Source organism: Janibacter sp. HTCC2649 (assembly GCF_000152705.1).
Taxonomy (GTDB): Bacteria; Actinomycetota; Actinomycetes; order Actinomycetales; family Dermatophilaceae; genus Knoellia.
Map to the genome: position 1 here is coordinate 3,441,046 of NZ_CH672413.1, position 456,381 is coordinate 3,897,426.

General features: G+C 68.6%; 422 protein-coding genes, 3 tRNA genes, 1 pseudogene and 1 riboswitch (1 of these 427 only partly in view). Of the genes and pseudogenes, 231 read left to right on the forward strand and 195 right to left on the reverse strand.

The features are described 5' to 3' along the window. From JNB_RS21595 to JNB_RS16520, 4 genes and pseudogenes are all read right to left on the reverse strand, one after another. On the reverse strand, nucleotides 1-262 hold a 262-nt coding region (locus tag JNB_RS21595; RefSeq protein WP_237700681.1), incomplete at its 3' end, for a transposase. A gap of 3 nt (nucleotides 263-265) precedes the next feature. Further along, nucleotides 266-625 (reverse strand): annotated as a pseudogene (locus JNB_RS22320) (transposase family protein); the annotation flags it as partial. A 145-nt stretch (nucleotides 626-770) separates the two neighbouring features. Further along, a complete protein-coding gene (locus JNB_RS16515) occupies nucleotides 771-1,097 on the reverse strand; it encodes an FmdB family zinc ribbon protein (protein WP_009777658.1) in 327 nt (108 codons plus the stop codon). A 285-nt stretch (nucleotides 1,098-1,382) separates the two neighbouring features. Continuing rightward, nucleotides 1,383-2,984 (reverse strand): potassium/proton antiporter, encoded by a 1,602-nt coding sequence (locus tag JNB_RS16520; protein ID WP_009777659.1) that lies wholly within the window; start codon nucleotides 2,982-2,984, stop codon nucleotides 1,383-1,385. A gap of 47 nt (nucleotides 2,985-3,031) precedes the next feature. Here JNB_RS16520 and JNB_RS16525 point away from each other — a divergent pair, with 47 nt between their 5' ends. After that, nucleotides 3,032-5,701, forward strand: a complete 2,670-nt coding sequence (locus JNB_RS16525) for a penicillin acylase family protein (protein ID WP_148232481.1) — start codon at nucleotides 3,032-3,034, stop codon at nucleotides 5,699-5,701. 4 nt (nucleotides 5,702-5,705) lie between these two features. Here the strand turns inward: JNB_RS16525 and JNB_RS16530 are convergent, their stop codons facing one another. Beyond that, a complete protein-coding gene (locus tag JNB_RS16530) occupies nucleotides 5,706-6,275 on the reverse strand; it encodes a 5-formyltetrahydrofolate cyclo-ligase (protein WP_009777661.1) in 570 nt (189 codons plus the stop codon). A 113-nt stretch (nucleotides 6,276-6,388) separates the two neighbouring features. Between JNB_RS16530 and JNB_RS16535 the strand changes: the two genes are divergently transcribed. The 6 genes from JNB_RS16535 to JNB_RS16560 all read left to right on the forward strand — a co-directional run bounded on the left by JNB_RS16535 (nucleotide 6,389) and on the right by JNB_RS16560 (nucleotide 11,721). Continuing rightward, nucleotides 6,389-7,774, forward strand: a complete 1,386-nt coding sequence (locus JNB_RS16535; protein ID WP_040883929.1) for a UTP--glucose-1-phosphate uridylyltransferase — start codon at nucleotides 6,389-6,391, stop codon at nucleotides 7,772-7,774. Continuing rightward, nucleotides 7,771-8,976: a gephyrin-like molybdotransferase Glp gene (gene glp / locus JNB_RS16540; RefSeq protein WP_009777663.1), complete on the forward strand. Its 1,206-nt coding sequence runs from the start codon at nucleotides 7,771-7,773 to the stop codon at nucleotides 8,974-8,976. Before JNB_RS16535 ends, glp begins: the two co-directional genes overlap by 4 nt. 168 nt (nucleotides 8,977-9,144) lie before the next feature. Next, entirely contained in the window at nucleotides 9,145-9,573 is a 429-nt protein-coding gene (gene moaC / locus JNB_RS16545) for a cyclic pyranopterin monophosphate synthase MoaC (RefSeq protein WP_148232656.1), read from the forward strand. Further along, the gene (locus JNB_RS16550; protein WP_009777665.1) at nucleotides 9,570-10,064 is read left to right on the forward strand and encodes a molybdenum cofactor biosynthesis protein B; all 495 of its coding nucleotides are present in this window, start codon (nucleotides 9,570-9,572) and stop codon (nucleotides 10,062-10,064) included. The genes moaC and JNB_RS16550 overlap by 4 nt, the downstream gene beginning before the upstream one ends. After that, complete coding sequence (locus JNB_RS16555; protein WP_009777666.1) at nucleotides 10,064-10,729, forward strand: GNAT family N-acetyltransferase; 666 nt, start codon at nucleotides 10,064-10,066, stop codon at nucleotides 10,727-10,729. The genes JNB_RS16550 and JNB_RS16555 overlap by 1 nt, the downstream gene beginning before the upstream one ends. A gap of 26 nt (nucleotides 10,730-10,755) precedes the next feature. Next, nucleotides 10,756-11,721: a hypothetical protein gene (locus JNB_RS16560; protein ID WP_040883931.1), complete on the forward strand. Its 966-nt coding sequence runs from the start codon at nucleotides 10,756-10,758 to the stop codon at nucleotides 11,719-11,721. A 66-nt stretch (nucleotides 11,722-11,787) separates the two neighbouring features. Here JNB_RS16560 and JNB_RS16565 read toward each other — a convergent pair whose 3' ends face one another. Further along, nucleotides 11,788-13,014 (reverse strand): AI-2E family transporter, encoded by a 1,227-nt coding sequence (locus tag JNB_RS16565; RefSeq protein WP_237700682.1) that lies wholly within the window; start codon nucleotides 13,012-13,014, stop codon nucleotides 11,788-11,790. 73 nt (nucleotides 13,015-13,087) lie between these two features. On the opposite strand from JNB_RS16565, the gene JNB_RS16570 reads away from it, so the two are divergent. Both JNB_RS16570 and JNB_RS16575 read left to right on the forward strand, forming a co-directional pair. Continuing rightward, nucleotides 13,088-13,163: transfer RNA gene (locus JNB_RS16570), tRNA-Ala, on the forward strand. Nucleotides 13,164-13,300: 137 nt separating this feature from the next. Next, the gene (locus JNB_RS16575; RefSeq protein ID WP_009777669.1) at nucleotides 13,301-14,071 is read left to right on the forward strand and encodes an SDR family NAD(P)-dependent oxidoreductase; all 771 of its coding nucleotides are present in this window, start codon (nucleotides 13,301-13,303) and stop codon (nucleotides 14,069-14,071) included. A 92-nt stretch (nucleotides 14,072-14,163) separates the two neighbouring features. On the opposite strand, the gene JNB_RS16580 is transcribed toward JNB_RS16575, so the two are convergent. Further along, nucleotides 14,164-14,955: a uracil-DNA glycosylase family protein gene (locus JNB_RS16580; protein ID WP_040885113.1), complete on the reverse strand. Its 792-nt coding sequence runs from the start codon at nucleotides 14,953-14,955 to the stop codon at nucleotides 14,164-14,166. A 97-nt stretch (nucleotides 14,956-15,052) separates the two neighbouring features. Here JNB_RS16580 and JNB_RS16585 point away from each other — a divergent pair, with 97 nt between their 5' ends. After that, on the forward strand, nucleotides 15,053-16,075 hold the full coding sequence (locus JNB_RS16585; protein WP_009777671.1) for a YihY/virulence factor BrkB family protein: 1,023 nt from the start codon (nucleotides 15,053-15,055) through the stop codon (nucleotides 16,073-16,075). A gap of 11 nt (nucleotides 16,076-16,086) precedes the next feature. On the opposite strand, the gene JNB_RS16590 is transcribed toward JNB_RS16585, so the two are convergent. Then, the gene (locus tag JNB_RS16590) at nucleotides 16,087-19,698 is read right to left on the reverse strand and encodes a bifunctional RecB family nuclease/DEAD/DEAH box helicase (RefSeq protein WP_009777672.1); all 3,612 of its coding nucleotides are present in this window, start codon (nucleotides 19,696-19,698) and stop codon (nucleotides 16,087-16,089) included. A 99-nt stretch (nucleotides 19,699-19,797) separates the two neighbouring features. Between JNB_RS16590 and JNB_RS16595 the strand changes: the two genes are divergently transcribed. After that, nucleotides 19,798-20,343, forward strand: a complete 546-nt coding sequence (locus tag JNB_RS16595; RefSeq protein ID WP_009777673.1) for a GNAT family N-acetyltransferase — start codon at nucleotides 19,798-19,800, stop codon at nucleotides 20,341-20,343. 6 nt (nucleotides 20,344-20,349) lie between these two features. On the opposite strand, the gene JNB_RS16600 is transcribed toward JNB_RS16595, so the two are convergent. Then, nucleotides 20,350-21,903 (reverse strand): dolichyl-phosphate-mannose--protein mannosyltransferase, encoded by a 1,554-nt coding sequence (locus tag JNB_RS16600; RefSeq protein ID WP_009777674.1) that lies wholly within the window; start codon nucleotides 21,901-21,903, stop codon nucleotides 20,350-20,352. Between the two features lie 51 nt (nucleotides 21,904-21,954). On the opposite strand from JNB_RS16600, the gene rsmI reads away from it, so the two are divergent. Further along, nucleotides 21,955-22,803: a 16S rRNA (cytidine(1402)-2'-O)-methyltransferase gene (gene rsmI, locus JNB_RS16605; protein ID WP_009777675.1), complete on the forward strand. Its 849-nt coding sequence runs from the start codon at nucleotides 21,955-21,957 to the stop codon at nucleotides 22,801-22,803. Nucleotides 22,804-22,879: 76 nt separating this feature from the next. Here the strand turns inward: rsmI and JNB_RS16610 are convergent, their stop codons facing one another. Continuing rightward, nucleotides 22,880-23,218, reverse strand: a complete 339-nt coding sequence (locus tag JNB_RS16610) for a TraR/DksA C4-type zinc finger protein (protein ID WP_009777676.1) — start codon at nucleotides 23,216-23,218, stop codon at nucleotides 22,880-22,882. A 246-nt stretch (nucleotides 23,219-23,464) separates the two neighbouring features. Here JNB_RS16610 and JNB_RS22030 point away from each other — a divergent pair, with 246 nt between their 5' ends. From JNB_RS22030 to JNB_RS20665, 8 genes are all read left to right on the forward strand, one after another. Continuing rightward, the gene (locus JNB_RS22030) at nucleotides 23,465-23,929 is read left to right on the forward strand and encodes an IS110 family transposase (protein WP_237700683.1); all 465 of its coding nucleotides are present in this window, start codon (nucleotides 23,465-23,467) and stop codon (nucleotides 23,927-23,929) included. A 195-nt stretch (nucleotides 23,930-24,124) separates the two neighbouring features. Further along, nucleotides 24,125-24,670 carry an IS110 family transposase gene (locus JNB_RS22190; RefSeq protein WP_009777678.1) on the forward strand — a complete coding sequence of 182 codons (546 nt, stop codon included), beginning with the start codon at nucleotides 24,125-24,127 and terminating at the stop codon, nucleotides 24,668-24,670. A gap of 78 nt (nucleotides 24,671-24,748) precedes the next feature. Next, on the forward strand, nucleotides 24,749-25,615 hold the full coding sequence (locus JNB_RS16620) for an aldo/keto reductase (RefSeq protein WP_009777679.1): 867 nt from the start codon (nucleotides 24,749-24,751) through the stop codon (nucleotides 25,613-25,615). A 113-nt stretch (nucleotides 25,616-25,728) separates the two neighbouring features. Beyond that, entirely contained in the window at nucleotides 25,729-26,436 is a 708-nt protein-coding gene (locus JNB_RS16625) for a succinate dehydrogenase cytochrome b subunit (protein WP_009777680.1), read from the forward strand. A 14-nt stretch (nucleotides 26,437-26,450) separates the two neighbouring features. Next, nucleotides 26,451-28,478 carry a fumarate reductase/succinate dehydrogenase flavoprotein subunit gene (locus JNB_RS16630; RefSeq protein ID WP_040885117.1) on the forward strand — a complete coding sequence of 676 codons (2,028 nt, stop codon included), beginning with the start codon at nucleotides 26,451-26,453 and terminating at the stop codon, nucleotides 28,476-28,478. Beyond that, nucleotides 28,478-29,221 (forward strand): succinate dehydrogenase/fumarate reductase iron-sulfur subunit, encoded by a 744-nt coding sequence (locus tag JNB_RS16635; protein WP_009777682.1) that lies wholly within the window; start codon nucleotides 28,478-28,480, stop codon nucleotides 29,219-29,221. Before JNB_RS16630 ends, JNB_RS16635 begins: the two co-directional genes overlap by 1 nt. A gap of 148 nt (nucleotides 29,222-29,369) precedes the next feature. Beyond that, complete coding sequence (locus tag JNB_RS16640) at nucleotides 29,370-30,053, forward strand: hypothetical protein (protein WP_148232483.1); 684 nt, start codon at nucleotides 29,370-29,372, stop codon at nucleotides 30,051-30,053. A 27-nt stretch (nucleotides 30,054-30,080) separates the two neighbouring features. Beyond that, nucleotides 30,081-30,329: a hypothetical protein gene (locus JNB_RS20665; protein ID WP_009777684.1), complete on the forward strand. Its 249-nt coding sequence runs from the start codon at nucleotides 30,081-30,083 to the stop codon at nucleotides 30,327-30,329. 64 nt (nucleotides 30,330-30,393) lie between these two features. Here the strand turns inward: JNB_RS20665 and JNB_RS16645 are convergent, their stop codons facing one another. After that, nucleotides 30,394-31,137: a CPBP family intramembrane glutamic endopeptidase gene (locus JNB_RS16645; RefSeq protein WP_009777685.1), complete on the reverse strand. Its 744-nt coding sequence runs from the start codon at nucleotides 31,135-31,137 to the stop codon at nucleotides 30,394-30,396. A gap of 41 nt (nucleotides 31,138-31,178) precedes the next feature. Continuing rightward, nucleotides 31,179-31,367, reverse strand: coding sequence for a hypothetical protein (locus JNB_RS16650; RefSeq protein ID WP_009777686.1), 189 nt, complete (start codon nucleotides 31,365-31,367; stop codon nucleotides 31,179-31,181). A gap of 58 nt (nucleotides 31,368-31,425) precedes the next feature. On the opposite strand from JNB_RS16650, the gene JNB_RS20670 reads away from it, so the two are divergent. After that, nucleotides 31,426-32,085, forward strand: a complete 660-nt coding sequence (locus JNB_RS20670) for a TetR/AcrR family transcriptional regulator (protein WP_009777687.1) — start codon at nucleotides 31,426-31,428, stop codon at nucleotides 32,083-32,085. A gap of 34 nt (nucleotides 32,086-32,119) precedes the next feature. On the opposite strand, the gene JNB_RS16660 is transcribed toward JNB_RS20670, so the two are convergent. Together JNB_RS16660 and JNB_RS16665 are read right to left on the reverse strand one after the other, a co-directional pair. Then, nucleotides 32,120-32,737, reverse strand: coding sequence for a DUF4126 domain-containing protein (locus JNB_RS16660; RefSeq protein WP_009777688.1), 618 nt, complete (start codon nucleotides 32,735-32,737; stop codon nucleotides 32,120-32,122). A gap of 152 nt (nucleotides 32,738-32,889) precedes the next feature. Continuing rightward, the gene (locus JNB_RS16665) at nucleotides 32,890-34,059 is read right to left on the reverse strand and encodes an RtcB family protein (RefSeq protein ID WP_009777689.1); all 1,170 of its coding nucleotides are present in this window, start codon (nucleotides 34,057-34,059) and stop codon (nucleotides 32,890-32,892) included. Nucleotides 34,060-34,184: 125 nt separating this feature from the next. Here JNB_RS16665 and JNB_RS16670 point away from each other — a divergent pair, with 125 nt between their 5' ends. The 5 genes from JNB_RS16670 to rsmA all read left to right on the forward strand — a co-directional run bounded on the left by JNB_RS16670 (nucleotide 34,185) and on the right by rsmA (nucleotide 40,107). Next, the gene (locus tag JNB_RS16670; protein ID WP_009777690.1) at nucleotides 34,185-34,994 is read left to right on the forward strand and encodes a siderophore-interacting protein; all 810 of its coding nucleotides are present in this window, start codon (nucleotides 34,185-34,187) and stop codon (nucleotides 34,992-34,994) included. A 46-nt stretch (nucleotides 34,995-35,040) separates the two neighbouring features. Then, complete coding sequence (gene metG, locus JNB_RS16675; protein ID WP_009777691.1) at nucleotides 35,041-36,846, forward strand: methionine--tRNA ligase; 1,806 nt, start codon at nucleotides 35,041-35,043, stop codon at nucleotides 36,844-36,846. Between the two features lie 18 nt (nucleotides 36,847-36,864). Further along, on the forward strand, nucleotides 36,865-37,704 hold the full coding sequence (locus JNB_RS16680; RefSeq protein WP_009777692.1) for a TatD family hydrolase: 840 nt from the start codon (nucleotides 36,865-36,867) through the stop codon (nucleotides 37,702-37,704). A 267-nt stretch (nucleotides 37,705-37,971) separates the two neighbouring features. Beyond that, the gene (locus tag JNB_RS22045; RefSeq protein WP_040885121.1) at nucleotides 37,972-39,123 is read left to right on the forward strand and encodes a resuscitation-promoting factor; all 1,152 of its coding nucleotides are present in this window, start codon (nucleotides 37,972-37,974) and stop codon (nucleotides 39,121-39,123) included. A 96-nt stretch (nucleotides 39,124-39,219) separates the two neighbouring features. Further along, nucleotides 39,220-40,107 (forward strand): 16S rRNA (adenine(1518)-N(6)/adenine(1519)-N(6))-dimethyltransferase RsmA, encoded by an 888-nt coding sequence (rsmA, locus tag JNB_RS16690; RefSeq protein ID WP_009777694.1) that lies wholly within the window; start codon nucleotides 39,220-39,222, stop codon nucleotides 40,105-40,107. Here rsmA and JNB_RS16695 read toward each other — a convergent pair. Further along, nucleotides 40,084-41,091, reverse strand: coding sequence for an NAD-dependent epimerase/dehydratase family protein (locus tag JNB_RS16695; protein ID WP_009777695.1), 1,008 nt, complete (start codon nucleotides 41,089-41,091; stop codon nucleotides 40,084-40,086). The two genes, rsmA and JNB_RS16695, sit on opposite strands and share 24 nt — an antisense overlap. A 96-nt stretch (nucleotides 41,092-41,187) precedes the next feature. Here JNB_RS16695 and JNB_RS16700 point away from each other — a divergent pair, with 96 nt between their 5' ends. The 3 genes from JNB_RS16700 (at nucleotide 41,188) to JNB_RS16710 (ending at nucleotide 45,169) form a co-directional block, all read left to right on the forward strand. Next, a complete protein-coding gene (locus JNB_RS16700; protein WP_009777696.1) occupies nucleotides 41,188-42,126 on the forward strand; it encodes a 4-(cytidine 5'-diphospho)-2-C-methyl-D-erythritol kinase in 939 nt (312 codons plus the stop codon). Continuing rightward, on the forward strand, nucleotides 42,126-43,967 hold the full coding sequence (locus JNB_RS16705; RefSeq protein WP_009777697.1) for an ABC-F family ATP-binding cassette domain-containing protein: 1,842 nt from the start codon (nucleotides 42,126-42,128) through the stop codon (nucleotides 43,965-43,967). Before JNB_RS16700 ends, JNB_RS16705 begins: the two co-directional genes overlap by 1 nt. Before the next feature lie 110 nt (nucleotides 43,968-44,077). After that, entirely contained in the window at nucleotides 44,078-45,169 is a 1,092-nt protein-coding gene (locus tag JNB_RS16710) for a family 20 glycosylhydrolase (protein ID WP_083784516.1), read from the forward strand. A 34-nt stretch (nucleotides 45,170-45,203) separates the two neighbouring features. On the opposite strand, the gene JNB_RS16715 is transcribed toward JNB_RS16710, so the two are convergent. Further along, nucleotides 45,204-45,698: a MarR family winged helix-turn-helix transcriptional regulator gene (locus JNB_RS16715; protein ID WP_009777699.1), complete on the reverse strand. Its 495-nt coding sequence runs from the start codon at nucleotides 45,696-45,698 to the stop codon at nucleotides 45,204-45,206. 109 nt (nucleotides 45,699-45,807) lie between these two features. On the opposite strand from JNB_RS16715, the gene JNB_RS16720 reads away from it, so the two are divergent. Together JNB_RS16720 and JNB_RS16725 are read left to right on the forward strand one after the other, a co-directional pair. Next, nucleotides 45,808-46,623 carry a methyltransferase domain-containing protein gene (locus JNB_RS16720; RefSeq protein ID WP_009777700.1) on the forward strand — a complete coding sequence of 272 codons (816 nt, stop codon included), beginning with the start codon at nucleotides 45,808-45,810 and terminating at the stop codon, nucleotides 46,621-46,623. Next, the gene (locus JNB_RS16725) at nucleotides 46,623-47,009 is read left to right on the forward strand and encodes a glyoxalase (RefSeq protein ID WP_009777701.1); all 387 of its coding nucleotides are present in this window, start codon (nucleotides 46,623-46,625) and stop codon (nucleotides 47,007-47,009) included. Before JNB_RS16720 ends, JNB_RS16725 begins: the two co-directional genes overlap by 1 nt. Before the next feature lie 80 nt (nucleotides 47,010-47,089). Here JNB_RS16725 and JNB_RS16730 read toward each other — a convergent pair whose 3' ends face one another. Next, nucleotides 47,090-47,686 carry a TetR/AcrR family transcriptional regulator gene (locus JNB_RS16730; protein ID WP_009777702.1) on the reverse strand — a complete coding sequence of 199 codons (597 nt, stop codon included), beginning with the start codon at nucleotides 47,684-47,686 and terminating at the stop codon, nucleotides 47,090-47,092. A gap of 162 nt (nucleotides 47,687-47,848) precedes the next feature. Between JNB_RS16730 and JNB_RS16735 the strand changes: the two genes are divergently transcribed. After that, nucleotides 47,849-47,927, forward strand: a tRNA-Gln gene (locus JNB_RS16735). A gap of 116 nt (nucleotides 47,928-48,043) precedes the next feature. On the opposite strand, the gene JNB_RS16740 is transcribed toward JNB_RS16735, so the two are convergent. Both JNB_RS16740 and JNB_RS16745 read right to left on the reverse strand, forming a co-directional pair. After that, complete coding sequence (locus JNB_RS16740; RefSeq protein ID WP_148232485.1) at nucleotides 48,044-48,442, reverse strand: hypothetical protein; 399 nt, start codon at nucleotides 48,440-48,442, stop codon at nucleotides 48,044-48,046. 148 nt (nucleotides 48,443-48,590) lie between these two features. Then, nucleotides 48,591-49,469, reverse strand: a complete 879-nt coding sequence (locus JNB_RS16745) for a LysR family transcriptional regulator (RefSeq protein ID WP_009777704.1) — start codon at nucleotides 49,467-49,469, stop codon at nucleotides 48,591-48,593. A gap of 82 nt (nucleotides 49,470-49,551) precedes the next feature. On the opposite strand from JNB_RS16745, the gene JNB_RS16750 reads away from it, so the two are divergent. Continuing rightward, a complete protein-coding gene (locus tag JNB_RS16750) occupies nucleotides 49,552-50,784 on the forward strand; it encodes an MFS transporter (protein WP_009777705.1) in 1,233 nt (410 codons plus the stop codon). A 15-nt stretch (nucleotides 50,785-50,799) separates the two neighbouring features. Here the strand turns inward: JNB_RS16750 and JNB_RS16755 are convergent, their stop codons facing one another. Next, complete coding sequence (locus JNB_RS16755; RefSeq protein WP_009777706.1) at nucleotides 50,800-51,315, reverse strand: dihydrofolate reductase family protein; 516 nt, start codon at nucleotides 51,313-51,315, stop codon at nucleotides 50,800-50,802. A gap of 147 nt (nucleotides 51,316-51,462) precedes the next feature. On the opposite strand from JNB_RS16755, the gene glmU reads away from it, so the two are divergent. Together glmU and JNB_RS16765 are read left to right on the forward strand one after the other, a co-directional pair. Beyond that, nucleotides 51,463-52,953 carry a bifunctional UDP-N-acetylglucosamine diphosphorylase/glucosamine-1-phosphate N-acetyltransferase GlmU gene (gene glmU, locus JNB_RS16760; protein WP_009777707.1) on the forward strand — a complete coding sequence of 497 codons (1,491 nt, stop codon included), beginning with the start codon at nucleotides 51,463-51,465 and terminating at the stop codon, nucleotides 52,951-52,953. A 2-nt stretch (nucleotides 52,954-52,955) separates the two neighbouring features. Continuing rightward, complete coding sequence (locus tag JNB_RS16765) at nucleotides 52,956-53,957, forward strand: ribose-phosphate diphosphokinase (protein WP_009777708.1); 1,002 nt, start codon at nucleotides 52,956-52,958, stop codon at nucleotides 53,955-53,957. Between the two features lie 72 nt (nucleotides 53,958-54,029). On the opposite strand, the gene JNB_RS16770 is transcribed toward JNB_RS16765, so the two are convergent. Then, on the reverse strand, nucleotides 54,030-54,578 hold the full coding sequence (locus JNB_RS16770) for a CGNR zinc finger domain-containing protein (protein ID WP_009777709.1): 549 nt from the start codon (nucleotides 54,576-54,578) through the stop codon (nucleotides 54,030-54,032). Nucleotides 54,579-54,660: 82 nt separating this feature from the next. Here JNB_RS16770 and JNB_RS16775 point away from each other — a divergent pair, with 82 nt between their 5' ends. The 13 genes from JNB_RS16775 (at nucleotide 54,661) to JNB_RS16835 (ending at nucleotide 68,551) form a co-directional block, all read left to right on the forward strand. Next, complete coding sequence (locus JNB_RS16775) at nucleotides 54,661-55,674, forward strand: DMT family transporter (protein ID WP_202795236.1); 1,014 nt, start codon at nucleotides 54,661-54,663, stop codon at nucleotides 55,672-55,674. Nucleotides 55,675-55,914: 240 nt separating this feature from the next. Continuing rightward, nucleotides 55,915-56,601, forward strand: coding sequence for a 50S ribosomal protein L25/general stress protein Ctc (locus tag JNB_RS16780; RefSeq protein WP_009777711.1), 687 nt, complete (start codon nucleotides 55,915-55,917; stop codon nucleotides 56,599-56,601). A gap of 129 nt (nucleotides 56,602-56,730) precedes the next feature. Then, nucleotides 56,731-57,321 (forward strand): aminoacyl-tRNA hydrolase, encoded by a 591-nt coding sequence (gene pth, locus JNB_RS16785; RefSeq protein WP_009777712.1) that lies wholly within the window; start codon nucleotides 56,731-56,733, stop codon nucleotides 57,319-57,321. A 30-nt stretch (nucleotides 57,322-57,351) separates the two neighbouring features. Then, nucleotides 57,352-60,966 (forward strand): transcription-repair coupling factor, encoded by a 3,615-nt coding sequence (gene mfd / locus JNB_RS16790; protein ID WP_009777713.1) that lies wholly within the window; start codon nucleotides 57,352-57,354, stop codon nucleotides 60,964-60,966. Between the two features lie 14 nt (nucleotides 60,967-60,980). After that, on the forward strand, nucleotides 60,981-61,487 hold the full coding sequence (locus JNB_RS16795; protein WP_009777714.1) for a hypothetical protein: 507 nt from the start codon (nucleotides 60,981-60,983) through the stop codon (nucleotides 61,485-61,487). Nucleotides 61,488-61,491: 4 nt separating this feature from the next. Continuing rightward, entirely contained in the window at nucleotides 61,492-62,238 is a 747-nt protein-coding gene (locus tag JNB_RS16800; protein ID WP_009777715.1) for a MazG nucleotide pyrophosphohydrolase domain-containing protein, read from the forward strand. Nucleotides 62,239-62,470: 232 nt separating this feature from the next. After that, nucleotides 62,471-62,836 carry a hypothetical protein gene (locus JNB_RS16805; protein ID WP_009777716.1) on the forward strand — a complete coding sequence of 122 codons (366 nt, stop codon included), beginning with the start codon at nucleotides 62,471-62,473 and terminating at the stop codon, nucleotides 62,834-62,836. Nucleotides 62,837-62,903: 67 nt separating this feature from the next. Beyond that, on the forward strand, nucleotides 62,904-64,049 hold the full coding sequence (locus JNB_RS16810; RefSeq protein ID WP_009777717.1) for a carbohydrate kinase: 1,146 nt from the start codon (nucleotides 62,904-62,906) through the stop codon (nucleotides 64,047-64,049). Beyond that, a complete protein-coding gene (locus JNB_RS16815) occupies nucleotides 64,046-64,999 on the forward strand; it encodes a pseudouridine-5'-phosphate glycosidase (protein WP_009777718.1) in 954 nt (317 codons plus the stop codon). Before JNB_RS16810 ends, JNB_RS16815 begins: the two co-directional genes overlap by 4 nt. A 232-nt stretch (nucleotides 65,000-65,231) precedes the next feature. Then, nucleotides 65,232-66,530 carry a phosphopyruvate hydratase gene (gene eno / locus JNB_RS16820; protein ID WP_009777720.1) on the forward strand — a complete coding sequence of 433 codons (1,299 nt, stop codon included), beginning with the start codon at nucleotides 65,232-65,234 and terminating at the stop codon, nucleotides 66,528-66,530. A 10-nt stretch (nucleotides 66,531-66,540) separates the two neighbouring features. Further along, nucleotides 66,541-67,080, forward strand: coding sequence for a septum formation initiator family protein (locus JNB_RS16825; RefSeq protein WP_009777721.1), 540 nt, complete (start codon nucleotides 66,541-66,543; stop codon nucleotides 67,078-67,080). Next, a complete protein-coding gene (locus JNB_RS16830) occupies nucleotides 67,077-67,604 on the forward strand; it encodes a DUF501 domain-containing protein (protein ID WP_009777722.1) in 528 nt (175 codons plus the stop codon). The genes JNB_RS16825 and JNB_RS16830 overlap by 4 nt, the downstream gene beginning before the upstream one ends. Continuing rightward, nucleotides 67,601-68,551, forward strand: coding sequence for an exopolyphosphatase (locus tag JNB_RS16835; RefSeq protein WP_009777723.1), 951 nt, complete (start codon nucleotides 67,601-67,603; stop codon nucleotides 68,549-68,551). The genes JNB_RS16830 and JNB_RS16835 overlap by 4 nt, the downstream gene beginning before the upstream one ends. On the opposite strand, the gene JNB_RS16840 is transcribed toward JNB_RS16835, so the two are convergent. Further along, entirely contained in the window at nucleotides 68,535-69,254 is a 720-nt protein-coding gene (locus JNB_RS16840) for a TetR/AcrR family transcriptional regulator (RefSeq protein ID WP_009777724.1), read from the reverse strand. The genes JNB_RS16835 and JNB_RS16840 overlap by 17 nt on opposite strands. A gap of 200 nt (nucleotides 69,255-69,454) precedes the next feature. On the opposite strand from JNB_RS16840, the gene JNB_RS16845 reads away from it, so the two are divergent. The 3 genes from JNB_RS16845 to JNB_RS16855 all read left to right on the forward strand — a co-directional run bounded on the left by JNB_RS16845 (nucleotide 69,455) and on the right by JNB_RS16855 (nucleotide 71,021). Next, nucleotides 69,455-69,787, forward strand: coding sequence for a PadR family transcriptional regulator (locus JNB_RS16845; RefSeq protein WP_009777725.1), 333 nt, complete (start codon nucleotides 69,455-69,457; stop codon nucleotides 69,785-69,787). Next, nucleotides 69,784-70,857, forward strand: coding sequence for a hypothetical protein (locus tag JNB_RS16850; RefSeq protein WP_009777726.1), 1,074 nt, complete (start codon nucleotides 69,784-69,786; stop codon nucleotides 70,855-70,857). Before JNB_RS16845 ends, JNB_RS16850 begins: the two co-directional genes overlap by 4 nt. A gap of 86 nt (nucleotides 70,858-70,943) precedes the next feature. Further along, nucleotides 70,944-71,021, forward strand: a tRNA-Leu gene (locus JNB_RS16855). Nucleotides 71,022-71,025: 4 nt separating this feature from the next. On the opposite strand, the gene JNB_RS16860 is transcribed toward JNB_RS16855, so the two are convergent. After that, complete coding sequence (locus JNB_RS16860) at nucleotides 71,026-71,592, reverse strand: VanZ family protein (RefSeq protein ID WP_009777727.1); 567 nt, start codon at nucleotides 71,590-71,592, stop codon at nucleotides 71,026-71,028. Between the two features lie 183 nt (nucleotides 71,593-71,775). Between JNB_RS16860 and JNB_RS16865 the strand changes: the two genes are divergently transcribed. Continuing rightward, entirely contained in the window at nucleotides 71,776-72,633 is an 858-nt protein-coding gene (locus JNB_RS16865) for a Bax inhibitor-1/YccA family protein (protein ID WP_009777728.1), read from the forward strand. Nucleotides 72,634-72,635: 2 nt separating this feature from the next. Then, complete coding sequence (locus JNB_RS16870; protein ID WP_009777729.1) at nucleotides 72,636-72,905, forward strand: hypothetical protein; 270 nt, start codon at nucleotides 72,636-72,638, stop codon at nucleotides 72,903-72,905. On the opposite strand, the gene JNB_RS16875 is transcribed toward JNB_RS16870, so the two are convergent. Next, the gene (locus tag JNB_RS16875; protein WP_009777730.1) at nucleotides 72,846-73,940 is read right to left on the reverse strand and encodes an SGNH/GDSL hydrolase family protein; all 1,095 of its coding nucleotides are present in this window, start codon (nucleotides 73,938-73,940) and stop codon (nucleotides 72,846-72,848) included. The two genes, JNB_RS16870 and JNB_RS16875, sit on opposite strands and share 60 nt — an antisense overlap. A gap of 127 nt (nucleotides 73,941-74,067) precedes the next feature. Here JNB_RS16875 and JNB_RS16880 point away from each other — a divergent pair, with 127 nt between their 5' ends. From JNB_RS16880 to JNB_RS16900, 5 genes are all read left to right on the forward strand, one after another. Continuing rightward, nucleotides 74,068-75,444, forward strand: a complete 1,377-nt coding sequence (locus JNB_RS16880; RefSeq protein ID WP_009777731.1) for a cystathionine beta-synthase — start codon at nucleotides 74,068-74,070, stop codon at nucleotides 75,442-75,444. Nucleotides 75,445-75,761: 317 nt separating this feature from the next. Next, nucleotides 75,762-77,189: a fatty acid desaturase gene (locus JNB_RS22245; protein ID WP_009777732.1), complete on the forward strand. Its 1,428-nt coding sequence runs from the start codon at nucleotides 75,762-75,764 to the stop codon at nucleotides 77,187-77,189. Next, on the forward strand, nucleotides 77,189-77,797 hold the full coding sequence (locus tag JNB_RS16890) for a TetR family transcriptional regulator (RefSeq protein ID WP_040883937.1): 609 nt from the start codon (nucleotides 77,189-77,191) through the stop codon (nucleotides 77,795-77,797). Before JNB_RS22245 ends, JNB_RS16890 begins: the two co-directional genes overlap by 1 nt. 142 nt (nucleotides 77,798-77,939) lie before the next feature. Beyond that, a complete protein-coding gene (locus JNB_RS16895) occupies nucleotides 77,940-79,973 on the forward strand; it encodes an NADPH-dependent 2,4-dienoyl-CoA reductase (RefSeq protein ID WP_009777734.1) in 2,034 nt (677 codons plus the stop codon). A 156-nt stretch (nucleotides 79,974-80,129) separates the two neighbouring features. Next, complete coding sequence (locus JNB_RS16900; RefSeq protein ID WP_009777735.1) at nucleotides 80,130-80,411, forward strand: hypothetical protein; 282 nt, start codon at nucleotides 80,130-80,132, stop codon at nucleotides 80,409-80,411. Between the two features lie 97 nt (nucleotides 80,412-80,508). Here JNB_RS16900 and JNB_RS16905 read toward each other — a convergent pair whose 3' ends face one another. From JNB_RS16905 to msrA, 3 genes are all read right to left on the reverse strand, one after another. After that, nucleotides 80,509-81,081: a GNAT family N-acetyltransferase gene (locus tag JNB_RS16905; RefSeq protein ID WP_009777736.1), complete on the reverse strand. Its 573-nt coding sequence runs from the start codon at nucleotides 81,079-81,081 to the stop codon at nucleotides 80,509-80,511. Nucleotides 81,082-81,157: 76 nt separating this feature from the next. After that, nucleotides 81,158-81,688 (reverse strand): hypothetical protein, encoded by a 531-nt coding sequence (locus JNB_RS16910; protein WP_148232487.1) that lies wholly within the window; start codon nucleotides 81,686-81,688, stop codon nucleotides 81,158-81,160. A 167-nt stretch (nucleotides 81,689-81,855) separates the two neighbouring features. Beyond that, entirely contained in the window at nucleotides 81,856-82,548 is a 693-nt protein-coding gene (gene msrA / locus JNB_RS16915) for a peptide-methionine (S)-S-oxide reductase MsrA (RefSeq protein WP_009777738.1), read from the reverse strand. Nucleotides 82,549-82,666: 118 nt separating this feature from the next. On the opposite strand from msrA, the gene JNB_RS16920 reads away from it, so the two are divergent. Together JNB_RS16920 and JNB_RS16925 are read left to right on the forward strand one after the other, a co-directional pair. Further along, complete coding sequence (locus tag JNB_RS16920; protein WP_009777739.1) at nucleotides 82,667-83,185, forward strand: RNA polymerase sigma factor; 519 nt, start codon at nucleotides 82,667-82,669, stop codon at nucleotides 83,183-83,185. After that, entirely contained in the window at nucleotides 83,182-84,660 is a 1,479-nt protein-coding gene (locus JNB_RS16925; protein WP_009777740.1) for a hypothetical protein, read from the forward strand. The genes JNB_RS16920 and JNB_RS16925 overlap by 4 nt, the downstream gene beginning before the upstream one ends. Nucleotides 84,661-84,667: 7 nt before the next feature. On the opposite strand, the gene JNB_RS16930 is transcribed toward JNB_RS16925, so the two are convergent. Then, on the reverse strand, nucleotides 84,668-85,393 hold the full coding sequence (locus tag JNB_RS16930) for a class I SAM-dependent methyltransferase (protein ID WP_040883941.1): 726 nt from the start codon (nucleotides 85,391-85,393) through the stop codon (nucleotides 84,668-84,670). Nucleotides 85,394-85,481: 88 nt separating this feature from the next. On the opposite strand from JNB_RS16930, the gene JNB_RS16935 reads away from it, so the two are divergent. Genes JNB_RS16935 through JNB_RS16945 form a run of 3 tightly spaced genes read left to right on the forward strand, consistent with a single transcriptional unit; the run spans nucleotide 85,482 to nucleotide 89,027 of the window. Then, nucleotides 85,482-86,477: a GNAT family N-acetyltransferase gene (locus JNB_RS16935; RefSeq protein WP_009777743.1), complete on the forward strand. Its 996-nt coding sequence runs from the start codon at nucleotides 85,482-85,484 to the stop codon at nucleotides 86,475-86,477. Between the two features lie 33 nt (nucleotides 86,478-86,510). Then, entirely contained in the window at nucleotides 86,511-87,698 is a 1,188-nt protein-coding gene (locus tag JNB_RS16940) for a cystathionine gamma-synthase (protein ID WP_009777744.1), read from the forward strand. A 3-nt stretch (nucleotides 87,699-87,701) separates the two neighbouring features. Further along, entirely contained in the window at nucleotides 87,702-89,027 is a 1,326-nt protein-coding gene (locus JNB_RS16945) for a glutamate mutase L (RefSeq protein WP_009777745.1), read from the forward strand. Between the two features lie 43 nt (nucleotides 89,028-89,070). Here JNB_RS16945 and JNB_RS22055 read toward each other — a convergent pair whose 3' ends face one another. Together JNB_RS22055 and JNB_RS22060 are read right to left on the reverse strand one after the other, a co-directional pair. After that, the gene (locus JNB_RS22055) at nucleotides 89,071-89,814 is read right to left on the reverse strand and encodes a transposase (RefSeq protein ID WP_237700685.1); all 744 of its coding nucleotides are present in this window, start codon (nucleotides 89,812-89,814) and stop codon (nucleotides 89,071-89,073) included. A gap of 86 nt (nucleotides 89,815-89,900) precedes the next feature. Next, a complete protein-coding gene (locus JNB_RS22060) occupies nucleotides 89,901-90,464 on the reverse strand; it encodes an IS110 family transposase (RefSeq protein WP_237700686.1) in 564 nt (187 codons plus the stop codon). A 258-nt stretch (nucleotides 90,465-90,722) separates the two neighbouring features. Here JNB_RS22060 and JNB_RS16955 point away from each other — a divergent pair, with 258 nt between their 5' ends. The 4 genes from JNB_RS16955 to ilvA all read left to right on the forward strand — a co-directional run bounded on the left by JNB_RS16955 (nucleotide 90,723) and on the right by ilvA (nucleotide 94,310). Next, nucleotides 90,723-91,151, forward strand: coding sequence for a VOC family protein (locus JNB_RS16955; RefSeq protein ID WP_009777748.1), 429 nt, complete (start codon nucleotides 90,723-90,725; stop codon nucleotides 91,149-91,151). Next, a complete protein-coding gene (locus JNB_RS16960; protein WP_009777749.1) occupies nucleotides 91,151-92,119 on the forward strand; it encodes an ATP-binding cassette domain-containing protein in 969 nt (322 codons plus the stop codon). The genes JNB_RS16955 and JNB_RS16960 overlap by 1 nt, the downstream gene beginning before the upstream one ends. Next, nucleotides 92,116-92,964 carry an ABC transporter permease gene (locus JNB_RS16965; protein ID WP_009777750.1) on the forward strand — a complete coding sequence of 283 codons (849 nt, stop codon included), beginning with the start codon at nucleotides 92,116-92,118 and terminating at the stop codon, nucleotides 92,962-92,964. The genes JNB_RS16960 and JNB_RS16965 overlap by 4 nt, the downstream gene beginning before the upstream one ends. A 92-nt stretch (nucleotides 92,965-93,056) precedes the next feature. Continuing rightward, nucleotides 93,057-94,310, forward strand: a complete 1,254-nt coding sequence (gene ilvA / locus JNB_RS16970; protein WP_009777751.1) for a threonine ammonia-lyase — start codon at nucleotides 93,057-93,059, stop codon at nucleotides 94,308-94,310. Between the two features lie 114 nt (nucleotides 94,311-94,424). Here ilvA and greA read toward each other — a convergent pair whose 3' ends face one another. Together greA and JNB_RS16980 are read right to left on the reverse strand one after the other, a co-directional pair. After that, entirely contained in the window at nucleotides 94,425-94,913 is a 489-nt protein-coding gene (gene greA, locus JNB_RS16975; RefSeq protein WP_009777752.1) for a transcription elongation factor GreA, read from the reverse strand. Nucleotides 94,914-95,116: 203 nt separating this feature from the next. Then, a complete protein-coding gene (locus JNB_RS16980; protein ID WP_040883946.1) occupies nucleotides 95,117-95,479 on the reverse strand; it encodes a DUF4307 domain-containing protein in 363 nt (120 codons plus the stop codon). A gap of 100 nt (nucleotides 95,480-95,579) precedes the next feature. Between JNB_RS16980 and mca the strand changes: the two genes are divergently transcribed. Then, complete coding sequence (mca, locus tag JNB_RS16985) at nucleotides 95,580-96,521, forward strand: mycothiol conjugate amidase Mca (RefSeq protein WP_009777754.1); 942 nt, start codon at nucleotides 95,580-95,582, stop codon at nucleotides 96,519-96,521. A 230-nt stretch (nucleotides 96,522-96,751) separates the two neighbouring features. Here mca and JNB_RS16990 read toward each other — a convergent pair whose 3' ends face one another. Further along, a complete protein-coding gene (locus JNB_RS16990) occupies nucleotides 96,752-97,450 on the reverse strand; it encodes a hemolysin III family protein (protein WP_009777756.1) in 699 nt (232 codons plus the stop codon). Nucleotides 97,451-97,539: 89 nt separating this feature from the next. Between JNB_RS16990 and JNB_RS16995 the strand changes: the two genes are divergently transcribed. The 4 genes from JNB_RS16995 (at nucleotide 97,540) to JNB_RS20675 (ending at nucleotide 102,216) form a co-directional block, all read left to right on the forward strand. After that, entirely contained in the window at nucleotides 97,540-98,301 is a 762-nt protein-coding gene (locus JNB_RS16995) for an isoprenyl transferase (RefSeq protein WP_040885135.1), read from the forward strand. Between the two features lie 361 nt (nucleotides 98,302-98,662). Further along, on the forward strand, nucleotides 98,663-99,955 hold the full coding sequence (locus tag JNB_RS17000) for a PhoH family protein (protein ID WP_009777758.1): 1,293 nt from the start codon (nucleotides 98,663-98,665) through the stop codon (nucleotides 99,953-99,955). Between the two features lie 253 nt (nucleotides 99,956-100,208). After that, a complete protein-coding gene (locus JNB_RS17005; protein ID WP_040883948.1) occupies nucleotides 100,209-100,964 on the forward strand; it encodes a hypothetical protein in 756 nt (251 codons plus the stop codon). Nucleotides 100,965-101,052: 88 nt separating this feature from the next. Continuing rightward, entirely contained in the window at nucleotides 101,053-102,216 is a 1,164-nt protein-coding gene (locus JNB_RS20675; RefSeq protein WP_009777760.1) for an acyltransferase, read from the forward strand. Here the strand turns inward: JNB_RS20675 and JNB_RS17015 are convergent. Then, nucleotides 102,173-102,865 (reverse strand): hypothetical protein, encoded by a 693-nt coding sequence (locus JNB_RS17015; RefSeq protein ID WP_009777761.1) that lies wholly within the window; start codon nucleotides 102,863-102,865, stop codon nucleotides 102,173-102,175. The genes JNB_RS20675 and JNB_RS17015 overlap by 44 nt on opposite strands. Before the next feature lie 126 nt (nucleotides 102,866-102,991). Next, nucleotides 102,992-104,002, reverse strand: coding sequence for a type I pantothenate kinase (coaA, locus tag JNB_RS17020; RefSeq protein ID WP_083784519.1), 1,011 nt, complete (start codon nucleotides 104,000-104,002; stop codon nucleotides 102,992-102,994). A 97-nt stretch (nucleotides 104,003-104,099) separates the two neighbouring features. Here coaA and glmS point away from each other — a divergent pair, with 97 nt between their 5' ends. The 9 genes from glmS to tsaD are packed head-to-tail and all read left to right on the forward strand — an operon-like array spanning nucleotide 104,100 to nucleotide 112,882. Further along, nucleotides 104,100-105,959: a glutamine--fructose-6-phosphate transaminase (isomerizing) gene (gene glmS / locus JNB_RS17025; RefSeq protein ID WP_009777763.1), complete on the forward strand. Its 1,860-nt coding sequence runs from the start codon at nucleotides 104,100-104,102 to the stop codon at nucleotides 105,957-105,959. A 1-nt stretch (nucleotide 105,960) separates the two neighbouring features. Next, complete coding sequence (locus JNB_RS17030) at nucleotides 105,961-106,311, forward strand: holo-ACP synthase (RefSeq protein ID WP_009777764.1); 351 nt, start codon at nucleotides 105,961-105,963, stop codon at nucleotides 106,309-106,311. A gap of 26 nt (nucleotides 106,312-106,337) precedes the next feature. Beyond that, complete coding sequence (locus tag JNB_RS17035; RefSeq protein ID WP_009777765.1) at nucleotides 106,338-107,828, forward strand: bifunctional ADP-dependent NAD(P)H-hydrate dehydratase/NAD(P)H-hydrate epimerase; 1,491 nt, start codon at nucleotides 106,338-106,340, stop codon at nucleotides 107,826-107,828. A 46-nt stretch (nucleotides 107,829-107,874) separates the two neighbouring features. Continuing rightward, nucleotides 107,875-109,050, forward strand: a complete 1,176-nt coding sequence (gene alr / locus JNB_RS17040) for an alanine racemase (RefSeq protein ID WP_009777766.1) — start codon at nucleotides 107,875-107,877, stop codon at nucleotides 109,048-109,050. Continuing rightward, nucleotides 109,050-110,255 (forward strand): alpha/beta fold hydrolase, encoded by a 1,206-nt coding sequence (locus tag JNB_RS17045; protein WP_009777767.1) that lies wholly within the window; start codon nucleotides 109,050-109,052, stop codon nucleotides 110,253-110,255. Before alr ends, JNB_RS17045 begins: the two co-directional genes overlap by 1 nt. Continuing rightward, the gene (gene tsaE, locus JNB_RS17050; protein WP_009777768.1) at nucleotides 110,252-110,707 is read left to right on the forward strand and encodes a tRNA (adenosine(37)-N6)-threonylcarbamoyltransferase complex ATPase subunit type 1 TsaE; all 456 of its coding nucleotides are present in this window, start codon (nucleotides 110,252-110,254) and stop codon (nucleotides 110,705-110,707) included. The genes JNB_RS17045 and tsaE overlap by 4 nt, the downstream gene beginning before the upstream one ends. Continuing rightward, nucleotides 110,701-111,363 (forward strand): tRNA (adenosine(37)-N6)-threonylcarbamoyltransferase complex dimerization subunit type 1 TsaB, encoded by a 663-nt coding sequence (tsaB, locus tag JNB_RS17055; RefSeq protein WP_009777769.1) that lies wholly within the window; start codon nucleotides 110,701-110,703, stop codon nucleotides 111,361-111,363. The genes tsaE and tsaB overlap by 7 nt, the downstream gene beginning before the upstream one ends. Beyond that, nucleotides 111,360-111,839, forward strand: a complete 480-nt coding sequence (gene rimI, locus JNB_RS17060) for a ribosomal protein S18-alanine N-acetyltransferase (protein WP_009777770.1) — start codon at nucleotides 111,360-111,362, stop codon at nucleotides 111,837-111,839. Before tsaB ends, rimI begins: the two co-directional genes overlap by 4 nt. After that, nucleotides 111,836-112,882, forward strand: a complete 1,047-nt coding sequence (tsaD, locus tag JNB_RS17065; RefSeq protein ID WP_009777771.1) for a tRNA (adenosine(37)-N6)-threonylcarbamoyltransferase complex transferase subunit TsaD — start codon at nucleotides 111,836-111,838, stop codon at nucleotides 112,880-112,882. The genes rimI and tsaD overlap by 4 nt, the downstream gene beginning before the upstream one ends. A 15-nt stretch (nucleotides 112,883-112,897) precedes the next feature. On the opposite strand, the gene JNB_RS17070 is transcribed toward tsaD, so the two are convergent. Next, on the reverse strand, nucleotides 112,898-114,196 hold the full coding sequence (locus JNB_RS17070; protein ID WP_040883950.1) for a glycoside hydrolase family 3 N-terminal domain-containing protein: 1,299 nt from the start codon (nucleotides 114,194-114,196) through the stop codon (nucleotides 112,898-112,900). 38 nt (nucleotides 114,197-114,234) lie between these two features. On the opposite strand from JNB_RS17070, the gene JNB_RS17075 reads away from it, so the two are divergent. Together JNB_RS17075 and JNB_RS17080 are read left to right on the forward strand one after the other, a co-directional pair. Continuing rightward, nucleotides 114,235-115,209, forward strand: a complete 975-nt coding sequence (locus tag JNB_RS17075; protein WP_040883951.1) for a nucleoside hydrolase — start codon at nucleotides 114,235-114,237, stop codon at nucleotides 115,207-115,209. After that, nucleotides 115,209-116,039 carry a PfkB family carbohydrate kinase gene (locus JNB_RS17080; RefSeq protein WP_009777775.1) on the forward strand — a complete coding sequence of 277 codons (831 nt, stop codon included), beginning with the start codon at nucleotides 115,209-115,211 and terminating at the stop codon, nucleotides 116,037-116,039. Before JNB_RS17075 ends, JNB_RS17080 begins: the two co-directional genes overlap by 1 nt. A 63-nt stretch (nucleotides 116,040-116,102) precedes the next feature. Here the strand turns inward: JNB_RS17080 and JNB_RS17085 are convergent, their stop codons facing one another. From JNB_RS17085 to JNB_RS17100, 3 genes are all read right to left on the reverse strand, one after another. Further along, nucleotides 116,103-117,341, reverse strand: coding sequence for a class I SAM-dependent methyltransferase (locus tag JNB_RS17085; protein ID WP_009777776.1), 1,239 nt, complete (start codon nucleotides 117,339-117,341; stop codon nucleotides 116,103-116,105). An 85-nt stretch (nucleotides 117,342-117,426) separates the two neighbouring features. Beyond that, on the reverse strand, nucleotides 117,427-119,532 hold the full coding sequence (locus tag JNB_RS20685; RefSeq protein ID WP_009777777.1) for a SpoIID/LytB domain-containing protein: 2,106 nt from the start codon (nucleotides 119,530-119,532) through the stop codon (nucleotides 117,427-117,429). Nucleotides 119,533-119,603: 71 nt separating this feature from the next. Beyond that, nucleotides 119,604-120,437 (reverse strand): GNAT family N-acetyltransferase, encoded by an 834-nt coding sequence (locus JNB_RS17100; RefSeq protein ID WP_040885142.1) that lies wholly within the window; start codon nucleotides 120,435-120,437, stop codon nucleotides 119,604-119,606. Nucleotides 120,438-120,701: 264 nt separating this feature from the next. Between JNB_RS17100 and groES the strand changes: the two genes are divergently transcribed. Both groES and groL read left to right on the forward strand, forming a co-directional pair. Further along, nucleotides 120,702-120,995 carry a co-chaperone GroES gene (groES, locus tag JNB_RS17105; protein WP_009777779.1) on the forward strand — a complete coding sequence of 98 codons (294 nt, stop codon included), beginning with the start codon at nucleotides 120,702-120,704 and terminating at the stop codon, nucleotides 120,993-120,995. Nucleotides 120,996-121,160: 165 nt separating this feature from the next. Beyond that, the gene (groL, locus tag JNB_RS17110; RefSeq protein ID WP_009777780.1) at nucleotides 121,161-122,786 is read left to right on the forward strand and encodes a chaperonin GroEL; all 1,626 of its coding nucleotides are present in this window, start codon (nucleotides 121,161-121,163) and stop codon (nucleotides 122,784-122,786) included. A 125-nt stretch (nucleotides 122,787-122,911) separates the two neighbouring features. Here the strand turns inward: groL and JNB_RS17115 are convergent, their stop codons facing one another. Beyond that, entirely contained in the window at nucleotides 122,912-123,790 is an 879-nt protein-coding gene (locus JNB_RS17115) for a hypothetical protein (protein ID WP_009777781.1), read from the reverse strand. Nucleotides 123,791-123,951: 161 nt separating this feature from the next. On the opposite strand from JNB_RS17115, the gene JNB_RS17120 reads away from it, so the two are divergent. After that, a complete protein-coding gene (locus JNB_RS17120; RefSeq protein ID WP_009777782.1) occupies nucleotides 123,952-124,608 on the forward strand; it encodes a response regulator transcription factor in 657 nt (218 codons plus the stop codon). A gap of 132 nt (nucleotides 124,609-124,740) precedes the next feature. Here the strand turns inward: JNB_RS17120 and JNB_RS17125 are convergent, their stop codons facing one another. Continuing rightward, a complete protein-coding gene (locus JNB_RS17125) occupies nucleotides 124,741-129,819 on the reverse strand; it encodes a GH92 family glycosyl hydrolase (RefSeq protein ID WP_009777783.1) in 5,079 nt (1,692 codons plus the stop codon). 247 nt (nucleotides 129,820-130,066) lie between these two features. On the opposite strand from JNB_RS17125, the gene JNB_RS17130 reads away from it, so the two are divergent. Together JNB_RS17130 and JNB_RS17135 are read left to right on the forward strand one after the other, a co-directional pair. Next, nucleotides 130,067-131,071 carry a LacI family DNA-binding transcriptional regulator gene (locus JNB_RS17130; protein ID WP_009777784.1) on the forward strand — a complete coding sequence of 335 codons (1,005 nt, stop codon included), beginning with the start codon at nucleotides 130,067-130,069 and terminating at the stop codon, nucleotides 131,069-131,071. After that, entirely contained in the window at nucleotides 131,068-132,108 is a 1,041-nt protein-coding gene (locus tag JNB_RS17135) for a class I mannose-6-phosphate isomerase (RefSeq protein WP_009777785.1), read from the forward strand. The genes JNB_RS17130 and JNB_RS17135 overlap by 4 nt, the downstream gene beginning before the upstream one ends. 77 nt (nucleotides 132,109-132,185) lie before the next feature. Here the strand turns inward: JNB_RS17135 and JNB_RS17140 are convergent, their stop codons facing one another. Further along, nucleotides 132,186-132,407, reverse strand: a complete 222-nt coding sequence (locus tag JNB_RS17140; protein ID WP_009777786.1) for an RNA-binding S4 domain-containing protein — start codon at nucleotides 132,405-132,407, stop codon at nucleotides 132,186-132,188. Nucleotides 132,408-132,451: 44 nt separating this feature from the next. Here JNB_RS17140 and JNB_RS17145 point away from each other — a divergent pair, with 44 nt between their 5' ends. Then, a complete protein-coding gene (locus JNB_RS17145) occupies nucleotides 132,452-133,141 on the forward strand; it encodes an aspartate/glutamate racemase family protein (protein ID WP_009777787.1) in 690 nt (229 codons plus the stop codon). Between the two features lie 153 nt (nucleotides 133,142-133,294). Here JNB_RS17145 and JNB_RS17150 read toward each other — a convergent pair whose 3' ends face one another. After that, complete coding sequence (locus tag JNB_RS17150; RefSeq protein ID WP_009777788.1) at nucleotides 133,295-133,582, reverse strand: WhiB family transcriptional regulator; 288 nt, start codon at nucleotides 133,580-133,582, stop codon at nucleotides 133,295-133,297. A gap of 260 nt (nucleotides 133,583-133,842) precedes the next feature. Between JNB_RS17150 and guaB the strand changes: the two genes are divergently transcribed. Beyond that, complete coding sequence (guaB, locus tag JNB_RS17155) at nucleotides 133,843-135,462, forward strand: IMP dehydrogenase (protein WP_009777789.1); 1,620 nt, start codon at nucleotides 133,843-133,845, stop codon at nucleotides 135,460-135,462. Here the strand turns inward: guaB and JNB_RS17160 are convergent, their stop codons facing one another. The 4 genes from JNB_RS17160 to JNB_RS17175 form a co-directional block, all read right to left on the reverse strand. Continuing rightward, nucleotides 135,463-135,861 (reverse strand): type II toxin-antitoxin system VapC family toxin, encoded by a 399-nt coding sequence (locus tag JNB_RS17160; protein ID WP_009777790.1) that lies wholly within the window; start codon nucleotides 135,859-135,861, stop codon nucleotides 135,463-135,465. It lies immediately after the preceding gene. Further along, complete coding sequence (locus JNB_RS17165) at nucleotides 135,858-136,121, reverse strand: type II toxin-antitoxin system VapB family antitoxin (protein ID WP_009777791.1); 264 nt, start codon at nucleotides 136,119-136,121, stop codon at nucleotides 135,858-135,860. Before JNB_RS17165 ends, JNB_RS17160 begins: the two co-directional genes overlap by 4 nt. A 22-nt stretch (nucleotides 136,122-136,143) precedes the next feature. Further along, complete coding sequence (locus JNB_RS17170) at nucleotides 136,144-137,196, reverse strand: P1 family peptidase (RefSeq protein WP_009777792.1); 1,053 nt, start codon at nucleotides 137,194-137,196, stop codon at nucleotides 136,144-136,146. 68 nt (nucleotides 137,197-137,264) lie between these two features. Further along, nucleotides 137,265-138,896: a DHA2 family efflux MFS transporter permease subunit gene (locus JNB_RS17175; RefSeq protein ID WP_009777793.1), complete on the reverse strand. Its 1,632-nt coding sequence runs from the start codon at nucleotides 138,894-138,896 to the stop codon at nucleotides 137,265-137,267. Between the two features lie 139 nt (nucleotides 138,897-139,035). On the opposite strand from JNB_RS17175, the gene JNB_RS17180 reads away from it, so the two are divergent. The 3 genes from JNB_RS17180 to JNB_RS17190 all read left to right on the forward strand — a co-directional run bounded on the left by JNB_RS17180 (nucleotide 139,036) and on the right by JNB_RS17190 (nucleotide 143,588). After that, nucleotides 139,036-140,157, forward strand: a complete 1,122-nt coding sequence (locus JNB_RS17180; protein ID WP_009777794.1) for a GuaB3 family IMP dehydrogenase-related protein — start codon at nucleotides 139,036-139,038, stop codon at nucleotides 140,155-140,157. 69 nt (nucleotides 140,158-140,226) lie between these two features. Further along, nucleotides 140,227-141,816, forward strand: coding sequence for a succinic semialdehyde dehydrogenase (locus JNB_RS17185; RefSeq protein ID WP_009777795.1), 1,590 nt, complete (start codon nucleotides 140,227-140,229; stop codon nucleotides 141,814-141,816). Then, nucleotides 141,813-143,588, forward strand: coding sequence for a GMC oxidoreductase (locus JNB_RS17190; protein WP_009777796.1), 1,776 nt, complete (start codon nucleotides 141,813-141,815; stop codon nucleotides 143,586-143,588). The genes JNB_RS17185 and JNB_RS17190 overlap by 4 nt, the downstream gene beginning before the upstream one ends. Before the next feature lie 3 nt (nucleotides 143,589-143,591). Here the strand turns inward: JNB_RS17190 and JNB_RS17195 are convergent, their stop codons facing one another. Both JNB_RS17195 and JNB_RS17200 read right to left on the reverse strand, forming a co-directional pair. Beyond that, nucleotides 143,592-145,385, reverse strand: coding sequence for an ABC transporter ATP-binding protein (locus JNB_RS17195; protein ID WP_009777797.1), 1,794 nt, complete (start codon nucleotides 145,383-145,385; stop codon nucleotides 143,592-143,594). 3 nt (nucleotides 145,386-145,388) lie between these two features. After that, a complete protein-coding gene (locus JNB_RS17200; RefSeq protein ID WP_009777798.1) occupies nucleotides 145,389-147,122 on the reverse strand; it encodes an ABC transporter ATP-binding protein in 1,734 nt (577 codons plus the stop codon). A gap of 76 nt (nucleotides 147,123-147,198) precedes the next feature. Between JNB_RS17200 and JNB_RS17205 the strand changes: the two genes are divergently transcribed. The 5 genes from JNB_RS17205 (at nucleotide 147,199) to JNB_RS17225 (ending at nucleotide 153,268) form a co-directional block, all read left to right on the forward strand. Then, on the forward strand, nucleotides 147,199-148,008 hold the full coding sequence (locus tag JNB_RS17205; RefSeq protein ID WP_009777799.1) for an SURF1 family protein: 810 nt from the start codon (nucleotides 147,199-147,201) through the stop codon (nucleotides 148,006-148,008). Further along, nucleotides 147,989-148,333 (forward strand): DUF3817 domain-containing protein, encoded by a 345-nt coding sequence (locus tag JNB_RS17210; protein ID WP_009777800.1) that lies wholly within the window; start codon nucleotides 147,989-147,991, stop codon nucleotides 148,331-148,333. Before JNB_RS17205 ends, JNB_RS17210 begins: the two co-directional genes overlap by 20 nt. Before the next feature lie 117 nt (nucleotides 148,334-148,450). Beyond that, a complete protein-coding gene (locus JNB_RS17215) occupies nucleotides 148,451-149,095 on the forward strand; it encodes a snapalysin family zinc-dependent metalloprotease (RefSeq protein WP_009777801.1) in 645 nt (214 codons plus the stop codon). 68 nt (nucleotides 149,096-149,163) lie between these two features. Further along, nucleotides 149,164-150,753, forward strand: a complete 1,590-nt coding sequence (guaA, locus tag JNB_RS17220) for a glutamine-hydrolyzing GMP synthase (RefSeq protein ID WP_009777802.1) — start codon at nucleotides 149,164-149,166, stop codon at nucleotides 150,751-150,753. A 64-nt stretch (nucleotides 150,754-150,817) separates the two neighbouring features. Continuing rightward, complete coding sequence (locus JNB_RS17225; RefSeq protein WP_009777803.1) at nucleotides 150,818-153,268, forward strand: asparagine synthetase B; 2,451 nt, start codon at nucleotides 150,818-150,820, stop codon at nucleotides 153,266-153,268. Here the strand turns inward: JNB_RS17225 and JNB_RS17230 are convergent. Continuing rightward, nucleotides 153,265-154,329: a lysylphosphatidylglycerol synthase transmembrane domain-containing protein gene (locus tag JNB_RS17230; RefSeq protein ID WP_009777804.1), complete on the reverse strand. Its 1,065-nt coding sequence runs from the start codon at nucleotides 154,327-154,329 to the stop codon at nucleotides 153,265-153,267. The genes JNB_RS17225 and JNB_RS17230 overlap by 4 nt on opposite strands. Next, nucleotides 154,326-155,198, reverse strand: a complete 873-nt coding sequence (locus JNB_RS17235) for a PIG-L deacetylase family protein (protein ID WP_009777805.1) — start codon at nucleotides 155,196-155,198, stop codon at nucleotides 154,326-154,328. Before JNB_RS17235 ends, JNB_RS17230 begins: the two co-directional genes overlap by 4 nt. 8 nt (nucleotides 155,199-155,206) lie before the next feature. Between JNB_RS17235 and JNB_RS17240 the strand changes: the two genes are divergently transcribed. Together JNB_RS17240 and JNB_RS17245 are read left to right on the forward strand one after the other, a co-directional pair. Further along, a complete protein-coding gene (locus JNB_RS17240; RefSeq protein ID WP_009777806.1) occupies nucleotides 155,207-156,367 on the forward strand; it encodes a glycosyltransferase family 4 protein in 1,161 nt (386 codons plus the stop codon). Continuing rightward, nucleotides 156,364-157,044 carry an NUDIX hydrolase gene (locus JNB_RS17245; protein ID WP_009777807.1) on the forward strand — a complete coding sequence of 227 codons (681 nt, stop codon included), beginning with the start codon at nucleotides 156,364-156,366 and terminating at the stop codon, nucleotides 157,042-157,044. Before JNB_RS17240 ends, JNB_RS17245 begins: the two co-directional genes overlap by 4 nt. A gap of 7 nt (nucleotides 157,045-157,051) precedes the next feature. On the opposite strand, the gene JNB_RS17250 is transcribed toward JNB_RS17245, so the two are convergent. Both JNB_RS17250 and JNB_RS17255 read right to left on the reverse strand, forming a co-directional pair. Further along, nucleotides 157,052-157,510 carry a hypothetical protein gene (locus tag JNB_RS17250; protein WP_009777808.1) on the reverse strand — a complete coding sequence of 153 codons (459 nt, stop codon included), beginning with the start codon at nucleotides 157,508-157,510 and terminating at the stop codon, nucleotides 157,052-157,054. A gap of 3 nt (nucleotides 157,511-157,513) precedes the next feature. Further along, on the reverse strand, nucleotides 157,514-158,941 hold the full coding sequence (locus tag JNB_RS17255; RefSeq protein WP_009777809.1) for a PspC domain-containing protein: 1,428 nt from the start codon (nucleotides 158,939-158,941) through the stop codon (nucleotides 157,514-157,516). Nucleotides 158,942-159,067: 126 nt separating this feature from the next. On the opposite strand from JNB_RS17255, the gene JNB_RS17260 reads away from it, so the two are divergent. The 3 genes from JNB_RS17260 to JNB_RS17270 are packed head-to-tail and all read left to right on the forward strand — an operon-like array spanning nucleotide 159,068 to nucleotide 161,393. Beyond that, on the forward strand, nucleotides 159,068-160,321 hold the full coding sequence (locus tag JNB_RS17260) for an ATP-binding protein (protein WP_158306150.1): 1,254 nt from the start codon (nucleotides 159,068-159,070) through the stop codon (nucleotides 160,319-160,321). Next, nucleotides 160,318-161,034, forward strand: coding sequence for a response regulator transcription factor (locus JNB_RS17265; RefSeq protein WP_009777811.1), 717 nt, complete (start codon nucleotides 160,318-160,320; stop codon nucleotides 161,032-161,034). Before JNB_RS17260 ends, JNB_RS17265 begins: the two co-directional genes overlap by 4 nt. A 5-nt stretch (nucleotides 161,035-161,039) precedes the next feature. Continuing rightward, nucleotides 161,040-161,393, forward strand: coding sequence for a hypothetical protein (locus tag JNB_RS17270; protein WP_009777812.1), 354 nt, complete (start codon nucleotides 161,040-161,042; stop codon nucleotides 161,391-161,393). A gap of 6 nt (nucleotides 161,394-161,399) precedes the next feature. Here JNB_RS17270 and JNB_RS17275 read toward each other — a convergent pair whose 3' ends face one another. From JNB_RS17275 to JNB_RS17310, 8 genes are read right to left on the reverse strand one after another with little or no spacing between them, the layout of a single operon-like run. Then, nucleotides 161,400-162,401 (reverse strand): quinone oxidoreductase, encoded by a 1,002-nt coding sequence (locus JNB_RS17275; protein ID WP_009777813.1) that lies wholly within the window; start codon nucleotides 162,399-162,401, stop codon nucleotides 161,400-161,402. A 22-nt stretch (nucleotides 162,402-162,423) separates the two neighbouring features. Continuing rightward, entirely contained in the window at nucleotides 162,424-163,488 is a 1,065-nt protein-coding gene (locus tag JNB_RS17280) for a sulfate/molybdate ABC transporter ATP-binding protein (protein WP_009777814.1), read from the reverse strand. After that, nucleotides 163,485-164,279: an ABC transporter permease gene (locus JNB_RS17285; RefSeq protein ID WP_009777815.1), complete on the reverse strand. Its 795-nt coding sequence runs from the start codon at nucleotides 164,277-164,279 to the stop codon at nucleotides 163,485-163,487. Before JNB_RS17285 ends, JNB_RS17280 begins: the two co-directional genes overlap by 4 nt. Then, nucleotides 164,276-165,097 carry a molybdate ABC transporter substrate-binding protein gene (modA, locus tag JNB_RS17290; RefSeq protein WP_009777816.1) on the reverse strand — a complete coding sequence of 274 codons (822 nt, stop codon included), beginning with the start codon at nucleotides 165,095-165,097 and terminating at the stop codon, nucleotides 164,276-164,278. Before modA ends, JNB_RS17285 begins: the two co-directional genes overlap by 4 nt. Then, a complete protein-coding gene (locus JNB_RS17295) occupies nucleotides 165,094-165,486 on the reverse strand; it encodes a molybdopterin-binding protein (RefSeq protein WP_009777817.1) in 393 nt (130 codons plus the stop codon). Before JNB_RS17295 ends, modA begins: the two co-directional genes overlap by 4 nt. 54 nt (nucleotides 165,487-165,540) lie before the next feature. Next, nucleotides 165,541-166,416, reverse strand: coding sequence for a uracil-DNA glycosylase (locus tag JNB_RS17300; protein ID WP_009777818.1), 876 nt, complete (start codon nucleotides 166,414-166,416; stop codon nucleotides 165,541-165,543). Further along, entirely contained in the window at nucleotides 166,413-167,408 is a 996-nt protein-coding gene (ligD, locus tag JNB_RS17305; protein ID WP_009777819.1) for a non-homologous end-joining DNA ligase, read from the reverse strand. The genes JNB_RS17300 and ligD overlap by 4 nt, the downstream gene beginning before the upstream one ends. Nucleotides 167,409-167,468: 60 nt before the next feature. After that, the gene (locus JNB_RS17310) at nucleotides 167,469-169,166 is read right to left on the reverse strand and encodes an HNH endonuclease signature motif containing protein (RefSeq protein ID WP_009777820.1); all 1,698 of its coding nucleotides are present in this window, start codon (nucleotides 169,164-169,166) and stop codon (nucleotides 167,469-167,471) included. A 199-nt stretch (nucleotides 169,167-169,365) separates the two neighbouring features. Between JNB_RS17310 and JNB_RS17315 the strand changes: the two genes are divergently transcribed. From JNB_RS17315 to pcrA, 6 genes are all read left to right on the forward strand, one after another. Continuing rightward, nucleotides 169,366-169,710, forward strand: a complete 345-nt coding sequence (locus tag JNB_RS17315) for a PadR family transcriptional regulator (RefSeq protein WP_009777821.1) — start codon at nucleotides 169,366-169,368, stop codon at nucleotides 169,708-169,710. A gap of 2 nt (nucleotides 169,711-169,712) precedes the next feature. Next, nucleotides 169,713-170,378, forward strand: coding sequence for a hypothetical protein (locus tag JNB_RS17320; protein WP_009777822.1), 666 nt, complete (start codon nucleotides 169,713-169,715; stop codon nucleotides 170,376-170,378). Between the two features lie 103 nt (nucleotides 170,379-170,481). Next, on the forward strand, nucleotides 170,482-170,871 hold the full coding sequence (locus JNB_RS17325) for a hypothetical protein (RefSeq protein WP_009777824.1): 390 nt from the start codon (nucleotides 170,482-170,484) through the stop codon (nucleotides 170,869-170,871). A 127-nt stretch (nucleotides 170,872-170,998) separates the two neighbouring features. Next, nucleotides 170,999-172,576 (forward strand): ABC-F family ATP-binding cassette domain-containing protein, encoded by a 1,578-nt coding sequence (locus tag JNB_RS17330; protein ID WP_009777825.1) that lies wholly within the window; start codon nucleotides 170,999-171,001, stop codon nucleotides 172,574-172,576. Nucleotides 172,577-172,599: 23 nt separating this feature from the next. After that, a complete protein-coding gene (locus JNB_RS17335; RefSeq protein WP_158306151.1) occupies nucleotides 172,600-172,935 on the forward strand; it encodes a LysM domain-containing protein in 336 nt (111 codons plus the stop codon). 51 nt (nucleotides 172,936-172,986) lie between these two features. Beyond that, nucleotides 172,987-175,494 (forward strand): DNA helicase PcrA, encoded by a 2,508-nt coding sequence (gene pcrA / locus JNB_RS17340; protein ID WP_040885153.1) that lies wholly within the window; start codon nucleotides 172,987-172,989, stop codon nucleotides 175,492-175,494. Between the two features lie 105 nt (nucleotides 175,495-175,599). Here the strand turns inward: pcrA and JNB_RS17345 are convergent, their stop codons facing one another. Both JNB_RS17345 and JNB_RS17350 read right to left on the reverse strand, forming a co-directional pair. Continuing rightward, on the reverse strand, nucleotides 175,600-176,298 hold the full coding sequence (locus JNB_RS17345) for a M23 family metallopeptidase (RefSeq protein WP_009777828.1): 699 nt from the start codon (nucleotides 176,296-176,298) through the stop codon (nucleotides 175,600-175,602). 264 nt (nucleotides 176,299-176,562) lie between these two features. Next, nucleotides 176,563-177,516 carry a triacylglycerol lipase gene (locus JNB_RS17350; RefSeq protein ID WP_009777829.1) on the reverse strand — a complete coding sequence of 318 codons (954 nt, stop codon included), beginning with the start codon at nucleotides 177,514-177,516 and terminating at the stop codon, nucleotides 176,563-176,565. Nucleotides 177,517-177,750: 234 nt separating this feature from the next. Between JNB_RS17350 and sucC the strand changes: the two genes are divergently transcribed. Both sucC and sucD read left to right on the forward strand, forming a co-directional pair. Continuing rightward, nucleotides 177,751-178,929 carry an ADP-forming succinate--CoA ligase subunit beta gene (sucC, locus tag JNB_RS17355; RefSeq protein WP_009777830.1) on the forward strand — a complete coding sequence of 393 codons (1,179 nt, stop codon included), beginning with the start codon at nucleotides 177,751-177,753 and terminating at the stop codon, nucleotides 178,927-178,929. Between the two features lie 22 nt (nucleotides 178,930-178,951). Then, nucleotides 178,952-179,833, forward strand: coding sequence for a succinate--CoA ligase subunit alpha (gene sucD / locus JNB_RS17360; protein ID WP_009777831.1), 882 nt, complete (start codon nucleotides 178,952-178,954; stop codon nucleotides 179,831-179,833). A gap of 87 nt (nucleotides 179,834-179,920) precedes the next feature. On the opposite strand, the gene JNB_RS17365 is transcribed toward sucD, so the two are convergent. Both JNB_RS17365 and JNB_RS17370 read right to left on the reverse strand, forming a co-directional pair. Further along, the gene (locus JNB_RS17365) at nucleotides 179,921-180,700 is read right to left on the reverse strand and encodes a hypothetical protein (RefSeq protein WP_009777832.1); all 780 of its coding nucleotides are present in this window, start codon (nucleotides 180,698-180,700) and stop codon (nucleotides 179,921-179,923) included. Continuing rightward, nucleotides 180,693-181,241, reverse strand: coding sequence for an RNA polymerase sigma factor (locus JNB_RS17370; RefSeq protein WP_148232494.1), 549 nt, complete (start codon nucleotides 181,239-181,241; stop codon nucleotides 180,693-180,695). Before JNB_RS17370 ends, JNB_RS17365 begins: the two co-directional genes overlap by 8 nt. A 152-nt stretch (nucleotides 181,242-181,393) precedes the next feature. Between JNB_RS17370 and JNB_RS17375 the strand changes: the two genes are divergently transcribed. The 3 genes from JNB_RS17375 (at nucleotide 181,394) to purN (ending at nucleotide 185,814) form a co-directional block, all read left to right on the forward strand. Beyond that, entirely contained in the window at nucleotides 181,394-182,638 is a 1,245-nt protein-coding gene (locus JNB_RS17375; protein WP_009777834.1) for a DUF6350 family protein, read from the forward strand. A gap of 179 nt (nucleotides 182,639-182,817) precedes the next feature. Then, the gene (locus tag JNB_RS17380) at nucleotides 182,818-185,181 is read left to right on the forward strand and encodes a beta-N-acetylglucosaminidase domain-containing protein (RefSeq protein WP_202795238.1); all 2,364 of its coding nucleotides are present in this window, start codon (nucleotides 182,818-182,820) and stop codon (nucleotides 185,179-185,181) included. A 33-nt stretch (nucleotides 185,182-185,214) separates the two neighbouring features. Further along, a complete protein-coding gene (gene purN, locus JNB_RS17385) occupies nucleotides 185,215-185,814 on the forward strand; it encodes a phosphoribosylglycinamide formyltransferase (RefSeq protein ID WP_009777836.1) in 600 nt (199 codons plus the stop codon). A gap of 11 nt (nucleotides 185,815-185,825) precedes the next feature. Here purN and JNB_RS17390 read toward each other — a convergent pair whose 3' ends face one another. Together JNB_RS17390 and JNB_RS17395 are read right to left on the reverse strand one after the other, a co-directional pair. Further along, nucleotides 185,826-186,653 (reverse strand): DeoR/GlpR family DNA-binding transcription regulator, encoded by an 828-nt coding sequence (locus JNB_RS17390; RefSeq protein WP_009777837.1) that lies wholly within the window; start codon nucleotides 186,651-186,653, stop codon nucleotides 185,826-185,828. A gap of 2 nt (nucleotides 186,654-186,655) precedes the next feature. Then, nucleotides 186,656-188,644 carry a beta-galactosidase gene (locus JNB_RS17395; RefSeq protein ID WP_009777838.1) on the reverse strand — a complete coding sequence of 663 codons (1,989 nt, stop codon included), beginning with the start codon at nucleotides 188,642-188,644 and terminating at the stop codon, nucleotides 186,656-186,658. Between the two features lie 268 nt (nucleotides 188,645-188,912). On the opposite strand from JNB_RS17395, the gene JNB_RS17400 reads away from it, so the two are divergent. From JNB_RS17400 to JNB_RS17425, 6 genes are all read left to right on the forward strand, one after another. After that, on the forward strand, nucleotides 188,913-190,265 hold the full coding sequence (locus JNB_RS17400) for an ABC transporter substrate-binding protein (RefSeq protein ID WP_040883957.1): 1,353 nt from the start codon (nucleotides 188,913-188,915) through the stop codon (nucleotides 190,263-190,265). A 23-nt stretch (nucleotides 190,266-190,288) separates the two neighbouring features. After that, entirely contained in the window at nucleotides 190,289-191,200 is a 912-nt protein-coding gene (locus JNB_RS17405; RefSeq protein WP_009777840.1) for a carbohydrate ABC transporter permease, read from the forward strand. Continuing rightward, nucleotides 191,197-192,132 carry a carbohydrate ABC transporter permease gene (locus JNB_RS17410; RefSeq protein ID WP_009777841.1) on the forward strand — a complete coding sequence of 312 codons (936 nt, stop codon included), beginning with the start codon at nucleotides 191,197-191,199 and terminating at the stop codon, nucleotides 192,130-192,132. Before JNB_RS17405 ends, JNB_RS17410 begins: the two co-directional genes overlap by 4 nt. Further along, nucleotides 192,129-194,297, forward strand: coding sequence for an alpha-galactosidase (locus tag JNB_RS17415; RefSeq protein ID WP_009777842.1), 2,169 nt, complete (start codon nucleotides 192,129-192,131; stop codon nucleotides 194,295-194,297). Before JNB_RS17410 ends, JNB_RS17415 begins: the two co-directional genes overlap by 4 nt. Before the next feature lie 59 nt (nucleotides 194,298-194,356). Further along, nucleotides 194,357-194,435, forward strand: a riboswitch (ZMP/ZTP riboswitch). 55 nt (nucleotides 194,436-194,490) lie between these two features. Further along, on the forward strand, nucleotides 194,491-196,128 hold the full coding sequence (gene purH, locus JNB_RS17420; protein WP_009777843.1) for a bifunctional phosphoribosylaminoimidazolecarboxamide formyltransferase/IMP cyclohydrolase: 1,638 nt from the start codon (nucleotides 194,491-194,493) through the stop codon (nucleotides 196,126-196,128). A gap of 83 nt (nucleotides 196,129-196,211) precedes the next feature. Next, the gene (locus tag JNB_RS17425) at nucleotides 196,212-196,403 is read left to right on the forward strand and encodes a hypothetical protein (protein ID WP_009777844.1); all 192 of its coding nucleotides are present in this window, start codon (nucleotides 196,212-196,214) and stop codon (nucleotides 196,401-196,403) included. A gap of 107 nt (nucleotides 196,404-196,510) precedes the next feature. Here the strand turns inward: JNB_RS17425 and JNB_RS17430 are convergent, their stop codons facing one another. The 20 genes from JNB_RS17430 to JNB_RS17525 all read right to left on the reverse strand — a co-directional run bounded on the left by JNB_RS17430 (nucleotide 196,511) and on the right by JNB_RS17525 (nucleotide 217,495). Continuing rightward, entirely contained in the window at nucleotides 196,511-197,656 is a 1,146-nt protein-coding gene (locus JNB_RS17430) for a ring-opening amidohydrolase (RefSeq protein ID WP_009777845.1), read from the reverse strand. 29 nt (nucleotides 197,657-197,685) lie between these two features. Further along, nucleotides 197,686-198,708, reverse strand: coding sequence for a carbamate kinase (locus tag JNB_RS17435; protein WP_237700690.1), 1,023 nt, complete (start codon nucleotides 198,706-198,708; stop codon nucleotides 197,686-197,688). 48 nt (nucleotides 198,709-198,756) lie between these two features. After that, nucleotides 198,757-200,250, reverse strand: coding sequence for a carboxyl transferase domain-containing protein (locus tag JNB_RS17440; RefSeq protein ID WP_009777847.1), 1,494 nt, complete (start codon nucleotides 200,248-200,250; stop codon nucleotides 198,757-198,759). Next, complete coding sequence (locus JNB_RS17445; RefSeq protein ID WP_009777848.1) at nucleotides 200,247-201,422, reverse strand: CaiB/BaiF CoA-transferase family protein; 1,176 nt, start codon at nucleotides 201,420-201,422, stop codon at nucleotides 200,247-200,249. The genes JNB_RS17440 and JNB_RS17445 overlap by 4 nt, the downstream gene beginning before the upstream one ends. A 111-nt stretch (nucleotides 201,423-201,533) precedes the next feature. Then, nucleotides 201,534-202,166, reverse strand: coding sequence for a hypothetical protein (locus JNB_RS17450; protein WP_009777849.1), 633 nt, complete (start codon nucleotides 202,164-202,166; stop codon nucleotides 201,534-201,536). Continuing rightward, nucleotides 202,163-202,507 carry a PadR family transcriptional regulator gene (locus JNB_RS17455; protein WP_009777850.1) on the reverse strand — a complete coding sequence of 115 codons (345 nt, stop codon included), beginning with the start codon at nucleotides 202,505-202,507 and terminating at the stop codon, nucleotides 202,163-202,165. The genes JNB_RS17450 and JNB_RS17455 overlap by 4 nt, the downstream gene beginning before the upstream one ends. Nucleotides 202,508-202,535: 28 nt before the next feature. Next, the gene (locus tag JNB_RS17460) at nucleotides 202,536-203,033 is read right to left on the reverse strand and encodes a hypothetical protein (RefSeq protein ID WP_009777851.1); all 498 of its coding nucleotides are present in this window, start codon (nucleotides 203,031-203,033) and stop codon (nucleotides 202,536-202,538) included. Between the two features lie 2 nt (nucleotides 203,034-203,035). Further along, entirely contained in the window at nucleotides 203,036-203,512 is a 477-nt protein-coding gene (locus JNB_RS17465; protein ID WP_009777852.1) for a nucleoside deaminase, read from the reverse strand. A gap of 15 nt (nucleotides 203,513-203,527) precedes the next feature. After that, entirely contained in the window at nucleotides 203,528-204,361 is an 834-nt protein-coding gene (locus JNB_RS17470) for an NmrA/HSCARG family protein (protein ID WP_009777853.1), read from the reverse strand. A gap of 15 nt (nucleotides 204,362-204,376) precedes the next feature. After that, nucleotides 204,377-206,347 carry a hydantoinase B/oxoprolinase family protein gene (locus JNB_RS17475; RefSeq protein ID WP_202795239.1) on the reverse strand — a complete coding sequence of 657 codons (1,971 nt, stop codon included), beginning with the start codon at nucleotides 206,345-206,347 and terminating at the stop codon, nucleotides 204,377-204,379. Further along, the gene (locus JNB_RS17480) at nucleotides 206,344-208,449 is read right to left on the reverse strand and encodes a hydantoinase/oxoprolinase family protein (RefSeq protein WP_009777855.1); all 2,106 of its coding nucleotides are present in this window, start codon (nucleotides 208,447-208,449) and stop codon (nucleotides 206,344-206,346) included. The genes JNB_RS17475 and JNB_RS17480 overlap by 4 nt, the downstream gene beginning before the upstream one ends. A 104-nt stretch (nucleotides 208,450-208,553) precedes the next feature. Further along, nucleotides 208,554-208,940: a type II toxin-antitoxin system VapC family toxin gene (locus JNB_RS17485; RefSeq protein ID WP_009777856.1), complete on the reverse strand. Its 387-nt coding sequence runs from the start codon at nucleotides 208,938-208,940 to the stop codon at nucleotides 208,554-208,556. Continuing rightward, nucleotides 208,937-209,185: a type II toxin-antitoxin system Phd/YefM family antitoxin gene (locus JNB_RS17490; protein WP_009777857.1), complete on the reverse strand. Its 249-nt coding sequence runs from the start codon at nucleotides 209,183-209,185 to the stop codon at nucleotides 208,937-208,939. Before JNB_RS17490 ends, JNB_RS17485 begins: the two co-directional genes overlap by 4 nt. Nucleotides 209,186-209,308: 123 nt before the next feature. Next, on the reverse strand, nucleotides 209,309-210,241 hold the full coding sequence (locus tag JNB_RS17495) for a carbon-nitrogen hydrolase family protein (RefSeq protein ID WP_009777858.1): 933 nt from the start codon (nucleotides 210,239-210,241) through the stop codon (nucleotides 209,309-209,311). Then, nucleotides 210,241-210,876: a carbon monoxide dehydrogenase subunit G gene (locus JNB_RS17500; protein WP_009777859.1), complete on the reverse strand. Its 636-nt coding sequence runs from the start codon at nucleotides 210,874-210,876 to the stop codon at nucleotides 210,241-210,243. Before JNB_RS17500 ends, JNB_RS17495 begins: the two co-directional genes overlap by 1 nt. Beyond that, on the reverse strand, nucleotides 210,873-213,290 hold the full coding sequence (cutA, locus tag JNB_RS17505; RefSeq protein WP_009777860.1) for an aerobic carbon-monoxide dehydrogenase large subunit: 2,418 nt from the start codon (nucleotides 213,288-213,290) through the stop codon (nucleotides 210,873-210,875). The genes JNB_RS17500 and cutA overlap by 4 nt, the downstream gene beginning before the upstream one ends. Next, nucleotides 213,287-213,820 carry a (2Fe-2S)-binding protein gene (locus JNB_RS17510; protein ID WP_009777861.1) on the reverse strand — a complete coding sequence of 178 codons (534 nt, stop codon included), beginning with the start codon at nucleotides 213,818-213,820 and terminating at the stop codon, nucleotides 213,287-213,289. The genes cutA and JNB_RS17510 overlap by 4 nt, the downstream gene beginning before the upstream one ends. Further along, nucleotides 213,817-214,689: a xanthine dehydrogenase family protein subunit M gene (locus JNB_RS17515; protein ID WP_009777862.1), complete on the reverse strand. Its 873-nt coding sequence runs from the start codon at nucleotides 214,687-214,689 to the stop codon at nucleotides 213,817-213,819. The genes JNB_RS17510 and JNB_RS17515 overlap by 4 nt, the downstream gene beginning before the upstream one ends. A gap of 17 nt (nucleotides 214,690-214,706) precedes the next feature. Then, entirely contained in the window at nucleotides 214,707-216,173 is a 1,467-nt protein-coding gene (locus JNB_RS17520) for a uracil-xanthine permease family protein (RefSeq protein WP_009777863.1), read from the reverse strand. A 161-nt stretch (nucleotides 216,174-216,334) separates the two neighbouring features. Beyond that, entirely contained in the window at nucleotides 216,335-217,495 is a 1,161-nt protein-coding gene (locus JNB_RS17525) for an ROK family protein (RefSeq protein ID WP_009777864.1), read from the reverse strand. 115 nt (nucleotides 217,496-217,610) lie between these two features. Between JNB_RS17525 and JNB_RS17530 the strand changes: the two genes are divergently transcribed. After that, entirely contained in the window at nucleotides 217,611-218,903 is a 1,293-nt protein-coding gene (locus JNB_RS17530) for a DUF1479 domain-containing protein (RefSeq protein ID WP_009777865.1), read from the forward strand. 118 nt (nucleotides 218,904-219,021) lie between these two features. Then, entirely contained in the window at nucleotides 219,022-219,477 is a 456-nt protein-coding gene (locus JNB_RS17535) for an SRPBCC family protein (RefSeq protein ID WP_009777866.1), read from the forward strand. 56 nt (nucleotides 219,478-219,533) lie between these two features. On the opposite strand, the gene JNB_RS17540 is transcribed toward JNB_RS17535, so the two are convergent. Then, nucleotides 219,534-220,838 (reverse strand): CdaR family transcriptional regulator, encoded by a 1,305-nt coding sequence (locus tag JNB_RS17540; RefSeq protein WP_237700691.1) that lies wholly within the window; start codon nucleotides 220,836-220,838, stop codon nucleotides 219,534-219,536. A gap of 78 nt (nucleotides 220,839-220,916) precedes the next feature. Here JNB_RS17540 and JNB_RS17545 point away from each other — a divergent pair, with 78 nt between their 5' ends. From JNB_RS17545 to JNB_RS17565, 5 genes are all read left to right on the forward strand, one after another. Continuing rightward, entirely contained in the window at nucleotides 220,917-221,624 is a 708-nt protein-coding gene (locus JNB_RS17545) for a DUF2877 domain-containing protein (protein ID WP_148232495.1), read from the forward strand. Continuing rightward, nucleotides 221,621-223,105: a hypothetical protein gene (locus tag JNB_RS22065; protein WP_009777869.1), complete on the forward strand. Its 1,485-nt coding sequence runs from the start codon at nucleotides 221,621-221,623 to the stop codon at nucleotides 223,103-223,105. The genes JNB_RS17545 and JNB_RS22065 overlap by 4 nt, the downstream gene beginning before the upstream one ends. Then, nucleotides 223,102-224,526: a DUF1116 domain-containing protein gene (locus tag JNB_RS22070; RefSeq protein ID WP_009777870.1), complete on the forward strand. Its 1,425-nt coding sequence runs from the start codon at nucleotides 223,102-223,104 to the stop codon at nucleotides 224,524-224,526. The genes JNB_RS22065 and JNB_RS22070 overlap by 4 nt, the downstream gene beginning before the upstream one ends. 124 nt (nucleotides 224,527-224,650) lie before the next feature. Further along, nucleotides 224,651-225,544, forward strand: coding sequence for a bifunctional methylenetetrahydrofolate dehydrogenase/methenyltetrahydrofolate cyclohydrolase (locus JNB_RS17560; protein ID WP_009777871.1), 894 nt, complete (start codon nucleotides 224,651-224,653; stop codon nucleotides 225,542-225,544). Then, nucleotides 225,544-226,671: a calcium:proton antiporter gene (locus JNB_RS17565; RefSeq protein WP_009777872.1), complete on the forward strand. Its 1,128-nt coding sequence runs from the start codon at nucleotides 225,544-225,546 to the stop codon at nucleotides 226,669-226,671. The genes JNB_RS17560 and JNB_RS17565 overlap by 1 nt, the downstream gene beginning before the upstream one ends. A 217-nt stretch (nucleotides 226,672-226,888) precedes the next feature. Here JNB_RS17565 and JNB_RS17570 read toward each other — a convergent pair whose 3' ends face one another. The 6 genes from JNB_RS17570 to JNB_RS17595 form a co-directional block, all read right to left on the reverse strand. After that, entirely contained in the window at nucleotides 226,889-227,935 is a 1,047-nt protein-coding gene (locus tag JNB_RS17570; RefSeq protein ID WP_009777873.1) for a glutathione synthetase, read from the reverse strand. Next, a complete protein-coding gene (locus JNB_RS17575; protein WP_009777874.1) occupies nucleotides 227,932-229,101 on the reverse strand; it encodes a flavohemoglobin expression-modulating QEGLA motif protein in 1,170 nt (389 codons plus the stop codon). Before JNB_RS17575 ends, JNB_RS17570 begins: the two co-directional genes overlap by 4 nt. Beyond that, on the reverse strand, nucleotides 229,098-229,904 hold the full coding sequence (locus JNB_RS17580; protein ID WP_009777875.1) for an N-formylglutamate amidohydrolase: 807 nt from the start codon (nucleotides 229,902-229,904) through the stop codon (nucleotides 229,098-229,100). Before JNB_RS17580 ends, JNB_RS17575 begins: the two co-directional genes overlap by 4 nt. A 44-nt stretch (nucleotides 229,905-229,948) precedes the next feature. Further along, on the reverse strand, nucleotides 229,949-230,449 hold the full coding sequence (locus JNB_RS17585) for a DUF421 domain-containing protein (RefSeq protein WP_009777876.1): 501 nt from the start codon (nucleotides 230,447-230,449) through the stop codon (nucleotides 229,949-229,951). Continuing rightward, nucleotides 230,434-230,955, reverse strand: a complete 522-nt coding sequence (locus tag JNB_RS17590; RefSeq protein WP_148232497.1) for a hypothetical protein — start codon at nucleotides 230,953-230,955, stop codon at nucleotides 230,434-230,436. The genes JNB_RS17585 and JNB_RS17590 overlap by 16 nt, the downstream gene beginning before the upstream one ends. 148 nt (nucleotides 230,956-231,103) lie before the next feature. Further along, a complete protein-coding gene (locus tag JNB_RS17595; RefSeq protein WP_009777878.1) occupies nucleotides 231,104-232,105 on the reverse strand; it encodes a malate dehydrogenase in 1,002 nt (333 codons plus the stop codon). 95 nt (nucleotides 232,106-232,200) lie between these two features. On the opposite strand from JNB_RS17595, the gene galE reads away from it, so the two are divergent. Continuing rightward, nucleotides 232,201-233,214 (forward strand): UDP-glucose 4-epimerase GalE, encoded by a 1,014-nt coding sequence (galE, locus tag JNB_RS17600; RefSeq protein ID WP_009777879.1) that lies wholly within the window; start codon nucleotides 232,201-232,203, stop codon nucleotides 233,212-233,214. Then, on the forward strand, nucleotides 233,211-233,663 hold the full coding sequence (locus tag JNB_RS17605) for a GNAT family N-acetyltransferase (RefSeq protein WP_009777880.1): 453 nt from the start codon (nucleotides 233,211-233,213) through the stop codon (nucleotides 233,661-233,663). Before galE ends, JNB_RS17605 begins: the two co-directional genes overlap by 4 nt. 26 nt (nucleotides 233,664-233,689) lie before the next feature. Here JNB_RS17605 and JNB_RS17610 read toward each other — a convergent pair whose 3' ends face one another. From JNB_RS17610 to aqpZ, 3 genes are all read right to left on the reverse strand, one after another. Continuing rightward, entirely contained in the window at nucleotides 233,690-234,100 is a 411-nt protein-coding gene (locus tag JNB_RS17610) for a nitroreductase family deazaflavin-dependent oxidoreductase (RefSeq protein WP_009777881.1), read from the reverse strand. Between the two features lie 100 nt (nucleotides 234,101-234,200). Further along, nucleotides 234,201-236,411, reverse strand: coding sequence for an NADP-dependent isocitrate dehydrogenase (locus JNB_RS17615; protein WP_009777882.1), 2,211 nt, complete (start codon nucleotides 236,409-236,411; stop codon nucleotides 234,201-234,203). A gap of 56 nt (nucleotides 236,412-236,467) precedes the next feature. Continuing rightward, nucleotides 236,468-237,301, reverse strand: a complete 834-nt coding sequence (aqpZ, locus tag JNB_RS17620) for an aquaporin Z (RefSeq protein WP_009777883.1) — start codon at nucleotides 237,299-237,301, stop codon at nucleotides 236,468-236,470. 61 nt (nucleotides 237,302-237,362) lie between these two features. Here aqpZ and JNB_RS17625 point away from each other — a divergent pair, with 61 nt between their 5' ends. Then, entirely contained in the window at nucleotides 237,363-238,529 is a 1,167-nt protein-coding gene (locus JNB_RS17625) for a nucleotide sugar dehydrogenase (RefSeq protein WP_009777884.1), read from the forward strand. Nucleotides 238,530-238,605: 76 nt separating this feature from the next. Here the strand turns inward: JNB_RS17625 and JNB_RS21395 are convergent, their stop codons facing one another. From JNB_RS21395 to JNB_RS17685, 13 genes are all read right to left on the reverse strand, one after another. Next, entirely contained in the window at nucleotides 238,606-239,397 is a 792-nt protein-coding gene (locus JNB_RS21395; protein ID WP_148232498.1) for a glycosyltransferase, read from the reverse strand. Nucleotides 239,398-239,645: 248 nt separating this feature from the next. Then, nucleotides 239,646-240,848: an O-antigen ligase gene (locus JNB_RS17630; protein WP_158306152.1), complete on the reverse strand. Its 1,203-nt coding sequence runs from the start codon at nucleotides 240,846-240,848 to the stop codon at nucleotides 239,646-239,648. 131 nt (nucleotides 240,849-240,979) lie between these two features. Further along, complete coding sequence (locus tag JNB_RS17635; protein WP_040883961.1) at nucleotides 240,980-241,933, reverse strand: lipopolysaccharide biosynthesis protein; 954 nt, start codon at nucleotides 241,931-241,933, stop codon at nucleotides 240,980-240,982. Nucleotides 241,934-242,490: 557 nt separating this feature from the next. Continuing rightward, nucleotides 242,491-243,222: a glycosyltransferase gene (locus JNB_RS21605; RefSeq protein WP_009777885.1), complete on the reverse strand. Its 732-nt coding sequence runs from the start codon at nucleotides 243,220-243,222 to the stop codon at nucleotides 242,491-242,493. Between the two features lie 398 nt (nucleotides 243,223-243,620). Further along, nucleotides 243,621-244,184 (reverse strand): CatB-related O-acetyltransferase, encoded by a 564-nt coding sequence (locus JNB_RS22250; RefSeq protein ID WP_148232499.1) that lies wholly within the window; start codon nucleotides 244,182-244,184, stop codon nucleotides 243,621-243,623. Further along, nucleotides 244,181-245,314, reverse strand: coding sequence for a non-hydrolyzing UDP-N-acetylglucosamine 2-epimerase (wecB, locus tag JNB_RS17650; RefSeq protein ID WP_009777887.1), 1,134 nt, complete (start codon nucleotides 245,312-245,314; stop codon nucleotides 244,181-244,183). Before wecB (JNB_RS17650) ends, JNB_RS22250 begins: the two co-directional genes overlap by 4 nt. After that, a complete protein-coding gene (locus tag JNB_RS17655; RefSeq protein ID WP_009777888.1) occupies nucleotides 245,311-246,417 on the reverse strand; it encodes an NAD-dependent epimerase/dehydratase family protein in 1,107 nt (368 codons plus the stop codon). Before JNB_RS17655 ends, wecB (JNB_RS17650) begins: the two co-directional genes overlap by 4 nt. Beyond that, on the reverse strand, nucleotides 246,414-247,442 hold the full coding sequence (locus tag JNB_RS17660) for a polysaccharide biosynthesis protein (RefSeq protein ID WP_009777889.1): 1,029 nt from the start codon (nucleotides 247,440-247,442) through the stop codon (nucleotides 246,414-246,416). Before JNB_RS17660 ends, JNB_RS17655 begins: the two co-directional genes overlap by 4 nt. Then, on the reverse strand, nucleotides 247,439-248,662 hold the full coding sequence (locus JNB_RS21050) for a glycosyltransferase family 4 protein (RefSeq protein ID WP_083784524.1): 1,224 nt from the start codon (nucleotides 248,660-248,662) through the stop codon (nucleotides 247,439-247,441). Before JNB_RS21050 ends, JNB_RS17660 begins: the two co-directional genes overlap by 4 nt. Continuing rightward, entirely contained in the window at nucleotides 248,659-249,297 is a 639-nt protein-coding gene (locus JNB_RS17670; protein WP_009777891.1) for an acetyltransferase, read from the reverse strand. The genes JNB_RS21050 and JNB_RS17670 overlap by 4 nt, the downstream gene beginning before the upstream one ends. After that, the gene (locus JNB_RS17675) at nucleotides 249,297-249,902 is read right to left on the reverse strand and encodes a sugar transferase (RefSeq protein ID WP_009777892.1); all 606 of its coding nucleotides are present in this window, start codon (nucleotides 249,900-249,902) and stop codon (nucleotides 249,297-249,299) included. The genes JNB_RS17670 and JNB_RS17675 overlap by 1 nt, the downstream gene beginning before the upstream one ends. After that, nucleotides 249,899-251,041, reverse strand: coding sequence for an aminotransferase class I/II-fold pyridoxal phosphate-dependent enzyme (locus JNB_RS17680; protein ID WP_009777893.1), 1,143 nt, complete (start codon nucleotides 251,039-251,041; stop codon nucleotides 249,899-249,901). Before JNB_RS17680 ends, JNB_RS17675 begins: the two co-directional genes overlap by 4 nt. After that, nucleotides 251,038-252,849, reverse strand: a complete 1,812-nt coding sequence (locus JNB_RS17685) for a nucleoside-diphosphate sugar epimerase/dehydratase (protein WP_009777894.1) — start codon at nucleotides 252,847-252,849, stop codon at nucleotides 251,038-251,040. Before JNB_RS17685 ends, JNB_RS17680 begins: the two co-directional genes overlap by 4 nt. A 165-nt stretch (nucleotides 252,850-253,014) precedes the next feature. Here JNB_RS17685 and JNB_RS17690 point away from each other — a divergent pair, with 165 nt between their 5' ends. Continuing rightward, nucleotides 253,015-254,454, forward strand: coding sequence for a polysaccharide biosynthesis tyrosine autokinase (locus JNB_RS17690; protein WP_009777895.1), 1,440 nt, complete (start codon nucleotides 253,015-253,017; stop codon nucleotides 254,452-254,454). Between the two features lie 71 nt (nucleotides 254,455-254,525). Here the strand turns inward: JNB_RS17690 and JNB_RS17695 are convergent, their stop codons facing one another. Beyond that, a complete protein-coding gene (locus tag JNB_RS17695; RefSeq protein WP_009777896.1) occupies nucleotides 254,526-255,110 on the reverse strand; it encodes a low molecular weight phosphatase family protein in 585 nt (194 codons plus the stop codon). A gap of 175 nt (nucleotides 255,111-255,285) precedes the next feature. Here JNB_RS17695 and JNB_RS21055 point away from each other — a divergent pair, with 175 nt between their 5' ends. Further along, the gene (locus JNB_RS21055; RefSeq protein WP_148232501.1) at nucleotides 255,286-255,969 is read left to right on the forward strand and encodes an acetyltransferase; all 684 of its coding nucleotides are present in this window, start codon (nucleotides 255,286-255,288) and stop codon (nucleotides 255,967-255,969) included. 20 nt (nucleotides 255,970-255,989) lie between these two features. Beyond that, entirely contained in the window at nucleotides 255,990-256,799 is an 810-nt protein-coding gene (locus tag JNB_RS17700; RefSeq protein WP_009777898.1) for an exodeoxyribonuclease III, read from the forward strand. A 2-nt stretch (nucleotides 256,800-256,801) separates the two neighbouring features. On the opposite strand, the gene galK is transcribed toward JNB_RS17700, so the two are convergent. Further along, nucleotides 256,802-257,956, reverse strand: a complete 1,155-nt coding sequence (gene galK, locus JNB_RS17705; RefSeq protein ID WP_009777899.1) for a galactokinase — start codon at nucleotides 257,954-257,956, stop codon at nucleotides 256,802-256,804. 31 nt (nucleotides 257,957-257,987) lie between these two features. Here galK and trpS point away from each other — a divergent pair, with 31 nt between their 5' ends. From trpS to JNB_RS17720, 3 genes are read left to right on the forward strand one after another with little or no spacing between them, the layout of a single operon-like run. Next, complete coding sequence (gene trpS, locus JNB_RS17710; RefSeq protein ID WP_009777900.1) at nucleotides 257,988-259,019, forward strand: tryptophan--tRNA ligase; 1,032 nt, start codon at nucleotides 257,988-257,990, stop codon at nucleotides 259,017-259,019. Between the two features lie 10 nt (nucleotides 259,020-259,029). Continuing rightward, nucleotides 259,030-259,542 carry a 2'-5' RNA ligase family protein gene (locus JNB_RS17715; RefSeq protein WP_009777901.1) on the forward strand — a complete coding sequence of 171 codons (513 nt, stop codon included), beginning with the start codon at nucleotides 259,030-259,032 and terminating at the stop codon, nucleotides 259,540-259,542. A gap of 2 nt (nucleotides 259,543-259,544) precedes the next feature. Further along, nucleotides 259,545-260,657 (forward strand): YihY/virulence factor BrkB family protein, encoded by a 1,113-nt coding sequence (locus JNB_RS17720; protein WP_009777902.1) that lies wholly within the window; start codon nucleotides 259,545-259,547, stop codon nucleotides 260,655-260,657. 12 nt (nucleotides 260,658-260,669) lie between these two features. Here JNB_RS17720 and JNB_RS17725 read toward each other — a convergent pair whose 3' ends face one another. The 3 genes from JNB_RS17725 to manA form a co-directional block, all read right to left on the reverse strand. Beyond that, complete coding sequence (locus JNB_RS17725) at nucleotides 260,670-261,920, reverse strand: D-alanyl-D-alanine carboxypeptidase family protein (RefSeq protein ID WP_009777903.1); 1,251 nt, start codon at nucleotides 261,918-261,920, stop codon at nucleotides 260,670-260,672. A 68-nt stretch (nucleotides 261,921-261,988) separates the two neighbouring features. Further along, nucleotides 261,989-263,155: a glycosyltransferase family 1 protein gene (locus JNB_RS17730; RefSeq protein ID WP_040883962.1), complete on the reverse strand. Its 1,167-nt coding sequence runs from the start codon at nucleotides 263,153-263,155 to the stop codon at nucleotides 261,989-261,991. A gap of 84 nt (nucleotides 263,156-263,239) precedes the next feature. Next, on the reverse strand, nucleotides 263,240-264,424 hold the full coding sequence (gene manA / locus JNB_RS17735; RefSeq protein ID WP_009777905.1) for a mannose-6-phosphate isomerase, class I: 1,185 nt from the start codon (nucleotides 264,422-264,424) through the stop codon (nucleotides 263,240-263,242). Between the two features lie 39 nt (nucleotides 264,425-264,463). Between manA and JNB_RS17740 the strand changes: the two genes are divergently transcribed. Continuing rightward, nucleotides 264,464-265,543 carry a mannose-1-phosphate guanylyltransferase gene (locus JNB_RS17740; RefSeq protein WP_009777906.1) on the forward strand — a complete coding sequence of 360 codons (1,080 nt, stop codon included), beginning with the start codon at nucleotides 264,464-264,466 and terminating at the stop codon, nucleotides 265,541-265,543. Between the two features lie 12 nt (nucleotides 265,544-265,555). Here JNB_RS17740 and JNB_RS17745 read toward each other — a convergent pair whose 3' ends face one another. Further along, the gene (locus JNB_RS17745) at nucleotides 265,556-267,148 is read right to left on the reverse strand and encodes an ABC transporter permease (protein ID WP_009777907.1); all 1,593 of its coding nucleotides are present in this window, start codon (nucleotides 267,146-267,148) and stop codon (nucleotides 265,556-265,558) included. After that, nucleotides 267,145-268,071 carry an ABC transporter ATP-binding protein gene (locus JNB_RS17750; RefSeq protein WP_009777908.1) on the reverse strand — a complete coding sequence of 309 codons (927 nt, stop codon included), beginning with the start codon at nucleotides 268,069-268,071 and terminating at the stop codon, nucleotides 267,145-267,147. The genes JNB_RS17745 and JNB_RS17750 overlap by 4 nt, the downstream gene beginning before the upstream one ends. A gap of 41 nt (nucleotides 268,072-268,112) precedes the next feature. Between JNB_RS17750 and JNB_RS17755 the strand changes: the two genes are divergently transcribed. From JNB_RS17755 to JNB_RS17775, 5 genes are all read left to right on the forward strand, one after another. Then, nucleotides 268,113-268,670, forward strand: coding sequence for a GbsR/MarR family transcriptional regulator (locus JNB_RS17755; protein WP_009777909.1), 558 nt, complete (start codon nucleotides 268,113-268,115; stop codon nucleotides 268,668-268,670). A gap of 108 nt (nucleotides 268,671-268,778) precedes the next feature. Further along, a complete protein-coding gene (locus JNB_RS17760; protein WP_009777910.1) occupies nucleotides 268,779-269,981 on the forward strand; it encodes an amidohydrolase in 1,203 nt (400 codons plus the stop codon). After that, nucleotides 269,974-270,372 carry a cytidine deaminase gene (locus JNB_RS17765; protein ID WP_009777911.1) on the forward strand — a complete coding sequence of 133 codons (399 nt, stop codon included), beginning with the start codon at nucleotides 269,974-269,976 and terminating at the stop codon, nucleotides 270,370-270,372. Before JNB_RS17760 ends, JNB_RS17765 begins: the two co-directional genes overlap by 8 nt. A gap of 40 nt (nucleotides 270,373-270,412) precedes the next feature. Then, nucleotides 270,413-271,702, forward strand: coding sequence for a thymidine phosphorylase (locus JNB_RS17770; protein ID WP_009777912.1), 1,290 nt, complete (start codon nucleotides 270,413-270,415; stop codon nucleotides 271,700-271,702). After that, nucleotides 271,702-272,790 (forward strand): adenosine deaminase, encoded by a 1,089-nt coding sequence (locus tag JNB_RS17775; RefSeq protein WP_009777913.1) that lies wholly within the window; start codon nucleotides 271,702-271,704, stop codon nucleotides 272,788-272,790. Before JNB_RS17770 ends, JNB_RS17775 begins: the two co-directional genes overlap by 1 nt. 519 nt (nucleotides 272,791-273,309) lie before the next feature. Here JNB_RS17775 and JNB_RS17780 read toward each other — a convergent pair. Beyond that, nucleotides 273,310-274,305 (reverse strand): stage II sporulation protein M, encoded by a 996-nt coding sequence (locus JNB_RS17780; RefSeq protein WP_009777915.1) that lies wholly within the window; start codon nucleotides 274,303-274,305, stop codon nucleotides 273,310-273,312. A 43-nt stretch (nucleotides 274,306-274,348) separates the two neighbouring features. On the opposite strand from JNB_RS17780, the gene JNB_RS17785 reads away from it, so the two are divergent. Next, nucleotides 274,349-275,170: an RDD family protein gene (locus JNB_RS17785; protein WP_009777916.1), complete on the forward strand. Its 822-nt coding sequence runs from the start codon at nucleotides 274,349-274,351 to the stop codon at nucleotides 275,168-275,170. A gap of 4 nt (nucleotides 275,171-275,174) precedes the next feature. On the opposite strand, the gene JNB_RS17790 is transcribed toward JNB_RS17785, so the two are convergent. The 5 genes from JNB_RS17790 to JNB_RS17810 are packed head-to-tail and all read right to left on the reverse strand — an operon-like array spanning nucleotide 275,175 to nucleotide 280,467. Beyond that, nucleotides 275,175-276,467, reverse strand: coding sequence for a DUF58 domain-containing protein (locus JNB_RS17790; RefSeq protein ID WP_009777917.1), 1,293 nt, complete (start codon nucleotides 276,465-276,467; stop codon nucleotides 275,175-275,177). A 16-nt stretch (nucleotides 276,468-276,483) separates the two neighbouring features. Beyond that, nucleotides 276,484-277,509, reverse strand: coding sequence for a MoxR family ATPase (locus JNB_RS17795; protein ID WP_009777918.1), 1,026 nt, complete (start codon nucleotides 277,507-277,509; stop codon nucleotides 276,484-276,486). Next, nucleotides 277,506-278,699: a DUF4350 domain-containing protein gene (locus tag JNB_RS17800; RefSeq protein WP_009777919.1), complete on the reverse strand. Its 1,194-nt coding sequence runs from the start codon at nucleotides 278,697-278,699 to the stop codon at nucleotides 277,506-277,508. The genes JNB_RS17795 and JNB_RS17800 overlap by 4 nt, the downstream gene beginning before the upstream one ends. Then, the gene (locus tag JNB_RS17805; protein WP_009777920.1) at nucleotides 278,696-279,346 is read right to left on the reverse strand and encodes a DUF4129 domain-containing protein; all 651 of its coding nucleotides are present in this window, start codon (nucleotides 279,344-279,346) and stop codon (nucleotides 278,696-278,698) included. The genes JNB_RS17800 and JNB_RS17805 overlap by 4 nt, the downstream gene beginning before the upstream one ends. Then, the gene (locus JNB_RS17810; protein WP_148232502.1) at nucleotides 279,325-280,467 is read right to left on the reverse strand and encodes a glycerophosphoryl diester phosphodiesterase membrane domain-containing protein; all 1,143 of its coding nucleotides are present in this window, start codon (nucleotides 280,465-280,467) and stop codon (nucleotides 279,325-279,327) included. The genes JNB_RS17805 and JNB_RS17810 overlap by 22 nt, the downstream gene beginning before the upstream one ends. A 68-nt stretch (nucleotides 280,468-280,535) precedes the next feature. Here JNB_RS17810 and JNB_RS17815 point away from each other — a divergent pair, with 68 nt between their 5' ends. After that, the gene (locus tag JNB_RS17815) at nucleotides 280,536-280,910 is read left to right on the forward strand and encodes a DivIVA domain-containing protein (RefSeq protein WP_009777922.1); all 375 of its coding nucleotides are present in this window, start codon (nucleotides 280,536-280,538) and stop codon (nucleotides 280,908-280,910) included. Between the two features lie 13 nt (nucleotides 280,911-280,923). On the opposite strand, the gene JNB_RS17820 is transcribed toward JNB_RS17815, so the two are convergent. The 5 genes from JNB_RS17820 to JNB_RS17840 all read right to left on the reverse strand — a co-directional run bounded on the left by JNB_RS17820 (nucleotide 280,924) and on the right by JNB_RS17840 (nucleotide 286,541). After that, on the reverse strand, nucleotides 280,924-281,541 hold the full coding sequence (locus JNB_RS17820) for a uridine kinase (RefSeq protein WP_009777923.1): 618 nt from the start codon (nucleotides 281,539-281,541) through the stop codon (nucleotides 280,924-280,926). Continuing rightward, nucleotides 281,538-282,443: an aldehyde dehydrogenase family protein gene (locus tag JNB_RS17825; RefSeq protein WP_009777924.1), complete on the reverse strand. Its 906-nt coding sequence runs from the start codon at nucleotides 282,441-282,443 to the stop codon at nucleotides 281,538-281,540. The genes JNB_RS17820 and JNB_RS17825 overlap by 4 nt, the downstream gene beginning before the upstream one ends. Further along, nucleotides 282,440-283,888: an aldehyde dehydrogenase family protein gene (locus tag JNB_RS17830; protein WP_009777925.1), complete on the reverse strand. Its 1,449-nt coding sequence runs from the start codon at nucleotides 283,886-283,888 to the stop codon at nucleotides 282,440-282,442. Before JNB_RS17830 ends, JNB_RS17825 begins: the two co-directional genes overlap by 4 nt. Nucleotides 283,889-283,905: 17 nt before the next feature. Beyond that, the gene (gene deoC, locus JNB_RS17835; protein WP_009777926.1) at nucleotides 283,906-284,913 is read right to left on the reverse strand and encodes a deoxyribose-phosphate aldolase; all 1,008 of its coding nucleotides are present in this window, start codon (nucleotides 284,911-284,913) and stop codon (nucleotides 283,906-283,908) included. A 230-nt stretch (nucleotides 284,914-285,143) separates the two neighbouring features. Next, the gene (locus tag JNB_RS17840; protein WP_009777927.1) at nucleotides 285,144-286,541 is read right to left on the reverse strand and encodes a DUF222 domain-containing protein; all 1,398 of its coding nucleotides are present in this window, start codon (nucleotides 286,539-286,541) and stop codon (nucleotides 285,144-285,146) included. A 253-nt stretch (nucleotides 286,542-286,794) separates the two neighbouring features. On the opposite strand from JNB_RS17840, the gene JNB_RS17845 reads away from it, so the two are divergent. Continuing rightward, nucleotides 286,795-287,358 carry a GNAT family N-acetyltransferase gene (locus tag JNB_RS17845; RefSeq protein WP_009777928.1) on the forward strand — a complete coding sequence of 188 codons (564 nt, stop codon included), beginning with the start codon at nucleotides 286,795-286,797 and terminating at the stop codon, nucleotides 287,356-287,358. Nucleotides 287,359-287,390: 32 nt separating this feature from the next. Here JNB_RS17845 and JNB_RS17850 read toward each other — a convergent pair whose 3' ends face one another. The 8 genes from JNB_RS17850 to JNB_RS17885 all read right to left on the reverse strand — a co-directional run bounded on the left by JNB_RS17850 (nucleotide 287,391) and on the right by JNB_RS17885 (nucleotide 294,658). Next, entirely contained in the window at nucleotides 287,391-287,879 is a 489-nt protein-coding gene (locus JNB_RS17850) for a DUF1992 domain-containing protein (protein ID WP_009777929.1), read from the reverse strand. A gap of 28 nt (nucleotides 287,880-287,907) precedes the next feature. Beyond that, nucleotides 287,908-288,102, reverse strand: a complete 195-nt coding sequence (locus JNB_RS17855; protein ID WP_009777930.1) for a hypothetical protein — start codon at nucleotides 288,100-288,102, stop codon at nucleotides 287,908-287,910. 111 nt (nucleotides 288,103-288,213) lie between these two features. Then, entirely contained in the window at nucleotides 288,214-289,866 is a 1,653-nt protein-coding gene (locus tag JNB_RS17860; RefSeq protein WP_009777931.1) for a phospho-sugar mutase, read from the reverse strand. Nucleotides 289,867-289,872: 6 nt separating this feature from the next. Then, nucleotides 289,873-290,721, reverse strand: coding sequence for a purine-nucleoside phosphorylase (locus tag JNB_RS17865; RefSeq protein WP_009777932.1), 849 nt, complete (start codon nucleotides 290,719-290,721; stop codon nucleotides 289,873-289,875). A gap of 29 nt (nucleotides 290,722-290,750) precedes the next feature. Further along, entirely contained in the window at nucleotides 290,751-291,815 is a 1,065-nt protein-coding gene (locus JNB_RS17870; protein ID WP_009777933.1) for an ABC transporter ATP-binding protein, read from the reverse strand. Further along, nucleotides 291,812-292,627, reverse strand: coding sequence for an ABC transporter permease (locus tag JNB_RS17875; protein WP_009777934.1), 816 nt, complete (start codon nucleotides 292,625-292,627; stop codon nucleotides 291,812-291,814). Before JNB_RS17875 ends, JNB_RS17870 begins: the two co-directional genes overlap by 4 nt. Then, entirely contained in the window at nucleotides 292,624-293,517 is an 894-nt protein-coding gene (locus JNB_RS17880) for an ABC transporter permease subunit (RefSeq protein WP_202795241.1), read from the reverse strand. Before JNB_RS17880 ends, JNB_RS17875 begins: the two co-directional genes overlap by 4 nt. A 4-nt stretch (nucleotides 293,518-293,521) precedes the next feature. After that, on the reverse strand, nucleotides 293,522-294,658 hold the full coding sequence (locus tag JNB_RS17885; protein ID WP_009777936.1) for an ABC transporter substrate-binding protein: 1,137 nt from the start codon (nucleotides 294,656-294,658) through the stop codon (nucleotides 293,522-293,524). A 189-nt stretch (nucleotides 294,659-294,847) separates the two neighbouring features. Between JNB_RS17885 and JNB_RS17890 the strand changes: the two genes are divergently transcribed. Together JNB_RS17890 and JNB_RS20690 are read left to right on the forward strand one after the other, a co-directional pair. Continuing rightward, nucleotides 294,848-296,257 (forward strand): NAD(P)H-quinone dehydrogenase, encoded by a 1,410-nt coding sequence (locus JNB_RS17890; protein WP_237700692.1) that lies wholly within the window; start codon nucleotides 294,848-294,850, stop codon nucleotides 296,255-296,257. 104 nt (nucleotides 296,258-296,361) lie between these two features. Beyond that, nucleotides 296,362-297,081 (forward strand): antitoxin, encoded by a 720-nt coding sequence (locus JNB_RS20690; RefSeq protein WP_009777938.1) that lies wholly within the window; start codon nucleotides 296,362-296,364, stop codon nucleotides 297,079-297,081. An 85-nt stretch (nucleotides 297,082-297,166) separates the two neighbouring features. On the opposite strand, the gene JNB_RS17900 is transcribed toward JNB_RS20690, so the two are convergent. The 5 genes from JNB_RS17900 to JNB_RS17915 all read right to left on the reverse strand — a co-directional run bounded on the left by JNB_RS17900 (nucleotide 297,167) and on the right by JNB_RS17915 (nucleotide 300,852). Then, the gene (locus JNB_RS17900; protein WP_009777939.1) at nucleotides 297,167-297,859 is read right to left on the reverse strand and encodes a peptidylprolyl isomerase; all 693 of its coding nucleotides are present in this window, start codon (nucleotides 297,857-297,859) and stop codon (nucleotides 297,167-297,169) included. Nucleotides 297,860-297,937: 78 nt separating this feature from the next. Next, nucleotides 297,938-299,710 (reverse strand): biotin carboxylase N-terminal domain-containing protein, encoded by a 1,773-nt coding sequence (locus JNB_RS17905; RefSeq protein WP_009777940.1) that lies wholly within the window; start codon nucleotides 299,708-299,710, stop codon nucleotides 297,938-297,940. 70 nt (nucleotides 299,711-299,780) lie between these two features. Continuing rightward, the gene (locus tag JNB_RS21060; RefSeq protein WP_040885180.1) at nucleotides 299,781-300,116 is read right to left on the reverse strand and encodes a suppressor of fused domain protein; all 336 of its coding nucleotides are present in this window, start codon (nucleotides 300,114-300,116) and stop codon (nucleotides 299,781-299,783) included. Continuing rightward, nucleotides 300,113-300,301 carry a hypothetical protein gene (locus tag JNB_RS22080; RefSeq protein WP_009774330.1) on the reverse strand — a complete coding sequence of 63 codons (189 nt, stop codon included), beginning with the start codon at nucleotides 300,299-300,301 and terminating at the stop codon, nucleotides 300,113-300,115. Before JNB_RS22080 ends, JNB_RS21060 begins: the two co-directional genes overlap by 4 nt. A gap of 50 nt (nucleotides 300,302-300,351) precedes the next feature. Beyond that, nucleotides 300,352-300,852 (reverse strand): MarR family winged helix-turn-helix transcriptional regulator, encoded by a 501-nt coding sequence (locus JNB_RS17915; RefSeq protein ID WP_009777942.1) that lies wholly within the window; start codon nucleotides 300,850-300,852, stop codon nucleotides 300,352-300,354. Nucleotides 300,853-300,892: 40 nt separating this feature from the next. Here JNB_RS17915 and JNB_RS17920 point away from each other — a divergent pair, with 40 nt between their 5' ends. Both JNB_RS17920 and JNB_RS17925 read left to right on the forward strand, forming a co-directional pair. Next, nucleotides 300,893-301,849 carry a DMT family transporter gene (locus JNB_RS17920; protein WP_237700693.1) on the forward strand — a complete coding sequence of 319 codons (957 nt, stop codon included), beginning with the start codon at nucleotides 300,893-300,895 and terminating at the stop codon, nucleotides 301,847-301,849. Next, the gene (locus JNB_RS17925; protein WP_009777944.1) at nucleotides 301,825-302,661 is read left to right on the forward strand and encodes an aldo/keto reductase; all 837 of its coding nucleotides are present in this window, start codon (nucleotides 301,825-301,827) and stop codon (nucleotides 302,659-302,661) included. Before JNB_RS17920 ends, JNB_RS17925 begins: the two co-directional genes overlap by 25 nt. Nucleotides 302,662-302,862: 201 nt before the next feature. Here JNB_RS17925 and JNB_RS17930 read toward each other — a convergent pair whose 3' ends face one another. Genes JNB_RS17930 through JNB_RS20700 form a run of 4 tightly spaced genes read right to left on the reverse strand, consistent with a single transcriptional unit; the run spans nucleotide 302,863 to nucleotide 309,173 of the window. After that, nucleotides 302,863-304,323 (reverse strand): VWA domain-containing protein, encoded by a 1,461-nt coding sequence (locus tag JNB_RS17930; RefSeq protein ID WP_009777945.1) that lies wholly within the window; start codon nucleotides 304,321-304,323, stop codon nucleotides 302,863-302,865. Between the two features lie 13 nt (nucleotides 304,324-304,336). Next, on the reverse strand, nucleotides 304,337-305,221 hold the full coding sequence (locus JNB_RS17935; protein ID WP_009777946.1) for a MoxR family ATPase: 885 nt from the start codon (nucleotides 305,219-305,221) through the stop codon (nucleotides 304,337-304,339). A gap of 29 nt (nucleotides 305,222-305,250) precedes the next feature. Next, complete coding sequence (locus tag JNB_RS17940) at nucleotides 305,251-307,206, reverse strand: VWA domain-containing protein (RefSeq protein ID WP_009777947.1); 1,956 nt, start codon at nucleotides 307,204-307,206, stop codon at nucleotides 305,251-305,253. Then, nucleotides 307,203-309,173, reverse strand: coding sequence for a VWA domain-containing protein (locus JNB_RS20700; RefSeq protein WP_009777948.1), 1,971 nt, complete (start codon nucleotides 309,171-309,173; stop codon nucleotides 307,203-307,205). Before JNB_RS20700 ends, JNB_RS17940 begins: the two co-directional genes overlap by 4 nt. Before the next feature lie 113 nt (nucleotides 309,174-309,286). Here JNB_RS20700 and JNB_RS17950 point away from each other — a divergent pair, with 113 nt between their 5' ends. Both JNB_RS17950 and JNB_RS17955 read left to right on the forward strand, forming a co-directional pair. Next, entirely contained in the window at nucleotides 309,287-310,219 is a 933-nt protein-coding gene (locus tag JNB_RS17950; protein WP_040883965.1) for a PfkB family carbohydrate kinase, read from the forward strand. Between the two features lie 252 nt (nucleotides 310,220-310,471). Beyond that, complete coding sequence (locus tag JNB_RS17955) at nucleotides 310,472-312,391, forward strand: hypothetical protein (RefSeq protein WP_009777950.1); 1,920 nt, start codon at nucleotides 310,472-310,474, stop codon at nucleotides 312,389-312,391. Nucleotides 312,392-312,492: 101 nt separating this feature from the next. Here the strand turns inward: JNB_RS17955 and JNB_RS17960 are convergent, their stop codons facing one another. Next, complete coding sequence (locus JNB_RS17960; RefSeq protein ID WP_148232503.1) at nucleotides 312,493-312,672, reverse strand: hypothetical protein; 180 nt, start codon at nucleotides 312,670-312,672, stop codon at nucleotides 312,493-312,495. Between the two features lie 57 nt (nucleotides 312,673-312,729). Between JNB_RS17960 and JNB_RS22085 the strand changes: the two genes are divergently transcribed. Together JNB_RS22085 and JNB_RS20710 are read left to right on the forward strand one after the other, a co-directional pair. Next, on the forward strand, nucleotides 312,730-313,182 hold the full coding sequence (locus tag JNB_RS22085) for a helix-turn-helix domain-containing protein (RefSeq protein WP_009777952.1): 453 nt from the start codon (nucleotides 312,730-312,732) through the stop codon (nucleotides 313,180-313,182). Further along, nucleotides 313,175-314,527: a protein kinase gene (locus tag JNB_RS20710; protein WP_009777953.1), complete on the forward strand. Its 1,353-nt coding sequence runs from the start codon at nucleotides 313,175-313,177 to the stop codon at nucleotides 314,525-314,527. The genes JNB_RS22085 and JNB_RS20710 overlap by 8 nt, the downstream gene beginning before the upstream one ends. On the opposite strand, the gene JNB_RS17975 is transcribed toward JNB_RS20710, so the two are convergent. Further along, entirely contained in the window at nucleotides 314,500-316,479 is a 1,980-nt protein-coding gene (locus tag JNB_RS17975; protein WP_009777954.1) for a VWA domain-containing protein, read from the reverse strand. The two genes, JNB_RS20710 and JNB_RS17975, sit on opposite strands and share 28 nt — an antisense overlap. A 107-nt stretch (nucleotides 316,480-316,586) precedes the next feature. Next, a complete protein-coding gene (locus JNB_RS17980; protein WP_009777955.1) occupies nucleotides 316,587-316,985 on the reverse strand; it encodes a MerR family DNA-binding transcriptional regulator in 399 nt (132 codons plus the stop codon). A 63-nt stretch (nucleotides 316,986-317,048) separates the two neighbouring features. Between JNB_RS17980 and JNB_RS17985 the strand changes: the two genes are divergently transcribed. Together JNB_RS17985 and JNB_RS17990 are read left to right on the forward strand one after the other, a co-directional pair. Continuing rightward, the gene (locus JNB_RS17985) at nucleotides 317,049-318,236 is read left to right on the forward strand and encodes an acyl-CoA dehydrogenase family protein (protein WP_009777956.1); all 1,188 of its coding nucleotides are present in this window, start codon (nucleotides 317,049-317,051) and stop codon (nucleotides 318,234-318,236) included. Nucleotides 318,237-318,249: 13 nt separating this feature from the next. Then, nucleotides 318,250-319,812 (forward strand): acyl-CoA carboxylase subunit beta, encoded by a 1,563-nt coding sequence (locus JNB_RS17990; RefSeq protein WP_009777957.1) that lies wholly within the window; start codon nucleotides 318,250-318,252, stop codon nucleotides 319,810-319,812. Nucleotides 319,813-319,815: 3 nt separating this feature from the next. Here JNB_RS17990 and JNB_RS17995 read toward each other — a convergent pair whose 3' ends face one another. The 5 genes from JNB_RS17995 to JNB_RS18015 all read right to left on the reverse strand — a co-directional run bounded on the left by JNB_RS17995 (nucleotide 319,816) and on the right by JNB_RS18015 (nucleotide 323,819). Continuing rightward, nucleotides 319,816-320,133, reverse strand: a complete 318-nt coding sequence (locus JNB_RS17995) for a transcriptional regulator (protein ID WP_009777958.1) — start codon at nucleotides 320,131-320,133, stop codon at nucleotides 319,816-319,818. Then, a complete protein-coding gene (locus tag JNB_RS18000) occupies nucleotides 320,130-320,606 on the reverse strand; it encodes a hypothetical protein (RefSeq protein WP_009777959.1) in 477 nt (158 codons plus the stop codon). The genes JNB_RS17995 and JNB_RS18000 overlap by 4 nt, the downstream gene beginning before the upstream one ends. 55 nt (nucleotides 320,607-320,661) lie before the next feature. Continuing rightward, a complete protein-coding gene (locus JNB_RS18005) occupies nucleotides 320,662-321,345 on the reverse strand; it encodes a nucleoside triphosphate pyrophosphatase (RefSeq protein WP_237700694.1) in 684 nt (227 codons plus the stop codon). Nucleotides 321,346-321,590: 245 nt separating this feature from the next. Continuing rightward, entirely contained in the window at nucleotides 321,591-321,875 is a 285-nt protein-coding gene (locus JNB_RS22255) for a hypothetical protein (RefSeq protein ID WP_009777961.1), read from the reverse strand. 42 nt (nucleotides 321,876-321,917) lie between these two features. After that, nucleotides 321,918-323,819 carry a Na+/H+ antiporter gene (locus JNB_RS18015; protein ID WP_040883967.1) on the reverse strand — a complete coding sequence of 634 codons (1,902 nt, stop codon included), beginning with the start codon at nucleotides 323,817-323,819 and terminating at the stop codon, nucleotides 321,918-321,920. 140 nt (nucleotides 323,820-323,959) lie between these two features. On the opposite strand from JNB_RS18015, the gene JNB_RS18020 reads away from it, so the two are divergent. Next, nucleotides 323,960-325,237, forward strand: a complete 1,278-nt coding sequence (locus JNB_RS18020) for a lipase family protein (protein ID WP_009777963.1) — start codon at nucleotides 323,960-323,962, stop codon at nucleotides 325,235-325,237. A 128-nt stretch (nucleotides 325,238-325,365) separates the two neighbouring features. Here the strand turns inward: JNB_RS18020 and JNB_RS18025 are convergent, their stop codons facing one another. The 5 genes from JNB_RS18025 to JNB_RS18045 all read right to left on the reverse strand — a co-directional run bounded on the left by JNB_RS18025 (nucleotide 325,366) and on the right by JNB_RS18045 (nucleotide 330,883). Next, a complete protein-coding gene (locus JNB_RS18025) occupies nucleotides 325,366-327,072 on the reverse strand; it encodes a DUF885 domain-containing protein (protein ID WP_009777964.1) in 1,707 nt (568 codons plus the stop codon). 153 nt (nucleotides 327,073-327,225) lie between these two features. After that, complete coding sequence (locus JNB_RS18030) at nucleotides 327,226-327,906, reverse strand: MOSC domain-containing protein (RefSeq protein WP_148232504.1); 681 nt, start codon at nucleotides 327,904-327,906, stop codon at nucleotides 327,226-327,228. Between the two features lie 18 nt (nucleotides 327,907-327,924). Further along, nucleotides 327,925-328,746, reverse strand: coding sequence for a hypothetical protein (locus JNB_RS18035; RefSeq protein WP_237700695.1), 822 nt, complete (start codon nucleotides 328,744-328,746; stop codon nucleotides 327,925-327,927). 266 nt (nucleotides 328,747-329,012) lie between these two features. Then, complete coding sequence (locus tag JNB_RS18040; RefSeq protein ID WP_009777967.1) at nucleotides 329,013-329,243, reverse strand: acyl-CoA carboxylase epsilon subunit; 231 nt, start codon at nucleotides 329,241-329,243, stop codon at nucleotides 329,013-329,015. Beyond that, nucleotides 329,243-330,883, reverse strand: a complete 1,641-nt coding sequence (locus JNB_RS18045; RefSeq protein WP_009777968.1) for an acyl-CoA carboxylase subunit beta — start codon at nucleotides 330,881-330,883, stop codon at nucleotides 329,243-329,245. Before JNB_RS18045 ends, JNB_RS18040 begins: the two co-directional genes overlap by 1 nt. A gap of 24 nt (nucleotides 330,884-330,907) precedes the next feature. Here JNB_RS18045 and JNB_RS18050 point away from each other — a divergent pair, with 24 nt between their 5' ends. From JNB_RS18050 to JNB_RS18065, 4 genes are read left to right on the forward strand one after another with little or no spacing between them, the layout of a single operon-like run. Further along, nucleotides 330,908-331,669, forward strand: a complete 762-nt coding sequence (locus tag JNB_RS18050; RefSeq protein WP_237700696.1) for a biotin--[acetyl-CoA-carboxylase] ligase — start codon at nucleotides 330,908-330,910, stop codon at nucleotides 331,667-331,669. Nucleotides 331,670-331,682: 13 nt separating this feature from the next. Further along, a complete protein-coding gene (locus JNB_RS18055) occupies nucleotides 331,683-332,741 on the forward strand; it encodes an adenylate/guanylate cyclase domain-containing protein (RefSeq protein WP_237700697.1) in 1,059 nt (352 codons plus the stop codon). Between the two features lie 28 nt (nucleotides 332,742-332,769). After that, nucleotides 332,770-333,447, forward strand: coding sequence for a response regulator transcription factor (locus JNB_RS18060; RefSeq protein ID WP_009777971.1), 678 nt, complete (start codon nucleotides 332,770-332,772; stop codon nucleotides 333,445-333,447). A 6-nt stretch (nucleotides 333,448-333,453) separates the two neighbouring features. Then, a complete protein-coding gene (locus JNB_RS18065) occupies nucleotides 333,454-334,473 on the forward strand; it encodes a sensor histidine kinase KdpD (protein ID WP_009777972.1) in 1,020 nt (339 codons plus the stop codon). A gap of 55 nt (nucleotides 334,474-334,528) precedes the next feature. Here the strand turns inward: JNB_RS18065 and JNB_RS18070 are convergent, their stop codons facing one another. Then, entirely contained in the window at nucleotides 334,529-335,128 is a 600-nt protein-coding gene (locus JNB_RS18070; RefSeq protein WP_237700699.1) for a GtrA family protein, read from the reverse strand. Between the two features lie 22 nt (nucleotides 335,129-335,150). On the opposite strand from JNB_RS18070, the gene JNB_RS18075 reads away from it, so the two are divergent. Together JNB_RS18075 and purE are read left to right on the forward strand one after the other, a co-directional pair. Beyond that, nucleotides 335,151-336,323 carry a 5-(carboxyamino)imidazole ribonucleotide synthase gene (locus tag JNB_RS18075; RefSeq protein WP_040883968.1) on the forward strand — a complete coding sequence of 391 codons (1,173 nt, stop codon included), beginning with the start codon at nucleotides 335,151-335,153 and terminating at the stop codon, nucleotides 336,321-336,323. A gap of 5 nt (nucleotides 336,324-336,328) precedes the next feature. Beyond that, entirely contained in the window at nucleotides 336,329-336,853 is a 525-nt protein-coding gene (purE, locus tag JNB_RS18080; protein ID WP_040885201.1) for a 5-(carboxyamino)imidazole ribonucleotide mutase, read from the forward strand. Between the two features lie 30 nt (nucleotides 336,854-336,883). On the opposite strand, the gene JNB_RS18085 is transcribed toward purE, so the two are convergent. Next, nucleotides 336,884-337,402, reverse strand: a complete 519-nt coding sequence (locus JNB_RS18085) for a CoA-binding protein (protein ID WP_009777976.1) — start codon at nucleotides 337,400-337,402, stop codon at nucleotides 336,884-336,886. Here JNB_RS18085 and JNB_RS18090 point away from each other — a divergent pair. The 4 genes from JNB_RS18090 (at nucleotide 337,401) to JNB_RS20715 (ending at nucleotide 343,690) form a co-directional block, all read left to right on the forward strand. Beyond that, on the forward strand, nucleotides 337,401-338,417 hold the full coding sequence (locus JNB_RS18090) for an LLM class F420-dependent oxidoreductase (protein WP_040883969.1): 1,017 nt from the start codon (nucleotides 337,401-337,403) through the stop codon (nucleotides 338,415-338,417). The two genes, JNB_RS18085 and JNB_RS18090, sit on opposite strands and share 2 nt — an antisense overlap. A gap of 73 nt (nucleotides 338,418-338,490) precedes the next feature. Continuing rightward, entirely contained in the window at nucleotides 338,491-340,611 is a 2,121-nt protein-coding gene (locus JNB_RS18095; RefSeq protein ID WP_040883970.1) for an acyltransferase family protein, read from the forward strand. A 49-nt stretch (nucleotides 340,612-340,660) separates the two neighbouring features. After that, nucleotides 340,661-341,839, forward strand: a complete 1,179-nt coding sequence (locus JNB_RS18100) for an acyl-CoA dehydrogenase family protein (protein ID WP_009777979.1) — start codon at nucleotides 340,661-340,663, stop codon at nucleotides 341,837-341,839. 63 nt (nucleotides 341,840-341,902) lie between these two features. Then, nucleotides 341,903-343,690, forward strand: a complete 1,788-nt coding sequence (locus tag JNB_RS20715) for a glycosyltransferase (RefSeq protein ID WP_009777980.1) — start codon at nucleotides 341,903-341,905, stop codon at nucleotides 343,688-343,690. A gap of 61 nt (nucleotides 343,691-343,751) precedes the next feature. On the opposite strand, the gene JNB_RS18110 is transcribed toward JNB_RS20715, so the two are convergent. Beyond that, complete coding sequence (locus JNB_RS18110; RefSeq protein ID WP_009777981.1) at nucleotides 343,752-344,759, reverse strand: LCP family protein; 1,008 nt, start codon at nucleotides 344,757-344,759, stop codon at nucleotides 343,752-343,754. Between the two features lie 413 nt (nucleotides 344,760-345,172). On the opposite strand from JNB_RS18110, the gene JNB_RS18115 reads away from it, so the two are divergent. The 5 genes from JNB_RS18115 (at nucleotide 345,173) to JNB_RS18135 (ending at nucleotide 350,253) form a co-directional block, all read left to right on the forward strand. Next, nucleotides 345,173-346,192, forward strand: a complete 1,020-nt coding sequence (locus JNB_RS18115; protein WP_148232507.1) for a glycosyltransferase family 2 protein — start codon at nucleotides 345,173-345,175, stop codon at nucleotides 346,190-346,192. Continuing rightward, on the forward strand, nucleotides 346,189-347,379 hold the full coding sequence (locus JNB_RS18120) for a glycosyltransferase (RefSeq protein ID WP_009777983.1): 1,191 nt from the start codon (nucleotides 346,189-346,191) through the stop codon (nucleotides 347,377-347,379). Before JNB_RS18115 ends, JNB_RS18120 begins: the two co-directional genes overlap by 4 nt. 70 nt (nucleotides 347,380-347,449) lie before the next feature. Next, the gene (locus tag JNB_RS18125; protein WP_148232508.1) at nucleotides 347,450-348,340 is read left to right on the forward strand and encodes an ABC transporter permease; all 891 of its coding nucleotides are present in this window, start codon (nucleotides 347,450-347,452) and stop codon (nucleotides 348,338-348,340) included. Then, nucleotides 348,318-349,145: an ABC transporter ATP-binding protein gene (locus JNB_RS18130; protein ID WP_202795242.1), complete on the forward strand. Its 828-nt coding sequence runs from the start codon at nucleotides 348,318-348,320 to the stop codon at nucleotides 349,143-349,145. The genes JNB_RS18125 and JNB_RS18130 overlap by 23 nt, the downstream gene beginning before the upstream one ends. Before the next feature lie 4 nt (nucleotides 349,146-349,149). Beyond that, nucleotides 349,150-350,253, forward strand: a complete 1,104-nt coding sequence (locus tag JNB_RS18135) for a glycosyltransferase (RefSeq protein WP_009777986.1) — start codon at nucleotides 349,150-349,152, stop codon at nucleotides 350,251-350,253. Here the strand turns inward: JNB_RS18135 and JNB_RS18140 are convergent. Both JNB_RS18140 and JNB_RS18145 read right to left on the reverse strand, forming a co-directional pair. Further along, nucleotides 350,246-350,971 carry a hypothetical protein gene (locus JNB_RS18140; protein ID WP_009777987.1) on the reverse strand — a complete coding sequence of 242 codons (726 nt, stop codon included), beginning with the start codon at nucleotides 350,969-350,971 and terminating at the stop codon, nucleotides 350,246-350,248. The genes JNB_RS18135 and JNB_RS18140 overlap by 8 nt on opposite strands. After that, nucleotides 350,968-352,323, reverse strand: coding sequence for a glycosyltransferase (locus JNB_RS18145; RefSeq protein ID WP_009777988.1), 1,356 nt, complete (start codon nucleotides 352,321-352,323; stop codon nucleotides 350,968-350,970). The genes JNB_RS18140 and JNB_RS18145 overlap by 4 nt, the downstream gene beginning before the upstream one ends. Nucleotides 352,324-352,395: 72 nt before the next feature. On the opposite strand from JNB_RS18145, the gene JNB_RS18150 reads away from it, so the two are divergent. From JNB_RS18150 to JNB_RS18165, 4 genes are read left to right on the forward strand one after another with little or no spacing between them, the layout of a single operon-like run. Then, a complete protein-coding gene (locus JNB_RS18150) occupies nucleotides 352,396-353,526 on the forward strand; it encodes a glycosyltransferase family 1 protein (RefSeq protein WP_009777989.1) in 1,131 nt (376 codons plus the stop codon). 35 nt (nucleotides 353,527-353,561) lie between these two features. After that, complete coding sequence (locus JNB_RS18155) at nucleotides 353,562-354,161, forward strand: acyltransferase (RefSeq protein WP_009777990.1); 600 nt, start codon at nucleotides 353,562-353,564, stop codon at nucleotides 354,159-354,161. Beyond that, nucleotides 354,158-355,255: a DegT/DnrJ/EryC1/StrS aminotransferase family protein gene (locus JNB_RS18160; RefSeq protein WP_009777991.1), complete on the forward strand. Its 1,098-nt coding sequence runs from the start codon at nucleotides 354,158-354,160 to the stop codon at nucleotides 355,253-355,255. The genes JNB_RS18155 and JNB_RS18160 overlap by 4 nt, the downstream gene beginning before the upstream one ends. Continuing rightward, nucleotides 355,255-356,241 (forward strand): Gfo/Idh/MocA family protein, encoded by a 987-nt coding sequence (locus JNB_RS18165; RefSeq protein WP_009777992.1) that lies wholly within the window; start codon nucleotides 355,255-355,257, stop codon nucleotides 356,239-356,241. The genes JNB_RS18160 and JNB_RS18165 overlap by 1 nt, the downstream gene beginning before the upstream one ends. A 93-nt stretch (nucleotides 356,242-356,334) precedes the next feature. Here JNB_RS18165 and wecB (JNB_RS18170) read toward each other — a convergent pair whose 3' ends face one another. Continuing rightward, complete coding sequence (gene wecB, locus JNB_RS18170) at nucleotides 356,335-357,405, reverse strand: non-hydrolyzing UDP-N-acetylglucosamine 2-epimerase (RefSeq protein WP_009777993.1); 1,071 nt, start codon at nucleotides 357,403-357,405, stop codon at nucleotides 356,335-356,337. Between the two features lie 62 nt (nucleotides 357,406-357,467). On the opposite strand from wecB (JNB_RS18170), the gene JNB_RS18175 reads away from it, so the two are divergent. The 6 genes from JNB_RS18175 to JNB_RS18200 all read left to right on the forward strand — a co-directional run bounded on the left by JNB_RS18175 (nucleotide 357,468) and on the right by JNB_RS18200 (nucleotide 365,558). Then, a complete protein-coding gene (locus JNB_RS18175) occupies nucleotides 357,468-358,181 on the forward strand; it encodes a bifunctional 2-polyprenyl-6-hydroxyphenol methylase/3-demethylubiquinol 3-O-methyltransferase UbiG (protein ID WP_148232509.1) in 714 nt (237 codons plus the stop codon). Then, nucleotides 358,181-358,942, forward strand: coding sequence for a hypothetical protein (locus JNB_RS18180; protein ID WP_009777995.1), 762 nt, complete (start codon nucleotides 358,181-358,183; stop codon nucleotides 358,940-358,942). Before JNB_RS18175 ends, JNB_RS18180 begins: the two co-directional genes overlap by 1 nt. A gap of 182 nt (nucleotides 358,943-359,124) precedes the next feature. Next, the gene (locus JNB_RS18185) at nucleotides 359,125-360,594 is read left to right on the forward strand and encodes an FG-GAP-like repeat-containing protein (RefSeq protein WP_148232510.1); all 1,470 of its coding nucleotides are present in this window, start codon (nucleotides 359,125-359,127) and stop codon (nucleotides 360,592-360,594) included. A gap of 14 nt (nucleotides 360,595-360,608) precedes the next feature. Further along, the gene (locus JNB_RS18190) at nucleotides 360,609-361,565 is read left to right on the forward strand and encodes a hypothetical protein (RefSeq protein WP_148232511.1); all 957 of its coding nucleotides are present in this window, start codon (nucleotides 360,609-360,611) and stop codon (nucleotides 361,563-361,565) included. Nucleotides 361,566-361,653: 88 nt separating this feature from the next. After that, nucleotides 361,654-362,964: a nucleotide sugar dehydrogenase gene (locus JNB_RS18195; protein ID WP_009777998.1), complete on the forward strand. Its 1,311-nt coding sequence runs from the start codon at nucleotides 361,654-361,656 to the stop codon at nucleotides 362,962-362,964. Nucleotides 362,965-362,990: 26 nt separating this feature from the next. Next, on the forward strand, nucleotides 362,991-365,558 hold the full coding sequence (locus JNB_RS18200) for a glycosyltransferase (protein WP_148232512.1): 2,568 nt from the start codon (nucleotides 362,991-362,993) through the stop codon (nucleotides 365,556-365,558). A 25-nt stretch (nucleotides 365,559-365,583) separates the two neighbouring features. On the opposite strand, the gene JNB_RS18205 is transcribed toward JNB_RS18200, so the two are convergent. Beyond that, nucleotides 365,584-367,044: a VCBS repeat-containing protein gene (locus JNB_RS18205; RefSeq protein WP_009778000.1), complete on the reverse strand. Its 1,461-nt coding sequence runs from the start codon at nucleotides 367,042-367,044 to the stop codon at nucleotides 365,584-365,586. Nucleotides 367,045-367,215: 171 nt separating this feature from the next. Between JNB_RS18205 and JNB_RS20720 the strand changes: the two genes are divergently transcribed. Further along, entirely contained in the window at nucleotides 367,216-369,198 is a 1,983-nt protein-coding gene (locus JNB_RS20720; protein WP_009778001.1) for an FG-GAP-like repeat-containing protein, read from the forward strand. Nucleotides 369,199-369,227: 29 nt separating this feature from the next. On the opposite strand, the gene JNB_RS18215 is transcribed toward JNB_RS20720, so the two are convergent. Together JNB_RS18215 and JNB_RS18220 are read right to left on the reverse strand one after the other, a co-directional pair. Beyond that, nucleotides 369,228-369,866, reverse strand: coding sequence for a 3-oxoacid CoA-transferase subunit B (locus JNB_RS18215; RefSeq protein ID WP_009778002.1), 639 nt, complete (start codon nucleotides 369,864-369,866; stop codon nucleotides 369,228-369,230). 2 nt (nucleotides 369,867-369,868) lie between these two features. Next, entirely contained in the window at nucleotides 369,869-370,648 is a 780-nt protein-coding gene (locus tag JNB_RS18220; RefSeq protein ID WP_009778003.1) for a CoA transferase subunit A, read from the reverse strand. A gap of 297 nt (nucleotides 370,649-370,945) precedes the next feature. On the opposite strand from JNB_RS18220, the gene JNB_RS18225 reads away from it, so the two are divergent. Beyond that, nucleotides 370,946-372,781, forward strand: coding sequence for a peptidoglycan-binding protein (locus tag JNB_RS18225; protein ID WP_009778004.1), 1,836 nt, complete (start codon nucleotides 370,946-370,948; stop codon nucleotides 372,779-372,781). A gap of 12 nt (nucleotides 372,782-372,793) precedes the next feature. Here the strand turns inward: JNB_RS18225 and JNB_RS18230 are convergent, their stop codons facing one another. Beyond that, nucleotides 372,794-373,510, reverse strand: a complete 717-nt coding sequence (locus tag JNB_RS18230; RefSeq protein WP_009778005.1) for a TIGR03089 family protein — start codon at nucleotides 373,508-373,510, stop codon at nucleotides 372,794-372,796. A 111-nt stretch (nucleotides 373,511-373,621) separates the two neighbouring features. Between JNB_RS18230 and JNB_RS18235 the strand changes: the two genes are divergently transcribed. Together JNB_RS18235 and JNB_RS18240 are read left to right on the forward strand one after the other, a co-directional pair. Continuing rightward, complete coding sequence (locus tag JNB_RS18235; RefSeq protein ID WP_040883971.1) at nucleotides 373,622-374,599, forward strand: pirin family protein; 978 nt, start codon at nucleotides 373,622-373,624, stop codon at nucleotides 374,597-374,599. A gap of 66 nt (nucleotides 374,600-374,665) precedes the next feature. Then, nucleotides 374,666-376,759: a hypothetical protein gene (locus JNB_RS18240; protein ID WP_009778007.1), complete on the forward strand. Its 2,094-nt coding sequence runs from the start codon at nucleotides 374,666-374,668 to the stop codon at nucleotides 376,757-376,759. 40 nt (nucleotides 376,760-376,799) lie between these two features. Here JNB_RS18240 and JNB_RS18245 read toward each other — a convergent pair whose 3' ends face one another. Further along, nucleotides 376,800-377,588, reverse strand: a complete 789-nt coding sequence (locus tag JNB_RS18245; protein WP_009778008.1) for an inositol monophosphatase — start codon at nucleotides 377,586-377,588, stop codon at nucleotides 376,800-376,802. Nucleotides 377,589-377,660: 72 nt separating this feature from the next. Beyond that, nucleotides 377,661-379,313 (reverse strand): long-chain fatty acid--CoA ligase, encoded by a 1,653-nt coding sequence (locus tag JNB_RS18250; RefSeq protein ID WP_040883972.1) that lies wholly within the window; start codon nucleotides 379,311-379,313, stop codon nucleotides 377,661-377,663. 134 nt (nucleotides 379,314-379,447) lie between these two features. On the opposite strand from JNB_RS18250, the gene JNB_RS20725 reads away from it, so the two are divergent. Continuing rightward, a complete protein-coding gene (locus JNB_RS20725; protein ID WP_009778010.1) occupies nucleotides 379,448-380,053 on the forward strand; it encodes a suppressor of fused domain protein in 606 nt (201 codons plus the stop codon). Nucleotides 380,054-380,066: 13 nt separating this feature from the next. On the opposite strand, the gene JNB_RS18260 is transcribed toward JNB_RS20725, so the two are convergent. The 3 genes from JNB_RS18260 to JNB_RS18270 are packed head-to-tail and all read right to left on the reverse strand — an operon-like array spanning nucleotide 380,067 to nucleotide 382,484. Then, nucleotides 380,067-380,864, reverse strand: a complete 798-nt coding sequence (locus JNB_RS18260) for an alpha/beta fold hydrolase (RefSeq protein ID WP_202795243.1) — start codon at nucleotides 380,862-380,864, stop codon at nucleotides 380,067-380,069. Further along, the gene (locus JNB_RS18265) at nucleotides 380,827-382,008 is read right to left on the reverse strand and encodes a succinylglutamate desuccinylase/aspartoacylase family protein (protein WP_009778012.1); all 1,182 of its coding nucleotides are present in this window, start codon (nucleotides 382,006-382,008) and stop codon (nucleotides 380,827-380,829) included. Before JNB_RS18265 ends, JNB_RS18260 begins: the two co-directional genes overlap by 38 nt. Beyond that, complete coding sequence (locus JNB_RS18270; protein WP_256364581.1) at nucleotides 382,008-382,484, reverse strand: ATP-dependent zinc protease; 477 nt, start codon at nucleotides 382,482-382,484, stop codon at nucleotides 382,008-382,010. The genes JNB_RS18265 and JNB_RS18270 overlap by 1 nt, the downstream gene beginning before the upstream one ends. 25 nt (nucleotides 382,485-382,509) lie before the next feature. On the opposite strand from JNB_RS18270, the gene JNB_RS18275 reads away from it, so the two are divergent. From JNB_RS18275 to JNB_RS18310, 8 genes are all read left to right on the forward strand, one after another. After that, nucleotides 382,510-383,700 (forward strand): RimK family alpha-L-glutamate ligase, encoded by a 1,191-nt coding sequence (locus JNB_RS18275; RefSeq protein WP_009778014.1) that lies wholly within the window; start codon nucleotides 382,510-382,512, stop codon nucleotides 383,698-383,700. Between the two features lie 141 nt (nucleotides 383,701-383,841). Beyond that, nucleotides 383,842-384,477, forward strand: a complete 636-nt coding sequence (locus JNB_RS18280) for a trimeric intracellular cation channel family protein (RefSeq protein WP_009778016.1) — start codon at nucleotides 383,842-383,844, stop codon at nucleotides 384,475-384,477. A gap of 19 nt (nucleotides 384,478-384,496) precedes the next feature. Next, nucleotides 384,497-385,690 carry an MFS transporter gene (locus tag JNB_RS18285; protein WP_009778017.1) on the forward strand — a complete coding sequence of 398 codons (1,194 nt, stop codon included), beginning with the start codon at nucleotides 384,497-384,499 and terminating at the stop codon, nucleotides 385,688-385,690. A gap of 11 nt (nucleotides 385,691-385,701) precedes the next feature. Then, nucleotides 385,702-386,826 carry a glycosyltransferase family 2 protein gene (locus JNB_RS18290; protein ID WP_009778018.1) on the forward strand — a complete coding sequence of 375 codons (1,125 nt, stop codon included), beginning with the start codon at nucleotides 385,702-385,704 and terminating at the stop codon, nucleotides 386,824-386,826. Beyond that, a complete protein-coding gene (locus JNB_RS18295; protein ID WP_009778019.1) occupies nucleotides 386,819-388,750 on the forward strand; it encodes a glycosyltransferase family 4 protein in 1,932 nt (643 codons plus the stop codon). Before JNB_RS18290 ends, JNB_RS18295 begins: the two co-directional genes overlap by 8 nt. A 21-nt stretch (nucleotides 388,751-388,771) precedes the next feature. Further along, nucleotides 388,772-389,704, forward strand: coding sequence for a lysylphosphatidylglycerol synthase domain-containing protein (locus JNB_RS18300; RefSeq protein ID WP_009778020.1), 933 nt, complete (start codon nucleotides 388,772-388,774; stop codon nucleotides 389,702-389,704). Continuing rightward, entirely contained in the window at nucleotides 389,701-390,525 is an 825-nt protein-coding gene (locus JNB_RS18305) for a class I SAM-dependent methyltransferase (protein ID WP_009778021.1), read from the forward strand. The genes JNB_RS18300 and JNB_RS18305 overlap by 4 nt, the downstream gene beginning before the upstream one ends. Beyond that, entirely contained in the window at nucleotides 390,522-391,451 is a 930-nt protein-coding gene (locus tag JNB_RS18310; protein ID WP_009778022.1) for a DNA-3-methyladenine glycosylase, read from the forward strand. The genes JNB_RS18305 and JNB_RS18310 overlap by 4 nt, the downstream gene beginning before the upstream one ends. Nucleotides 391,452-391,524: 73 nt before the next feature. On the opposite strand, the gene JNB_RS18315 is transcribed toward JNB_RS18310, so the two are convergent. From JNB_RS18315 to cofD, 6 genes are all read right to left on the reverse strand, one after another. Further along, the gene (locus JNB_RS18315; protein WP_085942696.1) at nucleotides 391,525-392,700 is read right to left on the reverse strand and encodes an IS30 family transposase; all 1,176 of its coding nucleotides are present in this window, start codon (nucleotides 392,698-392,700) and stop codon (nucleotides 391,525-391,527) included. A gap of 371 nt (nucleotides 392,701-393,071) precedes the next feature. Beyond that, complete coding sequence (locus JNB_RS18320; protein WP_009778023.1) at nucleotides 393,072-394,673, reverse strand: von Willebrand factor type A domain-containing protein; 1,602 nt, start codon at nucleotides 394,671-394,673, stop codon at nucleotides 393,072-393,074. A gap of 79 nt (nucleotides 394,674-394,752) precedes the next feature. Beyond that, on the reverse strand, nucleotides 394,753-395,385 hold the full coding sequence (locus JNB_RS21610; protein WP_009778024.1) for a hypothetical protein: 633 nt from the start codon (nucleotides 395,383-395,385) through the stop codon (nucleotides 394,753-394,755). Nucleotides 395,386-395,460: 75 nt separating this feature from the next. Then, on the reverse strand, nucleotides 395,461-396,717 hold the full coding sequence (locus JNB_RS18330) for an ISL3 family transposase (RefSeq protein ID WP_040884752.1): 1,257 nt from the start codon (nucleotides 396,715-396,717) through the stop codon (nucleotides 395,461-395,463). A 150-nt stretch (nucleotides 396,718-396,867) separates the two neighbouring features. Further along, a complete protein-coding gene (locus JNB_RS18335) occupies nucleotides 396,868-397,941 on the reverse strand; it encodes a coenzyme F420-0:L-glutamate ligase (protein ID WP_009778025.1) in 1,074 nt (357 codons plus the stop codon). A gap of 12 nt (nucleotides 397,942-397,953) precedes the next feature. Then, nucleotides 397,954-398,922, reverse strand: a complete 969-nt coding sequence (gene cofD, locus JNB_RS18340; protein WP_009778026.1) for a 2-phospho-L-lactate transferase — start codon at nucleotides 398,920-398,922, stop codon at nucleotides 397,954-397,956. 200 nt (nucleotides 398,923-399,122) lie between these two features. Between cofD and JNB_RS18345 the strand changes: the two genes are divergently transcribed. From JNB_RS18345 to JNB_RS18355, 3 genes are read left to right on the forward strand one after another with little or no spacing between them, the layout of a single operon-like run. Then, nucleotides 399,123-399,386 carry a WhiB family transcriptional regulator gene (locus JNB_RS18345; RefSeq protein ID WP_040883973.1) on the forward strand — a complete coding sequence of 88 codons (264 nt, stop codon included), beginning with the start codon at nucleotides 399,123-399,125 and terminating at the stop codon, nucleotides 399,384-399,386. Nucleotides 399,387-399,426: 40 nt separating this feature from the next. Further along, on the forward strand, nucleotides 399,427-402,477 hold the full coding sequence (locus JNB_RS18350) for a glycosyltransferase (RefSeq protein WP_158306153.1): 3,051 nt from the start codon (nucleotides 399,427-399,429) through the stop codon (nucleotides 402,475-402,477). Beyond that, nucleotides 402,474-403,937 (forward strand): DUF5719 family protein, encoded by a 1,464-nt coding sequence (locus tag JNB_RS18355; RefSeq protein WP_009778029.1) that lies wholly within the window; start codon nucleotides 402,474-402,476, stop codon nucleotides 403,935-403,937. The genes JNB_RS18350 and JNB_RS18355 overlap by 4 nt, the downstream gene beginning before the upstream one ends. A gap of 4 nt (nucleotides 403,938-403,941) precedes the next feature. Here JNB_RS18355 and JNB_RS18360 read toward each other — a convergent pair whose 3' ends face one another. Continuing rightward, nucleotides 403,942-404,367 (reverse strand): metallopeptidase family protein, encoded by a 426-nt coding sequence (locus JNB_RS18360; RefSeq protein WP_083784529.1) that lies wholly within the window; start codon nucleotides 404,365-404,367, stop codon nucleotides 403,942-403,944. A gap of 59 nt (nucleotides 404,368-404,426) precedes the next feature. Between JNB_RS18360 and JNB_RS18365 the strand changes: the two genes are divergently transcribed. Further along, entirely contained in the window at nucleotides 404,427-404,804 is a 378-nt protein-coding gene (locus JNB_RS18365) for a DUF3499 domain-containing protein (RefSeq protein ID WP_040883974.1), read from the forward strand. A gap of 95 nt (nucleotides 404,805-404,899) precedes the next feature. Here the strand turns inward: JNB_RS18365 and JNB_RS18370 are convergent, their stop codons facing one another. After that, nucleotides 404,900-407,278 carry an excinuclease ABC subunit UvrA gene (locus JNB_RS18370; protein WP_009778032.1) on the reverse strand — a complete coding sequence of 793 codons (2,379 nt, stop codon included), beginning with the start codon at nucleotides 407,276-407,278 and terminating at the stop codon, nucleotides 404,900-404,902. Nucleotides 407,279-407,312: 34 nt separating this feature from the next. Between JNB_RS18370 and JNB_RS18375 the strand changes: the two genes are divergently transcribed. Genes JNB_RS18375 through JNB_RS18385 form a run of 3 tightly spaced genes read left to right on the forward strand, consistent with a single transcriptional unit; the run spans nucleotide 407,313 to nucleotide 410,159 of the window. Then, nucleotides 407,313-408,758 (forward strand): phosphomannomutase/phosphoglucomutase, encoded by a 1,446-nt coding sequence (locus JNB_RS18375; protein ID WP_009778033.1) that lies wholly within the window; start codon nucleotides 407,313-407,315, stop codon nucleotides 408,756-408,758. Between the two features lies 1 nt (nucleotide 408,759). After that, complete coding sequence (locus tag JNB_RS18380; protein WP_009778034.1) at nucleotides 408,760-408,945, forward strand: Trm112 family protein; 186 nt, start codon at nucleotides 408,760-408,762, stop codon at nucleotides 408,943-408,945. Nucleotides 408,946-408,971: 26 nt separating this feature from the next. Further along, on the forward strand, nucleotides 408,972-410,159 hold the full coding sequence (locus tag JNB_RS18385; protein ID WP_009778035.1) for an SIS domain-containing protein: 1,188 nt from the start codon (nucleotides 408,972-408,974) through the stop codon (nucleotides 410,157-410,159). Between the two features lie 7 nt (nucleotides 410,160-410,166). Here JNB_RS18385 and JNB_RS18390 read toward each other — a convergent pair whose 3' ends face one another. The 3 genes from JNB_RS18390 to JNB_RS18400 all read right to left on the reverse strand — a co-directional run bounded on the left by JNB_RS18390 (nucleotide 410,167) and on the right by JNB_RS18400 (nucleotide 412,081). Further along, nucleotides 410,167-410,727 (reverse strand): YbaK/EbsC family protein, encoded by a 561-nt coding sequence (locus tag JNB_RS18390; protein ID WP_009778036.1) that lies wholly within the window; start codon nucleotides 410,725-410,727, stop codon nucleotides 410,167-410,169. A gap of 6 nt (nucleotides 410,728-410,733) precedes the next feature. Continuing rightward, the gene (locus JNB_RS18395) at nucleotides 410,734-411,726 is read right to left on the reverse strand and encodes a DUF808 domain-containing protein (RefSeq protein ID WP_009778037.1); all 993 of its coding nucleotides are present in this window, start codon (nucleotides 411,724-411,726) and stop codon (nucleotides 410,734-410,736) included. Nucleotides 411,727-411,811: 85 nt separating this feature from the next. Beyond that, nucleotides 411,812-412,081, reverse strand: a complete 270-nt coding sequence (locus tag JNB_RS18400; protein WP_040883976.1) for a hypothetical protein — start codon at nucleotides 412,079-412,081, stop codon at nucleotides 411,812-411,814. Between the two features lie 176 nt (nucleotides 412,082-412,257). Here JNB_RS18400 and ahcY point away from each other — a divergent pair, with 176 nt between their 5' ends. Beyond that, nucleotides 412,258-413,694, forward strand: coding sequence for an adenosylhomocysteinase (gene ahcY / locus JNB_RS18405; protein WP_009778040.1), 1,437 nt, complete (start codon nucleotides 412,258-412,260; stop codon nucleotides 413,692-413,694). Nucleotides 413,695-413,789: 95 nt separating this feature from the next. Here ahcY and JNB_RS18410 read toward each other — a convergent pair whose 3' ends face one another. Further along, nucleotides 413,790-414,812 carry a DUF6081 family protein gene (locus JNB_RS18410; RefSeq protein WP_009778041.1) on the reverse strand — a complete coding sequence of 341 codons (1,023 nt, stop codon included), beginning with the start codon at nucleotides 414,810-414,812 and terminating at the stop codon, nucleotides 413,790-413,792. Between the two features lie 340 nt (nucleotides 414,813-415,152). Between JNB_RS18410 and JNB_RS18415 the strand changes: the two genes are divergently transcribed. Together JNB_RS18415 and JNB_RS18420 are read left to right on the forward strand one after the other, a co-directional pair. Continuing rightward, on the forward strand, nucleotides 415,153-415,485 hold the full coding sequence (locus JNB_RS18415) for a DUF1294 domain-containing protein (RefSeq protein ID WP_009778042.1): 333 nt from the start codon (nucleotides 415,153-415,155) through the stop codon (nucleotides 415,483-415,485). Nucleotides 415,486-415,602: 117 nt separating this feature from the next. Continuing rightward, nucleotides 415,603-415,848, forward strand: a complete 246-nt coding sequence (locus JNB_RS18420; RefSeq protein ID WP_009778043.1) for a hypothetical protein — start codon at nucleotides 415,603-415,605, stop codon at nucleotides 415,846-415,848. Nucleotides 415,849-416,076: 228 nt separating this feature from the next. Here JNB_RS18420 and JNB_RS18425 read toward each other — a convergent pair whose 3' ends face one another. The 3 genes from JNB_RS18425 to JNB_RS20730 all read right to left on the reverse strand — a co-directional run bounded on the left by JNB_RS18425 (nucleotide 416,077) and on the right by JNB_RS20730 (nucleotide 420,497). Next, nucleotides 416,077-418,287, reverse strand: coding sequence for a spermidine synthase (locus JNB_RS18425; protein WP_148232514.1), 2,211 nt, complete (start codon nucleotides 418,285-418,287; stop codon nucleotides 416,077-416,079). 120 nt (nucleotides 418,288-418,407) lie between these two features. Further along, on the reverse strand, nucleotides 418,408-419,877 hold the full coding sequence (locus tag JNB_RS18430; protein ID WP_009778045.1) for a hypothetical protein: 1,470 nt from the start codon (nucleotides 419,875-419,877) through the stop codon (nucleotides 418,408-418,410). Further along, nucleotides 419,874-420,497, reverse strand: a complete 624-nt coding sequence (locus tag JNB_RS20730; protein WP_009778046.1) for an isoprenylcysteine carboxylmethyltransferase family protein — start codon at nucleotides 420,495-420,497, stop codon at nucleotides 419,874-419,876. Before JNB_RS20730 ends, JNB_RS18430 begins: the two co-directional genes overlap by 4 nt. A 377-nt stretch (nucleotides 420,498-420,874) precedes the next feature. Between JNB_RS20730 and JNB_RS21070 the strand changes: the two genes are divergently transcribed. The 10 genes from JNB_RS21070 to JNB_RS18480 all read left to right on the forward strand — a co-directional run bounded on the left by JNB_RS21070 (nucleotide 420,875) and on the right by JNB_RS18480 (nucleotide 430,390). Continuing rightward, nucleotides 420,875-421,039 (forward strand): Flp family type IVb pilin, encoded by a 165-nt coding sequence (locus JNB_RS21070; protein WP_009778047.1) that lies wholly within the window; start codon nucleotides 420,875-420,877, stop codon nucleotides 421,037-421,039. Between the two features lie 38 nt (nucleotides 421,040-421,077). Beyond that, complete coding sequence (locus JNB_RS18440; protein WP_009778048.1) at nucleotides 421,078-421,248, forward strand: Flp family type IVb pilin; 171 nt, start codon at nucleotides 421,078-421,080, stop codon at nucleotides 421,246-421,248. 112 nt (nucleotides 421,249-421,360) lie between these two features. Beyond that, nucleotides 421,361-421,780 carry a TadE/TadG family type IV pilus assembly protein gene (locus JNB_RS20735; RefSeq protein WP_158306155.1) on the forward strand — a complete coding sequence of 140 codons (420 nt, stop codon included), beginning with the start codon at nucleotides 421,361-421,363 and terminating at the stop codon, nucleotides 421,778-421,780. Further along, nucleotides 421,777-423,024, forward strand: coding sequence for a pilus assembly protein TadG-related protein (locus JNB_RS18450; RefSeq protein WP_009778050.1), 1,248 nt, complete (start codon nucleotides 421,777-421,779; stop codon nucleotides 423,022-423,024). The genes JNB_RS20735 and JNB_RS18450 overlap by 4 nt, the downstream gene beginning before the upstream one ends. Nucleotides 423,025-423,060: 36 nt before the next feature. Beyond that, complete coding sequence (locus tag JNB_RS18455) at nucleotides 423,061-423,888, forward strand: RcpC/CpaB family pilus assembly protein (protein ID WP_040883977.1); 828 nt, start codon at nucleotides 423,061-423,063, stop codon at nucleotides 423,886-423,888. Next, nucleotides 423,885-425,051, forward strand: a complete 1,167-nt coding sequence (locus tag JNB_RS18460) for an AAA family ATPase (protein WP_009778052.1) — start codon at nucleotides 423,885-423,887, stop codon at nucleotides 425,049-425,051. The genes JNB_RS18455 and JNB_RS18460 overlap by 4 nt, the downstream gene beginning before the upstream one ends. Continuing rightward, nucleotides 425,048-426,412: a CpaF family protein gene (locus tag JNB_RS18465; protein WP_009778053.1), complete on the forward strand. Its 1,365-nt coding sequence runs from the start codon at nucleotides 425,048-425,050 to the stop codon at nucleotides 426,410-426,412. The genes JNB_RS18460 and JNB_RS18465 overlap by 4 nt, the downstream gene beginning before the upstream one ends. Further along, on the forward strand, nucleotides 426,409-428,373 hold the full coding sequence (locus JNB_RS18470) for a type II secretion system F family protein (protein ID WP_009778054.1): 1,965 nt from the start codon (nucleotides 426,409-426,411) through the stop codon (nucleotides 428,371-428,373). The genes JNB_RS18465 and JNB_RS18470 overlap by 4 nt, the downstream gene beginning before the upstream one ends. Before the next feature lie 3 nt (nucleotides 428,374-428,376). Then, a complete protein-coding gene (locus JNB_RS18475; protein ID WP_009778055.1) occupies nucleotides 428,377-429,282 on the forward strand; it encodes a type II secretion system F family protein in 906 nt (301 codons plus the stop codon). 7 nt (nucleotides 429,283-429,289) lie between these two features. Further along, on the forward strand, nucleotides 429,290-430,390 hold the full coding sequence (locus JNB_RS18480; protein ID WP_040883978.1) for an acyltransferase: 1,101 nt from the start codon (nucleotides 429,290-429,292) through the stop codon (nucleotides 430,388-430,390). 81 nt (nucleotides 430,391-430,471) lie between these two features. On the opposite strand, the gene JNB_RS18485 is transcribed toward JNB_RS18480, so the two are convergent. Further along, nucleotides 430,472-432,325, reverse strand: coding sequence for a glycoside hydrolase family 3 protein (locus tag JNB_RS18485; RefSeq protein WP_009778057.1), 1,854 nt, complete (start codon nucleotides 432,323-432,325; stop codon nucleotides 430,472-430,474). A 140-nt stretch (nucleotides 432,326-432,465) separates the two neighbouring features. Here JNB_RS18485 and JNB_RS18490 point away from each other — a divergent pair, with 140 nt between their 5' ends. Together JNB_RS18490 and JNB_RS18495 are read left to right on the forward strand one after the other, a co-directional pair. Beyond that, nucleotides 432,466-433,173 (forward strand): spermidine synthase, encoded by a 708-nt coding sequence (locus JNB_RS18490; RefSeq protein ID WP_009778058.1) that lies wholly within the window; start codon nucleotides 432,466-432,468, stop codon nucleotides 433,171-433,173. Nucleotides 433,174-433,522: 349 nt separating this feature from the next. Beyond that, the gene (locus JNB_RS18495; RefSeq protein ID WP_009778059.1) at nucleotides 433,523-434,014 is read left to right on the forward strand and encodes a type VI secretion system tube protein Hcp; all 492 of its coding nucleotides are present in this window, start codon (nucleotides 433,523-433,525) and stop codon (nucleotides 434,012-434,014) included. A gap of 32 nt (nucleotides 434,015-434,046) precedes the next feature. Here JNB_RS18495 and JNB_RS18500 read toward each other — a convergent pair whose 3' ends face one another. Both JNB_RS18500 and JNB_RS18505 read right to left on the reverse strand, forming a co-directional pair. Then, a complete protein-coding gene (locus tag JNB_RS18500) occupies nucleotides 434,047-434,448 on the reverse strand; it encodes a Rid family detoxifying hydrolase (RefSeq protein ID WP_009778060.1) in 402 nt (133 codons plus the stop codon). Nucleotides 434,449-434,599: 151 nt separating this feature from the next. Continuing rightward, nucleotides 434,600-435,526 (reverse strand): hypothetical protein, encoded by a 927-nt coding sequence (locus JNB_RS18505; protein ID WP_009778061.1) that lies wholly within the window; start codon nucleotides 435,524-435,526, stop codon nucleotides 434,600-434,602. Between the two features lie 249 nt (nucleotides 435,527-435,775). Between JNB_RS18505 and mtrA the strand changes: the two genes are divergently transcribed. From mtrA to JNB_RS18545, 8 genes are all read left to right on the forward strand, one after another. Then, nucleotides 435,776-436,453 (forward strand): MtrAB system response regulator MtrA, encoded by a 678-nt coding sequence (gene mtrA, locus JNB_RS18510; protein ID WP_040883979.1) that lies wholly within the window; start codon nucleotides 435,776-435,778, stop codon nucleotides 436,451-436,453. A gap of 107 nt (nucleotides 436,454-436,560) precedes the next feature. After that, a complete protein-coding gene (gene mtrB / locus JNB_RS18515; protein ID WP_009778063.1) occupies nucleotides 436,561-438,150 on the forward strand; it encodes an MtrAB system histidine kinase MtrB in 1,590 nt (529 codons plus the stop codon). Continuing rightward, nucleotides 438,147-439,955, forward strand: coding sequence for a GerMN domain-containing protein (locus tag JNB_RS18520; RefSeq protein ID WP_009778064.1), 1,809 nt, complete (start codon nucleotides 438,147-438,149; stop codon nucleotides 439,953-439,955). The genes mtrB and JNB_RS18520 overlap by 4 nt, the downstream gene beginning before the upstream one ends. A gap of 91 nt (nucleotides 439,956-440,046) precedes the next feature. Then, nucleotides 440,047-440,766: a ComF family protein gene (locus JNB_RS21075; RefSeq protein WP_040883980.1), complete on the forward strand. Its 720-nt coding sequence runs from the start codon at nucleotides 440,047-440,049 to the stop codon at nucleotides 440,764-440,766. 136 nt (nucleotides 440,767-440,902) lie between these two features. After that, complete coding sequence (hpf, locus tag JNB_RS18530) at nucleotides 440,903-441,601, forward strand: ribosome hibernation-promoting factor, HPF/YfiA family (protein ID WP_009778066.1); 699 nt, start codon at nucleotides 440,903-440,905, stop codon at nucleotides 441,599-441,601. A gap of 100 nt (nucleotides 441,602-441,701) precedes the next feature. Beyond that, a complete protein-coding gene (locus JNB_RS18535; RefSeq protein ID WP_050766649.1) occupies nucleotides 441,702-442,406 on the forward strand; it encodes a response regulator transcription factor in 705 nt (234 codons plus the stop codon). Nucleotides 442,407-442,461: 55 nt separating this feature from the next. Further along, nucleotides 442,462-443,652 carry a winged helix-turn-helix domain-containing protein gene (locus JNB_RS18540; RefSeq protein WP_083784605.1) on the forward strand — a complete coding sequence of 397 codons (1,191 nt, stop codon included), beginning with the start codon at nucleotides 442,462-442,464 and terminating at the stop codon, nucleotides 443,650-443,652. Then, the gene (locus JNB_RS18545) at nucleotides 443,649-444,656 is read left to right on the forward strand and encodes a P1 family peptidase (protein ID WP_083784533.1); all 1,008 of its coding nucleotides are present in this window, start codon (nucleotides 443,649-443,651) and stop codon (nucleotides 444,654-444,656) included. The genes JNB_RS18540 and JNB_RS18545 overlap by 4 nt, the downstream gene beginning before the upstream one ends. A 168-nt stretch (nucleotides 444,657-444,824) precedes the next feature. On the opposite strand, the gene JNB_RS18550 is transcribed toward JNB_RS18545, so the two are convergent. Beyond that, nucleotides 444,825-445,943: a GNAT family N-acetyltransferase gene (locus JNB_RS18550; RefSeq protein ID WP_009778070.1), complete on the reverse strand. Its 1,119-nt coding sequence runs from the start codon at nucleotides 445,941-445,943 to the stop codon at nucleotides 444,825-444,827. Between the two features lie 181 nt (nucleotides 445,944-446,124). On the opposite strand from JNB_RS18550, the gene secA reads away from it, so the two are divergent. Continuing rightward, entirely contained in the window at nucleotides 446,125-449,004 is a 2,880-nt protein-coding gene (secA, locus tag JNB_RS18555; RefSeq protein WP_009778071.1) for a preprotein translocase subunit SecA, read from the forward strand. A gap of 29 nt (nucleotides 449,005-449,033) precedes the next feature. Here the strand turns inward: secA and JNB_RS18560 are convergent, their stop codons facing one another. Continuing rightward, a complete protein-coding gene (locus JNB_RS18560; protein ID WP_009778072.1) occupies nucleotides 449,034-449,579 on the reverse strand; it encodes an Rv3235 family protein in 546 nt (181 codons plus the stop codon). Further along, entirely contained in the window at nucleotides 449,576-450,460 is an 885-nt protein-coding gene (locus JNB_RS21770) for a LysM peptidoglycan-binding domain-containing protein (RefSeq protein ID WP_148232515.1), read from the reverse strand. Before JNB_RS21770 ends, JNB_RS18560 begins: the two co-directional genes overlap by 4 nt. A 73-nt stretch (nucleotides 450,461-450,533) precedes the next feature. On the opposite strand from JNB_RS21770, the gene JNB_RS18570 reads away from it, so the two are divergent. After that, entirely contained in the window at nucleotides 450,534-451,076 is a 543-nt protein-coding gene (locus JNB_RS18570; protein WP_009778074.1) for a hypothetical protein, read from the forward strand. Between the two features lie 30 nt (nucleotides 451,077-451,106). Here the strand turns inward: JNB_RS18570 and JNB_RS18575 are convergent, their stop codons facing one another. Continuing rightward, on the reverse strand, nucleotides 451,107-451,319 hold the full coding sequence (locus JNB_RS18575; protein WP_009778075.1) for a helix-turn-helix domain-containing protein: 213 nt from the start codon (nucleotides 451,317-451,319) through the stop codon (nucleotides 451,107-451,109). Nucleotides 451,320-451,541: 222 nt separating this feature from the next. Between JNB_RS18575 and JNB_RS18580 the strand changes: the two genes are divergently transcribed. The 5 genes from JNB_RS18580 to pruA form a co-directional block, all read left to right on the forward strand. Continuing rightward, complete coding sequence (locus JNB_RS18580) at nucleotides 451,542-452,219, forward strand: hypothetical protein (RefSeq protein WP_009778076.1); 678 nt, start codon at nucleotides 451,542-451,544, stop codon at nucleotides 452,217-452,219. After that, nucleotides 452,216-453,712 (forward strand): hypothetical protein, encoded by a 1,497-nt coding sequence (locus JNB_RS18585; protein WP_009778077.1) that lies wholly within the window; start codon nucleotides 452,216-452,218, stop codon nucleotides 453,710-453,712. Before JNB_RS18580 ends, JNB_RS18585 begins: the two co-directional genes overlap by 4 nt. Nucleotides 453,713-453,755: 43 nt before the next feature. Continuing rightward, nucleotides 453,756-455,186 (forward strand): wax ester/triacylglycerol synthase family O-acyltransferase, encoded by a 1,431-nt coding sequence (locus JNB_RS18590; RefSeq protein WP_040885237.1) that lies wholly within the window; start codon nucleotides 453,756-453,758, stop codon nucleotides 455,184-455,186. Nucleotides 455,187-455,197: 11 nt separating this feature from the next. Then, nucleotides 455,198-455,614, forward strand: a complete 417-nt coding sequence (locus JNB_RS18595) for a hypothetical protein (protein ID WP_009778079.1) — start codon at nucleotides 455,198-455,200, stop codon at nucleotides 455,612-455,614. 163 nt (nucleotides 455,615-455,777) lie between these two features. Beyond that, nucleotides 455,778-456,381 carry the start of an L-glutamate gamma-semialdehyde dehydrogenase gene (gene pruA / locus JNB_RS18600; protein ID WP_009778080.1) on the forward strand. The gene runs 1,028 nt beyond the window's last position, so the window shows 604 of its 1,632 coding nt (coding positions 1-604); its start codon is at nucleotides 455,778-455,780; its stop codon lies off the right edge, out of view.

Sequence of the window (456,381 nt, forward strand, 5' to 3'; positions counted from 1 at the left end):
GCGTGCGCTCAGGGCCCAAAGCAACGAAGAACTGGTTCACGGTCTCCTTCCGGGCCCGCGATCCCACCCACACCAATCGACCGGTGTCGTGGTCGACGACAACCACCAGGTAGCGGCGACCACGCCGGTAGGCCACCTCGTCAATCCCGATCCGGCGCAATCCATCCAAGCCATCGCTGCCGCTGGCCGCGCGGCGATCGGCGAGCACCCGCGTCACGATCGAACCGATGGTGCGCCACGCACATCGCAGGAGCGTGGTCACCGCCGTGATCGACATCTGCGTGGCGGCCCAGGCCGCCATGTCTTCGAACGCCGTGGTGTGCCTGGCCCCGTGCCGAGCCCACGGCACCCACGCGACCACGACCCCATGCTCACGGCAGCTCACCCGAGGGATCCGTGCGTGGACAAACACGCGTCGACGATCCCAATCCAAGCCACGCCATCGCCGTTGCCGACCACGGTCATAGCGCGGACACCGCCGCCGGCAATGTGGACACCGCTGCCGCGACCCGAACCTCGTGCGTGCCCGAACGAGCACAACGCCCTCGACCAATTCGGCCCCATCGACGACCACCTCGGAGGGGGCGAACCCGCACACCTGACCGATTACCCTCGTACTGAGCACGCTGCCGCGATCCCTTCATTCTCGTTCCTAGACAGTCGAGAACTTAGGCCGCAGCAGCGTGCTCACTCACGTTTACGACCCACACCAACAGCAGGAGAGCCCCTATTGGGTGGGTTTGGGACGAGGCGCGCGGGTCGGGTTCGAGTCAGGCCGACTTGGCGGACGAGCCTGAGGTCGTCGACGAGCTGCTGCTGGTCGAGGAGCTCTTGGACGAGTCGCTCGAGCTGGAGCCGCTCGAGCTGCCCGAGTCGGACGAGCTGCTGCTCGAGGCCGCCGGGGTGCTGCTGCTCGCGGCTGCGCGCGAGTCGGTGCGATAGAAACCGCCGCCCTTGAAGACGACTCCGACGGAGTTGAAGACCTTGCGGAGGGACCCGTCGCACTCGGGGCAGATCGAGAGCGAGTCCTCGCTGAACGACTGCACGACCTCGAAACGGTGGTCGCATTCGCGACACGCGTAGGCGTACGTGGGCACGGGTTTCCTCCTGGGCACTGCGGGATGAGCGCTTCCAAGGATACGGAACGCCAAGGGATGCTCAGGTATGCCGCCCACGCACCGAGCCATCCGGCATACCGGATCGTCGTTCTTGGGTCTGCGGCTCACCAGCATGCGCGACGTATTTTCTGCGCGCCTGGCGCCCGCCGCGCAGATCCTGACCCGCCGCGCCCCCATGGGAGTGCGGCGGGCCACGTTGTGCGCCTCTCGCGCCAGCCGCGCAGAAGATAGAGCGCGCAGACGCAAGGGAGAATCGGGACCGGCTCAGGTGGTGGGAGGCGGTCCGGAGGGTGACCAGCCGGCGAGGCGACCGCCGCGACTGACGGCATACAGGCGCTTCTCGACCTGGGCGCGCACGGCAGCAGGCGTGACGACGAGCAGCTGGTCCCCGCGGCGCAACGGGGTCGTCTCCTTGGGGACGAACGAGACGCCGTCGCGCACGATGAGCGCCACGTTGACGCCCGTGGGGAGCCTCAGCTCATAGACCTGGACGCCCGAGAGGCGCGACGTCGGGCCGACGGATACCTCGATGAGGTGGGCGCCGATGTCGTCGAAGGCCGTCGTCTCGAGCGTGAGGTCGACAGAGTGGTGGGAGTTGTCGAGCCCCAGTCGGTGCGCGACCCACGGCAGCGTCGGCGCCTGGACGAGCGTGAAGATGATGACGAGGACGAAGACGAGGTTGAAGATGCCCTCGGTGCCCTCGGTGCCGACGGTCAGCGGCACTGTCGCCAGGACGACGGGCACCGCACCGCGCAGTCCCGCCCACGACAGGAACGCCTGGGCGCGCCACCCCATCCTGAAGGGCGCGGTCGCGACGATCACCGACAACGGTCGCGCCACGAGGAGGAGGACGAGGCCGAGCACGAGGGCCGGGATCAGTTGCGACGGGAAGCCGGCCGGGTCGGCGAGCAACCCGAGCAGGACGAAGAGGCCGATTTGCGCGAGCCAACCGAGCGCCGTCGAGAACCCGAGGACGGACGCCCGGTGGGGGAGGCCCATGTTGCCGAGCACGAGGGACGCGAGGTAGCAGGCGATGAACCCGGACGCGTGGACGACATCGGCGGCGGCGTAGGCGAGCACCGAGATGGTGACGACCCCGATGGCGAACAGGGCTGAGGAGCCGCCGGCCACGCGCGCCATGAGTCGCCCCCCGAGCCACCCGACGGCCAGTCCGATGGCCGAACCGATGACGAGTTCGGAGACGACGGTGAGGACGATGTGCCCCACCGACAGCCTCCCAGAACTCGCAGTCTGCAGGGCAAAGGCGGTCACGAGGATGACCACGGGGGCGTCATTGAACCCCGACTCGGCCTCGAGCATGCCGCTGATCCGGCGCGGCAACGGGACCCTGCGGAGGACGGCGAAGACGGCGGCGGCGTCGGTCGAGGCGAGGATCGCGCCGATGAGCAGGGCGATATTCCATGTCATGTCGAGGACGAAGTGGGCGGCCACGGCAACGACCGCGATCGACACGACGACGCCCACGGTCGCGAGGGCTGCGGCCGGGGCGAGCGACCCCTTGATCGAGTCCCACTTCGTCGTGACACCACCCTCGGTGAGGATGAGGACGAGGGCGGCGTAGCCGAGAACCTGCGTGAGCTCCTCGTCGGAGAAGTCGATCCCGAAGCCTCGGTTGCCGAGCGCGAGACCGATGCCGAGGTAGATGAGCAGCGACGGCAGCCCCGAACGGGTCGAGAGCCGCACCGCCGCGATGGCGGTGATGAGGACCGCCGTGCCGATGAGCAGCGCCACCGACAAGGCGTGCAGGTCGCCGGACTCGGCAGCGGCCAAAGTCTGCGTGACCGAGTCGACGACTGTGCCGGGGGCACCACTGAGAGCGCGCGGCATACCCAGGGTGTCGATCACGGCCCGTCCTCGCTCGTCGTCTCGCCTGACTGTCCTAGTCTCGCAGGGTGACTTCCCACCGTGTTGCCCGACGGGTGGCCTACGCCGTCATCGGCGTCCTTGCCGTGACAGCCCTCGTCCTCTCGATCGTCGGCGTCTCCCTCGTCCGACGGTCCTTCCCGCAGACCGAGGGCGAGATCACCATCGCCGGTCTGAGCGGCAAGGTGGACGTCCTGCGCGACGAGCACGGTGTGCCCCAGATCTACGGCGACAGCCTCACCGACATCGCCAAGGCGCAGGGCTTCGTCCACGCCCAGGACCGCTTCTTCGAGATGGACCTGCGCCGGCACGTGACGTCCGGCCGCCTCTCCGAGCTCGTGGGCGACGCCGGGATCGAGACCGACAAGGTCATCCGCACCATGGGCTGGCGGCGCATCGCCGAGGCCGAGCTGCCGACGCTGGAGCCGTCGACGCGGACCTACCTCCAGGCCTACGCGGACGGGGTCAACGCCTACCTGCGCGGACGCTCGCCGTCGCAGGCGTCACTCGAGTACGTCGTCCTCGGCACGAGCGTCAAGGACTACCGCATCGAGGACTGGACACCGGCCGACTCGATCGCGTGGCTCAAGGCGATGGCGTGGGACCTGCGCGGCGACTACTCCGACGAGCTCGCCCGCGCCCGCCTCTCGACGCGCATCTCCCCGGCGCAGATCGCCGAACTCTACCCGCCCTACGACCTCGCGAAGCAGCCGATCCTTTCGCCGGAGGACTGGCGTCCCTCGGCCGGGCAGCCGCAGCAGTCCTCCGCCGTCCCGTCCGCGCTGAGCGCGAGCGCACCCGCGTCTTCGCTCGTGGCCAAGGACGGTGCCGCGGGCACCGTCACCAGCCCTTCGGCGCAGCGGGCGTATGCCGCGGTCGGACGCGCGCTCGACTCCGTGCCTGCCCTTCTGGGTCGCGGTGACGGCATCGGCTCCAACTCCTGGGTCGTGGGGCCAGGCAAGTCCGCGACGGGAAAGCCGCTGCTGGCCAACGATCCGCACCTCAGCCCCGGTCAGCCCGGGATCTGGTACCAGGTCGGACTGCACTGCCGCTCGACCTCGACGCAGTGTCCGCTCGACGTCTCCGGCTTCTCGTTCTCCGGGGTGCCCGGCGTGGTGATCGGCCACAACAACAGGATCTCGTGGGGCTTCACCAACCTCGGGCCGGATGTCAGCGACTTCTACCTCGAGAAGCTCGACGGCGATCGCGCGTTGCGCGGTGACGCCTGGGAGCTGCTCACCACGCGGCGCGAGGTCATCAAGGTCGCGGGGGCGGCCGACGAGACGATCACGGTGAGGTCGACCCGCCACGGACCGCTCATGTCGGACGTCATCGACAACGTCGACGATGCCGGCGAGCGCTCGCCTGTGCCGCCGTCCCAGGGTCCGGCGACTCCCGGCCAGGACTATGCCGTGTCGATGGCCTGGACCGGCCTGCGCCCGAGCAAGACGGCCGATGCGATCTTCGCGATCAACGTGGCCCAGAACTTCGGCGAGTTCCGCGAGGCGGCCAAGTCGTTCGCGGTCCCGGCCCAGAACCTCGTCTATGCCGACATCGACGGCCACATCGGCTACCAGGCTCCGGGCCAGATACCGGTGCGGGTCTCGGCCTTCCCCGGGTCACCTCCCGGCTACTGGCCCGCCCCGGGCTGGGACGAGTCCTTTGACTGGCAGGGCGACGTGCCGTTCGAGTCGATGCCGACCTCCCTCGACCCGGTCGAGGGGTTCATCGTCGCGGCGAACCAGGCCGTCACGGCGAGCACCACCCCGTTCCTCACGACCCAGTGGGACTACGGCTACCGCGCCCAACGCATCCGCGACCTCATCGGCAGGGCCACCGAGGGCGGGGGCAAGATCTCGGTGCAGAAGATGGCGGACATGCAGATGGACTCCCGCAACGAGTTCGCGCCGACTCTCATCAAGGCCCTGCTCTCCGTGCCCCTGGGTGACGCCAACGACTCCGACCAGGAGGTCGCCTTCACCCGCGAGGCACAGGACCTGCTGCGCGACTGGGACCACTCGACGCCAGCCGATGACTCCAGCGCGGGTGCCGCCGCGGCGTACTACAACGCGGTCTGGGCCAACCTCCTCCGGTTGCTCTTCGACGACGAGGTGCCCGAGGACCTCCAGGCCAACGGCGGCAGTCGCTACATGGCGGCGGTCGGACGCCTCCTCGCGAACCCCAAGAGCGCCTGGTGGGACAACCGGCAGACCGCCGGCATCACCGAGGGCCGCGACGAGATCCTGCGCCAGGCCCAGGTCGAGGCCCGCCTCGAGCTCACCAAGCGGCTCGGCAAGGACCCCGACGACTGGCGCTGGGGGTCGCTGCACACCCTGGAGCTCAAGCACCAGGTCCTCGGCGGCGACACCGTCCCGGGCATCGTGCGCAGCATCTTCAACCGCGGCGGCTTCGAGATGCCCGGCGGCTCGGCCATCGTCGACGCCAACGGCTGGGACGCGAGCCTGGGCTACGAGACCAACTGGGCGCCGTCGATGCGCATGGTCGTCGACCTCGGAGGCCTCGACCGCTCGACGTGGGTCAACCAGACCGGCGCCAGCGGGCACGCCTTCAACGGGCACTACGACGACCAGACGGAGGACTGGGTCAAGGGGCGGCAGAACCCGTGGCCCTTCACCGAGAAGGCCGTTCGTGAGGCGGCCGAGGACGAGCTGACTCTCGTCCCCGGTCGGTCGAGCTGACCGGTCACATCGCCTGCAGCCAGGTGATCCCGTCCACGGTGAGCATGCCGTGGACAGGGTGGTCGTGGTCGTAGCGGGGGAGTCGCACGCTGTGCACCTCACCGGGATGCAGGACGACGACGACCCGGGCGTCGGGGCGCAGCCGAACGAGCGCGCGGTCATAACTGCCGCCGCCGCGCCCGAGGCGCGTCCCGACGAGGTCGACCCCGAGGCCGGGAGTGAGGACGAGACCGGCGGCCGCAATCGAGTCGGGACCACGCGGCATACGCCGCTCGTCCTGGGCGTCGCACCAGTCAAGATCGTTGTCCGCCAACGTGATGGGAACGATGACGCGTATGCCGTGTCCCACGAGGGCGTCGATCGTCGCCGCCGTGGGTGGCTCGGTCCGCAGGGCCTCGTAGGCCGCCACCGTGCCGCCCGGCGTGATGCCCAGGTCGCGCACGAGGTCGATGGCCCGGGCGGCGAGTGCGAGGTCGTCGGCGGCGCGGTCACGAGCGGCGGCGATCTCACGACGGGCAGCGAGCAACGTCGGGCGCAGGGCGGCCTTGTCCTGACTGACGCGGTCCTCTGTCATTCACGGTCCTCAGTCATTCACGGTCCTGTGTCATTCACGGTCCTGGGTCATTCACACAGTCTGGACGCAGACGCCACTGCAGGGGCACCGACCGGTCCCCTAGGGTGGCGACCATGGGTGATGACGGCCTCCGACGGGGCACTGACCTGATGCGTGTGCGTGGGGTGGATGAGCGGGCGGTCATGGCCTTCACCCGGTTCTACGCGATGCTCGAGGCAGACGCGACCGGGCACATCCTCGAGGACACGATCGAGCCGCTCGGCACGGTCCACGCCCTCGAGGACATCGAGATCACCGACGCCGAGGCGCGTGAGGCCCTCGCGACAACGGTCGTGCTGAAGCTCAATGGCGGCCTGGGCACGTCGATGGGCATCAGCGGGCCCAAGTCGGCACTGTCGGTGCGAGACGGGTTGAGCTTCCTCGACATCATCGCCCGGCAGGTGCTCGCGATCCGCAAGGAGTGCGACGTCGACCTGCCGGTCGTCTTCATGGACTCGTTCCGGACGCAGGACGAGACGCTCGAGATCCTCGCGAAGCACGAGGGCCTCAAGCTCGACGGGTTGCCGCTCAGCTTCCTCCAGAGCGCCGAACCCAAGCTGCGTGCCGACGACCTGACTCCGGTGTCGTGGCCGACCGATCCCGAACTGGAGTGGTGCCCACCGGGACATGGGGATGTCTACATCGCGCTCCAGTCGAGTGGACTGCTGGACACGTTGCGCGAGAGGGGTTATCGCCACCTCTTCCTGTCCAACGCCGACAACCTCGGCTCCGTCTGCGACCCGCGGGTCCCGGCCTGGATGGCTGACGAGGACATTCCCTATGTCGCCGAGGTCTGCAAGCGGACCCGCAACGACCGCAAGGGCGGCCACCTCGCCCGGCGTCGCGAGGACGGGCGGCTCATCCTGCGCGACTCGGCCCAGGTGGCGCCGGGTGAGGAGGAGTTCTTCGCCGACAACGAGCGGCACGAGTTCTTCCATGTCAACAATCTGTGGATCGACCTCGACGTCCTCGCCACCACCCTCGCCGATCGGGCCGGCGTGCTCGAACTGCCGATCATCGTCAACCGCAAGACGGTCGATCCGACGGTCAAGGACTCGACGCCCGTGATCCAGATCGAGTCCTCCATGGGCACGGCGATCGAGGTCTTCGAAGGATCGCAGGCCCTCTTCGTGCCGCGCGACCGCTTCCGTCCGGTGAAGACGACGAACGAGCTGCTGCTCGTGCGCTCGGACCTCTATGAGCTCGACGCTGCGAGCCAGGTGGTCTCGCTCATCGACCACGACGAACCGTTCATCGACCTCTCCAGCGACTTCAAGTTCATCCAGGACTTCGACCGGCACTTCCCGCACGGGGTCCCGTCGATCAGTGGAGCCCGCTCGCTCGTCGTCGACGGTGACGTGACGTTCGGGCGCGACGTGGTCTGTGTCGGTGACGTGAAGGTGCGCGCTGAGTCCCCGCGGGTCATTGACGACGGCGCCCGTCTCGAAGGCGATGCATGAGGACCGTCGACGAGCACCGGGCGGCGCTGCTGGCTCTGGTCTCTGCCCTTCCACCGGTGACAGTGGCCCTGTCGGAGGCTTTGGGTCGGGTGTTGGCTGCCGATGTCGTTGCGGCCGTGGACCTTCCGGGCTTCGACAACAGTGCCATGGACGGGTATGCCGTCCGCTCGGCCGACGTTGCCGGTGCCAGTGGGGATTCGCCCGTGGTGTTGGACGTCGATGGCGACATCGCGGCCGGGGACACCCGCCGTCACGTGCTGAGGCCAGGCGCGGCGATGCGGATCATGACGGGTGCGCCCCTGCCCGAGGGTGCTGACGCGATCGTGCCGGTCGAGTCGAGTGACGGGGGAGTGTCGCGGGTTGCCGTGACCTTGGCGGCCGAGGTGGGTCGGCACCTGCGCCTGCAGGGCGAGGACGTGCGTGTCGGAGATGTCGTGCTGCATGCCGGGGCTCGTCTGGGGCCGGGGCAGGTGGCGCTCGCGGCGGCGTCGAACGTCGCGGAACTGACTGTGGCTGCGCGGCCTCGCGTCTCGATCCTGTCCACCGGCGACGAGCTGGTCCTGCCGGGCCAGCCGCTCGAGCATGGGCAGATCGTCGACTCCAACAGCGTGATGCTGGCCGCCCTGGTGACGGCCGCAGGTGCGGAGGTCGTGGGCAGCGGTCACCTTGATGACGACGCAGCGGCCATGAGGTCCTTGTTGCAGGACCCGCCCGGAGAGCCCGACCTCATCCTCACGACGGGGGGTGTGTCGATGGGTGCCTACGACACCGTCAAGGAAGTCCTGTCGGCCACCGGCACGGTCGACTTCGTCAAGGTGGCGATGCGGCCGGGGATGCCGCAGGGAGCTGGCGTCGTGGGGGAGCGGCGCACGCCGATCGTCACGCTGCCGGGCAACCCGGTGAGCTCGTTCGTCTCGTTCCACGTCTTCGTGCTGCCTGTGCTGCGCGCCCTGGCCGGTCTGGAGTGGGAGCAGGCGACGGCCGGAAGCGTTGCGGCACAGGGGTGGTCGTCGATCGAGGGCAGGGCAGAGTTCACGCGAGTGGTGCTCGACACCGACGGGGTGCGACCGTCGGGTGGTCAGGGGTCGCACATGCTCGGTGCCCTCGCCGACGCGACCCACCTGGCGGTCGTCGACGCCGCGACCACCCAGATCCAGCCCGGCGACGCGGTTCGCCTCCTGCCATTGGTGGGGCAGGATTGACCTCGTCCCCAACTCACCCAATAAGAGGGTTGGGGACGTGGAAAGTTCAATGTCCCCAACCCTCTTATTGGGTGAGTTAGGAACCACGTGGCTAGCGACGAGAGCGACCAGGGCGACGCTCAGGCTCCCCGCGGCCTGACGCACGTCCGGGCCGACGGGACGGCGCACATGGTCGACGTCTCCGCCAAGGCCATCACCGCGCGCGAGGCCAGTGCTCGTGGTCGGGTTCTCCTCGCTCCCGCGGCGATCGCTGCCCTGCGCGACGGGACCGTCCCCAAAGGTGACGCGCTTGCGGTCGCCCGGCTGGCCGGCATACAGGCCGTGAAACGCACACCGGAACTCATCCCGCTGGCGCACCCGGTGGCCGTTCATGCCGCCAGCGTCGACCTTGATGTCGTCGATGACGGGGTCGACATCAGCGCCACTGTGCGCACCGCCGACCGCACGGGCATTGAGATGGAAGCCCTCACCGCCGTGAGCGTCGCTGCCCTCGCCCTCATCGACATGATCAAGGCCGTCGACAAGCACGCCCGCATCACCGACGTGCGCGTCACCGCCAAGTCCGGAGGGCGCTCCGGCGACTGGGTGGAGGCATGAGCGGCGATGCCGGCCTGGCCGGTCGGCGCGCGATCGTCGTGACTGCCTCGACTCGTGCCTCTCAGGGCGTCTACCCCGACAAGGGCGGTGCCCTCATCGTGCAGACCCTGCGCGCCTGGGGTGCCGAGGTCGACGACCCCACCGTGGTGCCCGACGCTGACGTCGCCGAGACCCTCGTTGCTGCCCTGGCGGCACGGCCCGACCTGCTCATCACCACCGGTGGCACGGGCATCAACCCCACCGACGCGACTCCCGAAGCAACGGCTCCGCTCCTCGATCGCGTGATCCCGGGGATCGCCGAGGCAATCCGCGCGGCAGGCGTCGCGGGTGGCGTGCCGACCGCAATGCTCTCGCGCGGGCTCGTCGGCGTTGCTGGGGCGACTCTGGTCGTCAACCTGCCCGGGTCGACCGGTGGGGTGCGCGACGCTCTCGCGGTGCTCGAACCCGTCCTCGGCCATGCCCTCAGCCAGCTCGCCGGCGGTGACCACTGATGCACTGGAGTCGCCCACGTCGTGGCTGGTCCCTGCTGCTGGCCGGCACGACGCCCCATGGTGTGCCGATCCTGCTGCGGCCGCTGAGGTCCGAGGACGTCGATGAGTACACGTCGGTCCGGGCCCTCAACCGGCACTGGCTCAGCCCGTGGGACGCGACCTCGCCCGTGCCGGCGACGTCGCCCCGCACCTTCGATGATCTCGTCAACCTCTATCAGGAGGACGCGCTCGCCGGCCGAATGGTCCCGCTCGTCATCGAGACCGATGGCCGGCTCGTGGGCCAGGTCAACGTCAGCAACATCGTGATGGGGTCCTTCCGGTCCTGCACCGTCGGCTACTGGGTGGCCCAGTCGGTGGCAGGCAGGGGCATCATCCCGACGGCTCTGGCCCTCGTCTGCGACCACGTGATCCATGACGTTGGCGTGCACCGGATCGAGGTCAACATCCGCCCCGAGAATGCCGCGAGCCTCGCCGTCGTCCACAAACTCGGCTTCCGTGACGAGGGACTGCGCGAGCGGATGCTCCACATCGACGGCGACTGGCGCGATCACCGCTCCTTTGCCCTGACGACAGAGGATCTGGCCGGTGGGACGGTCATGGACCGTCTGACCCACACGTCACAGCAGTCACGTGGGCGACACACCGTAGAGGGTCCGACTGACTGACCCTCTGCACGCATAACGTCGTGTTTGTGCAGCCGAGCAGCCTGATCTTCCTGGTCATCATCGGGATTTGGGCTGCCTATTTTGTCCAGTACTGGGTCCGTCGGCGCGAGCACCTCGCCACGATCCGATCGGTCGACGCGTTCTCCGAGACGATGCGAGTCCTTCAGCGACGCGCGCCTCTGCCCTCGGTCGACCACGGTGGACAGGCTCCCCGGACCTACGCCGTCAGCCCCGCCCGCGCGATGCGACCCCAGGTCACGGTCAAGCGCGCCGAGGCGCACGTCGCCGCGCCGGTCGAGCAGATCGAGCACGTCGAGGTCGTCGAGCCGGTGGCCGCGACGCACGTCGGCATGCGCCCCAACCGCGCCACTCGCGGCACCGTCGTCCTCATCGGCCTGGCCGGGACCGTCATCTTCGGACTCCTCTCCGCGCTCGGTGTGCTGGTGTCCTGGTCCTTCGTCGTTCCTCTGGCCATGGCTGCCGGCGGCTTCGTCTGGCTCCGCGCCGGTGTCCAGGCCGAGATGAAGGCGCTGCGCGCCGCTCGCGGTCGTGCTCGTCGTGCTGCCGCGCGCACCTCAGCTCCTGCTCCGCGAGTGTCTGCGCCCGTTGCCGAGTCCTCGCCCCCGATGGCCGCGCCGTCGCCGCAGCGTTCGGCCGACGTTGTCGCCAACGAGCCCGCTGTCGAACCCGTCCTCGAGTCGGCGCCCTTCGACGTGGCCACCGAGGTGGCCGCCAGCGCCGCCTCGTCATCGCCCGCCGCCGACGAGGTCGCGGAGCTGCCGCCCGTCGCCCAGCACGAGGTGGCACTGCCCGAGCTCGACGAGGACGACATCCCGCTCACGTGGGACCCCCGCCCGGTGCCTCGCCCGACCTACACGATGAAGGCCAAGGCCGCCGAGCGGCCCGCTCCGACCCGGGAAGCCGAGCCGGAAGCGCGCGCCGAGCACCCGGCATACGACGAGGTTCTGCAGCGTCGCACGGCTGGTGGCTGAGCCACCCCACACGCAGACACGACGAACGCCCCCGCGACATCGCGGGGGCGTTCGTCGTGGGCCAGGCTACGTTGAGTGTTCGGCGTCCTCGAGGTCTTCCTCGAGCTCGGCGGGCAGCGGCTCCTCGTCGAGGAGGTGGTGGCCGACGGCGTTGAGCACGGCAACGAGCGGGACGGCGATGAGCGCGCCGAGGATTCCGGCGGCGACGACGCCGCCGGCGATGCCGAGGATGACGGCCAGCGGGTGCACCCGCACGGCGCGACCGAGGAGGAACGGCTGCAGGACGTGCGACTCGAGCTGCTGGACCGCGATAACGCCACCAAGCATGATCAGCGCCTGGACGGGGCCGAGGGCCACCAGAGCCAGCAGGACCGGCACGGCGCCGGAGATCGCGGCACCGATGACGGGGATGAACGCACCGAAGAAGACGAGCACGGCGACACCCGAGGCGAAAGGCACCCCGAGCAGTCCGGCCACGATGCCGATGCCGAGGGCGTCAACAGCGGCCACGAGGATTGTCGCGCGGGTGAAGGCGGACAGCTGACCCCAGGCGATCACCCCGGAGGAGTGGACGCGATCGCGCGACGTGCGCGGGAAGAGACGGACGACCCACGCCCAGATGCGCTCGCCGTCGTAGAGGAAGAAGAAGAGCGCGAACATCGAGATGAAGAAGCCGGCGACGAGGTGGGTCACGGTCAGCCCGGCCTGTGCCGCGGTCTCACCGAGGCTGCCTCCACCGGAGCTCAGCTGCTCGCGGGCCTTGTCGATCCATCCGTCGACCTGCGAGTCCGTGAGCCCGAAGCTCGTGCGGAACCAGCTGCGGATCTCGTCGATGCCTTGACCGACCTGGGTGCTGATGTCGCTGAACTGCGACGAGAACTGCGACCCGACGAAGCTCAGGGCGCCGATGATGACCGCGAGCGTGCCGAGGACGGTGAGACCGGCAGCAGCGCCGCGCGGGATGACGCGGGCCAGGAAGCGGGTGATCGGCATGAGCAGGGCCGTGAGGAGCATCGCGATGATGATCGGCACCGTGACCTCGGAGAAGTAGGCGAAGAGCCACAGGGCGCCGAGCACGGCGGCCGCGATGATGATCATGCGCCACGACCACTCGCTCGCGGTGCGCACTCCCATCGGGACCTGCCACGCTGCCGGCTGGTGCGTCGGATCGGTGTCGACGCAGTGCTCGTCGGAGGTCAGCGGGGACGCGGGCGTCGGCGCCGGCATCCCGAGTTTGGGCAGGTCAGCGGGGTCGGCACGACCGGCCCGGGACGACGGCATACGAAGGCGCATGTTGCTGAGCGTATGCCGGGCCGATCCAGTTTCGTGACCGGCCGTCGCCGGTGTTATCGTGAGGCCGCTCAATGGGGCTGTGGCGCAGTTGGTAGCGCGTCTCGTTCGCAATGAGAAGGCCAGGGGTTCGAATCCCCTCAGCTCCACCAGAGTGAAGAGGACCGGACACGACATCGTGTCCGGTCCTCTTTCGTGTCCGTGCCGGGCAGACGCCTCACGGAGGTGATGGGATGGCTCAAGGGTCGCGGATGACCGGTCGCCCCCATCCCCGGAGCAAGGACGCCTCATGACGGACAACCAGAACCCCTTCGCGCTGGACGGCCGGGTGGCCGTGGTCACCGGCGGGACCCGTGGCCTCGGAGAGGGATTCGCCAAGGCCCTCGGCGCCGCCGGCGCGTCGGTCATGCTGCTGGGACGCGACCAGGAGCGAGGCGCCGAGGTCGCACAGGCGCTGGCCGAGGACGGCGTCGACACGGCGTACCTCCCCGTGGACGTCACCCAGCCCGACGACGTGACCCGGGCCCTCGACCAGACCCTGGAACGCTTCGGGCGGTGCGACATCCTCGTCAACAACGCCGGTGCCTGCGTGCACGCCCCGGCCCTCGACGTCACACCGGAGGACTGGCGCCGGGTGATGAACGTCAACCTCGACGCGGTGTGGACCTGCAGCCAGACGTTCGGTCGGCACTTCGTGCAGGAGCGGGCGGGGACGATCATCAACATTGGGTCCATGTCGGGCCTCATCGTCAACCGACCCCAGTGGCAGCCTGCCTACAACGCGTCCAAGGCGGCCGTGCACCATCTCACCCGTAGCCTGGCCGCGGAGTGGGGTGAGTTCGGGGTGCGGGTCAACGCGCTGGCGCCCGGCTACATCAAGACCAACATGTCCCCGGTCGACGAGCCGCGCTTCCGACAGAACTGGATCGAGGACGCCCCGTTGAGGCGCTACGGCACGGTCGAGGAGCTCGCGCCGGCGGTGGTCTTCCTGGCCAGCGACGCCTCGTCGTTCGTCACCGGCTCGGTGCTCGTCGCCGATGGTGGTTACACGGCCTTCTGACGCGGGCCGGCTACCTCTTCGGGCTCATCGCCTCATGGGCGTTCCTGTCCTTCTTGGCACTGCTCATCCTCTTGACGACCGGCCTGACCCGGTCAGGGAACCTCGATCGAGATGTTGGCGCGCTCGGTGCCCGGAGTGGCCGTGGGCAGCGAGGCCCAGAAGTCCGTGTTGCGCATCCACGCCGGGAAGCCGAAGGGGAGGTCCCGGCTGGGGATCTCGGGGAGCTCGGCCACCGTGAAGTCGCTGCCGTAGGGGACGAGCGGCATGACGACGTCGGGGTGCGCGAGGGTGGGGTGGAGCGCTTGCAGGGCGACGTTCCAGTTGTCGAGGAGGTCCTTGCGGCTGATCGGTCCGTTGGGCTTGTCGGCGGTGGGGTGCAGCGCCTTGTGGAACTGGACCGTGGCGGCTGCGGCGGCCCCGGCCGGTGTCGCCTTGAAGGCCGTCCAGGCGTTGAAGGCTGGGGTGCCGAAGGTGACGACGGTTTCGATCCTGCCCTTGGCGAAGGCCGCTTCCAGCCACTGGTTCCGGTATGCCGCGATCTCCGGATCGTTCAGGTGCGGCAGGGCCATGCTCTGGTTGAAGATGCCGTAGAGGAAGGCGTTGATCATCAGGTAGCTCTTGGTGTAGCCGAGCTTCTCGACGAAGCCCTGGACGCGTCGACCGGCCTGGCCCGACAGGCATCGGCGGGTGACCGCCTCGGTCTGGGCCGGGTCCTGGCCGATGACAAGCAGGCGCGCCGTGCCGTTGGCGCGTCCGCGGTAGAAGATCGGGCCCCACAGGGATCGGAAGCCGTCAGCGCCCCTGAAAACGGTTTCGTCGGGGTAGTTGCGGCACAACGTCCTGAACGTCCCCGTGGGTCCGGTATCGAACGGATCTGTGATCATCGCGGCCACCCGTTGAAGTCGAGTTACGTGCACCACCCACCATCGTGGACCGCCTACGTGTCTCACGGGAAGGGCTCAGTGTGGTGAGATTCGTGGCGTGGGCGTCGTCGACTGGCTGGATCGGTTCCAGCGCAAGCACCGCGTTGTGGGCTTTCCACTCGCGGTCATCTACAAGTTCTTCGACGACCAGGCGGGCTACCTCGTGGGCCTCATCGCCTACTACGCGTTCCTGTCGTTCTTTCCCCTGCTCCTCATCTTCACGACGGTGCTCAGCTTCGTCCTGGTGAACTATCCGGACCTCAAGGAGCGGATGCTCGACTCGGCGTTGTCAGAGATCCCGATCATCGGTGCCCAACTCGGACAGCCGCAGTCGCTGAGGGGGAGCGCTACCGGCGTCATCGTCAGCGGCGTGGTCGCCCTCTACGGTGGGTTGGGCGTGGGGCAGGCCTTCCAGTACGCGATGAACACCGTCTGGGGCGTGCCGAGGAACGTGCGACCCAACCCGTTCCGTGCGCGCGGTCGGAGTTTCCTCCTCCTGCTGACGATCCTGCTGTTCGTCGTCCTCACCACGGGCATCACGATCGTCAGTGCGAAGGCGATCAGCAGCTTCCCCGTGACGACCCAGGTGGCCGTCGCGGTGGCAACCTTCCTCGGCACCGCCCTCGTCTTCGGGCTCGGCATGCGGCGCGCCGTCGCTCTCGACCTGGGGCTGAAGAATGTGGCGGTGGGTGCGATCGGCGCCGCCCTCACGTGGCAGGCCCTGCAGAGCTACGGTGTTGGGTTCGTCGAGAGGGCAGTCAGTTCGACCTCGGCGACCAACGGCGTCTTCGGCCTCGTCATCGGCCTCTTCGCCTTCTTCCACTTAGCTGCTTTTGGCACGGTGTTCTTTGCCGAAGCCGACGTGGTCCGGGCCAACCACCTTTACCCGCGTGCCCTGTTGACACCGTTCACCGACAACGTGGACCTCACCGACGGTGATCGTCGGGCCTACGCGCAGCAGGCGCGCATCGGCCGCTTCAAGGAGTACCAACAGATCGACGTCGACTTCGAGAAGCCGATCGAGCCCATCGCATCGACCGAGCCTGCCGAGCCCGCCCAGTCCGTCGACCCACCGCGCTGACCCGAGCTGGGTCAGGCGCTCACCGTCGGATGCTGCTCGTGGGTCGTGGTCGTCACGGCGCGCTCGCACAGCCCGAGAAACGCGCCGAGAGCGGTGAGCTCGTCGGGGGTGCGCGGCGCGAAGTCGGTGAGCACGGTCGAACGCACCAGGTATGCCGCGTGCTGGGCTCGCGAGACCGCGACGTTGAGACGGTGCCGGTCGAGGAGAAAACCGATGCCCCGCGGGACGTCGGCGTGGGCGGACGCCGCCATCGACACGATGGCCACGGGCGCCTCGCGGCCCTGGAACTTGTCGACCGTGCCGACGGAGATGTCGAGGAAGCCTGCGGCGTCGAGGGCAGCGCGAAGCGTGCCGACCTGCGCGTTGTAGGGAGTGATGACGAGGACATCGTCCTGCGTCAGCGGGCGACCCGGCTCGTCGGGGGCGAGCTGCCAGGTGCGGCCGACGTGGTCGCGCACGAGGTCGACGACGACGTCGGCTTCCTCGGGTGACCACTGGGCGCGGTCGCGGTGGTCGACCAGGCGCACGTGCAGGCCGGGTTCGACCCCTTCGAGCAGTCGCTTGGCGGTGCGGTCCTCGTGGGAACGCAGCCGGCCTTCGTATGCGAGTCGGGACACCGGCTCGGTGAGGGCAGGGTGCATGCGCCACGTCGTCTCGAGGAAGTAGCCGTGCGACGCGGGCAGGACTCGCTCGTCGTCGCGCTCGGCGCGGATGACCCAGCCCAGGGCGGAGGCATCGACGGGCTCGGGGTGCGTGCCCTGAGACACCTGGGGGAGCTGCTGCGGATCGCCCAGCAGGAGAAGGCGATCGGCCGACTCGGCCACGGCCAGGGTCTTGGCCAGGGAGTACTGACCAGCCTCGTCGATGACCAGCAGGTCGAGCTGACCGGGCTGGACGCGCTTGGGGTTGGTGAGGTCCCACGCGGTCCCGCCGATGACGTAGCCGCCCTGCTGCTCTGCGGCAAAGCCGGCGAGGTCATCGGCCGACGCGAGGTCGGTCCAGGTCGGCTCCGTGGCCTCCTTGGTCATCTTGGCGACCTGCTCCGGGTCGACCCCAGCGGCAACAACCGCGGCGAGGACGTTCTCGATCGAGGCGTGCGACTGGGCACAGACCCCGACCCTCCAGCCGTGATCGCGCACGAGGTCTGCAATCACCTGAGAAGCGACGTAGGTCTTGCCCGTTCCGGGAGGTCCCTGGACCGACAGCGCCGACCGGTCGAGGTCGAGCAGGGCAGCTTCAATGGCGCGGACGTAGCGGTCATCGCCCTCGCCGACCACCGGCAGCGAACCACCGGAGTGCAGCCGTGGCGAACGACGCAACAGCACGTCGACCCCAGCGGCGGCCGGCAGTTCGGGCAGCGAGGACTGCACGCGGCGAGCCAAGCGCTCCAGGGCCGCATCGATGTTGGTGGTGCGCACGATGCCACTGGGCACGAGAGCGGCGGGGGCGTCCGAGTGCTCGTCGCCGTCCTTGGGCATGAGCTCCTCGAGAGTGAGGACCTGGTGCACGTGGCCGTTGGGAGCGATGACGTCGTCGGTCTCGAGCACCTTGACCGACGCAGACGACCGAGCGTTGAGATGACCGGGCAGGAGCTCAACACCCAGCGGCGGGGGAGAGGCGTAGACCGCCGCGACCTCGGCACCGGGCTTCAGCAGGGTGCCACCCATCGGCTCGCCCTTGACGGCGATCGTGCGCCGAGGACGCTGTCGCGGGGTGTCGCGATGCCAGTCCTCGACGACCTCGCTGTCCTCGATGAGGAAGACGCCAGGGTCCGACATCCACTCGGTCACGGGCAGGCGCAACCGGTCGAAGTGCTTCCACCAGAACGGCTTGTCCTCGCGGGCGTGGAAGAGCAAGGTCGCCGCGACCATGGCGATGGTCTGCTGCTCGGGAGTGCGGTCCTGCGGCTTGACGCCGTCGATCGTCGCACGCAGCAACCTCTCGAGCTCGAGCAGAGCCACCCGCGAGTCGCTCGGCACCTGCGCTGCCGCCTCCCCACCGGGCAGCGACCCGTCGCCGGCCAGTGGCGCAACAGTCGCCCCGTTGGGACCGCCCACCCCGTCGACCTCGACCTGACGCGCCAGCAGCCAGTTGCGCAGGAGGAGCGTCGAGACGCAGTCCTCCTCGTTGTAGTTGGCGATGTCCTGGATCTCGCGCTCAGCGGTGGCGCGATCCTCGATCTCTCGGGCCAGGACGAAACGGTGGTAGGCCACGATCGAGTCGTCACCCTTGGCCACCGCAGCCGTGCGGTCACCCATGTAGAGGGGCTCGAGCTTCTTGATCGAGTAGGAGCGCTGCGAGACGCGAATCCCCGCTCGCACCACGGCATACAGGTCGACGAAGACGCCATCGCGCAGGAACTGGTCGATGTCGTCCTCGCACACCCCGTGGCGGGCAGCGAGCCGCAGCAAGGCGGTCTTCTCGTAGGGCGCGTAGTGGTAGACGTGCAGATCCGGCCACTGACGGCGGCGCTCGTGGAGATAGGCGACGAAGTCGATCAACGCCTGCTTCTCCTGCGCGCGGTCGTGCGCCCAGAACGTCACGAACCGCGGCTTCTCGCCCCCGACGAGATTTACGCCATCGATCTCGACGAGACCGAACAGGTACTCCAGTCCCCAGTCGTGAGAACCTCGCTCGCTCCACAGCGGATCGCCCTCGAAGTCGAAGAAGATGTCGCCATCACTCGGCGACGGCAGGGCTCGCAGTGCGGCCGGAGACGTCACCTCGGCAACCACCCGTCCGTCCGGGTCCGCCTCCTGCACCAGCTGCAACCGCGCCTGCTCGCGCAGCCGGTCGAGCGTCGACTCACGCACGTCCGGCACGGGCTCGGTGCGCACGGCCAGCTGCTCGATCGTCGAGACCCCTGCCTCGAGCAACCGACGACGCTGCGGCAGACGCACTCCCGCCACCAGCAGCACGTCGCGCGCGGCTTCCGCCTCGGCCTCGCACACCTCGCACCGACCACAGGCCAGCCAACGCGCATCGCCCCACTGCGCCAACCCCGACTCGGTGCGGTGCTCCGCCAGCACCGATTCCAGGCGAGCACGACGCGCGGCATACACGGGAAGGATGTCGTCGAGCAGGTGGTCCGTCGACACTCCACTGCCCAACACCAACCGGGCCACAGGCGCAGTCGGCACGCCTGCGGAACGCAACTGGGCGGCATACGCCGCGATTTGCAGCAACGCTGGGACGCTCGCGGACCGCGCAAGCTTCGTGTCGCAGACGAGCCAGCCGTCGTCGGTGCGCTCGAGGAAGTCGGCGTGCCCGACGAGTCCACCGTCGAAGAAGGTCGCCTGGAACACCACATCGGTGTCGTCACCACGCAGCGTCGCGATCGTCGTCTCGTGCGCCGCCGTGAGCGACGCCAGGTCATAGGCAGGTCGCGGGAACTGCTTGACCCGCCCCGGGTGCGCGGCCGACAGGCGTAGCAACTCCTGGCGCTCGTGGGCGTCACCGAGCTCCTTGAGGCGCTCCATCATGAGCTCCTCGGTCTGCGGCGGCTTGGGAGCGCGACCCAGCGTGACGTCGAGCTCGCGCACCAGGGCGAACTCGCACTGGGAGGCGAGGCGCAGGTCGCTCGGGCTGAGGATCAGACGCCCGTCGTCACGAAGGAGGAACATGCCTCCCACGATAGGTACGTGCACTGACAGGTCAGTGGACCTGCGCCGGTGCGCCGATGGGGCGGGACTGGCGATCCGCCACGGCCGTAGCCTGAGCCCATGGTCACGCTGCAACGAGCGCCAGTCCGCCTCACCGCAGAAGGTCTGGTGCTGCGTGAGTTCCTGGAGGCGGATCACGCCGACCTCCAGAGCTCGTTCGCGTATCCCGACGTCCGCCTCTGGAACCCGCAACTTGCCAGCGACCGGGACGTCGCAGAGTTCGTCACGGCTCGCAACGACTGGAGCGAGGGCACCCACGCATCGTGGGTCGTCGCGCAGGCGGGCGCCGCTGGCCGTCTCGTCGGCTACGTGTCCCTGCACCACATCGATGCCGCCAACGTGAACGCGGAGATCGGCTACTGGACCGCGCCGTGGGCTCGCGATCGCGGGTATGCCGTGCTGTCCGTCCGCGCCGCCGTCACCTTTGCCTTCGAGACTGTTGGTCTCGTGCGCGTCCAATTGCTCCACGCCGTCGAGAACGAGGGTTCGTGTCGCGTGGCGCTGGCGGCCGGGTTCGTCATCGAGGGCACCTCACGCCAGTCCTACCGATTCGGGGACGGACTCCTGCACGACGAACACCTGCACTCCCGGCTGCGCTCCGACTGAAGGACCTCAGATCCAGGAGGGGAACCACATGAGCCGCAGCCAGTGCGAGTACGGCACGACCTGCGCCGAGTAGATCGGGTAGAACCACGCGAACAACCCGATCGTCACGAGCAGATAGCCACCGACGACGATCGCGCCGATCCGCCGCCGCTCCCGTGTCGCCGAGCGCCCGCCGAGCACCAACCCCGCGCAGAACGTGAGCCCCAGGATCACCCACGGCTCGAAGGCCACCGAGTAGAACGCATAGATGGTGCGGTGCTGGTACATGAACCACGGCGCATATCCCGCGAGCATCCCAGCCAGCACGGCTCCGGCTCGCCAGTCCCGACGCGCGACCCAGTAGAACGCGCACACCAGCAGCGCCACGATCCCGACCCACCACACCGACACGGTGCCGATCGTGTGCACGGCCTGCGAGCAGGAGTCGACGGTGCATGACCCCTCGCCGCGCTTGGTGCCCTCGTAGAAGAACGACGTCGGCCGCGCCTGGATCATCCAGCCCCACGGGTTCGACGAGTAGGAGTGCGGCGTCGACAGCGTGGTGTTGAAGTCCCACATGTCCTGGTGGTACTTCACGAAGTTGCGCAGCACCGCCGGCAGCCACTGGATTCCCTCGCCGGGATGGAAGGTGTTCCACTGCCGGTGGTAGCCGTTCGACGACGCGAACCAGCCTGACCACGACGCGACATAGACGACGGCGGAGGTCACGACCAACTGCACCGCGGCATACGGGCCGTCCTTGAAAAGCCCTTCACGCACCCACGGCCGCACTCCGACCGCACGCCGAGCGCCCATGTCCCACAGCACGGTCATCAGGCCGAAGACCGCGAGGAAGAACAGGCCGGACCACTTCGTGGAGAGGCACAACCCGAGCGAGAGCCCCGCAAGCCAGCGCCAGGGCCGGACTCCCAGCCACGGTCCGTGTCGGAGGGGTATGCCGGGTGCCTGCCCTCCGACGATCCGCGCGAGTTTCTCGCGGCTCTTGTCCCGGTCGACGACGAGCGCGGCGAACCCCGCCAGCGCGAAGAACGACACGATCATGTCGAGGATGCCGGTGCGTGACATCGCGAAGTGCGTGCCCTCGACCGCCAGCAGCAGTGCCGCGATGCAGCCGAGAAGCGTCGAGCCGAACATGCGCCGGGCGACGCGACCGACGATGAGGATCGAGAGTGTCCCGAGGGCGGCGACGGCGAAGCGCCACCCGAACGAGCTCTGCGGACCGAAGAGCCACTCGCCGGCGCCGATGAGCCACTTGCCGACGGGCGGGTGCACGACCATGTCGCCCTGGTCGCTGAAGACGTTGACGTTGCCGGCGTTCCAGAGCTTGTCGGCGTCCTCGTTCTTGCCCTCGACGCGCATCTCGACGCCGTGCTGGATCAGTGACCAGCCCTGCTTGACGTAGTACGTCTCGTCGAAGACCAGCGAATGCGGCCGGTCGAGGTGCCAGAAGCGGAGGAACCCGCCGATCGCCGCGATGAACAGTGGCCCGACCCAACCCCAGACGCGGTCAGTGGGAGTTGTCCCGAGCAGGCGTTCGCGCAGCTCGTCGGTCCGGGTCACCGGGCCATCGTAGGCAACGCTCCTTGGGAAACCCCGTGGGAGGATCGCGACATGACTGATGAGCCGCGTGACGGAGTTCTTGTCCTCGCGGCAACGCCCATCGGGGATCCTCGTGATGCGGCTCCCCGGCTGGCCGACGAACTGGCCACTGCCGACGTCATCGCCGCCGAGGACACGCGCCGGCTGAGGCGGCTCTGTCAGGCCCTCGACGTCAACCCTGTGGGCAGGGTCATCAGCTATCACGAGCACAACGAGGCGTCCCGGACCGCAGATCTCGTCGAGAGACTTCGCGAGGGCGCGCGCGTTCTCGTCGTGACCGATGCGGGTATGCCGTCCGTCTCCGACCCGGGGTACCGCCTGGTCTCCGCTGCGGTCGGGATCGACATTCGGGTGACCTGCGTGCCGGGACCGTCAGCGGTGCTGATGGCGCTCGCGGTGTCGGGGCTGCCGGTCGACCGGTTCTGCTTCGAGGGGTTCCTGCCGCGCAAGGGTGGCGAGCGGTTGCGTGCGTTGAAGGGTCTAGCCACGGAGCAGCGGACGATGGTCTTCTTCGAGGCGCCGCACCGTATCGCCAAGTCGTTGGCTGCGATGGAGGAGGCGTTCGGCGGGGACCGTCGAGCCGCCGTGTGTCGTGAGCTGACCAAGACGTATGAGGAGGTCCGGCGGGGTTCCTTGGTGGAGCTCGTCGCCTGGGCCGATGACGGGGTGCGTGGCGAGATCACGGTGGTGGTGGCCGGGGCTGCCGCCGTGGCGGGCGATGTCGAGAGCAATCTGACCTCGATCCTCGACCGGGTCGCGGCGGGTGAACGCCTCAAGGACGTGTGCGCCGACGTCGCCTCGGCCACCGGCCTGTCCAGGTCAGCCCTCTACAACGCCGCCCTCGCCGCCCAGAAGCCCTGACCCAAGACCGACTTCGTGCCCGGTACGGACACTCGTCGCTGCGCTCCTCCTGTCCGTACCGGGCACGAAGTCGAAATCAGGGGGTCGGGCAGGTGACGCAGGTTCGGGCTGTGGGTCGCGCCTCGAGACGGGCCTTCGGGATGGGATGCCCGCACTTCTCGCACCTTCCGTAGGTGTCGGTCGAAACCCGGACGAGGGCTGCCTCGATCTCGGCGAGCTGGACTCGTGCCTGGTGGATGAGGGCATCGACCTGGGACCGTTCGTACGCAATCGTGGCGCCCTCTGGGTCGTGTTCGTCGTCGGCGTTGCTGTCACGCGAGCTGTCGACGATCCGGTCGAAGTCGTCGGTCAGGGCAGCCAACCGCTCGAGCGTCGCCCGACGGTCCAGCTCGAGAACACGGCTGGTCTCCTCCACCACCGCATCGTGTCAGCGAGCACCGACACTGATGATGTTTGTTGCCCCGAGGGTCATGACTCTGGCACTGACTGTCGGCCTGCTGGCTTGACCATCAACTGGACCGCCTGACTCTCGGGGTCCCGCGCGCAGGCCGGGCGGACATGACCTCATAAGAGCCTGGCGAAGCCTCATCAGTGTCCTGTCTGCTCGCCCGACCGGCGTCGACCAACCGAATCGACACGGAAGGCACTTTCCATCATGACAGTGACAAATCTCGAGCCCGGAACGCTTGTGGGAGGCGTTGACACCCACGCCGACACCATCCACGTCGCGGCTGTTGACTCGTGGGGGAGGCAGTTGGGTGACCAGGAGTTCCCCACGACGCCTTCGGGGTATCGGCAGGCCCTGGCGTTCCTGACCGGTCGAGGTGAGGTGGTGGGGATCGGGATTGAGGGCACCAGTTCGTATGGAGTGGGTATCACTCGAGCGGCCGGTGAGGCGGGCATCGCGGTCTTCGAGGTGGTGCGGCCTGAGCGGGCGGTACGCCGGCGCGAGGGCAAGTCGGATCCGTTGGATGCCTACCAGGCGGCCCAGGCCATGTTGAGCGGTAGGGCAACCGCGGCAGCGAAGTCAGCGGACATCACCGCGCTTCGCGCTCTACACAATGCTCGGCGCTCAGCTGTCAAAGCCAGAGCAGCAGCACAGTCCAGATTCGCCACCAACTGGTGACGTCCCCGGCCGACCTGCGGGAAAAATATCGCAACCTCACCGCGGCACGCCTGATCCAGACGCTCGCAGCCTGCCGCCCCAGCGTGCACCCAGATCTCGAAGAACGTCTGGTCCTGACCGCATTGAAGTCCCTCGCGCGCCGCCACCAGAGCCTGACCCGAGAGATCAGCGAACTCGACACCGAACTGGACCACAATGATCGAAAGGGCCGCGCCCCATCTACTGCACCTCCACGGCGTTGGGAACACCACCGCGGCACAACTGCTCATCACCGCCGGCGGCAACCCCGACAGGCTGCGCAGTGAGGCTTCGTTCGCCGCGCTCTGTGGCACCGCGCCCGTCCCGGCCTCGTCAGGCAAGACCACACGCCACCGGTTGTCACGCGGGGGTGACCGACGCGCAAACAACGCATTGCACACCATCGCGATGGCACGGCTCAGGAACCACCCGCCCACCAAGGCCTTCGTACAGCGACAGCGTGACCGCGGCCGGTCCACGCCAGAGATCCTGCGGCTCCTCAAACGCGCCATCGCCCGGGAAATGTTTAAGCAACTCACGCGGCCACACGAGGACCTCGGCGTCCACGACCTGCGCCCCACCAGGCAGGCCAAGAACATCACCCTCGCAGCAGCAGCCCACGCACTTGGCCTAGCAACGATAACCATCAGCCGAACCGAGCGAGGGCTGCACATCACTCCAGAAGTCGTTAACCGCTACCGCGAGTGGCTCAATACCGCTTGACAGACATAGGAGCTTCAACGCGAGCGGACGGCATACGCCGCTCGGAGCTCTGTCAGGCACCGTCGATAGGTTGGGTCGATGCAGACACGCAACGTAGGAGACATCCGGGTCGGCGCCATCGGGCTGGGCCTGATGACGTTCGACCAGAGTGGGACCCAACCCCGACAGCAGCTGCTCGACACCGTCCGCGCCGCGCTCGACGCCGGGGTGACCCTGCTCGACACCGCCGACGCCTACGGTCCCGGCGAGGAGAAGGGCGCCGGAGCGCAGGGCGAGAACGAGCGGCTCATCGCGTCGATCCTCGACGAGCTCGGGGTGCGCGACCAGGTGCTCCTCGCCACCAAGGGTGGTCACGTGCGCACCGACGGCGGCGACTGGGGTCTCGACAGCTCCGCCGAGCACCTGCGTCGGGCCGTCGATGACAGCCTGGGCAGGCTCGGCGTCGACCAGATCGCCCTGTGGCAGCACCACCGCCCCGACCCGGCCGTGCCCTACGACGAGGTCATCGGCACGGTCAAGGAGATCGCCGACAGCGGCAAGGTCGCCAAGGTCGGACTCTCCAACGCCAACCCCGACCAGATCCGTGCTGCCCACGCGGTTCTCGGCGACTCGCTCGTGAGCGTCCAGAACCAGTTCAGCCCGGCCTTCCGCAGCAGTCGTCCGGAGATCGACGTCTGTGAGGAGCTGGGGCTGGCCTTCCTCCCGTGGAGCCCGCTCGGCGGCCTCGGCGGTGCCAAGGACCTCGCCGAGACCTTCCCAGTCTTCGCCGAGGTCGCCACGGCGCGAGGCGTCAGCGCCCAGCAGGTCGCCCTCGCGTGGGAGCTGGCCCAGTCCCCGGTCGTCATCCCGATCCCCGGCGCCAAGCGTCCGCAGTCGATCACCGACTCGGCGGCCGCCGCTGACCTCGAGCTGAGCGCCGACGAGCTGGCCCGCCTCGACGGCTGAGCCAGCCCCTACGCGCGGGCGGACGGCATACGCGTCAGTAACGTGCATATCTCACACGTGAGTTAGGTCTGCCTGAGCGTGTCCGTCCGCCCGGCGCGAGGTACGTTTCGTCCATGCCCACGACGACTCTCACTCCGCGCGGGACCACTGCGCGGGGCACGACGATCGCGCTCAAGCTGCTCATGGCAGTGACCGGCCTGGTCTTCGTTGGATACCTGCTTCTGCACATGTACGGAAACCTCAAGGCCCTGACGGGAGAGGAGGGTTTCAACGAGTACGCAGAGCACCTGCGGACGTTCCTCACGCCGATGCTTCCCTACGGCGGCCTGCTCTGGATCGTGCGTGTCGTCCTCCTGCTCTCGATCGTCGGCCACGTGTATGCCGCGTTCAAGCTCTGGAGTCGCGCTGGCGAAGCGCGCCGCACGAAGTACGCCGCCGTCAAGACGGCCGCGACCTCGAAGTGGATGCGCTGGGGCGGTGTCTTCCTGCTCGTCTTCATCGTGTGGCACCTCCTGCACTTCACGATCATCAAGATCTCGCCGAACAGCGAGAAGCAGGGCTCCAACATCACCCAGAACCCCTACGAGCTCGTGGTCGCGAGCTTCCAGGTGCCGTGGATGACGCTGATCTACGTTCTCGCGATGATCGCGCTCTTCATGCACCTCAAGCACGGCGTCTACAGCGCGCAGCAGACCCTCGGCTGGACCGGATCCCCCAAGGCGCACGCCCGCGCCAAGACGATCGGCCTCGCCGTCGCGGCCCTCATCGTCGTCGGGTTCCTCATCCCGCCGCTGTCCATCGCATTCGGCCTGATCGACTGAAGGTGTCGCAGAACATGACTGAGAAGAACGCCGGCTCAACCGGTCTCGTCCAGGGGCTCTACACCGAGGGTTCGCCGATTGCGGACCACAAGGCGCCCGATGGCCCCATCGACAAGAAGTGGACCCGCCGCAAGTTCGAGGCGGCCCTCGTCAACCCGGCGAACCGCCGCAAGATGTCGGTCATCATCGTCGGCACCGGACTCGCGGGCGGCGCGGCTGCTGCCACGCTCGGCGAGGCCGGCTACCACGTGAAGTCCTTCTGTTTCCAGGACTCCCCGCGTCGGGCGCACTCCATCGCAGCGCAAGGCGGCATCAACGCCGCGAAGAACTACAAGGAGGACGGCGACTCCGTCCAGCGCCTCTTCTACGACACGGTCAAGGGCGGCGACTACCGCTCCCGCGAGGACAACGTCTACCGTCTCGCCGAGGTCAGCGCCAACATCATCGACCAGTGCGTCGCGCAGGGTGTGCCCTTCGCCCGTGAGTACGGCGGCCTGCTCGACAACCGCTCCTTCGGTGGTGTCCAGGTGTCGCGCACCTTCTATGCGCGCGGCCAGACGGGCCAGCAGCTGTTGATCGGTGCGTACCAGGCGCTCGAGCGCCAGGTCGCAGCCAAGACCGTCGAGCAGTTCACCCGCCACGAGATGCTCGAGGTCATCGTCGACGGTGAGGGCGCGGACCGTCGGGCCCGCGGCGTCATCGTCCGTGACCTCGTCACCGGTGAGATCGAGACCCACCTCGCCGACGCCGTCGTGCTCGCCTCCGGTGGCTACGGCAACGTCTTCTTCCTCTCCACCAACGCGATGGGCTCCAACGTCACCGCGTCCTGGCGTGCGCACCGCAAGGGTGCCCACATGGCCAACCCCTGCTACACGCAGATCCACCCGACCTGCATCCCGGTCTCCGGCGAGCACCAGTCCAAGCTGACCCTCATGTCGGAGTCGCTGCGCAACGACGGTCGCATCTGGGTGCCGAAGCGTCGCGAGGACTGCGACAAGCCGGCCAACGAGATCGCCGAGGACGACCGCGACTACTACCTCGAGCGGATCTACCCGGCGTTCGGCAACCTCGTGCCCCGTGACATCGCGTCGCGCCAGGCCAAGAACGTCTGCGACGAGGGCCGCGGTGTCGGTCCCGTCGTCGCTGACTTCCGCCGTGGCGTCTATCTCGACTTCGCCGACGCCATCAAGCGTCTGGGTCGTCCGGCCGTCGAGGAGAAGTACGGCAACCTCTTCGACATGTACGCCCGGATCACCGGCGAGAACCCGTACGAGACGCCGATGCGCATCTACCCGGCCGTTCACTACGTCATGGGTGGCCTCTGGGTCGACTACGACCTGTCGTCCTCGATCCCCGGCCTGTTCGTCGCCGGTGAGGCCAACTTCTCCGACCACGGCGCCAACCGTCTGGGTGCTTCGGCTCTCATGCAGGGCCTCGCCGACGGCTACTTCGTCCTGCCCAACACGATCCGCGACTACCTCGCCAAGGTGAAGCCGAGCGAGCTCACCGAGGACAGCCCGTCCGTCGTGGCCGCGCGCGCCGAGGTTGAGGAGCGCACCCAGCGCCTCCTCGCCGTCAACGGTGAGCGCAGCGTCGACTCCTTCCACCGCGAGCTCGGCCACATCATGTGGGAGTACTGCGGCATGGAGCGTTCCGAGGAAGGTCTGCGCAAGGCCATCGACCTCATCAAGGGCCTGCGTGCGGAGTTCTGGCGCAACGTGCGCGTTCTCGGTGCAGCCGACACCCTCAACCAGTCCCTCGAGAAGGCCGGCCGCGTTGCCGACTTCCTCGAGCTGGGCGAGCTCATGTGCATCGACGCCCTGCACCGTCGCGAGTCCTGCGGCGGTCACTTCCGGGAGGAGTCGCAGACCGAGGACGGTGAGGCGCTGCGTCACGACGACGAGTTCGCCTACGTCGCGGCCTGGGAGTTCACTCCTCCCAGCGAGACGGAAGGGGTCGGCGCCGGAATGGGCGCGCCCATCCTGCACAAGGAAGACCTCGTGTACGAGTTCATCGAGCTGAAGCAGCGGAGCTACAAGTAATGGACCTCACTCTCAAGATCTGGCGTCAGACCGGCCCGAACGACCAGGGCGGCCTCGTCACCTACCAGGTGTCGGACATCAGCCCCGACATGTCGTTCCTCGAGATGCTCGACGTCCTCAACGAGACGCTCAACGCCAAGGGCGACGAGCCGATCGCGTTCGACAGCGACTGTCGTGAGGGCATCTGCGGCATGTGTGGCCTGATGATCTCCGGCCACGCGCACGGCCCCGAGAAGACCACGACCTGCCAGCTGCACATGCGCTCGTTCAAGGACGGCGAGACCATCACCGTCGAGCCGTGGCGAGCCGAGGCGTTCCCGATCATCCGCGACCTCGTCGTCGACCGTGGCGCGTTCGACCGCATCATCCAGTCCGGTGGCTACATCTCCGCCAACACGGGTTCGGCCCCCGACGCCCACGCCGCGCCCGTCCCCAAGGACAAGGCCGACCGTGCGTTCATGGCAGCTGAGTGCATCGGCTGTGGCGCGTGCGTCGCGGCCTGCCCCAACGCCAGCGGCATGCTCTTCATGGGCGCCAAGATCACCCACCTCGGTGAGCTTCCCCAGGGCCAGCCCGAGCGCGACGCCCGCGTCGTCTCCATGGTCAACCAACACGACCACGAGGGCTTCGGCGGCTGCACCAACATCGGTGCATGCTCGAGCGCCTGCCCCAAGGGCATCCCGCAGGACGTCATCAGCCAGCTCAACAAGGACCTGCGCACGGCCCTCAAGAACGGCCACTGACCCACCTGCCCGACCAGTCGGGGGTTCTGTGACCAGTCGGGGGCTCCGCAGGGCCCGACTCGTCACGCAACCCCCGACTGGTGGCTACAGCTGCGGCCCTTGGGGATAACCGCGGGGCGAGATCGCGGGATCCTGCCATCCTCGGGTGATGCTTGGACCGCCTCGCCATCCACCCTTCGACCCGAGCCAATTGCGCCGGACCGCCGATCTGCGGCACGTCGGGACCGAGCCGAGCCGCGGAGGGTGGCAACAGATCCGGACGGGCGTGTGGCTGCCGGAGTCGAACTTCGCGACCCTTTCCCCAGTCGACCGGCACGCCGCCTTCGTGCACGCCACGGCGCTCAGCCATCGCAATGGCGAGTCGCTGCAGCTCGCCTGCGAGTCAGCGGCCGCGGTCCTGGGCGTTCCTCGGATCAGCCGCTGGCCCACCACCGTGCGGCATCTGGTGACCCGCCGAGGGGTCAGCGGCTCTTCGGTGCTGCGCCCCCTTCTCGGTGGGGAGGCGGAGTGTGTGCTCGTGCAGGGGATACTCGTGACGCCACCAGCTCGCACGGTGATCGACCTTGCTCGATACGGCAGCTTGGACGATGCCGTGACTGCCGCTGACTACTGCCTGAGGCAGAGCCTGTGCACTCGCGCGGATCTCGCGGAGGAGCTTGCCCGCGTGCCCGCTCGAGCTTCTGGGCGGGCACTCGCGCAGACGGTGGTCGGGCTCGCCGACGGACTGAGCATGTCGCCGGGGGAGAGCCTTTCGCGGGTGCAGATGTTCCGCCTGCGGATCCCGAAGCCGAGGTTGCAGGTGTCGTTCACCGACGACGAAGGGCTCATCTGAGACGTCGACTTCTGGTGGGAGCAGGCGGTGGGGGAGTTCGACGGCCGGACCAAGTACCGCGTGCCACCCGGCGCCGACCACGAGGAGGCAGGGCGGGTGCTGTGGGCGGAGAAGAAGCGCGAAGACCGGCTCCGGCGCAAGACGCAGGTGGCGCGCTGGGTGTGGGCCAATCTCCTGTATCCCCAGCAGCTGCTCGCGATCCTCGCCGAGAAGGGCGTTCGGCCCGAGCGGCGCTCGACGTGGCTGGACCACGGGGACGAGTCGGGGGTTGCGTGACGACTCGGGGCCTCCCGCACCCCCGACTCGTCACAGAAGCCCCGACCGGTGGACCGCGACGAGCTCAGAGCCAGCTGAGGTGGTCCTTGAGGAGGGCGTAACCCACGAACGCGACGACATCGAGGATCGTGTGGGCGACCACGAGCGGGCCGACACGCTTGGTCCTGGTGTAGATCCAGCCGAACAGCAGCCCCATGATCGCGTTGCCGACGAAGCCACCGAAGCCCTGATAAAGATGATACGAACCGCGAATCAGCGCTGAGGACACCATGATTCGTCCCGTCGACCAGCCAGCCTGCGACCACCGGGTGAACAGGTAGCCGATCATCACCACCTCTTCGAGGATGGCGTTCTGTGCGGCGGCGAGCACCAGCACGGGCACTGCCCACCACACGTCGGTGAGGTTCGCCGCAGCGATGGTGGTGTTGAGATCGAGAGCCCGCGCCACGGCATACAGGCCGAGTCCGGGAATCCCGACGAGAGCCGCGAGACCGAGTCCGCGCACGACGTCGCGGGCGGGCTGGGTCAGGTCCCAGCCGATGGTGAAGCGGGCGCGCACGTCATCGCGCGACAGCAGGTGCAGGGCCAGCGCAACCGGCACGAGGGCCAGGGCGATCCCGACGAGCTGATACGCCAGGTCGAGCCAGGGTCGGTCGGGCGTGACCGAGGAGTTCATCGCGGTCGTCTGCTGGCTCAGGGCCACCTGGGCGGTGAGCTTGCGAATGAGCGACAGCGCGCTCCAGATGGCCGAGGCCCCGAGTGAGACACCGAGCACCAACCACGTCTCGACGAGGTGTTGGCGGCGCATGACGTCAGCCTATGGCGCGCCTCTCGGGATGTGCTGTGAGGTCAGTGCGCGGCAGCGGTGTGGAAGTAGAACGCCGGGATGCTGAGCTGACGGCTGCGACGGACGGTGCGTGACTCGAGGAGTGCGGGGACTCCGGCGAACGCGGTGAGACCGACGACGAGGACGCCGGCGACGGCGACGAGGACGGTGAGGTAGGTGGTGATGATCGAGAGATCGGTGAGCTGGCCCATGGTGGGCCTCCTTTCGTTTCTACGTCTGTAGAAGACTCTACATCTGTAGAAAATCACGATGCAAGTCGGGGTCGCCCTCGAGGTCCACCCGGTGCGCCGAGCCCGCGACCGGCACAATGACGGGATGACCTCACGTGAGACCCCTGCCGCAACGGGGCGGCGGGCCGAGCTGCTCGAGGCCGCTGTCGAGGTCGTGGCCGACCTGGGGCTGCGGGGGCTCACCCACCGCTCGGTCGACGCCCGCGCCGGCCTGCCCGAGGGCACATGCTCGGCCTACTTCCGTTCTCGCGAGGCGCTGCTCATCGGTCTGGCGGAGCACGTCGCCGCGAGCATGTCGCGTGATGTCGACGAGATGGCGACGCTCGCGTCCACCCATGCCGACGACACCGACGCCCTGGCCACCGAGGCCACCGACCTGCTCCTGCGTTGGCTGGACCGACCCCAGGTCGTCCGCACGCAGGGCGAGCTCTCGCTCGAAGCCGTGCGGCGCCCCGAGCTCATGAAGGTCTTCCAGAACTGGCGCGCCGGGCTCGACACGCTCGTCGCCGGCATCTCCGAGGCTGGCGGAAGCCCCGATTCAGGGATCCGAGCATCCGTCGCCGTCGCTGCCCTCGAGGGAGTGCTCGGCTCGGCGACCCGGATGTCGGAGGACAAGCGGGAGGACTTCGTCAGGGCCGCCGTGCCCATGCTCGTGCGCGGGCTGCACGCCGACCGCTGACCTCATCTTGCGGGGCGCGTGCCCGTTCGCGATGTCACGGACGCGGGTATGCCGCGTCGGGCCCGCCGCGCTCGAGTCGCCTTTTCTTCCACTTGCGGACCTTGAGCCACATCCACACGAGGAACCAGGCCAGCGCGATCAGGGCAAAGATCACGAGGATGGGGATGAAGATCGCGACGAGCGACAGGCCCAGTGATGCCCCGTCCTCCGCCGTTGAGACCAGCGGTGCACCGACGCCCAGGGTCCCCACGTTGATCGCGGGCCGCGCGGCCATCTTGCCCGAATGGACGAGTCCGGACACGACGATGCCGAGGACGACGCCGATCCACGGGTTGTCGCCCATCCACGTCGACTTGTCGAGCGACTCAGCGGCGTTCGTCGCCGCGAAGATCAGCCCGCCCATGCTCGGCCGGATGAACGTCTGGATCGCGTCGTTGACGGTGTCCACCGCAGGGATCTTGTCGAGGACGAGCTCGGTGAGGAGCAGGAGCGCGCCGACGCCAATGGCCCACGGCGACTCGATCCACTGGAAGCTCGAGGGCAGCGTGATGACGTCGGTGAAGCGGGCGATGAGCGCGACGATCATGAACGGGATGTAGGCGTTGAGGCCAGCCGCAGCGGACAGCCCCATGCCGGTGAGTGCGGCGATCACGTGTCGACCTCCTGAGTTCGTGCCGGGCGTCGGCACCGTCAGGACATGTCTACTCGATTCGCGCGCGCCACTCGGGTTTCACGCGCACCCGACGCGTATGCCGTGTGGTCCCGCAATCGGGACCACACGGCATACGCGTGTGTTGCTGTCAGTCAGTCGCCCTTGACGTTGACGATCTGCCGCAGCGTGTGCCGGACCTTGACCAGGTCAGCGGCGTCTGCCATGACCTGGTCGATGTCCTTGTAGGCGCCCGGGATCTCGTCGATGAACGCGTCCGAGTCCTTGTACTCGATGCCCACCATCGCCTCCCGCAGTTCGTCCCGGGAGAACGTCTTGCGTGCCTTGCTCCGCGAGAACATCCGACCGGCACCGTGGGGTGCCGAGTTGAGCGACATCGCGTTGCCGAGACCTTCGACGACGTAGGACCGCGTGCCCATCGAGCCGGGGATGAGGCCGAGCTGGCCGACCTTCGCCTCGATGGCGCCCTTCCGGGACACCCACAGCTCCTTGCCCCAGTGCTTCTCCTGCTGGGTGAAGTTGTGGTGGCAGTTGACCCGTTCCTGCTCCTCCACCGGTGTCCCGACGAAGTCGCCGAGCTGCCGCAGGACCCGATCCATCATTTCCTCCCGGTTGAGCAGGGCGTAGTGCTGGGCCCACCGGAGTTCCCGGATGTAGGCCCAGAACTCGTCCGTCCCCTCGACGAGGTAGGCGAGGTCCCTGTCCTGGAGGGTGATCCAGTACCGGTCCATGAGCTGCCGGGCGATCGCGATGTGGTGCTGCGCGATCTTGTTGCCGACCCCCCGTGAACCGGAGTGGAGGAAGGCCCAGGCCCGGTCCTGCTCGTCGAGGCTGACTTCGACAAAGTGGTTGCCCGATCCCAGTGTGCCGAGCTGTTCCCGCCACCGCCCGGCCCGCTGATCCGGGCTGAAGCCGGCCTCGACGGCCATGCCCTCGAGCTCGGCAGTCCGCGGCTCTGCGGTCGCGACGATCTTCTTGTTCGCCGCGCCCGCCGACAGCGGGATGGACCGTTCGATCGCCTCCCGCAGGGGAGTGAGTGACCGGCCCGCCAGGTCCGCAGCGGTGAACTGCGTGAGGACGGCGATCATGCCGCAGCCGATGTCGACGCCGACCGCTGCCGGGATGATGGCCCGTTCGGTCGGGATGACCGAGCCGACCGTCGCCCCGAGACCGAGGTGGGCATCAGGCATGAGCGCGAGGTGCGGGAACACGAAAGGCAGTTCGGAGGTGCGCTCCGCCTGCTCCTGGGTCGAGGGTTCGAGGATTGAGGCCCAGTTCATGAGCCGGGGGGTGATCTGCTTCATCGCGCACCTCCTGGGGCGTCGTGTGGATGTGTGTCACCCGCAGTGCCGTTGTTGGCTGCGGGCCGTCGGGAAGCCTGACAGGTGCCCGACAGCTGGTGCGAACGATTAATGGCGCAGCGGTGTGAATGATGCAGAGTTGGGGTGTGTCCACCCACCTCACTGTCACCAGCTCCGAGCAACTCACCCCACGTCTGCGACGGCTGTGGTTCCACAGCGACGACCTGTCGGCGTTCGAGGGCAACGAGTCGACCGACCGTTACGTGAAGCTCGTCTTCCCCAAGCCGGGCGTCGACTACCCGCAGCCTCTCGACATGAAGGCCCTGCGCGGGACGATCCCTCCCGAGGACATGCCGGTCGTGCGGACCTACACGGCTCTCTTTCCCGATGTTGCGGCCGGAACGTTGGCCATCGACTTCGTGATCCACGGCGACGAGGGAATCGCTGGGCCGTGGGCCGCTGCTGCCCAACCGGGCGACACCTTGCTCGCCAACGGTCCGGGCGGTGGCTACCGGCCGGACCCGACCGCCGACTGGTTCCTGTTCGCCGGTGACGAGTCGGCCGCTCCGGCCATCACCGCGGCTCTTGCCGACCTGCCTGCCGACGCCATCGCCCGCGTCGTGGTGCTCGTCGACAACGCCGAGCACGAGTTGCCACTGCCCCTTCCGTCCGGCGCCGAAGTGACCTTCGTCCATCGCGAGACCGGGGGAGACCTCGTCGAAGCTGTCCGGGCACTCGAGTGGCCGGAGGGTCGCGTCGACGTCTTCATCCACGGCGAGGGCAATGCGGTCATGCACGGCATCCGCCCCTACCTCCTGCGCGAGCGAGCACTGACGCGCGAGCAGGTGTCGATCTCGGGCTACTGGCGGCTGGGCCGCACCGAGGAGGGCTTCCGCGACTGGAAGGCCGAGCTGGCCGCAGCAGAGAGCGCGACCTGAGCGGACGGCGGCAAACCGGGTTGCGTGCGCCGCCTAGGATTCACGGGTGAGCAAAATCCTGTCTGCTGTCGCCTGGCCGTACGCCAACGGTCCGCGCCACCTCGGCCACGTGGCCGGGTTCGGTGTCCCCTCCGACGTCTTCAGCCGCTACATGCGGATGGCCGGACACGACGTGCTCATGGTCAGTGGCTCCGACGAGCACGGCACCCCGATCCTCGTCCTCGCCGACCAGCAGGGCGTCACGCCGCAGGAGCTGGTCGACAAGAACCACGCGATCATCGCCAACGAGCTCGCTGACCTCGGCTGCGCCTACGACCTCTACACGCGCACGACGACGACCAACCACTACTCCGTCGCGCAGGAGCTGTTCAAGCAGGTCCACACCAACGGCTACATGATCGAGCAGACGACCCGCGGCGCCATCAGCCCGAGCACGGGACGCACCCTGCCCGACCGCTACATCGAGGGCACCTGCCCGATCTGTGGCTACACCGAGGCCCGCGGCGACCAGTGCGACAACTGCGGCAACCAGCTCGAGCCCACCGATCTCATCGACCCGAAGTCCAAGATCAACGGCGAGACACCGGAGTTCATCGAGACGCAGCACTTCTTCCTCGACCTTCCGGCGCTCGCCGTAGCCCTGCGTGAATGGCTGGAGGGTCGTGAGGCGAGTGGCACGTGGCGACCCAACGTCATCAAGTTCAGCCTCAACATCCTCGAGGAGATCCGCCCGCGCGCGATGACCCGCGACATCGACTGGGGCATCCCCGTGCCGCTCGAGGGCTGGGAGGACCAGAGCGCCAAGCGCCTCTACGTCTGGTTCGACGCCGTCATCGGCTACCTCTCCGCGTCGGTCGAGTGGGCGCGCCGCCAGGGTGACCCCGAGCGCTGGCGCGAGTGGTGGAACGACCCGGAAGCCCTGTCGTACTACTTCATGGGCAAGGACAACATCACCTTCCACTCGCAGATCTGGCCCGCAGAACTTCTTGCGTATGCCGGCCGCGGTGACAAGGGCGGGGAGCCCGGCACTTTCGGTGTGCTCGGCCTTCCGACCGAGGTCGTGAGCAGCGAGTACCTCACGATGGAGGGCAAGCAGTTCAGCTCCAGTCGTGGCCACGTCATCTACATCCGCGACGTCCTCGAGCGCTACGGCCCCGACCCGATTCGCTACTTCATCTGCGCGGCCGGCCCGGAGAACCAGGACAGCAACTTCACCTGGGCCGAGTTCGTGCAGCGCAACAACTCCGAGCTCGTCGCGGGCTGGGGCAACCTCGTCAATCGGACCGGCGCCATGATCGCCAAGAGCTTCGGTGAGATCCCGCAGCCGGGCCCGCTCGAGCCGGTCGACGAGGCCGTGCGCGCCGCGACGCTCGCAGCGTTCGACACCGTGGGTGACCTCCTCGCCAAGCAGCGCATCAAGGCAGCGGTCAACGAAGCCATGCGAGCGGTCGGCGACGTCAACAAGTACGTCACCGACACCGAGCCGTTCAAGCTCAAGGGCGACGACCAGCGCGAGCGCCTCGCAACGGTCCTGCACACGCTCATCCAGTGCGTCAGCGACCTCAACACGATCCTCGCGCCGTTCCTCCCGCACGCCTCCAACCGGGTTCACGCCTTCATCGGCGGCGAGGGCGAGTTCACGCCGATGCCGGTGATCGAGGACGTCCACGGGCTCGACGAGGGCGACAAGGACCGCAGCTACCCGATCATCACCGGCGACTACAGCGCCACGCCGCGCTGGGAGTCCCGTCCGGTGGCCGTCGGCGCGCCCATCGCCAAGCCCACCGGCGTCTTCGTCAAGCTCGACGAGTCGGTCGTCGACGAGGAGCTCGAGCGGCTCCAGCAGTCGTGAGCGCGTTGTGAGTCCGTCATGAGCGAGTCGACCAGGGGCGTTCCCGACCTGCCCGATCCGCTGCCCATCGCGGTCGTCGACAACCACACGCACCTCGACATCGAGCGTGATGGTCACCCCGTCGACGTCGCTGCCGCCCTGGCCAGGGCCAAGGCGGTCGGCGTCGACCGCGTCGTCCAGATCGGCTGTGACCTCCCCGGGGCCCGCGCGACCATCGAGATGATCGACACCCACCCCGCAATGCTCGGGGGAGTGGCCCTGCACCCCAACGAGGTGCCCGGGCTGGCCGACAGCGGAAGTCTCGACGCGGCATACGCAGAGATCGAAGAACTCGCCGGGCACCCCAGGGTGCGAGTCATCGGCGAGACCGGCCTCGACTACTTCCGCACCGGCCCCGAGGGGCGACCGGTGCAGCAGGACAGCTTCCGTTGGCACATCGACCTGGCCAAGCGGCTCGGCAAGGCGCTGCAGATCCACGACCGCGACGCCCACGACGACGTGCTGCGCATTCTCGAAGAGGAGGGCGCGCCGAAATCGACTGTGCTGCACTGCTTTTCGGGTGACCTGACGATGGCGCAGGAGTGCGTCGAACGCGGCTACTACCTCTCGTTCGCCGGGACCATCACCTTCAAGAACGCCCACGGCCTGCGTGATGCGCTGTCCAACACGCCCCTCGATCGACTGCTCGTCGAGACGGACGCGCCCTACCTGACCCCGCACCCGTGGCGCGGTGCCGTGAACGCTCCGCACCTCGTGCCGCTGACCGTCCGTGCGATGGCGGCGACCCTCGGTGTGGCCGTCCCGACGCTCTGCGAAGCGCTGTCGACGAACTCGGAGCGCGTCTACGGTCCGTGGTGACGCCTCATGAGTCACACGCGTCCCTGTGGTGACAAGGTGGCGGGGGTCACCGTTACCAAAATTTGACCTTTGCCCTGTTTGTCGGGATGGTTGATGGGTTGGCCGGAGCTGGGCTCCGGGTGAAAGCAAGGGGCGAGGACGCCGGTGTGATGCCGCGTGGACCTCGCTCTCCTGTTGTCGGGACTCTTCCCCTGTGGAGCCCCGCGGCCCTCCCCTGTGGGCTGTCGCCCGACCTGGTGTCCGGAGAGTTCGATCATCGGAGCACTCTTGATTTCTCGTCCCCTGCGTTTCGCTGCCCAAGGTGCTGCGGCACTCACGGTGGCCGCCGGATCCTTCGGCGTTGCCCACCTCGACAAGGCTGTCGCGCTGTCCGTCGACGGCCAGTCCTCGTCGCTGCACGTCTTCGGCTCGACCGTGGGCGATGCCCTCGCCAAGAAGGGCATCAAGGTCGGCGAGCACGACCAGGTCGTCCCTTCCATCGGCTCGTCCCTCGAGGACGGCGACACCATCTCGGTGCGTTACGGGCGCAAGCTCACCGTGACCATCGACGGTGTTGCGAAGGAGTACTGGACGACGGCCACGACCGTCGATGCCGCGCTGCGCGATCTCAACATCCGCGCCGGCAGTGACGCCAAGCTCTCGGCCTCCCGCTCGCAGGCACTCGGCCGTCAGGGCCTGGCGCTCACCGTGTCGACCCCCAAGGCGTTCTCGGTCAAGCTCGGCGGCAAGACCCAGACCTTCACGACAGACGCCGCCACCGTTGGCGAGGCGCTCTCCACCGCGGGTGTTGCCGTCGACCGTGACGACCTCGTCGCCCCGGCACGCACGGCCACCCTGACGCGCGGCCTCGCCGTTGCCGTCACCAAGGTGGACGTCAAGAGCTCCGCCAAGAGCGAGTCCGTCGCCTTCGGGACGGTCACCAAGAAGGACGCGACCCTCCTCGAGGGTCAGAAGAAGGTCCTGACCGCGGGCAAGGCAGGCGCACGCGCCCTCGTCCTGCGCCTCACCTACCTTGACGGCGTCCTCAAGGGCACCAAGGTTCTCTCGAGCAGCACCACGAGCCAGCCGGTCGCCCAGGTCGTCGCAATCGGCACCAAGCCCAAGCCGGCCGCCCCGAAGCCGACGGCGTCGGCCCCGGCCCCGTCCGCCGGCAACACCTCGGGTGCAGGCATCAACCTGTCCAACGCCGCCATGTGGGACCGCATCGCTGAGTGCGAGTCCAGTGGCAACTGGTCGATCAACACCGGCAACGGCTACTACGGCGGCCTGCAGTTCGACCTGCAGACCTGGCGTGGTGCTGGCGGTGGCGACTTCGCCTCGCGCCCCGACCTTGCCTCGCGCGCCGAGCAGATCACCGTCGCGAACCGCGTCTACGCGGACCGTGGCCTCCAGCCGTGGGGTTGCGCACACGCAGCCTGACGCTGACAGACACCTCCGAGGCCGTGCCTCCCACTTCGGTGGGGCGCACGGCCTCGGTGCATCTGCGGGTCCGTCCGGGGCAATAGGGTGGCGGCCATGTCGACGTCAGGGCTCCTCGGGGCCGCCCAGATCCGCGAGCTCGCGGCCCGCTTCGGCATCCGGCCCACGAAGTCCTGGGGCCAGAACTTCGTCATCGACGCCAACACGGTGCAGCGCATCGTGCGCGTGGCCGGTGTCGGCCCCGACGACGTCGTCGTGGAGATCGGACCAGGCCTGGGCTCCCTGACCCTCGCCCTGCTACCGGTCGTGCGTCACGTCACCGTCGTCGAGGTCGACCCGATCCTGGCGGGCGCCCTGCCCGAGACCGTCGAGACGGTGGCTCCCGGCGTCGTGGAGCGGCTCACCGTCGTCCACGCCGACGCCCTGCGCATCGAGGAGCTCCCCGGTGACGCGCCGACCGCTCTCGTCGCGAATCTGCCCTACAACATCTCGGTCCCCGTAGTCCTCAACTTCCTCGAGCGCTTCGCGAGCCTCGAGCGCATCCTCGTGATGGTGCAGCTCGAGGTCGCCGAGCGGCTCGCGGCCAAGCCGGGCTCCAAGATCTATGGCGTGCCGAGCGTCAAGGCCGCGTGGTACGCCGAGGTCACGCTGGCCGGCAACGTCAGTCGGTCGGTCTTCTGGCCCGTGCCCAACGTCGACTCCGGCCTCGTCAAGCTCGTCCGGCGGGAGCAGCCGACGACCGATGCCTCCCGCGAGCAGGTCTTCGCGTGCATCGATGCCGCCTTCGCGCAGCGCCGCAAGACCCTTCGCGCCGCGTTGGCGACCTGGGCCGGCTCGCCGTCAGCCGCCGAGGCCGCGCTCGTCGCCGCTGGCATCGACCCGCGCACGCGTGGCGAGCAGCTCGACGTCCACCAGTTCGCGGCGATCGCGAGTGCCCACCGGGCCAACCTCGCGGCGCCGTCAGTGGCCGAGCAGGCCGAGTAGCTCTCGCTCGGTCTCGTCGCTCAGACCGCACCGTCGTGGGTCGGTCGCCTCACGGCCTTCTTCGTATGCCGCGGCGTCACGCATCGTGTCCGCCACCGGCCGGTTGGTGAGGCCGGCCGCGCGGGCGGCCTCACCGGTGTGAGAACTGAAGCCGCGCCACTCCGGGTCCGAGATCCACAGCGGCAGGCTGTCCTCGCCCATCCACTCCTGCACGCCGTGCTCGGCGAGCCATGGAGCCGGAGCGGCGACGACCGGCCCCCGGTGCCCCGCGACCTCACGCGCCGTCGAGAGCAGCCCACCCAAAGTGTCGGGCGAACCCACCGCGTCGAACACCCCGGCCGTCCGTGAGTCGGCGCAGCGCACGAGCCAGGTGGCCAGGTCGCGCACGTCGATGATCGCCATCGGCAGGGTCGGGTCCTCGGGAGCCAGCACGGCCCCGCCAGCCCCCACGGGATGGGCGAAGCGCCACGGCCACCACCCCGAACGCCCCGAAGCGTCGCCGGGCCCACCGATGAGGCCGGCCCGCGCGATGAGCACCCGCTCCGCGCCGAACCCCGCGAGCACCGCCGCCTCGCACGCCACCTTGGCCTCGCCATAGACGCTCATGTCGCTCATGACGTCGCCGTCCAACGGCGACAACAGCGGAACGGACTCGTCGGACGCGAGACGCGAGTGGTCGGCATACACATTGCCTGTCGAGACGAACACGAAGTGATCGGCGACCGGTGCGAGCTCGGCCACGGCACGGCGGACCTGCCCGGGCTGGCGCGACACGTCCACGACGGCGTCCCAACGCTCACCGGCGCCAGCCACCTCGGCGAGCCCGTCGGGATGGTCCCGGTCGCCCCGAACCCACCGCACTCCACCCGGCACGTCGCCCGCGACGCCGCGCGCCAGACAGGTCACCTCATGGCCGTCGGTCACCGCCCGGGTGGCCACCGCACGTCCGAGCATCGCTGTCCCACCGAGCACGAGAAGTTGCATGCGACCAGTGGACCGCGGCCGACCGCGCGGGCGCGAGCGTGTTCGCTGAGAGCGTGGATGTCAGAGCACGCCCACCCCATGACTAGGGTGGGCGACATGACCTCGGCCCACTCGGACCCCTCACCTGTCACGGTGCGTGTCCCCGCCAAGGTCAACCTCGAGCTTCTGGTCGGCCCCCTGCGCGATGACGGCTTCCACACGCTGTCGACGGTCTACCAGGCCGTGAACCTCCACGACGACGTCACGGTCGCCCTCGATGACGAGTGGAGCTGCTCGGTCTCGGGCCCCTACGCCGACATCGTGCCGACCGACGCGAGCAACCTCGCACTGCGCGCCGCCCGTCTCCTCGCCGAGGAGACCGGTGTCGAGACACCCGTCCACATCTCCATCGCCAAGTCGATCCCCGTCGCCGGCGGCATGGCCGGCGGTTCGGCCGACGCCGCCGCGACCCTCGTCGCCTGCGACCGTCTCTGGTCGCTCGGTCTGTCGACCGAAGAGCTCGAGGAGTATGCCGCCGAGCTGGGTTCCGACGTCCCGTTCCTGATCCGTGGTGGCACGGCTGTGGGGAGCGGGCGCGGCGAGCGGCTGGCTCCGGTCCTGGCCCGGGGGAGCTATCACTGGGTCTTCGCGATCAGCGACATCGGCCTCTCGACGCCCGATGTCTATGCCGAGTGCGATCGACTGCGCGGCAAGTCCAAACCAGCGGACGCCTCACCTGAGCCCAATTCTCAGCTCATGATCGCCCTGCGCTCTGGTGACCCGCACATCCTCGCGCCGCAGCTCACCAACGACCTGCAGGACGCCGCGATCTCGTTGCGCCCCGAGCTCGGCGAGCTCCTCGCCAGTGGCATGGAGTTCGGTGCCCTCGGTGGCGTCGTGTCCGGGTCGGGGCCGACGGTGGCGTTCCTCGTCGAGGACGTCGAGTCGGCCATCGACCTCACCGTGGCCCTCACCGCCACCGGCGCCGCCCGTGAAGTGCGCAAGGCGATCGGGCCCGTCCACGGCGCCCACGTCATCCCGGCCCGGGTCGACTAGTGGCCGTCCTCATCTCGGTCGAGCGCGCTGCCCTCGCGCTCGGCACCGCCCAGGTGCTCGACGGCGTCTCCCTCGGTGTCTCCGGTGGCGACCTCATCGGGATCGTCGGACGCAACGGTGGTGGCAAGACGACGCTGCTGCGAGTCATTGCGGGAGAGCTCGCCGTGGACAGCGGACGGGTTGCTCGCCTCGGCGGCGGCACCGTCGGTGTGCTGACCCAGGACGACACGCTCGACCCCACGGCCACGGTGCGCGAGGTGGTCCTCGGCGATCTCGAGGAGTACGTCTGGGCGGGTGACTCGCGCATCCGCGACGTCCTCACCGGTCTGCTCGGCGGCCTGGACGCCCCAGCGCTCGGCGGCCTCGAGTCGACCGTCGCAGGCAAGTCCGGTGGCGAGCGTCGTCGCCTTGCCCTGGCCAAGCTGCTCGTCGAGGATCCCGATGTCCTGCTCCTCGACGAACCGACCAACCACCTCGACGTCGAAGGTGTCGCCTGGCTGGCCGATCACCTCGTCAACTACCGGTCCCGCCCCGACAACGCGCTCGTCGCCATCACCCACGACCGGTGGTTCCTCGACGCGGTCGCCACCCGCACGTGGGAGGTCGTCGACGGCCAGGTGAACGGCTTCGACGGCGGCTACGCGGCCTACGTGCTGGCCAAGGCGGAGCGCGAGCGGATGGCCAAGGTCACCGCAGAGCGCCGCAACAACCTGCTCCGCAAGGAGCTCGCCTGGCTGCGGCGCGGCCCGCCAGCGCGCACGACGAAGCCGAAATTCCGCATCGACGCCGCCAACGCCCTCATCGAGGACGAACCGGCGCCCCGCAACGACGTCGAGCTCATGGCCTTCGCGACGAGCCGGCTCGGCAAGGACGTCATCGACCTCCTCGACGCCTCGGTGTCCCTCGGCGAACGCACCCTGCTCGAGAAGCTCACCTGGCACCTCGCTCCGGGTGCTCGCATCGGCATCGTCGGGGTCAACGGCTCCGGCAAGTCGACGCTGCTGCGCGCCCTCGCCGGCGAGATCCCGCTGACGGCGGGCAAGCGCAAGGAAGGCATCACCGTCCGCATCGGTCACCTGACCCAGGACGTGCGCGAGCTCGATCGCCTCAGCAACGCCCGGGTCATCGACGCTGTCGAAGAGGTCCGCAAGGTCACGATCCTCGGCGGCAAGGAGGTCACGGCGTCCTCGTTGGCCAAGCGCCTCGGGTTCCCGGGGCCGCGCCAGCAGACGCGCGTCGGCGACCTGTCCGGTGGGGAGCGCCGCCGGCTCCAGGTGCTGCGCATCCTCATGGACGAACCCAACGTCCTGCTGCTCGACGAGCCCACCAACGACCTCGACATCGAGACGCTGACCGCCCTCGAGGATGTCCTCGACGGCTGGGCCGGGACGCTGCTCGTCGTCTCGCACGACCGCTACCTGCTGGAGCGCGTCGCCGACCAGCAGGTCGCGTTGTTGGGTGACGGTCACGTGCGTCAGCTGCCGGGTGGCGTCGAGGAGTACCTCAGGCTGCGTGCCACCGTCATCCCCACGTATGCCGCGATGCCGACTGCTGCGGGTGCGTCACCTTCGTCGTCGGCTGCGTCGACATCCGCTGTGGCGCAGCCGGTCTCATCCGCGAGCCCGGCCGAGCAGCGCGAGGCGCGCAAGGTCATGTCCCGCGTCGAGAAGCAGCTGTCGAAACTTGCGACTCGCGAGGAGAAGATCCACGCGGCGATGGCCGAGCACGTGGCGGACCACGCGAAGGTCCTCGAGCTCAACCAGGAGCTGCGCGACGTCGTGGACGAGCGCGAAGTCCTGGAGCTCGAGTGGCTCGAAGCCGCGGACACCCTCGAGCCCTGATCTGTCCAACGAGCGGGATCGCTGGCGCGCTGCTACCTTGACGCCAAGGCCCATCGCTTCTGTGTTGCGGGCCCCAGCAGGGGCCCCTCAAGCAGAAGTCAGAGGTCCGGATGAAACGGCGAACAGTGTTGTTGGCAGCGGGAATTGGCGCGGGCTCGATGCTCGGGGCCGGAACGGCTGAGGCTGCCGTGCGAACCATCGACCGCGTGGGTCTCAACCTCGACATCGCCCGCCGCTACTGGTCGCCGGCGTCGATCATCACCCTCATCAAGCTCGTGGCGGACAAGGGCGGGAACTCCCTTCACCTGCATGCGTCCGACGACCAGGCCTACGGTCTCGAGTCAGCGCTGCTGGGGCAGACCGTGGCCAAGGCGCAACTGGTGGGGACGAAGTACACCAACCCGCGCACCGGGAAAGGTTTCCTCAGCCGAGCCCAGCTCGCCTCCGTGATCGCGTATGCCGCCACTCGTCGGGTCGACGTCATGATCGAGATCGACACGCCAGGGCATGCGGGCGGCATACGCCGTCTCATGGATCTCACCCCGATCGCGAGGTTCCCGACGTCGCAGGTCTTCTCCAACTACGCGCCGAAGGAGATCGAGGTCCACAGCTCGACCGCCTGGGCCTTCGTCCGCGAGCTGTGGGCCGAGGTGCTGGCGATGCACCCGACAGCCACGCGGGTCCACCTGGGCGGGGACGAGTTCGCCGGATCAGCGGTTGAGAAGAAGGCGTGGGCCACGGGGGTGAGCGCCCTCGCTGCGGCCCTCAGGACGAAGAACAACGTGACCTCGACGGTGTGGAACGACTCGATCATCCCCGAGTCGGCGGCGCTGCTCAGCCGCTCGATCACGGTGGCCTACTGGGACTACGACGACTGGGGAGCTGCGGGCACGCGGCTGACGATGCCCGCGGTGGCGAGTGCGGGCTTCACCATCCACAACTACAACGGCTACTACCTCTACTGGGTCCCTCGCACCTACGAGACGGTTGGCGACCGGCAGTGGATGTGCGACGCCCTGCGGGACTGGTGGACGCTGGGCTACTGGGGAGCGGACCGCGCCATGAGTGAGACCAACACCAAGTTGCGCGGTGCCTGCTTCTCGATCTGGGGTGAGGAGAGTGCTTCACTCTCGGAGGCCACGATCATCAGCCGCGGCTCGCCCATCTACAGCGCGTTCGCGTCGAAGGTTCGCGCGATCTGAGCTGCCCGACCACGACTGCGGCCGAGTGAACCGTTCAGCTCGTCTCGAACGGGGCGAGCAGGACCCGCAGGTGGCGGGCCAGTGCCGTGCGCTCGCCCTTGGGGAGCTCGGCCAGCAGGTCGCGTTCGTGCGCGAGCAGGTCATCGAGGGCGCCATCGACGGTCTGCATGCCGTCGGCCGTGAGCCGGACGATGACTCCTCGACGGTCGCGCGGGTCCGGGTGGCGCTCGACGAAGCCTCGGGTGAGGAGGCGGTCGACCCGGTTGGTCATGGTCCCGCTCGTCACGAGCGTCTCTGCGATGAGCTGCCCGGGGGAGAGTTCGTAGGGCGCTCCCGCGCGGCGCAGGGCCGAGAGGACGTCGAACTCCCAGCCGTCGAGACCGTGCTCGGCGAAGGCCGTTCCGCGGGCGAGGTCGAGGCGGCGGGCCAGCCGTGAGACCCGGCTGAGGATCTCGAGCGGAGTGACGTCGAGTTCAGGACGCTCACGCCGCCAGGCTGAGACGATACGGTCGACATCATCCTCGGGCATGAGGGCGACTGTACTCCCGTCAAGTATCTTGATATCAAGAGAAATTGTGGGGAGGGTAGCCAGGAGGACGGGCCGACGGATCATTCATGACCTGCAGGAGGAAGCAACGATGCGCACACAGCCGAGCTGGGACCCCGCGGCATACTCACGATTCGGTGAGCAGCGGAGCCGTCCGTTCGCCGACCTCGTCGCGCAGATCCGGTCCGACGAACCCGCACTCGTCGTCGACCTCGGTTGCGGCCACGGGCCCGCCACCTTGACCCTCGGTGAGCTGTGGCCCAACGCCCGCATCGTCGGCGTCGACGAGTCCGAGTCGATGCTCGAGGCGGCGCGGGCCATGGACACCGGCAACCGCGTGGAGTGGGTTCAGGCCGACCTCAAGGACTGGGACCCCGCGTCGCTCGGCCAGGCGCCCGACGTCATCATCACGAACTCGACCCTCCAGTGGGTCCCGGGTCACCTCAACCTGTTGCCGACGTGGATGGATGCGCTGGCTCCCGGTGGTTGGCTCGCGATCCAGGTTCCCAACAACTTCGACGCCCCGAGCCATGCCCTCATGCGTGAGACAGCGGCCACCCACGCCCGCGCCAACGAGCTGCTCGCTGCGCTCGACCTGCCGGCGGTGGGGGAGCCCAAGACCTACCTCACGTTCCTCAGCCGGCTGGGTGCCACGGTCGATGCGTGGGAGACGGTCTACTCACACATCCTCGACCCCGAAGGAGAGTCCGAGGACCCCGTGCTCGACTGGGTGAGCGCCACTGGTCTGCGCCCGGTTCTCGACATCCTTCCCGAGGGCGAGGAGCGTGACGCTTTCACCGAGCCGTATGCCGCCGCCCTGCGTGAGGCCTATCCGCGCAGCGAGGTCGGTGTCCTGTTCCCGTTCCGGCGCGTGTTCGCCATCGCCCAGAAGAACGACGCCAGCTGATGACCGTCATCGGCATCCATCACATCCAGATCGCCTGTCCCGCAGGCACGGAGGACCTGCTCCGTCATTTCTACGGGGTGGTGTGCGGGATGCCCGAGATCCCCAAGCCGCCGGCCCTTGCTGCTCGAGGTGGCGTGTGGTTCGCCGCTGGTGAGCAGCAGCTGCACTGCGGTGTCGAGAACGGTTTCGCTCCCGCCCTCAAGGCGCACCCGTGTCTGGCCACTGACGATGTCGACGGCCTCGCCGCTGCCATCGCGGGTGTCGGGGGAGAGGTGCGCTGGGACAACGCCATCCCCGGCGTTCGGCGCTTTCACACCGACGACCCGGTGGGCAACCGGGTCGAGTTCCAGCTGGTGCGCGGCCCGAAGCTCGACTTCATCGTCTGACCCGACTTCGTGCCCCGCACGGACGCTCGTCGCTGCGCTCCGCTTGTCCGTGCGGGGCACGAAGACGAAGCGGGTCGTGCTCAGAGGTGGGTGATTTCGGGCTTTGCCTCGAGGCCGGTGAGGCCGTTCCACGCCAGGTTGACCAGAGCCGCCGCGACGTCGCGCTTCTTGGCCTTGGGGTTCTCGAGCCACCACTGACCCGTGAGCGCGACCATGCCGACAAGCATCTGCGCATACATCGGCGCCTGCTTCGGGTCCAGCCCGCGATTCGTGAACTGGGCCGCGAGCAGGTGCTCGACCTGGGAGGCCACGTCGGACATGAGCGACGCAAAGTTTCCGGTCTGTTGTCCCGGCGGCGAGTCGCGCACGAGGATTCGGAACCCGTCCGTCGACCCCTCGATGTAGTCGAGCAGCGCCGTCGCGGCGCGCTCGAGCAGCGCCCGCGACCCTCCGCCGGAACTCAGCGCCTGAGCGATTCCCCCGAGAAGGGACTGGATCTCACGGTCGACCACGACGGCATACAGGCCCTCCTTGCCACCGAAGTGTTCGTAGACAACGGGTTTGGAGACACCCGCCGCGCTGGCGATCTCTTCGACCGTCGTCGCTTCGTAGCCCCGCTTGGCGAAGATCTGGCGCCCGATCCCCACGAGCTGCTCGCGACGTTGCGCCCCCGTCATCCGCCCCCGCGGAGTGCGCACCTTGGCTGTTGCCTCGTCTCGACTCACCTGCGCCATTGTGCCCTCCGTCGCGCCTCCCCGCTGACGAGACCGTTCGTGAGGTCGCGCACGCGTCAACTACCCTTTGCGACGTATGCCGTGAGCACGCCTGACGCGCATCGTTCCCCGGTTGGTCTGCCGGCAGGGCCCGCCTGACTTTGAATCAGGACTAGCGACGTAGGTTCGACTCCTACCCGGGGAGCGCAGTTGGCACGCAGAGGCCCGGCGAGAAGTCCAGTCCTTGGCGGCGCGATCACGCAGAGATGATCGCCCCATCAGGACCTGGTCATCTCGGCGCCCGCGGCGGTGGGGCGGCGGTCACACCTGGGGCCAGACCTGCGGCCAGGCCGTGACGAGAGCGCTCTTGGTGCGCGACGCCAGCTCCATGGACGTGATCTCGTCGAGGCTCCACCACAGCGAGCTCGACGAGACAGGTGAGTTCTTCCAGACCCGTTCGGCGCTGCAGCGATAGACGATGTCGAGGAAGTGGTCGCCATGCTCCATGGCGCTCTCCACGCCGTGCACGCGCGCCATCGAGGGTGAGGCTCCGGTGTCGTGCACGAGACCGCGGGCCACGCGGCCGGGATCCTCGCCGATCCGCAGATAGGCCCACGGCAGCGTCCAGGTCAGCGTGCCGTGCCGTCGGTCGAGCAGCATCCGATGGTCGTCGTCAATCGCGACGATGTGCACCCGCACCCGTGGCCGTGCTGTGTTCACTTCAGGCTCCTCGACAGTCGCAGCAGTCTCCGTCGACCACCGCAATCCCCTTGCTCGGGCTTAGGTTAGGGCGTCCTTCGGTGAGGCTGTCAACTGCCTCGGACATCCCGCCGGGCGCAGGTCTGCGACCTGCGGCGATCCGACTCTGCTACCCGATATTGCCCGTTGTGGTGCCCACGAAGGCGACGAATCGGGCAGCCGGTGGAGCGAGGTCGCGGTCGCTGCGCCAGGTGAGGCCGATGGTCCGACGGGCCGCGGACGAGGCCAGTGGGATGCCGATCGTGCCCGTGTGTCCGGCGAACTGCGCGGGCAGGACCGCGACCCCGAGTCCGGCCGACACGAGGCCCTCGATCGTCGCGAGGTCGGCGCTCTCGAACGACACGTTCGGTCGGACGCCGGCCGATGCCAGGAGGTCATCGATGAGGGTTCGGTAGCCGAACCCGTGGGGTGTGGTCACGAGGTCCTCGTCGGCCAGTGCCTCGAGCGAGATCCGACGCCGCGCCTTCCAGCGATGGTTCGGGGGAACGACGAGGACGAGCCGCTCCTCCTGCAGGGGCACCCAGCCGAAGGGCCCGGGAGGCAGCCACGACGTGATGGCCAGCTCGACGGCACCCGAGTCGAGGTCGCGGGTGATGTCGTGGTGCGGCTCCTGGGTGAGGAGGACCCGGACTGCCGGTGCGTGCGCGTGGAACTCGCGCAACACCCGCGGCACGAGCGACGTCGACATCGAGTCGAGGAAGGCCAGCCGGACGGTTCCGCTGTCCGGATCGAGACGCCCGGCCAGGTCGGCCCGCAACTGGTCATGTCGGGCCGTGAGGTCTCGCGCCGCCGTGACCACCAGTTCCCCGTGCGGCGTGAGCACCACCCCCGTCGGCACCCGCTCGAAGAGCCGAGCCCCCAGGTCGGCCTCGATCCGAGCGAGCGCACGAGAGAGCGTCGGCTGGCTCACTCCGAGCACGGCCGCGGTGTCAGTGACGTGACGGTGCTCTGCCAGGGCCACCAGCCATTCGAGATCGCGCAGCTGCATCAATCCATCATGCGCCAGACGTATGCGGATTTGCCATGAACGTCATTGGACGTATCCATGCCCGTCACGTCAACCTCGAGAGATGAAGAGCGCAACGCAGATCCCGGCGATCGTCGAGCCGGGCCACCGTCCCGGCACGTCGGGCTACCGTCGCGTGGTCCTCGCGCTTTTCGCCGCCGGCGTCGCCACCTTCGCCCTCATCTACAGCACCCAGGCCCTGCTGCCCGAGCTCGCCACCGACTTCGGCGTCTCGTCGGCGCAGAGCACCCTCTCGCTCTCGCTCACCACCATCGCGCTCGGACTCACCCTCCTCGTCGCCGGACCCCTGTCCGATCGCATCGGCCGCACCCGCCTCATCCACGCCAGCCTCATCGCCTCCGTGGTCGTTGCTGCGGCGTCCGCGCTGGCGCCCACATGGCCCACCTTCCTCGGGCTGCGGCTTGCCCTCGGCGTGACGATCGCCGGACTCCCGGCGGTCGCCACGGCATACCTGCGTGAGGAACTGCATCGTGGTGCGCAGGCGCGCGCCGCCGGTCTCTACATCGGCGGAACCGCCATCGGCGGCATGACCGGCCGCCTGGCCACTGGCGCCGTTGCGGAGGCGTGGGGGTGGCGTTGGGCGCTCACGGCCGCCGCGCTGCTGGGCCTCCTGTGTGCCGTCACCGTCTGGTTCGCGCTGCCGGCATCGCGTCACTTCGTCGCACGCCGGGCCGGTGTGCGGCCCATGCTCGGGATGGCCCGCCGTGCCGTGTCCGACCCGGTGCTCCTCGCGCTCTACGGGATCGGGATGCTCGGCGCCGGCGCGTTCGTCGCGGTCTTCAACGCGCTCGGTTTCCGGCTCACGAGTGCGCCTTTCGGCCTCGGTCTCGGCGCCGCGAGCCTCGTCTTCCTCGTGTACGCGTTGGGCTCGGCCGGATCAGCGATCGCCGGACGGCTCGCCGACACCTTCGGCCGCCGTGCGGTCGTCCCGATCGGCGCAGGGCTCGCCCTCGCCGGCGTGCTCCTGACCACCTGTGGGCAGCTTGCCGTCGTCATCGCCGGCACCGCCCTCATGACGGCCGGCTTCTTCGTCTTCCACGGCGTCGCCAGTGGCTGGGTTCCGGTGCGGGCGCACGCAGGCGGAGTGGCTGGCGCACAGGCCGCCTCGCTCTACCTGTTCGCCTACTACGTCGGCTCTTCCGTCTTCGGGACGGCTGGGGGACATGCCTGGGCGTATGCCGGGTGGTCCGGTGTCGTCGTCCTCGCCGGTGCGCTGTTCGCCGGGGTGGCCGTGCTCAGCCTCGTGCTGCGCCGCAGCCGCGCCCTGACCAGTTGACGAGCGCGAGTCGCGTCAGCGGGCGACGGAGTAGCGGCCACACATGAAGTCGCGGTTGCGCGCGACCTCCTCGAGGTTCAGCTCGACGTGACGGGGCAGGACTGGCGCACCTCCACCAAGGGTCACGGGGGCGTACTGCACCCACACCTCGTCGAGCAGCCCGACGTCGTGGAACTGGCCGACGAGGTCGCCGCCCCCGACGATCCACAGGTCCTTGTCGCCCGCCACGGCGACCATCTCGGCGTGGACCCGGGTCACGTCGGCCGTCGTGAACCGGACCTGCTCCGACGGCGCGAAGTCGCGATGGGTGAAGACCCAGGTGGGCTTGGGCGTCCAGCCGTCAGGGTCGTGGTCGAGGAGCCACTGCCACGTCGATGCGCCCATCGCACATGCACCGACAAGCGGCGCGAAGGTGTCGAAACCCATGTCGACGTCGCCGACGATGTCGCGCGAGACCAGCCAGTCGAGGGAGTGGTCGGGCGTCGCGATGAAGCCGTCGAGGGAGCACCCGGTGTAGTAGATCGTTGCCATCCCCGCACGATGGCACGTCCCACCGACAGGCAGGAGTGGCGAGTGGACGGGTCCGCGGGCCGGGAGCGCAACGGGCGTGGACGGCATACCGGCTGGTCGTCGGTAGAGTGGCGCGGTACGCCGCCACGAACCCCGGGAGCCCCACTCGTGACCACTGCTCGGCCCACCGCTGTCATCATCCTCGCCGCAGGCGAGGGAACCCGGATGAAGTCGGCCACCCCCAAGGTCCTTCACCGGATCGGGGGTCGCAGCCTCCTCGGCCACGCTCTCGTCGCCGCCCGCGGGTCCCACGCCGAGAGCGTCGTGGTCGTCGTCCGCCATGACCGCGACCGGGTCGCCGCGCATGCCACCGAGGTGGACGAGGCCGCGGTCATCGCCGACCAGGACGAGATCAAGGGCACGGGACGCGCCGCCGAGTGCGGTCTCATGGTCCTCCCTGAAGGCCTGAGCGGCACCGTCCTCATCACCTCCGGCGACACGCCACTGCTCACCGCCGAGACGATCACCGCCCTCTTCACGGCGCATGACACCTCCGCCAGTGCGGTCACGGTCCTCACCGCGCGAGTGCCCGACCCCACCGGCTACGGCCGGATCCTGCGCGCCGACGACGACTCGGTGCTCGGGATCGTCGAGCACAAGGACGCGACCGACGACCAGCGCGAGATCACCGAGATCAACTCGGGGATCTGGGCTTTCGACGTCGACGTGCTGCGCACCGCTCTCGGCAGCGTCGGGACCGACAACTCGCAGGGCGAGAAGTACCTCACCGACGTCCTCGCCATCGCCAGCGACGGCGGCCACCGGGTCGGCGCGCACCTCATCGATGACCTCTGGCAGACCGAGGGCGTCAACGACCGCGTCCAGCTCGCCGCCCTCGGCCGCGAGCTCAACCGTCGCAACAACGAGAAGTGGATGCGTGAAGGCGTGACCATCGTCGACCCCGCGACGACGTGGATCGACGCCGACGTCACCCTTGGCCGCGACGCGACGATCCTCCCGAACACGCAGCTCCTCGGCGCCACATCGGTCGGCGCCGGCGCACGCATCGGCCCCGACACCACGCTCACGGACACCGAGGTGGGCGAGGGCGCCGAGGTCAAGCGCACCGAGGCCAACCTCGCGCAGATCGGTGCGCAGGCCACCGTCGGTCCCTTCTCCTACCTTCGCCCCGGCACGGTCCTTGGCACCAAGGGCAAGATCGGCGGCTTCGTCGAGACCAAGAACGCCAAGATCGGCGACGGCGCCAAGGTCCCGCACCTGACCTACGCCGGCGACGCCACGATCGGCGATGGCGCCAACATCGGCGCCGGCACGATCTTCGCCAACTACGACGGCGTCAACAAGCACCACACGACGATCGGCAAGCACTCGTTCATCGGCTCGGACACGGTCCTCATCGCGCCGGTCGACGTGGCCGACGGCGCCTACGTCGCCGCGGGCAGCGCCCTCACCGGCGACGTCGAGCCCGGCCAGATCGCCGTGGCCCGCGGGCGCCAGAAGAACGTCGACGGCTGGGTCGCCCGGGCCCGCGCCGGCTCCCAGACCGCAGCGGCAGCCCAGGCGGCCGCGGACGCGGGCACCCGGCATACCGAGAAAAATCCGGAACCGACGACTGAGTCCCAAGAAAAGAAGGCCTGACGATGAAGGAAGACCGTCCCAAGTCGGCCAACATCCGCAAGAAGCCCAAGAAGAAGCTCATGGTCTTCTCTGGGCGCGCGCACCCGGGGCTCGCCCAGGAGATCGCCGCGCTCATCGGCACCGAGCTCGTCCCGACGAGCGCCTACAACTTCGCCAACGGTGAGATCTACGTGCGCTACGAGGAGTCCGTGCGCGGGTCCGACGCGTTCGTCATCCAGAGCCACGCCGCCCCGCTCAACGAGGCGATCATGGAGCACCTCATCATGATCGACGCGCTCAAGCGGGCCTCTGCCAAGCGCATCACGGTCGTCATGCCGTTCTACGGCTACGCCCGCCAGGACAAGAAGCACCGCGGCCGCGAGCCGATCTCGGCCCGCCTCATGGCCGACCTCTTCCGCACCGCCGGCGCCGACCGCCTCATCGCCGTCGACCTGCACACCGACCAGATCCAGGGCTTCTTCGACGGACCCGTCGACCACCTCATGGCCCAGCCGGTGCTGTCGGACTACGTGTCGGCGAAGTACGGCCACGAGGACCTCGCGGTCGTCTCGCCCGACGCCGGCCGCATCAAGGTCGCCGAGCAGTGGTCCAAGCGTCTCGGTGGTGCGCCGCTGGCCTTCATCCACAAGACGCGCGACGTCAACCAGCCCAACCAGGCCGTGGCCAACCGCGTCGTCGGTGAGGTCAAGGGCCGCGTCTGCGTCCTCGTCGACGACATGATCGACACGGGCGGCACCATCACCAAGGCCGCCGACGCGCTCATGGCCGACGGTGCCAAGGACGTCATCATCGCTGCGACACACGCCATCCTCTCGCCGCCAGCCATCGAGCGGCTTCGGGACTGCTCGGCCCGCGAGGTCATCGTCACCAACACCCTGCCGATCGCGCCGGAGTCGGAGTTCGAGGGCCTCACGGTCCTGTCGATCGCCCCGCTCATCAGCGCTGCCATCAAGGAAGTCTTCGAGGACGGCTCGGTGACGAGCCTCTTCGGCGGCCGCGCCTGAAGCTCCGACATATTGCGCAATACGTCGGGAGATCCGGCGGATTGCGCAAGACGTCGGCGTGTGTGCGTTCAGTCAGGTGTTCTGACGAGCGCGGTATGCCGCGACGTGGGCCTTGTTGGCGCACGTCCCGTCGCAGTAGCGCCGGCTCCGGTTCTTGCTGAGGTCGATGACGACGTCGTCACAGTCGTCCGCAGCGCACACGCGCAGGCGCTCGGTCTCACCGGCGCGGATGAGGTCGATGAACGCCATGGCTGCCTCGACGGCCATGCGCCTGGCGATGGGTTCGTCGTCGCGCGTCGCGTGAATGTGCCAGTCGAGGTCGTCGTGCCTGACCAGGCGGGGGACGGCTTGGTGCTCGGCCAGGAGCTCGTTGACGCCGACGACCAGGCCATCGACCTCGCGCGTCCACAGGTCGAGGAGTCGGGGCCGCAGGGCATGGACCTCCTCGAGTGCTGATCGAGTTCGGGGGAGTTCCCCACTCCACTGCCACCCCGTCATGTGGGCGACGAGCGACTCCACCGTGGGGAGATCCTCAACCATCGAGTCGCCGTGACCGGGCGCAGTGTTGATCAGCGACGCGGCGTATTGCAGCGCCAACTCGGTGTCATGGGCAAAGAGCATCTTGACTCCTGACAGGGCGAAGCCCTAGCGTGATCCTTGTAAGGGTCATAGACCTAGTTTACTCCTGACAGAGGTGAGTGCCGTGAACGCCGGAATCCAGACTCGATCGGCGCGCACGCTGCTGCTCGGGCTCATCCTCGTCGTGGTGTCCTCGGCCGCGTTCGGATCGTCCGGGGCCTTCGCCAAGTCTCTCCTCAGTGCCGGCTGGACTCCTGCGGGCGTCGTCACGTGGCGCGTCGGATTCGCTGCCCTGGTCCTCGTGCCGGTCGCGACCTGGGCGCTGCGTGGTCGCTGGAGTCTGCTGCGCCGCAACGCCGGTCAGGTCATCGCCTTCGGGGCCGTGGCCGTCGCCGGGTGCCAGTTCGCCTACTTCAACGCCGTCGAGACCCTGTCGGTCGCCGTGGCCCTGCTCCTTGAGTACCTCGGGATCGTCGTCGTCGTCGGCTGGATGTGGGCCCGTCACGGTCAGCGTCCGTCCCGCCTCACGCTCGTCGGTGTGGGCCTCTCCGTCGCCGGGCTCGTCCTCGTCCTCGACGTCTTCTCCGGTGTCCAGGTCTCGTGGGCGGGCGTGGGCTGGGGCCTGCTCGCAGCCGTCGGCCTCGCCACCTACTACGTCACCTCGGGCCACGAGCACGAAGATTCGCTGCCGCCGCTGGCCCTGGCCGGGTTCGGCCTCGGCGTCGGTGCCGTCCTCCTCGTCGTCGCCAGCGCCACCGGGCTCATCGACTACGGCACCGCCCGCGAGAGCGTCGAGATCGCCGGCCTCACCACCGTGTGGTGGGTGCCCGTCGCCGAGCTCGCCCTGGTCGCGGCCGCCCTCGCCTATGGCGTCGGCGTCATCGGCACGCGCCTCGTCGGCGCCACGGTCGCGAGCTTCGTCGGGCTCTCCGAGGTGCTGTTCGCGGTCCTCATTGCCTGGGTCCTGCTCGACGAGCTGCCCGGCTGGATCCAGCTCGCGGGCGGGCTCCTCATCCTCGGTGGCGTGGTCGCCGTGCGTCTGGGTGAGTCACGCGGGGCCACAGACGAAGGCGACGGGCACGACGACGGCGAGCAGGCGGCATACACCGATTTCCCTGCGCCGCACCCCGTCGCCTAGACTTCCCGGGTTGCCTCGGCGAGGGACGCTGCACCGGCCAGAGAATGTCCGGCCAAGCACGTCCGTGATCGACGCGGTGGTCATAGAGAGATTCGGTTCTTCTGACTCCGAGAACTTTCCGTGGACCAGCGCGCCTGTCCGTGCCGTGTCCCGCGTCGAGGCCACCGCAGACGTCGAGTCCCCTCCGACGTCGTCGCTCATCGAAATCGCCCGATTCGCTCGACAAACTCAGGAGTCCCCGTGGCCAACGACACCATCAAGCTGCAGGCGCAGGCCCGCACGAAGTTCGGCAAGGGCGCTGCCCGCCAGATCCGCCGCGACCACAAGATCCCCGCCGTCATGTACGGCCACGGTTCCGAGCCGGTGCACATCACCCTCATGGGCCACGACGCCATGATGGCGCTCAAGAACCCGAACGCCCTGCTCACGATCGTCCTCGACGGCGCCGAGCAGCTCGCTCTCGCCAAGGACGTCCAGCGCGACCCGATCAAGCCGGTCATCGAGCACATCGACCTGGTCATCGTCCGCAAGGGCGAGAAGGTCACCGTCGACGTGAACGTGCACCTCGAGGGCGAAGCCGCCCCCGAGACCGTCGTCAGCCTGGACAACTCGAGCATCCAGCTCGAGGTCGAGGCCACCAACATCCCCGAGTCGGTCACCGTCTCCGTCGAGGGCCTCGAGGCCGGCACCCAGATCCTCGCCGGCGCCATCGAGCTGCCCGAGGGCGCGACGCTCATCACCGACGCCGAGGCGCTCGTCGTCAACGTCACCCAGCAGATCTCCGAAGAGGCCCTTGAGGCCGAGCTCGCCGAGGCCGAGGCCGAGGCCGGCATCGAGCACGAGGAGTCCGACGAGGACGCCGCCGAGGGCGAGACCGCCGAGGGCGACGCAGCCGAGGGCGACGCGGAGAAGTCCGAAGACGCCTGAGCCACGCGCTCACTCGATCCATCCCAGCAGGCCCGGTCCATGGCGGACCGGGCCTGCTGTGCTGTTCGCGGGTGACTTGGGGACAGAGGTGCGCGGGCGGCATACTCGGGGATTGTGAGCGAGACATGGATGGTCGTCGGGTTGGGCAACCCGGGACCGACGTATGCCGGCAACCGTCACAACGTCGGAGCGATGGTCATCGACGAGCTGGCCTCCAGGACGAAGAGCGCGCTGCGCACGCACAAGGCGCGTGCGGTCGCGGCGCAGGTCCGGATCGGCACGGGTCCCGGGGGAGTGCCGGGCCCGAGTGCGGTCATCGCGGTGCCGGGCAGCTACATGAACGAGTCGGGTGGGCCGGTCAAGGCACTCATGGGGTTCTTCTCGGTGGAGCCCGACCGCCTCGTCGTCATCCACGACGAGCTCGACATCCCCGCCGGTGACGTCCGTCTCAAACTCGGCGGCGGTGAGGGCGGCCACAATGGGCTGCGCTCGATCTCGAAGTCGCTCGGCACCAAGGACTATCTGCGCGTGCGCGTCGGCATCGGTCGCCCGCCAGGGCGCCAGGACGCCGCCGACTTCGTGCTCAAGGACTTCTCGCCGGTCGAGCGCAAGGAGCTGCCGTTCCTCCTCGGCGACGCTGCCGACGCGGTCGAGATGCTCGTGACCCACGGCTTGCTCGACACCCAGCAGAAGTTCCACGCGCCTGCGGCTGCCAACTAGCGTCAGACCACGGCACTAGGCTGGTGGGCGATGCCCACGTTGCAACCGGTTGTCGATCATTTCGGCGCCGCCCCCCAGATCCACTCTTTCCTCGAGACCGCCACTGGCCCCGGCACGGAGACGCTCGACGTCTCCGTCAGCGCCGGTGCCCGCCCGGCACTCATCGCCGCGGCGGTCGAGCGTCTGCGCGCGACCGCCCCTGACCGCCTACCCCTGCTGGTCGTCACCGCGACGAGCCGCGAGGCGGAAGACCTGACCAACGCCCTCGGGTGTGTCCTCGACCCCGACGTCATCGCCGACTTCCCTTCGTGGGAGACGCTGCCGCACGAGCGCCTCAGCCCGCGCTCCGACACCGTCGGTCGCCGTCTGGCCGTCCTGCGGCGCCTCACCCACCCCGCCTCCGTCGCCGATGACGACGTCGCGCACGGCCCGCTGTCGGTCGTCGTGTCGCCGGTGCGTGCCGTCCTGCAGCCGATCTCCATCGGCCTCGGTGACCTCACCCCCGTCGCCCTGCGCGCCGGTGAGGACCACAACCTCGACGAGGTCGTCGAGGCACTGGCGGGCGCGGCCTACAGCCGCACGGACCTCGTCGAGCGCCGGGGCGAGTTCGCTGTCCGCGGTGGCATCCTCGACGTCTTCCCGCCGACCGAGGAGCACCCGCTCCGCGTCGAGTTCTGGGGCGACACGATCGAGGAGATCCGCTGGTTCAAGGTCGCCGACCAGCGTTCGCTCGAGGTCGCCTCTCACGGACTGTGGGCCCCGCCCTGCCGCGAGGTGCTCCTCACCGATGCCGTCCGCGACCGCGCCGCTGCCCTGGCCGACCAGCTGCCCGGTGCCGCTGACCTGCTCCACAAGCTCGCCGCCGGCATCGCCGTCGAGGGCATGGAGTCGCTGGCTCCCGCCCTGGTCGACGGCATGGAGTCGATGCTCGACAGCTTCCCCGCCGGTTCACCCGTCGTCACCTGCGACCCCGAGCGGGTGCGCACCCGAGCCCACGACCTCGTCGCCACGAGCCAGGAGTTCCTCGAGGCCGGCTGGGCCAACGCCGCTGCCGGCAACGCCGTTCCGATCGACCTCGGGAAGATCCTCGGATCCGCCTCGTTCTGGTCGGTCGGCGACCTGCGCGACCACGCCCAAGCCACCGAGCACCCCTGGTGGGACCTCACCCCCTTCGTGCTCGACCTGGAGACGACCGACGGCAACGCCGTCGAGACCGGCACAGAGGACCCCACGGCATACCGGGGAGACATCGAGTCCGCCGCCTCGGATCTGCGCACGTGGACCGATGACGGGTGGCGGGTCCTCGTCGCCACCGACGGACAGGGCTCGGCCAAGCGCATCGTCGAGGTCCTCGGCGAGGCCGAGGTCCCCGCTCGCCTCGAGACCGCGCTCGACACCTTCGAGCCCGGCATCGTCCACGTCACGACGGCCCAGCTGGGCCGCGGGTTCGTCCATGCCGCGAGCCGTCTCGTCGTCCTCACCGAGACCGACCTCACCGGAACGCCGTCGACGGGTCCGTCGACCAAGGACATGCGGCGTATGCCGTCGCGCAGACGCAACCAGGTCGACCCGCTCCAGCTCAAGCCGGGTGACTTCGTCGTCCACGAGCAGCACGGTGTCGGCAAGTTCGTCGAGATGATGCAGCGCACCGTCCAGGGTGCGACGCGTGAGTACCTCGTGCTCGAGTACGCCCCGGGTACGCGTGGAAAGCACAGTCAGCCCGACAGATTGTTCGTGCCGACGGACCAACTCGACCAGATCACCCGCTACGTCGGTGGCGAGCAGCCCACCCTCAACAAGATGGGTGGCTCGGACTGGAAGACCACCAAGTCCAAGGCGCGTCGCTACGTCAAGCAGATCGCGGCCGAGCTCATCCAGCTCTACTCCGCCCGGATGGCGACCAAGGGTCACGCCTTCTCGAAGGACACCCCGTGGCAGCGCGAGCTCGAGGACGCCTTCGCCTACATCGAGACGCCCGACCAGCTCAGCTCCATCGACGAGGTCAAGGCCGACATGGAGCGAGAGGTCCCGATGGACCGCCTCATCTGTGGCGACGTCGGCTACGGCAAGACCGAGATTGCGGTGCGGGCTGCGTTCAAGGCGATCCAGGACGGCAAGCAGGTCGCCGTCCTCGTGCCGACGACCCTGCTCGTCCAGCAGCACCTCCAGACCTTCACCGAGCGCTATGCGCCGTTCCCGGTGACGGTGAAGCCGCTGAGCCGGTTCCAGTCCAAGAAGGAGACCGACCTCGTCCTCGAGGGTCTGGCCAACGGGTCCGTCGACCTCGTCATCGGTACCCACCGACTGCTGTCCGACTCCGTGCACTTCAAGGACCTCGGACTGGTCGTCGTCGACGAGGAGCAGCGCTTCGGTGTGGAGCACAAGGAGCAGCTCAAGCAGCTCCGCACGGCCGTGGACGTGCTTGCAATGTCCGCGACCCCGATCCCGCGCACCCTCGAAATGGCTGTGACCGGCATACGCGAGATGTCCACTCTCGCAACGCCTCCGGAAGAGCGGCACCCTGTCCTCACCTACGTGGGCGCCTACGAGGAGAAGCAGATCACCGCTGCGGTTCGCCGCGAGATGCTGCGGGAGGGGCAGGTCTTCTACATCCACAACAAGGTGTCGACGATCGAGAAGGCTGCGGCGCGCATCCGCGAGCTCGTGCCCGAGGCCCGCATCGCGACCGCCCACGGCAAGATGGGCGAGCACCGGCTGGAGCAGGTCGTCCTGGACTTCTGGGAGAACAAGTTCGACGTCCTCGTCTGCACGACGATCGTCGAGACCGGCCTCGACATCTCCAACGCCAACACGTTGATCGTCGAGCGCGCCGACCGGCTCGGGCTCAGCCAGCTGCACCAGCTGCGCGGGCGCGTGGGGCGTGGACGTGAGCGTGCGTACTCCTACTTCCTCTACCCGCCCGAGAACCCGCTCACGGAGACAGCTCACGACCGCCTCCAGACGATCGCCAGCCACACCGACCTCGGTGCCGGTATGCAGGTCGCGATGAAGGACCTCGAGATCCGTGGCGCCGGCAACCTCCTCGGTGGGGAGCAGTCCGGCCACATCGCCGGGGTCGGGTTCGACCTCTATGTCCGGCTCGTCGGCGAGGCGGTGTCGAGCTTCCGCGGTGACATCGACGAGGAGATTGGCGAGATCAAGATCGAGCTGCCGGTCGACGCCCACCTGCCGCACGACTACGTGCCGGGGGAGCGGCTGCGGCTCGAGGCCTACAAGAAGCTCGCGACCGTCGCCGACGAGGCTGCGCTCGAGGAGATCGAGGCCGAGCTCCTCGACCGCTACGGCAAACCGCCCGAGGCCGTCCGCAACCTCTTCGAGGTCGCTCGCCTGCGTACCGTGGCCAGGGCTGCCGGCATCAAGGACATCGCGGTGCAGGGCAACACGATCCGCTTCGGCCCGGTCGAGCTGCGCGAGAGCCAGGAGCTGCGACTCCAGCGCCTCTATCCCGGCTCCATCATCAAGGAGTCGCTCGGCACGATCCTCGTGCCCAAACCCATGACGGCCCGCGTCGGAGGGCAGCCGCTGCGCAACCACGCGGTCCTCGAGTGGGCGGGTGCGGTCATCCGCACCGTCGTCATGGACAATGTCGGAGAAGCAGCACGGGTGGCGACGTCCACCCGATGACGAAGGGACAACCTGTGAAGGCCGTGAAGGCTCGCACCATCGCTCTCGCCCTCGCGGGCGTCCTCGCACTCTCTGCCTGCTCTGGCACGTCTTCGGCGCAGACCGCCGCGGTCGTCGACGGCCGGGTCATCACCGAGCAGCAGGTCCGGGAAGCGACCGAGCAGATCAACGCCGCCTTCAAGCCGGAGCAGCCCCTCACGGCAGCCCAGGCGCTCACGCTGCTCATCCGTGCGCCCTACATCAACAAGGCCGCTGCCGACGCCGGCAAGGCGCAGAGCGAGTCGGCTGCGCGCGCCGCGTTCAAGGACTACCCCGAGACGCCGTCCGACACGACCGTCGAGATCCTCCAGGCCGAGGCCAGCCTCCAGCAGATCGACGACGCCGGTCGCCAGAAGCTCACCAAGGAGTTCGCGGCTCTGCAGATGACGGTCAACCCGCGCTACGGAACGTTCGACGCGTCCCAGGCGGCCGTCGTCGCCGACACGCCCAACTGGCTCGTTCCCGTCCCCAGCGCGGGCTGACGCAGTGGGGCGTCTGAGCCTCCTCGTCACCAGTCCGCGCGTTGCGCCGGGCCTGTTGTCCCGCAGTGCCTGGTATGCCGTCGAGTCGGCTTCCGCGCGCCTGTGCCGTGATCTTTCGGAGCCGGTCGTGGACGCGATCGTCGAGTCGGGCCTGACCGTGGACGCTGTCGGTCCCGAGCCGACGGCACCCGACCTTGCCCGCCTGCTCGTGAGCCGTTGCGTGGACAGTGACGTCGTCTGGCTGGGTTCGTCGGACGCGGATCCCGGGCTCACCGACGCGATCGCCTCCGAGGTGTCTCGGCTCGAGGTGCCGCCAGAGGTCGAGGTCATCGTCGGGTCGTGGGACGTGCCCGGGTCCCGGTTGCTCGATGCCGTCGCAGTGATGGACCGGCTGCGCTCAGCGGATGGCTGCCCGTGGGACGCCAAGCAGACCCACGAGTCCCTCGCGAAGTACCTCACCGAGGAGGCCGCCGAAGCGGTGGAGGCGATCGAGTCCGGCGACCGCCAACACCTCGCCGAAGAGCTCGGTGACGTGCTGCTCCAGGTGCTCTTCCACTCGCGGGTCGCCGAGGACGCCGAGTCGGCGCAGGACCAGTTCGACATCGACGACGTCGCTGGTGGTCTCGTCGACAAGCTGGTCCGTCGTCACCCGCACGTCTTCGCCGATGGTGACGCCTCGACTCCCGAAGAGGTCGAAGCCGAGTGGGCGCGGATCAAGGCACAGGAGAAGGCCGCGAAACAGGCCCGCTGAGGGTCGTGCTCGTGCGAGGGTGAGCCACCCGTTCGCCCGCAAGGAGCTCACCGTGTCGTACCAGCCACCACTGCCGCCCGGCCCTGGCCACGATCCTGGGTACGGTCAGGGCCCCGGCCATGGACCCGGTCCACACGCCTACTACGGCCAGCCCACCCAAGGTGCGCCGACTCCGTACGGCGCACACCCGGCATACCTCGGAATGCCTTCTCCCGCACCACGATCCGCAGGCATGAACCCGTGGGTCGCCGGACTCCTCGGCGCGTTCGGCGGAGTGGTGCTGACCGTCATCGGCATGACCGTGATCCCGATGCTCCTGTTCGGCTTCCTGCTCAGCGGGCCGATGGGTGACGGCGGATTCATGGAGAGTTCTCCACAACGCGTGACGGTGGCCGCAGATGGCTCCGTCTCGGGGACGGCGCTCGCGGAGGCGCTGGAGAGCGGGTGGTACGAGGACATGACCTGCCCGAACACGGCGGAGGTCGCCACCGATGTCACGACGATCTGCGAGGGCAGCGACGGAGTGGACCCCATGCGGGTGGTCGTCGTGTTCCGCGGCACGGACGGAAGGTTTGGCACTGCCGACCTCTTCGAGTGAGCGCGCCCACCGGGGCAAAGGTCACGCTGCTTGACTTAGAAATACAAGTGGTGCTTAACTTTACAACGTGAAACTCACTCCCCAGGAACAGACGATCCTGCGCCTGCTCCGTTCGGACCCGCTGCTCGATGCAGCAGGTCTCGCGGACCGCGTCGGCACCACGAAGGCCTCGGTCTCGGTGGCGCTGTCCAACCTCACCCGCAAGGGCGCGATCCTCGGTCGCGGCTACCTCGTGCGCGGCGAAGCAGCGGTGGTCGTCGTGGGGGGAGCCATCATGGACGTCAAGGCCCGCTCGAGCGCACCGCTCGACTCCGCGACCAGCAACCCCGGTGAGGTCGCGACCGACCCCGGTGGCGTCGGCCGCAACATCGCCGAGAACCTCGCCCGCCTGGGCACTCCGACCCACCTCGTGGCCTCGGTCGGGAGCGACTCCTTCGGTGACGAGCTCCTCGCCCACACCCGAGGTGCCGGTGTCCAGCTGGACCACGTCGTCACCGGCAGCAGGCCCACGGGCACCTACCTCGCGGTCCTCGACCACGACGGTGACCTCTCGGTCGCGGTCTCCGACATGAGTGCCACCGATGCCCTCACCGTCGCCGACATCGAACCGGCTCGCTCACTCATCCAGAACTGCGACCTGCTCGTCGTCGACGGCAACATCCCGATCGAGGTCGCGACCTGGCTCTGCGACATCGCCAACAGCGCGGACGTGCCCGTCGTCATCGAACCCGTGTCCGTCGTCAAGGCTCGCCGGTTGCGCCCCCTCCTTGCGCCCGATCGGCCCATCCTCGCCGTGACACCCAACATCGCCGAGCTCGCTGCCCTCGTCGGCCACGACGTCGCCGACACGATCCCCGAGATCAGCCGCGCGACCACCGAGCTGCATGCCCTCGGTGTGCGGCACGTGTGGGTGCGGCGCGGGGCCCGCGGCAGCCTCCTCTCTTCGGCCCCGGCCGACTCCGCTGACACCTCCCGGCCGACCGTCACCACGAACACCGCTGTCAGCGCCGAGGTCGTCGACGTCACCGGCGCCGGTGACTCGATGACCGCCGGGTTCGTCCACGCCCTGCTCCACGATGACGACGCCGTCGCCGCCGCAGCCTTCGGTCAGGCCACCGCCGCCCTGACCACCGAGTCCGCGCACACCGTGCGCCCCGACCTCACCCACGCGCTCGTGACCGGGCGCCTCACCACCCAGCAAGGAACCTCATGACCCTCAACGCTCCGACCAACACGACCCCGCACCCCGCCCTCGCCCTTGCCCCCGAGGTCGCCGAGGCCATCGCCCACGGCCGCCCCGTCGTCGCGCTGGAGTCGACGATCATCAGTCACGGCATGCCCTACCCGCGCAACGTCGAGATGGCCCGCGAGGTCGAGCAGATCGTCCGTGACGGTGGAGCCACCCCTGCGACGATCGCCATCCTTGACGGCGTCGCCCGCATCGGACTCTCCGCCGACGAGCTCGAGCTGCTCGCCACCCACGAGGACGTCGCCAAGGTGAGCATCCGCGACCTCCCGCACATCATGGCGACCAAGCGCCACGGAGCGACGACGGTTGCCAGCACCATGCGCCTCGCAGCGCTCGCCGGCATCAAGGTCTTCGTCACCGGCGGTCTCGGTGGGGTCCACCGCGGCGCCGAGGACTCCATGGACGTCTCCGCCGACCTCACCGAGCTCAGCCTCACCGACGTCGCCGTCGTCTCGGCCGGCGTGAAGTCGATCCTCGACATCGGCCGCACCCTCGAGGTCCTCGAGACGCTCGGTGTGCCCGTCGTGACCTTCGGCTCCGACGAGTTCCCCTCCTTCTACTCACGCTCCTCGGGGTTCACCGCACCGATGCGCTCCGACACGGTCGAAGAGCTCGCCGAGATGATGCGGGTCAAGTGGGACCTCGGACTCGCCGGCGGCATCGCCGTCACGAACCCGGTCCCCGCCGAGGACGAGATGGCCCCCGAGGCGATCTCGGCCCTCATCGACCAGGTCGTCGCCGAGTGCGGCGAGCGGGGCATCACCGGCAAGGACATCACCCCCTTCCTCCTCGGTCGCATCGTGGAGCTCTCCGACGGCGCGAGCCTGGAGACCAACATCGCGCTCGTGCGCAGCAATGCCCGCCTCGGCTCCGCCCTGGCCCGCGCCTACGCGGACGTGGCGCCGGTCAACTGACCTGAGCCACCCGGCATACCCGACGTGTGTCCTGTCAGACGCGGCCTACAGCCCGCGTCTGGCAGGACATAGTTGCTGCATGCGGATGAAGGACGCGAAGACGGTGGCCCGCACCGGAGGACTTGGCTGGTGAACAGAGCGGGTATGCCGGGATGCGGGTCGGTCGGACGGGTCACCTGTCGGATTGGCTAGGCTCGGGGAGAAACCCGTCTTCCCCACCCCAGGAGCACAAGTGGCCAGCATCGACGCCGTCGGCGCACGCGAGATCCTTGATTCGCGTGGCAATCCCACCGTCGAGGTCGAGGTCGCCCTCGATGACGGCACCATCGCCCGCGCTGCCGTCCCCAGTGGTGCGTCGACCGGGGCCTTCGAGGCCTCCGAGCGCCGTGACGGGGACAAGAACCGCTATCTCGGCAAGGGTGTCGAGAAGGCTGTTGACGCCGTCATCGACGAGCTCGGCCCCAAGCTCCTCGGCTTCGAGGCGCACGACCAGCGCCTCATCGACGCCGAGATGATCGCCATCGACGGCTCCAAGAACAAGGAGAACATCGGCGCCAACGCGATCCTCGGTGTGAGCCTCGCCGTCGCCAAGGCCGCTGCCGAGTCCGCCGGCCTGCCGCTGTTCCGCTACCTCGGTGGCCCGAACGCGCGCGTCCTGCCCGTGCCGATGCTCAACATCCTCAACGGTGGCTCCCACGCCGACTCCAACGTCGACATCCAGGAGTTCATGATCGCGCCCATCGGCGCCGAGACCTTCCGCGAGGCCCTGCGTTGGGGCACCGAGGTCTACCACGCGCTCAAGGCCGTGCTCAAGGAGAAGGGCCTCGCGACCGGCCTCGGTGACGAGGGTGGTTTCGCGCCCAACCTCGACAGCAACCGCGCCGCGCTGGACCTCATCCTCGAGGCCATCGAGAAGGCCGGCTACACGGCGGGCGAGGACATCGCGCTCGCGCTCGACGTCGCCGCCAGCGAGTTCCACAACGAGGATGACGGCACCTACAACTTCGAGGGTGGGAAGAAGACGGCCGCCGAGATGATCGACTACTACGCCGAGCTCGTCGACGCCTACCCGCTCGTGTCCATCGAGGACCCGCTCAACGAGGACGACTGGGACGGCTGGAAGGCCATGACCGACCGCCTCGGCGACAAGGTGCAGCTCGTCGGTGACGACCTGTTCGTCACCAACCCCGAGCGCCTCGCCCGCGGCATCGAGACCGGCACGGCCAACTCGCTGCTCGTCAAGGTCAACCAGATCGGCACGCTCACCGAGACCCTCGACGCCGTCGAGATGGCCCAGCGTGCGGGTTTCCGCTGCATGATGAGCCACCGCTCGGGCGAGACCGAGGACACGACGATCGCCGACCTCGCCGTCGCGACGAACTGTGGCCAGATCAAGACCGGTGCGCCTGCTCGCTCCGAGCGCGTCGCCAAGTACAACCAGCTCCTGCGCATCGAGGAGGAGCTCGACGAAGCGGCGGAGTACGCCGGCGCCGGCGCCTTCCCGCGCTTCACCGCTGGCAAGAAGGCCTGAGGCAGTCCCCATGGCGCGCGGCAGCAGTCGAGGACCCGGTTCGTCTCCACGACGACCGGCGTCCTCGCGACCCACGCCGCGCGCCCGGGCCTCCCGCCCGTCCGTCCTGAGCCAGGTCGGCGAGCGCGCCGCCAACGGGTGGCGAGGGCGGCTCAACGCGGCCCGGGCCAACCGCCGCACGGTCCGCCGCATCGGCATGGGCGTCGTCCTGCTCTTCCTCGTCATCCTCGTTGCGCCGACGCTGCGCGCCTACTGGCAGCAGCAGTCCGACATCAGCGCCCTGCGGGACCGGGTCGCCCAGCAGAAGGTCACGGTCGAGAAGCTGCAGTCCGAACAGGCCCGCTGGGAGGACCCCGCCTACGTCGAGCAGCAGGCCCGCACCCGCCTCAAGTTCGTCAAGGCCGGCGAGAAGTCCTACACCGTGCTCGACCCGGTGGCCGACACGCGTGACCCCAAGGTCGCGCACGCGGGCGAGAGCAACGACCCCTGGTACGACACCATCTGGTCCTCGATGCAGGCGGCCGACGTGCCTGCCAACCAGCGCCGGTGACCGCGACCCCCGACCGCGCACCGGTCGCCCAGGAAGATCTCGACGCCGTCGAGCGCCAGCTCGGACGCATCCCCCGGGGAGTCGTCGAGGTCTCGCACCGCTGCCCCTGCGGCGAACCCGACGTCCTGCGCACCCTCCCGCTCCTGCCCGACGGCACACCGTTCCCCACGTCGTTCTATGCCACGTGCCCCAGGCTCACCGGTGCCATCAGCACCCTCGAGTCCGTGGGCGTCATGCGTGAGATGACCGACCGTCTCGGCGAGGACGACGACCTCGCCGCCCGCTATGCCGCGGCGCACGAGGACTACCTGGCGCGACGCAACGAGCTCGGCCAGGTCGACGTCATCGACGGCATCAGTGCCGGTGGCATGCCCACTCGGGTCAAGTGCCTCCACGTCCTTGTCGCCCACTCGCTGAGCGTCGGGCCGGGCGTCAACCCGCTCGGCGACGAGGCCCTCGAGATGCTCCCCGACTGGTGGGCCAGCCACCCGTGCACCGAGCTTGCCGAGGACCCGCAGCAGTGACCCGCGTCGGCGCCATCGACTGCGGCACCAACTCGATCCGTCTGCTCATCGCTGACGTCGATCAGTTAGGTCGGCTGGTCGACGTCGTGCGTCGCACGGAGGTGGTCCGGCTCGGCTACGGCGTGGACCGCACCGGGGTCATCGACCCGGTCGCCATGGAGCGCACTCTCGTCCAAACCCGTGAGTATGCCGCCCAGTGCCGTGAGCATGCCGTCGAACGTGTGCGCTTCGTCGCCACATCGGCCTCGCGCGACGCCAGCAACGCGGCTGAGTTCGTCCTTGGAGTCGAAAGCGCCTTTGCCGCAGCGGGATTCGACGTCTCGCCCGAGGTCGTGAGTGGCGAGGCCGAGGCAAACCTGTCCTTCACTGGTGCCACCGGCGACCTCGTCGCCGCCGACATCCCCGGCCCCTATCTCGTCATCGACCTGGGTGGTGGTTCCACCGAGTTCGTGCGCGGGACCGGACAGGTCGAGAGTGCGCGGTCGGTCGACATCGGCTGCGTCCGGATCAGTGAGCGCCACCTCACGAGTGATCCTGCGACCGACGAGCAGATCGCCGCGGCCAGGGCCGACATCACCGCCGCCATCGATCGCGCCGAGGAGGTCGTCGACCTGTCCGGCATCGCCACGGTCGTCGGACTCGCCGGCAGCATCACGACGATCACGGCGCACGCACTGGGACTCACGGCATACGCACCGGATCTCATCCACCTCGCACACCTCACGCCGGCAGCGCACCGTGAGTCAGCGCAGGGTCTCCTGCACGCGACAACCGAGGAGCGCGCCGAACTCGGCTACATGCACCCGGGTCGCGTGGACGTCATCGGAGCAGGTGCGCTCGTGTGGCACGAGATCCTCGGGCGCGTGCTCGAGCGTTCGCCGGACGCGCAGGTCGTGACGTCGGAGCACGACATCCTCGACGGGATCGCGCTCAGCTGCGCGGGCTGACCCCGACCCCAGGGACCGTCTCGGCGGTGTAGGAGCCGAAACCGTTCCAGAGCACGGCCATGACGATCTCGACGGCCGTGTCGAGGTCGATCTCGGGGTTGCGCAGGCGCCAGGCCGCGACCCGCTCGTTGGTCGCGATCATGATCTCGGCCATGGCCTCGCGATAGACCATGGGGTAGGCCGCGATGGCCGCGTTGCCGCTGAAGCGCTCGGCGATCTCGCGGGCCTGTGCCTGGCGGAGGTTCTCGATGTCCTGCCCGGCCACGACGGCGACGGCGGATTCCTGCATGTAGACCCGGAAGCTGCCGCGGCGCGCCTCGAAGAACTGCATGAACGAGCGGACCCCGGCCCGGAAGTGCGCCTCGACGGGGGAGTGTGGCGGGAGGGCGTCGAGGGCGGCCGCGGTCGAGGAGAGCAGGTCCTCGCGGGCGCGCGCGACGACGGCGACGAGGAGGTTCTCCTTGGAGCCGAAATGGTCGTAGATGACCGGCTTCGTGATGCCCGCCGCGGCGGCGATGGTCTCCATCGTCGTGTCCTGGTAGCCGTGCTCAGCGAAGACCGACTCGGCGACGTCGAGGAGCTGGCGTTCACGTTCCTCACGCTTCATCCGGGGCGCGCGGGGGGTGCCCTTGGCGGGGCCGCGGCGGCGCGAGGTGGGGGAGTCCGTGCCGTCGGAGGAGGCGGGAGAGGCCGTGAAGGTCATGCGGGGAGGTCATCCGTTCTGAGTGTTGCGCGGGTGCATCCCTGAGCCTACCGGGCGTATCAGGGCGCTACTTGCGCCTTCTCGCAGGTCACGACACGCAGTCACTCCTGTTGTTGCCGCACTAATGCGGAGTGCGTAGTAGTGTGCACTGTGCGCCATCAGGTCGGTGGTGCTCATGAGACAGGAGGTGCCCGGAGATCATGGACGCCACACAGCTCGTCAAGGGGGTGCTCGACCTCGCCGTCCTGGCCGTCGTCGCCCGCGAGGACGGCTACGGCTACGACGTCGTGCGACGGCTCCGAGCCGCCGGGCTCGAGGACGTCGGTGACGCGTCGGTCTACGGCACCCTCCGTCGCCTCTACAGCGCCGGGGCACTCACGTCCTACGTCGTCCCGAGCGACGAGGGGCCGCACCGCAAGTACTACGGGATCAACGCGCAGGGCCGTGACGCCCTCGCCAGCCAGGGCAAGACGTGGGCCGCCTTCGCAGGGACGATGGCCGGCCTCCTCGACGAAGCAGGAGTGAAGTCATGAACGACACCGTGGCGATGGAGGTTCGGGACTACGTCGTCGGCGTGCGAGCGGCCTTGGCGGACCTGCCGGCCGAGGACGTGGAAGAGTTCACGACCGGGATGGAGGCCGACCTTGCGGAGCGGTTGGCCGAGCCGGGCGAAGGCACCTTGCGTGACCGCCTGGGAGGACCGGATGTGTATGCCGCCGAGCTGCGTTCCGCTGCTGGCCTCCCTCCGCGCACAGCCCTGGTGCAGCCGAAGAAGCCTGTGGCGCAACGTGTTTCGGGACTCTGGTCCGATCTGAGCTCGAGCATGCTCACCGCCATGCCGTGGCTGAGCGACCTCCGCCCGGTCTGGTGGGCGGTGCGAGGCGCGTGCCTGGCCGTCTTACCTGCCCTAGTCCTTGGCGTCGGCCTCACGTGGCTAGCAATCTTCGGCGCTCTCGTCTCAGTGGTCGCCGGCTTGCTCGCCCGGCACGGGAGTCTGTCTGGTGGTTGGGTCCGCCCTGTCCGAGTAATCGGCAACGTCACTGCCGTGATTCTTCTACCGATTGCTTTCGTCATGTTCATTGATGGGCGGTACCCATCCGCCAACGACCAGATGTGGGCCGAACCGATGGCCTCGGCCGGACACGGTTTGCTGAACAACGGTGAGCAGGTGGCGAACCTCTACGCGTACGACTCGTCGGGACGGCGTATCGATGACGTGCGGCTCTTCGACCAGAACGGACGAGCCCTGGCAGTGGATGAAGGATCCATCCTCTACGGCCCGGTCGACCCGGTGGGAGCAGTGAATCCGCAGACGGGCGAGTTGATGGCGGACCTCGACGTCTTCCCACTGCGCTGGACCGGACACAAGGGCTGGCTCAAGTACAACGAGTGGGAGCCGCCGATGGCGATCACTCCGCTGCCCGGGCCGGTGCCGACCGTCGACGCCAGTCCGTCACCCACGGTGACGGCCACCCCCAACCCCGGGGCGAGCGTCAGTCCATCGCCGAGCGCCTCACCGAAGGTTTCACCGACGTCGCCGAGCTCAGGGGTCTCGGCGACTCCCACCCCGACGCCCAGCGCGAGCCCGAGCGCGTCGAGGTGAGCCCCTTGCGTCCGCGCGGATGGCTGGAAAGCCGACCATCCGCGCGGACGCAAGCGGGCGGCATACGCAGGCTTTATGGTGAGTGCGCCCCCGTGGCCCAACTGGCAGAGGCAGGCGACTTAAAATCGCTCCAGGTACGGGTTCGATTCCCGTCGGGGGCACCAGCGCTCAGCGGTCGAGGTCGTGACCCACCCGGCACGAACCCTGGCTGTCGCAACGAACGTCGGGTGGTCCGTAGCGGATCGGCAAGGCCACGAACGTCGCGCACGCCGCGACCGCCAGAGCGGTCCCGGCCAGGCAGGCGCGAGTCAGCAGTCGCCTCGCCCGCGTGCCGGTCCCGTGCTGCACCAGGGCGACCAGGCCCATCCCGACCACAGCGCCCGCGGTGTTGACGATGACGTCAGTGATGTCGGTCCGCCCGACAGCCAGGACGTACTGGGCAATCTCCATCCCCGCGCTCAGGCTCCCCGCCAGGAGGGTCAACCGCCAGCGCGGCGACTTCGGCGCAAGCAGGGCGAGATAGATGCCCAACGGGACGAAGAGCAGCAGGTTCCCCACCACCTCCATCGGCTGGCTGGCGCCGTCCCCGTTGCTGGCGGTGACGAAGGGCGTGAGCTTGACGTTGCGCACGCCGCCACCCACGCTCGGCCACTCCAGCTTCCACATCACGACCCAGACGAGCAGCGCAAGGTAGACGCCGAAGAGGGCGATGAGGGGGCGGCGGCTGGGCGTCATCCGCCCATTCAAGACCACGCGATGTTGTCCCGCTGTCTGCTCTTTTCGATATGCCGCCGATAGGTCGAGACTCGATCGTTGTCCACAGGAGACCGTGCGGCGGGAACACAGGGGGCCTCGAACACGATTGAATGGGTAGACGACGCGGTGGATCGCCACCGCGCCAGACATACGGAGGACACGATGGCCAGCAATCCGGCCTTCAACCGACTCGAGAAGGACGCCCAGTCCGGTTATGCCGGGTTCCAGGGGGACGGCGCCCGCGCGAACCCCGGCAACAACGTCTCCTACGCCCAGCAGGGCGCAGCCCACTCGATGAACCCGCAGCAGCTCCAGGACATGTACAACGCGCCCACCGCGGGCCCGACCGACACCGGTCGCGTGACGATGGACGACGTCATCATGAAGACGATGGGCCTGTTCGCCCTCGTCCTCGGCTTCGGTGCCGTCGGCTGGATCGTTGCCTCACAGAACCAGCAACTGGGCTTCATGCTCCTCATGGGCGGGATGATCGGCACGCTCGTGCTCGGTCTCGTCATCGCCTTCAAGAAGACCCTGAGCGTTCCGCTCATTGTCGGGTATGCCGTCCTTGAGGGTTTGTTCGTCGGTGCCGTCAGCCAGGTCTTCGAGAAGCTGTACGACGGCGTCGTCCCCATGGCCGCCATGGCGACCGTTGGCGTGTTCGTGGGCATGTTCCTGGCCTACAAGAGTGGCCTCATCAAGGTCACGGACAAGTTCCGTCGCATCGTGACGATGATGATCTTTGGCTACGCGATCTTCGCGGTCATCAACTTCATCTTTGCGATGGTGACGAACACGCCGTTCGGCATCGGTGGCAACGGGATGTTCGGCATCGCGATCTCGGTCTTCGCCGTCGGCCTGGCCTCGGTCTCGCTGGCTCTCGACTTCGACATGATCGAACGCGCCATCGCGACCGGTGCTCCTCAGAAGTACAGCTGGCTCCTCGCGCACGGCCTCATCGTGACCGTGGTCTGGCTCTACATCGAGTTCCTGCGTCTGTTCGCCCGCATGCGCGACTGACCATGCACCGCCTTCCCGACGACGTGTCGCGGGAGCTCGAGCGCGTGGTCCGCAGATGGCGAGAGCTGTCCGCGGACCACGCGCTCGCCGCATCCGGGGCCGTGCGTGAGCTCGTCCAGGACCTCGCCGCCGTCACTGCACACCAACCAGTGCCCGAGCTCGGCCCGGTCGTCCTCATCGACCAGCTGCGCGTCCTCGTGTGGGACGCAGCGTCAGCTGGCGTTCCCGACCTCACCGACCGACTCGCCGACCTCCGCCGCCGTCTTCCCTGAGGTTGTCGCCTCGTCCGGCGCGTCGGCCTGGGGGTCGCGCGCCTCCGGCACGGGGTCGTGACGACGTCGCAGCAGCACGGCCCACCGTCCGCGGGGTCCGCGAGCCTGGCCGCCGACCTCGGTCGGGGACACCTCGGACCCGGCATCCTTGACGGCCTGACCGGCAGCCACCGCAACGGGTCCAACACCCTCGCCGCGTCGCGCCTCGGGCGGGCGATCGGCCGTGTCGTGGCCCCACACGCCGAGCGCCGCGCACACCGACGGCAGCAGCGCAGCCGCGGCCCGGGCATATCCGGCAGCGGACGGGTGGAAGCGGTCCTCGCTGAACATCGTCTTGGGAGACGCGGCGAACTCCTTGCCGAGCAGGTCGCCCAAAGACACGGTGCGACCGCCGGCCTCGACGACCGCGATCGTCTGGGCGGCGGCGAGGTCGCGACTCCACCGACGGGCGAGCAGGCGCAACGGTTGGGCCAGGGGCTCGATCGTGCCGAGGTCGGGGCAGGTCCCGACGACGACCTCGCTGCCCAGGGCGCGGATGCGGCGCACGGTCAGCTCGAGGTGGCGCACGGCCGTGGCGCGGTCGACGCGGTGGGTCACGTCGTTGGCGCCGATCATGATGACGACGACGTCGGGGGTCACCGACTCCAGCCCCTCGGCGAGCTGGCGCTGCAGGTCGCTCGACTCGGCGCCGACGACCGCGGTGTTCGTGAGGTGGACGCTGCGCCCCATGAGGGCACTCACACCGCCGGCGACGATGGCGCCGACGGTCTCGGACGGGCGGTGCGCGCCCATGCCTGCCGCACTCGAGTCGCCGATGACGAGGATCTCGATGGGTTCACCCGGACCGGCGCCGTAGGTGCCGTTGTCGTCGGGGGAGGAGTCGAAGGGCGTGCCCACGAGCCGGCGCGCGAGCAGCGCTTCACCCTTGATGACGCCGTAGCTCACCGCGCCCAGCGCAGCACTCGCCGCGGCCAGGCCGCCACCCCCGTATGCCGCAGTCGATGCGATCTTGCGTGCCCGTCGTGCGCGTCCCATGCTGTTGCCGACCTCCTCGATCTCTCGACCACGCTAACGCCAGGCAAGGACACGAGTGTTCCCACCCGGCATACCGGCAATATTTGCGGCGTCCCGAGGTCCGCGTGCGAGATGGGAGAATGGGCCCATGAAGTATGCCGAGCACATCGCCGACCTCGTGGGCAACACCCCTCTCGTGAAGCTGAACTCCGTCACCGACGGGATCGCCGCGACGGTTCTTGCCAAGGTCGAGTACATGAACCCGGGCGGGTCCGTGAAGGACCGCATCGCCCTCAAGATGATCGAGGCCGCTGAGGCCTCGGGCGCGCTCCAGCCGGGCGGCACCATCGTCGAGCCGACCAGCGGCAACACGGGTGTCGGACTCGCCCTGGTCGCCCAGCGCAAGGGCTACAAGTGCATCTTCGTGTGCCCCGACAAGGTCAGTGAGGACAAGCGCAACGTCCTCAAGGCCTACGGGGCGCAGGTCGTCGTCTGCCCGACGGCGGTCTCCCCGGACCACCCGGACTCCTACTACGAGACGTCCGACCGACTCGTCCGCGAGACACCCGGTGCCTGGAAGCCGGACCAGTACTCCAACCCCATGGGCCCGGCCTCGCACTACGAGACCACCGGCCCGGAGATCTGGAACGACACCGACGGCACGCTCACCCACTTCGTGACGGGCATCGGCACCGGCGGCACCATCACCGGCACCGGCCGCTACCTGCGCGAGCAGAGCGATTCCCGTGAGGGTGGCCGTGTCCAGATCATCGGCGCCGACCCCGAGGGTTCGGTCTACTCCGGCGGCACCGGTCGCCCCTACCTCGTCGAGGGCGTCGGTGAGGACTTCTGGCCGACCGCCTACGACCCCAAGGTCGTCGACCAGATCGTGGCCGTCTCCGACGCCGACTCCTTCGACATGACGCGTCGCCTCGCCCGCGAGGAAGGCCTGCTCGTCGGTGGCTCCTGCGGCATGGCGGTCGTCGCGGCCCTCGAGGTCGCCAAGGACCTCCCGGCCGACGCGATCGTCGTCGTCCTCCTGCCCGACTCCGGTCGCGGCTACATGTCCAAGATCTTCAGTGACGACTGGATGAGCTCCTACGGGTTCATGCACTCGGACGCTGCCACGACGGTCGGCAGTATCCTGCGCGCGAAGTCCGGTGAGATGCCGGCCCTCGTGCACACGCACCCCAACGAGACGATCCGCGACGCCATCGAGATCCTGCGCGAGTACGGCGTCTCGCAGATGCCGGTCGTCAAGGCCGAGCCGCCCGTCATGACCGGTGAGGTCGCCGGCTCCGTGAGTGAGCGCGAGCTCCTGGAGCTGCTCTTCGTCGGCAAGGCGCACCTGTCCGACTCGGTCGAGAAGCACATGGGCAAGGGCCTGCCGCTCGTCGGTTCCGGTGAGCCCGTCTCCACGGCCCGTCACGAGCTCGAGCAGGCGGACGCCGTCCTCGTGATCGAGGGTGGCAAGCCGGTCGGCGTCCTCACCCGGGCCGACCTCCTGGGTCACCTCGTCGACTGACGAACCGCGCAGGCAACGCAGGGCGCTCAGCGCCCGAGGCCCGTAGCGGCGAGGAAGTCGGCGCGAGAGCTCGTCGACTAGAACTCCCTGTCGTCTTCGTGCCCCGCACGGACCGCGAGCGCCAGCGAGTTGTCCGTGCGGGGCACGAAGACGGTTGCGTTCCGAGACGACAAACACGGCGGCGTATGCCGGGAGCTAGCTTCCCGGCATACGCCGCCTTCGTGTGTGGGGCAGGCATTTCTGGTTACCCCTTGCCAAGTTGGCACTTTACAAGTCATAGTTGTTTGTCAAGTAACTTGGGCAAGGAGGCCTGCACCATGGCGGCAAACGCGACCGTTCCCATCGGCTCGACCGATGAGTGGAAAGACCCGAAGCGGTATCTGTGGCTCATCGGACTCGTGGTGCCGTCGCTGGCCCCGATCGGCCTGGGCATGTGGCTGCTCACGGACTGGTCGGCGTGGTTCTGGCTCGGGCCGATCGTCATCCTGGTCGTCGTGCCGGCCATCGACCTCGTCGCCGGACTGGACCGCTCGAACCCGCCTGACGACCTCATTGAGGCGCTCGAGAAGGACAGGTACTACCGGTGGATCACCTACCTGTACCTGCCGATCCAGTACGGCGGGTTCATCGGTGCCATGTGGATCGTTTCGGGGGCGAGTCCCTGGGAGCTGTCGCTCGTCGAGAAGATCGGCCTCGCGATCTCGATCGGGTGCATCGGTGGCATCGGCATCAACACGGCGCACGAGCTCGGTCACAAGCGTGAGGAGAACGAGCGCTGGCTGAGCAAGGTGGCGCTGGCGCAGAGCTTCTACGGCCACTTCTACATCGAGCACAACCGCGGCCACCACGTGCGCGTCGCCACGCCCGAGGACCCGGCGTCGAGTCGGGTGGGCGAGAACTTCTACCAGTTCTGGCCGCGCACGGTGTGGGGCTCGCTCAAGAGTGCGTGGCGGCTGGAGAAGCGACGGATCGGTCGGCGCAAGCAGCACCCGTTCCGCCTGTCCAACGACGTCCTCAACGCCTGGCTCATGTCTGCGGTGCTGTGGGGTGCGCTCATGGCGTGGCTCGGCGTGGGGATCCTGCCGTATCTGCTCATCCAGGCGGTCATCGGTTTCTCACTGCTCGAGGTCGTCAACTACATGGAGCACTACGGGATGCTGCGCCAGAAGGTCGGCCACGGCGACCGGCAGCGCTACGAGAGGGTCGACCCGTCGCACTCGTGGAACTCCAACAACGTCGCGACCAACGTCCTGCTCTATCACCTGCAGCGGCACAGCGACCACCACGCGAACCCCACCCGCCGCTATCAGACCTTGCGCGACTTCGAGGAGTCGCCGGCACTGCCCACCGGGTATGCCGGGATGATCGTTCTCGCGCTGGTCCCGGCGATCTGGCGTCGGGTCATGGACCCGCGGGTGCTGCGTCACTTCGATGGCGACCTGAGCCGAGCCAACTTGTCTCCGCGCAAGCGAGAGAAGCTGCTCGCAGCTCATCCGGTGCCGGTTGCGCCGGGTCGTGCCGGTGCCCGGGTCGATGGTGCGGCTGGTGGCAACGTCCTGGTGGATGAGGTTCTCGCGGCGCGCTGCCCGGGCTGTGGCTACACCTATGACGTGGTCGCGGGGGAGGAGCGAGAGGGCTTCGCCGCCGGGACCTCGTGGGGGCAGATCCCCGATGACTGGTGCTGCCCCGACTGCGGCGTTCGGGAGAAGGTCGACTTCGTGGTGGTGGAGCCGCGCGCGGCATGATGAGCCTCGTGACGAGTGAGGGTGTGAAGGCGGCGTCGGCGACGTCCCTGCGCGAGCGCATCATCGAGGCGGCGTCGGACCTGACCATCGAGCAGGGCTGGTCCGGCGTGACGATGAGCAGGCTCGCCGAGCGGGTGGGTGTGAGTCGCCAGACGATCTACAACGAGGTCGGCAACAAGCCCGACCTGGCCGAGTCGCTCGTGCTGTGGGAGCTGGGCCACTTCCTCGAGGCGGTCAATGCTGGCTTCGACGCCCACCCCGATGACCTCATCGCCGCTGCCCGGGAGGCCATCCGGCGGGTGCTCGAGAGGGCCTCGGTCAATCCCCTGCTGCGCGCCGCCATCTCGGCGACGGAGGGCACCGACACGGGCCTGCTCCCGTTGCTCACCACGGACTCCGAGTCGCTCGCCGCAGCGGCTGCTGTGGTCATCGAGCTGCGGTTGGGAGGCTACGAGCACCACATCGAGCCGCACCGTTTGGGCGCGCTCGTCGACATGATCGTGCGCCTCGTGGTCAGCCACGTGATCCGAGCCTCGGGCACGCCGGAGGAGTCGTCGGGCCACATCGCGTGGATCATCGAGCAGGCGCTCCGACCCGATCGTTCCTGAGGTTGACGAGGTCTGCTCCGGCACCGTCGTAGCGAGGGCGACGTGGCCCGCGAGCTCTCCCACGACCAGACCGGCGGTGGGTGGGCAGGAACACACCCCGATGCCCTGACGGCGCCTCCGGGTGTTTCCGTACTCTCGAGTAATGACTGGCTACCCGCACCTGCTCTCGCCGATCGACCTCGGCCACGTCACGCTGCCGAACCGGGTGGTCATGGGTTCGATGCACACGGGTCTAGAGGATCGCGCGCGGGACTTCCCCAAGCTCGCGGCCTTCTTCGCGGAGCGGGCTCGGGGCGGGGCGTCCCTCATCATCACCGGCGGGTTCGCGCCCAACATCGAGGGCACGCTCCTGCCGCTCGCCTCGAAGCTCACGACGGCGCGCGAGTCCAAGCAGCACAAGGTGATCACCGAGGCGGTGCACGCCGAGGGCGGGCGGATCGCGCTGCAGCTGCTGCACGCCGGTCGCTACGCGTACACGCCCTGGTGCGTCGCGCCGTCCGCGATCAAGAGCCCGATCTCGAAGTTCACGCCTCGCGCCCTGTCTGCTCGTGGTGTGGAGCGGACGATCGACGCGTTCGTCCGGGAGGCGCGACTGGCGCGCGAGGCCGGCTATGACGGTGTCGAGGTGATGGGTTCGGAGGGCTACCTCATCAACCAGTTCCTCGCGCCGCGCACCAACAAGCGCACCGACGCCTGGGGCGGAACACCGGAGAAGCGGCGTCGCTTCGCCGTCGAGATCGTCCGCCGGATCCGCGAGGAGGTGGGCGCGGACTTCCTCGTCATCTACCGCATCTCGGCCGTCGACCTCGTGACCGACGGCCAGACCTGGGACGAGGTCGCCGCGCTGGCACGCGAGGTCGAAGCGGCCGGTGCCACCGTGCTCAACCTCGGCATCGGCTGGCACGAGGCTCGTGTCCCGACGATCGTCACCTCCGTGCCCCGCGCGGCCTTTGCGTCGTATGCCGCCCGCCTCAAGTCCGAGACGTCACTTCCCGTGATCGCGACCAACCGGATCAACATGCCCGAGGTGGCTGAGGCGATCCTTGGCGCCGGTGATGCGGACCTGGTGTCGTTGGCGCGCCCGTTCCTCGCTGACTCCGAGTGGGTGCGCAAGGCCTCCGAGTCTCGTTCCGACGAGATCAACACCTGCATCGCCTGCAACCAGGCCTGTCTGGACCACACCTTCGGCCGCAAGCGGGCGACGTGCCTGCTCAACCCGCGCGCCGTCTACGAGACCGAGCTGGTGCTCGGGCCGACGCGCCGGGTTCGACGGGTCGCGGTGGTGGGCGCCGGGCCGGCCGGGTTGTCCTGCGCGACGGCGCTTGCGGAGCGCGGGCACTCGGTCGAGCTGTTCGAGGCGCGCGACGACATCGGTGGCCAGTTCGCCATCGCTCAGCGCATCCCCGGCAAGGAGGAGTTCTCCGAGTCGATCCGCTACTTCCGTCGCCGCATCGAGGTGACCGGCGTGAAGCTGCACCTCGGGCGTGCCGTGACGGCGGCCGAGCTGCGTGATGGCGGGTTCGACGAGGTCGTCGTGGCGACAGGTGTCACGCCTCGGGTGCCGTCGATCCCGGGCGTGGACCACCCGTCGGTGATGACCTATGCCGAGCTCGTCCGTGGGGAGCGCGAGCCCGGTCAGCGCGTGGCCGTGATCGGTGCCGGTGGCATCGGGGTGGACGTCAGCGAGTTCCTCACGGCTCAGCCCTCGGCGACGCTGGACCTCGACCTGTGGCGTGCCGAGTGGGGTGTGGGTGACCCGGCCCTGTCGCGTGGTGGGCTCGCGACAGCTGTGGTCGAGACTCCGAAACACGAGGTGATCCTGTTGCAGCGCAAGGCATCTGGCATCGGCAAGGGTCTCGGCAAGACCACGGGTTGGGTACACCGGGCGGCGCTCAAGGCCAAGGGCGTCGAGCAGGTCACCGGTGTGACCTATGACCGCATCGACGACGACGGACTCCACGTGTCTTTCGGTGACGGCGAGGACGCCCCGGCCCCGCGCGTCATCCCCGTCGACACCGTCGTGCTCTGCGCTGGCCAGGAGTCGGTCCGGACCCTCGCCGACGAGCTGGGGGACAGCGGCATACCCGTCCACGTCATCGGCGGAGCCGATGTCGCCGCCGAGCTCGATGCCAAGCGCGCCATCCGCCAGGGCACCGAGCTCGCCGCCCGCCTCTGAGCCACCCTCACCGGGGTCCCGCTCCGCACGTGCCTTTGCTTCACCTGCTGGAGCAAGGGCACGTCCTGAGCCGACCCATGACGGACCCCGCGATCCGCTGGATTGGCCGGGCTTCGACAGCCCGACACCGACGCTGGCCATGGCACCCTGTCAGGCATGACCGGATGGTGGTGGCTCGTCGTCGTGCTCACTGTGCTCGGCGTCATCCTGCTCGCGGTCGGCTTCCTGCAGCTGCGCGGCGCGCGACCCACCGCCGAGATCAAGAGTGGCTTCGGTGGTCCTGCCGGGAGCTCCGACGTCGGTTCACACCCCGGGTTCAACGCACCCGGCCCGCGCGATCACTGGAAGGTCGGGGCGCCCCTGCGCATTGCCGGGTTCAGCTGCCTCGCCGCCGCAGCCACGGTCGGCCTGATCCTGACGATCGCCAAGGCCTTCTGAGCAGGCGATTGCCGGCCAAGGGCACGAGTCGGGCCCTGCGTGACGAGTCGGCGGTTGCTGAGGTGGCGACTCGTCACAGAACCCCCGACACCTGGGGTCAGGCGGTCCAGTTGGACTCGAGGACGGCCATGTAGTGGACGTCGATCCACTCGCCGTCGAACAGCAGCGCCTCGCGACCAGTCCCCTCGTGGACGAACCCGACCTTCTCGTAGACATGGCGAGCCCGCGGGTTGAAGTCATAGACCTCAAGCGTGATCCGGTGCAGCCCGAGCACTCGGAACCCGTAGTCGACGATGAGCCGCGTCGCCTCGGTGCCCAACCCGCGGCCACGCCCAGCCGCGCCGATGAGGGTGCGGAACCAGCACGACCGGTTGCCTTCATCCCAACCGGCGAGCACGACCTCGCCGACCAGCCCGCCACTCCCGCGATCAATGACGGCCAGTACCAGTCGGTCATCGGCCTCGGCCCACCCGCCATAGATCTCACGGAGCCTCTCGAGCGGCATGCCCTCCGGCTCCTGCGAGCTCGCGTTCACCGAACCCGTGAGGCGCGCGATCTCGGTGTCCTCGCGGATGATCGCGTCGATGACGTCGGCGTCTTCTGCCCGGATCGGGCGCAGGGTCACCAGCTCGCCCTCGAGCGTCGGCTTGGCAGCGAAGTCGGCAGTCACGAACGCCTGCTGTGCCCCGCAAGGTGCGTGACGGCATCTCGGATTGTTTGGTTGGCGGAACAGATCCACGCCTGAACTAGCCCGGCCCGTTTAGTGGTTCGGGGGGCCGGTAGTTCCGCTGTGCCATCTCCTCGACCCTTTCAAGCGGGTACCTGATACCGTCCTCGCCAAAATCCATGCCTTGCCACCAAGTATCCAATGCTGCCCGGGTGATGCCTAGCCTCCGAGCGGTCTCATCTGGCGTAAGGAGTTCTCGGTCGAACCCTTCCCGCTGCATCTCGATTGCAGCTGACTGCAGCGCACGCAACCCCTTAACGACAGCCGCGAGGTTGATGCCGCTGATTGAAGTCAGCAGGGGACCCTCAGGCGTTTCCGAGCTGGAGGCGGCCAAGCCAGGGCGGGTGGAGAACTCGTGCCTCCGCCACCTGTCCAGGGACCACACGGACTTTCCTTGGACCTCGTCGCCCCAGTGTTCTTCAATGTTTCGCCAGTCGCGCAGCTGTCTCTGAAACGGCAACGTTGGTGTCGAACCGCGGCGATCTGCCATTAACCCCCGGGCAGTCACTGCTTGTGCGGCGGCCAGCAGGAAGAAGTACATCTCGTCCAACTCGTCTTGGTAGGCGGTTGCCAATGCCGGCGGCCACGTGCCCGATACGAATCCAATGGCATCGCGAACTCGCTCTGTCTCGCGATGCGCTTCCTGAAGTCGATCGTGTTGCTTGATAGCCCGACGAAAGACCGCTACAACCTTGGCTGCGGGCCAGCGGTCCGGGCTCACGCGGGCGGAACGATGTCCGTCTGCGCGGGGAGGTTCGCGACACCGATCGGGCACGTGAGTCCGTTGGGGCCGTGGTTGCAGTAGCCGTTGGGGTTCTTGTGGAGGTACTGCTGGTGGTAGTCCTCGGCGTACCAGAACGGCCCCACTTCGTCGGCCGGCGAGAACTGTGTGGTGATCTCGCCAGCGTTGACGCGGGTCAGCTCTCCCTGGAACGCCTCACGCGTCGAGCGAGCGGCCGCCTCCTGCTCCGGCGTGGTCCAGAAGATCGCCGACCGGTAGGCCGTGCCGATGTCGTTGCCCTGCCGGTTGCCCTGGGTGGGGTCGTGGTTCTCCCAGAACGCCTTGAGCAGGAGCTCGGGGGTCGTCCGAGTGGGGTCGTAGGCAACGAGGACCGCCTCCGCGTGCCCGGTGCGACCCGTGCAGGTCTCCTCATACGTCGGGTTGGGCGTGAAGCCGCCGATGTAGCCAGCGGCCGTCGTCACCACACCCGGCAGCTTCCAGAAGATGCGCTCGGCGCCCCAGAAGCAACCCATCGCGACATAGAGCACCTGGGTGCCCTCGGGCCAGGGACCCTCGAGGGGCGTGCCGAGCACCTCATGGGTCGTCGGCACCGTGAACGGTCGGGTCTCCCGACCTGGCAGAGCCTCGGCGGCGGTGGGCAGGGTGGTCTTGGCGCGCGATCCGAACATGGGGCACTCCTGATCTGTGACTTCGTACACCTGTGAGGTTGTCCCGAGCTGGGGGGTCTGTCCCGTGCAATGCTCCGGAGCACTCAATGATTCCCGAGGTTGCTGCGTCTAGGTGGGTATGAACACGAACGAGGGGGCGGATCTCGATGCGTGGCTCGATGGGGCCATGCCGCGGATCCATGGTCTCGCCTACGCGCTCACGGGCGACCAGCACGCGGCCGAGGACCTGAGCCAGGAGGCGCTCGCGACGGTCGTGAGCAAATGGCGCACGGTCTCGCGAGCGCAGAACTCCACGGCATACGCGAGAAAGATCGTCGTCAACACGTTCCTGAGTCAGAAGCGCAAGCGGTGGACCAGGGACGTCGTCTCCGACGCCGCCGTCACCGAGCTCGTGCCCTCCACGGACGACCACGCCGACGATGTCGTCGATCGTGACGCTCTCCTCGAAGCACTGAGCGGGCTGCCACCGCGACAACGCACTGCCGTGACCCTGCGCTACTTCGAGGACCTGCCCGACGTCGAGATCGCCGCCCTCATGGGTTGCTCGGTCAGCACCGTCCGCTCGTCCATCCACCACGCCCTGGCCGCCTTGCGCGCGGGCTCGGTCGCTCACACCTTCAAAGGAGTCTCGTCATGACCACTCAACTCGAGGATCAGCTCCGCGAGGTGCTGCGCGATGCGCCCGAACCCGACTGGCGCGCCCTGCGTGCAGCGATCGACACACGTGCAACAGGCAAACGACGCGCTCGTATGCTGCGCGCCACCGTCGGCGGGGCGGCCGCCGCTGCCGCCGTGGTCGCCATCGCCGTGGGCGCGGCGAACTCGGCGATCTTCACGGGACAAGAGGCCACGCCAGCGAAGTCGAACCGTCCCACGGCGAGCGGGACCCCGTCGCCGTCAGTGCCGGCCACGACGGCGTTCGCGCCGCGCGTGAAGCTGGCCAATGGCGACTACCGCATGCCGATGGCCTTCCCCGACGTCGCGCCCCAGGGTGCGGCAGCGCCAGCGGGGCTGGAGCGCGCTGCCACCAGTTCTGACATGGTTCCTCTGTCCCGGATGGCCTCCGTCGGCTGCCTGACAAACCCCGAAGCAGCGACGCCCCAGCCTTGGGGGAGCGACTCCTGGGACTACCGCCCGAAGGGAGAAGCGAAGGCGCCGGCCAGCGCGGAGGTCACCCTGACCGGCTGGCCCACCACCACGGCCGTGACAGCGATGCAGCAGCTCGCGGACAACTCCGGCGCCTGCGCCTTCAGCCGGCCCTTCCGGAAGGTCGCGTGGCCCGGACTCGCTGCCACTGAGGCAAACCAGTTCGTCGTCGAGGAGCCAGTGACGCCCGGCGGCAAGCGCTTCGTCGCCATTCGCCGAGTCGGAGACGTGACGGTTGACGCGTGGACCTCCGGCTCGGACGAAGCGCGTGCCCTCGCCGAGTCCCGTCGGCTCGTGGACGCAAGTGTCGACGCGCTTCTGGCGAGCAAGGCACTCGTCGAACCTCAACCTGCAGTCTGGTCGTGGCCCGATGGTCGCAGGGAAGCCTTTCCCGACGGGGCCGCCTTCATCCTGCCCGCCATCGCTCCGTCACCCGAGGCGGTCGGCACCCCCTCGCTCACCCGTGACGAGCCCTGGGGCAACTCCTCCATGGGGACCGTCCCTGTCTTCGGATCACAGGTGGGAGACCCGGCACATCCGGGTCAACGGGCCGTGGCCGTGCGCGAGGCCATGTACGTCCTGTCCGGGCCGGGTCTGGATGCCAACAAGGGGGTGCTGCCTACGACGTCCGTGCTGTGGTCCTCCTTCCCCGATGGACAGAAGGCGTTCGACGAGATCGTGGCGAACCGTGGCACGGCCCGCTGGTTCAGCGCGCCCGTTCGAGAGGCGTGGGCGGGGCACGATGAAGCGACCACCTTCCTCGCCGATCAGGCCGACCAGTTCGATCCTCCCTTTCCGAAACAGATCGCCCTCCGCCTCGAGGGCGACGTCCTCATAGCGGTGGTGGCACAGGGGCGGACGCAGGCCGAGGCTCGCACGATCGCCACCAGGCTCGCTGACGAGTCAGCCAAGAACCTCGCGAGCTTCGGGCGCGGCCCCGACGGTCGCCCCGGCAACGGCAAGTAGCGTCGGTTTAGGCCTTGGCGTAGATGCTGACGTGGGCGTCGTTGCCGGTGTAGGGCTGGCGCTGCCATCCGCCCCAGCGCTCGACGAGTTCCAGTCCGGCTATGCGGGCCATGAGATCCAGTTCGCTGGGCCACGCCAGTCGGCAGGCGATCGGCGCGAAACGTATGCCATCCGCCGCGATCCGCACGTGGTTCTCGTCGAGGACCTGCGTCGCCGGGTCGTAGGAGCAGACGTCGAGAGTGACCGCGTCCGCCTCCACCCGCTCGGGGCGGGTGTAGGAGTGGATCGGCAACCACGCGCTCGGCACGGCAGCCTCGATGACGAAGGCGCCGTCGTGGTCGAGGTGGCGCGCGGCGTTCTCGAAGCACTCCACCTGACCGTCCTGGGTGAGGATGTTGAAGATCGTGTTGTAGACGAGGTAGACGAGTCCGTATCTCCGGTCCATCGAGGTCGTCGCCATGTCGCCGACGCGCACGTCGAGCTCGGCACCTCCGGGTCGCGTCCGCAGCACGTCGACCATCGACTGCGACAGCTCGATGCCGTCAACGCGAACACCCCTGCGCGACAGGGGAAGTGCCACCCGGCCGGCGCCGATGGCGAACTCCAGGGCAGCTCGCCCCGACGCGAGCCCGGCGAGGAAATCGGCGCAAGCGTCCTCGTCGCCGCGCACATGGGCTTCTTGGAGCGCTGCGACCTCTGGGCCGAAGCTGGTCTCTGGCGTGAATCCCTGCATGGCCCCGAGTCTGGAGCGATGACGCGCCGCATCGCGACCGAATAAACCCATTGGCTCGGCGCATGCCCGAGCGTGGACGATGGGGCGTATGGGTATCCGCATCGTTCCAGTCACCACGCTCGACCCGGCGCAGGCCGAGCTGGCGCAGGCGTGGAACGAGGCAACCATCGTCTCGACGGCGGCAACGATGGGCGAGGACCACGATGCCCGTTCACTGGCTTCTCACCGCGTGCGCGAGGAGTCCCCGAACTGGGACCACCGTTACCTCGCCGCCATCGACGACGAGGCCAGAGTGGTCGCCAGTGCCGCGCTCGCCCTGCCCCTGCGCGACAACCTCCAGCTCGCCCTCTTCCGGATCGACGTCCTCCCGGAGCGCCGCCGTCACGGCATCGGGACAACCCTGCTCGAGCACCTCACCCAGCTGGCCCGTGATGCCGGGCGTACCTCGCTCGCCGCAGAGACGGCATACCCGAAGGACGGAACGGATCCGGGCGAAGCGTTCGCACGCCGCAACGGGTTCGATCTCGCCCAGACGAACCACCGCAACGACCTGGACGTCACGGCATACGCCTGGGAAAAACGTTCGGAGACAGCGGAGTACGCGATCGAGACCTCGACCGACGACACGCTCGACGAGTGGCTCTTGGACCGCGCGATCCTCCAGCAGCGGATGAGTACAGACGCCCCGATCGGCGAGCTCGACCTCGAGGAGGAGGACTGGGACGCCGAACGGCTCAGGGGCGAACGGCAAGCGAGCCGCAAGAGCGGCCGCCGCGTGATCGAGTCCGTCGCGCGTCACCTCGCAACCGACCACCTCGTCGCCTTCACGCAGCTGCAGGTCCCGACGGCGGAACCCGAGCTCGCCTATCAACACGACACGATCGTGCTGCGCGAGCACCGTGGGCACGGTCTCGGCGCAGCCCTCAAGGTGGCCAACCTGCGCGCCCTGCGCGCTGAGTTCCCGCAGACCCGCACCGTCCGCACCTGGAACGCCGTCGAGAACGCACCGATGATCGCCGTCAACGAAGCCCTCGGCCACCGCACCACCGCCATCGAACGGGAGTGGCAGAAGCGGCTCGCCTGAAGTGACGCCGACCACGCGGCATACGCTGTCGGCATGACTGACGACACCCTCGGCTTCTCCACCCGCGCCCTCCACGCCGGGCAGGACCCTGACCCCACGACGGGCGCCGTCGTCACCCCGATCTACCAGACCTCGACCTACAAGCAGGACGGGATCGGCGGCTTCCGCAACGGCTACGAGTACAGCCGCAGCGCCAACCCCACCCGCACCGCGCTCGAGACCGGTTTTGCGGCCCTCGAGCAGGGTGAGCGCGGGTTCGCCTTCGCGTCGGGACTCGCCGCCGAGGACGCGATCCTTCGCGCGCTGCTCAGCCCCGGTGATCATGTCGTCGTGCCGTCGGACGCCTACGGCGGCACCTACCGCCTGTTCAACAAGGTCCTCAAGCACTGGGGCGTCGAGCACACGATCGCGGCCATCGCCGACAACGACGCCGTGCGTGCCGCGATCCAGCCGGGCAAGACCCGCATCATCTGGGTCGAGACGCCGACCAACCCCATGCTGAGCATCGCCGACATCAAGGCCCTGGCCGAGATCGCGCACGAAGCTGGCGCGCTGCTCGTCGTCGACAACACGTTCGCGTCGCCCTACCTCCAGCAGCCGCTCGCTGATGGTGCCGACGTCGTCATGCACTCGACGACGAAGTATTGCGGCGGCCACTCCGACGTCGTCGGCGGCGCTGTCGTGGTCGGCCACGGGGTCACGGTGCCGTGGTTCGACAACGAGTCCGCGAGCGACCGGATCGGGTTCCACCAGAACTCCATGGGTGCCATCGCCGGACCCTTCGACTCGTGGATCGTCCAGCGCGGGCTCAAGACCCTGGCCATCCGCATGGAGCGCCACTGCGACAACGCCGAGAAGATCGTCGAGTTCCTCCAGGGCCACGACGGCGTCACGGCCGTGCACTACCCGGGCCTGCCCGAGCACCCCGGCCACGAGGTCGCCAAGCGTCAGATGAAGCGCTTCGGCGGCATGGTCGCGTTCCGCGTCAAGGGTGGCGAGGACGTCGCGGTCAAGGTCTGTGGCGAGACCCAGATCTGGACCCTCGGCGAGTCCCTCGGCGGCGTCGAGTCGCTCATCGAGCACCCCGGCCGCATGACCCACGCCTCCGTCGCCGGTACCGAGCTCGAGGTGCCCTCGGACATGATCCGGCTCTCCGTCGGCATCGAGGACGTCGAAGACCTCATCGCCGACCTCAAGCAGGCCCTCGACCGCCTCACCTGACCTGTGCCTTCTCGTGATGCAGGGCTCGTCCTGTGCGTCGACGTCGGGTCGACCTTCACCAAGGCTGTCCTCGTCGACGTCACGTCGGGCGCCCTCGTGGGCGCGGCGTCGCACCCGACGACGATCGAGTCGGACGTCATGGACGGAGTCGATCGGGTATGCCGTGAGCTCGCCTCCCACGGACCCGTCACCGAGACGCTCGTGTGCTCGTCCGCGGGCGGCGGGCTGCGCATCGCCGTGGTGGGTTATGAACGCGAGGTCACGGCCGAGGCCGGGCACCGCGTCGCCCTGTCAGCCGGTGGGAGGGTCGTCCACGTCTCGTCGGGATCGCTGACGGGGGAGGGGGTGCGCGAGCTGCGCGCGGCCGCTCCTGACCTGGTGCTCCTCGTGGGTGGCACGGACGGTGGCAACGCAGAGGTGTTGCGGCACAATGCAACTCGACTTGCCAGCGCCCGTGTCACGATGCCCATCGTCGTCGCCGGGAACGCCGACGTCGCCGACGAGGTGTCGGCCGAGCTGGCTCGCACCGGGCGTCGTCACACGGTCACGAGCAACGTCCTGCCCCGCATCGGCGTCATCGCACCGGACGCCGCGCGAGGTGCGATCCGGGCCGCGTTCCTCGAGCACGTCATCGGCGGCAAGGGGCTGTCGCGCGGGCGCGGGTTCACGGAGCTGGTCCGCGCAGCGACCCCCGATGCCGTCCTCCAGGGCGTCGAGCTCCTGGCCGACGTGCGCGGTGAGGACGTCATGGTCATCGACATCGGCGGCGCGACCACCGACGTCTACTCCGTCCTTCGCCCCCAGGGCGAGGACGCCGAGATCGAGCGCGACGTCGCCGGATCCATGTGGCACGAACGCACCGTCGAGGCCGACCTCGGCATGCGCTGGAACGCCCTCGGCGTCGTCGAGGCCGCCTCTCGCGAGCACCTCTCGCTGTCCTCCGGAACGCAGGAGTATGCCGTGCAGGTCACCTCTGACACGGCGCACCGGGCGTCGACCCCGGGGGAGTGGGAGCACGAGGCCGAGCTGGCCCGGGTCGCCGCCACCGTGGCCGCCCGCCGCCACGGTCGTCCGCGAGTCGTCGGCGATCGGCCGCGACCGCTGGCCGATGTGGGGCTCGTGCTCGGCTCGGGTGGGGTGCTCAGGCACGGACCGGACGCGGTGGCCGGTGGGGTGCTCAACGCGGTGGTGACCGACCACGCCGGTGGGTGGACGGTCCCGGCGGCGGCAGCGCAGGCCGTCGACACGGCATACCTGCTCTTTGCCTGTGGTCTGCTCGCGCAGGGGCACCCTGCCGCAGCGCGCACGCTCGCGGCGACCATCGCCTGAGGGCTGGTCCGAAATTGGGTGGGCGCTGAGTTCCTAACCAGAGTCAAGCCACTTGGCGGCTCGTAGGCTTGGTGTTGGCGGGCCCGGATGTTGGAGCGCTTTGCGACTTCTGTGACTCCGGGCTCGCCGCCTGCTTGCGGCGGTCGCGCATCTGCTTGTGGCGGAGGTTGTCGCGGTGCCGCGCAGGGATCTGGTATCGCTCTTTGACGATGGCTCGGCCCTCGGCTTCGGTGATGGGGGTGCCGTCGACGTCGCGTAGGGCGTAGGGCTGGCCGGTGCGCATGCAGGTCGCGATGCGGGTGAGCAGTTGGGTGGCCAGGTGGCAGATCGCGGAGTCATGGTGGCGGTCGCCGACCATCAGTCGCTGGTATTTCGCGGCGATCTGCGGGTCGATCTTGCGGGCTTGGTCGGCGGCGGTGAACAACATTTCGCGCAGCAGGGGGTCGCCGGCTTTGGTGATTGAGGACTCGACCTTGCGGACCCCGGACTGGCTGACTTTGGGGACCAGCCCGGTGTAGGCGCGGATCGCGGCCAGCGAAGTGAACCGGTGCGGGTCGCCGATCCGGCCGGCGATGACGGCGCTGATCACCGGGCCCACTCCGGGGGCGGAGGCCACGATGCCCTGGGGGTCGGCTTCGGCGTAGAGGTTCGCGACCCGCTCGTCGATCTGCTTGATCTGACGGGTCAGGAACAAGGCTTGCTCGGCCTCGTGGCCGATGTCGTCGGCGAGCTCGGCAAAGTCCATCCCGGCAGGTCCCCACAGGGCGAGGGTGTCTTTGGCTGCCACGACCAGTCCTGCTGCGTGATCCTGACGCCACGCACCGCGCGAACGAGCGATCAGGAACCTGGCCAGCCGTGCCTGACCGAGCCGGATCACCGCGTTCGGGTCGGCATAGCGGGCCAGAACTCGAGCGCAGCGATGCCATAGTTCGACCCGAGCACCTCGTACCAGGCAGGGCCCAGGAGCTCGACCAGAGCGTCGAGCCGGGAGTAGACCGCAGTGCGGCGCTTGACCATCGTCGAGCGCTGCTTGACCAGCCGCCGTAGCGCGTCGGCTGGTCCCTGGCCGGAATACTCACGCAAGCCTTCGGGGTGCAGCATCGGCAACCTGGCGAGCAGTTCAGAGTCGATCCGGTCGTTCTTGGTGTGCTTGGAGTAGTACTTCCGCAGGTCCGCCGACTGCGTCGTCGGGACCATCACCACCCGGGCTCCGCGACGCCGGAACCATTCCGCGACCACGATCCACGCATTGCGGGTGGGCTCAACAACGACCGTCAAATCGCCCGGGTCACAAAGGCCCAGATCGGCCCACAACCGATCAAGATCCGCGGGCCGGGTCCAGAACTTTCTGCCCCGCCACACGGTCGCGCCATCGCGTACGAGTGTCGCTTGATGCGCAGCCCTGCAGGCCACGTCGATACCCAATGTCAATACCATCGTCACCGCTCCTGTCAGTCGGATCCTGATCCATCAGGTGACTGACCCTCGCGGCCGCGGCCCAGACATTCTCTAAGCAGGAGTCCACGCCAACCGGCTGGCTCCAAGTTCCCGAACAGGGACACCGCATCGACCAGACACCGGCTCGCGGACGACCACTCAGCGCTCAGGGATCACCACGTGTCCCGGTCGGTGGTTCGGCCGCCCGCGAACCTACCCCAACGCTAAATGTCGGTGGCTCGCCCTACGCTCGCAGGCATGAGTGAAGACGCCGCTCCTGTCCGACCCGACCTCCGCCTCGACGTCGTGGTGCTCGACTGCCCCGACCCCCTCGCCCTGGCCCGCTTCTACGGCGACATCCTGGGGTGGACGCTGGAGGAGGGCTCCGACGGCGAGTGGGCCACGCTCGAGCCGCCCGGTGGTGGCATCAAGCATGGACAGGCCGGCGGCGGCACGTCCTTGGGCTTCCAGCGCATCGACGACTTCGTCGCGCCCACCTGGCCCGGTGGCGCCCACCCGCAGCAGTTCCACCTCGACTTCGTCGTGCCCGTCATCCCCGAGGCCGAGCCGGCCGTGCTCGCCGCGGGAGCGACCGTGGCCGCGGACCAGCCCAGCGAAGATGGCGGTTTCAGGGTCTACCTCGATCCGGCCGGACACCCGTTCTGCCTGTGTGGGAAGGCGAGCTGATGAAGGAGCTCGTCATCGAGGCCGAGAACCTCGTCAAGAGGTTCGGTGACTTCACCGCCGTCGACGACGTGAGCTTCGCCGTGCCGAAGGGTTCGGTCTTCGGTCTCCTCGGGCCCAACGGCGCGGGCAAGACGACGACCGTGCGGATGATGACGACGCTGGCGGTCCCCACGAGTGGCTCCGCCCGGGTCGCCGGCCACGACGTCGTCAGGGAACCCGAGGCGGTGCGCGCGAGCATGGGCCTCACCGCCCAGAGCGCCACCGTCGACGACCTCCTCACCGGGCGTGAGAACCTCCGCCTCATCGGCGACCTCTACGGCCTGGACCGGAAGTTCGTCCGCAAGCGATCCGACGAGCTGCTCGAGCAGTTCTCGCTCACGGACGCGGGCGACAAGGTCGTCAAGGACTACTCCGGCGGCATGCGGCGCCGCATCGACCTCGCGGTCAGCCTCATCGCCCACCCACCGGTGCTGTTCCTCGACGAGCCCACGACCGGCCTGGATCCGCGCAGTCGAGTCGAGCTCTGGGACGTGCTGCGGGACCTCGTGCGAGACGGCACGACGTTGCTGCTCACGACCCAGTACCTCGACGAGGCGGATCAGCTCGCCGACAACATCGTCGTCATCGACCAGGGCCGGATCATCGCCCAGGGCACTCCGCTGGAGCTCAAGAACCAGTCCGGGGCCGCGAGCCTGGTCGTGACGGTCTCGCGCCACGACGAGGTCCACCAGGCCGCCGAGCTGCTTCGCGGCGTGGTGGGCGAGGTCCACGTCGACGCCGACGCCCGCAAGCTCACGGCACCCGGTGGGGACGTCCCCGCCCTCACCCGGATCGCCGCCCAGCTGGACGAAGCCGGCATCGAGGTGGACGACCTCGGGATGCAACGCCCCAGCCTCGACGACGTCTTCCTCGCCCTCACGGGCCACAAGGCCGAAGACACGAGCAACAAGGAAGAGGTGTCGGCATGAGCGCCGCCACAGAGGCCGCAGTTCTCGACCGCACGGCCCCGCGACCCAGCGGTGCGGGCCAGCTCCGCCAGATCACGACGCTGGTCCGGCGCAACCTCACCCATATCAAGCGCCAGCCCGAGATGCTCACCGACGTGACGATCCAGCCGATCATGTTCGTGCTGCTCTTCGCCTTCGTCTTCGGAGGATCCATCGCGATCCCCGGTGGTCAGTACAAGGCGTGGCTCCTCCCCGGGATCATGGCGCAGACGATCGCGTTCAGCGCCTTCATCGTCGCCATCGGGCTCAACACCGACATCGGCAAGGGGATGGTCGACCGGCTGCGATCGCTGCCGATCCAACGATCCTCCATCCTCATCTCGCGCTCGATCGCCGCCCTCATCCACTCGAGCATCGGCGTCGCGGTCATGTCCGTGACCGGGCTGTTCATCGGGTGGGGGATCCACGAGGGCGTCCTCAAGGGACTGCTGAGCTACGGCCTGCTCCTCCTCTTCGGGTTCGCCATGATCTGGGTCGGCATTCTCGTCGGCTCGGCCATGCGATCGGTGGAGGCGGTCAACGGCCTGATGTTCACGACGATCTTCCCGATCACCTTCTTGTCCAACGCCTTTGCGCGCACCGAGGTCATGCCGTCGGGGTTGCGCACCGTCGCCGAATGGAACCCGATCAGCGCCCTCAGCCAGGCGATGCGCGACAACTGGGGCGTGGGCGGTTTCCCGGTGCGCGCCGACGCGCCGTGGCCGCTCCACCACCCCGAGCTGGCGACGATCATCTGGTCGGTCGCCATCACGGCAGTCATCGCCCCGCTCGCGCTGCGGGCGTTCAACAAGCGCACCACCGACTGACCCAAGCAGTCGAGAGGAGACAACGCGCCGTCCGCGCTCACCGTGAGGCGGCGCGTTCTCTCCTCTCGACCGGGACTGAGTAGCCTCACGCCATGACACCCACATCGTCGTCGGTGACGGTGGCCGAGATCCGTGCCGCCGCTGACCTGCTCTCCACCGTCATTGCTCCCACACCCATGGAGTTCAATCGCGGTCTCTCGGCACGAGTCGGTGCCGATGTCTTCCTCAAGTGCGAGAACCTCCAACGCGCCGGGTCCTTCAAGATCCGTGGCGCCTACAACCGCATGTTCCACCTCACCGAGGACGAGAAGGCGCGCGGCGTGGTCGCCGCAAGCGCCGGCAACCACGCCCAGGGCGTCGCCCTCGCCGGGCAGATGCTCGGCATCGCGGTCAAGGTCTACATGCCGGTGCGCGCGCCCATGCCCAAGGTCCAGGCGACCAAGGCCTACGGCGCGACGATCGAGCAGATCGGCGCGACCCTCGACGAGAGCCTCGTCCACGCCCGGGCCTGGGCCGAGCAGACCGGCGCCATCCTCATCCACCCCTTTGACCACGACGACATCGTCGCCGGGCAGGGCACGTGCGGCCTCGAGATCCTCGAGCAGTGCCCCGACGTCAAGACGATCGTCGTCGGACTCGGCGGCGGCGGGTTGCTCGCCGGCATCGCGGTGGCCGTGCGCGAGCTCAGGCCCGACGTTCGCATCATCGGCGTGCAGGCCGAGCAGGCCGCGGCCTACCCGGCTTCGCTGGCTGCGGGCCACCCGCTGGCCGCCGCCAAGATGTCAACGATGGCTGACGGCATCGCCGTCGGACTTCCCGGAGACGTGACGTTCCCGATCGTGCGCGACCTCGTCGACAGCGTCGAGACGGTCAGTGAGGGCGGGATGTCCCGCGCCCTGCTCTTCCTCCTGGAGCGCGCCAAGCTGGTCGTCGAACCGGCCGGAGCCTCCGCCGTCGGTTGGCTGCTGGAGAACTCAGAGTCCGAGGCAAAGGAGGCGATCGAGGGTCCCGTCGTCGCCGTGCTCTCCGGCGGCAACATCGACCCGCTCCTGATGTTGCGGATCATCCGCCATGGACTGGTGGCCGCCGGTCGCTACCTCCAGTTCTCGGTGCGTGTGCCCGACACCCCCGGTTCGCTGGCCGCGATCCTCGCCGACTGCGCCGGTGTCGACGCCAACATCCTCGAGATCGAGCACATCCGCACCGGCCCCCGGATCAACGTCGACGAGGTCGAGATCGCGCTCCGGCTCGAGACCCGCGGCCCCGAGCACTGCGAGCGCGTCCTCGCAGCCATGCGCGCCAAGGGCTACACGGTCATCCACGAGGCCGACCCTCTGGGGCACTGAATCTCGCACCATGAAGTCGAGGTAGTAAGAAACGCCGGGACCGATGACTCGGCACGGCGTTTCGTACTACCTCGACCGCCAGGGTGGCCCGACGGACGCTTCAGATCGGGACGGTCAGCCGGTGAAGGGCTTCGCGGAGAGGATCTTGACGTCGATCTGCTTGCCGTTGGGCGCCTCGTAGGTCACCGAGTCGCCGGCCTTCTTGCCGTTGACGGCCGAGCCGATGGGGGACTGCTCGCTGTAGACCTGCAGGGAGCCGTCGGCGATCTCGCGCGAACCGAGGAGGAAGGTCTCCTCGTCGCCGAAGATCTCGACCGTGACGAGCATGCCGGGCTCGACGATGCCGTCGTCGGGAGGGGTCTCGCCGATGATGGCGTTCTCGAGCAGCTGCGTCAGCTGGCGGATGCGGGCCTCGTTCTTGCCCTGCTCCTCGCGTGCCGCGTGGTAGCCGCCGTTCTCCTTGAGGTCGCCCTCTTCGCGGGCAGCCTCGATCTTGGCGACGATGTCGGCCCGACCCGGACCGGACAGCTCTTCGAGCTCGGCCTTGAGGCGGTCGAACGCCTCCTGGGTCAGGTAGCTCGTCTTGACGACGGTCGCGCTCACTGAACTTCACTCCTCGGGTGCCCGAGTCGAGGCGGGTTCAGCCGCCCGGAACACGGGGATGATGGTCCTACGTGAAAGGGTCCGGGGCCTGAACCTCGTGCGGTTCGGTGGGCCCCAGACCCGTTGGTGCAAAGAACAAGGATAGCAACGTCGCCGCAGGAAAGCACGTTGTTGGGGACTCGTCGATCCCACAGCGCCGCAGGTCAGGGCACTCTGACGCAGGACGAGACGACCCCGACGACCGCGCGAGCGCTGGTGCGCACGGTCACCGTGCGGTTCACCGACTTCGCGCCGGACGGGACATCGTCGTCGGCGACGCCGACGCGGCCGTGGCGGGTGTCCTGCGCTTCGACGGTGCAGCGCACCGCCGCGCCGTCGGGCCGGTGCACGTCGTACGACACCGTGATCTGCGCGTCACTGACCACCTTGTATGCCGTGACGTCGGCCCGCAGCGCGTTCGCCGACGCGAGGGCGAACCACACGATGACCGCCAGGATGAGCGATGTGCCGAGGGCGCCGATCACCCACCAGCGAGTGGTGCCGGGGGCCGGGCGGGGAAGTGGCATCGAGGGTCCTGGGTCGAGAGTGGTGGAGCGCACAGCGAGTGCGAAGATGGGGCGAGCCCATTGTCGCTGGTGCGACCCCCGATTCTTAAAGGACCCTCTCGTGGCAGACCGCCTCCGTCTCATGTGTGTGCACGCGCATCCCGACGACGAGTCGAGCAAGGGCGCCGCGGTCATGGCGAAGTACGTCGACGAGGGGCATGACGTCCTCGTCGTCTCGTGCACCGGCGGTGAGCGCGGCGACGTGCTCAACCCCAAGCTCGCCAACGATGCACACACCCTGCGCGACCTCGCCCAGGTCCGTCGCGACGAGATGCGCCGCGCCCAGGAGATCCTCGGTGTCGACCACACCTGGCTCGGTTTCGTCGACTCGGGTCTGCCCGAGGGTGACCCGTTGCCGCCGCTGCCCGACGGTTGCTTCGCCCTCGAGCCGGTCGAGGTGGCGACCGAGGCCCTCGTGCGCGAGATCCGTCGCTTTCGCCCGCACGTCATGACGACGTACGACGAGAACGGTGGCTACCCCCACCCGGACCACATCATGTGCCACACCGTCTCGATGGCGGCCTTCGAAGCGGCAGGCGACCCAACGGCATACCCCAGTGCTGGTGAGCCGTGGCAGCCGCTCAAGGTCTACTACAACCAGACGTTCAGCCGTGGACGGGTCGTCGCCTTCCACGAGGCCCTCACCGCACTCGGTGAGGAGAGCCCGTATGCCGCGTGGCTCGAGAACTGGCCACCGGAGCGTGAGCGCGTGGTCACCACGCGAGTGAAGTGCGACGAGTGGTTCGAGCGGCGCGACCAGGCGTTGCTGGCACACGCGACGCAGATCGACCCCGACGGCAACTTCTTCAAGGTGTCGCGCGAGGAGCAGGCGCGGGTCTGGCCGTGGGAGGACTACGAGGCCGGGCTGTCGTACGTGCCCATCGTCGAGGGCGAGGACGACCTCTTTGCCGGCCTGCCCGCGGACCTCGCCGAGGCCGACGCCCTCGCGACGTCAACCGACCTCACCATCGCGCACGACGGACGCAAGGAACGCACCGCATGATCGCCCCGCTGCTCACTCACCTCGCCCTGCTCCCGCTGTCGGTGACGCCCTCACCCAGTCCCACCACGGCGACCGACGGCACGCCGAGCCAGCAGGCAGCGCCGGGCCTGTGGGCCTTCGTCGCGTTCCTGTTCCTCGCGATCGCGCTGTGGTTCCTGATGCGCAACATGAACGCGCGCCTGCGCCGAATGTCCTACCGCAGCAGGGCTGCTCAGGAACCCGCAGCCGAGTCAGACGTGGTCGTAGAGCGCGATCGAGGCGGCGATGTAGTGCGTGATGAAGGCCAGGATCGTCAGGGTGTGGAAGATCTCGTGGAACCCGAACCATCGGGGCGAGGGGTTGGGACGCTTGATGCCGTAGACGATGGCGCCGAGCGTGTAGAGGGCGCCACCGGTGATGACCAGGGTCACGACGGTGGTCCCCGCGTGACGAAGTAGCGGTCCGAGGAAGAAGACCGCGACGGAGCCCAGCGCGACATAGACGGGCACGTAGAGCCAGCGGGGCGCGTGGATCCACAGGAGCCGGAACGCGACGCCGGCGATCGCTCCGCCCCAGACGATCGCGAGGAGCGTGATGGCCTGGTTGCGGGGGAGCAGCAGCGCAAAGGGCGTGTAGCTGCCCGCGATGATGAGGAAGATGTTGGAGTGGTCGATCCGCTTCAGGGCCGTGCCCCACTTGGGTGACCAGTTGCCGCGGTGATAGACCGCCGACATCGCGAAGAGCAGCACCGCCGTCAGGGTGAACACCGCCGCGGAGGCCCGTGCCTGGACCGTGTCGCTCAGGACGACGAGGACGAGGCCACCGATGAACGCGATCGGCGCCATGGCCAGGTGGAGCCAGCCGCGCAGCTTGGGCTTGACGACATCGAGCACCGCATCGACGCGCTCTTCGAGAGCATCGATGGTGCGGGGTTCACGTCGCTTGTCCATATTCATCACAACGATACCTACGTTTGCGTAGGTTCCGAGCCGGTGAGGTGGTCTACGTCTCGCTGTGCGCCCAGCGGTACGGTGACGACATGGCGCTCAGCGATGTTCTCTACGCGGCATACGAGCGTCGGCTGACCAAGCGACTGCCCCCGGAGAGTGTTCCTCGACACGTGGGGGTCATGCTCGACGGCAACCGTCGCTGGGCCAAGGCGCGGGGGGCCGGCACGAGTGAGGGCCACCAGGCCGGTGCCGACAACATCGCCCACTTCCTGTCCTGGTGCGAGGAGGTCGGGGTGGAGGTCGTCACCCTCTGGCTCCTCTCGACCGACAACCTCAGTCGCGCCGAGTCCGAGCTGCGTCCGCTCCTCGGCATCATCGAGCGGACCGTTGACGAGCTCGCCGACTCCCACCAGTGGCGGCTCAACCCGGTCGGAGCCCTCTCGCTCCTGCCAGCCGCCACCCGGGAACGCCTCGAGGGGGCTGCGACTCGCACGGCCGAGGTCGACGGTCTGCTGGTCAACATCGCCGTCGGCTACGGAGGTCGCCGCGAGATCGCCGATGCGGTTCGGTCCTTGCTGCTCGAGCACGCCGATCGCGGCACGACGATCGAGGAGCTGGCCGAGTTCCTCGACGTCGAGCACATCGCCGACCACCTCTACACCAAGGGCCAACCCGACCCCGACCTCGTCATCCGCACGTCGGGGGAGCAGCGGCTCGGCGGCTTCCTGCTGTGGCAGAGCGCCCACTCCGAGTTCTACTTCTGCGAGGCCTACTGGCCCGACTTCCGCAAGGTCGACTTCCTGCGGGCCCTGCGCGCCTACGGCGAGCGCAATCGCCGCTTCGGAGCCTGAGCACACCTGACACTTGTGTCACACCAGCACCATCCGACTCAGGGGTTTCACCGACGTCGTGTAAAGCCTGCGTGAACACCTCGACACGCGGCGCGCCTGCGTGACAGGTGAGCGTGTGCCGGTCGTAGCGTCAGTGCCAACGCGTCACCCTGATGCGTTCGGGAGGCCCATCGCATGGAGCACACCACGCTCCGGAGGAGGGACCGGTCCCGGCTCCCTGCTCGTGGCAGTGAGCCGACCGGGATCCACACCTTCGAGTCAGCGCACCTACAGATCGTGCGCGCCTAGGAGCCCCGCCGTGGCCACACCCTCGAGTTCCACTGCTACCCCACCTGTCTCACCGGAGATCGCCGAGTCGCCGATGTTGACCTACGTGCTGGACACGTCGGTCCTCCTGTCCGACCCGCGCGCGATCCTGCGGTTCAAGGAGCACGAGGTCGTCCTGCCCATCGTGGTCATCACGGAACTGGAGGCCAAGCGGCACCACCCCGAGCTGGGTTTCTTCGCGCGGGCCGCCCTTCGGCTGCTCGACGACCTCCGCATCAAGGCTGGTCGCCTCGACGCACCCGTGCCCGTCGGTGACGATGGCGGCACGCTGCGGGTGGAGCTCAACCACACCGACTCGTCGTCGCTGCCCGCGGGCTTCCGGCTGGGTGACAACGACACCCGCATCCTCTCGGTCGCCAAGAACCTCTCCAACGAGGGGCGCATCGTCACGATCGTCAGCAAGGACCTGCCGATGCGGGTCAAGGCGTCGGCCTGCGGGATGGAGGCGCAGGAGTACCGCGCCGAGCTCGCTGTCGACTCCGGCTGGACGGGGATGTCCGAGGTCGACGTCACCGTCGAGGAGATGGACCACCTCTACGAGTACGGCCGCCTCGAGCACCTCGGCGCCGCCGAGATGCCGTGCCACACCGGCCTCAAGCTGCTCTCGCCCCGAGGCAGCGGCCTCGGCCGGGTCGGCGCCGACAAGCAGGTGCGTCTCGTCAAGGGCGACCGGGACGCCTTCGGCCTGCACGGTCGCAGCGCGGAGCAGCGCATCGCCCTCGACATCCTGCTCGACCCCGACATCGGCATCGTCAGCCTCGGCGGCCGCGCGGGCACCGGCAAGTCCGCCCTCGCGCTGTGTGCCGGCCTTGAGGCGGTCATGGAGCGTCGCCAGCAGCGCAAGGTCGTCGTCTTCAGGCCGTTGTATGCCGTGGGCGGCCAGGAGCTCGGCTACCTCCCCGGTTCCGAGTCGGAGAAGATGAACCCGTGGGGACAGGCCGTCTTCGACACCCTGTCGGCGCTCGTCTCGCGTGAGGTCGTCGAGGAGGTTCTCGACCGCGGCATGCTCGAGGTCCTGCCGCTGACCCACATCCGTGGCCGCTCCCTCCACGATGCGTTCGTCATCGTCGACGAGGCCCAGTCGCTCGAGCGCAATGTCCTCCTCACGGTCCTGTCGCGCATCGGCCAGAACTCCAAGGTCGTCATGACCCACGACGTGGCCCAGCGCGACAACCTGCGCGTCGGTCGCCACGACGGCGTCGCCGCGGTCATCGAGAAGCTCAAGGGACACCCGCTCTTCGCGCACGTCACGCTCACGCGCAGTGAGCGCAGCCCCATCGCGGCCCTCGTGACGGACCTGCTGGAGCAGGAGCACGGCGACCTCTGAGGCCCAGTTCTCGAGCAAGAACAACGCGTCGGTATGCCGGTCGCTCACCAGGAGCGACCGGCATACTCACGCCGTGAAAGGGTGTGACCCGAGTCACCGCCCGTTCGGTGGATGGGCGCCCCCGTGGGAGGCCACCCTGAGGGGCCCGGTTTGGCCATTCGCGGGTCATCGCGTAAATTGGTCTCGATTTGGTAACGCAGCCCGACTGCTCCGTCAGCCGGGCTGTTCTGTGTCGTGAGAGGAAACCCTTCGTATGAGCAGGTACCGCGGAACTCACCGCGGGCGCCACGCCCGTCCATCCGAGGGACCCCTGACGCAGGCGCTCGGCGTCGTGCGTCGCCCCGCTGTCACGGCCGGGATGGCCCTCGCCCTCGTCGGGACCGGAGCCGTCGGTGTCGGCACCAACGACGCCGTCGCCGACTCCGAACCCTTCACCCTCAGCGCGTCCGCGGTGAGCCAGGCCGCGCTCTCCGCGAAGGAGAGCTTCGCCGACAGCAACCGCATCTCGAACGAGCGAGCCGGCGCCAACGCGCAGCGTTCCGCCGTCGAGGCCAAGGCCCAGGCCGCAGCGAAGGTCAAGGCCGACGCGGCCGCCGCAGCTGCCAAGGTCAAGGCTGCAGCCCTCGCCAAGGCCCGTCTGGCCGCTTCGCAGAAGGCCGCCCGCGACCAGCAGCGCGCCTCCCTCATCGCGGGCGCCCAGGCCGACCCTCGTGGTGCGGCCCGTGCGCTCATGAGCGACTACGGCTTCAGTGGCGACCGCCAGTGGGGCTGCCTCAACCTCCTCTGGGAGGGCGAGAGTGCGTGGAACTTCAAGGCCGAGAACTCCTCCTCTGGTGCCTACGGCATTCCGCAGAGCCTGCCCGCCAGCAAGATGGCCAGCGTCGGCGCGGACTACCGCACCAACCCGGTCACCCAGATCAAGTGGGGCCTGAACTACATCAAGCAGTCCTACGGAACGCCCTGTGGCGCCTGGGACTTCTGGAACAACCGCTACCCGCACTGGTACTGAGGGACCGCGCCTCGCGGACGCTCTCCGCCGAGGCTGATCGACCCGGAAACAGGTGCCCGTTTCCGGCCAGCATGCTCTAATTCCTGCTGTGACCGCGAGCAGTTCGGTGACGCTCGACGCGTCCAAGCCCTCAGGACCGCAGTCGGCGAGCTATGTCGCCGGACTGACCGGTCTGCGCGGCTTTGCGGCCATGAACGTGGTCCTGGTCCACGTCTCTGTGCTCACGCCCCACGCGTGGCTGGGTCTGCACGGCTTCGGCCCGATCGCGCTGTTCGTCCTCTCGGGATACCTCCTGATCAAGCCGTGGTCCAAGGCGGCCGTGACCGGTCGGGCCCTGCCATCGCTTCGCTCGTTCGCGATCAGGCGAGTGCTCCGCATCTTCCCCGCCTACCTCGTGTGTCTCGTGCTCGTGGCGATGCTCATCCCCACGTCGCAGCCGCACGGCAGTGCGCAGTGGCTGCGGGCGCTGACCCTCACGACGATCTACTCGGGTGACTACGGCCCACCCGCGCTGTTCCACACGTGGAGCCTCTGCGTCGAGTTCGCGTGGTACGTCTTCGCGCCGATCATGGGTGGGCTCGTCGTCCTCGCCGTGCGCAGCTCGCGGCACGGCCCCGCACGCGGGCTCACGGCCCTGGCCGTCTGCGCGCTCGTGACCCCGGTGTTCCTCCTGTGGGAGGAGCGCGGCCTGGACGCGGCGCAGTCGAGCGCTCACTTCTGGCTACCCGCCTGGCTCGCGGCCTTCGCCCTGGGCGCCATGGTCTGCCATGTAGAGACGATGCATCAGGCGGGCAGGACGTCCGCTGCCGTGAAACTGCTCGTGGGCCTCGCGTCGAAACCAGTGGTGCTGCCGATCCTCGCCGTGGTCCTGCTCTATGTCGTGCAGTCACCGACGCTCGGTGGCGGCTACAACTTCGAACCCACGACGGCGACCCAGGACAACACGCGCTACTTCGCGAACATCGGTCTTGCCCTGGTGCTGCTCGTGTCGATCATCTTCTCGCCGCGCCCCAGCATCATCGCCCGCGTCTTCGCGACGCGCCCCATGGAGGCGCTGGGCCGGTGGTCCTACGGCATCTACCTGGCCAACCTGCCGCTCGTGCACGTCATGTCCTCGCACTTCCCGTCGTCCACGCCGGGTGAGTTCATCGTGCGGGTGGGTGCGATCACGGCCGCGAGCATCGGCCTGGGAGCGGCCGCCTACGCGCTCATCGAGCGTCCGGCGATGGATCTGTCCCGTCGCCTGACCTAGCACTGAGGGCCGGCTCGGCGTCGTTCTCGTTCTTGGGGCCAGTCTCGGGCTCGTCGTCGTCGAAGTCGTTCCTCGTGCCCGTGGTGAACCCACCGACGATGTAGCCGCCGCCGATGGTGGCCAGCAGGGCGAGCACGACGAGTCCGACGCCCTCGAAGAACTGGCTCTGGGTGGACTGACCGCAGAGCGCTGTGGTCATGGCGTTGCCCGTGGGGGAGAGCGCTGACCCGCACCGGAGGAGGGCCGAGTCCGAGCCGTGCGTGAAGACAGGCTGGAGGAGCCGGACGACGCCGAAGGCGGCCACGGGGACACCCACGATCGACGCGACGATGGCGCCCTGGAGGAAGCCTTGGGTGGGGCGCCGGCTGGCGAGCAGCTGCCCTGCGCCCAGCAGCACGACGCCGGCAGCGATCAGACCCATCACGAGCACGCGGGCGGCCTTCCAGTCGTCGACGCACACGACGGCGGCAAGGTTGTCACCCATGGGGGAGGCCGGGGAACCGCATCCGAAAGGGCGGAGGTTGGCGCCCGGCACCGACAACGGTCGCAACCACACGATGACGGCGGCGGCGAAGAGCAGGAGCGCCACGACCCGGAAGGCTCTCACCGTCCGGTCGCCGCCAGGTCCTGACTCGATGGCGTCATTCACGATGGGCTCCTCCGGACTGAATGGGCGTGTTCCGGGGTCAGTCTGAACGAGGTGGGGGCCGATGAGGGGCGGTTGCGCGATTTCGCGAGGTCAGCCGTCGGGACAGCCGTCAGGGCGCCGGTCCCGTCAGAGGCGGCGCAGGCGAATGTTCGTCACGGCGTGGTCGGCACCCTTGGAGAGCACCAACGTGGCTCGGTCACGGGTGGGCAGGACGTTGCGCAGCAGGTTCGGCTCGTTGATCCGCTCCCAGATCCCCGCAGCGGTCTCGCGCGCCTCGGCGTCGGTCAGCGCCGCATACCGGTGGAAGTACGACTCAGGGTCCGCGAACGCGGTCTCACGCAGTCGGAGGAAGCGCTCGATGTACCAGATGCGCAGCTGCTCCACGGGGGCATCGACATAGACCGAGAAGTCGAAGTAGTCCGACAGCACCTGACGCGTCCGCAGGTCCGAACGCACTGTCGCTGGCTGCAGCACGTTGAGTCCCTCGACGATGAGGACGTCCGGCTGGTCGACGACGATCTCGGCCCCCGGAACGATGTCGTACGTGAGGTGCGAATACACGGGAGCGACGACACGCGGCATACCGGATTTCACGTCTGCGACGAAGCGCAGGAGAGCCCGGCGGTCGTAGGACTCGGGGAAACCCTTGCGCTGCAACAGTCCTCGCGCCTCGAGGTCAGCGTTGGGGCGGAGGAAGCCGTCGGTCGTGATGAGGTCGACCCGGGGCGTCTGCGGCCAGCGACGCAGGAGCTCGCGCAGGACGCGCGCCGTCGTCGACTTGCCCACGGCCACCGACCCGGCGATGCCGATGACGAACGGAACCTTCGCCGGCCGGTCGCCGAGGAAGTCGGTCGTGACCCGGTGCAGCCCGGCCGTCGCGTTGACGTAGAAGGCAAGCAGACGCGACAGGGGGAGGTAGACCTCCTCGACCTCCCGCAGGTCCACGCGGTCACCGATGCCTCGGATCCGGCCGATGTCGCCGGGGGTGAGGCTCAGCGGGTGGTTCTCCCGACGGGCCGCCCAGTCGTCGCGGGAGAAGTCGAGGTACGGCGAGGGCACGACCGCCGTCGGCTCGGACCCGGACGGGGGAACTGGCCCGGACGGGGGAACTGCGGGCGTGACAGACACGCGCGCCATTGTGGCGCACATGCGGGGTGAGCGGACGGCATACGCCGTCGTCGGCGCGCGACGCGGTGGTTCGGGAGACGCGATCCGAGCCATTACGCTTGCGGCCATGTGTGGAATCGTCGGATATGTCGGCAGTGCCATGGATGATCGCGCCGAGAGCGTGGTCATGGAGGGCCTGGCTCGCCTGGAGTACCGCGGCTACGACTCGGCCGGTATCGCCCTCGTCACCGAGGAGGGCGTCCAGTCGGACAAGCGCGCAGGCAAGCTCGAGAACCTGCGCAGCGCCTTGGAAGCCCACCCCCTCGCCCCCTCGCGCACGGCGATCGGTCACACCCGCTGGGCGACCCACGGTGGCCCCACCGACGGCAACGCCCACCCCCACCACGGTGGCAACGACGACAAGCTCGCCCTGATCCACAACGGCATCATCGAGAACTTCCACTCGCTCAAGAAGGAGCTCCTCGCCGAGGGCGTCGACTTCCTCAGCGAGACCGACACCGAGGTCGCGGCCAAGCTCGTCGGCCGCGCGTTCGACCAGACCGGTGACCTCACCCAGGCCATGCAGCAGGTCGTCAACCGCCTCGAGGGTGCGTTCACCCTTCTCGCCGTGCACGCCAACCAGCCCGGCGTCGTCGTCGGTGCCCGTCGCAACAGCCCACTCGTCGTCGGTCTCGGAGAGGGCGAGAACTTCCTCGGCTCCGACGTCGCCGCGTTCATCGGCTACACCCGCCACGCGCTCGAGCTCGGCCAGGACCAGATCGTCACGATCACCCCCGAGGGCCACGAGGTCATCACCTTCGACGGTGAGCCCGCCGAGGGCAAGGCCTACGAGGTCACCTGGGACGCCGCGGCCGCCGAGAAGGGTGGCTACGCGACGTTCATGGAGAAGGAGATCTTCGACCAGCCCCACGCCGTCGGCGACACCCTCCTGGGTCGCACCGACGAGAGCGGTCGTCTCGTCCTCGACGAGCTCCGCATCAGCGAGGAGCAGCTCAAGAACGTCGACCGCATCACCGTCGTCGCCTGCGGCACTGCGGCGTATGCCGGCATGGTCGCGAAGTACGCCATCGAGCACTGGACCCGCATCCCGGTCGAGGTCGCCCTGGCGCACGAGTTCCGCTACAGCGACCCCATCGTCAACGAGCGTTCGCTCGTGGTGAGCATCAGCCAGTCCGGCGAGACCATGGACACCCTCATGGCCGTCAAGCACGCCCGCGAGCTCGGCGCGCTGACGATCTCGGTCTGCAACACCCACGGCTCGACGATTCCACGCGAGTCCGACGCCGTGCTCTACACGCACGCCGGACCCGAGATCGCGGTCGCCTCGACCAAGGCCTTCCTCGCGCAGATCACCGCCTGCTACGTCCTCGGCCTCTATCTCGCCCAGCTGCGTGGCGGCGCCTTCGCCGACGACGCGCAGGCCGTGATGAAGGAGCTGCACGGAGTCCCCGCCAAGCTCGAGGAGCTCCTGGGCAACATGGACCGGGTCAAGGAGATCGCCCGCTTCATGGCCGACACCCGCTCGGTGCTCTTCCTTGGCCGCAACGTCGGCTACCCCATCGCCATGGAGGGCGCGCTCAAGCTCAAGGAGCTCGCCTACATCCACGCCGAGGGCTTCGCGGCCGGCGAGCTCAAGCACGGCCCGATCGCGCTCATCGAGGCCGGCCAGCCGGTCTTCATCGTCGTCCCCGGACCCGACACGCCGCACGAGCTGCACAAGAAGGTCGTCTCCAACATCCAGGAGATCCGCGCTCGCGGCGCTCGCACCATCGTCATCGCGCAGGAGGGTGACGAGGACGTCGTGCCCTTCGCCGACGAGGTCATCCGCGTGCCCCAGACGTCGCCGCTCCTCCAGCCGTTGCTGACGGTCGTGCCGTTGCAGATGTTCGCGCTGCACCTCTCGACGGCCAAGGGTCTCGACGTCGACCAGCCGAGAAACCTCGCCAAGAGCGTCACGGTCGAGTGACGTGATCGTCGGCACCGGGATCGACGTCGTCGACATCGCGCGTTTCGCTGAGACGCTCGAGCGCACGCCGGGGTTGCTCACGCGCCTGTTCACCGAGAGTGAGCGGGGGTTGCCGATGCGTTCTCTCGCAGCGCGATTCGCGGCCAAGGAGGCCCTGGCCAAGGCCCTTGGTGCCCCCGTTGGCCTGGCCTGGACCGACGCCACCGTGGTGCGCGACGAAACCGGTCGCCCGAGCATCGAGATGATCGGGACAGTGGCCGCGCGCGCCGCCGAGCTCGGCGTGAAGCACATGCACGTGTCGCTGTCCCACGACGCAGGGATTGCTTCTGCCGTCGTCATTGCGGAGTCCTGAGTACCCCAACTGCAGAGGATCCACCTGTGATCGAAGCGTGGTCGCCCGAAGACGTGTATGCCGCCGAGGCAGCTCTCGAGGAGGAGCTTGCTTCGGGTGAGCTCATGGCCCGAGCTGTCGAGGGCCTGGCCGACGTCGTCGCGGCTCGCGTCTCGCAGCTCGGCGCCGAGACCGTCGTCGCCCTCGTGGGCGGCGGAAACAACGGAGCAGATGCCCTGTATGCCGTGGCTCAGCTCGCCGAGTCCGGCGTCAGTTGCGCTGCCGCAGTGGACCTTTCGCGCGTCCACGAGGGCGCGCTCGAGGCGGCGCGGGCTGCCGGCGTCGTGCTGGTCTCGGGCGCAGAGGCGCTGGAGGACATCGCGGAGGCCGACATCGTGCTCGATGGGATCGTCGGGCTGGGCGGACGTCCGGGGCTCCCGGAGCAGGCGGCGGCGTGGGTCGCGGCCATCCCCGACGACGCGCACGTGATCGCGGTCGACCTGCCCTCCGGTCAGGCGGCGGACGGTTTGGGGTTCGACCCCGATGGTGTCCTCGCCGACGAGACGGTGACGTTCTCGGTGGCCAAGCCCGTCCACCTCCTCCCACCGACCGAGCAGGCGTGCGGCATGCTCACCGTCGTCGACATCGGGCTCACCTTCGACACCGGTCCGGCCGTCGTCCGTCTGACCTTCGATGACGTCGTCGACGTGTGGCCGGTGCCCGGCCCCGAGGACGACAAGTACTCGCGGGGCGTCGTCGGCATCGTCGCCGGTGGCGAGAACTATTCGGGCGCAGCGGTTCTCGCTGTCACGGCCGCCGTCGAGGCCGGTGCCGGGATGGTGCGCTACGTCGGCACGCCCACGCCCGAAGGGCTCGTCCGTGCCGCCGTCCCCGAGGCCGTCCACGGTGAGGGCCGCGTCCAGGCCTGGGTCGTCGGACCCGGGCTCGACATCACGTCCACGCGGCGTGACGCGACGACCCAGCTCGAGGTCGCCCGCGTGGCGCTCGGGGGCGAACAGCCCGTGCTCGTCGATGCCGGGGGGCTTGACCTCGTCGACGACGACGTCATCGAGGCCCGTCGTGGTCGTCCCACGCTCCTCACCCCCCACGCTGGCGAGCTCGCGACCCTGCTCACCCGCCTCGGCGCCAGCCGGCGGTCGCGCAAGAGCATCACGGTCGAGCGTGCTGCCGTCGAGGCCGAGCCCCTGCGTCACGCGCGCGCCCTCACCGAACGCACCGGAATGACTGTCCTGCTCAAGGGTTCGACGACGCTCGTCGTGCCCGCCGACCCGAGCGAGCCGGTGCGCTCCCAGGCCGACGCGCCGCCGTGGCTCGCGACCGCTGGCGCCGGCGACGTCCTCGCCGGGCTCATCGGCACCCTCCTCGCCGCCGGCCTTTCTCCTGCCGACGCGGGCGCCCTCGGTGCCCTCGTCCACGGGGTCGCCGCCGACCGAGCCAGCGCGGGAGGTCCGGTACGCGCCCTCCGGGTCGCCCACGGCATACCCGAAGCAGTGGCACACCTCCTCACCCGAGGGTGAACCCCAGCGCCGTCCAGGACAGCCCCCACCTAGACTTGATCGCCTCATGACCACGCCAGCTGCCCCCGTCTCCGCCGCACCGCCCGAGGGCGTCTCGGCATGGGTGACGATTGACCTCGCCGCGATCGCCGACAACGTCCGCGAGCTCGATCGACGCTCGCCCGGCGCCGAGGTCATGGCGGTCGTCAAGGCCAACGGCTACGGCCACGGACTGGTCCCGAGCGCCCGCGCCGCCGTCGCCGGTGGCGCGACCTGGCTTGCCGTGGCCCAGTTCAACGAGGCCCTCGACCTGCGGGCCGCCGGAGTCACGACCCCGTTGCTGACCTGGCTCTATGCGCCGGGGGTCGACTTCGGCGCGGCCATCGACGCCGACATCGACATCTCGGTCTCCGCGCCGTGGGCACTGGACGCGGTCGTCGCCGCCGCACGCGCACGGGGCCGCGCCGCCCGCATCCACGTCAAGGTCGACACCGGCCTGGGGCGCAACGGCGCCCTGGGCCAGGGCTGGACCGATCTCATTGCCGCCCTCGGGCCCGTCGTGGCCGAAGGCGCCGTCGAGGTCATCGGCGTCTGGTCCCACTTCGCGCGCGCCGACGCCCCGCAGGACCCCACCGTCCTGGGCCAGCGCGACCGCTTCGTCGAGGCTGCCGAGGAACTCGAGCGGGCCGGCATACGCCCACAACTCCGGCACCTCGCGAACTCCGCCGCCACGCTCACCAACCCCAACGCCCACTTCGACCTGGTGCGCCCCGGCCTCGCGGTCTACGGACTCTCGCCCGTGCCCGATCTCGGTTCGCCGCAGGACTTCGGGCTGCGCGAGGCCATGCGGGTCACGGCCCGTCTGGCCCTCGTCAAGGAGGCGTCGACGGGGCAGGGCGTGAGCTACGGCCACATCTACACGACCCCCGAGGACACCGTGCTGGGGCTCGTGCCCATCGGCTACGCCGACGGCATCCCGCGGCACGCCGGGAACGTCGGACCGGTCAAGGTCGGCGATCGTCGTCTCACCGTGGCCGGCCGGGTCTGCATGGACCAGTTCGTTCTCGACCTCGGAGCGGGGTATGCCGGCGGTGCCGGTGACGAGGTCGTCATCCTTGGCCGTGGGGTCGACGACGAGCCGACGGCCCAGGACTGGGCGACGGCGATCGACACGATCAACTACGAGATCGTCACGCGCATGAGCGACCGGTTGCCTCGGGTCTTCATCGGTGGGGACGTCTGATGGTCAGCGTGGGCAGGGCGATGGGATTCGGCGCGGCCGCGGCGGCTGCGGCCGGTGCTGCAGCGGCCGGCGTGGCCGTGGATCGCGCGGCAGCGGCCCGGCGTCGCCTGGGTGCGCTCGATCCTGCCGACGGGTTCGCGCACAGGGCCGACCTCGAGCTCAAGGTCATCGCCAGCGACGGGCTCAACCTCCACGTCGAGGTCGACACGCCGGACGACCTCGACCCCGCGCTGCCGACGATCGTCATGTCGCACGGCTACTGCCTCAGCCTGCGCGGTTGGGTGCTGCAGCGGCGTGCGTTCGTGCAGGCCGGCTACCGGGTCGTCCTCTGGGACCAGCGCAGCCACGGCGAGTCCGAGAAGTCGGAGCTCGCGCACTGCACCATCGACCAGCTCGCCAACGACCTGCGCGCCGTCATCGATGCGACCTGCCCGGACGGCCCGCTCGTCCTCGTCGGCCACTCGATGGGTGGCATGACGACGATGGCGTTCACCCGCCTCCACTCCGAGCTCGTGCGTGAACGCGTCACGGCGGTGGCGTTCGTCTCGACCGCGGCCGGGGGAGAGGGCCTCACCGACCTCGGGATGGGACCGCTCGTCGGCCGCGCCATCGGCCAGGCGGGTCCGCGCGTGCTCTCGCGCCTTGCTCCGCACCAGAAGTGGTTGGCGCCCGTGCGTCGCATCGGACGCAACGTCGAGGACCTGCTCGTCGACCGCTTCTCGTTCGACTCACCGGTGAGCGAGGCGACCGTGCGCTTCGCCGCCGACCTCATCCTCGCCACGCCGTTCGAGGTCATGGCGGCGTTCCTTCCGGCGCTGCGGATGCATGACGAGCACGAGACCCTGGCCGCCCTGCTCGACAAGCAGGTTCTCGTCATCAACGGCACCGGAGACCTGCTCACGCCGCCGCAACGCAGCGAAGAGATCGTCGAGCGCCTGCCCGGTGCAGAGCACGTCGTCGTCGAGGAGTCCGGGCACCTCATCATGCTCGAGCACCCCGAGGTCGTCACGGGCCAGATCCTCGCCCTCATCGACCGCGCCGAGGCCGATGCCGCGGCCGGCATCGCGGTGAGCGACAAGCCCCGGGTGCGCCGCAAGGTCATCGACATCGCCAAGGGTCGACTGGTCCGTCGGGCCAAGGCGGCGTCGAAGTCCCCGGAGAAGGCCGAGGCCCGGGCCAAGAGCCCAAGCAAGGCGAGCTCATGAGCGGGCGCGTGTTCGCGACGGCCGACGACACCCGGGCCTTCGGCGCGGACCTGGCCAGCGAGCTGCGGGCAGGCGACCTCGTCATCCTCACGGGAGGGCTCGGGGCCGGCAAGACCACGCTGACCCAGGGCCTGGCCGAGGGGCTCCGCGTGCGTGGCCCCATCACGTCACCGACGTTCGTCATCGCACGCATCCACCCGTCGCTCGTGGGCGGCCCGTCGCTCGTGCATGCCGACGCCTACCGCCTCGGCGGGATCTCAGAGCTGGACGACCTCGACCTCGACGCCTCACTCGAGGACAGCGTGACCGTGGTCGAATGGGGCCAGGGCGTCGCCGACGACCTCTCCGACGACCGGCTCGAGATCGTGCTCCGCGCCGACCCCGGGACCGAGTCACGAACCGCCGAGATCATCGGCCACGGCGAACGCTGGAAGGACGGTCTGTCGTGCTGATCCTCGCCATCGACACCTCCACCTCCGCCATCACGGTGGCGCTGCACGACGGGACCCGGGCCATCGCGCAGGGTTCCCACCTCGATGCGCGCGCCCACACCGAATGGCTGGCCCCTCTCATCTCGACGTGTCTGTCCGACGCGGACAAGCAGCCGTCCGACCTCACCGGCGTGGCCTTCGGCGTCGGCCCCGGCCCGTTCACCGGGCTGCGGGTCGGCATGGTCACCGGTCTCACGATGGGGCACGCCCTCGGTGTCCCCGTCCACGGAGTCTGCAGCCTCGACGCCCTCGCAGCACAGGCAGCCGAGCTCGTCGCCGACGGCGAGCTGCTCGTCGCCACTGACGCGCGCCGCAAGGAGGTCTACTGGGCCCGGTATGCCGTCCGGTCCGGTTCCGTGGAGCGCCTCACCGAACCTGCCGTCGACCGCCCCGCCGACCTCCCCGACGAGGTGCGCGCCCTGCCGAGCGCTGGTCGTGGCCCGGTGCTCTATCCAGAGCTGTTCGCCACGGCCCTGCCGGTCCTCGACGTCGACGCCGCCGTGCTGGCAGCCGTCGCCGTCGCCCGGATCGAGACAGGAGAGCCGATGCCGGTCGAGCCGCTCTACCTGCGTCGCCCCGATGCGCTCACGACGGCCGAACGGGCGGCACGCAAATGACCGCCGAGGTGGTGACGGGACTGCGCGAACTCGCGTGGACCGACATCCCGGGCCTCGTGGCACTCGAGGGCGAAGCGTTCCCCGACGACGCGTGGGCCGAGGCCTCGTGGTGGGGCGAGCTGGCCGGTAGGCCTCGCCGCGACTACGTGGTCGTGCACCGCGAAGGTGAGCTGGCGGCATACGCCGGTCTTGATCACGGCGGCCAGGTCGCCGACCTCATGACGATCACCGTCGCGCCCCGACACCGCGGAACGGGTCTGGGCGTCCAGCTCCTCGACGAGCTCGAGTCGCGGGCGACGACGGCCGGGGCTGAAGCCCTGATGCTCGAGGTGCGAGCCGACAACGCACCGGCGCGTGCGCTCTACGACCGACGTGGCTATGACGTGCTCACTGTGCGTCGCGCCTACTACCAACCCGGCAACGTCGATGCCTTGGTCATGCGAAAAATGTTGGCACAGAACGGAATTGAGTCATGAGCGCCGAGCAGCCGCTGGTCCTCGGCATCGAGACGTCCTGCGACGAGACCGGCGTCGGCATCGTTCGTGGCGAGACCCTGCTCGTCGATGCCGTCGCCAGCAGCGTCGATGACCACGCGCGCTTTGGCGGTGTCGTGCCCGAGGTCGCCAGTCGCGCGCACCTCGAGGAGATGGTGCCGACGATCGAGCGGGCCTGTCGCGAGGCGGGGGTGCAGCTGCGGGATCTCGATGCCATCTCCGTGACGTCCGGACCGGGACTGGCCGGTTCGCTCATGGTGGGAGTGGCCTCCGCCAAGGCACTGGCGCTCTCGCTGGGCATCCCGCTCTACGGCGTCAACCACCTCGCGTCACACGTGGCCGTCGACATCGTCGAGCACGGCCCGCTGCCCGAGCCGACGATGGCACTGCTCGTCTCCGGCGGGCACTCGTCGCTGCTGCTCGTCCCCGATGTCACGTGCGACATCCGCAGCCTTGGCTCAACCATCGACGATGCTGCGGGCGAGGCCTTCGACAAGGTGGCCCGGGTCCTTGGTCTGCCGTTCCCCGGTGGCCCGCACATTGACCGCATGGCGCGGGACGGCCAGGTCACCATCGACTTCCCGCGCGGGCTGACGACGGGGCGCGACATGGAGCGCTACCGCTTCGACTTCTCGTTCTCGGGGCTCAAGACCGCTGTCTCACGGTGGGTCCAGGCCAAGGAGGCCGCGGGGGAGCCAGTGCCGGTCGCCGACGTTGCCGCGTCCTTCCAGGAGGCTGTCGTCGATGTGCTGACCCGCAAGGCAGTCCTGGCCTGTCGGGAACAGGGCGCCGAGAACCTGCAGATCGGTGGTGGCGTCGCGGCGAACTCACGACTGCGGGCGATGGCCCAGTCCCGCTGTGACGCCGCGGGTATCGAGCTGCGGGTCCCGCGCCCCGGACTGTGCACCGACAACGGCGCCATGGTGGCTGCCCTCGGCGCCCAGATGGTCGTCAAGGGCCGCGACGCCTCACGACTCGACCTGCCCGCAGACTCATCGATGCCCGTCACCCAGATCCAGAACTGACCTCGGCCTCACCGCTCACTTGCAGGTGACGAGGCCCATGCGTTCCTTGAGGGCGATGACGCGCAGCACCGAGGACTCGAGCTGGGTGGCGAAGGCCTCGTCGGCGCGCGCCTTGTCCGCGAGCGCCCTGGCCATCGTCGGCACCGACTTCGGGTCGCCGGTGAGGAGGATGTCGCCGCCGGCCGAGATGTAGTCCACGGCACGCTTCGCTGCGGGGATCGAGCGCACCGACTTGGCGTTGATGTCATCGGTGATGACGACGCCCTCGAAGCCGAGCTTGCCGCGGAGGAGGGTGGTGATGATCGGCTTGCTGAACATCGCCTGCGTCTTCGTGGCGTCGAGCCCCGGGTAGCGAGCCGAGCTCACCATGACGAGCCCGGCACCCGCCTTGACCCCGGCGGTGAACGGCGCGAGGAAGGGGTCCTTGGGCGTCGCCACGGTGTCGGTGATGCCGGTCGTGTTGAAGTCGGTGTTCTTCTGGACGCGCCCCAGCCCGGGGAAGTGCTTGACCGTGCCCATCACACCACCTTCGATCATTCCCTTGAGGAACGCGGTCGAGGCCTTGGTGACCGTTGCGGGCGTCGAGCCGTACTGACGGCCGTACTTGCCGATCGGCTCGTTGGCGGTGCCGATGTCGGCGGGCACCGTGTCCGTGACCGGGGCGAGGTTGACGTTGATCCCCACGGCCTTGAGCTCGCCGGCCCAGACCTTGGCGGCGGCGGTGAGCTGCGAGGGGGACATCTGCGCCTGGACCTTGGCCGAGGGCACCTTGGAGAAGCCTTCGCCGCGCAACTGCCGCACCTCGCCGCCTTCCTGGTCGGCGGCGAGAAGCAGGGGTATGCCGGCCGTCGCCGCAGTCGTGGCCTGCGCCTGGAGGTGTGAGCTGGTCTGCTTGACCCGGGCCGCGCCGTCCCAGCCGCCGAGGTAGATGACGTTGCCGACGTGCTGGTCGGCGATGAGCCCGTCCAGTGCGGTGCGGGATGCCGAGGTGTCGAACGCGACCATGAAGAGCTGCCCCAGGGACTGCTCCTCCGTGAGTGCGTCGGCCTTGCTGCGGGCGCAGGCGCTGACGTTCGCCGGTTCGCCCGTCGCGGGCCCAGACGCAGAGGTGCTCGCGCTCGCCGAGGGGGATGGCGTGGGAGACGCGCTGCTTGGTGTGGTGTCCGTTGCCGATCCCGTGCCTGCAGGGCTGCTGGAGGTGTTGCTGTCCGGGGTGTCGCCTCCACCGCAGCCTGCGGCGAGGACGCCCGCGAGGGCGATCGCGACGGTGGCGGTGAGGCGGCGGCGGGCAGAGGTCGTGGAGCGGGAAGTCACCCCACGACGCTAGCCGACGCACGGCATACGCTCGGCCCATGGCTCTTCCTGTGATCCTCGACGTCGACACCGGAGTCGACGACGCGTGCGCCCTGATTCTGGCGACGCTCCACCCCGACCTGGACCTTCGCGCCGTCACCTGCGTCGGCGGGAACGCGCCCCTCCCGGACGTCGTCCGCAACACGCTCACCGTCCTCGAGGCATGTGGCGCGAGCGCGGTCCCGGTCGGTGCCGGGGCGTCGCATCCGCTGCTCGAACGGCCGGTCGACGCGCGTCACGTCCACGGTGACGACGGCATGGCCGACCTGGGTTGGCCGGCGCCTCGAGGCGCTGTCGACCCGCGTCATGCGGTCGACCTCTTGCGCGAGACGATCGACGTCGCGGCGGCCGAGGGAACGCCGGTCACGCTCGTGCCCCTGGCGCCGATGACCAACATCGCCCTGCTCGCGCGCATGTACCCAGAGTCGTTCGCCCGAATCGGCCGCATCGTCTTCATGGGCGGCGGCGCGATGGTGAGCAACGCGACCGCATCGGCGGAGTTCAACGTCTTCCACGACCCGGAGGCCACGGCCATCGTGCTCGACGCGAGCGTTGACCACGACGTGTCCGTGACGATGTATGGCCTCGACGTCTTCTACGGACCCCAGATCACCCTCGCCGACGCAGACGAGCTCGCTGCCCTCGACGATCGCGGTCCCGGCGCCCTGGGAGCCGGTCTGATGCGGTTCATGAGCAAGCGTCTCACCAGTGACAGCGCCACGATCGGCGACGCCGGCGCGGTGGCGCTGCTCATCGATCCCGGGGCCGTGCGGACCGAACGACTACCCGTGCGCGTCGAGCTCTCCGGCACGTGGACTCGCGGCCGCACCATCGTCGACACCCGCGACTGGTCCGGCGACATGAAGCACGACCCGCACGGACTCGCCCACGCGCAGCACGTCGAGGTTGCCCTCGAGATCGACGGACCGCGCGTCGCCCGCCTCTGGGTCGACACCATCAAGGGCGCCCACTGATGGGCCGCGTCATGGTCCTCGGGTCGCTCAACGTCGACCTCGTCACCCGCGTCGAACGCCACCCCAGCCCCGGCGAGACGCTCCTGGGTGAAGGGCTGGACCGACTGGCCGGTGGCAAGGGCGCCAACCAGGCCGTCGCAGCTGCAGCCGCCGGTGCCGAGGTGCTCATGGTCGGGTGCGTCGGAGACGACGGCGGAGGAGCGGCCTATCTCGAACGCCTGCGCGACAGGGGAATCGACGTGTCCCGCGTCCGCACTGTCGCGGGCGAGGCCAGCGGTCACGCCCTCATCGCCGTCGACGACCGAGGCGAGAACAGCATCATCGTCATCCCCGGCGCCAACGGCCTCCTTGACGCCACCGAGATCGCCGCGGTCGACGCTCTCGGCCCCGGTGACGTGCTCCTCCTGCAGCTCGAAGTACCGCTCCCGGTGGTCTGTGCCGCCGCCCGGCGGGCGGCGCACGTCGGTGCCCGAGTCGTCATCAACACCGCACCGTATGCCGCCCTCCCGGCCGATGTGATCGCGCTCGGCGACCCGGTGGTCGCCAATGAGCACGAGATGGTGGCCCTTGCCGAGTCCGGCGCCGAACCCGCCTCACTGCTCGTGACCTTCGGCGCCAACGGCGTCACCTGGGACGGCGAGACCGTCCCGGCACACCGGGTGGATCACTTGGCAGTGCGCGACACCACAGGGGCGGGAGATGCCTTCTGCGGCGCCCTGGCCGCAGCCCTCGCCACCGGAGCCGACCGCGCCGGAGCCCTCGAGGCAGCCTTGTCAGCGGGAGCCGCCGCAGTCCAGCATGTCGGCGCTCAGCCCGACCCCGCCCTCTGACCCAACCTTGCGTCTGCGGATGTGGTTGCCGGAACCGCCGAATCCGCAGACGCCAGGGATGGGTTAGGCGGGGGAGACGATGAGGGCCGTGGGGGCTCCGCCGACGCGCGTGAGCACGACCGTGGCCTGCTCGCCGCTGCCGGCCTTGGTCCCGATCTTGAGGTCGCGGCGCAGCTGCTCGTCGTCGAGGCGGATCCCGCGCTTCTTGATCGTCAGGCCGGTGACGCCGTGTTCGCGAAGCCAACCACGCAGGCTCTTGACGGTGAATGGCATCGCCTCGTGGACGGCATACCGGCGCGTGTAGGACAACGACACGTTGCGTGAGGTGAGGACGTAGCCGGTGCCCTCGTCGGACTCCATGCCTTCGGTGCTGCGGGTGACGGCGCCGACGAGTCCGGCTCGGATGACCGCCTTGTCGACGTCGTGGAGCCAGGTGCCCACGTCGACCAAGGACGCAGCCGTCGGTGGCACGGGGTCAGCCATGGACTCGGTGACCACGGACGGTGACGAGTCCGGGCCCATGACTCGCGCGGTGCGACCACGGGCCATGACGAGGGGTCCCCACCAGATGGCGCACTCGACGACGTCGCCGGCCCACGAGGTCCACTGGGCCTCGGTGCCGTTGGGGATCGCGGCGTGGTCGAAGCCGGGGCTGAGCTTGACCCCCGTCGCGGGCACGACTGCGGCGACCTGCTGCACGTAGTCCCAGGACGGCGAGATCTCTTCGAGGCGGAAGGTGCGGCGGGTGCGACCGGTGATGTCGGCGACGCCGCGGGTGCGACGGGCCGGGTCGAGCCAGGCACCCACCCGGTTGCGTCCCGGGTCGAAGCCGAAGTCGGCGTCCTCGGCGTGGCCTACGCGGGCGCGCGAGTCCGGCCACGGCCGCAGGTTGGCGTCGGCAACGGCGGCCGTCACGGGGTCGGAGTCGACGGCGCGCACGGTGACGCCGAGCGAGGACAGGGTCACGGCGTCGGCCCCGATGCCACAACCCAGGTCATGGACCTGCGCCAGACTCGCCCGACTGAACCGATGGGCGTGAGCGACGGCGACCTCCAGGCGGGTCGCCTGCTCGAGCCCGTCAGGGGTGAAGAGCATGTCCGCAGCGAACTCGCCGAACTTGGCCGTGGCCCTCGCGCGCAGCCGTTGTTGGGTCAGCGCAGCAGCCGTGAGGTCCGAGGAGTGTCCGGCACGGCGGAGGCGGTCGTGGAGCGTGAGGACGTCGGAGTCGCTGTAGGGCGGGAGGGAACGCAAGAGCTCCTGCCCCTCAGGGGCAGCAAGGGCCCTCACCGTGCTCACGTCCACGGAGCAACCTTCTCATTGCGTCCTCCGGGTCGCCGCGTGCGGCATCCGCTGGGCGGGTGCCGCACGCGTGGGGGACGCGAGGGGTTCAGCTCCCGAAGGTCAGGGTCGACCAACCGGAACCGATCTTGAGACGGGTTGCGAAGCCACCAGTGCCCGTGCCGCGGTAGGCCCACAGGGCCCCGGCCGAGTCCTTGGCGACGAGGTCGACGGCGCCGTCTCCGTCGACGTCACCGAGGCCGGTGAAGCCCGAGTAGGTGGCGAAGCCGCTGCCGATCGTCTTGGCCCCGAGGTAGGCGCCGGTCTTCGAGAACCGCAGGAGGAACAGCGCGCCCGCGTCGCTCTTGGCCATGAGGTCGGTCCCGCCGTCACCGTCGAAGTCGCCGATGGCCTCGAGCTCGCGCAACCCGCCCCAGCCGGCGCCCTTGCTCACGCGCGACTTCCAGGACCCGGTCCCGGTGCTGGGGTAGAGCCACAAGGTGCCGGTCGCGTCGCGGCCGAGGAGGTCGACGTTGCCGTCGCCATCGAGGTCGCCGGGCGCGATGACCGCGGTGAAGCTCTGCCATCCCGAACCGACGGTCGAGCTGGAGGCGATCGTGCCCGTACCCGTCCCGCGGTCGAGCGTCAGCGTTCCGGTCGTGGATCGGCGCAGGAGGTCGGGTATACCGTCACCCGAGAAGTCTCCCGGCGCCAGGATCTCCGGCACGGCGGGGTGGCCCGACGTGATCGGGGTGCGTGCGAGCCAGCCACCGCGACCGTCGGTCGGGTAGTTCCACAGGACCCCTGAGGAGTCACGGGCGATGAGGTCCGAGAACGCGTTGCTGGCGAAGTCGGTGCCGACCGACGAGCCCAGCGGGATGAGATAGGTGGACCGCAGGTTGAGCCTGGTGCGGAAGGTCTCGGCACCAACAGCCACGGAGGTCGCCGTGCCGTTGAGGACGATGGTGTCGGCCCGCCCGCCGAAGAAGGCGCCCTTGCCGTCGCGACCGATGCTCATCGAGACGAACTGTCCGATCGATGACCAGTTGTCCGTGATGGCACTGACCGGCATCGTCAGGTAGGTCCACGTGTCGGGGGCATCGACGAACACCCCGTCGTAGGGGTCGGCCTTGGCCACCTGGTAGGCCACACCGGAGCCCACGATCTGACCACCGTTGGTCGAGCTGAACTCGGTGTTGGCGATAGTGGTGCCGTACTTGCGGATCTGGCCCGAGGTCCCGGCCACGGCCGCGTCGGAGTTCGGGTGCTCGGGGTTGGCGCTCGTCAGGCCGGGGTACACCTGGCAGGACGTCGTGTCACAGATGTCAGAGGTGTAGGGACTGCCCAGTCGCGCTGCGGCATACGTCCGCGCAGCGACGGCCTGGGCCTTGACTGCCTCGAGGCCCCATGATGCCGGCATCTCTGCGGGGACGACCGACCGGAGGTAGCTGTCCATGAGGACGACGTTGATGGTGGCGGTGAACCCGACGAGGCCGGGTCGGTTGTCCTGCGCCGCGCGGATCCCGCCGCGGTACTGGCGCTTGCCCGACGGCGTCCTCACGCTGAGGACGGAGGAACCGATGGAGCCGTCACCGACGAAGGTGAGGTCCGCGGCCGTGCCGAAGCCCGGGCACGTCGTCGGGTAGTTCCACCACCCGACGAACCCGTTGACGTTGGGGTAGTAGCTCTGGACGTTCCACTTCCCACCGCTGAGGGGTTGGACTCGCCATTCCGTGGCGCCCGGCTGCGTCAGCGCCGCCGTGCAGGTGCCGTCGGTGAGGGTGAGGCCGGCTTCGTCGTAGACCGAGGTGGCTGAGGTGCCCAGTGCACTGAGGCGAACGCGCACCTGCGGGTTGCCAATGCTGGCGGAGGTCGTCCCCGGGTAGTAGAAGTCGAGGATCTGCGCGACTGTCCTGCCCTGACTGGCGGCGCCGCGCGCCCCCCACTGCGACATTCCTCGCCCATGCCCGAAGCCGCGCCCGCTTAGCCCGATGACCGGCCCCGTGCTTGCCGCCGCCGTCTTGCCTCCCGCCTCAGGCGTCGCGTCCTCGGCGACGCGTTGGGTGGCCAACGTGTCCGCGGCCGGCTTCGCCGCGGTGGTCGAAGCCACCGGCGCGGTCGTGCCTCGCGGGGCAGCGGACGAGGCGTTCGCAACAACGGTCATCGGTGCGGCAAGGAGGACCGCGGCAGCCGCGATCGAGGTCAGACGGTTCATAGGATCAGCATTCCCCAAGTGGTGCGGCGGCGACAGAGTCATGGCGAGTACCTGCCACACCCCCGAGTCGATCAGGTGGCAGTGGTGCTCTTGGCACTTTTCCACACGTAGGGCGTCGTCGTCGACACTTTGACGAGGCCCGATCGCTCGAGGATGGGTCGGGAGAACTCGGTGGAGTCGCTGTTGATCCACCGCTTGTCCTGGGCGATGGCCGACCGCGCTCGAGCTGCAGTCAGTGCCCGGTAGATCCCGCGGCCACGGTGCTCCGGCCGGGTGGCCCCACCCCAGATCCCGGCGAAGTCGGTGCCCTCGACGGGTTCGAGCCGGCCAGCGCTCACCATCTCGCCGGCCTCCTCGGCGACCCACATCTCCATGTCGTCGGCCGTGCGGAGTCGATGGATGATCTCCTCGTACATCGCGTCCGTCTCGGCCTCGTCATCGCCGAAGACCTCGCCCTGCATGAGCACCATGGCTCGCACATCGGCCTCGTCGTGGACCTGGCGAATCGTGACGCCCTCGGGCACCTCGAGCTCGAGGGCGAGCAACGCAGCGTCGCCGATCATCACCGACTCGCTCTCCTGCGCCTCGAAGCCGGCGGCCAGCAGCGCCTCGTGCAGGCCCGGGGCGTGGTCGTGGCCGCGCGTCTTCCACTCGACCTTGAGGATCTCGGGCATCGCTCCGTAGTGCTCCACCGCCGCCGCCACGAGCCCACGCACCGACTCCTCCGTGGCCGGCCCGCTCGCGCTGGAGAGGTCGCGATAGGTGATGAAGCCCCTTCCGCCCAGGTAGGTCGCGAGCAGCAGTGGCCCCAGTGCCGTGGTGCTCAGCGCGGAGGGGACTTCCGCGTCACGGCGGAGCTGGCTGTCGTAGGCCTCGAGCAGGATGGCGGGATCAGGTTCGGTCATGCCCCGACCCTTGCGCTCGCAGACGGTCACCGCAATCCCTTTACGCACGCTCTGCCGACAGCGAACACCGTGAGAACTTTTGGCACTCGAGTTGACCGAGTGCTAACGGCGACCTAGATTTGGACCATTGGCACTCGCCCTGTGTGAGTGCCAGCGCAGGCGGACCGACTCGACCCCCGCGACGGCGTGTTGGTTCCACAGTTCGGCGCACATTTTGCAGCTCAATTGTCCACCTTCGACTCATCCCAAAGGGGAGGTCACACAGTGTCGGTTTCCATCAAGCCGCTCGAGGACCGCATCGTCATCAAGTCGCTCGAGGCAGAGCAGACGACGGCGTCCGGTCTTGTCATCCCGGACACCGCGAAGGAGAAGCCCCAGGAGGGCGAGGTCCTCGCGGTTGGCCCCGGTCGCATCGACGACAACGGCAACCGTGTCCCGCTCGACGTCAACGTCGGCGACAAGGTCATCTACAGCAAGTACGGCGGCACCGAGGTCAAGCACGGCGGCGAGGAGTTCCTGATCCTTTCCGCTCGCGACGTCCTCGCGATCGTTTCTTGATCACAGCCTGAGCGAGCGTTGCTTTTCTGAACCACCACGTATGCCGTGGGCTCACCTCCCATGGTGCGCTCACGGCATACGCGCATCACCACCACTGCTTGCGTCTGCGTCGATGGCTGCTAGAGCCACCACGGGCGCAGACGCAACGATTAGACAAGGACATTCATGGCCAAGGAACTGGAGTTCAACGACTCCGCCCGCAAGGCGCTCGAGCGTGGCGTCGACGCCCTCGCCAACGCCGTCAAGGTGACGCTCGGCCCGAAGGGCCGCAACGTCGTCATCGACAAGAAGTGGGGCGCCCCCACGATCACCAACGATGGCGTGACCATCGCTCGCGAGATCGAGCTCGAGGACGCCTACGAGAACCTTGGCGCCCAGCTCGCCAAGGAGGTCGCGACCAAGACCAACGACGTCGCCGGTGACGGCACGACGACCGCGACGGTCCTGGCCCAGGCCATGGTCCACGAGGGCCTGCGCAACGTCACCGCCGGTGCGGCCCCGGCCGGGCTCAAGCGCGGCATGGACAAGGCAGTCGACGCCGTGTCCGAGAAGCTGCTCGAGACGGCCCGCGAGGTCGACGGCAAGGACGAGATCGCCTCTGTCGCTTCCCTGTCCGCTCAGGACAAGGAGATCGGCGCCACGATCGCCGAGGCGTTCGACAAGGTCGGCAAGGACGGCGTCATCACCGTCGAGGAGTCCTCGACCGCGTCCACCGAGCTCGAGTTCACCGAGGGCATGCAGTTCGACAAGGGCTACATCTCGCCCTACTTCGTCACCGACCCCGAGCGCATGGAGGCTGTCCTCGAGGACGCCTACGTGCTCATCAACCAGGGCAAGATCTCGGCGATCGCCGACGTCCTCCCGATCCTCGAGAAGGTTGTCCAGTCGGGCAAGCCGCTCGTGATCATCGCCGAGGACATCGACGGCGAGGCCCTGTCGACGCTCGTCGTCAACAAGATCCGCGGCACGTTCAACGTCGTGGCCGTCAAGGCTCCCGGCTTCGGCGACCGCCGCAAGGCGATGCTCCAGGACATTGCCGTCCTCACCGGTGGTCAGGTCATCGCCGAAGAGGTCGGGCTCAAGCTCGACACGGCCGACCTCACCGTTCTCGGTCAGGCCCGTCGTGTCGTTGTCACCAAGGACAACACGACGATCATCGACGGCTCGGGCGACTCGGCCGAGGTCGATGGACGCGTCAACCAGATCAAGGCCGAGATCGAGCGCACCGACTCCGACTGGGACCGCGAGAAGCTCCAGGAGCGCCTCGCCAAGCTCGCCGGTGGCGTCTGCGTCATCAAGGTCGGTGCCCACACCGAGGTTGAGCTCAAGGAGAAGAAGCACCGCATCGAGGACGCCATCTCGGCGACCCGCGCGGCCATCGAGGAGGGCATCGTCGCCGGTGGCGGCTCCGCTCTCATCCAGGCCGTCAAGGTCATCGACACGCTCGGTCTCGAGGGTGACGAGAAGGTCGGCGCCAGCATCGTGCAGAAGGCCGCGGCCGAGCCGCTGCGCTGGATCGCCGAGAACGCCGGTCTCCAGGGCTACGTCGCCGTCGCCAAGGTCTCCGAGCTTGAGCCGGGCATGGGCCTCAATGCCGCGACCGGTGAGTACGAAGACCTCATCAAGGCCGGCGTCATCGACCCGGTCAAGGTGACTCGTTCGGCCCTGCGCAACGCAGCGTCGATCGCGTCCATGGTTCTCACGACGGACACCCTCGTCGTCGAGAAGAAGGTCGACGAGGACGGCGGGGCTGGTCACAGCCACGGCGGCGGTCACGGCCACAGCCACTGAGCTGAACCCGTGAAGCCCCAGCGCTTCTGATCACAAACGCGTATGCCGCGTGCTCCCGTACAGGGGGAGCACGCGGCATACGCGTTTCTCGGGTGGTGCCGCGTTGCGACGACGCCGCCGTCGTGTCACCAGGTCCAGCGGAGTCCGAAGAGGCCGGGGCCGAAGTCCTGGACCGTGCGGTGGACAGAACTCCCCATGGGTGAGATGACGGAGGTGGACAAGCCGGTGTCGTCCTCCTCGATCCGTTCGTTCCACCGTGGGGGGTCGCCGTCGAAGCGCACCCACAGCCCCGCATGAGCCAACCGCCTCTCGGCTGAGCACGCGAAGTGGGTGACGTCCTCGGTGTCCACGATGTCGGTGCACGAGTACTCGACGACGGCGGTCTCTCCGATCGCGAGACCGCGCGGCAGCAACAGCTCCCAGACCGCCCAGCCCGTCGCGGAGTCGTAGGCCCAACGCCCCTCTTCGGCACCCCTCACCGAGATGGTCGGTCGGCTCTCGGTCGGGCTGTCGATCGACAAGGGGACCATGAGGCGGCGGCCGCCCTCGACACGAGATCGCCAGAGGCTCCGGTTGGAGGCGGACCGGATGCGCCGATCAGCCCCGATCTCGATGACGACACTGTCGCTCAGCCGCTCCAGCTCGGCGAGGTCCACGCAGCCAATCGTCTCCAGGAGTGGCTGCAGGACGCCGGGTGTGCCCGCGATGCTGTCGGTGGCATCAGCGCGGCTTCGGCGCAGTCGACGCGAGGGTCCGAGGCGAGCGGTCAGGTCACCCCTGCCCAGTCCAAGGATGTCCTCCAGATTGTCGAGCACGTCGAGCGAGTGCCGGTGCTCGGGGCGTCGTGCTCCCGTGCGCCAGAACCTCAGAGCGCTCTCGCTGATGGGGGTTCCCAGGTGCTCCAGGCGTCGCCGCAGCTCGGCGAGAGTGAGGCCGCGCTCCCGGATGGCTGCATCGAGGGTCGAAGCGAAGTCGCTGGTGCGCGTCGACGGTCTGCGGTCCATGCGCGTCAAAATAGCCGCTGGTCGTGCCTCATCCCGGCGTTTGACTCCACACACACGGACCTCCCGTGTGTGTGGCGCCCTCACGTAGCGTCCAAAATCCACGACGTGGCTACTCGGAGTTGGCCGCACACAGTGAGATGTCAGGGGAGAGGGCGAAACGAATGCGGATCGTCATTGCGGATGACCACGAGCTCTACCGAAGCGGAATGCTGACCGTGTTGGGTGACGAGCCGGACATCGACATCGTGGCCGAGGTCGGGTCCCTTCCCGCGGCCGTCGCGAAGTGTGTGGACCTCGACCCTAACGTGGTCATCCTCGGCCATCGACCACCTCGCCACAGCGGGATCGAAGCGTGCCGGGCCATCAGTGACAGGGCCCCGCGGACGAAGAGCCTCATCCTCACGGGCTCCGGGGACGAAGGGGACCTGGTCGAGGCGATGGCGGCCGGCGCGAGTGGCTACCTCCTCAAGGATTTCCCTGCACAGCAGATCATCGAGTCGCTGCGCCTGGCCCACCGGGGTCAGGCCCTGATCCCTCTGGGGATGAGCAGTCAGTTGATCCGCGAGCTGTCGCAGCCCCGGCAGACGCCAGGGGAGTCGACGACCCCTCGGCTCAGCGATCGCGAGCTCGGGGTCCTGCAGCTGGTGGGGCAGGGCAAGGGCAACAAGGAGATCGCCGCGCAGCTGTTCATCAGCCAGAACACCGTCAAGAACCACATCCAGAACATCCGCAACAAGCTCAACGTGGGATCGCGGATCGAGCTGGCGATGCATGGTGCGGAGCAGGAGATGGGCGATCGGACGGGTCCGCCTCGATGACGAAGGGCATGGTCCGCCGACCGCCGTGGTGGTGACGCGCGCGTCGGTCGTGCACGCCGAGACGCGTATGCCGCGTGCTCCCGTACAGGGGGAGCACGCGGCATACGCGTCTCTCAGGGCGTGCCCGTGGGCTCAGGTGACGTTGACCGTCACCGTCGCCACCGTGTCGTTGCGACTGTCGCCCACGAGGACACGCACCGTGTGGGCCCCGGCTGTCGCCCAGGTGTGCGAACCCTTGAGCGTGGCGGTGCCGTCGGAGGCCACCGTGATGGTCGCGTCCGTCGTCGGGCTGCCGTCGCCCCAGGCGACGCGAGCGGTGTAGCCGCCCTCGGCGGGGACCCCACCGTTGGCGGTCCCGAGCGTCACGGTGGAGGCGACGCCGGCCTTGGCGGTCGCGCCCGATGCCGGCGTCACCGTCAGGGGAGTCCCGTTGTCGGCCACCGAGAAGATGTGGATCCGACCGTTGGCATGCGGGTCTCCGGTCTGCGTCGGCAGGGTCACCGAGGCCACCGTCTTGCCAGCGGGGATGGTGAGCGGTGCGGTCGCGAACAGCTTGAGGTGGCAGCCGTCCGTGCCCGTGCCGTTGAGGCGTGAGGTCATCTCCACCGCGAGGATGTTGGTGAACTTCACGTCGCCGCACCAGTCGCCGTACTGGATCTTGTATGCCGTGCTCGTCCCGTCCGTGTAGGTCACCGTGCCAGTGGTGTCCTGGTCCTTCTGGGTCGCCGTGCCGATGAGGCTCAGCTTCGTGGCGCCCGGCGCGAGGGTGACGGGCAGGGTCTGCCCAGCGCCGGTGGCGTTGTCGTTCTCACCGGCCGGGATCGCCGGCATGGCGAACTTCAGGTCCGTCCCGGGGACGGTGATCAGCTTGCCGGGGGAGGCGCCGGCTTCGGCCAGCGCCGGGCGTGAGACGCCGGCCTGGTCACCGTCGCAGACGCTCTGCTCTCCGGGGTCGCCGATGCAGACGAGGTCGAACCCGGAGGCGTACGACGGTACGACGGCCTGGTGCACCGTCACGGAGCCGACGGCGCTCGCCTCACCCTTGGGGTCCTTGACGGTGAGCACCGTCTCGTAGACGCCGGGGTCGGCCCACGTGTGGCTGCCCTTGACGCTGTAGGACCCGAGGTCGCCCGCGGTGATCGTGCCGGCCGACGACGTGCCGTCGCCCCACGCGATGGTGGCGGTGTAGTCGCCCACGGCCGAACCCTTGCCGCCCGAGAAGGTGCCGATGGCCCCGCTGATGGAGGTGCCTTCGATGCCCTCGAGGGTGCTGGACGCGCTCACCTTGAGCCCGGTGTTCTGGGCGTGTGAACCGTCCGTGAGGAACTCGATCTCGGACAGGGTCGGCGTCCCGGTGCTCGCCGTGACGACGAGCCGGTAGGCCGTGTACGTGCCGGGTGCGGCGATCTTGAACGGCCGCGTCTGGGTGCGCCAGGCGAAGGTCTGGCTGGTGCGACTGTCGATCGTCTCCCAGGACCGTCCGTCCTTGCTGCCCTCGACCCGCCACGCGCTCGGCTCGCCAGCAGCAGCGCCGTTGGTGAGCGTGTAGAACGTCGCCCGCTGACCGATGCCCGAGAGGCTGTAGGTCACCGTTGGCGTCGTCGTGGTGAACGTCGTCGCCGTGGTCGAGTTGTTGTCGAACAGCGCGGCCGGGGTGGTCGCGGCGGGTGCCGTGACGGTGCCCGCGCTCGGCCCGGTGGCGTCACGCAGAGGTGCCGGCATGGCGTCGCCCTTGGTGAGCGACGGCGGAGCGGCGTTCGGCTTCGTCCCGTAGTCCGACGGCGAGGACCCCATGGCGAAGTCGATCGTCGCGGCCCCCGCGATGAGGCTGTGCGGGATGGAGACGTTCTTGAAGCCGTCACCGTTGACCTTGAGCTTCTGCACGTAGATGTTCTTCGCGGAGTTCGCCGGAGCGTTGACCACGAGATCACCCTTGGTGCGGTGCACTGTCGCCTTGGTGAACTTCGGTGAGCCGACGGCCCATTCGGCCGAACCGACCTGCAGCGGGTAGATGCCGAGCGAGGACAGGATGTTCCAGGCCGACTGCTCGCCGTTGTCCTCGTCGCCCGCATAGCCCTGGCCGATGTCGCCACCGACGTAGAGGCGGCGCAGGATCTCGCGCACCTTCTCGGCCGTCCGCGACTGCTTGCCGGTCCAGTTGTACATGTAGGGGATGTGGTGCGAGACCTGGTTGCTCATCCCGAACATGCCCATCCGGACGTCACGGGCCTCGATCATCTCGTGGATCGTGCCGCCGTAGGAGCCGACCTTCGTCGCCGTCTCCGGCCGCGTGAAGAACTCGTCGAGCTTGTCGGCCATGGCCGCGCGCCCACCGAGGAGGTTGGCGAGACCGTTGCCGTCCTGAGGTGCGTGGAACGCGAAGTTCCAGCCGTTGGTCTCGGTGTAGCCGTTGCCCCACACGTCGGGGTCGAAGTTCGGCGCGAACTCACCGTTGGCCGAGCGCACCCGCAGGAACCCGGTCTTGGGGTCGAAGTAGTTCGTGTACTCGGTGGCGCGCTTGAGGAAGTACTCGGACTCCTCCTTGAGCGTGGCCTTGCGTGCGGCCGGAACACTGGGGTCGGTGGCGAGCTTCGCGGCCTGGTTGCCGATGCCGAAGTCGTTCACGAGACCCTCGAGGCCCCACGACACACTCTCGTGCGTGCTCTCCGAGGTGAAGCCGAGGAACGGCGACGTGGCCAGACCCTTGCGGCCGACGCCCGACGAGGGCGGGAGGACCGTCGCGTTCTTGAGCCCGGCATCGTAGGTGCCGAGCTTGTCGGGCAGCGGCACACCCTTGACGTAGGCGTCGGCGAACGAGACGTCCGAGCTGGTGCCGGTCATGAGGTCGGCGTAGCCGGGCGAGGACCACCGGGCGACCCAGCCGCCGTCGCGATACTGCTGGACGAAGCCGTCAGCGATCTCGGCAGCCACCTCCGGGTAGAGGAGGGAGTAGGCCGGCCACACGGTCCGATAGGTGTCCCAGAAGCCGTTGTTGACATAGATCTTGCCGTCCTTGACGGCGGCGTTCGTCGTCGTCGGAGTGGCGCTGCCGGTCTTGGCCGACACGGGGCTGGCGTACTGGAAGTGCGGTGCCGCCGCCGTGCCCGTGTTCTCGAACTGGCTGTTCGGGTAGAGGTTGAGGCGGTAGAGGTTCGAGTAGAGCGTGCGGGCCTCTGAGTCGCTCGCACCCTCGACCTCGACGACGTTGAGGCGCTTGTCCCACTTGGCCTTGGCGTCGCCCTGGACGTCGTTGAACGTCTTGCCGGCAAGCTCCAGGTCGTGGTTGCGCTTGGCCTGGTCGAGCGAGATGAACGACGTCGCGAGACGCAGTTCCACGTCCTTGTCGGTCGTCGTGTCGAACTTGGCGTAGCGCGTGCCGGTGTGCCCGGACGGCGCAACACCGGTCGAGGCTGCCGGACGGTCGAAGACGCCGTGGACGAACATCCGGCTGCGTCCCACGGACAGGCCGCTGCCGTTGTCGACCCAGCCGTCGACGGTGCCCGCCGCGGCGTTCACGGTGAAGCTGCCGTTGTTGTCGACGGTGTCGAGCACGAGGTTGCTCGTCGGTGCACCTTCGGGGAAGGTGAAGCGCCACACGCCGCCGTGGTCAGCGGGCGCGGTCTCCGCGGTGATGCCGCCATCGAGGTGGACGCGGTAGTGGTCCGGGCGGGCGACCTCGTCGGCGTGGTCGTAGGCGAGAGCGCGTCCCGTCGCGCTGCCGGTCGGGATGCCCTGGGCGATCGAGGGCATGACCGACATCTGGTTGCGGTCACCCATCCAGGGGGAGGGCTCGTGCGAGATGCCGAGGCCCTGGAGCACCGGTCGGTTCTGCGCGTTGTTGCCGGCCTGGTAGTAGTACTGCCAGGACTGCGAGTTGGCGTCCGAGACGGGCGTGAAGAACGTGAAACCGTTGGGAACAGCGCTGATCGGCAGATTGTTGCCGCGCGAGAAGGACCCACTGGAGTTCGTTCCGCGACGCACGTCCACGGCATACGTCGGGCTGGAGCGGTCGAGCGCAACGGGTGCGGGATCGACCTTGATGTCGTCGACCCAACCACTGAAGGTCGTGTCCTTCGTGGGGCTCGCGCTGTTGTCGTAGCCGAGGAGGATCGCGTCGATCGTCTTGCCCTGCGCCTTGGGGCCGAGGTCGATGACGACGGAGTTCCACTGCGAGGCGTAGAGGATCTTGCCGACGCCCTGCCCGTTGGGTGAGGTCGCGGTGTCGGTGCTGTCCGTGGCGCCCAGACCGGACAGGAACGTCCCGTCGGTGAAGCGCAGGTCGACGGCGGAGTAGGTCGACGGGTAGCTCAGGTCACCCGAGATCATCTCGGGGAGGATCTTGTAGGTGAGCTGGGACCGTTGTCCCACAGGCACATCCACGTCGAAGAGCCGGTTCCAGGCGAAGCCTCGCCCGGCTGCCGTGTGCCGGCCTCCGTAGCGCAGCGCCTTGACCCCGGTCCATCCGACCTGGGACTTGATGTTGAAGCCGGAGCGCGGCCCGGCACCCACCACGGTGGCGATCGGGGTCAGCGCCGGCTCGTTCGGGTCGATCTCGCCAAAGAGGTTCCAGTCGGCGAGTTGGACGATGTTGCCGGTGTTGTTGGCCGTGACATTGAGGCGGTAGAAGCCATAGTCGCCCGGCGTCGTCACCGTGAACGTCTGCTTGGACTTGCGACCGGCGAAGACGATGCCCGAGCGCTGGTCGATGTCGGTCCAGGTCGTGCCGTCGGTCGAGCCCTGGAGCGTGACGTTCTTGGGGTCGCGCTCGGGGGCGTCGTCGCCCGAGGTCATCGACCAGGTGAGTGCGCGCTTCGGGGCGGACAGCTGGTAGCGGACCCAGCCCGTGGCGGCGAACGCGAGCCACTTCGTGTCGGGGTTGGCGTCGGTGAGGTTGGCAGCCACCTCACCGGGAGCGTTCTCGGCGCTCGCCGTGACTCCGGTGACCGCTCCGAGCAGGCTGCCGTCGGCGGCTGCGCCACCCGTGACGTTCTGCTGGCGCGGTCCGGTGGAGTCCACCTCGACGGTGGACTCGAGGGGTTGCGGTTGGCCGGTCTCGAACGAGGTCGACCACGCACCTCCCTCGGCTGCTGCGGTCGGTGGGGCTGCCTGCGGCGGAGCGGCAGTTGCGGTCCCGGGGGCGCAAGCCCATCCGAGTGCAAGCGCAACGGCTCCTGCGGTCAGTCCTCTGGGGACGGCGGTGGTCAAGCGCATGGTTCCTCCGGGCTCGTCGTTGAGCAGTGACCGATCTCCCTCGATCGGCCATCTTTCACGACCTTGTCCGTATGCCGTCCGGTCCGCAACGGGAGCCCCTCACCTTGTCCGATGGAGACAACTCATCGGACAAATCGTCTCCGAAGGGGCTTCGGCAGGTGGTCCTACGTTGCTCTGCAGCGCGGAGTTTGGTGTGATCAGACCTGTGACAGCGTTGTCAGGAAAACGGACATCCGCGCGGCCGACCATGGCCGACGTGGCGGAGGAGGCTCACGTCTCCGTCAAGACGGTGTCGAGGGTGGTCAACCGTGAGCCGGGGGTGCGTCGCGACACGGAGCTGCGGGTGCGTGGTGTCATCGACCGCATCGGGTTCATGCGACACGACGGTGCGCGAATCCTGCGGCAGGGGCGCACGCAGACCATTGCCCTGGTCGTCGAGGATCTCGCCAACCCCTTCTACTCACAGATCAGCGCGGCAGTCGAACGCGAGGCCCGCATTCGCCAGCACCAGCTCATCACGGCGTCTGCCGAAGGTTCACCGACGCGCGAGCGCGTGGTCCTCGAGGGCCTCATCAACCGCCGGGTCGATGGCCTCGTGGTCGTGCCGGCCGGCGAGCGTCCCGCGACCGACCCCACCGTGGCCGCCAGCGGGACCCCGATCGTCTACGTCGACCGACCCGTGCGGGGGGAACCCTGCGACACGGTCCTCAGCGACAACGCCGGCGGCGTGCGCAGCGCCGTCGAGCACCTGGTGGCCTTCGGTCACCGACGCATCGCCCTGCTCGGGGACGACGCGGAGTTCTGGACCGCTCGACAACGACGCGAGGCGTTCGTCGCCATCCACGACCAGCTCGGGTTGCCCGGTGACACCCGGATCGCCATGGGGCCGCACACACCGGAGTCCCTGGCCGAGCGGCTGGGCAGCTGGTCGCGGGAGCGCACCCCTGTGACGGCCGTGATCACCGGCAACAACCGGGTCACCCTGGCCGCCCTGCACGCCATGCGCCGTGCTGGCGTGCAGATGGGGCTCGTCGGCTACGACGACTTCGAGCTCGCCGACCTCATCGAGCCCTCCGTGACCGTGGTCCACCAGGACCCGGCCTCGATCGGCCAGAAGGCCGTCCTCCAGCTCTTTGCGCGCCTGCTCGGCGACGAGTCGCCCGCTCAGACAGTCGTCATGCCGACGCGACTCATCGTGCGCGAGTCCGGTCGTCTCCCCTCATCCGTCCCAGTTCGGAAGGCCCATTCATGACCGACATCTCGACGAGCGCGGTCCACGCCACGACCGCTGCCCTGGCGACCAACACGCCTCGGCGGTTCTATCGCGGGGGCGAGCGCATCTTCGCCTTCCGTGGTCTTGAGGCGCCGAGTGACTTCGACGGCTACCGCCCCGAGGACTGGATCGGTTCGACGGCCCGACTCTTCGCCGAGGGTGGTGGGGGAGTGACGACGCTCGACGGCGGACGCGAGCTTCCTGATGCCTTCGCGGCTGACGCCGACGGGTGGTTCGGCGAAGCACACGTCGCGCGCTTCGGCGGCGACCCCAACCTGCTGACGAAGCTCCTCGACAGCGGCGAGCGACTCCCCGTCCACTCGCACCCCAGCCGAGCGTTCGCCACGACCCACCTCGACTGCGACCACGGCAAGACCGAGGCCTGGATCGTCCTCGTTGCCGACCCTGACGCCACCGTGTGGGTGGGCTTTCGCGACGAGCTCTCGGCCGAGGACCTGGCCGAGCTCGTCGACGCGCAGGACGACCGGCTCCTTGAGGCACTCAACCCCATCAAGGTGTCGGCGGGCGATGCCGTTCTCGTCCCGGCCGGGCAGCCCCATGCCATCGGCGAGGGCGTGCTCATCCTCGAGCTCCAGGAACCCACTGACTTCTCAGTCATGCTGGAGCACAAGCGTTTTGGCCTCGAACTCGACCACGCCTTCCTCGGTCTCGAGCGCCCCGTCGCGTTGCAGAGCGTCGACCACGGCCCGGTGACGGGCGAGCGCCTCGAGACCCTGCGACGTCGGTGGGCCGACGTCGTCGACTTCGGTTCGGCGCTGCCCGACGAGGCGAGCGCCTACTTCCGGGCGGAGGTCGTGCGGCCGGTGACGGGCGACGTGACGGTGGGGGCGGCATACGCCGCAGTGGTCGTCGTGGACGGGCACGGGACGTTCACGTCCGCGCACGGCGCGCGGGAGGTGCGCGCCGGTGACGTGCTGCTCGTGCCGTTCGCGGCCGGTGACGTCACCGTGAGCGGCGACGTCACCCTCATCCGGTGTATGCCGCCCGCCCCCTGAGAGCGACCACAATCGTCCAATAGGGCACGAATGGCGCCAGCCATTCGTGCCCTATTGGACGATTGTGGTCGCTGCGGTCAACTCTCGGAGATGACGGCGAAGGTCTCTCCGGCGTAGGTCACCGTGTCGCCGGGGCGCACCTGGCGGCCGCGGCGGACGTCGACCTCACCGTTGACCTCGACCTCGCCGGCCTCGACGACGGCCCGGGCGTCAGCCCCGTCCTCGACGACGGACGCGAACTTGAGGAGCTGGCCGAGGCGGATGCTCTCGCCGGCAATGGGGATCTCGGTAGGTGTCACGCCGCAAGGATAGGTGCGAAGGGGAGTGGCCTAGTGTGCGAAGCATGCGCACTCTCGGAGTCCTCGGTGGCATGAGCTGGACGAGCACGGCGAGCTACTACCGCCTCCTCAACGAAGGGGTCGTGGCCCGGCTCGGTGGGCTGCACTCGGCTCAGCTCCTCCTCCACAGCGTCGACTTCGACCCGGTGGCGAAGGCCCAGCACGACGGCGACTGGGATGCGACGGTCGCCATCCTGGCGCGCGCTGCCGAAGGACTGGCTCGTGGTGGCGCCGAGGCCCTGCTCGTGGCGACGAACACGATGCACAAGGTGGCCGACGAGCTCCAGCAGGCGTCCGGCCTCCCGCTGCTCCACATCGCCGACTCGACAGCAGACGCCATCGTCGCCGATGGGGTGAGCAGGGTCGGCCTGCTCGCCACGGCGTTCACGATGGAGCAGGACTTCTATGTCGGACGGCTGCGGGCCAAGGGGCTCGAGGTCATCGTCCCTGATGCACCCCAGCGCGCGGAGGTCCACCGGATCATCTATGACGAGCTCTGCCTCGACGTCGTGCTCGACGAGTCACGCGCTGCGTATCGCGACGTGATGGCGTCCCTTGTCGAGAGAGGCGCGCAGGCGGTCATCCTGGGGTGCACCGAGATCACGCTGCTGGTGAGTGAGCAGGACAGCTCGGTCCCGCTCTATGACACGACGCGGATCCACGCCGATGCCGGCGTCGACTTCATGCTCGGCTGACCGACGCTTTGCCGGACCCCTACCCAGAAAAATGTCGGGCGGCTGAGAGCGTCCCTGGTCGCTCCCAGCCGCCCGGCTGGCCTGCCGAACACCTGAGCGCGTCCCTGGTCGCTCTCAGCCGTCCGGCCGTTTGGTCACTCGCTGCTGATCGAGTCAGCTGGCGAGCTCACGTTGGTTGAGGATGCGAATGCGCTCTTCCTCGGTCATTCCGCCCCAGACGCCATACGGCTCGCGTGACGACAGCGCGTGCTCACGGCACAGCTTGAGCACCGGGCAGGTGTCGCAGACGGCCTTGGCGCGGTCATCGCGGCTGCGGCGCTGGTTGCCGCGCTCGCCCTCGGGGTGGAAGAAGACCTCCGGGCTCACCTGACGGCAGTGCCCGTCGAACTGCCACTCCCAAACATCGAGTGTCGGCTTCGGCAGTCGTGCGATGTCAGTCATGACCCCTCCTGTCCGTGGCTTCCGACCTCGTCGTCGGTCGCCGTAGTAGTCACACACCCCTCGTGCGCAGCATCAGGCTAGGAACGCGTTGGCAAGGTGCGGGTCTGGGGCAGGTAAGAAGTTGGCAAAGTCGGGCAGGGGCGCGGAAATTCGCAGGTCAGCGCCGTTCCGGGGGCCGCGTCCGGCGCCGGCCCCTGACCAAGGCGTGGGCACGTTTTCGCCGGTTCGGAGCCGCGCGAGGGCTGCTCTAGACTTGGGCAATGAGCCTTGGTGTTGACCGTCACTCCACCCACCTCGAGGCAGAGCCCGCCGCGCCGGCGTCGGCGCCGTTCGCGCAGCAGGCCCCCGAGGTCGGCGCCGCCGACGCGGCGCAGCCCGCGCTCCCCGCTCCGTTCGCTGCTCTGGGGCTCACCTACGACGACGTCCTGCTGCAGCCGGGCGAGACCGACGTCATCCCCAGCGAGGTCGACACGACGTCGCGGGTGACCCGTGACATCAGCCTGCGGGTGCCGCTCATCTCGGCAGCCATGGACACCGTCACCGAGGCGCGGATGGCCATCGCGATGGCCCGCCAGGGCGGTCTCGGCATCCTCCACCGCAACCTCTCGATCGAGGATCAGGCCTACCAGGTCGACCTCGTCAAGCGCACCCAGACCGGTCGCATCTCCAACCCGGTGACGATCGGTCCCGACGCCACGCTCGAGGATCTTGACGAGCAGTGCGGTCGCTACCGTGTGTCCGGCCTTCCGGTCGTCGACCCGCAGATGCACCTGCTCGGCATCATCACCAACCGCGACCTCCGCTTCACGCCCGTGGCCGAATGGGCCACGACCCTCGTGCGCGACGTCATGACGAACATGCCGCTCATCACCGGCCCCCAGGACATCAGCCACGAAGAGGCCACGAGCCTGCTCCGTCAGCACAAGCGCGAGCGGCTCCCGCTCGTCGACGGCGAGGGTCGGCTCACCGGCCTCATCACCGTCAAGGACTTCGTGAAGTCCGAGCAGTTCCCGCACGCGAGCAAGGACGCCTCTGGCCGTCTGCTCGTCGGCGCGGCTGTCGGCTACTTCGGCGACGCGTGGGAGCGGGCCACCACCCTCGTCGACGCGGGGGTCGACGTCCTCGTGCCCGACGTCGCCAACGGTCACGCCCGCCTCATGCTCGACATGATCAAGCGCCTCAAGAGTGACCCGGCCACCAAGCACGTGCAGATCCTCGCTGGCAACGTCGCCACCCGCGCCGGGGCCCAGGCGCTCGTCGACGCCGGCGCCGATGGGGTCAAGGTCGGGGTCGGACCCGGCTCCATCTGCACCACGCGCGTCGTTGCGGGTGTGGGTGTCCCGCAGGTCACCGCGATCTACGAGGCGTCGCTGGCCTGTCGTGCCGCCGGTGTCCCCGTCGTCGGTGATGGCGGCCTCCAGTTCTCCGGTGACATCGCCAAGGCCCTCGTCGCCGGCGCCGACTCGGTGATGATCGGCTCGCTCTTCGGTGGCTGCGAGGAGTCGCCGGGTGAGCTCGTGTTCGTGGGCGGCAAGCAGTTCAAGGCCTACCGCGGGATGGGCTCCATCGGCGCCATGGCCTCACGCGGCAAGAAGTCCTACTCCAAGGACCGCTACTTCCAGGCCGACGTCGCCAGCGACGACGAGCTCGTGCCCGAGGGCATCGAGGGCCGGGTGCCCTACCGGGGACCGCTCGGAGCCGTAGTCCACCAGCTCATGGGTGGCCTGCACCAGTCGATGTTCTACGTCGGTGCGCGCACCGTGCCCGAGCTCAAGGCCAAGGGCCAGTTCATCCGCATCACCACGGCGGGCCTCAAGGAGAGCCACCCGCACGACATCCACGGCATCGTCGAGGCACCGAACTACTCCTCGTCACGCTGATCAGTTCGCTGAGGCATTCCTGACGTCCGTGTGGGTGAAGTCCTCGCCCTTGAAGAGCAGGGGCTCGTCCGTGCTCATGGCCAGCGCGTAGGAGAAGCAGTCGCCCAGATTGAGTTTGGCTGGATGGCCCGACCCACGTCCGTAGCGTCGATGAGCCCGTCGGGCGACACGGGCCTGTTCTGGAGTGAGGGCCACGACCTTGATGTCGAACTCGTCGAGGAGTTCGTCGAGTCGGTTGGTTGGTTGCTCTGGTCGCTTGAGGTCCAGGACGACCCCGCACTCGACATAGGTCGCCGCCGAGATCAGGGATCCACGCGCTGCGGCGAGGACATCGAGGAACCGTGCCCGCTCGGGCTCTCCTTCGTGGATGGCCACGATGGCCGAAGAGTCGACGATCACCGGGGCAGGCCCGTCTGCGGGTCGTACATCTCGTCCATGATCTCCTCGACGGTTGGCCCGCCATCGGTTCGCTCCGCATCGATCTCGGCCAGGAGTTGGTCGATACGTCGTCGCTTCGAATCGCTCTCCGCCTCGCGGACGAGGTCGGCGAGGTAGCGCTCCAAGGCGCTCTCGATGGCGCCCGTCTGAGTCGTGCCGGTGCGCGCCGCGACGTCGCGGGCGAGGGTCACCACGCGCTCATTCTTGATGTTGAGGGCCATGGCACCAAGGTACCACTGACGTCTACCCGGGTACCTTCTCTGCCAGGGCGTCAGACCAGCTGCTCAGGGCGACGCCGCCGTCGGCCGTGCGGTCGATCGAGGCGGCCGCCAGCATTGCGTGACCGATCGCGCGGGTGACGCAGTCGGCTGCGGCCGTCTGGAGGTGGACCAGATCGAGGTCGCCGGGCGCTTCCTTCTCACCTGTCGCGAGGGTGAAGATCGTGTCTCCGTCGTATGCCGTGTGCACCGGCGACAGTGCCCGCGCCAGTCCGTCGTGGCTCACCTCGGCGAGCTTGCTGCACTGCACCTTGGTGAGGGCCGCGTCCGTGGCCACGACCCCGATCGTCGTCGCCATCCCGGCCCGCAGCATCGCCTCTGCCTGGGCCAAGGCTTGCCAATAGGCCTGTGCTGCTGCCGGATTCGCGTCGGGCAATCCGGCGAACTCGTCTGCGAGACCGGAGCGGACGGCATACAGGGATCCGTCAGGAGCGCAGGGTGAGCCCATCGCGTTGACGACCACGATCGCTCCCACGGTCACGCCGTTGACGATGGCGCTGGCAGTTCCGACACCGCCCTTGAGGCCGCCGGACCTGGCGCCCGTGCCGGCGCCGACCGAACCCTGCCCCACTGGGCCGGTCATGGCCTCGCGCCAGCCGCGGGCGCCGTCCGCGGCACTGGGGGTGTGGGTGAACTCGCCACCGCGCGCGAGATCGAGGATGACGGCGGCCGGCACGATCGGCACGACCTCGGAGCCGTCCTCGAGGTTGACCGGCCATCCGGAGCCAGCGGCATACGCCTCCTGCATGACGCCGTCCGCGGCCGCGAGACCGAACGCGCTGCCGCCGGCAAGGACGATCGCATCGACGCGGTCGACGAGGCGGACCGGATCGAGCAGGTCGGTCTCACGGGTGCCCGGAGCGCCGCCGCGGACGTCGACACCACCGATCGTGCCGGTCGGGGGCACGACGACTGTGACTCCGGTGAGCCAGCCGGGCTCGTCCCGTGTCACGTGACCGACGCGCACCCCGGCGACGTCGGTGATCGCGTTGTGCCGGCCCGGTCGGGGAGTGTCCATGGGGCCAGCATGCCGAAGGCCGGCCCACCCGTCAGAGGTGGACCGGCCTTCGTCAGGCAGGGTGAGCGTCAGTGCAGGATGACCGGCGGCGCCACCTCGACGGCGTCCTCGTCGTCGAGCAGGTGGCTCTCCTCGTGCTTGCGCGGGAGGAACCAGGCCGAGACCAACGTGAACGCGACCATGATCGCGGCCACGAAGAAGGTGTTGCCGAAGACCTCACCCATCGAGTTCTCGACAGCGCTCTTGAGTGCGGCAGCGCCCGCAGCCGGGTCCTGGAACTGGCCGAGGATCTGGCCGACGAGCGGGAACTTCTCGAGGAGGCCGCCCGTCTGCGACGGGTCAACACCCTTCGAGGCCTCCGCGAACGCACCGGCCTGCGAGACGAGTGGGTCGTTCTTCAGACCGTTGGTGAGGACGACCGAGATGATCGCGACACCGATGGAGCTGGCGACCTGCTGCGAGATGTTGAGCAGCGTCGAACCGCGAGCGACCTGGTGCGCCGTGAGCGTCTTGAGCGCCGAGGTCATGAGTGGCATCATCGTGGCGCCCATACCCAGACCCATGACGAACAGGACCGGGATGAGGTAGCCCCAGTAGGACGTGTCGCCATCGACCTGGGTCAGGGCGAACATGCCACCGGTGATGAGGACGAGTCCGACAGGGACGATGCGCCCCACCGGGAACTTGTCGGCCAGGACACCGGCGATCGGCATGGTGAGCATGGCGCCCAGGCCCTGCGGCGCGATGAGCCAACCGGCGCTGAGGGCGCTCTCGCCGCGGACCTGCTGGAGGTAGGTCGGGACGAGCAGGAGCCCACCGAAGAAGGCGCCGGCGAAGATGAACATCGTGATGATCGACCAGGTGAGGTTGCGGTTCTTGAACAGGCGCAGGTCGAGCAGCGGGTGCTCGGGCTTGAAGCTGTAGAAGACGAACGCGACGATCAGCGCGAGGCCGGCGCCAGCGAAGCCCAGGACCCTGGCCGAGAAGAACGTGCCGGCCTCGGGGATCGACGAGATGCCGTAGAGGAAGAAGGCGAGCCCGGGGCTCATGAGCAGCATGCCGACGAAGTCAAAGGACTCCGTGGGCTCCGGAGCATCCTTGGCCAGGGCCCACCAGGCGTAGCCGAGGGCGAGCAGGCCGAGCGGCAGGTTGATGAGGAAGATCCAGTGCCAGGACAGGTTGACGATGAGGAAGCCACCGAGGATCGGACCGGCGATCGGGCCGAGCAGCATCGGCACACCGAGGATCGCCATGAGACGACCCATCCGGGCCGGGCCCGCTGCCTTGGTCATGATGACCATGCCGAGGGGCATGAGGAGACCGCCACCGAGGCCCTGGATGACGCGGAAGAGGATGAGCATGTTGATGCTCGTGGCGGCGGCACACAGTGCCGAGCCGAGGGTGAAGAGAGTGAGTGCGGCCATGTAGAGGCGCTTGGTGCCGAAGCGGTCGGCGGCCCAGCCCGTCAGCGGGATGACCGTGGCGAGAGCCAGGGTGTAGGCCGTGACCGTCCACGCGACGGTGGAGTAGGGGAGCGGGTTGTCAGTGCCGGTGAAGGTGACCTGCAGGTCCGGAAGCGCGACGTTGACGACAGTGATGTCGAGGATCGACATGATGGCGCCGAGGACGACGACGCCAGCGATCTTGAGGACCGCCCCGTCAATCTTCTCGGGGTACTCGATCTGGGCAGGGCTGGACAAACGAGGCTCCTCGAGAGCAAGGGGATGTGGAGGTCGGCGACGCTGCCGGGACGCGGAAAAGCCCGCACGAATCATTGTGCTCCTCCCGCAACCTCCGGCGCCAATCTGATATTTCCGGGCGCGCGGATAGGGTGCGGGGGTGAATGAGATCGAGATCGGACGTGGCAAGCGTGCCCGGCGCGCCTACTCCTTCGACGACGTCGCGGTGGTGCCCTCACGGCGCACGCGCGACCCGGAAGAGGTGAACGTGGGCTGGCAGATCGACGCCTACCACTTCGACCTGCCGGTCATCGCTGCTCCGATGGACTCGGTGATGTCACCGGAGAGTGCGATCGCCTTCGGCGGGCACGGAGGACTGCCCGTCCTCGACCTCGAAGGTCTGTGGACGCGCTACGAGGACCCAGCGCCGCTCCTGGCCGAGATCGCCACTCTCGAGCCGGCGCTCGCGACCGCGCGCATGCAGGACATCTACAAGGCGGACATCGTCCCCGAGCTCATCGTCGAGCGGCTGCGCACCATCCGCGAGGCGGGTGTCACGGTGGCCGGAGCCCTCACGCCGCAGCGCACCCAGCAGCTGTGGAAGACCGTCGTCGACGCGGGAGTCGACCTCTTCGTCATCCGCGGCACCACCGTCTCGGCCGAGCACGTGTCGAGCCGCGCCGAACCCCTCAACCTCAAGCGCTTCATCTATGAGCTCGACGTGCCGGTCATCGTGGGTGGGGCCGCGTCCTACTCAGCAGCCCTGCACCTCATGCGCACCGGTGCGGCCGGCGTCCTCGTCGGCTTCGGTGGCGGCGCGGCGCACACGACCCGTCGCACGCTGGGCATCCACGCCCCCATGGCCTCGGCCATCGCCGACGTCGCAGCGGCGCGACGTGACTACCTCGACGAGAGCGGCGGGCGCTACGTCCACGTCATCGCTGACGGTGGAGTCGGCACGAGCGGCGACATCGTCAAGGCCGTCGCGTGTGGCGCCGACGCCGTGATGCTCGGTGCCGCGCTGGCGCGCACGACCGAGGCGCCCGGCCGCGGCTTCCACTGGGGCGCCGAGGCGCACCACCCCGAGCTGCCGCGTGGTGAGCGTGTCGAGGTCGGCGCGGTGGCCTCGCTCCAGGAGGTCCTGTTCGGGCCGAGCAAGGTCGCCGATGGCACGACCAACCTCGTCGGGGCGCTGCGTCGCGCCATGGCGACGACCGGCTACACCGAGCTCAAGGACTTCCAGCGGGTCGAGGTCGTCGTCGCGCCCTACGAAGGCGGCTGAGCCGGGCGCGTCCCGCGACTGGGGTCACACGCCCTGCCATTGTGCGGAGTCTTTGGTTACTCTCGGGTAATGGCCGACGTCATCGCAGACCCGGGGCTGGACCCCACCGCTACCTATGCCGTGGACCCCAGTCGCGCGCGACGGCTTGCGTCTCGGGTCGTCGCCGGCCCCGGCGCTGAGCAGCACCTGAGCCACACGCCGATGACGGGTGCGCCCCTGGCGTCACTCCCGGTCTCCACGCCGGAGGACGTCGCGGTCGCCATCGGCACCGCCCGGGCCGCCCAGCGAGCCTGGGGTCGGCTCAGCATCGAACGCCGCGGCCAGGTGCTCCTGCGCTTCCACGACCTCGTGCTCGAGCGCCAGGTCGAGCTGCTCGACCTCATCCAGCTCGAGTCCGGCAAGGCCCGCAGCCACGCCTTCGAGGAGGTGGCCGACTGTGCGATCGTCTCCCGGCACTACGCGCGAGCGGCGGCGGCATACCTGAAGGACACCAGGGTTCGCGGTGGCATCCCGGTGCTGTCGCAGACCGTGGTGAGTCATCGCCCGAAGGGCGTCGTCGGCATCGTCTCGCCCTGGAACTACCCGCTGAGCCTCGCCATCACCGACGCCCTGCCAGCGCTCATGGCCGGCAACGCCGTCGTCCTGCGCCCCGACCAGCAGTCGTCGCTCACCGCTCTCGCCGGTCATGAGCTGCTGCTCGAGGCTGGCCTGCCCGAGGGTGTCTTCCAGGTCGTCCTCGGTCCGGGCAGCTCGACCGGTCAGGCGATCGTCGACCAGGCGGACTACGTCTGTTACACCGGCTCGACACCCACGGGGCGCATCGTCGCTCAGGCCGCCGCCAAGCGACTCGTCGGCTGCAGCCTCGAGCTCGGTGGCAAGAACTCCATGTATGTCGCTGCGGACGCGGACATCTCGCGCGCCGTCGCCGGTGCCGTGCGTGCCTGCTTCTCCTCGGCCGGGCAGCTCTGCATCAGTGCCGAGCGCCTCCTCGTCCACCGCGACGTCTTCGGGGAGTTCGTGACGAAGTTCGTCGAGGCGGTCGAGTCGATGAAGCTCGGCACCGACCTCGCCTACGGCTACGACATGGGTTCGCTGGTCGGGCAGAGCCAGCTCGACACGGTGACCCAGCACGTCGAGGACGCCCGGGCGCAAGGCGCCATCGTGCTCACCGGCGGCCGCCCGCGGCCGGACCTCGGGCCCTTTGTCCACGAACCCACCGTCCTCACCGGGGTCACGGAGACGATGCTCTGCCGTGACGGTGAGACGTTCGGCCCGGTCGTGTCGCTCTACGAGGTCGGCTCCGACGACGAGGCCATCGCGCTCGCCAACGACACCGAGTACGGCCTCAACTCGTCCGTGTGGACCCGCGACGTGCGTCGTGGTCGCCGGATCGCCGCGCAGATCAGCACCGGCACGGTCAACGTCAACGACGGGTATGCCGCGGCCTGGGCCAGCGTCGGCGCTCCGATGGGCGGGATGAAGGCTTCCGGCATCGGCCGACGCCACGGTCGCGAGGGCATCGTCAAGTACACCGAGAGCCAGAACGTCACCGCCCAGCACCTCGTCGGATTCGGCGGGCTGCCCGGGGTTCCCGAGGACACCTACGCGCAGGGAATGACTGCCGCCCTGCGGATCATGAAGGGGTTGGGCCTGAAATGACGAACACCACCACCACGGCCGGCGATGTCGATGTTGATGTCGTCGTCATCGGGACCGGCTTCGGCGGTTCCGTCGCTGCCCTGCGCCTGGCAGAGAAGGGCTACACCGTCCACATGCTCGAGGCCGGTCGCCGGTTCGAGGACGACGACTTCGCCAAGACCTCATGGGATCTGAAGAACTACCTCTGGGCTCCGGCTCTGGGTCTCTACGGGATCCAGCGTGTCCACAAGCTGCCCGACGTAATGATCCTGGCCGGCGCCGGTGTGGGCGGTGGCTCGCTCAACTACGCCAACACGCTCTATGTCCCACCGGAGCCGTTCTTCCGCGACCAGCAGTGGGGCCACATCACGGACTGGCGCGAGGAGCTCGCACCGCACTACGAGACCGCCTCGGCGATGCTCGGCGTCGTCGAGAACCCTTGCGAAGGTCCCGTCGAGGACATCTGGCGCGAAGTCGCTGACGACATGGGGGTCCCCGAGACCTTCCAGAAGACCCCGGTCGGCGTCTTCTTCGGCAAGCCCGGAGCCGAGGTCGACGACCCGTTCTTCGGCGGGGCCGGGCCCAAACGTCGGGGTTGCATCGAGTGCGGCAACTGCATGGTCGGTTGCCGCCACGGCGCCAAGAACACGTTGCGCAAGAACTACCTCCACCTCGCCGAGGGCCTCGGTGTCGTCATTGAGCCGCTGCGCACGGTGACCCGGCTGGGAGTCGTGCCGGGCACGAACGCCAGCGGGCCGGCATACGAGCATTATCGAGTCCTGCATGAAAAGACCGGTCCGGTCGCAGGGAAGGACACCCAGGTCATCACCGCCAAGCGCGTCATCGTCGCGGCGGGCACGTGGGGGACCCAGACTCTCCTGCATGCCATGCGCGACGAGGGCGAGCTGCCGCGGATGTCCGACCGGCTCGGGCACCTCACCCGCACCAACAGCGAGGCGATCCTCGGGGCCATGACGCAGCACGTGAACGACGAGGCGGCCCTGTCGCAGGGCATCGCCATCACGTCGTCGTTCCACCCCGACAAGGACACGCACGTCGAGAACGTCCGCTATGGGCGCGGGTCCAATGCCATGGGTCTGTTGTCGACGCTGCTCGTGCCCGGCAACACGGGACTGCCCCGACCGCTGGAGTTCCTGCGCCAGCTGGCGCGCGAACCCCAGGCGCTGCTCAAGCAGTTCCCGATGGCGCGACGCTGGAGTGAGCGCACGGTCATCGGGCTCGTCATGCAGTCGAGCGACAACTCGCTGCGGGTCTCGGGCCGTCGCGGCATCTTCCGACGTGGCCTCACGTCCCGGCAGGGGCACGGCGAACCGAACCCGACCTACATCAAGGCCGGGCACGAGTCGATGATCGCCGTGGCCCAGCGCCTCCAGAAGCTCACCGGCGAATACACCATCGCCGGGGGCAGCTGGGGCGAGGTCTTCGACGTGCCGCTCACCGCCCACTTCCTGGGAGGCGTGGCGATCAGCGACAGCCCACAGACCGGCGCCATCGACCCGTACCACCGCGTCTGGGGCTACCCCGGCATCTCGGTCACCGACGGGTCAGCGGTCTCGGCCAACCTCGGGGTGAACCCGTCGCTGACGATCACGGCGCAGGCCGAGCGGGCGATGTCGTTGTGGCCCAACAAGGGCGAGGCTGACCTGCGCCCGGCACAGGGCGAGACCTATCAGCGCCTCGACCCGGTGGCCCCGCGCAACCCTGCGGTGCGCGAGATCCATCGAGTCGACAGCGCCGGCGTTGACCTCGGTATGCCGGCCCTGCGGGTCTAGTCCTCAGTCCTCGTCGCGCCAGGCTCGCCACAGGGCGGCGTAGGCGCCGTCGCGCTCGATGAGTTCGTCGTGCGTGCCGAGCTCACTGATCCGTCCATCCTCGACCACACACACCCGATCTGCGTCGTATGCCGTGTGCAACCGGTGTGCGATCGCGACCACCGTGCGACCTTGGGTCACCGCTGCGAGCGAGCGCTCGAGGTGACGGGCCGCGCGCGGGTCGAGGAGTGAGGTCGCCTCGTCGAGCACGAGGGTGTGCGGGTCGGCCAGCACGAGCCGGGCCAGGGCAAGCTGCTGGGCCTGCGCCTCGTTGAGCGGATACCCGCCCGAGCCCACCGTGGTGTCCAGCCCGTGCGGCAACGCACGGACCCAGGCCTGCGCATCGACAGCCGAGAGGGCGGCATACACCTCGGCGTCGGAGGCGAGTGGGCGCGGAAGGCGCAGGTTCTCACCGACGGTGCCCACGAAGACGTGATGCTCCTGGGTCACGAGCGCGACCTGGCTGCGCAGGCTCGCCAGGGTGAGGTCGACGAGCGGAACGCCGCCCACGGTGACACGACCGGTGCGGGGGCCGTCGATGCCGGCCATGAGACGCCCGAGCGTCGACTTGCCCGCACCTGAAGGGCCGACGATGGCGAGGCGTTCGCCGGGTTGCAGCGTCAGGCTCACGCCGTGGAGGACATCGCGACCCTCGCGGTAGGAGTAGCGGACGTCCTCGACCTCGATCGTCTCGCCGGTCGGCTCCTCGCCGGTCGCGACCCGGTCGGGTGGGACCTCGCCGACACCGAGGACGCGGGAGAGGGACGTCGCCGCGAACTGGATCTCGTCGAGCCAACTGATGAGGTCGCCGAGCGGGTCGAGCATCTGCTGGATGTAGAGCGTGACGGCCGTTGCCGCACCGATGGTGATGTAACCGCTCCACGCGAGCCAGCCACCCCACAGCACCGAGACGGCAATGGGCAGGAAGAAGCCGATCTCGAGCCACGGGAACCAGCGCAGGCGCAGGCTGACGCCCACGCGTTCGGCGCGCCCGGCTTCGGCGAGGGCCTCGTCGAATCGTTCGCGCCGACTCTCGCTCAGGCCGAGGTTGTCCATGGTCCGCAGACCCTCGATCGTCTCTGCCCCAACGGAATTCAGCCGTGCGTACGAAGCGTGCTCCCAGAGGTAGACGCGTCCGGCGCGCTTGAGGTACCAGATGCTGGAGGGGATGTGGACGAGCAGGGGAGTGAGCAGGGCGAGGGCCGCGAGAGGCGACGTGATGACGGCCGCGATCACTGTCGCCGTGACCGTCATGACCGACACGACGATGGCGGGGATGCCGAAGCGGATGACGTGGGTCATCGCCTCGATGTCGTTGGTCGTGCGGGCGACGAGGTCACCGGTGCCGGCGCGTTCGAGGGTCGACAGGGGGAGTCGGACGGCGTCACGCACGAAGTCCTCACGCAGCCGCGCGAAGACGTGCTCGGACAGGATGAAGGCCGCACGACGTGCCAGCCAGGTGAGGACGGCCTGCGTGAGGATCGCCGTCACGAGGATGGCGATGAGGACGTCGATGCGGCGCAGGCTGGCGCTCGCGGGGCCGTCCTGGGTGACCTCCTGGACGATCTGGCCGACGACCCACGGACCGACGAGCCCGACGAGCGCGGCGAGGCCGTGGAGCCCGAGGACCCAGAAGAGCGGACGGCGGTGGTCGCGCAGGAGGACGCGGGTGTGGGCGACGACCGTCTGGCGGCTCGCGATGGGGAGCGAGCGCTTGGCGTGGTCGGTGTCGCCGAGCTGGTCGAGGATCGGGGTCATCGCTCAGTCGTCCTCTCCGCGCAGAACGATGCGTCGGTATGCCGGGTTGTTGCGAACGAGGTCATGGTGCGTTCCGTGGGTTGTCACCACACCGTCCTCGACGACGAGGACCGTGTCGGCGCGGTCGAGCAGCAGCGGGCTGGCCGTGACGACGACTGTCGTGGAACCGTTGCGGTGCTTCGGGATTCGCTCGGCGATGCGTGCCTCGGTGTGAGCGTCGACGGCACTCGTCGGCTCGACGAGGACGAGCACCTCGGGGTCGCGCAGGAGGGCGCGAGCCAGGGCCAGACGCTGTCGCTGACCGCCTGAGAGTGACCGGCCGCGTTCCTCGAGCTCACCGTCGAGGCCGCCGTCGATGGAGTCGACCGCGTCGGAGGCGTCTGCGGTGTGCAGCGCGGCGAGCAGTGCATCGTCGTCGGCTCCGGGTGTGGAGTCGGCGCCGAGCTCGCGACGCACCGGACCGCTGAAGAGGTGCGGGTCGGACTGCGACACGACGATGCTGCGGCGGACGTCGTCGATGGGGAGGTCGTCGATCGCGAGGTCGCCCCAGGTGACTCCGTGCCGGCCCGGCACGGTGCGACCCAGGCGGGCGGCAATCTCAGCAGTCTCCTCGGGGCGGGCCGACACGATCGCCGTGAGCCGCCCTTGCTCGATCCGCACCCCAGAAATCGGGTCCACGAGTTCCCTGGCCCCACCATTCGTGCCCAATTGGACGCGTTGGGTTGTCTGGGGGTGGTCGGGTTGGGCGGCGAGGATGGAGACGAGGCGACCGGCCATGACGCGCGACGTGATGAGCTTGTTGACGAACTCGGTCGCCGTCCGCAGCGGCATCGTGAGGAACGCCGTGTAGCCGTAGAACGCCACGAGCTGACCCGGGCTGATCTCACCGGCCACCGCGAGGTGCGCGCCCAGACCCGTCACGACCACGACGAAGAGACCGGGCAGCAGCACCTGCGCCGCGTCCAGCAGCGCCTGGACACCTGACAACCGCACACCGGCGTCGCGAACGCGACCGGACTGCGCGGCATACCGGTGCAGGAAGTTCTCCTCGCCACCGACGCCACGCAGCACGCGCAGGCCGGTCACCGTGTCGGCGCCGAGCGCCGTGAGCTGTCCGGACTCCTCGCGCTGCGCGGCCTGACGCTTCTGGAGCGGACGCATGACGAAGGACAACGACGCCAACAGCAGGGGGCCACCGATGAGCATGACGAGCCCGAGCAGCAGCGATCCCTGCAGCAGGATGATCGAGACGACGATGAAGCTGACGATCGCACCGGCGAAGCGCGCCGACACGTCGAAGACCATGCCGAGCTTCCAGAAGTCGTTGGCGAAGGCCGTGAGCACCTCACCCGCAGGCTTGTCCCGGGTCAGGGCCGGACCGGCCCTGCGCACGGCGCGCTCGGTGACGATCGCCGCCCGGAACGCCGCGAAGAGCCAGTTGCTCACCGCGAACCAGTGCCGCAGGTTGGTCGTCGCCGCGCTGAGCAGACCCATGCCGAAGATGACACCGGCCCACAACAGCAGCGCGCGCCCGTCGCGGGCGACAAGCCCGTCGTCGATGGCCTTGCCGATCGCCGCCGGGACGAGGGCGATGGAGAGCATCCAGGGGATGCCGAACGCGGCTCCCGCTGCGACGGTTCGCCACTGGCGCCGAACGATCCACAGGAGGAGGCGGTCGGCGTCGGTCGGGGGAGTGGCATCGTCCGGGAGGGCGTAGCGCCAGGGCTTGATCGGCATCGCCCCTCCACGGTACGGAGACGGCCGAGGCCGATCCACTGAGTTTCCGCGCAGGACAGCCGATTACGCTCGTCGGGTGCTCCGATCCGCGCTCAAGCCCCGCCACCTGGGGCTGCTCGCGGTCGCGCTGCTCATCGTCATCGCGTTCGTCCAGCTCGGCCGGTGGCAGCTCGGCGTCGCCGAGGACGAGGCCCTGCGCGAGTCCCTCGAGAAGGCGCGCGGTGAGACACCGGTGCTCGTCGAGACGCTGCTGCGACCGCACGAGGACTTCCCCAACCGCCTGAGCACCCACCCCGTGTCGGCCACGGGCGAGTTCGGCACCGACCAGGTCGTCGTCGCGGGACGCCGCCTCGACGGGCGCACCGGCTTCTGGGTCGTCGCACCGTTCAAGGTCGCGGCCACGGGTGCGACTCTGCCGATCCTGCGCGGCTTCGTCGCCTCTGCCGCCGACGCGCCGCCCGTCCCGACCGGAACCGTCACCGTCACGGGTGGGTTGGCTCCGCCAGAGTCCCCGTATGCCGGCCCGCCACCTCCCGAGGGCCAGCTCGGCTCGATCGACACGTCCGTTCTCGTGGGCCGTTGGCCCGGCGAGCTCTACAACGGCTTCGTCTTCCAACAGACAGAGGTTCCGGCACCGACGGCGACCACGCTGGGAGCTCTCAAGAGGGTGCCCACTCCGACAGGTGACACGGGCTTCAAGTGGCGCAATGCGGCATACGCACTGCAGTGGTGGGTTTTTGCGCTGTTCGCGCTCTACCTGTGGTGGCGGACCGTCCGAGCTGACACCGAGGACGAGGCAGCCATGGAGGCAGGGGACAATGGCGGACGTGACCCAGTCGAACCAGGCGAAAAATCGCAAGAGCAGCGTGACCCCCACCCTTCGTGACGAGACGGCGGCCCGCAAGGCGCTGACCTTCTTCAAGGTGATGGCGTTCATCGTCGGCATCGGGCTGCTCGTGCTCGTCGTCGAGATGATCCTCGAGTACGCCACGTCGATGACGGGCGACCAGAACCCGCTCCGCTGGTGGCCGCAGCCGCACGGCTTCATCTACATGCTCTACCTGGTCGCGACCGCCAACCTCGGCTTCAAGGTCGGGTGGACGCTGCCCAAGATGGTCGCGGTGATGCTGGCCGGCTGCGTGCCGTTCCTGTCGTTCTGGGTGGAGCGCAAGGTCGCGGCCGACGTCGAGGGTCGCCTTACCCAGCCCTGACCTGATGCTGGGGTGACCCTGACCCGGGGCTGACCCGGGGTTGGGGCTGTGGTGGATAGACAGGACGGGTGCCCACGCGGCACGTCTGTTGTCCCCCACAAAGGAACGAGGACCACCATGGCCACCCTCCGTCGCACCGTCGCCACCGCGGCTGTCGCACTCACCGGCGCTGTCGCCTTCAGCAGCGCACCCGCCGTGAGTTCGGCAGCGCCCGTTGGCTCAGCACCGTCTGCCGCCTCGACGTCGAGCTACCTGCCGGGCTCGCTGGACAAGGCGCAGAACGCGCGACTTCAGGCAGCCCTCGACCAGGCGATCGCCCGGGCCGAGAAGAACGCGGCCTCCGGTGCCAAGAAGCCCGGAACGCAGGCCGCCGCGGTCATCTACTACGACGACTCGAACGCGCCGACCTACGACTCGCTCATCGACCAGAGCGCCGCTATCTGGAACGCGCGGGTGACCAGCGTCAAGCTCGTCGAGCGTGATGGCAGCGCCACCCTGAAGTACTACGAGGGCACCGACCAGGGCTCGTACTACCAGGGGCGTGGACGCGGCGACGGCCTCATCTTCATCGACCACGCGCAGGCCAACCAGTACGCCCCGCTGCGCATCGTCGCGCACGAGACCGGCCACGCGCTCGGTCTGCCCGACCGCTACACGCAGCCGTGCAGCAAGCTCATGTCCGGTGGTGGACCCGGCACCTCGTGCACGAACCCCTACCCGGACTCGGTCGAGGCCAGCGAGGTCAACACCCTCTGGAACTGAGAAACCCTCAGGCCCTGATCACCGGCGGCCCACGGCGTGAAAGGCGCGCTGTGGGCCGCCGGTAGCCTGTGCCCGTGAGCGAAAACCCCACCCTGTCCGAGCGCCCCGTCATCGTCGTCGACTTCGGCGCCCAGTACGCGCAGCTCATCGCGCGGCGGGTGCGGGAGGCCAATGTCTTCAGTGAGGTCGTCCCCTCGACGATGCCCGCCTCCGAGCTGCTCGCGAAGGAGCCGGCCGCGATCATCCTGTCCGGTGGACCGAGCTCGGTCTACGCCGAGGGCGCGCCCACGCTCGACCCGGCCCTGCTCGAGGCCGGGATCCCCGTCTTCGGCATGTGCTACGGCTTCCAGGCCATGGTGAAGGCCCTCGGCGGCACCGTCGAGAAGACGGGTCTGAGCGAGTACGGCTCGACCCCCGCCCAGATCTCCGACTCGACCTCGACCCTGTTCAACGGGCAGCCGGCGGAGCAGTCGGTGTGGATGAGCCACGGCGACTCGGCCACCGCTGCGCCCGACGGCATGCGGGTCACGGCGACGACCTCCGGCGCGCCCGTCGCGGCGTTCGAGGACGACGAACGTCGCCTCTACGGCGTGCAGTGGCACCCCGAGGTCCTGCACTCGACCTTCGGCCAGCGCGTTCTCGAGAACTTCCTCCTGCGCGGGGCCGGCCTCTCGGGCGAGTGGACGGCGCACAACGTCGTCGAGTCGCTCGTCGAGCAGGTCAAGGAAACCGTGGGGGACAAGCGTGTGCTCTGTGCCCTCTCCGGTGGCGTCGACTCGTCCGTCGCGGCCGCGCTCGTCCAGCGCGCCGTCGGCGACCAGCTCACCTGCGTCTTCGTCGACCACGGTCTGCTGCGTTCCGGTGAGGCCGAGCAGGTCCGACAAGAGTTCGTGGCCGCCACCGGCGTCGACCTCGTCACCGTCGACGCCAAGGACCAGTTCCTGTCGGCGCTCGCGGGCGTGAGCGACCCCGAGGAGAAGCGCAAGATCATCGGCCGCGAGTTCATCCGCGTCTTCGAGCAGGCCGCTCGCGACGTCGTCGGCTCAGCAGAGAGCGACGGCCACCCGGTCGAGTTCCTCGTGCAGGGCACGCTCTACCCGGACGTCGTCGAGTCCGGTGGCGGCACCGGAACGGCCAATATCAAGTCGCACCACAACGTCGGCGGGCTCCCCGACGACCTCCAGTTCAAGCTCGTCGAGCCGCTCCGCCTGCTCTTCAAGGACGAGGTCCGTCAGGTCGGTCTCGAGCTCGGCGTGCCCGAGGCGATCGTGTGGCGCCAGCCGTTCCCTGGCCCCGGGCTCGGCATCCGCATCGTCGGTGAGGTCACCGGTGAGCGCCTCGAGATCCTGCGCGCCGCCGACCAGATCGCCCGCGACGAGCTCTCCGCAGCCGGCCTCGACCGCGACATCTGGCAGTGCCCCGTCGTGCTCCTCGCCGACGTCCGCTCGGTCGGTGTCCAGGGCGACGGGCGCACCTATGGCCATCCGATCGTGCTGCGCCCCGTGTCGTCCGAGGACGCCATGACGGCCGACTGGACGCGCGTGCCCTACGACGTCCTGGCCAAGATCTCGACCCGCATCACCAACGAGGTGTCCGAGGTCAACCGCGTGGTGCTCGACGTCACGAGCAAGCCGCCGGGCACCATCGAGTGGGAGTGACCCTCCACATCGAGTCGTGGCAATCTTGACCGGTACCCCTGAGCAGAACTGAGGATCCCCATACATGTCTGGCATTGCCGGCTACTACGGCCTGAGCGCCAACGAAGCGCTCGTCCCTGACGGTGAGGGCGGGTTCGTCGACGGTCCTGTGGGGCTGGCGCAGCCTGCGCTGACGAGCGCCGACGGTCGCTGGACGATCGCCTTCGACGGTGCGATCCACAACCACGCCGCCCTGCGCACGGAGCTCGTCGGCCTGGGCCGCACGTTCGCGACCGACGCCGACGCCGAGGTCGTCCTCCACGCGTTCGCGCAGTGGGGCGGGGCGGGTTTCGACCGCCTGGGCGGCCAGTTCGGCCTCGCCATCTGGGACCGCGACGAGCAGCGGCTCACCCTCGCGCGCGACCACTTCGGTATCAAACCGGTCCACGTATGCCGGGTGCCCGCCGATGCCTCCGGCTCCGCCTCCGAGGCCCTGCTGTTCTCGAGCGAGATCCGCCCGATCCTCACCAGCGGCGTGCACGAGAAGGCGCCGAATGAGCGCTCGATCTACCGCTACCTCGCGTTCGGCGCGCAGGACGACGGCACCGAGACCTTCTTCGACGGCATCGAGCGGCTGCAGGCCGGAGAGATGCTGGAAGTCGATGCGGACGGCATACGCCGAAGCATGTTCACGCGCGTGCGCGAAGAGCTCACCGAGCTGGCGCAGGGGCAGAGCCCGTACGACGACGCGACCGCGACCGCCTACAAGGAGCGCCTCGACGAGGCCGTACGACTGCGGCTGCCGGCCCAGGGGTCCGTGGGTGTGGCAGTCCCCGAGAACTCCGCAGTCCCAGAAAACTCCGCAGGCACCGACCTCGCCAGCTCGGCCGTTGCGGTTGTCGTGGGCCAGGTCGGCGCGAACCCCACGCCGATCAGCGTCCGGCCGACGGCTGACGAGTTCAAGGCGGACCTTCGTGACTTCGTCCGATGCCAGGAGGAGCCGCTCAGCACCAGCGATGGCTACGTGCAGTTCCGAGTGATGCGTGAGGCCGGCGAGAACGTGGACGTCGTGTTCGATGGTGTGGGCGCCCCGACTGCGGCCGCCGAGTTCAGCGGGCCGTCGGACAGCCTCCTGCGTCGCGGTCAGTCCCTCGTGACGGCCCGACTCAGGGGACGCAAGGACGTGCCGGTCACCTCCCTCCTCAACGCGAAGTTCGTGGGGCGCTTCGCCGACGAGACGTTCTCGGTGGAGCAGGGCAGCGTCAAGAAGCGCCTGCTCGAGGACCTCTTCCGCAACAGCGTGCCGGGCATCCTTCGACGTCAGGACAGGAATGCGCGCCACTTCGGGGTGGAGACGCGCCAGCCGTTCCTCGACAAGGATCTGCTCGGATTCGTCCTCGGTCTCAGCGAGGACGCGATCGCCAAGGGTGGCTCGAACACTCGCATCCTGCGTGACGCGATGCGAGGTGCCCTGCCCGAGTCGGTGAGCCAGCGCCGCGGTGACATCGACCCCGCCGTGGCACAGTCCGAGTGGTTCATGCGGCTCAAGAACCACTTCTACTCGATCTTCCTCAGTGAGCCGTTCGCCAACCGGAGCTACTTCAAGCAGACCGAGGTGCTCCACGCCTTCGAGGGCTGGATCAAGGGCAGCAAGGCTGTCGACACGATGACGTTCTGGCGCATCCTCAACCTTGAGATCTGGCTCCAGGAGTACTTCGACGAGGCCCCGCAGGTCGACAAGGCGAAGGTTCAGGCCGCTCCCAAGGACGATGTCCAGCCCAATGCCGGCAAGAGCCTCGACATCACGACGGCACGTGGCGAGACCGTGCGCCGCTACCCGCTGCGCACGGAGCTCTTCGACAAGGGCGATGACCTTGACGCCAAGGTCCTGCCGCGCATCGACGAGTTCTTCACGGCGCTGCCTGCGGGGGGCCCTGAGCACGACGCCGCGACCCAGGGGCAGTGGTACCTGTTCATCTCCGAGAAGATCATCGCCATCACCCAGGGCCGCTCGTACTTCATCTGGGACATCAAGGTCGGCAAGCCCGCCCGGATCCTGTCCAAGTACGTGACCCGCACCCCGGCCGGCATCGGCCTGGGGTCACCGTTCACGATGCAGCTCGCCATCGAGGAGGCCGGCCTGCCGCGTGTCCTGTATGCCGCTGCCGGCGGTGCCGTGGGCAAGGCCATCGGCCGCAAGGGGCTCTTCTACGAGCTCGTCGGCAACCAGATCGCCGCCATCGACGGGCCGACCGAGTACTCCGCCTACCCGTCCAACGTCTCCGCCAAGCTCGCGCCCAAGGACCCGGACAAGGTGGCCGCACGGCTCTCCGCAGGGATCCGGGCCCGGGTGCCCGCGGCCTACAAGAACTCGTTCGCCGGGACGATTGTCATGGACGCCAACGACATCGGTCGCAACGTCCTTGGCAGTGACGTGGCCGACGACACGTCGCGCTTCGAGGAGATGTTCGCCGACAACCCGTTGGGTCAGGGCAGCGAGCAGACCCCCATGGCCCTCGTCTTCATCCAGGGCTAACGTGCGGTGACGGCGGCTTCGTCGTCGATGGGGTCCGCGTCGTCCTCGCCAGTGGCGCCCTTGACGCGGGGGCTCATCGACCAGACGAGCCAGCCGAGCGCGCCGAGCGGCACCTCCATGAGGTGCGTGAAGATCGAGAAGAGCACCACTCCGGCACCGGCCGACGCGGTGTCGGCGCCCCACCCGACCAGGGCCACGGCCGTCGCTGACTCGGTGACCCCCATCCCGCCCGGTGTGATGCCGACCGAAGTGAGGAGGCGCCCGATCGCGAACGCTGCGAAGAGGATCCCCAGCGGCAGGTAGACGTCCACCGAGTGCATGATCAGCACGAAGAGCAGGTAGTAGAACCCGAAGAAGCCGACCATGCCCGCGGTCATCTGCAACCAGCCGGTGCGGACGACCTCGTTGATCCGCAGACGCATGTCGTGGACGAGGGCGTCGATGCTCATCGTCCGTTTGCGCCGACGGAAGAGCGGTGCGAGGAGCTTGTCGAGGCCCCGCCCGATGGTCTGGGCGGCCCTCTCGCTGGCGAGGATGGCCACGAACGCCACGAAGATCCCGAGCCCGGTGAGCGTGGCGACGATCGCCGCGCTCGTGAGTGCCTTGGGGAGTCCGTCGTTGCCGACCCACAGCATGATGATCGCGATGATGGGCAGGGCAATGCGGGCAAGGGTGTTCCACACGCCCGTGACGATGGCCGAGGTCGAGACGTCACGGTTCTTGAAGCCCCAGGACCGCAGGATCGTGTAGGTCGCCGCCAGTCCGACCGCGCCGCCTCCGGGCAAGAGGTTGCTCACCGACGAGCCGCAGATGTTGACGATGAAGGCGCGCCAATGGCTCAGCCCCGGCAGGGACCCGGTGAAGGTGAACGTGTAGCAGCCCAGGCCCACGAGTACGAGCCCGAGGAAGCCGACCGACTGCCACGCGGACACCATCTGGACCTGTTCCCAGACCTTGCCCCAGGTCGTGTGGGCAAACCGCGGGAAGCCCCAGCCGAGGAGGGCCACGGCGAGCCCCAGCCCGAGGACGACTCTGATGACCTGCTTGGTGCGCGTGCTCACGGCAGCCCCTCAAAAATATCGCGGTGTATGCCGGCTCGGCCCTCTGAAGTCTTCGCGTCCGGGTCGCGGAACCATTCGCGCCCGAAGACCAGGTCGTAGACGGGACGGGGGATGCGCAAGAAGGCGGCGAGGGTGCGATCCCCGCCGTCGCTCGACGCCTGGGAGGCATGGGCGCGCATGGAGGCCCGCTTGGCTCCGATCTGACGACGGACGTTGATCCGGTGGGTGATGTCGGCGCGGGCGGTGTAGCTGCGCTCGAAGACCGTGGGGTCGAACTCGTCGGGGTAGTGGTAGACCTTGCCGACGAGGCGCACGGCGCGAGCGATGGTGTCCCGAGGGACCGTCGCCTCGAGGACGCGCGGAGTCTGGCTGTTCGACGAGGCGCGGGCGATCTCGGCGGCGCGAGCTCCGACCTCGTGGACGCGCACGTGGTCTCGGTGCCCGTAGCCGCCGGCCGCGTCATAGGTGAGGAGGACGTCGGCGCGCTCGGTGCGCAGGATGGCGGCAAGACGCTCAGCGGCCTCCTCGAGGGGCGCGCGGCAGAAGCGCACCTGCCCGGGCGGGTCTGCCGGGATGGGGCCGTCGTGCCCGGAGTCGGCGTAGCCCAGCCATTCGACTCGGGCCACACCGAGGGCATCGGCCGAGGCGCGTGCTTCCTCGAGCCGGACGTCGGCGAGCGCCGTGCCGTGGGTGAAGTCCGTCCCGCCCTTGAACTCGCTCGCGGCCAGGCCGAGGGCGCCGTCGGTGGCGATGACGAGCACGACTCGGTGACCTTCGGCAGCGGCCTTGGCCATCGTGCCGGAGGTGAGGAGTGCCTCGTCATCGGGGTGAGCGTGGAAGGCCACGAGCGTGCGGGTCATCGTGCCCATCCTGACGCATGGCAAGGTTGACGCTCGTGAAGGTCGCCCTGTTGTCGGACTGCTATCTGCCTCGCCTCGGCGGTATCGAGGTCCAGGTGCACGATCTCGCGCACCGGCTCAGCGCGGCCGGGCACGAGGTCGAGGTCGTCACGGCCACGCCGGGCGACACGCGCGACACCACCCACGACGTGGAGATCGACGAGCGAGACGGCACCTCGGTGCTCGTGCACCGACTCCCTCTGCGGATCCCCGGTGCACCGCCGATCAACCCGTTCGTCAAGGACGAGGTCCGCGAACTCCTCACGTCCGGCGGCTTCGACGTCGCCCACGGGCACATGGGCGTCGTCAGCCCGTTCGCCACCGACATGATCGGCGTGGCCGTCGATGCGGGCCTGCCGACGGCCGCGACCTGGCACTGCGTCATCGACCGGAGCGGTCCGATCTTTCGCGCCCTCGGTCATGCCCGTCGGTGGGGCGAAGCCGGAGCTGCCCTGTCCGGTGTGTCGTCGATGGCGGCCGAGCGCGTGTCCGGCATTGCGGGAGGCGCCGACGTGCAGGTCCTCGGCAACGGCATCGACGTCGACCGCTGGCGTCCCACCCCCGATGACGCGGCCCGTCCCACGGACGGTGTCGTCCGCGTCGTCAGCGCCATGCGTTTCGTCCGGCGCAAGCGCCCGGGTGCCCTCATCGACGTCCTCCGCTCCGCGCGCGAACAGCTCGATCGCACCACCCCCCATGTCCGGCTCGAGGCGCACCTCGTCGGAGACGGTCCTCAGCGGCGACTCATCGCGGCGCAGCTCCAGCGCCATGGCATCGACTGGATCCACCTGCCCGGGCGCGTGACCCGCGAACAGCTGCGCGACCTGCACTGGCGCAGCGACATCTATCTCACGACGGCCCGCCTCGAAGCCTTCGGCATCGCGCCCCTCGAGGCCCGCACCGCCGGCCTGGCCGTCGCAGCCCTTCGCGGCACCGGAGTGGAGGACTTCGTCACGGACGGGCGCAACGGCATACTCCGCGGTTCCGATGACGACCTCGCCACGGGACTCGCGCAGCTCGCGAGCGACCCCACCGGGCTCGCGCAGCTGCGAGCGCACAACCTCGCCACGCCACCCGCGCAGTCCTGGGACAGCATCATCGGAGCGACGCTTGCTGAGTACGAACGGGCCGCGCGATGATCGACATCGTTGCGCTGCAGGGGAATCGAGAGGTGGAGCGCTTCCCTCTGGAGCATGGGTGCGACCCTTCGACCGAGCTCGCCCGACGCGGCTGGACTGGTCGGGCAGTGTCCGCGGAGCGGGGCTCATCCGACGACCTGACGATCACGTATGCCGTGGAGCCGTGCGCACCGACACTCACCCAAGGCGACTCCGGGGTGGCGCACGACGACGGTCTCGCGGACAGTGACCTGGCGAATGTGGTTCCGTACCAACGCATTGCGGCGTATGCCGTCGTGCGCAGCTCCCGGGGAATCCTCATGACCGAGCTGTCGGACAGGACCAACGCGGCCGGCCTGTGGAACCTGCCCGGCGGCGGTCTCGACCTCGGCGAGGACCCCACGGACGCTGTCGTTCGTGAGGTCCACGAGGAAACCGGACAACACGTCGTGGGCGTCGCGCTGCTCACGGTCATGACCCGGCACTGGGTGGGACGGGCGCCGAACGGGCGGGTGGAGGACTTCCATGCGGTCCGCCTGTTCCACACCGCTCACTGCCCCGAGCCGACGGTCCCGGTGGTGCTCGACGTGGGCGGCTCGACCTCGGACGCCCGCTGGATGCCCGAGACCGAGCTCACGAGCCTGCCGCTCGCGAGCTCGGTCCCAGAAGCGCTCGCCGTTGCCGGCGTGCCCTTGTGACCAGGAGTCAGCCCCTGAACCGCTGACCACGCAGACCCGCCAGCCCGAGGACGACGAGCAGGACGCCGGCGCCGACGACGGCGACGGGCCCGACGACACCCCAGGGGATGTCGAGATCGGTGGACTTGCTGATGAGCACCGCGATCGCGGTGAGCAGGCCGAGGAGTCCGAAGACCGACGTCGTCGGAGCCGGGCTGGACTTGTACTCCGGCACGGCGGTCTGGAGGGTCTGGGTCCCGTACGACGCTGTGTACGGGGACGCGTGGGCCGGCGCGGGGGTCGAGGTGTCCGCGGTCGACGTCTGAGCATTCGACGTCTGAGCATTCGACGTCTGGGCACTCGACGTCTGGGCAGTCGACCTCTCTGGCTGCGACTCGTCGAGGAGGGTTTCGAGAGTGGTGGTCTCGTCACTGCCCTGGGGGATGGTCCGAGTCTCGTCGGGCTTGGTGTCGTCGTGCTGGCTCATGGGTCAGCCCTCCTGGATGGTGATCTGGCCGGCGGTGATGTCGGCGCGAATGATGATGGTGGGGGAGCTCGTACCGACGTTGACGGTCAGCGTCTCGCTGGGTCCGTCGTCGTTGCCCTGGTCCCGGGTGGAGACCCCAGCTGGGAGGTCGCCCCGGACCACGACGTCACCGAAGGACGAACGGGCCCGGATCTGGGCGTTGGCCCCGGCCGGCACGATGATCGTCATCTCACCGACGCCCTGCTTGATCTCGATCTGCTGCGGGATCGTGGCAGCTGCTCCGGGCGCCGAAGCGCTGGGTGACGGAGCGACACTGGGTGACGGACTGGCGTTGGGCGATGGTGTCGGCACGGGGGTCGCCACGGGCGGAAGCCCAGTGGGGTTGGCGAGCTGGTTGACGAGGGGGCGGAGGTCGACCGTGGTCTCACCGGCGCCGAGCTCGAAGCGGGTCGTCGTCGTCGAGAGCGACGGGATCCAGGTGCGGGTGCCCTGGCCGTTGCCCCAGGTGTCCTCGCCGACTGCGGCGACGGCCGTGCCGAGGCCGAGGATCATGACGAGCACGACCGACATGAGGCTGCGTCGGCCCAGAAGCCCGATGACCATGGTCGTCAGGGAGGCGGCGCCGAGGGCGATGACGCCCCCGAAGAGCTCGCGAGAGCCCGAGAAGTCCATCGGTCCGTCGAGCATGAGCCCGGCGCCGTAACCGACGATCGCTGCACCCAGCACGAGAGCGAATCCGGCGAAGCCTGCTCCGCGACGGCGTGGCCGCGGCGGGGGAGGGGGAGCGAGCGGCAGGTGGGCGCGCGGCGGCACGGGGGGAGCGGGGGGCGGCTGCCACGCATCGGAACCGGACCCAGAGGAGCTCGCGCCCGTGGGGTGAGTGGGCGCCGTCGGTGCGTAGGACGTGGGAGCCGAGCCAGCGGCATACACGTCCGTTCCGACGGGACCACCCTGCGAGGTGGACGTCCACGGGGAGGCCGCGACGCCGTCCTTGCGCTGCTGGTGACGCCAGACGAACCAGCCGATCACGGCGAGAGGGACGATGCCCCACCCGAGGAGGAAGCCGTTGTCCCCGAAGACCATTGCCGCGATGACGAGGACCGCGACAACTGACAGCGCGATCGCGCCGCCGGCGTCCGTGGTGCCGTCGCGGTTGATCGCGTCGCGGGCCATGATCCGACCGGTCTCGTCGGGCAGGAACAGCCAGGCGAGGAGATAGACGACGACGCCGAAGCCGCCGAGCAGGGTGAGGCCGATCATCGCGGCCCGAATGAGGACCGGGTCGACGTCGACCCGGCGGGCGATGCCGGAGCACACACCACCGAACCACTGGCGGGAGCGATCGCGGCGGATGCCGATCGAGAGGATGTCGTCCCAGAACTTGGTTCCCTGGGACTGGGCGGTCTCCGCCGCGTTGGGTGTCTGCGTCATGTCATCAACATTGACCGACGCGAGCCTTCGCTGCCATGAGGGTCGACCCTGACGACCCCCTGAGGTGACCCCTGTGAGACCCCTGCACCCGCCGACTTCCTGGCATTCGTGCGACAGGATGGGGGCGTGGCCACACCGTACGAGCGCACCAGGGATCAGGCAGTCGACCCGCACGAGGGACGACCGGCCCTGACCCGACCCATTGGGGGCCGCTGGCTCGGGGGAGTGTGCGTCGGCATTGCCGAGCACCTCGGTGTGCGACTGCGCTGGGTGCACCTGGCCTTCATCGTGCTGGCGTTCACCGGTCCCGGTCTTCCGGTCTACCTCTTCCTCTGGGTCGTGACGCCCTCCAGTGACATCGGCGGCGGTCAGCGCGAACCCGGTGCCCTGCGTGCTGTGTCCGGTCTGAGCGAGTCCCGGTGGGGCATGTTCGTCGCCGCCGGCGGGATGCTCGTCCTCATCGGCACCGTCGTCGGCCTCCAATGGGCCGGGGTCGACGTGCGCGCTGGCGTGCTCCTGCCGCTGCTGCTCATCGCCGCGGGCGTTGCCGTCGCGTGGTCGCACCTCGACGACGCCGAGCGCACCAAGTGGCTCGGCACCCAGCAGCAGGACCGCGGCATGCTCTTCCTGCGCCTCGGCCTCGGGATCACCGTCGCGGTCATCGGCATCCTTGTCCTCACGATCCGCGGCAACTCGTTTGCGGCGATCGGCGACGCGCTCCTCGCAACCGTGGCCGTCCTCGTCGGCGCCACCCTCATCGCTGCCCCGTGGGTGGTGCGCCTGTGGCGCGACTACCGCGAGGAGCAGGAGGTCGCGGCCCGCGCCAATGAGCGTGCCGACATCGCCGCCCACCTCCACGACTCGGTCCTGCAGACCCTCGCGCTCATCCAGCGCCGCTCGCACGACCCGGCCTCGGTCACCCAGCTCGCCCGCGCCCAGGAACGCGAGCTCCGCTCGTGGCTGTATGCCGGTCCCTCCGGTTCCGATGAGACCCTCGCCTCTGCCGTCACGGCCGCCGCCCACGATGTCGAGGACCGGGGCGGCGTCGTCATCGACCTCGTCGTCACCGGTGACCGTCCGCTGGAGGAGCACGGCACCGCCCTGGTTCGGGCGATGCGCGAGGCGATGCTCAACGCGACGCGGCACGGGAAGGCGCCGGTGACGGCATACGCCGAAATAGGCCCCGGAGGGGTCGACGCGTTCGTCCGCGACCGCGGCGAAGGATTCGACATGGACGACATCCCCGAGGACCGGTTGGGCGTGCGCGCCTCGATCCTCGGCAGGATGGAACGACACGGAGGCACCGCCAGGATCCGCCGCCGTGAGGACGGAACCGAGGTGGAGCTCACGCTGCCGCCTCTCGAAGGAGAACAGTCATGAGCACCGAGCCCAACAAGAAGCCTGCCGCCCCGCGCACCGGCCCCGTCCGGGTGGTGCTCGTCGACGACCACCGGATGTTCCGCACGGGGGTGCGCAGCGAGCTCGCCGAGGAGGCGGGTCCTGCCATCGAGATCGTGGGCGAGGCGCCGGATGTCGAGGCGGCGGTCAAGGTCATCCGTGAGACGCGCCCCGACGTCGTGCTCCTCGACGTCCACCTGCCCGGCGGCACGGGCAAGGGGGGCGCCGACGTCATCAATGGCTGCTTCGGCGTCGACACCGAGGCGGGGGCGCCGGTGCGCTTCCTCGCCCTGTCGGTCTCTGACGCGGCGGAGGACGTCATCGCCGTCATCCGGGCGGGCGCTCGCGGCTACGTCACCAAGACGATCACGGCGCGCGACCTCGGGACGGCAGTGCGGCGGGTGGCCGACGGCGACGCGGTGTTCTCTCCGCGGCTGGCGGGCTTTGTGTTGGACGCCTTTGGTGCGGCCGCTGGGGAGATTGCCGAGGTCGACGAGGAGCTCGACCGGCTGTCGGCGCGCGAGCGTGAGGTCATGCGCCTCATCGCGCGTGGCTACCAGTACAAGGAAGTGGCCAAGGAGCTCTTCATCTCGGTCAAGACCGTTGAGACACACGTGTCCTCGGTGCTGCGCAAGCTCCAGCTGTCGTCACGGCACGAGCTCACCGCCTGGGCGATGGGCCGTCGCCTAGTGTGACTGCCATGGATTTCCTGATCAACGTCTTCGTCGTCCTGCACCTGCTGGGCCTCGCCGCGATCGTCGGCAGCGCGGTGTTCGTCGCGCGGGGCGTTCCGACACCGGCGCTGGTGTGGGGTGCACGGGCCCAGATCATCACCGGGCTGATCCTCGTCGGTCTCAACGAGGCGGGTGACGAGCCGCTCAACCACACGAAGATCGGCGTCAAGCTCCTCATCGCGATCGGTGTTGCGGCCTGTGCCGAGATCGCCGCCGCTCGTGAGCGCAAGGGTCAGGGCAACCCGCAGCTCGTCCACGCCGCCGGAGCCCTCGCGGTCCTCAACACCCTGATCGCCGTCCTCTGGACCTCGGCGAGCTGAACCCCGTCAGGGGATGAGCAGGAGCTTGCCCTGGGTGCGACGACCCTCCAGATCGGCGTATGCCGTGCGCGCTTCAGCCAGCGGGTAGCGCCCACCGACGCTGACCTGCACGTCTCCTGACTCGATCCACTCGAAGAGCTCGGTGGCACGGGCCCGCAGCTCCTCTGGCGTGGCGACGTAGGAGCCGAGGGTCGGTCGGGTGACGAAGAGCGAACCCAGCTTGTTGAGTCGCTGCAGGTCGAACGGCGGGACCTGACCGCTCGCGGCGCCATAGAGCACCATGAGGCCGCGCGGTCGGAGCGAGTTCAGCGACGCCTCGAACGTGTCGAGGCCGACGCCGTCATAGACGACATGGACGCCCACCCCGTCGGTGAGCTCGCGGACGGTCGCGGCAAGGTCGTCGACCTCGGCGTAGTTGACGAGCTCGTCGGCGCCGCGCTCGCGGGCGGTCTCGAGCTTCTCGGCGGAGCCGGCGGTGGCGATGACGCGCCCCCCGCGCTTCTTGACCATCTGGGTGAGCAGCTGACCGACGCCACCGGCCGCGGCGTGGACGAGGGCGACGGTGCCCTGCTGCACGGCATACGTGCTCGTCGAGAGGTAGTGCGCGGTGAGGCCCTGGAGCATCGCCGCGGCAGCGGTCTCGAGGTCGACGCCCTGCGGGACGTGGACGAGGTTCTTGGTGTCGACGGCGGCGTAGGCCTGGGCCGAGCCGAGGCCCTGGCCCCACGCAACCCGGTCGCCGATGACGAAGCAGTTGACGTCGGGTCCGACCGCGACGACCTCGCCCGCACCCTCGGCCCCGCACACGAACGGAGTCGGGATCGGATAGACGCCTTCGCGCTGATAGGTGTCGATGAAGTTCACGCCAGCGGCGGCAACCCGCACGAGGACCTGCTCGGAGCCGGGCACCGGGAGGGCCTGCTCTCGGACCTCGAGGACGTCGCCTCCACCGTGAGCAGTCACGACGAGGGCGGGGGCGGACTCGGGCAGCGCTGAACCTGAAGTCATCAACTCAGGCTAGCGAGGTGCTTCATGCGCGGTGCAGGTGGACCTCTGTGGCCTTGACCGCGAGCACGATCCGGTCGCCTCGTGTGAGCCTCAGGTCGGCCACGGCGGCCGGGGTGATGTCCGCGCTGAGCACGTCGGTGCGAACCCTCACGAGGTGCCCGTGTGGCTCGAGGTCGACGACCGTGGCGTCGAGGCTGTTGCGGGGGCTGCCGTGGGGCGCCTCGAGGTGGACGCTCACCGCCGAGGGTGCGACGACGGCGGCGACGGGCTCGCCCTCGCCGAGCGGCTGGTCCGCGATGCCGTGCAGAAGGCGACCGTCCGGCATACGCAGGGCTCCATCGGCCGAGAGGCCGCGCAGGAGGTTCAGACCGGCGAACCGTGCGCCGAAGTCGCTCGTCGGACGACTGAGCACCCGAGCGGTCTCGCCCTCTTCGACGACTCGTCCGCCGTGGATGACGGCGACGCGGTCGGCCAGGAGCGCGGCGTCGAGGACGTCGTGGGTCACGAGGATGGTCGTGCGGTCATGGGTGACGCGGCGCAGGAGGTCACGGACGTCGGGCGCCACCTCGACGTCGAGCGCGGAGAGAGGTTCGTCGATGAGGAGGACAGCGGGTTCGGTGGCGAGGGCGCGGGCGATGGCGACCTTCTGCCCCTGTCCGCCGGACAGCTCGTGGGGGCGACGATCGGCGTATGCCGCCATGCCCACCTTCTCGAGCCACGTCGCCGCCCGCTCGGCCGCGGTTCGACGCGCGGTGCCGGTCGCTCGAGGTCCGAAGGCGACGTTGTCGAGGGCGCTGAGGTGGGGAAAGAGGCGGGCCTCCTGCGCGAGGAGGGCGATGCCGCGGGCGTGGGGCGGGACCCACGTGTTGGTGGCGCGGTCGGAGAGGACGCGGTTGCCGAGCCGGACGGTGCCGGTGTCGGGGCGCAGGAGTCCTGCAGCGGCGGCCAGGATCGTCGACTTGCCAGCGCCGTTGGGGCCGAGCAGGGCCAGGGTCTCGCCCTGCTCGACGCGTACGCGGACGTCGACGTCGCGGTGGGCGACGGTCAGGTCGATCTCGAAGGTGGGGCCCTCAGGAGTCCGGGTCATGGCGTACCAGCCGCGAGGGAGTCGCGTCGAGCACGGGTCAGCCCGATGACGAGTACGGCGACGGCGACGAGGACGAGCGAGAGGGCGACAGCGGCTCGGGGGTCGCCCTCGCGCTGGAGGTAGATCTCGAGGGGGAGCGTGCGCGTCGTGCCCTGCAGGGACCCGGCGAAGGTGATCGTGGCGCCGAACTCGCCCAGGCAGCGCGCGAAGGCGAGGATCGTGCCGGAGAGGAGTCCGGGGAGGGCAAGCGGGAGGGTGACTCGTCGGAACACGGTGGTGGGTGCGGCGCCGAGGGTGGCGGCGATGTCTTCGTAGCGGGTGCCAGCCGCGCGCAGGGCGCCTTCGAGGCTGAGCACGAGGAAGGGCATCGCCACGAAGGTCTGGGCGATGACGACGGCGGTTGTCGAGAAGGCGATGTCGATGCCGAGGACGTCGAGGGTGTGGCCGAGCACTCCGCGCCTGCCGAAGGCCTGGAGCAGCGCGATGCCTCCGACGACGGGTGGGAGGACGAGAGGGAGCAGGACGAGGGAGCGGAGCAGGGTCGAGGCGGTCCCGGTGGTGCGGGCGAGGACGACGGCGAGGGGGATACCGAAGAGCAGGCACAGGACGGTGCTCGCGGTGGCGGTGCGCAGGCTGAGCCAGAGCGCCGCCGTGGACGCCTCGGAGCTGATGAGCGGCCAGAAGTTCGCCCAGTCGACGGTGAGCGCCATCGCAACGATGGGCACCGCGACGAGGAGAGCCCCGATGGTTGCTGGGACCAGCAGCCATCGCGGAATGGTCAGTCTGGTCACGGGGCGGCGAATCCTGCTGCCTGCAACACCTTCTGGCCCTCGGCGCCGGTGATGGCGGTGACGAACTCACCGGCCAGGGTGGCGTCGGTGGCTCCCTTGAGCGAGGCGATCGGATAGATGTTGATGGCCGACTTGGCCTCGGCGAAGTCGAGGCCGGTGACCTCTGCGCCTGCGCCCTTCACATCGGTGACGTAGACGAGGCCGGCGTCGGCCTCACCCGAACGCACCTTGCCGAGCACGTCGGTGACGGCCTGCTCCTCGCTCACCGGCTTGATGTCGATTCCGGCCGCCTTCTCGACGGAGATGGCGGCCGCACCGCAGGGCACGGCGGGAGCGCACAGGACGACCTTGGCGCCGGGCTTGGTCAGGTCGGCGAGGGACGTGATGCCGGCGGGGTTGTCCTTGGGCACCACGATCTGGAGCGTGTTGCTCACGAACGGGGTGGGCTCGCCGGTGACGAGACCGTCCGTGACCGCCTTCTTCATCGTGGACTCGTTGGCCGTGGCGAGGACGTCAGCGGGCGCGCCGTCGGAGAGCTGCGAGACCAGGCCGGAGGAGCCGCCGAAGCTGAACTTCACGGTCACGCCCGGGTGAGCCTTCTCGAAGGTCTTGCCGATCTCCTCGAACGACTTCTGCAGGGAGGCTGCCGCGAAGACGGTGAGCGTGCGAGGAGTTGCTGCGGACGAACTCGACTGCGCCGCAGGCGTATCCGTGCTGTCAGGGGTGTCGTTCGATCCACACCCAGCCACGAGCAGAAGGCTGGCGACAGCGATGGACGAGCGGACGGCATACGCGCGGGTGTGCTTGGCGATGTTCACGGGGTCTCCACGATGACGGTCGTCGACTTCACGACGGCGACGGCTACGGAACCGAGCTCGAGTTCGAGCTCGCGGACGGCTTCGCTCGACATGAGCGAGACGACACGGAAGGGGCCGCACTGCAGCTCGACCTGAGCCATCACCTTGTCCATGGTGATGTCGGTGACGAGGCCGACGAAGCGGTTGCGGGCGGAGCGGCCGACGCTCGACGGGTCGGCGACGGCGCGGGCCTGCTCGCGGGCGAGGAGGGCCACGGCGTGACCGTCGACGACCTTGCGGCCGGCGTCGTCGGTGTGGGCGTCGAGGGCGCCACTGTCGACCCAACGTCGGACGGTGTCGTCACTGACGCCGAGGAACATCGCGGCTTCGGACAGGCGCATGTGCGGCATGCAGAACACTCTAGTCCCGCATCTGCGGAGTTGGATGTCAATCGCCCACGTTGGTCAGGGGCGCAGTGTGGCGAGGACTGCGTCGAGCATGTCCGGAGTGAGGCGTCCCGTGTAGGTGTTGTGCGGGCTGACGTGATAGCAACCGATGAGGCGGACGGGGTGCCCGCTGGGGGTGCGGAGGATGGCTTCGGTGGCATGGCCGAACTTCGGGCGGGGCGCGGGGACGGTCCAGCCGAGGGTGGTGGTGGCCGCGAGGACGCCCTTCCAGCCGATCTCGCCGAGCGTCATGATGACGCGCAGCCGGTCGCCGAGGAGCTCGAGGTCGCGGCCGAGCCACGTGGCGCAGGTGGCGCGTTCGGTCGGGGTGGGTACGTTCCCGGGAGGGGCGCATCGCACGGCAGCAACGATGCGTATGCCGGTCAGCTCGAGGCCGTCTCCGGCGCCGACCGAGGTCGGCTGGTTCGCGTACCCGGTTCGGTGGAGGGCGGCATACAGGAAGTCGCCGGAGGCGTCGCCGGTGAACATGCGACCCGTGCGGTTGGTGCCGTTGGCTGCTGGCGCGAGGCCGACGATGAGGGCGGTGGCGTCGGGGTCACCGAACGACGGACCGGGCCGTCCCCAGTAGGGCTGGTCGGCGAAGGATGCCCGACGGTCATGTCTCGCAACGGTTTCACGCCAGTCGACCAGGCGTGGGCAGGCGCGGCAGACGGTGACGCGGGCGTCGACCTCGGTGAGGGTGAGGGCGCTGGCGGCGAGTGCGTGGACGTCGTCGACGTTGTGGGCCACGGGGGTGTCGGTGGTGGCCGGGTCGCCGGGCCAGCCGGCTCCGGGCGGCACGGGGGAGAGGAAGGGCTCGCCGGTGATGGGGTGCCTGTCGGGGCCGACGCGCGTCACTCCATCGGTGCCGCTGATGTTGCGTTCGGCCGTCATGGCTTGGCTTCGTCGTCCTCGGGTTCGGGCTCGGGCGGGGTGTCTGCACCTTCGCGTTCGTCGCGGTCGGCCCACTCGAGCAGGGGGGTGATGTCGAAGACGTGCTTGTCGATGTCCGCGTGGAGGTCGCCGAGCCTGGCGTAGCGCTCCGGAACGGTGGCGATGGTGAAGTCCTGGGGTTCGACGTCGTCGACCTCGTCCCACTCGATCGGGGTCGAGACGGTGCCGATCGTGTTGCCGCGCACTGAGTAGGCACTCGCGATCGTGTGGTCGCGGGCGTTCTGGTTGTAGTCGACGAACACCGCTTCGGGGTCTCGGTCCTTGCGCCACCACGTCGTCGTGACGTCGTCGGGGGCGCGGCGTTCGACCTCACGGGCGAAGGCGAGGGCGGCGCGGCGCACGTCCTGGAAGCCGTGGTCGGGGGCGATGCGGACGTAGACATGGAGGCCGTGGCCGCCGCTCGTCTTGGGGAAGCCGGTGGCGCCGAGCTCGTCGAGAACCTCGTGAGCGACGTGAGCCACCCGGCGGACCCGGTCGAAGGGGGCGTCGGGCATGGGGTCGAGGTCGATGCGCCACTCGTCGGGCTGTTCGGTGTCGGCGCGGCGGCTGTTCCACGGGTGGAACTCGACGGTACTCATCTGGACGGCCCAGATGATGTGGGCCAGGTCGGTGGGGCAGAGCTCGTCGGCGTGCAGCCCGTATCGCGGGAAGTGCAGCCGGACGGTCTCGAGCCATGGGGGTGCGCCGCGAGGGACGCGCTTCTGGTGGACCTTGTTGCCGTCGACGCCGTCGGGGAAGCGGTGCAGCATCGTCGGGCGTTCGCGCAGGGCGTTGAGGATGCCGTCGCCGACCGAGAGGTAGTAGTTGGCCAGGTCGAGCTTGGTCTCACCTCGGGCAGAGAAGTAGACACGCTCGGGGCTCGAGAGTTTCACCTCGTGGCCGGCGACATCGAGGTAGACGGGTTCGCCGAATTCACCCTTGCGAGAGGCCATGCACGACACCGTATGCCGTCCGCTCACCCGCACGTATCCAGAACTTCGCGCGGACGAACCTCAGAACGGGATGACGTCCGGTCGCGGGGGTGGCAGTGGTGGGCCGTCGAAGATGACGCTGATCCTTGGTCCAGTGAGGGTGGGTAGGCCGTGTCCGGCGTCGAGGTCGATGGGGTGCGGTGGGCCGCCGTACGTGTTGCCGCGAACGTCGAAGGTGATCGGGTAGGCACGGGGTTCGGCGTTGGCGGGGCCGCCGAGGAGTTCGATGAGTTCTTCCTCGAAGGTCGTGGGGATGTCGGCGGGGTCTGCTGTGGCGCGTCCCGACGTGGTGGTGCCAGCGGTGATGAGGTGGAGGTGGTCGACGGGCCAGGTGGTGCGTTGCAGCCCGGTGGGGTCGGTCCAGGTGACGGTGCTGTCGGGGTGGAGCTTCACGCTCCAGCCGTCGCGTTGCTTGATCTGGTGGTGGCGTCGGCACAACGCCATCAGGTTTGAGGGTGTGGTGGGACCCATGGGCCAGGGGCGGACGTGGTCGAGGTCGCACTGGCGTGCGGGCACACCGCAGCCGGGGAAGCGGCAGGATCCGTCGCGCAACCGGATGAGTCGGGCCATGCCGTCGGGGACCCGGTAGGACTGGCTGAAGTCTTCGAGGTCCTGGCCGCAGCGTTCGGCTTTGCGGCGAGCGTGTCGGGCTCGGCCCTGACCACGCGCGAAGGCGGCCGGGACGTCACCGTGCAGGAGGGCGCCGGTGTCGTTGTCGCAGGTCAGGTCACGGTCGGGGTTCGAGGTGTCGGCTTGGTCGAGCCATTCACGGCGGACGAACGTGGTCCCACCCTGTCCGAGCCCACCGACCTCGACGAGGTCCTCGGCCGCACCGCTCGCCTCAGTGGGCACAGTCGTCTCTGCGGGCGCGGTGGTGCGGTCAGCAGTGGTGGTCTCGTCGGCGGTGGTGTCGGTGGGTCGCGCTTCGTCGTCGGCGGCGCGGGTGGCGTGGACGATGACCTTGACGTCGGAGTGTTCGAGGATGAGTTCCATCATCGCGTCAGACCGAGCCATCTCCAGGTTGCTGGCTTTCTTGTCGCGCACCAACTGCCGGGCGCGTTCGGTGACGGCAGCCCACGCACCCCTGGCGTCCTCGACCCGGAAGTCACCGCGCCAGTGGTCGGTGCCGTGCTCCCCGGTTCGGCGGGTCAACCCGCGCCGGGCCCGCTCCTCCTCAGCTTCCTGGGCGACCGCGTCCGGGTCGACCTGCGCCGCGGTGCGCGCCAGGAGCCGGCGCAGCGGCCCCGTGGTCAGTTGTCCCCACACGTCCTTGACCCGGTCCACGACCTCAGCCGCGGACTCCGCCGACAAGAACTCCGTCTCCTCCGTGACGACCCGGGCACGCTGCTCATCCAAATCACCCGACGCCATCGCATCCACCACCGCAGGGGTGCGCGTCAGCTGACGGATCGCATCGAGGATCCGGTTCGTCGCGACATGCACCGAACACCCCAACCGGGGTGCCGCCAGCTCCGGCCCGTCCTGGCGTTGGTGCCCCAACCCGTGATGGACCTCCACCGAGGTGCCGTCCTCCTGACGGTGGACATCGCGCGCGGACAGGTGCGCCAACGCGACCGCCTGCCGGGCCGACGCGGCGTCCTTCTCCCGCTGCGCGAGCTCGATGACGTCCAGGAGTTCCTCGGAACTCAACTCATGTGCGGAAGCGCGCAGCGCGGCATACCGGCCCTCAAGGGCGGCGGTCGCGGCGGTGCTTTCCATGACCTGATTTTACTCGAACGTGAGTTCTAGAGTCAAGGAATTCGGGCTACGCTCTGGGCTGAATTCCGCACTCGCACAACCCAATTCACCAAATGGGCACGGCAAGGCCGGCGCTTGTCAACGACGTTAGCAACGGCCACCGACAGTCCAGCCCGAGGACTAGTTGACATTCCTAACTAGATAGGGGAACCATCTAGCCATGGGGAAGGCCAAAGTGCGCGAGGACCGACAGAGCCAGTGGCTCAAGGGAGTCCTCGATCTCGCCGTCCTCGCAGCCCTGTCGCGCGAGACGTCGGCCTATGGCTACACGCTCATGGCGTCCCTGGCGGACTTCGGTTTCGAGGGGATCAAGGGCGGCACGATCTATCCGCTGCTGAGCCGCCTCGAGGAGGACGGCCTCGTCAAGAGTGAGTGGGTCACCGGGCAGTCGGGTCCGCCGAGAAAGTACTTCTGGCTCACCGGCGCAGGACGGGCCGAGCTCGCCTCCGGACGCGACGGATGGCTCAGCTTCTCAAAGACCATGACCAAGGCACTGGAGGGCTGAGGATGCCGACCGACGTATGGACCTATTCGAAGCTCCTCGCCGAGCAGCTCCGCATCAATGGAGTCAGGGAACGCGAGGTGCGCGAGATCGTCGCCCAGGTCCAGGACCACGTCCTGATGACAGGTGAGGACCCGATTGTGGCGTTCGGCCAGCCTGCGGACTATGCCGGCACCTGGCGTCCCCTTCGATGGACCTCCTGGCTCCTCCGTCTCACAACTGCTTGCCTGGGGGTGACGGGGCTGGTGGCTCTGTTGACGGCCTTGGTGCCTGCTGGGGACATTGGGTGGACCGAGAACATCGACGTCGATACGGCTGCTCTGGCGATGGTGGCGGCGTATGTGACTACTGCCGTCCTGGGCTGGACCGTGGGGCTGTGGCTGAGCCGCCAGCGATCTCGAGTGCTCGGCGATCCACGGAGGCAGTGGCTGCTGCGCGCTCTGAGTCTGCTTCTCTTCGTCGTGGCCGTTGTCGTGGTGGGTTGGTTGTTCGTGTGGGGTGACGATTCCTTCCTCCCATCCGGCACGGCGTTCTCGCAGCCGCGCTGGCTCGTTGCGGCCTTCGGGATCCTTACTGTCCCTGGCGTGTACTTCTGGAATCCACCGACTCGCAACATGCCGGACCAACCGTCATCGACGCTGCGAATGAGGGTGCGGCGATGGTTCAGCTGACGGGCCTCTCGACCTACTGCGGGATTCTCGCCGAGCAGTTGCGGTTCAACGGGGTTCGGGGGCAGAAGGTCGCCGAGATCGTCGTGCAGGTCGCGGATGGGCCTTGATCTTCTCGCTGACCGCCAGCGAGGTCGGGTGGACAGAGGACCTGAACTTTGACTACCTGATGCTCGAAACCGCGATGCCCTACCTGACCCTCCCCATCTTGAGCTGGACGGTGTTGGTGTGGTTGAGCCGCCGTCGTGCGGTGCGGCAATCCGAGGGGCACGGATCCGTCCAGCGTCGGGACTGGGTCGTCTTCGGTGTCGTGTTCCTGATCGTGAGCGGGTTGTTGTGGTGGGGCCTTACGTCGCTCCCGTCGTCGGGCACCGTGTTCTCGGGGGCGCGTTGGCTCGTCGCCCTCTTTGGGCTGGTCACCGTCCCCGGGCTGTACTTCACCTTTCCTCCACACCAAGCCTTTCCCGCCCGGCCCAGGTCACGTCGAATCCGGTAAAGGAAGATGCGGAGACCGCCAGGCGCACGTAGCCTTGTTCGCATCATGAAGAACTGATCCAGCGACCACGCACGCGCCCGAGGCCACCCGCCCGCGCGAGCCACTGAACCCTCCCCGCTGGAGTTCCATGTCTCACCCCCTCACCCTCCGCGACGTCTCGCACGGCTACGCCGGCCGCAGCGTCCTCGACGCCATCGATCTCACCGTTGCGCCCGGCCAGCGCGTCGGCCTCATCGGCGAAAACGGTTCTGGCAAGTCGACGCTCATCCGTCTCGTCGCCGGCATCGAGCAGCCCAACCGCGGCAGCATCACCACGCCCCACGACCTCGGCTACCTCGCCCAGGACAGCGGACTCGACCCCCGCAACACCATCGGCGACGTCCTCACCCAGGCCCTCGCGCCACTCCACGATGCCGTCGCGCGCCTGGAGGCCTTGAGCCACGACCTCGTGAATCCCGTTGCGGCGCAGACCTATGACGAACTCCTGACCTGGGCGACCTTCCACGACGCCTGGGACGCGGACCGGCGAGCCGAGATCTCCGCGCAACGCCTCGGCCTCGGCGCCCTCGACCACGCCCGCACCATCGCCGAACTCAGCGGAGGCCAGCGCAGCCGCCTCGCCCTCGCAGCCCTCCTCACCAGACGCCCCGAGTGCCTCGTCCTCGACGAACCCACCAACCACCTCGACGACCAGGCCCTCGACCACCTCGAGTCCGAGCTGAACCAACTTCCCGGGGCGGTCCTCGTCGCCAGCCACGACCGCACCTTCCTCGACACGGTCTGCACGGCGGTCGTCGACCTCGACCCCAGCCACTTCGGGACCGACGGCGAAGGCGGGCGACGATTCACCGGCAACTACACGGCATACCTGACGGTTCGTCGCGATTCCCAGCGACGCTGGGAGGAGGCGTATGCCGCCCAGCAGGCCGAGCTGGCCGACCTGCGCACCGCTGCGCGCACCACGACGAGCGATGTCGCGCACAACCGAGGTCCACGCGACAACGACAAGTTCATCCATGCCTTCAAGGGCGCCCGGGTCCAGAAGTCCGCCAGCCGTCGAAGTCGTGACGCCCAGCAACGCATCGAGGTGCTCGAACGCGACCAGGTGCGCAAGCCGCGCCCGCCGCTGACGTTCGCCGGGGACTTCACGGCGGCAGGCGCCGCGTCCGTCCGCGTGCGCGATCTCCTCGTCGACGGGCGCGTCCACGTGCCGCGGCTCGACGTCGCAGCGGGGGAGCACGTCCTCATCGAGGGGTCCAACGGCTCCGGCAAGTCCACTCTCCTCAAGGTTCTCGCCGGGCGTGTCGCCCCGGACGCCGGCGACGTCCAGGTGTCGGCGCGACGGGTCGGCCTCCTCACACAGGACGTCGAGTTCCCCGACCCGGCCGCCACGGTCCGTCAGACCTATCGGGCGACCGGCTCCGAACTGCTTCTCGGTGAGCTCGGCCTCATCCACCCCCGCGACGTCGACCGCCCGGTCGGACTCCTCAGCGAGGGGCAGCAGCGACGGCTGGCGCTGGCCATCGTCATCGGCGAGCAACCCGACCTGCTCCTCCTTGACGAGCCGACCAACCACCTCAGCCTCGCCCTCGTCGAAGAGGTCGAGGCAGCCCTCGCCCGCACGCCCGTCACGGTCATCGTCGCGAGCCACGACCGATGGCTGCGCGGACAGTGGAACGGCCCACGCGTGCCATTGAAGCTGTGACCCGCGTGCGGTTGGCTGGCTCCATGAGCACACCCAGCATCCTGCCGACCACCCACACCGTCGTCTCTGGTGACACCCTCAGCGGAATCGCCCAGACCTACAACCGAACCCTCGCGGACCTGCTGCGGTGGAACCCGATCAACGACCCGAACCAGATCCAGGTGGGTCAGGTCATCAATGTCGCCGACAGCGGTGAAGACCTTGAGTACACCGTGGTCGAGGGCGACACCGTGTCCGAGCTGGCGCAGCGGTTCGGCAAGCGATGGATCGACATCGCCGCAGTCAACCGGCTCGACGACATCAACCTCATCACGGTCGGGCAGAAGCTGATCATCCCGGCCCAAGGGGTCGCTCGCTGACGCACAGGTGTTCGGGCACTGTGGGTGTCACGACGTAGGGTTGTGGCCAAGATGAGCACCCTTTTCGATGGCATGGATTTCAACGGGACGGGCCTTGGCGAGCCCGATTCCGCCGCAGACCCCGACAGCGCACCCACGACGGACCACGACACGCAGGTGAGCGCCCACGCGGCGCTCGTCAACGCGGCCGGTGTCCCTTCGTGGGCCCTCAATGACACAGGCGACGGCTCCGTCCACAGGGAGCCGGCCTGGGGTTCGACGCCCGCCCAGGACCCCGAAGCCCTCCTCGAAGGACTCAACGAGGAGCAGCGTGAAGCCGTCATCCACGCCGGTGGACCGCTCCTCATCATCGCCGGCGCCGGCTCGGGCAAGACGCGTGTCCTGACCCACCGCATCGGCTACCTCCTCGCCGCCCGAGGCGTCCAGCCCGGCCAGATCCTCGCGATCACCTTCACCAACAAGGCCGCCGCCGAGATGCGCGAGCGCGTCCAGGACCTCGTCGGGCCGCGCGCCCGCGCCATGTGGGTCATGACCTTCCACAGCGCGTGCGTGCGGATCCTGCGCCGCGAGGCCGACAAGGTCGGGATGAAGTCGACCTTCTCGATCTACGACGCCGCCGACAGCCAGCGCCTCATGTCGATGGTCATCCGCGACATGGACCTCGACCCCAAGCGCTACAACCCGCGCACCTTCAGCCACCAGGTGAGCAACCTCAAGAACGAGCTGATCGACGAAGAGACGTATGCCGCCACCGTGGGTTCCGAGCCCAGCGCCGAGAACCCTGGTGGCACTCATACGGAACGGCTCCTCGCGGAGGCGTACACGGCATACCAACGTCGTCTGCGTCAGGCGAACGCACTCGACTTCGACGACATCATCATGCTCACGGTCCACATGTTGCAGGCCTTCCCGGACGTCGCCGAGCACTACCGTCGCCGGTTCCGGCACATCATGGTCGACGAGTACCAGGACACGAATCACGCCCAGTACCAACTGATTCGCGAGCTCGTCGGTTCGGACGAGAAGCGCGGTGAACACTCCGTCGAGCCCAGCGAGCTCGTCGTCGTCGGTGACGCCGACCAGTCGATCTACGCGTTCCGTGGGGCGACGATCCGCAACATCGTCGAGTTCGAGGTGGACTACCCGGAGGCCCGGACGATCCTGCTCGAACGCAACTATCGCTCCACGCAGACGATCCTCACCGCCGCCAATGCCGTCATCGCGCGCAACGAGTCGCGCCGCAAGAAGAACCTCTGGACCGACTCCGGCTCGGGGGCCCCGATCATCGGTTATGTCGGCGACAACGAGCACGACGAGGCCTCCTTCGTCGCGCGCACCATCGACAAGCTCGGGGACGAGCACGGCGTCAAACCCGGAGACGTCGCCGTCTTCTATCGGACCAACGCGCAGTCCCGTGCCCTTGAAGAGGTCTTCGTGCGCGTTGGCCTGCCCTACAAGGTCGTCGGTGGCACGCGGTTCTACGAGCGCCGCGAGGTCAAGGACGCCTTGGCCTACCTGCGCGTGCTCTCCAACCCGGCCGACACGGTCAACCTTCGCCGCATCCTCAACGTCCCCAAGCGCGGCATCGGCGACCGGGCCGAGGCCGTCGTCGCAGCGCTGGCCGAACGCGAGCGCATCTCGTTCGTCGAGGCGCTGGGCCGACCCGAGGATGCTCCCGGCATCGCCACCCGCTCGATCGCCTGCATCAAGGGGTTCACGGCCCTGCTCGAGGACCTCGGCACGGTCCGCGACGACGACAACGCCGGCGTGGCCGACCTGCTCGAGGCCATCGTCGACAAGTCCGGCTACCTCGCCGAGCTGCGCGCCAGCCACGACCCGCAGGACGAGACCCGCGTCGAGAACCTCGCCGAGCTCGTCGCCGTGGCCCGAGAGTTCGACGAGGCTCGCGCCGAGACCGGTGAGGTCAACAGTCTCGAGGACTTCCTCGAGCAGGTCTCGCTCGTGGCCGACGCTGACGAGATCCCCGACTCCGCGGAGGCCGAGGAGCAGGGCGTGGTCACGCTGATGACGCTGCACACCGCCAAGGGCCTCGAGTTCCCCGTCGTCTTCCTCACCGGGATGGAGGACGGCACGTTCCCGCACCTGCGGTCCCTCGCCGACCCCAAGGAGCTCGAGGAGGAACGGCGCCTCGCCTACGTCGGCATCACCCGCGCCCGCGAACGGCTCCACCTGTCACGGGCCGCCGTGCGCTCCGCCTGGGGCGCACCGCAATACAACCCGCCCAGCCGGTTCCTCGACGAGATCCCGACCGAGCTCCTCTCCTGGGAGCGCGAGCTCAGTGGCCTGGCCGCCATCGGGCAGCGCGGCCAACGCCCCGCCGTTGCCTCGCTCGCGGCCCGCCCTGGTGTGCGCTCGCCCGGCAACCGCCCGATCATCGCGCTGTCACCCGGCGACAAGGTCACCCACGACACCTTCGGCATGGGCAGCGTCGTGCGCACCATGGGTGAGAGTGACAAGACCCAGGCCGAGGTCGACTTCGGTGGCGACACCGGCGTCAAGCGCTTCCTGCTCCGCTTCGCCCCGCTCGAGAAGCTCTGAGCCGAGGCTGGAGCGCGAGGCGAGCGCACGGCATACGCCAACGAACGAACAAGGGCGGCACCCGAATGGGTGCCGCCCTTGCGACGTTGATCGTGAAGCGTCAGCTCACTGGAGGCCGTGCGCCTCGAGCCACGGTGCCGGGTTGACGGCGCCGCCACCCTCAGGGTGGATCTCCAGGTGGAGGTGCGGGCCGGTGGAGCGACCGGTGTTGCCGGAGTAGCCGACGATGTCGCCGGGCATGACCTCGGCGCCGACGCGGGTCGCGAACCGGCTCATGTGCGCGTAGAAGGACTCCGTGCCGTCCCAGTAGCTGATCCGGACGAGGTTGCCCATGTTGCCGTTGGCTCCAACGAAGGTGACCGTGCCGCGGGACATCGCGTGCAGCGGCGTTCCGACGGCCGTACCGAAGTCGTTGCCCCAGTGCATGCGTCCCCAGCGCATGCCGTAGCCCGACGTGAACGTGGCGCCTGAGATGGGCATGACCCACTTCTTGCCTTCGCGCTCCATCTTGGCCTTCGCGGCGGCATCGGCCTTGGCCTTGGCGGCAGCGGCCGCAGCGACGCGAGCCTTGCTGCGAGCCACGCGCTTCTGCTCGGTCACCCGACCCTGCAGGGCTGCCGTCTGGATCGCGACCTGCTGGCGGCGCGTCGAGAGGTCAGCCTGCTGGGCGACCTCCGTCGCAGCCTGGTCCCGGGCGGTCTGCGCTTGGGCAGCCGTCAGGTCGAGGGTCAGCGGAGCGGACTCGGCAACTGTGGCACCCGTGGCGGTGACGACCAGCGCCGCAGCAGCGGCAGTGGGCAACACGAAACCAGGATGAAGGGCGCGGGAGACTCGGGTGGTCGTCGCAGGTTTGCGGTGACGGCCTCGGTGGCGCCCCTGGTAAGGGGAAGTCAAAACAGGGATACCTCACGTGCAGGGGACACGGGAGGCACCACCGTACCGTGACCTGACCGTTATACAAACTCGTTGTCCACATCATTGCTCTGACCTGCAGGGATGCGATTTCCGCTTCGGCGAGTCGCGCCGGCGTGTCGCCCGGTGGCCACTCGGCAGCCACGTCCCGATCGGTCAGCTGAGGCCGTCGGCCGTATGCCGTCCGCTCGCCGAGCGTCGGCCGTGCTGGCTCGCGAGGTCATCGGCACGACCGCGGTGCGCGATCGGCGTGACGCCCGCGGTGACCGTGCCGCCGTCCTGGTCCAGCTCGGCCAGTGCGGTGGAGATGCCGTGGACGACGTCGCCCACGATCGGCAGCGAGATGTGCCCGACCCCGTGGAGGCGGATGTTGCGGACGGAGAGATCGGGGTGGCGCAGTCGGCCGTTGCCCTGCGGGACGACCACGATGTCGGTGTCCGACCAGTAGCAGATGAATCGCGTCGTGCAGCCGGGAGCGGGCTCGTCGAGCTCGTTGAGGAGGCCGCTGCCCGGGCGCATCTGGGTGCCGAGCCGGCTCGGGAGGGCGTAGGCGCTGTAGGTGCCCTGGTGGGGTGTGCCCAGCGTGACGAGCGTGTGGACGTGCTCGTCGCCGCCGAGGCGCGTGACGTAGTAGCGGGCGATGAGGCCGCCGAGGCTGTGGCCGACGACGTGGATCTTCTCGTAGCCGGTGTCGGCGACGATCGACTCGATCTCCTCGCCGAGCTGCGCGGCCGCTGTGCGGATGTCGGCGGTGAGGGAGGAGTAGTTCATCGCGTAGACCGACCCGAACCCGCGACGCGTGAGTCCGCGACGGAGCAGCGTGAAGATCGAGCGGTTGTCGATGAAGCCGTGCACGAGCAGGATCGGCGTGCCCGAGGCCTCGAGGTGGGAAATGATGAGGCCGCGCTGCACGGGCGCCAAGTGCTCGATCCGGTACCCGCGCAGACCATCGGCGCGCTCTTGGAAGATCCCGAGCGGATAGGTCGCGAGGTGCGTCCCCACCCAGGCCGTCTCGATGGCCATGCCGAAGATGGCTCGCGGGGTGAGGAGCGTCCCGACGCCACGGGCCAGCTGGGCTCCGGACAGCGCCAGCTGGCGGGCGCGGCCCATCACGGGCAGACCTTCTCGGCGCTGGCCGAATCGGCCGGGTGCGTCCTCACTGATGCATCCATGGTGGTTTCACCGTATAGCCCCGCCGTCTGACCGTGCCCGATGTAGTGAGGATCACGCGGCTGGCGTCACCAGATCGAGACCCGTCGGCGGTGCAGCCTTCGCGGCGGGTCTAGGCTCGCCCCGAACGAACCAGCGGTCAGTAGACGACGACGTGAGGACGGGAACGAATCCGTGGACCTTTTCGAGTACCAGGCACGCGATGTGTTCGAGAAGCACGGTGTACCCGTGCTGGCTGGAGCAGTTGCCACCACCCCTGAGGAGGCCCGTGCGGCCGCCGAGACCATCGGGGCCAAGAGCGGCGGTGTCACCGTCGTCAAGGCTCAGGTCAAGACCGGTGGACGAGGCAAGGCGGGCGGTGTCAAGGTCGCCAAGACGGTCGACGAGGCGCAGCAGCACGCTGAGGCCATCCTCGGCATGGACATCAAGGGCCACACGGTCCACCAGGTGATGATCGCCCAGGGCGCGCAGATCGCCGAGGAGTACTACTTCTCCGTCCTGCTCGACCGCACCAACCGCACCTACCTCGCCATGTGCAGCGTCGAGGGCGGCATGGACATCGAGCAGCTCGCCGTCGAGCGCCCCGAGGCCCTCGCCAAGGTCGCGGTCGACCCCAACGTCGGCATCGACACGGCCAAGGCGCAGGAGATCGTCGACACGGCCGGCTTCGACGCCGAGACCGGCGCCAAGATCGTGCCCGTCCTCGAGAAGCTGTGGCTCGTCTACCGCGACGAGGACGCCACGCTGGTCGAGGTCAACCCGCTCGTCAAGACCACCGACGGCGACATCGTGGCCCTCGACGGCAAGGTCACCCTCGACGAGAACGCCGACTTCCGTCAGCCCGACCACCTCGCACTCGAGGACAAGGCCGCTGCCGACCCGCTCGAGGCGGCCGCCAAGGAGAAGAACCTCAACTACGTGAAGCTCGACGGCAACGTCGGCATCATCGGCAACGGCGCGGGGCTCGTCATGAGCACGCTCGACGTCGTCGCCTACGCCGGCGAGTCGGTCGGTTCCAAGCCCGCCAACTTCCTCGACATCGGTGGAGGTGCGAGCGCCGAGGTCATGGCCAACGGGCTCGGCATCATCCTCGGCGACGAGCAGGTCAAGGCCGTCTTCGTCAACGTCTTCGGTGGCATCACCGCGTGTGACGAGGTCGCCCGCGGCATCGTCGGCGCGCTCGACACGCTCGGTGACGCTGCGACCAAGCCGCTCGTCGTGCGTCTCGACGGCAACAACGTCGATGAGGGTCGTCGCATCCTCGCGGAGCGCAACCACCCGCTCGTGACCATCGAAGAGACCATGGACGGCGCCGCGGCCAAGGCCGCCGAGCTCGCCGCCCAGGCCAACTGACTTCAGGACAGGAACACACCACATGGCAATCTTTCTGAACGCAGACAGCAAGGTCATCGTCCAGGGCATGACCGGCGCCGTCGGCATGAAGCACACGACGCTGATGCTCGCTGACGGCACCGCCGTCGTCGGTGGCGTCAACCCGAAGAAGGCCGGCACCTCGGTCGACTTCGACGGCACCGACATCCCGGTCTTCGGCTCGGTCAAGGAGGCCATGGAGGCCACCGGCGCCAACGTCTCCGTCGTCTTCGTCCCCCCGGCCTTCACCAAGTCCGCCGTGGTCGAGGCCATCGACGCCGAGATCCCCCTCGTCGTGGTCATCACCGAGGGTGTGCCGGTCAAGGACTCCGCCGAGTTCTTCAACTATTCGCTCGGCAAGGCCACGCGCATCATCGGCCCGAACTGCCCCGGCCTCATCAGCCCCGGCAAGTCCAACGTCGGCATCATCCCCGGCGACATCGCCGGTCCGGGCCGCATCGGCCTGGTCTCGAAGTCGGGCACCCTGACCTACCAGATGATGTACGAGCTGCGTGAGTTCGGCTTCTCCACCGCCATCGGCATCGGCGGTGACCCCATCATCGGCACCACGCACATCGACGCGCTCGAGGCGTTCCAGGCAGATGACGAGACCGACGCGATCGTCATGATCGGCGAGATCGGTGGCGACGCCGAGGAGCGGGCCGCCGCCTACATCCAGGAGCACGTGACCAAGCCGGTCGTCGGCTACGTCGCGGGCTTCACGGCTCCCGAGGGCAAGACGATGGGCCACGCCGGCGCCATCGTCTCCGGCTCGTCGGGCACCGCCCAGGCCAAGAAGGAGGCCCTCGAGGCCGCCGGGGTCAAGGTCGGCAAGACGCCGTCCGAGACGGCCGAGCTCATGCGCGAGATCATGCGCAGCCTCTGAACCCAGCCTGACGCACCACACGCGAGCGGGCGGCATACCGAGAAATCTTCGGTATGCCGCCCGCTCGCTTTGCGTGGTGTGGTCGGCTCAGTCCCCGGTGACGAAGGCAGTGACCCTGCCGTCGTCAGCGATGACGACGCGCCAGCCGGTGTAGCCCTGCCCTGACGCCCTCATCGCTGCAGCGTCCTCGCTGGTGAGGATTCCAGAGGTGATGAGCAGGTTCCAATCGGCGTCGCTCTCTGGCAGTGCAGGCCAACGGGCGAGACCTTCGTCGTAGGACGGGCGGGTCTCGAGAAGAGCCCGGAGCAGGTGATGGCGCTCGTGGTGCTCGGGCAGGGCGAGGGCGTCGGCCACGGCCGCACCGCCGAAGGAGACCACCGTTGCGTCACGTTCGAAGCGCGCCACGACAGCCCCCTTGCTTTCGCAGCCGGCCTGGCCGTGCAATGCGCGCGCGGTGTCCGCGATCTTTGACGGGATGCCCGAGGTGTCCGGTGGCCCATACTCCACCGCCAGGCAGGAGAGAATCTCTCCCGGGCTCGGCGTCGGCCGGGCGATCCCCTTGTTCGCACCGCTCGGCAGCGGGGCGGGTGTGAGGCTCAGGGTGGGAGGGGTCGCTGGCAGCGGTGGGGGAGAGGCGTCCTCGTGCGCGATGCCGCGGAATCCGAGAGTCGCGATGATGGTGATGGCTGCGGCGATTCCGGCGGTCAGCCCCAGCATCCGACGGCGGCGGAAGTCGCCCCGGGCGCGTGCACCCTCGGGATCGGTGAGGGGTGAGGCGTCCACGTCGACGCGCAGTGTGAGCAGGACTCCGCGCAAGAAGTCGTCATCCTCGATGGTCCACCGCTCGGTGGCGTCCAGCTCATGCATGGCCGTTCTCCTTTCTCTGGAGGCTGCTGGGTCGAGCGAGAGCGGCCGAGCTCATCGGCTCGGTGGATCGAAGGAGGTCGGCGAGCTGCGCCCTACCGCGGTGGAGTCGGGCCTTCACCGTTCCGATGGGCACCTCGAGCTCCTGAGCGATCTGCTCAAGACTTCGGTCGGCGAGATAGTGCAGCGCGACGGTCTCGCGGAGCACCGGGCTCAGCTGGCGCAACGCCGCGACCACTGCGACGCGGTCATCGCTCGGCGATCCCACCGTCTCGGTCATCCCATGACGGGTGTGTGCCCGGCCACGCGCCTGTCCGTGCCGCCATTCGGAGATGGCGATCCGCCGAGCCACCGTGCGAACCCACGCGACGGGGTCATCATGCGTGGAGACCCGCTTCCAGTCGCGCCAAGCCCTGGCGAAAGCCTCCTGGGTGGCCTCCTGCGCGAGCGTCAGGTCACCTGTCGCGGCATACACGAGGTGCACGACGCGGGGCGCGGTGGCTCGATAGAACACATCAAAGGCGCTGCTGTCTCGATCTCGCACGGCTCGCCCCTCCACGTAGGCCCTCTACAGCTGATCACTGATTCAGACGCATTGGCGGTGCAGAAGGTTGCATCGTCAGGGCGAGGTTTTGGTCGGGGGCGTCGGCGTGTGTGCCGCCGGTGGGCTGCCCAAGCGGGGGAGACTGGGAGGCAATGAGTGTCATGGACATGCTGCGGGGTGTGCGCCCCTCCGACGACGCCGACGGCGAGGGAACGCCGGCCGCGCCGTGGTTGCCCGACCCTGCTCGTGACGTCCTCATCGGGGTCGTCACCGGCTTGCTCTCCCTGCTCGTCGTCCTCGTGCCCACGGCGCTCGGGTGGATGCTCGATCCCCGTCCCGGTGCGTCTCTCAGCGAGCCGCTCGGTGCCGCCGCCTCCCTGTGGTTGCTCGTCCAGGGCGCCCATCTCGGCTCTGGCGCGACCGTCGTCGCCTTCGTCCCGCTCGTGCTCGGGGCGCTTGCCGTCTGGGGTGCTGCGAGGGGAGCCCTGCGCGCCCTGGACACCGCCGACGTCGAGGGCGAGTTCGTCGCCGATCTGGTGCCTCGTTCGGTGGCCACGGTTGCTGGCCGCTGGTGGCTCGGGTATGCCGTGGCCATCGGTCTGGCGTCCGCTCTCACCCTCGTGGGGTCGTTGCCCCTGCGGTGGCTGAGTCTGGTCGTGCCGCTCGTCGTCGTGCCTGTGCTGGCGCTCGCGATCGCTGGCCGACGCCTAGCGCGTGAGGCCGACATCCTCGGACCGCGGTTCGACGCCCTCGTCGCACCCGAAGCCGCGCGCCGCGCCTGGGGCCCCGCACTGCGCGGGCTCGCCCTGCTGCTGGGGGTCGCCCTGCTCACCGTGCTCGCTGCGATCGTCCTGAGCTGGGGCTCGGTCAGCAGCCTGCAGAAGGAGGCCGGTCCGGGCTTCCTCGGTGGCGTGTTGCTCTCCGGGGCCCAGTTCGCCTCGCTGCCCAACCTCGCCCTGTGGGTCGTGTCGCTCCTCGCCGGCCCGGGATTCTCCGTCGTCGATGGTGCCCACACCTCGCTGACCAGCTCCTCCTCCGGCCTCATGCCCCTCGTGCCGGTCTTCGGTGCCGTGCCCGAGCCGGGGTCGTACCCGTGGGTGGTTCGCCTGCTCGTGCTCGTGCCGGTGCTCATCGGCGGCTACATCGGGCGGCGTTCGCTCGTCTCCGTGGCTCGGCTGTCATCCCTGCGGACCAAGGCCTCCGTGGCCGTCGCGGCCTGTGCCATGGTCGCTCTCGCCGTCGGGGTCCTCGATGGGCTCGGGGGTGGTTCGCTCGGCGCCTACCGACTCTCCGACATGGGTGCCTCCGCACTGTGGATGACCCTGGCCCTGGGACTCGAGCTCATCGTGGGTGCCCTCGCGGTCGTCGCGTGGGATGCCTGGCGCCTTCGTCGCTGACGCTCGGTCTCCGACCAGCGCGGGCCGTGGCCCTGTCACGTTTCGGGGTGCCTTCGTGGCGTGCCGTTGTCGCCGCACATGTGTGGTCCAGTCAAAAGTTTGACGCATGAACTATTGACAGCGCTCCACGGGTGGTCGACGATGAGGACCGAGATGGTCTAGACCAATAGGAGGCAATGGTGCTTTCCCCTCGTAGGACTCTCGCAGCCACAGCCGGGCTTGCCATGGCCGTGACGGGGGCCTTGGCCGCGCTACCCGCGCAGGCCGCTCCCACGACGCAGCCACTGCCGACGATCTCGCCGACGCCCCAGGCCATGAGCCGGGTTGGCGCCGATGTCGTCCTCCCCGGACGGGTCGAGGTCGTGGTGGATGCATCGACCGACCCGGCTGCCCGGAGTGCGCTCAAGAAGTCGCTCACCGAGCGCGGAGTGGACCGGATCGTCGAGCGGGCGAGTGCCAGCGGAACCGCGCCCCTGACGATTCACCTCGGTCCTGCAGTCCGTAGTGACGTCAAGGCATCGTTGGGTTCCACGGGCGCGCCGACCCACGCCGAAGGCTACGGGCTGAGGGTCGACGCCTCCCGCGGGCCGCTCGGCACGATCGCCCTCGGCGGGTCCGACGCTGCCGGGCAGTTCTATGCCGTGAAGACCCTGGACCAGCTCTTCGTTCCCAAGGATGACGGTGGCTTCCGCATCTCGGGTGCCTCGATCAAGGACTTTCCGACCATGCCGCTGCGGGGGACCATCGAGGGCTTCTACGGCCAGCCCTGGACCCAGGCCGAGCGGCTCGACCAGCTCGACTTCTACGGTGACGTCAAGGCCAACACCTACATCTACGCGCCCAAGGATGACCCCTTCCACCGCGAACGGTGGCGCGATCCGTACCCGGCCGACAAGCTCGCCGAGCTCGCAACGCTCGCCGACAAGGCGACCGCGAACCACGTGAACTTCACCTTCGCTCTCTCGCCGGGCAACACCGTGTGCTACTCGAGCGAGGCCGACTACGCGGCGCTCACCGGCAAGCTCCAGCAGATGTACGACGTCGGGGTCCGAGCCTTCAACATCCCGCTCGATGACATTGACTACGGCCGCTGGCACTGCGACGCCGACCGCGTGAAGTTCGGCTCGCCCGGTGCCGGCACCGCAGGGAAGGCGCAGGCCTACTTCCTCGACCGGGTGCAGAAGGAGTTCATCGAGACCCACGAGGGCGCTCGGCCGCTGCAGATGGTTCCGACCGAGTACTACAACACCACCGAGTCGGCCTACAAGGCCGCGCTGCGCACCATGGACGACGACATCGTCGTGATGTGGACCGGTGAGGGCGTCGTGCCGCAGTCGGTGACCGTCGACCAGGCCCGCAAGGCTGCGACCGTCTTCGGCGGCTCGACCTTCCTCTGGGACAACTACCCGGTCAACGACTACGGCAACACCGCGGGTCGTTTGCTCCTTGCGCCGTACGACAAGCGCGAAGCCGGACTTGGTGCCTACCTCGCCGGCATCGTGTCGAACCCCATGAACCAGGCGGCCGCGAGCAAGATCGCGATCTTCGGTTTCGCAGACTTCAGCTGGAACGACACGGGCTACGACGCCGGTCGCAACTGGACCCAGGCGCTGAAGTACGTCGCCAACGGTGACCAGAACACTGCGGCGGCTCTGCGGGTCTTCGCCGATCTCAACCACCTCGCACCGAGCTTCGGCACGCCGTGGCAGCCGCAGTCGCCCGAGCTGGCCAAGCGCACTGCTGCGTTCTGGACCCAGTGGGAGGCTGGCGACAAGGCCGGTGCGATCGCTGCGCTGCGCACCTACGCACAGTCGATCGCGGCAGCGCCAGCAACCATCCGCGGCGGGTCGACCGACCCCGGGTTCGTCGCCGATGCCAAGCCGTGGCTCGATGCCACGACCTTGTGGGGACAGGCGCTGGTGCAGGTTCTCGATGCCATGAGTGCCCGCCTCGACGGCGACAAGGCCGCCTCGGACGAGCTCAACGCCGCCTCGAAGGCCACGGCGGCCAAGGCTGCGGCCGTCGTCGTCGACCCACCCGACAACGCGTGGGGCAGGGCACGGGTCAAGATCGCTGACGGCGTCCTCGACACCTTCGTCTTCAAGGCGGGCTTCACCCTCGACCTGTGGGAGGCCGGGGACGTCGCCAACGTGGCGCCCCGCGGTGTCGCGACGGCGTCGAGCACGGAGCAGAACCTTGACCGGCTGGCACCGAGGTTCGTCAACGACGGCGACCCCTCGACCCGCTGGGCGTCCGGCTACACGGACACCGAGTGGGTCCAGGTGCGCCTCGCCCAGCCCACCGTGGTCCGGGCGGTGACGGTGAGCTGGGAGGCGGCGTGCGCCAACGCCTACGAGATCCAGACCTCCACCGACGGGACGACCTGGACTCCGCTCAAGCGGGTCGACGACTCCACGTGCGGGCTCGACCTGTTCACGTTCCAGGCCGGTGACCCGGTCCAGTACGTCCGCGTGCAAGGGATCGACCGCAAGCTCGACTGGGGCTATTCGATCTACGAGCTCGGGGTCTACGCCGCGAGCTGACGCCTGACTGGACGAGGACGGCGTGTCGGTAGGGTGCTCGACGTGAGTGCACCCGCCGGCATCGTCGTCCTCGTCTCTGGCTCGGGCACCCTGCTCCAGGCGCTCATCGACGCAAGTCTCGACCCGGCATACGGGGTCAGGATCCTTGCCGTGGGAGCGGATCGGGACGACATCGAAGGTTTGCGTCGCGCGGAGCGCGCTGGGATCGAGACCTTTGTATGCCGGGTGCGCGACTTCCCGGACCGGGACGCCTGGGATGCGGGGCTGGCTGCCGAGATCGCTTCTCGCGCACCGGAGTTCGTGGTGACGGCCGGCTTCATGAAGATCCTCGGGCCGGTGGTGCTGGAGGGGCGGACGATCCTCAACACGCACCCGGCGCTGCTGCCCAGCTTCCCCGGAGCGCACGCCGTCCGAGACGCGCTGGCGCACGGGGTCAAGGTCACCGGGACGACCGCCCACCTCGTCGACGCGGGGGTCGACACCGGGCCGATCCTCGCCCAGCGTGCCGTCGAGGTGCGCGATGACGACACCGAGGAGTCGCTGCACGAGCGGATCAAGGCGCAGGAGCGCGAGCTGCTCGTCGACCTCGTCGGCCGTCTCGCTGCAGAGCCAACATCCGTCAACCCTGGCTGAGTCCGTCGGCCTCAGGCCCCCGCGCCCGGTGAGCGCGGGCCGACGCGGGCCGCGCCGGTCGCGGCGCTCGCCACCTCAGCGAGGACGAGGTGGTCGACGCTGTCCTCGAGGAGCGCGCGCACCCGAGCAGGGGTGCCCGGGTCGGTGATGAGGGTGTCGACCTCATGGAGTGCCATGAAGGTCGAGAGCCCCACGATGCCCACCTTGGAGTGGTCGGCCAGGACGCAGACGGAGCGGCTGGCGCGCACCAGGGCGCGGTTGGTCTCGGCCTCGACGAGGTTCGGGGTCGTGAGGCCGGCGTTGCGGTCGATCCCGTGCGCACCGAGGAAGAGTCGGTCGACGTGCAGGCCCTGCAGCGCCGCGACCGCGACCGGACCCACGAGCGCGTCGGAGGGGGTGCGGACCCCACCGGTGAGCACGACCACGTGGTTGCCGCCCGACTCGTGGAGGAGCTGTGCCACCGGGACGGAGTTGGTCACGACGGTGAGGTGGGGGATGTTGCGGATGGCTCGGGCGAACTCGTAGGTCGTGGTCCCGGCGGAGATCCCGATGGTGGCGCCCGGGTCGACGAGGCGAGCGGCCGCAAGCGCGATGGCGTGCTTCGCGGCGGTCATGAGGGAGGACTTCGCGGTGAACCCCGGCTCGTCCGTCGCCCTCGGGAGCAGCGCCAGGGCGCCACCGTGCACCCGCTCCAGCAGTCCGTCGGTGTCGAGCCGCTCGATGTCGCGGCGCACGGTCATGTCGGAGACGCCGAGATGCTCGACGAGGTCGGACACCCTCACTGCTCCGGAGTCCTGCACCATCGACAGGATCGCGGCACGCCGCTGGCTGGCGAGCACGGTCAGGACTCCCGGATCACGGCGGCGCAGAGCGGGGCGAGCACATGGGTCGGGCCCACGTCGCTCCCGCTGACGAGATCGTGACCGTTGACGGTCAGCTCGTGCTCGGTGGTCGTGTGGTTGAGGAGGAAGAGCCACGAGCCGTCGGCGCTGGACCGGCGTACGGCCTCGACCCCTGCGGCCATGGTCGTCACCGGCTCGACTCCCGCGAGCGCGGCCACCTCGTCGAGCAGGGACCCGAGACTGGTGTCGTCAGGGAGGGTGCCGAGATACCAGGCCGTTCCGTCACCGACGGAGCGGCGGGTGACAGCTGGGCGGCCGCTCAGGGGTCCCTGGGCATAGGTCGTCACCACCTCGGCGTCCACGACTCTCGTGTCCTCGCTCCACTGCGACCCATGACCGCCACCCGACAGGGCGACGACCTCGTCGGTTCGCAAGGGAAAGAACTCCTCGACCCTGACACCCAGCAGCTCGCGGAAGGCGCCGGGATAGCCGCCCAGCCGCACGTGGTCGTCGGGGTCGCTGATGCCGGAGAAGTAGGTGACGACCACGTGGGCGCCGGCCGCTGCGGCCGCGGCGATGGACGCAGCGTCCTCGTCGGACACGAGGTAGAGGCTCGGCACGACGACGATCCGGTAGCGGGACAGGTCGGCCGAGGGGTGCACCACGTCGCAGGTGATCCCGCGGTCGCGCAGGAGGCGGTGGACCGCGTGGGGCGCCGTGACGTAGTCGATCTCGCTGCTCGGCATGCACGGACCACTCATGGCCCACAGGGCCTCGTAGTCCCAGAGCACCGCGACGTCTGCGTCGACGCGCGAGCCGAGGACCTCTCCGAGCCTGGCCGCGATCGCCCCCAGCTCGCACACCTCGCGAAAGCGGTCGCTGTCCTCACCCGCGTGGGGGACCAGCGCCGAGTGGAACTTCTCGGACCCGGACCGGGACTGCCGCCACTGGAAGAAGCCCAGCGTGTCGGCGCCGCGAGCCACGTGGGTCAGGGAGTCGAGGACTGTCCCGCCCGGCGCCTTGGCCGGGTTGACCGGTTGCCAGTTCACGGCGCTCGTGGAGTGCTCCATGAGCATCCACGGGCGGCCACCGGCCAGGCCCCGGGTGAGGTCGCCGTGGAAGGAGAGCTCGGCGCGCGGGTCGTCGAGGGCGTCCACGACGTAGTGGTCGGTGCTGATGACGTCCTGGAACGGGGCCCAGTCGTGGTAGTCGAGGAGCCGGAAGTTGCTCATCGTCATGAAGTTGGTCGTGACCGGCACCTTCGGTGAATGGCGGCGGATCATCTCGTGCTCGTCGCGGTAGAAGGACAGGAGGGTGTCGCTGCCGAACCGGTGGTAGTCCAGCACCTGCGTCGGGTTGGCGAAGGTCGTCGTGCGACGCGGCGGGAGGATGTCCTCCCACGCGGTGTAGCGCTGGCTCCAGAAGGCCGTGCCCCACGCGTCGTTGAGGGCGTCGAGCGTGGCGTAGCGCTGCGCGAGCCAGGCGCGGAAGGCGATCGCGCACGTGTCGCAGTAGCAGGGCAGGTTGTGGCAGGCGTACTCGTTGGAGACGTGCCACATCGCCAGGGCGGGGTGGTCGTGATAGCGGGCGGCCAGCTTGTCGGTCAGGGCCAGGGCCAGCTCTCGGTAGAGACGCGAGGAGGGGCACCACGACTGCCGGCTCCCCGGCCAGAGGCGGTGACCGTCGTGGTCGACGGGCAGGATCTCCGGGTACGCCGAAGTCAGCCACGGGGGCGGTGTGGCCGTCGCCGTCGCGAGGTCGACCGCGATGCCGTTCGCGTGCAGCAGGTCCATGGCCTCGTCGAGCCACTCGAAGGTGTACTCACCCTTGGTCGGCTCGAGCCACGACCACGAGAAGACACCGAGCGTCACGAAGGTGACCCCGGCGTCTCGCATGAGGCGCATGTCCTCGTCCCAGGTGGCACGGGGCCACTGTTCTGGGTTGTAGTCGCCACCGAAGGCGATCCCATCGCCGGGCCAGGCTCGCATGGCGGTCAGTCTGCAAACAGGTCGAACATTTGTCAACACTTTGCGACACGTCGGTTGCTGGTCAGACAAAAGATTGCGTCGGCAATTCGGACGGCGGCTGGTCTATTTCATTTGCGGTGCGCAACGCCAACTGCCCACCTATGAGCGCGTATTCAGGACGTGACCGAGCCCTTGACACGATGAATGGGGCGGGTGAACACTCAGCGCAGTCAATGTTGGTTTCTGATCGAAATTGTCAGTTACCGCACGTTCGTCAAAGGAGACAACCATGACAACTCCGGGATCCTTCGGCCCCACCAGTCCCACCGTCCCCGCATCTGTGCGAGGTGTCGACCGCCGGTCGCTGCTCCGCGGAGCCGTCGGCGCGGGAGCCCTCCTGGGAGTGCCGACACTGCTGGCCTCCTGCAGTGGCGACGCCACCCCCGCCGCGAGCGGTGGCGGTGCCTCGGCCAAGGCCGGACCGGTCAAGTTCGGTTTCAACGAGGCCAAGGGCTCGGGACCGGCATACGAGCGCCTGAGCGCCATCGCCGATGCCTACGCCAAGAAGGCGGGAGTGTCGGTCTCGCAGAACGCCGTGGACCACAACACCTTCCAGGAGAGCATCAGCACCTACCTGCAGGGCACACCCGACGACGTCTTCACCTGGTTCGCCGGCTACCGCATGTCGCAGTTCGCCGAGAACGGCCAGATCGCCGACGTCAGCGACGTGTGGCCGATCGAGGGCATGAGCGACGCGTTCAAGAAGTCGGCGACGGCGGAGGACGGCAAGCAGTACTTCGTCCCCGTCAGCTACTACCCCTGGGCCGTCTTCTACAAGAAGTCGGTGTTCGAGAAGAACGGCTGGACCGAGCCGAAGACGCAGGACGAGCTCATGGCCCTCATGACCGATATGCAGGGCAAGAAGCTCACGCCCTTCGCCTTCGCGGCCAAGGACGCCTGGGCCCCGATGGGAACGTTCGACATCCTCAACATGCGGCTCAATGGCTACGACTTCCACATGGAACTCACCAAGGGCAAGAAGGCCTGGGACAGCCCCGAGGTCCGTCGGGTCTTCGAGACCTGGAAGACCTTGCTGCCCTTCCACCAGGAGAACTCCCTCGGGCGCACGTGGCAGGAGGCGGCCACGTCGATGGCCAAGGGCGAATGCGGGATGTATCTCCTCGGCACGTTCGTCGTCGACGGGATCCCCACCGAGACCCAGGAGGACCTCGACTTCTTCACCTTCCCCGCGCTGGACCAGACCATCGGTGCCGATGCCCTCGACGCGCCGATCGATGGGTTCTGCGTGTCGGCGAACGCCGAGAACGAGGAGGCGGCCAAGGCATTCATCAAGTACCTCGGGAGCGCCGAGGCCGCTGACGCGGGCAACAACGCCGCTTCGGCGCCGTTCATCGCCGCCAACGCGGGCGCGAGCACCGCGAAGTACGGCGCGCTCCAGAAGAAGTCCGTCGAGGTCGTCCAGAACGCCAAGTCCATCGCGCAGTTCCTCGACCGCGACACCAACGCCGACCTCGCCAACACGGTCATCACCGCGTCGCTCCAGGAGTTCATCAAGAGCCCCGACAAGATCGACTCGATCACGACCTCGATCCAGCAGCAGGCCAAGTCAATCCTCGGCTGACCTTGACCTCCCGGAGAGCGAACATGGCCACGCGCACCGCACGCCGCCCGAGCACCCGTCGGGTCGAGAAACGTCGATCGACCCGGGACCGCCTCGTCATCACGGCGATGATCGGGTTCCCGACGCTGCTCGTCATCTGGCTGGTGTGGCTCCCAGCCATCGGCTCGGTGCTGCTGTCGTTCACGAAGTGGAACGGTTTCAAGCTCAGTGGCATCCAGTGGGTCGGCACCCAGAACTACAAGGACATCGCGACCATCTACCCGCCGTTCTGGCCGGCGATCCAGCACAACCTCATCTGGCTGGTGTTCCTGTTCGTGTTCCCGACCCTCCTCGGGATGTTGCTGGCGGTGATCCTCGACCACGAGATGTGGGGCAGCCGGTTCTACCAGACGGCGTTCTACCTGCCGGTCGTACTGTCGATGGCGCTCGTCGGGTTCATCTGGCAGCTGTTCTACTCCACGGACCAGGGCCTCATCAACGAGGTGTTCGGCTCCAATGTCGACTGGTACGGCGACCCCAACGTGAACCTCTGGGCGGTGCTGGTCGCGACCGCCTGGCGGCACACCGGCTACATCATGCTCATCTACCTGGCCGGCCTGAAGGGCATCGACGCGTCGCTGCGTGAGGCAGCGGCCGTCGACGGCGCCAGCGAGGTCAAGACGTTCTTCCACGTGATCTTCCCGGTCATGCGGCCGATCAACCTCATCGTCCTCGTCATCGTGGTCATCGAGTCGCTCCGGGCGTTCGACCTCGTGTGGATCATCAACAAGGGTCGCAACGGGCTCGAGCTCATCTCGGCGCTGGTGTCGCAGAACGTCATCGGCGAAGCCACGCGCTACGGCTTCGGCTCCGCCCTGGCCGTCATCATGATGGTCATCTCGTCGGTCTTCATCACCATCTACCTACGGATCGTCTTCCGAGAGGAGCGCCGATGAGCGCCACGACAGCACCGGCGGTCTCGCCGGCCACGGCGACCGCGGGCCGAGGCGGGGAGAAGGGACCCTCCGGCGGAGTCCTCAACCGTCGGCGCGGCAAGGTGGCCACGGTCATCATGCTCGGCCTGGCGATCGCGTGGCTGTTCCCCCTGCTCTGGGCCCTCTACAACTCCTTCCGCTCGTACTCCTACACCCAGACCAACGGGTACCTGTCGTTCGGTGGTTGGACCCTGGACAACTACCAGAACGCATGGAGCAGAGGGAACTTCGGACTGCACCTGCGGAACTCGCTGCTCGTGACGCTCCCGGCCGTCGCCATCACCCTCTTCCTGTCGTCCATGGTCGCCTTCGTGCTGGCGCGGTTCTCCTACCGTTTCAACCTCACCCTCCTCGGGGTCTTCCTCGCCGCCAACCTGCTGCCCCCACAGGCGCTCCTCATCCCGGTCTTCCGGATGTTCCGCGAGATCCCGCTGCCCTCGGTCATGAGCGAGAGCGGCACGATGCTCAACAGCTTCTGGGCGCTGATCCTCGTGAACACCGCGTTCCAGATGGGGTTCTGCACCTTCGTCCTGAGCAACTACATGAAGACGCTGCCCTACGAGATCTATGAGTCTGCCGAGATGGACGGTGCCGGGATCTGGCGGCAGTACTGGCAGCTGACCATGCCACTCGTGCGGCCGGCCCTCGCGGCACTGGGCACGCTGCAGGTGACGTGGATCTACAACGAGTTCTTCTGGGCCACGGTGCTCATCTCGCGGGGGGACAAGCTGCCGATCACGAGCGCGCTCAACAACCTGCGCGGGCAGTTCTTCGCCGACACCAACCTCGTGGCAGCGGGGTCGATCATCGTCGCGCTGCCAGTCCTCATCGTCTTCTTCGTCCTCCAGAAGCAGTTCGTGTCGGGGCTGACCCTGGGGTCCACCAAGGGATGACCTCCATCCTCACGGTGTTGCGCGGAGGTGGCACGGCCCTGGCTCTCGCACAGGTCGGCGACGCACTGCCACACGTCGTGCACTGGGGCTCGGACCTGCCCGACGCTGCCCTGGCCGACCTCGAGCTCCTCACCGATCCTCCGGTCGGGCACAACCAGCTGGACAGCGTGTGGCAGCTCAGCGTCCTGCCCACGTCCGGTCAGGGCTGGCTCGGCACCCCGGCGTATGCCGCGCACCGCGCCGGGGGTTCCTCGGCTCCGCGGTGGGTCGCGACCCTCGCGGCGACCCATGAGGCCGGCGCCATGACCGCAGAGGTGCACGCGACGGCATCCAACATCGGGGTTGAGGCGGTCCTCCGCTTCCGACTCGACGAGCACGGTGTCCTCACGGTCGGGTCGGAGGTGACCAACACGTCGGCCGACGAGCCGGTGCTCGACCTGGCGGCCCTGAGGATCCTGATGCCCCTGCCGTCGAGGGCCCGCGAAGTCCTCGACCTCACCGGCCGGTGGTGCCGGGAGCGCTCCCCGCAGCGCAGGCCACTCGCCGACGGCACCCTGCTCCGCACCGGGCGTCGGGGCCGCACCGGTCACGACGCGACGCTGCTCATGGTCGCGGGCACGCCCCGGTTCGCGTTCCGGTCGGGCGAGGTCTGGGCCGTGCACGTGGCGTGGAGCGGCAACCACACGCACCTCGTCGAGCGTCTGCCCGAGGGCGCGGGTTCGCATGCAGCGGTCATGGGCGGGGGCGAGGCGCTCGACCCGGGCGAGGTGCGCCTCGGTCCGGGGGAGACGTATGCCGCTCCACCGGTCGTCTTCGTGCACTCGAGCGAGGGTCTGGACGGCCTGACCCGCTCCCTCGTGCGCCACCAGCGCTCTCAGGAGGGCTACCGATCGACCCCGCGCCCACTCGTGCTCAACACCTGGGAGGCGGTCTACTTCGAGACCGACCTCGACCACCTCCTCCGGCTCGCCGACGTGGGGGCGTCGGTGGGAGTCGAGCGGTTCGTGCTCGACGACGGCTGGTTCGGCGGCCGACGTGACGACACGCGCGGCCTCGGCGACTGGCACGTCTCTCCGGAGGTGTGGCCCGAGGGTCTGGGCCCCCTCGTCGATCACGTCAAGGGACTGGGCATGGAGTTCGGCCTCTGGTTCGAACCGGAGATGGTCAATCTCGACTCCGACGTGGTGCGCGCCCATCCCGACTGGGTGCTGGGACCGGTCGCAGGGCGCCCGCGGGCCTCGCGACAGCAACACGTGCTCGACCTGGCGAACCCGGAAGCGTTCGACCACATCCTGACGTCGATGAGCAGCCTCGTCGACGACTACGGCATCGACTTCGTGAAGTGGGACCACAACCGCGACCTCCACGATGGTGTCCACTCGGACGCCACGGGCACCGACCGCCCGGCCATCCACGCCCAGACCCAGGCGGCATACCGACTGCTCGACGAACTGCGGCGACGCCATCCCGACCTGGAGATCGAATCGTGCTCGAGCGGCGGGGCGCGGGTCGACCTCGGCGCACTCGCTCGCACCGACCGAGTCTGGACCTCGGACTGCAACGACGCGCTCGAACGGGTCGCCATCCAGCGGTGGACCGGCCTGCTCGTGCCACCCGAAAGGATGGGCACCCACGTCGGCCCCCCACGGGCCCACACGACCCATCGCGACCTCGACCTCTCGCTCCGCACGGTCGTCGCTCTCGGTGGGCATGCCGGACTCGAGTGGGACCTCACGACCTGCAGCCCCGAGGAGCTCGCGGGCCTCCGGTCATGGGCCGGGCTCTATCGCGAACTGCGGGAGCTCCTGCACAGTGGCGATGCGGTGCGGTCCGATCACGCCGACGACTCGCTGGTCGTCGACGGGGTCGTCGCACCCGACCGGTCGGCTGCGGTCTTCCGGGTGGTGTCGGTGACCACGGCCAAGGGCGTGTCGCCGGGCGTCGTCCCGTTGTCCGGCCTCGATCCGACACGCTCGTACCGGGTCCGTGTCCGTTCCGAAGCAGGTCTGCCCGCGACGGTCCAAGTGACACCACCGGCATGGTGGGGCGACGCGGTTGCGCAGGGCGTCGTGGTGACCGGTGCCGCCCTCGCCGAGGTGGGTCTGGCACTGCCCATCCTCGCCCCGGCCCAAGGTTTCCTGCTGCATCTGACGCCTCCGGGCTGATCGCGTCCAGGTCCGAGCGCGGCTGGGTGAGGTTGGGGCGACCCGTCCTCGTCGCTAGACTCACGGGTGACGACTGGCGCAGGTGGACCACCACCGGGGAGTCACATGGGACACGCATCGCCCGCCTGGGTGCACCCGCTGCTTCGTGATTGCACACCCCTCGCCCGATTCATTTCGATAGGAGCCATTCCCCATGGCCGTCTCCGTCACCCCGCCCGGACCCACGCAGGACCTGCGCCCGATCCGACGGGCCCTGATCTCCGTCTTCGACAAGACCGGGCTCGAGGATCTCGCCCGCGGACTCCACGAGTCCGGGGTTGCCATCGTCTCGACGGGTGGCTCGGCCAAGCTCATCGAAGGTCTCGGCATCCCCGTGACCGAGGTCGCGGACCTCACCGGCTTCCCCGAGTGCCTCGAGGGTCGCGTCAAGACCCTGCACCCGCTCGTGCACGCCGGAATCCTCGCCGACACCCGCAAGCCCGACCACCTCGAGCAGCTGGGTGAGCTCGGTGTCGAGGCGTTCGACCTCGTCGTCGTCAACCTCTACCCGTTCGCCGACACCGTCGCCTCGGGTGCCGCGGCCGACGACATCGTCGAGAACATCGACATTGGCGGGCCGTCGATGGTTCGAGCGGCCGCGAAGAACCACCCGAGCGTGGCCGTGGTCGTCGACCCAGCGGCATACGCCGAGGTTCTGGAATCCGTGCGCGGCGAAGGGTTCACCTTCGAGCAGCGCAAGGCGCTCGCCACGAAGGCCTTCATGCACACGGCGACCTACGACGTGCACGTGGCGTCGTGGATGGGCAGCGCCTACACGGACTCGACCGAGGGCACGGGCTTCCCGTCCTGGGTCGGCGCGACGTGGAACAGGTCCGAGGTGCTGCGCTACGGCGAGAACCCGCACCAGAACGCGGCGCTCTATGTGAGTGGGTTCGTGCCGCAGCCGGGACTGGCCCAGGCGAAGCAGCTGCACGGCAAGGCGATGTCCTACAACAACTACGTCGACGCGGACGCTGCGGTGCGCGCCGCGTATGACCACGGCGACCAGCCGACCGTCGCGATCATCAAGCACGCCAACCCGTGCGGCATCGCTGTGGGTGACGACGTGGCGGCCGCGCACGCCAAGGCGCACGCGTGCGACCCGGTGTCTGCGTTCGGCGGCATCATCGCCACGAACCGTCCCGTGACCGTCGAGATGGCACGGGTCGTCGCTGACATCTTCACCGAGGTCGTCGTCGCGCCCGGGTTCGACGCCGACGCACTCGAGGTGCTCACCGCGAAGAAGAACATCCGCCTGCTCGAAGCCGCTGCGCCCTCTCGCGGTGGCGCCGAGATCCGACCGATCAGCGGCGGGCTGCTCATGCAGCACCGCGACACCGTTGACGCTGTCGTCACGGGCGACGACGGTGCCGTCACCGGTGGTGACGAGGCCGCGAACTGGCGCCTCGTGTCGGGTGAGGCTGCGGACGAGGCGACGCTGGCGGACCTGCAGTTCGCGTGGCGCTCGGTGCGTGCGGTGAAGTCCAACGCCATCTTGTTGGCGTCCGGCGGCGCCTCGGTGGGCATCGGCATGGGTCAGGTCAACCGCGTCGACTCGTGCCACCTCGCCGTGTCGCGGGCCAATTCTGACGGTCAGGAGCGGGCGCGAGGTGCCGTTGCTTCGTCGGACGCGTTCTTCCCGTTCGCCGATGGACTCCAGGTGCTCATCGACGCCGGTGTGCGTGCGGTCGTGGCGCCCGGTGGATCGATGCGTGACGGTGAGGTCATCGAGGCCGCTCAGGCTGCCGGCGTGACGATGTACTTCACCGGAACCCGCCACTTCGCCCACTGATCCATACCCCGACCTTTCTCACCGCCGGGTGCCACACTGACGTCACGGTCGGACGTGTGCGCCGGCGGTGAGGAGCAGGGGGCATGTTGTGGTTCTGGATCCCGGTCGGAATCTTCTTGGTGGCGATCTTCGTCGGCGCCTGGTTGTTTGATCGACGCCATGGCAAGGACTCGACGTTCGGCGAAGGCATGGACACCAACGCGGGCCAGCTCGAGGCCAAGAACACGGCGCGACTCATGAGGCCCGGTGGTAGCAGCGGCGGATGGGGCGGCTGAAGACCCGGGACACGGAGACGGTCGACTCATTGCACAAGGACCACCGGCAGAGGCCTGATTTCGGCTTCCGACGGTGGTCCTTGCGCAATGAGCCCGGTGAGCAGTGGTCAGGCGGGGGCTCCGGGGGCGGCGTAGCCCGTCGGGTCACCTTCGCCGAGGTCGACGATCGCGGCCACGGGGCCACCGCCGTCGGGGCCCTGGTGGGCGGCCGAGACCGACACGAACACGGCCGGGTCACCGGTCACGGAGGCGGTGACGCCACCGACACAGGACTTGATCTGGCGGTGCCAGTGCACGTCGGAGTCGTCGAGCATCGCGTTGCGGCGACCGCGGACCTGACCGTCCTGGCTCACCTCGCACTTGAGGAAGACGTTGACGAGGCGGCCCTGGATGTCGCTCGTGTGGGGGCGGTCGGGCAGCTCGAGGCCAGCGTCCTTGATGGCCTCCCAGATGCCGTCGGCGTCGAGGGCATCGCGCATGACCGAGTGGCCGATGCGGTAGCGGCCACCGACACCGCGGGCGTTGCCGACGACGACGATCTGAGCCTGGTCGAGCTCGACACCGGAGGAGCAGGACGCCACCGAAGAGAAGAGCGAGCGGTTGTGCATGACGTCCGCGTCGGTCGGCATCTCGATCTCGCCGAGGGCGACGGCGATGCCGAGTCCGGTCGTGCCGTTGGAGAGGTCCATCGACTCGTGGGTGTGCTCGGTCCAGACCTTCTGGCCGCGCGACTTCGCGTCACGGATCGTGTGGATCGTCAGCAGCGGGGTCTTGGTCTGCACGTAGTGCACGTCCGCCGGGTCGGTGATGCCGGCACGCTCCATGGCGACCTTGACGGCGTCGGCGACCTTGGTCACCATGCCGACGTAGCCGATCTCCTCGGGGAGGATCGCCTCACTCATGGCGAAGCCGACGGTGAGCCGGGGCTCGTCGGACTGCTCCGCCTTGTCGGCGGGGACGGTCGCGAAGATCGTGGCGTGGGGGCTGATGATGCCGTCCGTGCCGCCCGACCAGACGATCGGGACCTGCTTGACCTGGTCCGCCGGTGCACCCTTCTCGATGAGCACCTCACGGAACGCGCGGTCGGCAATGATGCGGGTGTAGTCGTTGACCCCACCGTTGCCCTCGGTCTTGCCGATGATGGCGATGACGCGGCTGGCCTCCATCACACCGTCGTCGATGAGCTTTGCGAGCTCGGAGGCGTCGGACACACTGTGGAGCGGGACCTTGCGGACCTCAATGGCTTCTGGCACGACTGGACCTTTCTGTAGGGGGCTGAGCGTCATGGGCTGGTGTCGATGATGGTGCCGAACTCGCGGTCGACGGCGTCGGTGATGTGCGCGAGCGAGGTGATGATGCTGCGTCCGCCGGACTCGGCAAAACGCATCGCGGCGTCGACCTTGGGGCCCATCGAGCCGGACGTGAACTGGCCGTCGGCGGCATACGCCTGCATCTGCGCGAGGGACGTGAACTCGAGCGGGCGCTCATGCGGCGTGCCGTAGTCGACCATCGCGTGGTCGACGTCTGTGGCGATGATGAGGATGTCGCACTCGAGGGCCCTCGCGAGCAACGCTGCCGTGAGGTCCTTGTCGATGACCGCCTCAACGCCGTGGAGGGCGCCGTCGGCGTCGCGGACGACGGGGATGCCGCCACCACCAGCAGCGACGACGACGTGTCCGGCGTCGACAAGAGTCCGGATCGCGGCCAGGTCGAGGACCTCGCGAGGTTCGGGGGAGGCGACGACGCGGCGCCATCCCTTGTCGCCGCGGTCCTCCCAGCGCTGGCCGTGGTCGATCATCTGCTGAGCCTCGCCGGCGGGAAGGTAGCGACCGATGGGCTTGCTGGGCTCGCGGAAATGAGGGTCATCGGCGTCGACAAGCGTGCGCGTCACGAGGGCGGCCACGGGTCGGTCGACGCCGTGACGCGTCAGGGCCGGCTCGAGGGCGTCGAGCATGGTGAAGCCGATCGTTCCCTGCGTCTGGGCGCCGCACCAGTCGAGCGGCACGGGCGGGACGACGGACGCGGCGATCTCGTTCTTGACGAGGAGGTTGCCCACCTGCGGACCGTTGCCGTGGGTGAGGACGACCTCGTGCCCCGCTGCGACGAGCTCGGCGACGTGTTCCATCGCCTCCGTGATGGCGCGCACCTGATCGGCCGGGTGCGCCGACCCCTCAGGGGAGGTCATGGCGTTGCCGCCGAGTGCCACGAGAACTCGCACGCGCTCACCTTCCGGACCGGTCGGCATACCCCGTCGGTATGCCGTTGCCGCGAGCCTAGGGAGGTCGCTGCGGTGCAGCGTTGGCATCACCTGACAGGCGACGCCGTCCCGTTTGTCAGGTGTCGCGGTGCTCAATCAGAGTCGGCGGTATCGGGAGTGTCGGTCGGTGAGGCGCTGGGTGGGTTCGACGTCGGCGAGCTCGGCCAGCTCGTGGCGGATCGCGAGCCCCATGCGCCGACAGAACGCCTCCGGCTCCTGGGAGGCGTCGGGGTGCTCGGCGACGATGCGATCGATGATGCCGTCCGCGAGGAGGTCGAGGGAGCGCACCCGCTGGGTCTCGGCGAGCTCGGGGGCGCGGTCGGGTGTCCGGTAGAGGATCGCCGAGGCACCCTCGGGCGGCAGGGGGGACAGCCACGAGTGCTGGGCGCTGATGACACGGTCGGCCGGCATGAGGGCGAGGGCGCCACCGCCGGTTCCCTGACCGAGCAGGACGCAGACCGTGGGGACCTCGAGGACGACGAGTTCTGAGAGGCAGCGCGCGATCTCGCCGGCCATGCCGCCCTCCTCGGCTTCCTTGCTCAGGGCGGCACCGGCCGTGTCGATGATGCTCACGAGGGGGAGGTTGAGCTCGGTGGCGAGCTTCATGCCGCGTCGGGCGACACGCAGTCCGGACGGGCCGAGGGGAGCCTCGGTCTGCTCGCCGCGCCGATCCTGGCCGAGGACGACGCAGGGGGTGCCCTCGAAGCGGGCGAGCGCGAGGAAGAGCGATCGGTCCCATTCACCGGCGCCGGTGCCGAAGAGGGGCAGTACGTCGGTGGCGCCGAGCTTGAGCAGGGCACGCACGCCGGGCCGAGAAGGTTTGCGGGACAGCAGGATTGACTCCCAGGCGGGTGTGTCCGGGAGCGGCTCGCGGGGGACCTCGGGTGCCGGCGTGGTGTCGTGCGGCGCCAGGACGAGGTCGAGGAAGCGGGCCGCCGTCGCGGTGAGGAGCTCGACGGGGAGGACGGCGTCGAGCAGGCCGTGGGCGAAGAGGTTCTCAGCGGTCTGGACTCCCTCGGGGAAGGGCTGCCCGTAGAGCGCCTCGTAGACACGTGCGCCGAGGAAGCCGATCGTCGCCCCGGGTTCGCCGACGGTGACGTGACCCAGCGACCCCCAGGAGGCGAACACCCCGCCGGTCGTGGGGTGGCGCAGGTAGGTGATGTAGGGAAGGTGCTCGCGCTTGTAGGCCGCGACGGCCGCCGAGATCTTGACCATCGTCACGAACGCGGGCGTGCCTTCCTGCATGCGGGTGCCACCCGATGCGGGGGCCGCGAAGAGAGGAAGGCGCTCGGTGGTGGCGCGTTCGAAGGCGAGCACGATGCGCTCGGCCGCGGCGACACCGATGCTTCCCGCCAGGAAGCGGAACTCGCCGGCGATGACGGCGACGCGGTGCCCACCGATGCGCCCTTCGCCGGTGACGATGGACTCGTCCGTCCCGGCCTTCTCGGCAGCGGCGGCGAGCTCGGCGGCATACGGACTGCCGGGTTCGGGCACCGCGATCGGTGACTCGTCCCAGGACTGCCACGTGTCTTCATCGAGGACTGCGGCGAGGAGTTCGCTCGACGTGGGGCGCGAGGGCTTGTCGCTCACGCCGAGTCCTCGTCGGCGAGCCAGGTGCGCACGCTGTCGTTGTGCTGGCCGAGCGTCGGGGGAGCGAGGTGGGTCTCACGCCCGCCGGCAAAGGCGTTGTCGTCAAAGCGGATGGGCGGTCCGGGGATCTCGATCTCGCCGAGGACGGGGTGGTCGACGTTGAGCACCAGGCCCTGCGATCGGGTCTGGTCCCAGTCGTAGACGCGGTCGATGGTGCGGACCTCGCCCGAGGGGATGCCGAGTTCGGCGAGGCGGGGGAGGAGGTCGTCGAGGCGCCACGTCGCGAAAGTGTTGTTGAGCGTCGAACGCACGAGCTCCGGGTGGGTCACGCGGTCGCGGTTCGTCGCCAAACCCGGTGCGGTGGGGTCGATGTCGAACGCCTCCGCGAGCTTGACCCAGAGGGACTCGCTGCCGCAGGCGATCTGGATGTCACCGTCCTCGCAGTGGAACAGGCCATAAGGGGAGAGCGCCGGGTGGTGGTTGCCCTGGGCGTGCCCGACATGACCGGCAACCGTGTATGCCGTGCCCTGGAAGGCGTGTGCGCCGACGACCGCTGCGAGCAGGCTCGTGCGGACCACCCGGCCCTTGCCGGTCGTGTTGCGTTCGTGGAGGGCGGCGACGACGCCGTAGGCGCCGTACATGCCGGCGAGCAGGTCGCCGATGGGGACGCCGATGCGGGTGGGCTCATCGGCGCTGGGTCCCGTGACCGACATGAGGCCGGCCTCGCCCTGCGCGATCTGGTCGTACCCGGCGCGACCACCCTGCGGACCGTCGTGCCCGAAGCCACTGATGGCGAGGACGACGAGGCGCGGGTTCAGCTCGTGGAGCCGCTCGACGGTGAAGCCGAGGCGGTCGAGGACACCCGGACGGAAATTCTCGATGAGGACGTCGGAGCGCCGCACGAGGCGGGTGAGAACGTCGCGGCCGTCGTCGGACTTGAGGTCGAGGGTGATCGACTCCTTGTTCCGGTTGGCGCTGAGGAAGTACGTCGAGATCGGGTCGTCCTCGGGGCCGACGAAGGGCGGTCCCCAGCCGCGGGTGTCGTCGCCAGTGCCGGGAGTCTCGACCTTGATGACGCGAGCGCCCATGTCTCCCAACATCATCGCGGCATGTGGACCCGCGAGGGCTCGCGAGAGGTCAACGACGGTGATGTCCTGCAGGGGTCCGGTCACGGCTAGCTCCTTTGATGCGCGTGGGATCGAGCGTAGGGAGCGAGACGGGTCAGGTGATCGGTGAGTCCATGGCAAGACGAAGGTCACACGGTGTCACCTTCTGCCAAAGGATCAGCTGCGCGTGGCTCGGACCAATCGAACGAGCACCCACGCTGCCGCGGCAATGATGAGCACTGCCAGCACCGGTTCCAGGGCGCCGACGCCAGTGACTCCGACGAGCAACGCCATGACGGCGAGCGCAACGACCGTCGCCGGGTAGAGCAAGATCGACCGGAACTTGTCGGGCGATCCCCATACCTCCGACATGGATGTCAGCACCATGAGGAAGAACCACGGGATGACGAACCCGAACGCCAGGAAAGCCAGCTCGGCGGGGTGTGGCGCCATGAAGCCTGAACTCAGGACGCTGACCAGGGTGAGGAAGGCCAGAAACGCCAGCCCCGCGCCGTTGAGAAAACAGGCGGCGTGAGCCGTCCACGGCGAGGGGCGGACACGAGTGGGTGAGACGGGTGGTGCGGCCGGGCGGCCGGCATACGCCTCATCGGCAACCGACTGGGGTGAGCCGAGTTCGGCGAGTGATCGGCGCACGTCCTCGTCGGAGGCGCTGGGAGCGAGCGACGCGTCAAGGTGCTCGTGCACCCCGGCGAGGACCTCGGCGCGTTCGCCCGGATCGACGCCGTGGAGCAGCAGCTCGAGGTCGCGCAGATAGGCGCTCACGAGTGGGTGGCTCAGTGCTGACGTCATGGCGTGCCTCCTTGGATGGCGGTGTCGACCGCGTCGCGGAATGGTTTCCAGGTGCGGGTGAAGGCTTCGAGGGCGGCGCGCCCCTCGGCGGTCAGGGAGTAGTAGCGGCGTGGCGGCCCCTCGACCGACTCCTGCCACGTGGTGTCGACGAGTCCGGCCTTGCGGAGGCGGGCGAGCAGGGGATAGAGCGTGCCCTCGCCTGACATGAGGATCCCGTCGACGGTGAGGCGCCGGGCGATGTCGAAGCCGTAGAGCTCCTGCCCCTGCAGCATCGCGAGGACGCAGTACTCCAGGGCACCACGACGCAGGTGCGTCAGGATGGCGTCGTCGCTGGGTACCATGCGACACAAGATAGCGTATGCCGGCCGGTCACGACTCCGTTTCGACGCCGGGTTCTGAGTGGGTCATGAACTCCCACACGAGCCAGTGCGCCAAGGCCACGAGCAGGATGAGCAGGGTCGCCTCGGCCTGGAGCGGCGTCACGCCAAGGGGTTTGGACAGCTCGGGCGCGACACCGAGGACGGCCACCGCGGCGTAGATCACGGCGGCGATCCACCGGTGGCGGGCGAACGTGCCGGCGTCACCGGCGGCGTGGGCGCGCTGCAGCAACCGCAGGGTCGACCAGCACCCGATGGCCGCCACGATGACAAAGCTGGCACGCCAGATGTGCGGGTTGGCCGTCCCGCCAACTTGGGCAAACAGGCCCATGAGCGCGGGCAGCAGGAAGGCGAGGTAGATCCCGCCAGCGTCACGGCGACCGGTGGGGCTGCGCAACCACGCCTCGTGCTTCTGGACCACCGACCACCACAGCCCGACGAGCGTGAAGCACGTGGCCGAGAACAGCGCGTAGAAGGTCGAGACGTCCATGGTCAGTACTCCGTGCGGCCCGGCAGGGCCCGCCACGCGTCGAAGGGCGCCTCCGACCGGCCGACGGCGAGGTGGACGCGGCGCATCGGCCACGCCTCCGGGTCCGGCGTCGGGTCGAGCAGTCCGTGGAACACCGCGTCGTCGAAGCCCGCATCCGCTGCCGCGTGCTGGTCCGCTGCATGGACGACCGCGTCCACCCGTGCCCACAGCGAGGCGGACAGGCACAGCGGGCACGGCTCGCACGACGCATAGACCGTCGCCCCCGGGAGCGAGAAGTCGCCGACCTCGCGGCACGCGTTGCGCAGCGCGACGACCTCTGCGTGCGCGGTCGGGTCGAGGTCGAGCGTGACCCGGTTGGTGCCCTCGCCGATGACGTCACCGCCGCGGACGACCACCGCACCGAACGGGCCGCCACCGCCGCTGACGTTGGCGATGGCGAGGTCGATGGCGCGGTCCAGCCACTTCTGGTCGTCAGTCATGCCCTCATGCTGACATCACGGACTCGGATATGAGCTCAGGACCTCGTGCCAGCTGTGAGGCTCCCGACCGAGGAGGTCGCGCAGGGTGCGCGAGTCGCCAACGAGTCCACCGCGGTCGTAGCTGCGGAACATTGCGACCAGGTCATCGCGGGCCTGATCCGTCAGGTCTTGGCCGGGCCCCGAGATCCACTCGTCGAGTGGCACGGCGACCGCGTCGACGGGGTGCCCGAGAACGTCCGCGGCGACCTGCGCCATCTCGCGCACGGACAGCTGCTCGCCACCGACGAGGTCATACGAGGCGCCGGCGTGCTCGTCTTCGGTCAGCACTCGCGCAGCCACTTGGGCGACGTCGTCGAGGTCGACGTTGGTGAAGGGTGCGTCCAACGAGTACGGCACCTCGATCCTTCCGTGCAGCGCCGGCCGATCAAGGTTCTGCAGGTATGCCGTGGGGCGCAGGACCGTGGCCGTCTCCAGTCGTGCGCGGATGGCCCTCTCGGCCTCTCCCTTGCGCAGGTGGTGGGGCATCGAGGCGTCGTCGGGATGAAGCACCGAGTGGTAGACAAAGCGCGAAACCCCCTGTCGCAGGGCGGAATCGGCAACACGGGTCGCCATCAACACCTCATCGGGGTGCATGTTCGGCGCCAGGTGATAGACCGCCGTGACGCCTGACACGGCGGCCTCAATGCCCACCCCGGTCGCGAGGTCGATTGGAACGGGATGAACCAGGTCATCGGCGTGGATGCGGGAGCGCCGACCCTGATGGATGGCCGCTCGCACACCGACACCGCGCTTCACGAGCGCGCGCGTCACAGCGCGGCCGGTCTTCCCGGCCGCGCCAATGACGAGCACCTGGTTCAGGTCAACTCACATCCAGTCGTACTCGCTGGACGTCGCGCCGCCGGCCAGCTGCGCGTAGCCCGGCCCACGGTCGAAGAACGGCTCGACGCCGCGCTCGTCGCGCAGCTGGGCACGCAGGGCCTCGCTCGCCTCGATGTCGACGCTCACGTTGTCCTTGTCGCCAGAGGCCACGACGCCGTATGCCGTCCGCGCACCTTCCGGCGACACCTTGCCCCACACGAGGTCGCGTTCGACCTCGTCGAGGGGACGCTCGAGCGGATCGCCCCAGCCGCCACCTCCCGTGGTGCGGATGCGGACGACCTGGCCGGCCTTGATCGGCTCGGCGTCGGCGAGCGCATCGACCTCGCGCTCGTCTGGGCCACCGGGATCGATGACGACACTGAACGGCATACCCGCCTTGCCGCCCTTGACTCCCCAGCAGGCGAGGATCGAGCGGTCGGCGATCGACATGAAGTGCCCGTCGCGGAGCATCCGGATGTGCTTCTCGTAGCCAAGACCGCCCCGATAGCGGCCAGCGCCACCGGAATCCACCGCGAGGCCCAGACGCTCGACGATGAAGGGGAAGCGTGACTCGGTGAACTCGCTGGGCAGGTTGCGGGAGTCGGGGACCACGTGGATGGTGTCCTCCCCGTCCGCGTAGTAACGCCCACCCGAGCCGCCACCGAGGACCTCGCGCATGAGGTAGTCGTTGCCGTCACGGTCCTTGCCGTAGACGCCGGTGTAGCGGATCGTCTCCTGGTCGGCCGGCATCTGCCCGTCGACCGCCTTGGCGACGACCCCGGCGAGGACGCCGAGCAGGCGCAGGATGACGAAGGTGCGGGCGTTGGTCGGCGCCGGATAGATCGGCGTGAGCAACGTGCCCTTCTCCGGGAAGCGCATCTCGATGAGGGGCACGATGCCCTCGTTGACGTCGAGCTCGGCCATCCGCTCGGGGGTGTCGGCGAGGTTGCGCAGGATGGGTGCGAGCCACTTCTTGAGGAAGTTGCCGCCGACGTAGTCGCCGCAGTGGTTGATCGGACCCTTGGCCTGGGGCGCCGTGCCGGTGAAGTCGACGATGAGGCGGGCGCCGCCCTTGAAGTTGGTCTCGGGGTCGGCTGGCGCGTCATCGACCTTGGTGAGGGTGATCCGCTGCGTGTGCAGTTGCGGCTCATCGACGCCGTCGTGCTCGGCGTAGTCCTCCCAGACGTAGGTGCCCTCGGGGATCTTGCTGAGGATCTCGCGGCGGTAGGTCTCGGTGGTGCTGTCCAGGATGGCGTCGAAGGCCGTCTCGATGTCGTCGCGGCCGTAGCGGGCGAAGAGATCCGACAGGCGGCGCGCACCCATGAGGCACGCGGAGCACTCGGCGTCGAGGTCGGCCGCGAGGCTGTCGGGCATGCGCGAGTTGCGGGTCATGATGCGCAGGGCGGCCTTGTTGGGAACGCCCCTGTCCCACAGCTTGATCGGCGGGACGGACAGGCCTTCCTCGAAGACCGACTGCGCACCGCTGGGCATGGACCCGGGGCAAGCACCGCCGATGTCGTCGTGGTGACCGAAGGCCTGGACGAACGCGACGACCGTGCCCTCGTGGAAGACCGGAACGGTGACGCAGAGGTCCGGCAGGTGGCCGATGCCGCCCTCGGACTCGTAGACGTCGTTGTGGAAGAAGACGTCACCCTCGTGCATCTCGTCGAGCGGGAAGTCGCGCACGATCGGGTGCACCAGCGCCGAATAGGAGCGGCCGGTGAGCTTGCGCAGCTGGCGGTCGTGGATGCCCGCACGGAAGTCGTGGGCGTCGCGGATCATGGGGCTGCGGCTGGTGCGCGCGATGGCAGTCTCGACCTCCATCTCGACGCTGGCCAGGGTGCCCTGGACGATCTCGACGAGGATCGGGTCCACGGTGCTGCCGGGCGAGGTGAGGCGCTTCCCGTGCTCGTATGCCGTGGGGAGACCAGCCGGGTTCACCGGGGCTGTCGTTGGGGTCACAGCGGTGGTGCTCACTTGTCCTCCTTGGTGATGACGAGGTTGCCGAAGGTGTCGACCTTGACGACGAAGCCGGGGTGGACCGGGACGGTCGAGCCGAACTCCTCGATGATGGCGGGGCCGGTCACGACGTCTCCGGCACGCAGGTCTGGTCGCCACCAGACCCCGGTGTCGACGTAGCCGTGGTCGGCGTCGAAGCACACCTGACGGGTCGAGCGACGGGCTCGCTCCTCGACGGATCCGGATTCGCCCTCGGCAGAGGCGATTTCAAGTAGTTCCGGGCGCGTGATGGGACCGACGCCGGTGACGCGCAGGTTGACCCACTCGACCTGCTGGGTGGGGTCGCCACGGAAGTCGTATCCGTAGAGCTGGGTGTGGGCGTCGTGGAACGCTTCGGCGACCTTCGCGGCATACGCCTCGTCAACGGCCTCGTCAGCGGGCGCCAGGACACGCACCTCGTAGGCCTGGCCGAAGTAGCGCAGGTCGACGGTGCGGGTGAACTGGTGCTCCGAGGAGGCGAACCCCTCTTTGGCGAGGGCAGCTGCGGCACGCTCCGTGAGGGACGTGAACGTCTTCTCGATCGCGGCGTGGTCGAGCGCAGCCTGCTTGGCGACCTGCGTCTGGACGTAGTCGTTCTTCACGTCGACGGTGAGCAGGCCGAAGGCGCTGACATTGCCCGGGTTCTGCGGGACGACGACGCCGGCGAGGTCAAGGATGTCGACGAGGAGGCAGGCGAGGAGCGAACCAGATCCGCCGAACGTCGTGAGCATGAAGTCGCGGACGTCGAGGCCGCGCTTGACGCTCACCTGGCGCAGGGCGTTGGCCTGGTTCCAGGCCGAGATCTCGAGAATGCCTGTGGCACACCGCTCGTAGTCGAGTCCGAGCTGCTTGGCCAGGGCCTCGATGCCGGTCCGTGCGGCGTCCACGTCGAGCGGGATCTCACCACCGAGCAGGTGCGGAGGGATGCGCCCCAGCGTGACGTGGGCGTCGGTGATCGTGGGGTTGAGGCCGCCCTTGCCGTAGCAGAGCGGGCCAGGGTCGGCGCCGGCCGAGTGCGGCCCGACCTTGAGGGCGCCCTCGGGGGAGACCCAGGCGATGGAGCCACCGCCAGCACCGACGGTGACGACGTCGATCATCGGGATCTTGCTCGGGTAGGCGCCGACCGAGCCCTCCGTGGTGAGTGTGGGTTCGCCGTCCAGCACGACGGACACGTCGGTCGAGGTGCCGCCGCCGTCACACGTGAGGATCTTGTCGAAGCCGGCCTTCTGCGCGATGAGGGCGGCGCCGAGTGCACCGGCCGCGGGGCCGGACATCGTCGTCGTGATCGGCTGGTGCACGACCTCGTCCGCGGAGAGGACGCCACCGTTGGACTTCATGATGTAGAAGGGGATCTCGCGTCCCGAGCCACTGGTGAAGCCCTCGAGCCGGCTGTGGATGTTGGTGACGTAGCGGCTGACGTTGGGCTTCACGGCCGCGTCGACGAGGGTCGTCATCGAGCGCTCGTACTCGCGGTACTCGCGCAGCACCTCGCTCGAGATCGACACGATGGCCTCGGGGTGCTCGGCGCGCAGGATCTCTCGCATCCGCAGCTCGTGGCCGTCGGCGGCATACGAGTGCAGGAAGCAGACGCCGATCGTCGTGATGCCGCGCTCCTTGAACCAGCGGGCCGCAGCGACGGCGCTCTCCTCGTCGAAGGGGCGAATCTCGTTGCCCTCGAAGTCCATTCGCCCACCGACGGTGCGGACGTGGTCGGCGGCGACGATGCGCGGCGGCTTCACCCAGAAGTAGGAGTTGCCGTAACCATCGGGGACGGCCTGACGGGCGATCTCGAGCATGAACTCGTAACCCTCGGTCGTGATGAACCCGAGCTGCTCGACCTTGCCCTCGAGGAGCTTGTTGGTCGCGACGGTCGTCCCGTGACAGACGGCGGTGATGTCGTCGCCGCTCGCCTCCATGAGGCCGAGGACCTTCTCGATGCCGTTGATGAAACCGTCCGCAGGATTGCTGGGCGTACTCGGCGTCTTGGTCGTGACGAGCTCTCCCGAGTCCTCGTCGAACGCCACCACGTCCGTGAACGTGCCGCCGGTGTCGATGCCGATTCTGATCCGTCGTTGCGCCATGCAGAGATTCAATCGGGTATGCCGTCCGCTCACTTTGTCAATGAGTGCCAACGGATCGCCGTGGTCGCCTCACAACCCGCCAACCCCGTCGTCAGGATGGTGACTCAGGCGCGGGCGTCGATAGTCAGCTCAGGCTCGGCGGACAGCAGAACTCGATCAGAGGTGAGGAGGCGCATGCCCTCGATGCGGGCCTGGGCGAGCAGCATCCGATCGAATGGATCGTGACGCACCAGCGAAGGGAAGCTCACGATGCCCTCAGCCTGTGATCCGTTGAGGGGCAGTTCTCGCAAGCCAGCAGCGCCAGCGGCGTCGCTCACGGGTCCCATCAGGTCCAGTTTTCCCAGCATCTTCTTGATGGTGAGTTCCACGACGCTCACAGGCGAGAAGTAGGCAGGAACGCCGGGGCCGCCAAGCGCGTGCCGGGCCATGGGCCCCAAGCGACTTCCTCCAGTCACCAGCCAGAGCAGGGCGTTGGAATCGAGCAGGATCATTTGTCCCAGTCCTTGCCGTAGAACATCTCCTGGATGTCGGGGTCGATTCCTTCAAGAACGTCGTCGTCGTACTCGACACCGATCCACCCCTCGACACCGAAGATGATCTTGGGCTCCTCGTGCACGACCAGGTCGACAACGGGCTTGCCTGCGCGCGCAATCGTCACCTGCTCGCCGGCGAGCACCTTCTCGATGAGCTTGGACAACTGGGACTTCGCCTCGTGGACGTTGACCTGCGTGGGCATGCCCTCACCATAACGGACTTAGCCAGACTTGGCTAAGTCTGGGCACCTCTCCCGCAACGTCTGCGTGATGGGTGGCTAGAACCGCCACATGCGCAGACGCAACGGGAAAGGGGGGCCGTGGGGTCAGTCGCCTTCGGGCTTGTGGTCGGGGCGCGGGGCGCCGTGGGGGAAGGCCGTCCTGGCGGGGGACTCGAGCTCTTCGCGGTGGTTACGGATGAGGTCGAGGTTGCGGTCGCGCAGGTGGTCGAAGCCCTGGCTGATGTTGGACCCGGGGGTGAGCGACGACAGTGCCGTGGCCGGGTCGAGGCGGGCCGACACCCAGCCCTCGTGCGATGCCGCCTTGGCGACGATCGTCGCGTTGGGCGTGACGATGTGGCTGTTGCCGAAGTAGATGACGCCGGCCGGGTCGATGCCCGTCGCGTTGGCGCCGATGACGAACACGTGGTTGTCATAGGCGCGGGCGCGGGAGGTGAGCTCCCAGATGTCGGCCGAGCGCAGCAGCGCCGACGGGCGGCAGATGATCTCGGCACCCTGGACCGCTTGGATGCGCGACAGCTCGGGGTAGTCGCCGTCGAAGCAGATGATCATGCCGATGCGTCCAATGGCGGTGTCGCACACCGTGACCGTGTCACCGGGGGTGACCCAGCCGCCGCCGGAGACGGCTTCGGTGCAGAAGGGGTGCGTCTTGCGATAGACGCCGAGCAGCTCACCGTCGGAGTTGATGAGGACGGAGGCGTTGTAGACGATGCCGCGTTCGGGTCCGCGCTCGTAGGTGCCGACGCACAGGACGATGCCGAGTTCACGGGCCACGGCCTGGAACGGTGCGGTCATGGGTCCGGGCAGCTCGCTGACGAGGTCCCAGAGGTTCTCCACGGGGCAGTCGGGCGTGAAACCGGTCGTTGCGGACTCGGGCAGCACGACGAGTTCGGCGCCGGTCTCGGCGACGCAGCGCCGGACGAAGTCGATGCAACGGGCGATGTTGGCCTCGACAACCTGCGGCGTCAGGGATCCCCGAACGGGTGCGACCTGGATGGCGGCGGCAGTGAGAGCACGCATCAGCGACCTCCGATGAGCCAGCCGACGATGACGCCGGCGAGAGCGACACCCGCTCCGAACAAGGCGCCCGGGACAAAGCCGGCTCGACCACCAGCGGCGGGTGTCCCCACAGGGAGCGATCGAGCGCCGCTGTCGACCTGCCCGGCATTCACGCCGGCGACGACAGCGCTGCCCTTGGCCTTCTTCTCCTTGCGGACACCGGCGATGTCGTCGTCCAGCGCCTTGAACATCTGACCGGCCATCTTGCGGGCGACACCGGCGAGCATGCGCTGACCGACACCGCCGATGGGTCCGCCGACGAGGGCATCGGCCTCATACGTGATGGTCGTTCCGCCACCCTCGGCCGGCACCAGGGTCACGTCGACCGTGGTGGAGATCGTGCCGGGAGCACCGGCGCCGTCGGCCTTCATCGTGAACCGGTCGGGCTCATTGATGTCGGAGATGGCGACCTCGCCGTCATAGGAACCCTTGATCGCCGCGACACCGGCCATGACCGTCATCGCGTAGCGGCCGGGGGAGAGCTCACGCAGGCTCTCGCAGCCCGGGATGCTGCGCTCCAGAGCGGCGGGGTCGTGGACGGCCTGCCACACCTGCTCGGGGGAGGCCGCCATCGTCGCGGTGCCGGAAATCTTCATCGGTGCTCCTCGGTGGTGCTCGTCTGGTGCTGAAGTTCGTTCTGGCGGTGTTGCGCGCGCAGCTCCCACAGCTCGACCGGGCTGATCGGCATCGAGCGGATGAAGAAGCCCTCGGCGTCGGAGATCGCGGACGCGATGACGGCCGTGACCGGGATGGTCCCGGCCTCGCCAGCGCCCTTGATCCCCAGCGGGTTCAGCGGCGAGGGCGTCTCGAGGTGGTCGGTCTCGATGTGCGGGACCTCGGACGCGTAGGGGATGAGGAAGTCCATGAACGAAGCGTTGAGCAGCTGCCCGCTCTCGTCATAGACCATCCGCTCATAGAGCGCACCACCCACGCCCTGCGCCACACCGCCATGGACCTGGCCCTCGACGATCATCGGGTTGACCACGGTCCCGCAGTCGTGGATGACGCAGTAGCGCAGGATCTTGATCTCGGCGGTCACCGGGTCGGTCTCGACGATGGCCGCGTGCATGCCGTTGGCGAAGGTGGCCTGGGTGGGCGAGTAGAAGTCCTTGCCCTCGAGTCCGGGTTCGTCGTCATCGGCGACCGGCGGCTTGTCCGGATCAAAGCTACCCGCGAACTGCGTTGCGGCCTTTGCGGATTCGTCAAAGGCATAGCGCAGCGGGTTGGACATGACCGCCACCGTGGACAGCGCGATCGAGGCGTGGGGCGCACCCTTGACGCTGATGACACCGTCCTCGATCTGCAGGTCGTCCTGCGACACCTCGAGGGCGTCGGCGGCGATGCGCAACGCCTTGGCGCGCACGGCCCGAGCCGCGAGGGCGACGGCGTTGCCGCTCATGACGGCACCGCGCGATGCAAAGGTCCCGACGGCATACGGCATCCGTCTGGTGTCACCGGTGGTGACGTAGACGTCGTCGATCGGCACGCCGAGCTCGTCGGCGACGATCTGCGCGAGGATCGTCTGGTGCCCCTGGCCCTGGGTGGTGAGGCCGGTGGCGACATTGACTCGTCCGCTCGTCTCGACCTGGACGTGGCCGCCTTCGTAGGGACCGACGCCGGTGCCTTCGACGTAGCAGCCGATCCCGAGACCGACCTTGCGTCCGGCCGCCTCGGCCTCTTCCTTGTATGCCGCGAAGTCGTCCCAGCCCACGAGCGCCTTGAGCTTGGCGAGGGATGCGGGGAAGTCGCCCGAGTCGTACTTGAGCGGGCGTCCGTCCTGGAAGAGGAGCCCCTGGTCGTAGGGCATCTCCTCGGGCTGGATGAAGTTGCGAGCGCGGACCTCGGTGCGGTCGATGCCGAGTTCGGCCGCAATGGCGTCCATCGTGCGCTCCATGGCGAAGCAGCCCTGCGGTCGTCCAGCGCCTCGATAGGGCGTCACGAGAACGGTGTTGGTGTAGAGCGACCAGAACTCGACACGGTAGTTCTGCGGCTTGTAGGGGCCGAGCAGTTGCGTCGCGGTGATGATCGGGACGATGACCCCGTAGGGGAGGTAGGCGCCGTTGTCGTGCCAGAACTTCACGTCGAGGGCGAGGAGTCGCCCGTCGTCATCGAAGCCGACGGTGACCGTCTGCAGCTGGCCGCGTTCGTGGGCGCTGGAGGTGAAGTGCTCGCGGCGGTCCTCGGTCCACTTGACGTCGTGGTTGAGCCTGCGCGAGGCCCACGGGACGAGGACCTCTTCGGGCCAGGGGTGCATGATCTTGACGCCGAAGCCGCCGCCGACGTCGGGGGCGATGCACTCGACCTGCGCGAGTGGCAGCGCGAGCTTGGCAGCGACGGCCGCGCGCACACCCGTCGAGGTCTGGGTCGACGAGTGGATGCGCATGCGCTGCTCGTCCGAGTCCCAGTGCGCGAGAACGCCTTTGCCCTCCATGGGCATGCAGGCGCTGCGCTCGATCTCGAGGTCGAGCGTGAGCGTGTGGGGGGCCGCGGCCATGGCGGGTTCGACGTTGCCGACCTCCTGCAGGAGGTGGGCGGCGACGTTGCCGGGAGCGTCGTCGTGCACGAGTCGGTCTCCGTCGCGCGAGTTCGCGATGCCGACGACCGGCGGCAGGAAGTCATAGGTGACGACGATGCGCTGGGCGGCGTCCTCGGCGAGGTAGCGGTCGCGCGCGATGACCATGACAATGGCCTCGCCGACGTGGTTGACCTCGTCCTTGGCGAGCGCGTAACCCGTGCGCCCGGCCTCGATGGAGGGGTGGGGGATGAGGAGGGGCAGCCGATCGGCGGCCGGCCCGTCGAGGTCCTCGTGGGTGTAGACAGCGATGACGCCGTCGATCTCGACCGCACCGTCGACGTCGATGTCGGTGATCCGCGCGTGGGCGTGCGGGCTGCGGACGAACGCGACCTCGTAGGCGTCGTGACCGAGGTCGTCGAGGTAGCGGCCGTTGCCGGTGACGAGGCGCGGGTCCTCCTTGCGCAGGACGGGCTGGCCGAACTGGCGGGTGCTCATGAGGCGTCACCTGCCTCGGACTTCTTGGCCCTCAGGTCACGCTTGATCTCGGCGGCGCGCAGGACGGCCTTGCAGATGTTCTGGTAGCCGGTGCAGCGGCAGAGGTTGCCCGAGATGGCCTCGCGCGCCTCCTCGCTCGTCGGGTCCGGGTTCTCCTCGATGAAGGCGGTGATCGTCGTGACGAATCCCGGTGTGCAGAAGCCGCACTGGAGCCCGTGACACTCAACGAACGCCTGCTGCACCGGACCCATGGCGTCCTGGGTGCCGAGCCCCTCGACGGTGGTGATCGTGTGCTCCTGCGCGGACACGGCAAACATGAGGCACGAGCGCACGGGCTCGCCGTCCACAAGGACGGTGCAGGCACCACAGACGCCGTGCTCGCAGCCGACATGGGTGCCGGTGAGCCGCAGGTCGTGACGAATGAAGTCGGACAGCAGTCGTCGCGACTCGACCGTGCGGGTGTGGGCCACGCCGTTCACGTTCAAGGTCACGTCCACCGTGGTGGTCGCGTCCTGGTCGATGTCGGTCATGCGTCCTCCTCGGTCGTGGCGATGGTCAGAGCGCGTCGGGTGAGCTCGGCGGCGAGCATGCGGCGGTACTCACTGGTGGCGTGGATGTCGGCCTCGGGCGCGATCCCGGCCTGAAGGAGATCGTCGATGCCATCCCAGCGCGACGAGATCGACTGCCCCACAACGGCTTCGGAGAGGTCGATGACGACGGGAATGTCCGTGACGGAGACGTATGCCGCCCGCGCACTTCGCACGATCGCGTCCCGGCCCTGCCCTTCGAGATCGACCGCGACGCCGACGCCGGCCAGCGCGTAGTCCCCGTGACGGCGGGCCGACTCGATGAAAGCAGTGCGGGTCGTGGAGCCGAAGCGGCCGAAGCGCACGGCTTCCAGCAGCTCATCGGCCTCGAGCACGGTCTGCAGGGGCCCTTCGAAGAAGTCACCGGCCGCGACCTCGCGACGCCCACCGGGGCCGACGATCTCCATGACCGCATCGGTCAGCACGGCGATCGAGGGCATCTCTCCAGCGGCGTCAGCGTGGGCGATGGAGCCCACGGTGGTGCCGCGGTTGCGGATGGCCGGGTGGGCCACGTTGCGCAGAGCCTGACGCAAGAGCGGCAGAACGGCATACGCCTCATCGTTTTTCTGCAGTGCAGCGTGCCGCACCGTGGCGCCGACCCGGACGTGACCGTCGGTGACGGTCACGGTGTCCAGGCCGGCGACCCGGTTGATGTCGACGAGGTGCGCCGGCTGGGCGAGCCGCATGTTGAGCACCGGAATGAGGCTCTGACCCCCGGCGAGGACCTTGCCGTCGTGTCCGACCTCAGCGAGTGCCGCGACGGCCTCGTCGAGCGTGCGTGGGGCGTGGTGGACGAAGGGGGCAGGCTTCACGTCGGGGGTTCAGCTCCTCAGCGCTTGGACTGGTAGAGGTCGTCGATGCCGTCTTCGTCGCCGTAGACGCGGTCGCCTGTGGCGATGGCCGTGCCGCCGGGTCCGCCCTTGCCGTCGGCGCGGTTGCGGAGGTCGGCAGGGGCGAGGGTGCGGGCGAGGTGGAAGGCGCCGACTGCCACGATTGTGCCGAGGGCGATTCCGCTGAGGCTGAAGTCGTCGCTGAGCTTCATCGTCACGTCACCGATGCCGATGACGATGCCGGCGGCGACGGGAACGAGGTTGATCGGGTTCGCGAAGTCGACCCCGTTCTCCTTCCAGATCTTGGCGCCGAGCAGGCCGATCATTCCGTAGAGGACGACCGTGATGCCGCCGAGCACGCCACCGGGGACGGACGCGACGAGCGCGCCGAACTTGGGGGAGAAGCCGAAGATGAGCGCGACGACAGCGGCCACGTAGTAGGCAGCGGTCGAGTAGACGCGGGTGGCGGCCATGACGCCGATGTTCTCGGCGTAGGTCGTCGTGGGCGAGCCACCGACGGACGAGGCGAGGATCGTGCCGAAACCGTCGGCGGCGATGGCGCGACCCATGTCCTTGTCGAGGTCGGCGCCGGTCATCTCGGCAACAGCCTTGACGTGGCCGGTGTTCTCCGCGATGAGGGCGATGACGGCGGGGAGGACGAGCAGGATGGCGGCGGTGGAGAAGCTCGGTGCGTGCCAGCCGGGAACCTCGGTGCCGTCAGCCTTGAAGATCGTCTTGGCGGGGAAGCCGAACCAGGCCGCGTCACCAACGCCCGAGGTGTCCCAGCGAAGGTGCTTGGTCGCTTCGGTAGCGCCGGGAAGGACGGAGGTGATCTGCCCGACGGTGTGGTCGAGGAGCCACGAGAGGGCGGTGCCGAAGATCAGCGCGAGGAAGATCGCGATGCGGCTGATGAAGCCCTTGAAGGCCACCGCACAGACAATCGTGAAGAGCATGACGAAGAAGGCAACCCACTGGTCGGCGGGCCAATACGTCTTGGACACGACGGGCGCGAGGTTGAAGCCGATGAGCATGACGACCGCGCCGGTGACGACCGGCGGCAGCACCTTGTGCAGGACGGCCGACCCGAGGAAGTGGATGGCCACACCCACCAGGAGGAGGACGACACCGGAGATGAGGATCGCGCCGGTGACCTCGGAGGAGTCCCCTCCCTGCGAGCGGATCGCGGCGACACCACCGACGAACGCGGCCGACGTGCCGAGATAGCTGGGGACCCGGCCCTGGACGATGAGCAGGAACGCGATGGTCGCGATGCCGCTCATCATGATGGCGAGCTGCGGGTTGAGACCCATGATCAGGGGGAAGACGAACGTCGCACCGAACATCGCGACGACGTGCTGCGCGCCGAGGCCGACCGTGCGACCCCAGTCCAACCGCTCATCGGGGGCGACGACATCGTCGGGTCCGAGCGTGCCCTCCTTCAGCTTCCAACCAAGTCCAAGAGCCATGTGCGTGTGACCTTCCTCAGCGGACGGCGTGCAGGGTCACGTCGTCAAGATAGGAGGACGCTAGTGGCGGCGGCCTCAAGGACATTCGTCAATCTGTGACAGGGGACCGCGCGGGGTCTTGGCAAGTCGAAGTGCGCTGTGTCACACGGTTGTCACACGGGTCATCGTGGCACGGCGTTCGACTCCGGGGACCACGTCTGCAGCAACTCGCCAAGGGCGGCGATCCGGGCCCCGACAAGCGGGGCATTCTCGGTCACACGCGCGACGGTGACGGTGGCCTGGACGCCTCCCGCGTCACCGATCGCTGCGGTCACGGAGTCGACTATTTCTGTATGCCGTCCCCACCGTCCGCTGAGGACGACCAGTTCCGGGTCGAGGAGATAGGCGTGGGCCCGGGCGACCTCGCCGACGGCGGCAGCGAGGGATCGGGCTTGCCCGACTCCGTGGTCCAGGTCGTCGAGGAGGGTCTCGAGATCGATGGCCTTGGCGCCCTCGCGCAGGTAGCCGAGGGACTCGACGCAGTCCATGAGGGTGCCACTGGTCGCCCGGTTGCTGCTGCGGCCACTGCCCGCCGCGAGGACGGAGGTGCGGGAGTAAGCGATCTCGCCGGCCAGCCCACGTGAGCCGTGGAGAGGTCGGCCGCCGCTCCACATGGCGGCGCCCATTCCTTCGTCGAGATAGAGGTGGAGGACGTCGTCGACCCCTGCGGCGATGCCTTGTTCGCGTTCGGCGAGCAGGGCCCAGCTGACGTCGTTGTCGACGAGGGGCCGCACGGGGACGACGTCCTTGAGGAGGCGCACGGGGTCGAGCTCGCCGACGAGGAAGGGGCTCTCGGGGAGCTCGACGACCTTGCCGGTGCGACGGTCGACGGGGTCGGCCACGGACAGGGTGAGGGCACGGATCGGGCCGGGGGAGTCAGAGGTGAGCGCCCGGCATACGCCGACGAGCGTTCGGCCCAACGCGCCGGAGGTGACGGGAACGGGGAGTGGGCGCTCCCTGGTGGAGAGGACGCGCCCGTCGAGCGCGATCAGCTCGCCGATCACGCCTTCGGGGCCGGCCTGGATGGCGAGGGCGCACCCGGCGGCATCGTTGACGGTGAGGTAGGTGCCGGCGCGACCTCGACCGCCGGTCGTCCGTCCGCCCTCGACGAGGACGCCGGCAGCGATGAGGCGGGACACGCTCTGCGACACCGTCGGCTTGGAGAGGGTCGTGGCGGTCGCGACGGCGGCGCGGGTGAGCTGGCCCGCAGAGGCGACTGCGGCGAGGACGTGGCGGTCGCTGAGCGAGCGCAACAGGTCGAGCGAGGGGAGGTCGACGGCCACGACCAGCCTTTCGTTAGGAGTCCTTGCAAAGTAGCAGAGATGCGCGCTAACCTTTCGGTAAGCAGTTCAGTCAGGAGTCCTAACCAATTGCCTTCAACGACTTGAGAGGTCGACGATGACCACCACCGACAGCACCGAGACGCGGCCCCTTCCCCACTGGGAGAGCAAGCCCGAGGACGTCACGGGAGCCATCCGCGAGATCAAGGCAGCGCTTCGTGCGCGCATCGCCCGCAGTGGTCGCACCGTCGAGGAGCACTTCGTCGACCTCGAGGCGCGCATCTCCCAGCGCGTCGAGAAGATCAAGGCCGAGCGCGCGGGTGGCGGCGACGTGTGGCCGATCATCGACTTCGCCGACATCGAGTCTGGCACCGTCGCGCCCGAGCTCGTCGCCAAGGTCAAGGAGCGCGGTTGCGCCGTCGTGCGGGGCACCTTCCCGCACGAGCAGGCGCTGCAGTGGGACCGCGACATCGTGGACTACGTCGAGCGCAACAAGTTCTTCGAGAACTACACCGGCCCCGCCGACGACTTCTTCGCCAGCGTGGAGTCCACGCCCGAGATCTACCCGATCTACTGGTCGCAGCCGCAGATGGAGGCGCGCCAGAGCCCGCGCATGGCCGCAGTCCAGGGCTTCCTCAACAGCCAGTGGACGTTCGCATCCCAAGGGACCCAGTGGTTCGACCCCGATCGCGACTCGCTGTACCCCGACCGCATCCGGCGCCGCCCGCCGGGCACCGACTCCGCCGGGCTCGGCACCCACCTCGACACCGGCTCGATCGACCTCTACCTGACGCAGGGCTACCAGGAGGTCTTCCGCCACCTCTTCGACGGCACCGTCGAGAGCTACGACCCGTGGGATGCCGCGCACCGCACCGACGCCGTGAACTACCCCGCGTCGACGATGTGCTCGGCCTTCCGCACCTTCCAGGGGTGGACCGCGCTCTCCGACATGGACCACGACCAGGGCGTGCTCCACACGGTGCCGATCCCCGAGGCGATGGCCTACCTCATGCTGCGCCCCCTGCTCGATGACGTCCCGGACGACGAACTCTGCGGTGTCGCGCACAACCAGACGTTCCCGATCTCGTGGAAGTGGCACCCGCTGCTCATGGAGGCCGTCTCGGGCATTCCGGACGTGCAGGCCGGCGACACCGTGTGGTGGCACTGCGACCTCATCCACTCCGTCGCCCAGGTGGAGGACCAGGTCGGTTGGGGCAACGTCATGTACATCCCGGCCGCGCCGTGGTGCCCCCGCAACGAGGCGTATGCCGCCAGCGTGCGTGAGGCGTTCGAGTCCGGTTCCAGCCCGAGCGACTTCCCGGAGGAGCACTACGAACGCGAGTGGGAAGGGCGCTTCCAGCCCGGGCAGCTCAACGAGATCGGCCGCCGCGGACTGGGTATGACCGACTGAAAGCGCATGACTGACTGAAAGAGCATGACCGACTGAGCAACTGCCTCGCTGACCCCGTCCCCAGCTCACCCCATTGGACGGTTGGGGACGTGAGTCAGGCGTCGACCATGATGGGCGCATGCCGGAGTTCGAGCTGCACACCACGATCCAGGCGCCGTCGCAGGCGTGCTTCGACCTGTCGCTCTCGGTGGACGCGCACCGCGAGTCGATGGGCGACTCGGGTGAGCAGGCCGTCGCCGGGGTCACGTCCGGGCACATGGCTCTGGGCGACGCGGTGACCTGGCGGGCCCGGCACTTCGGCCTTCCGTTCACGATGACCTCGAGCATCACGGCATACGACGCTCCTCATCGGTTCGTTGACGAACAGGTGAGCGGACCGTTCAAGGAGTGGTGGCACGAGCACACCTTCGAGGCGACACCCGATGGCGGCACGCACATGACCGATCGCGTGCGGTTCCGAGCGCCCCTCGGGCCGCTCGGATCGATCGCCGAGACGCTCGCCCTCAACCGCTACCTGCCCCGGCTCCTCGAGGAACGCAACGCCTGGCTGAAGGCCACCTTGGAGTCTGTCTAGGCGCCTTACGCGCCACGGGTGTCCCCAACCGTCCAATGGGGTGGGTTGGGGACTGTTCAGACGCCGCGCATCTGGCGGATCCGCAGGGCCAGCGACAGTGTGAGCCGCAGTTGCGGGTCAGAGGTGAACGGTCCGAGCATCTGCTCGAGCTTGGTGATCCGGTAGCGCAGCGTGTTGTAGTGGAAGAAGAGGAGTCGGGCCGTCTCGGCGACGTTGAGGTTGGTGTCGAGCAGCACCTGCAGGGTCTGCCGCAGGTCGGCATACGACGGCTGGGCGTCGGTCGCCAGCTCACCGAGGGCCTCGTCCACGAACGCCCGCAGGTCCGCGTTGTCGGGGATGAGCGACAGCAGTCGATAGATCCCGAGTCCGTCGAAGTGCATGACCGCCGACTCGCCCTGCATCTGCCGACCGACAGCCACGGCCCGCAGCGCCTCGGCGTAGGCGCGCGGGATGTCGTCCACCGAGTCGACCGGTCGTGACACCCCGGTCGAGAACGTGCGCCGGCCGCCGCCGCCGTCGCCGCGCACGATCTTGACGATCTCGCCGATCGAACGCATCACGGTCTGCTGCTCGCCCTCGCCGCTACAGGGGGCAGGCAGCAGCGCCACGACCTCCTGGGAGAAGCCGGCGACCGGGGCCTTGGGCTCCCGGGTGCGCACGGCCTGCACCCAGGCACGCACGAATCGCTCCTGGAGAGAACGCAGTTCGTCGCCATCGCGGCTGGTCTGTGCGTCGTCCTCGTCGGTCTCTGCAACGACGACGACCATGCGTCGATCGAGGTTCCACCCCAGCGAGGCTGCGTGCGCGATGGCCTCCTCGGGTGCGCCCCCGCGCCCGACGAGCGTGTCGCGCAGGAACTCGGCGCGATACTTCCCCTCGACCGCAGAGACAGCCTGCTCCTTGGTGATCGCCAGGGCAGCGACGGCCGCGGCGCGCTCCAGCCCGTGCACGTCCGTGGTCGTGAGGACCCGGCCGGGCGTGAAGACGGCCAGCAACCCGTGGTCCGACGTGCCCGCGACAATCCGGACCATGGTGCGCTCGGACTTCGCGACGCCGGGAGAGCGCACGCCGACCGGCTCCTCCTCGACGATGAGGCGACCGGTGCGGTCAAAGCAGTCCAGCGCCATGACCTCCGCGACGTCTTCGTCGGACCCGGCCGTGGCGACGAGGCGCCCATCGGTCGTCGTCACGAGCGTCACGCCCGGGAAGAGCCCGACGAGGGCCTGTCCGAGATCCGCGAGGGAGCCGCCGGTGAGCACGGTCTGCACGAGGATCCGGTTGACCTCGTCCTCACGGCGCAGCAGCTCAGCCTGGTGATCGACGACGCGACGCAGGGACGCGATCATCTCCTCGGCTGGCAAGTGCTGAGGCTGAGGGCCAAGATCGTTGGCAACATTTACCATCAGGCCACTGTAGTCACGCTGGCTAGCGTTCCAAGGGTGCATCCGAGATATCCAGCCGCGGCTTCCCCGCTCACTCGGATCCTCGTCGCGGGCCCACGACGCCCAGCGGTTGTGCTCGCAGCATTCCCCACGGCGCTCTATCTCGCGCTCTCCGACGACGCGGCCGGCCACGCCGACGTCCTCCCGATCGTCACGAGCGACGCCCTCGTCCTCCCCACGGCCGTCCGCCTCGCCGACCCCGGCCCTCGTGACTGGGGTGTGTCCGCGGGTGACGTCGTGACGCTCGGTGGTGACGAGATCGCGTTGCCGAGTCACGGCATACGCATCGTTCGTTCGTGGCGACCACGCCGGGTCGTGACTGCATCGTCCCAACCGATGTGGTTCGACTGGGAGCCGCTTCTTGACGAACTCGGACGTGGCGAGGGCCTCACCCCGCGCGCCGACGATGTCCTCTGCGGCGCCCTGCTCGCCGCCCGCGCCCTCGGGATCGCCGGGCCGGACGAGATTCCCGTGGAGCGCACCACGAGCCTGTCGGCTTCCCTCGTCGTCGCCGCACACGCCGGGTATGCCGTGTCCTGCGTGGTCGACCACGTCACCAACGCGGTGGCCGGGTCCTCCGACGCCGACCGCACCCGCGAGCACGTCCTGGCCATCGGCCACACCTCGGGAGCAGGTCTCCTCGAGGGCATCGACCTCATGCTTGACACCGCCAACTGCCCTCTGCCGGAAGGAATCCCGTCGTGAGCATCACCCACGTCGACCTGCGCCGAGGCGCCTACCACGACTCCGTGACCCTGCTCCAGGTATCACGCACGGTCGCCGACGTCGAGGGGGTCGAAGCGGCTCAGGTGGCGATGACGACCGAGCTCAACGTCGAGGTGCTCACCGGGATGGGCTTCGAGATCCCCCAAGGCGCCGGACCCAACGACCTCGTCGTGGCCGTCCGAGCCGTTGACGAAGACGCCGTCGCGGCCGGTCTGGCCGCGGCCGCCAGTGCCCTCAGTGCGAAGGCCGCGCCCAGCGGAGGCTTCGGCGACGCGCCCGCGCCGCGCACCACGAGCGGGGCCGTCCGGGTCGGGGGAGCCGAGCTCGCGCTCATCTCCGTGCCGGGCCGCTATGCGACGACCGAGGCGCTCGATGCCATCACCGCCGGCGCCTCGGTGATGCTCTTCTCCGACAACGTCCCCGTCGAGGACGAGGTGCGGCTCAAGGACGCTGCCGCGGCAGCCGACGTCCTCGTCATGGGCCCGGACTGCGGCACGGCCGTCGTCGGCGGAGTCGCCCTCGGCTTCGCCAACGTGGTCGGGGCCGGCCCGATCGGCATGGTCGCGGCCTCGGGCACGGGCGCTCAACAGGTCATGTGCCTCCTCGACGCGGCCGGTGTCGGCATCTCGCACTGCCTCGGTGTCGGTGGGCGCGACCTCAAGACCGCTGTCGGTGGACGCTCGACCCGTCAGGCCCTCGCCGCGCTGGCAGCTGACCCGGCCACGACCTCGATCGTCGTCGTCTCCAAGCCGCCGGACGAGGAGGTCCTCACGGACCTCGAGGCGTATGCCGCCGGGCTGGGTCTCCCTGTCCGCTGGGCCACGCTCGGCGCTGGTCGACCCGACCTCACCACAGCTGTCGAGGCGGTCCTCGAGGCCGAGGGGCGCGACGTGCCGCAGTGGCCGAAGTGGCTGTCCGACAGCGATCCTGAGCCCGGCTCGGTCGACGGGAGCCTGCGCGGGCTGTTCTGCGGTGGCACCCTCGCCGACGAGGCGATGCTCCTCGCAGCCGAGTCGCTCGGTGACATCCGGTCCAACATCCCCCTTCGCGACGACCTCGCTCTCGGTTCTGACCTCACGGACGCCGGACACCTCGTCATCGACTTCGGTGACGATGGCCTGACCCAGGGCCGCGCCCACCCGATGATCGACCCGACCCTGCGCATGGAGCGCATCGCGGCCGAGGCGCAGGACCCCACCTGTGGGGTGCTGCTTCTCGACCTCGTGCTCGGCTTCGGCGCCCACCAGGATCCCGCGGCTGAGCTCGCCGACGCCATCCGCGCCGCGAAGGGTGTAGCCGCGCGTGAGTTGCCGGTCGTCGTCGCAGTCATCGGCACCGACGGTGACCCGCAGGGCCTGACCCGGACCGGCGAGACCCTCGCAGCGGCCGGCGCCTCCGTGTTCCTCTCCAACCGGGATGCCACCCGGCACGCCCTCACCTTCCTCGGGAGCTCGCGATGACCCAGCCATCCACGACCGCCAGTCCGTTGCGGGGCCTGCTCTCGGTCGAGTCGCCCTCGGTCGCGACCGCCGGTGTCCAGCTCTTCGCCGATGCGCTGCGCGGCCAGGCGGTCTCCGTCGTCGAGGCCGACTGGCAGCCGCCCATGCCCGGAACCGAGGCCGACCTGGCCACGGTGATGGCCGATGCGCGGCGAGCGGAAGCCAACGCGACGGCATACGCACGTATGACCGCCGCAGGCGCCGTCCTCACCGACGTCGTCCAGGCCAAGGACGCCCTCCATCTGGAGCGGGGCACATTCCTGCACGCCGGCCCGCCGCTCGAGTGGGAGCGCGCGTCGGGTCCGATGAAGGGTGCCCTCATCGGTGCCGTCCTCTTCGAGGGGCTCGCCGACAACGCGGAGGAAGCCGAAAAGGCGCTCGCCGCAGGAAAATTCACGCTGGAACCCTGTCACCACCGCGACGCCGTCGGCCCCATGGCGGGCGTCGTCTCGCCGTCCATGTGGATGTATGCCCTGCACGACGAGGTCCACGACGCCTGGTCGTGGTGCTCGCTCAACGAAGGCCTGGGCAAGGTGCTGCGCTACGGCGCGTACGGCCCCGAGGTGATCGACCGGCTCCACTGGATGACCGACGTCCTCGGTCCGATCCTGCAGCAGTCGGTGCGCAGGACCGGCCCCTTCGACATCAAGGCGATCCTCGCCCAGATGCTCCAGATGGGCGACGAGGGCCATAACCGCAACCGCGCGGGCTCGCTCATGCTGCTGCGCGAGCTCCTGCCCGGCATGATCACGGCCGACGCGAGCTCGACCGACATCGCCGAGGCGGTCCGCTTCTCCGGAGCGAACGAGCACTTCTTCCTCAATCTCGGTATGCCGGCCTGCAAGCTGGCCACGATGGCGGCACACGGCATACCCGGTTCGTCCGTGGTGACGACCATGGCGCGCAACGGCACAGACTTCGGGATCCGCGTGTCCGGGACCGGCGATGAATGGTTCACCGGACCGGCCAACACGCCGCAGGGACTCTTCCTCGGTGACTACGGCCCCGATGACGCCAATCCCGACATCGGCGACTCGGCGATCACCGAGACCGGTGGGATCGGTGGGTTCGCGATGGCCGCGGCTCCAGCGATCGTGAAGTTCGTCGGCGGCGACGTGGCGTTCGCGCTGCGGGCGACGCAGACGATGTACGAGATCACGGTGGGGGAGCACCCGATGTTCCAGGTGCCGATCCTGGACTTCCGTGGCACGCCGACGGGGATCGACGTCGTGTCGGTCGTGCGCACCGGGATCCTGCCGCAGATCAATACCGGCATGGCTGGTCGCGTCGCCGGCACGGGCCAGGTCGGCGCCGGCCTGGTGACGCCGCCCGCCGAGTGCTTCCCGGCCGCCCTGGCCGCCCTGGCCGCAGCGACCACCTGAGCAACGCCTCCCCTCCCCGTGCGTCTGCGGAATGGGCGGTTCCAGCGACCCTTACCGCAGACGCAAGGGGGCGCGGCGCCGGTCGAGTGGTCGGCGGGGGCTCAACGTCTGGGAGAATTGACCTGTGACTGCTCAGACACTTGACGGCAAGGCCATCCTCGCGACCATCAAGGAGGAGCTGCGCGGCCGTGTCGCCGCGCTGGCCGAACGCGGCATCACGCCCGGCCTCGGCACCGTCCTCGTGGGCAATGACCCGGGCAGCAGCTGGTACGTCAACGCCAAGCACAAGGACTGCGCGGAGATCGGCATCTCGAGCATCCGCCGCGACCTGCCGGCCGACTCCAGCCTCGACGACGTCCTCGCGGTCGTGCGTGAGCTCAACGAGGACCCCGCCTGCACCGGCTTCCTCGTGCAGCAGCCCACCGGCCTCGACGAGAACCAGATCCTCGCGGCCGTCGACCCGGCCAAGGACGTCGACGGGCTCCACCCGACCAACCTCGGCTGGCTCGTCCTCGGTCAGGAAGCGCCGCTGCCCTGCACGCCCGTGGGGTGCATCGAGCTGCTTCGCCGCTACGACGTGCCGATCGCCGGCGCCAAGGTCGTCGTCGTCGGCCGCGGCATCACCGTGGGTCGCCCCCTGTCGCTCATCCTCACCCGCCGCTCCGAGAACGCGACGGTCATCCAGTGCCACACCGGCACGGTTGACCTCGCCGCCGAGGTTCGTCGCGCCGACATCGTCATCGCCGCGGCCGGTGTCCCCGGACTCATCACCGGCAACATGATCAAGCCGGGCGCTGCTGTGCTCGATGTCGGTGTGAGCCGAGTCGTCGAGGACGACGGTCGCTCGGTCATTGCCGGTGACGTGGCCGCCGACGTCGCGGACGTCGCCGGCTGGGTCAGCCCCAACCCGGGCGGGGTCGGCCCCATGACCCGCGCCATGCTGCTCAGCAATGTCGTCGCGATTGCCGAGAAGCAGGCCGCCCAGGAGCTCACCTCAGCCGAGCACGGGACCGGCTGATGCCGAAGTCCGCAGCCGTGACCACTCCCAGTGCTCCGACCACGACCAACCTGCTCCACTGGACGACGATCTCGCCCGTCCTGGCCCTCATCGCCCTCGCCCTGACCTGGGGCCGCGACATCAACGGCATCGTCGTCGGCGTCATCGCCCTCCTGCTCGGCGGCGCGGTGCTGGCTGCGGTCCACCACGCCGAGGTCGTCGCGCACCGCGTCGGTGAGCCCTTCGGTTCGCTCGTCCTGGCCGTCGCCGTGACGGTCATCGAGGTCTCGCTCATCGTCACGCTCATGCTGAGCGGCGGAGCGGGCACGTCAACCCTGGCGCGCGACACCGTCTTTGCCGCCGTCATGATCACCGTCAACGGCATCCTCGGCCTGTCCCTCCTCGTGGGCTCGCGGCGCTTCGGGATGATCCGCTTCAACGCCGAGGGCACCGGCGGCGCGCTCGCCACCGTGGCCACGCTCGCCACGGTCTGCCTCGTGCTCCCCACCGTGACGACCGGCGAGGTGGGCCCCGTCTTCACGTCGAGCCAGCTGGTGTTTGCGGCCGTCGCGTCCCTCAGCCTGTATGCCGCGTTCGTCCTCACCCAGACCGTGCGCCACCGCGACTTCTTCCTCCCCGTGGGGTCCAAGGGCAAGCCCCTGCCCGAGGACGAGCACGCGACGCCGCCGAGCAACAACCAGGCCTGGTCCTCGTTGGGCTTCCTGTTCCTGTCGCTCGTCGCCGTCGTCGGCCTCGCCAAGGTCGAGTCGAAGTCGATCGAGGAGGCCGTCTCGGCCGCGGGTCTGCCGCACTCGTTCGTCGGTGTCGTCATCGCCCTGCTCGTGCTGCTCCCCGAGACGCTCGCCGCCGTCAACGCCGCGCGCCGCGAACGCATCCAGACCAGCATCAACCTCGCCCTCGGCTCGGCCATGGCCAGCATCGGCCTCACCATCCCGGTCCTCGCGATCGCGACGATCTGGATCGACACCCCCCTCCACCTGGGTCTCGACGCCACCCAGATCACCCTGCTCGCCATCACCATCGTGACCGGTGTGCTCACGGTCGTTCCGGGGCGCGCAACGCGCCTGCAGGCGAGCGTTCACCTCACGCTCTGCGCGGCCTACCTCTTCCTCGCCGCAGTTCCCTGAGGCCCGCACCAACGACAAAGGCCCGCACCCCCCAGGGAGGGGGCACGGGCCGTGAGCCGTGAGCAGCCCCATGGAGCACCTTGCCAGCGCCTCACCGGTGGCGTCCATAGTTCTCACACAATTTTGTGCAATCCATACCTTCGCAACGCAGCCACGCGGCATACGCCCTCAAAAATCCGGGGTATGCCGCGTGCTCGCCCTCAGCCCGGACCTCACCTCACAGGGTGGCGAGGCGAAGGTTCGTCAGCTCCGAGCGGTAGTGGCGCCTGATCCCGACCTTGCGATCGAGGTCCTGGATGATCGCCTTGGCGTAGTCGTGCCCGTAGAGGGCCTGGCAGGAGCCGAGGCCGCCGGGGCTGAAGACGTTGACCTCCATGAGCTTGTTGCCCACGATGTCGAGTCCGACGAGGAACATCCCGTCGGCGACGAGCTTGGGCTGCACGGTCTCGACGAGGGAGAGCATCTCGTCGGTCACGGCCACCTGGTGCGCCTTGCCACCAGCCGACATGTTCGAGCGCAGGTCGTCGCCGCTTCCCTTGCGGCGGAACGCGGCGATCCGGCCCTGGACCTCGAGCGGGTGGCCGTTCATGACGAACATGCGCACGTCACCGTCCTTCGCGGCCGGGAGGTACTCCTGAGCCACCACGTAGCCGTCACGGGCGATCGCCTCGATGATCTGGCTGAGGTTGGGCGACTCCGCACTGTTGACGAGGAAGACCCCGCTGCCGCCGGAGCCCTGCAGCGGCTTGAGCACCGCCCGTCCGCCGATGTCGGAGATGAAGGTCGAGATCTGCTCCTCGTCGCGAGAGATCAGGGTCTGCGGGCGCACCACCTCGGGGAAGTGCTGGAAGTAGGCCTTCGAGAGGGCGTCGGCGAGGTTCGTGGGGTCGTTGACGACGAGGACCCCTGCGGCGGCGAAGAGCTGCCCGAAGGCGACCGCGGCGTTGTTGGCCCACGGCCGTGACTCGGCGTCCTCGGCCGGGTCGTTGCGGAGCATGACGACGTCGAACTCGCCGACCGGCATCTGCTCCTCGATGTCGGGCTTCTGGACGTCGGCGAGGTAGCGCTCGAGCGAGCGGTAGTTCTTCTTCTTCGCGCCTCCTCGGGCACGCGCGGTGAGCGAGCCGTCCGGCTCGAAGGCAAAGTCGCCGATGCCCATGAGGAAGGCTTCGTGACCCAGCTGGGTCGCGGCCATGGCCAGCCTCGTCGTGGTGTAGACGGGCGACTCGCTCAGGACGTCGTTGACGACGAATCCGATCTTCATGGTGCTCCTTGGATGAGTTGCGCGACATCGTCGGCCTGGTCGGCCGCGGCGGTGAGCCTGAGTCGCGCGTCGGGGTCCTCGAGGTAACGAGGGGTCAGTCGGGGAGGGTTGAGCACGCCTCGCTCGTCGAGATCGCGAATGAGAGGCAGGTCCTCGAGTGAGAACTTGCCGAGCCACAGCAGGTCGAGCTCGCCGCCACCGCGGAGGTGGACGAGCAGCTCGACGAGGCCGCGGAGGTAGATGGCGTCCTTGCTGAGGCCGCCCGAGCGATACGCGCGCATGGTCGTCGTGAACGCGCTGTTCTCGGGGAACCCGTCGTCGACGAGGGCACGCCACGCGTCCACGAAGTCGGCCCCGTCGTGCAAGCGGTGCACGGTGAGGACGCGCGCCGCGAGCTGGCGCAGGCGGAACGCCGTGAGCTGGCCGCAGCCGATCTCGGCGAGCACCGCCAGCCCCTCCTGCGTCTCGTCGTAGCCGGCCAGCCCGGAACCGAGTACGCGCACCGGTTGGGCTGCGCCGTTGACCTGGGTGACGAGGTGGGTGCCGACCTCGTGCTGGATGAGGGCGTTGGCCCGCGCCCGCTGAACCACGGCGTCGGGGTCGATGAGCAGCGTGTTGCCGCTGACCATGACGCCGTTGACGTCCTCTCGGACCTCGGCGTGGATGTCGATCTCGGGGTCGATCTCGCGGTAGTGCTCGATCTCGGCCTGCGCGAGCTCGAGGAACTCAGGGGCGGACAGGCTGTCACCGGCTCCCTCGGTGCTGTGCACCCGCGCCAGGATGTTCTCGGCCTGCGCCTGGAGCTCCGGGGAGGCCGCACCGTAGAGCTGGATGCTCAGGGCGCTGAAGTCGTCGGTGTCCCGGGCCTTGAGCATCTCGATCTGGAGCGCCAGCTCGCGCTGCTTGGCGCGCAGCAGGTGGCCCAGAGTGGCGTCCTCGACGGTGGAGACATCGATGTTGTCGAGGGCTTTGGCCAGGACCTCCGGTGCCACCTCCAGCGGACGGTAGGTGAACTCCGGCTCACCGACGCGACCCTGCGCGAACTGTTCGCGGACGTCGTCGGCGTTCGTCGGGGTGACGTCGAGCAGGAACTGCATGCTCGCCGCCGTCTGCGCGAGCGTGTGGTCGATGGCGAGGTCGGCGACCGAGAGAGCGACGCCGCTCATCGAGGGCGTCCCGGCGAGCCGAGGCTGCGCAGCACCGGCTCCACGGTCTCGCCGAGCGCCTGGGCGAGGACGGCGATCCGCGCAGCGTCCGGCTCTCCGGTCCACTCGTCCATGTAGGTCTTCTTGAACTCCAGGGCGAGGGCGACGCCGTGGTCCGGGTAGCGATCGTGCACCCAGGCGCAGAGGTGGGCGCCCTTGAAGCGGACATTCTCGCGGACGTCGATCTCACCACCGGCGGTGTCGGTGCCGGCGAGAGTCGACATGAACGTGTCGACGACGTGGCCCCACCGGTTGCGGTCCAGTGACCCGGTGCCGACGTTGACCTCGGGGTTGTCCTCGCTGGGTCCCTCGGGCTCGTCGGCACCGTCGCGGCGGTGATTGTAGGAGTGCACGTCGTACAGGACGAACGGCCCGCGCGCGGCGACCTCGTCGAGCCGAGCACCCAGCTCGGCATAGAACGCGTCGTGGACGGCGAGGGAGCCCTCGGTCACGTCGTCGGGCAGGGGCGTCTCGTCCCAGACCTCCAGGCCCCAGCAGTCCTCGGGTCGTCGGTAGACGGCCTCGTCGCGCTCGCGGTTGAGGTCGACCTCGAAGCGTGAGCGGTGGACGACCACACGGGCCGGGCACGCGGCCCCGATGAGGTCGGTGAAAGGGTCCTCCTCGCGCAGCCGAGTGGACTCGTCGAGCACCATGTGCCGGGCGGTCTCGGCCCGCAGGTCGTGACCGGTGTGGATGGCCGTGGTGACGAGCTGTCCGGTCCATTCTCCGTCGAAGGTGAAGGCATCTCTGCTGGTGGGAGGCATATTCCATGTCTACCCGACACCGGGACGCCTCGGTGTCGGGAGTGTCATTGGATGTCGTGGTCGGAGTCCGCGCCCTCGCTGTCGCCGGGGTTCTCGTGGGTGAAGAACGAGAAGCCGCCGTCGGTCTCGAGGACGCAGAGCTCGATGTCACTCAGCCGACGGATGCCCTTCTCGCGGGACGCCTCCTGGATGTCCTCGATCGTGATCCGCTCCGAGGCGAGCACGTCGAGCACCGGCTCGCCGTCCCGCACGACGACTCGTGCACGCCCGTTGATGAGCGGGCGCAGGCGGGGGAAGTGGAAGTCGGCCCAGCCCAGGAGAAAGCTGGCGAGCGTAAAGGTCGCGACGGCCAGTGCGGCCGCGGTGAGCGAGTAGTCCTCCTGGACGACGCCTTGGCTCACGAGGTCCCCCAGGGTCACGAGGAGGATCATGTCGAACGCCGAGAGCTGGGCGATCTCGCGCTTCCCGCTGACCCGGATGACGACCCACAGCAGCACGAAGATCACGACCGCGCGCAGGACGGTGTCCATCAGGGCAGCACCCACGTCGTGAACGCGACCGACACGGCCGGCTCGTCATCCTTGAGCACGGCGATGCGACAGGCTTCCCGCCCGCCGAGCTGGCCGGGCGCCGTGCGCGCATCGAGGCTCACGTCGAGCACCGAGCCGGAGGGTGGGTCGAACTCGTAGAGGACCAGACCCGGCGAGGCCGTCTCGGCCGAGGGGTTCGGGTACCAGTTCTGGAAGTCGAAGTGGTCGAACAGTCCCTCGCACACCGAGACCTGCACCGGCCCGGCGAACCCGTCAGCACTTTCGATGCGCACGTGCATCGGGGCAGGCTGCCCGGCACGGGTGATGGAAGCATGCTCGACCGTGAGGTCGTAGCCGCCGCCCGAGGCCTCGACGGTGCTCGTGCGCGGACCCAACAGGCCGAACGCCCCTGCGAGTACGAGAGCCGCCACCCCGGCCATTCCCGCGCCCTTCGCCAACCGCCCGGACGTGCCCCGAGGCGTGGCTGACACCCGCGCTGTGGTCGAGTCAGCAGAACTCACGTTCCGACCCTACGGCGTGATCGCCGCGCGAGACATCGAATGCGCGTGCGGGCAGCGGAACGCAAGCACGCGGCATACGCCGAAAATATCCGGTGTATGCCGCGTGGTCGCGTTGCGCTCTGGCCTTCGGCGTCAAGGCCGGATCAGGCTAGATCAATCCCAGGCCCTTGACGGCGTCGCGCTCCTCGGCGAGCTCGGCCACGGAGGCGTCGATCCTGCCGCGGGAGAACTCGTCGATGGTCAGGCCCTGGACGATGCTCCACTGGCCGTCCTTGACGGTGACGGGGAAGGAGCTGATGAGCCCCTCCTGCACGCCGTAGGAGCCGTCGGAGCGCACGGCCATCGAGACCCAGTCGCCTTCGGCGGTGCCCTCGACCCAGGTGCGGGCGTGGTCGATGGTGGCCGAGGCGGCGGACGCGGCGGAGGATGCGCCGCGGGCCTCGATGATCGCCGCGCCGCGCTTGGCGACGGTCGGGATGAAGGTGTCCGCGAGCCACGAGTCACCGTCTGTGTCGTTCCGCACAAGCTGTGCGGCGTTCTTGCCGGAGACCTCGGCGTGGAAGAGGTCGGGGTACTGCGTCGCGGAGTGGTTGCCCCAGATCGTCATCTTCTTGATCTCGGTGACCGGGACGCCGAGCTTGGCCGCGAGCTGGCTGATCGCGCGGTTGTGGTCGAGGCGGGTCAGCGCCGAGAACTGCGACGTGGGGATGTCGGGCGCGTTGCTCATCGCGATGAGGGCGTTGGTGTTGGCCGGGTTGCCCGTGACGGTGATGTGCACGTCGTCGGCGGCAACCTTGTTGAGGGCCTTGCCCTGGGGGGCGAAGATGCCACCGTTGGCCGAGAGGAGGTCACCGCGCTCCATGCCGGGGCCGCGGGGACGGGCGCCGACGAGGAGGGCGTGGTTGACGCCGTCGAAGACGGTCTCGGCGTCGTCGCCGATCTGGACACCCGCGAGCGTCGGGAAGGCGCAGTCGTCGAGCTCCATGACGACACCCTCGAGTGCCTTGAGGGCCGGGGTGATCTCGAGCAGTCGCAGCTCGACGGGGACGTCGGGGCCGAGGAGGGCACCGGAGGCGATGCGGAACAGCAGGCTGTAGCCGATCTGGCCGGCGGCGCCGGTCACGGCCACCTTGACGGGGGTCTGGCTCACGATGGGTACCTCTTCGTACGGGGCAGATGTGGTCGCTGACGACGCTATCAGCGCCCACACAGGCTGGGGACAGAGCCCGGCCCTAGGGTGGAGCCATGCGTGTTCTCGTCTCAGGTGGTGCCGGCTACATCGGTTCGCACACTGTCGTCCAGCTCGTCGCCGCCGGTCACGACGTCGTCGTCGTCGACTCCTTCGCCAACGCGAAGCCCTCGGTCGTGGGGCGGATCGAGGCCCTCACCGGCGAGTCGCTCGACGTGCGGTCGTTCGACCTCACCGACCGCGACAAGACCGAGGCAACCTTCGTCGAGACCCAGATCGACGCGGTCATCCACTTCGCCGGCTTCAAAGCCGTGGGGCGCAGCGTCGCGGAGCCGCTCAGCTACTACGAGAACAACCTCGACACGACGCTCTCGTTGCTGCGCGCCATGGACCGTCACGGTGTGCGCAAGCTCGTCTTCTCGAGCTCGGCCACGGTCTACGGCGCCGACGCGACCGTGCCGATGCAGGAGGACGCACCGACGTCCGCCACGAACCCCTATGGCTGGACCAAGGTCATGAACGAGCAGGTCCTGCGCGACATGGCCGTGGCCGACCCGACGTGGCGGATCGCGTTGCTGCGCTACTTCAACCCGGTGGGTGCCCACCCGAGCGGCACCATCGGTGAGGACCCGAGCGACTACCCCAACAACCTCATGCCCTTCCTCGCCCAGGTGGCGGTCGGTCGGCGCGAGAAGCTCTCGATCTTCGGCGGCGACTACCCGACGCCCGACGGCACCGGCGTGCGCGACTACATCCACGTCGAGGACCTCGCCGCGGGCCACGTGGCCGCGCTGCACCGCCTCGCCGCCACCGACACCGCGGTCAACACCTGGAACCTCGGCACCGGACGCGGCACGTCCGTCCTCGAGATGTTCCACGCGTTCGAACGGGCCGTGGGTCACGACCTGCCCCACGAGATCGTCGACCGACGCCCGGGCGACATCGCCGAGTCCTACGCCGACCCCACGAAGGCCGAGGCCGACCTGGGCTGGAAGGCCACCCGCACCGTCGACGACATGTGCGTCGACACGTGGCGGTGGCAGAGCGAGAACCCGAACGGCTACCCGTGACGGGTGTGCGCGTTCGTACCGCGACCCGTGAGGACGTGGCGGCGATCGTGGCGCTCCTCGTCGACGACCCGCTCGGGGCGACGCGGGAGACCGAAGGTGAGCAGGCGGCATACCTTCGCGCATTTGACCTGATCGACGCCGACCCGGCGCACGAGCTCGTCGTCCTCGACGACGACGGTGAGGTCATCGGCACGCTTCAGCTGACGATCTTGCCGGGACTCTCGCGCGGAGGTGCCCTGCGAGCCCAGATCGAGGCCGTGCGCATCGCGTCGAGCCGGCGCGGTCAGGGGCTCGGCGAGGGGCTGTTCCGTTGGGCCATCGACGAGTCACGCCGCCGAGGTGCGGTGATCGTGCAGCTCACGACCGACGCGAGCCGTGAGGGTGCGCACCGCTTCTATGAGCGGCTCGGCTTCGTCGCGTCGCACGTGGGGATGAAGCTGCCGCTCTGACCCGGTCGGATCGTCGGACGGTCCGTTCAGGTGGTGCGGCGCAGTCGCACGACCGGGATGATCCGGTCGGTGTTCTCCTGGTAGCCGCCGAATCCGGGTGCCTTCTCGACCAGGCGCGGCCAGAGGGCGTCGCGCTCGTCGCGCGGGAGCACCTCGGCCTCGACCGGGAACGTCTGCGTGCCGACCTCGACGTCGAAGCGTGGGTTGGCGCGCACGTTGTGGAACCAGTCCGGGTTGTCGGGGGCGCCAGCCTTGGACGCGACGATGATCATCGAGCCGTCGTCCTGGGGGAAGTACATGAGGGGTGTGACCCGCTCCGTGCCGGTCTTGGCACCGAGATGGTGGATGAGGATCATCGGCGCACCCTCGAAGGGGCCACCGACCTTGCCTCCGTTGGCCCTGAACTCCTCGATGACGCCCGCGTTCCAGTCGCTCATGGACGTGACGCTACGCCCACCAGACCCCTTGATCGTCTTCGTGCCCCGCACGGACAACTCGCTGGCGCTCGCTGTCAGTGAGGGGCACGAAGACGAAGTCTCAGCTCAGGCTGGCGAGCGCGTCGTTGAAGGTGGTGGACGGTCGCATCACAGCGCTCACCTTGGCCTCGTCGGGGCGGTAGTAGCCACCGATGTCGGCGGGGGAGCCCTGCACCGCGAGGAGCTCGTCGTTGATCTTCTGCTCCTGGCTGGTCAGCTTCTCGGCGACGCTCGCGAAGGCCGCGGCCAGGTCGGCGTCCTCGGTCTGCTTGGCCAGCTCCTGCGCCCAGTAGAGCGCGAGGTAGAAGTGGCTGCCGCGGTTGTCGATCTGGCCGACCTTGCGCGCCGGACCCTTGTTCTCCTGGAGGAGGGTCTCGGTCGCCCGGTCGAGGGTGTCGGCGAGGACGCGAGCCTTGGCGTTGTCCTCGGTGTCGGCGAGGTGCCGGAATGACTCGGCCAGGGCCATGAACTCGCCGAGGCTGTCCCAGCGCAGGTAGTTCTCCTGCACGAGCTGCTGGACATGCTTCGGGGCAGAGCCGCCGGCGCCGGTCTCGAAGAGGCCACCGCCGTTCATGAGCGGCACGACGGAGAGCATCTTGGCACTGGTGCCGAGCTCGAGGATGGGGAAGAGGTCCGTGTTGTAGTCACGCAGCACGTTGCCGGTCACCGAGATGGTGTCCTCGCCGCGGCGGATGCGCTCGATGGAGAACTTCGTGGCGTCGACCGGGTTCATGATCTGGATGTCGAGACCCTCGGTGTCCTGCTCGGCGAGGTAGGTCGTGACCTTGGCGATGAGGTTGGCGTCGTGGGCGCGCTTCTCGTCGAGCCAGAAGATCGCCGGCGTCTTCGAGGCGCGGGCGCGCGTCACGGCGAGCTTGACCCAGTCGCGGATCGGGGCGTCCTTGGTCTGGCACGCGCGCCAGATGTCACCAGCCTCGACGTCGTGCTCGATGAGCACGTCGCCGGCGGCGTTGACGACCTGGACCCTGCCGGCCTCGGCGATCTCGAAGGTCTTGTCGTGCGAGCCGTACTCCTCGGCCTTCTGTGCCATGAGCCCGACGTTGGGCACGGAACCCATCGTTGTCGGATCGAAGGCGCCGTGGGCGCGGCAGTCATCGAGGACGACCTGGTAGACGCCGGCATACGAGCTGTCAGGGATGACGGCGAGGGTGTCGGCCTCTTCGCCGCTCGGGCCCCACATGTGACCGGAGGTGCGGATCATCGCGGGCATCGACGCGTCGATGATGACGTCGCTCGGGACGTGGAGGTTGGTGATGCCCTTGTCGGAGTTGACCATCGCGAGCTTCGGGCCGGCGGCGAGGCCGGCGTCGATGTCGGCCTTGATCTCGTCACCGTTGGGAACGGTGGACAGACCCTCGAGGATCGCGCCGAGACCGTTGTTGGGGGACAGGCCGGCTGCCTCGAGTGCTGCGCCGTGCTTGGCGAAGACCTCGGGCAGGAACGCGCGCACGACGTGGCCGAAGATGATCGGGTCGGAGACCTTCATCATCGTGGCCTTGAGGTGGACCGAGAAGAGGACGTCATCGGCCTTGGCCCGGGCGATCTGCTCGGTGAGGAACGCGTCGAGGGCGGCGGCGCGCAGGACGGTGCCGTCGACGACCTCGCCCTCGAGGACCGTGAGGCCGCCCTTGAGGACGGTGGTGCCAGCGTCCGTGACGAGCTGGATGGTCAGGGTGTCGTCGGCGGGGAGGACGACGGACTTCTCGTTGGTCGCGAAGTCGTCGTGGCCCATGGTCGCGACATTGGTCTTGCTGTCGGCACTCCAGGCACCCATCGAGTGGGGGTGCGCCTTGGCGTAATTCTTGACGGCGGCGGGGGCGCGGCGGTCGGAGTTGCCCTCGCGCAGCACCGGGTTGACGGCGCTGCCCATGACCTTGCCGTAGCGGGCGTTGGCGTCCTTCTGCGCGTCCGTCTTCGGCTCGTCGCTGTAGGCAGGAAGGTCGAAGCCCTTGTCCTGCAGTTCCTTGATCGCGGCCTTGAGCTGCGGGACCGAGGCGCTGATGTTGGGCAGCTTGATGATGTTGGCCTCGGGCGTCGTCGCGAGCTCACCGAGCTCGGCGAGGGCGTCCGGGACCTTCTGGTCATCGGGGAGCTGGTCCGCGAAGGCGGCGAGGATGCGCGCCGCGACGGAGATGTCGCGGGTCTCGACGTCGACGCCCGCGGTGGAGGCGAAGGCCTCGATCACCGGGAGGAAGGAGTAGGTCGCGAGGAGGGGTGCCTCGTCGGTGAGGGTGTAGATGATCTTCGCCATGAGGCGAATCTATCGAACCGCCAAACCGCGACGTATGCCGGTTGCGCGGCTTGCGCTCAGGCCTTGCGGGGTGCGTCGGGGTCGACGCCCTCGGGAACGAGCTCGTCCTCGACCCGGACCTGACCGGTGATGTCGCGGTCACGACGGTCGACACCGGTGATGAGGTGGAAGGTTGCGCCGGCGATGGCGGCACCGACCAGGGGCGCCAGCCAGAAGAGCCAGAGCTGTCCGGGTGCACCGTTGCCGTTGAAGAACGCGACCGCCGTCGAACGCGCCGGGTTGACCGACGTGTTGGAGATCGGGATGGAGATGAGGTGGATGAGCGTGAGGCAGAGGCCGATCGCGAGCGGTGCGAAACCGGTCGGGGCGCTCTCGCGGGTCACGCCGAGGATGACGTAGACGAAGAACATGGTGAGCAGGACCTCGGCGCACAGCACCGCCATGAGGGAGTAGCCACCGGGGGAGTGCTCGCCGTAGCCGTTGGCGGCGAGGTTGCCCGTCGCGTCAAAGACGTCGCGGCCGCTGGCGATGGCCCACAGGGCGCCACCAGCGGCGAGACCACCGAGGACCTGCGCGGCGACGTAGCCGGGCACGTCCTTCCACTCGAAGCGCTTGGCGATCGTGACACCCAGCGTCACGGCCGGGTTGAAGTGAGCACCGGAAACGTGCCCCACGGCATACGCCATCGTCACGACCGACAAGCCGAAGGCGAAGGCGACACCCAGGAACCCGATGCCCAGGTGCACGGGCGCGCCCGACCCCAGCGTCGGGGTGGACAGGAAGCCGGCCGCGAAGATCGCAGACCCGCACCCCCCGAAGACGAGCCAGAACGTGCCGACGAACTCCGCGAGGAGGCGCTTTGACATCTCAGGGGTCTGCATGACGCCCATTGTGGCCCACGGGTGGGGCGTGGTGGGTGATGCGACACAGCCGACCGGTAGCGTGACCGCCGTGAAGATCTCCGTGGTGGGTCTGGGCTATGTCGGTCTGTCCAACGCCGTCGTCCTCGCGCAACGACACGACGTCGTGGCCGTGGATCTCAACGCCGAACGCGTTGACCAGGTCAACCGGCGCGAGTCACCGCTGGTCGACCCCGAGCTCGAGGACTACCTCGCCCACCACGACCTGTCGCTGACGGCCACCACCTCGGCTGCGGATGCCCTGCCCGGCTCCGACTTCGTCATCGTCGCGACGCCGACCGACTACGACCCGGTGCGGGACTTCTTCAACACGTCGTCGGTCGAGTCGGTCATCGCCTCGGCTGCTGAGCTGGTGCCGTCGGCCACGGTCGTCGTGAAGTCGACGGTGCCCGTGGGCTTCACCGAGCGGATGCGGACGGCCCACCCGGGTCTCGACGTCGTCTTCTCCCCGGAGTTCCTGCGCGAAGGTCGCGCCCTGCACGACAACCTGCACCCGAGCCGGGTCGTCGTCGGTGGTCACAGTGACGGTGCGCGCCGCTTCGGTGAGCTGCTCGTCGAAGGTGCCCTGGACTCTGATGTGCCTCTCCTGCACACCAATCCGACCGAGGCGGAGGCGATCAAGCTCTTCGCCAACACGTACCTCGCGATGCGTGTCGCCTACTTCAACGAACTTGACACGTATGCCGTGTCGCACGGTCTCGACACCCGCTCGATCATCGACGGGGTCGGGTTGGACCCGCGGATCGGCTCGCACTACAACAACCCGTCGTTCGGCTACGGGGGCTACTGCCTGCCCAAGGACACCAAGCAGCTGCTCGCCAACTACAGCGACGTGCCCCAGAACCTCATCCGCGCGATCGTCGACTCCAACACGACGCGCAAGGACTTCATCGCGACCGACATCCTGCGCCGCAAGCCCCAGGTCGTGGGCATGTATCGGCTGATCATGAAGGCCGGCTCCGACAACTTCAGGGTGTCGAGCATCCAGGGGATCATGAAGCGGATCAAGGCCAAGGGGATCGAGGTCGTGCTCTACGAGCCGGCGCTCGAGGAGGACCGGTTCTACAACTCCGAGGTGATCCGCGACCTGGACGAGTTCAAGCGCCGCTCGGACGTCATCGTCGCCAACCGGGTGAGCGACTCACTCGCCGATGTGCCGGACAAGGTCTACACCCGCGACCTCTTCGGTCGGGACTGAACCCCGACAAGGCCGGGATCGAGGCAACACGTTCGATCCTAGAGGGCTCTGTCTCGCGGGGGGAACGGATTGGGGTTCAAACGAGGAACGGCTCAAGTACTTGAGAGGCCGCTTTGCCTTCGTGCCACCTCTTGACGAACCCTCGTCCCAGTTCTGAGTGCCGCTCCAACATGTTTGGTTCGCCCGCGATCCACCCCAGCGTCTCAGCCAATTCACCCGGACCTGCCTGCACGACAGGTGGAGCTTCGGCCATGTGACGTGCTGCGAGAGTTTCAACATTGCCAACAACTACACAGCCCGACGCCATGGCTTCAACGGTTGTGACTCCATAAGAGCCCCCCAGTATTTGATCGACAACGATGTCCACTGAAGCCAAGAGCTTGATGAATTCCGTGTGCCTCAGGGTTGGCTTCCTGACCCACTCCAAGATTCCTTGCCGGCTCAGATCTGCCAAGACTTGCTCAATCAACTCAGTACCCTTGATGGGAGGAAATGATCGACTAGGAAGATGAAGAACGCGGGGGCGACGATTCCAGGCACGTGGAATGAACGGCGACGCCTCGAGATCGATCGTCAAGGGTAGCCATTTGGCCATGGGGAGGTCGTTGATCAAGTCGGGCGTCGAGACAAAAAGAGGGAGCCCCGATGTTGTTGCGATCGATCTATTTGTTGCGGACCGCTGCCGCGCGGCCTCGACCCAGTCGTTCGGAGCGTTATGAAAATAGCTACTGGCACTCAGGTCCATGTGCAAATCCGGAGAGCGCACGTCGGATCCATGAGCGATCAGGGCAACTGCACGCCCCCGTTCTCGGAGCTTGTCAATGTCTCTGACGATGGAATCGACACCAACCCGGCCGCCGATTGTCACGAAGCCATCGATTGCGACGTGATCGGCCTTCCCTATGGCACTCGTGAGAGCAAGCCGACGAAGTGGAGTGTACGGAACGCGTCCTGGAGGTAACCACTTGTCTGACTTATGTCCGAACGTGCGCCTTGAAAGTACAGGAATCTGACCATAGGCAAACGAGTGGGCTGACACTCCCAAGTGCGACTGAACGGCTCGCGCCCACTCAGTGGCTTGCCCAGCAAAATTGGCCGGTCCTATCGCGAGCTGCGTCACGGGTGTCGCCTGACGGGCGTAACTCGAGAATCATCCAGAGATAGCGCAGCGGCGTAGGCACCAATCGTACTGAGCCACATCCACGTAGTTGCACTGCTGAGGAACGAACTATTGGCGAGACACATTATCGAGATCCCGCCCATGCTTGCAAGAAGAGCATTGGCGCGAAGGTTCTGGAGAGCTTCATTCTTGCGACTCCTCACGAAAATGTTTGCCGCTCGGACAAGCCAGATGAGCAGTGCGAGCAGTGTTAGGGCACTGAATTCCACCGCGATTTCGAGATAGCCATTATGTGGGCTTCCCACATTTCCGGTTGGATAAGGAAGCTCGCTATTTAGGAGATTCCACTGGTAGGCGCCTGGCCCCAGGCCAAGGCCCCAGGATTCCTGAAGTAGCCAAATGCCATCTCTGTATAAATTGAGCCGCCCGACGCCGGAGGCGTCTTGAGACAAGCCTGACCCGCCGTTGAGGAGGATTTCCAGAAATGGAGCCACCTTGCCAGGCAGTAAGGGTATCAGTTTGTCCAGAACGCCGACAGAGGAAAGAGTGACGATTCCGATGGTCGCAGCGACGAGAGAAGTAGCGGATCGAGTCCCGCCGTGCAGCAGCATGAATAGTCCAAGCTGAATGACTGTCGCGGCGAGACCGAGTCGGCTGCCGGTAACGAGCACAAGAACGAAGTTCAAGCCGATGAGTCCCACCCCTATGAGTCTCACTGAGGACCGCTTGGCGCCCAGTGCGAGCATGTGAAGGAAGGGCTGACTCATTACCAAGAAGACGGCAAATGCATTAGGATTTCCGAACACACTCGCGACTAGGCGCGTGTCTACGCGCGCCAGTTCCACCGTGGAAAGGTATCCGCCGTAGTGGATCCCGGTGAGGGACTCACGCAGGCCGAGCGTCCCGGTGACGATAAAGGCGACAATCCAGCCTAGTTCAAGAAATCGCAGAGCTTCCACGCAAAATGCCAGTCGTTCAAGAGCCAGGATGCACAAAAGCCCAATGCTCACTGCCAAAGCCATTTTCATGGCGAGGTCATAATCTGGCGCGTCGATCATGCCTCCTATCAGGAACAGCGTCCAGATCAATATCAGGGGAAGGGCTGCAACTCGTCCGCGGCGACCTGGCATCCCAGGCAGAAGGGCCGCGAAAGCAAGGGCCAGAACCATGACGCGATAGGCAAAGAAAGGGCCGGCCACCGGGAGGAAGGGGCCTAATGCGGCAGCCGAAGGTAGGAGAATGAGAGCTCCCCGCGTGATCGTGCTGGGAAGGAGCGGGGTGGGTGGAGACCTTCTGGGCGCCTCGATCGGAGGATGAATTGTGTCTGGGCTCATGTGGAGTTCTCCCTGGACATTCCAAGGTAGCGAAATATGGGAGGCCGCGCTACAGCCCACCAGATCGCCCAGAATGCGATGGTTAGCCCAATCTGGATCGGGAGGCCATGTTGTCGCGCGAGTGTGGCAACTCCGAACATTCCCCCTCCAGCTGCGAGTATTGACGCAACCTGACCTAGCCAGGAATGACCACCCTCCCGCCAAACACTGACAACTGGTAAGAGCCAAAGTAGTGTGGCCGCCATCAAGTAGCCAAGGGCGACGCCCTCCAGTTCAATGAGTGGCGTCAGGGTCAGCCAAGCGAGGGCGCAAAGGGTCGTCGCGGCGAGGCCAAAGATTGTTGAGCGCCTCACTCCACTGGGGCCTCTGGACGTGAGTGTGGTTGTGCAGGCGACTCCAAGGGTGTTGGCCATGCACGCAAGGAGAAGCATGGGCAGTAGTGCGGCGTGGTCGCGGGACGCATACGCCTCTCCCCAGACGAAATGCTGGAGTGAAGAACTGCAGATGACTAGGGGCGCAAAGGCGAGCGGAATGAGCGCATTCATGTCGCGAAAGGTTATGTCTGTGAGCTTCTTAAGGGCGCTTTCGTCGCCACTCCCGTGCAAGTGTGACAACGATGGAAAAAGTGCAAGGGAAATAGAACCAGCAATGAGCGAGATTGGTGTGGCCAAGGTCAGGGCGCTTGAGTAGTACCCGGCGCCGACGATGCCATCAACTTGACGTGCGATGAGCACTGACCCTTGGAGAAGGCCAGCGCTGCTGAGCGTCCCGATCACGCCGAGAAATAGGAACATGCGAATTTCCGACTTGAGTTCTGCCGAAAGGGTTCCTTCTGCCTCGGACACTAGGCCCGAAATTGAGTAGGCCAGCATGCTCAGCGCAACGGGTAGCAGAGAGAGCACTGGCGGTGCCCCCATAAGCAGTACGACCCCAACGCCGAGGATCCCCATTGCTGAAGTCACCAAGTCAAATTTTGTGCCACGCCAAAAATGGCCTGAACCGAATTGCACGCCGCGGGCCACTGAATAGCCGGAATAGCCAAGTACTAGAAGGAACACAACCAGCCGGTCTTCCGACCACCACATGATTTGTGGAGCTGGCCACAGGGCCGACGCTATGAGACCGAGGGAGAGGGCGAGGAACACAGTAATTCTAGTGATATACCTTGCTACCAGCGTCGCCTCTTGAAAATTTCCGGAACCCTGAGATCTTGCAACAAATTTGCTCGCGGCGGAGCCGCTTGTTGTCGGCCCCGCGAGACTTGCGAGCTGCGCACTTGCGATTGCGGTGCTAGACGCGCCCAGCGCCCCGGGCCCTCCTAGGTGCCCTATTAGGAGGTTGGTTCCGAACCGCAGTCCGCCTTGTGCGAGCACTCCGACCAAGCTTAGCCTTACTCGTGTAACGCCACGTAACCCAGGACGCGCATCGAGCCTTAGCCGGTGAAAGTGCAGTCGTCTAGACAATCCACTGCCGAGATCTGGTCCGCGGGTCCTTTGAGCCGTCATGGTTAGGAAATCATTCGATCGCGAAGTCGGTGGAATGCGGGCGCCCAAGAATACGTCCGATCGAAGCTTTCCTTGGCACGTCGTCCCATGGCAGTCAGTTCAGGCAGGTCAGCGGCCATTTGCTGCATACCATTCGCAACGCTGGCAGGGTCCTCGAAGTCTACGGTCAGGCCCAAGCCCTCTCTCGCAACAATTTCACTCATGAGCGGTGAGTATTCGGGGACGATGACAGGGATGCCGAGAGCCAAGTACTCGAAGAACCGGTTGGGGAGACTACCCACTCCCAGCACGCGGTTGTACGCAATAAGTCCGACGTCGACGTTGCTGAGGACCTCCGGCATGGCGCGGTGGGGTCTGCCCGACAAAAGGTCCAGTGAGTCCTGTAGGTCTGGCTCACGGGACCTGGCGGCAAATTCCGCGTCGTAGGGCGGTCCGTCGACATTCCCGTTCGATGGGAACATGACAACGCGAGCGTCGACACCACGGCTGCGGACCTCGGCAACCGCGTCGAGCACGACGCTGGTGCCGTTCCCGGCCAACGCCTTTCCATGGAAAAAAGTAAGGGCGTTCGAGTTTCCTGTGGGCTTGGGTGACGAGCGCGCGAACCAGGGCGGGGGTGAGTTGAAAGTGACCAAGCCGTGATCGTCGGTGACCCCGTAGGCATCCAAGATTGCCTGGTTGACGGATGTCACAAGGTCGCACTTTTTGGCGATTAGGGCGAGGGTCGTGCGCACTGCCCGTTCGCTTGCGGGTCGCGTCGGTCGTGGGACTGACTGAGCCAGGTGACCCTTGTGGTACTCCTCGTGAATATCGAAGAGGACTCGTACCCTCGATACGGTAAGTGCCAAAGCCGCAGCATCGGGGTCGGGGGTATATACCCAATCGACGTCCGGCAGGGAGGCAAGGGCTGCCCGCAGCGATCGCATCGCCTGGAGCCGCCCCTTCCACCCCGTTGGCGACGCGACTAGCCGATGTTCAACACGGGGGTCCTTGCTAGAGGAAGACTGAAAAAAAGCACGGTCGGGTCCTACCCAAGTCACGCGATCGCCGGCGTCCAAGAAGGAGTCAACGATCTTGCTCTTGACTCGGACGTCATCCCATGGATGGGCAGTCGTGAAGACGCAAACGTGCATCAGTTGGGCCCGTCATTCTGGGGAGATGCGAACGTGGCGCGAAAGTCGCCGCGATCCAGAGCGGCTGCGTGCCTGACGCGATCATGCCCTGTGAAGCGGTCTCGAAGATGTCGCGCGGGCACCCCCGCCCAGATCTCGTAAGCGGGCACGTCCTTTGTGACGACTGACCCGGCGCCGACGACGGCGCCATCCCCGATCGTGACACCGCGGCTGACGATCACGCCGTAGCCTATCCAGGCATCGCGCCCGATGGTCGTGGGCGTTTGGTCGGGACGGCCGGTGAACTGGATGGGTGTGCCGACGACGTCGCTGAGGTGGTCCCCGCCCACGATGGCCACTCGAGGCGCGAGCAGCGTGTAGGCCCCGATTGTGGTTCCTGGACTGATCCAGCACTCGGGTCCCACGTAGGCGTACTCACGGGCCTTGAGATCTTTGCTGACCTTGGCGCTCCTGTGCACGGACGCGGTCGGGTGCACGTTGGCGAGGCCCTTGGTCATGACCACCGCGCGGCCACGTGCCTTGCGGAGCCCTTGATACAACCGTCCCGTCCGATCGAGGCTCATCGCACCCCTCGAATTCCGGTCCAGGCATGGTGCCGGTGCGCAGTGGACAGGATGAAGTTGACCGTCCGCTCACTGGTGTTGGCGATGAGATAGTCCTCGGGCGTGAGGTGGTCGACACCGTCGCGGCGGCGTGGCGTGTTCATGGCTGCTCGCACGCCCGCAACAACATCGCCGGCGTCGAGACCGGTCATGATGATGCCCCCGGTGTCGAGGGCTTCAGGGCGTTCGATCGAGTCGCGCAACGTGACGGCCGGGAAGCCGAGCAGGGTGGACTCCTCCGCGATCGTCCCGGAGTCCGAGAGGCAGCAGGCGGCCGAGAGCTGGAGCTTGTTGTAGTCGTGGAAGCCGAGCGGGTCGCTGAAGGTGATGCCCTCTGGCTCCGACCAGTCGGGCAGCGCCTCGAGCCGCTTGCGCGTGCGCGGGTGGGTCGAGACGAACACAGGAAGGGAGAACGCGGCATACACCGCGGTGAGGCAGTCAATGAGGGCGCGCAGGCGCTCCGGAGAGTCGACGTTTTCCTCGCGGTGCGCGCTGACGAGGAAGTAACCGCCCTCGGTGAGCTCGAAGCGGTCGAGGACGTCGGAGGCGAGGATCTCGTCGCGGTAGGCGTCGAGGACCTCACGCATCGGCGAACCGGTCTTGATGATGCGGCGCGGGTGCAGCCCTTCGGCCAGCAGGTTGCGGCGCCCGTGCTCGGTGTAGACGAGGTTGAAGTCGGCGACGTGGTCGACGAGGCGACGGTTGGTCTCCTCTGGGACGTTCTCGTCGAAACAGCGGTTGCCGGCCTCCATGTGATAGGTCGGTATCCGCAGGCGCTTGGCCATGACGGCGGCGATGCAGGAGTTCGTGTCTCCGAGGACGAGCACGGCGTCTGGCGCCTCCTCGAGCATGACCTTCTCGGCGGCGATGAGGGTTCCACCAAGCACTGCACCCAGGCTCGTGGTGTCGACTCCGAGCATGTGGTCGGGCTTGCGGATGCCGAGGTCGCTGAAGAACACCTCGTTGAGGGCGTAGTCGTAGTTCTGGCCCGTGTGCACGAGGACATGGTCGACCGTCTCGTCGAGCCGGTGGATGACTCGTGAGAGGCGAATCAACTCGGGTCGGGTTCCGACAATCGTCATGACCTTCATGCGGAGGCTCCCTGAGGGCGAACGGACTCGTAGTAGGTATCGGGGTCATCGGGACGGTGCAGCTCATGAGACCAGAACTGGGTGATGAGGGTGTCGTTGCCCGTGTTGGTGATGTTGTGCACCCAACCGACCGGCATGTCGATGGCGCACGGGACATCACCGGACACAGCGAAGTCGAAGACATCGTCGGTGAACATCTTGCGCAACGAGACTCTTGCCGTTCCGCTGATGACAGCGAATCGTTCGACCTTGCGGAGGTGGAAGTGCTCCCCACGGGTGATGCCGGGCACTGTCGTTGAGAAGGAAGACTGACCGCCACCGCCGCGGACTCTGACCAGTTCCACGTAGGTGCCTCGAGGGTCCGTGTGCGGTGTCAGCGCGATCGGCGCGTGCTCGGGAAACAGGGCTGCCCTGTACGTGTTGAACAGGTCAACTCTGAGGGGGCTGGAGAGGTCGGGGATCTCTCCCGAGTCGTAGGACGCCTTGAACTCCTGCAGGAGGTCAAGGACCTCCTGGACGCCGACCGACGTGCTGTCGGGGTCGATGCGCCTCGCATCGCCGTCCAGAGCGTCGATGAGAGCTGCTGCTGCGCCTTGGGCGTGGAGAAGTCCGACCTGTCGGTCGGTCACCTGCGGGGGCCGGCCGTCGCGGACTGCGTGAACAAACGTTGCGACGAACGAGTTGTATGCCGGTCGGCCGTGTTCGCCGAAAAGGTTGGGCAGGCGCACATCGACGAAGGAACCGCCGGTCGCGTCGACGGCCTGGCCGAGGATCTCGCGTGCCTTGGCCTTGCCTGCACCGTACGCAGTGCCGTTCCCGTCCTGGATCGAGTTGGCGAAGACAACCCGTGTCGGGCGTCCGGACGATGCCAGCGCCGCGGCGAGATCTCTGGCAAGGCCTTCGTTGCCTTCTCGAACCGCATCATCGTCACCGCGGTTGACGCCGGCGATGTGGATGACGGCGTCCGCGTCTGACAGAGCCTGGGAAAGGTCCGTCCACTGGTCGCGGGCGATCGGCACGACCTCGTGGTCGGTCATGGCCCGGAGTCGAAGGCGGGTGTGCCAGCCGAGGAATCCGGCAGATCCCGTGACGACGACCTTCACAGCTTCGTCTCCGAAGTGAGGCCCTGAATCTCAGGAAGGGTGCGCAGGAGATCACAGGTCTGCTCGACGCTCATCTGGTCCGTGGTGTTGGAGTCGTAGTCGACAACGTCGGATGTGCTGGTCTCACCCTCTTCGACGAAGAGCTCGTACTCGAGCGAGCGTGCATCCAACGGGACGCGGAAGTAGTCCCCCTGATCCTCGGACTTCAGCAGTTCCTCCCGGGTGAGAAGGGTCTCGAACATTTTCTCTCCGTGCCGCATGCCGATCCGGCGCACCTCGGGGTCTCCCTGCCCGAGAACGATGGACACGGCCCTGGCGAGGGTCTCGACGGTGCAGGCAGGCGCCTTCTTGACGAACAGGTCGCCGGGCGCTGCGTGGAGAAATGCATGCTCGACCAGATCGACAGACTCCTGGAGGGACATGAGATAGCGCGTCATCGTCGGCTCGGTGACCGTGAGTGGCTTGCCCTCCTTCAGCTGACGGACGAACAGCGGGATGACAGAGCCGCGCGAATACATGACATTGCCGTAGCGGGTGACCGACACCGTCGTCGGCGAGTTGGGATGGTTTCGGGCGAACGCCTGGGCCGTCTTCTCCATGAGCGCCTTGCTCATGCCCATGGCGTTGACGGGATAGACGGCTTTGTCCGTGCTGAGGCAAACAACCGACCGGACACCTGAGCGGTGTGAGGCCTTGATGACGTTGTCGCTGCCGACGACATTGGTTTTGACCGCTTGGTCAGGGAAGAACTCGCACGACGGCACCTGCTTGAGGGCTGCTGCGTGGAACACGAAGTCGGCGCCGGTGACGGAGTCTTCAACGCTGGAGTAGTCGCGGACGTCGCCGACGAAGAACTTGACCCGGGAATCTCCCAGGCGCTGACGCATCTCGTCCTGCTTGGCCTCGTCGCGGCTGAGGATGTTGATCCTCCCGACCCCGCGACTCAACAGTGAGTGGACCATCGTCGAGCCGAACGAACCGGTTCCTCCGGTGATGGTCACGGTGGCGCCGGTCATCTGGCTCATTGCTGCCCTCTCTTGGCGGCCTCGTGCAGCATGCTCTCGAGGCGCGTAATGCCCACATCCGGGGCGAAGTGGTCCTCGTAGTGCTGGCGGGCCGACTGCCCCATGGCTGCCCAGGCCTGCGGCTGGAGGGCAAGTTTTCGGATGGCCTCGGCGACCTCGCCGGTGTTCCCGGGACCCACAGCGGCGCCGGCCCCAGCCTTGGTGACGACATCAGCCACATCACCGGCTCCATGAACGAAAACGGGCTTGCCAGCGGACATGGACGATTGCACCTTGCTGGGCATGGTGGCCCGCAGCAGCGCGGAGTCCTGCAACGAGACGACGAGCACGTCGGCTGCGGAAAGATAGTCTCCGACGGCGTCGACGGGGACGCTCGGAAGGACGTGGACATTGCCAGCTTCGGCTGTGCGAGCCGCCCGCGTCAACGAGTCACGCTCAACCCCGTCGCCCATCAGGACGAGACTCGCTTCAGGAACACTCGCAAACGCCTCGACGAGTGGTGCCAGACCCTGCAACTGGCCCATGTTTCCGGCGTACAAGAAGAGCGGACCGTTGGGGAGGCCAAGGCGCTGGCGGTCGACGGTGTGCTCTGAGGTGCGGAACTCAGGCACCCAATTGGGTACCCAATCGATCTTGTCAGCGGGCACGCCACGCTCGATGAGGACGTGCTTCATCGAGGGCGAGATGACTCCGATGCGCGTCGCGGCGCGGTACGAGGCATTGGTGAACGCGTGCAAGCCACGTTCGATGGCTCGTGCTGCTCGTCCTGTCACGAACTCGCTGTCCGTCACACTGTCGGGCCAGAGATCTTGGATGTATAGGCAGATCGGCGCTCGGCGTCCGGGGCGGGCCAGCAGGGCAGGTAGGGCAGCAGTGGCAGGGGATGAATAAACGAGCCACACATCTGGACGCGGAACCTTTGCACTGACCGCAATCGTGGCCGTGCCGGCGAAACTGAGGTAGTTCGCCATGCGCCGCGTCGCATGAGCCTCGCGGCTGGGATAAAGCGGACTGCGGTGAACTCTGATGCGTTCCGTGGCATCTTCGCGTAGATAGGGCCGTTGTGACCACCCTTCCATAATGCGACCCGCTGGGTAGTTCGGAAAACCCGTCACGACATCAACGTCATGGCCTAGCGCGGCGAGACCGCTGGCGATGCCTTCAGGGACCACAGTGCGGGGTTCGGGCGGAAACCACTGAGTGACGAAACCGATCCTCATCGTGCAGGCACGCCCTTGACCGTGCTGCTTTCCTCGACGTTCCGCACGACGAGGGCGGAACCACCGACGATCGAGTCTGGTCCAACATCGAGTCCTTGGAGGATGGCGGCGTGGGTGCCGATCATGCTTCGTTCGCCGATCCGCACGTTGCCCGAGATGGCCACCAGCGGGTTGATGGACACGTGGTCAGCGATCTCGACGTCATGCCCGATTGTGGTGTTCAGGTTGACGTGGACATGGCGGCCCAAGTGGATATTTGTCGTCATGCGCACGCCCGCGCAGACGACAGATCCCCCGGCGATTGTGACGTCTCGACCAAGCGTCGCGGTGGGGTGCACAAGGACCCCCTCAGACAGGCCCAGACGGATAAGCGTGGCGTCAATACGGGCCTTAACCGAGCCCGTTCCGATGCCGATGAAGACATGGGTGTCCTTGGGGGCATTCTCGAGCCAGTCGACGCCGCCGAGGATCTCATCCTGTGATCGTTCGACGGCAGCGAGGTTGGCGCTTGATGGGTCGTCATCCACGTAGCCACGGAAGTACCAGTCCTCGCCATTCGCTATGCAGGCGTCGATGACGTCGCGGACTTCACGACCGAAGCCGCCGCAACCGACGATGACTACCGGGCGAGCCATCAGTTGGTCCTCTCGTGGGGGTCAAACTCGGACATGGTGACCTCGCCCTCGGCGGCGATACCGTCACGTCGCAGGACGGCGGAAACCGTGCGCACAATGATCGCGAGATCGCCTCGCAGCGTGTGCGTGTCGACGTAGTCGACGTCGAGCGCGAGCCGCTGCTCCCAGCTCATGGCGTTGCGGCCCGACACTTGTGCGAGCCCGGTGAGGCCCGGACGCACGTCATGTCGTCGCGCCTGCTCGGGGGAGTAGCGATCGAGATAGCGGACGAGGAGCGGCCGCGGTCCAACGAGGGACATGTCGCCTCGGACGATGTTCCACAACGTCGGCAATTCGTCGAGGCTGGTCGAGCGGAGGAACGTGCCGAATGGGGTAAGTCGATCGGCATCGGTGACGAGACCCCTGGCCGGGTCAGGCTCAAGCATGGTGCGGAACTTGCGCATGACAAAGGTGCGACCGCCCAGGCCGGGGCGTTCCTGCGTGAAGAGCACAGGTGACCCGAGCTTCGAGCGAACGGCCAGAGCAACCACGGCCTGCACCGGGAGGGAGATGGCGAAGGCAGGGAGGGTGACAGCGAGGTCGAAGAGCCGCTTGGTGTCGGTCACGTGGCCTGTCCCTGGAGGAGGGGCGCAAGGGTGCCCAGGACCCGGTCGATCTGGGGATCGGTGAGCTCGGATCCCGACGGAAGGGTCAGGCCGGTGCGGAAGAGCCGCTCTGCGGTGCCCGTCGTTGCGGCACGCGCGGAGGCGTGGATGGGCTGCAGATGCATCGGCTTCCAGAGGTGTCGAGCTTCGATACCGGCTGCGTCCAGCGCTGCCATGACCGTGGTCGGGTCCGTAGCGATGAGCTTGGGGTCAAGGGTGATGCAGGTGAGCCAGTGGTTGTCCTCTGCGTCCCCGCCCTGGTCCCGACCGAGGAAACTGACGCCGTCGATGTCGGCCAGCGCGCCCGCATACAGGTCACGGATATCACGGCGACGCGCGATCATCGAGTCGAGTCGCTCGAGTTGACCGATGCCCAGCGCCGCGAGGATGTTGGACATCCGGTAGTTGTAGCCGATCTCGGTGTGCTCGTACCACGGTGCGGGCTGGCGGGCCTGGGTCGAGAGGTAACGCGCTCGGTCGAGGAGGTCCGTGTCATTGCTGAGCAGCATGCCTCCGCCCGAGGTCGTCATGATCTTGTTGCCGTTGAACGACAGGGCGGCGGCACGGCCGAAGGAACCTGCCGGGCGCCCGTGGTGGGTTGCGCCCAGAGCCTCGGCAGCGTCCTCGATGAGCGGGACGTCGAGCGCATCGAGTTGAGTGCCGAGAGCGGTGTAGTCACAGGCGCGTCCGAACAGGTCGACCGTCATGACCGCTGCGACGGTGCGGCCCTCGCCCTGCAACGTCCGCACGGTCTCGACGAGCAGGTCGATGTCGACGTTGGCGTCGTCGGTCGCATCGACGAACACGGGAGCAGCACCGGTGTAGGCGACGGCGTTCGCGGACGCAGCGAACGTCATCGTCGGAAGCACGACGACGCTGTCGGGACCGGCTCCGGCGTCGAGCAGGGCGAGGTGCAGGGCGGCAGTGCCCGACGACAGGGCGAGGGCCCCGCTCACACCGCAACGCTCCGCGATCTCGCGCTCGAAGCGGTCGACCATGGGTCCCAAGGGCGCGACCCAACCAGAGCGCAGGGCTTCGAGGACGTACTTCTCCTCCACATCGGTCACGTGGGCCCGGGAAAGGAAGATGCGATCGCTCATGTGAGTACTCTGCCTGTCGTTGCCTTCTCGAGCATCCACTCGCGGGCAGGCTCGGGCTGTTCGATGCCGGCGTCGGCGATCTCCTGGAGCGAGATCCTGGGCACGGCGACCCTGTTGATGAGTGCGTGGCCCGCTGACGTGATCGTCTCGCCGTTGGCAAACAGTTCTTCCGAGAGCTTCTCACCCGGCCGCATACCGGTGAAGACGACCTCGATGTCGGGCTTCTCGGACAGATCTATGAGCGTGTTGGCCACGTCGAGGATCTTGACGGGCTCCCCCATGTCCAGAACCATCACGTCGCCATTGGCGCCGATGGCCGAGGCCTGCAGCACCAGCTGGCTGGCCTCGGGGATGAGCATGAAGTAGCGCTCGACATCGGGGTGGGTCACCGTGACGGGTCCGCCGCGCTCGATCTGAGCAGTGAAGGCGGTGATGACCGAACCGCGCGAACCCAGGACGTTGCCAAAACGCACGCTCACGTAGGTGCCACGGTGGTGCTCGGCGAACTCGGCCGTGAGGCGCTCGGCCAGCCGCTTGCTGTAGCCGAGGACGCACGTGGGGCTCGCGGCCTTGTCGGTCGAGATGTTGACGAACTTCTCGACACCGACCGCCTCGGCGGCGGTGAGCACGTTGGCGGTGCCAAGGACGTTCGACTGCCAGGCCTCGAGGGGGAACTGCTCAAGGAGCGTGAGGTGCTTGAGAGCCGCCGCATGGAAGACGACCTCGGGACGTTCCGCTTCAAAGACCCGCTGCAGGGCTGCAGAGTCCCTGATGTCGCAGAGGGCCAGTGTGCCGTCATCGAGGAGCGCGCGCCCCGTGAGGCTCATCTGGGTCGCGTGCAGGGCCGACTCATCACGGTCGAGAAGGACGAGTTTCGCGGGGCTGAACTTGGCGATCTGACGCACGAGCTCGGACCCGATCGAACCGCCGGCGCCGGTGACGAGGACTCGTTTGCCCGTGATCGTGTCGGAGATCGTCGCGGCGTCCATCGTGATCTGTTGGCGACCGAGGAGGTCCTCGAGGTTGAGCTGACGCAGATCTGCCCCGCTGGCCGGCCCGAGGAGGCGCCCCACGGGGGGAAGCACCAGCAGGTCGAGTCCGTGGATGCGGGCGAGCGTGCGGATCTCACGGAGGCGATCGGCCGACAAAGACGGCATGGCCACGGCCAGCGTTGTCGCGTCAGTGCGCTCGATGACGTCGGCCAGTCGGTCGGCGCCACCAGAGACCCGGTGCCCCTCGATGAGCATTCGGCGCTTGCGCGGGTCGTCATCGAGGAGCGCCACCGGCACGAGCCGGCCGTTGGGGGAGGCATCTCGGGTGAGCGCGCGCAGCAACTGGCGGCCGCCCTCGCCGGCTCCGTAGACGACGACGGCCGTGTCGGTGTCGCCGATGTCGCGCCGGCCCCAGCGGTAGGAACGGACGATGAAGCGCAGGGCGAACATGCCCACGAGAGCAATGACCGGAACGATGAACGGCAGGCTGCGCGGGATTGAGAACCAGTCCGTGAAGAACCGGAGTCCGACCAGCGCAACACCGACGATGAGTGTTGTTCGCGCCACTTGCGCGGTTTCCTCGAAGGATCCCCGTCGGTGCGGGTGGTGCACGAGTCCCAGAGTTAGGCCCGCGAAAAACTGGAGAAGTCCGGCGGCGCTTGAATAACTCAGAATGTCCGGTGCCGTGGCGATTCGGGCGTCCATGTCGAACCGAATCCACGCGGCGGCCAGGACGGAGAGTGACACGATCAGAGCGTCGACGAGGGTCCAACCGATGCGGACGGCGACGTCGCGGCGTTCTGGGCGCGTGGACACAGTGGCTGGGTGCTCCGTGATTCATGTGAGGACGAGTAGTTACAAAGGGGTTGGAAGTCGTCATTGACGTCGAGCAACCAGACTAGTCGAGAGCGACCGGTACTGTTGCACGCAGACCTGTGGCCGAGAGGCCGACCCCACTGTGAGGATTGTCCGTTGGACCTGATGAGTTACGTGCAGATCCTGCGACGTCGCTGGCGCACGCTGACTGCCGTGGCCCTCGTCGTCATCGGGCTGTCCGCCCTGTTGACGCTGTTGGCCGGCCCGATGTACACGTCGAGTACGCAGTTTTTCGTCTCGACGGCGGATTCAGCCAACAGCAGTCAACTGGCGCAAGGTGGAACGTTTACCCAGCAGCGCGTCAAGTCCTACAGCGAACTCCTCAAATCACCCAAGTTGCTTGACCCGGTCATAGCCAAGGCGGGAATCGACGCCAAGCCAGGGGCGTTGGCTGACAAAATCGCCGCGACGACGCCCCCCGACACTGTCCTCATCGACGTCACAGTGACCGACTCGAGCGCCGCGACGGCAAAGAACGTCGCCCAGGCGATCGCCGAGGTCTTCCCGGCGGTCGTCGCCGACCTGGAGCGAGTCACCCCCGACGCGCCAAGCCCAGTCAAGGTGACTCTGCTGCGTGAGCCGATCCAGTCCGACTCGCCTGTCAGCCCTCGGCCACTCCGCAACATCGCTCTCGGCATCGTGCTGGGCCTGCTGCTTGGCTTCGGTGCTGCCGTCCTGAAGCAATTCCTCGACACGAAGTTGCGCTCAAAGGAGGACGTCGAAGCCCTCACGGAGAAGGTCGTCCTCGGCGGCATTCCCTTCGACGCCGACGCGGCCAAACACCCCCTGATCATCCAGGCCGACCCGCTCGCCGGCCGAGCGGAGGCTTTCCGCAGCCTGCGCACCAACCTGCAGTTCGTGGATGCGACGAACCATCCACGGGTCATAGTGATTACGTCGTCCATCGCTGGTGAGGGCAAGTCGAGCACGACGGCCAACCTGGCCCTCGCGATGGCCGAGTCGGGAGCCAGTGTCTGTGTTGTCGAGGGTGACCTCCGCCGACCCCGTCTTCTCACGTATCTCGGACTTGAGGGAGCGGTTGGCCTGACCGACGTCCTCATCGGTCGCTACGAGTTGGACGACGTGCTCCAGCCGTTCGGGGCGCACTCGTTGACCGTCCTCGGCGCCGGCGCGTCCCCGCCCAATCCGAGCGAGCTCCTCGGCTCCACTGCGATGCGCACGGTGCTCGACGACCTCAGACATCGATTTGACTACGTCCTCATCGACGGCGCGCCCGTGCTTCCCGTCACCGACTCGACCGTTCTCACCCGCCTGGCTGATGGGGCGATCGTGGTTGCTGGCAGCGGCATCGTGAGCAAGGACCAGTTCGGCCACGCGCTCGAGACCTTCGAGACGGTCAGCGCGACGGTCCTGGGCATTGTCATCAACCGCATCCCGCGTCAGGCCCGCGGCGCCTACGACTATCGCTACGAGTATCGACCCGACGCGCTCCCCGTGGCCGACGGTCGCAGCAGCACCCGCCGTCGTCGTCGCAAGTCCAGTGACGACACGACGCGACCGCGCAAGGACCTCGTCGGCAGCTGAGCGCAACGCTCGGCCAGGTCACACGCGAAAGGGGCGCCCACGGCATACGCCTTTGGCGTGGAATGAACTGTTCAGCCGCGGAGGGCCGTGACCACGGCGGGCAGGGAAGTGGAGATCTCGCGAACCATCTGGTCGAAGACCGCCGACGGCTGGCGATAGGGGTCCACGATCCCGGAGTCCTTGGGCAGCCGTGGAGCGACGACTCCGCGCTTCGCGATGGCGGCGGCCGCGACCTTGGCGACGTGGTTGTCGCCCGGCGCAGCGGCGATCTCCGCGGGAACCACAGCTCCCAGCAGGTCGCCGAGGTCATGAAGGGCGAAGCCATAGCGCAGGGCACGGGGGTGAAGCGGAACGACCTGAGACAAGTGGTCACGCATCGCCGTGATGATGAGGTCAGCATCCGCGACGATCTCGCGGGTGATCTGTCGCGCGGCGTACTCATGGTCGCTTGCTCCGACGGCGACCAGGCGCCTCGCGGACTCGGGATCGATGGGGGCTCCGACGAGGGCGCTCGTTCCGGCACTGGACACGGAAATGCCCGTTCCGGCGAGCTCGTGAGCCAGGACGCGCTCGATGTAGGGCGAGCGGCAGATGTTGCCGGTGCAGACCACAAGGATGTGGCCGTTGAGGGCTTGAGCAGCGACGTCTGGGGCCATGTGTCCACCTTATGTTGGGCTAGTCACTGTGAGTCACTCGATCTCACAACTTCAGGCCCGTGACCTGCCTGTTCTACTGCACAATCGGGTGGTTCGGCAGCACCGTACGTACCACGGACGGGGGAGATGTCCGAATCCGGGCACCGAGGCGACGCGGCCGATCTACGCTCGTCCTATGGGTAACTGGCCGGTACAGGGGATTGTGGTGGTGGGTGCCGGCGGCTTCGGGCGCGAAGTCGCCTCTTTGCTCTTTGAGCTGCGCTCAAGGGGTGTGGGGTTCGGTGACATTGGTGTGGTTGATGACAGACCGTCCATGGCCAATCGAGCACGCCTTCACAGCCTCGGGGTGCCACTTATCGGCACTGTGGACGATCTGGTGCGAAATTGTCGTGAGACGCCCGTCGTGCTCGCAATCGGATCGGCTACTGCACGGCGAGCCATCGCTGATCGCCTAAGCGTCACCGATGCCACTTTCCCCATCTTGGTGCATCCTCAAGCATCGGTGGGCGCGGGAGTCACCTTGGGGGAGGGAAGCGTCATTTGTGCCGGTGCCAGGCTGAGTGCTCAGATTCGCGTCGGACGGCATGTCCATGTTGATCAGAACGCCACTGTCGGCCATGACTGCGACCTGGAGGATTTCGTTCGACTCAACCCACAAAGTTGTGTCTCCGGTGATGTGACCCTTGAAACCGGATCACTCGTTGGGGCCAACGCGACGATTCTCCAAGGGCTCCGCGTCGGGGGGCACACGCTTGTCGGCGCCGGAGCGGTCGTCACCCATGACCTTCCTGCAGGAGTTGTTGCGTCCGGAGTGCCCGCCCGGGTGCACGCCCGGGTGGTGGCTGCTCAGGCCGGGTGAGCACTGGGTAGGCTCGCGCGGTGCGCCTCATCTCAGCCAACGTCAACGGAATTCGCGCTGCGGCTCGTCGAGGTGGACTCGAGTGGCTGGCGATGCAGCACGCCGACGTCATCGCACTGCAGGAGGTCCGGGCGAGCGATGACCAGCTCCGTGACGTGCTGGCGCAGGGCGGTCTGGCGCAGTGGCACGTCAGCTCCGCGCAGGGGCGCACCAAGGGCCATGCAGGTGTCGCCGTGCTCACCCGCCAGCCGCCGCTGCGGGTCAGCAGCGACCTCGGCCCGCAGGAGTTCGCCGATGCGGGGCGTTGGCTCGAGGTCGATGTGCGTGGACCCGAGGGACCCGTCACCGTGATCTCGACCTACGTCCACACGGGCGAGGCCCTCACCCCGAAACAGGACGAGAAGTTTCGTTTCCTCGACGCTGTCGGCTCACGTCTTGCGGACCTTGCCGTGAATGACGGGTATGCCGTCCTCACGGGTGATCTCAACATCTGCCACTCCGCGGACGACCTGAAGAACTGGAAGGGCAACGTCGGCAAGGCCGGGTTCCTCCCGGAGGAGCAGGCGCACCTCGACCGTTGGGTGGGCGCCCTCGCCTACGCCGACGTGCACCGTGCCCTCCACGGTCCGGGCCCCGGTCCCTACACCTGGTGGTCGTGGCGTGGCAAGGCGTTCGACAACGATGCGGGGTGGCGGATCGACTACCACTTCGCGAGCGCGCCCCTCGCGAAACTGGCGACGCGGGCGGACGTCGGCCGCGCGTCGACGTACGCCGAGCGGTGGAGTGACCACGCTCCTCTGACGGTCGACTACGACCTCACGCTGGACTGACCTCAGTCCTTGGCCGCAGGGCCAGCAGCGGTGACGGAGAACGAGATTGGCGCCGTGAGCTTGGCGTTGGCGAACGCGGCAGCGATCGCCGCCGTGACCCGCTCGGCGTCGGCGGCCGGCACCAGCGCGATGGCCGAACCACCGAAACCGCCACCCGTCATTCGGGCACCGAGGGCGCCCTCGGCGAGGGCCGTGTCGACGACGAGATCGAGTTCGGTGCACGACACCTCGTAGTCGTCACGGAGGGACTCGTGCGAGGCGGTGAACAGGCGCCCGACCTCGGCAAGGTCACCCTGTCGCAGTGCTTCGACCACCTCGTCGACCCGGGCGATCTCGGTGACGACGTGTCTGGTGCGTCGACGCAGCACGTCATCGGGAAGCTTGGCGAGGGCCTCGTCGAGGGCCGAGGGATCGACGTCGCGAAGGAACTCGACACCGAGGACGTCGGCGGCCGTCTCGCAGGAGTCGCGACGGGCGCCGTACTGACCGTCTGCGAGCGCGTGGCTCGCGCGGGTGTCCGTGACGAGCAGGGTGAAGTCGTGTGCGGACAGGTCGAACGGCACCTGGGTCGTGGCGCCGTCGCGGCAGTCGAGGCGCAGGGCGTGCTTCTTGGTGGCGTGCATCGAGGCGGCTTGGTCCATGCCACCGGTCGGAGCGCCGGCGATGTCGTTCTCGGCCCGCTGGCAGGCTGCGGCAAGCGCAGAGCGCCCCTCAACGGAACCGAGGAGGTCGAGTCCGAAGAGGTCCGACGCGGCGGCTGCCACGGAGCACTCCAGGGCCGCCGAGCTGGACAGGCCCGCCCCGAGGGGCACCTGGCCGTCGACGACCACGTCAAGCCCGCGCACGGCATACCCGGCCTCCCGCAGGGACCACAGAACACCGGCGACGTAGGCCGTCCAACCCTTGGGCATGTCGGGTGCGACGTCTTGGATGAGCACCTCGACGAACGCGTCGTCCTGGAGGGAGTGGATCCGGAGCAGGTCGTCCTCGCGGGGCGACGCGGCGCAGCGGGTGCGGTGCGGGAGAGCGATGGGGAGCGCGAGGCCACCGTTGTAGTCGGTGTGCTCTCCGATGAGATTGACCCGCCCGGGCGCGGACCACACACCCTCGGGGGCGTGACCGAAGCGGGCAGTGAAGGTCTTCGTGAGGCGCGGCACGCTGCGAGTCTAGGTGGGGCCACCTGACACAATGACGCGCATGTCCGCACCCGACGCACCCACGGCGGCTCCCCGGATCCTCTCCGGGATGCAGCCCACCAGCGACTCACTCCACCTCGGCAACTATCTCGGAGCGCTGGTCCAGTGGGTCAAGCTGCAGGACGAGTTCGACGCCTACTACTTCGTCGCTGACCTGCATGCTCTGACGGTGCCGACCGACCCTGCCGTGCTGCGCGAGCGGACCCGCAAGACGGCCGCCCAGTTCATCGCCGGTGGAGTCGACCCCGAGCGTTCCGCGGTGTTCTGCCAGAGCCACGTCACGGAGCACGCCGAGCTCGGCTGGGTGATGAACTGCCTCACCGCCGATGGTGAGGCGCGGCGCATGACGCAGTTCAAGGACAAGACCGCCAAGGGCCAGAACGCCAATGTGGGCCTGCTGACCTATCCCATGCTCATGGCCGCCGACATCCTCATGTACGACGCGGCGTTCGTGCCCGTCGGTGAGGACCAGCGCCAGCACCTCGAGATCACCCGCGACCTCGCCGGACGCTTCAACACCCGCTTCGGTGAGGCCCTCGTCGTGCCCGAGCCCTACATCGTCAAGGGCGCGGCCAAGATCATGGACCTGCAGGACCCGACGTCGAAGATGAGCAAGACGGGTTCCTCGCCGAAGGGTCTCATCGACCTCATGCAGGAGCCGGCCAAGATCGCCAAGAACATCCGGTCGGCCGTGACCGACACCGACGCGGAGATCCGGTTCGACACCGAAGCCAAGGCTGGCGTCTCCAACCTCCTCGTCATCCACTCGACCCTCTCCGGGCAGTCGATCGAGGACCTGGAGGCGTCGTTCGCGGGTCGGGGCTACGGCGATCTGAAGAAGGAGGTGGCCGACGTCGTCGTCGCTGCGGTCGAGCCGTTCCAGGCGCGCATGGGAGAGCTGCTCGACGATCCCGCCGAGCTCGACCGGATCCTCGCATCCGGTGCCGAGCGTGCGCGTGTCATCGCGCAGGCGACCATGGTTCGCGTGCGTGAGCACGTCGGCCTTCTCCCCGCCGCCCGATAGGGTCGAGCGCATGCCCACCCACGGCGTGGCGATCACGGTTCCCGAACCTCACGGGGCCGCGCTCCAGGAGGCCCGCGACCGCTTCGGCGATCCGCTGGCCCGGTTCATCCCGCCCCACGTGACCCTGTTGCCGCCCACCGAGATCGACGCGCCGTCGCTCCACGACTTCGAGCAGCACCTCGAGGTCGTCGCCGGCACCCACGCACCCTTTGGCATGACGCTGTCGGGGACGGGCACCTTCCGGCCCCTGTCACCGGTCGTCTTCGTCCAGGTGTCCTCGGGCATCTCGCAGTGCGAGCTCCTCGAGACCGCTGTGCGCAACGGCCCCGTGGTGCGGCGCCTCGACTTCAACTACCACCCGCATGTCACGATCGCCCACAACCTCGGCGAGGAGCAGCTCGACGCTGCCTTCGACGGGCTCGTCGACTTCCGCTGCACCTTCGAGGTCACGACCTTCGAGCTGTATCACCAGGACGATGACGGCGTGTGGCGCCCCCTGTCGACGTTCACCCTGGAGGGCTGAGCATGGACCGGGTCAAGAAGCTGTGGGCCGACCTGCAACGGACCCGGCTCTGGGGAGCCTGGAAGCGCTACGGCGACGCGCGGGGCAACCTGCTCGCCGGAGGGGTCACGTACTTCGCTTTCTTCTCGATCTTCCCCGCTGTGGCCCTCGCGTTCACCGTCTTCGGTGTCCTGCTGCAGGGCAACCCGCAGTGGCTCGACGAGATCAAGGACTACCTGAATCAGACTCTGCCCGGCTTCATCCAGGACGGCGGCACCGAGGGGCTCATCCCCCTGACCATTCCCTCCGGTGACACGCTGACCGTCACCGGACTCATCGGTCTGGCGGGACTCCTGTTCGCGGGACTCGGCTGGTTGGGTGCCCTGCGCGACGGCATCCGAACGATTTTCGGGGTGGAGGGGCAGCCGGGGAACTTCGTCACCACCAAGCTGCGGGACCTCGGCGTGCTCGTCATCCTCGGGATGGCGATCGTGGTGTCGGCCGCTGTCACCGGCATCGCCGGGGCCGCAACGTCGTGGGTCGCGGAAGCGATCGGACTGGGCGGTCAGGCGTGGCTGCTCAGCGTCATCGCCTTCGTCGTCGGTGCTGTCCTCGATGGGCTGGTCGTGCTCGTCATGCTGCGCCTCCTGTCCGGAGTGGACGTGCCTCGTCGCGGTCTCATCGGTGGTGCGGTCATCGGCGGTGTCGGCCTCACCCTCCTCAAGGTGCTGGGCGCCACCGTCATCGCCGGCACCACGAGCAACCCTCTCTTCGCGTCGATCGCCCTCGTCGTCGGTCTGCTCGCCTGGCTCAACTTCATGTCCCGCATCGTGCTGCTCGCTGCCGCGTGGAGCGCCAACTCGCTCCCGCTCGAGGCGGGTGCGGAACTCACCGAAGGGCAGCGCACCAAGCTGCTCGAGGGGCCCCAGCCTGCCGAGTCCGTGACGCGACAGGCGCAAGGGGTGACGTCGGAGTCCAACCCGGTGACACGGCATACCGACCGCGTTGTTGCGCCGGCCGCGAGGCGAGCCGAGGACCGGGTCAACCTGGCGTTGGGTGCGGCTCTCGGCGCGTCGACCGCTCTCGGTCTGGGTGCGGCGACCCGACTGCTGCGCCGCGTCACCAGCCGCCGCTGACGCCAGGCCCGATCAGGTCCGGTGTCGCCCGGAGGACGCCGGCCCAGGTCGCTGCCGGCGACGCCTCCCGCGCGTGCCGAGGACCAGGGCGAGCAGGACCGCGCCTCCGACGAGCGGCAGCAAAGAGGGCGTCACGTCGCCGGTCGGTGAGGTGAGGGCGGCCGCCACGTCGGGCTCTCCCGCAGGTTGCGCTGCCGGGGCCTTCGGCTCAGCAGCCGTGGGCGCCTGCGGGACCTCACCGCGGTCGACGAGCCGGCCCACGGGTTTCGCGACGGCGCCGTGGGCGAAGGCCCAGTCGAGCAACGAGGCAGCGGGCCGCCAGCTGCTGCCGGTGCCGTACATCTCCGTGACGATGTAGGTCTTGCCGCCTCGGGTGGCCGCGCCGATGAAGGTGCGGTGCGCGGCCTTGGTGAAGCCGTTCTTGACGCCGATCGTGCCGGGGTAGTTCCACAGAAGCCGGTTGTGGTTGCCGATGGCATAGCTCGACCGACTTCGCGAGGAGCGGGAGGTCGCCGCCGGGAAGGTCGCCGTCTTGGTCGAGGCGAGTTTGAGGTAGGCCGGGTTGGCGATGGCCGCCCGCCCGAACAGAGCGAGGTCGTAGGCACTGCTGTACTGACCCGGGGAGTCGAGACCGCTGGGGTCGGCCACGACGGTGTCGTGCGCGCCGAGCTCGGCCGCGAGCCCGTTGAGCTCCGTGACCGTCTTGGCGAGGCCCCCGTTGAGCTCGGCGAGACCGTAGGCGGCGTCGTTGCCCGACGACATGACGAGAGCCTGGAAGAGCTGCGCCGCCGTGTAGGTCCCGCCGGCGACCATGCCGACCCGGGTGCCCTCGGCGTTCGACTCGAGGGTCGTGGCCGTCCGGACGGCCGTGGGCTTGAGGCGTGGGAGGAGGTGGATGGCGGTGAGGGTCTTGAGGGTGCTTGCCGGCAGGAGGTGGGCGTGCGGGTTCTTCGCAGCGAGGATCTCCCCGGTGTCGGCATCGGCGATGAGCCACGCGACGTCACTCACGTCGGGCGGCGCAGGGACACCGGTCGGGGTGTCGACGATCACCGAGTTCATCTGCGCCAGGCGCGGACCACCGACGCTGAGCTCGGGATCGAGGAGGTCAGGAACACGGGGCAGGGCCGGGCTGGCGCTCACGCTGGGCGCCGGGGTCGGGCTGGTCGGGCTGGGGTTTGGTGTGGCCAGGGCAGGTGACGCAGCCGCCGTCAGGGCAGCCGCGACGAGGGCCGTCGTGGTGACGGCGAGCGCAACGTTGCGCATCGACGCTCCTCTCGGCCGATCCGCCAGGGAAAACGGACCAACCGAACGACCCTACGGGACGACAGGGGTCAGGCGGCGCGGTGGGCGCGGGCAGTGCGCGCAGCCTCGTAGTGCCCGACGAGCTGCTCGGTGAGGCTGTCCCAGGAGCGGCCACGGACGGCTTCCTCGGCGTTCGCGCCCAGGGTCGTGCGCCAGGCCGCGTCACCGACGAGCGCGTCGACGTGGTCGTGCAGCGAGCCGGGGAGGTCGGGGTCGAAGAGCAGACCGGTCCGGCCGTGGTCGACGAGGTCGAGGGGGCCACCGCGCGCCGGAGCGACGACGGGCAACCCGAAGGCGGCGGCCTCCTGGAGGGTCTGGCCGAAGGTCTCGCGGGTGCCGGTGTGCACGAACACGTCGAACGCGGCATACGCGCGGGCAAGGTCGTCACCGGACTGGCGACCGAGGAAGACGGGTGAGCGGTTGGGGCGTCCGGGCATCGATGCCACGGCCTCCGTGAGCTGGGCCCCGATCTGGGCGCGGTTCGGGCCGTCGCCGACGATGACGAGGCGAGTGCCGGGGATCTGCGCGACCTCGGTGAGGCGCCACAGTTCCTTCTCGGGGGCGAGCCGTCCGACGTAGCCGAGCACGACCTCACCGCTGGGGGCCAGCGCCCGACGCAGCTCGAGCGTCCCGGGATCGGTGCGCCAGCGCGGCGAGAACAGGCTCGTGTCGACGCCGCGGGCCCAGAGGTCGGTGCGCGGCACGCCGTGAGATCGCAGTTCCGCGAGCGTGGGGCGCGACGGGGCGAGGGTCAGGTCCGCGTGCGCGTGCATGCGCCGGATCCAGCGCCACGCAGCATTCGCGGCACCAGCACCGAGCCGACCCGGGCCGTGCTGCGCGAGGTAGCTCGGCATGTCGGTCTGGTAGATCGCGACCGCCGCGGTGTTGGTGTGGTCCGCGAGCTGGAGGGCGCGGGCACCGAGCACGAACGGCGAGGCGGCGTGGATGACGTCGGGCCCGAACTCCTCGAGGGTCCTGCGCAAAGCCGGGGTCGGCACCCCGGTCGGGAACTGACGAACGTTGATCGACGGGAGCCCGTGGACCTTGAACCCCTCGAACGTCGCCGGCGCCGGGCCCGGCGCGATGATGAGAGCCTCGTGGCCGAGGGCGCGCAGGGACTGGGCCACGCGGCACACGCTCGTGGTGACGCCGTTGAGCGTGGGGAGGAACGACTCCGTCACCATGGCAACTCGCATGGGTCCACGGTCCCGGGGGCGCATGGTGTCCCGGCAGCCTGCGGAGGTGCGTCAGGTGGCTTCTGGGTGAACGTCAGTCAGTATTCACACCCCGGGCAGCGTGACGAGGAAGACCTCGCCACTGCCCGTGACGGTGACGTCGTGGTCCTGCGCTGACAGGTATGCCGCCCGCACCGGTCCCAGCGTGAGGGTCGCCTTGCGTGACGTGAGGGTGACGTCGCCGTGGAGACAGAAGACGATGCGGGGCGTGCCGTTGCCCGGGATCGGGACCTCGTTCGGAGCGTGGAGCCGCCGCAGGGCGAACCGGTCGGAGTGGCTCGGGAACTGCTGGGTCGCGGGGAGCAGCGGGTCGGGCTCGGCGTGACCAACGCTCCCGTCGGCATCGGGGTCGACGATGCGCAGGAGCTCCGGGACGTTGAGCTCCTTGCCGGTGAGTCCGGCACGAACGACGTTGTCGGAGTTGGCGAGCACCTCGACGCCGAGGCCACTGACATAGGAGTGGAGAACGCCCGCGGGCACGTCGATGTAGTCGCCGGGCTCGAGGACCCGGTGGTACATGAGCAGGAGGACGGCGAGGCCGATGTCGTCGGGGTGGTCCTCGGCGACGCGGGCGATGGCGGCGCACTGGTGGCCCTCGTCGTCGGGGCTGGCCGAGACCCGCACGCAGGCGGCGACGAGTTCGCGTGCAAAGGCGGTGTGCTCGCTCGCGGGCGTCGCGAGGATCGCGTCGAGCAGGGCGTGCGAGGGGTTGGGCTGGTTGACGGCCGCCTCGACGAGGGCGGTCAGCCGGGGGAGGGCCAACCGCTTGGCCAGGGACGCCACCTCGTCGGGGGTGCGCATCCCCACGAAGACGGTGAAGGGAGCGATGGCAATGAGCATCTCGGGCTTGGCCCAGTCGTCGACATAGGTCGCGTCGACGTGGCTCGTCCTGGCATCGCGCTCGCGGACCTCACGGGCCTGCTCGGCGGTCGGGTGCGCCTGGATGGAGATCGCTCGCCCCGGGGCGAGGACCTTGAGGAGGAAGGGCAGCCGGTTCTCGTAGTCGGCGGCGCACTGCTCGCCGAGTTCGCGGGCCGGGTCGGCACGGATGACGTCGGTGAGCGTGGTGGCAACCCCATCGCGGGTGATGCCGCACGGGCCGCTCTCGTGGGCGCCCATCCATAGCTCGGACTCGGGCTCGGCACTCGGGATGTTGCGTCCCTGGAGGCTCGCGATCGACACGTGCGACCCCCAGGCGTCGGTGAAGAGCACCGGCTCCAGCAGATCCATCGGGCCATCGTAGGTGTCGGGGTGGTTAGCCTGACGACCATGTCAGACATTGCCGGGTTCTGGGCCGTCATCCCTGCTGGCGGAGCCGGGACACGTCTCTGGCCGCTCTCGCGTGCCGGCCACCCCAAGTTCCTCCACGACCTCACCGGCTCGGGCCGAAGCCTCCTGCAGCAGACCCTCGACCGCGTGACGCCGTTGGCCGCGGAACGGGTCGTCGTCGTGACCGGGGTTGCCCACGCGGTCGCCGTGCGCGAACAGCTGCCCTCGCTCGGGGCCGAGCAGGTGCTCGCCGAGCCGGCGCCACGCGACTCCATGGCGGCGATCGGCCTGGCCGCCGCGGTCGTGGAGGCCCAGGACCCCGACGCGATCATCGGGTCCTTCGCTGCCGACCACGTGATCCCCGACGCTGCGGCCTTCCAGGCGTGCGTGGCCGAGGCCGTCGAGGTCGCCCGTGACGGACTCGTCGTGACGATCGGGATCGAACCGACCCATCCGTCGACGGGCTTCGGCTACATCCAGATGGGGACGCGGATCTCGGGCGCAGCCACGGCCCGGCGGGTGCGCCAGTTCGTGGAGAAGCCCGATGCCCGCCGCGCCGCCGCCTACCTGTCGACGGGTGAGTTCCGTTGGAACGCAGGGATGTTCGTCGTGCGTGCCGCGTCCCTGCTCGACCTGCTCCACCGTTGGCACCCCGAGCTGGCCGACGGAGTGCGTGCCATCGCGGCAGCCCCGGAGCGTCTCGAGGAGATCTGGCCGACGCTCGAGAAGATCGCCATCGACCACGCCGTCGCCGAACCCGCTTCGGACATCGGTGTGGTCGCTGTGGTGCCCGGTGACTTCGCCTGGGACGACATCGGTGACTTCTCGAGCCTGGCCTCGTTGTTGCCCGAGCCTGATCAGGGGCCACGGATCCTGGGCGACGCCTCGCTGGTCCACTCGGTCGACTCGACCGGGCTGGTGTCGCCACGCGGTGGGCGTCCGATCGCCGTCGTCGGGCTCGAGGACGTCGTCGTCATCGACTCGGGTGACGCGGTGCTCGTGACGACCCGCGAGCGCGCTCAGGACGTCAAGAGGATCGTCGAGCAGCTCAAGGAGTTGGGCCGCACCGACCTCACGTGACGCGCGTGGGGGTCAGGCGGCGTCGCGGAGCCGGTATGCCGTGAAGGCCAGTCCCGTGAGCGCTGCGGCGATGGCGCAGAGCACGATCGTCGGAGTGGCCGACCACGCACCTCCCGGCAGCTGAGGCACATGGGCGAAGGGCGAGATCGTGACGATCCAGTCAGGCAGGCCGATCGTCGTGCCGAGCTCGCCGAGACCAAAGGCCGCGGCGAGCGCACCCCAACCGATGGCCGAGGCCCGGCTCGGCACTGCGGCAGCAGCAAGGAGTGCGACCGACACCATGACCGCGATCGCCGGGAGCCGAGCGGCGGCGGCGCCGAGCAGCGCGCCCATGCCGGGCACGTCACCCTGACCGCCGGAGACCAGTGCCACGACGAGGCCGAGTGCCAACAGGAGGGCTGCCGGGAGGGCGAAGGCATGCAGGGCGTGCGCGCCGAGCCACGAGGTGCGTGAGGTGGCGGTCGCGAGGATGGGTTCGGCCCGACCCGCGCGTTCCTCGGCAGCAGGGCGCAGGGCCAGCGAGATGCCAGCCGCCGTGGCAGCGATGCCGACGAAGGCGAGCTCGGTCGCGAGGAAGATGTCGGTGATCGTGCCGGCACTGCCGCCGAGCTTCTTGAGCATGTCGACGACGGACTGGTCCGACGCCATGTCCGCGACCGAGGTGACCAACCCACCCAGGACCGCGCCGAGGATGACGAAGGCGGCCAGCCAGCCGATGGCCGCCGGACGGTCGAGGCGCCACACGAGACCCAGGGGAGTGCCGAGGCTCGCCCCGGCCCGGGCCGGACCGGGGCGCGACGGGAAGACCCCGGAGCCGATGTCACGGCGGTCGAGCAACGAGAAGGCCAGACTCACGAGCGCCCCGGCCAGCAGGACGGCGAGGCCTAGGATCCAGAACCGGTTTGCCCCGTAGGCGCCGACCTTGGAGGCCCACCCCAGGGGACTGGCCCACGAGATCACCTCGACCGAACCTCCTGCGGTGTCACCGATGGCGCGGATGACGAACATGGCCGCCAAGGCGCTGAGTGCGATGCCGGCACAGGCGCGGGCACTCGTCGTCAGCTGGGCGGCGACCGCGGTGATGCCGACCATCGCGAAGCCGGCGATGACCCAGGCGACGCCCATGGCGATCGACCCCGTGGCGTCGAGGCCCACGGCAATGAGCCCGACCGTCGACAGGAGTCCGGCCCCGACGACGGCGAGGGAGGCGAGGGTCATGGCGGCGGTCAGCGGCGCCCGGCGCCCGACGACGCCCGCGCCCACGAGCTCAAGGCGACCGACCTCCTCCTCGACGCGCGTGTGGCGGCGCACCACGGCATACGCCAACAGTCCGACGAAAACGGCACCCATGAGCACCGTCTTGAACACGGACAGGGAGTCGCGGTTCTCGGCACCGATGGGCCCGTACATCGCGATGATCGACGGGTTGGCGAGGACGGCTCCGAGTCCGGAGCGAGCAGCCTCGTCGGTGGGGTAGAGGTCGATGGTGGCCTGCGCGGACCCGACCGAGAGGGCCGTCAGGGCGAGCAGGCTCGTGGGGATGAGGATCCGGTCGCGTCGCCAGGCGAGGCGGAGGAGCGTGCCGGTGCCGGTGAGGCTGCTCATGCCACGGTCACGTCCTCGGGCGACGAGCTGTAGTGCGCCAGGAAGAGGTCCTCCAGGCTCGCGGGCTCGCAGGTGAGGGTCGTGAGACCGAGCTGGTCGAGCCGGCTCACGGCATCGCCGACGTGAGCCGCGTCGACGGAGAAGCGGATGTCGGTGCCGGACTCGTCGACGAGGACGTCCTCAACACCTGTCCACTGCGAAATCTGCTGTCCCACAGGCATTTTCACGATCGCGTGGACGGTCGAACGTGACAGGTGGCGCAGGTCGGCGAGGGTGCCGGACTCGACGATGCGGCCGGCGCGCACGATGCTGACGCGCTCGCACGCGTGCTCGATCTCGCTCAGGATGTGGCTCGACAGCAGCACCGAGTGGCCGCGGGCCCGGGCAGCGCGCAGCTCATCCTGGAAGACGCGCTCCATGAGCGGGTCGAGGCCGGACGTCGGCTCGTCGAGGATGAGGAGGGGAGCGTCCGAGGCGAGGGCGGCGATGAGGGCGACCTTCTGGCGGTTGCCCTTGGAGTAGGAGCGCGCCTTCTTGGTCGGGTCGAGCTCGAACCGCTCGATGAGGTCGGCCCGTCGGCTCTCGTTGATGCCCCCGCGCAGTGTGGACAGGACGTCGATGGTCTCGCCGCCGGTGAGGTTGGGCCACAGCGCGACGTCGCCGGGGACGTAGGCGACCCGTCGGTGCAGCTCGGTCGCGTCGGTCCACGGGTCTCCGCCAAGGAGTGAGGCGTGGCCCGAGTCCGCCTTGGTGAGGCCGAGGAGGATGCGGATGGCGGTGGACTTGCCGGCGCCGTTGGGGCCGAGGAACCCATGGACCTCACCCTCGGGGACGGTGAGGTCGAGGCTGTCGAGCGCCACGGTGGCGCCGAAGGTCTTGCGGAGGTCGCGTGTCTCGATGACGGTGTTCACGACTTCGAACATACACCGTTTTCACAAAAACGTGAATGCTATAAACTTTGCGTATGCCGTCTCGCTCGTCGTCCGTGTCCGCCTCTCGTGAGCCCGTTCGCGCCGCCGTCCGCACCGCCGCCCGCAGGGCTGGCGACGGGCCGGCCGCGGTGAGTCATGACGAGTCGCACGCGGTCGTCGAGCGACTCGGTGCGGCCCTGTCCCTCGCGGGCTTCCCGCCGATGCCGTCGCGGGTCTTCGCCGCTCTCCTCGTCGACGACGACGGGCGGATGACCGCGGCCGAGCTCAGCGAAGAGCTGTCCGTGAGTGCGGCAGCCGTCTCGGGAGCGGTGCGCTACCTCGGACACGTCGGGTTGCTCCGGCGCGAACGCGAACGTGGCGGACGCAAGGACGTGTTCGTCGTCCTCGACGACGCGTGGCACGGCGCCCTCACGAGCACCGACCAGATCTACGCCCCGATCATCGCGGCGCTCTCCGACGGTGTGCAGCACCTCGGCGCGGAGACCGCTGCCGGAGCTCGGCTGCAGCTGTCCCAGGAGTTCCTCGAGTTCGTCACCGTGGAGATGAGCGGGATCATCCACCGATGGGACGCCTACAAGCGCGCCCGGTGACCGCCGCCCCCTTCCTTCCCTGTTGCGTCTGCGGATGTGGCGGTTCTGGCGACCGAATCCGCAGACGCAAGGGGAGCAGGTGGCACCCCCAGTACGATGGGCGGTCCCATGACTGACACCCTCACAGCCCTCGGCGCCAGCGTCGTGTCGGCGCTTCCTGAACTCATCGAGATCCGCCGCGACCTCCACGCCCACCCCGAGCTGTCGCGACTCGAGACCCGGACGACCGACGTCATCGCCCATCGCCTCGAGCAGGCGGGCGTTCGCGTGCGGCGGTTCCCCGGCACCGGACTGGTGGCCGACCTCGGAGCCGAGCAGGCGGCATACCGGGTCGCTCTGCGTGCGGACATGGACGCGCTCCCCGTGCAGGAGCAGACCGACCTTGCGTTCGCGTCGACGAATGACGGTGTTGCGCACTCGTGCGGCCACGATGTCCACGTCACCGCACTCCTCGGAGCGATGCTGGCTCTCAAGGAGCACGAGCAGGTGCTGCTCGAGCGCGGGACCGGTGTGCGGGCGATCTTCCAGGCGGCCGAGGAGGTCATCCCCGGCGGTGCTCACGAGGCGATCGCGGAGGGTGCGATGGAGGGGGTCGACGCGATCTTCGCCGTCCACTGCGACCCGTCGCTCGACGTGGGCCAGGTCGGTCTGCGCGAGGGGCCGATCACCGCTGCCTGCGACCACATCCGCGTCCACCTCACCGGACGGGGTGGCCACACCTCGCGTCCGCAGCTGACCGAGGACCTGACCTACGCGCTGGCCAAGGTCGTCACCGACGTGCCCGCCGCGCTGTCCCGCCGCCTCGACCCACGCGCCGGAGCCGCACTCGTGTGGGGCGTCGTGCGGTCCGGGACGGCGAGCAACGTCATCCCGAGCACGGGGGAGTGCAGTGGCACCTTGCGCATGCTCGACGCCAATGCCTGGCTCACCGTCGGACCTCTCCTCGACGAGATCGTCCAGGGCGTCGTTGCCCCCTATGGCGTGACGGCCCGGCTCGAGCGGATCAAGGGCGTGCCACCGGTCGTCAACCAGGCGGACGCCATCGACGCGCTGCGGTTCGCGTGCCTCGGCTCGGGGTTGCAGGTGGCGCCGACCGTCCAGTCGCTGGGTGGCGAGGACTACAGCTGGTACCTCTCCCACGCGCCCGGCGCGATGGCCCGCCTCGGCACCCGCACGCCGGGTGGCCGCACCTATGACCTGCACCAGGGCGACGTCGTCATCGATGAGGACGCCATCAGTTGCGGAGCACGGCTGCTCGCCTCAGTCGTCGTGGCCCACACCGTCAAGAACGAAGGAAGCACGCATGAGTGACATCGACTGGGATGTGTTGCGCGACAGGGCAATCGAGATGACCACTCATTCCTACGCGCCCTACTCGAACTATCGGGTGGGCGTCGCCGGGCTCACCGACGACGGTCGCATCGTCGCCGGGTGCAACGTCGAGAACGCCGCCTATGGCGTGACGCTCTGCGCCGAGTGCGGCATGGTCTCCGAGCTGCACGCCACGGGAGGCGGACTGCTCGTCGCGGTCTTCTGCGTCGATGGTCGTGGAGAGGCCCTCATGCCCTGTGGCCGCTGTCGTCAGCTGCTGTGGGAGAACGGCGGCGCGGCCTGCCAGCTCATGACGCCCGAGGGCGTCCAGACGATGGCTCAGGTGCTGCCCCAGGCGTTCGGTCCGGACAACCTCGCGCAGCGTCCCTGAGCCATCCTCGCGTGGTCTCGCCGGGTGACATGATGACGCCATGAGCGAGAATTTCGACGCGGTCGACGTCATCACCGCCAAGCGGGACAAGCACGAACTGAGCGACGACCAGATCCGCTGGGTCATCGATGCCTACACCCGCGGAGCCGTGGCCGACGAGCAGATGAGCTCGCTGGCGATGGCGGTCCTCCTCAACGGGATGAACCGTCGAGAGATCGCGACCTGGACCGCGGCGATGATCGCGAGTGGAGAGCGCATGGACTTCTCGTCCCTGTCGCGTCCCACCGCTGACAAGCACTCGACCGGTGGTGTGGGTGACAAGATCACCCTGCCGCTGGCACCTCTGGTCGCCGTCTTCGACGTCGCCGTTCCGCAGCTTTCCGGCCGCGGCCTGGGACACACCGGTGGGACCCTCGACAAGCTCGAGTCGATCCCCGGGTGGAAGGCCGACCTGAGCAACGAGGCGATGATGCGCCAGCTCGACGACGTCGGGGCCGTCATCTGCGCCGCCGGCACCGGCCTCGCGCCCGCCGACAAGAAGCTCTACGCCCTGCGCGACGTCACCGGCACCGTCGAGGCCATCCCGCTCATCGCCAGCTCGATCATGAGCAAGAAGATCGCCGAGGGCACCGGAGCGCTCGTCCTCGACGTCAAGGTCGGCTCCGGCGCGTTCATGAAGAACCGCGAGGACGCCACCGAGCTCGCCCGCACGATGGTCGAGCTCGGCACCGACGCTGGCGTCAGGACGGTCGCGCTGCTCACCAACATGCAGACGCCCCTGGGCCTCACGGCCGGCAACGCGCTCGAGGTCCGCGAGTCGATCGAGGTGCTCGCCGGTGGCGGGCCCGAGGACGTCGTCGAACTCACCGTCCGGTTGGCGCAGGAGATGCTCCAGGCCGCCGGTCGCGACGGTGACGACGTGGGTGCCGCGCTCAAGGACGGTCGCGCCATGGATGCCTGGCGCCGGATGATCGCCGCCCAGGGTGGCGACCCCGATGCCGAACTCCCCGTCGCCAAGCACACCGAAGAGATCCTCGCTCCCGCTGATGGAGTGCTCACCCAGCTCGACGCGTATGCCGTGGGCGTCGCCGCCTGGCGCCTGGGCGCAGGTCGCGCGCGCAAGGAGGATCCGGTGCAGGCCGGTGCCGGCATCGAGCTGCACTTCAAGCCCGGCGCCACGGTGCGCGGCGGCGAGAAGCTCATGACCCTCCACACCGACACCCCCGAGAAGTTCGAGCGGGCCAAGGAGGCACTCGAGGGCGGCTTCACCATCGCCCCCGAGGGCTCGCGCCCCGACCTGCTTCCCCTCGTCATCGACAGGATCTCCTGATGGGTGCTGTGCCCGCTGCCATCGTCAAGCGCGCGCCCAAGGCGCTGCTGCACGACCACCTCGACGGTGGTCTGCGACCGCAGACGATCATCGAGCTGGCGGCCGAGTCGGGCTACGACGGTTTGCCCGCCACCGATGCCGAGGAGCTCGGGCGCTGGTTCCGCGACAGCGCCGACTCCGGTTCGCTCGTGCGCTACCTCGAGACGTTCAGCCACACCGTCGCCGTGATGCAGACACCCGACGAGCTGCGACGGGTGGCGCGCGAGTGCGCCGTCGACCTCGCCGCCGACGGCGTCGTCTATGCCGAGTCGCGCTTCGCCCCCGAGCTCCACGTCGAGAAGGGGCTCGCCCTCACCGAGGTCGTCGAGGCAGTCCTCGAGGGTCTGCGCGAGGGTGAGGCCGAGGCCGCTGCTGCGGGCACCCCGATCCGGATGGTCTCGCTGCTCACCGCGATGCGGCACGCCGCCAAGAGCGACGAGATCGCCGAGCTCGCCGTGCGCTACCGCGACCGGGGAGTCGGAGGCTTCGACATCGCCGGGGCCGAGGCCGGCTTCCCGCCGAGCCGCCACCTGTCGGCCTTCGAGTACCTCCGTCGCGAGAACGCCCACTTCACGATCCACGCCGGTGAGGCGTTCGGCCTGCCGAGCATCTGGGAAGCGATCCAGTGGTGCGGCGCCGACCGCCTCGGGCACGGGGTGCGCATCATCGACGACATCACGAGCGAAGGTGACACGCACACGCTCGGTCTGCTCGCGGCATACGTGCGTGATCGTCGTATCCCTCTGGAGATGGCACCGACGTCCAACCTGCAGACGGGCGCGGCGCAGTCCATTGCGACACACCCGATCACGATGCTCAAGGACCTGCGGTTCCGCGTCACCATCAACACCGACAACCGGCTCATGTCCGGTACGTCGATGACCCGCGAGATGCAGCTCCTCGTCGACGAGGCCGGCTGGACCCTCGACGACCTGCGCTGGGCCACGATCAACGCCATGAAGTCGGCCTTCATCCCGTTCGACGAGCGGCTCGCGATCATCGAGCGGGTCGTCAAGCCGGGGTATGCCGCGTTGTCCGCAGCAACCTGAGCTCAGGTCCCTCCCTTCCCCCCTTGCGTCTGCGGATGCGGTCGTTCTGGCGACCGTTTCCGCAGACGTTGGGTATGCCGTTGAGCACTCATCGATGAGCGGTGTGGAGTGGTTCCACTGTCGGTCCCTCGCGACGCAGGGGTGAGCCGCGGGGTGGCGACGAGTGGCGAGGCGAAGTGGCGTGAGGCACTGCTTGCTGCTGGTCCCGGTGCTCGACTGGGTGGGATGACCGCGCTGGAGTCAGATGGACTGACGGGCTACATCGAGCCCGTGATCCACATCTGGGTGCCCAAGGGGCATGAGAACCAGCCGCTCTCGGGAGTGCGACTCCACGAAACCCGGCGTTGGACTGCGAAGGATGCGACAGATGCGATCCTGATCCGCTCTTCGACGCGCTCGCAGGGCTCTTGCGCACGCGCGGTTGGCAGGGCTGACCCCTCTCCTCGAGCCCGCTTGCGTCTGCGGATGCGGTGGTTCTAGCAGCCACTTCCGCAGACGTAGCGGGGAGGGGCTGGCCTTTCAGGCGGCGACGGGGGCGGTGGCGGGCTGGTCGCTCTCGGCGACGTCCCCGGTGACCCCGGCCCGTGCTGCCCGGCGACCCACGACGAAGACATAGGCGAAGAACAACGACTCGGCGACGACGCCGATGAGGATCCGGGCCCACGTCGGAAGCCCCGACGGTGTCACGAACCCCTCGATCCCGCCGCTGACGAAGAGCACCACGACGAGCCCCAGGGCGATCGCCATCGCGGTGCGCCCCTCGGCCGCGAGCGAGTCCAGTCGACTGCGCGGACCGGGCTCGATCCATGACCAGAAGAGCCTCAGCCCGACCGCCGCAGCGACGAAGATCGCGGTGAGCTCGAGGAGTCCGTGCGGCAGGATCAGGCCGAAGAAGAGGGACCCGCGGTCGTGGCTGACCATGAGCGCACCGGCGATCCCGACGCCGATGACGTTCTGCGCCAGGATGGCGAGCACGGGTAGGCCGAGCACCCCGAGGGCGATGCACTGCGCCGCCACCCACGCGTTGTTGGTCCACACGAGGGGTGCGAACTCATGGTGTGGGTATTCGGAGTAGTAGTGCTCGAAGTCGGTGTTCACGTAGGCGTCGATCTCGGCGCGCGTCATCTGCGCCGTGAAGACCTCCGGGTGCCGCACGGCCCAGGCGCCGACGACGAACGCCAGCACCACGCTGCCGATCATCGTCGCCAGCCACCAGCGCCGCGTCCGGTAGAGCGCGGCGGGGAACGTCTGGGTGAAGAAGCGTGCCGCGTCACTCCACGACGTGCTCCGGGACCCCGTTGCCGTATGCCGTGCCCGCGCGAGCAACGCTGACAGGTAGCTCACGAGCGACGGGTCCGGGCTGGAGGACCGCACGACGGAGAGGTGTGTCGACACCCGCTGGTAGAGGTCGAGCAGCTCGTCCGACTCGGCTCCCGAGAGCCGACGCCTCCCCACGAGCTCCTCGAGTCGGCGCCACTGACCCACATGGGTGGCGATGTAGGCGTCGAGATCCACGTCGCCACTCTATGCGGCGGGGCGTCGGGATAACCTCGGCTCCATGAGCGTGGACGGGGGCTACCGCAGCTACGCCGGTGACGACCTCGTCACGGGCGAGGGTGTCTTCGTCGAGGTCCCCGTCGCGAGCGTGCCCAGCCGCATGGCCTCGCGGGCCATCGACCTGCTCATCACTGCCATTCTCGCGATCGTGGGCTTCCTGACGTTCGGTGTTCTGACCGCGCGGTCGTCCGAGGCCGTTGCGACGGCAGTGAGCATCGTCCTCACCGTCGGTCTCACCGTGATCCTGCCGGTCATCTTCGAGACGCTCACGCGTGGCCGCAGCCCCGGCAAGTACGCCCTCGGGCTGGTCACTGTTCGCGACGATGGCGGCCCGATCACCCTGCGCCACAGTGCCATTCGCCAGCTCGTGGGCTTCGTGGAGTTCTACCTGCTGGGCGGATCGCCGGCCATCATCGCTGCCTTCATCCACCCGCGTGCCAAGCGACTCGGCGACATGGCGGCCGGCACCTACGTCATGTCCCTGCGGCACAAGTTCCAGGTGACCGCACCACCCGAGGTGCCGCCGGCACTCGAGCACTGGGTGCGCGCGGCCGACATCGGTCCCATGCCCGCGTCCCTCAGCATCGGCACGCGCCAGTTCCTCACGCGCACGGGCGGACTCACGCAGCAGTCGCGCCAGCACCTCGGCCAGGACCTCTGCGCGCAGGTGCTGCAGCATGTGTCCCCACCGCCGCCACCAGGCGTTCACGCTGAGTGGATCCTGCGGGCCGTGCTGGCCGAGCGTCGTCGCCGCGACCTCGACCGGTTGCAGTCGGAGGCGATCCGCACGCACCGACTCATGCCTCCCGACCCGCTCGGCTGAGACCTCAGAGGAGGCCCTGGCGTTTGAGGGCCAGGTAGTGGTCGACGAGCGCGAGCGGCAGGCGCTCGGGTGGCTGGTCCAGGACCTCGACACCCAAGGACTGGAACGCCCCTGCGGTCCGGGCACGCAGGCCCACGGTCCGCTCGGCTGCTGCCGCGGCATACACCTCTGTTGCTGTTCCACGCCCGAGGCGCAACGCTTCAACGGCTGGGTCGGAGACCGAGGCGATGACGACGCGGTGGCGGGACGCCAGGGCCGGCAGGACCGGGAGGAGACCCTCCTCGAGTGCGGACGACTCGAGCGGCGTGATGAGCACGACGAGCGCACGCTGCGCGCCAACCTTCGTCACCTCTGAAGCGAGCAGCCGCCAGTCGGCCTCGATGAGCTGGGCGTCGACGGGAGCGAGCTCCGAGATGGCGTCGTGCAACAGGGCGGCGCGGTCGTGACCCGAGACGTGGGCGCGCACGGTCCGATCGCCCGCGATGACGTGGACCCGGTCCCGGGCGTGCCCGGCGATCGCGGTGAGGAAGAGCGTGGCGTCCATCCCCGAGTCGAGTCGCGGGGCGTCCCCGACGCGGCCGGCGCTCGTGCGGGACGTGTCGAGGACGATGACGATGCGCCGGTGCTGCTCGGGCTGCCAGGTGCGCACGACGAGGGCCTGCCGCCGCGCGGTCGCCCGCCAGTCGATGGAGCGCACGTCGTCGCCTTCGACGTAGTCACGCAGCGAGTCGAACTCCGTGCCCTGCCCGCGGGTGCGCATGGCGGCCCGCCCATCGAGCTGGCGCAGGACGGCAAGTCGGCTGGGGATGTGTTTGCGCGACGGGAACGGGTGGAGCACCCGCAGGCGCCCGGGGACCTCCAACGAGGCCTGCCGGGCAGCGAGGCCGAGCGGTCCCCGCAGGCGGACGGTGACGCGGTCGGCGATCCGGTCGCCGCGTCGTGTGGGCGTCAGAGCGGTGGTGAGACGCGTGCGTTCGCCACCGGAAAGCCGGAGAGTATGCCGGGTCAGCTCGGCTCCCGTGGATGGCGGCCACGCATCGCGCAGGAGCCCGCGCGCGGTCCGGGTCCCGGGGTTCGTGACGAGGAGTGAGCTGCTGACCGATTCGCCGAGCCTCACCGACGTGGGCAGGGCGCGCTCGAACCTCAGGCTCCGTGGCCTGGGCGCGAGCAGGACATCCACGGCCACGACCACCGCACAGAGCAGCAGCCAGAGCCACACCGTGGACGCGGTGGGCCGGAGCACCACCGGCACGATGCCGAGGAGGACGAGCCAGAGAGCTCGTGAGGTGAGAGCCATCAGCAGTCAGCAGGACTCAGCGGGGGACCGGGACGGAACCCAGGGCGCTGTCGAGGACGGCGGAGACGTCGACACCCTCGAGCTCGGCCTCGGGTCGCAGGGACAACCGGTGAGCGAGGGTCGCGTGGGCCAGCGACTTGACGTCGTCGGGCGTGACGTAGCCACGACCGTTGAGCCAGGCCCACGCTCGCGCTGTCGACATGAGCGCCGTCGCGCCACGAGGGCTGACGCCCAGGGACAGCGACGGGGAGCTGCGGGTCGCGCGCGCGATGTCGACGACGTAGGCCGCGATGTCGTCGCTGACCTCGACCTGGCGCACCGCGTCGGCGCCGGCTTCGAGGTCGGCCGCGGAGGCGACCGGGCCCAGACCTGCGGCGCCGAGGTCGCGGGGGTCGAACCCGTCGGCGTGACGGCGGAGGACGGCGACCTCGTCGGCGCGAGGAGGCAGGGGCAGGGTGACCTTGAGGAGGAAGCGGTCGAGCTGGGCCTCGGGAAGCGGATAGGTGCCTTCGTACTCGACCGGGTTCTGGGTCGCGGCCACCATGAACGGCGGGGCGAGGGGGTGCGGCTGACCGTCGACGCTGACCTGCCGCTCCTCCATGGCCTCGAGCAGGGCGGACTGGGTCTTGGGTGGCGTCCGGTTGATCTCGTCCGCGAGCAGGATGTTGGTGAACACCGGCCCCTGACGGAAGGTGAAGTCACTGGTGCGCGCGTCGAACACGAGCGAACCGGTGAGGTCGCCGGGCATGAGGTCAGGGGTGAACTGGACCCGCTTGGTCTGCACGTCGAGGGCCTGCGACAGGGAGCGGACGAGCAGGGTCTTGGCGACGCCGGGAACTCCCTCGAGCAGGATGTGGCCGCGGCAGAGCAGGGCGACGAGGAGGCCGGTGACGGCGGCGTCCTGGCCGACGACCGCCTTGGCGACCTCGGCGCGCACCCGCAGCAGCGCGTCTCGGGCCTCGGGTGCGGCGGCCGCCGGAGCAGTCGGCCGAGGGGCGGCGGGCTGGGGAGCGGTGTTCTCGGGCGTGACGTTGTCGGTCATGGGCGGTGTGCCTTCTCCTCGAGGTCGGACAGGTCCTGGGCGAGCCGCACGAGGGCGGCGTCATCGGTGGGTTGGGGGCCGGCGACGAGGTCGAGCACCTCGCGCACGGGGCGGCCAGTGGCGGCCGAGATGGCTCGGGCCACGGTGTCGACAGAGTCTCCACGACGCAGGCCGAGGCGAGCCCGAAGCCGGTCGAGGGTGGCGAGCCGGAGCACGGTGGCGGCGCGCGGTCGGTCCTGCGCGCGTCGGTAGAGCCGGCCCCGGCTCTCGGTCGTCTCCACAGCACGCACGACCACGGGCAGTGGTTCGCGCACGAGCCGCCCGAGTCGCCGACCGCGGACGAGGGCCAGCATGAGGAGTCCAACGGCGCCGATAGCGAGGGCGGGCGGGATCCATCGAGGCAGGAGGGAGCCGTCGTCGGCGCCGGTCGCGTCCGTGTCGACGAGGTCGGCGATGTCGGGTTGGTACCAGATGAGCCGGGACGAAGCACCCAGCAGTCGCAGTGCGATGGCCGCGTTGTCCTCTTGGGTGATCACCCCGTTGGTGAAGCCGGTCGTGCTCCCGACGATGGTCAGCTGTGGGTGCCCGGAGGTCGAGGGGAGCTCGAGGAGCCCGGCGCCGTGCTGGCCCTCGCCCTCGTCGCCGCCATCGCCGGCCGCGATGGTGAGGGGGAAGCACGCCTTGGCCTGCGTCGCATCGCTGCCGGCCTCATAGCGCGTGTCGATGCCGAGGAGCGAGTCACCTTGGTCGACGGTGCCGATGTCGCACCGGCTCTCGACCTGGATGGCGGCGCCGACGGCGAGGGCAGTGGCGTCGGCGCGCAGGGCCTTCAGCTGCTCGGTCGAGGGGGACAGCACGACGATGCGGTCGACACCGAGGGACTCCTGGCGCAGCGTCGTGGCCGCGCCCAGGCCGAAGTTGCGCGTGTTGGCGACCACGACAGTCGTGTCGTCATCGCGCTCCTTGAGTGCGGCGACCGCGTCGTCGATGGACGAGCTGGTCTCGACGTCGACGCCGTTCTGTTGGAGCACTGCGACCAGGGCCGCACCCCCTGCTGGGCCGACACCCTCGGGATCCATCGGGTCGCCGGGTGGCGTCGTCGCGATCGCGATGGCGGCGAGGGCGCCCACAGCCAGCACGACCACGAGGGCCCACAACCCCGGCCGACGCCAGCGCGCCAGGCCCGTCATGACGTCGCACCCAGAGGTGTCAGCACGGGCCGGCTCCGGGCCAGTCGATCGTCGAGAGCGAGGACTCCGCGGGCGTCGTCCTCGGTGGCGCGGTCGTGTCCGTAGCGCACCGCGTCGAACCGGTCGGCGCTCGCCCGCAGGCCCTCACCTTCGTCGGGGAAGGCGCGCGACAGCTCGAGTGAGGCCTCGTGAGCCGTGCGCCCGGGCAGCTCGTCGAGCACGGTCCGCTCCACGCCCGACGAGACAATGGCCCGATAGGAGTCAAGGACGACCGTGTCCCAGTCACGTTCTCGCACAGCAGCTTGCGCGCGACTTCGGTATGCCGCAGCGTCGACTCCGCGTTCGTCGAGGACTCCGCGGTCGTCGCCTGAACGACGGGCCCGCGCCTCGGGTCGCAGCAGCACCACGACGACGAGGGCGACGACCGCCAGGCCGATGAGGAGGACGATCACGAACACCCAACTCGGCAGGCCGACTCCTCCGGTGCCGTTGAACAGCCCGGACAACCACTCCTGGAAGCGGTCCCAGAGACTGGGCTCCACGGCATACCGAGGTTTGGCGAGTTCGTCCTCGAGCAGGCGACGGCCATCGCTCCGGGACGGGTCGAGCGGTGGCGCGTCGAAGATCATGCCGAGGCGCGGGGCCATGGTGCGCCGGCAGCGCCCTGCGCGGTCTGGATGAGCTGGACGTCGAGGCCCTCGCGACGGATGCGGTGATCGACGTAGAGGAGCGCGTCGAGGCCGGCCGTGATGGGAGTGGTGATGGCGCCGGCGAAGACGCCCGTGACGCCGGTGAGCACGGCCTGCCAGATGTACATCTGGTCGAGGGGGATGCCCGTGAAGGCGAGTCCCGCCGCGAGCAGGGTGAGGGGGAGGGTGATGACCGACCCTGCGATGGCGATGCAGATCGCGGCGAGGATGCGAATGCCGAGCAGGCGCCAGAACAGGTTCCCGCCGGTGAGCCGCCAGGACCGCCCGAACGCCTTGCCGACGCCGAGGTTCTCGAGCATGACCGAGGGTGTGACGAACGCGAGTCGCGTCCAGAGGAAGAGCATCACGACGATCGCGACCACGCCCGCGAGGAACAACAGGGCGAATCCGGCCGCGAGGGCGCCATCACTGCCCCCCGTGCCGCCGGCGACGAGCAGGGCCACGGGAAGGGCGAAGATCGCACTGAAGACGACGACGTAGATGAGGACGGTGAGGAGGGTGGCGCCGATGAGCGGCCAGATGCGGTGGATGGTCCCGCGCCAGGTCTCCCCGGCGCTGACCTTGCGACCGAGGACGGCCTGGCCGATGACGTAGGCGAGGAATCCGGTGAGCAGGATCGTCGAGAACCACGAGCCGATCGACGGGATGACCGAGCCGAGCGAACCCAGGAGCCCGGCCGTGTCGCTGTTGACCGAGTCCTCGAACGAAATCGACTCCTCCTGGCTCGACACCCAGGCGCCGAGCGCGGTGAAGGGCACGAGGAAGACCAGGGACGTCAAGGCAGCCAGACCAACGGTGGCGCCGACGTTGCCCCGGACCGCGCGGAACACCGCACCGAAGAGGTCGTTCATCGTCAGGGGCCGCAGCGGGATGATGCCGGGTCGCAGGTCCAGCTGCCTCGGCGACACGTAGGGCGGTCGCTGCTGCGGCGGCTGCTGGAACTGCTGTTGGGGGTATGCCGGGGAGGGCTGCTGGGGCGGGGCAGGGACCGGCTGGGGTGGCTGCGGCTCCGGACGTCCGGAATCCCCTCCGGGTGCGGTCCAACCCTGGTCGCTCATCTGTTTCTCCCCGTGGCAGTGACTGTCACGAACCCTAACCGAGCAGGTCGCGGCCATAGGCTTGACCCATGGATCCCGTGACACTGGTCAGCACCGTGCGCAACGCAGCCTTCGGCTCGACCCAGTTCCGGAGCGGGTACGACGAGGTCGCGGTCGACCAGTTCCTCGACGAGCTCGTCCGCGCCGTCGAGCGTGGCTCGTCCGGCACGGAGGTGGCTGCGATCGCGAGCAGTGCCAGGCTCCCCACGACGTCGATGCGACGGGGCTATGACTGTGGAGACGTCGACGCCCTCCTGGACGAGGTGGTCCGTCAGGCGTCGGGGTCGGACGAGACGCCACCACGGAGCGCCGCTGCCGCTGCCGCAGTCTCCGTCCCCGCCACGATCAGCGAGGAGCGCTCCGGACTCGGGGCCCGGTTGCTGCGGGTCCTGCGCGGCGACTGACGCGTCGCCACGACTACCCGGCGGACGTGGCCAGGCGCGCTTCGACATCGGTGGCGCGCGCTGCCTCGGCGCCGAGGGCGACCTGACGGCGCACGACCTCCGGCTCGGCGCGCATCAGCGCGAGCCCGCGGCGCACGAGCACCATCGGCGGCTTGCGGCGTTCCTTGAGGTCACGGGCCAGTCGCCGGACGAACGTCACGAACGGTCGGTGGTGGATGCACCAGGCGCTGTGCAGGATCCCCGCGTCACGCAGGGCGGCCACGATCTCGGCAGCGAAGATCCCCTCGGCGAGGATGAGCTCGTCGGGGCCCGCGGTCACGGTGGTCGTGGAGACGGCGCGACTCACCGAGATGTCGTAGACCGGCGTGGCGGCCGACCCGGTGTCGACGAGCTCGGCGAGGGCGGCCACGGCCTCGGACGCATTCCAGGAGTCCGGGTGGTCCCAGTCGATGATGCCGAGCTCGTCGCTGCGGGGCATCGACGGGTCATCCTCGTCGCGATAGAAGTCGTCGAGCCGCACGATCGGCCACCCGTGGGTGGTGTGGAGACGTTCGGCGAGACGTGACTTGCCGGCGCCACTCGGTCCGGCGAGGACGACGATGCGTGCCCGACCGGTCTGCGCCGGAGTCAACGGCCCTTGGGGTGCCAGACCGTCTTGGTCTCGAGGAAGGCTGTGAGTCGGGACAGGTCAGGGGTCGCGGTCCAGTCAGGCTCCACCGCACCGGCACCCGAACCAGCGGGGCGCAGGACGCGCTTGAGGTTCTCGGCGCTGGCCTCCTCAAGGGCGCCCCAGTCGACGCCCTCGGCGCCAGCGGCACCGGCGAGGTCGATCGCGTTGACGTCGCGGTGGCTCGCGAGCCACGGGGCGATCTCGGCGGCCTTGCCCGTGATGATGTTGACGACACCGCCGGGCACGTCCGACGTGGCGAGGCACTCGGCGAGCGTGATCGCGGGCAGCGGACGGTCGGCACTCGTCACGACGACGACGGCGTTGCCGGACACGATGACGGGCGCGATGACCGACACGAGACCGAGCAGGCTCGACTCCTGCGGCGCGAGGACGGCGACGACGCCGGTCGGCTCGGAGCCCGAGATGTTGAAGAACGGACCGGCGACGGGGTTCAGCCCACCGAGGATCTGGACGTACTTGTCGGACCACCCGGCATACCAGACCCAGCGGTCAATCGCCTGTGACACAACGGCTTCCGCCGCTGCGGGGGAGAGACCCTCGGCGTCGCGGACCTCCTGGACGAGCTGCGGGCGACGGGCTTCCATGACCTCGGCGACGCGGTAGAGAACCTGACCGCGGTTGTATGCCGTGGCGCCGGCCCAGCCGGGCTGCGCGGCTCGCGCTGCGGTGACCGCGTCGCGGGCGTCCTTGCGTGATCCCTGGGCTGCGTTCGCGAGGAAGGCACCCTTCTGAGCCTTTCCCTTCGGGGCGGAATGGACCTCGTAGGAACGACCACTCTCGCTGCGCGGGAACTTGCCGCCGATGTAGAGCTTGTAGGTCTTCTTCACGTCAACGCGGCTCATGACTGCGTTCCCTTCACGTAGGCCTCGAGGCCGTGTCGGCCACCCTCACGGCCGTAGCCGGACTCCTTGTAGCCACCGAACGGGCTTGTCGGGTCGAACTGGTTGAACGTGTTGGCCCAGACGACTCCGGCCTTGAGCTGGTCGGCCATCCAGAGGATGCGCGAACCCTTCTCGGTCCAGATGCCTGCGGACAGGCCGTAGGGCGTGTTGTTGGCCTTGGCCACGGCTTCCTGTGGGGTGCGGAACGTCAGCACCGACAGGACGGGTCCGAAGATCTCTTCCTGGGCGATGCGGTGCGTCTGCGTGACCCCGGTGAAAACCGTTGGCCTGAACCAGAATCCCTTGCTCGGGAGTTCGCAGCCGTTGTCCCAGCGCACGGCGCCCTCGCCCTCACCGGCGTCGGTGAGCGCGATGATCCGGTCGAGCTGGGCCTTGCTGTTGATGGCGCCGACGTCGGTGTTCTTGTCGAGCGGGTCGCCGACGCGCAGGGTCTCGAGGCGACGCTTGAGGCGACTCTCGACCTCGTCGGCGATGGTCTCCTGCACCAGGAGTCGCGAACCGGCGCAGCAGACGTGGCCCTGGTTGAAGAAGATGCCGGTGACGATGCCCTCGACCGCCTGGTCGATGGCGGCGTCGTCGAAGACGATGTTGGCGGCCTTGCCCCCGAGCTCGAGCGTCGCCTTCTTGCGGGTGCCGGAGATGGCGCGGGCGATCATCTTGCCGACGCCGGTCGACCCGGTGAAGGCGAGCTTGTCGATGCCGGGGTGGTCGACGATCGCCTGACCGGTCGGGCCCGCACCGGTGACGATGTTGACGACACCCGGGGGCAGGTCGGCCTGCTGGCACACCTCGGCGAAGAGCAGCGCCGTCAGCGGCGTGGTCTCGGCGGGCTTGAGGACGACGGTGTTGCCTGTCGCGAGGGCCGGGGCGATCTTCCACGCGAGCATGAGCATGGGGAAGTTCCACGGGATGATCTGCCCGACCACACCGTGAGGCTGGGGGTTCGCACCACCGGGCAATGCGGCATACCCGAGCTTGTCGGCCCAGCCGGCGTTGTAGAAGAAGTGAGCGGCAGCGAGCGGGATGTCGACGTCGCGGCTCTCCTTGATCGGCTTGCCGTTGTCGAGGGTCTCGAGAACCGCGAACTCGCGCGCGCGCTCCTGGAGGATGCGGGCGATGCGGTAGAGGTACTTGCCGCGATCGGCGCCGGACATCTTGGACCACACGCGCGTGTATGCCGTGCGCGCAGCTTTCACGGCCGCGTCGACATCCGCTTCGCTTGCCGCGGAGACCTCGGCGAGGACCTCTTCGGTGGCGGGGCTGATCGACTTGAAGCTGGTTCCGGAGCCGTCGACGAACTCGCCGTTGATGAAGAGTCCGTAGGAGCTCTTGAGGTCGACGACGGACCGGGACTCGGGGGCCGGTGCGTACTCAAACTTGGGCATCTCGATGTCCTTGGTGCTCAGTAGGCCGTGGAGGGGGAGTCGTCGGCGATGTAGTTGGCGCCGGAGTAGGCACCGGTCGTCATGCGCTGGCGCTGGAGGAGGAGGTCGTTGAGCAGGCTGCTCGCACCGAAGCGGAACCAGTGGTTGTCGAGCCAGTCGTCACCGGCGATCTCGCTCACGGTGACGAGGAATTTGATCGCGTCCTTGCTCGTCTTGATGCCACCGGCGGGCTTGACCCCGACCTGGGTGCCGGTGAGGTCGCGCCAGTCGCGGACGGCCTCGAGCATGATCAGGGTGACGGGAAGCGTTGCGGCGGGCTGGATCTTGCCCGTGCTCGTCTTGATGAAGTCGCCACCGGCGAGCATCGACAGCCAGCTGGCGCGGCGCACGTTGTCGTAGGTGTTGAGCTCGCCGGTCTCCATGATGACCTTGAGCCGAGCGTCGCCGCAGACCTTCTTCACCTCGACGATCTGGTTGAAGACGGTGAGGTAGTCGCCGGACAGGAACGCGCCACGGTCGATGACCATGTCGATCTCGTCGGCGCCGGCCCTGACCGCGTCCTTGGTGTCGGCCAGCTTGACCGCCATGCTCGCGCGACCGCTCGGGAACGCGGTGGCGACTGCTGCGACCTTGACGCCGCTGTTGCCGAGGACTTCCTTGGCGGTCCCGACCATGTCGCCGTAGACACAGACTGCGGCGGGCCGCGGCGTGCTGAGGTCGCTGGGGTCGGGGACGAGGGCCTTGGCGGCGAGGCCTCGCACGCGTCCCTTGGTGTCAGCACCCTCGAGGGTCGTGAGGTCGATCATCGAGATGGCGAGGTCGATGGCCCACGCCTTGCTCGTGGTCTTGATCGAGCGCGTGCCGAGGCCAGCGGCTCGGGCTTCGCAGCCGACCTGGTCGACGCCCGGCAATCCGTGGAGCCAGCGCGTGAGGGACTGATTGGTCAACCGGGAGACTCCGAGGAGATCTCTGGCGCGGGCCGTGGTGTCGAGCTCAGGGTCGACGGCCGTCTTTGTGGTGCTCACCCCCGGAGTGTATCCGCGCAGAAGAGTCCCGCCGTAGCGTCAGCGGAACAGGCTCAGGGCTCGCGACGGGCATCGATCAGGTGCCGGGTCGAGTGGGCGACGAAGGAGTGGCCCGCTCGCATCTGTGCGTCCAGTTGGCGAAGTTCGTCCTCGTATCGAGCGACCGAGAAGTCGTGTACCCGGCACGTCGTCAGCGCGGATTAGTCGATGCAACTGAATTCACGGCAGGATCAGGCGGCCCACGGGTTCTCGGCGTTGAGCCCGAAGTCGTCAGGCGGGTCGGGGATCCAGCCGCCCCACGGGTCCTCTGGCAGCGGCATCTCGTGGATCTCGGCGTCAAGCATCCAAGCGTCGGGCACGGGCTCATCTTCAAGTGAGGGCGCGATCCAGCCCTCACCCAAGATCGGTGGTGCCGTGGAGTCGTGGACTCGTCCGGTGGGGGTCTGGATGCGTATGCCGTGTGGTCCGGTCCCGTCGAGCCCGGTGGAGCGCACGGCGAAGTACCACCCGACCTCTTCCTTGATCTGGTTGTGGCGTTTGCACAGGCCGCCAGCGTTGGCACCAGTCGTGCCGCCGCCGTCGTGGACGGGTTGGACGTGGTCGCCTTCGATCGCGGGTGCGTCGCACCACGGGACGCGGCAGGTGGGGTCCCTGAGTTGCAGGAACTTGCGCAGGCCGCCTTGGAAGCGGCGGCGTTGCGAGTCGAGGGCGACGAGGTCACGCCCGGTGGGGTCGGTGAACAGCCGACGAATCCAGGTCTGGGTCTGGGAGTCGAGGAGGTCGGCGATGTGCGTGCGAGCCTCTTCGCCGGGGATCGGGCCCCAGCCGGGGATCACAGCGACGTCATCGTCGGGGGTCTGACCGTCAAACGCTGCCGGGAGCAGGACCTTGTCGGTCATGACGAGGTTGACCTCGACCGGTTGCGGCTGATCCTTCGCGCGACCGGACAGCAGTTCCAGGGCGCGGTCCGCGAGCCAGGCACCCTTGCCGCGAGTGTCAGCCTCAGCAGCGGCTGCGGCAGCCGCCCACGCCTGGGGGGACAAGGTGGGGTCGATGACGTGACGTCGGGCTTCTTCAGCGGTCAGAGCCACGTGCGCACCGATGACGTCCTTCATCGGTCCCAGAATCGACAACCACGCCATCCCATCCACCGCGGGTCGCACGCTCATGCGGCGACTCGCGACTGCTCGACGGTTCCGCTCAGCCAACGACTCCGCATCCAGCGCTGCACCAGCCCGTCGGGCGGCACCCGCCAGAGCTTTGTCACCCAAGGACGTCATGGTTGCGGCCAACTGCTTGTCGACCTCGGCGCGGTGCTCGGCACTCAGGCACGCGGTCTCGCGCACGAGGATCCCCGCCCGACGCTCACTGAGTTCACCCCTGGTCAGCGCGGCCATCGTCTCTGGCATCTCAGACACCAGTGCCTTGGCGACACCCACGTGCTGATCCGCCAGCGTCGGCGAACACTTCCGCGCCAAGGCAATGTCCGCCCGGACACTGCGGGAGTCCTCACCCAGCGCTTCACGATCCACCACTGCAGCCGCAGTCAGCCGTGCCTGCGCTGCGGCTGCGGCACCCTTCAACGCCTCCAACGCCGACACCGCCGCGACCCGCTCCGGCTCGGTCATACCCTCGGGATCCACACCACCCAAAGAGGACAGGAAAGAGCGGACCTGAAGGTCAGGCCCTGCCAGTGACGGTGTCCCCTCCATACCTTTCATCGTACACCTGTTCGCTGACACTCAACTGGTTTTCCACATGCGAATTCGACTGCAGCGCAACACATTTGCGTCGATGTCCGATGCAACGTGACACCTGAGCCTGATGGGGCAACCGTCAAATCCAGTCGCGCACCACCCGCATCGGCGGGACCATCAAGCTGTGCCCCAGATTCCCTTGCAGACCGCGCGCCTCGACCTCATTCCACTCACCGATGAGCACCTCGCCGAAGAGATCGCGCTCGACGCCGACCCTGACGTGACTCACTACGTCTGGGGCCGCCCCCGAACCCGCGAGGAAGTGCTCGCCTCACACGCCCAGCGCATGGAACGGGGACGCCAGATCGACGGACTCGGTTTCTGGGCCGGTTTCGCGAGGGACGAGCCCGGCCGTCCGTTCGTCGGCTGGTGGATCCTCGGGCCATTGCACGGCCCGGACCAGGGCGACTGGCGGACGTCACCCGGCGTGGCAGAACTCGGCTACCGCCTCCACCGCCGCTTCTGGCGACAGGGTTTCGCCAGCGAGGGATCGCGCGAACTGCTTCGCCACGGGTTCGAGGAGCTCGGGCTGCATCGCGTCATCGCGCAGGCAGTGACGGACAACATGGGCTCACGCGCAGTGATGGAAAGCGTCGGCATGCGGTTCGTCCGCTCGTGGGACGAGCCCGACGGCGAGGTCGAGTACGCCGTGACCCGCCACGCGTGGTTCTCGCGCCACCTCAGCTGACAACTACAGACCGACAGGCTTGGCGTATGCCGTCAGGTCCCGCGCCGCTGCCACCACCGCTTCCGCGGTTGCGCTGGTTCGCTGACGGCTGCCGCCGCTGCCGCGACGGCCGCCTCGGCAGCGGCAGCCCGCTCGGCCCGCAGCACTCTCCACCGTTCGACCATCGGCTCGACCTCCACGGTCGGTGCCCAGATCGGCGAGTCCTTGCCGAACGCCGGTCGGCGACGATCGTCGAGCACGCGCAGGTTGTATTCACGCAGCACTTCGCGGACCCCGTCCTCCGTTCGCACATCGAGCAGTGACTCGGGGAAGCTCGCGTGTTCGCGCCGCAGGATCATGACGGATGGCATGGCGTCAGAGGGGTCGAGCCCCTCGCGAGCCATCATCTTCTTGACCCACCAGTCGGGGTCCGGGTCGTCCAGCCCCTTCAGCGGTTTGCCGGCACCGGGCAGGTTGTCGAACTCACCGCGCTCCTGCGCCTCACGGATCTGCTTCTCGACCCACGACTCGTGAAAAGCCATGACACCAGTGTGAACCGAACCGCCCGGGTCAGGCGGTCGGGTTCTTGTGCTCGTCGTCCGAGTTGGACAGGAAGCCCCTGCCGAAGGCCCACCAGAAACCCGTGAGCACCGCCGGAATGGCAATGGTCCAGCTCGGAATGCTGTCCACGTTGCCGGCGATGATCGCCCAGACCACGAGGATGGCCGTCAGGATCCAGGCAATGTTGAGGTAGCGCTGCTGCATCGAGTTCTCCTTCGGTGAGCGGGATGTCGTCCCCCTGCGATGTCTCCATCCTGCCCACACAGGGCTGCCCGCGCCTCCACCCATCGGTGGACCCGGGCAGACGCCGACGAGTCAGAGAGCGGTGGCGGCCTCGAAGTCGGACCTGATCGCAGACAGCCGCTGACCCGCCCGCGAGCGGGCACCGACGAGGTCACCGTCGGACACGGCCTCGATCACCTCGAGGTAGACCTTGAGCTTGGGTTCGGTGCCCGATGGACGCACGATCACGCGAGAGTCGTCGGCCAAGAAGTAGCGCAAGCCCTCGGTTGGCGGCAGCCCCCCATCGCCGGCAGCAAGGTCGTCAACGCGCGAAACCTCCACTCCCGCAACGGTGCTCAGCGTCTGAGCGCGCAGGCGGGCCATGATCTGGTCGATGAGCGCAAGGTCCTCGACACGCACCGAGAACGAGTCGGTCGCGTGCACGCCATGCGTCACGGCGAGCTCGTCCAGACGCTCGGTGATCGACCCACCGGAGGCCTTGAGTGACGCCGCGATCTCGGCCACGACGAGCGCTGCAGAGACACCGTCCTTGTCACGCACCTGCCCCGGATCGACGCAATATCCCAGCGCCTCCTCGTAGCCATAACGCAGCCCCGGCACCCGCGAGATCCACTTGAACCCCGTCAAGGTCTCCTCGTGTGCGATGCCGACCGAACGGCATACGGTCGCAAGCATCCGGGACGACACGATCGAGTTCGCGAACACGGCGTCCGCAGGCACGCCGCGCTCCAGGAGGTGCGCACCGAGCAGGACTCCGACCTCGTCGCCGCGCAGCATCCGCCACCCACCGGGACCCGGCACGGCCACAGCGCACCGGTCGGCGTCGGGGTCGTTGGCGATGACGACATCGGGCCCCGTCTGCTCGGCGAGCTCAAGCGCCGCATCCATGGCGCCGGGCTCCTCGGGGTTCGGGAACGGCACCGTCGGGAAGAGTGGATCCGGCTCTGCCTGACTGGGAACCGGCAGCGGAGCGGCATACCCGGCAGCGACGAACGCACGCGCGACGGTCTCGGAGCCGACACCGTGCAACGCCGTGTGGACGACCACCAGGTCGCGAGGAGTGTCGGGCGAGACGACGTCTATGACGTGTGTGAGGTAGCTCTCGAGCACCTCGTCGTCCAGCGTCTCCCAGCCGTCGTCGGCGAGCGGCACGTCGAGGGTCCGCTCGATGCGGGAGATCTCGGCGGCGATGTCGACGTCGGACGGCGACACGATCTGCGAGCCGTCGCCGAGGTAGACCTTGTAGCCGTTGTCCTGCGGCGGGTTGTGGCTCGCCGTGACCATGACGCCAGCGTCGGCGCCAAGATGCCGAATCGCATACGCAAGAACGGGTGTGGGCAGCGGACGAGGCAGCACCGACGCGCGTCCTCCAGCTCCGAGGACCACCGCTGCGGTGTCACGAGCAAAGACATCGGAGTTGAAGCGAGCGTCGAACCCGATGACGACGAACGGCTCCGCAACAGTCTTTTTCAGGTATGCCGTGAGGCCGGCTGCCGCTCGAATGACGACTGAGCGGTTCATCCGGTTGGGGCCACCTCCGAGGGCGCCGCGCAGGCCGGCGGTGCCGAACTGGAGGAGACCCGACATCCGGTCGAGGAGGTCCTCCACGGCGGCAGGGTCACCGGAACTGGCGGCGTCGGCCACCGACTCGAGCTCGGCCTTCGTCTGGGGATCCGGGTCGTCCGCGGCCCACGCGCGAGCGGCTGCCACGAGGTCGTCGTTCATGTTTCCTCAGATCTTCGCGACGACAGCGGCGAGGAGCTGGCCGCAGCGTTCGGCCGCGGCCTTGCCGGCCTCGAGGACCTCTTCGTGATTGAGCGGGGTCTTGGAGATGCCGGCCGCAGGGTTGGTCACGAGCGAGATGCCGAGGACGTCCATGCCGCTCTGCCGGGCCGCGATGGCCTCGAGCGACGTGGACATGCCCACGAGGTCGCCACCGATGATCCGAGCCATCTGGACCTCGGCAGGGGTCTCGTAGTGGGGGCCACGGAACTGCACGTAGACACCCTCGTCGAGGCCGCCGTCGACCTCGCGGGCCAGGTCACGCAGCCGAGGGGTGTAGACGTCGGTGAGGTCGACGAAGTTCGCGCCCTCGATGGGGGAGTTCGCGGTCAGGTTGATGTGGTCGCGGATGAGGACGGGGGTCCCGGGAGGCCACTCCTCGCGCAGGCCACCGCAACCGTTGGTGAGGACGATGGTGCGGCAGCCCAGGGCGGCCGCGGTGCGGACGTTGTGGACGACCGCGCGCACTCCGTGGCCCTCGTAGAAGTGGGTGCGGGTGCCAAAGACCAGGGCGCGACGACCGGTGTCACCGATGGCGACCGAGCGCATCGTGCCCGAGTGGCCTGCCACGGCGGCCTTGGCGAAACCGGGCACGTCGGTGTTGTCGATCTCGGCCAGCGTCTCGCCGATGAGGTCACCGGTCTGGCCCCAGCCGGAGCCGAGGACGAGTGCGACGTGATGGCTCTCGACGCCGGTGCGTTCGCGGATGACCGCAGCGGCTGCCTCGGCAACAGCAAGGGGATCGGTCGCCGGGTCGGACAGGTCAAGGGCGCGCTCGGGCGCGGGCGTCGAACTCATTGGCTCAGACTAGAGGCACGGGTCAGATCTCAGGCGCCGACTGCGAGAGCCCGGTCGCCACGTGGTCGGAGTCGCACGCGGTCTCCGGGCGCGAAGCTCGTCACCTCGGTGTTGGAGACCCGGGCCACGACTCGATCTCCCTCGTCGGTGGTGGTCACGACGTTGCCGTGGCTGCCGAGGAAGCTCGATGAGACGACCGTGGCGTTCGCGCCCTCGGCGGCGTCGATGAGGACTCCCTCCGGACGCACGAGAAGGATGGCCGGCCCCTTCTCGGTTGATCCGTCGAGCAGGGGAACGCGACCTCCCCAGACGTGGGCAACCCCGGCGTCCACGGTCGTGGCGATGCGGTTGGTCACCCCCACGAAGTCGGCGACGAACTCGGACACCGGCGCCGAGTAGAGGGTATCCGGGGCGGCGAGCTGCTCCAACCGACCGGCGTTCATGACGCCCACACGGTCGGCGACGGCCAGCGCCTCCTCCTGGTCGTGGGTGACGAACAAGGTGGTGGTGCCGACCTCGAGCTGGATCCGCCTGATCTCGTCGCGGAGCTGCACGCGGACCTTGGCGTCGAGCGCGGACAGGGGCTCGTCGAGGAGAAGCACCTGCGGCTCGATGGCCAGTGCCCGGGCCAGCGCCACGCGCTGCTGCTGACCGCCGGACATCTGGTGGGCGAAGCGGTCCGCCTGCGCGGAGAGCCCGACGAGGTCGAGCATGTCGGCGGCGCGCCGGGCCCGAGTGCCTTTGTCCTGCTTGCGGAGCTCGAGCCCGAACTCGACGTTCTGTCGCGCCGTCATGTGCGGGAAGAGGCTGTACGCCTGGAAGACCATCCCCATGTCGCGTTTGTTGGTCGAGACGTCGGTGAGGTCCCGACCGCCGACGACGATCCGGCCGGAGTCGGGGTCCTCGAGACCGGCCAGACACCGCAGGGCGGTCGTCTTGCCGCAGCCCGACGGGCCGAGCAGGGCGATGAACTCGCCCGGCTCCATGCGCAAGGTGAAGCCGTCGAGCGCACGGACGCTCCCGGCATACTCGCGGGTGATCTCGGAGAGCTCGACGGCGACTCCGGTCGCCGAGGTGGTGGCGCTGGTGGTCATGACTTCCCTTCCTTGCGCGAGCCCACGAAGGACATCGCGAAGAGGACGACGAATGCGAAGGCGAGCGAAGCCAGCCCCACGGCCACGCTGATGCGCGCGTCGGACTTGCCCAGCTCGTACATCGCGACCTGCAGGTTCTTGTAGGCGAACAGGTTGGCGAGGGTGAACTCACCGAGGACGAGCGCGACCGAGAGGAAGCTCGCCGAGAGGACGGCGGTGCGCAGGTTGGGCAGGATGATCCGCCACATGACCGTGAACCAGCTCGCGCCGAGGGAGCGAGCGGCTTCGGCCAGGGTCCTGACGTCGATCGCCCTGAGCCCGGCATCGAGTGCCCGATAGGCATACGGGAGAACGAGAATGACGTAGGCGAAGGCGAGCCACACAGCCGCCCCGCCGAGGAGGTAGACCACCCAGGCATAGACCGGGGTGAGCCCGACGACGAGCACGATCGCCGGCACCGTGAGCGGGAGCAGGCAGATGAACTCGACGACCCGCGACAGGCCCGGGAGTCGCAACCGAACCCACGTCATCGTCGGCACCAGAAGCACGAGCATGATCGCGACCGTCACGACGGCCAACGCGATCGACGCGAGGATGCCGGAGACCAGCACGGGGTAGTCGGCGTTGAGCTTGCGCACATCGACGATGGCGGCCCACGTCTCTGCACTGCGGCCACCGCCGGTGCCACGCGCCCGGGTCGTGAACTCGAACGCCGCCAGCATCGGGAGCGCGAAGAAGGTCAGGACGATGCCGACGACAACCCACCGAAACACGGTCTGCTTGCGACGCAACGCTGCCCGCTGGCCACTCATCGCTGCATCCAGACGCTCGCACGCTTGTCGAGGCGCGTGTAGATCGTCATGACGATGGCCACGACGACGACCATGGCGAGAGCCATCGACTTGCCAACGTTTTCCTGACCCAGGATCACCTCGGAGCTGAGGGTCCCGCCGATCGCCAGTGGCACGAGAGGTGATCCTTGGGAGACCAGGGCTGCAGCCGTCGCATACGCGCTGAACGCGTTGGTGAACAACAGCAGGGTTGCGCCGACGAAGGGCGGCCACAGCACCGGTCCGGCCACCCGCCGCCAATAGGTCCAGGTCGTTCCACCCAACGTCTCGCTCGCCTCACGCCACTGCGGACGCAACCCTTCGACGGCAGGCAGGAAGACGATGAGCATGAGCGGGATCTGGAAGTAGAGGTAGACGAGCATGAGCCCCTTGTCCCACTCGTAGAGCCAGATGCCCGAGCCGAGGTCGAGCCCGAACGCGCCGGCCCACGTGGTGAGCAGCCCGCCGAAGCCGAAGCTGGCGATGAACGCAAAGGCGAGCGCAACGCCACCGAACTGCGCGAGGACACCACACAACGAGGTGACGAACCGCTTGAGGAGACCGTCGCTCGCACCGGTGCTCACGGCATACGCAAGCACGGCACCGATGACGGCACCCACGACGGCCGTGACGCCGGACAGGATGAGTGACTGGGTGAGCGCCTTGACGAAGGCCGGCTGCCCCAGGGCCGTGATGTTGCCCAAGGTCGGTCTGTTGTCCGGGTCGAGGAAGGCCCCGATGACGACGACGAGCGTCGGCACGAGCAGGAAGACGGCGGTGTAGGCGAAGAAGGGGACGACGCCCATCAGGGCGCCCGACGGACGAAGTCCACCGAGCGCCCTGCGGCGTGCTGGTGTTGCAGGGTCGGACAAGGTGTCAGCCGACGGCGTTCGCCCAGGCGGTGGCCAGTGCGGCCTTCGCCTTGTCGGTGTCCTCGGACGACGGGATCGTGACGGTGCCGGTCTTGGGCAGGGCGTCGGCCGCGGTCTTGTCGATGGTGCCCGCGGTCGTCAGCTCGTCGAAGAGGACGGGCTTGGCGCCACCCTTGAGCCAACCGTTCTGACCGTCGGCGCTGTAGAGGTACTCCTGCCACAGACGAGCTGCCGCCGGGTGCGGTGCGTCCTTGCTGATGGCCTGCACGTAGTAGGTCATGAGGGCTGCGTTGTCGGGGGCCCAGAGCTTCCACGTCGGGACCTTCGCCGTGACGCCGACCTGGTTGTAGGACCAGTCGAAGACGACGGGCGTCTGACCGGACTCGATGGTCGCGGGGGTCGGGTCGACGGGCAGGAAGTTGCCGGCCTTCTTGAGGGACGAGAACCAGGCGATGCCCTTGGCCGGGTCGGCAGCGGTGCCGCCCTCGGCGAGGGAGACCATCTGCACGCCCGCGAAGGCTGCACCGGCCTTGGTCGGGTCACCGTTGAGGGCGACCTTGCCCTTGTACTCCGGCTTGAGCAGGTCGGCGAGCGAGGTCGGGGCCGGCACCTTGGCCGAGTCGTAGCCGACCGTCATGAGGCCGCCGTAGTCGTTGACCCACAGGCCATTGCCGTCCTTGAGGTCGGCCGGGATCTTGTCAAAGGCTTCAACCTTGTATGCCGCGAATGTCGCCGTGTTGGCGAGCGCGACGGCGGGGCCGAGGTCGAAGACGTCGGGGGCGGTGGCCTGCCCCTTGAGGCGGGTGGCGGTCGAGATCTCGTCGGCGCTGCTCGCGTCGGGCTGGTCGCTCGTGACCTTGATCTTGGGGTACTTCGCCTGGAAGCCCTTGATGATCTCGCCGTAGTTGGCCCAGTCCGGCGGCAGCGCGATGACGTTGAGCGCGCCTTCCTTCTCTGCGGCGGCGACGAGAGCGTCCATCCCGCCCAGGTCCTTGGCGGACGTGGCGGTGGCTGCGTTGACCGTGCCGCTGGTCCCGGTGGCGGCCGGGGTGTCCTTGGCGGGCGGCGAGCAGGCGGCAACGGTGGCTGCGGTGAGGCCGGCGAGCGCGATGAAGGCGCCGCGTGTCAGTGCTCGAGTCATCTCAGTCCTTGTGCGAGTGCAGGATGGCGCTCCGACCTTGGCAGCAGCCATCGGGGCGCGGGGACGCCCTATCCGGACGCTAGACCCATTCGGGGCCGCCCGGGGCCGAACTCGTGTCCGGGTGGCAAGGCCCGCGTGAACGCTTGGTGCGAGTCGGCGCGCGGTCAGCGGGATGCAAGGATGGTTGTCGTGAATGCGCGAACGGGTCGAGTGGTCATTGTGGGTGGGGGTCCCGGCGGATATGAGGCGGCCCTCGTGGCAGCGCAGCTCGGGGGAGACGTGACGATCGTTGATCGTGACGGGCTGGGCGGAGCAGCGGTTCTCACCGACTGCGTGCCGTCCAAGACCCTCATCTCGACGGCCGACTACATGTCCGAGTTCGAGACTGCGGCCCACCTCGGTGTCCACCTCGAGGACGGTGAGGGCGACGAGGTCAGCGACGCCAAGGCCGAGCTGGGCGAGGTCAACGCGCGCGTCAAGGACCTGGCTGCCGCCCAGAGCCGCGACATCGGCGAGCGCGTGGCCGAGGTCGGCGTGCGAGTCCTGCCCGGGACTGGTCGGCTCCTTTCCGCGACCCGCGTCGAGGCAACTCTCGAGGACGGCTCGACCGAGTTGGTTGATGCTGACGTCGTCCTCATCGCGACCGGCGCAACGCCGCGCACCATGGGGACGGCCGAGCCGGACGGCGAGCGCATCCTCACCTGGCAGCAGATCTATGAGCTCGATGCCCTGCCCGAGCGACTCATCGTCGTGGGTTCCGGTGTGACCGGCGCCGAACTGGCCCAGGCCTACCTCGGCCTCGGCAGTGACGTGGTGCTCGTGTCATCGCGCGAGCGGGTGCTCCCGGGCGAGGACCCGGACGCTGCCACGGTCATCGAGGACGTCTTCAAGCGTCGTGGCATGGAAGTGCTCGGACAGTCCCGCATGGCCGCGGTCGAACGCCGTGGCGACGGCGTCGTCGTCAAGCTCGTGGACGGTCGCGAGGTCGAGGGTTCGCACGCCCTCCTCGCCGTCGGCTCCATCCCGCAGACCGCGAGTATGGGACTCGAGGACGTGGGAGTCGAGCTCACCGAGTCCGGCCACATCGCGGTCGACCGAGTCTCCCGCACGTCCGTCAGAGGCGTGTATGCCGCCGGTGACTGCACCGGGGTCCTTCCCCTTGCGTCCGTGGCGGCCATGCAGGGCCGGATCGCGATGTCGCACGCGCTCGGTGACGCCGTGGCCCCGCTCAACCTCGGAGTCGTCTCGGCCAACATCTTCACAGACCCCGAGATCGCCACCGTCGGCATCTCCCAGAAGGCCATTGACGACGGCACCGCCGATGCCGACGTCGTCATGCTCCCGCTCTCGCGCAACCCCCGCGCCAAGATGTCGGGCATCAACGATGGCTTCGTGAAACTGTTCGCGCAGAAGGGTTCTGGCGCAGTCATCGGTGGCGTGGTCGTGGCGCCGCGCGCGTCCGAGCTGATTTTCCCGGTGACCTTGGCGGTGCACCACCGACTCAACGTCGACCAGCTCGCGAGCACCTTCACCGTCTACCCGTCGCTCTCTGGCTCCATCGCCGAGGCGGCAAGGCGGCTCCACGCCACCGGCATCTGACCCTCGCACCGAGGTACGGACCGTCAGTGGCCAAACCCCACTTCGGACCCACTCGTGGCTAGTTTGGAAATCATCCGAACCCGACACTGTGGGAGAGATTCACGATGAGTGACCAGAAGCAGCCGATCAGCAGCGACGAGGCCTTCAACAAGGCCAAGGACCTCGCCAAGGACAACCCTGACACCGCGCGCGGTGCCATCGACAAGGTCGAGGATCTGCTCGACAAGCAGACGGGCGGGAAATTTTCGGGCCTCATCGACAAGGGCGGCGACTTCATCGAGAAGCAGCTGGGCATCCCGAGCAACGAGGGTGGCACGGTTCCCGCTGAGCCCACCACGCCGAGTACTCCGACCCCGGGCGACCCGAGCACGCCGCCCGCCGACCCGGGTGCCACGCCCGCCACCCCCGCTGAGCCGACGCCGCCGACCACCCCCACCGAGCCGACGCCGCCCACCGCCCCCACCGAGCCGAGCGCCCCGTCAGCTCCGGAGCAGCCCGAGGAGGTTCCCGTACCGAACCCGAGCCCGGGCACCGGCGACCCCCAGCCGCAGCAGGACCCGACCGCACCGATCGACGCCCCTGACACGACCGCTCCGTCGACGATCCCGGGTGAGGGCACCGAGGCCCCGTCTGAGCCGGCGTTTCCGGCCCCGGACGCTGAGCCGCCGACCCAGGGCTCAGCGAGCGAGGGCGAGTCCGGTGGGCTCCCCGAGGGCGGGTCGACCCAGCAGGGCGACCCGGGTTCCGCGACGACGCCCGGCGGCTCCCAGCCCGCCGACGGCGGCGAGACCATCGACCTCGGTCAGGACGAAACCACGCGCTGACCCAACCACAGCGCAACGCACGAACGTCCCGTACGCCGACTGACCGGCATACGGGACGTTCGTTTGTCCTGTGCGACAGGCGAACTCAGCCGTGCTGGCCGACCACGCTCACGTCCGTGATCCACACGGGCTGCGCGGGCGGACCGTCGAGGTCGGTGTCCGCGATGCCGGCCTCGACGATGGCGTCCAGGGCCTCGAACCCGCTGAGCAGGTGGCCCATCACGGTGTAGTCCGGTGAGATGTTCGCGAAGCTGTGGACGACGAAGAACTCGCTCCCGTTGGTCCCCGGCCCCTGGTTGCCCATGGCGATGGTGCCGCGCGGATAGGTGAGCGATGGCGTCACCTCGTCATCGAACTCGTAGCCCGGGCCGCCCTCCTCCTGCCGGTAGATGTCACCGCACTGGAGGACGCCGAGCCGCGCCGAGTTCGTCAGGCGGAAGCACTGGCTCGCGTCGTAGAAGTCGGCCTTGGCGAGGTGCGCAAGGCTGCCGACGGCGCAGGGTGCGAGGTCTCGGTCGAGGCGGAAGACCATGGGTCCGTAGTTCGTCGCGATCTCGACGTCGACGGTGCCGTGGGACTTCTGCTTCTCCTTGGGCAGGTCGACCGGACGCGCAGCCGGCCGGTCGGGCGTCGGTCGGAACTCGCAGGTCGCGGGCGGCTTGGCCTGCTCAGAAGCCGCGTATGCCGTGCCGCCCGTGACCGCTGCGGCGGCCACGAGGGTGCCGATCACCGTGGTCGTGGCGAGAGTGCGTCGGACGGTGCTGGAGAGAGGGCTCATCCCTCGAACGTAGCGACGCGACGCCGATCCCGCTCGGTGAGCAGGGTCGACGCCGCGTCAACGACGAGCGGGTCTGGGTCAGGCGTCCTTGATCTCGCAGAGGACGGCGCCGTTGGTCACGGTCGCTCCGACCTCGGCGCTGAGCCCGGTGATGGTGCCGGCCTTGTGGGCGGTGATCGGCTGCTCCATCTTCATGGCCTCGAGCACGACGATGAGGTCACCGGCTGCGACGGTGGCGCCTTCCTCGACGCCGACCTTGACGATGGTGCCCTGCATGGGCGCGGTGAGGGAGTCACCGGATGCGGCGGCGCCGGCCTTGCTGCCGCCGGAGCGCTTGGGCGCCTTCTTCTTGGCAGCGCCGCCGCCGCCACCACCGAGCGCGAGCCCGGCGGGGAGGACGACCTCGAGGCGACGACCGCCGACCTCGACGGTGACGCGCTGACGCTCGCCCTGGTCCTCGGCGCCTTCGGCGGCTTCGCCGGAGTATGCCGGGATCTGGTTGTCGAACTCGGTCTCGATCCAGCGGGTGTGGATCGTGAACGGCGCATCGCCCTCGGGGGCGAACGCGGGGTCGGAGACGATCGCGCGGTGGAACGGAAGGACGGTCGGCATGCCGTCGACCTCGAGCTCGGCGAGGGCGCGACGCGAGCGCGCGAGCGCTTCCTTGCGGGTGCGGCCGGTGACGATGAGCTTGGCGATCATCGAGTCGAACGCGCCGGCGACGGTGTCGCCCTCGACGATGCCGGCGTCCCAGCGCACGCCGGGTCCCTGCGGGACGACCATGCGCGAGACGGTGCCCGGCGCGGGCATGAAGTTGCGGCCGGCGTCCTCGCCGTTGATGCGGAACTCGAAGGAGTGCGCGATCGGTGCGGGGTCGTCGTAGCCGAGCTCTTCGCCGTCGGCAATGCGGAACTGCTCACGCACGAGGTCGATGCCGGTGACCTCTTCGGTCACGGGGTGCTCGACCTGGAGGCGGGTGTTGACCTCGAGGAAGCTGATCGTGCCGTCGTGGGCGACGAGGTACTCACAGGTGCCGGCGCCGACGTAGCCGGCCTCGCGCAGGATGGCCTTGGAGGCACGCACGAGCTCGGCGTTCTGCTGATCGGTGAGGAAGGGCGCGGGCGCCTCCTCGACGAGCTTCTGGTTGCGGCGCTGGAGGGAGCAGTCGCGGGTCGAGACGACGACGACGTTGCCGTGCTGGTCGGCGAGGCACTGGGTCTCGACGTGGCGCGGCTTGTCGAGGAACTTCTCGACGAGGCACTCGCCCCGGCCGAAGGCGGTGACGGCCTCGCGGACGGCGGACTCGAACAGCTCGGGGATCTCCTCGAGGGTGTGGGCGACCTTGAGGCCGCGACCGCCACCGCCGTAGACCGCCTTGATGGCGATGGGCAGCCCGAACTCCTTGGCCAGGGCGACGACCTCGTCAGCGTCCTTGACCGGGTCCTTGGTGCCGGGGGCCAGCGGTGCGTTCGCCTTGACAGCGATGTGCTTGGCCTTGGCCTTGTCGCCGAGGGAGTCGATCGCGGCGGGGCCGGGGCCGATCCAGACGAGGCCTGCGTCGATGACCTTCTGGGCGAACTCGGCGTTCTCGGCGAGGAAGCCGTAGCCGGGGTGCACGGCGTCGGCTCCCGCCTCCTTGGCGACCTCGATCAGCCTGTCCTGCAGGAGGTAGGAGTCCGCCGGGGTCGTGCCGCCCAGCGCGAAGGCCTCGTCGGCGACCTTGACGTGCAGGGAGTCACGGTCGGGCTCTGCGTAGACCGCGACGGAGCCGATGCCGGCGTCCTTGCAGGCGCGAGCGATGCGGACGGCGATCTCGCCGCGATTGGCGATGAGGACTTTGCTAATGGCCATGACCCGGACTGTAGTAGGTCCGTTGAGGCTGTGTGGGCCGTGGTCGAGCGTGGTCGGTCACACCTCGGGCCTAGACGAAGCTCTCCGTACGGTCGAGGTCGGTGGTGAGGCGGACATCGCCGTTTGCGGCCATCCGGGCCACCAGTTCGCGTGCCCGATCCGCAGCCCCGTCTGCGGACTCGCCGGCGATCCAGTCCAGCTCCGGCTGGGTGATCCCGACCAGTTGCAGGAAGTCGACGCGGCCGTGCACCGTGTCGATCCCCGGCACCTCGGTGTCCGGAACGATCACGTAGCTCGTCAGGAGGGTGTCACTGCCCGTGCGCAGTGGTTGCCCCTTGCCACTGACGAACTGGTAGGGCTCGAAGAATCGTGTGGACGTGTAGGTGTAGCGACCGACGTTGCTCAGGGAGTTGACCGCCCACCTGCACTCATCCGGACCGTGCCCAGGGTCGCCCGCGCGTGAAGATCGGTTCCGAGGTGAGGGGGCGTGACTCCTGGATAGAGGGAGTCGAACGCCGCGTCGATCGCGAGCCATCCGGGGGCCCAGTCATCCTGCCGGTCGGCGTGAGCGAGGTACTCGTCCTTGGTCATCACCCTCCGATCATGGCAGTCGGCCCGGACGGTGTGGGCGCTCGCTGCGCTCAGACGCCGAGGGACTGGGCGAGGGCGCGCAGGCCACGCTCGAGGCCGGCGCGCTCGGTGGGGGAGAGGGCCTCGAGGAGGCGCGCTTCGTTGGCCATGTGGGCGGTGAACGCCTTGTCGATGAGCTTCTTGCCCGCGGGGGTGAGCGCCACGAGGCGGGAGCGACCGTCGGTGCCGCTCGGTCGGCGCTCCACGTAGCCCTGTGCCACGAGACGGTCGACCCGCTTGGTCACGGCGCCGGTGGTGACGACCGTGTGCTCCGAGAGGTCGGACGGTGTGAGGGCGAACTCGCCGCCCTGGCGTCGCAGCGTGGCGAGCACGTCGAACTCGCCCTCGCCGAGTCCGAACTTCGCGTAGACGGTGACGAGTTCGGTCGTGAGGGCGTTGGCGACGCGGTGCATCCGCCCGATGACGAGGAACGGGGTTGGGTCGATGTCGGGGCGTTCGGCACGCCACTGGTCGACGATCTGGTCGGCGCGGTCGGGCTGCTTCTCGGGCATGGACTGGAATATACCTTCCGCGGAAAGTATTATCCCTTCCATGGAAACTATGTCGGGCAAGAAACTGGGTGGGTTGGCTCTCGTCGCCGTCACCGCGATCGCTCCGATCGTCTGGGGTTCCACGTATGCCGTGACGCACCTCTTCCTCCCGGCCGACCGTCCGCTCTTCGCCGGCGCCATGCGCGTCCTGCCCGTCGGGCTCCTCATGCTGGCGTGGCACCGACGCCTGCCTCGCGGGTCGTGGTGGTGGCGCTCGCTCGTCCTCGGCAGCCTGACGATGGGCCTCTTCTTCGGTCTCCTCTATGTCGCTGCGGTGAGGCTGCCCAGCGGTCTCGGGGCGACCCTCACCGCCCTGAGCCCGATGGTGACGATGGTCCTCGCATGGCTCTTCCTGCGTGAGCGAGCCGCGAGGGCAACGCTTCTGGCCTCAGTGGTCGGTGCCGCCGGAGTCCTGCTCCTCGTCCTGCAGAACAGGAGCCAGGGGAGCGTCGACCTCATCGGAGTCCTCGCCTCGCTGGGTGCGGTGACCTCCGCCAGCGCGGGCTTCGTCCTCACCAAACGGTGGAGCGCCGACGAGAACGTCATCGTGGTCACGTCCTGGCAGCTCGTCGCCGGCGGACTACTGCTCACTCCGGTCGCGCTGCTCGTCGAGGGCCGGCCCCCGCAGCTCCCGTTGTCCGGCTGGCTGGCCCTGGCCTACCTCGGGCTCGTCGGCTCCGGGGTCGCCTACGTCGCCTGGTTCCGGGGACTTGCTTCGATGAGCGCGGGCGCCGTCGCCGTCATCGGCCTGCTCAACCCGGTCGCAGGCACCCTCCTCGGTGTGGTGCTCCTCGGAGAGCCGTTCGGGCCCGTCCACCTCCTCGGTATGGGACTCGTCCTCGGCAGCGTCCTCCTCGCCCAGCCACAGCTCCGGTCAGCCCTGCGCAAGGGCACCCGTCAACGCACGCCGAGCACCCGGCATACGGTGGATGTATGCCCATCAACGACATCGTCCTGAAGTCCGGATCAACCGAGGTCAACATCCCGCAGCTCGGTTTCGGCGTGTGGCAGGTCCCCGACGCAGAGGTCGACGCTGCCGTCCTGTCGGCCCTCGAGACCGGCTACCGCCACATCGACACCGCCAAGCTCTACGGCAACGAGGCCGGGGTCGGCCGGGCCCTGGCCGCGACCGAGGTCCCCCGCGACGACATCTTCGTCACGACCAAGGTGTGGCCGAGCGAGTTCGGCGCGCAGGAGACCGTGGAGTCGTTCACCGGCTCGATGGATCGCCTCGGGCTCGAGACCCTCGACCTGCTGCTCCTGCACTGGCCGTTCCCCGAGCAGGACAACTATGTCGACGCGTGGAAGGCGCTGCAGGCCCTGCGCGACAGCGGGCGCGTGCGCGCCATCGGCGTCTGCAACTTCCAGGTCGACCACCTGCAGCGGCTGTTCGACGAGACCGGCGAATGGCCCTCGATCAACCAGATCGAGCTCCACCCCTACCTCCAGCAGCGTGAGGTCGCCGAGTTCAACGCCGAGCACGGCATCGTGACCGAGGCCTGGAGCCCGCTCGCGTCCGGCAAGGAGGTCCTCGACGACGCCGTGATCGGCGCCATCGCCGAGCGCCTCGGTGCCACCCCAGCCCAGGTGATCATCGCGTGGCACCTCGCCCGCGGCTTCGTCGTGCTCCCCAAGTCGGTCACCCCGTCGCGCATCGCCGAGAACTTCGCGTCCACTTCAGTTGCTCTCACGGAGGCGGACATGGCCGAGATCGCGGCCCTCGACCGCGGCTTCCGCACGGGTCCCAATCCCGATGAGTTCAACGGCTGAGTTTCGTACGGCTCCGCAGAAATACCGGTGCGCCGCAATCCCATCCGCGCTGCGCGCGTAGAACGCACTCCGCGCGCCCACGCAGAGCGTGGGACCCGCCGCCAAGCCCAGCCAGCGGCGCACCGGTACTTCTGCTCCGCCCGTCAGTCACCTTTGCGTCTTGGCACGGCCCCAGACCCGCGGGCGAGCTGGGCCGCTCACTCAGACTGGGAGGAGGCGGCTGACGAACTCTCTCAACTGGGCGACGTTGCGGCACTCGTGCATGTTGACGATCTCGGAGTAGCGCAGGGCCACGGAGTCACCGCTGGACCACATGCGGGCGGGTTCGGGGTTGAGCCAGGAGACGTGGCGGGCGTGGCCGGCGATCTCGCGGAGCATGTCGAACTGCGGGTCGGTGTGGTTGGAGCGCGCGTCGCCGAGGATGAGGACAGCGGTGCGATGGCCGATGGCGTCGAGGTGGTTCTCCACGACGTCGGCGAAGACGGCGCCGTAGTCGCTGTTGCGGTGCCACCGGGTCATCCGTGAGAGGTCATCGAAGGCGCCGCTGAGGTCGCTGCCGGGGGCAGCGCCGATGATCTCGTCGGTGAGGTCGTCGACGCGGTTGACGAAGCCGAGGATCCGGACGCGGCGGAACTGGGTCGCGAGGGCCTGGACCAGCAGGATCGTGAACCGTGAGAAGCCAGCCACGGACGAGGACAGGTCGCACAGGACGACGAGGTCGGGCCGGTGCGGGCTCGCATGCTCAAGGGCCGGACGGATGGGGATGCCGCCGGTGGACATGGAGCGGCGCAGGGTGCGGCGGACATCGATGCGCCCACGAGAGGAGCGCCGCCGGCGGGCAGCGAGCCGGGTGGCGAGCTTGCGCGAGAGGGGCTGGATCGCGCCCCGCAGCTCCTCGAGCTCGGTCGGGCCGGCGAGGAGGAAGGGCGTCTGCTCGGCAGGTGGGCGGACGGCATACCGGCTGATCCGTTCGGCGCCGCGCGCCTCTGCGTTGCGGCGGCGGGTCTCGGCTTCGACGCGACGGCGGAAGGCCGCGACGCCGGTGCGGATCTCGTCGCGGGTGAAGCGGGAGGCGAAGTTGTTGCCCGAGGCGGGGCCGCTCACACCGGATCCGGATCCGCCAGAGCCGCCGCTGCCGTCGCCGGATCCGCCGGGGGCGTCTTCGGCCGCGTCCTGCCTGCGGGCCAGGGCTCCGGCGATGGCCGTCTGCGGGGCGAGGGTGTCGAGGGCCTGTTGGGCGGAGAAAGAGCCGGTGGTAGCGGCGTTGGCCAGGGCTCCGAGTTCGGCGACGACGCGGGCCGCGAGCTCGTCCAGGGCGCGGTCGTCGCCAGCGGCCAGGGCTCTGGCGAGGTCGTCGCGGAGTTCGGCGGCGCGGGAACGTCGGTCCTCGAGGGTGCCGGGCGGTGCATCGGCGTCGACTCCGGAGCGTTCGCCGAGGGCGGCCGGGAACCACACGTCGAAGAGGTCATCGAAGACCTGTCGCTGGCCAGCGCGACGCAGGAGGGCGGCGGCAAGGCCCTCACGCAGACGGACGCGGTCGTCCAGGCCAAGCACGTGGGCGGCTGCGCCCGCGTCGACGATCTCGCTCGTGCCGACGACGACCCCGTGACCGCGCAGGGCGCGGGCGAAGCCGACGAGGCGGGAGTCGAGTGCCGTTGACATGGTGTCGACCCGGTCAGGCGGGGGCGGGGAGGTCGAGGGCGACAGCGGCGCGCTCGATGTCGTCCTGGTGCTTGAGGAGGACGCCGAGGTTGTCGCGGACGAGCTCGGCGCTGAGATCGCTGTCCTGGGTGGCACCGAGGGCGATGAGGGTGCGTGCCCAGTCGACGGTCTCGGAGACGGACGGTGCCTTGCGCAGGCGGAGTTCGCGCAGTCGCTGGACGAGGCGCACGACAGAGGCAACGAGGGCCTCGTCGAGGCCGGGCGCTCGCAGAGTGACGATGCGCTGCTCGAGCTCGGCGTTCGGGTAGTCGATGTGGAGGAACAGGCAGCGTCGACGCAGGGCCTCGGAGAGCTCGCGTGTCGCGTTGGACGTGAGGACGACGAACGGCTTGTGGGTCGCGGTGATCGTGCCAAGCTCGGGGACCGTCACCTGGAAGTCGCCGAGGATCTCGAGGAGCAGCCCCTCGATCTCGACGTCGGCCTTGTCGAGCTCGTCGATGAGAAGCACGACTGGCTCCTCGCTGCGGATGGCTGCAAGCAACGGGCGGGGGAGGAGGAACTCGTCGCTGAAGATGTTGTCCCGCAACGCATCCCAGCCATCGGCTGCGTCTCGCTCGGCGGTGATGCGCAAGAGCTGCTTGGCGTGGTTCCACTCGTAGAGGGCACGTGACTCATCAACGCCCTCGTAGCACTGGAGCCGGATGAGCTTGGCCCCCGTCGCCTCCGCAACGGCCTTGGCGAGCTCGGTCTTGCCGACGCCCGCCGGACCCTCGACCAGCAGCGGCTTGCCGAGCTGGTCGGCGAGGAACGCCGTCGTGGCGATCGCGTCGGACGCGAGGTAGCCGGTGTCGGACAGGCGCTCGCGCACCTCGTCGATCGAGCCGAAGCGTGTAGTCACCCGGCCATCCTGACACTGTGGCCGTGGGGCTACTCGGTCCGGCTGCCGCGAAGTCGGGTGCGAATGATCACGTATGCCGCGCCCAAGGCTCCCAGCACCGCCACGAGTCCCAGCCCGACCCAGATCACCCAGCCGGACCCCTCGTCCTCGGTGGCCTTCGCCCCGGTGGCTTCGGTGGCCTTGGTGTCGTCCGTGGACGTGGGCGACGCCGACGCAGCGCCGGAGGCGTCAGGCGAGGGGCCGGCGTACGTCGGCCTGCCCGATTCGGTTCCGTTGACTGCGACGGAGAAGGTGACAGGGATCGAGACTCCGGCCAGGCCCACGCCCCCGTGCTCTCCTGTGATGCCGACGGACAGGTAGTAGTTACCCGCCAGCGAGAATCCACTCACCTCTTTGGCCCAGCGGTTCCCATAGGCGACGGCAGGGATGACGTTGACCATTGGGTCCGCCGGAACCTTGCCGGTCGATATCCACATGGAGTCCTGCCCGTCCCAGGTGTCCACTGGCTGGCGGTCGGGAGAACGCACATGACCGTAGACGTGGAGCATCTCCTGAAGCCCGCGGTCATACCAGACCCTGTCCGGCCCATCGACGGCGAAGACCGCACTCTGTCCCCATTCGATCGGGATCTTGAAGAACGTTTCTTCGCCCGGAACGATCGACGTGCTGTAGGTGCCAGAGGTGATCGCCTCTGCGTCGTTGAAGGACGTGCCGCCGATCACCCGTGTTTCCTTGCCGCTACGCGGTGACTTCGCCTTGAGGTCGAACTCCGTGACAGCAGCGGGAAGAGACGCTCCATCGGTCACCGGCGGTTCCTCGACGTAGCGGATCTCCGCAGGAGCCGATCCGCCATCGCCGGTCCGTCCGACGTTCAGGACAAGCGTGTCGGCGCTGGCGCAGGTGTCATCAGTGGTCTGACCGTTGCGTGGATCGATCGTGAAAGCCGCGGCACTGACGGACACGATCTGGCTCTTGAGGTTCTCGTTGCGGGTGATCTCGTTGGCGGAACCGCAGGCCTGACCGTCTTCGGTGGTGAGATTGACGCTCCACCCTTCGGCGCTGACTGCTTTCGACTGGGTCGGGGGCCGAGCGGTGACGCTCACGCGCGGGGTGGACCCGGGGATCGTGCGCTTGATGCGGTAGTAGAGCCGGCTCTCGAAGCCGCCTGTGGAACGTGCGGTTTGCCTGGCCTCGTCACCGAAGTTGTCAAGGTACTGGCCAGGTGTGAGCACGGGGGCGTCGCCCTTCTCGTCAGCAATGCCCTTGACCGGGGTGCCGGACACAGTGAAGGGGCGGAGGGCGCGTTGGCTGAGTTTGTTCAGGCTGGTGGCGAGGGCGCCTGCGTCCTTGGCGTCGTAGTAGGTGCCTTTGCCGGCGTCGGCGATGCATTGGAGTTGGGTGCGGGCTTTGGCGTTGACGCCGAAGCCGACGGTGTCGATCTGGAGGTCGACGCCTGCTGCGGTGAGTTTCTTGACGATGGGGCAGGGGTCGGGCACGCAGGATTCTTCGCCGTCGGAGACGAGGACGATGTTGCGTTTGCCGCTGGTGCCGAGGTCCTTGAGGGCTTCGGTGAGCGAGTGGGCGATGGGGGTTTCACCCAAGGCCTTGATGGCGGCGATGGTGGTGGTGAGCTTGGTCTTGTCGAGCGCAGCGATGGGGTGGATGAGCTGGGTGTCTGCGCACGCGGCGGGGGTGGGTTTGCCCTTGCCGTCGACGGTGGCGCCGTAGACGCGCAGCCCGACTTGGGCGGTGTCGGGCAGTGCGCCGACGACACCGGTGAGGGCCTTCTTGGCGGCCTCGATCTTGGTCAGCCCACTGGGGTCCTTGGCTTTCATCGACCCGGAGGCGTCGAGCATGAGCAGCAACTTGCCTGGCACAGGCTCATCGGCCGATGAAGTCGCTGCTGCCGTGCCTCCCGTTCCGAAAAGCATGGCGACACAGGCGATCCCGGCCGCAACGGTGGCGGTGATGCGCGTGCGGGTCATTGCAGTTCTCCATCATTGTCAGTACGGCGGCCAAGTCGGGTGCGAAGGATCACGTATGCCGCGCCCAGGGCTCCCAGCACCGCCACCAGTCCCAGCCCGACCCAGAGCAACCAGCCCGAACCCTCGTCCTCGGCCGGCTTGGCGTCCGTGGCTTCGGCAGCCGTGGCATCGCCTGCGGCCGTGGGTGAAGTGCTCGGTGACGCGGAAGCGTCAGGTGAGGTCCCGGCATACGCTGGCTGCCCGTTCGGTTCGCCGCTCACGGCAACCCGGATTCTGATCGGGAGGGGCACGTTCCCGTCCGCGCTGCCGCGGACAGGAGGGTTGCGGCTGATCGCGAAGTAGTAGTAGCCGGGCATGGACACCTGGGCGAGGTCAGGCCAGTGGTAGTCGCCGTTGCCGAAGGACTCGCGGTTGAGATAGCGCACTTCGGGGGTGAACTCGGTGAGCTCAAGTTTGTCGGTGCTACTCGAGAACATCCCTCTGTTCGACGGCGTGCCGCTCACCCTCGTCAAGGAGGAGCGAGAGGGCGTCCATGCCCCAACGACGAGGTACTGGCGGTCAACCGCACCTGCTGGGAGGGTGGCACCCTTCGCCGGTCCCTCGACGGTGAACGCTGCCCGCTGGCCGAAGTCGAGCTTGACCCGGTAGTAGAGCTGTTCACTCATCATCACCGTGTCGGTGTAGGAGCCGGGGGCCAGGGTTACGGCGTCAGAGAAGGCACCACCGCCCAGGACGGGTTGGTCGCTCCCCGTCGCCGGGGCGGTGAACTTCTGGACTGCATCCGGCTCTGTCGCAGCCGGCAGCCCAGTCACGGCAGCCACGGGTGGTTCATCGATGAAGACCAGTTCGACGGGCTGCGGGGCGGACGCACCCTCGGGGTGGCTGAGCGTCATGAGCAAGGTCTCCGACGACGCGCACGCGACCTTGACCTTGTCCTTGATCTTCTGCGTGAGGGCGTTCTTGAGGTTCACCGTCGCCGAGAGGGTGACGGCCTGGCCGTTGCGGAAGAACTCGAGTCCGGCCGCGCGTTCGGACGTGCAGTCCACTCCTTCGGGCGTGGAGACACTCAGTTCCCACGTGTCCGTGTCCGTTTCGCTCGCCTGCCGAGGTGGCCGTGCCACGAGCGAGAGCCGCACGGTGGAGCCGGGCGTGCGACGCAGAAGAATGTGTCGCTGAGGGGCCTTCGCCACGAACGTGTCAACGTACTGACCGGGCTTGATCTCGGGCGCCTTCGCAGGGGCCTCGGTCGCTTTGACCGGAGTGCCACTCACGGTGAACGCGCGGAGGGCGCGCTGGCTGAGTTTGCTCAGTGACGTGGTGAGGGCGCTGGCGTCCTTGGCGTCGTAGTAGGTGCCCTTGCCGGCGGCGGCGATGCACTGGAGTTGAGCGCGGGCCTTGGTGTTGACCCCGAAGCCGACGGTGTCGATCTGGAGGTCGACTCCGGCTGCGGTGAGTTTCGTGATGGCGGGGCAGGGGTCGGGGACGCAGGACTCCTCGCCGTCGGAGACGAGGACGATGTTGCGTTTGCCGCTGGTGCCGAGGTCCTTGAGGGCTTCGGTGAGCGAGTGGGCGATGGGCGTCTCACCGAGGGCCTTGATGGCGGCGATGGTGGAGGTGAGCTTGGGCTTGTCGAGCGTGGCGATGGGGTGGACGAGTTGGGTGTCGGCGCAGGCGGCCGGGGTGGGTTTGCCCTTGCCGTCGACCTTGGCTCCGTAGACGCGGAGTCCGACCTGGGCGGTGTCGGGCAGGGCTCCGACAACTCCGGTCAAAGCTCTCTTGGCGGCCTCGATCTTGGTCAGCCCGGACGGGTCCTTGGCCTTCATCGACCCGGACGCGTCGAGCATGAGCAGCAGCTTGCCCGGCACGGGCTCGTCGCTCGCAGTGGCGGCGGCAGCTGGCAGTGCTGCCTGCGCGGCTCCGGTGAGCGCGATCATGACGGCAGTGGTGAGAGCGGCAAGGATCCGCATCGTGGTATCCCCCTTCGACGGTGTGGCAGGCCAACCGTAACGTTTGCAATAGCAAAGATGCAAGCGTCTGGGGAGGGGAGCGCTCCCCGAACGGGGTGAGCGGACGGCATACTATGCCGTCCATGGCTCCCCGGGTGATCCACACCGCACAGGCACTCGTCGACGTCGTGGTCGAGGTGCCGTCGCTGCCGCGTCGCGGTGGCAACGTCATGGCTCCGCCGCCGAAGGAGTATGCCGGGGGAGCGGTGAACATCCTGCTCGCCGCTGCGCGCCAAGGGGCGGAATGCGTGCACGCCGGAGCCACCGGGACAGGGCCTCATGGCGACCTCGTTCGGGCCGCGCTCGAGGCCGAGGGGGTGGGTGTCTCCAGTCCAGTCGTGCCCGACCTCGACACCGGCATCTGCGTGGTCATGCTCGAGCCGACGGCCGAGCGGACGTTCGTCACGACCCAGGCGGCCGAGCGGGTCATCAGCGCCGAGTCGCTGCAGACGTCGGCGCCCGTGGCCGGCGACCTGGTCTGTGTCAGCGGCTACAGCCTGACCGGAACAACGCGAGATCCGTTGTTGCAGTGGCTCGCTGGCCTTCCGGAAGGTGTGGAGGTCGTCCTCGACCCCGGCGCGATCTTCGCCGAGCTCGACGATGAGGTCCGCGAGCGGATGTTGGCGATGACGACGGTCTGGACCGGCAACGCCGAGGAAAGTGAGGCATTGACGGGTGAGGCCGACATCGTCGTCGCGGCCGCCCGGTGCATCGACCATCTGCCCGAGGGTGCCGTCGCCATCGTCCGGGACGGACCGGAGGGCTGTGCCGTCCGCGCGGACGGCGAGACGACGGATCTCGACGGATATCCGCAGAAGCCGGTGGACACCAACGGCGCGGGCGACACCCACACGGGAGTTCTCGTGGCATGCCGCGCTGCCGGCGCCAGCTGGGTCGACGCCGCGCGCCGGGCCAATGCGGGTGGCGCGATCAAGGTGACTCGGCGTGGGCCGGCGACGGCGCCGACGGCAGCCGAGATCGACGCCTTCCTGGCCGAGCAGGGCTGACGCAGCAGCACACCTCTTGGTCGCCCGGGTGTCGAATTTCGCCAGCCTTGGCATGTCTCCGCCAAACACGAATTCGACTGCGGACAGGGCGAACTCGGGTCCATAGTGAGTCCGTGGCTGAGCCACCCCTCGGCGCTGAGCCGGCATGTCGAGGGCGATGACGCTGTGCGTCCTCGAGGTCGATCTGAGCCGGCACCGACCTCCTCATCGGTGATTCACCCACGCCCCGGGTGGGGCGGAATGAGGAAAGTCATGTTCACCAGTTCGCCTGTCGGGCCGCCGCGCCCGTCACAGCCTTCGGGCATTCGACGGTTCCTGCTCGTCACCGTCTCCGTGCTCGCCCTCGTCCTCGGCTTCTTGGTGCCCAGCGCCTTCGCCGCCGACGGCCCCTTCTCGATCGACGGCACCGTCCCCGACGGCGGCACGACCGAGATCACCGACGCCTTCGGCAGTGTCAAGGAGCTCGGACCACTCAACTCGAACACCACGAAGATCGGTGTCATCCACAGTGATGCCGTTCCGACTCTCGGCCTGACGAACCCGAACGCGCAGGTGGACCTCCGCCGCGCGTGGCTCGGCACCGCGCGTGACGCCGGGACACAGCACGACTGGCTCTACTTCGCGTGGGAGCGAGACTCCAACAGCGGCAGCGGCTTCATCGCCTACGAGTTCATGAAGAACAAGGCGCCTGCGAGCTGTGCCTACGAAACCGCCACCGAAGCAGCCCTCATCGCGAACTGCAACCCCTGGGCCAACCGCACGGCCGGCGACTTCATGATCCTGTGGGACCAACAGGGCAACAGCCTCGACCTCTACCTGAGGACGTGGTCGGGCATCGCCCCGAACCTGACCCTGGGAGCTCCGACCCTGCTCAACGCCGCGGCGTCGCAGGCCGCCTACGGCTCTGACGGCTTCCGGGGTGAGGCCGCGGTCGACCTGACCGCGACGATCTTCGGCGGAAGTGCAGCGTGCCTGTCGTTCGCCAACACGATCCCGAGCACCGTGACCGGCAACTCGGACACGGCGGACTACAAGGACACGATCCTCAAGACGACGCCTCCGATCAGCAACTGCCAGTCGAGCACCGTCACCACGCCCAAGACCGGAGCCGGGGCGAACGTTCCTGCTGAGGGTCTCTCGATCGGCACCGGGGTCGTCCCCGTGAAGGACTCGGCTCTCGTCAGCCTCGTGGGCGGGACGGCCACCCCGACGGGCTCGGTCGCGTTCTCCCTCTGCAAGGTTGACGCACCCGGTCTGTGCGACACCGGCGGCACCAGCGTCGGGTCGACGAACCTGACCGGCGCGGCATACCCCGTGACCGTGGTCTCGCCGACGGCCTACGTGACATCGGCCGGCAGGTACTGCTGGCGGGCCACGTTCACCGGCGACAGTGCCAACGGCATACCGGGTTCGTCCGACTTCGCCTCGTCCGAGTGCTTCACCGTCAACCCGGTGACCCCCGGCCTGGCCACGACCGCGGGGGCTGACGCCTTCCTCGGACAGGCGGTCACGGACTCCGCAACCCTCACCGGACTGGCGACCCAACCGGCCAACCCGGTGATCAACACGACCGGCACGGCGGGCGCGGCGGCTGGCGGAACGCTCACCTTCAAGCTGTACGGGCCCGACAACTGCACGACCGTTGCCTACACCTCGGCCACGGTCCCGGTCAGTGGGAACAACACGTACAACAGCCCAGCTCCGCAGTTCGTCCCGACCGCACCCGGGACCTATCACTGGGTCGCGGTCTACAGCGGGAACCTCCCGAACAACACCGGGACGACCCACAACGCGACCTGTGCTGACACCGATGAGGACGTCGTCGTCAACACGGTCCCGTCGAGCCTGACGTCGACCCAGTCGTTCATTCCGAACGACTCGGTCACGGTGAGCGCGACGGCCGGCGGATCCATGGCCGGCACGGTCTCGTTCGATGCCTACGAGAGCGCCAACTGCAGTGGCACGGCGATCTACTCGTCGACGGCCAATGTCAGCGGCGCCTCGCCGAGGACGGTCGGGACAGCCAACACCACCGTGTCGACGACGGCGCCCGCGATCTCCTGGCGGGTGAGCTACGACAGCACCAACGCGGCGCAGCGTGACATCCCGGCGTCGTGCCACGAGACGTCGACGCTGACGATCAGCAACGGCGGAACCATCAGCAGCCCGTAGGACTGCGACTGACGCTCGTCGCCATCAGCACCCCTCCGAGTGGCGACGAGACACAGGCGGGGCCGGCACATCCAGACGTGGTGTGCCGGCCTCGTCGATCGTCAGCTCGGGTGACCCTCGGCCTCGGCCTGCTCGTCGGAGTCGGTGTGGGACTCCACGTCAGCCGCGATCCGGGCGCGCCGCCGGTCCATGAGGACCTTGCCGAGTCCGGCGGCAACCACGGCGCCGACCGTCCCCGACATGATCCAGGCGAGTGCGGATCGTTCGTCCGAGCTGTCCATGGCCACCTCCGTGTCTCGAGTCCGTCCCATCATCGCCTACCGACCTAGGATGCCGGTGTGACATCGACCGAAGCCCTCGAGCAGCAGCGCGCCCTCTATGGCGCGCCGCTCGCCGACCTGGGCGCGACGGTCCGGGGCAGCCTCGGCCTGACGCAGGGTCGGCTGGCCGAGGCGCTCGGTCTCTCGGCCCCGATGCTGTCGCAGCTCATGAGCGGGCAGCGCGTGAAGATCGGCAATCCCGCTGTCGTTCACCGGTTGCAGCGCCTCCTGGACCTGGCGCGTGAGGGCCACGGGCTCTCTCCGGACGAGATCGAAACCCGCATCTCGGCCATCCGCGAGGAGCAGTCGACCTTGACGGGGGCAGCGACCGATGACGCCCAGACCGTCCGGGCTTTGGCCACCTCGGCCTCGGTCGAGCAGCTGCTGGCCACGGCCACAGCAGCTGAGGCCGCGGGAGCGGCGGTGCTCGCCGACCAGCTTCGACGCGCCGCCGGGGTCGCCCGTGGGTGAGGTCTTCGCGGGCCGCTACGAGCTGCTCGACCCGCTCGGTGAGGGCGGCATGGGCACGGTCTGGCGGGTGTGGGACTCCCGAGAGGAGCGCATGGTCGCGGCCAAGGTGCTGCGGCAGTCGGATGCCGTCTCGCTGCTCCGGTTCGTGCGCGAGCAAGCCTTCCGCGTCGTCCACCCGCACGTCCTGACGCCTTTGGGCTGGGCGGGGGAGGACGACCGGGTCCTCTTCACCATGCCGGTCGTCGAGGGTGGCTCGGTTGCCAGCCTCATCGGTGACCACGGGCCGCTCCCTCCGCGGCTCGTCGCCGAGATCCTGCGCCAGCTGTCCGGGGCGCTCGATGCCGTGCACGCGGCGGGCATCCTCCACAGAGACGTGAAGCCCGCGAACGTCCTGCTCGCGGCCACGGGCGCCGACCGACCCCACGCCTTCCTCACCGACTTCGGCATCGCGATCGAACTCGACGGCGTCCGACTCACGCAGACCGGACAGTGGTCCGGAACCCCGAGCTACAGCGCACCGGAGTCGCAGCTCGGGGCCGAGCCGGATCCCACAGCAGACCTGTATGCCGTGGGTCAGGTCGGCATTGCGATGCTCACTGGAGAGCGCCCCTCGGCTTCGCCGACGCGTCCTGCGGGCACGCCGGACGAGCTCTGGCGACTCCTCATCGAGCTGACTCGCATCGACCCGGCCGCCCGTCCGCAGACAGCGGGCGAGGTGCTCCGACGACTCGACGTGCCGGTGCTCGAGTGGCGCGCCGATGCCATGAGTGACGTCGAGGTCCTGCGTCACGTGCCGGAACCGGGCGCCGGCATCGCCCAGCTCAGCGCCCGCCCCGACGACGCGACGCGTGTGCGCAACGCGCTCGTGGAGCCGGCACCGTTGCCGCTCCTGCCCCCAGCGCAAGCACCGGATTCGACTTCGCCTGCGACGCCAGAACAGTTGCGGGACAGTGCAGTTGGTTCGAACTCGCGTGGGCCGTCAAGTGGGATCGCCGTGCTGCTCGCCACCCTCGTCGTCCTTGCCGCAGTTGCCGGGTTCGTCCTGTGGTCGCCGTGGTCCTCCGACGATGACGGCTCGAGGACGACCGACCGGACTCAGTCCTCGACCCCGAGCGCGACGTCGCCGACGGCCACCCCCAGCGCGTCACCGACACGTCAACCGACCGCGAGCCCGTCCTCGGCCACCCCTCAGGGCTCCGTCGGCGTCGGGACCGTGGTGGTGACGCCGGGCCAGCCCTGCCAGTTCAGCGATGTGGGCGTGAGGGAGCAGACCGTCGACGGGGTCGCCGTCGTCTGTCAGCGCCGCGACAACGGGAGCTACGCCTGGGATCCGCCGCCGGGCTGATCGTCCGCAGCGACCAGGGTGTCGTCGTGCCCACGAGTCCTGCGGCGGAGCAGGCCGGTGGTCACGGCGGCCAGGCCGAGGACGACGACGAGTCCTCCGAGCACCCAGGGCAGCGGCGACGGCGACGGGTCGTCCGTCCGGGGAGCAGCCGCCGTGGCGTCTTCCGCTCCGGTCGAGGGGGTGGGCTCGGGCGAAGCGTTGGGTGACGCGGGATCGACCGGTGCCGCACCGGCATACGCCGGTGTTCCTGTCGTCTCACCCTCGACGGCGACGCGCAGGCGCACGGTGACAGGGACGGCACTGTCCGCGCCCGCCTTCTCGGCGCTGCGACCCAGGGCGAAGTAGTAGAAACCCGGAAGGCTCACCTCTCGAAGAGGGACGAAGGAGTACTGGCCGGACCCGCCGGGTGCCTCGCGGTTGAGGTAGCGGACCTCCGGGGTGTACTCGCCGAGCACGATCGAGGCGCCACTTGGCCCGATGCTCCCGGCGTTGGCGGGCTTGGAGCTGGTCCTGCTGATCGGGTAGCGCCAGGACGTGTAGGCGTCCACGGCGAAGGCGGTGTACGACGTGCTGCTCATGGTGAGCGTCTGGCCGGGCGTGGGTGCGTCGACGGTGAACCCGGCGCGCTGGCCGTAGCCGACGCGAACGCGGTAGAAGATCTGTTCACCGGGGAGGATGACATCGCTGTAGGTGCCCGGCTGGAGAGTCAGGGCATCGGAGAAGCCGCCGCCGCCGACGACCGGGGCACCAGCACCCGTGGCCGGTGCGATGAGCGGGGTGACGTCCTTGGCCTGGAGTGCCGGCGGCAGCGACGAGGCGTTGGTGACGGGCGGCTCCTCGACGTAGAGCACCTCCACCGGGACCTCACCAGGAGCTCCCTTGGGGCGGTGGACCGACACCTGGAACTCCGTGGCCACCGCGCAGTCGTCGGTGTCGTCGGCGTCCTTGGGTCCGGCGATCCTCATCGCCGAGACGACGGCCTCGGTCCGCTGACCCGGGTCGAAACGCAGCGCGTTCTCGCCCTCGCATCGGGTGCCGTCCGGGAGCCGCGCCTCGATGTCCAGGCGCTCGGAGCTGTAGTCCTCGGGGTTGGCCGGGGGCCGAGCCGTGATCGAGAACCTGATGGTCGAGCCGGCGGTGCGGCGGACCTTGTAGTAGCGCTGGGCTGCACCCGTCGTGACGGTGTCGGTGTACTGGCCCGGGGTGACGACAGGGGCGGTCTCCGGGGTGGAGGTCGCGGTGATGGGGGTGCCGGTCACGGTGAAGGGTCGCAGCGCGCGTTGGCTGAGCTTGGAGAGCGAGGCGGCGAGGGCGGGTGCGTCCTTGGCGTCGTAGTAGGTGCCCTTGCCGGCGTCGGCGATGCATTGGAGCTGGGAGCGGGCTTTGGCGTTGACGCCGAAGCCGACGGTGTCGATCTGGAGGTCGACGCCGCCTGCGGTGAGTTTCTTGACGGCGGGGCAGGGGTCGGGAGTGCAGGACTCCTCGCCGTCGGAGACGAGGACGATGTTGCGTTTGCCGGTGGGGCCGAGGTCCTTGAGGGCTTCGGTCAGGGAGTGGGCGATGGGGGTCTCGCCGAGCGCGTTGATCGCGCTGATGGCGGAGGTCAGGGCTGGCTTGTCGATCGTGCCGATCGGGGTGATGAGCTGGGTGTCGGCGCACGCGGCGGGGGTGGGTTTTCCTTTGCCGTCGACGGTGGCGCCGTAGACCCGGAGTCCGACCTGGGCGGTGTCGGGCAGTGCGCCGACGACACCGGTGAGGGCCTTCTTGGCGGCCTCGATCTTGGTGAGGCCGCTGGGGTCCTTGGCCTTCATCGACCCGGACGCGTCGAGCATGAGCAGCAGCTTGCCGGGCACCGGGTCATCGCTCACGTCGGCGACCGCCGACACGGTCGGCAGCAGGGCCACGCAGGCCACGGTGATGGCGACTGCTGTCGCAGTGATGGTCCGTCGCATGGTCTCTTCCCCTCCACAGGTCTGTTTGCTATCGCAAACATACGCAGGCCCCGGTGTTGGGATCAACCTAGAGCGCGGGGGAGAACTCCCCGGTCACGTCCACCCGACTACTTCAGCTGCCCGAGGTCCGCGCGACAGGACTTCTCGAACTGCCCCAGCTCCGAGATTGCGTCGTCGAGGTCGCGGCGACGCTGCTCGAGGTCGGTGCGGCGCTCGTCGATCTGGCCGAGGACGTACTCGAGCTGGCTGCGTCGACCGCGGGGAGCGTCGTAGAGGTCGATGATCGTGCGGATCTCCTCGAGCGGGAAGCCGAGGCGCTTGCCGCGCAGGATGAGATTGAGCCGGGTCTTGTCGCGGCGGTGATAGATCCGGGTCGTGCCGACTCGCTCCGGGGTGATGAGGCCGAGCTCTTCATAGTGGCGCACCGTGCGGTGGGTGACGTCGAACTCCTCGGCGATCTGGCGGATCGTCCAGGTCTGCTCGCGCTCGTCGGAAGGGGTTGCCATGGGCGGTAGTTTGCTTTACGTTTACGTCAACGTCAAGACCCGATCGCCAGACGAAGGACACCGATGTTCGAGCTCAGCCAGGACCACGAGGACTTCCGCAAGGTCGTCCGCGACTTCGCCGAGCGCGAGGTCGCGCCCCACGTCGCGCAGTGGGACAAGGACCACCACTTCCCGGCGGACCTCGTCCCCAAGATGGGCGACCTCGGGCTCTTCGGTCTCGTCGTCCCGGAGGAGTTCGGCGGCAGCCTCGATCCCGAAGAGGGCGGTGCGTTCACGAGCCTCTGTGTCGCCATCGAGGAGCTCGGTCGCGTCGACCAGTCCATCGGCATCACCCTGTCGGCGGGTGTCGGCCTCGGCATCAATCCGATCCTGACCTACGGCACCGAGGAGCAGAAGCAGCGCTGGGTGCCCGACCTCGTCGCCGGTCGCGCCCTCGCCGGCTTCGGTCTCACGGAGCCCGACGCCGGCTCGGACGCGGGTGCCACGCGCACCAAGGCCGCGCGCGATGGTGGCGAGTGGGTCGTCGACGGCGCCAAGGCGTTCATCACGAACTCCGGAACCGACATCACGTCCGTCGTCACGGTCACCGCCCGCACCGGCACTGACACAGACGGCAACGCCCAGATCAGCGCGATCATGATCCCCTCTGGCACAACGGGATTCACCGTCGAGCCGGCCTACGACAAGCTCGGCTGGCACATCTCGGACACTCACGGTCTGACCTTCCAGGGCGTCCGCGTCCCCGAGGCCAACCTTCTCGGCGAGGAGGGACAGGGCTTCAAGCAGTTCCTCAAGACCCTCGACGACGGTCGCATCGCGATCTCGGCACTGGCCGTGGGCATGGCCCAGGCGATGCTCGACCTCTCCACGGACTACGCCAAGACCCGCACCGCCTTCGGTCGCCCCATCGGCGCCAACCAGGGTGTCTCCTTCCAGATCGCCGATCTCGCGGTCTCGGTCGAGGCCGCTCGCCTCCTGACCTACAAGGCTGCGTGGCTCAAGGACGAGCTGGAAGCCGGCCGACGCTCCGTCAAGGAGGTCAAGCAGGCCGCCTCGATCGCCAAGCTCTACTCCAGCGAGGCAGCCGTCACGGCCACCCGCATCGCCGTACAGATCTTCGGTGGCAATGGCTTCATGGAGGAGTACCCCGTGGCCCGCTTCTACCGCGACGGCAAGATCCTCGAGATCGGCGAGGGCACGAGCGAGGTCCAGCGCATGCTGATTGCCCGTCACCTCGGCCTCGGCGACTGACAGAGTGATGGGTATGCCGGTGAGTGAGTCTGATCCCAAGGTCGCCGACGTCCGTCGTCGGCTGGAGCTCGCGCACGCCGCCTCGGCGACCGCGCCCGAGAAGGCGGCGGCCAAGCTCGCCTCCCAGGGCAAGCTCTATGTCCGCGACCGCATCGCCCTGCTCATCGACGAGGGCAGCTTCATCGAGGACGGCCGCTACGCCAACGCCCTCTCCACGGGGCTGCCCGCCGATGGCGTGGTCACCGGCCGCGGCACGGTCGACGACCGGCCCGTCATCGTCATTGCCAACGACCCGACGGTGAAAGCCGGGTCCTGGGGGGCGCTCACCGTCGAGAAGATCGTGCGCGCCACCGAGATGGCCCTGCGGGAGGAGCTGCCGATCTTCTGGTTCATCGACTCCGCCGGTGCCCGGATCACCGACCAGGTCGACATGTTCCCCGGGCGCCGCGGCGCCGGCCGCATCTTCCACAACCAGGTGGCCCTGTCGGGCAAGGTCCCGCAGATCTGCTGCCTCTTCGGGCCGTCGGCCGCTGGGGGCGCCTACATCCCCAGCTTCACCGACCTGCTCATCATGGTCGAGGGCAACGCAAGCATGTATCTCGGTAGCCCTCGCATGGCCGAAATGGTTGTGGGAGAAAAGGTTTCGCTCGAAGACATGGGCGGGGCGCGGATGCACTGCACCGTCTCCGGAGTCGGCGACATCCTCGTCCAGGACGATGCCGAGGCCATCGAGATGGCCAAGCTCTACTTCTCCTATGTGCCGCAGAACTGGCAGTCGCCGACCCCGTCCTACGAGGCCGAGGCGCCGCTGGCACCCCTCACCCGTGACTCGGTGCCCGAGCGCGAGAGCCAGCCGTTCGACGTCCACGACGTCATCGACGGGCTCATCGATGACGACAGCTTCTTCGAGATCAAGGCGCTCTTCGCCCCTGAGCTCGTCATCGGTTTGGGCCGCATGAACGGCGAGACCGTCGGCATCGTGGCCAACAACTCGATGGTCAAGGGTGGGGTGCTCTTCACCGACAGCGCCGACAAGGCTGCTCGCTTCATCTGGCTGTGCGACGCCTACTCGATCCCGCTCATCTATCTCGCCGACGTCCCCGGCTTCATGATCGGCTCCGAGGTCGAGCGCGGTGGCATCATCCGCCACGGTGCCAAGATGGTGTCCGCGGTCTCGTCGGCCACGGTGCCGCAGTTCTGCGTTGTCGTGCGCAAGGCCTACGGCGCCGGCCTCTACGCCATGGGCGGGCCCGGGTTCGGCCCGGACGCCACCATCGCGCTGCCCACGGCTCGCATCGCCGTCATGGGTCCCGAGGCCGCCGTCAACGCGGTCTATGCCAACAAGATCGCCGAGGTTGAGGCTGCTGAGGGTGTCGAGGCCCGTGACGCCTTCGTCGCCGAGAAGCGGCGTGAGTACGAAGAGGACGTCGACCTCGAACGCCTCGCGTCGGACCTCGTCATCGACCAGGTCACCGAGCCCGAGCACTTGCGCGACGAGCTCCTCAAGCGCCTGCGTTACGCAGCGCACCGGGACCGCACGTTCGCAAGCAAGCGACGCGGCATACCCCCCGTCTGATTCTCAACCGCCGGCGATCGCGCGCAGCGCGGTCAAATGCTGCGCGTATGCCGTCCGCCCCCGGCTGGTGAGCGAGAGCCACGTGCGTGGCCGCTTGCCGACGTAGCCCTTGCGGATCTTGACGTAGCCGGCGGTTTCGAGGGCGCTGGCCTGCTTGGACAGGACCGAGTCGGAGACCTCGATGGCGTCGCGGACGGTGGCGAAGTCGCTCTCGTCGACCGTCGCGAGGGCGGCGACGATGCTGAACCGGACGGGCGCGTGGATGACCTCGTCGAGCTGGAAGCGGGCATGACCCGTTGCCGGGCTTTTCCCAGGGGTCATCGGCGTTGGCCGTAGAAGATCACGTGACCAGCGGCCAGGGACGGCAGGGAGGTGACGATGCCGACGATCGCGTAGACCCACCAGTGGTCGGGCTGGTCGCCGATGCCGGCGACGCGGTTGTCGCCCTGGCGGATGTTCATCCAGATGATCGACGCGAGCACGAGGATCGCCGAGCCGATGACCCCGACGTAGCCGATCTGGCGCGCGTTGCGGGGGACGGTGTTGGCCGCACGTCGCTGCCATGCGGCCAGGCTGAACAGCGTGACGATGTAGAGGCCGAGAAGGATCCCTTCACCCCAGCCGCTGCCGTCGACGAGCCGGTAGGCCGCAACGTAGACACCCATCAGGAGACCGAAGCCGGCGGTGGCGAGGCCGTGGATGCGGCGGTCGCGGTCGGTCGCGAGGCTGGCGTTCTCGGCCTGCTCGAGGGCGGCGCGGGCCTGGGCTGCGTCGTTGCTGGAGGTGGCGTTCATGACTGTCCCCTGTCGTTGTCGATGAGGAGACTCTAAGAAACTACTTTCCAACCTGTCAAGTAGTTTCTTCGGCTGATGTCCGCAGGGCGTGCCAGGGGACGCCGAGCTCTGCGAGGAGCTCGCGCAGCAGCGGCAGGGAGACTCCGACGACATTGGAGGGGTCGCCCTCGATGGCGCGGACGTAGGGCGCACCGAGCCCGTCGAGAGTGAACGCGCCGGCGACGTGCATCGGCTCGCCGGTCGCGACATAGGCCGCGATCTCGTCGTCGTCGATCTGCGCAAAGTGCACCGTGGTCGATGCGGTGGCGCCGACGACGCCACTGGTTCCACCATCATCGGGGTCGCGGTCGTCAATGAGCCAGTGGCCGGTGTGGAGCACCCCCGAGCGGCCACGCATGCGCTGCCAGCGCGATGTCGCCTCAGCGGCGTCGGCGGGTTTGCCGTGGATCTCGCCATCAAGCTCGAGAACCGAATCGCAGCCCAGGACAAGGCATTCGGGCTCGTCGTCATCGATGCGAGTGCGCACGACGTCCTCGGCCTTGGCCCGAGCGAGGAGTAGTGCGACGTCGCCCGGGGGCAAGGTGCCGTGGATCTCCTCGGCTGCCGCGAGAGCGGCGTCCTCGTCGAGGCTGCTCACCTGAACGGTGGGCTCGACGCCAGCGGAGCGAAGGGTCGCGAGTCGGGCCGGCGAGGCGGAGGCAAGGACAAGAACGGTGGGCTTCAACGGGCGAGAGGGCACGCCCTCACCGTAGGGTGTCGGGGGCCTCCGAGGAGGAAGGGGGAGGCCACTCCGAACGACGAACGGAATCTCTGCATGCGCTTGACGTCACGTCGCCACCGCTCCGGAGGTCTCGCAGCAGCACGACGACTCGTGCTCATGGGCGTCGTCCTCATCGTGGCGGGCGCCTTTGCCGCGGCCCTCCAATCGCTCGACGCCGGGCCGGGCGCACCATCGCTCGCCACGTCGCAGAGCAGTCGCAGTCCTCACGCCACGAGCGCGCCCTCCACGGTGACCCCGGATGCGTCATCGTCGGAGACGGCGTCGCCGACGACCGAGGATCCGGCGACATCAGGCCCGGCGACCGAGCCCAGCGACGCGCGGACTTCGGCCGAGACGCCCAGTGTGACGCCGGAGGCGACCGAACCCGACCCTGCAAGGACATCTTCACCCTCGCGTTCCGCCAAGCGGACGCCTCCGCCGTCCACGGCGGCGCCCAGCACTCCTCCGCCGGGGCCAGCGCCGAGTTCGTCGCCGACGCCTGCACCCACGCAGGGCTCAATGCTCGATGAGTTGCTGGACCTGCTGGGGAACTAGCCGAGGACCTCGTCCACGAAGCACCAGCGCCACGCCTCGCCCGGCTCGAGCGACCGCATCACCGGGTGCTTGTCTGCCACGAAGTGCTTCGCGGCGTGCTGCCCCTCGGACGAGTCGCAGCAGCCGACGTTGCCGCACGACACGCAGACCCGCAGGTGCACCCAGGTCATGCCTTCACGCAGGCAGTCCACGCAGCCCTCGGTGCTCGTCGGCACCGCGCAGTCGGGCAGGGAGGTGAGGTGCTCGCAGCCGGGTGACACCTGGTCCGGTGTGAGAAGGGGAGTGTCGCGCAACCGGGCAGCGCGGTTCATGCTCCAGGTGAGGGCGGCTTCCTCCGCGTCCAGCTGGTTCATCACGCTCGACAGGATCTCGTGGTCCACGTCGTCCTCGTCACGGATGCGGACGAGCTCGCGCCGCTCGGCGTCCAGCATGACCATGCGCAGTCGCCGTCGGGTCTCCGTCGGGGGCTCCGACTCGCTCGGTCCCAGAGTGCCGAGTCGCTCCCAGATGCGATTGACCCTCAGCTCCGCGTTGTTGCGAAGCTCCTGTGCCACAGCGGGATCGAGGTTCGGCTCGTCATCGAGCGAGCGCAGACCGGCGCCCGTCGCGGCCTGCACGACGGTGGCTTCCTGGAGCGCGTCCTCACGCGGGTCTGGCCCTCTCACGCCCAGGGCACGGGCCAGCGCAGGAAGCGTCGAGGACTGCAGGCCCAGGGTTCCGACGGTGACGATGAGGGCGATGAGGATGAGCGTGGGGCGCTCGGGAGTGGTCGCCGGGAGGGTGAGGGCTGCCGCCAACGTCACCACGCCACGCATGCCGGCCCACGAGGTGACGGCGATGCTGGCCGCCTTGCCCGGCACCCGTTCTGCGCCCCCGAGTCGCGCGGAGATCCAGCTGAACGGGAACATCCACACCGGCCGCAGGACGAGTACGGCCAGAAGCACGACGAGTCCGACCACGACGGCACGACCGAGCGAGATCTCGCTCGCCTGCACGTCGGCGACCGTGCTCGACAGTTGCAGCCCGATGAGGAGGAAGACGGTGTTCTCGAGGAGGAAGGTGATGCTGGCCCAGTTGACGCGTTCGCTGAGCCGCGAGGCTGCGGACTGCAGGACCAGGGACTTGTGCGCGAGGAGGAGCCCTGTGGTCACGACCGCGAGCACGCCGCTGGCGCCGAGCTGCTCGGCCGGGAGGTAGGACAGGAACGGCGCCGCGAACGACAGGGCGGTGTCGGACGTCGCTTCGTTGAGGTTCTTGCGGATGAGCCCGATGAGCATGAAGACGACCCAGCCCACACCCACGCCCCCGACGACGGCCAGGCTGAAGTCGCGGGCCACCGAACTCGTGGAGACCGGTCCGTGAGAGGCCAATCCGTGATGCGAGGTGGCCAGCCCAGCGGCCGCGATTGCGGTCCGCAAGGTCACGAGGGCGGTCGCGTCGTTGAGCAGTGATTCGCCCTCGAGGATCGTGGTGATCCTGCGTGGCAGACCGATTCCACGCGCGACGGCGGTCGCGGCAACGGCGTCGGGGGGTGCCACGATCGCGCCGAGTGCCACCGCCACGGTGAACGGCACGGCCGGAAGCAACCACCACGCGAGCAGCGCAACGCCGAACGTCGTGAAGAGCACGAGCCCCACCGACAGGCCAAGAATCGGTAGGCGATTGGCGCGGATGTCGACCAGCGACGTGTTCAGCGCGGCGGCATACAACAGCGGTGGGAGCAGGCCGAGGAGGACGACGTCAGGGTCGAGCGAGACGTCGGGGATGAAGGGCAGCACGGACGCGATGAGTCCGACGATGAGGAGCGCGATCGGGGCGGGCAGTCCGAGCGGGGCGCTGAGGCGCGCCACGAGGATGACGGTCACGGCGATGGCGGCGAGCGTGAGGGCGAGGTCCACCTGCACATTGTCGGGGATCACCGCTCGCCGTGTGACGAACCTACGAGACCGTAAGTCTTGCGAGGTTGGTTACCCAACGGTAGGTTTCAGCCACCGCGAAGTGCTCTTTCGCTCGACCTCCACTCGAACAAAGGCTGACAATGACGTCACGCATGTTCCGCCGGGCTCTCGTCCCGCTCGCCACCCTCGGTCTCACGGCCGCCCTGGCCGCACCCGCTTTCGCTGGCCCGGACTCCATCCCCGGCACTGCTGGCGCGACGACCGTCACCAACACCCCCGAGCCGGCCCGCCCAGCCTTCTACGAACCGCCGGCGGCCATTTCCGGCACTCCGGGCACGATCATCCGCTCCCAACCGGCCACCGAGTTCATCGACCCGTTGGGGCTGTCGAGCCTGACCGTGTCGGCCACCCGCGTCATGTACGCGTCGAAGGACCGGCTCGCTCGGCCCATCGCCGTGACCGGCACGATCTTCGAGCCGAAGACGCCGTGGATCGGCCTGAGCTCCCGCCCGCTGATCAGCTTCGCCCCGGGGACGATGGGCGTCGGCGACAGGTGCGCCCCGTCTCGCCAGCTCGCCGAGAGCTTCACGATGTACGAAAAGATCTTCATGCAGGGACTCATCAACCGTGGCTATGCCGTCGCGCTCACCGACTACCAGGGCCTGGGGACGCCGGGAACGCACACCTACATGAACCGCGCCGCGCAGGGCCAGGCCGTGCTCGACATCGCCCGCGCCGCCCTCAAGCGCCCCGGGACCACGCTCAGGAGCACGACACCGGTTGGCCTGTACGGCTACTCGCAGGGCGGCGGTGCGGCCGCATCCGCGGCTGAGCTCGCGGGCACCTATGCCCCTGAGCTCAAGGTCAAGGGCACCGTCGCCGGGGCCGTGCCGGCGGATCTCGCCAAGGTCGCGGCCAACCTCGACAAGAGCTTCTACGCCGAATTCCTCAACTACGCCCTGCTCGGTCTGGCGGCCGGGCACGGCATCGACATCAACTCCTACCTCAACGATGCGGGCAAGGCCGTCGCCAAGCGCACCGAGGGGAGTTGCGTCTTCGACCTCGCCAACTCGGCCTTCCAGAACTCGGCGACCCTCACCAAGGACGGCCGGCCGATCACGGCCTACCTCGCCGAAGAGCCCTTCAAGTCGGTCATCGCCGAGAACCGCATCGGCAACCGCAAGCCGTCCGCGCCCGTGCTGATCTCGCACTCGCTCATCGACGACGTCATTCCCTACGCCGTGGGCAAGCAGCTCGCCAAGGACTGGTGTGGCAAGGGAGCCAACGTGCGTCTGTCGGCCAACGTCGGGCCCACGCACATCGGTGGCGCGTTCCCCTCGTCCGCAGAGAGCTACGCCTTCTTCGAGGCGCGCTTCGCCGGACTCCCGCAGGTCAGTGGTTGCTGGCTGATCTGGTGACCCTGACGGACTGAACCACAACGCAGGGTATGCCGGTCGCTCACCCGAGCGACCGGCATACCTTTCGCGTTTCGGTCCGTCCCGAACTCACCCATTGGACGGTTGGGGACGCGACACGCCAAACCCGATCAGGCCCGCAGGGCCTCCACGAGGACGTCCAGCCCGACCGAACCCACATCGAGGGCGCGGCGGTGGAACGCCTTGGGGTCGAACGAATCGCCCTCTCTCGCAGCGGTTTCATCGCGCAGCTGCATCCAGATGCGCTCGCCGATCTTGTAGCTCGGGGCCTGACCCGGCCAGCCGAGGTAGCGGTCGAGCTCGAAGCGGAGCGAAGCCTCGTCGTTGTTGGCGTGGGCGCTGAGGTACTGCCAGGCCTTGTCGTAGGTCCAGTCGCCGCCGCCGACCTCGGCCGGTGCCTCGAACCCACAGTGGATGCCGATGTCGAGCACGACGCGGGCGGCTCGCAGTGACTGCGCGTCGAGGAAGCCGAGGTAGTTGCCGGGGTCGTCCATGTAGCCGAGCTCGGTCATGAGCCGCTCCGCGTAGAGGGCCCACCCCTCGCCGTGACCGCTCACCCAGCAGAGCATCCGGCGCCAACGGTTGAGCAGCTCGGCGCGATAGGTCGTCTGCGCCACCTGGAGGTGATGCCCCGGCACGCCCTCGTGATAGACGGTGCTCAGCTCGGCCCAGGTCCCGAACGTCTCGACACCCTTGGGCACCGACCACCACATGCGCCCCGGGCGGGTGAAGTCTTCGCTCGGGCCGGTGTAGTAGATGCCCCCGGTGTGGGTCGGCGCGATCCGGCACTCGATGGTGCGCACGGGTTCGGGGATGTCGAAGTGGGTGCCGTCGAGCAGGTCCATGACCTCGTCGGCCTTGGTCTGCATCCACTTCTGGAGAGCGTCCGTGCCTTCGAGCTTGTATGCCGGGTCCTCACCGAGCGCTGCGATGGCCTCCTTGATACTGGCGCCAGGTGTGATGCGGTCGGCCGTCCGGCGCATCTCGGCGTCGAGGCGGGCGGTCTCCTCCTGGCCCCACGCGTAGGTCTCCTCGAGGTCGACGGTGGCGCCGAGGAAGACGCGGCTCGCGACCTGGTAGTGCTCGCGGCCGACGGCATCCTCGGGGCGGGCGCGGGGGAGGAGCTCGTTGGCGAGGAAGGTCTTGAGGTCGGCGTAGGCGTCGGCGGCCCGTTGGGCGGCTGCGACGAGGTCGGCCTGGGCGGCGTCGGGCAGGGGAGTGTCACCGCCGGTGCGGGCGTCGGCGGCGAAGGTCGCGAAGAAGCCCTTGTCACCGACGAGGTCGTCGCACTGTGCGATGCAGGCCTTGACCTGGCGCCGGGCGGAAATGCGGGTGGGGTCGGCGTCGACCGAGGCGAGGAGCGAACCGCGCCACTGCTCAAGGGCGGTCGGGAGGGCGCCGAGGCGGCGGGTGACCGTCGCCCACTCCTCCTGGGTGTCGGTCGGCATGAGGTCGAAGACATCACGCACCGACTGCATGGGGGAGGCGATGACGTTGAGGTCGCACTGGTCGAGACCGGCCTCGTGGAGGTCGACGTCGAGCTGGAGCCGCTCGCGCATGGCGGCGATCGTCACGCGGTCGATGTCGTCCTGAGGTTCGACGGTGTTTAGCTGGGCGAGGGTGGCGCGGGCGAGGTCGGCACGAGCGCGATATCCCTGCGGCGAGAAGTCGTCGAACTCGTCCTGGCGAACGTCGACGCCGAGATAGGTCGCCTCGATCGGGCTGTTCTGCATCACGGCATCGAAGTGCTGTTCGGCGATGGCATCAACGGGTGTGGGAGTGCGAGCGGCGGTGGGCGCGGCAGGAGAGTCAGTCACCCGCCGCACGCTACCCGCGCGGCTGCGGCCTCGCCGCCCCATTTCCCACGACAACAATCGTCCAATAGGACGCGAATGGCGGTGGTCCGGCCCCTCGCAACCTCACCCCCGGCAACCACTCTCGCCCAACGGTCACGAATCGTTGCCTTCAGGTCAGGACGTCGTGGCCGAGCGGGAGTGTTCCCACTTGGCCAGCTTGGCCTCAAGTGCGGCCCGATCCACGACGTTCAAGGCGTCTGCCTCAAGGATCCGCCGGGCGAGATCGCGGTCTCCCATCCAAGCCCGGAACATCTCTGGGACGGTGACGCCGTGGCTGGGGCGCCATGCCACGTGGATCTCGTCGCCGGGGTGGATCGTCCCGGGTTGGGTCACCGCGAGGTACGCGCCCGTGCGGCCGCGTGCCGCAAAGGCCTTGACCCACCCTGACACAGCCATGTGCGCGGCGAAGGTCGCGCAGGGAACCCGTGGCGCCGTCACCGTGAGGATGACCGATCCGCCAATGCGCCACTGCTCGCCAATGAGCGACGCATCGACGTCGAAGCCAGCAGTCGTGAGGTTCTCACCGAAGGCCCCCGGACGGAGATCCCGACCAAGATCGACGGACCACCAGTCCAGCTCTTCGTTGGCGACGGCATACACCGCTTGGAATGTGCCCCCGTGGTGCTTGCGATTGACCACGGCGTCGCCGTCAACGCCACTCGCGCCGATCCCTTTGGGCCCGGGGTCAAAGACGGCGATCGAGTCGACGGGGTGCTTGTCGATGCCAGTGCTGCCTGACCTCAGGACGCCAGTCTTCGCCTCGCCGACATTCACCGACAGCACTCGTGCAGACACGCAATGCAGGGTATGCCGTCAGGCGGCTTGCGCCGTATCGCACCGGAAATGCGGACGCCAGGCATCGCTCAGGGGGCGTGGGACGCGAATGCCCATGGATTCAAGCGCAGTTGCCGCGCGCTCGATCGTCGTCTCGGGCGTCTCGAAGACGTCCTTGGCAACGAAGACCTCGAACGTCCACCCCTCTTCCCGTTGCAAGTACTGACGGCGCTCTTCGTCCTTGGCCGGTTGGTCGCCCTCGTCGTGCCAGCGCCCGTCGTACTCGAAGGCCAACTTCGCCCTGCGGTAGCCGAGGTCGAGTCGGAAGACGACCATTCCGTCAGCGTCATGGATCCTGATGTCCACCTCGGGCTCGGGCAGGCCTGCCAACACGAACAGCACCCGCAGCTTGGTCTCGGGAACGGAGTCGACGCGTTCTCGAACGAGTCTTGCTGCGGCGACCGCCTCGCGGCGGCACTGCCCCTCCCAGCCCATTGCGTAGGCCAGGAGCGCCTGCGGCGTGGTCACCTCCCTGCGAACGAGGCTGTCCCCAAGCGCCACGAGGTCCAGCAGATTGAGGAAGCGGGCAAGGTGCACGAAGGTCTGCTCAGGGCCGGTCACGGGAAGTCCATGCCGCCTGACGATGTGCAGCCGGTGACGGAAGCGGTGGGGCTTGATGCCGTCGATGCGCAAGCGGACATCGCGCATGAACGACAGGTGGATGTTGGCGTTCTCCGGGACGACTCCACCCCATAGACGAGCCGCAGTCCAGTGGCTCAGAACCGCTCCGTCAGCCGCAAGACGCAGGGCTGCGCGTGAGCGAACGACGAGGGTGTCCGGGATCCGCGCATCGATGTACATGCCATGGAAGATCTTCCGGAATAGCTTGCTCCGCAGCTGGGTACGACTCACTCCGCCGTCACGAGCCTCATCGGGCGTGAAGGGTTGCATGGAATCGAAGTCCGCGGACGGCATACCCAAGTCTTGACCGGCTACGCAAAGCGGCTCTCGGGATATCCACAGGTGCCAACCAAACGCGTCCTATTGGACGAAAGTTGTCGCGGGCCGATGGGGCCGCCGTCAACCAAACGCGTCCTATTGGACGAAAGTTGTCGTCGGTGGGTGGGTCAGGGACGGAGGGAGTGTTGCCAGGTTGCGGCGGCCCTTGTGCCTGGGGTCAGGGGCTTGCGGTGCTGGCGGGCGGGGGCGGACCACTGCGACGTATGCCGCGGTGCGGCCACCTCGACCGCGCCACCTGACGCTGCCGACAGGACCGCGACGAGGGCCGCAACCTGTTCGGGGGTGGCGTCGCCGATGACCTCGATGCGCTGTGCCGCGACGTCGTTCGAGTCAGCCATCAGAGAGGGATGTTTCCGTGCTTCTTGGGCGGGAGGGTTTCGCGCTTGGTGCGCAGCGCCCGCAGCGCCTTGCTGACGTTCATGCGGGTGTTCGACGGCGTGATGACGGTGTCGATGTAGCCGCGCTCGGCCGCCACGTAGGGGTTGGCCAGAGTGTCCTCGTACTCGGCGATGAACGTCTGACGGGCTGCGTCGACGTCCTCGCCGCGCTCGGCGGCCGCGGCCAGCTGCTTGCGGTAGAGGATGTTGACCGCACCCTGCGCGCCCATGACCGCGATCTGCGCCGTCGGCCAGGCGAGGTTGATGTCGGCGCCGAGGTGCTTGGATCCCATGACGTCGTACGCGCCGCCATAGGCCTTGCGCGTAATCACGGTGACCAAGGGCACCGTCGCCTCGGCATACGCGTAGATGAGCTTGGCGCCGCGGCGGATGATGCCGTCCCACTCCTGGTCGGTCCCCGGCAGGAAGCCCGGCACGTCGACGAGCGTCAGGATCGGCACGTTGAACGCGTCGCACGTCCGGACGAAGCGCGCCGCCTTCTCGGACGCGTCGATGTCCAGGGTCCCGGCGAACTGCATCGGGTTGTTGGCGACGATGCCGATCGAGCGGCCCTCGATGCGGGCGAACCCGATGACCATGTTGGGCGCGAAGAGCGGCGACACCTCGAGGAAGTCGGCGTCGTCCACGAGGGACTCGATGACCTGGTGCATGTCATAGGGCTGGTTGGGGCTGTCCGGGATGATCGTGTCGAGGAAGCGGTCCTCGTCGCTCACCTCGAGGGACAGCTCGCCGTCCTCGAACGACGGCGGCTCCTCCATGTTGTTGGAGGGCAGGTAGGACAGGAGCGCCTTGACGTACTCAATGGCGTCCTCCTCGTCCGTGCCCATGTAGTGCGCGACACCGGACTTGGAGTTGTGCGTGCGAGCACCGCCGAGCTCCTCGAAGCCGACGTCCTCACCGGTGACGGTCTTGATGACGTCGGGTCCGGTGATGAACATGTGCGAGGTCTGGTCGACCATGACGGTGAAGTCGGTGACGGCGGGCGAGTACACAGCGCCACCGGCACACGGGCCCATGATCAGCGAGATCTGCGGGATGACACCGGACGCATGGACGTTGCGGCGGAAGATCTCGCCATAGAGCCCGAGCGACGCGACACCCTCCTGGATGCGCGCACCACCGGAGTCGTTCAACCCCACGACCGGGCAGCCGACCTTCATCGCGAAGTCCATGACCTTGGTGATCTTCTCTCCGAAGACCTCACCGAGCGAGCCACCAAAGACCGTGAAGTCCTGCGCAAACACGGCAACGGTGCGCCCGTCGACCGTCCCATATCCCGTGACGACACCGTCGCCATAGGGCCGGTTCGCGTCCTGACCGAACGCCACCGAGCGGTGTCGGGCGTACTTGTCCATCTCGACGAACGAGCCCTCGTCGAGGAGCAGCTCGAGGCGCTCACGGGCGGTCTTCTTGCCTCGGGCATGCTGCTTCTCGACAGCGCGCTCGGACCCGGCGTGGGCCACCTCGCCGACACGTCGCTTGAGGTCGGCGAGCTTGCCGGCAGTGGTGTGGATGTCAATGCCCGTGTCCGCTGCGGGGAGGTCGGTTCCGCCGGTGGGCTGGGTGTCCGTCTGAGCCATGGTGGCGACTCTAGCCTTGACCTCGTGACCCCACCTGCTGCCGCTCAGTCGATGAATGCGTCCCTCATCACACCCGGGCCTCCGTGGCTGCCGGTCGAGGTGCACGAGTCCCTCGACTCCACCAACGCCGAGCTCGCCCGCGACCCCAGGCCCTGGCGGGTCGTGACGGCCGAGGAGCAGCGAGCGGGCAGGGGCCGCCTCGACCGGGCCTGGACGACCACCCCCGGCTCGAGCATCGCCGCGAGTGTTCTCGTGCCGCCTCCACGGACCGCACCGCTGGGCTGGGTGCCACTGGTCGTCGGCCTCGCCCTGCGCGATGCCCTCACGGACGTCAGCGGCGTCGAGATCAGCCTCAAGTGGCCCAACGACCTCCTCGTCCCCGCCGACGACGACCGCAAGGTCGCCGGCATCCTCGCCGAACTCACGCCCGCCGGCGTCGTCATCGGCACAGGCATCAACATCGACCAGGAGCGCGCCGACCTCCCCGTCGACCGCGCCACGTCGCTCCGTCTCGCCGGCGCACCGGGAGTGAGCCGCGAAAGCGTGCTCACGGCATACCTTCGTTCTCTCGCAACGCTGTTGAGCGATCTGGACGACGATGCGTATGCCGTCCGCCATGCCTACGCTGCCGCGTGCGGCACGCTCGGGCGCACCGTTGTCGCGCACCTTCCGAAGGGAGAGGTGCACGGAGTCGCGACCGAGATCGACGCAGACGGCAGACTGTGCCTGAGCACGGACAACGGTCCGTATGCCGTGGCGGCGGGTGACGTCGTCCACGTCCGATGAGCGGAGGCTGCAGGTGACCGACATCCCGCGCGACCTCGAGGCCGAGATCGCGGAGCGACTGCTGGGTCGTCCCGCGACGATGGGGCGCCGCGAGATCAGCCGCGAGGCATCGGTGTCGGTGCAGTCGGCCCGCAAGTTCTGGCACGCCCTCGGCTTCCAGATCGTCGATGACGAAGACCTGATGTTCACCGAGGCCGACCTCGACGCCCTGCGGCGGGTGGCCGACCTCGCGCGCGACAACGATCTCGACGAGGACCTCGCGCTCGCGATGGCGCGCGCCTTCGCCCGCACCTCCGACCGTCTGGCCGTGTGGCAGACCCAGCTCGTGGCGGAGTACCTCACGCCGCCCGAGCAGGAGGCCGAGATCGGCGAGAAGGACGCGCGCTCCGTGCCCGACCGCGGTGTGGCCGAGGCAGCGGCGACGGCACTCGTCGACATCGTCGACCAGCTCGAACCCCTCATGGTCTACGTCTGGCGACGTCACCTCACCTCCGCGATCACGCGCATGCTCGCCGACGCGCGCGACACCGACCACGACCCGAGCGCGCCACTGCGGGTCGTCGGGTTCGCCGACCTCGTGAACTTCACCTCGCTCGTGCGCCGCATGACCGAGCGCCAGCTCGGGACTCTTGTGCAGCGGTTCGAGGAGCTGGCCAGTGACGTCGTCACCACCCACGGCGGACGCGTCATCAAGACCGTGGGTGACGAGGTGCTCTTCGTCCACGTCGACGCCGATGCCGCGGCCGCGATCGGCCTCGACCTCGTCGACGCCATGGGTGAGGACCCACTTTTGCCGGACGTGCGGGTCGGCATGGCCTACGGCAAGGTCATCAGCCGGCTGGGCGACGTCTTCGGGACGACGGTCAACCGCGCGAGCCGCCTCACGGCCGTCACCCCACCCGGTCGGGTGTTCGTCGACGACGAGGTGGCGCGCTCCCTCAGCACCCTCTCGGGCTTCGCGATGATCGAGCAGCGCCGCCGCCATCTGCGCGGGATCGGGACCATCACACCCTTTGAACTGGCCCGATCCAAGGGAGCGCGACGCGACCGGCCGTGGGATCAGCACGCGTGAATCACCCTGCGGCGACTAGCATCGCCGCATGACTCGTGTGCTGCTCGCCGAAGACGACCCGGCGATCTCGGAGCCCTTGGCCCGAGCCCTGCGTCGCGAGGGATACGAAGTCGAGGTCCGTGCGGACGGCCGCGAGGCGCTCGAGGCGGCCCGCGAGAATCCCGACCTCGTCGTTCTTGACCTCGGTCTGCCCACGATGGACGGGCTCGAGGTCTGCCGCCGCCTGCGCGGCGAGGGCCACACCGTCCCGGTGCTCGTGCTCACGGCGCGCGCCGACGAGGTCGACACGGTCGTCGGCCTCGATGCCGGTGCCGACGACTACGTCACCAAGCCGTTCCGACTCGCCGAGCTCCTGGCCCGTGCGCGTGCCCTGCTGCGCCGCGGCATCCCCGAGGCGGTTCCCACGGGGCAGGTCGACATCCGCGTGGATGCCGAGTCGCGCCGCGTCTTCCTCCACGACGAGGAGATCCAGCTCACCGCCAAGGAGTACGAACTCCTGCGGGTCCTCGCCCGCAACCAGGGCAAGGTCATCTCCCGCGAGCAGCTCATGCGCGAGGTGTGGGAGACCGCGTGGTACGGCTCGACCAAGACCCTCGACATGCACATCTCCGTCCTGCGCAAGAAGCTCGGGGACGACGCCATGCAGCCGCGCTACATCACGACGATCCGCGGCGTCGGCTTCCGGTTCGACCCTGCGGGGGAATGACCGCGCATGCGTCGCCTCCTCCTGAGGTCAACGCTGGCGGCGGTCGGCGCCGCACTGGCCCTCCTCGGGGTGCCGCTCTTCGCCCTCGGAGTCATCGTGGCGACGGCGCCCGCGGAGAGGCGGGCCCGCCTCGTCGAGCGCACGTCCGGCCTGCAGGGCGTGCTGATCCTGTCGAGCCTTGTCATTGCCCTGGTGCTCCTCGGCCTCGCGGCCGGTTGGTTCGTGGCGCAACGCCGGGCGCGGCTCCTCGGTGACCCCCTGACTGCGCTCGCCGACCGTGCCGAGCGGCTCGGTGCGGGCGAGTCCCGCTTCCTGCCGCTCGACTCCGGCATCGGCGAGCTCGACCGGATCAGCGACGTCCTGTCACGCACGGCCACCCAGGTGACCCGCAACCTCGCCGCCGAGCGGGACTTCGCCGCCGATGCCTCGCACCAGCTCCGCACGCCGCTCACCGCGCTGCTCATGCGACTCGACGAGATCGCCTCCACCGACGACCTCACCGTCGTGCAGGAGGAGGCACAGGTCGCCATCGCGCAGGTGGATCGGCTCAGCAAGGTCGTCGACGACCTCATGGGCCGCACCCGCGTCAGCGACCCGACCCGTCCCAGCGTGTCCCTCGATGCGGTGCTCGCCTCGCTCCAGCGGGAGTGGCAGCCGGCTTTCGCGGCGTCAAAGCGAAGCATGCGCATCCACGGTGAGCGCGGCCTGCGGGTGCGGGCGACGCCCATGGCCCTGGGTCAGATCGTCTCCACGCTCATCGAGAACGCCCTCGCGCACGGTCGTGGCACGGTGGACATCGCCGCCCGTCGCGCCGGACCATCCGTCGTCATCGAACTCGGTGACGAGGGCACGGGCGTGCCACCGGCGATCGCGCCGCACATCTTCGAGCGCTCGGTCTCATCGTCCGGATCGGGGCTCGGGCTGACCCTGGCCCGCGACCTCGCCGAGGACAACGGCGGTCGACTCGAGCTGGTGAGCACGCAGCCTGCGGTCTTCGCGGTCTTCCTCTCCGAAGCCGACGACTGACCGAAGGTGCGCCGCAAGCGCGAACCTGCTGGACGGCATACCCGCCATTCGTGACCTATTGGTCGAGTGTTGGCGTGTCGTCGTCCGTGCCGCGTCTGTCGGCCAGGGGGGACTGGTCGACATCGAGTGGCTCCCCGGCAAAGACGAACCGGCGGTAGGCCCAGAAGCGGAAGAGCGTGCCCAGGCCGATCCCGACGATCTTGGCCACGTTGTCGGCCGTGAGTGACTCGTAGCCGAGGACGTAGTTGGAGAACGCCACCGCTGCAGCCTGGATGAGCAGGGCGACGCCGTTGGTGCCGGCGAAGAGCGCGGCCTCGTGGTGGGCCGGCCGGTTGCGTCGGTGGCGGAAGGTCCAGGCCCGGTTGCCGACCCACGCGAACGCCGTGGCGATCGAGGCCGAGATGATGACCGCAGCGGTCGGCTTGTCCTCAAGGATCGTGTGCCGCAGCAGGTTGAAGCTGCCCATGTCGATGACGAACGCGATCACGCCGATGACACCGAACTTGATGACCTCGCGATAGAGGACATCGACGGCTCCGCGGAGCCGGGCGATCGGGCCCCTGGGAGGCGTCGTGGACGTCACCGGGCGAGCGTAGCCGTCGAACCCTGCCATCGGTCCCTCGCCCGAGAAGATCCCGGTATGCCGGGTGCTCACCGCACGCCGATATCCTCCCGGAGTGACTTCCCCCCAGCGTGCGCCCGGAGGATTCCCCGTTGTCGGCATCATCGGGGGTGGTCAGCTCGCCCGGATGTGCGCCGGACCTGCGGTTGAGCTCGGGCTCACGCTCAGCGTCCTGGCCGAAGCGCCCGACTCCAGCGCCGCGCTGGTCATCCCTTCGGCGCCGGTGGGTGAGCACACCGACGTCGAGGCTGTCCTCGCGTTCGCCCGTGAGTGCGACGTCGTGACCTTCGACCACGAGCAGGTCCCCGCCGAGGTGCTCGCCGCGCTCGTCGAGGCCGGCGTCCGGCTGCACCCGACCCCCGAGGCGCTCGTCTTCGCCCAGGACAAGCTGGCCATGCGTGAGCGGCTCACGGCGCTCGGCATCCCGTGCCCGCGCTGGGTGCCGGCCCACACCGCCGCCGACGTCGAGGCGTTCGGTGCCGACGTCGGCTGGCCGATCGTGGCCAAGACGCCTCGCGGCGGCTACGACGGCAAGGGTGTGCGGGTCATCGACTCCGCCACCGACCTCACCGACTGGCTCGAGCGGGCCGCCGCTGAGGACTCCCCACTGCTGCTGGAGGAGAAGGTCGGCTTCACCCGTGAGCTGGCCGTGCTGCTCGCTCGCAGCCCTTCTGGCCAGGCTGCTGCGTGGCCCGTCGTCGAGACGGTCCAGACCGACAGCATCTGCACCGAGGTCATTGCCCCGGCGGCCGACCTCGACCCCGACCTCGCGGCCCGAGCCACCGAAGCCGGTTTGCGCATCGCCGGCGAGCTCGGTGTCACCGGAGTCCTGGCCGTCGAGCTGTTCGAGCTGCCGGGTGGCGAGTTCGTCGTCAACGAGCTCGCGATGCGCCCGCACAACAGTGGTCACTGGTCCATGGACGGTGCGATCACCGGCCAGTTCGAGCAGCACCTGCGCGCCGTGCTCGACCTGCCCCTCGGCTCGCCGAAGCCGCGCCACCGGTGGACGGTGATGGGCAACATCCTCGGCGGGGAGCACCCGGACCTCTACCCGGCATACCGTCATGTCATGGCGCGTGACCCGGAGATCAAGGCGCACCTCTATGGCAAGGGGGTGCGGCCCGGTCGCAAGATCGGGCACGTCAACGTGAGCGGCAACGATCTCGCCGACCTGCGCGAGCGGGCGCGGCACGCGGCTGACTACATCGAGGGAGCGGTGCAAGAGTGAACAGCATGACGAATTCCGCGGATCATCCCGTCGTCGGGGTTGTGATGGGAAGTGACAGCGACTGGCCCGTCATGGAGGCGGCTGCCAAGGCGCTCGAGGACTTCGGCATCGCCCACGAGGTCGATGTCGTCTCGGCCCACCGGATGCCGGACGAGATGATCGCCTACGGCCAGCAGGCCGAGGAGCGTGGACTGCGCGTCATCATCGCCGGCGCCGGGGGAGCGGCCCACCTGCCCGGCATGCTGGCGTCGGTGACCTCGCTGCCGGTCATCGGGGTGCCGGTGCCGCTGAAGTACCTCGACGGCATGGACTCCCTGCTCTCGATCGTCCAGATGCCCGGCGGCGTGCCGGTCGCGACCGTGTCCGTCGGGGGAGCGCGCAACGCCGGTCTCCTCGCGGCCCGCATTCTCGGTGCCGGTGAGGGTGACGAGGCCGCACGCATCCGCGCGGCGATGGCGGACTTCCGGGTCAGCCTGCGCGACGAGGCGCACGCCAAGGGGCAGGCCCTGCGCGACCGCCGCCGTTCCTAGACCCCGACGGATTGCGCAACAAGTCGGACGTCAGCGGGCTGAGCCCTCACCCTTGACGCGGGGCCACTCGATCTTGGGGCACGTGTCCATGACGACGTCGAGCCCGGCGGCGCGAGCCCGAGCCGCAGCCGGCTCGTCGATGACGCCCTGCTGCATCCAGATCGCGTCGATCTGCAGCCGGTCCTTGTGCTCGATCGCCTGGTCGACCACGGCACCGACATGTTCGGAGTTCACGAAGCAGTCGATGACCTTGATGTCCTGGTCCGGGATGTCCGCGAGGCTCGCGTAGCCCTGTGCCCCATGCACGGTCTCAGCCTTGGGATGCACGGGGATGATCCCCTTGTTCAGCTCGTGCTTGAGCCACTGCGAGACGCCGTATGCCGGCCGCTCCACGTGGTTGCTCAGTCCCACGACCACCCACACACCGGGGTCGTTGAGGAGTTCGCGGATGAGATCAGGGTCGTTGCGCTGTCGGAAACTCACGTTTGCATCATGCACCTCGCGCGGGGGCTTGCGGGGGAGGGTGCGGACGGGTTGAGTGAAGACCATGCGATTCGGACTCTTCATTCCCCAGGGCTGGCGTCACGATCTTGTCGGCATCGATCCGGAACTCCACTGGGGCGTGATGGCAGGACTCGCACGGCGAGCGGACGGCATACGCGACTGGGAGTCGATCTGGGTCTACGACCACTTCCACCCGGTGCCGTACCCGACGCAGGAGGCCGTGCACGAGGCGTGGTCGCTCATGGCGGCGTTCGCCGGGGTCACCGGCCGGGTCCGGATCGGCCAGATGTGCACCTGCATGAGCTATCGCAACCCGGCCTACCTCGCCAAGGTCGCGGCGACGGTCGACGTCATCTCCGAGGGCCGCCTGGAGATGGGGATCGGCGCCGGTTGGTACGAGCACGAGTGGCGCGCCTACGGCTACGGCTTCCCGGGCGCGGGCGAGCGACTCGAGCGGCTGCGGGAAGGCGTGGAGATCTTCCAGCAGATGTGGACGACCGGAACGGCAACGTATGCCGGCAAGCACTATCAGGTCGACGGCGCCATGTGCTTCCCACGACCGTTGCAGGGCACCGCTTTTGACGGTTCCGAGCGCAACGGGATCCCGATGTGGATCGCGGGCGGAGGGGAGCGCAAGACGCTGCGGATCGCCGCCGAGTACGCCGACTACACCAACTTCCTCGGCACGGTCGATGTCTTCAAGGCCAAGAGCGACATCCTCAGGCAGCACTGTGCCGACATCGGGCGGGACTTCGACACGATCACCCGGTCCTCGAACTTCAACGTCGTCATCGGTCACAACGCCAAGGAGGTCGAGGAGCGCTTCAGGTGGATCGAGAACCACCTCCGCAGCGCCGGGGTGCCCGAGGCCGACGTCGCCCGCTCCCTGCAGACCTACCGGGAGAGTCCGACGGTCGGCACGCCGGACCAGGTCGCCAGTGCGCTCGCGGACCTCGAGGACCTCGGCATGGCCTACGCGATCACGAACTTCGTCGAGTCCGCCTACGACCTGTCAGGTGTGGAGCTGTTCGAACGCGAGGTCATCCCTGGCTTGCGGTGATCACGGATAGGCGCACGCCCCTGACCGGCGCGGCTTCTGGATTTTCCGGGAGCGTCGGTAGCATGTCCGCCCGATGACTACTCCTGACGACACGCTGGCACCGGCGGGTTCACGGCGACTGCGCCGACCCGAGGTGGCTTCCGACTTCCGCCCCGACATCCAGGGGCTGCGTGCCATCGCCGTCGGTCTCGTCGTGCTCTACCACCTGTGGCCCACACGTCTCTCGGGTGGATACGTCGGCGTCGACGTCTTCTTCGTCATCTCCGGGTTCCTCATCACCTCGCACATCCACCGTGAGATCGCGTCGACCGGCCACCTCAAGGTCACCCGGTTCTGGGCCCGGCGCATCCGGCGGCTCCTGCCGGCCAGCCTCCTCGTGCTCGCCGTCTCGGGACTGGCCGTCTTCACCCTCACCCCGAGCACGACGTGGGCCCAGTCGGCCCACGAGATCGGGGCGAGCGCGCTCTACGTCCAGAACTGGCAGCTCGCGACGTCAGCCGTGGACTACATGGCGCTCGACAACGTGCCCACCGTCGCCCAGCACTTCTGGTCTCTCTCGGTCGAGGAGCAGTTCTACGCGGTGTGGCCCGTCCTCATCCTCGGGTTGCTCATCGTCATGAGGATGCGCGGCCACAAAGATGCCCGCAAGGCCATCGTCGCGGGCCTCACCGTCATCCTGGTCGCGTCGCTCGTGTGGTCGATCGTGTCCACCCGACAGGACCAGGCGTTCGCCTACATGAGCACGTTCACCCGGGTGTGGGAGTTCGCCGCCGGTGGTGTGGCGGCGATGCTGCTCACCCGGATCGGCCGACCCGTCGACAGCGTCCTCGCCTGGCTCGGCGTGGCCTCGATCGTCGGCTCGGGCTTCGCCCTCAGCGAGACCAGCCTCTTCCCCGGCTGGCTGGCCCTGTTCCCCGTGCTCGGCACGGTCGCCCTGCTCCTCGCGGGTTCCACGACGGTCGTCGGTCGAGTCCTCGGAACGCGTCCCATGACCTTCATCGGCGACATCTCCTACTCGATCTATCTCGTGCACTGGCCGATCATCGTCGTGCTGCCGCACCTGACGGGGCACCCCCTGCGCTGGGTCGAGAAGCTCGGCATCCTCGTCCTCACCCTGGCCCTGGCGTGGCTGTCGAAGACCTACGTCGAGGACCCCCTGCGCACCCGACCGCTGCTGGCCAAGGCGCCCCGCCGGGCCTTCGCGTTCGCGGTCGTGGGCATGGCGCTCGTCGTCGGCCTCACCGCCACATGGAGCATTGCGCTCGACCGCCGCGAGGCCGTGGCCAAACAGGTGGCTTCGGACCGGCTCACCGGTGGCGACCCGTGCATCGGCCCGGGGGCACTCGTCCCCGGCAACGCCTGCGGCCCGGTGGCGGGTGACGGGCCGCTCGTCGCGCCGCCGGAGGTCGTCATCACCCAGAACAAGTCAGACCTCCTGCGGAAGTGCCAGCAGTCGCTCGGCGACTCGTTCCTGCTCGACTGCGTCGTCGGCGATCGCTCGGGCCGCAACGGGACGATCGCCCTCGTCGGCGACTCGCACGCGGGTGCCTTCGTCCCCATGGTCGACGAGCTCGGGAAGCGTCGGGGCTGGAAGGTCATCGTCCAGACCAAGGGATCCTGCCCGTCGACCGACGCAAAACGAGTCCTGGCCACCGAGACCTCCGACCAGCGGCAGGCGAGCTGCACGGCATACAACGAGGCCGTCGACCAGCAGATCCTTCGGGACACATCGATCTCGTTGGTCCTGGCCAGCTCGTACACGAGTGCTTATGAGTGGCTCGGCGCCAACGGATCGAAGGGCGCCAGCGCAGGGCGCGACGGCTATGTCTCGCGCTACACGCGCTGGGTCGACGCGGGCAAGAACGTGGTGGTGATCGCTGACGTCCCGCGTCCGGCCAGTGGCCTCGTCCCCAACTGCATCGCGGGCAACGCCGGGCATCCTGAGAAGTGCGCGATGCCCAGGGGCGCGGCCGTCGTACCCGACCTTGCGGCCGCAGCGGCTCGCTCCGTCGACATCCCGGTCATCGACCTCACCGACCTGTTCTGCGACCTGACTTCCTGCTTCAGCCAGATCGGTGACGTCATCGTCTACAAGGACCGCAGCCATCTCAGCACCGAGTACTCGACGCTGCTGGCGTCCTTCGTGGACGAGCGGCTCGGCGACGTGCCAGCCGCTTCGCGACGTGGTCGGTGACACAGCAGATCGGGCGAGGGCGCGGCATACGCGTCGATAGGATCACCGGGTGACTGCATCGAGCGACTTCCCCCTGTTCCAGATCAACGAGGACCACGAAGCGATTCGTGAGGCAGTCCGCGACCTGGCAGCGGCCAAGATCGCGCCGTTCGCGGCAGCGGTCGACGAGGAGGCCCGCTACCCGCAGGAGGCGCACGACGCGCTCGTGGCGTCCGACTTCTTCGCCCCGCACGTCGGGGAGGAGTACGGCGGTGTCGGCGCCGACGCCCTCGCGACGTGCATCGTCATCGAGGAGGTGGCCCGCGCCTGCGCGAGCTCGTCCCTCATCCCGGCCGTCAACAAGCTCGGCTCGATGCCGGTCATCCTCGGCGGCAACGAGGAGATCAAGCGCAAGTACCTCACGCCGCTGGCTGCAGGAGAGACGTCGTTCTCGTACGGACTGTCGGAGCGCGAGGCCGGCTCGGACACGGCGAGCATGAAGTGCCGCGCCAAGTTGGACAAGTCAGCCGGCGATGACAGCTGGGTTTTGAACGGGCAGAAGTCGTGGATCACCAACGCCGGTGTCTCCGACTACTACACCGTCCTCGCGGTCACCGACCCTGACGGCACTCGTGGCAACAACATCAGCGCGTTCGTCGTCGAGAAGTCCGACGAGGGCTTCACCTTCGGTGAGAAGGAGCGCAAGCTCGGCATCAAGGGCAGCCCCACGCGCGAGCTGATCTTCGACAACGTGCGCATCCCCGGCGACCGCATCATCGGTGCGCCCGGCGAGGGCCTCAAGATCGCGCTGCGCACGCTCGACCACACCCGCGTCACGATCGGCGCCCAGGCGGTCGGCATCGCACAGGGAGCCCTCGACCACGCGCTCGCCTACGTCAAGGAGCGCAAGCAGTTCGGCAAGAACATCGCCGAGTTCCAGGGCATCCAGTTCATGCTCGCCGACATGGCGATGGAGCTCGAGGCCGCCCGCCAGATGGTCTACGTGGCGGCAGCCAAGTCCGAGCGCGGCGACGCAGACCTGTCCTTCTTCGGGGCAGCGGCCAAGTGCTTCGCCTCAGACGTCGCGATGAAGGTGACGACCGACGCCGTGCAGCTGCTCGGTGGCGCGGGCTACACCCGTGACTTCCCGCTGGAGCGGATGATGCGCGACGCCAAGATCACCCAGATCTACGAAGGCACCAACCAGGTGCAGCGCATCGTCATGGCACGCCAGCTGCTCAAGGGCTGACCGCGACCGACCGCACGTGGATGCGATACTGCATCCCGTCCTAGCCGCCGTCGGGAGCGAGTCATGCCGGAGTCATCCACCGAGCCGATCCATCCCCTGCTGACCGATCTGCGAGCCGTGACCGGCGTGCCGTGGACGGCCGAGCAGGTCGAGGCGCTCGCGACCGTCGGTCCCGGTGAACCCGCAGCCACCGGCCGACCCACGCCAGCACCCGACGCCCTGCCCGACGGCGCGCGGCGACCGCACGTCGTCATGCTCGCGGGCAACACCATCACCGGTGACGCCCGCGTCATCAAGGCGATGAACACGGTGAACGGGTTCGGCGTCGACGTCACCGCCGTGGGCCTCATCCGTCCCCGGTTCACCCCGGAGGACGACCTCGGCAACGGCATGAAGATCATCCGCGTCGCGCCCGGCAACAGGGTCTCGAGCAGCGGCGCCCGCGCCCGGTGGAAGCGGGCCCGCAACGGCCTCGGCGAGCTGGGCACCGCGGTGGCCCCGTGGTTCACCAACGCCGACGACTACAAGAACGCCGTGGCCCGCTGGGAGCACCGCACCCGCGAGCTGTCGGCCGACCGCGGACAGGCCCTGCGTCGCGCCGGTGAGGCCGGAACCTCCGCTCAGCCGACGGGTGCCGCACGGGCCCGCCAGGCCGCGACGTGGCGCTGGCTCAAGGCCGAACGCGTCCTGCTCAAGGGCCGGGCCGCTCCCGTGAAGCTGTCCTCGGTGCGCCAACGTCGCGCTGCGGCGACCGACACCGGTGTGGGTCGCCGTCGTGAGGCGCTCATCAAGGCCTACACCGCGGTGCCCGGCCTGGGCCGGTGGAAGAGCGTCCTGCCCGAGATCATCGACCAGGACCTGGCCATCGCCCCGGTCCTCGCGCGCCTCGAGCCCGACGTCATCCACGTTCACGACGTCTTCATGATCGGCATCGCCGTGCGCGCCGCCCAGCGGGCCGCCCTCGCCGGCCGCACGGTCAAGGTCGTCTACGACGCGCACGAGTTCGTCCCGGGGCTGGCCATGGTCCCGCCGAAGCAGGTCGCGGCCTACGCGGACCTCGAACGCAGCTTCATCCACGAGGTCGACCGGGTCATCACGGTCTCGCCCGAACTCGCCGACCTCCTGGAGCGCACCCACTCCTTGGCAGAGCGGCCCGACGTCGTCCTCAACGCACCGATCGCCGACGATCGCGCGACCCGGGTCGTCGGGGTGCGCGACGTGTGTGGCCTCGGCCCGGACGTGCCCCTCGTGGTCTATGGCGGTGGGGTGCACGCCGCCCGTGGGGTCCAGACGGTCCTCGGCGCCCTCGAGCTGCTCCCCGACGTGCACCTGGCGATCGTCGTCCGAGGCATGTACGCCTACTCCAAGGAGCTGCGAGCAGCGGCCGACAAGGCCGGCTACGGCGACCGGGTGCACTTCGCGCCGTTCGTTCCGCCGGCGTTCGTCCCGCGCTACCTCTCCTCGGCGACGATCGGCGTCAGCCCGTTGCTGCACGCGATCAACCACGACGTCGCCATCACCAACAAGTTCTGCGAGTACCTCCAGGGCGGCCTGCCCATCGTCACGAGTGACACGCCGGCCCAGGCCGACCTCGTCAACGAGCTCGGACTCGGCGAGGTGCACATCGCTGGCGACGTCAGTGACTGCGCGCGAGCCATCGAGGCCGGACTGGCCAAGGCTCCCGAAACCCGGCGACGCATCGAGGGTGACGCCGAGCTGCGCCACCGCTTCTCGTGGAGTGCGCAGGCGCAGACGCTGCGCAGGGTCTTCGACGAGGTCCTTCCCGACGGGCTGCCGAGCCAGGCGTGGGCCGAGGGCGCGACCGAGGTGCGCGAGCTGCGCGGTCAGTGACGACCCGGCATACCCAAGAAACGACGTGGAGTATGCCGTTCGCTCGCCTTCGCGAGCGGGCTCAGCCTGAGGGCTTGCCGTCCGTGCCTGCGGGTGGGGCCTCGAGCGGCTGGTCCTCGCGCAGCATCGTGAACAGGGCCTGCGCCCGATCGCTGTTCCACTTGACCGCCAGCCCGGCGCGGGTCTCGTAGGCCGTGTCCTGCAACGGCACCGTGAGGCTGAGGGTGGAGTCGTTCCCGGCGCCTCGCATGGCGAGCAGGATGTTGGCCGCGTCCTTCATCGAGGTGTCCTGGCCGACACCGACGGCACCGGCCGACGTGTGCGTGAAGGACCAGTAGCGGAACGGGTTGAGGACGGTCGACGGGGTCGCCGCACCCTTCATGATCGCGGCCAGGAACTGGCGCTGACGCTCGGCCCGGCCGATGTCGCCGCGGATGTCGGAGTGTCGGGCGCGCACGAAGCCGAGGGCGTTCTTGCCGTCGAGGGTCTGGCACCCCTTCTTGAGGTTGATGTGGGCCTGCTTGTCGTCCATGTCGAACGGCACGCAGATGTCGACACCGCCAAGGCTGTTGACGACGGAGGCAAACCCTCCGAAACCGATCTCGAGGTAGCCGTCGATCCGGAGGTTGGTCACCTGCTCGAGCGTCTGGATGAGGAGCTTGGGGCCACCGATGGAGTAGGCCGCGTTGACCTTGTTGCTGCCCTTGCCCGGGATCGGCATGTAGCTGTCGCGGGGGATCGAGATGATGACGGACTTGCCGGCACCCGAGGGAACGTGGATCAGCATGATCGAGTCGGTGCGCTGCCCCTCGGCGCTGCCCGTGCCGAGCTCGTTGCGCTCGGCGCGGGTCAGCTGGTCGCGTCCGTCCGAGCCGACGAGGAGGTAGGTGTTGCCCGGTGTCTCGGCGGGGCGGTCGCCGGACGGCGCGTCGTCGACCCGGGAGACGGTGTTCCACGCGTGGAAGGGCGTGATGACGAGGAAGGCGAGCCAGAGGAGGACGACCACGGGGATGAGCCGCCACAGGCGCCGGCGACGACGTGGCTGGCCCTCCTCGAGGGGCTCTGCCATGGGCCGACCGCCGCGCGGAGGACCTTGGGGTCGTGCGACGGGTTGCCGGGGCGGGGCCTGACGCGGATCGCGTTCGCCCCGGGCGGGCCGCTCTCCAGCAACGCCACGGCGCGCGGTCTCCTGGGGGCGGGGCTCGCGTCGCGCCGGTCGGGCCGGGGCACCGGTCTGGGCGGAGGGACGGGGGCGAGCGGGTCGTCGGCCACGGGTGTCGACGGTGTAGACATCGTCGTCGTCGATGTCGTCGCGAGGTGGACGACGTGGCCGACCCTGCTGAGGGATCGGTCGGACGTCGTCTCCACGAGGCGGGCGTTCAGACACGGACCCATACTCCGCCGACGCTACCCACGGAAGCAAAACGGCGCGCCGACCCCTACCCGCCGGTCGTCGTGGCTCGTTGGGGGATGATCGACGCGATGAGCGAGCATTCCCGCCCCGACGGCGACCCCCAGGACAGCGTCTCAGCAGAGCCGCCGGTGAGCGTGGTCATTCCCGTCCTCAACGAGGGACGCCACCTGCGTGACGCCGTGAACCAGGTTCTCGCGCAGGAGTATGCCGGTGACCTCGAGGTCGTTTTGGCCCTCGGTCCGTCGAACGACGACACCGATGCCGTGGCCGCCGACCTCGTCGCCGCTGACCCGCGTGTGCGCACCGTCGTCAACCCCTCGGGCCGGACCCCGTCAGCCCTCAACGCGGCCATCGGGGCTGCCCGCCACGAGATCATCGTCCGCGTCGACGGCCACGCCGAGATCCCGTCCGACTACGTCGCGACCGCGGTGCGGACCCTCCACGAGACCGGTGCCGACAACGTCGGCGGCCTCATGAAGGCCGTGGGCACGTCGGCGTTCGAGAAGGCCGTGGCCTGCGCCATGCGCAGCCGCATCGGAGTCGGTGGCGGGACGTTCCACATCGGTGGGGGAGCCGGGCCGGTCGACACCGTCTACCTCGGTGCGTTCCTTCGCGGCGCCCTCGAGCGGGTCGGCGGATACGACGAGCGCTACACGCGCACGCAGGACTGGCACCTCAACCTCAAGCTCCGCCAGAGCGGCGGCACGATCTGGTTCACCCCCGACATGGAGGTGACCTACCGGCCGCGGCCCACGGTCAGGGCGCTCGCTCGCCAGTACTTCCAGTACGGCCGGTGGCGTCGCGTGGTCGCGCGGGAGCACCCGGACACTGTGAATGCCCGTTATCTCGCACCCCCCGTCATGGTCGCCGGCACCACGATGGCGACCCTGCTGGGGCTCGTGTGGCCGCCAGCGCTCCTGGTGCCCACGGCATACGCCGCAGGCATCGCATTCGGCGGCCTCGCCATCAGCGGGGGTGAGTCGGCCCGGACCCGCGCCCTGACGCCGGTCGTCCTCGCGACCATGCACTGGTCGTGGGGCGTCGGGTTCCTCACGAGCCCGAGGTCCCTCGGCCAGGAGCAGCCATGACGTCCCGCGGACACCAGGTCGACCTCACCGGGCGCACCATCCTCATGCTCGTGTGGACCGGTGTCGCCACGGACACCCGCGTGCTCCGAGAGGCCACGACCCTCGTGTCGGCCGGCGCTCGGGTCCACATCATCGGCCGCGCCGTCCCTGCAGACTTCGTGCCACCCGACGGGGTCACCGTCGACAGCGCAGGTCAGGCACCCTCGGCCGCGACGCGGCGCCGCGAGCTCACCGCACCCGAACGCCTCGCACGTTGGGCGCTGCTGCCGATTCACGTCCGACGCCGCTACACCGCGTGGCAGCGCGAAGCCACCACCCTGGCGTTCGACTGGTCGAGCCAGCACGAGGTCGCGCCCGACGTCGTCCACGCCCACGACTTCACCGCCCTGTCGGTCGGCCACGCCCTGGCAGAGAGCTGGGGAGTGCCGCTCGTCTACGACACGCACGAGTACTGGGTGGGTCGGCCCGTCGAAGGGCGCCCGGCTCCGCTGATCCGCCGGAGCGAGGCGAGCAGCGAGGACGCGCTCGTCCGGGACGCGGCAGCAGTCATCACCGTCGGCGACGGTGTCGCAGGTGCCCTGCGCGCGGACCACCCGACCTGGCCCGAGGTCACCGTCGTGCGCAACACCTTCCCGCTGCGCGCCGACCTGCCTGCGATCGACCAGGCCGACCCGCCGAGGCGACTGGTCTATGGGGGGCGGCTCGCGGCATACCGGGAGCTTGAAGTCATCGCCGCGGCGAGTGAGCGTTCGGCGCTGCCCATCACGGCACTCGGCCCGGCGGACGAGGAATGGCTGCGGACGTTCGACGCCAGGGCGATCGAGGTGCTACCCGCCGAGCCGCTCACCGCACTCGACGCGCGGCTGCGGGAGGCGGGCGCGGCGCTCGTCACGCACAGCGACACGTGGCTCAACCACCGCCTTGCCATGCCCAACAAGCTCTTTCACGCCGTGAGCCTCGGGCTGCCCGTCGTGGCCACCGACGTGGGCGACCTGGGTGCCCTCGTGCGTCGGCACGGCCTCGGCACGCTCTACGCCCCGGGCGACGCCGACGGCCTCGTGCGAGCCATCGACGAGCTCCTTGCCCACCACTCGACCTTCGTCGCGGCCGCCGCCGCAGCGCGAGCATCGCTGTCGTGGAGCGCCGACAGCGACGCGCTCCTCGGGGTCTACGCGGGGGTGCTCTGAGTCTCGTGCGACTCCACTACACTCGCGGAGTCGAAGCGTGCCAGCGTCTTCGGCTCGGAGAGCGAGGATGATGAGCACCGACAACAAGGTCGTGGCCAGTGAACAGGAAAACGAGTTCACCACCACCCACCATGTCTATGAACCGCACCGGGCGGGCATTCCGCCGATCCGCAACTACGCCATCGAGCTGTGGCGTCGTCGCGAGTTCGCCTCGGAGATGTCCAAGGCGACGCTGCGCGGTGCCAACACCCTGACCGTCTTCGGACAGTTGTGGCTCATCCTCAACCCGCTGCTCCTCGCGGCCGTGTACTTCCTGCTCGTCCAGGTGCTGTCCGGTGGTGCGCGCGGAGGGATGGAGTACTTCGCCCAGCTCTGTGGCGGACTCTTCACCTTCTACTTCATCGCGGGATCGATGTCGACGGGCGCCGCGTCTGTGGTCGGTGGCGGAAAGTTGCTGCTCAACACGGCCTTCCCGCGACTGCTCATGCCGTTCTCGGCCGTGCGCACGGCGTTCTTCCGGTTCCTGCCGACGCTGCCGGTCTACGCGTTGTTCCACATCATCGCTGGCCTGGGTTTCCACCCGTCGATGATCTTTGCCCTCTACTTCCTGTTGCTCATCGTGATCTTCGGCATGGGCATTGCTGCCTTCTTCGCGACCATCCAGGTCTACTTCCGCGACACCACGGCGTTCATGCCGTACTTCAACCGCATCTGGCTCTACACGTCGCCCGTGATCTGGTCGATCGAGCAGGTGCCCGCCAAGTTCCTCAAGGTGCTGTCCATCCTCGAGTACGCCAACCCGCTGCACTCGATGCTCGGCGGTTTCACCCAGTGTCTCGTCAACGGCGACGTTCCCGAGCTGCACACGTGGGTGACCGCGACCATCTGGTCCTTGGTCGCCTTCGCCATCGGTTCGCTGTTCTTCATGTCTAGGGAGCGTGAGTTCGCTGTCCGCCTCTGAATCCACCACGACGCCGCTCCCCCCGGTGGCCGCGGGCAAGCCGCTCACGGTCAAGGTCGAGAACCTGTCGATCACCTATAAGACCACCTTCGAGCGGGTACCCACGTTCAAGAACGCCGTCACGCGCTTCGGCCGCGGACAGCGATCCCTCGTCGAGGTCCACGCGCTCAAGGACGTCTCGTTCGACGTCCCCGACGGCACCGCCCTCGGCATCATCGGCAACAACGGTGCTGGCAAGTCGACCCTGATGCGTGCGCTCGCCGGCATCCTGCCGCCCAACAAGGGGCGCATCGAGGTCCACGGTCGCATCAGCCCGCTGCTCTCCCTGGGCGTCGGCTTCAACGCCAACCTCTCGGGCCGCGAGAACATCATCCTCGGCGGACTCGCCAGCGGTCTGTCGCGGGCGCAGGTCGTGGCGCGTGCCGAGGACGTGACCAAGTTCGCCGGGCTCGAAGAGTTCATCGACGCGCCCATGCGCACCTACTCCTCGGGCATGTACAGCCGACTGGCGTTCTCGGTCGCCGTGCACATGGACCCGGACATCCTCATGATCGACGAGGCACTCTCGGCCGGCGACGCGACGTTCAAGACCAAGGCCGCCGAGAAGATGGGCGAGCTGCGGGAGAACGCCCGAGCCTTCTTCCTCGTCAGCCACTCGCTCAACTCGATCAAGCAGTTGTGCAACGACGCGATCTGGCTCCACAAGGGCGAGCTGATGATGCGCGGGACACCGGAAGAGGTGTGCGCGGCCTACACGAAATTCGTCCAGGTCGGTGACTCCGCTGTCATCCTCGAGGACCTCTGACCGCGTGCCCGTAGACGTCAGCTTCGTCACGAGCGGGCACGACGTCGCGGATGCGCGCCTCCACCGGCTCGCTGCGGCGGCCCGACGAGCCGGGCTCACGATCGAGGTTTTGGGTCTGGGGTCGGCAAGTGACGCGCCCCGGGCCGACTTCGTCACCGCGACGCCTCGTGGATCCTTCGCGAGGCGAGCCCTCCTGGCCGTCCGCTATGCCCTGCGGGCTCGCGGACGGGTGCTCGTCGCCCTGGACCCCGATTCGCTCCTGGCCTGTCTCGCGGTGTCGCGGCCTCGTGGTCGGCGCGTGGTCGCGGACATCCACGAGGACTACGAGGCGCTGCTGTCCGACCGTGCCTGGGCGCGCGGGTTCAAGGGCGCGATCGCGGCACGCCTCGCCCGGGCAGCGACCGAAGCCGCCCGACACGCTGACCTCGTCCTCGTGGCGGATGCGCACATCCCACCGCACGACGTGGCCGATCGGCTGGTCGTCCGCAACGTCCCCGACCTGGCGATGATGCCCGAGCCCAGCGAGCTCGACGACGTTCCTCGGGCCATCTACATCGGCGACGTGCGACGGTCCCGCGGGCTGCAGGCCATGCTCGACGCCGTCGAAGGATCGCCGAGCTGGCATCTGGACGTCGTGGGCCCCGTGGCCGCCGCTGATGCACCTGACGTGACCGAGGCCGAGCTGGAACGTCGGGGACTCGCCCACCGCGTGCGCTTCCACGGTCGTCAGCCACCGGAGAAGGCCTGGCGGCTCGCTGACGGCGCCTGGTGTGGCCTCGCCCTGCTCGAGGACACCCCCGCGTTCCGGGATGCGGTTCCGAGCAAGCTCTATGAGTACCTCGGCAGTGGGCTGGCCGTGGTCGTCACCAACCTTCCCCGCCAACGACAGCTCGTCGAGCACATCGGGGCAGGAGCAGTCGTGGCCGCAGATGCCCGTGCCGGCGCGGAGTGCGCGAAGGTTCTGGCCGGGTGGGCCTTGGACGAGGCCGACATCGAGCGTCACCGCAGCCAGGCTCGACGGTGGCGTGAGGTCGCCCTGGAGACCGGCGGCTATGACGAGGCGGTGCGAGCCCTCGGCGCGCTCGCGGGTCGTCCCGAGATCAGCTGAGGCCACCGTCGCGCTTGAGTGCGACGAGGCGAGCGCCCGCGGGGATCCCGACGACGACATCCGGTCCGGCAATGCGGCGGGCCAGCAGCCACGCGGCCCGTTGCGAGTTCTGGTCGAGGGCCACGACGAGGTCGGCGCCCTCGACGGCCCGACGCACGACGGGGCTGCGGCTGCAGCCCAGCGCGAAGTGGGTCGCGAGTCCGCCGGGGGTGATCGCGGCGCGGAGCCGGCGCACCTTCGTGCTGGCGCCGATCCGTTGGGCGACGGGATGACCCTGGACGGAGAGGCGGGCGCGGTTCGCCCGCCACTTCACGGCATGGCCGACACGCCGAGTGCCGGTGCGCACGACCGCCGCGTCGTCCTGATCGTCCTGGTCGTCCCGATCTTCGGGGTCAGCGAAGGAGTCGTCCTCGATCGACGCGTCATCCGCCGGGTCGGCGACAGCGACGTCGGGGGCGGTGGCGTCGTCGGCAGGGGAGGAGGTCGTCTCAGGTGGTGCCTGCTCCACGGGGTCGACCCGCGCAAAACGCACCTTGCCCGTGGGAGACAGGATCGGGCCCACGACGAGGTGTTGGGCGACGCGGAGCCGTCCGATCGGCGGATTCCACGTGACGACGGTGAGGTCCTGGGCGTCGCCCGGATCGAGTCCGAGCTCAGCGCGGCTGGTGTCGATCATGTGGGCGCGCAGACGTCGTGTGCTCAGCAGGACAACCTTCATGCCATCACCTCCGGTTCGGTGGCGGGGGACTGCCAGCCAAGCAGGTCGGCCATCGCATCGAGCCGCGGGTCGAGCTGGAGCTCACGAGAGTATTGGCGGGAGAAGTCGGCGCAGGCTGACCGCACTTCGGCCGACGCGTTCCTCGCGGCGGCGGCAGCCTCCTGGAGTGCCCGGGCCACGGTCTCGGGCTCGAGGTCGGTCACCGGGAACCACAGCGGATAGCCCTGGAGCACGTCCTTGGCGGCGTTGTCGGGGCTGTGCACCGACACGATCGGCAGGGCCGCGGCGGTGTACTCGAAGACCTTGCCGCTCGTGACGTAGCGCCCGGCTCCGAGGATGAGCAGGGTGGCGTCGAAGGTCGAGTAGACGTCCTTGACCTGGCCCTTGGGCAATGGCCCCCGGTAGACGACCCCGTCGTCGGCGTGGTCCTCGATGAGGTCGACAAGGTCCTGGCTCGGGCTTCCGTAGTAGCCGAGGTAGCCCCAGATCTCAGCGGTCGCCCCGGCGAGCTCGGGTGATCGCGATCGGGCGAGACGCCACCCGGCTGCGAACTCGGCCAACGGCACCTTGCCGCTCACGGTGCCGATGTAGCCGAACCGAAGCGGGGCGCCAGCCTCGGGCGAGTGTGGCTGGGAGGAGGGTGCGAGATCCGGGTCGTAGCCGTTGGCGACGACGTACATCTTGTTGGCCGAGGTCGGGTAGCGCTTCTGGTGCCACACGCGGATCGGCTCGTTGACGAACCAGATCTCGGTGGCGTTGGCCACGAAGCGACGTTCGAGCTTGGAGACTCGTGATCCCTCGTCGTGCAGGAGCCCGCCGTCGAAGACATCGAGCATCCACGCGTCGCGGTAGTCCATGACATAGGGAACGTCGGCAACGCGGTGGAGGTGATCCGCGACAGCGAAGTCCACGTTGGGGTTGGCCGAGGCCACGACAAGGTCGACCGGGTCGCTGGCGTGGATGCGGTCCGCCGCTGCGAGGAGCGGCTTCTTCCACGGACCGTAGGACTTCTCGGGAAAGTCCATGACGTCGAGGCGCAGCCGTGCACGCCGCCAGACGCGCGGAGCGAAGGCGCGCAGTGGACTCCACTCGCGCACGTCCATCTCGAGGTGGGGCCAGGAGAAGGGCACCCGGACGACCTCGACGCGGGGATCGACCAGCGCTTCGAGTGAGGTGTCGGCGCCGGTGAACTTGATGAACGTCTCACGCGTGGCTGTCAGGACCGTGACGCGAAAACCTTTGGCCGCCAAGCCATTGACCGTCGCCAGGGCGCGGTAGACACCCCCGCCACGGCACGGCGGGAAGCCCCAAGCGACGTAGAGGACGTGCGGGGCGGAGCCGGGGGCGGCCATGTGACGGGTCTCCTTGACGGGTCTGGGCAGGTCCCGGATCGGGGACGGGCGTGCCGCCTAGACTAGGGCACCATGTCAGCCCAGCAAGGTCCGGGAGACCCGACCCCGCCGGATGCCGCAGGCACGCGCCTGCTCGTCGCGGCCGCCAACTTCGCAGGTCAGGGCAGGGCCTGGGCCGATGCTGCGGGGAGCATCCCCGACATCTCGGCGACGAGTTTTGCCGTGGAGGACCCGACCGGTCTGACCCTGCCCGCGCACCACTTCGTGGGCAAGGAGCAGTTCGCCGATCCGCAGTGGGCGGCCACCCACGAGGAGTGGGTCAGGAGTTTCACCCACGTCCTCATCGAGGCGGGGCGCCCGGTGACCGGCCTGGTCCACGGACTCGACGCCTACGGCGATGCCGACGTGCTCGGTGCGGCCGGTGTGCGGGTGGGCATGGTGGCCCACGGCTCCGACGTGCGGCGCCCCGACCGGCATGAGGCGATCGAACCGGACTCGCCCTTCCCCCGGGTCTCGGCGAGGATCCGTGCGACCCGTCAGAAGTACGCCGACCGCATCGCCCCCCTCATGGACGCCGCCCAGTGGTCCTTCGTCTCGACCCCTGACCTGGTCGACGATGTTCCGCGAGCGCGGTGGTTGCCGGTCGTCGTCGACGTGGAGCGCTGGTCCGGTGACGAGATCGGCGCCCGTGATCGTGGTGTGGCACCGGTCGTGAGCCACATCCCGTCGAACGCCATGTGGAAGGGCACCGAGCTCGTCGAGCCCGTCCTCGAAGAGCTCGCCGCCGCGGGGCACATCCAGTACCGCCCCGTGCGCGGCGTCCCTCAACCCGAGATGCCCGCTGCGATTGCGGCCAGCGAGATCGTGCTCGACCAGTTCGCGTTGGGCAGCTACGGCGTGGCGGCCGTCGAGGCCATGGCGGCCGGTCGGGTCGTGGTCGGGCACGTCCGTCCAGAGGTGCGCGCCCGGGTCCTGGCTGCCACGGGCCTGGAGCTTCCGGTCGTCCAGGCGAGGGCGGCCGAGGTCGCTGACGTGCTGCGAGACCTCATCGACGACCCCGCCCGTTGCCGCGAGGTGGGGGAGGCTGGAGCCGTGTTTGCCCGGGCGGTGCACGACGGCCGCGCCTCGGCGCTCGTCCTCGAGGGCTATCTCCATGGTCCCGAGGTGCGCGTCGGTTCGCGGGCGGATCAGCACACGCCGTAGCCTGAGCCGCGATCCATCTCAACAAAGGAGCACGAGTGGCAGTCAGAATCCAGGACAGCGCGGACGTCTCGCCCGACGCACACCTCGGCGACGGAACCTCGGTCTGGCACCTGGCCCAAGTGCGTGAACAGGCGGTCCTGGGCGAGAACTGCATCGTCGGTCGCGGCGCCTACGTCGGCACCGGAGTCCAGATGGGCAACAACTGCAAGCTGCAGAACTACGCACTCGTCTACGAACCCGCGGTTCTCGAGGACGGCGTCTTCGTCGGCCCGGCCGTGGTGTTCACCAACGACCACTTCCCGCGCTCCATCGACCCCGACGGCACGCTCAAGCGCGGTGACGACTGGGAGGCCGTGGGTGTGACCTGCAAGCAGGGATCGTCGATCGGCGCCCGCTCGGTCTGCGTCGCTCCCGTGACCATCGGGCGCTGGGCGCTCGTGGCGGCCGGGTCGGTCGTCACCAAGGACGTCCCCGACTTCGCGCTCGTCGCGGGGGTGCCCGCTCGGCGGATAAGGTGGGTCGGCCGTGCCGGTGTCCCGCTGGAAGCCGGCAACGAGCCCGGAACCTGGGTCTGCCCCAAGACTGGCGACACCTACATTGAAGACAACGAGAGCCTGACGGAGGCCCCGAAGTGAACGAGTTCATCCCCCCGGCAAAGCCCCTCATCGGAGACGAGGAGCGCGCCGCTGTCGACCGCGTCATGCGCAGCGGCATGCTCGCTCAGGGCCCTGAGGTCAAGGCGTTCGAGGAGGAGTTCTCCGCCCACTTCGAGCTCGGCCGCCCCTGCGTCGCCGTCAACTCCGGCACGAGCGGGCAGCACCTCGGTCTGCTGTCGAGTGGCGTCAAGGCTGGCGACGAGGTCATCGTCCCGTCGTTCACCTTCGCCGCGACCTGCAACTCGGTTGCGCTGACCGGCGCCACGCCGGTCTTCGCCGACATCGACGCCGACGACTTCTGCATCTCGCCGGCCGCCATCGAGGCCAACATCACCGACAAGACCGTCGGCATCATGCCGGTCCACCTCTATGGCCACCCGGCCAAGATGGACCAGATCATGGCGATCGCCGACAAGCACGGCCTTCAGGTCTACGAAGACGCAGCCCAGGCCCACGGCGCCTCGCTGAACGGCACTCCGGTCGGTGCCTTCGGCACGTTCGCGATGTTCTCGCTCTACCCGACCAAGAACATGACCTCGGGTGAGGGCGGCATGGTCTCCATCGCCGACCCCGAGATCGAGCGGCTCATGCGTCTCTACCGCAACCAGGGCATGGAGAAGCAGTACCACAACGAGGTCGTCGGCTTTAACACCCGCATGACCGACATCCACGCCGCCATCGGCCGCGAGCAGCTCAAGAAGGTCGGTGCCTGGACCAAGACGCGTCAGGAGAACGCCACCTTCTTCAGCGCCAACCTCGAAGGTGTCACGACGCCGCCGGTCGCCGATGGCGCCGTGCACGTCTACCACCAGTACACCGTGCGTGTCCCCGAGGGCCGTGACGGCTTCGCCGCCGCCCTCAAGGAGCAGTACAACATCGGATCGGGCATGTTCTACCCGGTGCCCAACCACCAGCTCAAGCCGTTCGTGGGAGACACAGCGGATGTCGATCTTCCTGAAACGATGAAGGCTGCGGCCGAGTGCCTGTCCCTCCCGGTCCACCCCTCGCTCAGCCAGGGTGACCGTGAGCGCATCGTCGAGGCCGTCAACGCGCTCGCCAAGGCAGGTGCCTGATGGCCAACCTGCGCGCTGGCCTCATCGGCCTCGGCATGATGGGCCGCCACCACGGTCGCGTCCTCGCCAGCCTTCCGGGCGTCGACCTCATTGCCGTGGCCGACCCGGGCGGTGACGTCCACGGTGTCGCGGGCGGTCGCCCCGTCCTCGAGAACATCGAGCAGCTCATCGAGCAGGGCATCGACTACTGCATGGTCGCCGTCCCGACGATCTACCACGAGCAGGTTGGTCTCGCCCTTGCGGCGGCCGGCGTGCACGCGATCATCGAGAAGCCCCTCGCCCAGGACACCCCGGCCGCCACCAAGGTCGCCGAGGCGTTCGAGGCCAAGGGCCTCGTCGGCGCTGTCGGTCACATCGAGCGTTACAACCCGGCCCTCCAGGAGGCGCGTCGTCGCCTCGAAGCGGGCGACCTCGGTGACGTCTACCAGGTCTCGACCCGTCGTCAGGGCCCGTTCCCCGCGCGCATCGCCGACGTCGGCGTCGTCAAGGACCTCGGCACCCACGACATCGACCTCACTGCCTGGGTCACCCAGCAGACGTTCACCTCGGTCGCGGCCCGCACGGCGTTCAAGAGCGGTCGTGAGTTCGAGGACCTCGTCGCGGTCACCGGTCAGCTCTCCAACGGCGTCGTGACCAACCACCTCGTCAACTGGTTGTCACCGCTCAAGGAGCGCGTCACGATCATCACCGGTGAGAAGGGCGCGTTCGTCGCTGACACCCTCACCGCCGACCTCACCTTCTACGCCAACGGCGAGATCGAGACGACCTGGGACGACATCGCCCAGTTCCGCGGCGTCTCCGAGGGTGACGTCATCCGTTACGCCATCGCCAAGCCCGAGCCGCTGCGCGTCGAGCACGAGCAGTTCCGCGACGCGGTGCTCGGCAAGGATGCCGACATCGTCACGATGACGCAGGGTCTGCAGACCGTGCGCGTCGCCGAGGCGTGCATCGAGTCGGCGAAGACGGGCCAGACCGTCGCGCTCTGACGCACCTGAATGACGAACGCCCGCCTCCTGTGAGGCGGGCGTTCGTCATTCCCGGAGAACAACAACGGAGCGGGTATGCCGCCCGCTCACGTCTCAGGGTCGGGTGCGGACCCGCTCGGCGAGGGCCGCCACGGTCGCGTCGGCGGCGTGGCCGTCGCCGTAGGGCGCTTCGTCCGTCGGGGCGGGGGTGGGGCGGTCGACGAGTGCCGTGAGCTGGTCGAGGTCGAGGGCGAGGACGTTCCAACCAAGGTCGATCGTCTCGGTCCACTCGGTCTCCGTGCGCACGGTCGTGCAGGGGGTGCGCAGGAGGAAGGCTTCCTTCTGGAGTCCGCCGGAGTCGGTCACGACGGCGCGGGCGTGCTGCACGGCGCTGACCATGGCGGGGTAGTCAAAGGGCTCGATCGTGTGGAGGGATCCCTGGGTGAGGTCGATGCCGTGGTCGGCGGCCTTGGCCAGGAGTCGGGGGTGCGCGGTGAGGACGACGGGGTAGGGGAGTGCGGCCAGCCCGGTGATGATGGCGGCGAGGCGCTTTGGGTCGTCGGTGTTCTCGGCGCGGTGGATCGTGGACAGCACATAGGTGCCGGGCTCGACACCGTCGGGCAGGGTGGGAGGGATGTCACGCACGCGCTCCGCTGTGGCCAGGCACACGTCGGTCATCACGTCGCCGGTGACGATGGTGCGCTCGCCCAGGCCCTCGGACTCGAGGTGCTGGCGGGCGACCTCGGTCGGCGCGAGGCAGAGGTCCGCGGCGTGGTCGGTGAGGACGCGGTTGTGCTCCTCGGGCATGCGGCGGTTGAACGAGCGCAGGCCGGCTTCGAGGTGGGCGAGCGGGTAGTGCAGCTTGACCGCCGACAGGGCTCCCGCGATCGTGCTGTTGGTGTCGCCGTAGACGAGCACCCAGTCGGGGTCGTGCTCCTCGAGGACGGCGTCGAGCTGGGTGAGCATCGCGCCGGTCTGCACTCCGTGGGACCCGGAGCCGACGCCGAGGTGGACGTCGGGGGCGGGTATGCCGAGGTCGTCGAAGAAGACGTCGGACATCTTGGCGTCGTAGTGCTGTCCGGTGTGGACGATGACGTGTTCGTGGCCGGCCGACGTCAGCGCGTGGGCGATGGGGCCAAGCTTCACGAACTGGGGCCGAGCCCCGACAATCGACAGAACGCGCATGGGGCGGAAAGGCTCCTCGAAGATCGTCAGTCGGGCACTCGGAAACGCTTTCCTACACTAGCGTGTCCGCCACCACACCCCAGCGGAGGTTCGCGTTGTCAGAGCAGTCGTCGGTCGGAGATTCGGCCGCCACGCAGACGTTGTCGGCGGCGCAGTCGCGGGTCTACTGGGACCGGCGCCACGCGACCACGGGCGCTCTCGCCTCGGGCGGCAACATCGGCTTCGACGAGCCGACCAACGCGATGCTGTATGCCGTTCGTGCGGCTCGGCTGGTCACCGCCCTCGGACCGGGGACGGACCCGGGCGCCGGGCGTCGAGTTCTCGACGCGGGCTGTGGCAAGGGCTACTACACGAGGCTTCTCGCGGAGTTCGGGCACCGGGTGGACGGCATCGACACGAGCGCCCACGCCATCGGCGAGTGTCGTGCCCTGGCAGGACCTCGGCAGAGCTACCACGTGTCGGCCCTCACCGACTGGTCCCCGCCCTACCTGTACGACGCCATCGTCTCCATCGATGTCCTCTATCACCTGATGGACGACGCCGAGTGGGAGGCGAGCATCCGCCATCTCGCAACGCTCGTCCGGCTCGGTGGGCGCATCGGTCTCGTCGACCACGACCGCGACGAGGACCGGGTGTGGAGGGACTATCAGAAGACGCGATCGAACGGCCGCTACCGTGAGGTCCTGGAGTCGTGCGGCTTCGCCGTGATCGGTTTCATCCGCAACGACTTCACCGATGATCCGTCCGGAATGCACTTGGCAGTGAGGGTGTCCTGATGTCCCTGAGTGACTACGTCTCGTCCACGAGCGCCGCCGTCGGCGCCGACGCCGTGGTGACCCTGCTCGCGGGGTCCGAGACCCTGAACGGAGTCGTGCCGACCAACCTTGCTCGAACGGACGCCGGCGAGAGTGAGGGCGGGCGAGCGGTCGTCGTCGCCCATGCGCCCCAAGGGGAGGAGGTGACGGCCCTCGAGACTCTGGCCGAGGCCATCGGTGACCGTGGTGTGGGCATCCTCGCCCTCGTCGTCGCCCCGGACGCACTGCCCGTGGGCCCCCTCGTGGCCGCGGCCACCGAGACAGGTCTGCGCGTCGTGCGGGCCCAGGGCGTCCAGCACCGACGAGCCCGCAGCGTGCTCACGGTGACCCGCGACTCCGAGGTGCCGGTCACGGCATACCTTGCGGCCACGCCCGTCGCGACGGACGAAAGGGCCACGTTGCGACTGGCCAACGAATGGCTCGTCGAGGGTTTGGCCCTGCGAGCAGGACTCGAGCGGCTCGCCGCTCGTCAGCGCGGCGCCGAGTACGAGGCCGCCCAGCTCCGCCTTCGCCTCGACGAGTTCCAGACCCGTGCGCGCGATGAGCGGGCCGACCTCCAGAGCGAGATCGCGGTGGCCCAGAAGGCCGCCCGCGACGCACGGGCCAGGGCGGCGCAGGGCCCCGCGGTCAGGGCCAAACGGGCGGTCGCGATCCTGCGCGAAGACCCGGTCGGTGGGTCGCGGCGCATCGCCCGCTCCGCCGCCAAGCGCCTGGGTCGCTGACCTCTCGGACCCGATCGGGAGCGCGACGCAGCGCCACCGAGGGCCCCTGTCCTTCGCCCTGACGGATTCTTTCGTTTTGGGCGCGTCCCGCGTGACCCATTGCTATCGTGCGGCGGCATGGGGGTGGCTCGAGCCAGCTTCGGGACAAGGGGTGAACAATGGTGGCGTCACGTCGACGGCTGATGACGGCTCTGATATCGGGGACGGTGGTCGCAGCAGCGTTGGTGGCGCCGACCGCACCGGCCCAGGCACACGCAAGGACGGGCGGGTCAACTCCGGGTCCGATCACCTCGCTCGAACGACCCGGCCCGGTCGGTCGGGGGGTTCACAGCACGACCCAGGCCAACCCGGACGGCAAGATTGCGGACGGCTCGGTCCGAAGGCGCGACGCGCGATCGGCGTCGACGCTCCCCGAGGTCGGTGCGGTGTGCCCGTCGGGTCAGGTCGTCAAGAAGACCTACCTCACTGCGGGGTTCGAGGACGGCGAGGTCCCCAACCCCGACTACTCCGTCGGTTGGACCGTGGGTGCTCCCAGCGCCGGTGCTGCGCCCGAGGGCGCGCTCGTGGCGAGGTCCGCGTCGGCGGTCGACACGGCGACCGACAACGTCATCAACCCGATCTTCGCGTCGGTGGACCCCGGCGCAAGCCTCTATGTCTCGGTGACCTATCGGGGCACGTTCGCGCCCGGTGAGGTCGGCCTCTACGTCAATGACGGAAGTGGGGCACTGGCCCCGTCCACGCAGTGGCGCACGACGCGCGTCAACGCCACGGCTGGCGCGTCCTTCGGGACCGTCGAGGTGTTCGTCGATCTCGTGACCGCGGCCAAGGGCACGGTGAGCCAGGTCGAGATCGACGACGTCAGGGCCTGGTCGTGTGCCGCGATCCCGGCGACGGGCATCCGTGGGGACTGGACCGGCGACACCCTCGTCGATCTCTTTGGCATCACGGCCGCGGGTGAGCTGTGGCTCTACCCCGGTCGAGGGACCGGCGGGGTGGGCGCTGGAGTCCTCATCGGCGGCGGCTGGTCGACCTACTCGTGGGTGGGCAGCCCCGGCGACGTCACCGGCGACCGGCGTTCCGACCTCGTGGGTCGCGGAACCGACGGTCGGATGTACCTGTATGCCGGCGCGGGCGGCGGGGCGTTCAGCGCCCGCAAGGAGGTCGGCTCGGGCTGGAGCGCGATGACCGCGTTCGCCACACCGACCGACATGAACCTCGACGGAAGCCCCGAGCTTCTTGCCCGCCGCTCGGACTCGACCCTGCACCTCTACTCGTTCTCGTCCACCGGTGCGCTGCGCTATCTCAAACAGGTGGGCAGCGGGTGGAACGGAATGTCCTGGATCATCGGCATGGGCGACCTCAACAGCGACCGTCGCGGTGACACCGTCGGCGTGAACCGTGACAACGCCTGTCTCTACGCCTACGTCACGACGTCGGCGCTCACCCTCGGGTCTGCCACCAAGGTCGGCTGCGGCTGGAGCGGCATGACCTTCCTGGCCTCGCCCGGCGACCTCAACGGCGACAAGCTCGGAGACCTCGTTGCCCGTGCGGCCGATGGGGGACTGTGGTTCTACCCCGGCAAGGCCGGCGGTGGGGTCCGCGCCGGGGTCAAGGTCGGATCCGGCTGGACCGGCATGGCGGTGATCCTGTGAACACTCTCCTGACGATGTCGCGCCGGACCCTGCGCCGCGCCACGCTCGTGCTCGCCTTCGCCCTGACGATCGTGGTGGTCGGCCAGACCTCGACCGCCTGGGCCTACGTCAAGGTCGTCTATGCGACCCGTGGCCTCGTGATGACCGAGCGCCCGCCGACGAGCATCGGTGAGGTGCGGGCCACCTTGCCGCTGGTCCTCAAGGCGGGCGAGGCCCGGTTGCTCATGGCCGAGACCAAGGTCTACGACGGGTATCCCGACCGCAACGCCATCGGTCAGAAGATCACCTGCGAACGGCCCGACGGCTCGATCGTCAAGGAGTCCTGGACCGGTACCAACCTCCTGACCCGCAACGGACTCACCCCCGTCGCGAACCGTCTGCTCTTCGTGGCTCCCACCGCAGGCACCTACTACTGCCGGCTGCGTGTCTACGTGAACTCGCACTACGCGACGCCGGGTCGGGCCACGCTCTACAGCGGCTTCATCGGCGACGCCTTCGGCACCCTCACGACCCAGAGGCTCGGCATCTCGCGCCAGACGTACGGCGTCCAGATGTTCGAGGCGGGCGACAAGACGGTCCAGAAGATGGTGCCGATCTTCCGCTACCTGCCCCCCGCAGGAGCGACCAAGATCCAGGCCCGCAGCGACGTCTATCTCACCAACTGCTACGGCGCCGGGGGAGCCGGTTGTCCGCGCCGTACCTTCCCGGCGAGCGGATCCGCGACCTTCGCGGTGCAGGGGTTCCTCGTCCCGACCAACCCGGCCTGCAAGACGGTCGCGACGGCCCGCACGGTGAAGACGTTCGACCACCTGACCCACCACCTCGGGCACTCGCTGGACATGTCGGCGACCCTGCCGGTGGGCGTCAACTGTGGCGCCTGGACGACCTACACCACGGTGCAGTGGCAGGGCGGGCTGCCCTTCGTGGTCCACCTCTACCCCTACTCGCAGGCATCGATCATCGGGTCCTGACTGGGCGGGGCACGCGCACGTCGTCGTCGAGGCCGGGGGTCCGTATGATCTGGGGGTCGCCTTTTCTCGATTCAGGACGGAAACCACTGTGAAGATCTGCGTTGTTGCCCTCGGCAAGATCGGACTGCCGCTCGCCGTGCAGTTCGCGAGCAAGGGACACGACGTCGTGGGCGTCGACGTCAACCAGGCGACGGTGGACACCGTCAACGAGGGCCACGAGCCGTTCCCGGGCGAGGCCCACCTCGAGGAGAAGCTCCAGGAGCTCGTGCCCGCTGGCCGCCTGCGCGCCACGACCGACTACGCCGACGCAGTCCCCGGTGCCGACGCCATCGTGCTCGTGGTCCCGCTCTTCGTGGACGGCGACGGCAAGCCCGACTTCGGCTGGATGGACGGCGCGACGCGCGAGCTCGCCAAGCACCTCACGGCCGGCACCCTCGTGTCCTACGAGACGACCCTCCCGGTCGGCACCACTCGCAACCGCTGGAAGCCGATGATCGAGGAGATCTCCGGCCTCGTCGAGGGCAAGGACTTCCACCTCGTCTTCAGCCCCGAGCGCGTCCTCACCGGTCGTGTCTTCGAGGACCTGCGCAAGTACCCCAAGCTCATCGGTGGCCTCTCCGAGGCTGGCGCCGACAAGGCCCGCGAGTTCTACGAGGCCGTCCTGGACTTCGACGACCGCCCCGACCTCGAGCGCGGGAACGGTGTCTGGGACCTCGGCTCCGCTGAGGCGTCCGAGCTTGCGAAGCTCGCAGAGACGACCTACCGCGACGTCAACATCGGTCTGGCCAACCAGTTCGCGCAGTTCGCCGCGACCCAGGGAATCGACGTCTTCCAGGTGATCGACGCGAGCAACTCGCAGCCCTACAGCCACATCCACCGGCCCGGCATCGCCGTCGGCGGTCACTGCATCCCCGTCTACCCCCGCCTCTACCTGCACACCGACCCGTCGGCAACCGTCGTCAGCGCCGCGCGCGCAGCGAACGCTGCGATGCCGGCATACACGACGAATCTCCTGGAAGGCGCGCACGGTTCGCTCACCGGCGAGAAGGTCGTCGTCCTCGGCGCGGCCTACCGCGGTGGCGTCAAGGAGACCGCGTTCTCCGGCGTCTTCGACACGGTCACGTCCCTCAAGGGACTGGGTGCCGACGTCGTCGTCCACGACCCGATGTACACGGACGAGGAGCTCGAGGCCCTCGGCTTCGCGGCCTACCACCTCGGTGAGCAGGTCGACGCGGCCGTCATCCAGGCCGACCACGCTGAGTACCGCGACCTCAAGCCGGCAGACCTGCCGGGTCTCAAGACGCTCGTCGACGGCCGTCGCCTCACCAAGTCGGAGGACTGGCCCGGGATCACCCACCGCACCGTGGGTGTCGCGGCCACCGAGCCCGCCGCGGGCTGATCGTGTCCAGCGCGGACCGTCAGGACGTGCCCAAGGTCGTGATGATGGTGGGCAACGACATTGCCCACGACACGCGGGTTCTCAAGATGGGCCTCACTCTGGCCGACGCCGGGCTCGACGTCACGCTCTTGGGTTACGCCTCCTCCGGCGTGCGCGAGGAGCGCCGCTTCGGCAACGTGCGCATCCTGCGCGTGCCCGTCGCGTGGCGACTGCGGGACGCTGCTGCGGCCCGCAAGAAGGAGCGGCGCGGGCTCCTCAACCTCGCGATGGACCCGTCCCGGCGACGCGCCCTCGACCTCCAGGCGGCCCTGCGTCGTCGTGAGGTCGAGAGTGGTGCCGGCCTCGGCCCCAAGGCGCGCGGCGGCCAGATCAAGGCCCGTCGTCTCGTCGCGAGAGTGCGCTCTGGCGCGGACCGCCGCCTGCGCACCTACGAGCGCGACGCCTGGAAGGCCGTCGACGGGCTGACGCACCGCACTCCCTATGGCGCGCAGTGGCGCCGAATCCTCCCCGAGATCGACGACTACGAGCTGGCCTTCGGTCCCGTGCTCGACCAGCTCGAGTGGGACGTCCTGCACGCGCACGACGTGCACCTTGTCGGGGTGGCGGCACGCGCCGTGGCCCGTCGGCGGGCGCAGGGCCGATCAGCCGCCTGGGTCTACGACGCACACGAGTATGTTCGCGGCCTCTCGATCTACGGGCCCCGCACCGTTCGACGTCGCGCGGGCTACCTCGACCTCGAGAGCGAGTACGTCCGAGCTGCCGACGCGGTCGTCACCGTGACCGAGCCGCTGGCCGAGCAGCTTCAGGGCGACCACCGGCTGCCGGCGCGGCCCGCCGTCGTCATGAACAGCCCGATGCTCGGCGCGGCCGACCACGAGATCGAGCGCACGATTCGAGACGACGTCGGTCTCGCGCCCGACGTGCCGCTCATGGTCTACAGCGGTGGCGTCACCGCGGTGCGTGGCGTGGACACGGCAGTGCAGGCTCTCGTCGACCTGCCGGGCGTCCACCTCGCCGTCGTCGCCGTTCCCCACCGTGAGATCGCCGCAGCGAAGTCGCTGCACAAGCTTGCCGTCCGGCTCGGGGTCGCCGACCGTCTGCACCTGCTCGACCCGGTCCGACCGGACGAGGTCGCGGCCTACCTGCGGACCGCCGATGTCGGCCTGTTGCCGATCCACCACTTCGGCAGCCACGAAGTGGCCCTGCCCAACAAGGTCTTCGAATACCTGCACGCGGGGATCCCGCTCCTCGTGAGTGACACCCGCGCCACGGCCGAGTTCGTCGAGCAGCACGGGGTCGGTGGCGTGCACGTCGCCAAGGACACGGCGTCCTTCGTCACGGCGTTCCAGGATGTCTGGGCGCGTCACGCTGCCCTGCGCTCCCGGATCGCTGAGGACGCGGACCTCCTCACTCCCTTCGCGTGGGACCGCCAGGAACTGGTGCTGCGTGATGTCTACCGTGGCATCCTCGGCGACACCGCCGTGCGCGAACCCGACGTCTCCACGCCCCTCGAGGGGTTGCGTGAGGAGCCGTTCGTCCGCAACGACCGCGCCTCCGTCCTCGCGATCGGACCCGCCAACATGGCCGGGCAGGCCTGGGAGTGGGCCAAGGCCGTCGAGCGTGACATCGACGGGGTGCGCACCGAGGTGCTGTCCGTCGACCGTGGTGGCCCCATCCAGTTCCAGGCCGACGACATCGTGCCGGCGGCGACCTATGCCAACGACGCACGGTGGGCGCAGTCCCTGGAGGCGCGTGGCCTCGACGAGTGGACCCATGCCCTCCTCGAGGCCGGGCGCCCGCTCTTCGGCCTGAGGCACGGGCGGGACTTCACCGGTGACGTGCCGGTCCTGCGCTCCGTGGGTATCGAGGTCGGTCTCGTCCTGCACGGCAGCGAGATCCGCAACCCGCGCCGCCACGCCGCCTCCGTGTCGTGGTCACCCTTCGCTGACCCCGACGACGAGCTCACCGCACGTCTGCAACGCCAGTGGGAGGTCCTGCATCCCCTCGTCATGGCCTTCGACGGTCCGGTCTTCGTGTCGACGCCGGACCTGCTCGAGGACGTCCCCCACGCGCACCTCCTGCCCGTCGTCGTCGACATCGAGCGCTGGCGCAGCGACGTGCCCGCCATGGAGCGCGAAGTGCCCGTCGTCCTGCACGCACCGAGCCGGGCCGCGATCAAGGGCACGAGCCACGTCGAGAGTGCGATCCGTCCGCTCGCCGACGCCGGGCTCGTCGAGTACCGGCTCCTGGAGGGTGTCGCGCCGGCTGAGATGCCCGCCGCCATCCGCGACGCCGACATTGTGCTGGACCAGTTCACCCTGGGCAGCTATGGCGTCATGGCCGTCCAGGCGATGGCTGCCGGTCGAGTCGTCGTCGGTCATGTCGCCCAGTCCGTCCGAGACACCTTCGGAGGGGCTGTTCCCCTCGTCGAGGCCGCCCCGGACGAGCTGCGCCAGGTGGTCGAACGCCTCGTTGCCGACCGGGACGAGTCACGTGCCGCGGCTGCAGCCGGGCCGACCTTCGCCTCGGAGGTCCACGACGGGCGACGCTCGGCGGCCGTCCTCCGGGATGTTCTGCACCTGCGCGGCACGTGATCCCGGAGTCGGCCACCTGTAGCCGTCAGAGGATGAACTTCATCCCGGTCCAGCCGGAGCCGACCTTGACGGCGCTGTAGACGCCACCACCGGTGCGCCCGGGGTAGAAGAACAGCTGGCCGTTGGCGTCGCGGGCCACGAGGTCGCCCAGGCCGTCGCCGTTGAGGTCGCCCGGGCTGGTGAGCCAGGTCATGGCACTCCAGCCGCAGCCCACCTTGGCGTGCAGCTTCAGCGCAGGGGCGCTCGTGGCGTTGTAGGCGTAGAGACACCCGTCCGTGGCATTGACGGCGACGACATCACCGCGAGCGTCGCGGTTGAGGTCACCCATCCCGATGATCCACTTCATGCCGTTGAACTTCCAGCCGATCTCCTTGACCCGCTTGATCTCACCGAACGTGTCGAAGGCATACAGGTTGAGCGTCCCGTCAGCATCGCGCGCGATGAGGTCGGGGCTTCCGTCCCCGGTGACGTCGGTCGGCGTCGTGATGGCACTGAAGACGTCCCAGCCCGTGCCGATGGCGCGACGCGTGGCGAAGGCTCCGTTGCCGCGACCCGAGTACAGGTAGAGGGTGCCGTCAGCGGAGACGCCGAGCAGGTCACTGATGCTGTTGCTGTCGACATCACCGGGTGAGCCAGCCCAGGTGAACGAGCCCCATCCGGGACCGACCCGCGTCCCGGCCACGATGTCGCCGGTGCCCGTGCCGGGGTACAGGTAGAGGTCGCCCGAGCCGTGGATGCCGAGCAGGTCAACTCGCTGGTCGCCGGTCCAGTCACCGCGCTTGAACGGCGTGGGAACACAGGTGTAGACGCGCACCTCGTCCACCCGCATGGTCGAGTTCTGGCTCGAGTCAACACTCGTGTCGTTGAAGAAGAAGGCGTCGAGGAACCCGGCGTTGGTCCGTGCCTCGGACGTGACATCCAGCGCGACTCGGCTCCAGGTGGTGGTGGGGGCCAGGGTGCCACCTGAGTTGTTGACCGAGAAGCCAATGGTGTCGGGACCAAAACCGGTGTAGGAGAACGACATTCCGATGCGTGTGCCTGCAGGCACGGGCACGTGGGTGCTGTTGACGTAGGTCAGGAGCGGGTACCCCGCACTGATCGTCGACGATGCGTTGTAGGAACCATCAGTGGCCCCTCCGTTGGTCGTCGCATTGAAGCCGTAGGAATCTGCCGGGTAGGGGAGCGCGCCCTCGAAGCTCGCCTTGTTGAGCAGCTTGCCCGGGGCGAAGCCGGTGGGGCAGTAACCCGGCAGCTCGATGACACCGGCGGCCGTCGTGGAGCGCTCGCCCGTGGCACCGTCGGCACGGCCCAGGTTGGCGTCCTGGCGAGCCAGCGCAGGCGCGTCGTGAGTCCGGACGGCATTGCCGGCGGGCTTCTGCGACGGGGTGATCGGCTCGGCTGCGGCGCCCGCTGAGGGTGCCGCCAGACCGGTGAGGAGGGCCCCGATGCACGCCACGGTGGCGACGAGGGGTCGACGGATGGACATGGTGTCTCCCGGTGTGTGAACTCAAGGACCGCCGAGCGACCGTCCCCCAAGCGCTCAAGATATCAGTGGGCTCGGGCGTGTCGAAGCTCGAAATGACCACTCACAGATGGGGCTATTGGGACCAATGTGACTACAGTGACTAGTCATCGTCCGACCAACTGGAGGCAACCCATGGGCACCGGAATACGCGCAGCAACCGCCAGCGCGCTCGCATTGAGCCTGCCGGCAGCGCTGCTCCTCGCCCTCCCGGCGCGAGCGACGGAGTCGACCACGGCCATCGCGGCGACCACGGATCCTCACCGGTCGGCCCGGTTCACGCCAGCCGCCCAGTCCTCCGATCAGGCCAAGGTCTCCGGTCCGGACCGCGAGGAGGCGCGCAAGCACCGCGTGGAGCCGGTCGTCACCGGGGTGGCCACAGGCCTCACCGTGCGCGGTGTCACGAGCGCCGTCGGCGTCACGTGGTCGGGCGCGACTCCCCGTGGCGTGCTGCAGTGGCGGTTCCTTCCCACCTCGGGCGAGGTCGGGACGTGGTCCGAACTCCCTCTCGACGCCCACGGTCCCGATGCGGGCTCCGCGGAGGCGGCAGGAGCCCGGAGGGCCTCCGAGCCGTTGCTCACGACCCAGCCGGGATCGGTCGAGCTTCGGGTGCTCGGCGGCGACACCGCACGGACCACCTCGTTGCGGGTCACTGTCGACGAAGCCGGAGCTGCTCCCGTCGATGCGGCCCCGACTTCTCGGTCGGCCACCGCGCCCGATGCGACCCAGGGCTCGCAGGACTCGCAGAGCGCGGCTGGCGCGGCCGCTCCCACGATCCTCACCCGAGCGGCCTGGGGTGCCGACGAGTCCCTTCGCAAGGGTGAACCGTCCTATGGCGCGGTGAAGGGCGAAGTCGTCCACCACACCGTCAACGCCAACACGTACGCGGCCGATCAGGTGCCCTCGATCATCCGGGCCATCTACGACTACCACGTCAACCACAACGGCTGGAACGACATCGGCTACAACTTCCTCATCGACCGTTTCGGTCGGACCTGGGAGGGTCGCTACGGCGGCATCGCGCGCCCGGTCGTCGGGGCGCACAGTCCGGGGGTGAACTCGTGGACCACCTCGGCCGCAGCGATCGGCACCTTCACGAGCAGCGGGACGACGGTCCCGACGGCGATCACCACGGCATACACGAAGTTGTTTGCCTGGAAGGCCTCGCTGCACCAGCTCGACCCGGACTGGACCGTGAACCTCGGCGGCAAGACGCAGCGCTCCATCTCGGGGCACCGCGACAACGTCGAGACGGAGTGCCCCGGTGCCGCGTTGTACGCGCGGATCCCGGCGATCACCACGGCGACCAGCGCTGCGACGCCCAACACGCCCGCGCTCACGGTGCGGCGCGACGCGGACAACGCCGGCGACAACGACGTGCTCACCCTCGATGGGAGCCAGCGACTCGCGCTCGTCCATGCAGATGGCGCGGGGGCACTTCAGGCACCGGAGGTGAAGACCAGTCTCGCCCCGGCGGGCTTCGACATGTTGCGGGTCGCGGGCGACTGGGACGGCGACGGAGCGGTCGACGTCCTGGGTCGGCTCGCGAGCAACGGAGGGCTCTATCTGTATCCCGGTGACGGCACTGGGGGATTCCGGACGCCGGTGAAGGTCGGAACGGGATGGAACACGATGCGCATCATGACGTCGGTGGGTGACGTCACGGGCGACCGAGTGCCGGACCTCCTGGCGGCGACCAGTTCCGATTCTGAGCTGCGGGTGTACCCCGGCGACGGCAAGGGAAGCTTCCTGAAGCCCAAGGTCGTCGGCTATCGGTGGAACGGCATTCGTTCGATCGTGGGTGTCGGCGACTGGGACCGGGACGGTGACTCCGACGTGCTCGGCATCACGACCGCCGGAGTCCCGCTGATCTACGGCAACGCTGGGGGAGGTGTCCTCTCCAATGGACCGCAGCTCAACTTCGTCGCGCCCCAGGGCTCCGTCGTCATGGCGATCGGCGACGCGACGAGCGACTCGCTGTCAGATCTCGTCGTCAAGGACGCCTCGGGAACGGTCCGGGTCGCTGCGGGCACTGCGGACCCCAGCGTGATCCGCTGGGTCACCCAGAGCCCGGAAACCGTCACCACGTGGCGCGGCCTGAAGCCGTTCGAGGGCTGAGGCTCTGCGCCATCAGCCCAAGGTGATGATCACCCCAGGGTGAAGGTCAGCTCGGGCCCCGTCTTCTCGCGCAGCTCGTCCTCGGTGACCCCGGGGGCGAGCTCGCGCACGACGAGGCCGTCGGCGGTCACGTCGATGACCGCGAGATCGGTGATGATCCGTTGCACGACACCGAGCCCGGTGATGGGGAGGTCGCACTCGTCGACGATCTTGTGGGTGCCGTCCTTGGCGACGTGCTCCATGAGGACGATGACCTTCTTGGCGCCGTGGACGAGGTCCATCGCGCCGCCCATGCCCTTGACCATCTTGCCGGGGATCATCCAGTTGGCGATGTCGCCGGCGCGTGACACCTGCATTGCGCCGAGGATGGCTGCGTCGACCTTGCCGCCCCGGATCATCCCGAAGCTCGTCGCGCTGTCGAAGTAGCTCGCGCCACGACGGGTCGTCACCGTCTCCTTGCCCGCATTGATGAGGTCGGGGTCGACCGCGTCCTCGACCGGGTAGGCGCCGACACCGAGGATGCCGTTCTCGGACTGGAGGACGAGCTCGACGTCGTCGGGGACGAAGTTGGGGACGAGCGTCGGGAGGCCGATGCCGAGGTTGACGTAGGAGCCGTCGGTCAGTTCGCTGGCCGCGCGTGCGGCCATCTCGTCGCGAGTGAGGGCCATGGTCAGGCCTCCTTCGGGGTCGTCACGGTGCGCTTCTCAATTCGCTTGTCCTGAGCCTGTTCTGGCGTCAGGGGGACCACGCGCTGGACGTAGATCCCGGGCAGGTGGATCTGGTCGGGGTCGAGCTCGCCCGGCTCGACGAGCTCCTCGACCTCGGCGATCGTGACGCGCCCCGACATCGCGCAGAGCGGGTTGAAGTTGCGCGAGGACTTGTTGAAGATCAGGTTGCCGTGGCGGTCGCCCTTCCAGGCGCGCACGAGCCCGAAGTCGGCGGCGATGCCCTCCTCGAGGACGAAGGTGCGTTCCTCGCCGCCGAGCCCGAAGGTCCTCGTCTCCTTGGGAGGTGAGGCGAGAGCGACAGTCCCGTCAGCGGCATACCTCCACGGCAGTCCACCATCGGCGACCTGGCTCCCGACACCGGTCGGGGTGAAGAAGGCTGCGATGCCGGCGCCGCCGGCGCGCAGGCGCTCGGCCAGGGTGCCCTGCGGTGTCAGCTCGACCTCGAGCTCGCCCTGGAGGTACTGGCGGGCGAACTCCTTGTTCTCGCCGACGTAGGAGGAGACCATGCGCCGGATCTGCTTGTTGCCGAGAAGGATGCCCAGACCCCAGTCGTCCACACCGCAGTTGTTGGAGAAGACCTCGAGGTCGCGCACCCCCTTGGCGTGCAGCTCGGCGATGAGAACGCTGGGTATGCCGCAGAGCCCGAATCCGCCGACGGCCAGGCTGGCACCGTCGCGGACGTCCTCGAGGGCTGCGGCTGCAGAGGAGACGACCTTGTCCATGGCGGTGACTCTAGTCACCGAGGGGGAGGGCTTCGATGTGGTGGGGGTCCAGAGCCCGGGACTAGTTATGGGGCCGCGACACGAGCGGGAGATTTTCCTGAATTTGCGTGTATTTGCCGGAGATTCCACCGCACCAGACGGGGTCGGGCGAAGTACATGCGTGTAATTCACCCCGTTCCACTTGCGTAACCAGTGTGACAGATGGGACAACTGACCTTGCCAAAGTGTCTGGTGTGACGTCTGGGACGGCGCACGGGGCACACATCGCTTCACTCCGTTGCCCCTGAGGAGCTTTCGTTGACGCGCGCCACCCTGCCTGCCACGTCGACCCGAGGACCGGTTCGCGCCCTCGGTGCCGTCTCCGTCTCTCTCCTGTCGATCCCTTTCGGTCTCTCCCTCGCGGGCGGATCTGCCTCTGCCACATTGGCATCGAGCATCCCGCCGCCCCCGACGAAGCCGCTGCCGAGCGAGCTCGACATCGCCCCGAAGTACCAGGAGGGCTACCGCTGCCTCACCGGTGACCGTCCGGGGCCGACCGCCTTCGCGAAGCTGCTCAACGACACGTACGGCAAGCACGTCTACGGCATCAACCGGATGTGCGCGCTCGAGCACGGCGAAGGCCGCGCCCTCGACTGGATGAACAACGCCTACACCGCCGACGGCCTCGCTCTCGGCAACGCGATCACTCGCTGGCTCTCCGCGCCCGACGCGCAGGGCCGCCCGGGCGCCATGGCCCGTCGCTTCGGCATCAACTACATCATCTGGAACCGCCAGATGTGGCGTGCATACGACCCGGGTCGTGGCTGGGCGCCGTACACCGGCAGTGCCCCGCACACCGACCACATCCACATCTCGTTCACCTGGGACGGCGCCTACCAGCAGACGTCGTGGTGGACGGGCAAGGCGCTTTTGGCCGTCAGGTACTCCGGCCCCGTCGCCGACCCCAGCACGCCGGTGGTCACCACTCCGACGATGACGGCGTCCGGCTACCCGCTGCTCAAGCGAGGTGACTCCCACAAGGACCTGTTGATCGCCCAGGGTGCACTCGGCCTGAGCAAGGACGGACAGTTCGGTCCAGGCACCGAGGCGGCCGTGGCGTCGTTCCAGTCACGCAATGGCGTCGCTGTCACCAAGCAGCTCGACAACGCCACGTGGACCAAGCTCGTCCAGCTCAAGCTCATCCCGTCCCGCACCGGCGGCACCACGGCGCCCAGTCCGCTGTCCGCCTACGTCAACACGGTCATCCAGCGGGGCTCCAAGGGTCCCGCCGTCATCGCCCTGCAGAAGGCCCTCGGTCTCACCGCGGACGGCAGCTTCGGCCCGGGGACCGAGACCAAGGTCAAGGCGTACCAGTCGTCCAAGGGGATCTCGCCCACCGGTGTCGTCGCCTCGTCCACGTGGAAGGCCCTGATGGGCACGACGCCGACGCCGACCACGCCCCCGGCGCCGACCACGTCGCCGCTCTCGGCCTATGCCAAGAGCGTGATCCAGCGAGGCTCCAAGGGTCCCGCCGTCATCGCCCTGCAGAAGGCCCTCAGAATCACCGCCGACGGCAGCTTCGGTCCCGGCACCGAGACCAAGGTCAAGGCGTACCAGACCTCCAAGGGCATCAGCCCGACCGGTGTCGTCGCTTCCGCCACGTGGGCCGCCCTCATGGGTCAGACCCCGACGACCACCCCGCCGCCAGCCACGACCTCGCCGACGAGCACGGAGTTCACGGCCTACAAGTCGACGATGCTGAGCGCCGGGTCCAAGGGCACTGCAGTCAAGGTGCTCCAGGCCGGTCTCGGGGGCCTGGCGGTTGACGGAGCCTTCGGGCAGGCCACGGTCGGTGCGGTGAAGGCGCTTCAGACCAGGTGGGGCCTCCCCGCGTCCGGAGTCGTCAACCTCAAGACCTGGAACCGTCTCGAGCTCACCGTGCACCCGCTCATCCCCTACTGGGCCACGGTGGCCAAGTCCGGCTCCAAGGGCGCAAACGTGGTCGCCCTGCAGCGGGCCCTGCGCATCACGGCAGACGGCAACTTCGGTCCCGCGACCCTCGCGGCCGTGAAGGCGGCGCAGGCGCGAGCCAAGCTCAGCCAGACCGGTGTCGTCGCGACGCTGACCTGGAAGGCCGTCGAGAAGCAGATGTAGCGCGCTCCCGGGTCAGGAGGCTGAGTCCGAAATGGCCCCCTCGACCCGGGACCGCTCCACCAGAACGTCCGCCGGCGCCTCGCCGCGACTGAGCACGACCGATCCGTCTGCCGCCCACAGGGCAAGGCAGGCGCGGAGGAAGTCGGCCGTATCAGTCATCGTGAGGTGCCGGCGTTCTGCTGAGTTCCGCTGTGGGACAACAAGATCGGCGTATGCCGTTCGCTCGCCACCCGCGATGAGTGCGGTGTCGCTGTCTTCGGGTTCTTCGTAGGCGGCGAACTGGTCGCCGTGGGTGCTGAGCTCCTTGGCCTCGTCCATGACGCCCTGCGGGACGGGTGCGGCGGCGGAGCGGGCGAGTCCGGCGAGAGTGACGAGGACGGCGGGGGAGTCGCTGGCTCCGGCGGCGTCGGGGTCGGTCGTGACCAGGAGGTCTGGTGTGGTGTCCGCAGCGTCGGTGCTGACGGTGGCTCCGACGGACCAAGCGGCCAGAGCCCAGTAGGCCGTGCGCCAGTGCGGCGGGAGGTCGAGGTGGATGACTGAGCCGGGGGCGATGTCGAACTCGTCCTGCAGGGCGTTGGCTGCCTTGTTGACCCAGTTGCCGAGGACGCGTGCGGAAAGCTCGATGCGTTCACCCCGGGTCGGGCCGTCGGTGTCGTCGTAGGTCGTGATCCGCGGCTTCGCGGAGTCGGAGCGGAGCATCTGCTGCAGGACATCGGCGGGTCGGGTCACAGCAGTCACCCTACGGAAGGGGCGAGGATGGCACCCAGGGTGCGGAATAGACCGAAAGCGGCCCACGCTGCATACTCTGATTGAAGTTTCAATCTCTCAACGGAGGTAGACATGCCTGCAGTGACGGTTGACAACGTGCTCGCCCTGCCGAGGCTCGCCGCTCCCGACGTGACCGCCCAAGGTCGGCCGGTCAAGAGCATCACCACCGCGCCAAGTGGCTTCGAGGGTGAGGGTTTTCCCGTGCGTCGCGCCTTCGCCGGTGTCGACGTGGCCGACCTCGATCCCTTCATCCACATGGACCAGATGGGTGAGGTCGAGTACGCGCCGGGTGAGCCGAAGGGCACACCGTGGCACCCACACCGTGGGTTCGAGACGGTGACCTACATGCTCGACGGGACCTTCGAGCACAAGGACTCCCACGGTGGTGGTGGCGTCATCTCCGACGGGGACACCCAGTGGATGACCGCCGGTTCCGGCCTGCTGCACATCGAGGCGCCGCCCGAGGAGGTCGTCGTCAATGGTGGGCTGTTCCACGGAACCCAGCTGTGGGTCAACCTGCCCAGCCGGCAGAAGATGTCCGACCCGAGGTATCAGGACATCCGCGGCGGCGAGGTTCGCCTGCTCAGCTCACCGGACGGCGGCGCGCTGCTGCGCGTCATCGCCGGTGAGGTCGGCGGACACGCTGGTCCCGGGATCACGCACACCCCCATCGCACTCGTCCACGCCACCATCGAGCCCGGTGCCGAGGTGGACATCCCGTGGCGACCGGACTTCAACGCGCTCGTCTACGTGATGGCGGGAAACGGTCAGGTCGGCGCTGAGCGGCGACCCATCCGGATGGGGCAGCTCGCGGTGCTGGGCGCGGGTGACTCGATCAGGGTCAGCGCCACGGAACGCCAGGAGTCACGCAGTCCTCAGCTCGAGGTCATGGTCCTGGGCGGGCTGCCGATTCGCGAACCTGTGGCGGCCTACGGGCCGTTCGTGATGAACACGCGCGCCGAGCTGGTCCAGGCCTTCGAGGACTTCCAGGCCGGACGCCTCGGGGTCATCCCGTCCGAGCCGCACCCGGGACACGTGGGGCTCCAGTAGCCGAGCCGGGCAACGGTCGGCCCGCCGCGCGAAGGGTGCGAACCCCAACGGATAGCGTTGGCGCCCATGAGCCGCTCGCTGCCGATCGCTGACGAGGACCTGCCTTCCTCACCGCTCGAGCGGGCTGGGGGTCGGTGGCTCCAGACGATCGTCCTCGGGGCGGCGACGTGGGTCGTCGCGATGTCGCTGCTCGCCGTGGTGCTGGCGGGGCTGGGCGCGTGGTTCCCGTGGCTGGTCCTGCCTCTCGCCCTGGTCGGTGCGGGTGCGAGCGGGTGGTTGGCACACGGCATACCCGCTCGGGCGTTGCCCGTCTGGACCGCAGCGCTCCTCGTCGTCGTCAGCGTGGGTGCCGGAATCTGGACTGCCACAACGCATTCCGAGCAGGTCCTGCCTCGGCGCGATTCCGCGAGCTACCTCCAGTCGGCGATCTCCATGGCGGAGACGCACCATCGCGTCGTGCCGGTGGATCCCGCATCGGTGGGCGGTCCTGAGGTCCTCGCCCTCGACGGCATCACCCTCGCCAGCCCGGCCTTCTACGAGGTCGGCGGCGACGCGGACCCCGCGATCCAGCCGCAGTTCGTCATCGGACCTGGCGCGATCTGGTCGATGGGGGTGTGGCTCGGTGGACCGGCGGGTGCCCTGCTCTTCCCGGCCCTCGTGTCGGCCCTCGGCATCCTCGGCCTGGGGCTGCTCACCGCTCGCATCGGCGCACCCCGCTGGTCGCCGCTGGCCGCTGCGGGTGTGGCCCTCCTCTTCCCGGTCCTGCACACGGCCCGGGCGACCTACTCCGAACCCTTGGCCATGGTGACCCTCGGCGGCGGGCTGCTCGCTCTGGTGATCGCCGCCCGTCAGGGAGGCCGGGGAGAGATCGGTCGCGCCGCGCTGCTGGCTGGCGTCCTCATCGGCGGGACGGCGTTCGTCCGCATCGACGGGCTGCGCGAGACCATCCTGCTCATCCCGGTCGCCGCGTTGGCTCTCGCGCAAGGTCAGAAGTGGCCGCGCACGACTCTGATCGGGGCCGGTGTCTCAACCGTCCTCGCGGGACTTGCGGCCCTGTGGCTCTCGAACCAGTACCTCGGCAGCATCGCCGCGAGTCTCGTTCCCCTCGTCGGACTCGGCGTCATCATGGGGCTACTGTCGGCCGGGCTGCTCTGGTGGCAGCGGCGTGGAGGCGCTGTGTCACAGTCGATTTCGCGACTCCTGCCCACTGGACTGGGTGTCGGGGTCGTCGTTCTCGGCCTCTTCCTCGCCAGCCGGCCGTTGTGGCAGACCGTGCGCCAGTCACCTGATGACCCGGGTTCACGCGTCGTCGCCGGGCTCCAGCTGAGGCAGGGCCTGGCAGTCGATGGTGGCCGCACCTACGCCGAACAGACGGTCGCCTGGCTGTCGTGGTGGGTCGGCATCCCGGCGTTGGTCATCGCGCTCGTGACGCTGGCCTGCGCGGTGCGTGTGGTGGCGAGCACGTGGACGGCGGGGGAGTCGCTGCCGGCGTGGACCGGACCGCTCCTCGTCGGAGCCGGTTCCACCGTCCTCACCCTCTGGCGTCCCGGCATCACTCCCGACCATCCGTGGGCCGAGCGCCGTCTCGTCATCGTCCTGCCGTTCGTCATCCTCCTGTGCGTCGCAGCAGCCGCGTATGCCGTCCGCCACCTCTCGCGTCGAGCTCCCGTCGCCGTCGCGATCGGGGCGGGCGTGGTTCTCGTCGCAGCGACCATCGTCCCGACGGCCTTCGCGACCTGGCCGCACAAGGGTGAGCGCGTGGAGCTGGGAGAGCTCGCCGCCGTGGAGGGCGTGTGTGCCTCACTCAAGGACGGTGACGTGGTCCTCGCGGTGGACTCGAGGGCGGCCAACGAGTGGCCGCAGGTTGTCCGTGGACAGTGCGGCCACCCGGTGCTGTCGACGACCAGAGCCCTGCAGCAGGACCCGGCACGCTTTGCCACGACAGTCGTGACGATCGACGACGCGGTCAGTGCCAAGGGTGGCCGCCTCATCCTGCTCGCCGCCGAAGGCACCAAGGCGTTGGATGCCCTGCGCGCGAGCGAGATTCGTCAGGTCAGCGACGTCTTCGTCGCCGAGGACGACCGGCTGCTGGAACGGCGTCCGGACAGCCTCGTGCCGCTGTCCGTCGAGGTGTGGACGGGGCGCACCACCCGCTACTGAGCCGACTCCTCAGACGCCGGGAGGCGCAGGGGATGTGCGATCAGCGCGGGACGAGGTCCTGCGGCATGCGGCGGGCGACGGCGGCATACGTCGTCCTGTCTGCGGCGACGATGAGACCGGGAACGGTCGAGCGGGGGCCGTACTCGACGCCGTCGAGGTGACCGACGAACCCGCCGGCCTCGGTGACCATGAGCGAGCCGGGCGCGTGGTCCCAGGCGTTGGATCGGCTGTAGAGGATGTAGTCGACCTTGCCCTCGATGAGGTTGGGGTAGTCGACGCCGCAGCACACCCAGGAGGGTTGCAGCGCAGGCAGATCCGCGAGGGCGTGACCGCGCAGCGACCAGATGGACGTCGCGCCACGGGGGTCGTCGTCGGCGGCGACGGGCTGGCGGGTGACGCGCTCACCGTTGCGTTCGACGCCGGCGCCGCGTTCGGCGACCCAGGCGATCTCGTGCTCGGGCTGCCAGATCCAACTACGAATCGTCTGTCCCGCAACGGTTTCGGCGATCATGACCGCGTGATCGGGGTTGCCGTGCACGAAGTTCTTGGTGCCATCGACCGGGTCGACCGTGAACGCGTGCTCAGCCGCGGTGTAGCGCTCAAGGATGCTTCCGTCGGCGGCGTGTGCCTCCTCGCCCAGGACAACGGCATCGGGGTATGCCGCGCTGAGCGCCTTGGTGATGAGCACTTCGGCTTCACGGTCGGCGACGGTGACGAGGTCACCCGGGTTCTTCTCGATCACCTCGCCGTCGGCCAACGACCGAAATCGGGGGGTGATGACCTCGGCGGCCACCTGCTTCATGAGGTCGAGTACCGCGCCAGTGTCCACGGGGTCAACGCTTCCACAGTCACGTGACGCCGGACACAGCGGGTCCTCGAGCAATGACGCCGACGCGGGGCGCTATGGCCGTGTGGGGCCTGCGAGGGTCACGACGTCGAGCTGGCCGTCGGCGTACTGCGCACGGATCACCTTCTTGTCGAACTTGCCGACACTCGTCTTGGGGACCTCCGAGATGAACACCCAGCGCTCGGGCAGCTGCCACTTGGCGAAGGTCGTGGCGAGGGAGGCTCTCAGCGCCTCCGCATCGGCGGATGCGCCCTCGTGCAGCACGACAGCCACGAGCGGCCGTTCGTCCCAGGCGTCGTCGGGCACGCCGATGACGGCCGCTTCGACCACGTCCGAGTGCGACATGACCGCGTTCTCGAGGTCGACCGAGGAGATCCATTCGCCACCGGACTTGATGACGTCCTTGGACCTGTCGACGAGGGTGAGGTAGCCATTGGCGGTGATCTTGCCGACGTCGCCGGTGCGCAACCAGCCGTGGTGGAACTTCTCGGGCTCGACCGCCACACCGTCCGCGGAGTAGTAGGAGCTGGCGATCCACGGACCCTTGACCTCGAGCTCGCCCAGGCTCTCGCCGTCGTGGGGCATGACGTTGCCGTCGTCATCGAGGAGGCGGGCCTGGACCGACGCCGCGAACTGTCCCTGACTGATGCGGTAGTCCCAGACCTCGTCCTGCGGGACTCTGCTCGGCGGGTGCGCCACCGAACCCAACGGTGACGTCTCGGTCATTCCCCAGGCGTGCAGGATGGGGACGCCGTGCTTGTCGTCGAACGCCTTCATCATCGCGGGCGGGACGGCCGAACCTCCGACGATGACCGAACGAAGGTGGGTGATGTCCTGCGGGTGGGCCGCCAGTTGGCCGAGCACCCCCGTCCAGATGGTGGGGACGGCTGCGGCGAAGGTCGGCTGCTCGGCCTGCATCATGGCCAGAATCGGCTCGGGCTGGAGGAATCGATCGGGCATGAGCAGGGAGGCACCACACATGAGGGCGGCGTAGGGAAGGCCCCACGCGTTCGCGTGGAACATCGGCACGATGACGAGGGTGTTGTCGCGCTCGGACAAGCCCATGCCGTCACTGGTGCACACCTGCATCGAGTGCAGGACGCTCGACCGGTGTGAATAGGCCACGCCCTTGGGGTCGCCCGTCGTGCCGGAGGTGTAGCACATCGCCGCAGCCATCCGCTCGTCGACGACGGGGAAGTCGAAGTCCTCGGACTGCGCTGCGAGCAGGTCGTCATAGGAGTGCACGCTCACGCCCGCCGGTGCCTCGAGCGCGCTGGCGTCACCGTTGGCGACGATCACGTGTTGAACGCTCTTGAGCCCCGGGAGCAATGGCCCGAAGAGGGGAAGGAGCGACCCGTCGACGATGACGACCTTGTCCTCGGCGTGGTTGGCCACGAAGGTGAGCTGCTCGGGGAACAGCCTGATGTTGAGGGCGTGCAGGACGGAGCCCATCGCCGGGATCGCGTTGTAGGCCACGAAGTGCTCGTTGTTGTTCCACATGAAGGTCCCGACCCGATCGGTCTGCTCCACGCCGAGCTCTCGCAGGGCGTTGGCGAGACGACCCGCCTGACGACCCATCTCGCCGAAGGTCATCCGGCGCACCTCTGAACCCGTCCAGGTGGCGACCTCCGCATCGGCCTTGGACGTCATCGCGTGGCGAAGGATGGTGGCAAGGGACAGCGGCTCGTCCTGCATCGTGCTCAACATGCGTTCATCATGGTCACAGATGGCCACCTCGTGCCTCCCTTTCGGGAAGGTCAGCGTCCCCCTCGACCACACTGAGGTACGACTTCGTCCAACACCCCAACCGTCCGTTCCACCGGCCCAGAGGAGTTCCCCTGATGGTCAAGCGTCCACCCCTGCCCGAGACGCGGCCACTGGTCTCTCGCTTTCTCGCCGCCCGGCTTGGCGGGGAGTGCTCGACGCGCGCCTACTACGACGAGCGCGAAGACCATGCCGTAGCAGTGGTAGAGGCGCTCGGATCGCCGGAAACACCGCTGAGCACCTTCTCAACAGCATCTCTTCACGCCCACGAAAACCGTCTCGAGGGTGAGGACCGTCTCGAGGGTGAGGACATTCGCGTCGAACTCCTGATGACCGTGCTCAGCAGCCATGACTACGCGGGGAACGTTGTGGCCACGGCTGCCTTCAACATCATGAAGTCTGGCTGGCTGGCGGCCCCCGGAGTCGTCTTTCCCGATGCTGTCCGTGAGTACAGCGCCACGTCGACAACCCCGCACGTCATGTGGACCGAGCCCTTCGTCTTTGACGATTTGAGTACGGCGAGCGTGGAAGGGGTCACGCAGGACATTCATTGGCTCCAAGCCGTCCCCCTGACCACTCGCGAGGTCGAATTCCTCCGAGCAGAGGGCTACGACGCGCTGACGGCACGGCTCGAAGCCGGTGATGCGCCGTACTTTGACCTCGCCCGGGAGTCGACCGTCTGACCGGTCGGTGGAGTCAGTCGACGAGGTACTGGTCGGCCCACGCGCTGATGATGCGGGCCGCGCGCTTGGCCTGACCGGGGGCGGTGAGCAAGTGGTCCGAGCCCTCGAGCGAGATGAAGTTGCGGGGGTGGCGGGCTGTCCGGAAGATCTCGCTCGCGTTGGCGATTCCCACGGTGTTGTCGGTCGGGGAGTGCAGGACGAGCAGCGGACGCCGCAGGCTCGTGATGCACTCGCGCAGGTCAGCCCGCCGCACGTCCTCGACGAACTCACGGCGCAGGGTCAGCGCCTTGTTGCCGAACGTCGCGACGGCCTCGCCCTCGGCGATGACCCGCTCGACGACGGCGTCGTACTGGTGCTCCACGTGCGAGGGGTCGAAGGGTGCGCCCACCGTCGCGACCGCGCGAGCCTCGGGGATGTCGGCCGCGGCGGCGAGCACGGCGGCGCCGCCGAAGGAGTGGCCGACGAGCAGCTCGATCTGCCGACCGTTCGCGGCCATGAAGCGGGCAGCCTCGACGGTGTCGGCGACCTTGTGCGAGAAGGACCCGTCGCCCCACTCGCCCTCGGAGTCGCCCAGTCCGAGGTTGTCGAAGCGGAGCATGCCGATGCCCTCGGCGGCCAGCTGTTTGCAGATGCGGGAGGCTGCCGGGCAGTCCTTGCCCAGCGTGAATCCGTGGGAGAACACGCCCCAGCCGCGCACGTGGCCCGGGGGCAGGTCGATGAGCCCCGCGAGCAGCTCGCCGGAGGAGCTGGGGAACGTGACGCGTTCTGCCACGTCAGAGGACCTGGATCTGGTCGAGGGCGTTGAAGCCATCACTCGCGGCCGGGCTGTCGGGGATGCCGGGCGGCTCGGCGCCCTCGATCTCGGCGATGTGGACGAGGGCATCGCCGCGGTTGACCAGGGGTGCCGTCGTGCGGCCGATGATGACGCCGGCCCGCTCGGCCTTCACGAGGCGCAACGTCCGGCCGAACGAGTTGCTCAGGCCGCCCAGTCGGTCGCCGACCTCGACCCGCTGCCCCAAGGTGGCGTCGAGGTGGACGATGCCGGTGCGTCGAGCCCGCACCCAGCTGCTGCGGCGACTCACGAGACCGGGTGGGGGAGCGGGGAGAGCGAGGTCCCCGGCGCCGCTGGACACCGCAGCCGCGGCCGTGGCCGCAGCGCTCGTCGTGACGGTGGCGTCGATCATGTCGAGCGCCGCGAGCACACGGAGCACACCGGCGACGCCGGCCTCGATCGCCCACTGGTCGAAGCGCATCGCCTCGCCCGACTCGAAGAGCAGCACGGTCGCGCCGCCCTCGCGGGCCGCCGCTCGCAACGATCCGTCGCGGAGCTTGGCGTGGAGCATCACCGGCGCCCCGAACGCCTCGGCCAGCGCGCGCGTGCGGGGGTCGTCGAGGTCGGCCCGGATCTGCGGCAGGTTCGTGCGCCGGTCCGAGCCGGTGTGCAGGTCGATGCCGACCTCGCACTTGTCGACGACCTCGCGCATCATCAGGTTCGCGATGCGCCCAGCGAGGGAGCCGCGAGGCGACCCCGGGAACGAGCGGTTGAGGTCACGCCGGTCCGGGAGGTAGCGGTCGCCGGCCATGAAGCCGTGGACGTTGACGATCGGGACAGCGAGCAGCGTGCCGCGGAAGGTCTTGGGGGAGAGGGTCGCGAGCACGCGCCGGATGACCTCGACGCCGACGACCTCGTCACCGTGGATGGCGGCGTTGATCCACACGACCGGTCCGTCATGACGACCATGGACGACCCGCACCGGGAGGCTGATCTCCGAACCCGTCACGAGCTTGGTGATCGGCAGCCCGATCTCGCGGGTGTGGCCGGGGCGCACCTTGACGCTGCCGATGGCAAACGACGTGCGAGTGGGCTTGGTCTTGCGCACCGGCGCTGCCGTGCGTCCCGGCTTGGCGGCGGGGCCATCCTTCTCGGCTGGGCCATCCTGGGGTTCGGAGCTCATCAACGCCCCCTGTTGCGACGACGCAGGTGCAGCTTGGGCCGCGGCCCGAGATAGGAGACGGCCGGGTCGACGACGAAGCCATGCAGCAGCGTCTCGCGACCGATGAGCATCCGGAATCCCATCTCGTCACGCTTGCTCAGCGTCACCTCGGTGGTGCGACGGCGCCGAGCGAGGACCAGTTCGAGCTCGACGACCAGACGCTTCTCGGAGTGCCCCGAGGACGAGCGCACCTGCCGCTCGTCGACGATCGGGCGCTCGAGGGTGACCGCATCCTGGTCGCTGCCCTGCCACGGGTGGATCGAGAAACGCACCCACGGCTCTCCGTCACGCTCGAAGCGCTGGAGGTCGAAGGCGTGCACCGACGAGGAGCGAGCCCCCGTGTCGATCTTGGCCTTGATCCACGGAAGTCCGGCGGACGGCATACGCACCCATTCGCGCCATCCGACACGGATGGTTGGATGGGATTTGACCGGCACCCGACCATCTTTGCAGGTACCCCACATGAAGCTAGCGATTCTCTCGCGCGCGCCCAAGGCCTATTCGACCCAACGGCTCCGCACCGCCGCCCTCGATCGGGGCCACGACGTCAAGGTGCTCAACACGTTGCGCTTTGCCATCGACCTGTCGGGGCCCGAGCCGGACCTGCAGTTCCGCGGTCGGACGCTCTCGGACTATGACGCGATCCTGCCGCGGGTCGGGGCATCGGTGACCTACTTCGGCACGGCCGTGGTGCGTCAGTTCGAGCAGATGGACGTCTACACGCCCAACACCGCCAACGGGATCTCGAACTCGCGCGACAAGCTGCGGGCGACCCAGATCCTGTCCCGGCACCAGATCGGTATGCCGGCCACGACCTTTGTGCGCAACCGGGCTGACGTGTTGCCCGCGATCGAACGGGTGGGTGGCGCGCCGGTCGTCATCAAGCTGCTCGAGGGCACGCAGGGCATCGGCGTCATCCTCGCGCCCGACACCAAGGTCGCCGAGGCGATCATCGAGACGCTGCAGAGCACGAGCCAGAACGTCCTCATCCAGAGCTTCGTCAAGGAGAGCAAGGGTCGCGACATCCGTGCGCTCGTCGTCGGCGACCGCGTCGTCGCTGCCATGCGGCGGACGGCGCAGGGTGACGAGTTCCGCTCCAACGTCCACCGGGGAGGTTCGGTCCAAGGGGTGACGCTCGACCCGGCCTTCGAGCAGGCCGCGGTGCGTTCGGCCCAGATCATGGGGCTGCGTGTGGCCGGCGTCGACATGCTCGAGGGCGCCGACGGCCCCCTCGTCATGGAGGTCAACTCCTCGCCTGGACTCGAAGGGATCGAGGCCGCGACCAAGCTCGACGTCGCCGGCGCGATCATCGACTACATCGGCAACCAGGTCGCGTTCCCCGAGATCGACGTGCGCCAGCGCCTCACTGTCTCAACGGGATACGGCGTCGCCGAGCTCGTCGTCCACGGTGGTGCCGACCTCGTGGGCAAGACGATCGCGGAGTCCGGGCTCGAGGACCGCGACATCACGGTGCTCACCCTGCACCGCGGCACCACGGTCATCCCCAACCCGCGACGGCGCACCGCGCTCGAGCCGCAGGACCGGCTGCTCTGCTTCGGCAAGCTCGAGGAGATGCGCTCGATGATCCCCGAGCGTCGACGCCGACGCGACAAGGTGCGCAAGCTCCCCAAGGAGCCGATCCACGAACCCTGACCCCGGGGTATGCCGGGTGGCCGGGACGGGTGCGTGTGCCGACTTCGTGCCCCTGACGGACACGCAGACGGAGGCCTTCGGCCGACGGATCGTGTCCGTCAGGGGCACGAAGGCGATTCTCTGAGGCTCTAGGGTTCTCGCGTGAACTCGCTCGCCATCCCGCTCTGGATCGACGTCGTCGCTGTCGGCTTCGGCGGTCTGGCCGGTGCGCTCGCGGCTCGCCGTCAGGGCTTCGACATCGTCGGCGTCCTCTTCCTCGCGGTCATCGGCGGACTCGGTGGTGCGCTCCTGCGTGACCTCCTGCTCCAGGTGCCGGTGCGGGCCCTGACCTCCCCGTGGCTGCTGCCCTCCGCGTTCCTCGGCGGCCTCCTCGTCGCACCGCTGCTCGCCCTCGTCGGCCGAGCGCGGTTCCGCCGCGACATCGCCTTCACCCTGCTCGACGCCATGGCCCTGGCGATGTACTCCGTGCTCGGCACCGACCGCGCCATGACCGTCGGCCTGCCGGCGATCTCGTGCGTCTTCGTCGGCGCCGTCGCGGGTGTCGGGGGAGCGCTCATCCGCGACGTCCTCATCAACGAGACGCCAGAGCACTTCAAGCCCGGCTCGTTCTACGTGCTCGCGGCGGTCCCGGGCTGCGTCGCCTACTTCATCCTGCGCACGGTCGAGCTCCCCGTCATCGTCTCGGCCGTCGTCGCGGGCAGCGCCGTCATCGCCATCCGCATGTCCTCGTGGTCGCTCGACTGGCGCACCGGCCGCGGGAGGAAGGCGAGTGCTTGAGCGTCTGGGGTTTCCCCGCGTGGGGACGCACCGCCGCTTCGTCTCCGCGATCGTCGCCGACACCATCGGCAGCGGGCTCTTCCTGCCCGTCACGATCCTCTATTTCCTCAAGGTCACAGACCTCACCCTCGTCCAGATCGGCGCCGCGCTCTCCGTGTCGGCCCTGCTGACCCTCCCGGCTGCGTTCGTCATCGGGACGCTCGTCGACCGGCTCGGTGGGCGCCGGATGATGCTCATCGGCAACGTCGTCCAGGGCGTGGGGATGCTGGCCTACCTGTGGGCCGAGGCGTTCTGGTCGGTCGCCCTGTTCACCGTGCTGCTCAACCTCGGGCGGCAGGCGTTCTGGGGCTCCTTCGGCAACGTCGTCACCGCGATCACCCGGCCCGGTGAGCGTGAGACGTGGTTCGGGTTCCTGCAGGCGCTGCGCAACCTCGGCTACGCCGTCGGCGGCGTCCTCGCCGGCATCGCCGTGCAGATCGGCACCGAGACGGCGTTCAAGGCCGTGGTCATCGCCAACGCCGCCAGCTTCGTCCTCGCCTACGTCCTCCTGCTCGACGTGCCCGACCACCGCATTGCCCGGGCGGACGAGGCACCGGTCGAGGGCTGGGGTGTGGTCCTGCGCGATCGCGCCTATCGCCGCTTCGTCGTCGCCCAGCTCGCGCTCGTCGTCGGGATCATGGTGCTCAACTTCGCCCTGCCGGTGTATGCCGCGACGACCCTTGGTCTGCCGGGCTGGCTCGTCGGGGCGATCTTCACCCTCAACACGATCATGGTCGGGCTGGGTCAGGGGCTCACGGTTCGATGGATGACGGGTCGGGTCCGGGCCCGGATGATGGCTCTCAACCAGCTCCTCTTCGTCGCGGGCTACGCGATCTTCGTGCTCGCCGGGTGGTTGCCGGTGTGGCTGGCCGTCGTCGCGATGCTCGTGGGGGCCGCGATCTACACCGGCGGGGAGCTCGTCGGCGGGCCCGTCTTCAGTGCCACGGCCGCCGAAGCCGCACCCGACCACCTGCGTGGCCGCTACCTGGGGCTCGTGCAGCTCGTGTGGGCGATCGGCGGGACGATCGCCCCCGTCGCCTACACCTGGTTGCTCGGGCACGGGACCAACACGATCTGGCTCGTGCTCGGCGTCGTGGCCCTCGCGGGCGCGGCCTACTCACTCACCCTGCCCAGGGTGCTGCCGACGGCAGGCGAGAAGGTCGCCGCCGGGTAGTCTCGGAAGCGATGAACGAGCATCCCGAGACCGAGGTCATCGCGACCACGGCACCCGCGCCCACCGCCCCTCCCGCCGCACCCTCTTCCGGAGCACCGACGGAGCGCATCACGGTGCGCACCGGCGAGCTCGCGGGCAGCAGTGACGACCCCGGAGCGGTCGGTGACACGGCAGCGCACGGTGAGCGGGCGGCATACCCAACGGTTGAACCGGAGACGCGCTCGGCGCTCCTCGAGGACGGCTCGCCCCGCCCCTACGTCACGATCGTCCTGCCCTGCTACAACGAGGGCGCCCACGTCCTCAAGGAGATCGACCGCATCACCGCGGCGATGAACAGCAGCGAGTTCACCTACGAGCTGCTCTGCATCGACGACGCGTCGACCGACAACACGCTCGAGGTGTTGGAGCAGGCGGCGCGCGACTTCGCGAACCTGCGGATCATGCCGTTCCGCCGCAACGGTGGTTCCGGCACGGCTCGCCGCATCGGCACCCAGCAGGCCCACGGCGAGATCGTCGTGTGGACCGACGCGGACATGACCTACGAGAACGAGCGGATCCCCGAGCTCGTCCGGATCCTGCGCGACGACCCGAGCTACGACCAGGTCGTCGGCGCGCGCACCACCGAAGAGGGCACGCACAAGTGGGCGCGTGTCCCGGCGAAGTGGTTCATCCGCAACGTCGCCCAGTGGCTGACGAAGACCAAGATCCCCGACCTCAACTCGGGTCTGCGCGCGTTCCGCCGCGAGGTGTCGCTGCCCTACCTGCGGCTGCTGCCGGCCGGCTTCTCGTGCGTCACGACGATCACCATCGCGTTCCTGAGCAACCAGCACGACATCAAGTACATCGAGACGTCGTACGCCAAGCGGGCCGGCGTGAGCAAGTTCCACTTCGTGGGTGACGCCTACCGCTACATCCTGCAGGTGCTGCGCATGGTCATGTATTTCGACCCGCTCAAGGTCCTCATGCCGCCGGCGCTGTGGATGATCATCATCGGCTTCGGCAAGGGCGTCGTCGACATGGTGCGGCACCCGTTCTACTTCCCTGCGTCCACGGTGCTCCTCATCGTCAGCGGCATCATGATCGGCTCCCTCGCCCTCCTCTCCGACCTCGTGGTGAGGTCGAGAGACGGTGTTTGACCGGGACAACTCGGCCTCGCTGCGCGTCGCAGTGGTCGGGCCGACGCACCCCTACAAGGGTGGCGTCGCCTCACACACCACGGAGCTCTGCCACGAGCTGGCCGAGGCGGGTCACGACGTCACGTTGGTGTCGTGGTCGCACCTCTATCCGTCGCTGCTCTATCCGGGCGAGCAGGCCGTGCCCGGTGGCGCCCCCGACGTCGAGCCGTTCCCGCGCACGATCCGGTCGCTGTCGTGGGCCCGTCCCGACACCTGGGTGCGCACCGGCCGCCGCCTGCGCGAGATGGACGCGATCATCATCGTCCACGTCATCCCGCCGGGCGTCCCGTCCAACCTCGCCATCCTGCGCGCGGCCGGAGTCGGTCGCACGTCGAGCAGTGGGCGGGGTCCGCGCTCGATCGTCATCGCCCACAACGTCCTGCCGCACGAGACCCGCCCCGGCGATCGCCAGTTCATGGAGGCGCTCTTCCGTCGTGTGGATTCCGTTGTCGTGCACTCGGATTCGCAGGCCAAGCTCGCCACGGAGCTCGGAGCCGCGCATGTGCGCGAGCTCGACCTCCCGCCCCATCTGCCTGGCGGTCCGCCCGAGAAGCACGTCGAGTCGACCGGACCCACCCGCCTGCTCGCGCTCGGCATCGTGCGCGACTACAAGGGTGTCGACCTGCTCCTCGACGCCATGCTCGACGTCCCCGATCTCGAGCTGACCATCGCGGGGGAGATGTGGGGCGACAGCGGTCGCAAGGTCAAGGAGCTGGCCGCCGATCCGCGTCTCGCCGGTCGCGTCGAGGTGCACAGCGGCTACGTCCCCGCCGACCGCATCGCTGCCCTTTTGGCCCGCCACGACGTGCTCACCCTGACCTATCGCCACGCGACCGCCTCGCAGAACGTGCTGCTGGCCAGACTCCACGGACTTCCGGTCCTCGCCACCCACGTGGGCACCTTCGGTGGGCAGGTCCGCGACGGTGTCGACGGACTTCTCGTGCCACCGGACGACCGTGCATCGCTCGTCGAGGCGTTGCGTCGCCTCTCTGACCGTGGGTATGCCGGCCAGTTGCGTGACGCTGTCCGCCCGCCTGATCTCAGCGGACCGTGGGCGCACTACGTCGGCGGCATCGAGGTCCTGGCCAGCGCCGAGTCCGAGGCTCTCGTGGACGACTCCGAGCCCGAGGTCGTGCCGCCGGATACCCCGGTGCAGAAGGCCAAGGACCTCATCACGGCCGCCCGCCTGCGTCGTCGCAAGCATCTGACCCTGCGGCCGTCCGACTTCCCCGAGTGGGTGCGCGCCTCCGACGTGCTCGCACTCGACACGGACGCGCTCGAGGCGCAGTCGCTGGCCCGTGAGCTCGGGCTCCCGCGCTGCTCCGATGCGGTGTCCGCGTGGGCTGCCCTGGGCGCTCTCGCTGCCGTTCTGCGCATCCGTGACGACGGGCGCCGTGGAGCGGTCATCGTCGACGAGTCCGGGACCCGCAGTCCGTTCTCCCGCTGGGTCCGGGCCCTGGGCTTCGAACCCGTCGAGCTCGAGCTCACCGGTCGACGCACCTCGGTCGAGGTCCTCGATGTCGACACCGCCAGCCTCGACGTCATGGCGCGCCTCCACCCCGGAGGCTGTGGGGCCGAGGACGTCGATCACGCTGTGGCACAGGCCTCCTGGGCTCTGCGCTCGGGCGGCCTGCTCATCATCACGCTGCCGGTCGGCGAGGACGACCCCGAGTGGGCCATCCCGCCGGCCGACATCCGCGGCATCCTCGCGCGCGCCGACGACCTCGGCCTCGTGCTCGTCGGCGATGTCGACGGCGACATCACCGAGCGCATCCGCCAGGCCTCGGCCTCGGCACGTGAGGTGCGCGCAGCGCAACCGGAGGGGCGTCGGTCAGGTGCGGTACCGGCATACGGGATTCTGCGACTCACGTTCCGGCGCCGGTGAACCTGTGACGTTGGTGAAGCGATGACCCGCAAGCGGCTGCTCGACGTCGTCCGCATCGTCGTCGCCGTCCTCGTCCTGCTCGCCGTCGTCATTGCGGTTTGGCGCAACTGGAGCGAGGTCTCGGCCCACCTGCGAGAGGTTCCGGCCGCGACGCTCGCCGGGGCGTTCGTCCTCGCGCTCCTCGCCCCGATCTTCAGCCTGCTCGGGTGGCGGGTGTTGCTCAACGACCTCGGGACCCGACTGCCGATTCCCGCTGGCGCCAGCGTGTTCTTCGTCGGGCAGCTCGGCAAATACCTCCCCGGCTCGGTGTGGAGCGTCATGGCCCAGGCCGACCTGGGTTCGCGCCTCGGCGTGCCGCGACGGCGCATGGGCATCGTCGGGCTGCTGTCGATCCTCTTGTCGGTGCTGACCGGTGCCATCGTCGGCGTGCCCGCCCTGCCGCTGCTGCTCGCGCGGTCGGGGGAGGTGCGGTCGCTGTGGTGGTTCGCGCCGGCGCTCGTGCTGCTCCTGCTGCTCTGGCCGCGGCTGCTCAACTGGGGCATCGCGCTGGTGTTGCGGCTGCTGCGACGTGAGCCGCTCGAGCACTCGCTCACGGCCCCCGCCATCGCCCTGACCTCACTGTGGTTCGTCCTCGCCTGGCTGAGCGCGGGGCTGTCGATCCTCGTCCTCGCCCACGCCATGTCGCCCGACACCCCGGTGCGCGACCTGCTCGTCACGTCGATCTGCGGGTTCGCGCTGGCATCGGCGATCGGGATGTTCTCGGTCATCGTGCCCGCTGGGGTGGGAGTGCGCGACGGGGTGCTGGCCGTGCTCCTCGGTGCGCTCATGCCGTTCCCGGCCGCGTTCGCGATCGTCGTCATCTCGCGCTTCTTCACCGTCGTCACCGATGTCGTGGTCGCGGCGGTCGGCTGGACCTGGGCGCGCTCGCACCACCTCCTAGGATCACGGTCATGAGCGATCCGAAGCCGCGTGAGGAGCAGCTGGCCTACTCCGAGCAGATGGGCAAGATGCTCGATGAGCAGGCGCGGCGCCAGAAGGCCGCCAAGCTCATCTCCGTCATCGCCCACGGGCTGGGCCGTTCGGCGTCCGACTCGGGTGGTCCGCTGGCTGGGCTGCGCGCTGTCGATGTCGGGTGCTCGGCCGGGTTCATCGCCGACGAGCTGGCCCTCGCGGGCGCGCAGACGACCGGTGTCGACATCGACGAACCCGGGCTGGCCAAGGCGCGTGAACGCTTCGGGGAGCGCGTCGACTTCCGGGTGGCGCGCGGCGAGGACCTGCCCTTCGAGGACAACTCCGTCGACGTCGTGGTCCTCAACCACATCTACGAGCACGTCGTCGATCCCGATGCCGTCGTCGCCGACATCCACCGAGTGCTCGCGCCGGGGGGCGTCCTCTATCTCGGCATCGGCCACCGCTGGCAGGTCATCGAGCCGCACCACCGCCTGCCGTTCCTCTCGTGGTTGCCCCAGCGGGCCGCCGATCGCTACATGAGGCTGGCTCGCAAGGGTGATCACTACTACGAGAAGTACTCCACCCCCGCCGGGCTCCGACGCATGTTTGCGGCCTTCGACGTGTGGGACTACACACTGCCGGTGCTCGCCGATCCCGCTGCGTTCTCGGGTGGTGACGTCATCCCCGAGTGGGTCGGCCGTCTGCCCGAGAAGGCCCTCGCCGCAACACTTCCGCTCGTCCCCACCTATGTGTGGCTCGCCTTCAGGCAGCCGACGTCACCCGCGGGCCCCGAGCTGCGAGTCGCACCCCGTCACGTCGGATGAGTGACGGCGCGGCCCTGACTCGCACGGTGCGCCCCGAGCGCCCGTTGCAGCTCGGCGCGGTGATCTCGACGTTCCGTCGCGGGGGCGGTGACCCGACGTCGTGGTCCGACCGTGGACGGACCTGGGTGTTTGCCTGGCGGGTGCCGACGGGGCCGGTGACTCTGCGGTTGATCGACCACCCGCGTCTCGGTGAGGTCGAGGCGCAGGCCTGGGGCGAGGGCGCCGAGTGGGTGCTCGATCGACTTCCCCATCTCCTGGGCGAGCACGATGACGACGCCGACTTCGAGAGCCACCACGACGTGGTCGGGGAAGCGCGACGTCGCTTCGCGGGCTGGCGCGTGCCCGCCTCCGGGCTGGTGGTCCAGGCACTCATCCCGACCATCATCGAACAGCGAGTGACGGGCAAAGAGGCCTTCGCGGCATACCGAACTCTGGTGCGCCGCAACGGAACTCCCGCGCCCGGCATCGGCGCAGACCTGCGCCTGTTCGTCCCACCGGACCCGAAGACGTGGGCGCTCATCCCGTCGTGGGAGTGGTTGCGTGCGGGGGTCGACGGCGCCCGCTCCCGTCCGGCGGTCCTGGTGGCGGCGCGAGCCGGTCGGCTCGAACAGACGGTGGGTATGCCGTCCCTCGAGGCACGCCGTCGTCTCGAGACCGTGCCCGGTGTGGGGCGGTGGACCGCCAACGAGGTGGCGCATCGGGCGCTCGGTGATGCGGACGCGGTGAGTTTCGGGGACTACCACGTGGCCAAGAACATCGGCTGGGCGTTGACCGGCTCGCCCGTTGACGACGACGGGCTCGCGGAGCTGCTCGAGCCGTATGCCGGGCATCGCTATCGGGTCCAGCGCCTCCTCGAGCTGTCCGGTGCGATGCGGCCACGGCGCGGACCGAGATTCACGTTGCCAACGCACCTTCCGGGGCGCTGACGTTCGTCTTCGTGCCCGAGACGGACATCCTCGCCGGGGCTCGGCTGGGTGGATTCAAGCGGTCGGTGCAACGTCAAGCGGTGGGCGCAACGCGCCCTTGTTTGGTGAGGAACGCGTTGAGTACTTCGGCAGGGGTGGCCCAGTCGAAGCGTTTACGGGGGCGGGCGTTGAGTTCGGCGGCAATGTTGTCGAGGATCCCCGGTCCGTGGATAGACAGGTCGCTGCCCTTGGGTAGGTACTGCCGTAGGAGCCCGTTGGTGTTCTCGTTGCTGCCGCGCTGCCACGGCGAGTGCGGGTCGCAGAAGTAGATCGGTAACCCGGTCGCTTGAGTGATCTGGGTGTGCAACGCCATCTCGGATCCCTGGTCCCAGGTCAGGGAGCGGCGCAGGACTTCGGGGATCTTCGGGACCGCGGCCTGCATCGCGGCAGCGACCGTCGCGGCGGTGTGGTCATCGGGCAGGTGCAGCAGCATCACGAACCCGGTGGACCGTTCGACCAGGGTCCCGACCGCGGAGGCGTTGTTCGCGCCCATGATCAGGTCCCCTTCCCAATGGCCAGGCACAGCCCGGTCCCGGGCTTCGGCGGGGCGCTCGCTGATGTTGATCATGTCTTTGACCGCGCCAGGCTTACGGGTCGCAGCGGTGCGAGGCTTGCGGTGCACACGCCCCGTGCGCAGCGTGGCCGCCACCTCACGCTTGAGCGCGCCACGGCCCTGGACGTACAAGGCCTGATAGATCGTCTCTGGTGACACCCACATCTCCGGTTCGTCAGGAAAATCCACACGCAGCCTTCCCGAGATCTGCTCCGGACTGTTCCTAAGGTCCAAACGCTTCTGAACCTCCACGTGCAAGCGCTGGTTCAGCTCGAACCTACGCGCCTTCGGGCGCCTCATCGCCGCATCGACCGCGTCCTGAGCCCGCACCGGGTCATACCCACCGCGACGATCACACCCACGCGCCAGCTCACGCGTGATCGTCGACGTCGGGCGCCCCAACACCCGACCGATCGCGGCAGCGCTGTACCGAGCTTCCTCAAGTTCCGCGATCCGAACCCGATCAATGAACGACAACATCCCAGGACGGTGTTTGACCAAACGCGGCTTCACACCACCAGCCTGCTTCATCCACTTCCGCCCAGCCGCCGGGCTACACCCCGCAGCACGAGCCGAAGCCTTGATCGACCAACCCCTCGAAATGCCATCCCAAAACACTGAACGCACTGCCCAAGGCAGCGGCGGACGACCCATCATCAGACAACCTCCAGAAAATCAGGACGTTGCACCGATCACTTGAGCCCAAGCTGTCCGTTTCGGGCACGAAGTGGTCAGCGGGTTTGCGGTCCTGACGTCGGTCAGGACGTCGGTTCCCGGGTTCGCGTTGCGGACTCACCTTCCGGGGTCGTTGACGTTCGTCTTCGTGCCCGAGACGGACATCCTCGCCGGGGCTCGCTGTCCGTTTCGGGCACGAAGTGGTCAGCGGGTTTGCGGTCCTGACGTCGGTCAGGACGTCGGTTCCCGGGTTCGCGTTGCGGACTCACCGTCCCGTGGCGCTGACGTTCGTCTTCGTGCCCGAGACGGACAGCCTCGCCGGGGCTCGGCTGTCCGTTTCGGGCACGAAGTGGTCAGTGGGTGGCGGCGGTCACGTCGGCCAGGACGTCGGCGAGCTCGCGCGCACCTGGCGCATCCTGCTCGACGAGGGCCGCGACGCGATCCCGAAGGTTCGCGAGCGTGGTCGACGACTCGCCACGCGGCTGGGTGCTCATCGACTCGCCGCCACCCTTGACGAGCTGCGCGAGGTCGGCGACGGCCGCGGCGACTCCGAGCGCGCCGGTGGGCGACTCAGCGTCACCGAGCGTCAACGGCAGTGAGTCCTCGCGCTGCTCCTCGCCGTCGACGGAGCGCCACCGCACCCGGACCGTGCCGAGAGCGTCGCCCTCGTCGGCCTGCGCCGTCGGGCGCACCTCGTAGAGCGCGGTGACCTTGTGCCCGGCGCCAACCTCGCCGGCGTCGACGGCGTCGTTGTCGAAGTCGTCGTCGGACAGGGCGCGGTTCTCGTAGCCGATGAGGCGATAGGCCGAGACGGTCCGGGGGTCGAACTCGACCTGGATCTTGGCATCCTTCGCGACCGGCGTCAGCGTCGCGCGCAAGTCCTCGACGAACAGTTTCCTGGCCTCCTCGAAGGTGTCGATGTACTCGTAGAAGCCGTCGCCCTGATCGGCGAGCTGCTCCATGAGGTGGTCGCTGTAGTTGCCCATCCCGTAGCCGACGGTGACGAGGTGGATCCCGCGCCGTCCGTTGTCGCGGATCGCAGTGGCGAGCCTCCCGCCGTCCGTGACGCCCACGTTGGCCACGCCGTCGGAGGCCAGCAGGACGACGTTGGTCGCGCCTTGTTTGTAGGCCTCGCGGGCCTGGTCGTAGCCGAGCAGGAGCCCTGCCTCGAGGTTGGTGCTGCCGCCAGCCTCGAGGCGATCGATCGCAGCCAGGATGGTGTCGGTGTCACGCACGGGAGTGGGTTCGAGCAAGGGCGTGGCATCGGTCTGGTAGGTGACGATCGCGATCGTGTCGTCGGGGCGGAGGTTCTCCGCCAGGAGGGCGAGGGAGGACTTCACCAGGCCGAGGCGTTCGCGGATGTCCATCGAGCCGGACGTGTCCACAACCATGGTCAGCGCCACGGGCTGCCACTCGCGCACGTCGACCTCACGACCCTGGAGGCCGATCCGGACCAGCCGCGTGCCGTCGTCCTCGGAGGACGCCCGGGCCTGGTCGGACTGCAGCTCCAGGTCATCCTTCCGAGGTGCGGGGAAGCCGCTGTCGAACGAGTTCACCCACTCCTCGGGTCGCACCGATTCCGGTGGCGGGAGATGACCGTCGTGAAGCAGGGAGCGGGCCACGCGGAACGAACCCCCATCGACGTCGACGGCGAAGGTCGATCGCGGCCTCTCGCGCGTGTCGATGAAACCGCTCGTGCCGGCATCGACGAAGGTGTTGTCCTCCAACGGGCCGGGGACGTTCGGGGCGGCCGGGAACGGCTGTGCCACACCGGAACTCGCCTGCCCGCCAACGGCGGATGAGGAGGAGGTCCCGCTGGCTGAGTCGTTCTCCTGCGCGGTGGGGTAGTTCTCGAAGTAGTCGTGGGCCGCAGACGTGTCGCCCTCACCCGAGGCACTGCACCCGGTGACGAGGACGACGACTGCGGCGATCAATGCTGCAGGGAGGGAGTTCATGCGGCTTGGACTGCGCCGAGCCAACGGAAGTTCCGACCGTGACCGAAGCGCAACACTCACGCGATGAGGACGCGAGAACTCAGCTCGCCCGGCTCCGCGCCGACAGAGACTCCATCGAGTCCAGCAGGGCCGCGAGGGGAGCCGGTGTCGCCGACTCATCGAGGGCCGCGGCCAGGGCGCCACCGAGGAGCTCCTTGCGCCCGGACGTGGTGCCGACGAAACGCCGCAGCTGGTCGAGCACCGGCCGCCCCTGCCAGGCCAGCTGGCGGGTGAACGCGGCGAACGTCGCGTCGAGTTCGAGGTCGGCCAGGACGGCGAGGGTGGCATCGACACCGAGCGCTCGCATGAGCTCGTCCTCGAGATCGCGGTGGCAGATCTGGAAGCCGAAGTCGGGGAGGGTGGACACCGACACGTCTGCAGCCGGAGTCGGACCCTCCGGCCCATGAACGACCTTGCGGTATGCCGTGAGCGCCCGAACGAAGTACGGCGCCTCCTTCTCGTCGCACAGACCGATCACCCTCGGCCGCGGTTCCGTCTCTGCGGCGGCAACCAGATGTCGGCGGATGTTCGTCGCGCCGCCCATGTCCACGAGGACACAGCGCTCGGCGTCGGGCTCGACTCCGCGCCGGGCTCGAAGCGCACGCACCGCAGCCACGTCACTGGTGCCCTCGAGGAGCACCCAGATCGCGGGGGAGTCGACGTCATCAGCCATTGGTAGGAGCCTCGCTCATCCGCCGTGATGGCGCCACGCATTTGCGTCCCCAACCGTCCAATTGGGGCTCTCCTGTCATTCGTGTGGGTTGGTTGGGCGGTAAATCCCGAGGCTGAGCATGGCGAGGGCGATGAGGGCGTCGACGTTGTGGAAGCCGTAGGCGCGTCGGGTGATGACGCGGATCTTGTTGTTCGCTGACTCGGTCAGGGCGTTGTTCAGGCCGCTGGTCAGTGCTGCGTCGATGGTCTTGCGGTGCGCAGTGATCTTCAGGGCGAGCTCGATGAAGGGTTCGAGCTGGCTGGCTAGCGCGTGAGCTGTCCAACTCTCGAGCAGTTCCATGGCGGTCACGCCGCGGTCGTTGCCGGTACCGGTGGCGAACACCGCCCTGAGGGCTTCTTTGAGCTGCCAGGCGCGGTGCAGGTCGGGGTGGGTGGCGGCCAGCCACGACATTGACTCGACGTGTTGGTCGCCCCACCTGTCGGGGTTCATCCGCAGGGTCCACATGATGTTCTTGACCGGCACCCCTGCTCCGGTCGCGGCCCCGCTGCCCCGCTTCTGGCGGATCCGCACGGAATTCCACACCTGTCGGCGACAAGCGTCCAGGGCGTCCCCGGCCCACTGCACGATGTGGAACGGGTCAGCGCAATGGATCGCTTTCGGGGCATGTTCAGCAACTGGGCTCGCGATCCATGAGGCGCTGTCCGAGGTGACGTGGGTCAGATGTGCGGTGCGCTCAGGGCCCAAAGCAACGAAGAACTGGTTCACGGTCTCCTTCCGGGCCCGCGATCCCACCCACACCAATCGACCGGTGTCGTGGTCGACGACAACCACCAGGTAGCGGCGACCACGCCGGTAGGCCACCTCGTCAATCCCGATCCGGCGCAATCCATCCAAGCCATCGCTGCCGCTGGCCGCGCGGCGATCGGCGAGCACCCGCGTCACGATCGAACCGATGGTGCGCCACGCACATCGCAGGAGCGTGGTCACCGCCGTGATCGACATCTGCGTGGCGGCCCAGGCCGCCATGTCTTCGAACGCCGTGGTGTGCCTGGCCCCGTGCCGAGCCCACGGCACCCACGCGACCACGACCCCATGCTCACGGCAGCTCACCCGAGGGATCCGTGCGTGGACAAACACGCGTCGACGATCCCAATCCAAGCCACGCCATCGCCGTTGCCGACCACGGTCATAGCGCGGACACCGCCGCCGGCAATGTGGACACCGCTGCCGCGACCCGAACCTCGTGCGTGCCCGAACGAGCACAACGCCCTCGACCAATTCGGCCCCATCGACGACCACCTCGGAGGGGGCGAACCCGCACACCTGACCGATTACCCTCGTACTGAGCACGCTGCCGCGATCCCTTCATTCTCGTTCCTAGACAGTCGAGAACTTAGGCCGCAGCAGCGTGCTCACTCACGTTTACGACCCACACCAACAGCAGGAGAGCCCCAATTGGGTGGGTTTGGGACGGGTGGGTCGTTACGGCTTGGGGGAGAGGGTGGCGGTGACGGAGTGCTCGGCGTTGGGTTCGCCGGTCATGGTGACGTGCAGGTCCTCGCTCGCGGCGGCGATCTCGAGTCGCTGGGACAGGCGCCCGAGGGCGTAGTCGTCGGCCGCGCCCAGCATCACGGTGGCCGAGCTGTCCTCGTCGATCTCAAGGTCGACGCTCGCGTCCTCGTCGGCGAACAGCGTCAGGGAGACCACCCTGGCGACGCGGTCACCGAACGTCTCGGCACCGACGGAGCGAATCCCCACGGCGTCCGAGTCGGCCGAACCCGGGGCCACTCCCAGCGCCGCGCGCAGCGACTCGACGTGACCCATGGCGAACCAGTCGCCAGGACCCGTGCGGACGAGTTGTCGTGCACCAGAGGCGAATTCACCACTCGACACGAACCAGGACTCGGGCAGTCCACGCACCACGGCAGCAGCCACACCGTCGCTCTTGCCCTTGACCAGGTCGGCCGCAGCGGCGATCTCGTCGGCCACCGCGCGAGCAGTCACCGACATCAGCCGCCCGTCGGCGTCGACCTCACCGCGGTGGTCGAGCAGCACCTGCAGCCCGGCAGAACCCAGTGCGAAGTCCGTCAGCCCGGCCCGCCACGGGCGACCGGCCGTGTCGCTGAGGACGACTGCGAGAGGTGCGCTGGGCGGCATACCCGACAAGGAAAGCAAGTCAGAGCGCAGGGTGCGCGCACACGCATCCGGATCGTGTGGCAGCAGGAGCAGCAGTTCAGACGGACCGGTGTTGGACGCATCGATCCCTGCCGCCGCCATGACTGGTCCGGCCAGCGCCTCGACGACTCGCGTCACCCGATCACCCACCGCGCGCTCGGCCACCACGCGTACCGACTCGCCCAGCACCAGCTCGGACTTGTCGGCACCAACAGCGTTGAGCCCCAACGCTTTTGAGACGATCTTGCTCGACACGACAACGGCGTCACCAGGCTCCAGACCAAAGTGGCCGAGGGCCGCCAGCAACAACGCAGCCACGTCGTCACCGCTGCCAATCTCGGGTACGCCGAGGACGGGGATGATCGCCAGCGGGCGCGTCATCGGGTCACCGCGTCACTTGCGGACGCGCTCGGCGAGCGCGAGCAGAGCCTCTGCCATGTGAGCCGTCGCGGGGACGTCGGTCATGAGCAGGGGGCCGTCGTGGACCGCGGTCTCGACGCCCCGGACCTTCACCGACGCGTCGGCCGGGTCGACGAGCCAGCCATCGAGGAAGTCGGCATAGAGCCCGGCCACACCAGCCGAGGTCGACTCCACCCCGATGGCCGACAGGCACGCGTCGGCGTGACCGCGCACGGGCCGACCCGAGATCAGCGGGGAGACCCCCACGACGGGAGCCGTCGAGCCGCGCAGCGCATCGCGCACCCCCGGTACGCCCAGGATGATCCCGATCGACACCACGGGGTTCGAGGGTGGCAGGACGATGACGTCGGCGTCGCGCAGCGCATCGAGCACGCCGGGCGCGGCAGCTGCCCGATCAAGACCAGCGACGACGAAGCGGTTCGCCGGCACCTCGGCGCGCAGGCGCACCCACCACTCCTGGAAGTGCACGGCGCGCTGGGTCTCGCCCTCGTCGATCACCACGTGCGTCTCGACCGGGGTGTCCGTCATCGGCAGCAACCGGATCCGCTTGTCGGGCAGCCCCCACCGCTCCGCGAGCCGCGCCGTCACCCTCGATGCGGTCTGCCCCTGGGCCAGCCACTGCGATCGGACGATGTGGGTGCCGAGATCAAGATCACCCAGGGTGAACCACTGCGGAACGGCCCCATAAGCCGCCAGTTCGCCCTGCACGCGCGTCGATTCCTCGGCCCGCCCCCAGCCCTGTTCCTCGTTGACACCGCCCCCGAGGGTGTAGAGCAATGTGTCGATGTCGGGACAGACCCGCAGTCCGAAAAGGCTGATGTCGTCACCGGTGTTGGCGATGACGGTGAGCTCGGATTCCGGTGCCACGACGTCGAGATGGGCTCTCAGGCCCCTGAGAAACCGGGCTCCGCCGACGCCGCCCGCGAGGGCTGTGATTCGCATGGGGGCCAGTCTGGCCCACCCGCGAGTCACGCCGACACGCCGGTCTCGGCAAGAAAGTTTCCACTGATAGCAGAACTCGGCTTGACGGATGGGGATGACACGCGTGTAATTTCATCATTGTGTTCCAGCAAAACGGTTCCCCCGCTCGGGGGAAGGGTCGGGACACGAGGTTGGGTCGCGAGAGGGTCGAGGAGGCAGCGATGCACGAGTTGACGTTGATCGACGCCATGATTGAAGAGGAGACGCAACTCTCCTGGCAGGAGCGGAGTCTGTGCGCACAGACGGACCCCGAGGCATTTTTCCCCGAGAAGGGCGGCTCCACCCGCGAGGCCAAGAAGGTCTGCGTCGGGTGCGACGTCCGGTCGGAGTGCCTCGAGTACGCACTGGCCAACGACGAGCGCTTTGGCATCTGGGGCGGACTGTCCGAGCGTGAGCGCCGCAAGCTGAAGAAGCGCGCAGTCTGATCGGGCGCGCGCCCACCCGATGACGCTGACGACTGCCACCGTGCCGCCACCTGCCACCGCCCCGAACGCCGGGCCGGTGGTTCAGGCCGTCGTCCTGACGTCCGGCCGCTCCGGCGCCGACTCGGGCCTGCGCGCCCTCCTCGACGCGATCGCCGCGTCCGCCATCAGCCCCGAGCGCGTCGTCGTGCTCGACACGACCGCCGCCACGGCGGGCTCCGGAGCCGCTGACGTGGTCGCCTCCGTGCAGTCGCCCACCTTCGCGGTCACGCACGAACGACTCGATCCGGGTATGCCGGATCGCGCGGCGGTTGCGTCGTGGCTCGCCACCGCCGACCTCGCCGACGACGAGCTCCTCTGGCTGCTCCCGGTCGGCTCCATCCCCGAGCCGCAGACGCTCGGTCGGTTGCTCGCGGCCCACCGGCGCAGCCCGTCGGTCGGACTCGTCGGCCCCAAGCACGTCGATGCCACGAATCCGCGCACGCTGCGCTCGGTCGGCATCAACACCACCCGCACCGGTCGCGTCGTCGAGGACCCGCCGTTGGGGGAGCCCGACCAGGGCCAGTACGACCTGCGGCGCGATGTCCTCGCGATCCCGCTCGCGGGGATGCTCGCCTCCGCGAAGCTCCTGCGCGAGCTCGGTGGGTGGGAACCCTCCTTCGGCGACCTCGGCGGTGACCTCGACCTCGGCTGGCGCGCCCAGCTGGCCGGGCAGCGCGTCGTCGTCGCTCCCGATGCCCGCATGAGGTCTGTGGCGTCGGTCGGCCTCGCCACCGCCACGACCGGGGCCCGCCGACGCGCTGCGCGACGCGTGGCCCTCACCCGAGCCTCGTGGTGGCAGGCACCCTTCCTCGCACTCTGGATCCTGACGACGACGCTTGCCGCGGCCGTCGGCCTGCTGCTCCTCAAGCGTCCCCGCCCGGCGGCCGAGGCCTTCGCCGACCTCGGCTCGCTCAACCCGGTCCGCGGCGTCCTCAGCCGGGTGCGCACCCGCGGCCGCCGCGTCGTCCGACACCGCGACATCGCCACGCTCTTCGTTCCCGCGTCGGCCATCGTGAGGACCGGCCTCGACCGGGCCTACGAGGCACTCGTTGCCCCCGCCACGCTTGCCGACGAGGACACCAGCGAACCCGAGGACCGTGCCCTCATCTCTCGCGGCGCCCTGCATCCCGGGGTCCTCGCCGTGGTGGCCACCCTGGCCGTGGTCGCGGCCGCCGGTCGCGAGATCGGCGGGGGACTGCTGAGCCGCTTCGGGTCGGGAGTCACCGGCGGTGAACTCATCACGACGAGGGCGACGTCGAACAGTCTCTGGCACGCCGCCTTCGACGGGTGGCACGGCACGGGTCTCGGTGGCGATGGTCCCGCGAGCCCGTCACTGGCTCTGCTGGCGATCCCGACCTGGATCGTCGAGCACCTGCCCGGCAGCGGCGACCTCACCTCGCCCGCCGGCGCCGTGGTCGGGGCCCTGATCGTCCTGGCGCTGCCGTTGGCCGCGCTCTCCGCCTATGTGTCCGCGAGGGTGCTCGGTGCCCCGCGAACGGTGCGCGCCCTCGCGGCACTGGCATGGGCCACGACGGGTGCTGCAGGAGCATCGGTGGCCCAGGGCCGACTCGGTGCCCTCGTCGCCCTCATCCTCCTGCCCATTGTCCTTGCCGGTGTCGTCCTCCTGGCCCGCCCCAGCGGCACGGCCACGGGGGCGTTTGCCACGGCCCTGGGTGCGGCCGTGCTGGGCGCGTTCGCTCCGCCTCTGCTCGTGCTCGTCGTGCTCGTCTGCCTCGGTGTCGCATTGTTCGGACACCCCGGCTCGCGCCGACTCGTCCTGGTCCCCGCGTTCCTCGCACCCCTCCTACTGGGTCCGTGGCTGGCCGACGTCGTCGACAACTGGACCCTGGCCGCAACCGGGCCCGGGCTGAGCCAGTGGGGCGGCACGAGCGCCGAACCCCTCGCCCTGGCCCTGCTGCACCCCGGTGGCGCAGGCAGCGTCCCGTGGTGGGTCGGTGCCATCGTCGTCGCACTGGGCCTGGCTGGGCTCCTCGCGTCGACGTCGATCCGCTCGGCGTCCACCGGCGCGGCCCTGATCGCGCTCGTCTCTCTCGCAGCCGCGCTCGCCGCACCCCACCTCGACCTCATCGCGGACTCGGCCTCCGTCGCGGGCCAGTCGGGCCCGGTGACGCCCTGGGCCGGCACCTTCATCCTGCCGCTGACCCTGGCCCTGCTCACGTCAGCGGTCATCGGTGTGGGCTCGCTCCGCGAACGCCGCCGGCTCAGTGGCGTCGCTGTGCTCGCCCTCAGCCTCAGCGCACTGGTCGGTGCTGGCGCCCTGGGCTGGTTCGGGTTCGGCGCCTCGTTGCGCACCTGGACCGACCCGCGCCCGGCGGTCGCCGTCGAGCAGGCCGCAGGTGAACTGGGCAACCGCACCGTCTTCGTGACCCCGGGACCCAGCGGGGCGGCATACCGGATCGTCGGTCGCGAGACCGGCTCCCTCGCGCGCTCGCTTCCCCAGAGCGTGGCCAACGACACCGTGATCGCCAGCGACGTGAGTCAGCTCCTCGATGGCACCCGCAGCGACTCTGGTCCCAAACTCGCGCAGCATGCCATCGGGTTCGTCGCCGTCGCGCAGAACGCTGGTGCGGACGTGGCGCGTCGCCTCGACTCGGCCCAGGGACTGTCCCGTCTGGCGAGTCGTGATGGCTACGACATCTGGCGGATCGCGGCCCTCGGCAACGCCGCCAACCGTCCCGTGTCACCGACCCGGCTCGCGGTCCTGAACGACGGTGACCCCTCGCTCGTCGCCACGACGGGGGAGCACGGTGCCACCGACACCACCGTGACCGCGCGCAAGGGTGACGTGCTGACCGTCGCCGAACCCCCGGCCTGGGCCTCGCACGCCACGGTCGAGATCGACGGTCGCGAGCTGGCCGCGACCGCCGACGCAGACCGCCCCACCTATGCCCTCCCGGTCGGCACGCACACGCTCACCATCGACGTGACGACTGACTACCCATGGTGGCGGGCACTGCAGGGTCTCGCGCTCGCGATCGTCGCCTTCCTCTCCGTCCCCTTCGGGACGCGCGCCTCGAGGAGACGCCGATGAATCGTTCACGCCTCGTCGGCCCCGGTCGCCTGGCCCTCACCGCACTGGTCGCTGCCGGTCTCGTGACGGGCGCGGTGCTGTCGCCGTCTGTCGAGGGCGTCACCGCGAACGCCGACCCGGCCAGCGCCACCAAACTCGAGCCCGTGGTCTCGGCGGCTTTGTCCTGCCCCGGTCCCGAGTTCAGCGGCATCACCGGTGTCGAGGACATCGACGTTCCGGCACGCGTCGGCGCTGCCACCGTGCCGGACTCCCTGATCGACTCGACGGTCAGGATCACGGGCAAGGGCCAGTTGCTGGTGCGTTCGGGCAAGGACTCCACTGACCCGGTCACGCGACGTGGCAGGACGACCACCACCGATGAGCTCGCCAGCGGCAAGGCGAGCGACGTCGTGGCGACCGGTGCGCTGGCGCCCGGACTGGCCGCGACCCAGGAATGGGCCGTCGCCCGACCCGAGATCCGGGGGCTGGCCACCGTTTCCTGTGCCGGACCGGGCTCCGACCTCTGGCTCCTCGCCGGTGGCGGCGCTGCTGGACGCCAGGAGCGGCTCATCCTCACCAACACCGGCGCCAACGAGGTGACGGTCGACCTCCAGGTCCTCGGCGGCAAGGGTGTCGTTCCCTCCCCGACCGGCAGCACCGTCGTCCCGGCCCGTGGCCGCGTGGCCCTCCTCGTGGACGCGATCACGGGCGCGGAGTCGTCGCCGGCAGTTCGCGTGCGCGCCACCGGCGGATCCGTGCGGGCCGTGATGAGCGACATCTGGCTCGACGGCTCGATCCCGGCTGGCGCCGAGACCACGGTGCCGACAGCGGCGCCATCAAGGCGGCAGATCATCCCGGCGGCGATCATGGCCGGAACCGGGTCGATTCGGATCGCCGTGCCCGACCAGCAGCAGGCCGTCGTGAGCGCGCGATTCATCGGCAAGGACGGCCCCGTGCCGCTGCCCGGTGGAGGCGTGACCCGAGTGCCCGGCCGGTCCACCGGGGAGCTGGCTCTGACCGGCCTCACCCAGGGCACCTACGCCATCGAACTCACCTCGGACGTCCCGATCGTCGCCTCGCTGTGGGCCTCGTGGAGGTCTGGGACGGCACCCGGAGACTTCATCTGGGCCCCCTCGACCACGGCCGCGACGGGGCTGCTCGGTGGCGCGTTCCCCCAGGCGGAGGAAGCCCACCGACGCATCCTCAACGTCGTCTCCACGGCAGGCCCCGCCAAGGTCAAGGTGACGTGGCAGGCCAAGGACGAGTGGACGACCAGGTCCGTCGACCTCGATCAGGACACGTCCACCTCACTCGATCTCGGCGATGCCCAGTCCGTCTGGGTGCAGCGAGTGTCCGGCACGGGCGAGATCCGCGCCGGTGTCGGGACGATCATGGGGCGGGCCAACCAGCTCGTGTCCGTGTCTCCGCTCGTCGAGACCGCCGTGACGTCCCAGGTGGGTTCGGCCCACCCCGTCTCCTGACGCCTCAGAGCTCGATCTCTGAGGGCGGCACGTTGAGCAGCGCTGCAACCTGCTCGGCCACGACCTCACGCACGATGGCGGCGACCTCGCCGACGTCGCGCGCACGGGTCTCCACCGGACGGCGATAGATCACGATCCGGTGTCCGACCGTGCCACCGACGGGCAGGAGTCGTCCGACGGCCGCTGCCTGCTCCTCCCACGGCGCAGGGTCGGTCGGCGGGACCTCCTCGACCGCGAACTCCACGTCGGCGTAGCGGGTCCCGAGATAGGCCCGGGCACGCTCGGCGACCTCGATGACGACGTCATCGAAGGTCTCGCGTCGGGTCCGCATCGCCGGCACCGGGGGCCAGGCCAGGGGGCCGCGCGGGCCGCGACCACGTCGGTCGCGACGGGGTGCCTGAGCGCTGTTCCGGGGGTCGGTGGGGGCCACAGATGGAGACTACGGCGCGCCGACTCAGCACTGTCGGACCGGTGACCTAGAGTCGTGGCGTGAATGCGTCCCGGAGGTGCTCGAAGACTGCGTGCTCCCAGCTCGCGGTGGCCACCCTGACCTACGCGTATGCCGATCGCGCCGTCGTTCTCGGTCCGCTCGCCACCTATGCCGAGCCGCACTCCTACGACCTCTGTGCCGAGCACGCGACGCGCCTCACGGTGCCGCAGGGCTGGGAGGTCGTCCGCCTCGAGTCCGACGGTTACGAGCCCGCACCGGAGGTCGACGACCTCCTCGCTGTGGTCGATGCGGTGCGTGAGCGACCCGCGCAGCAGGCCACCGTGGCGAGCGCCGTCGTCAATGCGATGCCCGCACCCGTCCCCGGCGAGCACCGTCGCGGCCACCTCCGCATGCTGCCCGGCAACGGCGAAGGCTGAGGGATCGACTTATTGCGCAATCCGTCGGCCAGACGGATTCCGCAACACGTGAGCAGATCCGACGGATTGCGCAATAAGTCGCCCGTCGCGGGGTGTCAGCTGACGTAGGCCGCCAGGTGCTTGCCGGTGAGCGTCGTGGCCTTCGGCCTCTTGGTGGCCTGGGCCACGAGGTCTGCGGGGGTGCCCTCGAAGACGACGTTGCCGCCGTCGTGACCGGCGCCCGGGCCGAGGTCGATGATCCAGTCGGCGTGGGCCATCACGGCTTGGTGGTGCTCGATGACGATGACCGACTTGCCGGAGTCGACGAGCCGGTCGAGCAGCCCGAGGAGGTTCTCGACGTCGGCGAGGTGGAGCCCCGTCGTCGGCTCGTCGAGGACGTAGACGTCGCCCTTCTCCGCCATCTGCGACGCGAGCTTGATGCGCTGGCGCTCGCCCCCGGAGAGGGTCGTGAGCGGCTGCCCCAACGTCAGATAGCCAAGTCCCACGTCAACGAGCCGGTCGAGGATCTTGTGCGCGGCAGGGATGCTCGCCTCGCCCTCGCTGAAGAAGGTCTCGGCCTCGTCCATCGACATGGTGAGCACCTCGGAGATGTTCTTGCCGCCGAGCGTGTAGTCGAGGACGGACGCCTGGAAGCGACGACCCTCGCACTCCTCGCACGGTGACTCGACCGTCGCCATGACCCCGAGCTCGGTGAAGATGACGCCAGCGCCGTTGCAGGTCTGGCAGGCGCCCTCGGAGTTGGAGCTGAACAGGGCGGGCTTGACCCCGTTGGCCTTGGCGAACGCCTTGCGGATGGGTTCGAGCAGCCCGGTGTAGGTCGCCGGGTTCGACCGCCGCGAGCCCTTGATGGCGGCCTGGTCGATGACCACGACACCGTCGCGTCCATCGACCGAGCCGTGGATGAGGGAACTCTTGCCGGAGCCGGCCACACCGGTCACGGCCACCAGCACCCCGAGGGGGAGGTCGACGTCGACCTTCTTGAGATTGTGGGTCGAGGCACCGCGGATCTCGAGGGCGCCGGTCGAAGCGCGCACCTCGTCCTTGAGCTGCGCGCGGTCGTCGAGGTGGCGACCCGTGATGGTGTCGCTCTTGCGCAGGTCCTCGATGGAACCCTCGAAGACGATCTCGCCCCCGAACGAGCCGGCCTTGGGGCCGAGGTCGACGACGTGGTCGGCGATGGCGATGGTCTCGGGCTTGTGCTCGACGACGAGGACCGTGTTGCCCTTGTCGCGAAGCCGCAGGAGCAGGTCGTTCATCTGGTCGATGTCGTGCGGGTGCAACCCGATCGTCGGCTCATCGAACACGTAGGTGACGTCGGTGAGGGAGGACCCGAGGTGACGGATCATCTTGGTGCGCTGGGCCTCACCTCCGGAGAGCGTGCCCGCGGGTCGATCCAGCGACAGGTAGCCCAAGCCGATCTCGGTGAACGAGTCGAGCAGGTGCTGCAATCCCGCGAGCAGCGGTGCAACAGAAGGCTCCTCGAGCTCACGCACCCACGCGGCCAGGTCGCTGATCTGCATCACGGCCAGGTCCGCAATCGACTTGCCGCCGATCTTGGACTTGAGCACCTCCGCGGTCAGTCGCGTTCCAGAACACTCGGGGCACAGCTGGAAGGTCACGGCCCGCTCGACGAAGCGGCGCACGTGCGGCTGCATCGCCTCGGGGTCCTTGGACAGCATCGACTTCTGGATCTTGGGGATGATCCCCTCGAAGGTCAGGTTGATGCCCTCGACCTTGATCTTGGTGGGCGGCGCATAGAGCATCGTCTCGAGCTGCTTGGCCGTGAACTTCGCAATGGGCTTGTCCATCGGCAGGCCCATGCCCTCGAACAGCCGGCCGTACCACCCGTCCATCGAGTAGCCCGGCACCGTCAGCGCACCCTCGGCCAGCGACTTGGTGTCGTCGTAGAGCGCGGTCTTGTCGATGTCGCTGACATTCCCCATGCCCTCGCAGCGCGGGCACATGCCACCGAGGTAGACGGCGTCCTTGACGACGGCCTTCTCGGTGCGGCCGTCCTTGTCGGTCGACATGACCCCGCTCGCCTTCCGCGTGGGCACATTGAAGCTGTATGCCGTGGGCGGGCCGACGTACGGCTTGCCGAGGCGGCTGTAGAGGATGCGCAGCATGGCGTTGGCGTCTGTCGCGGTCCCCACCGTGGAGCGCGGGTTGGCGCCCATCCGTTCCTGGTCGACGATGATCGCCGTCGTCAGGCCCTCGAGGTAGTCGACCTCGGGCCGGGCCAGCGAGGGCATGAAGCCCTGGACGAACGCGCTGTAGGTCTCGTTGATCATCCGCTGCGACTCCGCGGCGATCGTGCCGAAGACGAGCGAGCTCTTGCCCGACCCCGACACTCCCGTGAAGACGGTCAGCCGGCGCTTGGGGATCTCGAGGCTCACGTCCTTGAGGTTGTTCTCGCGGGCGCCCTGGACGCGGATGGTGTCGTGGTTGTCGGCAACATGGGGTTCGGCGGTCACGAATCCCAACCTAGTGCGCGAGTAAGGTCGCTGCGTGCCTCCCCACAACCTCTCTGACTTCGTCAAGGCCTATGACGTCCGGGGCCTCGTGCCAGAGCAGCTCGATGTCGATGTGGCGTGGGCCCTCGGCGCCGCGTTCGCCGAGGTGATCATCAACCGTGAGAACGGAACTGGCTGCGTCATCGGCCATGACATGCGTGCCACGTCACCCGAGCTCTCCCAGGCGTTCGGCGCCGGTGTGGCGAGCCGAGGGATCGACGTCACCCACATCGGGCTGGCCAGCACCGACGGTCTCTACTTCGCCAGCGGCCACCTCGACCTCGCGGGCGCGATGTTCACTGCGAGTCACAACCCGGCGGCCTACAACGGCATCAAGCTCTGCCGTCCCGGCGCTCGCCCGGTCGGCCAGGACTCCGGCCTCGCCGACGTCCGCGACCTCGCCCAGGAGCTCCTCGACGGCACCGCCGAGCTGCGCCACGAGGACGAGGGCAAGACCGACGAGCGCGACCTCCTGGCCGACTACGCCGCGTTCCTGCGCGGACTCGTCGACCTCTCCGGCATCCGGCCTCTCAAGGTCGTCGTCGACGCCGGCAACGGTATGGGTGGGCACACGGTCCCGGCGGTCCTGGAGGGCAAGGCAGGTATGCCGTCCCTTCCCCTTGACGTCGTACCTCTCTACTTCGAGCTCGACGGCACTTTCCCGAACCACGAGGCCAACCCCCTCGAGCCCGCGAACCTCGTCGACCTCCAGGCAGCCGTGGTCAAGCATGGCGCCGACATCGGCCTCGCCTTCGACGGTGACGCCGACCGCTGCTTCGTCATCGACGAGCGGGGGGAGGCCGTGAGCCCGAGCGCCATCACCGCGCTCATCGCCACCCGCGAGGTTGCTCGCGAGGTCGCGGCCGGAACGCCCGCCAGCGACGTCTCGATCGTCCACAACGTCATCACCTCCGCACAAGTCCCCGAGGTCATCGCCAGCCTGGGCGCGAAGGCCGTGCGTACCCGCGTCGGCCACTCGTTCATCAAGGGGGAGATGGCCCGCGCCAACGCGGTCTTCGGCGGCGAGCACAGCGCGCACTACTACTTCCGCGATTTCTGGTTCGCCGACACCGGCATGCTCGCCGCGATGCACGTCCTCGCGGCCCTCGGTGAGCAGAGCGAGCCGCTCAGCAAAACGATGACGGCATACTCTGCGTATTTTGAGTCGGGTGAGATCAACTCGACCGTCGACGACCAGGCCGCAAAGACCGCTCTTGTGCGCGAATGGGCCCACGACAAGGGCGTCGAGTTCGACGAACTCGACGGGCTCACGCTGACCCACGGCGGCGGTGAGGGCGACCCGATGTGGTGGCTCAACCTGCGCGCCTCCAACACCGAACCCCTGCTCCGACTCAACGTCGAGGCAGCCGATGCGGACACGATGGCCGCGATACGCGACGATGTGTTGAGCCTTGTACGAGGCACTGCGAGAGGAAACTGAGATGTCGACCATGGAGCCCTGGCTGCGCGAGATCCTGCGCTGCCCGAACTGCCGAGCCGAACTGCGTGACGAGACCGGAGAGGCCGGCCCCGAGCTGGTCTGCACGTCCGACACCTGCGGCCTCACCTATCGGATCGACGACGGCGTCCCGGTGCTGCTCGTCGATGAGGCGCGCAAGCCGGCCTGACGGCTGACCGGCTGCGTCGCACCGACATGCCGCACCTTGACGAGGCGTTCCTCGACTCGGCTGAGTCCCTCGAGGCTCTCGACAGTCGTGGATCACTGCGCGCGCTCGCAACCGCTGGCGCCCAGGTGCGCCGAGCGATCGTCGCCGCCCGCGAGGCCGGCATCGACCGAGTTGCTGGCGGTGACCGTCCGCGGTCAGTCCTCGTCGCCTCGCTCGGTGGCTCGTCCGTCGTGTGCGACGTCCTCGATGTGCTCGCGGAGCCGGGTTCGCCGGTCCCACTGACGACGCGCCGCGAAGCACCGCTGCCCGGATGGATCGGTCCGCTCGACCTCGTCATCGCGGTCTCGCTCTCGGGTCGCGCCCAAGGTCCGCTGGCCCTCGCCGCCGAGGCCGTCCGCCGCGGCGCCTCGCTCCTCACCGTGGGTGCGCCAGACTCACCCCTTGCCGACATCTGCGCTCGCGGTCGCGGGGTGCACGTCGACGTCGCGTCACCCGCGCCGACGTCGCGCGCGGCCCTGTGGTCGATGCTCACCCCAGTGCTGCTCGCCGCTGATGGGCTCGGGCTCATCGACTGCTCGGAGGCCGTCCTCGAGCGCGTGGCCGACCTCCTCGACGAGCGAGCCGAGGAGTGCCGTCCGTCGTCGGAGTCCTTCGTCAACCCCGCCAAGATCCTCGCCGTCGGCCTCGCCGAGACCGTGCCGGTGGTCTTGGGAGACGGTGCCCTCACGGGTGTGGCTGCCGGTCGCGCTGCGGCGATGCTTGCCCGCACGGCGCGTATGCCGGCCACTCACGGCGCGCTTCCCGATGCGGCTTCGCAGGTGGTCGCGTGCTTCGACGGCCCGTTCAGCGGTAGCGGGGGAGCCGCGCCTGATGGTGGACACGACCTCTTTGCCGACCCGTTCCTCGACGGACCGCCGACCCCTCAGCTCGGTCTGCTCATGCTCCGCGACCACCCTGCAGCCCCCGGGCAGCTCGGCTCGCCCGAGCACCTGGCCGCACTCGAGGCCGGCCGCCTCGCGGAGGCGGTCGCCGAGTCAGCACGCGATGCGGGAGTGCGCGTCTGGGAGGTCGAGGCCCTGGGTGGCCATCCCATCGAGCGGCTCGCGTCGCTCATGTCGCTCACCGACTACGCCGCGACCTATCTCGCCCTCGGCCTGGGTCTCGACCCGGCGGTCTCCCGCCACGTCACGGACCTGCGCGACCGCACCACCTGAGGTCGGGTCAGGGGTGGGGAAGCGCCAGGTCGAGGACTTCGGCGGTCGGCAGCTGCGCCAACGCGGCGCCGTCGACGAGGAGCTTGCTGCCGCGCACGCCACTGCCGATGACGACCGCACCCGCGCCCACGACCGCAGCGTCCACGAGAATCGGCCAGCCAGCGGGAAGTCCGATCGGCGTGATGCCCCCGAACTCCATGCCCGTGAGCGACACTGCATCGTCGTGCGGGGCGAACGAGATCTTGCGGACGCCGAGGTGCTTGCGGACCACGCCGTTGATGTCGGCGCGGTCGGTCGCGAGGATCATCACGGCCGCGTAGGTCGTCTCTCCCGCGCGCTTCCCGGCGACGATGACGCAGTTCGCGCTGGCCTCCAGAGCGACGTCGTATGCCGCGCAGAAGACTTCGGTGTCGGCGAGCGTTGCGTCGATGGGCGCCACCTCCGCTGCCGCGATTCCGCTGTCCCCGTTGCCATCTGCCGCCGCCAGGGCATCAGCAACGGAAGGTGCGACCAGCTCAGGGTGCGAAGCGGCAGGTGACCAGTCGAGCGTTCCGCGAGCGGACGGCATACGCGATCAGTGGGATTCTTCGGCGACGGGAGCCTTGGACTCCACGTGCGCGCTCTTGCGGGGGATGACGTGCAGGATCGCGACGACGACGGCTCCGACGATGAGGCCGAGGATGGCCGAGCCGACGGTGTTGGTGACCCAGCCGAGGATGCCGCCCAGGGGACCGGTGGCGTCGTGCACCCACTCCTCGACGTGGTGCACCCAGGAGTAGGGCTGGTGGAGCGCGGACCAGCCGTACTCCTTGGAGAGGTCATCGAGGCCCACGAGCAGGATGTGGCCGCCGACCCAGGTCATGGCCGCGATCCCGACGACGGACAGGGTCGAGAGGAGCTTGGGCATGGCGGCGACGAGGCCGCGACCGATCGGTGCGCGGACGCCCGGCTGCTCGGAGAGGTGCAGACCGACGTCGTCCATCTTGACGATGGCCGCGACGACGCCGTAGACGAGGGTCGTGATGAGCACCGCGACGACCGCGAGGATCGCGAGCCGTGCGACGAACCCCTCGTCGGCGACCTCGTTGAGCGAGATGACCATGATCTCGGCGGACAGGATGAAGTCGGTGCGGATCGCGCCGCTCGTGATCTCGTCCTCGTCGGCGACCTTGCCCTCTTCGTGTGCCTGGTCGGCGGCGTGCTCGGAGTGGCCGCTGACGCGCTCCCAGATCTTCTCGGCACCCTCGAAGCAGAGGTAGGTGCCACCGATCATGAGCAGCGGTGTGAGCGCCTGGGGGAGGAACTGGCTGAGCAGCAGCGCTGCCGGAAGGATGAAGAAGAACTTGTTGCGCAGCGAGCCGATGGCGATCTTCTTGATGATCGGCAGCTCGCGCGCGGGGGAGAGGCCCTCGACGTAGCGGGGAGTCACCGCCGTGTCGTCGACGATGACGCCGGTCGCCTTGACGCTCGCGCGCCCGGCTGCGGCGGCGACGTCGTCGACCGAGGCGGCAGCGGCCTTGGCAAGCACCGCGATGTCATCGAGCAGGGCAAAGAGGCCGCCGGCCATCAGATCGCCTGCAGGTCTGTGACGGTGACGGCGGCGAGGTCTTCGAGGTGATCCACGCGGTCAGCCTACCCAGCGTGGGTCGGGGTCATTCCTCCTCGTCGGAGCGCCCGGCGATGAGGTCGCCCTCGTCGGACTCCGCCTCGGTGTCCTCCTCGTTGTCCTCGGACGAGACCGGCAGGTCATCAGCGTCATCGTCCTCGCTCTCGGTGAGGGCGGGCCGGGAGACCTCGGCGTCGGTGTCGACCGCGTAGTCGTCGCGGACCTCGTCCCACTTCTCGATGCTCTCCTCGTCGAGGTCGAGACGAACTTCGTCGCGTATGCCGTCCGATCCCGGGTTCTGCGTGGTGTCACTCATCGTGTGCTCCCTTTCGTTGGCGTGGGGCTTCAGGGGGTCAACCCTGTGCACGTCCATGTCTACCGCGTGAGTCGGTAGAGTGGAGGCTGCCGGCGCGGGTGATACCCCGCTCTCACGAGATCGCCCAGATGGGCTGCGCCGGGTCGCAAACCCACACTCAACGGAAGAGATTTCGCATGTCCTTTGACTACAAGGTTGCCGACCTGGGCCTCGCCGAGGCCGGCCGTCACCAGATCCGTCTTGCCGAGCACGAGATGCCGGGCCTCATGAGCCTGCGCGAAGAGTTCGGTCCGAGCCAGCCCCTCAAGGGCGCTCGCATCGCCGGCTCGCTGCACATGACCGTGCAGACCGCCGTCCTCATCGAGACGCTCACCGCGCTCGGTGCCGAGGTCCGCTGGGCCTCCTGCAACATCTACTCCACGCAGGACGAGGCCGCCGCGGCCGTCGTCGTCGGGCCCGAGGGCACCGTCGAGGACCCGCAGGGTGTGCCGGTCTACGCCTGGAAGGGCGAAACCCTCCCGGAGTACTGGGACTGCACCGAGCAGATCCTCACCTGGCCCGGTGGACAGGGCGCCAACATGATCCTCGACGACGGTGGCGACGCCACGATGCTCGTCCACAAGGGTCGCGAGTGGGAGGCCGCCGGTCAGGTGCCGCCCACCGATGAGAAGGACTCCGAGGAGGTCGGCGTCTTCAAGGAGCTCGTCCGTCGCACTCTCGGCCAGGACCCGCAGAAGTGGACCAAGGTCTCGACCGAGATCAAGGGCGTCACCGAGGAGACCACGACCGGCGTGCTGCGCCTCTACGAGCTCGCTCGTGACGGCAACCTCCTCTTCCCGGCGATCAACGTCAACGACTCCGTCACCAAGTCGAAGTTCGACAACAAGTACGGCTGCCGCCACTCGGTCATCGACGGCCTCAACCGCGCCACCGACGTCCTCATCGCTGGCAAGGTCGCGGTCATCTGCGGCTACGGCGACGTGGGCAAGGGTTGCGCCGAGGCACTTCGTGGCCAGGGCGCTCGCGTCATCGTCACCGAGATCGACCCCATCTGCGCGCTCCAGGCCGCGATGGAGGGCTACCAGGTCGCCAGGCTCGAGAGCGTCATCGACATCGCCGACATCTTCGTCACGACGACCGGCAACTTCAACATCATCACTGCCGAGCACATGCAGCAGATGAAGAACAAGGCGATCGTCGCCAACATCGGCCACTTCGACAACGAGATCGACATCGCCGGTCTGGCCAAGGTCCCCGGCGTCGTCAAGACCGAGATCAAGCCCCAGGTCCACGAGTGGACGTTCTCCGGTGGCAACTCGATCATCGTTCTCTCCGAGGGTCGCCTGTTCAACCTCGGCAACGCGACGGGTCACCCGTCCTTCGTCATGTCGAACTCCTTCGCGAACCAGACGATCGCCCAGATCGAGCTGTTCACGAAGACGACCGAGTACGACAAGCAGGTCTACGTCCTCCCGAAGCACCTCGACGAGAAGGTCGCTCGCCTCCACCTCGCGGCCATCGGGGTCGAGCTCACCGAGCTCACCAAGCAGCAGGCCGAGTACATCGGCGTCGACGTCGCCGGTCCCTACAAGTCGGACCATTACCGCTACTGAGCCAGAGGCTCACCAGACAAACCACAAGGCCGGGTATGCCGGGAACGCGAGTTCCCGGCATACCCGGCCTCTGTTTTGGGTCGACGTGCGCGGGCTCAGCCGCGGTCGTCGATGGTGACGACCATGTCGTCGAAGCTGGCCGCAGCCCCTTGCCCGAAGAGGCGCTGCGACATCGGCACCGAGACGCTGTGCTCGGGTGCGTCAGGGTGCTGGAAGGGGAAGGCGTCGAGCAGGCTGAACAGGCCATGGCCGATGGCCACGGAGTCGACCTCTTCGCGCAGATCCTCGCCGACACCGAGCGAGGGGTAGATGCCGGTGAAGGGCATCTTCTGGACATCGAGCGGGACACCGACCTTGCCCACGCGGGCGACCCGCTTGCCGTCGATGGTGTAGTCGACGTGTGATGACCCGGCGTTGCGCGAGAAGGTGATCGACACCCGGTGCGGACCCTGGTCGACCGGGATCTCCTTGATGATCTGGGTGTACATCGTGTCGCGGGTACCGCCGTCAGGGGAGCCGATGACCGTCGCCGGAAGCCGCTCGATAAGAGCGAAAGCCGTTGTGCCGGAGACGAACCAGTCGAAGAGCTGGCCGGTGCGGAAGTCGATCATGTGCAGGGTTGCTCCGGCTTGCTGGCCCTCGAGAGCGAGGGCTTGCCACGGCTTGGCGTCGGCGGCGCAGGCTGGGTCATCGGCGCAACCGGGCGGCCCGTAGACGCCATGGATGACGCGGCCGGCCGGGTCGGTGCCCACGGTGTCGGCGTCGATGGTCAGGGAGAACGTGACCGAACCCTTGTCCGGAACGGTGAAGACCTGGCGACTGACGCCGAGGTACTTGATGTGGTCGAAAACGCTGAAGTCCGCCCCGGTTCGGAAGGGGAGGGCAGAGGCACGGAACGTGGAGCCGTCGTGGGTGCGCGTTCCGCCAGCGGCCATCTCGCCGGGACCGTATGGGTTGTCCCACTTGGCGGCGTAGTCGCTCTCCGAACCGTCGAAGGTGTCGTAGACCGTCGTGGTGACCGACGGTTTGCTCGCCTCCGCAGGGCTGGCGGCAAGGGTTGCGGGAAGCCCCGCGATGACCAGGACGGTGGCGGCGAGACGGTGACGACGAACAGGCATCAGGACTCCCTCTTGACGTGCGCGGAGGTGGACAGGTGACGGGTGCGGGCTACTGATGTTCTCGACGGGCCCGCGTGGAGACAATGGCCCGAGCGGGCCATGCTCGGCCGCGAGGATGCATGGCGTCCCTTCGCACGGCTGGGTCACCGGGGGTCGCTCCGTCAAAATGGGGCCATGGCGTCGAAACTGGACAAGAGCGCGGTGCTCCTCAGGGGCATCGTGCAAGCACGTCGGGCCCGCCGCAACGCGTCGACAGACGGAGCCTGAGCCGGTGACGTCGTCGAACGTCCGGGCTGCGCGACGAAAGAAGGTTCGAGGCGGACGGAACCGGGGGACTTTCTTGGCGGTCATCACCGCGGCAGTGTTCTTCGGCGTCTTGGTGGGCCTGCTGCCGTTGGGTCAGGTGCCCGGGTGGCTGCTGGCTGCCTACGCTCTGTTCAGCGCAGTGGCGTTCGGGATGTATGGCGCCGACAAGTCCGCAGCCGTCCGGGGTGCCTGGCGCACCTCGGAGACCACCCTTCACACGATCGTTCTTCTGGGTGGCTGGCCGGGCGCACTGGTCGCGCGGCAGGTCTTCCGTCACAAGACCACCAAGCAGCCATTCCGCACCATCCTGTGGTGCACCGTCGTCGCCAACTGCGGGGCCCTTGCGTGGTTCGCCTCTCAGCGGTGAGTGGGAGACGGCGCGTCCCCCACCACCTGGCTGCGAGCGGGGTCGTTCCCCGGATTCCTTGAATCTCGGTTCCCAGGGCGGTGCCACCTCTAGCGTTGACTCCGTGCGCAGAGCATCGTGGGTGACTCGTTGAACTACGACAGGCCGGGATGGTTCTACGTCGGCAATGGGACCTTCCGCTACTGGGACGGCGACATCTGGACGGATGAGTATCGCGACGGTGACGACCCTGCTCCGCCTGCACCGGAGTATTCGGGCCCCAAGCATGAGTCCGGCAAGCGGCGTGAGTTGCCCCTCTGGCTCGTGGCGTTTGCAGTCGTCCTCATCGTGACGGCGGCAGCCATCGCCATCCTCATCCGATAGGCGTCATACGCGGGAGGCTGTCGGGGCGCTATTGGCTGCGCCACCTTGTGGAACGCGACGTCCGCCCGAACGGTGCGGTCTGCGCGGCTGAGCGCAAGCTCTGAAGTGCCGGTGGTTGTCCTACATCGGCAACGTGACCGTGCGGTACTTGTGCGGGTTGATCTGGACCCGACGGGTTCCGCGACGCGCTGGCCCCTTTTGGTGTGCCCCGGCCGTCCTTCTCTGGGTCTAGTCGATCACTGATATGACGGACGAGTAGTCGTCGGTCCATGTCACCTGACGGTCCATCGACAGGGGTTGCCATCCGGTCGCAGAGTCGAGGCCACCGGCAGCCGCAGCGTTGGGAGCGAGGAGGACCCAGCGGCTTGACTGCTCCTCGCCGGGCGCGGCTCCCTCCCTGATCCACGCGTGCCAACCGAGCTCTTCGGCCGCCGCGGCGGCTACGGGCGCCAGGTCGAAGACCCGGCTGCTGAGATGCATGGCGATCGCCCCATCTGCGGTCACGTGGCTGGCGTACACCCTCATGGCTTCGCTGGTGAGGAGGTGCACCGGCACTGAGTCGGAGTTGAAGGCGTCGAGGACAAGCAGGTCGAATCGCTCCTCGGGTTCCTGGGCGACCATGAGCCGCCCGTCGCCCACCACCACGTCTACCTCGCCCGGGGCGTCATGGAGATAGGTGAAGTACCTCGTGTCCGCGGCGATTTCGGCGATGATGGGGTCGATCTCGTAGAACCGGATGTGTGGCACCTGAGGGCTGTACGCGGCAATGGCGCCGGCCCCGAGGCCTATAACGCCCATCTGTTGGGGCTTCACGTACGTGAGGATGTCTGAGAATGGGCCGCCCGGCGCGTAGTAGGTAGTGGGCGTCCGTCGGTCTGCCTCACTCGTGTGCTGGGTGCCGTGAATGGTCGTGCCATGGGCGAACCGGTGAAGGCCCGGCGACTCCAGCACTCGATAGCTCCCGTAGAAGGTGCGCTCCGTCACCAGTGCTCCCGAGGCTTGAGCCACCGGGACAGCCACGGCTGCGACGAGGAGTGCCACGAACAGGTGGACTGGCGTCCTCAGCGTGAGCCATCCCACCGTCGCGAGCGCGAAGGCCGAGAGAATGACCAGTGCAGCCAGGTCGGTCGAGACCAGTCGCAGCGCCGCCACGGCCACGGCGACCACGCTGATCGCCAGAACGCCAGCGACTGCCCTCAGGGCGTCGGCCTTCGTCGGACTCCATTTGGAGGCGAGGTTGACGGCGAGCAATGGGATGAGGGCGATGGTCAGGAGGTACTCCCACACGCCGTTGAAGGTCAAGGGAGCAACTATCCCGTTGAGGAGACCTCCCAATGCGCCGCCGACCGAGATGGTGAGGTAGTAGGTGGTCAACTGCTCGGCGGGCGGGCGCAGGACGGCGAGCCGGACATGAGCCGCGTAGCCCACCAAACCGACCGACACGACGATGGCGATCACTACGGGTACGACGGACAAGACCAAACCGAAACTCGAGAAAACTCCGGTGGCGATGGCTACAACCACGCCCGCCCAGATCCAACCGACCGGAAGCAACCTCGACCGCCTTGCGAATGCCGCCACGAAGGAGAGTAGGTAGGCAGCCAGGGGGAGGACCCACAGGAGCGGGATCGGTGCGACATCGGTGGTCAGGTGCGCGGTGGAGGCGATCATCATGCTGGAGGGCACGAACGCCAAGAACGTCCAAAGCAGAAGGGTCTTTGCGTGGGGTCGTGTCGCAGCCCGCGAGTGCGCCTCCTGGTGCACGGGGGCAGTGGACTTGCTTGGGCGCATGACCGCGGCACAGGTTGCCATGAAGGCAAGGAACAGCACAAAAGCCCCAGACCAAGCCATGCGCTGCTGGGACAGGGGCAGGGTGGGCTCGATGAAGAATGGGTAGGCGAGCAGCCCAATGAAGCTACCGAGATTGCTTGCGGCAAAGAGGAAGTAGGGGTCATCTGCTCGGGGACCTCCTGACCAGGCGTACCAGCGCTGCATCAGGGGCCCGGTCGCCGACAGGACCAGGAACGGGAGCCCAACCATCAGCGTGAGTACCCGGAGAAGCCACAGGATGGGCGAACTCGCGCCGGGGGCGGCATCGATGGGAAGGGCGATCGGCAAGGCCACGAGGGGCAGCAGGAGGACCAGGACGTGCAGACGAGGCTGCCACCGAGCGCCCAGCCAGTGAGTCGTGACGTGTGCGTAGACGTATCCGAGCAGCAAGAGCAGCTGGAAGAAGAGGGAGCTGGTGCTCCACACGGTGGCCGATCCACCAAACGAGGGCAACGTCAGTTTGGCGGCCATGGGCTGCACCATGAACAGAAGTGCAGCGCCGAGGAAAACTGTCACGGTGAAGAGGGCTGCGACTGCTCGTCCGCGACGTGGCACCGGTCCCGGCGTGGCGACACCGTGCAGGCCGGAATCAGCCGTCATCTCTGTCATGGAACCCCTTTCGGACTGAGGAGCCTATTGATCCTTTTGGTGGCTCTGGGGCAGAACCGGTGGAATGTTCGTGGTTTCCGGCTGAGGCGCTACGAGGTCGCGGCCGCAGAGTGACGCATGTCAGGCGGGAACCCACAGGCTGAGCCCGGCTGTTGTGCTGACCTTCATCCACGCGTTGCCGCCCGCTCCATCAGCGGTGACTGAAGGAGCCGACGGTGACACCAAGGCACAGGTTGCCCCTTCAGGCACGACAACCCCATCGGTCGCGAGCAGGCGTCTCCGAGCTTCCGCGTAGGCAGCGGACCCGTAAACCTCGGTGCGCATGTCGACCCACACCTTCACATCGGGACGGAGCAGGAGAACGGCGCCTGCGGTGTCAGGGTCGGCGAAGAGCCGACAACCTCGGGGGAGTGACCTGGCGATCTCCTCCTCCTGTGGCTGCCCGGGGTCGATGGCCTGGACGAGGGCGAGTGGCATGAGCACGACCAGGGCGCCCACCATGATCGGCCGCCAGTAGTCGGCTGTGAGGCGAGTGCGCACGAAGGGGCTGCGGCGGGGACTGGCACGCCACCGGATAGTCGCCGCTGAGAGCCGGGCAGCAAGCACTGGGAGGAGGGTGAGAGCGGCAACTCCCAGGAATCGGATCGCGACCATGCCGGCGCTGGCTGCGGCAAGGCTGATACCGACGAGGATGACTTCCAGCGCCCAGCAACCGCGCTCGAGGGAGCCTGGAGCGCCGCTGCGGTGTCGAAAGAGCCACTGGGCGGTGACGGCGCCGAGTGCCAGAACGATCAGGGCGATTGGGAGCCAGCGGAGACGAAGGCCGGCCGTGAAGGGGGACAGCCACTCGACAATCTGGCCGTCCGATGCGGAACTCACGTCGAGCAGCAGCTGCCAGACAGACAATCCGTAGGGGCCGAGGGTGCTGCCCGCAGCCAGAGCCATGCCGGCCGCTGCGGCGAGGCCGACCCGCCATCGGTCGACGCCGGACAAGAGTGCGAGGAGGGGCAATGCGGCGGCCACACCAAGCGAGGTCACCGACCAAGACACGTGGAGCCACGCACCGAACCAGCCGAGGGCTGCGGCCACCAGGGCGGCGCCGACTACTGTCCACCAGGCCCGGGGAAGCGTCCGGGTGACGAGGGTGTGGCCTAGGGCCAGAGAGACAAGGAGCAGTGCCTGCACCACGATGGTCGCCCGGGGCGAGACCATGGGCAAAGCGAGGATGGCAGTGAAGACCGTTGCGGCCAGGGTGGGCAGTGGGCGGGCACCGAGTCGTCGGGCGACGACAACGGCGACGCCGAAGTAGGCGAGCATGCCCGCGGCGCCGACCAGGGCGATCCCTGCGACGCCGAGCCCCTGATGACCGAGGCCGAGTGCGCTGTTCCAGAGCGGGGACGTCGGACGGAAGAGTCCTCCAGGCTGCGCCCAGCTCCACGAGTCGGGCCTGGACATCGGCGTCCCAGCGGACCGCTCGATCCCGTCCCTTGCCTGCCAGTAGGGGTCACGTTCGGTCATCCGTGCGGCTCGGAGGACGACAAGGGCGAGGATCCAGCCGCCGAGAAGGTTCCAGTCCCAGCGTCCTCTCACGAGAATCCGCGGGTGCGGGCTGCGTAGGCCGAGTAGCCCTCGACCTGCTCGTGGAGGAGTGCTTCCTCCCATCGCGCACGGAGGACCTGCAGGACGGCGAGCACGAGCACGACAGCCCACCCCCACCCGCCACCGTTCACGATGGCCAGACCAATTGCGCTGATGTACTCGAACACGTACAACGGGTGACGGAAGAACCGGTACGGACCGCTGGAAGCAAGCTGACGTGACTGAGGCACCACGCTGATGTTCGTTCGCAGGTGCAGCAGCGCCCAGACCGACAGTGTGATGCCGACGGCCACGAATGCCGAACCGACCGCAACGACAGCCTGCCCGGCGCCGCCCGGTGCGACCAGGGGGATCACGAACCCAGAGAACGTGGCAATTCCCGCCACGACCCCTCGTCCGAGGTGCCCGTCTGTGCGCGTCGGGGCAGCTCGCCGGAGGTACATCACGGTGAGGACGGTGTAGAACGCGAGCGCTGCGACCGTGCTCACGACCTGCAGTGGCGTGTGCCCCTTATCCGGGTCGAGCAGGCTCATCGTGTTGAGAATGACCAGGGCCACGCAGAACGGTACGAACACTAGGCGTCCCAGGTCGATCTGACGAAGACCGTGCATGCCGTGAAGTATGTCGTCCCCAATGTAGGTGGGAGGGCTGCTTGGCAAAAATGGACTACATGGCGTAACTATCTGGGCGGGATGCAGCAGATTCTGCCGCCCCTGATGACTATAGACATCAGGGCCATAAAGGTGTAAAGGGCCAAGTCTAACGACGCCGCTGATCGTGCTCAGCGAAGCGATTCTGGACCGTTTTTACCACAGACGCACGCGGTATGTCTGGTTTTGTAAGAGCCATATTAGTCATCTCTTCTAGCCATAATGACTAACTATCTTTGACTAGTTCGGGCCATGTCCGAAATCTTCATTTGCGGAGGAAGATCATCGCCGGGTCGACGTCGTCGGCCGTACTACCGTCCACCCACAAGGGGAATGCAATGTCGAAGACTCTCATCAAGTTCCACCAGCGCCTCAACGAGAAGGGCGCCACGATGGTGGAGTACGGCCTGATGGTCGCTCTCGTCGCCGTCGTCGTCGGGGTTGCGGCGGCCCTCCTCGGCAAGAACATCTCGACGATGTTCGCCGGCCTGACGTTCCCCTGACCCGCCCCCTGCCAAGCAGCTCGAAGAACGGACGCCTCATGTCTGAGCAGATCATGCGACTGCGGAAGCGGATTGCCTCCGAGGTTGGCGCGACGATGGTCGAGTACGGCCTGATGGTCGCCCTCGTCGCCGTCGTGGTGGGCGTCGCGGCGGCCCTCCTCGGCAAGAACATCTCGACGATGTTCGACTCCATCGCCACGTCCATCTGACCGGTCAGCGCTGCGGGTCGGCGGCCCGTCGGGCTGCCGACCTCGCGGTGTCACAGGCAGGTGAGACCTGCACGTTTCGTCGTTTTCAATGTCGTCAAAGGGGGTTCGGCTCATGCGTGGTCGCCGCGAGCGTGGCGCAGCGATGGTCGAGTTTGCCCTCCTGCTGCCCCTCCTCCTCCTTGTGCTCTTTGGCCTCATCGACATGGGCCGCATGTTCCTCGTCCAGTCCATGGTCACGAACGGGGCTCGTGAGGGCGCCCGGATGGCAGCGCTCGGCTACACCGACAGCGAGATCGCTGCTCGTGCCAACGCTTCGATGCCAGGACTCGACGGCGTGTCCTCTGGGACCCACACCATCACGTCCACGGCGGTATGCCCCGCAGCTCTCACCGCGACCTCGCAGAGGAGCGTGACGGTCACGGTCAGCGGCTTCCACTGGGTAGCTCTGGGCGCCATCAGCGGATTGTTTCCGGGCGGCGGCATCACGGCTCCCACCCCGAGGGCAACGTCGTCGATGAGGTGCATGGGATGACCACGAACAAAGCTCAGAGTTTCCGACGACGCGAGGAGCGGGGCGCGGTCGGCGTTCTCGTCGCAGTCCTCTTTGGTGCCTTCGTTGTGACCGGCCTGTTGGCCTGGTCGGTCGACGCTGGCCAGATCATCCTTGAGCGACGGCAGACCCAGTCTGCGGCCGACGCAGCGGCATTGGCTCTGGCGCAGAGCTGCGCCAAGAGCAACTGCAACATCGATGCGGACGGACTTCCGGCACTGGCCAGCGCCAACACCATCAACAATGGCGCGCGCACGCACCCGATCGAGCGTCAGTGCAAGTCCAACGGGTCGATCGTTGGCACCTTGCCTGTGTGTACCTCTTCCCCGAGCGTCGGCGCCCTGCGGGAGTGCCCACCCGTGCCGAGCGGATTGACAGCCCTGCCGTACGTCGAGGTCCGTGTCCGGGCGAACGAGGGTGGCCAACCCCTCATCCCCAACCCGTTCACCAAGGCCAATGACACCGGTCCCGACACGAGCAACGTGATTTCGTGTGCTCGTGCCGCGTGGGGGAAGCCCTCCGCCGCGGCGTTCACGTCCCCCATCACCATCTCCACCTGTGAATGGGACAAGTTCTCCAGCGGAGGGACGTCCTACTACCCGCCCCCCACTGGGGCCTGGCCCGGGTACGGCGGGGCGGGGCAGTCCCCCTTCCCGCTGGCGGCCACCACTCCGAATACGCCGGGTCGTGAGCTCATGATCACGCTCCACGACCCAGGCGACGGTGAATGCCCGGCGACGCCCAGCGGTGGCGACGCTCCCGGCGGTTTTGGCTATCTGAACACGACAGGTACCTGTAGCACGACGGCAACTTCCACCAACGGCGTGGACTACTGGGCAGGGATCGACACAGGGGCTTCCCTTCCGAACGCATGCAAGGTCCCCATGGCCAACATCCATGACAACGGACCGACGATCGATCTGCCCGTGTTCGACTGCATCGTCAACAACGGGTCAGGCGCCGTGACCCCTGCCATGGATTGCAATTCAGGCAACGGTGCCAACGCCAAATATCACTTGGCCGGCGTGGCTCGATTCTTCTTGAGCGGTTATTCGCTCCCTGGCGGCACCAAGAACAGTTGGGTCACCGGGAACCCCCCCTGCAGCGGCTCCGTGAAATGCATCTCTGGATGGTTCGTCAGCGGTGTGCTCGCCAACCCCACCGGCGGCGTCGTTCCGCCGGGGGGCCTGAACTACGGGCTCTCCGTCATTGTTTCGGCCGGCTGATGCCGGTCCGGTCCACCAAGAAAGGCATCTGACTCCATGGGTCGTCGTGTTATTGCCCTTGCCGCTGCCGTCGTGCTCGCCCTGGCCGGCGCGGTTCTCGTGCTGCTGTACGCCCAGGGGGCCGACAAGCGCGCGCTCGAGGGTCAGCAGCCCCAGACGGTCTACGTGTCGGAGAAGGTTGTCCCCGCCGGCACGACGCTCAAGGACGCAGAGCGCAGCGGTCTCATCACACGCACTCAAGTGGCCAGCAAGGCCAAGCCCGCGGGAGCGCTCGCCGGAATCACGTCCGACAACAGCTCGTTCGTCGCGCGCGCGGACTTGCCGCCCGGCCAGGTTGTGCTCAGTGCGGCCTTCGGCTCGGAACGGTTGGGGCAGAAGGCCATCGGAGTGAAATCGGGCATGGTCGCGGTCTCGGTGAGCCTCGAGGACCCAAACCGGGTGGGGGCGTTCGTGACCGCCGGAAGCACGATCACGATCTACGACACCTATGAACTCAAGAAGCTCGGCACCGACGAGGCGACGGCCCAGTACAACGATTTGAGCGTCAAGGGAACGAGCGTCCTGCTCACCAAGGTCTCGGTCATCGGCATTGGTACGACCAGCCTGTCGGCTCCTGTGGCGACCGAGCAGGCCGAAAAGGACAAGGGGGCCGCGCCCACGACCTCGACCCCGGTGCAGAGTTACCTCGTCACCGTCGAGCTGACACCCGCGGACTCGGTCAAACTCGTACACGCGATCCAGCACGGAGCGAATCCGCAGAACAACCCGGCCAAGCACATCTACTTCGCGCTCGAGGGTCCGGACACAACGGTGCCTCCGAACCTGTCGACCGACGACTTCGGCTATCACGGGATCGTGAAATGACGATTTTGTGGGACAACGAGCCGGGGGCTCAGGACCGTTACCACTTCGCCCTTGGGGAGGTGCTCCTCCTCGGCTCGGCGCCACTGGTCCACCGGGCGCTCGATGACGACCCGCACGCGGACCTCGTCGTCATCGGCGCGCAGGTGAACATCGACGAGGCGTCGTTGCTCGTGGAGTCCGTGCGTGCCGAACGCCCCGCGGTGGGCTTCATCCTGCTGCGCCACCGGCTCGACGTCACGACGATGGGGCAGGCCCTGCGTAGTGGGTTCCGCGAGGTCATCGCCTCTGACGACGCCCCGGCGCTCTCGGACGCGGTCCGACGCAGCCGAGACCTCACAGCCAAACTCGCCGGCCACCACGGGGGGACCGCCGTCCCTCAGGGGCGGATCGTCACCGTTTTCTCGGCCAAGGGCGGTGTCGGCAAGACCACGATGTCGACCAACTTGGCGACCCACTTGGCCCTCTGCGGCCTGCGGACCCTCTTGGTCGACCTCGACCTCTCGTTCGGTGACGTCGCGATCAGCATGCAGCTGATCCCGACGAGCTCGGTGCACGACGCCGTCGCGATGCACGGCCACCTGGACGCCGAGGGTCTGGCTCAACTGGTGACGCACCACCAGGCGAGCGGTCTCGACGTCGTCGCCGCACCCACCGACCCCTCGCTCGCGGACCGGATCAGCGCACCGGTCGTCACCGAGCTTCTCAGGGTGGCAGCAGGGGCTTACGACTACGTCATCGTCGACACACCTCCGTCGTTCACGGAGCACGTGCTCGCGGCCTGCGACGTGAGCAGCCTGCTCGTCCTCATCGCCACCCTCGACATCCCAGCAGTCAAGAACCTCAAGCTCGCCCTAGAGACTCTCGACGCCCTCGGCAGCCCTCGCGACTCCCGCGTCATCGTCCTCAACCGCGCGGACGTCAAGGTTGGGCTGCGACCCGAGGACGTCGTCCAGGCGATCGGAGCACCCATCGCCGTGAGCGTGCCGGCCAGCACGTCGGTCCCGGCCTCCGTGAACCGTGGAGTCCCGCTCGTCCTCGAGTCCCCACGCGACCCCGTGAGTGTCGCCCTTCGTGAGATCGCCGACACCCACATCCGTGGCCGCTTCGGTGGCCCGGTCGAAGAACCCCACCGCCGCAGCCTCTTCAGCAGGAGAAGTCGATGAGCCTTGCCGACCGTCTCGACACCGTTCGCCGCGCGCACGAGCCGATCGTGCCCGCGCGGGCAGGGGACCAGCCCCAGACCCGTCGGGTTGATCCCTTCACGGAGGTCAAGGAGCGCGTGCACCAGGGCCTCATCGACTCGCTCGGACCTCGGCTCTACGACCCACACCTCAAGGAGAGCGAACTCGCCAGCCAGGTGCGGCAGACCCTCCAAGAGGTCATTGACGCCGAGCAGAAGCCCCTGTCCCTTTCGGACCGCACCCGGATCGCGCAGGAGGTCTCGGACGAGATCCTTGGGCACGGCCCCTTGGAGCCCCTGCTGCGTGACCCCGAGGTCACCGAGATCATGGTCAACGGCGCGAACAGCATCTTCATCGAGCGCGCGGGCAAGATCTACCCCACCGCTGCCCGGTTCACCGACGAGACGCACCTCCGCCGGATCATCGACCGAATCGTGGGGCGCATCGGTCGACGCGTCGACGAGGCCAGTCCGCTGGTGGACGCCCGACTGCCCGATGGTTCGCGCGTCAACGTCGTGGTCGCACCGATCGCGCTCGACGGCGCCATCCTCACGATCCGCAAGTTCGCCGCAGATCCATTTACCGACAAGGACCTCGTGTCCTTCGGCACGTTCACGCCCCCGGTCCGTGACTTCCTGTGGGCCTGCGTCCGAGGGCGTCGCAACATCATCATCTCGGGCGGCACGGGCTCCGGGAAGACGACGACCCTCAACGTCATGTCGTCGTTCCTGCCCGGGGACGAGCGCATCATCACCATCGAGGACGCGGCCGAACTCCAGCTGCACCAGCAGCACGTCCTGCGCATGGAGTCGCGCCCGGCCAACATCGAGGGCTCCGGCATGGTGACCATTCGCGACCTCGTGCGCAACGCCCTCCGCATGCGCCCCGACCGCATCGTCGTCGGTGAGGTCCGAGACGGCGCCGCCCTCGACATGCTGCAGGCCATGAACACCGGCCACGACGGCTCGATCACGACCGTGCACGCAAACACGTCTCGCGACTCACTGTCGCGTCTGGAGACGATGGTGCTCATGTCCGGGGTTGACCTACCGGTGCGCGCGATCCGCGAGCAGGTCGCTGGCGCTATCGACCTCATCATCCAGCAGGCCCGTCTCAAGGACGGCACCCGGAGGATCGTGCAGATCACCGAGGTCGTGGGCATGGAGGGCGACATCATCACTCTCCAGGACCTCTTCGCGTTCGACTTCGCCGCAGGCCGCGACGAGAACGGCCGCTTTCTGGGCGAGCTGCGCAGCACCGGAATCCGCCCGAAGTTCACCGCGGACCTCCACGACCTCGGGGTCGAGTTGCCCATCCAACTCTTCGCCCCGCCGATGCGATGAGCCCGCGCACGCTCCTGCGACCGCTGCTGTCCGTCGTGCTGACAGCGATGGCGGTCCTGTGTGTGCCAATATCGGCGACCGCGGCCGACCCCATCCCAGGCTCCATCGGCGGCATCAAGGTGACGACAGACCGGGTCACAGGCGTGCTCACCCTCCGCCCCGGGGAGGAGATCGTCTCGATCGACCCGGGCATGATCGCCACGCTCGACGGCCGACCCTCGCCGGTGACATCCAAGCCCGCCACACGCGCCCAACGCACCACCGTGCTGCTCATCGACACCAGCGGTTCCATGGGTCGTTCCGGCATGGCGACAGTGCGCACCGCGGTCAAGGACTTCTTGGCCTCGGCGCCGAAGGACGTGAGGATCGGCGTCGTCTCGTTCGGGAACACGGCCGGGCCCGAGATCGCGCCGACCACCGCCCGCGCGGCCGTTCAGGCTGTCGTCGACGACCTCCGTGCCGACGGCAACACCGCATTGTTCAGCGGAGTCACGCAGGCCGTGAGGATGCTCGGCTCCACGGGGGACCGCAGCATCGTCCTGCTCAGCGATGGCAAGAACACCGTGGGTGACCGCGCCTCGGGCCTGGCGGCTGCGGGAAAGGCGCTCACCGCCTCCCAGGTCCGGGTGGAGGTGGTCCGGTTCACGACGGGGGAGAACGATCCCGAGGCCTTGGCCGCGTTTGCGAAGGCGGGCGGCGGATCCGTGGTCCAAGCCACCGACGCCGAGGGAGTGCGCACTGCATTCCAGACAGCAGCCAAGGTCCTCGAGTCGCAGGTCCAGTTCGACATCACACGGCCGCCGGGTATGACCGGCTCCGTGCCGGTCGTGGTGCAGGGGACCGCCACGGGCCGTCCCTTCTCCATCAAATCCACAGTCGATCTCGGCGAGGTCGGCACTCCCGCACCGTCATCCAGCGAGTCGGTCGTCGTGGTCCCGGAGGCTGGGGTCGGGCCAGCCACGCTCACGCGCGTCGAAACAGGGATGAGCAAGTCCCTCATAGCGGCGCTCATCGCACTCTTCGTGGGCGCCCTCACGCTGGTCATCGCGGTCCTCGACCCCTTCCGGTCCAAACGGCACGACCGCGTCGCACAGGTCGAGCACTACACACTGGGTGAAGCGTCCCGGCTGCCTCGCAAGGCCGAGGCCAACGCTTCCGTGGTGGCGCAGTCCGCTGTGCGGATGGGGGAGCGGGTCATGGCGGGTCGCGAGACCACGAGCCGCACCATGGCACTCATCCAGCGTGCCGACCTCCCGTTGAGGGCCGGGGAATGGTTCGTTCTGCGCGTGGTGGCCATCGTCGTGGGGGGAGCGCTGACCCCGGTCGTGCTCGCCATGCCGTGGTGGTTCACCGTTCCCATTGGCATTGCCCTGGGCTACTTCCTGCCCGCCGCGGTGCTGCGAATGCTTGCCGGCCGCCGGGCAAAGAAGTTCGAGCAGATGCTCCCCGACATCCTCATGCTCGTGGCCACGACGCTCGCCAGCGGGTTCAGCCTCACCCAGGCGCTCGACGCGGTCGCTCGCGACTCCGCCCAGCCTGCAGGCAAGGAGTTCTCGCGGACGCTCGCCGAGACGCGCATCGGCGCCGACGTCTCGGACGCCCTCGAGAACATGTCGGTCCGCATGGACAGCGAGGCCATGCGTTGGACAACGATGGCCATTCGGATCCAGCGCGACGTCGGTGGCAACCTCGCGGACACTCTTCGCACCACCGCCCACACCCTGCGCGAGCGTGAGTCGCTCAAGCGTCAGGTCAACTCGCTGTCGGCCGAGGGTCGTCTGTCGGCCTACATCCTTCTCGGGCTCCCCATCCTGCTCTTCGTCTACATGGCGTGGAGCAACCCGGCCTACACGTCCCTGCTCTGGACCAGGACCGTGGGCATCCTCATGCTGCTGGGAAGTGGCGTCAGCATGGTCATCGGAACACTGTGGATGCGCAAAGTCATCCAGATCGAGGTCTGAGCAATGCTCATCGTCGCAGCCATCCTTGTTGCGGTTGCACTGTGCGTCGCCGTTGTGCTCATCGGCACCATCGGAGTCGGCACGACCGGTGTCGCCCGGTCACTCGAGCTGGTCAACTACCGTCCGGACAGCAGTACCGTCGCCAAGTCCGAGCTGGCTGCGAAGGACCGCCTCGTCGTGCCGTTCGAGCAGGGCCTCAAAGGAGTGGCGCGGCGACTCTCCCCTGCGGGGACCGCTGGTCGGCTCGCCGCAAGCCTCAACCGGGCGGGCAATCCCCCCGCTTGGCCGGTCGAGCGCATCTTCGGGGCCAAGGGCATCGGGCTCGTCGCCGGCGCCCTCCTGGGCCTCTTTTTCGGCGGCCTCGGCCTCACGGGCCTCCTGTATGCCGTCATCGGCGGCGCAGCACTCTTCTTTCTCCCCGACCTCCTCGTCTACAACGCGGGAATCCGGCGCCAGGAGCAGCTCCGCAAGGGCTTCGCCGACGCGCTCGACATGCTCACGGTGTGTGTCGAGTCCGGGCAGGGCTTCGATGCCGCGCTGGGGCAGGTTGCCCGCAACGTGACTGGGCCGATTGCTGGCGAGTTCGCGCGAGTCCTGTCCGAGTTCCAGATCGGCATGACCCGTGGGCAGGCCTTTCAGGGGATGGCCGAGCGAAACACCTCGCCCGAGGTCAAGAACTTTGTCTCCGCCCTGGTGCAGGCCGACCGGCTGGGAGTGCCCATCGCGGGCGTCCTGCGCGAGCAGACCAAGGAAATGCGCGTCGTCCGCCGCCAACTCGCCGAGGAGAAGGCCCAGAAGGTGACCGTCAAGGTGGTCTTTCCGGTGCTCCTGTGCATCTTCCCGGTGATCTTCGTGGTCATCCTGGGCCCGGCCGCGATCAACATCTATGACCTCTTCAGCAAGACCTGAGGTCGACATGAGCAGTCAGTCTGCGCTCGTCGTTCGCGGCACGGTAGGGCGCGACCGGATGCTTGACGGGCTGCGTGCGTCCGCCGCCCTGGCAGTCGTCTACGTGCACTACCTCTTCTTCTCTGGACTCACAGCCAGGCCGGGAGCGGGCTACATCGGAGTGCTCGTATTTTTCGTGCTCTCCGGCTACCTCATCACCCGAATGTTGTGGCGACCACTTCGATCAACGTCCACCCCCTACCGGTCGTTCCTCGCTCGCCGCATCCGTCGCCTGCTGCCGGCCCTGCTCGGCGTGGTCCTGGTTGCGGGCCCGGTCATGACGTTGGTCGGCCCGGGAGATGCGTTGGCGTCCGTTCGGTCCTCGCTCATCGTGTTGACGCAGCTCACTGCCTTCTTCCTCGCGGCTGATGCCTTCCCGATGGAGGCCTGGGTGCCGACTTGGAGCCTGACGGTCGAGTGGGTGTTCTATCTGCTGTGGCCGATCGTGCTCGTGAAGATGCGACGCCGTGGCCTCTCCACGCTTGGCGCGACTCGGGTCACACTTGTCCTTGCGGCACTTCTCTACGGCGCGGCGATCCCGCTTTCTCCAAGCGCCTTTTACTACCTTCCCGTGGGCAATTTGGCTGTGATGCTCATGGGCTCGGCGCTTGCACTGGCGCACGCCCGCGAGCCTCGACGAACCGGTGGTCGGGATGCGGCGATCGCGGACATGGCTTTCTTCGCGTTCATCTTGGCAGTGCTCCTACCGAGCGCAGGATTGTCCGGGTCGTGGCTCTATCGCGTCACCTATGTCCCGATCGCGGTCATCGTTGCCCTGGTGCTCATCGACCAGCGGCCGGGCACGGGCGGCATGGCCCGTCGCCTCCTCGAGTCCCGGCCCATGGTCGCCATCGGGCAGTCGAGCTACAGCCTCTACCTCTGGCATTTGCCGATCCTCTGGATCGCCTACTGGGGCCTGCCCGACCTACCCGTGGCCCTCCGCGTCGCCATCGCCACGGTGTCACTCGTCCCGGTCGTCTGGCTCAGTTTCACCCTGCTCGAGAAGCCCGTTCTCAAAGACCCAGTCGCCACCCAATCCCCGATCACGGCAACGGTGCGCAGCAGCTGAGTCGACCACAGCGAAGGCCGGGTATGCCGGGAACGTGAGTTCCCGGCATACCCGGCCTTCGTTGTCGGTCTGGGTCTGGCCTCAGAAGCCGAGGCCGTGGCCGAACGGGTAGAGCTCGCCGGAGCCGTCCGCCTTTGGGATCGAGACGGGGAGCTTGCCGGCCGGGTTCACCTCGCCGAAGATCACGCGCACCAGCGACTCGACCTGGTCCGCCGTGTAGCCGAAGGTGTCGACGACAGTCTTGGCCTCGGGGAACGACGCGACGTCATACGGGTTGCGCATCGCCGCGACGACGACTGGCTTCCCGGTCGCGATGAGTGCCTTCACCAGCTTGGTCTGAGCCACGGCGGCTGGGGTCGGCAATCCGGTAGCGGTGTTGACGGCATACGCGTTGTTGGTCGAAACCACCACGAGGTCTGAGGTGGCTGCCGCCGCGACGGCGCTGTCGATCGCTGCCTGGGACGGTGTCGTCCCGGACTCGCGTACCTGGGTCGTGGCTCCGCGGGCGGTGAGTGCGGTGGCCATCGTCTGGGTCGTGCCAACACCCCAGCCGGCGACGAGAACCTTGCGCGGACCGGCGGCCAGCGGCAGGAGGTTGGCGTCGTTCTTGACGAGGGTGGTCGTGCGGTCGGTGATCGCCTGCGCGTCGGCCAGGTGCTGCGGTGCGCCCATGATCTGGGGCGCCGCGGCCACATCGACGATTGGGTCCTGGAAGATGCCGCGCTGGTACTTGTGGAGCAGGACGCGATAGACGGACTCGTCGATGCGCTGCTTGCTGATCGCTCCGGTCTTCACGGCGTTGAGCACTGCGCCCATGGCCGTGTCCATCTGGACGGGCACGAGCAGCTGGTCAGCGCCGGCCTGGAGTGCCTTGACCGGTGCGACGTCGGCCGGGTAGGTCGCTGCGGCGCCCGCCATGTCGAGCGCGTCCGTGACGATGAGCCCCTTGTAGCCGAGCTCGTTGCGCAGCAGTCCGGTGAGGACCTTGTGCGACATCGTGGCAGGAACACCCGGGTCGATCGCGGGCATGACGACGTGGGCGGTCATGATCGTCTCGACCCCGGCGTCCGCTGCTGCCTTGAAGGGCGGCAGGTCAATGTCGTGGATCTGCTGCAGCGTGTGGGTGACCTCGGGCAGTCCGAAGTGGCTGTCCACGCCGGTGTCGCCGTGGCCCGGGAAGTGCTTGGCGACGGAGGAGACGCCGCCCGCGCGGTAGCCCTTGATCTGCGCCACGGCGAGGTCGGAGACCAGCTTGGCGTCGCCACCGATGGAGCGGATCCCGATGACCGGGTTGTTGGGGTTGATGTTGACGTCGGAGACCGGGGCGTAGTCCTGCGTCACGCCGACGGCGGCGAGCTCGGAGCCGATGACCTCGGCCGAGCGCGTCGCGTCCGCCACGGAGCGGCCAGCGCCGAGCGCCATGTTGCCGGGCATCTGGGTCGCCGGCGCACCGAAGCGGGCGACGAGTGCGCCACCCTCCTGGTCAACCGAGATCTGCAGCGGGATCTTGGTCGGCTGCGCGAGGGCCGCGGTCTGCAGGCCGTTGGACAGCGTGGCGACCTGGGCGGGGTCGCCGATGTTGTCGTCGTTGTTGCGGGTCGTGTAGTAGATGACGCCGCCCGGCTGGTACTTTGCGATCGCCTGCGCGGGGGTGTCGACGCCGAAGAGTCGCTGGTTCGTCGCCTTGGCCAGGTCGCTCACCGTGTTGGCGTCGCGACCGGCCACCTCGATGACGAAGAGCTGGCCGACCTTCTGCTCCAGCGTCATGTGGTTCATGAGGCTGACGATCTTGCCGCGGTAGGGCGCGTCGCCGGAGTTGCCCGGATCGCCGCTCGCAGACGGGCTGAACGCCGCAGCCATCGCCACGGCAACGCCGATGGCAGGCAGTTGGACCAAGGTCCGGTTGCGACGGGTGGATGCTGGCCGTGTGAACATGTGGCACCTCCGGGGCTCGCGTACCCCCAGGGAGGGGAACGAAAACGACACTAGGCCGCGCACAGCGCGTTGGGAAGCCCCGGCCCGGGCCAATTTTGTGTAAAAAATATCCGGAGGACAAACGCCACTAGTCTCGGCGGATGAAGATCCAGGAGCTCGACTACGGCGATACGCCATGGGGCGTCATCAGCCTTCGACGGCGCTGGGACCGCATCACGGAGCGAGACGTCCATGAGGTCAAGCTCGGCGACGACTTCCTCATGTCGAGCCAATTCACCACTGGCGAGCGGGAATTGGCGCGGATCGGCCTCGCCGCAGTGGCCGAGTCGGCCGGCTCGTCGCTCACGGTCCTCGTGGGCGGACTCGGACTCGGCTACACCGCGCTGACCGCGCTCGAGGACCAGCGCGTCGCGGAGCTGACCGTCATCGAAGCCCTGCCGATGGTCATCGCCTGGCACGAACGCGATCTGCTGCCCGACACCGAGGGAATGGCCGCCGACCCGCGGGTGCGCCTCGTGCCCGACGACTTCTTCGACGTGGTGCGGACAGGACGTGCCGACCGCACCTACGACGCCGCGCTCGTCGACATCGACCATGCGCCCGACTGGCTGTTGCGCGACGACCACGGTGACCTCTACACGGTCGAGGGCTTCGCCCGGGTGGGCGCGATGCTCACCGACGACGGCGTCTTCGCGCTCTGGTCCGATGAACCGCCCGAGCCCGAGGTCGTCCGCCGCATGGGGGAGGCGTTCGAGCACGCCGACGCCCACGTGGTCCCGTTCCCCAACCCGATCACCGGCGGAGAGTCCACCAACACCGTCTATCTCGCGGTCCGTCCCCGTCGCTGAGCGCGCCTGTCGGCCCAACCGAGGCCGTGGTTCATCAGTGACGGTGGCCTGACCAGAACGAAAGCTGGGTATGCCGGGAGCGCGAGTTCCCGGCATACCCAGTCCTGGTTTTCGGTCAGGAATGCAAGGGTCACCGACTGTCACTGCGCCTGCGGGTTACCGCGCAGGGAGGATGCCTTTGGCCATGAGGGGTCAGCGTGTTGTTCGGCACGTTCTGAGAGGCTGCGACTCGTTCTTGTCCCAGTTCTGGTGATCGATGGCGGCGCGGAGAGCCCCTCTCAGACGCGCCGTTGACACGGGCGCCCAACCGGACGATCTTGGGGTCATCCGCCAATGGGAAGAGGGCGTCATGACAATCTCGATCTTCGCCCGCATCGGCGCGATCAACGGTGAGTCGCGAGACGCCAGGCACAAGGACGAGATCGACGTGCTGTCGTGGTCCTGGGGCCTGTCCCAGTCCGGCGCCGCAGGCCACGGAGGAGGGCGAGGAGGGGCCGGAGCAGGCAAGGCGACCTTCCACGACTTCACCTTCACTCATCACATCGACAAGGCGTCTCCACTGCTGATGAAGGCGTGTGCCACGGGTGAGCACATCAGGGACGCGACCCTGACGGTCCGCAAGTCGGGCCAGGGGCAGCAGGACTACGTGATCATCACGATGAATGACCTTCTCGTGACGGGCGTTTCCACGAGGGTCAGCGTCGAGGGTGACGCCACGATGGAGGAGGTCGTGCTCGCGTTCGCGAAGGTCGACCTCGAGTACAAGCCGCAGAAACCTGATGGCTCGTTGGACGTCGGGATCCATTTCGCCTTCGACCTCAAGACACACAAGTCGGGGTAGCAACTCCACCCTGCGGCCAGCGCTGTGTGTGCTCAGGTCGGCAGGTGTGCGATGGCTTCGATCGAGACGAGGAGTCCGCGGGGCAGCGCGACGTTCGCGGGCGCAGATCGGGCAGGTGCGGGTTCGGGCATGAACCGGGAGTACACCTCGTTGAGCTTCGCGAAGTCCTTCACGTCGGCATAGAAGATCGTGGTCTTCACGAGATCCACCAAGGACGCACCCGCGGCTTCGAGGATCGCCGAGATGTTGCGCAGCGCCTGCTCGGTCTGCGCCTCAATGCCGTCGGCAACCTCACCGGTGTGTGGGTCGATACCGGGTGTACCCGACACGAAGACGAACCCGCCGGCGACGATCGCTTGGCTGTAGGGACCCAGTGCTGCGGGAGCGTCGTCCGTTGCGACTGAAGCCCTCGACGAACTGCGCTGATCGCCCATGACTTCGAGACTAGCGGGGGTGGGCGAGAGCCCACAGTGCATTGAGGATCTGCCACCGGCCGTCAGCATGACCCAACGGAAAGGCTGGGTATGCCGGGAGGTGAACTCCCGGCATACCCGGCCCTGTCGTTTCGGTCAGGGGACCGAAAGGTCACAGACCCTTGTAGCGCTCCCACCACGTGAACGGCATCCGGTAGGACGTCGGGGTGTTGTCGGCCGAGTGGCTCGCGAGCCCGTTCTTGCCGATGTAGTAGTCGCAGACCTGGTCGCGGGCGACGTGGCCGCCGTCCTTCTGCCAGATGTCGGGGTCAGCGATCGCCACGGCGTGGATGTGATAGCTGAATCCCTGCGCGGGGGTGCGCAGCCAGGCCGCGAAACCGACCGTGCGCAGCGCCTTGACCTGCTGCCAACGCTGGGTCTCGGACAGGCCCGCCACGGAGATGTCGACGACGCCGCCACCATCGTGGGTGCCGGCCGAAGCGCCCACGCCACCGGGGTTGTAGCTGCCCTGGACGAGGCTGAAGTTCCAGCGGGGGAGCAGGTTGTCGGCCGCCTGGAGCATGTTCTTGGTGCGGGTGTTGACGCGCTTGCCGCCGTAGGAGTCGGTGGTGCTGCCGGCAGTGACCTTGTGCGCGACGGTGAAACGGTTGGCGCCGAGCTTGGTCAGGGACGTGGGGCCCGGCAGGCCGTTGGCGTCGATGCCGCTGTAGCCGAGCTTGCGCTGCCACGTCGTGTAGGAGCTCGTCGTGCCGTTGCCGTACCAGCCGTCGGCCGTGGTCGCGATGCCCTTGGCCTTGAGTGCGGACTGCACGCGGATCGTCGAGGTGTTGTCGGACAGGCCGGAGCGCTGGCCGCAGCGCGGCTCGACCTGGGCGGCCGCGAGGACGCGGGCCATGTCGACGGTCGGCAGGGCCGTGGCCGCAGTGGCCGCCGTGGTGACGGTGTTGTTCGTGCTGGCCGTGGGCGTCGCGGCGGTCGACGGTGCGGCTGCTGCCACACCGAGCGCAAGGGCGCTCGCGGCGGCGACGGCGAGTGGTGCCGCGACGGCGTGCCTGCGGCTGATCTTCCGGTGCTTCATGGTTTTCCCCTCCATGGTCTGGGCCTGCCCGATGTCTCGAGCCTCACGCCGAGTGGCGTGCCCGGGGCCGAACGTAGGTCCGCACTGCGGTCCTTGCCCATGGGGAGAGCTCCCCGTGGAGGCCCGGTCAGCACGAGGGGAGGACTCCCCGTGCAGGCCAAGGTGAACGGCCCATGCACCTCGCTGTGGGATCATGAGGAATCGGCGCGGGGACAGCGCCGCATCACTTGTGCCACTTAAGGAGTGACCGTGAAGGGTCGCGTGCTCGTCGTCGACGACGATCTCGCTCTCGCGGAGATGCTGGGCATCGTGCTGCGCAACGAGGGCCTCGAAGTTGACCACGTCGCCGACGGCTCCGGAGCGCTCGCGGCCTTCCGCGAGACGCGCCCCGATGTCGTCCTCCTCGACGTCATGCTCCCGGGCATTGACGGACTCGAGGTGTGCCGTCGCATCCGCGCTGAGTCCGGCGTCCCGATCGTGATGCTCACCGCCCGCACCGACACGATCGATGTCGTCGTGGGCCTGGAGTCCGGCGCCGATGACTACGTCGTCAAGCCGTTCAAGCCCCAGGAGCTCATCGCCCGCGTCCGCGCCCGACTGCGTCGCGGTGACGACGTCGAGCCCGAACGCCTCACCATCGGCGATCTCGTCATCGACGTCGCCGGTCACTCGGTCAAGCGCGAGGGCGAGTCCCTCAGCCTGACGCCGCTCGAGTTCGACCTCCTGGTGGCGCTGGCGCGCAAGCCGTGGCAGGTCTTCACCCGCGAGGTGTTGCTCGAGCAGGTGTGGGGCTACCGCCACGCCGGCGACACGCGCCTCGTCAACGTGCACGTCCAGCGCTTGCGCTCCAAGATCGAGAAGGACCCGGAGCGGCCCGAGATCGTCGTCACGGTGCGTGGCGTGGGCTACCGGGCGGGGCCGGCCTGACCATGGCGGCAACGCCGACCAGGACGTCGGCCGCGTCATCGGCAGCGACGTCTTCCGGCTCGTCCCCCACGTTGGCGCGGCAGGTCCAGCACCTGAGCAGGCGGGCCATGAGCCTCTTGCGCCAGGTGGGTCGGATCGTGGTCGCCGCGACCAGGGCACTCAGGCGAACCTGGCGGCGTTCACTGCAGTTCCGGGTCGTCACCACCACGGTGATCCTCGGCCTCGTCGTCGTGTCGTTGCTCGGCTCCTACCTGTACAACGAGATCGCGACCGGCCTGGAGAACGACAAGATCCAGACGAGCGAGTACGAAGCCCGTGGTCTCACTGCCACTGCCCAGGAGCAGTGGGAGAACACGACGGTGACGACGGCGCAGGAGCTCAACCAGGTGGCCCAGGACATCATGGGCTCGAAGCTGACGCCCCCGGGTCCCGAACCGTCGCGCTACGTCGTCATGCTGCGCGGGGTCAAGAACACCTCACCCACCCAGCTCAACGCGCTCGAGTCCAACAAGGTCGGCCTCTCCTCGGTCACCCAGGACATCCGCCAGAAGGTGGCCGCCGACCCGACCCACCAGCAGAAGATGGTCAGCGACGTCATCATCGACGGGAAGCAGGTGCCCGCGGTCTTCATCGGGACCGGAGTCGATGTGCCGATCGCTGGCCGTTACGACCTCTACTACATCTATCCGATGACGCAGGAACTCGGGACGATGAGCCTGATCTCCACGGCCTTCGGCATCGCCGGGCTGATCCTCACCTTCCTCGTCGGCGTCGTCGCGTGGGTCGTCACCAAGCAGGTCGTCTCGCCCGTGCGTCGTGCCGCCGAAGTCGCCGAACGTCTCGCCTCGGGCAAGCTCAACGAACGCATGGCGTCGCGCGGCGAGGACGACCTCGCCCTGCTCGGCACGTCGTTCAACGCGATGGCTGACAGCCTGCAGGCGCAGATCCGCCAGCTCGAGGGCCTGAGCCGGGTGCAGCAGCGCTTCGTCTCCGACGTCTCGCACGAACTGCGGACCCCGTTGACGACGATTCGCATGGCCGGTGACCTCCTCTACGACTCGCGCACCGACTTCGACCCCATCGTCGGGCGCTCCGCCGAGCTGCTCCAGGGTGAGCTCGACCGCTTCGAGCTGCTGCTGTCCGACCTCCTCGAGATCAGCCGGTTCGACGCCGGCGCGGCGGCCCTCGACCTTGCCCCGGTCGACCTGCGCGGCACGGTCGCGGGAGTCGTCGCCGCGACCCAGCCCCTCGCGGACCGGCGTGGCTCGACCATCGAGATCGTCGCGTCGGGGCCGATCCAGGCCGAGGTCGACGAGCGGCGGGTCGAACGCATCCTGCGCAACCTCGTCGTCAACGCCATCGAACACGGCGACGGCAAGCCCATCACCGTGCACCTGCGCGAGGGGGACGGCGCTGTCGCGGTCGTGGTGGAGGACCACGGGGTCGGGCTGCGTCAGGGCGAGGCATCCATGGTCTTCACCCGGTTCTGGCGGGCCGATCCCGCGCGTGCCCGCACCACGGGAGGCACGGGTCTCGGACTCGCCATCGCCCTCGAGGACGCTCGTCTGCACAGCGGCTGGCTCCAGGCATGGGGTGAGCCGGGCGTCGGGGCCCGCTTCAGGCTCACCCTCCCGCAGAGGTCCGGTGAGTCCCTGACCTCGTCGCCGCTGGCGTTGTCACCCGGGGAGCGGACGTGAGTTCCGTTGCGCGACAGGCAGAGCCAGACCGTCGCTCGCGCTCTCGCACACGCACCGCCCTCGCGATCCTGCTCACGATGGTGAGCATGCTGCTGGTGGGCTGCAGCAGCGTGGGCCGGGCCAGGGAGGCAGAGCCCGGCCTCGAGGTGCGGGGCGGCGATCCAGAGCCCGTGCGAGCGATCTATCCCCGCCCCGTCGCCGGTGCGACCCAGCAGCAGATCGTGGCCGGCTTCGTCCGGGCCGGTGCCGCGAGCGATGGCAACTACGAGACCGCTCGCAGCTTCCTCACCCCCGAAGCCGCGAAGTCGTGGGTCGCCGAGGGTGAGATCGTCCTCTACTCCACGACCACGCCCCTCGTCGTCACGCCGCAGGCGCCCAACGCCGCCGTGCTCAAGGGCGGCATCGAGGGAACCATCGGCACGGACGGTCGCTACATCAACGCGGCGCCGACCGCGAGCCGCCAGGTCACCTTCGAGTTCGCCCGCATCAACAACGAGTGGCGCATCAGCAACCTCCCCAAGGAGTTCGGTCGCTGGATCACCACGTCCGACCTCGGCCGCCTCCTCAAGCCCTACACGCTCCACTACGTGGCCACCGACCGTCGCTCCCTGGTCCCCGACCGACGGTGGTTCCCGCGCGACCACCTGGCCACCCGACTGGCACGCGCCCAGCTCGCCGACCCACCGGCATACCTGCGTGGTGCCGTGCGCAACGACATCCCGCGCGGTTCGCGCCTCACGGCCGACTCGGTCTCCGTCATCGACGGGATCGCGCGCGTCGAGATCACGGGGAGCGTCCCCACGGCCAAGGTGCAGCGAGAGAACGTCTGGGCCGAACTCGTGTCCACCCTTCTCCAGGATCCCTCCGTCCAGGGCGTCACCATCCGCGTCCAGGACGTCACGCTCGAGCTTCCCGACGTCGACCTCCCGGTGCGCACGATCGAGCAGGTGGGCTTCCCGGTGACGCCCGCGCAGGTCCCCGGCAAGCCCGTCGTGCGTCGTGGCGCCTCCCTCTACTTCCTGCCGAGCACGAGTGACGTCGACAAGGACCCCACCAAGTCCGGGCACCCCGACATCCAGCCCACCTTCCACTCCCTCGCCCTGTCGGCCGACGGCTCGGAGCTGGCGGCGGTGGACCCCGACGGTCAGGGGATCTCGCGCTTCCGCGGCAAGACGCAGTACGAGATGCCGTTCTTCGGCACCGCCGTCGGCCACCCGACCTACGACACCCGCGGCTACATCTGGGTCGGCGGCACCGGCATCGATGACGAGTCCAACCTCAGGTTGTGGACCTTCAGCACCGCAGGCGACCCGGCCATCCAGCGCCAGCCGACGGCCAAGCCGGTCGGCGCCGACTGGCTCGCCAAGCGTCGGGTCATCGAGGTCAAGCCCTCGCCACAGGGGGACCGGGTCGCGGTGCTGCACAGCGCCGAGAACGGGACCGATGCCCGGATCGACCTCGCCGGCGTCATCCGCACCTCCGCCGGGGAGCCGCAGGGACTGTCCGCCCCCTTGCGCCTCGGGTCCAACCTGACCGAGCCCGCTGGCCTCGTGTGGCTCTCCGACGTCACGATCGCCACGCTCGCTCGCCGGGCCGGTGGCACGGAGCAGCGGCGCCCCTACGTCATCTCCGTCGACGGTGAGGAGCAGACGCTCACCGAGGTGCCCAAGGGTGCTGCCATCACCTCCGCCGGGGGCGAACGCGACATCCTCGTGACCACCACACCCGGCACCGTCCTCAGCCGGGCCGGACAGCAGTGGCTCTCGCTCGGCCGCGGCACCGACGTTGCCATCGCCGCCCGCTGACCCGTCCACAGCCGTGACGTCTCGGCGGCGTTGTCCACAGATCCGCGCGTGACGCTGGCGCCGGCTCGTGGGTGCGCGACAGGGTCGAGGGATGCTCTCGGATCTCGTCGACCTCGTCCTCCCGGCGTCGTGCGCGCTCTGCCACCGACCCGCCGGCCCGTTGTGCCCGGACTGCCGACGTGCCGTCGACGACTGCCTCCATCCCTCGCCTCGCCTTGCGCTTCCCTCACCCCTCCCACCGGGTATGCCGTCGTGCTGGGTTTCCGGGGAAGCGAGCGGAGCGCTGCGCGCGGTCGTCACGGCATACAAGGATGAAAACCGACGGGACCTGCGCCAAACGCTCGGCGCCTGGCTGGCTCCCGCAATGCGAGCAGCACTGGGAGACAGCGCCCCTGCGCTTCGGGCGATGCGGGGCCGGGGGCTGGTCGTCGTTCCGGTTCCGGGCTCTCCACGCGCGCGCCGACGACGCGGTGACGTGCCGCTCATGCCCCTCGTGACGTCGGCCGTGGTCGGGCTCGGCGGTTGCGTCGTCGTGGCCGACGTGCTGTCCGCGACGCGGGTGACCCGCGACCAGTCCACTCTCGACGCGGGGGAGAGGGCGAGCAATCTGGCCGGCGCGATGGCGGTGCGGGCACGTCATCGGCCGAGCCTCGAAGGCGCGGTCTGCGTCGTCGTCGACGACCTCGTGACGACGGGAGCGACCCTCGCGGAGGCGGCGCGTGCGCTGCGTGAGGCGGGTGCCGGTGAGGTGCTCAGCGCCGCGATCGGGGCGACGCGCAAGCGCGCCGGGCCTGTCAGGACATTCCCATGAGCCTGCCCTTGAAAGGGGGTGCGGACAGGTCTAACGTCGGTGCATGAGACGCATCCTCCCTGGGAGGTGGTGCCGCCGCCTTTAGCCCCCGACAGGCAAAACGACAGGCACGCCCACCCGACATTTTGGAGGACAAGTGGACATCGTCGTCACCGGACGCCACACAACCGTCTCGGACCGATTCAGGGAGCACATCGCGGAGAAGTTGGACAAGGTCCAGCAGCTCGCCCCGCGCACGCGCCGGATCGAAGTCGTCATCAGCCACGAGGCGAACCGCCGCCAGGCCAAGGCGTGTGACCGCGTGGAGATCACGTGCCACATCAAGGGCCCGGTCGTGCGCGCCGAGGCCTGCCAGGAGGACAAGTACGCCGCCCTCGACGTCGCCCTCGAGAAACTCCTCGAGCGCCTGCGTCGCAAGCACGACCGCACCGTGCGCCGTGGACGCCACGCCTCCGAGTCGGTTGCCAGCGCGACCGCCTTCGTCCCCGCCGAGACGGGTCCCGACGAAGCAGCAGAGTCCGATGACGTCGGCCCCTTCGGCGACTCGCCGATCGAGGTCCGCGAGAAGGTGCACATGTCGGCGCCGATGAGCCTCGAACAGGCACTGCGCGAGATGGAGCTCGTGGGCCACGACTTCTATCTCTTCCACGACACCGAGACCGACAAGGCGAGCGTCGTCTACCGCCGTCGCGGTTGGTCCTACGGAGTCCTCCACCTCGACCTCAACGGGCAGCTGCCCGACTCCGCGGCCGAGCCCGACGAGGGCTATGACGAGCTCGAGGACCCGGGTCCTCCGGTCCAGGGAACTGTCGCCGAGCGCGCTGAGGCGTCCTGACCCATCCGTCGGGGTGACCTCTGTCTCGCTCCGCGCGAGATAGCCCAAAGGCACTACGTGGACGGACTCACCGTGTCACTATGACCGAGTGAGTCCGTCCATGCCTGATCAGGGTTCTCGGGCCTCCGCCTTGGGGGAGGCACGTGACCGCATCCGAATCGTCATCGCCGATGACCATGACCTTTACCGTCGAGGTATGCAGGCCGTCATCGGTCTCGAACCCGACCTTGAAATCGTCGCCGAAGCCTCATCCGGTGGCGAGGCCGTCGAGAAGTGCTTCGAGTTCGATCCCGACGTCGTCCTTCTCGACGTCCGCATGCCGGGCAACAGCGGCATCGAGGCCTGCACGGCCATCAAGGAAAAAGCGCCGCGCACCAAGATCCTCATCCTGACTGCGTCCGACGACGAGTCCGACCTCTTCGCTGCCATCAAGGCGGGCGCGAGCGGTTATCTCCTCAAGGACCTGCCGACCGAGCAGATCGCCGAGTCGGTGCGCATGGCGCACACCGGTCAGTCGATGATCCCGCCGCACATGGCCAGCCAGCTCATCGCCGAGTTCTCTCGGTTGAGCAACGAGCCGCCCAAGGAAGCCACGGCCGGTCCGCGGCTCACCGAGCGCGAGCTCGAGGTCCTCGGTCTCGTCGCCCGCGGCAAGGCCAACAAGGAGATCGCGACTCAGCTGTTCATCAGCGAGAACACGGTCAAGAACCACGTGCGCAACATCCTCGAGAAGCTCCAGCTCCACTCGCGGGTCGAGGCGGCGCTCTATGCCATGCGGCGCAACCTGATCGAGCCCGAAGCCTGATCCGCTCCTCCGACCACCTCGGACGGTGTCGGAGGTGACCGCCATGATGGGGTCCATGCGACTCAGCACCGTGGCGGCCCGTCGGATCGCGCTCGCGGCCCAGGGCTTCGGCGTCTCGAAGCCCGAGCCGTGGACCGCGACCTCGCGGCACGTCCAGCGGGTCATCGACACCGTGGGCATCGTGCAGATCGACAGTGTCAACGTCGTCTCGCGCAGCCACTACCTGCCGTTCTACTCGCGACTCGGGCCGCACGACAGTGCGCTCGTCGACCGGGCGCGTGACCGGGCGCCTCGTCGCGTGGTGGAGTACTGGGCGCACGAAGCCTCGCTCATCCCGCCGTCGACCTGGCCGCTCCTGGACTTCCGCATGCGCCGTGCCCACGACGAGTCCTGGGGCGGCATGCAGAGGGTCAAGCGCGAGCACCCCGAGCTCGTCGACGCCGTCCTGGCCGAGGTTGCGGCGAGGGGGCCGATGACGAGCCGCGAGCTCGAGATCGCTCTGGCCCACGATCTGCCTCGCGACCGTGAGCAGTGGGGCTGGAACTGGTCGCTGGCGAAGTCAGCACTGGAGCACCTCTTCTGGGCCGGCGAGGTCAGTTCTGCCGGGCGCACCAGCCAGTTCGAACGTCGGTATGCCGTGCCCTCCCGCGTGCTGCCACCACACCTTCGCGAGCTGGCCGAGTCACCGGCGGCGCGCCCTTCGGATGAGGATGCGTTCGTCGAGCTGATCCGCATTGCGGCCCGGGCCCACGGTGTGGGTACCCAGCAGTGCCTGCGCGACTACTTCCGGCTCAAGCCGCACCAGGCCGACCCGGCGATTGCCTCGCTCGTGAAGGCGGGAGAGCTGGAACCGGTGACGATTGAGGGATGGAAGCGGCCGGCATACCTGCATCCGAGCGCGCGACGACCACGACGGATCTCGGCGCGGGCACTGTTGTCTCCGTTCGATTCGCTGGTGTGGCAGCGGGATCGGACGTCGGCACTGTTCGGATTCGACTACCGGCTCGAGATCTATGTGCCCGAGGAGAAGCGCGTCCACGGCTACTACGTGCTGCCGTTCCTCCTCGGTGAGGACCTCGTGGCGCGCGTCGACCTCAAGGCCGACCGAGTCGGTGGGCGGTTGCTCGCGCGACGGGTGACCTGGGAGGCGGGTCGTGGGGGAGTCGACGACTCTCGAGAGCTGCTCGCGGAGCTCGGGTCCATGGCGTCGTGGCTCGGGCTGTCGAGCGTCGAGGTCCCTGCGTGAGCTGGCTGCCGCGCCTGCCGACCTGGCGTATGCCGTCCGGTCCGGCCGGTGCCATCACGGACGTTCCCGGGGTGCGGGTGGGGCACGCGACCGTGGTGGACGCGTCCCGCGGTGTCGCGACCGGTGTGACGGTGATCGTTCCGGAGGGCGTCGAGCAGCGCCCGCTACCGGCGGCGAGTCATGTCATCAACGGTTACGGCAAGTCGGTGGGGCTGATGCAGGTCGACGAGCTCGGCACCCTCGAATCGGTCATCGCGATGTCGAGTGTCTTTGCCGCGCCCTCCGTCCAGGCGGCGATGCTGCGTCGGCGGCTGGCCGAAGAGGCGGATCTGGGTGGGAGTGCGGGCGGGCGTTCGGTGAACCTCGTCGTCCTCGAGTGCAATGACGCGTTCGTCAACGACCCGCGCGAACACACCTGCGGTGAGGCCGAACTCGCGACGGCACTCGCTGCGGCTAGCGATGGAGTGGTGGCCGAGGGGACGGTCGGCGCCGGGACGGGCATGAGGACGTTCGGGCTGTCGGGCGGGTTCGGCACGGCGTCCCGCCTCCTCGAGACGGGGGAGAGCGCGTATGTCCTGGGTGTCGCGCTCGTGAGCAACTTCGGAGTGTGGGGCGACCTCACTGTCGGCGGTCAGCTGGTCCAGCCGGCCGCCGAAGCCGTGTCCGACGAGCCGTCGGGATCGGTGGTCATCGTCGTCGCGACCGACGCGCCGTTCGACAGCGCCACCCTGCGCCGGGTCGCGGCTCGCGCCCAGAACGGGCTGGCCCGCACCGGCTGCGTGACAACTCACGGCAGCGGCGAACTCGTCCTCGCCTTCAGCACCACGACGACCCCCGCCGAGCAGCCGGAGGTCGGGCTCCTCAACTCAGCCTTCCGCGCAGTGGCCGAGGCCGTCGAGGAAGCCGTCCTCAGCGGACTCGCCGACGCCGCCCCGGTCACGGGTCGCGAGGGCCGCTGCCTCCCCACCCTCCGCGAGCTGACCCAGCCATTGCCCGGCCCCTGACTGATCGTCTTCGTGCCCCGCACGGACAACTCGCTGGCGCTCGTTGTCCGTGCGGGGCACGAAGACGAACCGCGTCGTGTCCGTGCGGGGCACGAAGACGAACCGCGTCGTGTCCGTGCGGGGCACGAAGACGGGCGCGGGCTGTCCCCAACTCACCCAATTGGACGGTCAGGGACGGAGGAGTTCCCAGTGGTCGGCGGGGCCGATGGAGCCGTCGGGGGCCTGGGCAGCGGCCTCGTGGCCCCACTTGGTGAAACCGACCGACGCGAGGATCGCGTTGCTCGCGGCGTTGTCTGCCGCGGTCTCGGCGACGAGACGGCGCAGGCCCATGCCGCCGTCGTCCTTGCTGGTGAAGGTGTGCTGGACCGCGAGGCGGGAGGCCGTCTTGGCCGCGCCCCGTCCGCGCGCCCGTGGGAACAGGTAGTAGCCGAGCTCAGCAGTGTCACTGTCAAGGATCGCTCCACCGTGGACGAAGACGAGGACCTCACCCAATGCCTCATCGGTCGTCGCGTCCGCGATGCACCAGTTGAAGCTCAGCCCGCGTGCCATGACGAGCCGGCGCCGAAGGAGCCAGTCGTCCCAGGTCTCCGGCGTGGGGATGGCTCCGGCCGGGACGAAGTGTGAGGGGTGGTTTGTCGCCTCGGCACTCGCCCCGTCCTCCGCGCGCCATGGTCGCAGCCGAATCCCGTCCGCCTCGAGGACCGGGGGAGTGATCCACGCGGCTCGTGGCTCCATCGCGTCCTCGCGCCCCAGGGTTCCGAACCAGGCGTCGACGAGCCCGCCCTCGCCATGCGCCGCGTGCTCGGGCAGGGTCGTGAGGAAGTCGAAGCCAGCCGCGCGAGCCGGACCCCACGAGGCGAAGTTGCCGCGCTCGGCGTACCAGTCGACGCGCTGGCCGCCGCCGTCGAACCAGTACTGGCAGACGAGCTTGAGTGCCCGTGCCATGAGGCCGCGCCCGCGACCCTCGGGGTGCAGGCCGTAGCCGATCTCGGCGCGCCCCGCCGCCCGCGGACGCAGGTCGATCGTCCCGAGGAACAACCCATCGCCACCCCCCACAGTGATCTCTTCGATGGCCCAGAGCTGGTCGCCGCCCTCGTCCCAGCCCTTGGCGATGGCGGGGATCCACTCGCGGGCCATCTCGACGGTGTAGCCGCGCGGGACCTGGGTCCACCGCACGCTCTCGGAGTCGGTGCACTGCTCGACGATGCGGTCGACGTCGCGCTCGTTGTGTGCGCGAAGGCGCACCACACCATCGGTGAGGATCGGGACGGAGTCTGGGAACGGCATACCCGAATGTCATCACGAAGGCGGACAGCCCGGAACCGAATTACCCGAGCCCCTCGTTGGAGAGCGATGGAGTGCCGTATCAGATGTGGCCTCGCCGTTTGGCTCGACTACCCTTGGCAGGTCTCGTGGAGTGCCAGTGGGACAGCCGAGTGACACATTGCATGAACGAGGAGTCCTACCCGTGGTGAAGATCGTCGAGAAGCTGCTGCGCGCCGGTGAAGGCCGTGTCGTCAAGAAGCTCGAGAACGTCGCCGACCAGATCAACGCGATCGAAGAGGACTTCGTCGCGATGAGCGACGACGAGCTGCGCGGCATGACAGACGAGTTCCGCGCCCGTCTGGCCGACGGCGAGACCCTCGACGACCTCCTTCCCGAGGCGTTCGCCGCGGTCCGTGAAGCGGGCAAGCGCACCCTCGGCAAGCGGCACTTCGACGTGCAGCTCATGGGTGGCGCCGCCCTCCATATGGGCAACGTCGCCGAGATGAAGACCGGTGAGGGCAAGACGCTCGTCGCCACCCTGCCGTCCTACCTCAACGCGATTGAGGGCAAGGGCGTCCACGTCATCACCGTCAACGACTACCTGGCCGAGTACCAGGCCGAGCTCATGGGCCGCGTCCACCGCGCCCTCGGGCTCGAGACCGGCTGCATCCTGGCCAACATGACGCCGGACCAGCGTCGCGAGCAGTACGCCAAGGACATCACCTACGGCACCAACAACGAGTTCGGCTTCGACTACCTGCGCGACAACATGGCGTGGTCGACCGATGAGCTCGTCCAGCGCGGCCACAACTTCGCGATCGTGGACGAGGTCGACTCGATCCTCATCGACGAGGCCCGCACCCCCCTCATCATTTCCGGCCCGGCCGACCAGCCGACCAAGTGGTACGGCGAGTTCGCCAAGGCCGTCATGCACCTCGAGCGCGGTGAGGGTGCCGACCAGATGCGTGGCATCCCCAGCCGGGGTGACTACGAGGTCGACGAGAAGAAGAAGACCGTGGGCGTGCTCGAGCCCGGCATCGAGAAGATCGAGGACTACCTCGGCATCGAGAACCTCTACGAGTCCTCGAACACCCCGCTCATCGGCTACCTCAACAACGCGATCAAGGCCAAGGAGCTCTTCACCCGCGACAAGGACTACGTCGTCATGGAGGGCGAGGTCCTCATCGTCGACGAGCACACCGGTCGCATCCTCAAGGGCCGCCGCTACAACGAGGGCATGCACCAGGCCATCGAGGCCAAGGAGGGCGTGACGATCCAGAACGAGAACCAGACTCTCGCGACGATCACGCTGCAGAACTACTTCCGCATGTACGACAAGCTCTCGGGCATGACGGGTACGGCCATGACCGAGGCCGCCGAGCTCAACTCGATCTACAAGCTCGGCGTCGTGCCGATCCGCACCAACCGCCCCATGATCCGCAAGGACCAGGCCGACCTCGTGTACCGCACCGAAGAGGCGAAGTATGCCGCGGTGGTCGACGACATTGCCGAGCGCCACGAGCAGGGACAGCCCGTCCTCGTCGGCACCGTGAGCGTCGAGAAGTCCGAGCTCCTGTCCGAGCAGCTGCGTCGCCGCGGCATCAAGCACGAGGTCCTCAACGCCAAGCACCACGAGCGTGAGGCTGCGATCGTGGCCGACGCCGGGCGCAAGGGCGCTGTCACCGTGGCCACCAACATGGCCGGTCGAGGCACCGACATCATGCTCGGTGGAAACCCCGAGTTCATGGCCGTCGCCGCCCTCAAGGACAAGGGTCTGGACCCCGTCGAGACCCCGGACGAGTACGAAGCCGCGTGGGACGCCGCCCTCGAGGCCGCTGAGGCCAAGGTCAAGGCGGAGCACGAAGAGGTCGCCGAGACCGGTGGCCTCTACGTCCTCGGCACCGAGCGCCACGAGTCGCGCCGCATCGACAACCAGCTGCGTGGTCGTTCCGGCCGTCAGGGTGACCCGGGCGAGTCCCGCTTCTACCTGTCCCTGCAGGACCACCTCATGCGCCTGTTCAACTCCGGCATGGTCGAGCGGGTCATGAGCACCGCCGGCATGGAGGACGACACCCCGATCGAGTCCAAGATGGTGTCGCGCTCCATCGCATCGGCCCAGAGCCAGGTCGAGGCGCAGAACTTCGAGATCCGCAAGAACGTCCTCAAGTACGACGACGTCCTCAACCGCCAGCGCACCGTCATCTACGACGAGCGTCGCCGCGTCCTCGAGGGCGAGGACCTGCACGAGCAGATGCGCTACTTCGTCAACGACGTCGTCGGTGGCTACGTCGACTCCGAGACCGCCGCGGGCTTCGCGGAGGACTGGGACCTCGACCGTCTGTGGACAGCCACGAAGGCGCTCTACCCGATCTCGCTCACCCAGGAACAGGTCGTCGAGGCAGCCGGTGGCCGCTCCGGGCTGCGCAACGAGACCCTCAAGGAAGAGCTGCTCTCCGACGCCCACCACGCCTACGACCAGCGCGAGGAGCTCCTCGGCAGCGAGGTCATGCGCGAGGTCGAGCGTCGGGTCATGCTCTCGGTCCTCGACCGCAAGTGGCGCGAGCACCTCTACGAGATGGACTACCTGCAGGAGGGCATCGGCCTTCGTGCGATGGCCCAGCGCGACCCGCTCGTCGAGTACCAGCGCGAGGGCTTCCAGCTCTGGGAAGCCATGAACGAGTCGGTCAAGGAAGAAGCCGTCGGGCTGCTCTTCCACGTCGACGTCCAGGTGGACCAGCCGGCCCCCGAGGTTGCCGCGGCGCCGCAGCACGTGCCCGACATGTTCGGTGGGCTTGCTGGGTCCGATGGCACGCAGGAACCCGACCACCAGCCGCACGTGGAGGTCGCCGGCATTGGCGTCGAGCGACCGCGCCAGCCAGCCCAGCTGCACTACACGGCGCCGTCCGAGACCGGTGAGGTCGAGGAGCGCGACATCGCGTCACGCGCCAGCAGCAACGGTGGCGGTCGTGGAAGCAGTGATGGTGCGTTGAACGCGGACCAGCTCGCGAACACGCCCAAGAACGCGTCGTGCCCCTGCGGCTCCGGCAAGAAGTTCAAGATGTGCCACGGAAAGACCGACTGACCGGCCTTCTGTCGACCAGTGGTCCTGGCTCAGCCGATCTGGAGGGCTTCGACGCGCCAGCGACCGTCCTGACCGCTGAGGCGCAGCGCCATGGCCCGCACGCGCACACCCTCACTCACGACGACGCTGCATTCGGCGACGCCGTCGGCGGGCTCGCACACGTGGACCGAGCGCACCACGGCGCGCTGGGTGACGGCGCGAGTCCTGGCTGCCCGGCGCCGAGCTGCCAGGGCGCCGCGTCGGGCGATCACGGCATACACCTGCGGTGTCGTCCAACGGACGACCTGCGGCGCCGGGCGCAGACCGGACATGACCTCGACGATGGCCTGCGCGATCTGGCCTGCCCACGGCTCGGGGTCGGGGAGGTCGGAACGGGACGTGCTCTGGGGCCCGAAGATCTGCTCGTCGCTCGCGTGCGCGAGGTCCACGGCCAAGGAATCCTGGATGTATGCCGGGTGGCCGAGTTCGTCGCCCGACCTCCGGAGCGCTTCGGCCAGGGGGATGGCTGGTGGGCGCGTCGTCACGGGTGCGTGGACCTTGACGGACCGGAGGTGGGAGATGGTCGTGGGGCTCATCGGTGCACACTCGCTGTCTGGTCGGCGCCGGGGACGCGCAGGATCTGGCCGGGGAGGATGAGGTCGGGGTCGTCGCCGATGAGGGCGCGATTGAGGTCGAACCAGCGGGGCCACGCCCGGGCGATCTCGGCGTCGGAGGCTTGCGGGCCGAGGTGACGGGCGGCGATCGACCAGAGGGTGTCGCCGCGGTGGACCACGACCTCGGTGTCGGTGCTCGGCGCGACCCGGCTGCCCAGCAGACCCGGGTCGGCCTGCGGTCGCACGCGCGGGGCGGTGGGCGTGAAGCCGGGTGTCGCGGGCTCGGACGTGAAGCCCGGGGTGGCGGGGGTGGTCGGCGTGGGGGAGAAGCCGGGACCAATCGGGGTGGGGGCGAAACCCGGATCAGGTGCGGAGACATCGGGCGCCGACTGGGTGGGGACGAACCCCGGGTCGGCGACGGATGAGGCGGTGGTCGAGGCGGTGGTCGAGGGCCGCGGGCTGGCGACGGCCTGGCTCGGACCGCCGGCGACGCCCACGCCCACTCCGAGGACGAAGGCGGCAACGCGCCGGGCCAGGGCGGGTGTCAGGCGATCGGCCCAGACCTGGGCGGCCCGTCCGACGCGACCGGGCGCGTGGGCGAGGACCTCGAGGACCGTCCCGAGGACCAGCCACGCGGCAATGGCCAGGGCGAGGGTGGCGGCGGCCAGGGCGAGCAGCTCGTCGGCGGACGCCGGGCCAGGTGCCGTGACGTTGGCCCGAGCCGCGATCCAGGCGGTCGCAAGGATCCACGCGGCGGTGGAGCCGACGACGAGGGAGGCCGAGGCGACGGCGACGACGCGCACCACGACATGCGCCAGTGAGGCACTTTCATGTCGTTTGGTGTCGTTTGGTGCGGTTTGCATGCGAGTGACGATATTTCATGTCGCTTGTGGATGCAACAGGAAGCCTCGGCACGCTGGGACTTACGCTCCGACCATGCGGTGGGACCAGCTCTTTGACGACCTCGAGGCACAGCTCGGCGCCGAGGAACGCCGCGAACGCGACTCCGAGGTCGCTGATCGGACGCGCCGCGAGCGAGCCACCGTCGAGCTGGGTGCGCGCCTGGCGGCAGCCGTCGGCTCAGTGCTCCGGCTGCGCCTGACGTCGGGAGCACAGGTGCACGGCGAACTCCTCGATCTCGGCGAGGACTGGTTGCTCGTGCAGCTCGAGAACGCCAGACAGGCAGTGATCCCGCTGTGTGCCGTCGCAGGCGTGGCTGGCCTTCCGGTGCGCGCCGCGTCGGCCCGCACGGCCCGGCGGTTCGCGTTGGGCTATGCGTTGCGGGGGCTGTCGCGCGATCGCGCGGCCGTGGCCCTGACCGACACGAGCGGGCAGGTGCTCACCGGCACGATCGACGTCGTCGGAGCGGACTCGCTCGATCTGGCCGAGCACGCCATCGGGGACAGTCGTCGACCGGAGAACCTGCGCGGCCGTCAGACGGTGCCGTTCTGGGCGGTCGTGCTCGTCGAGGCTCGCTGACCTTGCGCGTCAGCGCTCGGGCGTGAGGGTTCAGGCCTCGCCCTGCGTGCGGACGAAGTCGCGTGTTTGGGAGTACATCCGCTGGATGTAGTCCTCGAGCGCAGTGGTCTCGACGCGCCACTGACCGCGGCCGCCGACCTTGATCGCGGGGAGCTCTCCGGAACGCACGAGCGCGTAGGCCTGCGCCGAGGAGATGTCGAGAATCTCGGACACCTCGGTGAGCGGGATGAACCGCTTGGCCACGGGCTGGCTCCTCTCGTCGTCTGCGACGCACAGTCTGCCACGACACGCTGCTCGCCCCACCGGACTTGTCCACAGGCTCGCCAACTGCGTGAGGTTGTCCACAGGGAGCCGGTCTCCGCGCGCGCAACCGGTCGTTCTGGGCCACAATTTCTGTGGGGGATGGGTGCGGCGATCCCTCGACCATGTCCGGCCGCCGAGTACCCACGACACGGAGCACACCCGATGAGCGACCTGCCCCATCCCACAGCCCAACGGCTGCGCAAGCCGTCGTGGCGCGACAGCCGTCTCCTCATCGGGCTGCTGCTCGTCCTCGCCTCCACGGCCATCGGTGCCTACGCCATGAGCCGCGCCGACGACCGTGTCCCGATGTATGCCGCGAAGGCCGGCCTGATGGCCGGCCAGCCGCTCACCTCCGAGGACGTCGTCCGGGTCGACGCGCAGCTCGGTGATGCGGGACGCGACTACCTCAGCGCGGAGGGAGGTCTGCCCGCGCAGTTCTTCGTGCTGCGGGAGGTGCGCGCCGGCGAGCTCATCCCGATGAGTGCCGTCGGGCCACGCGACAAGGCCACCGCCCAACCGGTCACCCTCCAGGTCGACGCGACCTCGGCGTCCACGCTGCAGGCCGGGTCGGTGGTCGACGTCTACGTCAACCGTCCGGCTGCGCCGGTGAAGGGTTCGGTCGGGTCAACGGACTTCGCCGGCCCCAACCTCGCTCTTGAGGGCGTCACGGTCGTGGGCCTGTCACAGGACGACAACGTCATGGGAGGTGCCGGGGACACGCGCCCCGTCCAGGTCATGGTGCCCAAGGACAAGGTGCAGACCCTGGTGGGTGACGTCGACCTCGGCGCCAAGATCACCCTCGTCGCCGTGCCCGGCGCAGTGGCGCCCAAGACCTCATGACGACGGCGGTCATCACGGGGGTCACGCACCACCACGAACAAGAACTCGTCACCACGGTCGAGGCGGCGGCGGGCGTGAACGTCGTGCGCCGGTGCGCCGACGTTGCCGAGCTCCTGTCCACCGGAGCCTCGGGCATCGCCGACGTCGCCATCGTGTCCGCCGACTTCCGAGGCCTCGATCGTGATGCGTTGCGTCACCTCGCTGGTCACGGCGTCCGCGTCGCAGCCTTCGTCGCTGCCGGAGACGAAGCCGGTGAGGCCCGTCTGCGCCAGCTCGGCGTCACCACCCTCATCCGGCCCGGCACCGATCCCGAGGAACTGGCCCGCGTCGTCGTCGAGCTGGCGGAGGGCACTGGCCGGGCGGCTCCCGCTTCGGGTCCCACCTCTGCCGGCGCGACCGCAGTCACCGACGCCGACCTCGCGCGCTGGCTCGAGGACCCCTCCGCCCCGACTGCCCGCACCGGCCCCACCGACCCCCCAGGCCCCTCAGGCCCGACGGCTCTGGCCTCGTCCACCGAGGGCGGAGGCCCCTCGACGCCCGCCGGCGACGACAGCGGTCGCGAGGAGTCAGGCGACAGCACCGCGCGGGGCTCGGACGCTGGCGCCCCCGCCGCCGGGTTGGGTCGTGCGCGCATCACGGCCGTCTGGGGCCCGTCAGGAGCACCCGGGCGCACCACGATCGCCGTCACCCTCGCGGCCGATCTCGCGGCCCGCGGGCTCCGGACACTCCTCGTCGACCTCGACACGTGGGGTGCCAGCGTCGCCCAGGCTCTCGCCCTCATCGACGAAGCGCCCGGGGTCGCCGCGGCCGCTCGCGCGTCCGAGCAGGGCACGCTCGACCGGGCCTCCCTGTCTCGAGTGGCACCCGAGGTGAGTTCAGGACTCAGGGTGCTCACCGGCATACCCAAGCCTGAGAGGTGGCCGGAACTCAGAGCCGCGGCGATCGAGGACGTCCTCGAGAAGTCGCGCGGCCTCGTCGACCACGTCGTCGTCGACTGCGGGTTCTCCATCGAGGACGACGAAGAGCTGAGCTACGACACGGCGGCCCCACGACGCAACGCGACGACGCTCACCGCCCTCGAGGTCAGCGACAGCCTCGTGGTCGTCGGAGGGGCCGACCCCATCGGTCTCCAACGTCTCGTTCGCGCTGTCCAGGACGTCGGCGTCGTGCCGTCGCCCGAGCCGATCATCGTCGTCAACAAGGTCCGCGCGTCGGCCACCGGAGCCAAGCCCGAGAAGGCGATCGCCGACGTCCTCGGCCGGTTCGCCGGGCTCGAGTCGCCGATCTTCGTGCCCTGGGCACCCGACGAATGCGATGCCGCCCTGCTCGCCGGACGCAGCCTCGTCGAGTCCGCACCAGCCGCACCCGTGACGCGCGCCGTCGCCCGGATCGCCGAAGCCGTGCGCCCCGATGCCGTCCTCGTGGGGGAGACGAGGGTTGGTCGCGCCCGGGCCCGGCCCCGGTTCGGACGAGGATCACGTCGATCCGGATGACGGTCCGGCTTGGTGCGGCGGTTCGATCTGCGAGCATGGGGCCGTGTCTGACCGCCTGAGCACCCTCGACAGCAGCTTCCTCGCCCTCGAGGAGCCGACCACACCGATGCACACCGGTTCGGTCATGGTCTTCAACGCGCCCTCCGAGGGCTTCGACTACGACCGGCTCGTCGGCATCATCGAGCGCCGCATCGCCTACATCCCGCGCTATCGGCAGCGCGTCAGGTTCGTGCCGGGACGCCTCGCCAACCCGGTGTGGATCGATGACGAGCGCTTCGACGTGACCTATCACGTGCGCCGCTCCGCCCTGCCCAGCCCCGGTGGTGACGAGCAGCTCGAGGAGCTCATCGCCCGCATCCAACCGCGCCCGCTCGACCGCAGCCGTCCGCTGTGGGAGGTCTACCTCGTCGAGGGTCTGGCGGAGGACCGGTTCGCGATCATCACCAAGACCCACCAGGCGCTCGTCGATGGTGTCCACGCCGTCGACATCGCCCACCTCATCCTCGAGGACTCCCAGTCGCCGAGCGCCGAGAGCGTCGCCGACACGTGGCGGCCCAGCCGCGAGCCGACCCAGACCGAGCTCGTCGTGAGTGCCCTCGCCGACTCGGTGCGCACGCCGAGCCAGGTCGTCGAGACCGTCCAGTCCGGCATCACCGACGTCAAGGCCACGGCCGGCCGCCTGCTCGGTGCCGCCGGTGAGCTCGCCTCGACCCTGGCGCGCGCCTCGACGAGCCCGGCGCCCACCTCACCCCTCAATGCCAACGTCGGTCGGGCCCGCCGCTTCGTCATGGTCGGTACCGACCTCGATGACTACAAGAAGATCCGCACGCGCCTCACCAAGGGCGCGTTCGCCGAGGACGTCTCGATCAACGACGTCATCCTCGCCACCGTCACCGGCGCCTTCCGGACGTGGCTCATGGCCCGCGGTGAGAGCGTTCACGGCGGGACGACCGTTCGCGCGATGGTGCCGGTGAGTGTTCAGAGCGACGACTCGGAGTTGTCGGCCGGACGTCAGCTCACGGCCTGCTTCGTGGACCTGCCGGTGGGGGAGCCGGGTGCCTCGATGCGCCTGCACCAGATCGCCTTCGCGATGCGCCAGCAGATGGAAGCCGGTCGCGCGGTCGGAGCCGACACCCTCTCCGGCCTCGGTGGTTTCGCTCCGCCGACGATGCACACCCTCGCGGCTCGCCTCGGTGGCGCCGTGTCACGTCGTCTCTACAACGTCGCCGTCACCAACGTTCCCGGCCCGCAGCACCCGCTCTACGTCGCCGGCGCGCAGATGGCCTCGACCTATCCGGTCATGCCGCTGAGCCAGTCCAAGGCGCTGTCGATCGGCCTCACGTCCTACGACGGCGGTGTCTACTACGGGCTCTACGCCGACCGTGACGCCCTACCCGACGTCGACGTCCTCGGTCAGTCGATCGTCGACGCCCTCCAGGAGCTGCTCGAGGCTCCGCGCTCCCGAGCCCGCTGAAAGGACTTTTCGTGCCGCTCGTTCGCGTCTACCTCCCGCTCGACCCCGCTGCGCTCGCGACCCTGCGCCAGGTTGGCGAGGTCGGGCCCGCACCTGTCGCCGGGCATGCTGCGCTCCCGGCGAGCGCCCGCCCCGGCATCGGCAATGACGACGAAGAACGCGAGTATGCCGCGTGGTCGGCTGCCGCGACGGACGCCGCCGTGCGTGCGGCTGGCGGAGGCAGGCGGGTCATCGCCTCCGCCGATGTCGACGCCGCCATGGTGCAGCGCACGTCCGAGGACGGGACCGCGGTCGAGCTCGACTCCGTCGTGGCCCTCCCACGCATCGCGTCGTTCCACATCGACGAGGAGCCGGGCAGCGACATCTCGGACCTGCTCTGGTACGACGTCACCGAACTCGACGACGTCGTCACCCTCCTCCAGAACTGAGCGGCGCCAGCCCTCACCCGTTGCGTCTGCGGATGTGGTGGATAGAACAGCCATCGGCGCAGACGCAAGGGGGCGGGGAGGGAGAGTCTCGCCGGTCACACCCGTGGGAGAATGGGGGCGAACCACGCTCTCCATTCCCAACCCTGAATCGAGGAAGCCACCGATGGACGCTGTGACCCACGTCCCCGCTCCGATCAACGAACCGGTCCGCGACTACGCGCCCGGCAGCCCGGAGCGAGCAGCTCTTGAAATCGCGCTCACCGAGGTCGGCAGCACCACGTGGGACCTCCCGCACACCATCGGCGGCAAGCGCGTCGAGGGCACCGGCAAGAAGATCAAGGTCGTCCAGCCGCACGCCCACAAAAAGGTCCTCGGCACGATCCGCGACGCCACCAAGGCCGACGCGCGCGCCGCCGTCGACGCAGCCCAGGCCGCCGCCCCGGAGTGGCGCGACATGTCCTTCGACGACCGCGCCTCGATCCTGCTCAAGGCTGCTGACCTCCTCGCCGGTCCCTACCGCGCCAAGGTCAACGCCGCGACGATGCTGGGACAGAGCAAGACGGCATACCAGGCAGAGATCGACGCGTCCTGCGAGCTCATCGACTTCTGGCGCTTCAACGTGCACTTCGCGCGCCAGATCCTCGAGGAGCAGCCGCCGGCGAACGCGCCCGGCATCTGGAACCGCACGGACTACCGCTCGCTCGAGGGCTTCGTCTACGCGATCACGCCGTTCAACTTCACCGCCATCGCGGGCAACCTCCCGACCG

Coding starts and splice junctions, on each gene's coding strand:
- JNB_RS16530 (WP_009777661.1), bottom strand. CDS start 6,275: ATGACAGAGGACCGCGTCAGTCAGGACAAGGCCGCCCTGCGCCCGACG.
- JNB_RS16535 (WP_040883929.1), top strand. CDS start 6,389: ATGGGTGATGACGGCCTCCGACGGGGCACTGACCTGATGCGTGTGCGT.
- glp (WP_009777663.1), top strand. CDS start 7,771: ATGAGGACCGTCGACGAGCACCGGGCGGCGCTGCTGGCTCTGGTCTCT.
- moaC (WP_148232656.1), top strand. CDS start 9,145: ATGGTCGACGTCTCCGCCAAGGCCATCACCGCGCGCGAGGCCAGTGCT.
- JNB_RS16550 (WP_009777665.1), top strand. CDS start 9,570: ATGAGCGGCGATGCCGGCCTGGCCGGTCGGCGCGCGATCGTCGTGACT.
- JNB_RS16555 (WP_009777666.1), top strand. CDS start 10,064: ATGCACTGGAGTCGCCCACGTCGTGGCTGGTCCCTGCTGCTGGCCGGC.
- JNB_RS16565 (WP_237700682.1), bottom strand. CDS start 13,014: ATGCGCCTTCGTATGCCGTCGTCCCGGGCCGGTCGTGCCGACCCCGCT.
- JNB_RS16575 (WP_009777669.1), top strand. CDS start 13,301: ATGACGGACAACCAGAACCCCTTCGCGCTGGACGGCCGGGTGGCCGTG.
- JNB_RS16580 (WP_040885113.1), bottom strand. CDS start 14,955: ATGATCACAGATCCGTTCGATACCGGACCCACGGGGACGTTCAGGACG.
- JNB_RS16590 (WP_009777672.1), bottom strand. CDS start 19,698: ATGTTCCTCCTTCGTGACGACGGGCGTCTGATCCTCAGCCCGAGCGAC.
- JNB_RS16595 (WP_009777673.1), top strand. CDS start 19,798: ATGGTCACGCTGCAACGAGCGCCAGTCCGCCTCACCGCAGAAGGTCTG.
- rsmI (WP_009777675.1), top strand. CDS start 21,955: ATGACTGATGAGCCGCGTGACGGAGTTCTTGTCCTCGCGGCAACGCCC.
- JNB_RS22190 (WP_009777678.1), top strand. CDS start 24,125: ATGATCGAAAGGGCCGCGCCCCATCTACTGCACCTCCACGGCGTTGGG.
- JNB_RS16620 (WP_009777679.1), top strand. CDS start 24,749: ATGCAGACACGCAACGTAGGAGACATCCGGGTCGGCGCCATCGGGCTG.
- JNB_RS16625 (WP_009777680.1), top strand. CDS start 25,729: ATGCCCACGACGACTCTCACTCCGCGCGGGACCACTGCGCGGGGCACG.
- JNB_RS16630 (WP_040885117.1), top strand. CDS start 26,451: ATGACTGAGAAGAACGCCGGCTCAACCGGTCTCGTCCAGGGGCTCTAC.
- JNB_RS16635 (WP_009777682.1), top strand. CDS start 28,478: ATGGACCTCACTCTCAAGATCTGGCGTCAGACCGGCCCGAACGACCAG.
- JNB_RS16640 (WP_148232483.1), top strand. CDS start 29,370: ATGCTTGGACCGCCTCGCCATCCACCCTTCGACCCGAGCCAATTGCGC.
- JNB_RS16645 (WP_009777685.1), bottom strand. CDS start 31,137: ATGCGCCGCCAACACCTCGTCGAGACGTGGTTGGTGCTCGGTGTCTCA.
- JNB_RS16650 (WP_009777686.1), bottom strand. CDS start 31,367: ATGGGCCAGCTCACCGATCTCTCGATCATCACCACCTACCTCACCGTC.
- JNB_RS20670 (WP_009777687.1), top strand. CDS start 31,426: ATGCAAGTCGGGGTCGCCCTCGAGGTCCACCCGGTGCGCCGAGCCCGC.
- JNB_RS16665 (WP_009777689.1), bottom strand. CDS start 34,059: ATGAAGCAGATCACCCCCCGGCTCATGAACTGGGCCTCAATCCTCGAA.
- JNB_RS16670 (WP_009777690.1), top strand. CDS start 34,185: ATGATGCAGAGTTGGGGTGTGTCCACCCACCTCACTGTCACCAGCTCC.
- JNB_RS16680 (WP_009777692.1), top strand. CDS start 36,865: ATGAGCGAGTCGACCAGGGGCGTTCCCGACCTGCCCGATCCGCTGCCC.
- rsmA (WP_009777694.1), top strand. CDS start 39,220: ATGTCGACGTCAGGGCTCCTCGGGGCCGCCCAGATCCGCGAGCTCGCG.
- JNB_RS16695 (WP_009777695.1), bottom strand. CDS start 41,091: ATGCAACTTCTCGTGCTCGGTGGGACAGCGATGCTCGGACGTGCGGTG.
- JNB_RS16700 (WP_009777696.1), top strand. CDS start 41,188: ATGACCTCGGCCCACTCGGACCCCTCACCTGTCACGGTGCGTGTCCCC.
- JNB_RS16710 (WP_083784516.1), top strand. CDS start 44,078: ATGAAACGGCGAACAGTGTTGTTGGCAGCGGGAATTGGCGCGGGCTCG.
- JNB_RS16715 (WP_009777699.1), bottom strand. CDS start 45,698: ATGCCCGAGGATGATGTCGACCGTATCGTCTCAGCCTGGCGGCGTGAG.
- JNB_RS16720 (WP_009777700.1), top strand. CDS start 45,808: ATGCGCACACAGCCGAGCTGGGACCCCGCGGCATACTCACGATTCGGT.
- JNB_RS16725 (WP_009777701.1), top strand. CDS start 46,623: ATGACCGTCATCGGCATCCATCACATCCAGATCGCCTGTCCCGCAGGC.
- JNB_RS16730 (WP_009777702.1), bottom strand. CDS start 47,686: ATGACGGGGGCGCAACGTCGCGAGCAGCTCGTGGGGATCGGGCGCCAG.
- JNB_RS16745 (WP_009777704.1), bottom strand. CDS start 49,469: ATGCAGCTGCGCGATCTCGAATGGCTGGTGGCCCTGGCAGAGCACCGT.
- JNB_RS16750 (WP_009777705.1), top strand. CDS start 49,552: ATGAAGAGCGCAACGCAGATCCCGGCGATCGTCGAGCCGGGCCACCGT.
- JNB_RS16755 (WP_009777706.1), bottom strand. CDS start 51,315: ATGGCAACGATCTACTACACCGGGTGCTCCCTCGACGGCTTCATCGCG.
- JNB_RS16765 (WP_009777708.1), top strand. CDS start 52,956: ATGAAGGAAGACCGTCCCAAGTCGGCCAACATCCGCAAGAAGCCCAAG.
- JNB_RS16770 (WP_009777709.1), bottom strand. CDS start 54,578: ATGCTCTTTGCCCATGACACCGAGTTGGCGCTGCAATACGCCGCGTCG.
- pth (WP_009777712.1), top strand. CDS start 56,731: ATGGTCGTCGGGTTGGGCAACCCGGGACCGACGTATGCCGGCAACCGT.
- mfd (WP_009777713.1), top strand. CDS start 57,352: ATGCCCACGTTGCAACCGGTTGTCGATCATTTCGGCGCCGCCCCCCAG.
- JNB_RS16805 (WP_009777716.1), top strand. CDS start 62,471: ATGAACCCGTGGGTCGCCGGACTCCTCGGCGCGTTCGGCGGAGTGGTG.
- JNB_RS16815 (WP_009777718.1), top strand. CDS start 64,046: ATGACCCTCAACGCTCCGACCAACACGACCCCGCACCCCGCCCTCGCC.
- JNB_RS16825 (WP_009777721.1), top strand. CDS start 66,541: ATGGCGCGCGGCAGCAGTCGAGGACCCGGTTCGTCTCCACGACGACCG.
- JNB_RS16840 (WP_009777724.1), bottom strand. CDS start 69,254: ATGACCTTCACGGCCTCTCCCGCCTCCTCCGACGGCACGGACTCCCCC.
- JNB_RS16845 (WP_009777725.1), top strand. CDS start 69,455: ATGGACGCCACACAGCTCGTCAAGGGGGTGCTCGACCTCGCCGTCCTG.
- JNB_RS16850 (WP_009777726.1), top strand. CDS start 69,784: ATGAACGACACCGTGGCGATGGAGGTTCGGGACTACGTCGTCGGCGTG.
- JNB_RS16860 (WP_009777727.1), bottom strand. CDS start 71,592: ATGACGCCCAGCCGCCGCCCCCTCATCGCCCTCTTCGGCGTCTACCTT.
- JNB_RS16865 (WP_009777728.1), top strand. CDS start 71,776: ATGGCCAGCAATCCGGCCTTCAACCGACTCGAGAAGGACGCCCAGTCC.
- JNB_RS16870 (WP_009777729.1), top strand. CDS start 72,636: ATGCACCGCCTTCCCGACGACGTGTCGCGGGAGCTCGAGCGCGTGGTC.
- JNB_RS16875 (WP_009777730.1), bottom strand. CDS start 73,940: ATGGGACGCGCACGACGGGCACGCAAGATCGCATCGACTGCGGCATAC.
- JNB_RS16880 (WP_009777731.1), top strand. CDS start 74,068: ATGAAGTATGCCGAGCACATCGCCGACCTCGTGGGCAACACCCCTCTC.
- JNB_RS22245 (WP_009777732.1), top strand. CDS start 75,762: ATGGCGGCAAACGCGACCGTTCCCATCGGCTCGACCGATGAGTGGAAA.
- JNB_RS16890 (WP_040883937.1), top strand. CDS start 77,189: ATGAGCCTCGTGACGAGTGAGGGTGTGAAGGCGGCGTCGGCGACGTCC.
- JNB_RS16895 (WP_009777734.1), top strand. CDS start 77,940: ATGACTGGCTACCCGCACCTGCTCTCGCCGATCGACCTCGGCCACGTC.
- JNB_RS16900 (WP_009777735.1), top strand. CDS start 80,130: ATGACCGGATGGTGGTGGCTCGTCGTCGTGCTCACTGTGCTCGGCGTC.
- msrA (WP_009777738.1), bottom strand. CDS start 82,548: ATGTTCGGATCGCGCGCCAAGACCACCCTGCCCACCGCCGCCGAGGCT.
- JNB_RS16920 (WP_009777739.1), top strand. CDS start 82,667: ATGAACACGAACGAGGGGGCGGATCTCGATGCGTGGCTCGATGGGGCC.
- JNB_RS16925 (WP_009777740.1), top strand. CDS start 83,182: ATGACCACTCAACTCGAGGATCAGCTCCGCGAGGTGCTGCGCGATGCG.
- JNB_RS16930 (WP_040883941.1), bottom strand. CDS start 85,393: ATGCAGGGATTCACGCCAGAGACCAGCTTCGGCCCAGAGGTCGCAGCG.
- JNB_RS16935 (WP_009777743.1), top strand. CDS start 85,482: ATGGGTATCCGCATCGTTCCAGTCACCACGCTCGACCCGGCGCAGGCC.
- JNB_RS16940 (WP_009777744.1), top strand. CDS start 86,511: ATGACTGACGACACCCTCGGCTTCTCCACCCGCGCCCTCCACGCCGGG.
- JNB_RS22060 (WP_237700686.1), bottom strand. CDS start 90,464: ATGGTATTGACATTGGGTATCGACGTGGCCTGCAGGGCTGCGCATCAA.
- JNB_RS16955 (WP_009777748.1), top strand. CDS start 90,723: ATGAGTGAAGACGCCGCTCCTGTCCGACCCGACCTCCGCCTCGACGTC.
- JNB_RS16960 (WP_009777749.1), top strand. CDS start 91,151: ATGAAGGAGCTCGTCATCGAGGCCGAGAACCTCGTCAAGAGGTTCGGT.
- JNB_RS16965 (WP_009777750.1), top strand. CDS start 92,116: ATGAGCGCCGCCACAGAGGCCGCAGTTCTCGACCGCACGGCCCCGCGA.
- ilvA (WP_009777751.1), top strand. CDS start 93,057: ATGACACCCACATCGTCGTCGGTGACGGTGGCCGAGATCCGTGCCGCC.
- JNB_RS16980 (WP_040883946.1), bottom strand. CDS start 95,479: ATGCCACTTCCCCGCCCGGCCCCCGGCACCACTCGCTGGTGGGTGATC.
- JNB_RS16990 (WP_009777756.1), bottom strand. CDS start 97,450: ATGGACAAGCGACGTGAACCCCGCACCATCGATGCTCTCGAAGAGCGC.
- JNB_RS16995 (WP_040885135.1), top strand. CDS start 97,540: ATGGCGCTCAGCGATGTTCTCTACGCGGCATACGAGCGTCGGCTGACC.
- JNB_RS17000 (WP_009777758.1), top strand. CDS start 98,663: ATGTTGACCTACGTGCTGGACACGTCGGTCCTCCTGTCCGACCCGCGC.
- JNB_RS17005 (WP_040883948.1), top strand. CDS start 100,209: ATGAGCAGGTACCGCGGAACTCACCGCGGGCGCCACGCCCGTCCATCC.
- coaA (WP_083784519.1), bottom strand. CDS start 104,002: ATGGCGCGCGTGTCTGTCACGCCCGCAGTTCCCCCGTCCGGGCCAGTT.
- glmS (WP_009777763.1), top strand. CDS start 104,100: ATGTGTGGAATCGTCGGATATGTCGGCAGTGCCATGGATGATCGCGCC.
- alr (WP_009777766.1), top strand. CDS start 107,875: ATGACCACGCCAGCTGCCCCCGTCTCCGCCGCACCGCCCGAGGGCGTC.
- JNB_RS17045 (WP_009777767.1), top strand. CDS start 109,050: ATGGTCAGCGTGGGCAGGGCGATGGGATTCGGCGCGGCCGCGGCGGCT.
- tsaE (WP_009777768.1), top strand. CDS start 110,252: ATGAGCGGGCGCGTGTTCGCGACGGCCGACGACACCCGGGCCTTCGGC.
- rimI (WP_009777770.1), top strand. CDS start 111,360: ATGACCGCCGAGGTGGTGACGGGACTGCGCGAACTCGCGTGGACCGAC.
- tsaD (WP_009777771.1), top strand. CDS start 111,836: ATGAGCGCCGAGCAGCCGCTGGTCCTCGGCATCGAGACGTCCTGCGAC.
- JNB_RS17075 (WP_040883951.1), top strand. CDS start 114,235: ATGGCTCTTCCTGTGATCCTCGACGTCGACACCGGAGTCGACGACGCG.
- JNB_RS17080 (WP_009777775.1), top strand. CDS start 115,209: ATGGGCCGCGTCATGGTCCTCGGGTCGCTCAACGTCGACCTCGTCACC.
- JNB_RS20685 (WP_009777777.1), bottom strand. CDS start 119,532: ATGAACCGTCTGACCTCGATCGCGGCTGCCGCGGTCCTCCTTGCCGCA.
- JNB_RS17100 (WP_040885142.1), bottom strand. CDS start 120,437: ATGACCGAACCTGATCCCGCCATCCTGCTCGAGGCCTACGACAGCCAG.
- groL (WP_009777780.1), top strand. CDS start 121,161: ATGGCCAAGGAACTGGAGTTCAACGACTCCGCCCGCAAGGCGCTCGAG.
- JNB_RS17115 (WP_009777781.1), bottom strand. CDS start 123,790: ATGGACCGCAGACCGTCGACGCGCACCAGCGACTTCGCTTCGACCCTC.
- JNB_RS17120 (WP_009777782.1), top strand. CDS start 123,952: ATGCGGATCGTCATTGCGGATGACCACGAGCTCTACCGAAGCGGAATG.
- JNB_RS17125 (WP_009777783.1), bottom strand. CDS start 129,819: ATGCGCTTGACCACCGCCGTCCCCAGAGGACTGACCGCAGGAGCCGTT.
- JNB_RS17130 (WP_009777784.1), top strand. CDS start 130,067: ATGGCCGACGTGGCGGAGGAGGCTCACGTCTCCGTCAAGACGGTGTCG.
- JNB_RS17135 (WP_009777785.1), top strand. CDS start 131,068: ATGACCGACATCTCGACGAGCGCGGTCCACGCCACGACCGCTGCCCTG.
- JNB_RS17145 (WP_009777787.1), top strand. CDS start 132,452: ATGCGCACTCTCGGAGTCCTCGGTGGCATGAGCTGGACGAGCACGGCG.
- JNB_RS17150 (WP_009777788.1), bottom strand. CDS start 133,582: ATGACTGACATCGCACGACTGCCGAAGCCGACACTCGATGTTTGGGAG.
- guaB (WP_009777789.1), top strand. CDS start 133,843: ATGAGCCTTGGTGTTGACCGTCACTCCACCCACCTCGAGGCAGAGCCC.
- JNB_RS17165 (WP_009777791.1), bottom strand. CDS start 136,121: ATGGCCCTCAACATCAAGAATGAGCGCGTGGTGACCCTCGCCCGCGAC.
- JNB_RS17170 (WP_009777792.1), bottom strand. CDS start 137,196: ATGGACACTCCCCGACCGGGCCGGCACAACGCGATCACCGACGTCGCC.
- JNB_RS17185 (WP_009777795.1), top strand. CDS start 140,227: ATGGCCGACGTCATCGCAGACCCGGGGCTGGACCCCACCGCTACCTAT.
- JNB_RS17190 (WP_009777796.1), top strand. CDS start 141,813: ATGACGAACACCACCACCACGGCCGGCGATGTCGATGTTGATGTCGTC.
- JNB_RS17195 (WP_009777797.1), bottom strand. CDS start 145,385: ATGACCCCGATCCTCGACCAGCTCGGCGACACCGACCACGCCAAGCGC.
- JNB_RS17200 (WP_009777798.1), bottom strand. CDS start 147,122: ATGCCGATCAAGCCCTGGCGCTACGCCCTCCCGGACGATGCCACTCCC.
- JNB_RS17215 (WP_009777801.1), top strand. CDS start 148,451: ATGGCCACCCTCCGTCGCACCGTCGCCACCGCGGCTGTCGCACTCACC.
- JNB_RS17225 (WP_009777803.1), top strand. CDS start 150,818: ATGTCTGGCATTGCCGGCTACTACGGCCTGAGCGCCAACGAAGCGCTC.
- JNB_RS17235 (WP_009777805.1), bottom strand. CDS start 155,198: ATGGGCACGATGACCCGCACGCTCGTGGCCTTCCACGCTCACCCCGAT.
- JNB_RS17240 (WP_009777806.1), top strand. CDS start 155,207: ATGGCAAGGTTGACGCTCGTGAAGGTCGCCCTGTTGTCGGACTGCTAT.
- JNB_RS17245 (WP_009777807.1), top strand. CDS start 156,364: ATGATCGACATCGTTGCGCTGCAGGGGAATCGAGAGGTGGAGCGCTTC.
- JNB_RS17250 (WP_009777808.1), bottom strand. CDS start 157,510: ATGAGCCAGCACGACGACACCAAGCCCGACGAGACTCGGACCATCCCC.
- JNB_RS17255 (WP_009777809.1), bottom strand. CDS start 158,941: ATGACGCAGACACCCAACGCGGCGGAGACCGCCCAGTCCCAGGGAACC.
- JNB_RS17265 (WP_009777811.1), top strand. CDS start 160,318: ATGAGCACCGAGCCCAACAAGAAGCCTGCCGCCCCGCGCACCGGCCCC.
- JNB_RS17270 (WP_009777812.1), top strand. CDS start 161,040: ATGGATTTCCTGATCAACGTCTTCGTCGTCCTGCACCTGCTGGGCCTC.
- JNB_RS17275 (WP_009777813.1), bottom strand. CDS start 162,401: ATGACTTCAGGTTCAGCGCTGCCCGAGTCCGCCCCCGCCCTCGTCGTG.
- JNB_RS17280 (WP_009777814.1), bottom strand. CDS start 163,488: ATGACCCGGACTCCTGAGGGCCCCACCTTCGAGATCGACCTGACCGTC.
- JNB_RS17295 (WP_009777817.1), bottom strand. CDS start 165,486: ATGCCGCACATGCGCCTGTCCGAAGCCGCGATGTTCCTCGGCGTCAGT.
- JNB_RS17300 (WP_009777818.1), bottom strand. CDS start 166,416: ATGACGGCCGAACGCAACATCAGCGGCACCGATGGAGTGACGCGCGTC.
- ligD (WP_009777819.1), bottom strand. CDS start 167,408: ATGGCCTCTCGCAAGGGTGAATTCGGCGAACCCGTCTACCTCGATGTC.
- JNB_RS17310 (WP_009777820.1), bottom strand. CDS start 169,166: ATGGAAAGCACCGCCGCGACCGCCGCCCTTGAGGGCCGGTATGCCGCG.
- JNB_RS17315 (WP_009777821.1), top strand. CDS start 169,366: ATGGGGAAGGCCAAAGTGCGCGAGGACCGACAGAGCCAGTGGCTCAAG.
- JNB_RS17320 (WP_009777822.1), top strand. CDS start 169,713: ATGCCGACCGACGTATGGACCTATTCGAAGCTCCTCGCCGAGCAGCTC.
- JNB_RS17330 (WP_009777825.1), top strand. CDS start 170,999: ATGTCTCACCCCCTCACCCTCCGCGACGTCTCGCACGGCTACGCCGGC.
- JNB_RS17335 (WP_158306151.1), top strand. CDS start 172,600: ATGAGCACACCCAGCATCCTGCCGACCACCCACACCGTCGTCTCTGGT.
- pcrA (WP_040885153.1), top strand. CDS start 172,987: ATGAGCACCCTTTTCGATGGCATGGATTTCAACGGGACGGGCCTTGGC.
- JNB_RS17350 (WP_009777829.1), bottom strand. CDS start 177,516: ATGGGCCGCGCCCGCCAGCTGGCGCTGTCCGGAGCCCAGCTGGCCCGT.
- sucD (WP_009777831.1), top strand. CDS start 178,952: ATGGCAATCTTTCTGAACGCAGACAGCAAGGTCATCGTCCAGGGCATG.
- JNB_RS17365 (WP_009777832.1), bottom strand. CDS start 180,700: ATGCATGAGCTGGACGCCACCGAGCGGTGGACCATCGAGGATGACGAC.
- JNB_RS17375 (WP_009777834.1), top strand. CDS start 181,394: ATGAGTGTCATGGACATGCTGCGGGGTGTGCGCCCCTCCGACGACGCC.
- JNB_RS17395 (WP_009777838.1), bottom strand. CDS start 188,644: ATGCGAGCCTGGCCCGGCGATGGGATCGCCTTCGGTGGCGACTACAAC.
- JNB_RS17400 (WP_040883957.1), top strand. CDS start 188,913: ATGACAACTCCGGGATCCTTCGGCCCCACCAGTCCCACCGTCCCCGCA.
- JNB_RS17405 (WP_009777840.1), top strand. CDS start 190,289: ATGGCCACGCGCACCGCACGCCGCCCGAGCACCCGTCGGGTCGAGAAA.
- JNB_RS17410 (WP_009777841.1), top strand. CDS start 191,197: ATGAGCGCCACGACAGCACCGGCGGTCTCGCCGGCCACGGCGACCGCG.
- JNB_RS17415 (WP_009777842.1), top strand. CDS start 192,129: ATGACCTCCATCCTCACGGTGTTGCGCGGAGGTGGCACGGCCCTGGCT.
- purH (WP_009777843.1), top strand. CDS start 194,491: ATGGCCGTCTCCGTCACCCCGCCCGGACCCACGCAGGACCTGCGCCCG.
- JNB_RS17425 (WP_009777844.1), top strand. CDS start 196,212: ATGTTGTGGTTCTGGATCCCGGTCGGAATCTTCTTGGTGGCGATCTTC.
- JNB_RS17435 (WP_237700690.1), bottom strand. CDS start 198,708: ATGCCAACGCTGCACCGCAGCGACCTCCCTAGGCTCGCGGCAACGGCA.
- JNB_RS17450 (WP_009777849.1), bottom strand. CDS start 202,166: ATGACGTCAGCACTGAGCCACCCACTCGTGAGCGCCTATCTGCGCGAC.
- JNB_RS17455 (WP_009777850.1), bottom strand. CDS start 202,507: ATGGTACCCAGCGACGACGCCATCCTGACGCACCTGCGTCGTGGTGCC.
- JNB_RS17460 (WP_009777851.1), bottom strand. CDS start 203,033: ATGGACGTCTCGACCTTCTACGCGCTGTTCTCGGCCACGTGCTTCACG.
- JNB_RS17465 (WP_009777852.1), bottom strand. CDS start 203,512: ATGACTGACGACCAGAAGTGGCTGGACCGCGCCATCGACCTCGCCATC.
- JNB_RS17480 (WP_009777855.1), bottom strand. CDS start 208,449: ATGGCGCAACGACGGATCAGAATCGGCATCGACACCGGCGGCACGTTC.
- JNB_RS17485 (WP_009777856.1), bottom strand. CDS start 208,940: ATGATCCTGCTCGATTCCAACGCCCTGCTCTGGCTGGTGACTGGAGGA.
- JNB_RS17490 (WP_009777857.1), bottom strand. CDS start 209,185: ATGCCCACGCAGGTCAACGTCCACGAGGCGAAGTCCCAGTTGTCCAAG.
- JNB_RS17495 (WP_009777858.1), bottom strand. CDS start 210,241: ATGCGTGCTCTCACTGCCGCCGCCATCCAGGTCGCACCCGTTCGGGGA.
- JNB_RS17500 (WP_009777859.1), bottom strand. CDS start 210,876: ATGAAGATTTCCGGCACCGCGACGATGGCGGCCTCCCCCGAGCAGGTG.
- cutA (WP_009777860.1), bottom strand. CDS start 213,290: ATGAGCACCCGCCAGTTCGGCCAGCCCGTCCTGCGCAAGGAGGACCCG.
- JNB_RS17510 (WP_009777861.1), bottom strand. CDS start 213,820: ATGACCGACATCGACCAGGACGCGACCACCACGGTGGACGTGACCTTG.
- JNB_RS17520 (WP_009777863.1), bottom strand. CDS start 216,173: ATGGCTCTTGGACTTGGTTGGAAGCTGAAGGAGGGCACGCTCGGACCC.
- JNB_RS17530 (WP_009777865.1), top strand. CDS start 217,611: ATGACCACCACCGACAGCACCGAGACGCGGCCCCTTCCCCACTGGGAG.
- JNB_RS17535 (WP_009777866.1), top strand. CDS start 219,022: ATGCCGGAGTTCGAGCTGCACACCACGATCCAGGCGCCGTCGCAGGCG.
- JNB_RS22070 (WP_009777870.1), top strand. CDS start 223,102: ATGACCCAGCCATCCACGACCGCCAGTCCGTTGCGGGGCCTGCTCTCG.
- JNB_RS17565 (WP_009777872.1), top strand. CDS start 225,544: ATGCCGAAGTCCGCAGCCGTGACCACTCCCAGTGCTCCGACCACGACC.
- JNB_RS17570 (WP_009777873.1), bottom strand. CDS start 227,935: ATGAAGATCGGATTCGTCGTCAACGACGTCCTGAGCGAGTCGCCCGTC.
- JNB_RS17575 (WP_009777874.1), bottom strand. CDS start 229,101: ATGAGCGGCGTCGCTCTCTCGGTCGCCGACCTCGCCATCGACCACACG.
- JNB_RS17580 (WP_009777875.1), bottom strand. CDS start 229,904: ATGCCTCCCACCAGCAGAGATGCCTTCACCTTCGACGGAGAATGGACC.
- galE (WP_009777879.1), top strand. CDS start 232,201: ATGCGTGTTCTCGTCTCAGGTGGTGCCGGCTACATCGGTTCGCACACT.
- JNB_RS17610 (WP_009777881.1), bottom strand. CDS start 234,100: ATGAGCGACTGGAACGCGGGCGTCATCGAGGAGTTCAGGGCCAACGGA.
- JNB_RS17615 (WP_009777882.1), bottom strand. CDS start 236,411: ATGGCGAAGATCATCTACACCCTCACCGACGAGGCACCCCTCCTCGCG.
- aqpZ (WP_009777883.1), bottom strand. CDS start 237,301: ATGGGCGTCATGCAGACCCCTGAGATGTCAAAGCGCCTCCTCGCGGAG.
- JNB_RS17635 (WP_040883961.1), bottom strand. CDS start 241,933: ATGGGGATCCTCGGCGTTGGGGTCGTACTGCTTATGGGGGCACCGCCA.
- JNB_RS22250 (WP_148232499.1), bottom strand. CDS start 244,184: ATGAGCCTCGATCGGACGGGACGGTTGTATCAAGGGCTCCGCAAGGCA.
- wecB (WP_009777887.1), bottom strand. CDS start 245,314: ATGAAGGTCATGACGATTGTCGGAACCCGACCCGAGTTGATTCGCCTC.
- JNB_RS17660 (WP_009777889.1), bottom strand. CDS start 247,442: ATGAGCCAGATGACCGGCGCCACCGTGACCATCACCGGAGGAACCGGT.
- JNB_RS21050 (WP_083784524.1), bottom strand. CDS start 248,662: ATGAGGATCGGTTTCGTCACTCAGTGGTTTCCGCCCGAACCCCGCACT.
- JNB_RS17670 (WP_009777891.1), bottom strand. CDS start 249,297: ATGGCTCGCCCGGTAGTCATCGTCGGTTGCGGCGGCTTCGGTCGTGAA.
- JNB_RS17680 (WP_009777893.1), bottom strand. CDS start 251,041: ATGAGCGATCGCATCTTCCTTTCCCGGGCCCACGTGACCGATGTGGAG.
- JNB_RS17690 (WP_009777895.1), top strand. CDS start 253,015: ATGAGTTACGTGCAGATCCTGCGACGTCGCTGGCGCACGCTGACTGCC.
- JNB_RS17695 (WP_009777896.1), bottom strand. CDS start 255,110: ATGGCCCCAGACGTCGCTGCTCAAGCCCTCAACGGCCACATCCTTGTG.
- JNB_RS21055 (WP_148232501.1), top strand. CDS start 255,286: ATGGGTAACTGGCCGGTACAGGGGATTGTGGTGGTGGGTGCCGGCGGC.
- trpS (WP_009777900.1), top strand. CDS start 257,988: ATGACGCGCATGTCCGCACCCGACGCACCCACGGCGGCTCCCCGGATC.
- JNB_RS17715 (WP_009777901.1), top strand. CDS start 259,030: ATGCCCACCCACGGCGTGGCGATCACGGTTCCCGAACCTCACGGGGCC.
- JNB_RS17720 (WP_009777902.1), top strand. CDS start 259,545: ATGGACCGGGTCAAGAAGCTGTGGGCCGACCTGCAACGGACCCGGCTC.
- JNB_RS17725 (WP_009777903.1), bottom strand. CDS start 261,920: ATGCGCAACGTTGCGCTCGCCGTCACCACGACGGCCCTCGTCGCGGCT.
- JNB_RS17730 (WP_040883962.1), bottom strand. CDS start 263,155: ATGCGAGTTGCCATGGTGACGGAGTCGTTCCTCCCCACGCTCAACGGC.
- manA (WP_009777905.1), bottom strand. CDS start 264,424: ATGGATCTGCTGGAGCCGGTGCTCTTCACCGACGCCTGGGGGTCGCAC.
- JNB_RS17740 (WP_009777906.1), top strand. CDS start 264,464: ATGTCAGACATTGCCGGGTTCTGGGCCGTCATCCCTGCTGGCGGAGCC.
- JNB_RS17745 (WP_009777907.1), bottom strand. CDS start 267,148: ATGAGCAGCCTCACCGGCACCGGCACGCTCCTCCGCCTCGCCTGGCGA.
- JNB_RS17750 (WP_009777908.1), bottom strand. CDS start 268,071: ATGTTCGAAGTCGTGAACACCGTCATCGAGACACGCGACCTCCGCAAG.
- JNB_RS17755 (WP_009777909.1), top strand. CDS start 268,113: ATGCCGTCTCGCTCGTCGTCCGTGTCCGCCTCTCGTGAGCCCGTTCGC.
- JNB_RS17760 (WP_009777910.1), top strand. CDS start 268,779: ATGACTGACACCCTCACAGCCCTCGGCGCCAGCGTCGTGTCGGCGCTT.
- JNB_RS17765 (WP_009777911.1), top strand. CDS start 269,974: ATGAGTGACATCGACTGGGATGTGTTGCGCGACAGGGCAATCGAGATG.
- JNB_RS17770 (WP_009777912.1), top strand. CDS start 270,413: ATGAGCGAGAATTTCGACGCGGTCGACGTCATCACCGCCAAGCGGGAC.
- JNB_RS17775 (WP_009777913.1), top strand. CDS start 271,702: ATGGGTGCTGTGCCCGCTGCCATCGTCAAGCGCGCGCCCAAGGCGCTG.
- JNB_RS17785 (WP_009777916.1), top strand. CDS start 274,349: ATGAGCGTGGACGGGGGCTACCGCAGCTACGCCGGTGACGACCTCGTC.
- JNB_RS17790 (WP_009777917.1), bottom strand. CDS start 276,467: ATGGCTCTCACCTCACGAGCTCTCTGGCTCGTCCTCCTCGGCATCGTG.
- JNB_RS17795 (WP_009777918.1), bottom strand. CDS start 277,509: ATGACCGACAACGTCACGCCCGAGAACACCGCTCCCCAGCCCGCCGCC.
- JNB_RS17800 (WP_009777919.1), bottom strand. CDS start 278,699: ATGACGGGCCTGGCGCGCTGGCGTCGGCCGGGGTTGTGGGCCCTCGTG.
- JNB_RS17805 (WP_009777920.1), bottom strand. CDS start 279,346: ATGGCCCCGCGCCTCGGCATGATCTTCGACGCGCCACCGCTCGACCCG.
- JNB_RS17810 (WP_148232502.1), bottom strand. CDS start 280,467: ATGAGCGACCAGGGTTGGACCGCACCCGGAGGGGATTCCGGACGTCCG.
- JNB_RS17815 (WP_009777922.1), top strand. CDS start 280,536: ATGGATCCCGTGACACTGGTCAGCACCGTGCGCAACGCAGCCTTCGGC.
- JNB_RS17825 (WP_009777924.1), bottom strand. CDS start 282,443: ATGAGCCGCGTTGACGTGAAGAAGACCTACAAGCTCTACATCGGCGGC.
- JNB_RS17830 (WP_009777925.1), bottom strand. CDS start 283,888: ATGCCCAAGTTTGAGTACGCACCGGCCCCCGAGTCCCGGTCCGTCGTC.
- JNB_RS17840 (WP_009777927.1), bottom strand. CDS start 286,541: ATGACCGAGCCGGAGCGGGTCGCGGCGGTGTCGGCGTTGGAGGCGTTG.
- JNB_RS17850 (WP_009777929.1), bottom strand. CDS start 287,879: ATGGCTTTTCACGAGTCGTGGGTCGAGAAGCAGATCCGTGAGGCGCAG.
- JNB_RS17855 (WP_009777930.1), bottom strand. CDS start 288,102: ATGCAGCAGCGCTACCTCAACATTGCCTGGATCCTGACGGCCATCCTC.
- JNB_RS17860 (WP_009777931.1), bottom strand. CDS start 289,866: ATGAACGACGACCTCGTGGCAGCCGCTCGCGCGTGGGCCGCGGACGAC.
- JNB_RS17865 (WP_009777932.1), bottom strand. CDS start 290,721: ATGAGTTCGACGCCCGCGCCCGAGCGCGCCCTTGACCTGTCCGACCCG.
- JNB_RS17870 (WP_009777933.1), bottom strand. CDS start 291,815: ATGACCACCAGCGCCACCACCTCGGCGACCGGAGTCGCCGTCGAGCTC.
- JNB_RS17875 (WP_009777934.1), bottom strand. CDS start 292,627: ATGAGTGGCCAGCGGGCAGCGTTGCGTCGCAAGCAGACCGTGTTTCGG.
- JNB_RS17885 (WP_009777936.1), bottom strand. CDS start 294,658: ATGACTCGAGCACTGACACGCGGCGCCTTCATCGCGCTCGCCGGCCTC.
- JNB_RS20690 (WP_009777938.1), top strand. CDS start 296,362: ATGAGTGACCAGAAGCAGCCGATCAGCAGCGACGAGGCCTTCAACAAG.
- JNB_RS17900 (WP_009777939.1), bottom strand. CDS start 297,859: ATGAGCCCTCTCTCCAGCACCGTCCGACGCACTCTCGCCACGACCACG.
- JNB_RS17905 (WP_009777940.1), bottom strand. CDS start 299,710: ATGGCCATTAGCAAAGTCCTCATCGCCAATCGCGGCGAGATCGCCGTC.
- JNB_RS22080 (WP_009774330.1), bottom strand. CDS start 300,301: ATGACCAAGGACGAGTACCTCGCTCACGCCGACCGGCAGGATGACTGG.
- JNB_RS17915 (WP_009777942.1), bottom strand. CDS start 300,852: ATGCCCGAGAAGCAGCCCGACCGCGCCGACCAGATCGTCGACCAGTGG.
- JNB_RS17920 (WP_237700693.1), top strand. CDS start 300,893: ATGGAAACTATGTCGGGCAAGAAACTGGGTGGGTTGGCTCTCGTCGCC.
- JNB_RS17925 (WP_009777944.1), top strand. CDS start 301,825: ATGCCCATCAACGACATCGTCCTGAAGTCCGGATCAACCGAGGTCAAC.
- JNB_RS17930 (WP_009777945.1), bottom strand. CDS start 304,323: ATGTCAACGGCACTCGACTCCCGCCTCGTCGGCTTCGCCCGCGCCCTG.
- JNB_RS17940 (WP_009777947.1), bottom strand. CDS start 307,206: ATGACCCGCACGCGCATCACCGCCACCGTTGCGGCCGGGATCGCCTGT.
- JNB_RS20700 (WP_009777948.1), bottom strand. CDS start 309,173: ATGCGGATCCTTGCCGCTCTCACCACTGCCGTCATGATCGCGCTCACC.
- JNB_RS17950 (WP_040883965.1), top strand. CDS start 309,287: ATGCCGTCCATGGCTCCCCGGGTGATCCACACCGCACAGGCACTCGTC.
- JNB_RS17955 (WP_009777950.1), top strand. CDS start 310,472: ATGTTCACCAGTTCGCCTGTCGGGCCGCCGCGCCCGTCACAGCCTTCG.
- JNB_RS17960 (WP_148232503.1), bottom strand. CDS start 312,672: ATGGACAGCTCGGACGAACGATCCGCACTCGCCTGGATCATGTCGGGG.
- JNB_RS17975 (WP_009777954.1), bottom strand. CDS start 316,479: ATGCGACGGACCATCACTGCGACAGCAGTCGCCATCACCGTGGCCTGC.
- JNB_RS17980 (WP_009777955.1), bottom strand. CDS start 316,985: ATGGCAACCCCTTCCGACGAGCGCGAGCAGACCTGGACGATCCGCCAG.
- JNB_RS17985 (WP_009777956.1), top strand. CDS start 317,049: ATGTTCGAGCTCAGCCAGGACCACGAGGACTTCCGCAAGGTCGTCCGC.
- JNB_RS17990 (WP_009777957.1), top strand. CDS start 318,250: ATGCCGGTGAGTGAGTCTGATCCCAAGGTCGCCGACGTCCGTCGTCGG.
- JNB_RS17995 (WP_009777958.1), bottom strand. CDS start 320,133: ATGACCCCTGGGAAAAGCCCGGCAACGGGTCATGCCCGCTTCCAGCTC.
- JNB_RS18000 (WP_009777959.1), bottom strand. CDS start 320,606: ATGAACGCCACCTCCAGCAACGACGCAGCCCAGGCCCGCGCCGCCCTC.
- JNB_RS18020 (WP_009777963.1), top strand. CDS start 323,960: ATGACGTCACGCATGTTCCGCCGGGCTCTCGTCCCGCTCGCCACCCTC.
- JNB_RS18035 (WP_237700695.1), bottom strand. CDS start 328,746: ATGTACATCGATGCGCGGATCCCGGACACCCTCGTCGTTCGCTCACGC.
- JNB_RS18040 (WP_009777967.1), bottom strand. CDS start 329,243: ATGGCTGACTCGAACGACGTCGCGGCACAGCGCATCGAGGTCATCGGC.
- JNB_RS18045 (WP_009777968.1), bottom strand. CDS start 330,883: ATGGCTCAGACGGACACCCAGCCCACCGGCGGAACCGACCTCCCCGCA.
- JNB_RS18060 (WP_009777971.1), top strand. CDS start 332,770: ATGACTCGTGTGCTGCTCGCCGAAGACGACCCGGCGATCTCGGAGCCC.
- JNB_RS18065 (WP_009777972.1), top strand. CDS start 333,454: ATGCGTCGCCTCCTCCTGAGGTCAACGCTGGCGGCGGTCGGCGCCGCA.
- purE (WP_040885201.1), top strand. CDS start 336,329: ATGACGAATTCCGCGGATCATCCCGTCGTCGGGGTTGTGATGGGAAGT.
- JNB_RS18090 (WP_040883969.1), top strand. CDS start 337,401: ATGCGATTCGGACTCTTCATTCCCCAGGGCTGGCGTCACGATCTTGTC.
- JNB_RS18085 (WP_009777976.1), bottom strand. CDS start 337,402: ATGGTCTTCACTCAACCCGTCCGCACCCTCCCCCGCAAGCCCCCGCGC.
- JNB_RS18095 (WP_040883970.1), top strand. CDS start 338,491: ATGACTACTCCTGACGACACGCTGGCACCGGCGGGTTCACGGCGACTG.
- JNB_RS20715 (WP_009777980.1), top strand. CDS start 341,903: ATGCCGGAGTCATCCACCGAGCCGATCCATCCCCTGCTGACCGATCTG.
- JNB_RS18110 (WP_009777981.1), bottom strand. CDS start 344,759: ATGGCAGAGCCCCTCGAGGAGGGCCAGCCACGTCGTCGCCGGCGCCTG.
- JNB_RS18115 (WP_148232507.1), top strand. CDS start 345,173: ATGAGCGAGCATTCCCGCCCCGACGGCGACCCCCAGGACAGCGTCTCA.
- JNB_RS18120 (WP_009777983.1), top strand. CDS start 346,189: ATGACGTCCCGCGGACACCAGGTCGACCTCACCGGGCGCACCATCCTC.
- JNB_RS18125 (WP_148232508.1), top strand. CDS start 347,450: ATGAGCACCGACAACAAGGTCGTGGCCAGTGAACAGGAAAACGAGTTC.
- JNB_RS18140 (WP_009777987.1), bottom strand. CDS start 350,971: ATGAAGGTTGTCCTGCTGAGCACACGACGTCTGCGCGCCCACATGATC.
- JNB_RS18145 (WP_009777988.1), bottom strand. CDS start 352,323: ATGGCCGCCCCCGGCTCCGCCCCGCACGTCCTCTACGTCGCTTGGGGC.
- JNB_RS18150 (WP_009777989.1), top strand. CDS start 352,396: ATGTCAGCCCAGCAAGGTCCGGGAGACCCGACCCCGCCGGATGCCGCA.
- JNB_RS18165 (WP_009777992.1), top strand. CDS start 355,255: ATGGCCAACCTGCGCGCTGGCCTCATCGGCCTCGGCATGATGGGCCGC.
- wecB (WP_009777993.1), bottom strand. CDS start 357,405: ATGCGCGTTCTGTCGATTGTCGGGGCTCGGCCCCAGTTCGTGAAGCTT.
- JNB_RS18180 (WP_009777995.1), top strand. CDS start 358,181: ATGTCCCTGAGTGACTACGTCTCGTCCACGAGCGCCGCCGTCGGCGCC.
- JNB_RS18185 (WP_148232510.1), top strand. CDS start 359,125: ATGACGGCTCTGATATCGGGGACGGTGGTCGCAGCAGCGTTGGTGGCG.
- JNB_RS18190 (WP_148232511.1), top strand. CDS start 360,609: ATGTCGCGCCGGACCCTGCGCCGCGCCACGCTCGTGCTCGCCTTCGCC.
- JNB_RS18205 (WP_009778000.1), bottom strand. CDS start 367,044: ATGTCCATCCGTCGACCCCTCGTCGCCACCGTGGCGTGCATCGGGGCC.
- JNB_RS20720 (WP_009778001.1), top strand. CDS start 367,216: ATGGGCACCGGAATACGCGCAGCAACCGCCAGCGCGCTCGCATTGAGC.
- JNB_RS18215 (WP_009778002.1), bottom strand. CDS start 369,866: ATGGCCCTCACTCGCGACGAGATGGCCGCACGCGCGGCCAGCGAACTG.
- JNB_RS18220 (WP_009778003.1), bottom strand. CDS start 370,648: ATGGACAAGGTCGTCTCCTCTGCAGCCGCAGCCCTCGAGGACGTCCGC.
- JNB_RS18235 (WP_040883971.1), top strand. CDS start 373,622: ATGCCTGCAGTGACGGTTGACAACGTGCTCGCCCTGCCGAGGCTCGCC.
- JNB_RS18240 (WP_009778007.1), top strand. CDS start 374,666: ATGAGCCGCTCGCTGCCGATCGCTGACGAGGACCTGCCTTCCTCACCG.
- JNB_RS18250 (WP_040883972.1), bottom strand. CDS start 379,313: ATGTTGAGCACGATGCAGGACGAGCCGCTGTCCCTTGCCACCATCCTT.
- JNB_RS20725 (WP_009778010.1), top strand. CDS start 379,448: ATGGTCAAGCGTCCACCCCTGCCCGAGACGCGGCCACTGGTCTCTCGC.
- JNB_RS18260 (WP_202795243.1), bottom strand. CDS start 380,864: ATGGCTTCAACGCCCTCGACCAGATCCAGGTCCTCTGACGTGGCAGAA.
- JNB_RS18265 (WP_009778012.1), bottom strand. CDS start 382,008: ATGAGCTCCGAACCCCAGGATGGCCCAGCCGAGAAGGATGGCCCCGCC.
- JNB_RS18275 (WP_009778014.1), top strand. CDS start 382,510: ATGAAGCTAGCGATTCTCTCGCGCGCGCCCAAGGCCTATTCGACCCAA.
- JNB_RS18290 (WP_009778018.1), top strand. CDS start 385,702: ATGAACGAGCATCCCGAGACCGAGGTCATCGCGACCACGGCACCCGCG.
- JNB_RS18300 (WP_009778020.1), top strand. CDS start 388,772: ATGACCCGCAAGCGGCTGCTCGACGTCGTCCGCATCGTCGTCGCCGTC.
- JNB_RS18305 (WP_009778021.1), top strand. CDS start 389,701: ATGAGCGATCCGAAGCCGCGTGAGGAGCAGCTGGCCTACTCCGAGCAG.
- JNB_RS18310 (WP_009778022.1), top strand. CDS start 390,522: ATGAGTGACGGCGCGGCCCTGACTCGCACGGTGCGCCCCGAGCGCCCG.
- JNB_RS18315 (WP_085942696.1), bottom strand. CDS start 392,700: ATGATGGGTCGTCCGCCGCTGCCTTGGGCAGTGCGTTCAGTGTTTTGG.
- JNB_RS18320 (WP_009778023.1), bottom strand. CDS start 394,673: ATGAACTCCCTCCCTGCAGCATTGATCGCCGCAGTCGTCGTCCTCGTC.
- JNB_RS21610 (WP_009778024.1), bottom strand. CDS start 395,385: ATGGCTGATGACGTCGACTCCCCCGCGATCTGGGTGCTCCTCGAGGGC.
- JNB_RS18335 (WP_009778025.1), bottom strand. CDS start 397,941: ATGACGCGCCCGCTGGCGATCATCCCCGTCCTCGGCGTACCCGAGATT.
- cofD (WP_009778026.1), bottom strand. CDS start 398,922: ATGCGAATCACAGCCCTCGCGGGCGGCGTCGGCGGAGCCCGGTTTCTC.
- JNB_RS18345 (WP_040883973.1), top strand. CDS start 399,123: ATGCACGAGTTGACGTTGATCGACGCCATGATTGAAGAGGAGACGCAA.
- JNB_RS18355 (WP_009778029.1), top strand. CDS start 402,474: ATGAATCGTTCACGCCTCGTCGGCCCCGGTCGCCTGGCCCTCACCGCA.
- JNB_RS18380 (WP_009778034.1), top strand. CDS start 408,760: ATGTCGACCATGGAGCCCTGGCTGCGCGAGATCCTGCGCTGCCCGAAC.
- JNB_RS18385 (WP_009778035.1), top strand. CDS start 408,972: ATGCCGCACCTTGACGAGGCGTTCCTCGACTCGGCTGAGTCCCTCGAG.
- JNB_RS18390 (WP_009778036.1), bottom strand. CDS start 410,727: ATGCCGTCCGCTCGCGGAACGCTCGACTGGTCACCTGCCGCTTCGCAC.
- JNB_RS18395 (WP_009778037.1), bottom strand. CDS start 411,726: ATGGCCGGCGGCCTCTTTGCCCTGCTCGATGACATCGCGGTGCTTGCC.
- JNB_RS18400 (WP_040883976.1), bottom strand. CDS start 412,081: ATGAGTGACACCACGCAGAACCCGGGATCGGACGGCATACGCGACGAA.
- ahcY (WP_009778040.1), top strand. CDS start 412,258: ATGTCCTTTGACTACAAGGTTGCCGACCTGGGCCTCGCCGAGGCCGGC.
- JNB_RS18410 (WP_009778041.1), bottom strand. CDS start 414,812: ATGCCTGTTCGTCGTCACCGTCTCGCCGCCACCGTCCTGGTCATCGCG.
- JNB_RS18425 (WP_148232514.1), bottom strand. CDS start 418,287: ATGACAGAGATGACGGCTGATTCCGGCCTGCACGGTGTCGCCACGCCG.
- JNB_RS20730 (WP_009778046.1), bottom strand. CDS start 420,497: ATGCACGGTCTTCGTCAGATCGACCTGGGACGCCTAGTGTTCGTACCG.
- JNB_RS21070 (WP_009778047.1), top strand. CDS start 420,875: ATGTCGAAGACTCTCATCAAGTTCCACCAGCGCCTCAACGAGAAGGGC.
- JNB_RS18440 (WP_009778048.1), top strand. CDS start 421,078: ATGTCTGAGCAGATCATGCGACTGCGGAAGCGGATTGCCTCCGAGGTT.
- JNB_RS20735 (WP_158306155.1), top strand. CDS start 421,361: ATGCGTGGTCGCCGCGAGCGTGGCGCAGCGATGGTCGAGTTTGCCCTC.
- JNB_RS18450 (WP_009778050.1), top strand. CDS start 421,777: ATGACCACGAACAAAGCTCAGAGTTTCCGACGACGCGAGGAGCGGGGC.
- JNB_RS18455 (WP_040883977.1), top strand. CDS start 423,061: ATGGGTCGTCGTGTTATTGCCCTTGCCGCTGCCGTCGTGCTCGCCCTG.
- JNB_RS18460 (WP_009778052.1), top strand. CDS start 423,885: ATGACGATTTTGTGGGACAACGAGCCGGGGGCTCAGGACCGTTACCAC.
- JNB_RS18465 (WP_009778053.1), top strand. CDS start 425,048: ATGAGCCTTGCCGACCGTCTCGACACCGTTCGCCGCGCGCACGAGCCG.
- JNB_RS18470 (WP_009778054.1), top strand. CDS start 426,409: ATGAGCCCGCGCACGCTCCTGCGACCGCTGCTGTCCGTCGTGCTGACA.
- JNB_RS18475 (WP_009778055.1), top strand. CDS start 428,377: ATGCTCATCGTCGCAGCCATCCTTGTTGCGGTTGCACTGTGCGTCGCC.
- JNB_RS18480 (WP_040883978.1), top strand. CDS start 429,290: ATGAGCAGTCAGTCTGCGCTCGTCGTTCGCGGCACGGTAGGGCGCGAC.
- JNB_RS18485 (WP_009778057.1), bottom strand. CDS start 432,325: ATGTTCACACGGCCAGCATCCACCCGTCGCAACCGGACCTTGGTCCAA.
- JNB_RS18490 (WP_009778058.1), top strand. CDS start 432,466: ATGAAGATCCAGGAGCTCGACTACGGCGATACGCCATGGGGCGTCATC.
- JNB_RS18495 (WP_009778059.1), top strand. CDS start 433,523: ATGACAATCTCGATCTTCGCCCGCATCGGCGCGATCAACGGTGAGTCG.
- JNB_RS18500 (WP_009778060.1), bottom strand. CDS start 434,448: ATGGGCGATCAGCGCAGTTCGTCGAGGGCTTCAGTCGCAACGGACGAC.
- JNB_RS18505 (WP_009778061.1), bottom strand. CDS start 435,526: ATGAAGCACCGGAAGATCAGCCGCAGGCACGCCGTCGCGGCACCACTC.
- mtrB (WP_009778063.1), top strand. CDS start 436,561: ATGAGCCTCTTGCGCCAGGTGGGTCGGATCGTGGTCGCCGCGACCAGG.
- JNB_RS21075 (WP_040883980.1), top strand. CDS start 440,047: ATGCTCTCGGATCTCGTCGACCTCGTCCTCCCGGCGTCGTGCGCGCTC.
- JNB_RS18535 (WP_050766649.1), top strand. CDS start 441,702: ATGCCTGATCAGGGTTCTCGGGCCTCCGCCTTGGGGGAGGCACGTGAC.
- JNB_RS18540 (WP_083784605.1), top strand. CDS start 442,462: ATGCGACTCAGCACCGTGGCGGCCCGTCGGATCGCGCTCGCGGCCCAG.
- JNB_RS18550 (WP_009778070.1), bottom strand. CDS start 445,943: ATGCCGTTCCCAGACTCCGTCCCGATCCTCACCGATGGTGTGGTGCGC.
- JNB_RS18560 (WP_009778072.1), bottom strand. CDS start 449,579: ATGAGCCCCACGACCATCTCCCACCTCCGGTCCGTCAAGGTCCACGCA.
- JNB_RS21770 (WP_148232515.1), bottom strand. CDS start 450,460: ATGCAAACCGCACCAAACGACACCAAACGACATGAAAGTGCCTCACTG.
- JNB_RS18570 (WP_009778074.1), top strand. CDS start 450,534: ATGCGGTGGGACCAGCTCTTTGACGACCTCGAGGCACAGCTCGGCGCC.
- JNB_RS18580 (WP_009778076.1), top strand. CDS start 451,542: ATGAGCGACCTGCCCCATCCCACAGCCCAACGGCTGCGCAAGCCGTCG.
- JNB_RS18585 (WP_009778077.1), top strand. CDS start 452,216: ATGACGACGGCGGTCATCACGGGGGTCACGCACCACCACGAACAAGAA.